Raw genomic sequence first — 461,373 nt, 5'->3', positions numbered from 1 at the left:
CGGGCGGCCATCGCCGGGGGCAGGGCGAGGATGGGGGCGGAGGCGTACAGCCTGATCCGCTCCGTCACGGCGGCCAGTGCCGCTGTGAGGGTGAACGATTCGAGGCAGTGGTCCCAGAATTCCGTCTCGCCGCCGAATCCCTTGAGTTTGATCATCGACAACGCGAAGTCGAGTCCGTACTCCTCGGCCCGTCGCGCGATGGTCTTGTTCAGTTCGAAGGTCGGCATGTACTGCGGAGAGCTTTTCGAGATGAGCCAGCCGTTGTTCCCGATGGGGAGGAAGACTCCGATGTCCATACCGCTCCTCAGTCGCCGGGGCGGGCGGCCCGCGGACCGCTCTTCCCGCCCTTGCCGCCGTCCCCGTGCGGGCAATTCTGCCCGCGGCGCGGTGGGGTGCACAACGAGCGCGGCCGCCCTGCGCCGACCGGGCGGACCCGGACCCGACGGTCACCGTCGGGTCCGCGCCCTCCCAGCCGCTCACGCCGGGAGGCGTCCGCCCGAGGGCGGTCCTCCTCGGTCAGGGCCGGAGGTCCGAGGAGTGCGGGGCCGCTCCCCCGCGCCGTGGGCCGTGGACCCCGGCGGTGTGACGGCGCCGCTGCGCACGGAGCGGCCCGGCGCCCCGTCCCCGCGGCCGGAGTTCGGCGCCTGGTCCCGCCGCGGGGCGGGGCACGGCGTCAGCCCGCGTCGACCAGCGTCCGGCCGTCGGTCGGGATCCGGTGCGCCGCGCCCGAGGCGTAGGCGGACTCGACCCGTGCCTGCTCGGTCGCGTTCGGCACCGCGTTCTTGCAGCTGGTGCCGGCGCTGGAGCCCGACATCAGCTGGGAGCACGGTCCGGGCTTGGTGTCCCACAGGCCCAGATTGTGGCCGATCTCGTGCGCGGCGATACGGGTCTTGTCGTGCCCCTGTGTGACCGCCTGGCTGCCGAGTTCGACCCTGACCTGTCCGCCCGGACGGACCGGGCCGAGCGTCGCCTGCGGCCAGCCGCTGGTGGCCACGATCTGGATCTCGGCCCGGGCGCCGGGCGAGACCTTGACCAGCTTGACGTTGTCGACGTTCGCGTTCCACGAGGCGACTCCGGCGGTGACCGCCGCCTCCCAGCCGCTCGCCCGGCTGTCGTCGTAGCGCAGTGTCACCACGGCCGCCGCGCTCCGCTCCCCGGCCGGCTCCGGCGCCGACAGGGCGTTCGCGGTCGGCGCCGCGGTCAGGGAGATCGCCACGAGGGCGCCGGCCAGTCCGAGGCGTATGTAAGGCAGCATTGCTGTCCCTTCGCATGTGGGGGCTTCGGCTCCGACCGGAGCCGAGCGTGTCGGGAGGACCGTCGGCGCACGGGCGGGAGGCGTCTTCTCCGACGGGGAGTCGCGTACGGCGCGGCTCGGCGGCGGCGCGGGGTCCGCGCCGCGCCGACGGGCCGTACGGTCGCCGACGGCTCACCGCCCGCCGCCCCGGCCGCGGTGCGCGGACCCGAGGACTCCGGGCGCGAACGGCCTCGACGTGTCGCGGGAGACGGGGAGAGGAAGCGGGCGCCCCGCCCGGCGCACGCGCCGGTCGGCCGGGTGGAGGCGCACCGGTCCGTTCGGGTTCGACGTACTGACCCCTTGCACGAGGCCGGGCATACGCCACTCCATTCCTCTTCACGCCGCCGGCGATCGTGGCGAACGGTACAACGCCCCGCCGTCGCCAACAAGGCGTCGGGAGCGGCCTGCGGGACGGAGCCGCCCAGTGCGACGGAGCCCGCCGGACCGGTGGACCGGCGGATCGGTGGACCGGCGGATCGGCGGATCGGCGGATCGGCGGATCGGCGGGGCATCGTGCTCGGGCCGCTCGGCGGCGCCGCGCCGCGGTCCGCGCTCCGGCGCCCGCGAGCGCGCGTCCCGTCCGGGCGGCTGACGCCCCGACGGATCGCCGGACGGGCTTCGGCGACGGCGGGCCGGCCGCGTACCGGCGAAGCCGCTGACCGAGCGCCGCGGCCGTCGCCTCCCGGAAACCGTTCGCGCGGAACACCGTCCGGATGATGGGGTGGCACGGTGACCGATGACGACGAGACAGCGGCTGTCCGACCACGCGCACGGGCCTGGGTGGGCCGGCACCTGAGAGCCGGTGAACGGATCGTCGGAACCGAGGCGCTGCACGGCGGCATCACCGCCGAGATGCGAGGGCTGACCGTCGGCGCGCGGGACGGCGGCGCCCGGGAGCTGGTGCTGCGCACCTTCGTCGGCGTGGAGCGCGCCGAGGAGTGGCTGAACAGGGAGGCCTCCGCCCTGGCCGTGCTGACGGGGACCGAGGTGCCGGCTCCCGGGCTGGTCGCGGTCGATCCGGCCGCCGCCCACTGCGAGCACCCGTCGCTCCTCATGACCCGTCTGGCGGGCCGGCCGGCCCTCGGCGACGAGGGCGTGGCGGCGCGCGTCCCGCTGCTGGCCCGTCAGCTCGTGGCGATCCACGCGCTGCGGCCCGCCGATCGGCCCCCGAAGTATGTGACGTTGACGACCGCCGACACCGTCGTGACTCCGAAGAGCGCCGACGCGGCGGCGTGGGCCGCGGCGATCGACATGATCCGCGAGCCCCCGCCGCCCTACGCGGGGCGCTTCCTGCACGGGGACTTCCACCCCGGCAACGTGCTGTTCGACGGGCCGCCCTCGCGGCCGGCCGACGTCCGGATCACCGGCGTCGTCGACTGGGCAGCGGCTTCCTGGGGCCCGGCGGATCTCGATGTGGCCCACTGCGCCACCAATCTCGCGCTGCTGCACGGACCGGAGTGGGGTCTGCGGTTCGCCGAGGCGTACGAGGCGGCGGGCGGGACCCCGGCCGCGACCGCGGGCGAGCGGCTGTACTGGCGGGTGCGGAGCGGGCTGGCGTTCTCGGAGGAGGTGAGTCTGGTGTCGGGGCCATGGCGGCAGGCGGGGAGGACGGAGCTGACGACGCGGGCCGTGGAGGAACGGCTGGACGCCTATGTCACCGCCCTGATGGACACACGGGCCTGAGCCTTCCGGAGACGGTCCGGCCTTCTCGTGCGACACCCGGTGGCCGTGATTCCGGCGTCGGCCGCCGAGGGGGCGGGGCCCGCGCCGTGGACCGGTTCCCGACAGCCTCGTGGCGAATTCGCCGTCCCGCTGCGCGTCCGCGCACCGGTCCGCGATCCTGTTGCTCACACCGAGGGTGAAGACGACCTGGGGGTCATGCCTCATGAAGGCAGCAAGCAGGGGAACGTCGCTGTTGAAGTCGGGGGCCAGACGGCTCCTGGGACGTGCCGGATTCGACATCGTGCGGAGCACCGACAATCTGGGGGGCGTCGACGACTTCATCCCGTTCGAGGCGACGATGCGGGCCGCGCGGGCCGCCGGTCTGTCGGTGGGCGACCACATCGACCAGGTGATGAACAAAACCCCCGGCGCCACCCAGTCCACCATCGACGAACTGCGCGCTCTCGGTGTCTACGCCGCCGCCCCGGACACGGTGCTGGAGATCGGCCCCGGGTCCGGGCGGTATCTGGAGAGGACGCTCAAGGAGTGTTCTCCGGCGCGCTACGAGATCTACGAGACGGCGGCGCCCTGGGCCGACTACCTGGTGGAGACCTTCGGCGTGGTCGCGCGGCCGACCGAGGGATGCGGTCTCGGCCCGACGCCCGACGGCAGCGTCGACCTCGTTCAGGCGCACAAGGTCTTCAACACCGTGACGTTCCTCTGCGCCTCCCGCTACTTCTTCGAGATGGCGCGGGTCACGCGCCCCGGCGGCCGGATCGTCTTCGACGTCATGACGGAGACCTGCCTGGACCCGGACTCGGTGCGCGCCTGGGCGACGCGGGGCGGCGCCGGGCACGACTCGTATCCGGCCGCCATGCCCCGCCGGGCGTGCGTGGACCTCTTCGCGACCCTCGGCTGCGCACTGGAGGCCGGCTTCCTGGCGCCGCTGGGCGTCGGCTCCACGGAGGTGCTCGTCTTCCGGAAGGAAGCCTGAGCCCCGGACAGGGTCAGCGGTGAGGGCGGGCGGCGACCATCGCGTCGTGGAGTTCCTCGGGGCCGGGCGCGGGGGGCAGCGGTGACGCGGCGGTCCGGGCCGGACGGCAGGAGTCCAGCAGCAGGGCGACCAGCCGCTGCCACGCGCCCGGCGCCGCGTGGCGGGTCGAGGACAGCACACCGGCGTTGGCCATCAGGAACAGCATGACGTCGCCGCTCGTCAACTCGGGCCGCAGGCTGCCCTGTTCCTGTGCGCGGCGGATCAGGGCGTCCACGGCGGCCACGGCGCGCGATCGCGGCTCCTCCATGCCCGGGGAGTCGGGGAAGCAGGCGGTGAAGCCCTCGGTGACACCGCGGTCGGCCGCCTGCATGGCACAGACGTGTTCGACGAAGCCCCGGAATCCGTCCCATGGGTCGGCGGCGAGCGACGCCTCCTCGGCGAGCCGGGCCAGTTCGTTCATCCGGTCGGTGAGCACCGCCTCGATGAGCGCCTCCCGTTCGGGGAACCGCCGGTAGAGCGTGGCGATGTTCACCTCCGCCTGCCGCGCGATCTCCTCCAGGGGCGCCCCGAGCCCGCGCTCCGCGAAGACGGTGCGCGCCGCCGATGTGATGCGGGTCCGGTTGAACTCGGCGTCCTTGCGAAGTCCCCGGTGCTCAGCAGATGTCATGAGCCCATCCTACAAGTGAAGGATGGACTGCGGTTCTGGTAGGTTGACGCCGCCGTTGAAACGCAGGCATCCCTTCACTTCTGGAGAGTGCACCGTGAATCTCGTTCTGTGGGTCGCCCAGGCCCTCCTCGCCGTGCTGTTCGCCGGAGCGGGCGGTATGAAGATCGCCATGCCGCAGGACTCGCTGATTCCGCTGATGCCCTGGGTGGTCGACTTCGCCCCGGCGGCGGTGAAGGCGATCGGCGCGGCCGAAGTCCTCGGCGCGGCCGGGCTGATCCTCCCCGCCGCCACGTCGATCGCCCCCGTGCTGACACCGGTCGCCGCCGTCGGACTCGGCGTCGTCATCGCCGGCGGGACGCTCGTGCACATCGCCAGATCCGAGTACCCGGCCGCTCTGGCCAATCTGGTGGTGCTCGCGGTGACCGTACTGGTCGCCCGGGGCAGATTCCGGCCACAGCCGACCGTCTGACGGCGCGGCGCGCGACGCCCGCCCCGGCACACCCGGCACACCCGACGCACCCGGCCGGCCGTGACCCGCCGCCCTTCGGGCGCTCGGAGCCATCGGACCCGTATCGGTACATCAAAGGATGTACCGACCATATCGTCCCTCGTGTCGATGAGGTGATCTCCGCCGGTCCCTAGCGTTTTCCGTATGGCATCACCGAACGGTCGGACCGGAACAGCACAGGACCTGCCCGCGTGGCGGACCGCGGCCGTTGCGGCCCTGTTCACCCTCGTGCTCCCGCCGGCCGTGTTCTACGTTCTGCTGTCGCGGGGCGTCGGCCAGTGGCTGGCGCTGACGCTGAGCGGGGCGATCCCGGCGGTGCGGATGCTCGTCGAGGTCGCCGCACGGCGCCGTGTGGACAGCTTCGAGGCGTTCATGATCGCCATGCTGGCGGTGCGCGTCGTGACCTCGCTGCTCACCGGCAGCCCACGGGTGCTCCTCGTCAAGGACGCCGGACTCGCGGCGGCCGCCGGACTCTGGATCCTGGGCTCGCTCCTCGCCGCGAAGCCCTTCGCCTTCCAGGCCGGCCAGTGTCTGCACGGCCCGGTCGCCGCGGGCGCCCGGGCGGCGGCCTGGACCGTCTCACCGGCGCTGCGCCGGGGTCTGACCCGGCTGACGCTCCTGTGGGGCGGCGCCCAGCTGCTGGACTGCGCCGCCGGTGTGCTCGTGGCGCTGCTGCTCCCGGTGGAGGCGGTTCCGCTGCTCAATCGCGCGAAGGGACTGGCCCTGCTGGGCGTCGTCTCCGGCGTCAGCGTCTTCTACAGCCGCCGCCACGGACGACGGCACGACCTGTCCCTCTTCGGAGCGCCGCCCCTGACCACCAGAAGGGAAGGCTGATCACCATGACCCGCCACCGGACCGGGGCCGAGACCCCCGCCGCCGCCGCCGGAGGACCGCGCGGGACGCTCGCGGAACTCGGGCGTCTGGCCGCGCTCCCGCTCGAACACGGCCGGACGCTGCCGGCCGAGGCGTACACCTCTCCCGAGATGTACGCGTGGGAGGCCGAGCGGATCTTCCGGCGGGAGTGGCTGTGCGTGGCTCGGGCCGAGGAGCTGCCCGGGCCGGGGAGCTATCTGCGGCTGGACGTGCTCGGCACGCCCCTGGTGCTCACGCTGGACGAGGAGGGCGAGCCGCACGCCCTGTCCCGGGTGTGCCGCCACCGGTTCATGGACCTCCTGCCGCCGGAGACCTCGCCCGAGCGCGGCAGCCTGAAGCGGCTGACCTGCCCGTACCACGCCTGGACCTACCGTCTGAACGGCCGTTGCGCGGGGCGGCTCGCCGGGGCTCCGCTGATGCGGCGGGTCGACTTCGACCGGGCCGGATGCCGGCTCCCGGCGCACCGCGTCGAGATCTGGAACGGCTTCGTCCTGCTCAACCTCGACCCCGGCGCGGCTCCGGCGGCGCCCGCGCTCCAGGGGCTGGACCGGCGGCTGAGCGGCCTCGGCCTGGCCGACTGGGTGACGGTCCACACCCAGGACTGGGAGGGTGTGCCCGCGAACTGGAAGGTGGCGGTGGAGAACGGTTCGGAGAACTACCACCACATCGGCACCCACGCGGAGACCCTGAACCCGGTGCTGCCGGGCCGGGACACGGAGATCGACGAGACCGACGGCCGCTGGTTCACCATGTTCACCCCGCTGTCGGACCCCGGGCAGGACCCGGCGGCCGACGGCGGGCGGAACGCCGCGAGCCCCGGGCGGCCGACGCGATCCGGTCCGGGAACTCGTTCCTCCGTACCGCCGCCGGACGAGCGCCCGGGGATGCTGATCGCGGGGATCTTCCCGCAGTTCGTGCTCGCGGTCCTGCCCGACAGCGCGGTCGGCATCCGCTGGCTGCCCACCGGCCCCGCGACCCACGACACCCGGATCACGGTCATGGTCCCGCCCTCGGCGCCGGACGCTCCCGGTTTCGCGGAGCGGCTCGACGGCCTACGCGGCGGAATCGCCCGGATCCAGGAGGAGGACCTGGTGGCCGTCCGAGGCGTCCAGCGCGGCCTGGCCTCCCACCCGGCTCCGTCCGACGGCCGGTTCTCCCATCTGGAGCGCCCCCTCTGGCAGTTCCAGCGCTATCTGGCGGATCGACTGCTCTGACCCCCGCCGGGGCGGCGTCCCCGCGCCCCCGACCAGCCGCTTTCCGCCGCTGTCGCCCACGGCGGCGGCCGTCCGTCCCGCCGCGCTCCCGGGCGGCGGGCGGTTCGCGCTCCGGACGCGACCGGCGTCAGACTGGACGTCACCCGCACAGGAGGACACGCACCATGCGCACTCTGCACGTCGTCGCCCATCCCGAGGCGACGCACCATGTCGAGAAGGTCGTCGGAGGATGGCACGACTCGCGGCTGACGCCCGCCGGGGTGCGGGCGGCGGTCTCCATCGCCCGGGAGCTGCGGGCCAGGATCCCGGGCGGCGCTGAGGTGGAGCTGTTCTCCTCGGACCTGCTGCGGACCCTGCGGACGGCCGACGAGGTGGCCGGACTGTTCGGTGTGGAGCCGATGGCGGATCGCAGGCTGCGGGAGAAGTCGTACGGGGAGGCGGGGGGAAAGCCGCAGGAGTGGCTGGACCGGCGCTTCGTCCCGCCGCCGCCCGTCGGGGAGCGCATGGACCATGACGAGGGCGTGGCGGGCGCGGAGACCAAGGGCGCGTGCGCGCGGCGCGTCTACGCGGCGATGGACGAGATTCTGGAGCGCCCGTGCGAGCACCAGATCATCGTGACGCACGGCGGCTCTCTGACGTTCGTCGTGGCGTCCTGGATCAGGATGCCGATCGAGTCGGCCGGTTACGCCAGTTTCCGGGCCCCCTCCGGCAGCATCACGACCCTGCGCGAGGACGACTTCTTCCACAACCGCCAGGTCGTCGGCCTCGGCGACACGCGGCACCTCGAATCGGCCCGAACGGACTGACCCTCGGCCCGCCGCCCGCCACGGCCCGCCGTCCTCGCCGGGGGACGGCGTCGGCGAACCCGGCGCGGTGAACGGCGATCCGGCGCGGGCGGCGGCCCGCGCCGTGACTCCCCCGGTCCGGGGCGGCCCGCGCCGTGACTGACCGGGTACGGGCCGCGAGGCCGTCGCGCCGCCGTCACCCGGCCGTGCCGTGCCGGGAGTCCCGGATCGTACGGCGTCTCCGGCCGCGGCGTCGCGGTCCGGGGCCGCGGCCCGGGGCGGTCGAGCGGGGCCGTGGCCCGGGGCCGTCCGCGCGGCGGCTTCGCCGTATCACGGTGCGGACGGCGCGCGGAACAGCGTCAGAACGCTGTCGGCGACCTTCTCCCGCGCCGCTTCCGGATCCAGCGCGTTGAAGGCCAGGGTGAGGCTGCCCCACGCGAAGTAGAGGGTCTCGGGCGGGAGATCGGCGCGGAACGCGCCGTCGTGCTGCCCGCGCTCGATCAGGGCGGTGATCCGCGCTTTGATCAGTGCGGGGGCCTCGCCCCGGTCCGCGACGGCGCCGAGCGGGGCGTAGCGGCCGGCCCGCCAGTCGGCGGCCTCCTGGATCCAGGCGTGGGTCGCCCGCTCCAGGGCCTCGGCCGGGTCGCCCGTCTCCGTGCCCGTGCGCGCTATCCGGCGTTCGATGGCTTCGAGCGATTTCTGCAGGAGTTCCTCGACCAGCGCTTCGCGGGAGGGGAAGTAGCGGCTGAGGGTCGTGCGGTGCACCTGTGCCCGCTCGGCGATGTCGGCGAGCGGAGTTCTCGGATCGTCGCGGAGCAGTGCTCGCGCCGTCTCCAGGATGGTGTCGACGGTCCGCTGGGCGTCGACCCGCAAGGGCCCGTGCTTCATGGCCAGGGAGTTTACGGACTCGCCGAACGGAGCGCACGAAACGATGAGTTGCACGAAACGTGCACTTGCACGATTCGTGCATGTCTGAGTACGGTCACGACGCACTCCGGGACCGATGTCCCGGGGTCCCTCCACGGCAAGGAGACAGTGGTGTCCCTGTCCTTCACGCGCGCCCGTACGCGCGGCGTCCTACTGGCCGCCGCCTCCGCGGCCATGGCGCTGATCCTCGTACCGCCGGCGTCCGCCGCGTCGCCGCCGCCGATCCCCGTGCCCGCGCCCGCGCCCGCCGCCGAATCGCTCCAGCCCACGTCGGCCGATGTCGAACGGGTCGCCGCCGAGCACAAGAAGCCGGAGGCCGAGGTGCGGCGCACGGCCCGACAACTCGCCCCGATCATCGAGGCGCTGACGCCCTCGGCCCCGCCCAGGGTCCGCGCGGGCGGGCCGAAGGCCGCCAGGGTGGCCAAGGCCCCCGTCGACGAGTGCTTCCGGAGCGTCGGCGGGGCCCGGCCCGCCCCCTCGGCCGACGGGAGCTGCCCCAGCGGGTTCGCCCCCAAGCGCAACCAGGCGTACGCGCACGGCGGCGTCCGGGGCGGCGACCACGTCTACTTCGGCACATCGGCCAACCTCACCTGCGGCGGCCCCGGCCTCCTCGGCCCGTACAGCCCGGCCTTCCGGACGAAGAACCTGGTGTGCGAGGGCTCCCGGGGCCCGGGCGCGCCGCTGTTCGGCGACAACTGGGGCGACTGGCGCTCGCCGCGCGTCTACCGCGTCGACGCGGACACGGAGAGGACCGAGGACATCACGCCCACGCCCGGCCAGGCTCCGGGCCTCCGGTCGATGATGGGCGTTCGCGGCCAGGCCTACCACAGGGACGTCGTCCTGCTCGCCGGTCCGCGCCTGACCCCGGCCGGGGGCGCGTCCGGACTGAATGTGCTGGCCTACGAGGCGAGCACGGGCCGCTTCCTCGGCGAGAAGCTCCTGCCCGAGTACTCCAACATGCGCACGGGCGTCGTGATCGGCGGCGAGCTGTACGTGGGCGCGCGGGCCACGGGCGGCGCCTTCGGCGCGGGCGGCGTGGTCCTGAAGTGGACCGGCGGCAAGACGGATCCGTTCCGGTTCGAGGTCGTCGCGGCCGGCCTCCCCCATGAGCCGGCGTACATCGCGGGACACGACGGCCGTATCGTCACGGCGAACTGGTCGACGTTCCGCCCCGGCCAGGCCGTCGGCGGCTCTCCCGAGATGTACCTCAGCCCCGCCCTGCCGGCCCGGGGCGGCCTCACGAACGCCGACTCCGCGAACTGGAAGCCGGTGTTCAGGCTCAGCGACTACGAGCCGGACCCGGTCGTCGCGCAGGCCGGCATGTTCGGAGCCCTGACCTCGTGGAAGGGCAAGCTCTACTTCAGCACGATGTACTACCCGACGTACAACACCGTCAACGCCTGGGCGTACTACGGCAGGCCGAGCACCGAGATCGGCCGTCTGAACACCTATGTGAACGCGGAACGCGGCCTTCAGCTCTTCGAGATGACCGACCCCGGCAAGGCGACCCAGAAGGTGTCCCTGCTGTACGGCGACAGAACGGTGCCGGTGTACGACACGGCCGCCGGGACCTGGAAGCCCCAGGAGAACAAGCTCCGCCAGAAGCCGAGGTTCGGCCCCTCCGGATTCGGCAACCGGTGGAACAACTACTCGTGGCAGATGACCGTGTTCGAGGACCAGCTCTATCTGGGCACGGGCGACTTCAGCAACTTCCTCCCGGAGCACGCGGAACTGATGAAGGACCCGGCGCTCTTCGGTCTGTCCGACGTCACCGCGGCGCTGCTCAAGCCCGTGGTCGACTCCGTCAGCGCCGTGTACGCCGGCTCCGACACCTGGCGCATGACCGGACCGGACAGCGCCGCCGTGCCGTTCAACCTCGACGGTTACGGCAATCGTCTCGCCCACGGCGTCCGGTTCTGGGTGCCCTTCGAGGAGAAGGGCAAGCTGTTCACGGGCAGCGCGACCTTCGCCAATCTGGCCGACCGCCGCCGGGCGAGCGGCGGCTGGGATCTGACCGTGCTCAAGTAGCCCCGGCGCTCCGCCGGCCCCGACCGCCCGCCCTTCCGCACGGCCCCGCGGATCTTGACGGGCCGCCGCACCGCGTACAGACTAAGCGATCGCATAGCTACTATGCGATCGCTTAGTTCAGTTGTCACCCCTCCGGGAGGTACCGATGCGACGCACCCTGTTCGGCGACGACCACGAGGCGTTCCGCGCCGCTGTGCGGCAGTTCGTCGACCGCGAGCTGCGCCCCCGGCAGGAACGCTTCATCCGGCAGCGCTCCATCGACCGCGCGGTCTGGCTGAAGGCCGGCGCGCAGGGGCTGCTGGGGCTGCTGGTGCCGGAGGAGCACGGCGGCAGCGGCGCCGGGGACTACCGCTTCAGCGCGGTGTGGAGCGAGGAGCTGGCCCGGCTCTCCGTGGCGTTCGCCTCCTCGTTCACGATCCACTCCGAGGTCGTGGCTCCCTATCTGGTCGAGCTGACCACCCCGGAGCAGCGCGAGCGCTGGCTGCCGCGCTTCTGCTCGGGGGAGCTGGTGTCGGCGATCGCCATGACCGAGCCCTCGGCCGGCTCCGACCTCGCGGCGCTGCGGACCACGGCCGTACCGGACGGGCCGGACTGGATCCTCACCGGCTCCAAGACCTTCATCACCAACGGCTTCGGGGCCGATCTGGTGGTGGTCGCCGCCCGCACCGGCCCCGGGAAGCGGGCCAAGGGCATCACCCTCTTCGCGGTGGAGTCGGACGCGCCCGGCTTTGAACGCGGGCGGAAGCTGGACAAGGTCGGGCAGCCCGAGGCGGACACGGCGGAGCTGTTCTTCCACGAGGTGCGGGTGCCCGCCCGCGATGTCATCGGCGAAGTGGGCCGCGGCTTCGTCCACATGATGGAGCGCCTCCCCCAGGAGCGGATCGGCGCCGCCGTGACCAATGTCGCCCACGCCGCGCAGATCCTGGCCGAGACCGTCGAATACGCCAAGGAGCGCCGCGCCTTCGGCCGGGCGGTCGGCTCCTTCCAGTACAACAAGTTCCGTCTGGCCGAGCTGGTGACCTCCGTCGAGGTCACCCGGGCGTACGTCGACCAGTGCGTGGCCGCGCACGTCGCCGGGGAACTCGGCGCGGTGGACGCGGCCAAGGCCAAGTGGTGGTCCGCGCAGGTGCAGAACGACGTCATCGACGCCTGCGTCCAGCTGCACGGCGGCTACGGCTACATGAACGAGTACCGGGTCGCCCGCGCCTGGCAGGACGCGCGGGTGACGAAGATCTGGGCCGGATCCAACGAGATCATGAAGGAACTCATCGGCCGCGACCTCGGCCTCTAGCGCACTCGGGGGCGCTCCGCCCGGCCGCGCACCGGGGCGTCCCCTCCGACATCGCCACAGAACCTGGAGTCATCCCGTGAGCATCCTGGACCTCTTCCGACTGGACGGACGGGTCGCCATCGTCACCGGCGCGTCCTCGGGCCTCGGGGTGGCCGTCGCCCGAGGGCTCGCCGAAGCGGGCGCCGACGTGGTGCTGGCCGCCCGGCGCACGGCCAGACTGGCCGACACCGCCGCGCTGGTGGAGCGGGCGGGCCGCCGCGCGCTGTGCGTACGCGCCGACGTCTCCTCCCCCGAGGACTGCCGTGCCGTCGCCGAGGCCGCCTCGGGGTTGGGCCGGGTCGCCGTGCTGGTCAACAACGCGGGCGTCGCCGAGGCCGTGCCGGCCAGCCGTGAGACTCCCGAGCAGTTCCGCGGCGTGCTGGACGTGAATCTCTTCGGCGCCTACTGGATGGCCCAGGCGGCGGCCGCCGTCATGACGCGGGGCGGCTCGATCGTCAATGTGTCGAGCGTGCTGGGGCTGGTCTCGACCGGGCTGCCGCAGGCCGCGTACGCCTCGTCCAAGGCCGGTCTGCTCGGCCTGACGCGCGATCTGGCGGCGCAGTGGAGCGGCCGGAAGGGGATCCGGGTCAACGCCGTCGCGCCCGGCTATTTCGCGTCCGAGATGACCGACCGCCAGGAGGAGGGCTACATCGACGGGATCGTGAGCCGTATCCCGATCCCCCGCACCGGCGAGGCCGAGGAGCTGGCCGCCGCCGTGCTCTTCCTCGCCTCCGACGCCTCCGGGTACGTCACCGGCTCGACGCTCACCGTCGACGGCGGGCTCACGGTCACCTGACCGGCGGGCCGGCGGGACAATGGAGGGGTGACAGCGACCATCGACCCGGACGACCCCTGGGCGGGGGCCGCCCCCGGGTCCCGCAGAATCCTGGAGGCGGCACTGTCGGCCTTCGCCGAACGCGGCTACCACGGAGCCTCGACCCGTGACATCGCGGCGGCGGCCGGCATGAGCCCCGCCGCCGTGTACGCGCACCACCGCACCAAGGCCGATCTGCTCCTCGCCATCAGCGCGGCCGGGCACCGCCATGTCCTGGCCGTGTGCGAGCGGGCGCTGGAGGGCGAGACCGCCCCGGTCGCCCGGCTGCGCTCCCTGGTCCACGACTACGCCGCCTGGCACGCCCGGCACCATCTGCTCGCCCGCGTGGTGCAGTACGAGCTGCGGTCCCTGCTGCCCGAGCACCGGGCGGCCGTCGTCGGACTGCGGACCCGGACGGAGGAGCTGTTCCGCCGGGAGGTGCGGGCGGGAGTGGACGAGGGGGTCTTCCGCACCGAGGACGCCGACGACGCGACCCTGGTGCTCCTGTCCCTCGGCATCGATGTGAGCCGCTGGTACACGCCCGGCGGCGCCCGCACCCCGGTCGGGATCGGCCGCCGATACGCGGGGTTCGCCCTCGCCCTGCTCGGCGCCGGCCCCGCGGCCTCCCCGCCCGGCGCGCCCGCTTCCTGAGACGTCCGCCGTCCGTCTTCCCGGGGCCGTCCGCCGTCCGAGGCCGCCCGCTTCCCGGGGCGCTCGACCGAACAGCGCGAAGAGCCCGGCCGCCGCGGCCGGGCTCTTCGCGGCTCCGGGCGACCGGCCCCCGCTCGCCCGCCGCCCGCCGCGCGCCGCCGGGTGACGCCCGACGAGGGCCCCTCGCGGGCCGCCTCAAGCCGTGGACCGTGAACCGTGAACCGCGAGTCGTGACGGCATCGGCGGCCTCCCCCGCGCCGCCCGACGAGCCCCCGAGAACCGATCCCTCCGCGCCCGGACCCCGCCGGCCGCGTCGACGGCCGCCCGTGACGCTGTGGCGTCCCACAGGCCGCGGGCCCGGCGCCTGTGGGACGCCACAGCGGCGGCGCCCGCCGGGCCCGAGAGCAGAATCCCAAATAACTCTTCGCATACTCATCTCCCCTCAACCCCTTGACAACAAGGGCTCTCGCGAAAAAACTGAATGGACATTCACATCACTCAGACTTCCTGGAGGTGCGATGAGCCGCCGAGTCCTCGTGGCCGGTGTCGGGATGATCCCGTTCACCAAGCCGGGTCACAGCGACCCCTACGACGTGATGGGCGCCCGCGCGATCCACGCCGCGCTGGAGGACGCCGGGATTCCGTACGACCGGATCCAGCAGGCGTACGCCGGCTATGTGTACGGCGACTCGACCAGCGGTCAGGCCGCGCTCTACCGCGTCGGCATGACCGGAGTGCCCGTCGTCAACGTCAACAACAACTGCGCCACCGGCTCCACCGCCCTGTGGCTGGCCCGTCAGGCCGTGGAGTCCGGAGCGGTGGAGTGCGCGCTCGCGGTCGGCTTCGAGCAGATGCGGCGCGGGGCGCTCACCACCCACTGGAACGACCGCCCGAGCCCCACCGTCCGCTTCGACGAACTGCTGGACGAGCTGCACGGCATCGACGAGACCCTGCCGCGCGCGGCCCAGCTGTTCGGCGGCGCGGGCGCGGAGTACGTCGAGAAGTACGGCGTGGACCCGGCGCTGTTCGCCAGGGTCGCCGTCAAGTCCCGGGCCCACGCGGCCGCCAACCCCTACTCGGTCTTCCGGGACCCGATCACGGAACAGGAGGTCATGGACTCGCCGCACATCTTCGGCCCCGTCACCCGCCTGCAGGCGTGCCCGCCCACCTGCGGGGCGGCCGCCGCGATCGTGTGCGGCGAGGAGTTCGCCCGCCGCCACGGGCTGCGCACCGACGTGGCGATCAAGGCCCAGGCGATGAGCTCCGACCTGCCCGGGACCTTCGACGAGAAGAGCATGATCGAACTGGTGGGCGCGGGACTGACCCGCTCGGCCTCCCGCCAGGTGTACGAGACCGCCGGAGTGGACCCGCGCGACATCAAGGTCGTCGAACTCCACGACTGCTTCACCGTCAACGAGGTCCTCACCTACGAGGCGCTCGGGCTGTGCGAGGAAGGAGGCTCGGAGAAGTTCGTCGCCGACGGCGACAACACCTACGGCGGCCGGGTCGTCGTCGGCACCTCGGGCGGCCTGATGTCCAAGGGGCACCCCCTCGGCGCCACCGGTCTCGCCCAGTGCGCCGAGCTGGTGTGGCAGCTGCGCGGCGAGGCGGGGGCCCGCCAGGTCGACGGCGCCGACCTCGCCCTTCAGCACAACCTCGGACTCGGCGGCGTCGGCGTCGTCACCCTCTACGAGAAGGTCTCCTGAGCATGCCCCTGGACCGATCCCTCATCGGCGCCGAGTCCCCGGAGCTGGTCGTCGACGTCGAACGCGGCCGGCTGCGGTTCTTCGCCAAGGCCACCGGACAGACCGACCCCGTGCACAGCGACCTGGACGCGGCCCGGGCCGCCGGCCACCGCGACCTCCCCGTCCCCCCGACCTTCCTGTTCTGTCTGGGCATGGAGATGCCCAACCCCTTCGAATACCTGGAGGAACTGGGCATCGACCCCGTCACCGTCCTCCACGGCGAGCAGGGATTCGAGTACTTCGCGCAGGCGTACGCCGGCGACACGCTGACGTACTCGACCCGAGTCTCCGACGTCTACGAGAAGAAGGGCGGCGCGCTCCGGTTCCTGGTCCGCAGCACGGACGTGACCCGCGACGGCGAACTCGTCGCACGGCTGACCGCGTCGGCCGTCATCCGCGAGCGGACCGGCGAGGAGGCCGTCGTATGAACACTCCCCAGCTCTCCCCCGGGGACACCGTCCGCCTGGACATCCCGAAGATCACCCGGACGACGCTCGCGCTCTACGCCGGCGCGTCGGGCGACCACAACCCCGCGCACATCGACATCGACGCCTGCGAGGCCGTCGGCATCCCGGACGTCTTCGCCCACGGCATGCTCTCCATGGCGTATCTGGGCCGGCTGCTGACCGACTGGGTGCCGCGGGACCGCGTCCGCGCCTACCGCGTGCGCTTCGCCGCGATCACACCGGTGAACTCGGCGCCGGTCTGCCGGGGCGTCGTCACCAAGGTCGAGGACGGCCTCGCGCACCTCGAACTCACCATGAGCCTGCCCGACGGCACCGTGACCCTCCGGGGCTCCGCCGTCGTCGTCGCCGGCTGACCACCGCACACCGAACCACCACGTGAGGACTTCGCATCATGGGAACCCTGGACGGCAAGGCCGCCCTCGTCTCCGGCTCGGGCCGCGGCATCGGCCGCGCCATCGCGCTCAAGCTGGCCTCCGAGGGGGCGGCCGTCGTGATCAACGACCTGGACAAGGAGCCGGCCGAGGAGACGGTCGCCGACATCACGGCCGCCGGCGGCCGGGCCGTCGCCTGCGTCGGCTCCGTCACCGAGGAGGGCTTCGCCGAGCGGTTCGTGAACACCGCGACCGACTCCTTCGGCGGCCTGGACATCATCGTCAACAACGCCGGATACACCTGGGACACCGTCATCCAGAAGATGACCGACGAGCAGTGGGACGCCATCCTCGACGTCCACCTCAAGGCCCCCTTCCGCATCCTGCGCGCCGCCCAGCCCTACATCCGGGCGAACCCGACCGAATACCACCGCAAGGTCGTCAACGTCTCCTCCACCTCCGGCCTCGCCGGCAACCCCGGCCAGGCCAACTACTCCTCCGCCAAGGCGGGCGTCATCGGTCTCACCAAGACCATGGCCAAGGAGTGGGGCCGCTACCAGGTCAACGTCAACGCCGTCGCCTACGGCTGGATACTCACCCGGATGACCGAGGCCACCGCCGACGACGACGCGACCGTCGAGATCGAGGGACGCACGCTCCGGGTCGGCCTCAACCCCCAGGTCGCGGAGACCCTCGCGCGCACCATTCCGCTGGGCCGCCCGGGCACCCCCGAAGAGGCCGCAGGCGCCGTCTATCTGCTGTGCACGCAGGAGGCGAACTACGTCTCCGGCCAGTGCCTGACCGTCGACGCCGGCCAGCGCTGACCTCCGCGCACCGCACCCGCCGCACCGCCCCCGACCCGACCGTCCGGCCGCCGCGCGGCGGCCGGACGGTCCCCTCCCCCACACTTCCGTGCTCCGCCCCCATGACCCGTCGACGCCGCCGGGTCGTCACTGGAGGATGTCGTGTACCTCACCCAGCCCCTGCACAGAGCACTTCAGCAGCTTCCCGACGCGCCGATGACCGTCCACGGCGAGCGCACGCGGACCACCCGGCAGGTCGCGGACCGCGTCGCCCGGCTCGCCGCCGCCTTCCGGAGCCTCGGCGTCGTCGCCGGAGACCGCGTGGGGATGCTGGCGCTCAACTCCGACCGGGTCCACGAGTACTTCCTCGCGACCTGGTGGATCGGCGCCGCGGCCCACCCCATCAACGTCCGCTGGTCGCCCGCCGAGATCGCCTACGCCGTGGCCGACTCCGGGACCGAGGTGCTCCTGGTCGACGACGCCTTCTCCGCCGCCGTCCCGGAGCTGCGCGAGCGATGTCCCGGGCTGCGCGCCGTCGTCCACTGCGGCGACGGCCCCGCCCCCGAGGGGACGGTGTCGTACGAGGAACTCGTCCGCTCCTTCGAACCCGTGCCCGACGGCCGGCACGGCGGCGACACGCTCGCCCTGCTCCTCTACACGGGAGGCACCACAGGGCTGCCCAAAGGGGTGATGGTCAGCCACCGCGGACTGCTCAGCTCGCTCCACGGCTCGCTGCTGGCCATGCGCAGCGTCGACCACGGCGGGGTCACCCTGGTCACCGCCCCGCTGTTCCACATCGCCGCCTTCTGCAGCTGGTACGCGCAGCTCCTCATGGGCGGGACGCTGGTGTTCCTGCCCGTGTTCACCCCCGCCCATTTCCTCGAAGCCGTCCAGCGGCACCGGGTCACCACCTGCGTCCTGGTGCCGCTGATGGTGCGGCTGATCTGCGACCACCCCGCCCTCGCCGACCATGACGTCTCCAGTCTGCGCAGCATCACCTACGGCGGCACGGCCAGCTCCGACACGGTCCTGCGGCAGGCGATGGACGCCTTCCCCGGGGCCGGCTTCAACCAGGGCTACGGGATGACCGAGACGGGCGTGCTCACCGTGCTCGGCCGGGAGGACCATCTGCGCGGCGGCCCCCGGCTGCGCTCCACGGGGCGTGCCACGCCCACCGTCGAGATCGCCGTACTGGGCCCGGACGGGTCGCCGGTCCCGCACGGGCAGGTCGGCGAGATCGCCACCCGGGGCGACCATGTGATGCTCGGTTACTGGGGCAAGCCCGAGGAGACCGCCCAGGCGCTGCGCGACGGCTGGATGCACACCGGGGACGCCGGGCGTCTCGACGGGAGCGGCTGTCTCTACGTGGTCGACCGCATCAAGGACATGATCATCACCGGCGGGGAGAACGTCTACTCCGCGGAGGTCGAGAACGCGCTCGCGTCCCACCCCGCCGTCGCGTCCTGCGCGGTGATCGGCGTCCCCGACGAACGCTGGGGCGAACGGGTCCACGCCGTGGTCGTCCTCAAGCCCGGGCACACCGCCGCCCCCGAGGAGATCCAGGCGCACTCCAGGTCCCTCATCGCCGGCTACAAGACGCCCCGCTCGGTCGAGTTCGCCGAGAGCCTGCCCGTGTCCGCCGCCGGGAAGATCCTCAAGCGCGTCCTGCGCGACTCCGTCCGCCCCGGCACGCCCTGAACACCCCCGCCGCGCCCCGCGCACCCCGTACACCCGGTGCCTCGCTGCACCTCCGTACCCCCGCACCCCCGCACCCCCGCACAGGAACGAGACGACACCGATGAAGCGCACCGTCTTCGACGAGGACCACGAAGCCTTCCGGACGATGATCCGGGACTTCATCAGCAATGAGGTCGCCCCCCACTTCGACGCCTGGGAGGAGGAGGGCCTGCCGCCGCGCGACCTGTTCCGCCGGCTGGGAGCACTCGGGGTCATGGGCTTCGGCATCCCCGAGGAGTACGGCGGCCCGGGCCGGACCAGCTACAAGTACCAGGCCGTCGTCAACGAGGAGTGCGCCTACGCGGGAGTCATGCTCGGCCACTACGGCGTGAGCACCAGCATCGTGCTGCCCTATCTGCTCGACCTCGCCGACGACGCGCAGAAGAAGCGCTGGCTGCCCGGCGTCGCCACCGGCGACCTGATGCTCTGCGTCGCCATGACCGAGCCGGGCACCGGCTCCGACCTGGCCGGCATCCGCACCACGGCCAGGCTCTCCGACGACGGCTCCCACTATCTCCTCAACGGGGCCAAGACCTTCATCACCGGCGCCCGCAACTCCGAGCTGTGCGTCGTCGCCGCCCGTACCTCCCCGGCGAGCGCCGAGGACCGCCGCACCGGGCTGAGCCTGCTGGTCGTCCCGACCGACAGCGAGGGCTTCACCTTCGGCCGCAAGCTGGAGAAGGTCGGTCTGAGGTCCTCCGACACCAGCGAGATCTCCTTCACCGACGTCAGGGTGCCGGTCGAGAACCTGCTCGGCGAGGAGGGCAGGGGCTTCGCCTATCTGGGACAGAACCTGACCCGAGAGCGCCTCGCCATCGGGGTGGAGGCCGTCGCCCGCGCCCGGGCCGCCGTCGACTTCACGCAGGAGTACGTCCTCCAGCGGATCGTCTTCGGCAAACGCGTCGCCGACTTCCAGAACACCAAGTTCGTGCTCGCCGAGTGCGAGACCGACGTGACCGCGGCCCAGGCGCTCTGCGACCAGGCCCTGGAGCTGGAGGAGACCGGCGATCTCACCCCCGCCGACGCGGCCCGCGTGAAACTCCACGGCACCGAGGCCGCCGGCCGGGTCATCGACAAATGCCTCCAGCTGTACGGCGGCTACGGCTACATCCTCGAATACCCGATCGCCCGTATGTACGCCGACATCCGGGTCAACCGGATCTACGGCGGCACCAGCGAGGTGATGAAGACGATCATCGCCAAGGACATGGGGCTGTGACCGCGCCCTGAGGATCACGGGAAGCCGGCCCGACGATCCGGGCGGCCGGCGGGAGGCCCGCTCCCGCACGGCCACGGGCCGGCCTCCACCGCCCGCCACACAGCGGAAGGGCTCGCACATGGCGTCACGCCGACCACCCGACCGCAAGGCGCTCATCCGCTCCGCCGCCTCCGACCTCTTCCTCCGCCACGGCTATCACAACGTCTCCGTCGCCGAGGTCACGGCGGCCCTGGACCTCACCCCGGCCGCGCTCTACCACCACTACCGCACCAAGCGGGATCTCCTTCTGCACGCCGTCCTGGACGGCTTCGACACGGTCGACGCCGCCATCCGCGAGGCCGGGGACCTCGACACGGCCCTCCGGTCCCTCGCCGCCCTCGTCGCGGGTCCGAAGAGCCTCCTCTCGGTGTGGGAAAGGGAATCCCGCAATCTGGAGGGATCCCAGCGGCTGACCGTCCTCGAACGCCGGACCGGAATCGTGACGGGCTTCGCGCCGCTGCTCAGGGCGGAGCGGACCGAACTCGACGCCGCCGGGGCGGAGCTGGTCGCCCGGGCCGTCCTCGGAGCGCTCGGCGGACAGTCCAGGCGCAGCAGCGTCTCCCGCCGCGAGGACGAGCGGCTGATGGTGCGGCTCGCCTCCGCCGTGGCGCGCTGCCCGCTCCCGGCTGCCGGTCCCTCCCCCCGGCCGGACCGGCGCCCGGGCGACGGCGCCGCCTCCGGAGTGCGCAGACCCCGCCGGGACCGACTGCTCACCGAGGCCATCCGGCTCTTCGACGAACGGGGATACCAGTCCGTCACCGTGGCCGACATCGGCGAGGCCGCCGGCATCGTCGCCTCGGGCGTCTACCGGCACTTCGCGGGCAAGACCGACATGCTGGTCGCCGCGATGAACCGCGGCGGCGAGCATCTGCGTACCGGCGCCGACCGGGCCCTGGCCCACGCGCGCGATCCCCGCGAGGCGGTGGAACTCCTGCTGGGGGCCCATATCGATGTGACCGTCAAGCACCGGCATCTGGTGGGAATCCTCATCCACGAGAGCGCCCAGCTGCCCGACAGGGAGCGCGTCACCCTGCGCCGGTACCAGGCGGACTACCTGGACGTCTGGGTGCAGGCCCTGGGCGCCGCCAGGACCGACCGGGACGCGGTGGACCTGCGGACCACGGTCCAGTCGGCGCACTCGATGATCCACTTCGCGGTCCGCTCCGAACCGGCGCTCCCCGGGCCCGCGCTCACGGAGCGGCTGGCCGCCCTCGGTACGGCGCTGCTGCTCGGGGAGTAGCGCACGGACGGAAGCGCCCCCGGAACCAGGGCCGGCGCGGCCGTACGGCGGGCCCGCGGGCCCGCCGCGCTGTGTCCGCCGCACGGCCGCGCCGGGCTCTCGTTGTGCCCCGCTCCACGATGCGGGGCACGTTCCACGCCGGGCGGCCGGAGGTATCGACCGTTCCCCGGGCGCGCCCCAGACTCCTGGAAACGGAGCCGCCGCAGCGGCGTCTCGCCGCGGCTCCGGCCCCGACCAGCTGAGGAGCGGCCTTGAGACTCGTACGCCTCGTGACCCGGGCGGGTGCGGCGATCGCCGTCGCCACGGCCCTGGTGATCCCCACCGCGCCGTCGGCGCGGGCCGACACCCGCGATCCGGTGCTGTTCGTCCACGGTCTCGGCGGCGCCGGGGACAACTGGGACACGATGATCGCCGGTTTCACGGCGGCCGGCTGGTCCCGCGACCGGCTGCACGCGATGTCCTACGACTCGGCGCGGTCCAGCGAGTCCATCGCGGTCGAGATCAAGGAGGAGGTCGACGCCCTCAAAGCCCGCACGGGCGCCGCCGAGGTGGACGTCGTCAGCCACTCCCTCGGCGCGCTGAACTCGCGCTGGTACGTCAAGTACCTGGGCGGCGCCGCCCAGGTGGACGACTGGGTATCGATCGGCGGCGTCAACCGCGGCACCTACGGCGCGCTGATCTGTCTGCTGGACTCCTGCCGTGAGGCGTGGCCGGGCAGCGACTTCCTCGACGCGCTCAACGGCGGCGACCCCACACCCGGCCCCGTCGACTACACCGCCGTCTGGTCCTCGTGCGACGAGGCGGTGAATCCGGATTCCTTCGCGACCCTCGAGGGCGCGACCAACTGGTACGCGGGGTGCGTCGGCCACATCAGTCTCATCTTCGCTCCGCACGTGATCGACCGCACCCTGCGCGCCGTCGCCTGATCCCCACCGGGGACCGGCGCTTCCGCGGCCGGGCCCGGCTCGTACGGAGCGAACCGCGGGGTCCTACGGTCGCGCTCCGGGCCGGCTCCCGGGCCCCTCTTCTCCCCACCCCGTGAGCCGGCGGGCGTCCACGGCGAGCGTCAGGTCGACCAGGTCCCTCGGCCGGTCCAGGCGTTTGCCCGTGAGCTTCTCCAGCCGGTGCAGCCTGTTCAGCACCGTGTTCCGGTGGCAGAAGAGCCGCTCGCTCGCACGGTCGGTGGAGCCGTGGCAGCTGAGCCAGACCTCGAGGGTCTCCAGCAGCGACGCGCTCTCGCCCGGCGGCAGGCCCAGCACCGGACTCAGCACGGTCTCCGCGTACTGCGCCGCCAGGTCGGGGCGGGCCAGCATCAGCCCCGCCGACAGATGGTCGTCCAGCAGGGCGGGCCCCTCGTCCACTCCGCACATGCCGAGCGCCAGCTCGGCCAGCTCCCGGGCCCGGCCCAACTGCGCGAGGCCCTCGACGGCGGGCCCGATGCCCGCCCGTGTCCCCGGCGGAAGGGTGAGCGCTCGCGCCAGGTCCTCGACCGGCCGGCTGCCCAGCGGAACCACCGCCGCGTGCCCGCCCCGGAAGGGACAGCGGTACAGCCGGAATCCGTCCGCCTCCTGGCGCACCGGCTCACCGGCGGGCTCCTTCCCGGGCCCCTCCGGCCCGGATCCCACCGCCCCCGACTCCGACTCCGATTCAGCAGGCCCCGGCCCCTCCGAGCGCACGACGGCGTACCGGCCGATCAGCGGCAGGTCCAGGGCGATGGCCGCCGCGGAGACGTCCATGGGATCGGAGTGGCCGCGCAGCAGCGTCTTCAGCACCGGGATCATGGCCCGTTCACCGCCTGACGCGAGTTCGGCGGCGGTCCGGCGATGCGACTCGGTGAGCAGGGCCGTGTCCCGTCCCACGTAGCGCCAGTAGTCGTTGGCGGCGTGCGCCATGGCGCGTGACCGCCCGGGCTCCTCGTTCAGCACCGCTTCCACGAGGTGCTCCCACAGGACGGACGAGCCGATGCGGTACCCCTGGAGCAGCGCGAGAAGCGGCATTCCCTGGCGGGCCCGCCGTGCCGCCAACAGCCAGGCGTGCTCGCCCGATTCGGCGAGGCGCTCGGGCGAGGCGAGCGATCCGACGGCCTTCTCCAGCGAGACATGGGCGGATTCCCAGAGGTCGGCCGGGGCGAGCAGCGGATCGCCGTACTGGGGCACTTCCTCGCGGACCTGGAGCAGTGCCCGGTCCACCATCGGCGCCAGCCGGCCCCGCACCAGCTCGGCGGCGCGCACGAGGACGTCCGGGGGCGCCGGGACGGACATGGCCGCGTGCCGCACGCCGGCGGGGCCGGGCAGCGGCGGTTCGCCCTGGGCCCGTCCGCCCGGCCGGGGCGGTCGGTGCGGAACTGCGGTCATCGGACCTCCCGGGCGTACCTGACGTCGATGGGCCGGCGCTGGGTTCCGGGGAGAAAGAGGCGTGTGCCGCCGGGTGTCCGCCCTGTTCCCCGAAGAGACACGTCACACCGGACATCGCACCCTAGCCGATGCCCGGAAGCCCCGGTTTCCCGGTCTCCGGTCCGCACACGGGCGGGCGCGGTTCCGGTGGGGCCGGGCCGTTCGCCCCCGCCGGAACCGCGCGTCGCGCGTCAGACGCCGACGGTGGTGAAGGGCAGACACCGGAACGGCTTGGAGTGCTCGGGGTCGAGCCGGTTGAGGACGAGCCGGGTGACGTTCGGGTCGACGGCCAGTCCGAGATGACCGGCCGTGTCCAGCCGGCACTTGTCCTGGAGCACGATGTTGGTGACGTTGTCCCCGGTGAGCAGGCCGCTGGTGTACGGGGTGACGACGCTGTCGTAGCGGGTGACGATGGTGGTGTACGTCGGCCCGGGCACGGCGACCGGGCCGTCGTTGAGCTTGGCGAGGAACGCGGAGCCGGGCAGATAGTCCGTGCAGGCGCCACAGCCGACGCCGGTCAGCAGGCCCTGGAGCCTGAGGGCGGCGGCCAGGCTCGCCAGACCGTTGAGCGTGGTGCCCCGGAAGTTGGAGCCGAAGCCGACGAAGTCGTCGACCTTCGCGGCTCCGCCCAGGTACTTGATGTAGTACGCGGGAACGGTGGTCCCCTCGGAGTGTCCGACGATGTCGACCTTCGCCGATCCGGTCGCGGCGCGGACCCGGTCGACGAAGGCGCCCACCTCGACGGCGCTGTCCGCCATCGGAGCGAGGCCGCCGGCCAGTCCGCCCAGCACGGTCTTGCCGTAGGTCTGGGAGTAGACGCAGTAGCCGGCGGAGCGCAGGGCGGGCGCGAGGGTCAGGAAGTTGTCCCAGCTGTTGCCGCCGAGACCGTGGACGAGGACGACCGGCTCGGGGTGGGCGGCGCTGGGGCGGCAGGACCAGTCGTTCCACCCCGACCTCGGCGGCGCGTCGGCGGAAGCCGTCGCGGTCAGGGTGGTGGAGGCGAGTACGGACAGCGCGAGCGCTGCCAGGAACGTGCGGAGCTTTGCCATGGGGCGACTCCTTGTTCGCGGAAGGTTACCCGGAAGTAGAGCACGCGCCCTTGTTATGAACAAGGCATCGTTTCCAAAATGACCGAGCAGGGTTCGGCGCCCCGGGCGCGCTCCCCGGACGGGGGCGCGACGGGCGTGACGGCGGGTCAGGAAGCGCTGAGTCCGGAGCTGACCACGGTGTAGAAGCGGTCGAGCCCGTCCTGGAGGGACGCGCGATCGGCGGACCGCCCCGGGCCGCTGTCCAGGAGCCAGTCGGCGATGATGTCGAAGAGGCCGCCGATGAGCCCCATGGCCACCGCGCGGGCGTGCGGACCGGCCGCGACGCCGAGACGCAGCCAGGCCGTCTCCACGTACGAGGCCGCCCAGCGGCGGTTGGCCCGGCGGTGCGCCTCGGCCGACGGGGTCACGGCCCGGCCCTCGCCGAACGTCACCCGCGCCACCCGCACATCGTCGACGAAGGCGTCCGCGAAGTGCCGGATGAGCGCCCGGGCGGCCTCGCCCTCGTCCTGATCGCCGTCCAGGGCGTCCAGGGCCGAGGTGAGACGTCCGGTCACATCGGCGACTATACGGTCGAGCAGCGCCAGGTACAGGGCCTCTTTGCCGGTGAAGACCTCGTAGAAGCTCTTGGTTCCGACATACGCGTGCTTGCAGATCTGTTCGATCGCGGTGTCCTGGTAGCCCTGCGCGGAGAACAGCTCCAACGCCGCGTCCAGCAGATCCTCACGACGCCTCGCCCGCCGCTCCGCCGCGTCCAGGCCCCGGATACGCCGGCCTGTCGCGACTGCCCTGTCCCCCGCCTCACCAGCCACCGGCCCAACATACAGGCGACGCCGTGCGGCCCGCCGCGAGGGACGGCTCGGCGCAAGGCCGCGCGGCTCCGGGCGCCGTTCGCTCCCGGCGGTGACCGGTGCGGCGGGCGGACGGGAAAAGCGGCCGTGCATTCAGCGGTCCCGGCGATCGGGGTCGACGCGAAAAGAGAATTCCCTCATTCATTTCCTCACCCTGTCGACCGGGAATGGCTCCTTTCCGCTCGCCGGTTCTCCGGTCCCGGCGAGGCGTCGCCTCGCCGCGTCAATCGTCGACGCGGCGCCGCACCTTGATCCCTGATCTTGAACACATCCGTACGGCTCAGGTCAGGGCGGTTGTCGTCGCCGCGCGAAGGGCGTTCCCGCGGAATCGAGAAGGGCGAGGAACGAGACCGGTGAATCCGTCTGCCGGATGTCGACCGGCACGGCCGGAGGAGGGCGCGGGCCAATGCCTCCGCTCAGTCGGCGGTTCAGCCCTTCAGCGCCTTCGGGGCGCTTTTCGAAGGTCGCCTGCGAAAGCCCGGAGGCGCTGTTCGCCGAAGCCTCCGAACGCGCTCCGGGAGGGGCCGCGCGGGGCGGGGCCGCTCCTGTCCGGATCGGCGGCGGCGGAACGGTGCGGCACGGCGTGGAACGGTGCGGCACGGCGCGGCACGGCGCGGCACCTGCGACGCAGGCGATTACCGGCCGGTCCGGCGACCGCCCGACCCGGGCCGGACGCCGGCGTCGTCCCGGTGGTCGAACCGCGAGATCACCGGCACGGGGGACGTGGTCGCCGCCGCAGGCGCGACCGGTGCGACGCGCCGCGGCCGTCTGGAACCCGGCGGGCGGCGCACCGGCCCCCCGGAGACTCCGTTTCTCCCGGATCGTCAAGATCCAGGCGTCTCCGGTATCCGGAATCCAGGGGCCTTTCCCAGGTCACCAGGCACGCCCCTTCGTCGAACCGGAGCTGCCCTGTGACTGATCGGTGGATCCACTTTCAAAGCTTGAACACAAATTGAACACATCCCCTCTCCATACCGGCCCCGATGGTCTAGATTGACCGTGCTTCAGCTGTTCGGGCACGGGGCGAACAGTAATGATCTATAGGTCGGGCGCCGTGGAAAGCCGATTGCCGCGTTCCCCGCGCCCGATGTGGGGATGATCGATTCTCGGAGCCCGAGAGGGGGCCTTGGGCAGGGGGGACACCCGAGGTTTCCACGGGCTCCCGCACGCCTTGAGAGTCCGGCAGGACACGCGATTCCGCTGCCGCCGGGCCGGGTTGTTCCTGTGGCTCCGGAACAGCCGGAACGTCATGCGCGGGAGGCGGGGGCCTCCCTGGGGGAGGAACGGCGCGGCGCGGAAGGCGGGGGCCTTCCGAGGGGGTGACAGAACAGTGTGGGGCGAACACGTCGAACCGCTGGGGACCTGGGGGGTTCTGTGGAGCAGGGGGAATTAGTCAACCCGTTTCCGTCGGCGCGCGGGCGTCTGGCCGACGGAGCCGTCGGCCGGTCCGCGATCGACTGGGAGGAGCGGTACCGCCGTACCGTGATCACCAGCGACACCGTGGCCACCGCGGTCGTGGTGGCGGCGATCGGCACCTTCTTCGGCGCCCGGGACGCGGCCGACTGGCACGATAAGTGGGGCATTCTGGCGTTCGGCACCGAGCTGCTGGTGCTGGGAGCGCTCGCGGTGAGCCGGTCGTGGGCGCCGGCCGTGCTCGGCCAGGGCGCCGAGGAGTTCCGGCGGCTCGGACGCTCGCTGTTCACGGCGGCCGTCGTACTGGCGCTCGGCGGAATCGCCCTCACCTCGCGCAACATCAAACTCTGGATCTTCGTCGCGATCCCCGCGATCGCGCTCGTCACCATGACCGCGCGGTATCTGCTGCGCCTGCGGCTGCACAGAGAACGCAAGGAAGGCCGGTGTCTGCGACCGGTGCTCGCCGCCGGAAGCCTGCTCACCGTCAGCGATCTGATCAACCGGGCCCGTAAGTTCCCGCACCTCGGCTGGCGGGTCGACGCGGTCTGCACGACGGACGGTCTCGGGCTCGACGGCGACCAGCTGGACGGGGTGCCGGTCGTCGGCCGGCTGGCCGACGTCGCCAACCATGTCCGCCGCGACGGCTACCGGGTCGTCGCGGTCACACCGGACCCGCACTGGTCACCGGACCGGCTGCAGCGGCTGGCCTGGAATCTGGAGGGCAGCGACGCCGAGATGGTCGTGGCCCCCGTGCTCATGGAGGTGGCCGGACCGCGCCTGCACGTCGACGCGGTGCTCGGGATCCCGCTGCTGCGGGTCAGCATGCCGACCTTCACCGGCGGCAGCCGGGCCGTCAAGGAGGTCGTCGACCGGACGGGCGCGGCGATCCTGCTGATGGTGTTCGCGCCGCTGATGGTGTTCGTCGGACTGCTCGTGCTGACGGACAGCCGGGGCGGGGCGTTCTACCGCCAGCGCCGGGTCGGCAAGGACGGCCGCGAGTTCACCATCCTCAAGTTCCGCACCATGGTCGCCGGGGCCGACGGCGCGCGCGCCGGGCTGGCCGACCGCAACGAGGGCGCCGGCCTGCTCTTCAAGCTCCGCCGGGATCCGCGGGTGACCCGGGTGGGAGCGGTGCTGCGCAGGTACTCGATCGACGAACTGCCGCAGCTCTTCAATGTGCTCACCGGATCGATGTCGCTCGTCGGTCCGCGGCCCCCGCTGCCGGAGGAGTCCGCCGCGTACGGCCCGGACATCCGGCGGCGGCTGCTGGTCAAGCCCGGCCTCACCGGTCTGTGGCAGATCAGCGGGCGCAGCGATCTGCCGTGGGAGGAGGCGGTCCGGCTGGATCTGCGCTACGTGGAGGACTGGTCGCTCGCCCTGGACACCGTGATCTTGTGGAAGACGCTGCGCGCGGTGGTCTGCGGGCAGGGGGCGTACTGATGCGCGGGGAGCCGCCGTTCGACGGCCCCTCCCGCGCGCGGACCGCGGGCCGGGAGGGCCTGCCTGGGGGGAGGGACAGAGCATGAGGATCAGCGTTTTCGGGCTCGGCTACGTGGGCTGTGTATCGGCCGCGTGCCTGGCCGGCATGGGTCACGAGGTCATCGGGGTGGACGTCAACCAGGTGAAGGTCGACCTGGTCAACGACGGCAAGGCCCCGGTGGTCGAGGAACGGATCGGCGAACTCATCGCCGAGGTGGTGCGGACCGGGGCGTTGCGCGCCACCGGCGACGTCCACGAGGCGATCATGGACAGCGAGGTGTCGCTGGTCTGTGTGGGCACGCCGTCGGAGCCCAACGGCAGTCTGTGCACCACTTATTTGGAGCGCGTCACCGAGCAGATCGGCGTCGCCTTGGCCGCGCGGGGCGGCCGGCAGACCGTGGTGTTCCGCAGCACCATGCTTCCGGGCACCTGTCTCAAACTGCTGGTGCCGATCCTGGAGAAGTACGCCGGCGGTACGGCCGGGGTGGACTTCGGGGTCGCGGTCAACCCGGAATTCCTGCGCGAGGGTTCGAGCGTGCGGGACTTCTTCGACCCGCCCAAGACCGTCGTCGGCGAGCTGGACCCGGCGAGCGGCGACGCGGTGGCGGCGCTGTACGAGGGACTGCCCGGCGAGGTGTTCCGGGTGCCGATCCCGACGGCCGAGGCGATCAAGTACGCCGACAACGCGTTCCACGGCCTCAAGATCGGCTTCGCGAACGAGCTGGGCGCGGTGTGCCAGGCGCTCGGGGTGGACTCGCACCAGGTGATGGATGTGTTCCTGGCCGACCGCAAGCTGAACATCAGCTCCGCCTATCTGCGGCCCGGCTTCGCCTTCGGCGGCTCCTGCCTGCCCAAGGACTTGCGCAGCCTGGTCCACGCGGCGCAGCGGGCCGATGTCTCGGTGCCGATCCTCTCCCATGTGCTGCCCTCCAACTCCGCGCATCTCCAGCGCGCGGTGGAGCTGGTCGAGCGCACCGGCAAGCGCCGGGCGGGTCTGTTCGGGCTGTCCTTCAAACCGGGCACCGACGACCTCCGGGAGAGCCCGCTCGTCGAGCTGGCGGAGCGGCTCTTCGGCAAGGGCTACGACCTGCGGATCTATGACGCGAATGTGAGCCTGTCCCGGCTGCTCGGCGCGAACCGCGAGTACATCGAGACCCGGCTGCCGCATCTCGCGCAGCTGCTGGCGAACTCGGTCGACGAGGTGCTGGAGCACTCCGAGGTGTGTCTGGTCGGGACCAGCGATCCGGCCGTGCTGTCGGCGCTGCCGCACGGCGAGGGCCCGGTGCTCATCGATCTCATCCGCCTTCCCGACGCCGAGGCGCGCCGGGCCGAACCGGGGTACGTGGGCCTTGCTTGGTGACACATCGTCCGGGGGCGGCACCGGCGGCCGGCCGGGCCGGCGCGCGCTGATCCTGGTGGAGAACCTGTCGGTGCCGTTCGACCGCCGGGTGTGGCAGGAGTGCCGGACGCTGCGGGACGCGGGCTGGGAGGTGCACGTCATCTGCCCCCGGGGGAGCAAGCGGGACACCGAGCCGGAGACGGAGATCGAGGGGGTGCGGATCCTCCGCTATCCGCTGCGCGCGGCCACCGGGGGGCCCGCGGGCTACGTGCGGGAGTACGGATCGGCGCTGTGGCACACGGCCCGGCTGGCCCGCGTGGTCGGCCCGGTCGATGTGGTCCACGCCTGCAATCCGCCCGACCTGCTCTTCCTGCCGGCGCTGTGGCTGAAGCGGCGCGGCGCGCGATTCGTCTTCGACCAGCACGACCTGGTGCCCGAGCTGTACCTCTCGCGGTTCGACCGGGGCGAGGACCTGCTCTATCGCGCCGTGTGCGCGCTGGAACGGCTGACCTATCGGGCCGCGGACGTCGTGCTCGCCACGAACGAGAGCTACCGGGACGTCGCGATACGCCGGGGCGGCCGGCGGCCGGAGGATGTCTTCGTGGTGCGCAGCGCGCCCGAGACCGACCGGTTCCAGCCGGTGCCGCCCGACCCGGAGCTGAAGCGCGGCAAGCCTCATCTGCTGTGCTACCTGGGTGTCATGGGACCTCAGGACGGCGTCGACTACGCCCTGCGGGCCCTCGCGAGGCTGCGCGACGAGCTGGGACGGACCGACTGGCACGCGGTGTTCGTCGGCGGCGGCGACGCGTTCGACGCGATGGTGGAGCTGTCCCGGCGGCTCGGGCTCTCCGAGCACGTGCGGTTCACCGGGCGCGTTCCGGACGCCGATCTGGTGCGCTGTCTGTCCACGGCGGACGTGTGCCTCTCCCCCGACCCGCGCAATCCGCTCAACGACGTGTCGACCATGAACAAGGTCCTGGAGTACATGGCGATGGGCCGGCCGATCGTCTCCTTCGACCTCCGGGAGGCGCGGGTCTCCGCGGGCGACGCCGCCGTGTACGCGCCCGACGACGACGAGGGCGAGTTCGCCCGGCTCATCGCGCTGCTGCTGGACGATCCGGAGCGGCGGGCCCGGATGGGGAGGATCGGCCGGGAGCGGATCGGCGGACGGCTCTCCTGGCGGAATTCGCAGACGGCGCTGCTCGCCGCCTACGAAGCCGCCTGCCGGGACCGCGCTCCGGCGTCGGCGGACGCCCCGGTCCGTACCAGGAAGAGGCCGGGCCGTTGAGCGACGACACGATACGCCTGGCCACCGTCGGGCGGATTCTCCGTCGGCGCGGGCGGCTGGTCATCGCCCTGGCCGTGGTGGGCGCGCTCGTCGGCCACGGCGTCTCGGCGCTGTTTCCGCCGAGGTACACGGCGTCGGCGTCCGTCCTGCTGCCGGGGCAGTGGGAGGAGCGCGAGCTGCTGACCCAGGTGAACATCGCGACCAGTTCGGCGGTGGTCGACCGTACGGCCGCGGCCCTCGGCTGGAAGGGCGTCGGCGGCGGTGAGCTGCGGGACCGGGTGAGCGCCACGGCCTCCGACGGGAACATCATCACGATCTCGGGCACGGCCGAGACCCCGGAGCGGGCGCAGCGGCTCTCCGACCAGGCGGCCCGGCAGCTCGTCGCCTTCGCCGCGCGGATCGCGGGCGACAGCGCCGGGGCCGAGGAGGTCACGGGGCCCGAGGCGCTGCGGCGGAAGGTGGTGCAGACCAACCGCCGCATCACCGATCTGGCCAACGCGGCCGATCCGGGGCGGACCGTGGAGAGCGTGCAGGCGCGCACCGCGCTGGAGAAGCTGCGCACCGCGCTGGAGGAGGCCATGAGAAGGCTGGACGAGGCCGATCCGGCGACCGACCGGGCCGGCATGGTCGTCATGGGCCCGGCGGCCCGGCCCACCGGCGAGGCCCCGCCGACGAGGGCGCAGCTCATCGCCGCCGGTGCGCTGCTGTTCGCCCTGCTCACGGTCGTCGGCCATCTCGCCGCCGCGCGGGTGAACCGCCGGCTGCGCACCGAGCGGGAGATCGCCGCGGCGCTGGGCTCGGTGCTGCTGGGCGCCGTCGACGTACCGGGTGAGCGGCCCGCGCTCCGGCCCGGGGGCGGCGGTCCCCGGGCCTGGATCCGCCGGCTGCTGGGCGTCGACACCCGGTGGGACGCCCCGCCCCCTCGGGCGTCCGGGGACGAGACCGAACGGCGGATCCGCTACCGGCGGGTGTGCGCCCGGCTCCGGGACCGGCTGCCGGCCGCCCGGCGGCTGCTGGTCGTCGTACCGGACGGCGACGAGATCGCCCGCCGGGCCGCGGAGCGGCTCGTCGCCGAGGCCGGGAGCGGGCCCTCCGCCGCCGCTTCGAGCGGGGAGGGTCCCGGGCTGCGGGTGGTGGAGGTGCCGGTGGACCGGCCGCTGGTGCCGGACCGTGAGGCCGAGTCGGGCGCCGTGGTCGTGCTCAGCGCGGGCAGCTGGACCGCTGAGCAGCTCGGGGGGATCGCGGGGGCGTGCGCGGACGGCGGGCACGAGGTCGTCGGCGTCGTCGTCGCCGGCACGGCCCGGGCGCGTTCGACGCGGCCCGCCGGCCGGCCCTCGGACGACGCCGCCCCGGCGCTCGCGGTTCCCGACCGCGCGACGGGAGAGTCGGTGTGACGACGCGTACGACGCCGGACGCGCCGCCGGCGGCTCCGCTGATCGATCTGCACTCCCTGGTGGCGGCGGTGCGCAGGCGCCGCCGGCTGTGGTGCTCCATGGCGCTGCTGGGGCTGCTGGCCGGTGTGGCGATCGCGGTCCTGCTTCCGCCGCCGCCGACCGCGATGACCAAGGTGCTGGTCGCGCACCGGGAGGACCAGCCGAACGACACCGGGACGCTGATCCGCACGGATGTCGCGCTGCTGGAGACCACGCGGATCGCCGGGGCGGCCCTGCGTTCCCTCAAGTCCCCGGAGAAGCCGGAGGACTTCATGGAGGACTACCGGGGCAGCGGTCTGACCAACAATCTGCTGCGGATCGATGTGACCGGCGACAGCGAGGCGGAGGCCGTGGCCCGGGCCGGGGCGCTCGCCGACGCGTTCGTCGCGGACCATGTGCGGCGGATGTGGGAGGCCGCGAAGGCCGAGGCCAAGGCCCTGCTCGACCAGCGCGACCGGATGCGGGACGAGCTGGCCGAGGTCAACGGCGCCATCGGGGACCGCTCGCCGGAGAGCGACCCCGAGGCGTCGGCGAGCATCGAGACGCTCTTCGCCCGCCGGGCCGAGCTGAACTCGCGCATCGCCGATTTCGACCAGCGCGCCGCCGAGGCCCGTACCGGCACGCCCCAGGTCGTCGTCGGCACCCGGATCGTGGACGCCCCGCGCGCGGTGCCGCACTCCCTGCCCAGGGCCGCCGCCGCCGACGCCGCGATCGGGCTCGTGCTCGGGCTCGTCCTCGGGATCGCGCTGGCCGCGGTCGGCGCGGTGGTGGCGGACCGCCCCGTGCTGCGCCGGGAGATCGCGGCGAATCTGGGCGCGTCCGTCATCGCGGAGCTGCGCCGCGCGCCCCGCCGCCCGGCCCGGTGGCAGAGCCGGCGGACGCGGGCGGCCGGCGAACGGCTCACGGCGACCCTGGCCCGGGCCGTGCGCGGCTGCGCGGAACCGGTGTCGCTGCTGGAGCTGGGCTGCGCGCGCGACACGAGGGCGATCGCCCGGAACGTCGCCGAGGCGCTGTCGGCGGAGGGTCCGGTGGTCGTCGTCGACGGTCTGTCCGGCCCCGGGCCGGCCGACGGCCCGCTCGATCCGGCGGACACGACCGAGGGCGGCGGCGAGGGCGGCGCGTCCGGGACGGCCCGGCCGTGCCGGCTCGGCGTCGGCTCGGTCGCGCCCGGCACGGCGTGGACCGATCTCCCGTACCTCGGCGACCGAACGGTGCTCGTCGTGCGGGCCGGGCACGGCAGCGCCGCGTGGCTGCACACCGTGGCACGGCAACTCGCCGACCAGCGCGTTCCGGTGATCGGTGTGGTGTTGATCGACCCGGATCCGCGGGACAGGACCGACGGCGCCCTGTGGGACGGGGCGCGCACCGCGCTCCGCGGCCATGACGAGCGGCTCGACCGGCGGAACGGGGCGGGCGGGGCCCGGACGGAACGACCGGCCCGGCAGAACGGGACGGCACGGCCGCGCCCGCAGGCGCCGGCCGCACGGGTCCCGGACAGCGACCAGGAGGCACGGTAGGACATGTGTGGCATCGCAGGCACGTACCGATGGCCGGACGGGAAGGCCGTGACCGACCGGCTCACCGATGTCCTCGCCCACCGGGGTCCGGACGGGGCGGGCCGCTACGGCCGTCCCCTCGGCGACGGCGAGGTGCAGCTCGGACACCGCAGGCTGGCCGTCATCGATCTGTCCGGGACCGGCGCGCAGCCGATGGTCTCGGACGGTCTCGCCCTCACGTACAACGGCGAGCTGTACAACGCGCCCGAACTCCGCGCCGAGCTGACGGCCGCCGGGGCGCGCTTTCGCGGCGGCTCCGACACCGAGGTGCTGCTGAAGGCCTGGCGGCGCTGGGGCACGGACTGTCTGCCCCGGCTGCGCGGCATGTTCGCGTTCGCGGTCTTCGACGAGCGGACCGGTGATCTGGTGCTCGCGCGCGACCAGCTCGGCGTCAAGCCGCTGTTCCTGCTGCGGCGCGGCACGGGCCTGCTGTTCGCCTCCGAGCTGAAGGCGCTCGCCGCCGTGACCGGCGGGTCGCTGGAGGTGGACCGGGCGGCGCTGGTGGCCTCGCTGCTGTACTACTGGGTGCCGGACTCGCGCTGCGCGTACCGCGAGGCGGAGAAGCTGCCGCCGGGGAGCTGGCTGCGGTGCCGGCCCGACGGCCGGGTGGAGCGCGGCCGGTACTGGAATCTCCGGGACGTCGCCGCCGAGGCGCGGGACCGGGCGCGCGGCGGCGAGGCGCCGGACCTGGCCGCCGTCGTCGAGGAGTCGAACCGGCGGCATCTGGTCTCCGACGTGCCGGTGGCGACCTTCCTCTCCGGCGGGCTGGACTCCAGCTATCTGACCGCGCTGGCGGCCCGGCAACGCCCCGGGATCTCCGCCTACACGATCGGGTTCCGCGCCGAGGACACCAGGTTCGAGGCGATGCCGGACGATCTGCGCCACGCCCGGCGGGTGGCCGAGCAGTTCGGCGTCGACCTGCGGGAGATAGAGATCGCTCCGAAGGTGACCGACCTGCTGCCCCGGATGACCTACCACCTGGACGAGCCGATCGGCGACCCCGCCGCGATCAATACCTTCCTGATCTGCTCGGCCGCCCGGGAGGCCGGGGTCAAGGTGATGCTCTCGGGGATGGGCGCCGACGAGCTGTTCGCCGGATACCGCAAGCATCTGGCGAATCTGCTCGCGCTGCGCTACCAGCGCGTCCCCCGGGCCCTGCGGCGCGGTCTGTCCGGGACCGTGGACCTGCTGCCGGTCGCCACGTCCCGCCGGGGCTACCGGTCGGTGCGCTTCGCGAAGCGGTTCCTCTCCTTCGCCGAGCTGCCGGAGGAGACCGCCTTCCGGCGCAGCTACACCATGTACGACCGGGAGGAGCTGCTCGGGCTGGTCCATCCGGATCTGGCCGGGACGGTCGAGGACGTGCTGACCGAGCACGCGGACGTCTACCGGGACAACGATCTCGACGACTTCGTCAACCGCATGTGCCTGGGCGACGCCCGGATGTTCCTGCCGGGTCTGAACCTCGCCTACACGGACCGGGCGAGCATGGCCGCGTCGACGGAGGTGCGGGTGCCGTACGTGGACGTCGAGGTGGTCAAGGCGGCGTTCGCCGTGCCCGGCGACCGCAAGATCGTGGGACGGCAGGGCAAGGCCGTCCTCAAGGAGGCGGCCTCCTCGATCCTGCCCCGGGAGATCGTGTACCGGCCCAAGGGCCTGTTCAGCGCCCCGCTGCGGGCCTGGATGAGCCGGGACCTGGCGCCGCTGGTGCGCGAGGTGGTGCACGACGGCGAGCTGGTCCGCTCCGGGTTCCTGCGCCGGGAGGCGCTGGCGCGGCTCGTCGCGGAGGACGCCGCCGGGCACCAGGACTACTCCAAGCATCTGTGGCATGTGCTGACCCTGGAGCACTGGTATCGCGGCGCGACCTCCGGCTCCGGCTCCGGCCCGGGCTGAACGGCACACGGCTCGACGGCTCGACGGCTCGACGGCAGACGGCTTCACAGCCTCACAGCTTCACGGCACACGCCTTCATGGCGGACGGACGGCTCGACGGCACACGGCGCACAGCACACGGCTGGACGGCAGACGGCTCGACGGCGCGGAGACAAGAGGAGCTCGGGTGAAACAGGTTGTGCAGAACTACAAGAGCGGCGAGCTGGCGCTGCTCGACGTGCCGGCGCCGGAGTGCAAGCCGGGCGGTGTGCTGGTGCGCAGCGACTACTCGCTGATCTCCACCGGCACCGAGCTGATGAAGGTGTCCGAGGCCGGCATGTCGATGCTCGGCAAGGCCCGTTCCCGGCCGGACCAGGTCGCCAAGGTCCTGCAGAGCGTGGCGTCCAACGGGGTGCCCGCCACCTACCGCAAGGTGATGGGCAAGCTGGACTCCTACACGCCGCTGGGCTATTCGCTGAGCGGAGTGGTGGAGCGGGTCGGCGCCGGGATCGACGATGTGGCCGTCGGCGATGTCGTGGCCTGCGCAGGCAATGAGCACGCGCTGCACGCCGAGCTGAACTGGGTGCCGAAGAACCTCTGCACGCGGGTGCCGGACGGTCTCGCGCCCCGGCACGCGGCCTTCGGCACCGTCGGGTCGATCGCGCTCCAGGGCGTCCGCCGGGGCGAGTCGCAGCTCGGCGATGTGGCGCTGGTCATCGGTCTCGGGCTCATCGGGCAGCTGGTGGTGCAGCTGCTGGCCGCCTCGGGAGTGAGCGTCGTCGGGGTCGACCCCGACCCGGTCCGCTGCGAGCTGGCCGAGCGCCTGGGCGCCGCGGCCTGCGGCGATCCCGAGTCCGCGGCCGTGGAGAGCTGTGTCGCCGAGCTGACCGGCGGGCACGGAGTGGACCAGGTGTATCTGGCCGCCGGCGGCGGCAGCAATCAGCCCGTCGAGCTGGCCGCCCGGCTGAGCCGGGACCGGGGACGGGTCGTCGACATCGGCAAGTGCCGTCTGGACCTGCCGTGGAACGCGTACTACGGGAAGGAGCTGGACGTCCGCTTCTCCCGCAGCTACGGCCCCGGGCGCTACGACCCCGAGTACGAACTGGAGGGGCGCGACTACCCGATCGGCTATGTGCGCTGGACCGAGCGCCGCAACCTGGCGTGCTTCCTCGATCTCGTCGCCCGCGGCCGGGTGGACGTGGAGCCCCTGGTCTCCCATGTCGCCGACTTCGACGACGCCGTCGAGACGTACCGGAGTCTGAAGGACGGCGATCTGAAGGCCGTGGCGGTGCTGTTCCGGTACGCCGCGCCCGCGGGGGAAACGGCCGGCGCGGCGGCCCCTGCGGTCGCCGTGCCCCCGGTGCGGCGCGGCGGCGCGGCGTCCGTCCCGGCCCGCCCCGGCACGGGCCGGTCCGCCGCGGCCCCGGTGCGGCTGGCCTTCGTCGGCGCGGGGAACTACGCGACGTCGATGCTGCTGCCGCACCTGGCCCGGCGCGAGGGCGTGGAGCTGTCCACGGTCGTCACCACGACGGCGCTGTCCGCGGTCAACGCGAAGCGGAAGTTCGGCTTCGCCGAGGCGACGACCGATCTCGACGCCGTGCTCGGCGACCCGTCCGTCGACGCGGTGTTCGTGGTCACCCGGCACAGCTCGCACGCCGAACTGACCCGCAGGGCGCTGCTGGCCGGCAAGACGGTCTTCGTGGAGAAGCCGCTGGCGCTCACCGAGGACGAGCTGGCCGGGGTGGTCTCGGCGGTGGAGGAGTCCGGGAACGACCGGCTGCAGGTGGGCTTCAACCGCCGGTTCGCGCCGCTGCTGCGGGAGGCCAGAAAGCGGTTCGGCGTCCGGACCGGTCCGGCGAGCCTGCGCTATCTGGTCAACGCGGGCCGGCTGGAGCACGGCAGCTGGTATCTCCGGCAGGACACCGAGGGCTCGCGGTTCGCCGGGGAGGGCGGGCACTTCATCGACACGGCGAGCTGGCTGCTCGGGGCCGACCCGGTGTCGGTGTACGCGGTGGCCGCGTCCGGCGACGAGGGCGGCGGCGACCTTCAGATCGTGCTGCGCTACCCGGGCGGGTCGACCGCCACGCTCAGCTATGTCACCAACGGCTCGCCCGCCTTCCCCAAGGAGACGCTGGACCTGATCGCGGACGGCAAGGTGCTGCGGCTCGACGACTTCGTCCGCGCCTCGGTCCACGGCCGCAGGCGGTGGAGCAGCCCGCGGCTGTCCAGGGTCCGGGACAAGGGCCAGCGCGCCCAGCTGGACGCGTTCCTGCGGGCCGTGCGGACCGGCGGGCCGATGCCGGTACCACTGGAGTCGCTGGTCGCCACCACGGCGGCCACCCTCGCCGTACGGACCGGTCTGGCCGGCGGCGCGCCGGTGACGCTGGAGCGGACGCGATGAGCCCGAGCGCGCCCGTGGGCTGGTATCTGCGGCGGCTGTCGCGGATGGGACCGCGCGAGGTCGGCGGCCGGGTGGGCGACGCGGTGCGCAGACGGCGGTGGCGGGCGTCGGCGCCGCCGGACGGTCCGGTCGTGAGCGGCGCGCGGTTCACCGCGGTGCTGCCCGCCGGGGCGGTCGACTCGGTGCCGCCGGACGCCGCGAAGCGTCTCGTCGCCGAGGCGGACCGGCTGCTGGCCGGGCACGCCGTGTACTTCGGGGTGGACCGCGACGATCTGGCCGACCCGGACTGGATGTACGACCCGAAGACCGGGCGGCGGGCTCCGTCGGGCTACGCCTTCGACGTGCCGTACCGGAGCGAGGAGGCGATCGGGGACGTCAAGCAGATCTGGGAGCTGTCCCGGCATCAGCACCTCACCGTGCTCGCGGCCGCCTACGCGATCACCGGCGACGAGCGGTACGCCGAGCGGGCGGCCGGGCATCTGCGGTCGTGGTGGGCGGCCAATCCGCCGCTGCGCGGGGTGCACTGGATCAGCGGCATCGAGCTGGGGATCCGGCTGCTCTCCTGGGTGTGGGTCCGCCGGCTGCTCGACGGCTGGCCGGGCGCGGCCGGGCTGTTCGAGGACAACGCGGTGGCGCGGAACCAGATCTGGCACCATCAGCGCTGGCTGGCGGCCTTCCCGAGCCGGGGCTCCTCGGCGAACAACCATGTGGTCGCCGAGGCCGCCGGGCAGTTGGCCGCGGCCTGCGCGTTCGGATGGTTCCCCTCCTCGGCGCGCTGGCGCGACGACGCGACGCGGTCGCTGGAGCGGCATCTGCGGAGCAACACCTTTCCCTCCGGCCTCAATCGCGAGCTGGCCACCGAGTACCACGGACTCGTGCTGGAGCTGGGCCTGGCAGCGGTGGCCGAGGCGGACGCCGCCGGTGTGCCGGTCCCCGGGTCGGTACGGCTGGTGCTGCTGCGCATGACCGACGCGCTCGCGGCGATCGTGGACAGCAGGCTGCGGCCGCCGCGCCAGGGGGACGCGGACGACGGGCACGGTCTGGTGGTGGACGGCGCGGGCGGCGACCGCTGGGCCTCGCTGCTCGCCACCGGGGACACCGTGTTCGGCCGGCTCGACTGGTGGCCGGCGGTGCCCCGCGCCGATGTGCGCACCCCGCTGCTGGCCGCGCTCATCCGGCCGTACGCGCGGGACGGGAGCGCGCCGGCCGTGACCCGCCCGGCGAGCCGGCCGGCCCACTTCGCCGACGCGGGGCTGACGGTCCTGCGCGGTCCGGGGGAGATCTGGTGCCGCTGCGACGGCGGTCCGCACGGCTTCCTCTCCATCGCCGCGCACGCCCACGCGGACGCGCTGTCCGTGGAGGTGCGGCACGACGGGGTCGATGTGCTCGCCGACCCGGGGACGTTCTGCTACCACGGGCAGCCCGAGTGGCGGCGGTACTTCCGCTCGACCCTCGGCCACAACACCCTGCGGCTGGACGGCGGTGACCAGTCCGTCTCCGGCGGCCCGTTCCTGTGGACCCGGCACGCCCGCAGCCGGGTGCTGACCGCCGACGTCTCCGAGAGGAGCGGGCTCCGCTGGTGCGCCGAGCACGACGGCTACCGGGACTCCGTGCACCGCCGCCGGGTGGAGCTGATCGCGGCGCGCCGCGAGCTGCGCGTGGTCGACGAGGTGCGCGGTCCGCGCCGGACGGCGGAGTTGGCGTTCCACCTCGGGCCGGCGATCGCGGCGGAGCTGGCGGGGAGCCGGGCGGTGCTCACCTGGACCCGGGACGGCGAGGACCGCTCCGCGGTGCTCGATCTGCCGGAGCGGCTGTCCTGGCGGGCCCATCGCGGCGAGACCGGGCCGCCGCTGGGCTGGTACTCCGCCGGCTTCGGACGCAAGGAACCGGCCACCACGCTGATCGGCACCGGTTTCGCCGGCGGTGGGGCGGCGTCGGGGGAGTTCACCACCGTGCTCCGGTTCGGCGGCTAGGGCCCCTTCCTCCGGATCAGGCCGGATCAGGGAGAAGGACAGGACCGAGGAGGACGCGTGGGGATGAAGGGGCGGAAGCGGGTGATGGCGGTGGCGGCGCTGGTCCTGTCGGCGACGGCCGGCTGTACGGGCTCCTCGGACGCCCCGGCGCGGCCGGCGGCCGGTACGCCCGCCGCGCCCTCCGTCTCCCCCGCCCGGGTGTGCGCCGGGCCCGCCGCCGGACCGGCGAGGGCGCCGGCGGGCGCGGTGACGGTCGATCCCGCGGTGGTCGGCGACCTGGCCGCGAAGACCAGGAGCAGTCCCCCGTACACCACGTTCTGGCTCCGGCCGGGGAAGCACAGGCTGGCGCCGGACCGCTACGCGCAGGTCGTGCCCAAGGAGGGGAATCGCTATCTCGGCGCGCCGGGCGCGGTGCTCGACGGCCGGAGGGTGAATCAGTACGCGTTCGGCGGCGGCGCGCGGGATGTCACCGTCCGCCATCTGACCGTGCAGCGGTTCGTCGCGCCGAACAACGAGGGCGTGGTCAATCACGACATGGCGGACGGGTGGCTGATCGAGCACGCGACGATCCAGTACAACTCCGGGGCCGGGCTGATGGCCGGCGCCCGCCAGCGGGTCCGCGGCAGCTGTCTGCGCGGCAACGGCCAGTACGGGATGAACGCGTACAAGACCGGGGACTCCATCCGGGGTCTGGTGGTCGAGGGCAACGAGATCACGGGCAACAACACCGACGACTGGGAGCGCCGGAGGCCGGGCTGCGGCTGTAGCGGAGGCGTCAAGTTCTGGGCCGTCGACGGGGCCGACGTGCGCGGGAACTGGGTGCACGGAAACCGCGGCGCCGGGCTGTGGGCGGACAACAACAACAATGACTTCCGTATCGAGAACAATGTGCTGGAGGACAACGACGGCGCCGCGCTGATCTATGAGACCAGCTACAACGCGGTCATCCGGAACAACATGATCCGGCGGAACAACTGGGTCGAGGGCCGCGGCCGCGCCGATCGCGGCGACAGCTTCCCGTTCGCGACCGTCTACGTCTCCGAGGCCGGCGGCGAACCGCGGATCCGGGCCCGCACGGACAAGATCGAGATCTACCGGAACGTGCTGGAGAACAACTGGAACGGCATCACCCTGTGGGAGAACGCCGACCGGTTCTGCAACAGCCCGGCCAACACCTCGACCGGCTACTGCACCCTGCTGGTGAAGGACGCCGAGCGCTGCGCACGGCCGGCGATCGCCGCCGCGCCGCTCCACTCCGACTGCCGGTGGAAGACCCAGCGGGTGGACATCCACGGCAACCGCTTCCTCCTGGACGCCTCCGTCGTCGAGTGCACGGCGGAGTGCGGCCGGATGGCGGTGCTGGCCAACTACGGCACCTATCCGGACTGGTCGCCGTACCGGGGCGAGCGGGTGGCCGAGGCGATCACCCATCGGCAGCACAACCGCTGGCACGACAACGTCTACCGCGGGCCGTGGAGCTTCGTCGCCGGCGATCCGGGCCGGGAACTCGACTCCGGGCAGTGGCAGAGCACGCCGTACCAGCAGGACGCGGGCAGCACCTTCGACCCGCGGACCGGTGGTTGAGATGGGCGGGGACACGACGCGCGGCGCTCCGGCGCACGGCCAGGACACTACAAGCGGCGCTCCGGCGCACGGCCAGGACACTACAAGCGGCGCTCCGGCGCACGGTCAGGACACGACGCCCGGCGCTCCGCCGGCCCCGCCGGACGCGACACGCGCGCGCCCCGGCGGCACGCCGAAGGCCGTCGGGATCGTCTGGGCGCTGCTGGGGCTCAACACGCTGGGCTCCGCCGGGGCGAAGACGATCGTCACCCTGCCCCGCTCCCTGATCCAGATGGTCACCATGGGCGCGCTGGTCGCCGCGTTCGCGCTGGCTCTCGCGCTCAACGCGCGGCTGCGCGTGCGGGCCGGCGCCTTTCTGTCCCTGCTCACCCTGCTGCTGGTGCCGAGCGTGATCTCCAGCGTGCAGCTGGAGGTCGGGTTCGGCGCGCTGTTCCGATGCGTCCGGCTGGCTCTCTTCGTCGGCACGCTGTGGCTGCTCAGCCGCTGGTGGGACGGCGGGCTGACCTTCGTCCGGCACCACATCCGGATGTACTTCGCGGTGCTCGGGTCGGTGGCCGCCGGTCTGGCGCTCTCACCGGGCGTCGCCATGCCCGAGTACTACGGAGGGCGGCTGGTCGGCGCGCTGTGGCCGCTCACCCCGCCGCAGATCGGACAGTACACCGCGGTGATCATCGGGCTCACCGTGCTGCTTCTGCTGGGCCGCCGGACCACCGGGGCGAGCGCGGCGCTGGTGATCGTGCCGTCGCTGGTCCTGCTGGCGCTGACCCATACCCGGACGGCCACGCTCGGTCTGCTCGTCGGGCTGGGGCTGGCGATCGGCTCGCTCGTGCTGACCAGCGCCGCCGCCCGCCGGTTCTTCGCCTGGGCGGTGCTGTGCGCCGCGGTGGCCGCGGTCGCGTTCAGCTCCGCGCTCCAGGCGTGGTTCCTGCGCGGGCAGAGCCAGGAGAACTTCTCCAATCTCACCGGCCGGGCCAAGGTCTGGGACGCCCTGACGGCGGCGCCCCGGACGACCGGGGAGCGGATCTTCGGCACGGGCCTGGGCGACAAGTCGTTCGGCGGGCTGCCGATCGACAACAGCTGGCTGGCCGTCTATCACGAGCAGGGGCTGATCGGCATCGGCCTCGTGGGGGCGATGGTCGTCGTGCTGGGCGGCGTGGCGCTGCTGCGGCCGCCGTCGCTGCCGAGGGCCTGCGCGATCTTCCTGATCAGCTACTGCGCGATCTCCTCGTACACCGAGGCCGGGCTGGGCGACGCGTCCGCGTATCTGCTGCATCTGGCGCTGGCCGCCGCGCTGCTGGCGGCGCCCGCCGGGGGCGCGGCCCTCCCGGCGGCCGAGGTCCCCGTACGACGTATCCCGAGACGGACCAGGAGGTGACCTGAGCATGCATGTCCTTGTGGTGCACAACCGCTACTCCTCGGCGCAGCCGAGCGGGGAGAACAGGGTCGTCGACGAGGAGGTGGGGCTGCTGCGCGCGGCCGGCCACCGGGTGGAGGTGTTCGAGCGGCGCAGCGACGACATCGCCGGCCGGTCCCTGCTGGGGAAGGCGGCGGTGCCGCTGCTCGTGCCGTGGAATCCGGCGGTCCGGGCGGAGCTGGCGGGCCGGCTCCGGGCCGAGCGGCCGGACGTGGTGCATGTCCACAACGTCTTCCCGCTGCTGTCGCCCGCGGTGCTGGCCGCCTGCGCGGACGCCGGGGTGCCCGTCGTCGCCACGCTGCACAACTACACCCAGATCTGTCCGCCGGGCACGCTGCACCGGGACGGCCGGCCGTGCACGGAGTGCGTCGGTTCGGCGGCGCCGCTGCCCGCCGTCCGGCACGGCTGCTACCGGGACTCCCGGCTGGCGACGGTGCCGCTCGCGGTCGGTCTGCTGGTCAACCGGCGGCGGTGGTGGTCCGGGGTGGAGCGCTTCTTCTGCATCTCCGGGGCGCAGCGCGATGTCCTGGTGCGGTCCGGAATGCCGCCCGAGCGGCTGGCGGTGAAGCACAACTTCGTGCCGGAACCGGGCGTGGGCCGGTCGGGGCCGGGCGAGCAGCTGCTCTTTCTCGGCCGGCTCGCGGAGGCGAAGGGCGTACGGCTGCTCATGGCCGCGTGGGACGAGATCGCCGCGTCCGGCGGGGTGGGCGTGCCGCTGGTGGTGGCGGGCGCGGGTCCGCTGGAGCGGGAGGTGACGGCGTGGGCGGCGGGCCGTGACGATGTGCGGTACGCCGGTCTGTGGGATCCGGCGGAGTGCCGGCGGGCCGTCGCGCGGTCGGTCGCCGTGGTGGCTCCCTCGATGTCGCTGGAGACGTTCGGTCTGGTGGTCGCGGAGGCGATGGCGGCGGGGGTTCCGGCCGTCGCCGCCGGTCACGGCGCGTTCGTCGAACTCGTCGAGGACGGGGCGACGGGGCTGCTGCACCGGCCGGGCGACCGCGCCTCGCTGACGTCCTGTCTGCGCCGGATCACGGCCGGGCCGGAGCGCAACCGGGAGATGGGCCGGGCGGCCCGGAAGCGCTACGAGCGGGACTTCAGCCCGGCCGTCGGGCTGGAGCGCCTGGTGGAGGGTTACCGCTCCGCGATCGCGGGCCGGTCCGGCGGCGGGGACGGCCCGCCGCCGGTGGTGGACGAAGGCACTGGCTCGCGGCGGGGCGCCCGCGCGGGCAGGGATGGGGGCAGTAGATGACACGATGCCGACTCTGCGGCTCGGCGGCGCTGGAGAGCGTCGTCGATCTGGGGGCGACCCCGCCGTGCGAGAGCTTTCTCGCCGCGGACGAACTGGACGGACCGGAGCCGGCGTACCCGCTGCATCTGCGGGTCTGCACCGACTGCTGGCTCGCGCAGATCCCTCCGCTGATCAGCCCGGAGGAGACGTTCACGCAGTACGCGTACTTCTCGTCGTACTCGACGTCCTGGGTGGAGCACGCGCGCGCGTTCGTCGACGGCTCGGTGCGGCGGCTGGGGCTCGGGGCCGGCTCCTTCGTGGTGGAGGTCGCGAGCAACGACGGGTATCTGCTGAGGCACATGGTGGAGCGCGGGATCCGCTGTCTCGGCATCGAGCCGTCGGTGAACGTCGGCGCCGCGGCGCGGGAGGCGGGCGTGCCCACGCTCACCCGGTTCCTGGACCCGGAGGCCGGCTCGGCCGTCCGCGCCGAGCACGGCCCGGCGGATCTGGTCGTGGCGAACAATGTGTACGCGCACATCCCGGACGTGGTCGGGTTCACCCGGGGGCTGCGGGCCCTGGTCGCCGACGACGGCTGGGTCTCCGTCGAGGTGCAGCATCTGCTGACGCTGATCGAGGAGAACCAGTACGACACGATCTATCACGAGCACTTCCAGTACTACACGGTCGCGTCCGCGGCCCGGGCGCTGGAGAGCGGCGGACTCGCGCTCGTGGACGTCGAGCTGCTGCCCACGCACGGCGGGTCCCTGCGGCTGTGGGCGCGGCCCGCGGAGGCGGCCGGCGAGCCGAGCCGCCGGGTGGCCGAGGTGCTGGACCGGGAGAAGGCCGCCGGGCTGCGGGAGCTGTCCGGGTACACCGAGTTCTCCGCGCGGGTGGCCAAGGTGCGCCGGGACCTTCTGCGGTTTCTCATCGAGGCGGCCGAGCGCGGGGAGACGGTCGTCGGCTACGGCGCGCCCGGCAAGGGCAACACCCTGCTCAACCACTGCGGCGTCCGGCCCGATCTGCTCGCCTACACGGTCGACCGCAACCCGTACAAGCACGGCAGATTCACCCCGGGGGCCCGTATCCCGATCCTGCCGCCCGAGCGGATCCGCGCCGACCGGCCGGACTATGTGCTGGTCCTCCCGTGGAATCTGCGGGACGAGCTGGTCGAGCAGCTGTCGTTCGTGCACGAGTGGGGCGGCCGGCTGGTCTTCCCCATCCCGGAACTGAGCATTGTCGAGGTCGCGCCGTGAAAGAGGTCACAGCATGAAGGTCGTACTGTTCTGCGGCGGTTACGGGCTGCGCATGCGCGAAGGGGCCTTCGACGACCTGCCCAAGCCGATGGCGCTGGTCGGCCCGCGGCCGCTGATCTGGCACGTCATGCGCTACTACGCGCACTTCGGGCACCGGGAGTTCATTCTGTGCCTCGGCTACGGGGCGCACCACATCAAGGACTTCTTCCTCAACTACGAGGAGACGGCGTCCAACGACTTCGTGCTGAGCCATGGGCGGACGGAGTTGCTGTCCACCGACATCGCCGACTGGACGATCACCTTTGTGCAGACCGGGATCGAGTCCCCGATCGGGGAGCGGCTGCGCCGGGTGCGGCGTCATCTGGACGGCGACGAGATGTTCCTCGCCAACTACGCCGATGTGCTCACCGACGCCCCGCTGCCGGAGATGATCGACCGGTTCGCCCGGCGGGACGCCGGCGCGTCGATGATGGTGGTGCCGCCGCAGTCCTCGTTCCACTGCGTGGATCTGGGCGAGGACGGCCTGGTGGGAGGCATCACCGCGGTGAGCGAGCTGCCTTTGTGGGAGAACGGCGGCTACTTCGTGCTCCGTCAGGAGATCTTCGACCACATCCCGGAGAACGGGGACCTGGTCGGCGACGGATGCGCGCGGCTGGCCAAGCGCGGCCGACTCCTGGCCCACCGGCACCGCGGCTTCTGGAAGCCGACCGACACGGTGAAGGAGCGGGCCGCGCTCGACGCCGCCTACGCGCGGGGCGACCGCCCGTGGGCGGTGTGGGAGCGGGACGGCGTACCGGCGGGCGCGTATCGGACCGGCGGCGTCGCGGCGGGGACCGCGTGATACGGCTCGGGGCCGGGCCCCTGGGGAGCCTCGTCGTGGTGGGCGCGCACTGCGACGACATCGCCATCGGCGCCGGCGGCGCCCTGCTCACGATGTGCCGCGCGCGGCCGGGCCTCCGCGTCGACGCGCTGGTGCTCTCCGGCGGCGGCGGCGAGCGGGAGCGGGAGGAGCGGGCCGCGCTCGCCGCCTTCTGCCCGGGCGCGGACCTGCGGCTGACCGTGCTCAAGCTGCCGGACGGGCGGCTGCCGGCCCGGTGGGAGGAGGCCAAGTCCGCGGTCGAGGAGCTGCGCGCGCGGACCGAGCCGGATCTCGTGCTGGCCCCGCGCACCGATGACGCGCACCAGGACCACCGCGGTCTGGCGAAGCTGGTGTCCACCGCGTTCCGCGACCATCTCGTGCTCGGCTACGAGATCGTCAAATGGGACGGCGACCTCGGCCGTCCCTCCGCGTACCAGCCGCTGTCGCCGGAGACCGCCGAGGAGAAGGCGCGGCTGCTGCAGGAGCACTACCCCTCGCAGCGGCACCGGCCCTGGTACGACCGGGAGGCCTTTCTCGGCCTCGCGCGAATCCGCGGCATCGAATGCCACACGCGCTACGCCGAGGCGTTCGCCGTCGCCAAACTCACTCTCGACCTGGGGGAATGAACCGTGCGCGTACTGCTGACCGGGCATCAGGGCTATCTGGGCACCGTCATGGCCCCGATCCTGGGCTCCGCCGGACACGAGGTCGTCGGGCTGGACTCCGGCCTGTTCGCCGACTGTGTGCTGGGCCCGCCGCCCGCGGACCCGCCCGGGCACCGGGTGGATCTGCGCGACGTGACGGCCGGGCACCTGGCCGGGGTGGACGCCGTCGTCCATCTGGCGGCGCTCTCCAACGACCCGCTGGGAGCGCTGGCCCCGGACCTCACCTACGACATCAACCACCACGCGTCCGTGCGGCTGGCCCGGCTGGCCCGGGGCGCCGGGGTGCGGCGTTTCCTGTACGCGTCGACCTGCTCGGTCTACGGCGCCGCCGGCGGCGGCGAGCTGGTCGCCGAGGACGCCCCGCTGCGCCCGGTGACGCCGTACGCGGAGTCCAAGGTGCGGGTGGAGGACGATCTGCACGCGCTGGCCGACGGCGACTTCAGCCCGGTGTTCCTGCGCAACGCCACCGCCTTCGGCCACTCGCCCCGGCTGCGCGCGGACATCGTGCTGAACAATCTGGTGGGCCACGCGCTCCTGTCCGGCGAGGTCCTCGTCCTCTCCGACGGCACCCCCTGGCGTCCGCTGGTGCACGCCGCCGACATCGCGCGGGCCTTCACGGCCGCGCTGAGCGCGCCGCGCGAGGCGGTGCACGACCGGGCGTTCAACATCGGCAGCGAGGTCAACAACGTCACCGTCGCGGAGATAGCCGAGCAGGTCGCCGAGGCGGTGGCCGGCGCGAAGGTGGTGATCACCGGGGAGAACGGGGCCGATCCCCGGTCGTACCGGGTGGACTTCTCCCGGTTCCGCGCCGCCGTCCCCGGCTTCGAGTGCGAGTGGTCGGTGAAGCGGGGCGCGCTCGAACTCGCCGACGCCTACCGGGAGCACGGGCTGACCCGCGAGGACTTCGACCAGCGCTTCACCCGGCTGGCCGTGCTGCGCGCGGCACTCGGGCGGCAGGGCGCGGGCGCCGTCGACGAGACCCTGCGGTGGCGCCGGTGACCGGGGTCGGCGAGCGGATGCACGCCCTGGTGGAGCGGCTGTACCCGCTGTGCCGGAGCATCACGGGCGACGGGGTGCGCGCCACCCTGGGAATCGTCGGCGAGTATCTTCCGCTCCAGGTGCACGAGGTGCCGACCGGGACGCGGGTGCTCGACTGGACGGTCCCGCAGGAGTGGAACATCCGGGACGCGTACATCGCCGACGCCTCGGGCCGCCGGGTCGTCGACTTCGCCGCGTCCAGCCTGCACGTGCTCGGCTACAGCGTTCCGGTGTCGGCGACCATGCCGCTGGCCGAGCTGCGCGGACATCTGCACACCCTGCCGGACCACCCGGGCTGGGTGCCGTACCGGACCAGCTACTACAGGCCGGAGTGGGGATTCTGCCTGGCCCAGGAGACCCTGGACGCGCTGCCGGACGGCGACTACGAGGTGCGCGTCGACTCCACCCTCGCCGACGGCCATCTCACCTACGCCGAGCATGTGATCCCCGGGCAGGTCCCCGACGAGGTGATCGTCTCCTGTCATGTCTGCCACCCGTCGCTGGCCAACGACAATCTGGCCGGCGTCGCGGTGGCGGTGTTCCTGGCCCGGGCGCTGGCGGAGACCACCCCCTGGTACACCTACCGGTTCCTGTTCGCGCCCGGCACCATCGGGGCGATCACCTGGCTGGCCCGCAACGCGGAGCGGGTGGAGCGGGTCAAGCACGGGCTGGTGCTGGCCTGCGCGGGCGACCCGGGCCGGCTGACGTACAAGCAGAGCAGACGCGGAGACGCGGAGATCGACCGGGTGATGCGGCATGTGCTGCTCGCCTCCGACCGCCCGCACCGCGTCGTGGAGTTCACTCCGTACGGCTACGACGAGCGGCAGTTCTGCTCCCCCGGGTTCGACCTCGGAGTCGGCTCGCTCAGCCGGACCCCGTACGCCGGCTACCCCGAGTACCACACCTCGGCGGACAATGTGGACTTCGTCTCCCCGGCGGCGATGGCCGACACGCTCGGCGTCTGCCGCGAGGCGTTCGCCGTGCTGGAGCGCAACCGGAGGTATCTCAACCTCAGCCCCTACGGCGAACCGCAGCTGGGCCGGCGCGGGCTGTACGACTCGCTCGGCGGCCGCAGCGACGCGAAACAGGCCCAGCTGGCGATGCTCTGGGTGCTCAGCCTCTCCGACGGCGAGCACAGTCTGCTGGACGTCGCCGAGCGGTCGGGGCTGCCGTTCGACACCGTCGCCGCCGCGGCCGACGCCCTGCACGGCGCCGGGCTGATCAAGGCATGACGCCGATGGCCACCGGGAGACGGCGGACGAGGGCCCCGGCGGCCGGGCCCCGCGCCGGGCGGGCCCTGGCCGGCCGGCTGTCGTGGGGACTGGCCGACCAGGCGGTCTGCAGCATGACCAACTTCGCGGTCGGGATCTGTGTGGCGCGCTCGCTGGGACCGGCCGCGTTCGGCGTGTTCAGTCTGGCCTGGGTGACCTACGGCGTGGTGCTCGGCGTCTCCCGCGGGCTGGCGACCGACCCGCTGATGGTGCGCTTCAGCGGTGTGCCGGACGCGTCCTGGCGTGCGGCGGCGGCCCGGGCGTCGGGCACCGCGCTCGGCGTCGGCGCCGCCGTCGGCGCGGTCTGTCTGGCGGTCGGGCTCGGTCTCGGCGGCCGGCTCGGGCTCGCCTTCGCCGCCCTCGGCGTCATCCTCCCGGGCCTGCTGCTCCAGGACGCCTGGCGGTTCTCGTTCTTCGCCGCGGGCGCCGGACAAAAGGCGTTCGTCAACGACCTCCTGGGGGGCGTCGCGCTCGTCCCGGCCATGGTGGCGGCGGCCCACGCGGGCACCGTGACCGCCTTCGTGCTCGCCTGGGGCACGGCCGCCGCGGTGGCCGCGGGGTACGGCCGCCTCCAGTCCGGCATCCGCCCCCGGCCGGCCGCGGCGCGCGGCTGGCTCCACGAACACCGCGACCTCGGCTACCGGTATCTGGTCGAGAACGTCGGCGTCAGCGGCGCGGCCCAGCTGAGGGCGTACGGGCTCGGCGCGATCGTCGGGGTCGGCGCGGTGGGCGTGGTCCGGGGCGCGGAGCTGCTCCTCGGCCCGTTTCTCGCGGTGCTGATGGGGCTGTCGCTGGTCACCGTCGCCGAGGCGGCACGGGTGCTGCGGCGGGCCCCGCACCGGCTGGGCCGGTTCTGTCTGCTGCTCGGCGGCGGGCAGGCCGCCGGCGCGCTGCTCTGGGGCGGGGCGCTGCTGCTGGTGCCGGACCGGTTCGGCGAGCTGGTGCTCGGCGCGGTCTGGCACTCCGCGTCGGAGCTGATCGTGCCGGCCGCGCTCGGCGTCGCGGGCGCGGGCCTCGGCGTCGGCGCGGCGGCCGGGCTGCGCGCCCTCGCCGCCGCCCGGCGCAGCCTGCGCTGCCAGCTGTTCGCCTCCGCCTGCTATGTGGGCGGCGGGCTCGGCGGGGCGGCCGCGGCCGGCACGGTCGGCTCGGCCTGGGGCGTGGCCGCCGCGACCGTGAGCGCCTCGGCCGTGTGGCTGCTGCAACTGCGCTCCGCCCTGCGTGAGCACCACCAGAACCCGATCCGTGAAGTGAGGACGTCATGACCGCGTTTCGCCGCTCTCCCCGATTGAGCGTCGGCCTGCCCGTGTACAACGGCGAGGAGTATCTCGCCGAGTCGTTCGAGGCCCTGCTCGGCCAGACCTACGAGGACTTCGAGCTGGTCGTCTCCGACAACGCCTCGACCGACGGGACCGAGGGCATCTGCCGCCGGTACGCCGCGCGGGACTCGCGCGTCCGGTATCTGCGGCTGCCCCGGAACATCGGCGCCGCGCCGAACCACAACCGGGTGTTCGCCGAGTGCCGCGGCGAGCTGTTCAAATGGGCCTCGCACGACGATCTGTACGCCCGGGATCTGCTGCGGCGCTGTGTGGAGGCGCTGGACGAGCGGCCGGAGGTGATCCTCGCCCACTCCGACCAGGCGGTCATCGACGGCGACGGCCGGGTGAAGGTGCCGTACGCGTACGGGCTCGCCACCGCCTCGCCGCATCCGCCGGAGCGTTTCCGCAGCATGCTGTTCGAGCCGGGCGGCGACGACTTCTACGGGGTGATGCGGGCCGATGTGCTGCGGCGGGTGAAGCCGCACGACAGCTACCACCACGCGGACCGCACCTTCGTCGCCGAGATCGGTCTGCACGGGCCCTTCCACCAGGTGCCGGAGCTGCTGTACTTCCGCCGCGACCACCCCACCCGCGCCGAGCGGGCCAACCCCTCCAAGCGCTCCCGGTGCGTCAATCTGGACCCGCGCCGGGCGGGCCCGCTGCACCCGACGCCCCGGCTGCTCGCCGAGTACGTCTGGGGCTTCGTCGCGGCGATCCGGCGGGCGCCGCTGTCCCCGGCCGACCGGCGCGCGTGCTACCGCCATCTGGCCGCCTGGGCGGCCAGCCGGGCCCGGCCGGGCGGCGCGGGCGAGCGGGTCGAGGACCGCGACCCGGTCGGCCCGGGCCGGGCCGCCGTCTCCGTCGACGCCCTCGTCGCGGGCCGTGAGGGCGGACGGGCATGAGGTCCGCGTACGGGACCCCGGTGCGCGTGGGGGTGTTCGGCCTGCTCGGCTCCGGCAATCTCGGCAACGACGGATCGCTGGAGGCCCTGCTCGGCCGACTCCGCGCCGATCATCCGGAGGCCGTCGTGGACGCGCTGTGCGGCGGACCCGAGACGGTCGCGAAGCGGTACGGGATCCCCGCGACGCGGCTGCACTGGTACCGGGGGGAGTACCGGACGGCCTCGCGCGCGGGCGCGATCGCGGCGAAGGGTCTGGGCAAACTCGTCGACGTCTTCCGCACCGCCGCCTGGGTGCGGCGGCACGATGTGGTGATCGTGCCGGGCATGGGCGTCCTGGAGGCCACGCTGCCGCTGCGGCCGTGGGGGTTCCCGTACTCGCTCCTCCTGCTCTGCGCGACCGGCCGGCTGTTCGGCGTCCGGGTCGCGCTGGTCGGTGTCGGGGCCGCCGCGATCGGCAGCCGGCCCACCCGGGTCCTGGTGCGCTGGTCGGCGCGGCTGGCCGCGTACCGCTCGTACCGGGACGCCCAGTCCCGCGACGCGATGCGGGCGATGGGCGTGGACACCGCGCGCGACGAGGTCTATCCGGACCTCGCGTTCGCCCTGCCCGCGCCGGCCGCCGGCGCGCCCCCGGGTCCGGGTGGCCCGCCGCGCCCGGTCTGCGTCGGCGTCATGGCCTTCCACGGCGGCGACGACGACCGCGCCCGGGCCGAGGAGATCCACCGGCGCTATCTCGACGGGACGACCCGCTTCGTCCGCGCGCTGGCCGCGGACGGCAGACGGGTCCGGCTGCTCACCGGCGACGCGGCCGACGGTGCGGTCGTCGACGCGATCCTCGACGCGGTGGACTCGCCGCTGGTCAGCGCCGCCGACGCGGCCTCGCTGGCCGATCTGATGAAGGAGGCGGCGGCCGCCGACGCCGTGGTGGCGACCCGCTATCACAACCTGGTCTGCGCGCTGAGGGTCGGCACGCCGACGCTCGCGCTCAGCTACGCGGCGAAGAGCGACGCGCTCATGGCCCGGATGGGTCTGGACGCGTACTGCCACCCGGCCCGCGAGGTCGACCCCGACCGGCTGCTGGAGCAGTTCCGGGCGCTGGAGCGGGGATCGGCGCGGCTGCGGCGGATCCTCGCCGAGCGGAACCGGATCGCCGCCCGGCGGCTGGAGGACCAGTTCACCGCCCTGACCGCCGCCCTGTTCCCGGCGGCCGGCCCCACCCACGCCCTGCGGGAGACCCCATGAAAGCGACCGGAGTCCCGGCGATCGCCGGCGCGCACCTCTTCGAGCCGACGCTCCACTCCGACGAGCGCGGCTTCTTCTGCCGCACCTTCGACGCCGACGTGGTCCGCTCGGCGGGCCTCGACCCGGACGCCTTCGTCCAGGACAGCGTCTCCCGCTCGGCCCGGGGAGTGCTGCGCGGACTCCATCTGCGCTCCGGGGCCGGCGAGGCCAAGCTGGTGCGGTGCTCGTACGGGAGGATCTTCGACGTCGTCGTGGATCTGCGGGCCGACTCGCCGACCTACCTCGGCCGGGTCTTCCTCGAACTCTCCGGCGACGCGCAGACGACCCTGTACATCCCGGCGGGCTGCGCGCACGGCTTCCAGACGCTGACCGCGACCGCCGACGTCTCGTACCGGATCGACCGCCGGCACGATCCGGCCGAGGATGTGACGATCGCCTTCGACGACCCGGAGCTGGCCATTCCGTGGCCGCTGCCGGCCCTGTCCACGTCCCCGCGGGACCGGGAGGCCCCGAGCCTCGCCGAGGTCCTGCGCCGACGGGAGAAGTGAGGCCGGCGTGGACAGCGGAGAATTCCTCCTGCCCCGGTCGCGGCTGGCGAACGAGCGGCTGCACCGGGCGATCCCCGGCGGCGCGCACACCTACGCCAAGGGCGACGACCAGTATCCCGAGGGCCTGGCCCCGGTCATCAGCCACGGCCGCGGCGCCCATGTGTGGGACGTCGACGGCAACCGCTATGTCGAGTACGGCTCCGGCCTGCGGTCGGTCAGCCTCGGCCACGCCCACCCGCGCGTGATCGAGGCGGTGCGGCGGGAACTCGACCGCGGCGGGAACTTCGTCCGGCCGTCCATCGTCGAGGCCGAGGCCGCGGAACTCTTCCTGGCCACCGTGCCGACCGCCGAGATGGTGAAGTTCGCGAAGAACGGCTCCGACGCCACCACCGCCGCGGTGCGCCTCGCCCGCGCCGTCACCGGGCGCCCGCGCGTGGCCCTCTGCGGCGACCACCCCTTCTTCTCCACCGACGACTGGTTCATCGGCGCGACGCCGATGTCCGCCGGCGTCCCGGACGCGACCGCCGGACTCACCCTCGCCTTCCCCTACGGGGACCTGGCCGCCACCGAGGAGCTGCTCACCCGGCACCGGGACGAGGTCGCCTGCCTGATCCTCGAACCGGCCACCCACACCGAGCCGCCGCCCGGATACCTCGCCGGCCTGCGCGAACTGGCCGACCGGCACGGCTGCGTCCTGGTCTTCGACGAGATGATCACCGGTCTGCGCTGGTCGGCGGCCGGCGCGCAGGGGCTGTACGGCGTCGTCCCCGACCTCTCCACCTTCGGCAAGGCGCTGGGCAACGGGTTCGCCGTCTCCGCGCTGGCCGGACGCCGCGATCTCATGGAACGCGGCGGACTGCGCCACTCCCACGACCGGGTGTTCCTGCTGTCCACCACCCACGGCGCGGAGACCCACTCGCTCGCCGCCGCCATGGCCGTCCTCGGCGCCTACGCGGAGGAGGGCGTCACCGCGCGGCTGCACGCCCTCGGCGACCGGCTGGCCGCCGGCGTCCGCGAGGCCGCCGCCGCCATGGGCGTCGGCGACCACCTCGTCGTCCGGGGCCGGGCCAGCAATCTGGTGTACGCCACCCTCGACGAGCACCGGCGGCCGTCGCAGCGGTACCGCACCCTGTTCCTGCGCCGGCTCATCGAGGGCGGGGTGCTCGCCCCGTCGTTCGTGGTGAGCGCCGCGCTCGACGACGCCGACATCGACCGTACCGTCGAAACGGTGGCCCAGGCCTGCGCGGTGTACCGCAAGGCGCTGGACTGCGCCGATCCCACCCCCTGGCTGGGCGGACGACCGGTGAAGCCCGCGTTCCGCCGCTTGGCGTGAGGCGGCGTCAGCGGCGCCCCGGCCGGGCGGCGTCGGCCGCCTTGTCGATCAGCCACCCGGTCGCCGGCACCACCGCCAGCGCGGCGCACCAGCCGCCGAGGACGTCGGTCGGGTAGTGCGCGCCCAGCGCGAGCTGCGCCCAGCCCATGGCGGCGCCGGCGACCAGCGCCGCGAGGAGTACGAGCGAGGCGCCGGCCGTCCTGCCGAGGCCGAGCCGGCCGACCGCGAGCAGCGCCACCGCGAGGGCGAGCGCGGTGAGGAAGGCGGTGTGCCCGCTCGGATAGGACAGGTGCTCGCCGTGGATGGTGCGTCCCACCAGGGGCTTGGCCAGCTTCGTCGTCCCGACGGCCAGGCCGGTGCCGACCACGGCGAGCGCGGCGGCGCGGGGTCGCCGCAGCAGCAGACAGCCCGCCGCGGCGGCCACGACCAGCGCGGCCGCTCCGGCGGGCTCCCCCAGGAAGTCGGTGGCCAGGGCGGCGCTCCGCCACCGCGGCGACACCCCGTCCACCGCTGCCTGGATCCGCGCGTCCGCCCCGGCGGGCCGGCTGTGCCCGGCGTACAGCACCCCGAGCACGACGGCCGTCAGCGCGGCGAGGAACGCGACCGGGGCGAGCGCGGGGAGCGCGGGGTGGGTCCGCCGTACGGTCGTCCGTACGCCGTGTTCGGTGCGTCCGGTCGAGCGGGGTCGGGGCTCTTCGTCCGGCCGGTGGGCAGACATGGGTCGGCGGCTCTCTGTCTGGTCGATTCCGGGGTCTCCGGGAGACTGCTCGCCGTGCCGGCGGTGCGCGGCGGACCGCGGCGAGCCGGTCGACGGCCGATGGGGGCTGCCACCCTAACCGGCGTTCCGGTCGCGGCGCAGGGGTTCCGCGACCTGAGCAACAGGCCTTCTTCGTCGACGCGTTGGTTCTTGCGCGCCTGCGGTGACCGAGGCCGGCGGGGAGCGGGGCGGTCAGTCCGCCGCCCGGGCCTGCTGCACCAGTGCGGCCAGGGGGGCGATGAAGGCGCCGCTGGGAGTGGCGGACAGCCCGTACCGCTCGGTCATGCGCCGGCGCGCGGCGGGGGAGGGCGGCGCCCGGTCCTCCCCCTCCGGGGCGATCAGGTACTCCAGATAGGGGGCCCAGAGGGACTCCCCGGTGGGGGGTTTCAGGACCCACCAGACCGTCAGTTCGCGAGTGGGACGGCTGTGCTCCAGCAGGGCGTTGCTGTGCGCGACGGGCGAGCGGTACTGGACGCTCGGCCATCTGAATCGGTGGGAGGCGACCCAGTCGGGGTCCCGTGGATGCTTCTTCCACTCCGGCACGGTCCAGGACGTCTCGGTGGATCGGTGGAGATCGGTCAGCAGGGTCGCCCGGTCCGCTCTGAGGGTGACGACGACGGCGTTGGCCGCGATCACGTCGTACGGGGCGTCGAGGGGGATCTGTACGACCTTCTGGCTGAGCGATTCCTCGCCGGGCTGCAGCAGTCTGCCCGACAGGATGTAGCGCCCCTGCGCGAGCACGTCGACGGCCGGCGCGCCGACCTCCGTGTGCCGCAGCAGGTCCCACTGCTCCTCCTCGACGTCGCCCCGCAGCTCGTCGGCCGTTCGCGGTTCCTTGCGCGTGTCCCCGTGCCGGCCGTTCACCTGGAAGAGGCTTCCCGCGACGTACAGCGCCACCTGGCCCCGGTTCCTCGTGCGCAGCACGACCGGAAGGCTGAGGACTCCGTCCGCGACGGTCGCCGGGCGGAACTCGACGGCGGTGGAGACCAGGGCGGGGAATTTGTACGGCTGGTAGACGTGGTTGTAGCTGAAGCTGCCGAAGGCGACGACCACCGAGACGACGACGCCGGCGGCGAAACCTCTCGGGTGCGGGAGGCTTCCCCACACCCCCAGCCGGTGGAGCCGCCACAGGGCCCAGCAGGACCAGGGGATCAGCAGCGCCCAGAACAGGAGGAAGTGCGTGTAGCCGCCCCCGTCGATCTGGAGGGCGAGGAGCAGGAGATTGAAGAACAGGGAGATCAGCACCCCGGCCAGCACCACACCGCCGGAGTACCGGGCGGGTCTGTGGCGCAGACAGTCGAGGAAGGCGCCGAAGGCGGCGATCACCGCCAGCGCCGCCGCGAGACAGACGAATCCGCTGATGCGCCCGGCGTAGGTCAGCGCGTGGGTGATGTCGTCGGACCCGTACCAGGCCAGCTCGACCACGGTCGCGATCAGGCCCGCTCCGAACAGCGTTCGAGCGAGCCCCTGGGCCTGGGGCACCTGGGTCATGGCTCATCCTGGTCGGCCCGCCGGACCCGGCGCACCCCGGCCGGGGCGACCGGGTGACCCGCCTCCGGTCCCCCGCTGGTCTCCGGCCCCGTCGGGCGCCCTCGCCGTACGGGCCGGTCTCCCCCGCGCCCGGGCCACGGCGCCGCCGCACGGGTACGGACGCCGTGCCCGTGCGGCGGAGGCTCACGGCTGGGCGTTCGCACCGCCGGGCCGGCCCAGGTACTGGTCGAGTCGGTCCTGGTTCTCGACCAGGAGCAGGCACAGATGCCTCAGCCGGGTCAGCTCGTCGGGCGTGAAGCCCCGGAAGACCGATGTCATGGCGACCTGGGTGGGCCTGCGGAAGGCCTCCAGCCACTCCAGCCCGGCGGGTGTGATCCGCGCCAGGACCGAACGGCGGTCACGGCCGTCGGGCACCCGCTCGGCCAGTCCGTCACGTTCGAGGGTGTCGACCAGACCGGTGACATTACGCGACGTCACTCCGGCCGCCTGGGCCAGCTCACCGATGCTGATCCCGCCCTCGGGCCCGGCGCTCAGCCGAATCAGCAGATCGAGCGCCCCCGCGCTCAGCCCGCGCCCCTCGGCCCCCCGGGCGCGCAGACGTTCGATGGCGTGGAAGGCGCTGCGAATCGCTCCCGCGCTCTCCAGCGCGAGGGTGGTCTCTCCTTCGGTGAACAGGGCCATGGCGGACCTCACTCGGGGATCGAAGAGGCTGCCGTCGGGGTCGCGGTCGAATTTTGACTGAGAGTTATGTACTTGCTTCATAATGAAGCAGGACTTTAATACCGGGTTCACGAATTGCCAAGCCCCTTACCACAGAGCACTTCTGACGACCGCTCACCACTGGTCCCGGGATCGACTGATCACGTCCTGGTGCGGCCGTTCGGCGGCGACGACCTCGACCGTCAGCGCCCGGCGGCCGTCACGCCGCCCTCGTTTGGGCCGAGGACGGGCCGGAGCCGCCGCGCGCGCACGTGGTTCAGCAGCCACGCGGAGGGCAGCTGAAGGGTGAGCACGGCGAAGGCCGCCACGGCGAACGCGTCGTCGGCCGGCGCCTCGGCCCCGTCCCGCCAGGCGGAGAGGCCGGCCCACAGCAGCAGAACCAGCAGATAGGCGCCGCCGTCGATCAGCGGGACACGCCACACGGGCACGGGCGGGGTGAGGCGGCGGGCCACGGTGAGGACCAGGGCGGCCACGGCCAAGAACACAGGGGCCGCAGGATTCGCGACCCACCACGACACCCAGAACCCGAAGTCGCCCGCGACGGCCGACCAGGCGAGGCCGACCAGCGCCCCGGTCGCCCAGGACCCGAGGGTCACGGTCAGGGCGTAGAGAACAGCGCTGCGCCAGGTGACAGTCATGTCCCGCTCTTCCGTCGGTGGACCGAGGGCCACCGCGCGGCGACCCGCCTGCACGGACAGTCTCCTCCCGCGCCTTCGAGCGGGAGCAGCGGGGCGCACGTCGGCGGTGGCGGCTTCCGTGAGGCGCGCGCGCCCTTCGGGCGGCCGTGCCGAAGGGGCGGTCCGGGGCCGCCGGAACCGCTTCCGGAGCGCCTCGGCGGACCGGGCGAAGCGACCGGCCGAGGGCGGCGCCCTGAGGGACCGGCGCCTATCACCGGACTCCGCGAGGTCATCACCGCGTGCTATCGCATGATCATGTCCTCATGACCGAAACCAGACGCAGATCCGTACTGACCGCGTTCGCCGGAGCCGCCCTCGGGACCGGGCTGGCGGGCGGACAGGCCGTGGCCGCACCCCGTGCCACGGCCTCCACGACGGCCGCGTGTCCGACCGTGCCCGTCATCCCGGCCACCGGCCGGAACCCGTTCGCCACGAACACGGACCTCTACCGGCACCCCCAGTACGAGGAGGGCACCGCCTACGCGCGCCGCTACAAGCGCCAGGCACGGACCGACGCCGACCTCGGCGCCGCCCACCCCTTCACCCGCACCACCGTGCTGGCGCTGCACGGCGGCGGCATCGAGCCCGGGACCTCCGAGATCGCCCTCGGGATCGCCGGATACAACCCGGCGGACCTCACCCCCGTCACCCCCGTGCCCCCCAACAACTGGTCCACGCACGACTACTGGATGTTCGAGGGGCTGCTCGGCTCCGGCAACAGCGCCATGCACATCACCTCCACCCGCTGCGACGACCTGGTGGCGCTCTCCATGGCGGGCGGCAGCGCCAACGTGATCAGCGTGCACGGCTGCGACGTGGACGACCTGAAGCCGGTCCCGCCGGGCCCGGGGACCCCGGGACGCCCGGGCATCGCGAATCCCGCGGCGGATTCGGTTCTGGTCGGCGGCCTCAGCACAGTCTTCAAGGGATATCTGAGGGAGGAACTGGGGCTCGCCGGCTTCACCACGTACGACGGCGACGATGTCCCCTCCCTGGCAGGGACCGATCCCGACAACCCGTGCAACCGCGGCCTGCTGCGCGCGGGCGCCCAGCTCGAACTCACCAACGGACTGCGGAGGAGCATGTTCGGCGACTTCTCCCGCGCGGGTCGCCCGGGCAGCACCACCGATGTGTTCAGAAGATTCGTCCCCGCCTGCCGCAAGGCCATCCACCGGATGGAGCAGCGCACGGACCAGGCGCACTACTGACCGCGAGACCGCACGCCGAAGCCCGGGGCCCGGTACGCCGTGACGGCGTACCGGGCTCGTTCGCGCCGGACCCCGGGCGGCCGCCGGAGGCGCGGACCCCGCCCGCCGCCCGGACGGCCGTGGCAGCGACAGACCCCGGACCTCACCCTCCGTATCGAATCCGCCCCGTCACGTCACCAGACTGCCCCGCGGCAGCCCCAGCTCCGCCTCCGCGGTGGTGCGGGCCAGATCGGTGAGCGGCGCGGCGCGGGAGTCGGCGCTGGTGTTGATGTAGGCGCTGCTGCCGTCGATCGCGACGAGGATGCGCACGGCGGCCGCCCACGGATCCGCGCAGCGGAAGACCTCCGCGCCCGTGCCCGTGCCCGTGCCCGTGCCCGCGACGATGAGGCGCTCGATGCGGCGACACCAGAGAAGTTCCTGCTCGACGACGTGGTCGCGGAGTACGGGGCGGTAGCGCGAGAGGTGCCGCGCGTTCAGCCAGAGTCTGCTGACGTTGTCGAATTCGGCGTTCGCGATCAGAGTGAAGAAGCGCCGCAGGGTGCTCAGCGGCGTGTCGTGCCCGGGGCCCGAGGGCTCCTCCGGGAGGAGGCCGTCCAGCTCGGCCAGGGTGGCGCTGGTGAAGGCTTCCGCGACCAGCGTGTCGGCGGCGGGGAAGTAGTGGCTGACCAGTCCGGGCCGGACGCCCAGCTCGTCGGCGATCCGCCGCAGCGTGACGCACTCCAGTCCTTCGGCGAGTCCGACCCGCGCGGCGGCTCGGACGATCTCTTGGCGGCGCTCGGTCGGCGCCTTGCGGGTTCGGATGCCGGGATCCCTTGACGTCATGGGGCGAATGCTATTGAGTGAGTGACCAATCAGCAATTGGCCGGACGGCCAATAGTGATCAGATGTAGAAAACCGCAGCTCAAGGGCGGCATCCCGCCCCCGCGGCTGGGAGTGATACACCTCCGCCCCCTCGAACCGTCCCTGGGGCGCACCCGTGCCGACCGCTCTCGGCCCGGCACGGGCCCGGCCCGCGCACACGGAACGGCGCGCAGCACCCGCACAGGAGATCATCGTGGACGACACTCGCACCGACGCCGGCGAACTCGCCGAGTACGGCTACCGGCAAGAGCTGAAACGGACCCTCTCCGCGTGGGCGGTGTTCGCGATCGGGTTCGCGACGATCTCGCCCGTCGTCGGGGTCTACGCCGTCGTCCAGCTGGGCTTCGTCTTCGCGGGCCCCGCCTGGATCTGGGCGGTCGTCGTCGCCTTCCTCGGGCAGCTGACGGTCGCCGCGGTCTACGCCGAGCTGTCGTCCCAGTTCCCGGTCACGGGCGGGGTCTACCAGTGGGTCCGCCGGCTGGGCGGACCGCGACTCGGCTGGCTGGTCGGCTGGATCTATCTCGCCTCCGCCGTGGCGTCGCTGACCACCGTGGCCTATCTGGGCGCGGCGTGGCTGCACATGCTCTTCGGCGACGGCACGCTGTCGGCGGCCACGCATGTGGTCCTCGGCGTGGTCTTCGTCGCGGTGGCCCTCGGGATCAATCTCCTCGGCGTCAACCCGGTGAAGCACTTCCTCAACGCCGGGATCATCGCCGAGGGCGTCGCCTCCATCGCGGTGAGCGTGTTCCTGCTGGTCTTCGTGCACAACAACGGCTTCGGGATCCTCTTCGAGACGCTGGGCGCGGAGTCGGTCTCCGGCGGATCCGCCCTGGCGGGCTTTCTGACCGCGCTCGCGGTGGCCGGCTGGGCGTTCCTGGGCTTCGACGCGACCACGCAGGTGGCCGAGGAGACCGAGCAGCCGAGACGCAGCGTCCCCCGGGCGCTTCTGCGGGCCTATCTCTTCGTCGGCTTCACGGTCCTGCTGACCGGGCTCGCCGTGACGCTCGCGCTGCGCAAGCCGGAGGACGCCGTGTCCGGCGCGCTCGCGGACCCGGTCTTCACCGCGGTGACGGAGGGGCTGGGCGGATGGAGCGAGAAGCCCTTCATCCTGCTCATCCTGATCGCGTTCTTCGCCTGCGCGATCTCGATCCAGACGTACATCGGCCGGGCGGTCTACTCCTTCGCCCGCGACCGTCAGCTGCCGTTCTCCTCGAAGCTGGCCACCGTCGGGCCGCGCCAGATCCCGTACGTCTCGCTCATCGTGACGGCCGTGCTCGCCAGCCTCGGGCTGCTGCTCGGGCTGAACGGCAACGCCGCCGCGACGCTGATCGCCTTCGGCTCCGGCGGCTTCTACTTCATCTTCCTCACGGTGGCGGTCGTGGCGCTCGTCGCCCGGCTGACGGGCCGGTGGAATCCGGCCGCGGGGCTGCTGAGGCTGGGCCGGACCGGCCTGGTGATCAATGTGATCGCCGTGGTGTGGCTGCTCTTCGAGGCCGTCAACATCGCCTGGCCCCGCGTCGAGCTGGCCCCGGCCGACGGCAGCTGGGTCCAGGTCTGGGCCGTGATCCTGGTCTTCTCCGTCCTCTTCGTCGCCGGCCTGCTCTATGTCGTGATCGCCAAACCCCACACCAAGCTCCCCGCCGCCGCGACCACCGAACCCACCGCCCCGACCACCGAGAAGGTGAAGGCACCGTGATGCCGTCGAAACTCTCCCCCGCCATCGTCTTCGACCCCGCCTCGGGGCTGGGCTCGCGCCCGGTGTCGCTCCGGCCCGCCGGACCGGGCGAGGTCGAGATCGACGTACGCGCCGCCGGTGTGTGCCACTCGGACCTCCATGTCGTGACGGGCGACTGGCCCAGCGACCGCCCGCTGGTGCTCGGGCACGAGGCGGCCGGGGTGGTGACCTCGGTCGGGGCCGGCGTGACCTCGTTGCAGGCCGGCGACCACGTCGTCCTGTCCTGGTTCGCGCCCTGCCGCCGCTGTCGCAAGTGCGTGACCGGTGCGGCGTGGCTGTGCACCGGCACCAAGGCCGTCGCCAATATGCTCCCCGACGGCTCCACCGCCTTCGCGGACGACCGGGGCGAGCCGGTCTGGCCCTATCTCGGGCTGGGCGCCTTCACGGAGCGGCTGGTCGTACCGGAAGTGGCCGCGGTCAAGGTCCCGGACGAGCTGCCCTTCGGCATCGGCGCGCTGCTCGGCTGCTCCGTCACCACCGGCATCGGCGCCGTCGTGAACACCGCGGGCGTCCGCGCCGGCGAGTCCGCGGTGGTCATCGGCACGGGCGGAGTCGGGCTCTCCGTGGTGATGGGCCTCCGGCTGGTCGGGGCCGATCCCGTCATCGCCGTCGACCTCTCGCCCGAACGCCTGGCCACGGCGCGTCGGTTCGGCGCGACCCACACCCTCGACGGCGCGGGCGCCGACGTCGCCGCCTGGTGCCAGGAGGAGTTCGGCGGGGTGGACTACGCCTTCGAGGCGATCGGCAGCCCGAAGGTCATCGGCACCCTCCCGGCCATGCTCACCTCGGGCGGCGCGGCTGTCCTGGTGGGCATGGCGGCGACCGGCGCGACGGCGTCGTTCGACCCGTTCGACCTCGCCGACCAGGGCAAGCGGATCCTCGGCTGCAACTACGGATCCAGCATCGGGGAGATCGACATCCCGAAGCTGGCCCGTCTCTATCTGGCCGGGCGGCTGCCCCTGGACGATCTGGTCGGGCGCACCCGTCCGCTGAGCGAGGCGGCGGCCGCCTTCGACGATCTCCGGTCGAACACCGGTATGAGAACGATTCTCGAACCGTGAGCCACTCCCCCGCGCCGCGCGCGGCGCGGGGGCCCGACATCGCACATTCTGGGGACGACTGCGGCCGCGGCCGTCCCCGACCAGCTCCAGGAGGCATGATGTACGCCGTCACCGACCCGACCACCGGTGAAGTCACCGCTACCTATCCGACCGCCACGGACGCCGAGGTGGCGGCGGCCGTCGACGCCGCCCACGCGGCCACCGCCTGGGGGCGCGACGGCTCCGTGGCCGAGCGCGCCGCACTGCTGCGACGGCTCGGCGAACTGCACACCGAGCGCCGTGCCGAGCTGGCCGCGAGCATCGTCCGGGAGATGGGCAAGCCGCTTCCGGAGGCGGAGGGCGAGGTCGACTTCTGCGCCGACATCTATCGGTACTACGCCGACCACGCCGAGGGGTTCCTCGCGGACGAGCCGCTCGACGTCGCCTCCGGCCCCGGCACAGCGGTCCTCAGGCGCAGCCCGGTGGGCGTGCTCCTCGGCATCATGCCCTGGAACTTCCCGGCCTATCAGGTCGCCCGCTTCGCCGCCCCGAACCTGGCGACCGGCAACACCATCGTGCTCAAGCACGCGCCGCAGTGCCCGGCCACCGCCGCGCTGCTCGAAGAGCTGTTCGCCGAGGCCGGTTTCCCGGCCGGGGCCTATGTCAATGTGTACGCCACCAATGAGCAGATCGCCTCGGTGATCGCCGACCCCCGGGTCCAGGGAGTCTCGCTCACCGGGTCCGAGCGGGCGGGCGCGGCCGTCGCGGAGATCGCCGGGCGGCATCTGAAGAAGGTCGTCCTCGAACTCGGCGGCTCCGACCCCTTCGTCGTCCTGTCCACGGACGACCTCGACGCGGTCGTCGACTCCGCCGTCGCCGCCCGCCTCGACAACACCGGCCAGGCCTGCAACGCCGCCAAGCGGTTCGTCGTCCTCGACCACCTCCACGACGCGTTCGTCGAGCGCTTCACCGCCAAGCTGCTCGCGGGCGAGACCGGCGCGCCGCTGTCGTCGGCCGCCGCCGCCGAGAACCTGGGACGCCAGGTCGACGCGGCCGTCGCCCAGGGGGCCACCCTGCACAGCACCGGGGAGCGGCGCGGCGCGTACTTCCCGGCCGGGGTGCTGACCGGTCTCACCACCGAGCACGCGGCAGCCCGGGAGGAGCTGTTCGGCCCGGTGGCGATGGTCTTCCCGGCCGCCGACGAGGAGGACGCCGTACGGATCGCCAACGACACCCCCTACGGTCTCGGCTCGTACCTCTTCACCACCGACCCGGCGCAGGCCCGGCGGGTCGCCGACCGGATCGACGCCGGCATGGTCTTCGTCAACGGCGTCGGCGCCGAGGGCGCCGAGCTGCCCTTCGGCGGCGTGAAGCGCTCCGGTTTCGGCCGCGAACTCGGCCGCCCGGGGATCGAGGAGTTCGTCAACAAGAAGCTGATCCGGACCGTCGCCTAGGGTCTTTCTTTTGGATCAGGCCGGATCAGGGAGCGGGGCCTGGTGCCGTGCATCGCAAGGCGGAGGAATGAGTCCATGCGGTGGGGGTACCTCCCGCGCCGCCAGGCGCAGGGGGCCATCGGCGATTGACGACAACGCGGCGTGGGGGCACCTCCCGCGCCGCCAGGCGCAGGGGGAGTGCGGTGCCAGGGCACGCGAGCCCGGCAAGATCCGAAAGAGAGGCCCTAGCGGCGCGCGCTCCGTCCTCCGGCGGTGCGGTACGGGTCGGTCCGTACCGCGCCGCCGGGCTTGTCGGGACCGGCCGGGTCCACGCCCGCGCCGTCCGGCAGGGCTCGTCCGCCGCGCCTCTCGGGACGACCGGGCGCGTGCCCCGGGACGACTGCCCCGCGCCGCCTTCCCGCCTCCGCCGGAACGCCCCGTCGAAGCAGCTCCCCCGCAGCGCCTCCCCCGAAGCCGCCGCGCTCGCGGCCGCCCCGCGCCCCGCGCGCCCCGGGCCCCGCACCTCGCACCTCGCACCTCGCACCTCGCACCCCGCGCCGAGCGGAAGCACCGCCCCCGTACCCGGATCGGCCCGGACACGACCACCGCTTCGGCCTCCCCGCCCGTACGGCCCGTCATCGCCCCCCGGAGCACAGCTCCGGGCCTCCGCTCTCGGGCACGCGTGTGAACCCGCGTCCGCGCGATCGTGGTGACCGGGAATCGGGCCTCCGGCGTGGTGGACTGGGCGCCCGGGCCGGGGATCGCCGGGGGTTCCGGCCGGCGCCCCGCCGCATCCGAGAGGAGCGGCCGTCCGGAATGAGCTGAAGCCCCTGCCGGTCGAACGGGATGAGAGGACGTGCGATGCGCCGCACCTGGACGGAGGCACTCCCCCACGAACAGCCGGACGCCCGTCCGCACCCCCTCGGGTCCTTGCCCGCGAAGCCGCACGACGGCCCTGACCACGGCCCTCCGGAAACCCCCCGCGCGGCCGCCGTCGACGCGGACGTCGCCGGAGCCGTCGGGCGGGTCCTGGAGGAGGAGCTGCGCCGGCGGCTCGACGCGGCCTCGGCGATCGACCCCGACTTCGCCCGGGACGTGGCCGGGCGCGTCGCCCGCTTCACCCTCGACGGCGGCAAACGGACGCGCTCGCGGTTCCTCTGGTGGGGCCTGCGGGCGTGCGCGCGCGGCTCCGACGACGGGCGGACGGGGGCGGCGCTGCGGCTCGCGGCGGCCCTCGAACTCATCCAGACCTGCGCGCTGGTCCACGACGACGTCATGGACGGCTCGCCCATGCGGCGGGGCTCCGCCGCCGTCCACACCGGTCTGGACGCCCAGTACGGCACCGGCGGCGCGGCCCGCGGGCCCGGTGAGTCCTTCGGCCGCTCCGCCGCCATCCTCGTCGGGGATCTCGCGCTGGCGTGGGCCGACGACACCGTGGCGGACACCGCGCTCGCCCCGGACGCCCGGCGGCGGGTCAACGCCGTCTGGCGGTCCCTGCGCACCGAGATGGTGGCCGGGCAGTACCTGGACCTGCGCGGACAGGCCCGCGGGGCCCGTTCCGTCACGGCGGCGATCCGCACCGCGTCCCTGAAGAGCGCCCTGTACTCGGTGGCGCGGCCCCTCGCCCTCGGCGCCGCGCTCGCCGGCGCGGACGACCGCACCGCCGGCGCGCTCTCTTCCGCCGGCCGCTGCGCCGGGATCGCCTTCCAGCTCCGCGACGACCTCCTGGGGGTGTTCGGCGACCCGGACCGCACGGGCAAGCCGTCCGGGGACGACATCCGCGAGGGGAAGCCCACCTATCTGCTGGCGGTGGCCCGGTCCCGCGCCGAGGCCGCCGGGGACCGGCGGGTCCTCGCCCTGCTGGACTCCGCCGTCGGGGACGGCGGCCTCTCCGAGGACGGGCTGGACCGGGTGCGGGCCGCGCTGGTCGCGACGGGCGCCCGGGACCTGGTCGAGACCGGGATCGAGCGGCTGGTGGCGCGGAGCACCCGCCGTCTGGCCTCGGCGGCGCTCACCCGTCGGGGCGGCCGCCGGCTGGCGGAGCTGTTCCACACCGTCGCCGGCGTCGCCCCCGGCACGGCGGAGCCCGACCCGCCGGACGACGAGCCGCACTTCGCCGCCCTGCTCCAGTCCTGCGGCGAGGTGCGCCGATGAGGACGCTGAGAGGGCGCACCGACCATGTGGTGGTCGTCGGGGCCGGGCTCGCCGGGCTCTCCGCCGCGCTGCATCTGCTGGGCGCGGGGCGGCGGGTGACCGTCGTCGACCGGGGCGAGCTGCCGGGCGGACGGGCGGGGCTGCTGCTGCGGGGCGGCTATCGGATGGACACCGGGCCCACGGTCCTGACCATGCCCGATCTCATGGCGGAGGCGTTCGCCGCCGTCGGCCTCGACCTCGCCGACCGGCTGGAGCTGATCCCGCTGCACCCCGCCTACCGGGCGCGGTTCGCCGACGGCAGCGCCCTCGACGTCCATACGGGGGCCGAGGCGATGGAGGCCGAGGTGGAGCGGTTCGCGGGCGGCCGGGAGGCGCTCGGCTACCGCGCGCTGCGCACCTGGCTGACCCGGCTGCACGAGGTCGAGACGCGCCGCTTCATCGACGCAAACTTCGACTCCCCGCTGCAACTCCTCCACCCCGACCTCGCCCGGCTGGCGGCGCTCGGCGGCTTCGGCCGGCTCGACGCCCGGATCGGCCGCTTCCTCTCCGACGAGCGGCTGCGCCGCGTCTTCTCGTTCCAGGCGCTGTACGCCGGGGTGCCGCCGGCCCGGGCGCTCGCCGCGTACGCCGTCATCGCCTACATGGACACGGTCGCGGGCGTCTTCTTCCCCCGGGGCGGGGTGCACGCGCTGCCCCGGGCCATGGCGGACGCCGCCGCCGGGGCGGGCGCCGAGCTGCGGTACGGGCACGAGGTGCTGCGGCTGGAGCGCTCGGGCGAGCGGATCACGGCGGTCATCACCTCCCAGGGGCGCGTCCCGTGCGACGCCGTGGTCCTCACCCCCGATCTGCCCGTCGCCTACCGGCTGCTCGGGCGGCGGCCGCGCCGGCCGCGCCCGCTGCGGCACTCCCCCTCGGCGGTGGTCCTGCACACCGGCACCGACCGCACCTGGCCGGGGCTGGCCCATCACACCATCTCGTTCGGGGCCGCCTGGAAGGACACCTTCCGGGAGCTGACCCGTACCGGCGACCTGATGTCCGACCCGTCGCTGCTCATCACCCGGCCCACGGCCACCGATCCGGACCTCGCGCCGCCCGGCCGCCATCTCCACCACATCCTCGCGCCCTGCCCCAACACCGACATCGGCCCCGGCGCCCGGGAGTGGCGGGAGCTGACGCCCCGCTACCGCGGCGATCTGCTGGCCGAGTTGGAGCGCCGGGGGCTGGACGGTCTGGGCGCGGCCGTCGAGGAGGAGTGTCTGGTGACCCCGGCGGACTGGACGGAGCTGGGGCACGCGGCCGGCACGCCGTTCTCGGTGGCGCACTCGTTCCCGCAGACGGGCCCCTTCCGGCCGCGCAATCTGGTGCGCGGCACGGAGAACGCCGTCCTCGCGGGCAGCGGCACCACCCCGGGGGTGGGGGTGCCGACCGTCCTGATCTCGGGGAAGCTCGCGGCGGCCCGGGTGACGGGACCGCCGACCGCCCCGCGGCGGAGCACGCCCGGCGTCCGCGTACGGGGAGGGCGGGCGTGACCGCGCGGGAGCTGGGCGCGGCGGGCATCACCGATCCCGTCCTGCGCGCCGCCTACACGCACTGCCGCCGGCTCAACGCGCGGCACGGCAGGACGTACTTCCTCGCCACCCGGCTGCTGCCGGTGGAGCGGCGGCCGGCCGTGCACGCCCTGTACGGCTTCGCCCGCTGGGCCGACGACATCGTCGACGCGCCCGCTCCCGGAGTCTCCCCGGCCGGGCGGGCGGCGGCGCTGCGGGCGCTCCGCGGCCGTCTCGACGCGGCGCTGCGCGGCGGCCCCACCACGGAGCCGGTGGTGACGGCGCTCGCCCACACCGCGCGGCGTTACGCCATCGACCACCGGCACTTCCTGGACTTCATGACGTCGATGGGCCGCGATCTGGAGGTCACCGACTACGCCACCTACGACGAGCTGCGCGGCTACATGCACGGCTCCGCCGCGGTGATCGGCCTCCAGATGCTGCCGGTGCTCGGGACCGTCGTCCCGCGCGAGGCGGCCGCTCCGCACGCCGCCGCGCTCGGGGTGGCGTTCCAGCTGACCAACTTCCTCCGGGACGTGGGCGAGGACCTGGACCGGGGGCGGATCTATCTGCCCGCCGATCTGCTGGGCGCGCACGGGGTGGACCGGGAGCTGCTGCTGTGGAGCCGCGCCTCCGGATCCCGCGACGGGCGGATCACCGCCGCCCTGCGGTCCGCCGCCGCGCTCACCCGTGAGGTGTACCGCGAGGCGGCGCCGGGCGTGGGGATGCTCGATCCCGTGTCGCGGCCGTGCGTCCGTACCGCGCAGGTGCTGTACGGGGGGATCCTGGACGCCGTCGCGGACGACGGCTATTCGGTGCTGCACCGCCGGGCGGTCGTGCCGCGCCGCCGCCGGGCGGCCGTCGCGGCCGGCGGGCTGGTCCGGCTGGCCGTGGCGCGGCTGCGGGCCCGGGGTGGGCCGCCGCCGCCGGCCGGGCGGTCGGCGGCGACGCGGAGGGAGACGGTATGAGCGAGGGCGCCGGTCGGTTTCCGCTGCGGCTGCGGCGGCGGCCCGTCCCCTGGGAGCGGCAGCGTCCCACCTGGCGCGACGCCTCTCCCGGCGTCATCTCCGGGGCGCTGAAACGGGCCCGGGCCCGTCCGTCGGGCAACTGGTACGTCCTGGGCGCGGCCCGGGACGTCGGCGGCGACCGCCCGCTCGGGCTGACCGTCGCCGGGGTGGAGGTCGTGGCCTGGCGGGACGCCCGGGGCGCGCTGCGGGCGGGGCCCGGCGCCTGCCCCCACCTCGGGGCTCCGCTCCGGGACAGCCCGGTGCGCTGCGGCACCCTCGTCTGCCACTGGCACGGCCTGGCCCTGGACGGCGGCGCGCGGGCGGGGTGGGAGCCCTACCCGGCGTACGACGACGGGGTGCTGGCCTGGGTGCGGCTGGACCGGGTCGGCGGCGAGGAGCCGTCGGACCGTCCGGTCGTGCCGCGCAGACCGGATCCGGCGGGGGCGGTGGACGCGGTCTGCACGGCCGTCGGGCGGTGCGAGCCGGACGATGTGGTCGCCAACCGGCTCGATCCGTGGCACGGGGCCTGGTTCCATCCGTACGCCTTCGTCGATCTGACCGTGGTCGGCGCGCCGGGCGACGGCGCGGAGTCGGGGGAGGCGGACGGGGACGCCTTCACGGTGGACGTCTCGTTCAAGGTGGCGGGCCGCGCGGTGGTGCCGGTGCGGGCGGTGTTCACCGCGCCGGAGCCCCGGACGGTGGTCATGCGCATCACCCGGGGCGAGGGGCGGGGTTCGGTGGTCGAGACCCATGCCACGCCGCTGACTCCGGACGGCGCGGGAGCACCCCGTACCGCCGTCGTGGAGGCGGTGGTCGCCGCGTCAGGACGCCGGGGGTTCGCGGTCGCCAGGGCGGCGGCGCCGCTGCTCCGGCCGGTGATGCGGGCGGCGGCGGGGCGGCTGTGGCGCGACGACATCGCCTACGCGGAGCGGCGCTGGGAGCTGCGCCGCTCCGGCCGGTTCCCCGGCTGACCGGCCGTCCGGGGCCCGGGGTTCAGACTCCGGCCAGCCGGTTCAGGGCGCGCAGCGCGGGCGTCCGGCCCCGGTCGGGCACGGTCCACAGCGTCTGGCCCCGTACGCCCCACCGGGCGAGCAGGGCGTTCGCGGCGAGGAATCCCGTGGTCGCCGCCCGTTCCATGAGCGCGACCGGCAGCCGTGAGCCGACCAGGTCGCCCGCGAGCATGACGGCGGGGTCGGGGGTGCGCACCCCGGGCCGGTCCCGGTGGCCGCCGACGGGGAAGAGCGGGCAGTCGGCGCGCCACTCGTGCCGCTGGTCGACGACGCGGGCGCGCGCCGTCTCCGGGTAGACGCGGCGCAGTTCGTCCTGGAGCCGGCGCTGTTCCGCGATCCGGTCGGCGGCCGGATCGACGGCGTACGCGTGGAGTTCGACGACCGAGCCGCCGGTGCGGGCCGCCCAGCGGGCCGACTCGCCCTCCCAGCGCTCCAGCACGCTCACATTGTCCAGGGGGCCGTATCCGCTGGTGCCCAGGAATCCCGGCCGGTCCGCCACGACCGGGCGGTCCAGCCAGACTCTGCTGACGAGGAACGGCGGGGTGGTGCGCAGCCGCAGGACGCGTGCCCGCCACGGCTCGTCGCCCAGCCGGGGCGAGCGGGAGACCACGCCGCGCAGCCCGTCGGTGTCGAGGGCGAGGACCACCCCGTCGTACCGCCGCGCGCCGGAGCCCGAGCGGATCTCGGCGGCGCCGCCCGCCGCCGGTTCGACGCTCTCGACGGGGCTGCCGGTGCGCAGTTCCACGCCGTGGCCGGCGAGATAGCGGCCGAGCGGGTCCCACAGCGCGGTGGGGAACGGCTCGGCGGGCACGTCGAAGAGCAGGCCCTCGCTGGAGCCGAGGAAGTAGATGTGGAACATCAGGACCAGCTCGGCCGCCGAGAGCCGGCGCGGGTCGGCGAAGAAGCTCCGGGAGAACACCTCGAACGCGAGGTGGTGGGCGGCCTCGGGGAAGCGGATGCGCTCCAGCAGCTCCCGGGCGCTGAGGTCGTCGAACCGCTCGTACACCTCGGGCACCCGCACGTCCAGCAGCGGGAGGGCCGCGCGGGGATTCATCGCGGCGAGGTCGCGCCAGCCGAAGGTGGGGCTGAGCGCGGCGAATCCCAGCGCGCTCCACGGCGGGGTGCGGGGCACCCGGGCGAAGCTGTCCTGGAGGCCGCCGCTGTGCCGGAGCGGATAGTCGGGGAGGGCGGTGAGCATGGCGAGTTCGGGGTCGATCCGGCGGAGCAGCCCCCGGAGGTTGTAGTACTGGCGGAAGAAGGCGTGGAAGCCCCGGCCCATGGTGACCTCCGAGCCGTCGGCGAGCCGGTCGGGCCAGCCCGCGAGCCGGCCGCCGAGCTGCTGTTCGCGCTCGTAGAGGGTGACGCGCACGCCGCGTTCGGCGAGCGCGGTGGCGGCGGCGAGCCCGGCGACGCCCCCGCCGGCGATCGCGACGGCGGGCGGCTCCCCGCCGACGCGCGCGCTGCCCGGAGGCGGTGTCAGCGTGCGGGCCCGCCGGTCGCGCCCCCGGCGCGCGCCGCCGCCCGCGGTCGCCCGGGGGCTCATCGCCGGGCCTCCGGCTCGCCCGCCGCGCCGACGACGGTGTGGACGATGCCGCGCTGCCAGCCGGGCAGCGGCAGCACGCGCACCCTCGTGAATCCGGCGCGCCGCACCCGGTCCCCGAACGCGCGGGCGGTGTCGAAGCCGATGACGCTGTGGAACAGATGCCGGTACAGCTCGCGGTCGCCCGCCAGGGCGCCGGCGGGGCGGACCACGCCGTTGCAGACGGCGGTCCAGACGGCGCGGTCGGCCGCCGAGCCGCCGAGGGTGTACTCGTGCGCGGCGAGCCTGCCGCGCGGGGCGAGGAGTTCGCGCACCCGGGCGAGGACGGCGTCGGGGTCGGTCAGATTGCGGAAGAGGTAGGCGGCGAAGACCGCGTCGAAGGGGCCGTCGACGCCGGCCGGGGCGAGCCCTTCGGCGGGGGCGTGGACGAAGGTGACAGCGGGCGGCCAGCGTTTGGCGGCCGCCCGTTCCAGCATGCCGGTGGAGGCGTCCACGGCGACGATCTCGGCGAGCGGCGCCGCGCGCAGCAGGGCGGCGGTGGAGGCGCCGGTGCCGCAGCCCAGGTCGAGCAGGCGCAGCCCGGCGCCCCGGCCGGGCAGTCCGAGCCGGCGGGCGGACCGTCTCAGATGGGCGTGGTAGCCGGGGTTGACGGCGACCAGCCGGTCGTAGGTGCGCGCGGCGTGGTCGAACGCGGTGGACAGGGTGTCGTCGCGCAGCAGGGCCATCGGGTCTCCGCTCTCCGGTCGGTGCTCGGGGTCCCGCCGGGGCCGGGGCGGCTCCGGCGGGGGGGGCGGTCGCGGGCGTGGTCGTACGGCCGTGTTCGGCTCATGGTCGGGCGGGCCGTGCGCGCCGGGGCAGCCAGGGCAGTTCGACGGCGGTGCGCAGCATGGGGCGTACGGGGGTGCGCAGCCCGATCGCGAGGTCCTCGTCCCATCGGGTCGCGCCGTCGAGGAAGCGCAGCAGCCGTTCGGTCGGGACGTGCCGGAACAGCCCGGTGAGGAGCCGTGCGCCGTCGACGCGCCCGGTGTCCAGGGCGCGCAGGAGCACCGCGTCCATGGCGAGGGAGCGGCGCGAGTGGGCGGCGGGGGGTACGGGGACGCCGCCGCGCCGCAGTCGGGCGGCGACGGCGCGGGTCTGTCGCTGGACGGCGGCGAAGGTGTAGCCGGTGGAGGGGCGGGTCGCGCCGCCCGCGGTGCCGATCCGGAAGACGGATCCGCCCGCCCGGCGGGGGAAGCGCGCGTCCGTCATCGGGATCACGCCCTGCTCCGTGCCGGTGATCTCGAACCGGTCCAGGCCGAGGATTTGTCCGGTGTAGTGCCGCAGGGCGCGCTCGTAGCCGTGGTCGTCGAGGACGGCGGAGGAGAACTCGGTGTACTCCACCAGTGCTTCGTACGGGCTGAACGGCAGGATGTAGCCGAACGACAGGCCGTGTGGGGGGCGGGGGGTTCTGAAGTCCATCAGATCGGCGGTCCGTGTGTCGAAGACCGGCTCCGGGGTGCGGATGAACCAGCCCCGGAAGTGCTGGAGCAGTGCGGTGCGCCCGGCGGGCGGGCGGTGCGGGGGCCGGGAGTCGAAGACCCAGCGGGACGGCAGCGTCAGCTCCTCGCCGCGCGCGGTGACTCCGCGTACGAGGGCGCCGTGGCGCAGGTCCTGGACGGTGTGGACCGTGGCCTCCACCCGGCGCAGCCCGGGGCGGCGGCGCAGGCGCTCGTCCACCAGGGTCTCGAAGTCGGTGGAGCGGAGCATTTTGTACCGCAGCGGGGCCGGGGAGCCGATCAGCGGGGTTCCGTCGGGGGCGCGCACCCGGAGGGTGTCCCAGCTCGCGGTCAGTGCCGGGTCGAACGCGCCGTGCGCGGGCTCCCAGAAGCACCAGGTGCGTTCGGGCGGTCTGGCGGGGCCCGGGGGCGCGTCGATCAGGGTGACGGTCGGGGGTGTGCGTCCGGCGGCCGGGGCGCAGAGCCAGTAGGCGAGGGAGAGCCCGGCGGCTCCCGCCCCGACGATGCAGATCTCGGTGCCGTCCGGCACGCGGCCTCCTTCCCGTTCTGTCGTTGGGCGGCCCGGCCGGACCGCGGGCCCGAGCGGCGGGCCGGGCGCGGACGGGCCCGAGTGGCGGGCCGGGCCGGGCCAGACGCCGGGGAGCCGCTCCCAGGATTCCGTACCGGGGGCGTTCCCGGCCGTAAGGACACCGCCCTTCGGCGGACCGCACCGGACCGGGCGCGTCGCGCGCGAGGGCGGGCGGGCGGAGGAACGGCGGGACCGGCGTCCACGGGTCCGGGGGCCCCGTTTTCACCCCTCCGGAGGGGGTACACAACCAGCACCCGATCACCCCGTCACACAGGTCCTGGGGCTCTCCCGGGGACCGGGCCGGCTCGCGCGGCCCGGTGTCGCGCCCGGCCCCTCCCGGCCCCTTCCCGGCCCGGACGGCCGCCGGACCGGTCGTCCCCGGGAGCGCGCCGGACGTTCGGCGCCCCGACCTGTGGCCCCGAAGCGCTCGCATCGCCCGCGAGCCCACCGCCGCCCGCCCGGACAAGAGGTCGTCTCCCCATGTCAGAAGTCAACCGGCGCCGTTTCCTCCAGCTCACCGGAGGCACCGCCGCCTTCTCCGCGCTGGCCGGAACCATCGACCGGGCCGCCGCGATCCCCGCCCGCCGTCGCACCGGGACCCTCCGCGATGTCGAGCACATCGTCGTCCTGATGCAGGAGAACCGTTCTTTCGATCACTACTTCGGCGCGCTGCGCGGTGTCCGCGGATTCGGTGATCCCCGGCCGGTGACCCTGCCGAGCGGGCAGCCCGTGTGGCACCAGTCCGACGGCGTGCGCGAGATCCCGCCCTACCGGCCCGAATCCGACGACCTGGGCATGGAGTTCATGCAGGGCCTCGCCCACCACTGGGCCGACGGACAGCAGGCGCTCGACGAGGGCCGGTACGACCGCTGGATCCCCGCGAAGACCGCCGGGACCATGGCGTATCTGACCCGCCGGGACATCCCCTTCCACTACGCGCTCGCCGACGCCTTCACCGTCTGCGACGCCTACCACTGCTCCTTCATCGGGGCGACCGACCCCAATCGCTACTACATGTGGACCGGCCACACCGGCAACGACGGCGCGGGCGGCGGGCCCGTCCTCGGCAACGAGCAGGCCGGCTACGACTGGACGACGTATCCGGAGCGGCTGGAGAGGGCGGGCGTCTCCTGGCGGATCTACCAGGACGTCGGGGACGGTCTCGACGCCGCCGGACGCTGGGGCTGGATCGACGACGCCTACCGGGGCAACTACGGGGACAACTCGCTGCTGTACTTCAACCGGTATCGCGACGCCGTCCCCGGAGACCCCCTCTACGACAGGGCCCGCACCGGCACCGACGTCAAGAGCGGCGACGGCTACTTCGACCGGCTGCGCGCCGACGTACAGGCGGGCCGGCTGCCCCAGATCTCCTGGATCACCGCCCCCGAGGCGTTCTCCGAGCACTCCAACTGGCCGTCCAACTACGGCGCCTGGTACATCTCCCAGGTCCTCGACGCCCTCACCTCCGACCCGGAGGTGTGGAGCCGGACGGCCCTCTTCATCACGTACGACGAGAACGACGGCTTCTTCGACCACGTCGTGCCCCCGTACGCCCCGGCCGACGCGGCCCAGGGCCGCTCCACCGTCGACGCCCGGCTCGACCGCCACCCCGGCGGCAAGGGGTACCGCTCCGGACCGTACGGCCTCGGCCCGAGGGTCCCGACCCTGGTCGTCTCGCCCTGGTCGAAGGGCGGATACGTCTGCTCCGAGACCTTCGACCACACCTCTCTCATCCGTTTCATGGAGCGGCGCTTCGGGGTGCACGAACCGAACGTCTCGCCGTGGCGGCGCGCCGTCTGCGGCGATCTGACCTCCGCGTTCGACTTCGGCCAACCCGACCGGCGACCCGCCCGTCTGCCGGATACCGACGCCTATCTCCCGCCCGACGATCAGCGTCACCCCAGCTATCGGCTCAAGCCTCCGGCGCACCCGAGCCCGCCCCGGCAGGAGCGCGGCGCCCGGCCCACCCGTCCGCTGCCCTACGCGCCCTGGGCGGACGCGGCCGCCGACCCCGCGACGGGCGGGCTCAGCCTGACGCTCAGCGGCGGCCTGCGGGCGGGGGCCGCGTTCCAGGTCAGGTCGGGCAATCGCGCCGACGGGCCCTGGACGTACGCCACCGGAGCCGGACAGACCGTCACCGGCGTCTGGAGCGACCTGTACTCGGACAACGCCCACGATCTGAGCGTGCACGGCCCGAACGGCTTCCTCCGGGTCTTCCGCGGCCCGGGCCGTGCCGCGGGCCCCGAGGTGACCGCCCGCCACACCGGACGCGGCGGCGGCCTCCGTCTCACCTTCACCCATCAGGGGCCCCGCACCGTCCGTCTCGTCCTCACCGACGCGTACGGCGGCCCCCGCCGCGCCTTCCGGATCGAGCCCGGCGCGACGGTCCGCCACACCGTGGATCTCGCCCACAGCGGGCACTGGTACGACCTCAGCGTCGTCTCCAACGACGACAGCGCGTTCCTGCGCCGCTTCGCCGGGCACGTCGAGACCGGCGGCCCCGGCACCAGCGACCCGGCGCTCCGCACGGACTGACCCCGGTCGCGGTCGGGCGGGCCCGCGACGACGCCCGGCGGGGCGTCGGCCGGAGACGGCCGTGGGAGCCGTCGTCCCGGGCGCCGCCATGGCGCGGCCGGGAGGAGACCGGTCCGCACGAGGCGGCCGCCCGCGGCGTCCACGCGCCGGTCCGCTCCCGCCGCGCCCCTCCCCTCCTCTTCCGGGCCGACGCGAGCACGTTCCGGCACGCGCTGGTCCGGCTCCCGGCCGTGCGCGGCCCCTGGCTGCGCGAGATCCTCGACAACCTCACGCGCCACACGCGCACCGGTATCTTCTAGGCCCCGCCCTCGGATCGTGCCGAGCCGGGCCGACAGGAGCGACAGAGAGGCCGGATCCTGAGCCAGTACTACGACATGGGCCGTCAGACCCTGTGGAATCCGTCCAACGGAACCTCCCGGCTGTTCATGAGCCGCGTGAGGGACTGGCGGGCCGAACTGGGCCTGCCCTCCGGCATCGGCCCCATGCGGGCCGACGAGTGCCGACTCGACCCCGTCCTGTTCAAGGCGTTCGCCGAGGCCCTCCTCGCGCGGCACCGGAGCACGGGCGACGACGTCACGGCCGGACCGCCCGAGGACTTCGTCGCCACCGTGCTGGTCCTGGCGGAGCGCGCGGGCATCGAGGTGACCTGGCCGCCGGACGACGGCCTCGCCGGGGACGTCCGGGATCCGGCGGCCGGGGCTTCCTCCGAGGGGGCCTGGGCGGCGGCCCTTCGGCGGAAGTCGCGCGAAGCCGGCCGCGTCATGCCGGCCTGAGCGTCCGCCGCCCGCCGCGAAGGGCTCAGAGCTTCTGGCGCAGCAGGTCGCGCACGCTGACGGGCAGGGCGACGGTGCTGCCGCCGGACGGGGGTGCGTTCTTCACGTCGGCGACGATGCCGACCGGCGCGGGGGCGCGGCAACGCGTTTCCCGCGCCGGGGTCACAGGCCACCGAGTTCCAGCTGGTCGGACGGGCGCCCGCCTGGACCACCCTGGCCATCGCCGCGTCGTGGGCCTCGCGGGTGGTCGCGCCGAGGGCGTCGACGACGGCCGTGCGCCGACGTCCTCGCCGCCGTCGGTCCGGCCACCCCGCCCCCGCCCCCGCCGGGCGAACTCCCCTGGGTACGGCCGCCGCGGCCGATGGGACCTCGCCCGGCGGGACGGTGTCAGGAGGTGTACCGCTCGCCGTACATGGGCCCGCCGTCGGCCGGGAGGCCGAGCGCCTTGGGACCGTGGACGAAGGAGCCGTCGGCCGTGACTCCGGACTTGTCCGTCCTGAAGACCCAGACCGCCCCGGCCTTGTAGTCCTCGTGCGAGGCGGTGACGGCGAGTTCCCCTCGGCCGTCGCCGTCGGTGTCGAGCATCTTGGTCCGGGAGCCGAAGCGGTCGCTCAGCTCGGCGGCGCCGGGGACGCCCTTGGTGTTCTGGTGGAGTTCCCTGGAGCCGGTGGAGGTCGGCCCGTTCCGGGTGCCGCGCAGGGTGGTCACGGAGCCCGCGCGGTTCTTGCCGTCGACGGTCGCCCCGGTCGCGCCGACCACGATGTCGCCGTAGCCGTCGCCGTCGAGGTCCCCGACGGTGACCGAGGCGCCGAACTCGGAGTTGCTCCTGGGGGTGCCGGGGACGCGGGGGCTGTCCAGGTGGAAGACGCGGTTCCGGGCACCCAGGAGGCCCTGTTCGCTGCCTCGGACGAAGGTGACCCGCCCGCCCGTGGGTATCTCGCCGCTGTAGTCGGTGCGGTACATGAGCCCGACGGCGACGTCGTCGTGACCGTCCTTGTTCACATCGCCGACATCGAGGGTGGCGCCCGGAATGAGCTGACGGCGGTGGTCCTGCACGAACTGGTAGGAGGCGGGACCGCCGGGCGTGCCCTTCCAGGAGACGAGCCCCGAATGCCAGAAGGGACCCTCGTCCCGCCATTCGTGCAGACCGACGAGGTCGGCGATGCCGTCCCCGTTCACATCGCCGGCCCGGAGGTCCACCAGACGCCAGTACTCGTTCTCATTGCCGCTGGGCACCGGGGCGGACGATTCACGGGCGGGCCTGCCGTCGGCGCCGAACGGGCCGTGCAGCGTCCGGAGCTTCTCGCTGTAGCCGGCCGATACGAGGTCGGGGGCCCCGTCGCCGTCGAAGTCGCCCGCCAGCAGCCGGCTGCCGCTGTCGTTGAACCGGGCCGTCGGATTCGTCCCGCGCGCCAGGCCCTTCGCGCTCCCCCACACCACGAGGGTCTCCCCGGTGATCTCCTCGCCGGGGCGCGGAGCCTCGCCCGCCGCCCCGACGACGAGGTCCGCGTACCCGTCACGGTTGAGGTCGGCGGAGGTGAGGGACTCCCCGAAGCGCTCGAAGGCGCGGGGCGTCCCCGGTATCCCCGGCGCCCCCTGGTTCAGGATCTGCTTGTCGGGGACCTTCAGGCCCGACTTGGAGCCGTACACCACGCTGACGAAGCCGGCGGATGCCTCCTGTCCGACGCGGCCCTGGGGGGAGCCCACGGCGAGGTCCTGGTAGCCGTCGCCGTTGAAGTCGTCCTTCGGCTGCGCGGGGAGCTTCTTCGCCGGGGCGGCGGCGGAGCGATGAGGCAGCTGCTCGGCGGGGACGGCGAAGGCGACCGGGGCGGTCAGGGAGCCGATCGCCGTGACGGCGGTCAGCAGCCCCAGCCCCCGGGTGACGCGGTGTGAGTTCATCGATACCTCGTAGAACGGTCATGGTGCTGAAGACGCGAAGAATGGGCGCGGCCGCCGAAAAGCGTGCCACGCTCCCTTCCCGACCCGCGCCGACCGGGAATGGTTGTGCCGCCACCAGGTGATATTCCGTGATGGGGTCGGCCGTCGGGCGCTCGCCGGGCGATCCGGACCCGCCTCCCCGGGGGCGACCGCGAGGGGCGGGGCGGATGGGAGGATGGCGATCACGGAACGGCGACCAGAGGGGGGCGCGGTGCGGCGCTACGACCGGCTCAAGCGGATCGGACGCATGGATCCCGAACGGGACTTCCACGAGATGTACCGGCTCATCGCCGCGTACGAGTTCCCGTGGGACTTCACCCGCGCCCTGGAACTGGCGCTGTTCCGCACCTATGCCGTGCCCAGCATCGGATCGCTGCTGTTCCGCACCGCCGAGTTCACCGAGCGGTCCCAGAAGCGGTACGACGACACCGCCCTGTTGCTGGACGCGGTGGTCGAGCACGGTTTCACGAGCGAGCAGGGGCGGACGGCCATCCGCCGGATCAATCGGATGCACCGCGCCTACGACATCGGCGACGGCGACATGCGATATGTGCTGTCCACCTTCGTGGTGATGCCCAAGCGCTGGATCGACGCGTACGGATGGCGCCGGCTCACCGGCCACGAGCTGCGGGCCTGTGTCGCGTACTACCGGCATCTGGGACAGCGCATGGGGATCCCGGACATCCCGGAGACGTTCGCGGGGTTCGAGGAGTTCCTCGACGCGTACGAGGCCGAGCACTTCGGCTGGGACGAGGGCGGCCGGGCGGTCGCCGACGCCACGCTGGGGCTGATGGCGTCGTGGTATCCGCGGGCGCTGGCCCCTGGGGTCAGGGCGGCCGGTGTCGCGCTGCTCGACGAGCCGTTGCGCGAGGCGTTCCGTTTCGCGCCGCCGTCGCCGCTGGTGCGCGGGGCGGTCGAGGGGGCGCTGCGACTGCGCGGCCGGGCGGTCCGGCTGCTGCCGCCGAGGCGCGCGCCGCACTTCGCGCGGCAGAATCCGGAGATCAAGGGGTATCCCCGGGGCTATCGTCCGGCGGATCTGGGGACGTTCCCGGTCCCCGGCGTCGGGGCCTGCCCGGTGCCCCACGGCCGCGGGAAGGCGGACGAGGGGCCTCGGGAGCGGGAGCCGGAGAGCGGGCGGGGATAGGGCGGCGGCCCCTGCCCGGCCGCCGAAGCGGCGCGCGGGGCAGGGGCCGACGCCGGGGTCCGGCGGCGCGGTTTCCCAGGACACGGGCCCGGGACCGCCGACCCCGCTCACGGCGGAGTACCGGGCCGGTGCGCCGAGGTCACGGCGGTGGCGCGGCCGGCGGCTTCGGCACGGCCGGCATCCGGTGCGGGTGAGCGCCGTACCAGCGGCGGGCGGCGGCGCAGCCGAGCGCGAGGCACAGGACGCCGCCGACGGCGTCGAGCCAGAAGTGGTTGCCGGTGGCGATGATCACGAGGAAGGTGGCGAAGGGGTACAGCGCGCCGAGGGCCCTGGCCCAGGCCGGGCGGGCCAGGAGCAGGAGGACGAGACCGCACCAGGCCGACCAGCCGATGTGCATGGACGGCATGGCCGCGTACTGGTTGGACACCTTCTCCATCTCGCCGGAGGCCAGGGAGCCCCAGGTGCCGTGCACGATGAGGGTGTCGGCGAACTCCGCGCCGTCGAAGAGCCGGGGCGGGGCGAGCGGGAAGAAGTAGTAGCCGATGAGCGCGGTGGCCGTGGTCAGGAAGAGCGCGGTCCGGACGGCCGCGTACCGTCCGGGCTGGGTGCGGTAGACCCAGACGAGGACGCCGAGGGTGACGGCGAAGTGGAGGGTGGCGTAGTAGTAGTTCATCGGCACGATGAGCCAGCCGATGCCGTTGAGCGTGTGGTTCACCGAGTGTTCGAAGGCGAGGCCGAGTGAGTTCTGCAGGTCCCAGATCCACTGGGCGTGGCGCTGGGCGGCGGTCGCGTGCTCGGGGACGGCGTTGCGGATCATGGAGTAGATCCAGTAGCCGACCGCGATGAGCGCGAGTTCCAGCGGCAGTCGCGGGCGGCGCGGTGTCCTCGCCCGGGCGAGCAGCGATCGGACGGTGGACGCGGGCGCGGCGTCCGGTGTCGCGGTGGTCACGGTCCGTCCCGGCCGGTCGTGCCGGCCGTCCGATTCCCCGTGGGAGCCGCCGGGGATCCCCTCGGGGTGAGCGCTCCCCCGAGGGTCGGCCGTGCGGGGCTTCAGAGCGACGGAGCGGGCCGGGCCTCGCGTGGGGTCAGGCATTGATCGACCGCAGCGTGTTCAGCCGGGTGGCCCGGCGGGCCGGCCAGATCGCCGCCAGGATCCCGACGGCGAGCCCGAGCACCAGATACAGACCGAGCCGGCCCCACGGCAGCGTGGTCTCGTACGCGGGGAGCGCGGAGCCGGCGAGGCTGCCGCAGGTCCAGGCCAGGAAGACTCCGGTGCTGATGCCGAGGACCGCGCCGAAGAGCGAGATCACCACCGACTCCAGGGTCACCATGCTCCGGACGCTCCGGCGGTCGAGGCCGATCGCGCGCAGCAGGCCGATCTCCCTTGTCCGCTCGAAGACGGACATGGCCAGGGTGTTGACGACGCCGAGCACTCCGATGACGACGGCCATGCCGAGCAGCCCGTACATCATGTTGAGCATCTCGTCGACGGTGCCGGACTCGGCCTTGGTGAGCTGCTCCTGGTTCCGCACCTGGAGGAGGGGGCTGTTGCCGAGGGCCTGGCGGATCTCCTGGTCGAGGCCGCTCGTGCGGTGGCCGGACGCGACCGTGACCAGGACGCTGTCGAGCTTGCCGCCGTCGGCGTGCGGAAGGACGTCGTCCAGGGTGCCGATGGCGTCGCCGAAGGCGCGGGTCTGCCGGTAGACGGCGACGACGGTGAGCGTCTTCTTCTTCGGGTCGGCGCCGTAGCCCAGCGCGGCGGTGAAGGCGTCCCCCGTCGACAGGCCGGTCCGGGCGGCCAGTTCGTCGGAGAGCGCGACCTTGCCGGGGCCGAGGTCGGTGAGCGATCCGCTGATGAAGCCCAGGTCGGAGACTTCGCCGAGCTGCCTGGGGTCGGCGCCGGTCAGGTCGGCCCACTCGCCTCGTACATCCATGGACGAGGAGGCGAGGGGCGCGGCGCCGGCGACGCCGGGGACCTTGGCGACCCGTGGGGCGAGGGCGGGGTCGATGCCGCCGAATCCGGCGTACGACACCTTGTAGTCCGCGGTCAGGCCCCGCACCGTCGCGTCCTCGAGGGCGGCCTCGGTGGAGCCGCCGGCCACGTTCAGGCCGGTGATCAGGGCGAGTCCGATCATCAGGGCCGAGGCGGTGGCGGCGGTGCGGCGCGGGTTGCGCAGCGCGTTCTCCTTGGCGAGCTTCCCGGTGACGCCGAAGAGCCGCGCGGTGACCGCGCCGACGAGCAGGACCAGGGGCCGGGACAGCAGCGGCGCGAGCACGATCACGCCGGTCAGCGTGAGCACCGAGCCGAACGCGGCGATGATCATGCCGAGGTCCGCCGCGCCGTCCGTCCGGGTGGAGACGTGGAGCATGGTGAGGACGCCGCCGCCGGCGAGCAGGCCGCCGAGGATGTTGCGGAGCAGCATGCCGGGCTTCGAGGGCGCCTGGTCGACGGTGCTCAGCGCCTCGACCGGGGCGATCCGCGCGGCCTTGCGGGCGGGGAGCCAGGCGGAGAGCACCGTGACGCCGACGCCGACGACGAGGGACCAGGCCCAGGCGCCGGTGGAGATCACGAGCGGGCCGTCCGGGAGACCCGCGCCGCCCGTGTTGAGGAGGGGCCGGAGGCCCGTCGCGATGGCCAGGCCGAGCGCGAAACCGACGGCGGAGGCGGCGAGTCCGAGGAGGGCCGCCTCGATGAGGACCGCGCGGACCACCTGGCGGCGGGAGGCTCCCACGGCGCGCAGCAGCGCGGTCTCGCGGCTGCGCTGGGCGATGAGCATGGTGAAGGTGTTGGCGATGATGAAGACGCCGACGAACAGGGCGATCGCGGCGAAGACCAGGAGCATCCGGGTGAGGCCCTTGGTGTTCTCGGTGATCTGCCGCGCCTGCTCGTCCGCGAGCCGGGCGCCGCTGGTCGCCTCGACGCCTTCGGCGGGGAGGAGTTCGCCGACGGCCCGGGCGAGCTTCTCGTTGTCGGTGCCGGGCTCCGATCCGACGGCCAGCTCGTCGAAGCGGCCCTTCTCCAGGTAGAGCCGCTGTGCGGTCGCGGTGTCGAAGAGCGCGAGGGTCCCGCCGGCGGTCACGCGCGGATCGTCGGTGTCGACGGTGCCGACCAGTTTCTTGGTGAGGGTGGGGCCCGTGATCGCGAAGCGCACGGTGTCGCCGACGGCGTAGCCGGCCTTCTCGGCGGTACGGCGGTCCAGGGCCATCTCGCCGGCGGCGGCGGGGCCGCGTCCGGCGGTGAGGGGGTAGCGGCTGTCCCGGCCGTCGGCGCCGTCGTCCGGCGCGTAGTTGGTCGCGAGGTTCTGCCAGCTGTTGTCGGCGTTCAGCGGCCGGCCGTCCTGGGCCGCCAGGGTGGCGGTGCCGTTGACGACGGGGTGCGCCGACGCGACCCCGGGGACGGCGCGGATCCTGTCGACGAGTTCGGCGGTCAGCGCGGTGGAGCGGCCTTCACCGGCCTCGCTGTCCGGCGCCCACTCGGACTCGGCCTGGACGGACACGGCGACGTTCTGGAGGTTCTTGGCGGAGGCGCCGCGCAGTGCCTGGACGACGGTGTCGCCGAAGACGAGCGTGCCGGAGACGAAGGCGACGCCGAGCATGACCGCGAGGGCCGTCATGCTCAATCGGGCTTTGTGCGCGAAGACATTGCGCAGGGCGGTACGGAACATGGTGGTCCCACTTCTGGGCTGGGTGGTGGAGTTCTGGGCGGAGAACCGGGCGGGCCGGTCGGTCCGCGGCCGGCCGAGTGCTGTCGTCGGTCTCCCGGTGACGCCCGGAGCGCCGGTACGGCGGAGTGGGGCGCGGGTCCCGCCGAAGGGGCCCGGGGCTCGTGTCACGGGAGCGGGCGGGCCCGGGGCTCCCAGTGCGGGAGCGCTCGGGGCGGGGGCGGCGGGCCGGGAGCGCGGGCGTCGCCGAGCGGGCGGGAGGGCGACGACAGCGGTCAGGAGTCGAAGCGCCTCATCCGGTCGAGGACGCGCTCGGCGGTCGGGTCGAGGATCTCGTCCGTGATCCGGCCGTCGGCGAGGAAGACCACCCGGTCCGCGTAGGAGGCCGCCACCGGGTCGTGGGTGACCATGACGACGGTCTGGCCGAGTTCCCGTACGGAATCGCGGAGGAAGCCGAGGATCTCGGAGCCGGCGCGGGAGTCCAGATTGCCGGTGGGCTCGTCCGCGAAGATGATCTCCGGGCGGGACACGAGGGCGCGGGCCACGGCGACGCGCTGCTGCTGTCCGCCGGACAGCTGGGCGGGGCGGTGGCCCAGTCGTGCGGAGAGGCCGACCTTCGCCACGACTCGGTCCAGCCACTGCTGGTCCGGCTTGCGGCCCGCGATGGCCATCGGGAGCGTGATGTTCTCCAGCGCGGTCAGGGTGGGCAGCAGATTGAACGCCTGGAAGACGAAGCCGACGCTCTCCCGCCGGACCCGGGTGAGCTGCCGGTCGTTCAGGGCGGACAGCTCGGTGTCTCCGATGCGCGCGGATCCCTCGGTGACGGAGTCGAGGCCCGCCACACAGTGCATCAGCGTCGATTTGCCGGAGCCGGACGGGCCCATGATGGCGGTGAACCGGGCGCGTTCGAACTCCACCGAGACCGAGTCCAGGGCGACGACCCGGGTCTCGCCCTGGCCGTACACCTTGCTCAGCCCGGCGGCCCCGGCGGCGGAGACCAACGGCGGGTGGGCGGTGGCGGACGCGGCTGCCTGCGTCGACATGGCGGCTCCAGCGGTGAGGGGAAGGGGTGTGTGTGACTTCCATCCTCGGCGCGCCGTGCGCGCGGAACGTCGGCCTCAGGGTGTGAAGAGGGCGTCTGCCGAAAGGCAGGCCGACGGGCGCGGGTACCGCTCAGGTCGCAGGGCCGCCTCTGCCGTTCGGCAGAGGCGGCGGTCGGCGGCGGTCCGCCGCCGGGGCTCAGGACAGCAGTCCCGCCCGGTACGCCAGGACCGCGGCCTGCACCCGGCTGTCCGTGGCCGTCTTCTCCAGGATGGCGCTGACATGGGTCTTCACCGTGCCGACGCCGATGCCCAGCTGCCGTCCGATCTCCATGTTGGCGAGGCCCCGGGCCAGCAGCGTCAGGACGTCGCGCTCCCGGCCGGTGAGGGCCGCCAGCCGCTGATCGGCCCCGGCGCCCGGCGCCTTCGCGGCCGCCGGCGTGCCGGAGGCGCCGCTGAGCATCCGGTCGATGACGGCGCCGGTGACGCCGGGCGAGAGGACCGCGTCGCCCACGGCGGCGGCGCGCACCGCGCGGATCAGCTCCTGCGGGCCCTCGTCCTTGAGGAGGAAGCCCGTCGCGCCGGCCCGCAGCGCGTGCGTCACGTTCTCGTCGTCGCCGAACGTGGTGAGCATGACGACCCGCGGCCGGGGCCGGAGGGCCAGCAGGCGTTCGATCGTGGCGAGTCCGTCGAGCACGGGCATCCGGATGTCGACCAGCGCGACATCGGGACGGGTCTCGGCGGCGACCCGCACGGCGTCCTCGCCGTTCGCCGCCTCGCCGACCACCTCGATGCCGTCGGCATGGCGGAGTATCAGCCCGACGGCGTGTCTGATCAGCTCTTCGTCGTCCGCGAGCAGCACCCGGACGGGGCCTTCGCCGGAAGCGGGGGCCTCGGCGGACGCGCGGGGCACGGAGGACTCGGGAAACTCGGTCAAGGGGACTCCCACGGCGGTGTCCGCGACACCACCGGCACGGTGAAGCTGTCGATCGCGGTCAACTTGTCGTCACGGAAACAGTAACGGGTGATCTTCATGTGCCCGGGGCCCTCCTCGTCGGGCTCGGCCGCCGAATCCGGGTCCTCGCCGGGCTCGGCCGCGGAATCCGATTCCTTGGGCGCGGCGTTCCCGCCCAGGGGTATGAAGTCCGCGTCCGGCATCGCCGGATAGACGCAGTGCGTCACGGACTTCGGCCGGGCCGGCTCCCGGCCGGTGGCCGCCGCGCGCGCCAGGGGGTAGTCCCAGTACATGATGTCCTCCATCTCCTGGCGGGACATCCCGATCCGGGGCTCCTCCGGGACGCCGTAGTCCTCGGGGTCCGTTCTCGCCTGGCTGACGAGGACCAGGCCGAGCATCATCAGCACCCCCACGCCCGTGAGGCCGAGCAGCCCGGTGAGCGCGCCGACGGCTCCCCGGTGGACGCCGCCGGCCGGCCGGTCGGGATCCGGTTCGGACGGCGGTCCGTCCGGTGGGGCGGCCGGGCCGGCGTGCGGGGTCTCCGGATCCGGCCGCGCCGGGAGGCGGGCCGTGACCGCGAAGCCGCCCTCGAACGTCGGGCCCGCCTCCAGCGCGCCGCCGAGCAGCGACACCCGCTCCCTGAGTCCGACGAGTCCGCGTCCCGTGCCCAGACCGGTCGGCGCGCCCGAGGACACGGGCGGCGGCCCGTTGCGTACGAGCAGTTCCACGCGGTCCTCGGTGTGCGTGACCGTCACGGTGACGTCCGTCCCGGCGGCGTACCGGTGCACATTGGTCAGGGACTCGCGGACCACGCGGTGCACCGCGCGGCGGACCTGGGCCGGGCGGTCCTTGAGGTCGGGGCCGTCCCAGACGAGAGCGATACGGACGCCGCCCCGGCGCGACTCCTCGGCCAGCGCCTCGATGTCGGGCCGGGTGCCGGTGGTGTCGGTCAGGGCGCCGGTCCCGGTGTCCCGTCCCAGCGGGCCCAGCACACCGAGCACTTCGCGAAGCTCGCGCATGGCGTCTCCCGCGGCCTGGCGCACGAGTGCCGCCTCGGAGCGCAGTTCGGGGGACTTCTTCTGGAGAGCCATCTCCAGACCGCCCGTGTGCAGCGAGACCAGGCTGAGGCGGTGGCCCACCAGGTCGTGCATCTCGGCGGCGATCCGGGACCGTTCATGGATCCGGGACTCGCTGTCCGTGAGCCGGCGGACCTCCTCGGCGGCGACGGCGCGTTCGCGGAGCGCCCTGAGCAGCCGGCTCTGCTGTCCGTTCGCGGTGCCGACGAGGGCGGGCACGATCAGCGTGGTGGCGGCGAGCACACCGCCGAGGGCGAATCCGAACGCGTGGCTGCCGTATCCGCAGCGCGGCGCGAAGACCGCGCAGACCAGCGTCGTCAGCAGGGCCGAGGCCGGCAGCACCGCGGTCCGGTGCCGGTGGGACGCCAGCCCCTTCGCGGTGGTGTACGCGATCACGGCGACCGGCAGCCCGGCGGGCGGCAGCAGGCCCAGCACGGCGGCCGCACCGAGCAGTGCCGTGATCGGGTAGCGGCGGCGGACGGACAGCAGCGCGAGGACGGCCGCGCCCAGCAGGAACTGCGCCTCCACGGAGAGCGAACCGCCCAGGTCCGGTTCGACCAGCAGGACGGGGAGTATCAGCAGTCCGCCGCCGAGCACTTCGGCGAGCGCGCGCCACAGTCCTCGGCGTTTCTCGCCGGGGGCCGCGAAAGGGCTGCGGGAGGTGAAGGTCATCGGTCAATTGTGAAGGGCGCCGGGTGGTGCTCGGCGCGGGCTGCCGTGGGCGCCGACGGCCGTCGGGCCGGCGGATCGCCGGGGCGGTGGATCGCCGGGGCGGTGGATCGCCGGGGCGGTGGATCGCCGGGGCGGTGGTCGGTGGTCGGTGGTCGGTACGGAGGACCGGACCGCCTTCGGTGGCGTCGGGCCCCGCGCCCGGCAGGTGGTCCGCACGATGGCGTACGGGTCGGCCGAGCCGTGGCGTATCCGTGCGGCGGCGCCGGACGTCCTGTTCACGAGGCTTCGGGCATCCGCCGGGCGACGCAGGGCCACCGGGCCACCGGGCCACCGGGCCACCGGGCCACCGGGCTCAGCCGTACGCCATGGATCGGCCGGGGGACGCGGGACGGGTACGGGTACGGAGCCCACGGCGCGGGTGCGCGGCGGACGCCGACCGGACCGGCGTCGGCCGTCCTCGCGGTGTCACCGGGCGGGCGCTCGGTGCGGGGACGGCCCGGCCCGGCGGCCGACCGGAATCGGTCGGTCGGCCGGTCAGCCGCTGACGCGGGTCGCGGGTCACCCGGGCGGGGCGTCGGCCGGGGGCACGGAAGGCTGTCGGCCGGGTCCCGCCGGTGGCCGCCCGCTCGGGACCGGCCGCTCGGCCGCCTCCTCGACCTCACCACCCCGTGATGCGCCCGACAGTCCGCGAGGGGATTCAATTGGCCTCCCGGGGGCATTCGCCATCCCATGACGACCGACGACCCACACCGCGCCCGCCCGAGGGCGTCGGTCGCCACGACCAGGCGAAACCCGGAGCCGGAGCGGGCGACGGCCTCCCGGCGGGCTCCGCGTCGGGCGGACGGACCGGCCACTCTTTCCGCGAGGGCCGATACACAACACCGGATGGGGTTGCTGACATCATGAAGTGGATACTGCTGATCGTCGTTCTGATCGCTGTCGCCGTCTGGTTCCAGTCGAAAAGAAGAAGCTAGCGCGACCCCTTTCGGCGAGGATTCCGCCGGGCAGCCCTTCGGCTCAATGAATGCGCGGTACGTCATCCGGTGCGGCTCGGCCGGACGGCGTACCGCGCATTCTTCTTCGGGGCCGGTGCGCGAGCCGCCCGGGGAAATCCGGAAACAGTTGTATGAGCCCGGATTCCGTGGGTAGTCGGAGGTCAACGAATGATGAGCACAGCACATTTGGGCAGGTGAGATGCACACATCCGCTTGGCCTTCGACAGGGAGGAATTCGTCGTGTCGTTGAAGAGGTCTGTCACCCTTGCGGTCGCGGTCTGTCTGGGAGCGGGCGCGCTGGCCGGCTGCGGGGAGAGCGGTTCGGGCTCGGACGAGCCGTTCAAGGGGAAGAGCGCGGACAAGATAGCGGCGGACGCGGTCCAGGCGACGCGCGACGCGACATCCGTACGCATGGCGGGCAGTGCCGAACAGCGGGACGGAAGCACGGTGAAGGTCGACTTCAGCGTCGACGAACGGGACAACTGTGCCGGGACCGTGTCCGGCCAGGGCGCGAAGGCGGAAATCGTCCAGACCGATCAGACCGCGTATGTGCGGGGCGACGAGGCATTCTGGAAGAACGCGCTGAAGGGGCAGCCCGACGCGGACAAGGCGATGGGCAAGCTCCAGGGGAAATGGGTGAAGACCCCGGCGAACGAGATCGGTCTCCAGGGAATGTGTGACAAACAGGCTTTCCTCGCCGCGATGGACGGCGACAAGTCCGAGCGCGAGGGCATGAAGAAGGGCGAGACCACCAGCGTGGACGGAAAGGACGCGCTCACCCTGGAGAAGAAGCGGCCGGGCGGGGAGAAGCTCACCCTGTTCGTCGCCACCGAGGGCGAGCCGCACATCCTCAAGTCCGTCTCCGAGGGAGGCAAGGCTCCCGGCGAAATGGTCTTCACCGACTACGGCAAGAAGGTCGACGCCCCTGAGCCGTCCGGCGACGAGGTCGTCGACCCCGAGAAGGACCTTCGGTAACGGGCCGGGCGCGGCGGCCGGGAGGCTGCCGCGCCGTCGAGGCCGCCCGCGCTCGCGGGTGAGCCCGGCCGCCGCTCCGGCACGAAGCCCGGCCGCCGTCTAGGCCCGGTCGAAGTGCCAGGCGGCGATGCCCACCCGGTTCCGTACGCGCAGCTTCGCCTGCACATTCGCCACATGGGTCTTCGCCGTCCCGGGTGAGATGAACAGCGCCGCGCCGATCTCCGCGTTGGTCAGGCCGTCGGCCACCAGGCGGGCGATCTCCGCCTCGCGCGGGGTCAGCGGGGACTCCCTGCCGGGTCCGGACCGTGCGGCGGCGGTGCCGGGAGCGTCGGCGGGCCGGACGGGCCGCTCGGGAGGCTGGAGGAGGCGGACCGTCAGCTGGGGGCTGATCAGCACATCGCCGGACATCGCCGCCCGCACCCCCTCGATCAGCAGCCCCGGGCCCGAGCGTTTGAGCAGGAAGCCGCAGGCTCCGTCGCGCAGGGCCGTCCGCACCTGGTCGTCGTGGTCGAAGGTGGTGACGATCAGGACGGGTACGGGATCGGGCACGCCGGGTCCCGTGAGCCGGCGGGTGACCTCCAGACCGTCGAGACCCGGCATCCGGATGTCGGCGACGACCAGGTCGGGACGGAGTTCGCGGGCGAGGGCGACGGCCGTGAGGCCGTCGGCGGCCTCGCCCACGATCGTCATGTCCGGCTGCGAGCCCAGGATCAGCCGGAACCCGCTGCGGACGTCGTCCTGGTCGTCCGCCAGCAGGATCCGGGTGGGCCCCGATCGTTCACAGGCGCTGGTCGTCATGGCGAACCCTTCGTGGACGAGGTCGGGGCGAAGGCGCGGGCAGGGGACGGGACTCCTCGGCGAGGAGGCGAGGAGGCGTCGGGGAGCACGGCGCGCAGCCGCCATCCCGGGGCCGGCCCCCGTACGGGACCCGCCGTGAGCGTGCCGCCGAGGGCCGTGACGTGTTCGGTGAGGGCGGGGAGCCCGAGGCCGCCCGCCCCCCGGGCCCGGCGCGGGAGACGGAAGCGCGCCGGTTCGGCGCCGCCCGCTCCGTCGTCGGTGACGGAGACCTCGATCCCGTCGCCCTCCTCCGCGCGACGGACGCGTACCACTGCCCGGGTCGCGTCCGGCGCGTGCCGGCGGACGTTCGTCAGCGCCTCCGCCACGATCCGGTACGCCGCCGCCCCCGCCTCCCGCGTCAGATCGGCCACCGCGTCCCCGTCCGCCTCCAGCACCGCGTCCGCCGCGCCGGGGCCGCCTGCCGTACCGAATCCGGCCACCAGCTCCGGCAGCCCGTCCGGCCCCGGCGGCGGGGTGCGGCGACCCCGCCGGGCCCGTCGCCGTGGAGCATCGCGACCGTACGGTCCATCGAGGCCAGCGCGTTCAGTCCCGCGCGCTCGATGCGCTCCAGGGCGAGCAGCGCCTGTTCGGGGGCCGACTCCGCGACGAACCGCGCGGCCTGCGCCTGCACCACGATCCCGCTGATGTCGTGCGCCACGAAGTCGTGCAGATCGCGGGAGAGCCGCAGCCGCTGCTCCCGGCGCGCCGTGTCGACCGCTTCCCGCCGCCGCGCCGCCGCCCTGCGGGGATAGCCGCCCACCGCCACGGCCCCGCCGACCGGAACCAGCCAGAACACCATCACGCTCACGACCTCCGCCAACGACCCGTCGGTCAGGGACGGCACCGGCCACACGGACACCGCGAACGCGGCGAGCGGCACGGCGTACCGCAGCTGTCGTCGTGGCGCGACGCGGACGACGCCGACGATCAGCGTCAGCAGCAGCCCGGCCTCGGCGAGGCTCCAGAGGGAGCGGGCGGTGTTCTCCGCGCCCGAGCCCGTACCCGGCGGGAGGGCGAAGGTCGAGACGACGGAGAGCAGCGCGCACCCCGCGGTCACGGCGGCCAGTCGTTCCCGTACGCCCCCGCCGGTCGTCGCTCCCCCGGCGCGCCGGGCCGCCCACAGCCGGGCCGAGGCCCAGCAGACGGCGCCCGCGGCGACGAGCGCCGGCAGTGCGACCAGCGCGTTCCAGGGCGCGTCGGCACCCGTCATCGTTCTCCCCCGTCCCCGTCGGCGGTGATCAGCCTACGAGACCGTCGGTCTCTGCCGAACGGCACAGTCGCCGGGGGCCGCCGGGCGCGGCTTTCCGCCGATCGGCGGATGGGCCGGGGCCCCCGCCCCGGGCGAAGCTTCTCGCGTCAACCGGCGAACACCCCCTCCACCAGCGGGAGTCCTCATGCTCAGCAACCTCACCACCACCACCGGCCGTACGCTCGCCGTCGTCGGCGCCGCCGCCGCGCTCATCGCCGGTACGGTGAGCGCCTCCACGGCGGCCGACGGCCCCGGGTCCGGGGCCGCCGCGCCCGCCGCCTCGGCCCATGACGCGCCCCGCAAGGCCCCCGTGGCGCAGGTGAGGGGCTCGGCGCGGATCCACTTCACGCTCCGGCCGAAGGACACCATCCGCTTCGAGGTGGACGCCAAGGCCGCGCCGTACAGCAATCCGCTGCCCGGTCTGCCCACCGGGATGCCGACGGACGCCCGGGGCACGCTCCGCTACAGCCACTACATCCCCGAGTCGGGCAAGACCGGGTGGGCGGTCGCGGAGGTGGACTGCCTGTCGACGGGCGGGAAGACGGCCACGGTCACGGCGGTCATCCGGAAGACGAACGTCGAACGGGTCGGCAAGCGGGTGGGCGTCAGCTTCCAGCAGGGCGAGGACGGAGCGCCGTCGCGGCTCGGCTTCAGCTGGGGCGTCGTCAATGTGGACGGCGGGACGGACGGCCACGGCGAGGTCGGCGGTACGGGCACCTGCCAGGCGCCCGCTCCCTTCGCCCCGGCGACCGAGGGCGGATACCGCGTCCAGCACGCCGAGGTCCCGCCGCTGCCCCGGACCGGGACCCGGCGCTGACGCCGCGCCCCGGTCGTGGCCCGGTTCGGTTCCCGCGCCTCGCGCCGGCGGCGGTCGAGCGGCCGCCGGCGGCGGGGGCAGGCCGCGTCAGGGACTCTCAGAGGGTGACCGAGACCTTCCATCGCTCGGTGGTGAGGACGGTGACACAGCCCCGGTGCGGCAGTGGCGGTGTCCCCGCCCGCTGCCCGTGGGTCGAGACGCTGACGGTTTCGAGCGGTGCGCCGTCACCGGGGCGGTGGACGATGTGCCCGAGCGGGACCGGTCCGCATCAGAGGGCAGGCGGCCACCCGGGATCACGCACCCCCGTCGCTTGACCCTCACGTGACGTCATGCCGCATGGTCGGTGGTGTGGAAGAGAACCTGACTGTGGGACGGGTGGCCGAGCCGGCCGACGTGAGCGTCCGCACGCTGCACCACTACGACGAGATCGGACTCGTACGGCCGTCCGCGCGGACCGCCGCCGGGTACCGGGCCTACGCGGCGGACGATGTGGAGCGGCTGCGGGAAGTGCTCGGCTACCGGCGGCTGGGCTTCGGACTGCGCGAGATCGCGGATCTCGTCGACGACCCCGCCGCCGACGCGGTCGCGCGTCTGCGCCGGCTGCGCGGGCTGCTGCTGGACCAGCGCGATCGCGCCGCCGCCACGGTGACGGCCATCGACCAAGAACTGGAGGCGCGGGCGAGGGGAATCAGGACGACGCCGGAGGAGCGGCTCCACGTGTTCGGAGCCCGGTTGTACGAGGCCATCGGGTCCGCCTACCCGGCGACGCGGCGTACCGAGCCGAGGATCGCCGCGAGGGTCTGGGACGCGCTCGGGGACGCCAGCACGGTGCTGAACGTCGGGGCCGGCACCGGCTCCTACGAGCCGCCCGACCGCGAGGTGACCGCGGTGGAGCCGTCGGCGGTCATGCGCGCTCAGCGTCCCGCCGGGGCGGCGCCGTGTGTGGCGGCCGACGCGGAGAGCCTTCCGTTCGCGGACGGGTCCTTCGACGCGGCGATGGCCTTCAGCACCGTTCATCACTGGCGGGACCCGGTCGCCGGGTTGCACGAGATGCGGCGGGTGGCCCGCCGAGTGGTCGTGTTCACGCACGACGACAGTGACATCGGCCGGCGTCAGCGGTTCTGGCTCACCCGCGACTATCTGCCGGAGGTCGCCGGCCTGGTCGCGGGCCGGCCGTCGGTGGACCGGCCGGCCGGCGCGATCGGGGCCCGGATGGAGCCGGTGCTCATCCCGTGGGACTGCGCCGACGGCTTCCTGGAGGCCTACTGGCGACGGCCCGAGGCGTATCTGGACGAGCGGGTGCGCCGCGCGGTGTCGGTGTGGACCAGAGTCGGTCCGGAGGCCGAGCGGCGGGCGGTGGACGGGCTCCGCGACGACCTCTTTTCGGGCCGGTGGGCCGAACGCAATCGCGAGATCGTCGCCCTCGACGCGGCGGAACTCGGCCTCCGGCTTCTCGTCGCGTGAACCGGCGCGCGGCCGGAGCACCCGGGCGGCCGCCCGCCGATGTCGGCGGACGCCGCCCCGGGCGGCGCCGGGTCGCGAAGGCGTCTCAGGGACGGTGCTCCGGGCCGCGCCTCCGCGGCGGCCGGCTCGCCGAGCCGGGCCGGCCGTCGTACGAAGCGGCCGCGGCCGGGCGCCGGAGTGGGCCGGGGCGGTCGAGGTGGTCGATGGCCTGGGCATGGGCATCGGCGTGCCGAGGGGCGTCCCCGGGGCGCGGGCTCCCCGCCGCCCGCCGGGTCTGCGGGGACGGGAGCGCATCGATCCGGCCGGCGGCGCGCGGTTCCGCGCGCACGCGCTCGGGGTCCCGGTCGGCGGCGGCGCGCAGTTCCGCCCGTACGCGCTCGGCGTCCCGGTCGCGGACGCCCGTACCGCCGGCGTTCACGGGCCGTGGGTGGTTCTGGCGGCGGTGGTTGCGCTCCAGCGCGCAGACGATGACGACGCCCCAGAGGATGAGGGCGGTGAGTCCGATGATGACGGCTCCTCGTGGGATCTCTGCTCAGCGGGACGCTTCGGACGGGCCGAGGCGCGCCGCGAGACCGCCGGCCGGCGGGTTGACGGCGACGGCTCTGAAGAACGTGTAGTGGAAGGTCCCGCCGTCCGCGGCGCGACGCAGCTCGGCGATCCCCCGGTCCCAGTCCGCCTCAGTGGTGAGACCGGCGGCCAGCGCGTCCTCCCGGACGGACTCGACCATGGCGATGAAGGTGTTGCGGGTGAACCCCTCGACCAGCGCGGGCCGGGTCCGGTCGGCGTAGACCGTCCGCGGCCGGACCACGACATCGTCGTATCCCGCGTCGGCCAGCAGCGGCTGCAGCTGCCGCCCGAGCAGCGCGTTCCCGCCGGCCGCCGCCTGAAGGCGGACCTGGCACCCGATCGCCGCGCGGGCGTACTCCCCGGCGGGGTGGAAGAACGCCGAGCCGTGGTCTCCCTCGATCACGGTGACGGTGCCCCCGGGCCGCAGCACGCGCCGCAGCTCGGCGAGCGCGCGCCCGGGGTCCGCGAGATGCTCCAGGACGAAGCAGACGAAGACATGGTCGAACTCCGCGTCCGCGAAGGGCAGATCGAGGACGTCGGCGCGCAGCCACTCCATGCGCACCTCCGGCTCGTGGGCCGCGACCCGGACGCGGGCCCGCGCGAGGGAGTCCTCGGAGCGGTCGACCGCGACCAGGCGTGCCCCGGGACTGGACCTGAGGAGGTGGACGGTCTGGGCGCCGACGCCGCAGCCGGCCTCCAGCACCCGGCTCCCGGCGGGATAGGCGGTGCCCGCGTGCAGCAACTGGGCCAGTGTGTCGGCCTGATCGCCCAGTCGGCGGCCCTCACGCGATGAGTATCCGTGAATGTACTCGGCCGTCGGTGTGAGGGCGGAAGATGTCGTCGCTGTGTCCATGGGTCCACTCTGTTGTCAGTATGGTCCGGTGAACAGATCCAATGAGAGCGCCTTCGACCGGTCCAAAGCGGCGGGGTCCGACTTTCTGCATCTGGCCATCGGCGAGGCGCCGGCGGGCGGGAAGTCCGACTGGCTGGCCGGGCGGATCCGGCGCGCGCTCGCGGACGGCCGGCTGCCGGTGGGGAGCCGGCTGCCCGCCACCCGGATCCTCGCCGCCGAACTGGGCGTGTCCCGCGGCGTGGTCACCGAGGCGTACCAGCGTCTGATCGAGGACGGGCACCTCAGCGGGCGGGGGCGCAACGGGACGATCGCCGTCGGCGCCCCGGCGCAGGCGCCGGCGGCGTCCCGGCCGCCCGCCTTCGCCGATCCGTCCGCGCGGCGGTCACCGTTCGCCGCCGCGCCCGGCGCGGACGTCTTCGACTCGATGCGGACGATCCGGTCCCGGATCGACCTCTCCCCGGGGCTTCCCGACCTCGCCTCGTTCCCACGAGCGGCGTGGCTGCGCGCCGAACGCCGCGTCCTCGCCCGCCTCGCGGCGTCCGACCTCGGCTACGGAGATCCGCGCGGCACCCCGGCGCTCCGGCTGGCGGTGGCGAACTGGATCGCCCGCAATCGCGGCATCAGGGCCGATCCCGGCGATGTGCTGATCGTCGCGGGCACGGCCCAGACGCTCAGTCTGCTCGGGCGGGTGCTGCGCGGCGACGGCGTCACCGCGATGGCCGTGGAGGACCCCGGCTCGCTCGGCGCCCGTCAGCACCTGCACGCCTGCGGGCTGGACACCCCGCCCGTCGCGGTCGACTCCGAAGGGGTGCGCGTCGACGAACTCCGCGCCTCGGGCGCGGCTGCCGTCCTGCTCACACCCGCGCACCAGTTCCCGACCGGCGTCGTGCTGCGCGGCGGCCGGCGCGCCGAGCTGATGCGCTGGGCCCGCGAGAGCGGCGGGCTGATCGTCGAGGACGACTACGACGCCGAGCACCGCTACGACCGGACTCCGGTGCCCGCCCTGCGCTCCGTGCTGACCGAGAACGTCTGCTACGCCGGAAGCGTGTCCAAGCTCCTCGCCCCCGCGCTGCGCATCGGATGGATTCTCGCCCCGCCGAAGTACCGCGACGCCCTCGTGGACGCCAAACGCTTCGCGGACCTCGGCAACGCGGCCCTGCCGCAGCTCGCTCTGGCCCAGTTCATGGAATCGGGCGAGATGGAACGCCAGTTGCGGCTGCTGCGCAGGCACCACCGCCGCCGCCGGGACGCGATGATCAAGGCGATCGGCGTCCATCTGCCCGGCGCGACCGTGCACGGCACCGCGGCGGGCCTGCATCTCACGATCACCTTCGAGGCCGGGTTCGCCGACACCGATCTCGCCGCCGCGGCGCTCGCTCGCGATGTGAAGACGCAGCCGCTGTCGTGGCACGCCCAGCGTCCGCATCGGCCGGGGCTGGTGCTGGGTTACGCCGCGAGCACGCCCGCCGCCATCGAGGAGGGAGTGGCGGCGCTCGGCGAGGCCCTGCGGCACCTGCCGTGACCGGCCGCCTGACCGACCGGCCCGTCCGGCCGCCGTGACCGGTCGCCCGCCGGTCGCCCCGACCGGCCGCCGCCGCCGGCCGGCCCGGCCCGGCCCTCCGCCGGGCGACGGGCCGGGCCGGTCGGTCAGGCGGTCCGCGCGGCTCCGGGCCGCTCACCGCCGCCGGAGGGCCGGGGCGCGCTCCCCCTCCTCCCGTGCCGGGGCGGCCGGCGCGGCCGGGCCGTGGCGTCGCAGGGTCAGAGCGATGAGCAGACCGCCGACCATCGCGGCGGCGGTCAGCAGGACGACCAGGAACTCCCCGTCGGCGGTGGCGGCGCGCAGGGCCTCGCCGGTCCTGCCGTCGGTTCCGCGGTCGGCGACGGCGGTGAACACCGCCAGTCCGATGGCGTTGCCGATGTTCAGACCGGTGGAGGCGGCCCCGCTGGCCACACCCTGTTCGCCGGAGGCCGTCCCGGTGGCGGTGGTGATCCACATGGCGGTCCAGACGATGCCCTGCCCGATGCCGGAGACGATGAGCCCCGGCAGCAGCAGACCGTATCCGGCGTTCTCGTCGAAGCCGACGGCCAGCACCGCCGTGCCGACCGCGCCGATCGCGAAACCGGCCAGCAGGGTGGAGCGGCCTCCGTATCGGCCCACGGCCCGCGCGCCGAGCTGGGTGCCGGCGGCGATGGCGAGGGAGGGGACGAGGAAGGCGAGCCCCGTGTCCAGGGCGCTGTAGCCGTGCACGCTCTGCATCAGGACGGTGAGGAAGTAGGGCAGCACGCCGAAGGTCGCCATGTAGAGAAAGGTGATGGCCACTCCGGCGGTGAGATTCCGGTTGCGGAACAGCCGCGGCGGCAGCAGCGGGTCCGCGCTGCGCGACTCGACCGCCGCGAAGACGCCCAGCGCCGCCGCGGCCAGTCCGAACGCACCGAGTACGGGTGTGCTGCCCCAGCCCAGTTCGGGGCCCTGGACCAGCGCGAAGACCAGCAGGGTGGAACCGGCGGTGACGCTGAGCGCGCCCGGCAGATCGAACGCGCGGCGCTCACCGGGGGCGGGGTCGCGCGGGATGACGAACAGCGCGGCCAGCGCGACGATCGCGGCGAGGGGGACGTTGACGTAGAAGACCGCGGGCCAGCCGAAGCTCTCGGTGAGCACGCCGCCGAGCAGCGCGCCGAGGGTCAGTCCGCTGGCGCCCGCGCCGCCCCAGACCGCCAGCGCCCGGTTCCGCCGGGGGCCCTCCTCGAAGAGGGTGTTGATCAGGGCGAGGGTCGCGGGGAGCAGCAGCGCGCCGCCGATTCCCTGCACGGCCCGGGCCGCGACGATCAGGCCGGGGCTGTCGGCGAGTCCGCCCGCGAGGGAGGAGACGGCGTACAGGCCGAGCGCGGTCACAAAGATCCGGCGGCGGCCGAGCAGATCCGCCGCCCGGCCGCCCAGCAGCAGGAATCCCCCGGCGAAGACGACGTAGGCGCTCACCACCAACTGCTGGGTCTGGCCGGGGAAGCCCAGCTCGGATCCGATCTCGGGAAGCGCGACGAACACGATGTTGAGATCCAGCGCGTACATCAGCTGCGCCAGGGCTAAAAGCGTCAGCGTCCGGCCGAGCCGCGGCCTGGATGTGGATACGGACATACGAAGGCGCCCTCTCTGTGGAACCCGCCGATTGACTGTACGTATATTCACGTACGGTCGTACGTTCGGCAAGTGGCAACCGTGTTTCCGCGCCGTCGGTACGGCCCCGGCTCCCGCCGCCGGGGCGCTCGGGCGCTCCGGCCGGACCGTCCGACTGTCGCGGTACGGTGGGAACATGACGTATCGCCATCCGGACCCCGGGCAGATTCGGATCGAGGACGTTCTGTCGGCGCTCGGAAATCCCGTACGGCTCTCGGTCGTCCAGGTCCTCGACGCCGGCGGCGAGCACAACTGCGGCAGCGTTCTCGGACTCCTGGACATCACCGCGAAATCGACGATGACCCACCACTGGCGGGTGCTGCGGGAGAGCGGCGTCATCCTCCAGCAGCCCTCCGGCCGGGAGAATCTGCTCACTCTGCGGCGGGCCGACCTCGACAGCCGCTACCCCGGCCTCCTGGACGCCATCCTGACCGGCGCGCGCGGGGACAAGGCGTAGCGGTCGCGGGCCGGTCCTCCTTCGCACGGAACGGCGACGCGCCCGCCGGCGCGCCGTCCGGCGCCGCACGCCGCGCGTTCACCCGATTCGGTGGATTGGAGAGCAGGCGGCGAGAAGGCGCCGACCAGGGGGCGACAGTGGGGGAAACGCGGCTCCACGGCACGCCACTCCCTGGCGTGCGGCTCCACGAAAGGCGGCACACCGATGCGGACGGAAGCGCTCAACCGGGTCCGACTCGTCTTCACCCTCTTCGACGCCAACGGCAACGGGGTTTTGGAGGCTGATGACTTCGAGCTGATGGCGGACCGTGTACGGGAGGCCGTCCCGGGTGCGGAGCCGGCGGCGCGGACGGCGATGACCGCGGCGTTCCGGCGGTACTGGGACACGCTGGTCACCGAGTTGGACACGGACGGCGACGGCAGGGTCGACTTCGAGGAGTACGTGGCCTGCGTCCTGGCGCCCGAACGGTTCGACGGAGCCGCGGCGGAGTTCGCCGCCGCCCTGTCCACCGTCGGCGATCTGCGGGGCGACGGCCGGGTGGGGCGTGCGGAGTTCGTCGCGCTGATGCTCGCGATCGGCTTCGCCCCGGCCAATGTCCAAGCGCTCTTCGAAGCCCTCGGTCCCGACGAGGAGGACAGCGTCGCCTCCAGCGCCTGGGACGCGTCCATCCGTGAGTACTACCACCCCAACGCGGGCGGCACGGTCGGCGATCTCCTGGTCGCGGTCCCGGCCGACTGATCCCCCGCCGAGGGCTTCGGCGCCCCACCCGTCAGGGTCGGCCTGCGGGGGATCCCCGGTGATCGGCCTGCATCCCCGTGACGGGGCGGGTCGGCCCCGCGCCACGGCCGCCGGGCGGGCCCGCACCGCGTCGCCTCCGGCGGCCGTGCGGGAGGCGGAGGGGAGACGGGAGTGGTCGACCGATCCGTCCCCCGCCGCCACCGAGAGCGGGCCCTCACCACACCGCCGCAGGACGAGGAGCGGGGCCGCGCCGGGTCACCTCGGCCTGCCCCGCTCTCTCCGCTCCCGGCGGCGGCGCTGCTGCTCAGCCCGCTGCGCGGCCCTGGCACGGCGCTCCCGCAGCCGCCGCTGGACCGAGCGATCCCGCCGCCGGAGCAGTACCGGCAGCAGCAGTCCGACGGCCGCCAGACAGGACGCTCCCCATATATGCCGGGCCTCCTGCCCCAGGGTCATGAGATGGACCGCGCCGGCGACCAGCCCCAGGGCGGTGGTGACCAGCGCCGGGAACAGCACCGCGCGCGGTACGTGCTTCCCCTCCCCCAGTTTGGCGATCACGACGGCGAACAGGCCGATCAGCCAGACGAAGCCGATCGCGAAGGCCGGACTGTAGTACTCCGACCCCGGGCCGTCCCCGATCGTGTACCCGCCCCGCAGGGTCCGCTCCGACCCGAGGTGAATCCACCCGGCGACCCCCAACCCCGCGCTCAGGGCCCCCGCCAGACCGACCAGACAGGCGAATCCGCCTAAGTACCATGCGAACGGATCGCGTCCGCTGTTCGTTTCCGTCATTGCGTCCCCCGGGGCCGATGCGTGCCGTTCCTGCCCTCCCTTACGCTCTTCGCGCCGCCGGAGGTTCCCCGGCCCGGTGATATCCGCATCCGCGGGAGGACCGCTGGTCGAGGATGCGAGGGCCCGCACCGGCGCGAGCCAGGGCGCCGATCGGGCGGCGGCTCCGCGCGGCCGCGCGGACAGCGCGAACCCTCTGGCGAGAGGTCAGGATCCGCAGCCGTCGGCCGTGGTGCCACAGCTCGCGGCCGGCGCCGCGGCCGCCGGGACGAGAGGGACGGGCCGCGGTTCGGGAGTTCCGCAGCAGCCGCCGTCGCCCTCCTCCTGGGCGGCGGGGTCGGGCGCGTCGAAGAGACCGGAGCCGCCGCAGACGCCGGTCTCGGGGAGGGTCAGCTCGACCCGGCCGGCCGAGGCGAGATCGCCCGCGAGAGCGGCGGCGACCGAGCGGACCTGCTCGTATCCGGTCATGGCGAGGAAGGTGGGGGCACGGCCGTAGGACTTCATGCCGACCAGGTAGAAGTCCTTCTCCGGGTGGGCCAGTTCACGGTGGCCGTGCGGATAGACAGTGCCGCAGGAGTGCTGGTTGGGGTCGATCAGCGGCGCGAGGGCGACCGGGGCCTGGAGGCGCTCGTCCAGGCCGAGACGGATCTCGGAGAGGAAGGACAGATCGGGACGGAAGCCGGTGAGGACGATGACCTCGTCCACCGGGTCGAGACGACGGCCGCCCTCGGCCACGAGAACGAGCCGGTCGCCGTCCCGCTCGATCGCCTCGGTGCGGAAGCCGGTGACCGCGTCCGCGTGCCCCTCCTCGACGGCGGCCTTCGCCGCCAGACCGAGCGCGCCCCGGGCGGGGAGCTGGTCGGCCGCGCCGCCGCCGAAGGTCGAGCCGGAGATCCCCCGGCGCAGGATCCACACCGCCTTCGTCCCGCCGCCGTCCTCGGCCCCGGCGAGGTCGCGGAGGGCGGCCAGCGCGGTGAACGCGGAGGCCCCGGAGCCTATGACGGCGGTGCGCTTCCCCGCGTACCGGGCGCGGACGGCCGGGTCGGTCAGGTCCGGGACGCGGTGGGCGACACGGTCCGCGGCGCTCTTCTCGCCGAGCGCGGGCAGGCCGCTGCCGCCCGCCGGGGACGGGGCGGACCAGGTGCCGGAGGCGTCGATCACCGCGCGGGCGGACAGCCGCTCCTCCCGGCCGTCCGCGTGCTCGACGTGCACGACGAAGGGCTGGGCCTCGCGCTCGGCGTCCACGATCCGATCCCGCCCGGCCCGGGAGACCCCGGTGACGCGCGCTCCGTAGCGAACTCTCTCGCCGAGGGCGTCGGCCAGCGGCTGAAGATACCGCTCCACCCAGTCGCCGCCGGTCGGACACACGGCCGGATCGGGGGCGGTCCAGCCGGTCGGGGCGAGGAGCTTCTCGGCCGCGGGGTCGACGATCTCGCCCCAGGTGGAGAACAGCCGGACGTGCGACCACGCGCGGACCGCCGCGCCGGCGGCCGGACCGGCTTCGAGGACGAGCGGGGCGACGCCCCGGGCGGTGAGGTGGGCGGCGGCGGCCAGTCCGGCGGGACCGGCCCCGATCACGATGACGGGCAGTGCGGCGGTGGACAGCGCTGACACGACGACTCCCTGCTTGTTTCGACATCCATCGATAACCTGTACGGCCAGCATGACACCTGATTCGACAAGCGTCAACATAGACATCTGTCTAATCAAAACCCCGAAGCACGCCCCCGAAGCACCCCGGCGCACCGCCCTCACGGCCGGGCCGCCCGCCCGGCCGATCGACCCGCGAGCCCGACGGCGCCGACCGGGCGGACCCCTGCCCCGACGCGCCCCTCGCCCCCTGATTCGACATGTGTCAACATAGATGTATGTCGAACGCGAAGGCGCCGCCCCCGATCGAGACCGCCGAGCAGGACGGCGTCACGCCGTGCTGCCCGCCACTGGCCGACCGCCCCATGACGGCGGGCGAGGCCGAGATCGCCGCCCGGATGTTCAAGGCGCTCGGCGATCCGGTCCGGCTCCGGCTCTTCTCCTCCGTGGCCTCCCACGAGGGCGGCGAGGCGTGCGTGTGCGACATCTCCGACGTGGGCGTCTCCCAGCCCACCGTCTCCCACCACCTGAAGAAGCTCAAGGAAGCCGGGCTGCTGACCTCCGAGCGGCGCGGCACCTGGGTCTACTACCGCGTCGAGCCGTCCGTACTCGCCGCCATGGGCACGATGCTCGTCAGCGCGTCGGGCCCCGCCGCCTGACGCGGGGAGCCGCGGGGACGCGAAGTCCTCGTACAGCGGGATCCGTTCAGCGCCCGGCCCACTGGATCGACGCGAGCAGGCGTCGGCGCGACCCGGGACCCATCGCCCGAGACCCGCTGCCGTTCCCGGCCCGCCGCGAAGGGCGCGGCGGGCCGGGAACGGGCGGTTCCGGGCGTCAGGCGCCGGGGAACCTCCGCCGCAGGGCGAGCGCGACGTAGACCAGGCCGATCAGGACCGGGACTTCGATGAGCGGCCCGACCACGCCGGAGAGGGCCTGGCCCGAGGTGACGCCGAAGGTGGCGATGGCGACCGCGATGGCCAGCTCGAAGTTGTTGCCCGCCGCCGTGAACGCCAGTGTCGTGGTGCGGTCGTACGCCATCCCCAGCGCCTTGCCGAGGGCGAACGCGCCGAAGAACATGACCGCGAAGTAGACCAGCAGCGGCAGCGCGATCCGGACGACGTCCCACGGCTGGGAGGTGATCGTCCTCCCCTGGAGCGCGAACAGGATCACGATCGTGAACAGCAGCCCGTACAGCGCCCACGGGCCGATCCTCGGCAGGAAGCGCGACTCGTACGCCTCCCGGCCCATCCTCCTCTCGCCGACCCTGCGGGTCAGGAATCCGGCGAGGAGCGGGACGCCGAGGAAGACGACGACATTGAGCGCGATCTCCCCCATCGAGATGTCGAGCCGTTCGCCGTCGCCGAGGCCGAGCCAGCCGGGCAGCAGGTCGAGATAGAACCAGCCCAGCAGTCCGAAGGCGATCACCTGGAACACCGAGTTCAGGGCGACGAGGACGGCGGCGGCCTCGCGGTCGCCGCAGGCCAGGTCGTTCCAGATGATGACCATGGCGATACAGCGCGCGAGGCCGACGATGATCAGCCCGGTCCGGTACTCGGGCAGGTCGGGGAGGAAGATCCACGCCAGCGCGAACATCACCGCCGGGCCGACGATCCAGTTGACCGCCAGCGAGGAGACCATCAGCCGGCGGTCGCCGGTGACCGCGTCCAGCCGGTCGTAACGGACCTTCGCCAGCACCGGATACATCATCACCAGCAGGCCGAGCGCGATCGGCAGCGAGATTCCGCCGACCTCGATCCTCGCCAGCGCGTCGTTCAGCCCGGGGACCAGCCGCCCCACCCCGAGGCCGGCGGCCATGGCGAGCAGGATCCAGACCGCGAGAAAGCGGTCCAGGGTGGAGAGCCCGGCGACGATCGACGTGCCGCCGCCCGCGGCCGGGTCGGCGGAGGGGGACTTCGTGACGGGTTCGGCCTCGGTCACGGACAGGCCCGCCTGTTCCCGGCGGTGGTACGGGCGGACTCGGCGAGCGCGGCGAACCGCTCGGACAGACCGGCCAGGACCTCGGGGCGCAGCTTGTAGTAGGTGAAGCGTCCGCAGGGTTCGGTGTCCACCAGCCCGGCGTCCCGCAGGACCTTCAGATGGTTGGAGAGGTTGGTCTGCTTGGCTCCGGTCTCCTCGACCAGGTGCGTCGTGCAGAGCGTCTCGCGGGCGAGCAGGGTCACGATCTTCAGGCGGAGCGGGTCGCCCAGCGCCCGGATCACCTCAGGATCGACTGAAGTCAGCATCCGCTGATACTGTCACATCAGCTTCTGCTGATACCAGCAGGAGCTGATGTCACCGCGAGACGAGAGAACTCCCGCCATGCCCGAGACCTCCGGCAAGCCGTCCGTCCTGTTCGTCTGCGTCCACAACGCCGGCCGCTCCCAGATGGCCGCCGCCTGGCTGAGCCATCTCGCCGGAGACCGCGTCGAGGTCCGCTCGGCCGGGTCCGCCCCGGGCGCCGCCGTCAACCCGGCGGCCGTCGCGGCGATGGCCGAGGTCGGCGTCGACATCTCCGCCGAAACCCCGAAGATCCTCACCGTGGACGCCGTCCGCGAGTCCGACGTCTGCGTCACCATGGGCTGCGGCGACACCTGCCCCGTCCTCCCCGGCAAGCGCTACCTCGACTGGACGCTGGACGATCCCGCCGGACAGAGCCTCGACGCCGTCCGCACCGTCCGCGACGAGATCAGGATCCTCGTGGAGCACCTCATCGGCGAGATCGCCCCGGAGGGGCCGGCCTGAAGACCTGAAGAGGGGACGCCGGACCGGACGCCCCGAGGCGTACGTCGCTTCACCTCGCCGGCGGCAGCGATGCACGGCCTCCGCCCGTCCCCGTCACCGCAGGGCCCGGGGCCAGGCCCGAGGCCCGCCACGACGTCCGGCGCCGGGAAGGCAGCGGCGGCCGGACGAGGTCCCACCGCCGATCGGTCAGTCAGTCAGACATGACGAGGCATCAGGCTCGGACCGCAGCGGCGCCGCTCACCCGGTCCGGCGGATCGGCGGATCGGCCGGGCTCAGTCGATCTTCTTGATCACCCGGGCGGGCACTCCGGCGACCATGGTGCCGGAAGGAACATCACGAGTGACCACCGCACCGGCAGCGACCACCGCGCCGGCGCCGATGGTCACCCCCTGCGTGATCACGGCCGCCGTCCCGATCCAGACGTCGTCCTCGACGACGATCGGGGCGAAGGAGAGGTACTCGCGGCGCTCGGCCAGTGGCAGTGGATGGCCTCCGGTGATGAGGCTGACCCTCGGGGCGATCATGACGCCGTTCCCGATACGGATGCCTCCCTTGTCCATGAAGGTGCATCCCTGGTTGACGAAGACGTTCTCCCCGAACGTCGTGTTGAGCCCGCACTCGGTGAAGAACGGCGGGTAGATCGTCACCGAATCCGGCAGCGGGCCGCCGAACACAACAGAAAGGAGTTCCGCACGACCGTCGCCGTCGCTGAACGGCAGCACGTTCAGTCGAGACGTCGCGTCGGTCACTTCCACGATTCGCTCCGCATGGCACGCGAACTCGGGTGTCCGGACATACATGATCTGCTCTGTGCGGGTAGACATGCGCTGATCCCATCACTGCGCGGAACACTCGATCAAACAACCCTGCATCACACCAGAAACAACCAAAGGTTGTGGACGTAGGGTGGAAGCGTGGATATTGAAGCGCTGCGGACGTTCGCGGCCGTCGCCGAGACCGGCCAGTTCCAGGCAGCGGCGGACGAGCTGGGGATCAGTCAGCAGGCGGTCTCCAAGCGAATCGCCGCTCTGGAGAGGCATTTCGAGGTCACGCTCCTGGTGCGCACCTCGCGAGGCTCCCGGCTGAGCCTGGACGGGCAGGTCCTCCTGCCGCACGCCAAGAAGGTCTTGGCGGCCTTCGAGCAGGCAGAGCGGGCCGTGCGTCCCGGCAGCCGGCCCTTGCGCGTCGATGTCCTCAACCGGCGCATCGCTCCGGCCCAGGCCGTCTACCGGTTCTACCGCTCCCACCCCGAGATGAGCCTGGACGCGGTCACACTGAGCAACGAGAACGCCGCCCAGGCCGCCCAGGCGGTGCTCGAAGGAACCGTCGACGCGTCCTTCCGCGCCCTGCCGGTGGACCGAATTCCCGCCGGGATCAGCGCCGAACGGCTCCTGGACGCGCCCCTGGAGCTCCTGGTCGGGCCCGGCCACCCCTTGGCGAAGGCCCCATGGGTCAGGCCCGCGGATCTGGCCGGCCACCGCATCTGGATCCCCGGGATCAGACCGGGCACGGAGTGGGCGGCCTTCTACCAGGCGCTGTCCGAGGCCTTCGGTCTCAGCATCGACGCGCTCGGCCCCAACTTCGGTGACGAGGCCCTGATGGACGCGCTGGCCGAGTCGGCCTCGCTGGCCACCCTGGTCGGCCGCGGGGACCGGTACCTGTGGCCCCAGACCCACGATCTGCGGCGCATCCCGTTGCGCGAACCGACCCCGGTGTACACGCACGTGCTGTTGTCCCGGATCGAAGACCAGCACCCCGTGCTGACCGCGCTGCGCGGCCATCTGCGCGCCTCAGGGCCGCGCACCCCGGACGACGCATGGGTGCCGGACTGGGCAGGCCGCTGACCGGAGGACAGCCATGACGGACACGCCCTAGACGCGTTCCAGCGGGCGGTGGGGAAGGGCCGGGGTTTCGACCCGGACGGAATCCCCGGGGCGGACGATCCCTCCGCGCCGGACCACCGACATGACACCGGACTTGAAGGTGAACCCGCCGGACACGGGGTCCATGGCGAAGACCTCGCCGAGGAGGCCCTCGCGGAAGTCGTTGATCTTCGCACACGGGTTGCGCAGTCCCGTCACCTCGAGCACCGCCTGTTCTCCGATACGGAGCAGGGCGCCGGTGGGCAGGCCCAGCAGATCCACCTCGCGCGTGGTGATGTTCTCGCCGAGCTGCCCCGCGGAGACCGCGAAGCCCTTGAGGGCCAGCTCCTCGAAGAGTTCCTCGTGCATCAGATGGACCTGGCGCAGATTGGGCAGGTCCGGCTCGTAGGTCATACGGAACTGGTGGCGGATCGTCTCACCCGCGTGGACGTCCCCTTCCACCCCGAGTCCCGCGAGCAGCGTGATGGAATCGCGCTTGGTCTTGCTGAACGTGTACGTCTCATCACGGCTTACGGCGGCGACCTGACCAGCCATCACATGCTCCCACCTGTCGTCGTTCCGCGGCCGCTCGATCCTAGGGGCGACGGGCGGCCGGCCTCGCCGCCGGCCGGGCGGGACGCCGACGCCGATACGGAGGACGCGGCTGCGGCCGGGGACGTCTCCCGCCGTTCGCGTCGGCCCACGGCCGTGGATACCCTGTGCGCGACAGCGGTGAAGACGGGTTCCGATCGGCTCAACTCAGGGAGAAATCATGCTCGTTCGGGTGACCAAGGGGCTGGCCCTGACCTTCACCGGGCTGCTCAGCGGGGCGTTCGCCTACGGGGCGATCAACCTCGGGCCGACGTTCTGGGAAGTGCCGTTGCAGATGCGGCTGTCCTTCCACGCGCAGCTGATGACGATGAACTCCCCCGTCATGCAGACCGCGATGGTGGCGTCGTCGCTCAGCTCGCTCGCGCTGGCCGTTCAGACGCACGGGCGCGAGCGGCTGCTCGCGGGCGGGGCGGCCGTGTTGACGGTCGCGTCGTTCTTCATCACCCGCTTCGGGAACGTGCCGATCAACGGGCGGATCAAGCAGTGGGCGGTGACCTCGGCGCCGGCCGATCATGTGGAGATCCTCCAGCGCTGGGACATGTTCAACCGCATGCGCACCTCCACCGCGCTGATCGCGTTCATCCTGCTCGTCGTCCTGGCCGTGGCGGCGAACGGTCAGCGGCGGAAGACCGGCGCCGAGGCTTCCGGGACGGCCGGGGCGGGTCGGGCGGAGGCCTGAGGACTCCTCGCCGTTCTCAGCCGTCGCGGTTTCCGCCCCCACCGCCTCGCGGCCGGCAGCGCGAGCCGGTCGCCCGCCCGGCCCGGCTCGGAGCCGCCCCCGGCGTACGGCCCCGCTCCGGCCGGCGGGACGAGCCGGTCGCCCGGCACCGGCGTACGGCCCCTGCGTACGGTCCCGCCCCCTCCGCCGAAGGGCCGGGGGCCCGCCCGGGCGGCCCGATCACCCGGTGATGAAGTCGGCCATCATCCCCATGTCCTCGTGCTCCAGATTGTGGCAGTGGAGCATGTAGGTCCCGTCGTAGTCGGTGAAGCGCACGGCCACCTCGACGGACTGGGTCGGCGGCAGGTCCACGGTGTCCTTCCAGCCAGCGTCGTACGGGCCCGGGGCGCCGCCGTTGCGGGCGAGGACCTGGAAGTGGTTGAGATGGACGTGCACCGGGTGGTGAAGGCTCGTGGTGAAGCGCCAGATCTCCACCTCGCCCAGCGCGGGGCGGGCCAGGGCCCGGCCCGGCCGGTACATACGGTCGTTGACGGTCCAGCCGTCCTTGCCCTGGCGGAAGCGGAAGTCCCGTGTCACCACCGCTCGGCCGGGATCCAGCCGCTCGATCCGCGACAGACGGTCCGGCGCGCCGGCGTCCTCCCGGGCCGGGCCGCCGGCGATCCGGAACTCCATCACCTCGTGGGCGCCGCCCCGGGCGAGGGTGTTCACCAGTCGCACCCCGGCCCCCGGCGGCCAGCGTGAGAAGTCGACCACCACGTCGAAGCGCTCGCCGGGTCCCAGACGGAGGGCGTCGTGCCGGACCGGCCGTTCGAGCAGTCCGCCGTCGCTGCCGATCTGGACGAACGCGTCGCCCCCGGCGGGCTGGGGGTCGAACCGCAGGCGGTACGGGCGCGCGTTGGAGGCGTTCAGCAGACGCAGCCGGTGCCGGACCCTCGGTGTGCGGTGCACCGGCCAGGGCGCTCCGTTGACCAGCACCACATCGCCGAGGACTCCGTCCATGTACGCGTCGGTGACCCCGGGGCGCGTCAGCCCGGCGTCGATGAGCGGATAGCGGAAGGAGCCGTCCTCCTCGAAGGCCCGGTCGGTGATCATCAGCGGGATGTCGTGCTCCCCCCGGGGCAGCGGGAGCCGCTCCTCCTCGTCGTCGTGTACGAGGTGGAAGCCGGCGAGGCCCCGCCACACGCCCAGGCCGGTCCAGCTCATCCGGTGGTCGTGGTACCAGAGGGTGGCCGCCCGCTGGTCCATCGGGTAGGTGTGGGTGCGTTCGCCCCCGGCGATGCCGCCGACCCCGGCGGGGGCGCCGTGGCCGGGCATGCCGTGCGTCATCGCGGCCAGGGCGCGCTCGGCGGTGATCCTTCCGTCGGCCGGCAGGATCACGTCCGTCGGATAGCCGTCGCTGTGCGCGGGCGGGTGTCCGCCGTGCAGATGGGTCACGGTGGGCTGCGGCAGCGTGTTGCGGTGTCTGACCAGGGTGCGCCGTCCTGTGCGCGAGACGAGGGTGGGGCCGGGGAAGGTCCCGCCGTAGGTCCACGCCGGGGTGCGCAGCCCCGGCAGGATCTCCAGCTCGGCCGGCTGCTGGACGATCTCGTAGACGTCGGCGGCGGCGCCGCTCGCCGGGGTGAGCGTCCGGGGCACCGGCAGCGGAACGTCGTACGGTCGCGGAAGTTCCGCCCTGGAGGTCAGCAGTCTGCCCGGACTCTCCCCGTCGGCCGCGCGCCGCGCGGCGGCGAGCAGCGGGAGGGAGACGCCGGCCAGTCCGGTGACGCCGAGGGCGGCTCCGCCGATGAAGTGCCGTCGCCTCATGAGAGGGGCTCCGCGCGGCGGCCGGAGCCGGCGGTCGCCGGGGGCGTGGGCTCCTTCGGGGGCACGGACTCGGTCCAGGACCTCATCAGGAGTACCGTGACGGCCGCGAATATGATCACGCCGAGGGTGACGTGCACGGCCACCACGCGCCGCACGCCGAGGACGGTCTGGGCGACCAGCGCGACCAGGAGGACGGCGGAGACCGCCACCGCTCTGACCGGACCGCCCCGGCGTCGCAGCAGGACGGCGGTGATCAGCGTCAGCAGCGCCAGACCGACCAGCACCCGCGCGTTGACGTCGTGCGGGACGATCGACTCGTAGTCGCCGCCGATGTAGCCGGCCCCGAGCGCGACCTGCACCAGGGTCGTCAGGAACAGCGCCGTGGCCGATACGCGGTGGAGCACGAGGGCTCTCGGTACGCCCGGGCCGGGCCGCTGGGACAGTCTGTTCATTCCTCCGCCTTCCGGGCGGGGCGCAGGCCCTCGGCCGTGCGCGGCCGGTGTCCGCGGTCGTCGTGGACACCGGCCGTCCCGCCCTCGATGTTCCGTCGCCCGCGCGCCGGGACGCGCCCGGACCGGGCGGCGCGGGTCCGCAGAGTCTCGCGGCCGCCGAAGCGCGCTGTCATCTCCCTGCTTGCCGTTCCCGGGCCGGTTCTCCGGCGGGGCCGCGGTCAGGTGGAGACCCGCGCCCCGAGGGGGATCTCCGCGTCGTCGGCGAGAACCGTCCGATGGGCCGTGCGCAGTTCCAGGCTGGGCTCGATGCCGAGTTCCTCGACCAGCTGCCCCCGGGTGCGGCGGTAGGAGGCGAGGGCGTCGGCGCTGCGTCCGCTGCGGTGCAGGGCCATCATCAGCCGGGCGCAGAAGCCTTCGTTGAGCGGGTCCTCGGCGACCAGCCGGCGCAGTTCGCCGACGATTTCGAGATGGCGGCCGAGGCGCAGATCGAGATCGACGCGCCGTTTGAGGGCGGTCGTCCACGCCTCGTCGTACTGGAGGGCGGCGCCCGAGAGCGCCGTTCTCTCGCGGAGGTCCTCCAGCGTGGGCCCGCGTCGCAGCGCCAGTGCCTCCTGGTACTGCCGGGCGGCCAGTTCGTGCCGGCCGGCCTCGGCGGAGCCGGCGGCCAGCGCGCAGAGCCGGTCGAAGCACACCGTGTCGAGGATGCCGTCGTCGACCCGGAGCCGGTAGCCGGGGGCGCGGGTCTGCAGAGTGCACCAGCGGCCGTCGAGGTCGTGTCTGATCAGGAACTTGCGCAGCTGCGACACGTACACCCGCAGCGCGGCGAGCGCGGTGGCGGGCGGCCGGTCGCCCCACAGCTCCCTGATCAGGGTCTCGTTGGAGGCGGTGGCGTTGGGCCGGATCAGGAGGGTGGCCAGCAGCTGCCGCAGTTTGCGCTGCGGCAGCGGCACCTCGACCGCGTCCACGGCGATCTCCAGCGGGCCCAGCAGCCGCAGCGCGACCGTGTGGGGGCCGGTGTCCCGCGCGCCCCGGTCCGGGATCCGGGTCTCCATCAGCGCGGTCATACGAGGGCCTCCGGACACGGGCGCCCGCCTCGGCGGAAGGCGAGCGGCTGTTCCTCGCGCAGGGGGCTCAGGTCGACGGCCTCTGCCACGACGGTCTCGTGGCCGCCCGCCGGGAAGGCGGCGGGGCTCCGGCGGTCGGGGCGGGCGGGGACGCCGGTCACGGCAGGGCTCCGGCGGTCGGGGCAGGCGGGGACGCCGGTCACGGCAGGGCTCCGGCGGTCGGGGCAGGCGGGGACACCGGTCACGGCAGGGCTCCGGCGGTCGGGGCAGGCGGGGACACCGGTCACGGCAGGGCTCCGGCGGTCGGGGCAGGCGGGGACACCGGTCACGGCAGGGCTCCGGCGGTCGGGGCAGGCGGGGACACCGGTCACGGCGGGGCGCGGGGCGAGACCGCCGAAGCCGGCGGTCTCGCGGCGGGCGAACGCACGGCACGGAGCGGCCCGGTGCGCGGCCGGGATGTCGAAGGACAAGGCGCCCGATTCCCGGACGGCGGCGATTCCCCGCGATTCCCCGCGGACGCGGAGGAGCACGAGCGAAGGGTCGAGGGACACGGAGGCGAAGGAATTCACCGTGATGCCCACCGGTTTCCTCTCCCCGTTCTGACAGGTCATCACGGCGACACCGGTGAGAATCCGGCCGCACACCTCCCGGAGCGCTCCCGCGTCCACGGTCGCGAAGCGTTTCTCCTCGGATTCCGACATGGTCGTGCTTTCCACTGGACCCCCCTGGGAACGACTGCGCCCGCCCGTCGCGCGGCGGACTGCACGAACCGGCGACCGGGGCGGCACGGATAGGGAGACTAACGAGACAGAGTCGGCCACGCCTATGGCCGAAGGGACGAGGAAGGGCGTACTTTCGTCCGGATCCCCCACCGGCCCGACGGCCTCATCGGCGGAGAATCCGCAGCTCATCGTCTGTTCGTCGCATGATCCGGGGGAAGGTCCGGCGGCGCGGACTGGGCAATCCAGGAGAGACCCCCCGGGTGATTTCGGCCATGGCCCCGGCGCGGGGCGACCCGGCCACGACGGCTCGCGGGCCGGTCCGGCGCCCTGTCGCCGGATCCACCCGGGCCTCCTCGGACGTACCCCCGGGCCTTCCCGGACCTCTCCCGGCCTCCCCCGGACGGCTTTTCCACCACCTCATACCCGCTTTACGCCGCCGGGCGACGCTGATTCGGCCGCATACGGAGCGGCCCGAACCGGAACGGGAGGAGAGTGAATGCACAGCACCCTCATCGTGGCCCGTATGCATCCGAACTCCACGGCCGATGTGAAGCGAATCTTCGCCGAATCCGACGCCGGGGAACTGCCCGGTCTGATCGGGGTGAGGGAACGCAGACTGTTCCGCTTCCACGATCTCTACCTGCACTACATCGCGTCCGACGAAGAAGTGCGCGACGCGATCGAGGAGATGCGCGGCCACGCGCTCTTCACCGATGTCGGCGAACGGCTGAGCGCGCACATCACCGCCTACGACCCGCGGACCTGGCGCGGCCCCGGGGACGCCATGGCGCACGAGTTCTACACCTGGCACAGGGACGGCTGAGCCTCGGCTCATGACGCGCACGTTCCGGCGACGACGGGTCTCCGGACGGGGGCCGCACCACGAGTGCGGAGGACGAGAGGAGGCCGGCGTGGCCGGCAACCGAATGACGAAGATCGCGGCGAAGGACGTCGCGTCCAACCGGCGACGGGGCGGGGATCTGCGGACGCTGCTGAGCCCGGCCACCGCGGGCGCGACGTCCGGGTTCATGGGGGTGCTCACCCTGGAGCCCGGTGAGGCGGTCACCGAGCACTACCACCCGTACTCGGAGGAGTTCCTGTACCTCGTCAGGGGCGCGGTCACGGCGCTCGTGGACGGCGAGCCGGAGCCGCTCGCGGCCGGCGACGCGCTCCACTTGCGGCCCCATGTCCGCCACCGGCTGGAGAACCGCGGCACCGAGCCCGCCTTCATGGTGTTCCAGCTCGGCCCGCTGGCACCGCGCCCCGAGCTGGGGCACGTGGACACCGAACCGCTGCCGGACCAGGAGTCCGTATGAGCGCCCGGCGGGCCGTGGTCACGGGCATCGGGGTGGTGGCGCCGGGCGGCATCGGGGTCAAGGCGTTCTGGAAGCTGCTGACCGAGGGCCGGACGGCCACCCGCGCCATCACCCACTTCGACGCCTCGGCGTTCCGCTCCCGGATCGCCGCCGAGGTCGACTTCGACCCGGCCGCGGCCGGACTGACCGCCGACGAGACCGAACGCATGGACCGCTGCGCGCAGTTCGCCGTGGTCGCCGCCCGGGAGGCGATCGCCGACAGCGGCTTCGGGCCCCAGGACGTGCCGCCGCACCGGATCGGGGTCTCCCTCGGCAGCGCCGTCGGCTCCACCGTCACTCTGGAGGAGCAGTACGTCCGGGTGAGCGGCGGCGGCAGCCGCTGGGTGGTCGACCCGCGAGACCCCCATCCGCATCTGTACGGGGCGCTGGTGCCCAGCGCCACGGCGGGCGAGGTCGCCCGGGCGGCCGGCGCCCAGGGTCCGGTCCGGATGGTGTCGACGGGCTGCACCTCGGGACTGGACTCGGTGGTGCAGGGGGCCCAGTTCATCGAGGACGGGATCGCCGACCTGGTGGTGGCGGGCGCGACCGACGCGCCGATCTCGCCGATCACCGTGGCCTGCTTCGACGCCATCAAGGCCACATCGCCCAACAACGACGACGCGGCGCACGCCTCCCGCCCCTTCGACCGCGACCGTGACGGCTTCGTGCTCGGCGAGGGCGCGGCGGTGCTGATCCTGGAGTCGGCCGAGGCGGCCCGCCGCCGGGGCGCCCGGATCTACTGCGAGGTCGCGGGCTACGGGCAGCGCGGCAACGCCTTCCACATGACGGGCCTGCGCCCCGACGGCGAGGAGCTGGCCGAGGCGGTCCGGGTGGCGCTGGACCGCGCCCGGCTCCCGGCGGAGGCCGTCGACTATGTGAACGCCCACGGCTCGGGCACCCGGCAGAACGACCGGCACGAGACCGCCGCGTTCAAGAAGTCGCTCGGCGAGCACGCGTACCGGGTCCCGGTCAGCTCCATCAAGTCGATGGTCGGGCACTCGCTCGGGGCGATCGGCTCACTGGAGCTGGTCGCCTGCGCCCTGGCCATCGAGATGGACACCGTGCCCCCGACCGCCGGTCTGCGCCATCGGGATCCGGAACTCGATCTGGACTATGTGCCGTTGGCCGCCCGGCGGCACCGGACGGACACCGTCCTGAGCGTGGGCAGCGGCTTCGGGGGCTTCCAGACGGCGATGGTGCTCACCGCGCCCGGGCCGGGGAGACGCGATGACTGACCCGGCGGCCGCCGGACGCCGGGCCGTGGTCACCGGAATCTCGGCGATGGCGCCGGGCGGCAGGGGCGCGGAGGCGTTCTGGCGCAATGTGCTCGAAGGGCGCGGCGCGCTCGGCCCGGTGACGCACTTCGACGCGGACGAGTTCCCCGTGCGGGTGGTGGGCGAGGTCTTCGACGACGAGGTGCTGCCGGGCGTCGATCCCCGGCTGGCGGTGCAGACCGACCGGTGGAGCCAGTTCGCGCTGCTGGCCGCCGAGGAGGCGCTGGCGGACTCGGGGGCGCGCCCGGAGACGTTCTCGCCCTTCGATCTCGGGGTCATCACGGCGTCCTCGTCCGGGGGCAACGCGTTCGGGCAGCGGGAGATCGAGGCCCTGTGGTCGAAGGGGCCCCGGCATGTCGGCCCGTACCAGTCGATCGCGTGGTTCTACGCCGCGACCACCGGCCAGCTCTCCATCCGGCACGGTATGAAGGGCGTCTGCGGGGTCACCGTCGGCGAGCAGGCGGGCGGGCTGGACGCCATCGCGCAGGCGCGCCGCGCGGTGCTGCACGGGGACGCCAGGCTGGTCCTCACCGGGGGCGCCGAGGCTCCGCTGAGCCCGTACGCGCTGCTCTGCCAGACCACGTCGGGGCGGCTGAGCGCCTGTGCCGACCCGGAGCGCGCGTACCTCCCGTTCGACGCCGGCGCCTGCGGACACGTGCCCGGCGAGGGCGGCGCGCTGCTCGTCGTGGAGGACGAGGACGGCGCCCGCGCGCGCGGCGCCGAGCGGCCGTACGGGGAGATCGCCGGCCACGCGGCCACCTTCGACCCGGCGCCCCGGGGCGCGGCGGGACCGGGCCACGGCGCGCTGCGCAGGGCCGTGGAACTCGCCCTCGCGGACGCGCGGGTGCGGCCCGGGGAGATCGGCGCGGTCTTCGCCGACGCGGCGGCCACTCCCGCACTCGACCGGGCGGAGGCACGGTGTCTCGCCGAGGTGTTCGGCCCCGCCGGAGTGCCGGTCACCGCCCCCAAGGCGGGCTATGGACGGCTGTACGCGGGCGGCGCGCCGCTCGATGTCGTCACCGCCCTGCTGGCCCTGCGCGACCAGGTGATCCCGCCCACCGGGCCGGGCGTCGTCCCGGACGCCGCCCACCGGCTGGATCTCGTCACGGAGCCCCGGGAGGCCGCGCTGCGCACCGCGCTGGTGATCGCCCGGGGGTACGGCGGATTCAACTCCGCACTCGTCGTCCGGGCGGAGCCGTCATGACGCCCCCGCCCGAGACAGCCCACACGACCGCGAAAGGACCGGCTTCCATGACCGTTCCGCCCCTCGCCTACGAGAAGTTCCTGACGATCGTCCAGCGCTGCACCGGGGTTCCCGCCGAGGTGCTGCGGGACGACGACCCGACGCTGACCGCCGGGGACATGGGAGTGGACTCCCTGGGTCTGCTCAATGTGCTCACCGAGGTGGAGAACCACTACGACGTCCGGCTGGACGCCGAGGTGGTCATGTGCTTCCCCGACATCCACTCCCTGATCAACGAGCGGCTGCGGCTGGCCGCGGCCCGCACCGAGAACAGCGTCGTCATCGACGCGCCGTTCGACCTGGTGTGGGAGATGACCAACGATGTCGCGGGGTGGCCGGAGCTGTTCAGCGAGTACGCCTCCGCGGAGATCCTGCACCGCCGGGGCGACACGGTGCGCTTCCGGCTCACCCTCCGCCCCGAGCCGGACGGCCGGGTGTGGAGCTGGATCTCCGAGCGGGTGACGGACCGCGCGAACCGTACGGTGCGGGCCCACCGCGTCGAGACCGGCCCCTTCGCCTTCATGAACATCGCCTGGCACTACCGCGAGACCGGCGCCGGCGTGGAGATGCGCTGGGTGCAGGAGTTCCACATGAAGCGGGACGCGCCGCTGGACGATCCGGCGATGGTCGAGCGCGTCAACGAGAACTCCAGGATCCAGATGGCGATCGTGAAGGAGCGCGTCGAGGCGACCGCCCGGGGTCGCGCCGGTTCGGCGGTGGCGCGATGACACGGCTGGACTTCGCGCTCCGGGGCAGACATGTCCTGGTCACCGGCGGTGCGCGGGGCATCGGCAGGGCCACGGTGCTGTCCCTGGCGGCGCAGGGGGCCTCGGTGACGGCCTGTTACCTCCAGGAGAGCGAGCGGGTCGAGTCCCTGCGGCGGGAGCTGGACGGGCGGGGCGCGCGGGGTCTGCTCGTACGCTGCGACGTCACCGATCACGAGCAGGCGGAGCGGCTGGGCGCGTCGGCGCACGGAACGTACGGGGCGATCGACGCGGTCGTCAACAACGCCGGCGTCATCAGCCATCTGCCGCTGGAGAAGCTGGACCCCGACGAGTGGCACCGCGTCCTCGACACCAATCTCACCGGGATGTACCACGTGGTGCGCGCGGCGCTGCCGTATCTCGCCGAGTCCGCCTCGGTGGTCAACATCAGCTCGGCCGTGGCCCACCACGGCATGCCGCACGCCGCGCACTATGTGGCCTCGAAGGCCGGTGTGATGGGGCTGACCAGGGCGCTGGCCAAGGAGCTGGGCCCGCGCGGCGTCCGCGTCAACTGCGTCGCCTCCGGCCTGGTGGAGACCGACCAGATGAAGGCCGTGACCGCCGAGGGCCGGGCCCGCTACGAGCGGATGATCGCGCTGGGCCGTACGGCCCGCCCCGAGGAGATCGCCGACGTGGTGCTCTTCCTCGTCTCGCACGCCGCCCGCTACATCACGGGGGCCACCCTCGACGCGGACGGCGGCATCTGAGCGATGGCGACCGCCGCGGTGCGCACCGTCCTGGAGATGACGGTCCATGAGAACCGCGTGGACGAGTTCCGCGCGACCTGGCTGGCGACGGCGCGGGCCGCGGCCCGGCTGCCCGGCTGCGTCGCCCAGACGCTGCTGCGCGATCCGTCCCTCCCCCACACCTATCTGATCATGGCCGACTGGGCCGACGGCGAGGCTCTGGACGCCTTCCGCCGGAGCCCCGCGCGCGCGGAGCTGAGCGCCCGTCTGGAGGAGTTCCGCGCGTCCGCCCACCGGCGCGTGCTCGACGCCGTCGCGCACGTACCCGCCCACCACACCGTTGAGAGGTGATCCGTCATGACCGTACGCGTCATGGTGTCGGCCCGTGTCGAGGAGAAGGACCAGGAGGCGTTCGAGGAGGCCTACCGGTCGGTGACCGCCGTCGTGTCCGGGACGCCCGGCCATCTGCGGGACGAGCTGCTGCGGGACGCCGAGGAGCCCGGGCGCTACATTCTGCTCGCCGAATGGGAGAGCGAGGAGGCCTTCCGCGCCTGGGAGGACGCCCCCGCGCACCGGGAGACGGCCGCGCCGATGTTCCCGTACTGGAGCCGGGGCGGCATCGAGCGGCGGATCCTCGATCTGCGCGCCCGGCTCGACAGCGTGCCGTCCGCGACCTGAGCGGGCGGCGGCCATGGCGAACATCGGCAAGGCCCTGGTGATCGGCGCCGGCATCGGGGGGCTGACCACCGCGGCGGGTCTGCTGCGGCAGGGCATCGAGGCGGAGGTGTTCGAAGCGCGCCCCTCGCCGGGACGGCTGCTGACCGGCGGCGGCTTCATGCTCTGGCACAACGCCTTCCTCGCGCTGCGCAGGATCGGACTCGACGAGGCCGTCGCCGCCGACGCGGTGCGGATGCGGTTCCACGAGTTCCGCTCCGACTCCGGCAGACGGCTGGCGCGCTGGGAGCTGGACGGACCGACGCGGGAGTGCGGCGCGCCCGCCTGCGCCCTGCGGCGCTCGTCCCTGCACCGGGTGCTCACCGAGGCGGTGGGCGAGCACCGGATCCGGCCGGGCCGCCGGCTGACGGGGTACGCCCAGGACGCCGACGGCGTCACCGCGCACTTCGCCGACGGATCGGCGGCCCGGGGCGATGTGCTGATCGGCGCGGACGGACTGCGTTCGACGGTCCGCGCGACGATGCGCCGGGGCTTCGAGCCGCCGCCCCGGTACTCCGGCTACACGGCCTGGCAGGCCATCACCCGGCTGCCGGGCGAGTCGACGGCGCCCACCGGCACGTTCTTCAATCTGTGGGGCAGGGGCGGTCTGCGCTTCCTGTACTGCCGGCTGAACGAGTCGGAGGTCTACTGGGACGCCGTCACCAGCGATCGCGCGGCCGCCGGAATCGACACCGTGGGCCGCACCCGCGGTGCGGCGCTGGCCGCCGCGTACCGGCAGTGGCCGGAGCCCGTCGGCCGGATCATCGCCTCGACCGAGGAGGAGGCGATTCTTCCGGTGGCGATCCACGACCGGCCGCCGGGCGGCGGCTGGAGCCGGGGCCGGGTGGTGCTGGTCGGCGACGCGGCGCATCCGATGACGCTCAACCTCAGCCAGGGCGCGGGCCAGGCCGTCGAGAGCGGCGTGGTCCTCGCCGATCTGCTCGGGCGGAGCGAGCCGGGGGCGGTCCCGGAGACCCTCCGCCGGTACGAGTCGGCCCGGCGGGCCCGGTGCGCGGAGATGGTGGACACCTCGTGGCGGATCGGCACGCTGGGGCTCGTCCACAGCACCGCGCTGTCCCGGCTGCGCGATCTGATGATGTACGCGTTCTTCGACTCGGTCGCCAAGGGCCGGAGCTACGGGCTGATGCTGGACGACCGTCTGGAACGCGGCCCGGTCCCCGCGGCCTCCGGGCGCGGGACGGGGTGAGGGCGCGTCATGCTGGTCGCCTTCCTGGCCGCCGTCCTCGTGCTGTGCACCGGTGTTCTCGCCGGCGCGCTGCTGGCGGTCGAACGGGCCGTGGTGCCCATGCTGCTGAGTCTGCCCCGGCAGACCTGGGCCGAGGTGCACCGGCGGCTCGACCCCGGGTTCGACCCGCTGATGCCGACGGTCAACAAGGCGGCCCTGGCCGCCGGGCTGGCGCTGTCGGTCCTCGCGCCGGGAGCGGACGCGAAGGCCGCCTTCGCCTCCGCCCTGGGCGGGACGGCGGGCGTCGCCCTCGTGTCCGAGCTGCGCAATGTGCGGATGAACCGGCGGATCGGCGCCTGGGCCGAGTCCGGCCGGTTCCCGGACGGCTGGGGCGAGCTGCGCGACGCCTGGGCGCGCGCCAACCGTCTGCGCACGGCCCTGGCCGCGCTCGCCTTCTGCGCCGCGCTGTACGGCTGCCGGCTGGCCTGGGCGTGAGGGCCGTGTCCGTACCCGCCGATCTCGACCGACGTACGCACCCCCTGAGCCGAGGAGCTGATCCATGAACGCCGAGGACGACACCGACGCGGACGGCGCCGAGGGCGCGGGCGACGCCGGGCACGACGCCGTACGTCCTGCCGCCGCCGCGATCGGCGGGCGACCGACCGGACCGTACGACTTCGAGGGCAGGGTGGCCCTGGTCACCGGGGCCGGCCGGGGCATCGGCGCGGCCACCGCCCGGCTGCTGGCCGCCCGCGGCGCGCGGGTGGCCGTCAACTACCGCCGGAGCGCGGAGCGGGCGCGGGAGGTCGTGGAGTCCATCGCCCGGGAGGGCGGCCGCGCGATCGCGCTGCCGGGCGATGTCACCGACGCCGATCAGGTGGCCGAGCTGGTCTCCGGGGCCGCCGCCGCGTTGGGGCCGGTGGACGTCCTGGTGCTCAACGCGTCGGGTCTGGGGGCTCATGAGGCCGCCATCGCCCCGGCGACGGAGCTGGCCTGGGAGGATCTGGAACGGGTGGTCGTCCAGCAGCTCAAGGCGCTGTTTCTGACCGCCCGCGCCGTGCTGCCCGGCATGATCGCCCGCGGGAGCGGGTCCGTGGTGGCCGTCGGAGCGGCCCTCGCCCGCCGGCCGGCGCCGCGCTTCCTGCCGCTGTCCGTCGCCAAGGCCGGTGTGGAGGCGGCGGTGCGGACCCTGGCGCTGGAGGCGGGGCCGCACGGTGTGCGCGTCAACGCCGTGGAGCCGAACCTCATCCTCACCGAACTCGCCCGGCATGTCCCCGAGCCGCAGCGGCGGGCGGCCGCCGAGCGCGCCGCCCTGCGGCGCAACGGAACGCCTCAGGACATCGCCGAGGTCATCGCGTTCCTGGCCTCGGAGCGTGCCGCGTATCTCACCGGCGGCTGTCTGCTCGCCGACGGCGGCACCGCCTTCGCCTGATCCGGGCCCACGGTCCGTGGGCCCTCCCCGCGGCGGCCGCCGTCCGAGCGGCCGCCGCCGTCCGCCGAAGGACGACCCGATCGAAAGGACAGTGGAATCATGTCGAAGCCCGAACGGAAAGTGGTCAACCGGGACGATCTGGAGCCCGTGTGCTGGTTCGGCGAGGAGGGCCGCTTCCTCTTGCGCAAGGAGGACACGGGCGGCCTGTACAGCTTCTACCAGATCACCACCCGCCCCGGCAGCGGTCCCCCGCCGCATGTGCACGAGACGGTCGACGAGGCGTTCTTCGTCAACCGGGGCCGTTACGAGTTCGAGGTCGGCGGTGTGTCGGAGGTCGTGACCGCCGGAACGGTCGTCTACGGCCCCCGGGGCGTACCGCACCGTTTCCTCAACGTGGGCGACGGGCCGGGCGAGCTGCTGGTCATCGCCACTCCGGGAGGCGTCGAGAACTTCTTCATCGGGCTCTCCCGGCTGGTGGCGGGCGGGCGGCCCGACTGGGCGAAGATGCAGGAGCTGGCGAACGAGCACCAGATGCGCGGCTTCCAGCCGCCGCCCGGCGCGCGGGGCGACGTCCCCGGACGGCCGGCCGCCACCGCGGCCGGCCCGTCGGCCGCCGAGCGGCGGGCGCACGGCTGATACGCCCGTCCGCCCACGGGCCGGGCCGGGGACGGGCGAGTTCCGCCGTCCCCGGCCCGGCCCGTGGCACGCGACGAGGCGGGCGGCTCCCTGGATGCCGGGAGCCGCCCGCCTCGTCGCCGCCGGGGCTCAGCCCGCGCGCGGGACGGCCCGGAAGACCGGGCAGCGCGACGCCGCCGCCGCGAAGTGCTCCGGGGACGGCGACTCCACCAGACCGTTGCGTACGAGGGCGGCGACCCCGCGCGGGATGTGAGCGGGGAACTCGCGCAGCACGCGGCCGCGTTCCGCCACGGACAGCTCCACCAGGTCCACCTGCCGCCGGCGGCGGCCGCGGGCGAGCACCCCGCGGCCCGCGGCACGGGCGTTCTTGACCCAGTCGGAGTCCGGATACGCCTGGACGATGGAGTGGGCGCCGTCGATGAGCACCGGGGCGACGGGGATGGTCCTGGGCAGGCCGGTGCCGCGGCCGGGAACGGTCAGAAGGTGCAGGGGGCCGAACGGCAGCCCCGCCCAGTGGAGGAGCACGACCGCCTTGTCGCGCGCCCTGTGCCGTGGGGAGATGGAGCCTCGTGCGGTCATGGGCCGGTCCCTCCCTGTTGTGGAGCCGGAGCGCGCCGCCGGCGAGAGCCGTTCACGGCTTGTGCACGCGCCTGATCACGGCCCGGACGACCGAGCGCGGCAGGGCGCGCATCAGCGGGAGCCGGATGCGGTAGGCGAGGCCCGGCACCGCGGACGGCCGCCCGGCCGCCACCGCGTCCAGCCCGCAACGCGCGATCTGCTCCGGCGTCAGCCATGCGATGCGCGGCAGTGTGTCGACCGGGACGCCGGCCGCCGCGTGGAACCCGGACCTCGTCAGTCCGGTGTGCACGGTGGTGATGTGCACACCGTGGCGCGCCACCTCCATGGACAGGCTCTCGCTCAGCGAGGACAGAAACGCCTTCGAGGCCGCGTAGGTGGCGGAGCGCGGCTTCGGAAGCACCGCGACGAGGGAGGAGACGTTGACGATGCCGCCCGAGCCACCGGCGATCATCCGGGGCAGGCAGGCGCGCGACAGCCGGAGCGGCACCAGCGCGTTGAGCACAGCGGTGTGCGTCTCGCGCTCCGGCGGCAGCTCGGCGAAGTACCCGGAGCCGCTCGATCCGGCGTTGTTCACCAGAAGGTCCACCGGGCCGGCCCCGTCGGCGAGCCGCTGCTCGGCCTCGGTGATCCGGCGCTCGTCGGTGAGGTCCAGCGGCATCACCTCGACCTTCACCCGGTGCTCCGCCCGGAGTTCGCCCGCGAGCCGCTCCAGGAGATCGCCGCGCCGGGCGACCAGGACCAGGGCGACGCCCTCCGCGGCCAGCAGCCGGGCGAAACCCTCACCGATGCCGCTCGACGCCCCGGTCACCATCGCCCTGCCGTACGGATATCGCCGCATGCCATTCCCCGAATCTCTTCGACATTCAGTTGTGCGCGGGGCTCAAGATTAGCCGGGAATATTCGGCGGGACCACAGAAATGTGCACCGATCGCACCGGTGCGGCCGATTCATGGAGACTTCATCACGGATTAATCGACCGATGGTGCAATAGGGCCGCGCGATCGGCCCTGCTCCCGCTGCACCGGCCCACGGCCGCACCGTATTCCGCGGCATGCCCGAGGCGCGACAGCACCCATTCAGCAAGGCCGCCGACTCCGCAACACCGCCGATTCCGCGGAATCGCCGCGCAATGGTCCGCTCCGTCCCGTCGCCGTCGAAATGGCTGGTGCCACTGCCATGAGTTCCTCAGCCCCCAGACGAGAATCCCCGCCCGTCGTCACCCCGCCCCCGGCCGTGGCCGGTCCGGCTCCCCGGCTCGACTCCCTCACGGGTCTGCGCTGGATCGCCGCCCTCGCGGTGTTCCTCTCACACGTCAGCACCCTGCTGCCGATTCCGCACACGGACGCCGTCTTCGCCCTGGGCTCGTCCGGTGTGACGTTCTTCTTCGTCCTCTCCGGATTCGTCCTCACCTGGACCTGTCTGGCGGGCGACCGGGTCGGCCCGTTCTACGGGCGCAGACTCGCACGGATCTGGCCGCTGCTCGCCGTCGGCGTGCTGGTGCCGCTCCTGCTCCAGCTCCCGGACGCGCCGGAGGGCCAGTCCGGCACTCTGATCAAGATCGCGCTCTCCGCCGTCCTGCTGTACCAGGCCTGGGCGCCCGGCTGGATCCTGGGCGGCACCAGCCCGGTGACCTGGTCGCTCGCCTGTGAGGCGTTCTTCTACGCGATCTTCCCGTTCCTCGCCGGGCCCACGCTGCGCAGCTCCCTGCGCCGGCTCGGCTGGGCCGCCGTGGTGCTGGTCCTGATCGGCTGGGGCATCAAGATCTGGCTCTGGCAGGCCTATCCGCCCACTCCGCGCCCCTCGTTCACCGGTATGGACGGGCTGATCTTCGGCACCTACTCGCCGATAGCCCGGGTGTGGGAGTTCCTGCTCGGCATCGTCGCGGCGGCCGCGGTCCGCAAGGGCTGGCGCTCGCCCCTCGGCGTACGCCCGGCCCTGGCCCTGCTGGTCACGGGACTCCTCGTGCTGTGGCTGCTGCGCGAGGAGACCTGGCGGCTGTACGTGGTCTTCGACGCCCTCGGCCAGGTCACCGCGCCGCTCTACGCCCTGCTGATCGTCGCCGTCGCCCAGCGCGACCTCGCGGGCGGCGCCTCCTGGCTGCGCACTCGGCCCATGGTGGCCCTGGGCGAATGGTCGTACGCCTTCTATCTGCTGCACTTCACCGTGCTCTTCGAGATCTCCTCAAGGGTGTTCGACAAGAACAGCATCGTCGAGTTCTACCTGCGGCCGGTCGAGGCCGGCTGGTCGAACGCCGGATGGGCCCTGCTCGCCCTGGTGATCGCCACGGCGCTCTGCGCGCTGCTCCACCGGTTCTACGAGAGGCCCGCGGAGGTGTGGCTGCGCGCCCGGACGGGCCGTCGCACAGGGCGGGTCCCGCCCGCCGGGCACCGTCCCGCGGCCGACGCTCCGGAGCGTCGCGCCGAGAGCGGCGCCACCCCCACGGAACGAGGGCGACAGGAATGACGACACCGGACCCGGCCGGGGCCCCGCCGGCCCCGGCCGCCCCTTCCGGCCGGCCGCCTCTCGACGACCCCTTCGACGTGATGTTCGTCGGCTGGTCGTTCTTCCGCGGCAAGCTCCTCACGGCGGCCGTGGACCTGGGCGTGTTCACCGCGCTGGGCGAGGGCCGGCTCGACGCCGGGGAGCTTCGCGCCCGTACGGGTCTGCACCCGCGCGGGGCGCGGGACTTCCTCGACGCGCTGGCCGCCGTCGGCCTGCTGGTGCGCGAGGGCGACCGCTACCGGAACAGTCCCGGCACGCTCCGGCATCTGCTGCCGGACCGGCCGGGTTTCGTGGGCGGCTTTCTGCGGATGACCAGCGAGCTGATGGGCGGGGACGACGACGCGCTCGCCGGTCTGCTGCGCAGCGGCGACGCCCGGGGCCAGAACGCCGGGGGCGAGGTCCCGTTCACCCGGATCTTCCACGACCCCGACCGTCTGCGGCAGTTCCTGTCGGCCATGGACGGCTTCAGCGGCGCCGTCGCGCCCGGGATCGCGGACCTCGTCGACTGGTCGGCGTACTCGACCTTCGCCGACATCGGCGGGGCGCGCGGCAGTCTGGCCGCCGCGCTGGCCGCCGCGCACCCGCATCTCACCGGGACGGTGCTGGACCGCCCTTCGATGGAGCCGCACTTCGACGCGCTCACCGCCGAACGCGGGATGGAGCGGCGGCTGCGCTTCACCGGCGGCGACTTCTTCCGGGACGAGCTGCCGCACGCGGATGTGGTCGTCCTCGGCGGCGTACTGCACGACTGGCCCGACGAGCGGCGCGCGCTGCTGCTCCGCAAGGCCCACGACGCCGTTCACGAGGGCGGAGCGGTCATCGTCTACGACACGATGATCGACGACGGCCGCGAGCAGGCGGAGACCCTGATGCTCAGCCTGATCATGATGCTGCAGTCCGCCCGGGCGCGCGGCTTCTCGCCGGCCGAGTGCGCCTCATGGATGACGGACGCGGGCTTCACGGTGGAACGGACCGTCCGTCTGCCCGCGCTGACGACCGCGATCACCGGCCGCCGGAACTGACCCGGCACCACGAGAGGAACCCGATTCCGGGGACCCGGGTCCCCGGAATCGGGTGATCTTTGCATTCCGCTTATTCGAAATCGAGGTTCAATACGGGCTGCTTCAACTCTCCGACCGGGCCCCTGTCCCTCCGTCAATTCGACAATCCGGGATAAGCGCCGGTCCGGATCCGAGCGTCTCCGGCTGCTCTATTCTGTCTACGACGTCAGAACCGTCCACGCACACCGGGGGAGCACATGTCAGGATCGGCGCCCACCAGCGTTCTGCTCATCGATTCCCACCCGATCTCGCTGATCGGACTGCGCACCATTCTCGACGGCTGCCCCGACGTGCGTGTGGTCGGCGTCGCGCCGGACGGAGCCGCCGCGGCGGACCGCTACCGGGAGCTGCTGCCCGATGTCGTCGTCGTGAACTCGCACCGGAACGCGGCGGAGGCCCTGGCCGGCGTCGACGCGCTGTCCCGGGCGCGGCCGCCGCTGCCGGCTCCCAATGTGCTCGTCCTGGTGAACGATGTGGACGCGGCGGCGGGCCAGGTGCTGCGGGCCGGTGTGAAGGGACTGCTGTCGAGCGGGAGCAGCTCCCAGGAGCTCGCCGCGGCGGTCCGCATCATGGCCACCGGGCGGTCCCTGCTGATGCCCGCCGCGCGGCAGGAGCCCGGCGGCTCCCCGCTGGACCGGCTCACGGACCGGGAGCTGGAGGTCTTCCGTCTGGTCACCCGGGGATACAGCAACGCCGAGATCTCCCAGGAGCTGGCGTTGAGCCAGAGCACCGTGAAGTCCCACATTCAGAAGGCCATGGAGAAGCTGGGGCTTCGCAACCGTGTGCACGCGGTGATCTTCGCGTACGAGAAGGACATCATCCACGTCGGTCCCTGACCGACTCCCGCGCGCCGGACGGATCCGTGTCCCGCCGCTCCCCCGCGCGCAGTTGGGTGACCACCCGCCAGAGGTCGAACACATTGTGGTCCTCGACGACGAGTCCCCTCTCCACCCGCCAGAGCTGGATTCCCTCGGAGGTGACGGGGAGCCCGGTGGGAGGCACCCCGGCGTACTCGCCCACCTGGGTGGCCCGGACGGTGTACCAGCTCGCCACCCACGGCCCTTCGGCGATCTGGAGTTCGACCTCGACCCTGAGTCCGGAGAAGGCCGCGTGCCGGCGCAGCACGCTCCGCCGGGGGCCCTCGGGCCCCACGCGCTCGCCGCCGAGGATGAGGCCGGGGGCGAAGACCCGGTCCGCCGCTGCCACGTTCCCGCGGTTCCAGCCCTGGTCGAACCAGTATCGGGCGAGCGCCTTGTTGGCCTCCCGCACATCGCTCCCGTCGGTCGCGGACACGGCCCTCACCTGCCGGGCGCGGCGTCGGGGGCGGCCTGCGCCCCGCGCAGCGCGTCGAGACTCGCACGGCCGATCGTGCTCAGCTCCGTCAGGGGCGAGGCGGCCGCCCACTCCAGGAACTCCCCCATCTGCCGCCGGTCGGGATGGATGAACCGCTGGTTCACGTCCTTCCAGCCGAATCCCGGGGAGACCGCCTCGGATTCCCGGACGAGGGCGAGGATCCGGTCCGCGGCGGTGTCTCCGTCGACGAGGCCCTTCTCGTACTCCTCGCAGGACCGCGCCGTCGTGTCCAGCAGCGCCTTGAAGGCGTCGCTGTCGGGCCACCACAGTCCGGTGTGGGGAGCCTTCTCCAGGGCGTCGAAGACGCTGGGATCGCGGTCGGCGCGGAAGGCGCGCAGCGCGTTGTTGATCCGCAGGGTGCCGGGGGTGTTGCCGCTGCCCCAGACGCGGAACACGGCGTCCCACAGCCGGAAGTGGGAGAAGGAGATGAACGAGCAGTTGACGAGGGTGTCGTTGTGGTCGAGCAGTCCCTGCTCCAGCTCCTCCACATGGCGGAAGCGCTCGTCGCCGAAGTCGTCGTCCTCGATCGCGGCGAGCAGGCGCGGCGCCAGGGCGTGGATGATCTCGAAGGTGTTGGACATGCCGCGTGAGTAGAGAGGGTCCAGGAAGCCGGCGGCATGCGACATGAGGCACCAGCGACGCCCCACCGTCTTGCTGGACGAGTACTGGAGCCGTCCGGTCGACACCCACTCCCGGACCTTTCTGGCGCCCTCGAACTGCCGCCGCACCGCGGGGAAGCGCCGTACCAGGCGTTCGAACTCCTCCTCGGGTGTGATGTCCTCGGGCTTGGGATGGAGCCTCGGGTCGAGGGTGACGCCGACGCTGCACAGCGGGTTGCGGGAGCGTGGGTGGTTGTCGAAGGGGATGACCCAGAACCAGCCGCGTTCGAAGACATGGTGCAGGGTTCCCTCGTGCCAGGGCGCGGCCGGCCGGCTCGCCTCGGGGACGTCCACCACGTCGTCGAAGGGGCGTACCCCCACCATGTGGGTGAACAGGGAACGGGAGTGGTGCCGGAAGCGGGCGGGCCGCTCCCGCAGGTCGAGCTTCTCGGCCAGCGGTGAGCGGAAGCCGCTCGCGTCCACCAGGTAGCGGGCGCCGACGACATGGCCGTCGGTCCCGGTCAGGGTGACGCCGTCGTCACGGAGGTCGATGTCCCGGACCCGCCACCGCTGGCGTGTGTCACAGCCGTGGCGGACCGCGACATGGAAGAGATAGGCGTCGCTGTCCTGGCGGAAGAGGTGGCTGGCGGAGGTCAGCGCGTCGGGTATGACGAACTGGTGGCCTTCGGCGGGGTCCGGTTCCTGACCGGGCCGATGCAGCTGGAATCCGAAGTGCCTTTTGCGGCCGAAGGAGTTGCCGACCTGCTCGTTGATGGTGTCCGCGTCGGCCAGGGCCTCCAGCTCGGGCAGGTCGTGGCGTTCGGCGAGCACCTGGAGCCAGGCGATCATCTGGGGGATCATCGACTCCCCCACCGCGAAACGCGGGTGCGTGCCCGCGTCGACGAGGAGCACCTTCGCCCCGCTGCGGGCCAGTACGGCGCCGAGGGTGGATCCGGCGATCCCGGAGCCCAGGATCGCCACGTCGTAACTCGGCCTGTGTGTGGACACTGTCGGTTCCCTTCGCAGTCGTCGAGTCCCGGACGGGCGCTGTGCTCCGCACGTCCGCCCCACCAGCCTCGCGGCCGCCGATGAAGGCGAGAGAAAGTACGGGTAAGCCACCGCCCCCGCTCGGGGGCGGTGGCTCGCCGGTCAGACGGGGCCCGGTCGGCCAGATTCGGAGGAGCGGGCGCCGGCCGGTTCGGTCACCGGGTCCTCGGAGCGGCCCTCCGTCTCGGGCCGGGAGGCGGAGGGGGACCTCGGGCCGGGAGTCCGTCCGGGGGCGGTGACGAGCAGCCGGCCCAGGGCGCGCGGGAACCACCAGTTGGACCGCCCCAGCAGGGTGACGAGCGCCGGGGTGAGCAGCCCGCGGACCACGGTGGCGTCGATGATGATGCCCGCCGCCAGCGCGGTGGCGAACACCTTCACATCGGTGATCGGGATACTGGCCAGCGCGGTGAAGGCCAGGAAGAGGATGAGCGCCGCTGAGGTGACGAGCCGTCCCGTGCGGCTGATGCCGGTGACCACCGACGGGATCGTGGTGTCGGTCCCGCCCTTCGCGGCCAGTTCGAGGTGGGTCTCGCGGATCCGGTGGAGGATGAACACCTCGTAGTCCATGGAGAGCCCGAAGAGGAACGCGAAGACCGCCATGGGGATCCAGATGGTCACCGCTCCGACGGCGGGGGTGTCGAACAGCAGCTCGCTGCCGTAGCCCTTCTGCCAGATGAGAACGACCACTCCGTACGCGGCGCAGGTGGAGAGGGCGTTGAGCACCAGCGCCTTCAGCGGCAGCACCACCGAGCGCAGGGTGCGGGCCAGGACGATGAAGGTGAGCAGGCCGACGAAGATCAGAATGGGGCCGAGCGATCCGTACACGGCGTCGATGAAGTCGGCGTCCTGCGCCGGGCCGCCGCCCGCGAGCCCGCCCGCCGTCTCCCGGGCCGTGTCCACGACACGGGTGACGGCGTCGCGGCCGTCCCCGCTCGACGGGTCCGCCGAGGTCCACACATCGACGATGCGCCGGCCGTCGCCCTGCCACTCCTGCGGGGCGACGGAGCCCGCGACGCCTTCGATGCCGGCGAGCTTCTCGTTCACCGACTCGGCGGAGCCGGCGTCCACCAGGACCTCGACCGGGCGCGCGATGCCCTCGCCGAAGCCGGCGTCCACGATCCGCTCGAACGCCGCGGCGGGCTGTCCGCCCTTGGCGAGGGTCGAGGTGGCCGGCTGGCCGAGGCTCAGAGCGAGCACCGGCGCCGCCAGGGCCAGCAGGACCGCGCCGCTGAGCAGCGCGGAGAGCGCGGGCCGGCGCGTGGTGAAGCGGGCGATCCGGCCCCACATCCCGCTGTCGGGCCGGTACGCGCGGCGCGGCCGGTCGAGCTTGTCGCCCCAGGCGTAGAGCAGCACGGGCAGCAGGGTGAGCGCGACGGCGACGCTGACCAGCGGGATGAGCAGGCCGGCGTATCCGACGCTGCGCAGGAACGGCACCGGCAGGACGACGAGGGCGGCGAGCGAGATGGCCACGGTGGCCCCGCTGAGCGCGACCGCGTGGCCCGCGCTGTTCAGGGAGCGCACGATCGCCTCCTTGCGCGCCTCGGGATCGGGGCCGTCGGCGCCGGGCTTGTAGCGCTCCTCCCGCCAGCGGGTGACCACCAGCAGCGCGTAGTCGATCGCGATGCCCAGGCCGATGAGCGCGACCAGGAACTGGACGATGAAGGACACGTCGGTGATGCCGGTGATCCCCCGGACCAGGAGGAAGGTGGTGGGAATGGCCACCGCGGCCATCAGCAGCGGCACGATGGCGAGTCCGCTGGTGAAGACCAGCGCGAGGACGACGAGGGCGCCGAGGGCGCCGATCAGGGTCTCGTAGATCGGGCCGCGCTGGGCTCCGCTGTCCCGTCCGGAGAGGACGGGCTGGCCGGTCAGCTCGACCTGCGCGCCGGAGATCTTCGTCTGTTCGACGGTCTTCTTGATGGCCGGAAGCGACTGCTCGTACGGCGCGTTGGTCGGGTTGGCGGGCGGGTAGACGAGCGCGACCGTGGTGCGCCTGTCCTCGGAGAGCAGGGAGTCGTCGCCGGTGCTCGCGTAGGAGACGCTGCGGCCGCCCTCGGGCGTGACCTTGGCGATCAGGTCGCCCCACTGTCCGCGTACGTCCGGGCTGTCGGCGGCGACGCCCTCGGGCAGGGTCACCACGAGCAGCAGCGGAGCGTTCTTCCCTCCGGTCTGCGCGAAGCGCTGGGCGAGAGTGTCGTTCGCCTCCTGGGCCGGCTTGCCCGGGAGACGCGACTCGTAGGTGAGCCTGTCGATCGTGCCGCTGGTCATGGCGCCCCCGACGAGGAAGAGCACCAGCCAGACGAGGACCACGGGCCACCGATGGGCGAGCACCCATCGCGTCATGCGCTCCACGGTTCAACCTCCTGTAGGGACGCTATTGTGTAGCCATGCTACTTATGAAGCTCAAGGTAGCCCTCCGCGCGGCGGGATGGCAACCTCAATCCCCTTGCGATACAGGCTGTTTGACGCTCCATCAGCGTCCGGGTACGCCAAGAGCCCCCGGCGGGAGCGACACCGAGTGAGGTGTCGCTCCCGCCGGGGGCTCTTGTCCCGGACCGTGCGCGGCGGGCCGCGCGGGCGGGCTACTTCGGCGAGCCGGTCCCCCGCACGACGGCGAAGAAGCGCTTCAGGCCCAGACCGAAGTACGCGCCCGCGAGGACCGTGAGGGTGGCCGGAATGGAGACCATCGGCCAGTCCAGGGAATCGGGATGGCTCAGACCCCGGTTGAGCAACAGCAGGACGAGCGCGCCGAGCACACAGAGCAGGCCGATCAGGGCGGCGAACGTGCCGGTGGTGACCGTGCTGTCCCGCTCGGCCGCCGCCGCCGCGATGCCGCTGCCCTTGCGCAGCCCGGACAGCGCTCCGGCCAGGGAGAGCACACAGCCGAACGCCACGATCGACAGACCCGTCAGCAGCGTCGGCGGATGGCGGTACGCCCACGGGCCGGCCGGGCCCCCGAGCAGCGCGCACGCCCAGGTCGCCGCCAGCAGCGGCAGCACGCACACCGTCCGGACGGAGAGCCGGTTGGCGCTGATGCGCAGCGTGGCGTCGTTGTAGGCGCGGGCGACCTCGACGGGCGGCCCCCATTCCCGGACGGCCCGGTGCGCCGCCTCCTCGGCGTCGGGGCAGTCGTCGAGATTGCCCTCGGCCGCGCACTGGAGGCCGTCGAGCACCTCGTCGATGATCGCGGTCCGCCGGGAGTCCGGCCCGACGAGATGCCGGGCCAGATGATCGGTGTAGCGCTGGATCACCGCCCCTTCTGTCACGCCTTCCCTCCCAGCACCACCGAGATGACCGAAGAGACCTCCTGCCAGGCCATGCGCTTGTCGGCCAGGGCACGGCGTCCGGCCGTCGTGAGGAAGTAGTTGCGGCGGCGGCGGCCGTTGTGACGCACCCATTCGCTGCCGACCAGCCCCGCGGCCTCCAGCCGGTGCAGCGCCGGATACACCGTGCCGGTCGGCAGGTTGATGGCGTCACCGCTTCGGCGCTTGAGTTCCTCGATCACCGCATATCCATGCAGCTGCTCCTGCTCCAGCACAGACAGCAGCATCCCTTCCAGGTTCCCTCTCAGGGTTTCTGCCTTCATGTATAACCACATTACACATCACGTCCCGAACCGGACACGGTCCGCCGCGACGCCGCCCCACCGTCGTTCGCCCTCACGTCGGCCGCGCGAACACGGCCTGCCGCGAGACGAGTTCGGGGCCGCCGCCGCGGAGTGCGACGGCTTCCCGGGGCGACCTGGCGGCTCGGCGCTTCTCCCTTGATGACGTTCCCCCGTCTCATGACGCTCGCCCGTCTCTGGAACCGGCCGGGGGCGCGGCGGCGTCCCGCTTCGACCGACTCGTCACCGGGCTGCTTCCGGCGGGTACGGACCAGGAGCGGGTCGACGGCTTCAGCCTAGGATTCGGCCGGGTTGCCGTCATCGCCCATATTGCCCATGCGCCCAGGCGCTCCCGGCAACCGGCTGCGGCACGGCCGGGAGGCGTGGCGTACGGGCCGGGGCAGCGTCCGGAGAGAGTACGCGGCACCCGGGCCACGTACGCGGACAGTTCCGCCTTTCCGTCCGCGATGATCAGTCACTCCCATTCCGTTTCCGTACGGATATCTTCATCCAGTCGCCCGTTCTCCCCAAAGGCCGCACGAAGGTCGCACGAAGGTGGCCGCCAGCGTCAATCCTCGCCTTCGATACGGACTTCGGGGAAACCTTCACCGGTGTACTCCTTCCGCTCCGGAGAAGCGGCCGCACCCCTAATCCGAAGGGCCGCGACACCGGTCCGGGTAGGGGTCACGTTAGGGGTGCACAAACGGTTTTGATCTATCCATCATCGATACAGTCGCCCTCAACACCCTCTCCGAGCCGGAGCCGCACATGACTGGTTCCTTGATCCGAACATTCCGGTACGAACGTCGCCATCGCGCGGATCGCGGGCCCGGCAGCTGTGCATTCGGCGCGCATTTCGATCTTCGGGACCCAAGAAGGCCCGCCCGGGCGGCCTTCAGGCCGAATCCCGCACGCCTCCCAATGCCCTTTCTGCTCGCTTCAGACACCGCCGGACCGGGGAATCACCCGGAGATGCCCCCAGCGCATCGCCCCCGTTCCCCAGTCATATGAAGCTCATTTCCGGCGTGGTGACCGACCACCAAGAAGAGGAAGTCCACACAATGGAGCACCTGACTCAGCGCGCGGTCGCCACGATGCGGGAGCGTTACCACGAGCCTCTCGGGCTCGACGATCTCGCCCGCTCCGCGATGGTCAGCAAGTTCTACTTCCTACGGGTATTCCGGCGGACCACCGGCGTGACGCCCGGCCGCTTTCTGGCCGCCGTGCGTCTGCACGAGGCCAAACGACTGCTGGTCAGCACCTCGTTCAGCGTGGCCGACGTTTCCGCGCGGGTCTGCTACAGCAGCGCCGGCACCTTCTCGCGGCGCTTCACCGCCGCCGTGGGCCTCTCGCCGACCCAGTACCGAAGGGTCGGTCGGGGCGGATTCGCCGAGCATCCGGGGATCGCCCCGCCACCGCTCCCACCAGGGCCGCTCGGCACCGTCTCCGGTACGGCGGACGTCCTGGGGAATCCTCTGTCGCCCGTTCGCCTCGGCGTTTTCGACGGCCCGATCCTTCAGGGCCGGCCCGTCGCCTGGTCCACGCTCGACGGAGCGGGCCCCTTCCACCTCGGCCGTGTGCCGCCGGGCACCTGGTACCTGCACGCCGTGGCGCTCGGCTCACACCTCCCGGCCGAGCGGCTGAACGGCCCTCCGCTGCTCGTCGGCACCGTGGGCCCCGTACAGATCGACGCCGGCGCCCATGTCCGCCTCGACCTCGCCGTGCAGCAGGAGAACTCGACCCACCCACCCGTACTCCTCGCCCTGCCCGACCTGCCCCCGCCCCACCCCTCTGCCCCACCCGCCCCCACCCACCGATCCACCATCATGATCCCGAAACAGCGCGCTTCCGACCTCCACCCCGCCCCCCGCCTGGCCACCGCCTGACCAACCCCGGCCTGGCTGGACCGCGCGACGCACCGCCCGGCGGGCGGGCCGACCGCCACGCCGCCCGGCGCGCGATCTCCAGACGCGCCGTCGGCGAGGACTCGTCCGAGCGATCTCCGAGGCGACGGATCAAGATCCTCAAGCGCCGGCTGTTCGGCCGCGCTGGTTCGCTCTGTTGCGCAAGCGCGTACCGAATCGCCCAGTGATCGCAGTGTCAGCGGCTGATGCGAGGATCCCAGCGCAACGATACGAGGAGATCAGCATGGGCACCTGGGACACTGGCCCCTTCGACAACGACACTGCCGCGGATTTCGCCGATGCTCTCGACGACGCTGCGCCGGCGGAACGCGAGGTCCTGGTCCGCGGCGTACTCACACGAACCGTCGACGCCGGCGGCTGGCTCAACGAAGGTGAAGAAGCGGTGGCCGCCGCCGCACTGATCGCGGCGCAATGCCCCGGCGATGGCCCGGTCGACATGCCCTACGGCCCCGAAACACCCATGCCCTCATTCCGGATGATCTTCGGCTGCTCGCAGACGAAGCCCTTGCCCGCGTCATCAGCGACGAGGCCGGGCCGGCCTCGAACTGGGTCAGCCCGCAAGACTGGATGCAATGGCGGGCCAACCTCAACCGCCTTCGAGCAGTCCTTGTCCCGCCGTCTCCGTGCATCCCATTGTTCGATGCCGAGCAATGACAGATTGTCACCCGCCACAGAACCTGGTTGGAGCAGCGCATGGCTCCTGACGCGTGTGCAGATGGTATGAGATTAGAGGGCACGGTTAGGGCATGGATAGTGCCATGGCCGGCGGGCAGGTCGCTCCCTCAATCCGATCACCTCTGCGCTGATGATCGCGTCAGGTGGGCACGTTGTCTGAACTACGAACCGATCGTCTTGTGCTCCGCGGGTGACGGGAATCCGAATTCGGCCCGTGGGCGGCGATGAATGCCGAAATCGAGGTCCGCCAGTACTGCTCGGATGTGCTGACGCGTGAGCAGAGCGAGGCGTCCGCAGCCCGCTTCCAAGCCTATCTCGCCCAGCGAGGCTGGGGCTGCGGTGGAGGTGGCGTTGGCCGGCGAGTTCGACCGGATCCAGCAGGGGACAGCGGCCTGCCGGGTCGTAGATCAGACGGTCTCGGCCGGTTCCTCGGCTCGCGCGGCGGGTGCCGGCGCGGCGGCAGGAGTCGGTGCCGGTCTCGATGGAGGACCACATCTCAGTGAGGTGATCTGATGCTGCGGCCGCGATGCCGTCCTCCGCCTCGGCGCGACCGTGGGAGGCGGACTCCATCTACCCCGGGTTCGATCGTCCACCACGGTCAGGGCCGTGACCGCCTGACACACACGGTTCACCACGACAACGGACTCCGCTTCCGTGCGTCGGCCAGACGTAGCAGCAGCACCTGGGCGCGCCGATGCGTCCAGAGCCTTCCCGGCCCTGCCCGTCGACCACAGGGGCGCAGGGGCGCAGGGGCGCAGGCCAGTGCCGAACCGGAAGATCTCCTCGACGGCTGGTGTCGACAGGCCGCGCTCAGTCATCTCGCAGTCGTCCAGGGCGAACCATTCGATGGTTCGGGCGAACGCCTCGGCGCCAATCCGAACGCGGCGGCCGATGCCCTCGCTGTCCAGGCGGAGGCGGTGCATGTACCAGCGGTGGAGCAAGCCTCCCGGTCCACCGGCACCGGCGGGCCCAGCACCGGTTCCGGCGAGCCGGGTCCGGTCTCAAACTGGGTTCACCGCTTGGCCAGGTGCACGCACATTCCACGCTGCCGTCGGCGAACGTCCACAGCAGAGCCGAGGGGTGTCCCGCCGGGCCGTATCGGCTGCTACAGGCATCGGCGTAGATCCGTGCGTCGGAGATCTTCGAGTGGAAGCTCTTCCGCGGGTCGGCCCGCCCGACTCGGCCCATAACTTCCGCAGCCCCGCAGCGAGCCCCTGCACCGGCCCCGCCGCCGGGTCCAGTTCCCTCTCCGGACGCCCCATGAACCTCGTCTGGCCGGCTCACCGCAGTAACAACAAGGCGCAGGATCACAGAGTTCACAGCGGCTGTGCCGACCCGCTCCTCGCGGGGCGTGACCGCGCTCCGGCTCCGACCGGTACGGATCTGCGACCGAGCCGGGATCCGGGCCGAACGGGGCTCGGGTACTTCGTTGGCGGGGTCCGGCGATGGCCTCGCGTCGACGGAACCAGTGGTCCCCATGAGATCACTCATGCAAGGGTGACTATCGGATTATCACATTACTTGCGGGAACGGGGGTGCTGCGTCGTGGGGTACACGATTCCCGAGGGCGTCGACACCATGCTGGACGTCGTTGGTGTGGGTTGGCCCAACATCGACGAGGACGCTTATCGGGATATGGCCGGGGAGCTCAGGGAGTTCGCGGTCGACGCGGACGACGACGCGGGCGCCGCTCATGGACATGTTCAGCGGCTGTTGTCGACGGGTTCGAGTGAGTCGCTGACTGCCCTGGACAAGCATTGGAAGAAGGTCCGGGCCAAAAATGGGGACCTGGCGGAGGCGGCACGGATCATCGCCGGTGCGCTGGACCGGGTCGCGGACATCATCGTCGCCCGCAAAGTCGCCGCCGTCGCCGAGCTGGCCGATCTGTGTGCGACGGTCGGAATCGCGCTGGCCGCGGCTCCTTTCACGATGGGTCTGACGGCGCTGCTGGCGGGCGGGAAGATCGTGGCGACGCGGATAGCCTTCAAGGCGATCATGAAGGAGATGGCCGAGGCTGCCGTGGCGGAGATAACCGCGGTCCTCATGCAGCCGGCCGTGGCGGCTTTGGAGAGCATCGTCACGGATCTGGTGATTCAGACCGCGATGGACGTCACCGGGCAGCAGAACGGCGTTGGCGCCGACGGGGCAGTGCAGGCGGGCGAGGGTGGTGTGCGGCTGAACTCCTCCGGGGGCCCTGGTCCGGGAGGCGGGCTGGGGATCGATCACGACGCGCACACCAGCACAGGCGGAAGGCTCGCCGGAGTTCAGGTCTCCATGCAGGACCGGGCAGCCGGCAAGATCGGGAAGGCCAGGGGGCACCATGGCCGGGCGAAGGGGAGGGACTCTCTCACCGCGGTTCTCGACTCCGTCATCGAAGGGGTGGTGGAGAGGCTCTCCAAGGCACACAGTCATCTCGGCAGGCATGTGGGGAAGGATCTTCCCGACGCCATCGGCCAGGGTTCCAAGACCCATAGAGGCACGGACCAGGATGCCCGTGACAGCATCAACAAGATCAAGGGCGGGAAGCGTGACGGCGGCGGTCTCGATGGTCTGAAGCCGTCGTCAGGGCCCGTAAGCCGCTTCCCGAAATCGCTGGCGAATGCCGGAGAACGCGCACGTGAGCTGGCCATGTCCCTGCTCAGCCGCCGCTGTAAGACCGATCCGGTGGACGTCTCCAGCGGTGAGATGATCATCTCTCAGACGGACCTGGTTCTGCCGGGCATCCTGTCACTGCTTCTCCGGCGAACCCACGTTTCCGGCTACGCGTACGGCCACTGCCACGGTGTGAGCTGGGCCTCCAGCTTCGACGAGCGGCTCCAGCCGACCGGCCCCGGCGCGACATGGGCCCGTGACGACGGCTCGGTGCTCGTTTATCCGAGCCTGCCCCAGGAACCTGGCCAGGAGGTCCTCCCGCTCGAGGGAGACCGGTTCCCGTTGTCCCTCGCCGGGCAGAGCCCCCTGGGGGACGTCACCTACGCGGTGCTCGACCCCCGGGCAGGCCTGACCCGACGCTTCACCGGCACCCCTTACCGGGCAGGTGGGCTGTACTGGCTGGGCGAGATCGAAGACCGCAACGGCAACACTGTCCGGATCAGCCGCGCCGAGGACGGACTGCCCACGGCCGTGCTCCACGAGGGCGGCTACCGGGTACGCGTCGTCACGGACGCCAGTCTCGGCCGGGTCACCGCCCTGGAGGTACAGACTCCTCAGGGGATGGTCCGCGTCGCCTCTTTCGGATACGACGGAGAGCGGAACCTGGAGTCGGTCTCCGGCTCTTCCGAAGTACCCCTGCGCTTCACCTACGACGGGGACCACCGTGTCACGTCGTGGACCGACCGTAACGGTCACACCTACTCCTACGTCTACGACACCGCGGGCCGGGTGGTGGAGACCATCGGCCCGGACGGGGCATTGTCCTCCCGCTTCTCCTACGACCCCGACGCTCGTGTCACCCGGTTCACCGACTCGACAGGGGCGGTGACGATCACCCGGTTCAACAGTCTCGGCCAGACCGTTTCCGAGACCGATCCACTCGGCCACACGGTGCACTTCTCCTGGGACCGTTACGACAACCTGCTCTCCCGCACCGACGAACTGGGCAATACCGCCGAGTTCACCTACGACGAGCGCGGTGACCTGGTCGCCATGCTCCTGCCCGACGGGCGCCGTGCTTCGGCCGTCTACGATGAGCGGCATCTGCCCGTATCAGTCGCAGGGCCGGACGGTTCCGTCTGGCGGCAGGCCTTCGACGACCGGGGGAATCGGATATCGGTGACGGCCCCGGACGGAACGTCGATCAGCTACGCCCACGACGCGACGGGCGCCTGCACCGCGGTGACCTTCCCCAACGGCATGACGGAGCGGCGCGTCAACAATCCCGCGGGACTCACTGTGGCAGCCACGGATTCCCAGGGAGCCACGTACACCCTCACCCGGGATGCCTTCGGACGGCCCTGCGAGTCGGCCGACGCGTCGGGTTCCGTCACTCGGCTGGAATGGACGCCGGAGGGCTGGCTTTCCCAGCGGACTGCCCCGGACGGGACCACCGAGTCCTGGACCTGGGACGAGGAGGGCAACTGCCTCTCGCACACCAATCCCGTGGGCGGCACGGTCCACTTCGAGTACACCTGGTTCGATCTGCCGGCCGCACGTACGGGTGTGGACGGGGCTCGCTACGAATTCGCCTACGACACGGAGCTGCGGATAACCGGAGTCCGCAACCCACAGGGCCTTACATGGGCCTATACGTACGGCCCGACCGGGCTGGTGACGTCTGAGAAGGACTTCGACGGCCGTGCGACGAGCTATGAACACGACGCGGCCGGACGGCTCGTCGCCCGCACCACTCCGTCCGGCCACCACGTCGCCATGGCCTACGACACCCTCGGCAATCTCCTCGAGAAGAACGCCGACGGGACGGTCACCCGCTTCACCTACGACGCGGGTGACCGGCTGACCCGAGCTGAGACACCAGCATCCACCCTCGTCCTGGAGCGCGACGCGATGGGCCGTCTGTTGGCGGAAACAGTCGACGGCCGCACCATGCGGCTCAGTTACGACGACCAGGGCGAGCTGATCTCTCGCACCACACCCACCGGTGCCGTCACGTCGTACACGTACGATGCGGGCGGCAACCGGACCCGTGTCTCGGTGAACGGACACGCCATCGACTTCACCCGCGACCTGCTGGGCCGTGAACTGACCCGCACCTTCGGCCCCACCGCCACCGTGACACTCGCCTCCGCCTGGGACGCCATCGGCCGTCTGACCAACCAGACCGTGTCGACGGACCGGCAGGTCATTCGCTCCCGGGCCTTCGGCTATCGCGCCGACGGGCTGCTCACCTCGGCGACGGACGAACTCAGCGGGCTCACCACCCGATACGACCTCGACCCGCTGGGACGGCCGCTCAAGGTCACCGTGGAAGACTGGTCGGAGCGGTACAGCTACGACGCCGCTGGGAACCAGACCGGCGCCCAGTGGCCCGATCAGGCCCACCACTTGGAGAGTCGTGGGGAGAGAGTCTACGAGGGCACGCGCCTGGTCTCCGCGGGCGGCCTGCGCTATGAGTACGACGAGGCCGGCCGTGTCGTCCTGCGGCAGAAGAAGCGCCTGTCCCGAAAGCCCGACACCTGGCGCTACACCTGGGACGCCGAGGACCGGCTCATCTCCTGCACCACCCCGGACGGCACGCTCTGGCGCTACACCTACGACCCCATCGGCCGGCGTACCGCCAAACAGCGCATGGCCGCCGACGGCACCACGGTCGTCGCCGCGGTCCTGTTCTGCTGGGAGGACACCCGGCTGGCCGAACAGACCGACCTCGCCTCCGGTGTCACCCTCACCTGGGACCACGAGGGCTACCGCCCAATCTCTCAGCTGGAGCGCCGCACTCTCGACGACGGAGCCCGACAGGACCAGCACGACGAGGTCGACACCCGCTTCTTCGCCATCGTCACCGACCTGATCGGCACACCCACCGAACTGGTCGACGAGCAGGGAGAGGTCGCCTGGCACAACCGCTCCACCGTCTGGGGCGTCACGGCCTGGAACCGCGACGCCACCGCATACACCCCGCTGCGCTTCCCCGGCCAGTACGACGACCCGGAGACCGGCCTGCACTACAACGTCTACCGGCACTACGATCCACAGACCGCCCGCTACGTGTCGTCCGATCCGCTGGGGCTCGCGCCCGCCGCCAATCCGGCCGCTTACGTCACCAATCCGCACACTTGGATGGATCCCGAGGGGCTGATAGCCAAGGGGTGCACCGAGAACGGCGGCTGGTACGGCGGTCTGCTGCCGGCCAACGAGAGAGCGGACGGGACACGATTCCCCAGCGCGATGGAGGTCAACCACATCCCGCCCAAGGCCGCATGGAAGCAGGTCATCGAACCGGGCTTCTACATCGCGAACAAACCGCACAAGAAGCAGAAGGTCAACAACGGACCGGCCATCCGCATGGAGCGCCCCGACCACAAGAAGCTGAACAGCACCGACAACGACCTGGTGGCCCAGGCGTGGCACCAGTGGCAGCGCGAACTGATCAGCCAGGGACGGCTCACCGAGGCCATGCGGATGGACATCGACGACATCAAGCATAAGTTCCCCGAGAAGTATGACGACCACATCCGCGACATGGTGGAGAGCCTGAAAGACAACAAGAATCTCCAGGCGCTGCTCACCAAAAAGGGCTGGACCATCGACGAAGCCGAACTGCTGCGATGAGGTCTCCTCTGCGAACTGCCCCCTGCAAGGCCGGAACGCGGGGCAATGCGGCACAGTAGGGGTCGGTACGTATCAGCAGGCTGGAAAGGACGACGATGATTCTGGAGATGCTGCCGGAGGCAGGAGTCGCCACACTCAGACTCGGCATGTCCGCTCGTGAGGCAGTCGAGGCCGCGCGCGACCTCGGCTTCGCCCCGTCGGAACCGGACTACGGCGACGCCCCCGGACAAGTGCTCTGCGAGCACAGCCAGTCCCAGACGGAATTCAACCTCGGCTTCACCAAGGGCGTGCTGACCGACATCCACGTCTACCGGTTCCGCGTCGAGGAAGCGGACCTGACGTTCCTCCTCGACGGTCTGGACATCTTCCGCACCCCCAGCGAAGAACTGCTGGAACGCCTGGAGGAACGAGGCCACACGGTCGAACAGAACGATGACGGAGTGGACACCCTTCCCGACCTCAAGGTGATCCTGTCGAACGAGAGCAGCTTCGAGTACCCCGCGGACGAGGAGGGTGATCCGATCTACTTCGACTACGCCCTCGTCACCTCGGTGAACTTCCAGGGACCGCGCGGGGACTGACACCGACGCTCAGTACAGCCGCCCTCGCCCGGTCACCCCGGCCCCTGGGCAAGCCCTGCCCCTGCGCGGACGCCGGGCCCGTCATCTTGGGAGCGCCGTACCCACCGGAGCAGGCGTTCGCCGTGGCCCCCAAGGCCGGGCGGACGCCCCCAGGTGCGAGGGGGCGGAGGTGCCAGAACGCCAGGGCGCACGGCCGTGACACAGTTTCGTCGCCCATGTGGTGCACGCGGCTTCGGAGGTTCGGCATGAGCGGAGCCTCCGCGAGGCCGGTAGGTTCTCTGCGGTGACTTCGATGGAGACGCAGGGCCTCGTGTCGATGAGCGACGGGGCGCGGGTGCGCTGGGCAGCGCTGGGAGAGATCGGCGGGGAGCCGCCCGTGGTCATGCTCCATGGCGGTCCGGGGCTGCCGGACTACCTGGGCGATGTGGCCGTCATGGTCGCGGATCTCGCGCCCGTGTACCGGTACGACCAGCGTGGTACGGGCCGGTCGACGTGGCGGGGGCGTCATCGTCTCGCACGGCATGTCGAGGATCTGGCCGAGCTGCTCGACGCGTGGGACGTGTCCGGGGCCGTGCTGATCGGGCATTCCTACGGCGCCGACCTGGCGAGCCGGTTCTGTCTGGCGCACCCTGACCGGGTCGCCGCGATGCTGCTGATGTGCGGGCCGTTCGTGGGTGACTGGCGCGCCGGGTACCGGGCGGAGCGCGATCGGCGTATGTCGGCGGCGCAGCGGGAGCGGCTGCGCGCCTTGGAGGGGTTGCCGGACCGTACGGAGGAACAGGAGGTCGAGCTGCTCACGCTGGCCTGGTTCACCGATCACGCCGACCCGGAACGCGGTCGGCACTGGGCCGCGCGGGCCGCCCGGCGGCGTCGCCCCGTGAACTGGACCATGAACGGCGAACTCGGCGGGGAAGGAAGCGCGGACTCGCTCGATGAGCGTCTGGCCGAGCTGCGCGCGTGCATGCCCGCGCGGACCGAGCTTCTCGGCGGGGCCGGTGACCCCCGTCCTGTGCAGGCTCTCGCGTCGCTCGCGCTCCGGCTCGGTCTTCCGCTGACGCGGATCGAGGGCGCCGGGCACGAGCCCTGGCTGGAGCGGCCGGACGCCGTGCGCGGGCAGCTTCGGCGATTCGTGCGCGGCGCGGTGGGCGCGTAAGGCCTCACAGCTCTCGCCCGGTGGCGGACGCCTCCCGCCGGTCCGAGGGGCGCAGACGTGCGCTGCCCGGTGTGGAGACCGCGAACCGACCGGAAGGCGTCACCGAACGGGACCGACGGGTGCGCACATGAGGGGCCTGGGCAGGCCGACCGGGACCGTGGGCAGTGGACCGGGCCGTCCCGTCATCCCCGCGATGGCCGGGAGGACGGCCATTCGTCCTCCAGGATGCTGAACATGTCGGAGTCTCGCCAACCGTCCCGGATCAGCGCGGTGTGACGATGACGCCCTTCCCAGGTCATGCCGAGCTTGCCGAGCACCCGTGCCGATCCGAGATTCCGCGGGTCGCAGGTCGCGTAGACGCGATGGAGTTCAAGGTCCTCGAAGCCTCGCGTCAGCAGCTCGCCGCCGATCGCCGTGCCGACGCCCTGTCCCCAGACCCGGGGATGCACCGCGTAGGTGATCTCGCCCTGGCGCTTCGCCCGGCTCCGGACATGAAGCTCCCCCATGCCGACCACGTCGCCGTCCACACGGGCCACGGAGGCGAATCGCCGCTGAGGTGTGTGCGACCAGGCCTCGACCGCGGTCTGCACGAAGGCGCGCGTCTGCTCCTCGGTGTTCGGTCCCCAGCTCTGGAAGCGGCAGACCTCGGCGAGGGAGGCCCAGGAGTGGACGGCTCGCCAGTCCGCGAGCCGGATTCTGCTCAAGGTCACCGATTTCCGCGCCACAAGCCGATCCTGCCAGACGCGGTCGCGCCCGCCTGGCGTCCTGCGAGCAACCGCGCGGTCCGGCCAGGGACTGAGAGTCCGGTGCTTATACCTTGCTCGCGACCACCATGTAGTTCTCGGCCTCAGGATCGAACGTGCTCAGTTCCGTTTGGAGTCCGACCCGGTGCAGCTCGACTTCGAGTTCCTCGTACCGGTAGGGCCAGCAGGACAGCAGTTCCGAGCGGACGAGAACCAAGCCGGTCGCATCAACTTGCGCGATCGCGATCTCGATGTGGTGCTCCTCCTCCCAATGCGGCGCGATCTCCCAGCGGTAGACCACGACGGCATCGCGACCGTTCCGGCGGACGAGTCGGTCGCTGATCTCCAGCCGGGAACCTCTGGCCCTCACGAGTTCCCACGTGCGGGATGTGAGTACCAGGCGGCCGCCGGGGCGCAGAAGCCGTGACATCGAATCCAGGGCAGCACCCCTGCCTGTCGCGCCCGCGGCATGGTGAAGCGAGTTGCCGACGCAGAACACCATGTCGAACGTGTTGTCCCGGAAATGGTCGGGCAACTCTTCCCAGTTCGCCCGTACGGCCCGGACGGATGTCCCGAACTCCTCGGACAGCTCTGCGGTCCGACGAACCATCGCCTCGCTGGCGTCAGTCGCGACAACCTGCATCCCACGACCGGCAAGGCCGACCGCCAGCTGTCCGGTTCCGCACGAACAGTCGAGGACGTGAGCGTTCGACGGCAGGAGATCGAGGACGTCGTCGAACGACGCGGCGAACTCGGCCGGAGGCAGCTTCGCATCCGAGATGAGCCATTCGTACACCTCGGCTAGTACGTCATAGCCTGTCACGACCACTACCTCCGTCACGCGGCAGACTCACGGTAGGACGTCAGTCCATCAGCGGAGCGAGCCGGGCACCATGGGTTTTCCGCAAGGACGGTTCGTGCTGCGAGTGTTGCTGTTCGACGTGGATTCGGTGAAGTCCCCGGTCGTGATCAGACAGACGTCGTCGGCGGGCGCAGCTCGCTCCGTTCGGCGCGCCGCCGCCCGGAGCCGGGCCACCAGCTCGTCCATGCCGAACGGCTTGGTGAGGAAGTCGTCCGCACCCGCGTCCAGCGGCTCGACCTTCTCCTCGGAGGTCCGCCGGGCCGAGACCACGATGATCGGCGCCCGGCTCCAGCGGCGGAGGCGCGTCCACCACCAGCACCCTGGGCACCGCTGTACCGCCTTTCTGTTCGCGCGGGGCCGCTGTAGTGGGTCGCGCCGGGGCCTCGGGCGCGGAGCACGCCTCCGGCCGCCGGGCACTCCGCCCTCCGCCTTCCGCCTTACGCCTTACGCAGCACCGGCGCCTGTCGCGCTCGCCGTGGAGCCGGAGTTCCCCGGTCCCGGGAGAGACCTCTGGGAGGAAACCGTCTGTGCCGACCCGTCCGCGCCTCCTTGACGTCGCCCGTACGACCTTTGGCGCGTCCTTGACGGGTCCTCTACGCGGGGCGATCACCCGGGCTCGCGGATCGCCGGGCACACAGGCCGCCGGGCTCGCGGATCGCCGGCCGCACGGACCGCCCGGCGCACGGACCGCCGGCGGCACGGACCGCCCGGCGCACGGACCGCTGGCGGCACGGACCGCCCAACCCCGACGCGAAGTGATCAGCGCGCCGAGCAGCTGCTCCACCGATCCGGCCGACCGGGCCCGGACACCCACCGGCCATGGCGGCCTGGGAGCCCGGCCGGCCGCCGGGGGCCTGTGAGGATGGAGGGACACACCGGCCGCCGCGAGGGCGGCCGGTTCGGAACAGGGAGTGCGCGGTGTCGCAGGAGCCGGCGGGTCTGGTCGAGCGGATGGAGCGGCACCAGGTCGCGGTGTATCTCGGCGCGATGGCGGCGGGCGCGCTGGTGGGCCGGGCGGCGCCTGCCGCGGGGCCGGGGCTGGAGCACGCGATCAACCCGGTCCTCGGCGCGCTGCTGTTCGTCACCTTCCTCCAGGTCCCGGCGGCCGAGTTGCTGCGTTCGCTGCGGGACGGGCGGTTCCTGTCCGCCGCCCTGGCGGTGAACTTCCTGGTCGTGCCGCTGGTGGTCGCGGCGATGTTCGCGTTCCTGCCCGCCGACCAGGCGGTGCGGATCGGCGTCCTGCTGGTGCTGCTGTGCCCGTGCGTGGACTACGTGATCGTCTTCTCGGGGCTGGCGGGCGGATCGAGCCGCCGTCTGCTGGCCGCGACCCCGCTGCTGCTGGTCGCGCAGATGCTGCTGCTGCCGGGGTTCCTGTATCTGTTCATGGGCTCGGAGCTGGCCGACATCGTCGAGGTCGGACCGTTCGTCGAGGCGTTCGCCTTCCTCATCGTCCTCCCGCTGGCGCTGGCCTGGACCGTCCAGGCGTGGGCGGCGCGAAGGCCGGCCGGGCGCAGGGTCGCGGACGCCGTGACCACCACGATGGTCCCGCTGATGGCCGCCACCCTGTTCGTCGTGGTCGCCTCCCAGGTCCCCAGGCTCGGCGGGAGCCTGGGCGACGTCGCCGCCGTCATCCCGTTCTACGCGGTGTTCCTGGTCGTCATGGCCTTCGCTGGGAAGGCGGTCGCCCGTCTCTTCCGCCTCGGCGCCCCCGCCGGACGGGCGATCGTCTTCACCGGCGCGACCCGCAACTCCCTGGTCGTTTTGCCCCTCGCGCTCGCCCTGCCCGACTCCCTGGCCGTCGCCTCGGTCGTGGTGGTCGCCCAGACCCTGGTCGAGGTCCTCGGCATGGTCGCCTATGTCCGCCTCGTCCCCCGGCTGATCCCGGCCGACAGGACCGCCGCGGCCCGGTGACCGGCAGCGCGGCCCGGCCCCGGCGGGGCCGCTATCGGCAGGACCGTGCTCGCGGAGCCGCCGGCGATGCCGTGTCGGGGTTCCCGGTGGAGCGTGGAGTCGTCGAGGGAGTTCGCCCGCCCCGGCCGAACGGGCCCTGCGCGGGAGCATTGACAGCCGCCGGGATCGGCGTCACGGTGAGGGTTTCCCCGTGACCCGTAACCCGTGACCCGTGACCGGAGGTCGCCCCTTGGCCGGTTCCTCAGCACCTGACTCGGACACCGACCTCGTCGAACGGGTACGCGAGCTTCATCCGCTCATCCGCTCGCACTCCCCGGACGCGGAGCGGCGACGGCGATTGACGGGCGAGGTCTTCGAGGCGCTCACGCGCGCCGGGATCCACCGGATGAACGCCCCCCGGCACTACGGGGGGTACCAGACCTCGTTACGGACCCAGATCGATGTGCTGAGCGAGATCTCCGCCGCGTGCGGGTCGGCCGGTTACGTGGCGTTGATCCAGGCGGGGGGTTCGTACATCGCGGCCCTGTTCCCCGACGAGGCTCAGGACGATATCTTCACCGGCCCCGATGTACGGATCGGGGGCACTCTCGTCCCGGGCGCGCGAGCCGTTCCGGTGGACGGCGGTTACACGGTGAGCGGGAAGTCTCCCTTCGCGACCGGCTGCCAGGACGCCGACTGGCATCTGCTGACGGCGCTGGCCGATACGGGGGAAGGCCCGCCGGAGACGCTGTGGCTGGCGATCCCCATGGCCGATCTCAAGGTGCTGGACGACTGGGAGGTCTCCGGCCTGGCCGGAAGCGGCAGCAACAGCGTCGTGGCCGAGAAGGTCCATGTGCCCGCCCATCGCGTCATGCCGGTGGGGCCCCTGCTGGCGGGGGAGTTTCCGTCGCGGCGGAACAGCGCCGACCCCTTCTACGGGATGCCGTTGCTGCTGATGTTCTGCGCCTGGACGGCCGCGAGCGCCCTCGGTCTGGGACGGGCGGCGCTGACGGGCTTCGGGGAGAACATCCGCCGGCGGGGCATCACGTACACCTTCTACGAGCGCCAGCACGAGGCCCCGGTGACGCACCTCCAGTTCGCCGAGGCCGAGATGAAGGTCTCCGCCGCGGAACTGCTCGCCGCCGATCTGGTGGCGTCGATCGAGTCCAAGGCGGCCGACGCGCAGCCGTACACGACGCAGGAGCGGGCCCGGATCAGGGCGCAGTGCGGATATCTGGCGCGGCTGTGCAAGGAGGCCGTCGACCTGATCGGGTCCGCTTCGGGCGCTTCGTCGCTGCACCGGGAGGTGCCGATCCAGCGGATCGTGCGGGATCTGAACGCTCTGAGCATCCACTCGTACGTCAATCCCGCCACCAATCTGGAACTGTACGGCCGAGTGCTGTCGGGGCTCGCCCCCGGGACGCCCTTCGTCTAGGCGGGCCCCGAGCGGCACGCTCTTCCGGCTCACGGCCCCGCGGCGGTGCGGCGCTCGGCCGGCGGCAGCAGCAGGACCTCCAGCGCGGCGGCGCAGGCCCTGGCCCGGTCGGCGAACCAGGGCAGACGTTCGTCCGTGAGCACGGCCGGGGTCGCGCGCAGCGCGAGGGCGAAGCGGGCGCGGTCGGCGCGGTCGAAGACCGGGACCGCCACGGTGCGGACGCCGTGGGCCGACTCGCCGTCGTTGACGGCGTGGCCGCGCTCGCGCACCCGGTCGAGTTCGGCGCGCAGGGCCTTCGGGTCGACGATGGTGCGGTCCGTGAAGGCGTCCAGCGCGGGGAGCGCGCCGACCGGGTCCGGATCGCCGCCGGGCCAGGCGAGGAGGACCTTGCCCAGCGCGGTGGAGTGCAGCGGCCGGCGCAGTCCGATGCCGGTGTCGTGGCGTACGGAACCGCCGACGAGGATCAGCGCGTGGACGCCGTCCCGCAGGGCGAGATCGGCGGTGGCCCCGGTGCGCGCCGCGAGGTCGGCGAGTTCCGGGACGGTGAGGTGCAGTCCGCGCTGGTGGTAGGAGAGCTGGCCGAGTTCGGTGACGGCGGGGCCGAGCCGGTAGCGGGCGGTGTGGGCGTCCTGTTCGAGGAATCCGGCCGCCACCAGGGTGCGGGCCAGCCGGTGGGCCGTCGAGACCGACAGCGAGGTGCGGCGCGCGATGTCGGAGGCGCTCAGCGGGGATGCGTTGTCACGGAAGCAGTGCAGGACGCCGAGGGCCCGGCTCACGGCCTGCGATCCGGTGGGCGCGGCCGGGGCGGCCGGGGCTGTCGCGGCCGGACGCACGGGTTCGGGAACGCCGTCGGGACCGAGCCCGGGGACAAGCGCGGTCACGGGTTCCACCGGTGGCGCGGCGGCGCGTGAACGCCGGGCGGGACGTGGAACGGTCGGGGCTTCGTCGGATGAGCTTCCCATGATGTGGCAGCCTTCCCCGACTCGGACGCCGAGTCAACTCCCCACAGGCCAGACGCGGAAGCCCCGCGAGGTGCCCGAGGGACGTGCGAACGGGACCGGATGTACCACGATGTGGGAAGCGTCTTGTCTCTGCGGCAAGGGCCGTGGCAGAGTCGGCGCACCGACCCCGTCGCCTGTCGAGAGGAGCACCGCAGTGGCCGTCCGCCGGACCTTCACCGCCCTGTCGCCCTCGGTGACGACTGCCCTCAGCAGCCGCCGCCACATCGACCTGGTCCGGGTCGCCAGCTGCTGCTGTCGCTGACCCCGGCCGCCGGCCCCGCGCCGCGCCCGCCGCGCTCCGCCGGTCCCACCGTGTGACCCGCCCCGCACGGGCGTAGCCACCGGACCGGGCGGCAGCCCGCCGACACCCGCCGATTCCGGCGTTCGGCACCGGCACCGGCACCCGTGCCGCGCCGTATCCGCGTACCCCCGGCACCTCACAGGTCACCGCACGACTCCGCACGGCTTCGCACTCCTTCGTACGACCCTGCGCCTCTTCGTACGACTCCGCGCTTCCTCGTACAGCTCTGCGTTGCTGCGTACGACTTCGCGCCGCCTCGCGCGCCTCCGTCGATCCGTGCGGCGACCGCCTCCGACTCTCCGGCCGAGAAGGGCCCATGACGCACTCCGCTCCGCCCGCCGCTCTGTGGTTCACCCGCTGCCCCGTGCCCACCGCCACCGGAATCGCCGCCGATCTCGGCTGGCTGGCCGAGGAGTTCGCACGTGACGGGATCGCCGTCGCCTCCCTCCAGGACGCGTCCGCAGCCACCGCCCGCGATCACCACTACACCCACGCGCTGGAGGGCCTGTTCCGCGAGGGCGGCAATGTGCCCGCCCTGTGGACCCGGTCGCGCGGTGAGCCCACCCGGCTCATCGGCCTCACCTGGATCGAGGAACGCCAGGTGGTGCTCGTCGCGGCCGACTCCGCCGTCCAGGAGGCCGGGGATCTGAAGGGACGGCGGCTCGCCGTCCCCCGGCATCCGCTGCCGATCGACTTCTGGCGGGCGATGGCGCTGCGCGGCTTCGAGGGCGCGCTGTCCACCGCCGGGCTGACGCTCGACGACAGCGTTCTCGTCGACGTGCCCGCCGGCGCCCGCGCCGACCAGTGGTCCGCGGAGCTGGACGCCCTGCGCGCCGGGACGGTCGACGCGGTGTACGCGAAGGGGGCCACCGCCGTCGAGGCCGCCGCCCGCTACGGCGCGCGGATCGCCGTCGAGCTGGACGACCACCCCGACCGGCGCACCCGTGTCAACAACGGCACGCCCCGTCCGATCACCGTCCGCGCGAGCCTGCTGGAGGACCGTCCCGAGCTGGTCACCCGCTTCCTCGCGGTCCTCGTCAGGGCGGCGGACTGGGCCGCCCGGCACCCCGACGACCTCGCCCGGGTGCTCGGCCGGGAGACCGGCGCGGGGGCCACGGGCGTGGCCGGCGCCTATCGGGCGCGCGGCCACCGCGATCTGCGGATCGACCTGTCCGACGAACGCCTGGACCTGCTCGCCCGGCAGGAACACGCCCTGCGGACGCACGGGTTCCTCGCGGCCCCCGTCGACGTACGGGAGTGGGCGGACCACGAACCCCTCCGACAGGCGGCCGGCCCTTCCCGCACCGAACCCACAGACACCACAGACACCACAGAGCCCACAGACATCAGCGACACCACCGACCCCGCCGAGGACCGCCAGTGAATCCCCTGACCCGCCGGGCCGCGCGCACCGCCGCCGCGCTCGCCGCCGCCACCGCCCTCCTTCTCCCGCTCAGCGCCTGCGGCTCCGCCGAGGGGAACACGGCGGGGGGCGAGGACACCGTCGTCGTCCGCATCCCCGACCCGAAGAACTCGGGCGTCCTCGCCCTCGGCAAGAAGGACGGCAGCCTCGGCAAGGCGCTGGCCGAGGCCGGGGCCCGCGTCGAGTGGACCGGCAGCGCCGGACCGTTCGCCCCCGCCGCCCAGGCCCTCAACGCCGGGCAACTGGACATCGCCACCGGGTCCATCACCTCCGGCGTCACCGCCCTCACCCAGAAGCCCGGCTTCAAGCTCTTCGCCGCCGTCGCCCCGGACGGTGCCGGGGAGGGCATCCTCGTCCGCGAGGACTCCGGGATCGACACCGTCAAGGACCTCGCCGGGCGCAAGGTCGCCGTCAACCGGGGCGGCACCGGCGAGTACCTCCTCCTCAAGGCGCTGGCCCGGCACGGCGTCCCGGCCGGCGACGTGGAGCGCGTCTATCTGCGTCCCGACCAGACCGCGTCCGTCTACAAGACCGGGCAGGTGGACGCCTGGGCCTCCTGGGCCGCCTACTCCGTCGCGGAGCTGGGCAGCGGCGACTCCCGCTTCGTCGCCGACGGAGCCGCCCTCGGCTCGGACAACTACAGCTTCCACGCCGTGCGCACCGGATTCGCCGAGCGGCATCCCCGGGTGGTGAAGGCCCTCTACGACTACCTCCGCGCCGGCAGCGCGGCGCAGAAGGCCGACCCGGAGAAGTACGTCAACGTCTTCACCGACCGGGGTCCGACCGCCGTCACCGGCGAGGCCCGGGAGCTTCAGCTGCGCATCCTGCGCGAGGGCGGGACCGTGGAGCCGATCGCGGCCGACGACATCAGGCGCTTCGAGTCCGTGGCCCGCTTCTACCTCGATCAGAAGGTGCTCAGGAAGCCGGTCGACATCAAGCCCCACATCCTCGACGCGGGGGCCCTGCGATGAGCACCGCGACCCGGCCGGCCGGGAGACTCGTCGCCCCGAGGCCCGATCTGCCCGGCGACCGGCCGAGGGCGCTCTCCCTCACCGTACGGGCGCTTGGCCCCCTTCTGCTGATCGGCGCCTGGTGGACCGCGTCCGCCACAGGAGTGCTCACCCCCGACATCCTCGCCGGACCGCCCGACGTCGTCCGCGCGGTCGGGGAGCTGTGGGGCAGCGGCGAACTACCCGACGCCCTCGCCGCCTCGCTCACCCGCTCCGGCACCGGACTGCTGCTGGGACTGGTCGCGGGCGTCGTCCTCGGCGTCGTCACCGGCTTCAGCAGATCCGGGGACGAACTCTTCGACTCCTCCCTCCAGGCGATGCGCACCATCCCCTTCCTCGCCCTGGTCCCGCTGTTCATGGTCTGGTTCGGGATCACCGAGGCGGCGAAGATCCTGTTGATCGCGTTCGCGACGACGTTCCCCATGTACGTCAGCACCGCCGGCGGGGTACGCGGAGCCGACCCCAAACTCCTGGAGGCGATGCGGTCCTTCGGGATGGGCAGGCTCGCCCTCGTCCGCGAGGTCGTGCTGCCGGGCGCGCTGCCGTCGCTGCTGTCCGGGCTGCGGCTGTCCATGACCCTGAGCGTGATCGCGCTGGTCGCCGCCGAGGAGATCAACGCCACCGCGGGCATCGGCTATCTGATGTCCCAGGCCCAGGCCTACGCCCGGACCGACGTCCTCGCGGTGTGCATCCTCGTGTACGCCCTGCTCGGGCTCACCGCCGACGGCGTCGTCCGGATCCTCGAACGGCTCCTGATGCCCTGGCGCGGAGCGGGGTCGGTCCGATGAGCGACACCGCCGTCCAGGTCCGCGGGCTGCGCCGGGTGTTCGGCGAGCGGGCCGTCCTCGACGGGCTCGATCTGACCATCGCGCGGGGGGAGTTCGTGGCCCTGCTGGGCGCCAGCGGCAGCGGCAAGACCACTCTGCTGCGTATCCTCGGCGCGCTCGACCGCTCCGACGGCGGCGAGGTCCTGGTGCCCGAGGTCCGTACCGTCGTCTTCCAGGAGCCCCGGCTCGTCCCGTCCAAGAAGGTCCTCGCCAACACCGTCGTCGCCATGCCTCGCGGCCCCGCCACCCGGGAGACCGGGCTGCGGGCGCTGCGCGAGGTGGGACTCGACGCGCACGCCGACGCCTGGCCCGGCACCCTCTCCGGCGGCGAGGCGCAGCGGGTCGCCCTCGCCCGCGCCCTGGTGCGCCGTCCCGAACTGCTGCTGTTGGACGAGCCGTTCGCCGCGCTCGACGCGCTGACCCGGCTGCGGATGCAGGATCTCGTGGGCGAGTTGTGCCGCCGGCACCGGCCCGCCGTGCTGCTGGTCACCCATGACGTCGACGAGGCCGTACGGCTCGCGGACCGGGTCGCGGTGCTGCGCGACGGACGTCTCGTCACCGATGCGCCGGTCGGCGTCGGCCATCCGCGCGATCCCGCGCACCCCGCTTTCGCGGCGCTGCGCCGCCGTCTCCTCGGCGACCTCGGTGTGCGCCAGGAGGTCCGCCGGGACCCGGCGTCCCCCGAACTCGAAACCCCCGCGCCCGCACCCACACCCGCACCTACGTCCGCACCCACTGGAGCGACCCTGTCATGACCGTCATCATCGGCGTCCACGCCAACAATCCGACCCTGACCCATCTCTCCCGGCTCGACCTCGCGCAGCGGGCCCTCGCGCCCCTCGGCGAGACCGTCGCCTTCCACCACTACACCTCCGGAGTCACCACCGGCGCCCTGCTGAGCGAGGGGGTGTTCGACTTCGGCGGCACCGGCTCCACCCCGCCGATCAGCGCGCAGGCCGACGGCCACGACATCGTCTACACCGCCGTCTCCGCGCCCCGCCCCGGCCACGGCGCCCTGCTCGTCGCGGCGGACGGGCCGGTCCACGGCGTCACGGACCTCAAGGGCGGCACCGTCCATCTCGGCATCGGGTCCTGGCAGACCCATCTGCTCGCCAAGGCGCTCCACTCGGCCGGACTCTCCTACGGCGCCGACATCACCCCCGCGGCCGCCGGACCGGACAGCGCCCGGCTCCTCGCGGACGGCGCGATCGCCGGCCGGATCGCCCAGGGCGCCGATCTCGCGGCCGCCCTGCGGACCGGTTCCGCCCGCGTGCTGCTGCGCTCCGGCGACGTCATCGCGGACCGCTCCGTGTTCTTCGCCCGCCGCGACTTCGCCGAGCGGCGTCCCGAGATCGTCGCCGCGCTCGTCACCGCCCTCCAGCAGGCCGACGACTGGGCCGCCGCGCATCTCCCCGAGGCGGCCCGGATCGCCGCGGGCGACCTCGGGGGCGCGGCCGAGGACTGGGAGACCGCCCTCGCGGCGCTGCCCTGGCGCGTCGAGCCGGTCACCGAGGCGTTCCTCGCGGAGCAGCAGGAGGCCGCCAACCTTCTGCACCGCGCGGGATTCCTGCCCCGCGCGGTCACGGCCGCACACGCCGTCGCGCGTACGGCGGGCTGATCGATGGCCTCGGAATTCCTCTGGTACATCATCCCCCGCGAAGGCGCCTATCCCTGGGAGCCCGAGGGCCGCCGGCCCGTCGACCTGGGCTATCTCCAGCAGCTCGCGGGGACCGTGGACCGGCTCGGGTACAGCGGCGCGCTGCTGGCCACGGATCTGCACGACGTGTGGCCGCTGGGCAGCGCCCTCGCCGCGTCGACCGGGCCCGGCTTCAAACCGCTGCTGGCCGTCCACCCCGGACTGATCGCGCCGACCCTCCTCGCGAAGATGGCGCTGACGTTCGACACCCTGTTCGGCGGGCGGCTGCGGTTCAATGTCGTCAACGGCTCCACCGCGTCCCTGCGGGAGTACGGCCTGCACATCGAGCACGACGAGCGGTACGCGCTGAGCGCCGAGTACTGGTCGATCGTGAAGCGGCTGACCGCCGGCGAGGTGTTCGACCACAAGGGCCGCTTCTACGACCTGCGGGACGCGGGCGCGGGACTGCGTGAGCTGACCCCCGTGCAGGAACCGCACATCCCCCTGTGGTTCGGCGGCTCCTCCCTCGCGGGGATCGAGATGGCCGCCGAGCATGTGGACGTCTATCTCACCTGGGCCGAGCCGCCGCATCTGCTGAAGGAGAAACTCGACCGGGTACGCGAACGGGCCGCCGCGTACGGGCGGACGCTGCGGATCGGCCTGCGGGTCCATCTGATCGTCCGGGACACCGAGGACGCGGCGTGGGCCGCGGCCGACCGTCTGCTGGAGGTCACCAGCGAGGCGACCTACGCCCGGCAGCTCGGGGTGAAGGCCGCCGAGGACGGGGTCGGCTGGCAGCGCCAGTTCCGGCACGGCGGCCGGGTCCCGGCACGCGCCCGCGATCTGGAGGAGCACCGCAACATCTGGCCGGGCATGAGCCTGTTCCGTCCCGGCCCCGGCACGGCGGTCGTGGGCTCCACCGCGCAGGTCGTGGAACGGCTCGCGGAGTACGAGTCCCTCGGCGTCGACACGTTCATCCTGTCGGGCAATCCCCTGCTGGAGGAGGCCTACCGGGTGGCGGAGACCGTTCTCCCGGCACTGGGCTCCCGGCGATAGCGGCGGCCTCGGGGCCACGACCGGGCCCGACACGCCCCGGGCCCGGCGTGCCTGCGGGCCCGGCGTGTCTTCGGGCGGCACGGGACTCCGGCCCCGCGTCCGGCGCGGGCGCCGGAGTCCGCCGGGCCGGGTTCGGGCATCCGGGCCGGGTTCAGGCGTCCGGACCAGGTTCGGGCATCCGGACCGGCGGTTCAGACGATCACTGCGCGGAGACACGGCACAATCGTTCCCGGAGGACTTCTGAAGATTTTCGAAGAAGCGCCGAGTCCGTGTCGAGAAGCCGTGGACGGCTCCGACGTCCCCTGTGAGAGCCGCTCACCAGGGGCGGCCGTCCCACCCGCGAGGAGCGACGTCATGAAGTATCTGGTGATGATCCAGGGCACGCAGGCCGACTACGAGGCCATGGGGGGCAAGCCGTCCGCGCACAGCCCCGCCTGGAGCGAGCAGGACCTTCAGGCGATGTTCGCGTTCATGGGCGCCGTCAACGCCGACCTCGTGGAGTCCGGCGAGCTGGTCGACGGTCAGGGGCTCACCGAGCCCGCTCGTGCGCGGACCGTCTCGGCCGGGCCCGACGGCCGCCCGCTGATCACCGACGGCCCGTACGGAGAGACCAAGGAGGTCCTCGCCGGCTATTGGGTGCTCGACTGCGAGAGCCTGGAGCGGGTCACCGAGATCGCGGCCCGCGTCGCGAGCTGCCCCGCCCCCGAGGGCGCCGCCCAGTACCCCGTCGTCATCCGCCCCCTCCAGGACGCGGACGGCGGCCCCGCCTGACAGCCGCCGGACCTGCCGAATCTGCCGGACCGCGTACCGGCCCGCCGATGAGGGCCGGGCCCGGTACGCGTCCCGGGCGGCCGGACGAGAATGCCGCGAGCGAGGGCTCAGGCTTTGGGTGCGGTGCACTCGGGCGGATCGGGAATCGCCTGAAGCGGCGCTCCCGTCACTTCTTCCCGGTAGATTTCCCGCACCTTGACGGTCCTCATCGCCTCGCACACCTGACGCTTCAGGGTGGGATTCCCCTTCGGCAGCCCGATTCCGTATCGCTCCGTACCGAAGCCATCACGGGTGATCATGAGTTCCGCCCCTCCCCCGCTTTGGTCGCTGTCCTTTTTCAGACCCGCCAAAATGGGTTCGTCAGTAACGACTCCGTCGTACTTGTACTTGCCATTCCCGTACGACTCCCGCAAGCCCCTCATGCAGTTACTGTAGTCGGTTCGGGAGGACACATTCGTGAACCCCAGCTTTTTGAGCCGCTCCACCGAGGTTGATTTTTCAGCCGTACAGAGAGGGATTTCGGGGTTCTCCGACCGCAAGTCGGCAATCGACGTCACCTTCGCCGATTTCTGCACCCCGCTGCCATCCCTGAAGTACGCCTCATTGTCTCCTTCGCCTTTTCGCAGCATGACCTTCTGGCTGGTCTGGTAGTAAGGCCCGACGAAGTCCACCCTGTCAAGTCGCTCCGGATTGATCCCATACGTTCCCACAATCATGTGCACGAAGCCCTTCTCCAGGGCTTCCTCGCGACTGCCGGTCCCCAGCGCATAGAATTCAATGTTCTTCTCGGGGATCTTCATACGCCTGGTGATGAGTTTCGCGTACTCGATTTCGGCGCCGACCCAATCCGGCTTCGGCCGGCCTTTCCCCTGGTTCACGCTCATCCCGGGCTGATCGTCCTTGACTCCGATCACGAGCACCCCCTTGCCCTTCTTCGCATCGTTCAACGCGCCCAGAGCGCTCTCCCTGGCGGAAACCGAGAACGAGGGGCTGGGGGCGGAGGCGCCGGGCGCACCCGAGGGCTGTTTCCGCGTCTCGTGGAGGTGGTTCCAGACGACCAGTCCCCCGCCGGCGAGGAGAGCGAGACAAGCGGTGCCGATCAGCGCGACGCGCGGGCCGCGGCCGATCCTGGCGGACCGCGCCCCGCTCCCGCCCGCCCGGCGCGCGGCGTCCCGGCCGGGCGGGCCGGCGTTCTGGGACGTCGCGGCGGTGCCGGAGTGGTCGTCCGGAGTGCCGGGGAACGCGCGGCGGACCGTGTCACCGCCGGGGGCGACAGGGTCCGTACCGTCGGTGGCCGGAGCGGGGGCGGGCCGGCCGGGGACGCCGACCCGCTCGCCGCCGGCGCCCATTCGGGTACGACGAGAGTCACGCTGGGCATCGCCGGGGTCGAGGGAGTGCTCGTACTCCCACGGCTCTGTCCAGGGCGCCGGCACCGGGACCGGCGCGGCGCGGACCGGCGACGGATCGGGCCGTGACCGCCAGGCGGCCTCCGCTCCGTGCGCGGCCGCGGCCCGCGAAGCGGGAGGGATCGCGTTGTTGCGCCCGAGCGCCACCCGAGCGCCGCTGTTCCGGTCCCTCGCCTGCGGAACGGGATGCCCCCGGGCCGCCAGCGTCAGACGCAGATGCCGGTAGACGGTGCCCAGATCCAGCAGGGCGGGGCCGCCGGGGATGCCGTGGCGCAGCGTGTCGATCAGCGCGCCGGTGAAGGCGGTGTAGGGGTCCCCGACCGGCGCCAGGGCGGTGCGGGTCTCGGCGGTGGCCGCGAGAAGGAAGCTGCCCTCCACGGCGGCCTCGTCGGCGAGGTCGGGCGACGCGCTCATCCGTCCCAGGGCCAGGCCGCTGTAGCAGCAGTCGAGGATCACGACATGCCGCTCGGCGCGGGAGTCCTGAAGAAGGACCTGGCGCAGCCAGTCGTAGGGCAGACCGGTCTCGACGCGGCCGAATTCGGTGTGCGGCAGGGCCAGGCTGAGCATGCCGTGCGGGTCGATCAGCCCGTGCCCGGCGAAGTAGACGACCAGCGTGTCGGTGGCCTCGACGGCAGCCTGTCTCACCGCTCCCACCACGGTGCGCTCGGCGGCCGAGTTCTCGACGACGGTCACGTGCCGCGTCGGCAGTCTCAGGGACAGTGGACCTGTCAGGAGTCCGGCGAGGGCTCGCAGATTGTTCGAGACGGCCGGCAGCTGCTCCAGATTCTGGTACCGGCTCGTCCCCACCAGGACCGCCCGCGACGCCGCCGGGTCGGGCAGGACGCTCACTGTCCGCCGTCCCCGTCACGATCGGCGTCGAGAGCCCGAATCACCCGCTCGACCTCCTCGTCGGAACCGCCGGTGAGGACGAAGACCGTGTCCCCGCGGCGAATCTCCAGCCGCGGCCGCTGCGGCCGGGTCCGCCGCCACGCGACCAGGGCCAGCACGAACGACGCCGCGCTCCATCCGTTCCCCGTCACCAGCTGCAGCACGTCTATCGCCGTGCCCATCTCCCCCGGCCGCGGCACGCTCCCCCGCACTCCGACCGTGGCGGACCCGCGCATCACAGGATCCGACCGCAACCAGCCCTGCAGAGACCGCAGCCCTTCCCCGGTCTCGACCCGCACCTCTAACCGCACCCGGACTCCCCGTCCCCCGTGCACCCTCCTCCTGAGGATGCACGCCCATTCTCCGTCACTTCACCGCGCTCACGGTGGAAAACGCCGCACAAGACCGCTCGGATCGAACTCCCGAACAGCCCTCCCACGGTCCGGTGTTCGCCGTCCTTCAGGCGTCGCTGGTCCGGCCGGCCCCCGTGGGCGGTTCTGGGTGCTGGGCGAGCAGACGCCGTACGCGGTCCCGCAGATCAGGGGGAACGTCGTCGAGACCGCGAAGCACTCGTGTGCGGAGAACGGCTCGTTCGCCGGGCGGCAGATCGGCCGCGCCGAGGAGCAGTTCCAGCAGATCGTGCGCCAGTGAGGTGGCCGGCCCGCCCGGCGAGGTGAGGAAGGTGGTGACGGCCGGTCCGAGCCATGCGAAGACCGGGTCCATGGCATGCCGTACGACGCCGTCGTTCGTGCCGCCGGACACGTCCAGCTTGTGGCGGAGCTCGTCCCAGTACGTTCGTGTCCACCCCGGGCCGCCGTTGCCTCGCGGGTGGCCGTACAGCCAGTTCATGTCCATCGGATCAGGCGGTTCCGGAGCACCGGAGCGCAGGGATATCTCCAGGTCCCGGCCCTGCTCGGTCCAGGTGCGCCGGACCGAGAGGGACAGGGCGAAGTCGGTCCACTGCTCCTCGTCGAACGCGGAGCGCCACAGCAGGACGTGGCGGTGCCAGGCGCTGCCGTGGTCGTTCCAGAGCGGAAACAGCGCGCCCGTGGTCACACGGCCCCGCAGGAGCAGGATCATCAGGACCAGATTGGCGCCGTAGACACCGTGGCGGGCCGATGTCCGCAGCCCCGGGGAGGAGGGAGTGCGGGTGGGCCGATAGGCGGGGTGGGGCTCTCCCGTGCGCTGCCCGTGCTGCTCCAGCACATCGATGAGGAGGCGCGCCAGCCGGTCGCGCTCGGCCGCCGGAATGGCACGCGCCATCGCACCGGCGAACCGCAGCATCTGCCGGGAGGACAGCGGCGCGTACGAGAGCAGGGTGTAGGCGAGGTCGTCGTCGATGCTGCTCCGGGCGTCGGACAGGGACGGACGGCGCGTCAGGAGGCCGGTGAGGACGTGCAGGGCCAGGCGGACGACCAGGTACTCGCCGAAGGTGGCGTGCAGGAACTCGTAGGTGGCCAGCACCCGGCCGTCCCGTACGGACTGCGCACGCTGGACGAAGAAGAAGCGCCCGAGCGCCACCTCCGCGGGGCCGATCGGGGTACGGAATCCCGAGGTCTCGGCCGAGGCCCGGCCCAGCAGTGCCGTGAGGTCCTCGTCGAGCTCGGCGGCGGACACCCACTGGCGCCGGCGGTTGTGGAGCGCGAAGGCGACCAGGGAAAGGCGTTGCAGTTCCCGTTCGGCCCGGGCCCGGCCCTCGTCGTCCGGCAGAGCGGCGGACGAGGGGCCGGCCTTGTCGATCTCGCGGCGGGCGAAGGAGGTGAGCAGTTCCTCGTACAGCTCGGTCTCGTCGAGGGGATCGTCGCCCCCACGGTCCAGAGCGTTGTCGGCGGCGTCGTACAGCGCCAGCATCGTCAGCAGCAGCGGCTGTGCGGCGAGCGCCCGGTGGCGCTCCACAGACCTCCAGGTCAGCGGCCGTAGCTCGCGGGCGGCCAAGCAGTCGGCGTTGGCCTCGTTCCACAGGTCGAGCCAGCGGCGGATCTGCTGCGGACGGAAGGGCTCCAGGCGCAGCGCGACGAGGCCGTCGGGGTAGCGGGCCCGGTCGGCGACGGCGATGCGGCTGGTGACCAGGGCGCGGATGGATCGTCCCTGTTCTGCCTCGCGTCGCTGGAACCGGGCGACGCGGACGAGGAAGTCGCTGTGGTGCACTCCGGTGGTCTGCAGCAGTTCGTCGAACCCGTCGAGGAGCAGGACGGGCACGGCGCCGCCGGCCGAGCGGACCAGCTCCGGCCAGGACGGCCGCTCCCCCGTCGCGGTGCGCACCGCCTGCTCGATCTGGCTCTGGAGGTCGTCCTCGGTGCTGACGTCCCGCAGCGGGACGCGGACGGGCATGAAGCCGGCGGAGGGCAGCCGGGCGGCGAGGACCCGGGTCAGGACGGACTTCCCCGCGCCCGGCTGCCCCAGCACGAGGAGGGGTGCGCCGGCCGCTTCGGCGGACGTCAGCGCTCCGGCGAGGTAGACGGTGAGATCCCGGCGTACCGGGGCGTCCTGCCACCACGACTCGGTGGCCGGCCCGCCGGCGCCGGTCACTTCGCGCACCCGGAAGTCCGGGTCGAGGTACATCTCCCGCAGCGCCGGTACGCGTATGCCCTCCGGGCCGGACGAGGCGTCCAGGACGGGCCGGGTCAGCACGGCCTCGGACGAGCGGGCCAGGGCCTCGGCGACGTCGGTGGGGGGACGCGCCGTGCGGGCCAGGCCGGCGAGCAGCTCGGTGACGCCCCCGAGGGAGCGGCGCACCTCGGTTCGGGTGGCCCGGTGCTCGATCTGGGTGGCCCAGAACCCGAACTCCGGCGCTTCCTGGGCGAGCCGGGCGTACAGGGACTCGTAGTGGCGGATCGCCTCGCGGGGCAGTTCGGTGCGGATCGTACGTCGGGCCTGGCCGCGGGCGGTTTCCGTCTGCGCGCTCCACACCCGGACTCCCTCGGCGAAGTCGAGGAACCTCGCCGAGAGGCCCTCGTACCACTGCCGCAGCTGGTCCGTGACCGCTTCGAAGGGCCGGTGGGGCGCGGGGCTCGGCGCGTCGACGGCGGCGAGCGCGCGGGCGAACGCGGCGCCGTGGTCCGTCGCGTTCGGGACGCCCGTGAGGGCGAGCTGTTCGCGGCGGGTGAGCTGCAGGTCCGCCGGCCGGACGGGCAGAGGCTGTTCTTCCAGCGCCTGGAACCAGGCGAGAACGACGATCACCGTGTGGGCGGCGTGCAGCAGCTCGGTGCGCTCGGCACGGCCGTCAGCGCGGCCCAGGCGCCGTCCGATGCCGAGTACGGCACCACGGCAGAGCGCCAGCACACTGCCCTGGGCGTCGGCGATCCGTACGATCCCGTCGCCGGCCCCGCCCGTCGCGACGTTCAGCATCCCGCCGAGCGCCCGGTCCAGCGCGGCGACAGCGGGCGGATCGCTGCCGAGCAGCGCCAGCGCGTCCGAGAACGACAGCAGTCCGCGTACCCCCACAATGCCCCCCGTGATCGCGCGGCGGTCGCGACCGCCGCCTGACGCACTCTGGCACAGCGGCGTGGCGCGGGGGCACTGTTCGAACGAGGAGACGCCTGGGCGTTCCCGTCCGCCTGGGGCCACAGCCGCAGGGCGCCGCGACGAGCTGCCCGCGCGCGCCTCGCTGACGGCCTCTGTGGTCGGCATCCGGCGCGCCGGCCGGTGCACGCCTGCCGGTGGCCGGGGTGAGGAGTCGCCCGAGTCGGCGGACGGCGACAATGGAGCCGTGCTGATCATGGATGCCGTCGTGGAGACCTACGATGCCGCCGACTTCGCTCTGTGGCCCACCGCTGCCCCGGCCGCGGACCGGCTGTTGGTTCTCTCCGACCGGATGTCACCGCGGGAAGTCGGAACAGCGATGGCCGTGCTGGCCGGCTACGGCCACGACGACTCCGACGACCCGGCGTCGGACGCCGGGGCCGGCGTCCGACGACTCCAGAGTCTGCTGGACGTCGATCTCGTCATCGCGCCGGGCGGCATTCTCGTGCAGGACACCGCGACGGGCGCCGTGATCGCTCCGGGGTGCTGCTTCGGTTTGGAGAACTGGCGCGACTGGCTCGACCTCACGCACGGCGAAGAGATCTGGCTCGGCCACGGCGCCGCCGCTCGCGTCGAACACCGGGGAACGGTCGTCAGGCTCCGCCCGGACACGGACTCACCGGCAGCGCCCCCCGCCATCGAGTTTCCCGTGGCGGAGCTGCCGGACCTTCTGCGAACCGTGCACGCCAAGCTCAACGGCTTTCTCTCCCTGGCCGAACAATGGACTGCCCGACACGCCCCCGCACTGGCCCCTGCTCTGATCGCGAAGCTCAGCGAAGATCTCAACATCGGAAACCCTCTTGCCGGCCGGAGCCCGGTTTGCCCGGCGACCGGTGAAAGGCCCGGTGGTTCCTGAGCACGGGCACCGAGCGGATTCCCCGACGGGCCGGTACGTGAGGCTGCTGGGGGACGGTGTGTCGCGACTCGTCATGGGCAGGGACGATTTCGGCGACCCTCTGCCCTGTCGTACCCCGCCATCAGCCGATCGGCCGATGGTCTTTCGAGCGGGAAGGCCGATGCGCGCCCCTGCCGCGCGGCGGCAGGCTCATCGGCATGTCAATCATCGAAGTCAGCGGCCTGCGCAAGGCCTACGGGGACAAGAGGGCCGTCGACGGCGTGTCCTTCGGCGTCGAGGAGGGAGAGATCTTCGGGATCCTCGGCCCCAACGGCGCGGGCAAGACCACCACGGTCGAGTGCGTGGAGGGACTGCGGCGGCCCGACGGCGGCAGTGTCCGCGTCGCCGGGTACGACCCCGTCGCCGAGCGGGACGCCGTCACCCGCGTCCTGGGCGCGCAGCTCCAGGAGAGCGAGCTACAGCCCAGGATCACCGTCCGTGAGGCGCTCGCACTCTACGCGGCCTGTTATCCGGATCCGGCCGACTGGCGCGCCCTCGCCGAGCGCCTGGGGCTCGGCGACAAGCTCCGTACCCGGTTCGCGAAGCTCTCCGGCGGTCAGAAGCAGCGGCTGTCCATCGCCCTCGCGCTGGTGGGCAACCCCCGCGTCGTCGTACTGGACGAGCTGACCACCGGTCTCGACCCGCGCGCCCGGCGCGACACCTGGCGGCTCATCCAGGACATTCGCGACCGTGGTGTCACGGTGCTGCTGGTGACGCACTTCATGGAGGAGGCGCACCGTCTGTGCGACCGGGCGGCCCTGATCGACAAGGGCCGGATCACCGCGCTGGACACCCCGGCCGGGCTGATCGGGCGTACCGCGGGCGGCACGGCGATCTCCTTCACGCCCTCGGCCCCGCTGGATACGCGGCTGCTGGCCGAACTGCCCTCGGTGGCGTCCGTGACGCACGAGGACGGCCGGATCGTGGTCAACGGCACGGACGAGACCGTGCACGCCGTGCTCTCGCTGCTCGCCGGGCTGGGTGTCTCGGCCCATCAGCTCCGGGTCACCGAGGCCACTCTGGACGACGCCTACCTCAACCTCACGACGGGACCGGACGCATGAGCGCTGTCACCCGCGGCCGGACGGCCGCCGTCAGGGGCAGCGGCGTCGCCGTCCTCAAGGCCGAGGCGCGCCTGATGCTGCGCGAGCCCGCGTCCCTGTTCTGGGTGCTGGCCTTCCCCACGGTCCTGCTGTGCATCCTGGGGGCCGTCCCGTCCAACCGGGAGCACAAGGCCGATCTGGGCGGTCTGCGGGTCGTGGACCTCTATGTCCCCGTCGCGATCCTGATCGCCGTGATCATGGCCGGGCTCCAGGCCCTGCCGCCCGTGCTCACCGGCTATCGCGAGCGCGGCATCCTGCGCCGCATGTCCAGCACCCCGGTGCGGGCCGGTTCTCTCGTCGGCGCGCAGATCGCCCTGCACGCCGTCGCCATCGCCGTCTCCGCGCTGCTCGCCCTCGCCGCGGGCCGGATCGTGTTCGGCGTGGCCCTGCCCCGCCAGTTCTTCGGATACCTGGTGGCGCTCGCTCTCGTCACCCTGGCGAGCCTGGGGCTCGGCGCCGTCATTTCCGCCCTCTGCCGCACCACCAAGATCACCCAGGCGGTAAGCTCGGCGGTGTTCTTCCCGTTGATGTTCGCCTCCGGCGTCTGGCTTCCGGTCGCGGCCATGCCCGACGTCCTCCAGCGCATCGTGACCCTCACCCCGCTGGGCGCGGCCGCGCAGGCTCTCGACGCGGCCGCCGCGGGACAGTGGCCGAGCTGGACGCATCTTGGGGTCACCGCGCTGTGGGCGGTTCTGCTGATCGGCGGGGCCCGCCGCTGGTTCAGGTGGGAGTAGTCCGGCCATGACGACGACGGTCGAGGAGCGCTGGGCGCAGTTCTTCCGGTACGGCCCGTACGCCCTGCTGGGCCTCGCCACACTGCTCGGAGCCGTGGCCGCCCCCCTCCTGATGACCCGGCGGGAGATGTACGCCGCGGGTGCTCTGCTCCTCGCCGTGCTGGCCGTGCAGGCGTGGTGGTCGCGGGCCGTGCCCCGGCTGCTCGCGGCGGGGGCGGCGGGGGCGGCGGGGGCGGATCCTACGGCCGGTGACGGGCGTACGGCCGGTGAGGGGCGGCAGAGGCACGGCGCTCGGGTGCTGCCCGAGGGGACCCGCGCCGGCCGCGTCCACTTCGCGCTGCGCACCGCCCTCGCCTTCGCCCTGACCTGGCTCAACCCCTTCTTCTCGATCTACGCGTGCCTCGGCTACTTCGACGCCGGGCAGCTGCTGCCGCCGCGCGCCGCCCGGGCGGGGCTGATGGTGACCGCCGTCGCCGTGGCGGGCTCCCAGTCCGGCGGTCTGCCGCCGGACTCCCTGGGGCGGTGGGTCGCCTTCGGCACCCTGCTCGCCTTCAACGCGACGCTCACCATCGGCCTCGACCGCCTCGTCGCCAAGGAGACCGAGAAGGCCGAGGAGCGGGCCGAGACCATCGCCGCTCTGGAGCGGGCCCTCGCCGAGAACGCCGCCCTCCACGCCCAGCTCGTGCTCCAGGCGCGGGAGGCCGGCGTCGCCGACGAGCGCCGCCGCCTCGCCGCCGAGATCCACGACACCATCGCGCAGGGTCTGACCGGCGTCATCGCCCAGCTCCAGGTGGTCTCCTCCACCGCCGATCCGGGCCTGGCCCGAGAGCACCTGGACCGCGCCCAGTCACTGGCCCGGCGCTCCCTGGGCGAGGCCCGGCGATCCGTACAGAATCTCTCCCCGGCCGCCCTGGAGCACGACACGCTCTCCCAGGCGCTGCGGAAGACCGTCGGCGAATGGTCCGAGCGCACCGGGGTCACCGCCCGGTTCACCGTCACCGGCGCCGAGGAGCCCCTGCACGGCGAGGTCGCCGCCACTCTTCTGCGGATCGCCCAGGAGGCGCTCGCCAACACCGCCCGTCACTCCGGCGCCTTCCGCGCGGGCGTCACCCTGTCCTACATGGGCGACGAGGTCACCCTGGACGTACGCGACGACGGCCGCGGCTTCGACCACCTCGCCGAGGTGCCGCGCACCGGCGGCGGCGGCTTCGGCCTCGACGGGATGCGCGCCCGCGCCGAACGCATCGCCGGCGCCCTCGCCGTCGAGTCGGAACCCGGTCGGGGCACCGCGATCAGCGCCCGCGTACCGTTGGTACGCCATGACTGAACCGATCATCACCCTGCTCATCGTCGACGACCACCCCGTCGTCCGGGACGGTCTGCGCGGCATGTTCGCCTCCGATCCCGGCTTCGACGTCCTGGGCGAGGCCGCGGGCGGCGTCGAGGGGGTGGAACTCGCCCGGCGCCTCGACCCGGACGTCGTCCTCATGGACCTGCGCATGCCCGCCGGCGGCGGAGTGCGGGCGATCGCCGAACTCACCCGGTCCGGCGCCCGCGCCAAGGTCCTCGTGCTCACCACGTACGACACGGACTCCGACACCATCCCCGCGATCGAGGCCGGCGCCACCGGCTACCTCCTCAAGGACGCTCCCCGCGACGAGCTGTTCACCGCGGTCCGCGCCGCCGCCGAGGGGCGCACCGTCCTGTCCCCCGCCGTCGCGTCCCGCCTCGTCAGCGCCGTCCGGAATCCCGCCGCCCCGGCGGCCAAGGTGCTCTCGGCCCGCGAGCGCGAGGTGCTCGAACTCGTCGCCAGGGGCACCTCGAACCGCGAGATCGCCCGGGAACTCTTCATCAGCGAGGCGACGGTCAAGACCCATCTCACGCATCTGTACGGAAAGTTGGGCGTCAAGGACCGGGCGGCCGCGGTGGCGGTGGGGTACGACCGCGGCATTCTGGGGTGAGCCGCGCGGCCGGGGAAGCAGTCCGCCCAGACAGAACAACGGCGCGGGAAACGGCCTCGGCTCTTGTTCCGGAAGCCGCGCGGTGAGCGGATGCTCCGAGAAGATCGACCGCGGAACGCGGACAACGGGCGTCCACGGCGGACGCACGGTCACATGGCGGCCGAGGAACGGGCGTATCTGCCCGGGGCGATCCCCACGATCCGCTTGAAGTGCCGGGTGAGGTGCGACTGATCGTAGAAGCCCGCGGCGGTCGCCACCTCCACCGGCGGCCGGCCGTCGAGCAGGAGACGGCGGGCCAGGTCGACGCGCCGGGACATCACGTACTGGTGGGGGGCGATCCCGAAAGCGCCGCTGAAGGCGCGTACGAGGTGCGCGGGGTGGGCGTGGAGCAGACGCGCGGCCTCTTCGAGGGCGAGGCCTTCGAGCAGTCGCCCGTCGAGGAGGTCGCGCAGGTTCCGGGCGACGCCGTGGGCGGGGGGTCTCGTATCGGCGACGGCCGCTCCGGGGCGCAGGTGCCGGCCCAGGCGCTCGCCGATGAGGGCCAGACGGCTTTCGGCCTCGAACTCGTCGCCCCGGTCGGCGAGGGCCGTGTGCAGTTGTGCCACGCGTCGGCGCAGGACGGGATCGGCGAGGTCCGGGCCGTCGACCGCAGGCCCGATGAAGCTCTCGTCCAGACGCGTCATGTCGAGGTAGACCACGCGCTTGCGGAAGCCCTGGGGGCCGGCGGGCGAGCCGTTGTGCGGAACCTGCGGCGGGAGGAGGCTCACGGTGTCGCCCGGAGTCGCGCGCCGGTGGCGGTCCAGGTCGTATCGGACCGTGCCGTCGTCGACGATCAGCAGGGTCCACGCGTCGTGCACATGCATGGGGTACGCGTGCTCGGTGAAGTGGGCGTGGAAGACCTCCACGACACCCGGGACCGACGGGCGCCAGGCGGAGATCTCGGGCCGGGGCGTCACGCTAAGAACGTACAAGACGGGAGTGGTCCGCACCCGGGAGTCTCACAGCATGAAATCCGAGACCGAGACCATGAACCAGACCGGCGCGGGGATCGCGGGCGCGCCTCTCCGCCTCGACAGCAAGATCGCTGTCCTGCTGCGCGACGATCTCGAGACCTGGCAGCGGCTGAATGTGACGGCCTTCCTCGTCAGCGGGCTCGGCGCCATGGCCCCCGAGGTGATCGGCGAGCCGTACGCGGACGCCGACGGCACTCCGTATCTGCCGATGTTCCGCCAGCCGGTGCTGGTCTTCGAAGGGTCCAAGGAGACGCTGACCGCCGCGCACACCCGTGTCCTGTCACGATCACTGCCGAGGGCCGTGTTCACGTCGGACCTGTTCCACACGGGCAACGACCGGGACAACCGGGCGGCGGTGCGGGCCGTCGGCAAGGACCGGCTCGATCTGGTCGGCATGGCCGTGTACGGGCCGCGGAACGCGGTGGACAAAGCCCTCAAGGGCTCGCGCATGCACCCCTGAGAGATCTCGCCCCGGCCGTCGGCGCTCGGGCGCCCGGAGCGCTCAGCCCGTGACGACGGTGCGGATCGTGCCCTGCTCGGCGACCGGCGCGTAGTACTCCGTGAACAGCTTCCCGACCAGCTCGCCCCGGCTGGAGACGCCGGTCTTCTCGAAGACCGCCTTGATGTGGTCGCGCACGGTGTGCGGCGACAGACGCAGTCGTGCGGCGATCTCACCGGTGGGGAGGCCGCGCGCCACGCACTGGGTCACCTCCGTCTCACGGTCCGTCAGCCCGTACGCGTCGACGACGAGGGGGGTGATGTCGGATGCTCTCGCCGGTTCGATCACGACGGCCGACGGCCCCGGCGCGCCGTCGGCCTGTCGCAGGCAGGAGGCGTGGCAGATGAGCCGACGGGGCTGCTGATCCAGTCCTTCGCGCTCGGCCTCCCCGTTCCCGTCGTCGTCGCGCTCGCCGCCGCGCTGCCGGCCTCGCTCGCCGGGACCGTCCGGCGGGCCCGTACCGTCCAGAACGCCTTCGTACCCCGCGCGCTGATCACCGACAGCACGTTCGTCCGCGCCGCCGTCACCGGCATCGGGGTGTACGCCGGACTGTTCGCCGCGATGTACGCGGTGCCGCAGATCCTCGTCCGCGACAGCGGCTGGAGCGTTCTCGCCGTCGGCGGCCGGATGCTGCCCGGCGCGGTGGCCGGGGCGGTGCTGTCCCGGGTCGCGGGGCGGCTGACGGCGGGGCCCGGGGGCAGCCGGCTGCTCGCCGTCGTCGCCCTGGCGACCGCCGGGGCGCTGGCGGCCTCGCTCGCGGGACCGGCCCGACGCAGCTCGTCATCGGGGCCTCACTGGGGTTCGCCGCCTTCGCGGTGACCCAGGTCGTCGCCACCGCGCTGCTGTCGGCCCGGGTCGAACCGGCGCTCCGGGGCGGTGCGATGGGGCTGCTCAACCTGAGCTTCTTCGTCGGCGGCGGGATCGGCAGCGCCACGGCCGGCGCACTCGCCCAGTCGATGCCGCTCGCCACCGCGCTGGGCCTGGTCGCCGCCTTCCCGCTGGTCGCCGGGCTGATCGCAGTCACGCTCACGCCCCGCCGGCGACGCCCTCCTCGCCCATGACGCTCCGGGTCCCGCGGCTCGACGGCGGGAAGGCCGGGTGGCGGCGCGGACACGAGTACGGGTACGAGGGGCAGGGGGCGCACGGCCGACCGGGGCCCTCCCGGCAGCCGCCGCGACCGCATGCGCTTGACTGAGTTCATGATCGACGGCGGCGGACACGGATCCGGAGCGAGATCCGTGTCCGCCGTTCCCGCATACGACACCGGCTTCCCGAAGGGCAGGACAGAATCGTGCGTCCGCCGGCGGACTCCCGCCACCTGCTCGTCACGCACTGGCACGGCGAGCGCCCGTACGCGCTGACCGTGCTCGCGGTGGCCGCGGAGCGGCTCGCCGAGGCCGAGGAGCGCGCTCACGCGGTCCTCGGCGGGCGGCGGCTGCCGGATTCCTGGCAGGGGGCCGGCCCGCTGGTGCGCGAGCGTCTGGTCCGGGAGTGCCGGAGCATCCCCGTCGAGGGACTCTGACATCTCACGGACGAGGGTGCCGGAGCCGCCGAGGCCGGGAGCCGGCTGCTGGAGCAGACCGCCCAGGAGTGGGAGTTCGGGCGGGAGCCGATCGCCGAGGAGGCCCTGCCGGGGCTGCGGGCCCTGGCGCGGCTGTCGGCGACGGCGTGCCGGATGCCGCCGGACATTCCGCTCGCCGCCGATGAGGATCTCCTCGACGTCTACGACCAGTACACGATCGGCTGACCGGCCGTGCGGCCCGCACGGCGCCGCGCCCGCTGCCCGGTCAGGAGCCGGGCAGCCAGTGGGCGGCGGCCCAGGCGCGCAGCTCCTGGGGGCTGCCGAGCCGACGGCTCTCGACGGCGGCGTGCCGGTAGAAGCGCTGGACCGGCGCCTTGAGCGTGTAGCCGTGGGCGCCGTGCAGCTGGACCGCGTCGGCGGTCGTATCGCGGGCGAGGTCGGCGACGAGCGCCAGCGCGGCGGCGGAACGCGCGGGGTCGACCGTGCCCCGGTCGTGCCGCAGCGCGAGGCCCCCGATGAGCGTACGCGCCGCGAACAGCCGGGCGGTGAGCGCGGCCAGCCGCAGCGAGACGTGCTGGAAGGACGCGATCGACTGCCCGAACTGCCGGCGCCGTTTGGTGTGATCGAGCGTCAGGTCGAAGACCTGTGCGGACAGTCCCAGCAGGTAGCCGGCCTGACGCAGCTGGTATCGGTCGAGCAGGGCGGCGAACGGCGCGTCGCCGACCCCGGTCAGGACGCCGTCCGCGACGACCTCCGCCTTCCGGAACCGCACGGTGTACAGGTCGGTGAGGCCGAGCGCGTCCTCACGGTCCAGAACGACGCCCGGCTGGTCGCGGCGGACCGCCACGAGGACCGCTTCCGCGCTCTCCGGAAGGCCGGGGCCGTCGGCGGGGAGCGCCGCGACCACGAGGAGTTCCGCCGTGTCGGCGTGCGGCACGGCGGTCGCCCGGCCGGTCAGCGTCCCTCCTCGCAGCAGCGGGAGATCCCCGGCGGGACCGGCGCCGCGCAGCCCGGCGGGACCGGCGGCCAGGGCCGCCGTGAGCGCCCCGCGTGCCGCCCGCTCGGCCCAGGTGCGGCGGGGGCCTTCCGCCCCGGCGAGTTCCGCCACCGCGACGGTGTCCTGATACGGAGCGCGCAGCAGCACGCGGCCGAACTCCTCGGCCGCGACCACGGAGTCGGCGAGCCCCGACCCGAGCCCTCCGGCCCCGGTCGGCAAGGTGAGCCGCACCGCGCCGCTCCGGACCAGGGCGGCCCACGCGTCGCCGGGCCCCCGGTCCGGTCCGGCCGCGACGGCGGCGCCCGCCGCGGCGGCGACCAGGTCGGGGAACTCCGCCGCCAGGAAGCCGCGCAGGCGGCGTCGGAAGCCCGCCGCCGCGTCGTCCAGCTCGCCGGCCGCCGCGTCCGCGGTCTGGACCCGCAGATGCGCGCCCGCGATCGAGTGCAGCATGATCTCGGAGGATCCCGCGGACAGGGTGAGGCCCGGCGCCTCGCGGTACCAGTCCCCGGGCCGGGAGCCGGGCGCGGCGCCGGGCGGGTCGGCGGCCGGGCCGAGGTCCTGGGCCAGGCGGACGAGCGGGCGGGCCTGCTCGGTGTTCCACCACTTCGACATCGCCGCGCCGACATGGTCGAGTTCGCCGTGCGCCTGCCGGCCGATCTGCTCCCAGGCCAGGAATCCGCCCGCGTCGACCCGGATCTCCAGGTCGGCGAGGGCCGCCTCGGCGGCGGGGGCGACGGGGGCCTCGCTCGCGCGAATCCTGGCGGCCAGGGTGTCCAGCCAGCCGCGCAGCTTCAGATGGGCCTCCAGACCGGTGCGCTCGACCGCCAGCGCCGCGTTCAGCAGCGGCCAGGCCTCGCCCGGCGCCCCGACCACGTACGCGTCGGGGACGTGCAGGCCGTCGAATTCGACGACGCTGAACGGGTGGTCGCTCAGACACGGCTCCGGCCGTACGGCGACCCCGGGGCCCTCCAGCGGCGCCCAGAAGAGGGTGATGCCCTGGTGGGGTGTGTCGCCCGCAGGCGCGGTGCGGGCCGCCACCAGTCCGTAGCGGGCGTGCTCGGTCGCCTGACTGTAGGTCTTGACGCCGAACAGCCGGTAGCCGCCGCCCGGGGCCGGTTCCGCGCGCGTCCGCAGCGCGGCCAGGTCGGAGCCGGCTCCCGACTCGCTGTAGAGCGTGCACGAGGTCAGCTCGCCGGACGCGATCCGCGGCAGGAACTCCTCGCGTACCGAGTCGTCGGCGGCGAGCAGCAGCAGGTTGCCCGCGTAGCAGACCGACACCACGAACAGCAGGTCGGGCAGTCCGTGCCGGACCAGCTCGCGATGGACCAGGGCCGTCTCGACGGGTCCCAGGCCGCGCCCGCCGTAGGCGCTCGGCCAACCGGGGGCGAGCAGGCCCCGGGCGCCGAGCACCCGGTGCGCCGCGCGGAGCGCGTCGGTCCGGTCGGGCGCGGCCGGATCGGCGTCGTGGTAGGCGGCGACGGCGGCGCTCATCGGCCCCTGGTCGAAGAAGGCGGCGATCTCGTCGGCGAAGCTCCGCTGCTGGGCGGTGAGGGCGATTTCGGTCATGTCGGCTCCTCCTCGGCCACCAGTCGGGCGACCTCCTCGTCCGAGAGCAGGTCGAGCCGTTCGTTCAGCGCTTCCTCGATCCGCTCGGACAGCCGGGCGGCGGTGCGCAGGTCGAACAGTTCCTCGACGGTCAGCGGCACCGCGAAGCGTTCGCGCAGCCGGGCGGTGACCTGGGTGGCGAGCAGCGAGTGCCCGCCGAGGTCGACGAAGGCGTCGTGCACGCCGATCGCCTCCTCGCCGAGCATGTCCCGCCACACGGCGACGACGACCCGCTCGACCTCGGTGCGAGGCGGCTCGGCGGCGGCCGGGGACGCGGGGACGGCCGGGGCTTCGGGGGCGGCCGCGACGGCCCGCGCGTCCGCGGGCACGGGGACCGCCGGGTCGACGTGCGGGTGGCGGCCCGCGGCCTCCACCCAGTGCCGCCGCCGCTGGAAGGGATAGGTCGGCAGCGGCACCCGCGCCCGCCGTTCGCCCGCGTGGTAGGCCGCCCAGTCGACGCCGACGCCGGCCGTCCACAGCCGGGCCAGCGCGTCGGGCAGCCGGGCGCCGCCCGCCGCCGCCGGGTCGTCGGCCGGCAGCGAGGCGACCGTCACCGGGCGGGCGGCCCCGCCGGCCCGCCGGGCGAGGGAGCCGAGAGCCCCGCCGGGGCCGACTTCGAGCAGCACGCGCGGCGCCCCGTCCAGTAGCGTGTTCAGGCCCGCGCCGAACCTGACCGTCGTACGCAGGTGTTCGGCCCAGTACGCCGGGCTGCCCGCCTGCGCGGCGGTCACCCAGTCGCCGGTCACGTTCGACACGTACGGGATGCGCGGTTCGTGCCGGGGAGCCTGGCCCACCAGCGCGGCGAACGCGTCGAGCACCGGGTCGAGCATCGCGGAGTGGAAGGCGTGCGAGGTGCGCAGCCGCCCCACCGCGACATCGCGGTCGGCCAGGCGCCGGGCGCACTCGTCGATCTCCCGGGCCGGGCCGGAGAGCACCCCGAGGCGGGGCCCGTTGACGGCGGCCAGCGCGATCCCGCCCTTCGCGAGGTCGCGCAGCTCGTCCTCCGGCAGGCCGACGCTCAGCATGCTCCCCGGCGGCAGGCCCTGCACCAGACGGCCGCGCGCCGCGACCAGCGCGAGGGCGTCGTCGAGGGCGAACACGCCCGCGAGGCACGCGGCGGTCAGCTCGCCGACGCTGTGCCCGATCATCGCCTCGGGCACGACGCCCCACCCGGTCCACAGCTTCGCCAGCGCGTACTCGACGACGAACAGCGCGGGCTGTGCGAGCGCGGTGTCGTCGAGGCCGTAGGGCGCGTCCGCGCGGCCGCCGGAGCCGAAGACCGGCCCCCGCAGATCGAAGCCGAGATGCGGGACCAGGATCCCGGCGCACCGGTCGACCGTGGCGCGGAAGGCGGGCTCGGACTCGTACAGCAGGGCCGCCATGCCGGCGCGCTGGGCTCCCTGGCCGGGGAAGGCGAACACGACCCGGCGGTCCGCGTCCGCCGCGTCGTCGCCGCCGGAGGCGGACACTCCGTCGAGCGCGGCCAGGGCGTCCTCGGTGCTCCCGCACGGCACGGCCCACCGGTGGCGCAGCTGTCTGCGGCCGACCTGGAGGGTGTAGGCGGTGTCCGCCAGCGCGGCCGTCGGGCGGGTGCGCAGATGCTCGGCCAGATGCGCCGCCGCGTCGGCGAGGGCCCGCGGTGTCGCGCCGGAGAGCGTGAGGATCTGCCGCTCCCGTGCCGGGTCGTCCCCCGGCGCGCTCGGCGGCGGCTCCTGGAGCACCAGGTGCGCGTTGGTGCCGCCGATCCCGAACGAGCTGACGCCGGCTCGCCTCGGCCCGTTCCGGGGCGGCCATCCGGCCGCCTCGGAGGTGACCGTGAAGCCCGCGGCGGCCAGGCGGCTGTGCGGGTTGGGCTTCTCGAAGTGGAGCGTCGGCGGGAGGACGCCCTCGCGCAGCGCGAGGGTCGCCTTGATCAGGCCGGTCACGCCGGCGGCCACGTCGAGGTGGCCGAGGTTCGTCTTGACCGAGCCGAGCACGCATGCGGCCGCCGCGCCGTCCCGGTCAGGCGCCTCGGCCGCCGCGCCGTTTCGTTCCAGCGCCTCGGCCAGCGCGGCGACCTCGATCGGGTCGCCGAGCGCGGTGCCGGTGCCGTGCGCCTCCACATAGCCGATCGATCCCGGGTCGACGCCCGCCGCCCCGATCGCCTCGGCGATCACCTCGGCCTGGCCGCGCGCGCTCGGCGCGGTGTAACCGGACTTGGCGGCCCCGTCGTTGTTGATCGCGGAGCCGAGAATCAGCGCGTGCAGGGTGTCGCCGTCGGCCAGCGCGTCCACGGCCCGCTTCAGCACGACCACTCCGGCGCCGGCGCCCGGCACCGTACCGGCGGCGGAGGCATCGAAGGCCCGGCAGTGCCCGTCGGGCGCCATGATGCCCTGCTGCTCGTAGCGGTAGCCGGCGGTCTGCGGCAGGCTCACCGCCACCCCGCCGGCCAGCGCCATGTCGCACTGCCCGGTCAGCAGCGCCTGCGTGGCCAGGTGCACGGCCACCAGCGATGTCGAGCAGGACGTCTGCACGGTGACGGCGGGGCCGCGCAGATCGAGCAGATGCGCGACCCGGGTGGTCAGGTGGTCCTTGTCGTTGGCCAGCAGGATCCGGTAGCCGCCGACCGACGCGACGAGGGCCGGGTCCGCCAGCAGGCCGAGCAGATAGGTGCTGATCGCCGCGCCGCCGAAGACCGCCGTGTGGCCCGGATGGCGCGCGGTGTCGTACCCCGCGTGCTCCACCGCCTCCCAGGCGCACTCCAGGAAGATCCGCTGCTGCGGGTCCAGGAGGTCGGCGTCCCGGGCGCTGAACCCGAAGAACGCCGAGTCGAACAGCTCGACGCCGTCGAGGACCGCACGGGCCGGGACGTACGCGGGATCGGAGCGTTCCCGCTCGGGGACGCCCGCGGCGGCGAGCCGGTCGGGTGAGAAGACGGTGACGGACTCACGGCCCTCGCACAGATTGCGCCACAGCGCGTCGACCGAGGGCGCGCCCGGGAAGCGGCCGGCCATCCCGATCACGGCGACGGCGTCGGGCGGGACGCCGGGCGCGCTCGGCCCGGGATCCGACAGGTTGGCATCCGTCATGGAACCGTTCACTGCTCCTTCACAGGGTCGGGTGCGGCCCGCCCGGACAGCGAGGCCCGGCGTGCGGCGCCCCGGCCGCGGGCCGGGGAGAGCGCGGCCGGCGCGCCCGGATCCGCCGGAGCGTCGGTGAGGGCGTCGATCCGGCCGGCCAGCCGGCGCGGCGTCGGATGCTGGAAGAGGTCGATGACCTCGAGCCCGGGAGCGCGGGCGACCAGCCGCTGGTGGGCCTGGACCGCGAGCACCGAATGGCCGCCGAGTTCGAAGAATCCGTCCCGCGCGCCGACCCGGTCCAGGCCGAGCACTTCGGCGAAGACGCCGGCGACGAACCGCTCGGTCTCGGTGCGCGCCGGGCTGAAGGCGTGCTCGGCGGCGGGGGCCGAGGGCGGCGGCAGCGCTGTACGGTCCACCTTGCCGCTGCTGGTCAGCGGCACTTCGGGGATCACACCGATCGCCGCGGGCAGCATGTAGTCCGGCAGCCGGCCGCGCAGGAAGTCCCGCAGCCGCGCGGCCTCGGCGGACCCGGGCGTGCCGTGTCCCGGCACCACGTGCGCGACCAGCCGGGCGCCGCCGGGCGCCGCCGCGTCCAGGCTCACCACGGCGTCGCGCACCCCGGGATACATCCGCAGCGCCGCCTCGACCTCGCCCATTTCCACCCGGAATCCGCGGATCTTGACCTGATCGTCGCCGCGGCCCAGGTACTCCATGTCGCCGTCGGCGGTGCGCCGCACCATGTCGCCGGTCCGGTAGGCGCGCCCCGGGCCGCCGAACGGCGCGGGGACGAAGCGCTCCGCGTCCAGCTCCGGCCGGCCGAGGTAGCCGCGGGCGACACCGGGGCCGGCGGTCAGCAGTTCGCCGGGCACCCCGATCGGCACCGGCTGCGACAGGCCGTCGACCACCAGCCGCCGCACCTCGGGCAGCGGTGCGCCGACCGGGCTGCGCGGGTGCGCCGCGTCGGCGTTCCGGATCCGCCGCCAGTAGGAGTGCACCGTCGTCTCGGTGGCACCGAGCAGATTGAGCACCTGGGGCCGGTCGTCGCCGTAGCGGGCGAACCAGTGGCCGAGCCGGCGCGGGTCGAGGCGTTCGCCGGCCAGCACCACCGCGCGCAGGCCGGGCAGCGGCGGGGCCGCCGCGTCCGCCTCCACGAGTCCGTAGAAGGCGGTCGGGGTCTGGCTCAGGACGCTGACCCGGTGCTCGTCCAGCAGGCGGTGCAGGGCCGCGGGCGATCGGCTGACCGCGTGCGGCACCACCACCAGCGTCCCGCCGTGCAGCAGCGCGCCGAAGACCTCCCAGACCGAGACGTCGAAGGTGTGGGCGTGGAACATCGTCCACACGTCGTGCTCGTCGGGCGCGAGCAGGGCGTGGGCGGCGCGGAAGAGCCACACGACCTGCCGGTGCTCCACCAGGACGCCCTTGGGCGCGCCGGTCGAACCCGAGGTGTAGATCACGTACGCCAGGTCCGCCGACGACGGGGGCCCGGCGGGCTCGACGCGCCGGGCGGGTTCGGAACGCGGGGCGGGTTCGGAACGCGGGGCGTCCGCCTTTTCCCGGCCGTCGAGGTCCAGGCCATCGAGGTCCCGGTCGTGGAGGTCCAGGCCGTCGAGGTCCAGGATCGCGGCGCCCTCCGGGGCCGGCGCCTGGGCGTCGAGCCCGCGGTGCGTGACGACCACCGCGGTCCCGGCGTCCGCGAGGACCCGGCGGGTGCGGTCGAGCGGCCCCGACGGGTCGACGGGCACATAGGCGCCGCCCGCCGCGAGCACCCCGAGGATCGCGGTCACCTGGTCGATGCCGCGCTCCAGGAACAGGCCGACGAGGGTGCCCCGCCGCACCCCGGCCTGCCGCAACCGCGCAGCCAGCCCGGCGACCTGACGGCTCAGCTCGGCGTATCTGATCCGCTCGGCGCCGTCGCGGACCGCGACGTTCGCCGGAGTACGCGCCGCCTGCGCGGCGAACAGCTCGTCCAGCCGGGCGTCGGGCCCGAACCCGGACCGCTCCTCGTGCGCCTCCGTGTCCCCGGGAGCGAGCGGCTCGCCGTCCCGCCAGTCCGCGGCGAGCGCCGCGGTCTCGGCCGGGGTGAGCACCGCCAGCCGGTCCACGGGCCGGTCCGGCTCCGAGGCGGCGTCACCGAGCAGGACGGCCAGGTGGCCGGCCATCCGCTCGGCCGTCGCCCGGTCGTAGAGGTCGGCGCTGTATTCGAGATGCCCCTCCAGGCCGCCGGACCCGGTCTCGACCAGGCCGAGGTTCAGATCCACCTTCGCGGCCGTGTGCAGGTCGGGCAGCGGCTCCGCGACCAGCCCCGGCGTCGCGGGCAGCGGCACGGGCGGGTTGTGCAGGGCGAACATCACCTGGAAGACCGGGTTGCGGTCGATGTCGCGGGGGGCGCGCAGCTCCTCGACGACCCGCTCGAAGGGCACGTCCTGGTGGGCGAGCGCCCGGCCCACGGTGTCGCGGACCCGGCGCAGCAGGGCGCGGAAGGCCGGTGCGCCCGCCAGCGGGACCCGTACCGCGACGGTGTTGACGAAGCAGCCGATCAGCGGCTCGGTGCTGGTCCGGCCCCGGTTCGCGACCGGCACCCCGATCACCACCTCGTCCTGCCCGCTGTAGCGGCCGAGCAGCGCCGCGTACCCGGTGAGCAGCACCATGAACAGCGTCGCCCGCTCGGTCTCGGCGAGGCCGCGCAGCCGGGCGGTCAGGTCCGCCGGCAGCGTGAACGTCCACGTGCCGCCGGTGTGCGTGGGGACGGCGGGCCGGGGCCGGTCGGCCGGCAACTCCAGCGCGGCCGGGGCCCCGCGCAGCTCCTCGCGCCAGTACGCCAGCCCGGCGACGGCGTCCGGCGGGTCGGCGGAGCGCTGCCAGTGCGCGTAGTCGGCGTACTGCAGGGGAAGTTCGGGCAGTTCGGCGGGGTGTCCGGTGAGGTGTCCGCGGTAGCGGGTCATCAGCTCGCCGAGCAGTACGCGCAGGGACCAGCCGTCCGTCACCAGGTGGTGCAGGACCAGTCCGAGCAGGTGATCGTCGAAGCCGGTCCTGACCAGGCGGGCGCGGAGCAACGGCGGTCGGCCGAGGTCGAACGGGCGCGCGGCCGAGGCGCGGATCCGGTCGGCCGCGTCCTCGGTACGCCCGTCTTCGGGCCGCCCGTCGGCGGCCGGCCCGAGGTCCTCGACGTCGAAGTCCACCGCGGCCTCGGGCGCGACGATCTGCACCGGCCGGCCGTCGCGCAGTTCGAAGCCGGTGCGCAGGATCTCGTGCCGCCGCACCAGGTCCGCCAGCGCCCGTTCGAGCAGCACCGCGTCCAGCGGCCCGCGCAGCCGTACCGCGCAGAGTTCGTTGTACGCCGTGGTGCCCGGCCGCACCTGCTCGAACAGCCACAGCCGCTGCTGGGGGTAGGACAGCGGGGCGGGCCCCGGCGGGCGGCGGGGGACGGCCGCCGGGCCGGTCGCGCGCAAGCGCTCGCGCAGCAGCAGTTCGGCCAGGGCGCGCCGCTGATCCGCCGGGTCGGCGGCCATCAGGCGAGGGCCGCGGCCCAGGCGGCCCGGTGGGTCCGCAGGTGGTCACGGGACCGCTCGATGTCGATCGAGGTCTGGCGGTCCTCGTCGAGCCGCGGCACCCGCGCCCGGAATTCGCGCAGGACCCGCGCGGCCCACTCCGAGGTCCGCAGTTCCTCGTTCAGGTCGATCGCCTGCGCCGCGGCCAGCAGTTCGATCGCGAGCACGTACTCGCAGTTGTCGAGGATCGTGTCGAGCTTGTACGCGCTGGTGGCGCCCATGCTGACGTGGTCCTCCTGCAACTGGCAGGTGGGGATCGTGTCGATGCTGGCCGGGGTGGCCAGCACCTTGTTCTCGTTGACCAGCGCGGCCGAGGTGTACTGCGCGACCATCAGACCGGAGTCGAGGCCGGGCCGGGGCGCGAGGAAGTCGGGCAGCCCGTGCTGGCCGGACAGCAGCTGGTAGGTGCGCCGCTCGGCGATGTTGGCCAGCTCGCTCATCGCGATGGCCAGGAAGTCCAGCGCGAAGGCGGTGGACTCGCCGTGCAGATTGCCGCCGAGGATCACCCGGTCGTGCTCGGGGAAGAACAGCGGGTTGTCCGAGACGCTGTTGCACTCCTGCTCGATCACCGTTCTGACGTGCGCGTACGTCTGCCGCACCGCGCCGTGCACCTGTGGTACGCAGCGGAACGAGTACGGGTCCTCCTGAGCGATGTTGCAGCCGGGCAGGGTGTGGTGGTTGCTGCCCTCCAGCAGGTTCCGCAGATTGGCCGCCACCGCTCCGCGCTCGGGGTGCAGCGATGTCTCGTGGAGGATCCGCTGGTAGAAGGTGTCCGCACAGCTGAAGCCCTGGATGCTGAGCGAGGCGGTCAGGTCGGCGGAGCCGATCAGTTCGCCGCAGCGGACCACCGAGTCCACCGCCAGGGCGTTGATGTACTGCACGCCGTTGGTGAGTGCCAGCCCCTCCTTCGGACGCAGCCGCAGGGGCTGGAGGCCCAGTTCGGCCAGCGCCCCGGCGGCCTCGACCACCTCGCCGCGTACATGCACCCGGCCCAGGCCGATCACCGGCAGCGCCAGGTGGGCCAGCGGCGCGAGATCGCCGCTGGCGCCGACGGAGCCCTTCTTCGGCACCGCGGGGATCACGTCGGCGTTCCACAGTTCGAGCAGCCGCTCGACCGTCTCCAGCGTGATGCCGCTGTAACCGGCCCTGAAGGTCAGCAGCTTGACCAGCATCGCCAGCCGGGAGATCCGCTCGGGCACCAGATCGCCGACCCCGCAGGCGTGCGAGACGAGGTGTTTGTGCTGGAGGTCGACCATCTCCGCCGGGTCGATCCGGGTCTCGCACAGCGAACCGAAGCCGGTGTTCACTCCGTAGATGTGCCGGTCCTCGCCGGATATCCGCTCGATGTACCGGCCGCCCGCCTCGATCTTCGCGGCCACGTCGGGGGCCAGCGCGAGGCGGGGCGCGGTGACGGCGATGCGGTACAGCTCCTCCACGGTGTAGCGCTCGAAGGTGATCTCCACGGTCGGCCGGTCCTCGCCGCCGGCGTGCGGTGCGCGGCCGGTGCGGTGGGTGGGTTCTGTCGTCGTCATCGCCTCAAAGCTCCGTCTCGTCCGTGGCTGGACCCGCCCGGTGTTGGACGAGCAGGGCATTGATGTGTTCGGCGGGAAGCTGTTCGAGCTCGCGCTCGATGGCGGCCAGTCGGCCGTCGAAGTCCCCTCGCGCACCGGCCGCCTCGGCGGCGGCGGCCACGGTCGGCGCGTCGAGCAGGGTCTGGAGCGGCAGCTCGACGCCGAGCGTCTCGCGTATCCGGTTGACCAGCCGGGCCGCCTGCAGCGAATTGCCGCCGAGGGCGAAGAAGTCGTCGTCCGGGCCGACGTCGGTGACGTCCAGCACCTCGCCGACCAGCTCGGCGATCCGGCGCTCGGCGAAGGTGCGCGGCGCGCGGCGCGCCGGGCCCGCCGCCGCGCTGCGCTTCGTCGGCGCGGGCAGCGCGGCCCGGTCGACCTTCCCGGTGAGTGTGCGGGGCAGCCGGGGCAGCGCGATCAGTTCGGCGGGCACCATGTACGCGGGCACGGTGTCCCGCAGGAAGTCGCGGATCGCGTCCGGCGGCCCGCCGCGCGCGGTGACGACATAGCCGACCAGGCGCTGGCCGTGGTCGGTGGTGACCATGGCGACGGCGCATTCCTCGACGTCCGGATGGCGGGCGACGGCGGCCTCGACCGCCTCCAGTTCGAGCCGGACGCCGGAGATCTTGACCTGGTTGTCGGCCCGGCCGGCGAACTCCAGCAGCGTGCCGTCCGCGGTGAGCCGTCCCAGGTCGCCGGTGCGGTAGAGCGTCCCCCGCGCCCCGCCCTCGGTGAACGGACCGGGCCGGAAACGGCGGGCGGTCTCCGCCTCCTCTCCCGGGTATCCGGGCGTCAGATACGGGCTCAGTACGCAGATCTCACCGCGTACGCCGGGCGGACAGAGCCGGCCGGCCTCGTCCAGGACCAGCACCTGCCGGCCGGCGATCGGTCGCCCGACGGGCACGACGGCGCCCCGCGCGGGCCCTGCTCCGAGCTGGTGGAAGGTCGCGGCGACCACTTCGGTGGGCCCGTAGACGTTGACCAGCCGGACGTCGGGGCCGAGCCGGTCGCGGGCCCGCCCGGCGAGCGCCGAAGGCAGCGCCTCGCCGACGAACATGACCGTGCGCAGGGCGGGCAGCGGACCCGGAAGGGCGGTGAGGATCTCGTCGAGCAGCCGCGGGATCACCTGGAGCAGCGTGATCCGTTCGGCCGCCAGCCACGAGGCGAGTCCCACCGGGTCGGCCCTCGGGCCCGGCGGCCGGACGCACAGCGCGGCGCCGTGGCAGAGCGCGCCGAAGATCTCGCAGAGGGCGACGTCGAAGGCGAGCGCGGCCGACTGCGCGACTCGGCTGCCGGGGCCGATCCCGAACTGCGCGCTCTGCCAGGCCGTGAACTGCGCCAGGTCCCGGTGGGTGTGCGGGATGCCCTTGGGGCGGCCGGTCGAGCCCGAGGTGTACGCGAGATACGCCGGGTCCGCCGGGCGTACGTCCGAGGCGCGGCGGGGCGGGGAGTCCGGGTGGCCGGCGAGGTCGGCCGCGCTGACGAACGGGATGCCGGGGACCGCTCGGGGAGCGCCGGTGGTGCCGTGGCCGGCGGTGGAGTCCACCACGACCGCGTCCGGCGAGAGGCCGGCGATCAGGGCGTCGAGCCGGTCGGCCGGCTGCCGGGGATCGAGGCAGACCATCGAGGCTCCGGCCTTGAGCACTCCGAACAGCGCCGCCACCGCCTCGGCCCCGGTGTCGAGGACCAGCGCCACCGGGCGGCCGCCGCCCGCGCCGAGATGCGCCAGCCCGTTCGCGATCCGGTCGCTCCAGGCGTCCAGCTCGCGGTAGCTGACGGTGCGGCCCTCGGCGACCACGGCCGGGGCGTCCGGCGCGGCGGCCGCCTGTCGCGCGAACAGGGCGAGCGGCGTGGTGTCGGGAGCGGCGTCGCCGGTCGCGTCCCAGTCCGCGAGCAGTTTCGTCTGTTCCGCCGAGGTCAGCACCGGGATGTCGGCGACCGGGCGGTCCGGCGCGGCGCACAGCCGCGCCAGCAGTGCCGGCCAGCGCTCGGCGAGCCCTCGCGCCAGGGAGGGTTCGAAGAGATCGGCCCGGTACCGCATCGCCCCGGTCAGGGCTCCGTCCCGGGCGGTCAGCTCCACGACGAGGTCCTCGGCCGTCACCCGGTCGATCCGGGTGACGCCGGGCGGATCGCCGTCCGCGAGGCCGGGATCGCGGAGCGACAGCCGGGCGCGGCAGACCGGTTCGGGGTGGGTGGCGGGCACCGGTACGCGCGCGGCGGCGTCGATCTCGGTGTGCACGGCGGCGAGCAGCTCCCGGAAGGTCGCCCCGGCGGGGACCTCGATGCGCAGCGGCAGCGCGGCGGCGAGCGGGCCCCGCGCCGGATCGCCCTCGGGCGGCCGCTCGTCGTCGAGTCCGATGACGGTGTCCGTACGGTCGGTGTGCCGCCGCAGGAGGACGGCGAGCGCCGCCGCCAGCCCGGCCGCGAGCGGCGCCCCGGTCGCGCGGCACACGGCGTCCAGCGCGCCGGCCGTCTCGGCGGGGACGCGGATCGGCTCGGTGGCGGCGGGCCCCGAGGGGGCGGCGGGTCTGTCGCCCGGGGAGGGCAGGCCGAGCGGTTCCGGCGGGGTGGGCGCCCTGGTGCGCCAGTACTCCTCGCCGCCTCGGCCCGCGCCGGAGCGCTGCCGTGCCAGGGCCCGGTCGACAAGGCCGGGGCCGGGGAGGCCGGCCGGGGCCGTCGGCGCGTCCCGGTCCGTGTACAGCGCGACGAGATCGCGCAGCAGCAGGCCGAAGAGGCGTTCGTCGGCCAGCGCCCGGTGCACCCTGAGGCGTACCGCCGGGCGGCCCGCCCCGGCGTCGACGACCTCGGCGTCCAGCCAGGGCGCGCCGGCCGTCCCGCCGAGCAGCAGCCGGCCCGGCGGGACGACGGTCTGCGTCCGGCCGTCCGCCGAGAACGCGCACCGCAGCACCTCGTGCCGGCGCTCCAGTCCGTACAGCGCGTCCTGCAACCGTCCGTGGTCGAGGGCGCCGCCCTCGGGTTCGTACGTCGCGCCGAGCCGGTTGGCCGGGTCGCCCGGCCTGGCCTGTTCGGCCGCCCACCAGCGCCGTTGCACCACGTCGAGCGGGAAGGGCGCGGAGCGCGAGGAGCGCGCCTCCGGTGTGCGGGACGGCCGACCTACGGTCCGGGACAGCCGGGAAAGCGACAGATCCGGATTCCGGGCGAGCGTCCGCAGGATCCCGGCGAACTCGGCGCCCAGTTCGGCGGCCCGCTCCGGCCGGAACAGATCGCTGTCGTACTGGAGCAGCACCTCGGCCCCGTCGGGTCCGGGCGTGATGTACAGCGCGAGGTCGTTCTGCGCCGTGCCGGTGTCGACCGGGAACGGCCGCACCGACAGGCCCGGGCCCAGGTCGAGCCGGCCGGCGGGGACGTTCAGCAGGGCGAGCGACGCGCGGAGGAACGGCGCTGCGGCCGCGCCGCCCCGCGCTTTCGCCGCCTGGTCGATCGCCGTCTGGAGCGGCAGGTCCTGGTGGGCGAAGGCCGATGTGCAGCGGCGGCGGGCCCGGATCAGCAGTTCGCGCAGTGTCGGGTCGCCGGACAGATCGCCGCGCAGGACCAGGACGTTGATGAAGGGTCCGACGACCCTCTCCAGCCGGGGGTCGGGGCGGTTCGCCACCGGTGCGGCGACCGCCACGTCGGTGCGGCCGCTGTGCCGGTGCAGCAGCACCTGAAGGGCGACGAGATGGGCCATGAACTCGGTGGCGGACTCCTCGGCGGCGCTCGCGCGGACCGCCGCGACATCGGCCGCCGACAGGGTGAAGCGGTGCGCGCCGCCGCGGAAGGCCGTCCGGGCGGGGCGCGCGAAGTCGGTACGGAGTTCCAGCGGCGGAGGCGGGTCCGCCAGCTCGTCCGCCCAGAAGCCAAGGTCGGCGGCGAAGGCGCCGGCCGCCAGGGCCTCGCGCTGCCAGAGCGCGAAGTCGGCGTAGTCGAGGTCGAGTTCGGGTAATCGGGCCGGGACGCCCGCGGCGTGCTGCCGGTACAGTGCGGCGAGTTCGTCCAGGAACACATGGAACGACCAGCCGTCGAAGACGGCGTGGTGCGCGACCAGCACCAGCCGGTGGCGCTCGGGCCCGCCGCGCAGCAGCACGGTGCGGACCATCGGGCCGCCGGTGTAGTCGAAGGGGCGGCGGGCCCAGTCGGCGGTCGGCGCGTCGAAGCCCGCGGCGTCGGCCGTCGGCACGTCGACGAACTGGAGCGGGATGTCGGCGGGGTCGCCGGAGCGGGCGTCCCGCTCCGTCCCCGCGAGGTCGAGCCGGAGCGTCCCGTCCGCCACGGCGAAGCGGCACCGCAGCAGGCTGTGCCGGGCGGTGAGGTCGCCGAGCGCCGCGCTCAGCGCGGCCGTGTCCAGCGGTCCTACGAGATCCGCGCCGAACGCCAGATTGTGCACGGCGGTTTCCGGGTGCAGCTGATCGATAAACCAGAAACCTTCTTGCGTCAATGCGGCGGATATCTGTTTCTCTCGTGATCGGCGGCGAATCGAAGGGCGCACCGAAAAACACCTCCAGCCCGTGGACGCCGATCACCGTAACATGACGCCCAATATGTACAACAGGTCCGCGACGCTCTCACCGATCGGCTTTCCGCGCCGGTTCGAAGTGACGTCCCGCCGGCGGGACAAACGTCGCTGAGCTGCCTTGACTGCTCCACCGCCGACTCGAAGACTACGTCCGTCGCTCATTTCGATGAAATCGCCCGACCATGACCGCGGATCGCTGTGGAAAATCTCATCGAGCGAATGAATTCCGCTGCCCCGCACGATCGGTCCGACCGCAGGGCCCAACAATGCCATCACCAGCGACGGAAGGGCGCCCGATGAGGATCGGCTGAATGCGCGACGCGTTTTCTTACCGGTCGGGGAGCTGCCGGGAGACGGACGGGCCCGGCGCCTCTCCCTCTTCCGCGGACGGCGGCCGGGCGGACGCCCTGCCCGACCCGCGCCGGGCAGCGGATCGAACCGCCGCCCGGCCGCTGCGACGGGATCCCGCCGCTCGCCCGCTCCGGGCGGAGGGATCCCGTCACGGCGGTGACGCACCCGCACCGCGGCGACGGCGGCTGCGGACTCCCGGCGCGTCTCGCCGCCGCACCGCGAAGAACCGGTGCCATGCGCCGGGACGCCGGCCGACGGCTCGTGGACGGGAGGGGCCGCCGCTCGCCGACCGCCGCGACGCGCCGGAGCGCGGGAACGAGGCCCTCGCGGCGCGCCACACGGACGCGCCGGCCCGGGCGGAGGCCGTCGGCGCCCGGCGGAGTCCGGGTCGGGAGCGGTCCGTGCCACGGCGCGTCGCCCGTTCGGGCGGGCCGCGCGCCGCCCGTCACCGACGCCGGGCGGGACACCCCGTCCCGCTCCCCCGCCGCGGCCCGCCCCGGCCGGGCCACCGAAGCGACCGAAGGGCTGGACCGGCCATGACGCTCCTCGACCACCCGTCACCGCTCATCGCCGCGCTGGCCCGCCGGGCCGCGCGCGAGCCCGAACGGCTCGGATACTTCGAGGCCGTCGACGCCGGGCCGCCGACCGGGATCGGCTACGCGGACCTCGTCGCGCGGGTCGAGACGGAGGCCGACCGGCTGGCCGCCGCGACCCGCCCCGGCCAACGCGTCGCCCTCGCCCTGCCGGGCGGTCTCGACTACGTCGCCGCGCTGCTCGGCTGCCTCGCCGCGGGCCGGGTCGCCGTACCGCTCCCGCCCAGCCGCGGCCTCGGCGTCTCGGCGGACGACCTGATGCGGCATCCGGTGATCCGCGACGCCGGCGCGGTCTGCGCGGTCACCGCCGAGGGCCTGGTCCCGCTGTTCGGCCCCGGCGACGCGGCGGCCGAGGCCGCCCCGGCCGGCGTGGCCGTGCTGCAGTACACGTCCGGCTCCACCGGCGCGCCCAAGGGCGTGATCGTCGGCCACGACAACCTCGCGCGCAACTGCGCGGCGATCACCGAGGGCATGGGGCTGACCGAGGCCGACCGGTCCCTGGTCTGGCTGCCGCCCTACCACGACATGGGACTGGTCGGCGGCATCCTCGCGCCGCTCTGGTCCGGGATGTCCATGACCCTCTTGGCCCCCGAGGCGTTCGCGCGGCGGCCGCTGACCTGGCTGCAACTGGTCAGCGACGGCCGCATGACCCTCTCCGGCGGCCCGAACTTCGCCTTCGACGCGTGCGTCGACCGCATCGCACCGGAGGACCGCGCCGCGCTCGACCTGTCCGCCTGGCAGGTCGCCTTCATCGGCGCGGAGCCGGTGCGCGCCCGGACCCTGCGGCGCTTCGCGGAAGCCTTCGCCCCGGCCGGATTCCGGCCCGAGGCGTACTACCCCTGCTACGGCCTCGCGGAGGCGACGCTGATCGTCTCCGGCGGACGCCGCGGCGGCGGACTGCGCACCGTGCCGTCCGACGTCCCGGGACAGCCCGAACAGGTCTCCTGCGGCCGTGTCCTGGGCGGGCAGGAACTGCGCGTGATCGACCCCGACACGGGCGCCGCGCTCCCCGCGGGCGGCACCGGCGAGATCGTCCTGTCCGGCCCCTGCGTCACCGCGGGCTACTGGCGCAACCCCGAGGCCACCGCCGCGGCCCGCACACCGGACGGGGCCCTGCGCACCGGCGACCTCGGACGCGTGGTCGCGGGCGAGCTGCACATCACCGGTCGCAGCAAGGACACCGTGGTCATCCACGGCCGAAACCTCTTCCCCGAGGACCTGGAGGAGGTCGTCCACGCCGTCGACCCGGCACTGGCCGCGAGCACGGCCGCCGCGTTCTCCGTCGAGTCCGACGGCGGCGAACAACTCGTCGTCGCCGTCGAGTCCAGCCCGCGCACCACCGACGAGGCGGGGCGCGCGGCCCTCCTCAGCCGCGTACGGGTCGCGGTGGCGCGCGCGGCGGGCGTGCAGCCGGCGGTGGTGCTGCTCTGCCGGCGCGGCGCCCTGCCCCGCACGACCAGCGGCAAGGTCCGCCGTTCGGCCGCCCGCGACCTGTACGCAGGCGGCGGACTGCGCGTGCTGGCCGAGGACCGCTCCCGGCCGGCGGCCGGCTACCACGCGCGGGCGCGACTGCGGTCGTACGAGGAACTCGACGCACTGCCGCGAGCCGAGCGGGGCGCGGCGCTGACGGCGGCGCTGTGCGAGTGGATCGTGGCGGCGACGGGAACGAGCGGGCCCGGCGCGGACGCCGGCCCGCGGCCCGATCCGGCGGATCCGCTGGTCGCCACCGGGCTGGACTCGCTCGGCCTGGTCCAGTTGCAGGGCGACCTCGCCGCTCGCTGGTCGGTCGCGCTCGATCTGGCCACGCTGTACCGGGCCCCGTCGCTGACCGCGCTGGCCGAGGACATCGCCGACCGCTGGGGACGTCGCGCCGCGCCGGCCGACGTCGCCGCGAGCGCTCCGGACGCCGGACTCGACCTCGACGCCGGCGCGGCGCTCGCCGGGGAATCCGGATTCGCCTACCTCGAAGCACGTCACCCAGGAACATCCGCGCATGTGCTGGCGCGCGCCTTCCGGCTGGCGCCCGACACCGGCCTCGCGCCGATCGAGGCCGCGCTGCAACTGCTCGGCGCCCGGCACCGGGCCCTGCGCGGTGTGGGACCGCAGGGGCCGGAGATCCGGCTGGCCGTGCACGAGGCCGCCGGCCTCTCCGAGCGGGCCGTCGAGGATCTGCTGCGCCGGGCCGCGCTGACCCCGTTCGACCTGGCCGCCGGGCCGCTGCTGCGCGCCGAGGCGATACGCACCGCCGAGGCGACCCTGCTCGTCCTCGCGGTGCACCACACCGCCGTCGACCTGTGGTCCGCGTCCCTGCTCGCCGCCGAGTTCGCGGCGGCCCACCGCGCCTTCGCCGACGGCGTCGTGCCCGCGCTGCCGGAACCGGGCGACCCGGCCCGGGCCGTGGCGGCCCGCCGGGCCCGGACCACCGGCCCGGCCGGTGACCGGCTGCGCGCGTGGTGGGCCGAGGCCGCGGCGGACAGCCCGCCGACCGTGCTGCCGGCCGACCGGGCCCGCTCCGGCCGGCCGACGCTGCGTGCCGGGGCCGTCAGCCGGGCGGTCCCCGGCCTGGCCGCCGACGCGCTCGCCGCCTTCGCCGCCGAGCTGGGCACGACGCCGTTCACCGTGCTGGTGACCGCGCTCAACGCGGTGCTCGCCGGATACGGCGGACCGGCGGAGCGGCACGACGTCGTGATCGGCGCGCCCGTCTCCGGCCGGGGCGACCCGGACACCCGCGCCACGGTCGGGTTCCTGGCCAGCCCCGTACCGCTGCGCACCCGCGTCGACGGCGACCCGACCTTCGGCGAACTCGCCTCCCGGGTGCACGCTGCGGCCACCGCCGCGCTGGAGCACCAGGGACTGTCGTTCCCGGCCGTGGTCGAGGCGGCCGGCGCGTCCCGCACGGACGGCGGCAATCCGCTCTACGACGCCCTGTTCGTCTACCACCAGCCGCCGCGCTTCGCCCCGCCCGGCACCGCCGAGCTGGCCATCGGCCTGCCCGGTACGCCGCTCGACCTGGGCGGTCTGCGTCTGGAGGCGGTGGCGCTGCCGCCCGCCGACACTCCGGTCGAGCTGACCGTCGAGGTCGCCCACACCGGGACCGGGAGCGTGGCGGTCCTGCGCTACGCGGTCGACGTGTTCACCGAGTCGACGGCCACGGCGATGCTCGACCGGTTCCTCGACGTCCTGAACGCGGCCCTGTCCGACCCCGGCCTTCGGGTGAGCGACCTGAGCGCCGCGCGCATCGCCAGCGTCGACCACCCGACGACGACAGGCGCCGGAGCCGGGCCGCGTGAGGCGGGCGCCGACGAGCCGTCCGAGGACGCCCCCCACGACGCCCCCGCCCACGCGCCGGCCGCGCCGGAACCCCGCGACGCCCCCGCCCACGCGCTGCCCGCCACGGAAACCGGTGAGCCGGTCGCCCCGGAACCCCGCGACGCCCTCGCCCGCCCGCCGGTCGCCCCCGGACACCGGCACGCCCTCGCCCGCATCGCCGACCTCCCGCCCGACGCCGTCGCCGTGCGCCAGGGGGCCGCGTCGCTGAGCTACGGAGCGCTCCGGCGGCGAGCCGCCCGGCTCGCCCGGCGGCTGGCCCGGCTCGGGGTCGGGCCGGAGGCGATCGTCGCGGTGGCGCTGCCGCGCACGCTCGATCTGCCGGTCGGGCTGCTGGGCGTGCTCGCCGCGGGCGGGGCGTTCTGCCCGCTCGACCTCGGGGCGCCGGCCTCCCGGCTGCGGGCGGTACTGGACGACGCGCGGCCCGCCGCGATCCTGGCCGTGCGGGCGACAGCGGCCTCGGTGCCGGTCGACCCGGACGATCCCGCCGGCCCGCCGATCGTCCTGCTCGACGAGGAGGACGGGTCGGAGCCCGCCCCGGCGGGAGCGGGGGCCGCGCCGCCGCGCCCGCTGATCCACCCGGACCAGCTCGCGCACGTCCTGTTCACCTCGGGCTCCACCGGGCGGCCGAAGGGGGTGGCCCTGACCCATCGCGGACTCGCCGCCCTCGCCGACTGGGCCGCGGCCGCCTACACGGACGAGGAGCGGGCCGGCGTCCTCGCGGGCACCGCGCTCACCTTCGACCTGTCCGTCTTCGAACTGTTCGCCACCTGGTGCGCGGGCGGCACCGTCGTGCTCGCCCGGGACGCGCTCCAGCTGACCCGTCTGCCCGAGCGCGGCCACGTCACCCTCGTCAACACCGTGCCCTCGATCGCCGCGCAGCTACTCGCGGACGGACTCCCGGACGCCCTGCGCACCGTCAATCTCGCCGGTGAGCCGCTCCCCCGCGAACTGGCCCGCGCGCTGGCCGCCGCCGGGCCGGCCCGTGTCGAGAACCTGTACGGGCCCACCGAGGCGTCGACGTACGCGACCGCCGCGCGGATCGCCCCGGCCGACGACCGGCTGATCACCATCGGCACGCCGCTGCCCGCCGTCGGCGCGACCGTGCGGGCGGACGGGATGCGCGAGGCCGCGGACGGCGTGCCGGGCGAACTGCACCTGGCCGGCGCGCACCTGGCCCGCGGCTATCTGCGGCGGCCGGGACCGACCGCGCGGAGCTTCGTCCCCGACCCGGCGGCCGCCCGACCGGGCGAGCGGGTCTACCGCACGGGCGACACGGCACGCCGCCGCCCGGACGGCGACCTGGTCTTCCTGGGCCGGACGGACCGGCAGGTGAAGATCCGCGGCGTGCGGATCGAACTCGACGAGATCGAGGCGGTCCTCACCGCCCACCCGGGGGTGCGCGAGGCGGCGGTACGGGTCCACCGGGCCGGCGAGCCGGACGCGGTGCTCGTCGCCCATGTGGCGGGCACGGCCGACGTCGCGGCGCTGCGGAGCCATGCCGCGGCCCGGCTGCCGGGCGCGATGCTGCCGGGCCGCTGGTCGGCGGTCGAGCGGCTGCCGCGCGACGAGCGCGGCAAGGTCGACCGCCGCGCGCTCGCCGCGCTGCCGGAGCCCGCCCCCGCTGTCGCGGACGCCGCGTCGGGCGATACGCCGGCGCGCGCCCTCACCCCCGCCGAGGCGGTCGTGGCCGAGGTGTGGGGGCGTCTGCTCGCCGTCGAAGCGCCGGATCCCGACCAGGACTTCATCGAGGCGGGCGGCCACTCGCTGCTCGCCGTGCGGCTGCTGTCGGAGCTGGAGGAGGTCACCGGCGTCCGGCTCGGTCTCGACCGGCTGTTCGACACGCCGACCATCGCCGGTGTCGCCCGGGAGCTGGCGAACGCCAACGCGGACGCGGACGTCGTTCCCGCCGCCGAGTCCTGGGCCTCGGACACCCACCCGCTGTCCTCCACCCAGGAGCGGCTGCACCTCCTGCACCTGCTCGATCCGCTGAGCCCCGCCTACCATGTGGCCGCCCGGGTACGGCTCACCGGACCGCTCGATCCGGCCCGACTGGAGCGGGCGCTGCGGGCCGTGGTCGACCGGCACGCGGGCCTGCGGGTCCGCTTCGTCACCCGCGACGGCGTCGTCGTCCAGCAGGCCGCGGTCACCCTGCCGGTACGGCTCCCCGTGGAGGATCTGCCCGACGAGTCCGCCGCCGCGCCGATCGAGGCGCACTGCGCGCGCGAGCCGTTCGACCCCGCGGCCGCCCCGCCGTGGCGCGCCCGGCTGCTGCGCACAGCGGCCGACGACCACCGGCTGATCTTCGTCGCCCATCACCTGATCTGCGACGGCTGGTCCCTCGAACTGCTGGCCCGCGACCTGGGCGCCGCCTACCGCGCCGACAAGCCGCTGCCGCCGGCCGTCGCGTCGATCCTCGACGTCGGCGCGGAGGCCGCGTCGACGTCACGGGAGCGGCCGACCCCGGGCGCACTGTGGTGGCGCGAGCGGCTGCACGACCTGCCCGACCTGCGGCTGCCGGCGTCCCGGACGCGCGACCGGGACGCCGTCCCCACCGCGCGCCAGGCCCACTGCGACCTGCCGCCCACGACCGCCGCCGAACTCGACGCCGTGGCCCGTACGCACGGTGCGACCCGCTTCATGGCGGTCGCCGGCCTGGTGGCGGCGCTGCTCGGGGCGCAGTCCGGACAGGAGCGCTTCGGCCTGGGCGTCGCCGTGCAGGGGCGCACCGGGCCGGACCACGCCGAGGTCTTCGGCTGCCTGGCCGACACCCTCGTGGTGCGGGCCGACCTGGCCGGGACGCCGAGCCTGCGTGACGTGCTGGCCCGGACGCGGGCCGAACTGCTCGGCGCGCTCGCGCACGCCGACACGCCGTTCGCCGAGGTGGTCGGCGTCAGCGCGCCCGGCCGCGCGCCCGCCTCCACCCCGCTGTTCCAGGTGATGATCGGCGACCAGCCCGCCGCGACCGAACTCGACCTCGGCACGGTCCGCGCCGTCACCACGCCGCTGTTCGCCGGGGTGGCCAAGTTCGACCTCAGCGTCCTGACCGGCCCGGCTCCGGGCGGCGGCCTGCGGATCACCTTCGAGTACGACGACACGCTCCTCGACCCGGCCGTCGCCGAGCTGCTGCCCGAGCGGCTGGCCCGCCTCGTGCGCGGCGTACTGGCCGATCCCGGCGCGCCGCTCGCCCTCGTCGACCTGGCCGCCCCGGCCGAGCGAGACCGGCTGACCGCGACGGGCGACGGCGGCCCCGTGCCGGACCTGGGCACGCCGTGGCTGCACGAGGCGGTCCTCGCCCCCGCCGCCCGGGTGCCGGACCGGGTCGCGGTGACCGCGCCCGGCGAGTCGGTGACGTACGCGGCGCTCGCTCGGCGTACCGCACGGCTGGCCGCCGGGCTGCGCGCCCGGGGCGTAGGGCCGGAGGACCGGGTGGCGATCTGCCACCGGCGTACGGCCGATCTGCCCGCCGCGATGCTCGGCGTGCTCGCGGCCGGGGCGGCGTATCTGCCGCTGCGGGCCGCCGATCCGGCCGAGCGGCGGGCGGCGATGATCGCCGACGCCGGCGCGGTGCTCGTCCTGACCGACGGGGACACGGCCTCCTGGCTGGACTCCGACGTGCCGGTGGTGACCGTGGACGAGCTGGTCGCCTCGGCGCCGGCCGACGGCCCCGGGGGGCGGGCGCTGGTCGATCCGCGGCAGCTCGCGTACGTCCTCTACACCTCGGGCTCGACGGGCCGGCCCAAGGGTGTCGCCGTCACCCACCAGGGCGCGCTGGCCCGGATCGCCTGGGGCCGCCGGGCCTTCGGCGACGAGGAGCTGGCCGGAGTGCTGGCCGCCACCTCGCTGGTGTTCGACCTGTCCCTCTTCGAGCTGTTCGCACCGCTGGCCGCAGGCGGCACCGCGGTCATCGCCGAGTCGGTGCTCGATCTGCCCGGTCTGCCGGACCGGGACCGGGTCGCCCTGGTCACCACGGTGCCGTCCGGCATGGCCGCGCTGCTCGACATGGACGCCTGGCCCGGCACCGTACGCACGGTGGGGCTCGGCGGCGAGGCGCTGTCCCCCCGGTTGGCGCGCCGGGTGTGGGAGCGCGGCCCGCATCGGGTCGTCAATCTCTACGGCACCACCGAGGACAGCTTCTGCTCGACCTGGACCGACATCGCCCCGGACGCCGCGCACGTCACCGCCGGCCGCCCGCTGCCCGGCTCGCGGATCGCGGTGGTCAACGCCGCGCTCGCCCCGGTACCGCCGGAGGCCCCGGGGGAGATCGTCTCCGGCGGCCTCGGCGTCTCCCGCGGCTATCTCGGCCGGCCGGGGGCGACCGCCGCCGCCTTCGTGCCCGACCCGGACGGCCGTCCCGGCGACCGGCGGTATCGCACCGGCGACCGGGGCCGTCGGCTGCCGGACGGCCTGGAGGTGACCGGACGGATGGACCAGCAGGTGAAGATCCGCGGGCACCGGGTGGAGCCGGGCGAGGTCGAGGCGGCGGTGCTGGAACTCCCGGCGGTGGCCGAGGCGGTCGTGCTCGCCGTCCCCGGGCACGGGGACCGGGGCCGGCGTCTGGTCGCCTATCTGCGGCCGCACGCGGATCACGGGGAGGGCGGGACGGAGAGCGCCGACATCAGGGCCGCCCTGCGCCGCCGGCTGCCCGACTACATGGTCCCCGCGGATTTCGTGTTCGTGCCGGAGCTGCCGCGTACCGCGTCGGGCAAGGTGGACCGCGCCGCGCTGGGCGCCGTCGCCCCGGAGCCCGCGCCGGAGCGCCGGCCGGGCGACGAGCCGCCCGCGGCCGGCGTGGAGACCGAGGTGGCCCGGATCTGGCAGGAACTGATCGGGGTGGCGCGGGTCGGCCGCCAGGACCGGTTCTTCGACATCGGCGGGGACTCGCTGCTCGCGGCCCGGATGACCGCCCGGCTCAACGACCGTTTCGGCACCGCGGTCTCGCTGCGGCAGATCTTCGAGGACGACCGGCTGTCCGTCTTCGCCGACGAGATCGACCGGGCCGCCCTGGGGGCGGAGCGCCCCGCTCGGGGCTGACGCGCCCATCGGCTTCGGCCCGGACCGACAGGTCCGGGCCGAAGCCGATGTCGCGGGGCGGCGCTCAGCGCCGTGCGAGGGAGCAGGTGCCCGTGCGGGTCGCGAGATCCAGCCGGGCCACGCACTCCACCGGTGTGAAGTCCAGGGTCAGTTCGCCGACCAGCGTCACCGTGCCGGTGGCGGCGTCGAGGTCGGCGCCGGACAGCTCGGTGCGGTCGGTCAGCGCGATCCCCAGCTCGGCGCCGCCCTCGGTGCCGGGGAAGAGCAGATGGACGTATCGGTCCTCCAGCGCCCGGCGCAGCCGCTCCGGCGTCGGCTCGGGGCGCAGCACCAGCTCGACCCGGTGGTCACCGGCGCTGAGCCGGGTCACCAGGTCGGGTCCGTCGAGCGCGTCGGTCCGCAGCGGGTCGCCGGCGGGCTCGCCGTCGTCCTGCCGGGCGGCGGCGAGCGCGTCGCGCAGGCTCTTGGGCCGCATGTCGGTCCACACCTGGTCGATGTGGGCGAGGCAGGCCTCCTCGCCGCCGGCGAAGCCGGTCGGCTCCCAGCCCGCGGGCAGATCGCGGCCGGCCGGCCAGATCGAGTACTGCTCCTCCTGGTTGCGTACGACGAGCTGGTCCGCCTGGTGCGCGGCCTCCTCGTGCGCCGGTGTCGTCGTCATCGCGGTACTCCCTCCGTGCGGCCCCGGCCGGCCGACACGCGGTCAGCCGAAGACGCAGAATTCGTTGTCCTCGGGGTCGGCCAGGGTGGTCCACCCGTCGTGCTCGCCGATGATCCGGGCGCCGAGGCCGGTCAGGCGCCGCACCGTGGCGGCCGGATCGTCCGAGCCGAGGTCGAGGTGGAGCCGGTTCTTCACGGTCTTGGGTTCGGGCACGAGCTGGAAGAAGAAGCGCGGCCGCACCCCTTCTCCCGCCTCGACCAGCACGCTGGGGTCGTCCTCCGGGTCGAAGATCCCCTCGCCGCGCAGGCGTTCCAGCTCCTTCTCGTCGTAGGGGGCGACCTGGTAGCCGTCCAGTGCGGCGGCCCAGAACCGGGCGAGCGAAGCGGGGTGGTGGCAGTCGACGACGATGTCACGGATATGCGCCATCGCGCCAGGATGGCACAGCGCCTCCCGTCCGGCCCGCCGGTGAAGTGGGATCCGGCCGCGGGGACTTCACGGGGTCGCCTCGTCCGCGAGCCCGCGCAGATCGCGCAGCCGCGGGTCCGGCCGGGCGGCCAGGGCGTCGAGGACCGCGACGAGACGGCCGGCGAGCCGGGGCGCCAGGTCGGGGGCGCAGACGTCCGAGGCGCAGGTGACGGTCCCGTGCAGTCCGGTCGTCCGGTGTTCGAGCGCCACCGCCAGATCGACGTCCGCGAGGCCCGGGTCGACCTGGACGCCGGTGATCTCCAGGCCGGGCGCGGGGCTCAACCGGGCCGCCTGGGCCAGGTAGTCGAAGGTGACCGGGGGCGACGCCGCGCCCTCGGCGGCGGGCAGTTCCTGATGCTCCAGCAGGTCGCCGAGCCGGGTGCGCACCCGCAGCAGCGCCTCGCCGAAGGAGGGATCACCCGAGAGGTCCACGCGCAGCGGCAGCGTGTTGACGAACTGGCCGATCAGTCCCGCCGTGCCCGGCCGCACCCGGTTGCCGAGCGGCACTCCGACCGCCAGGTCCGTACCGCCGCCGAGGGAGTGCAGCGCGACGGCGAAGGCGGTGAGGAAGACGGTGAAGAGGGAGACTCCGGCGTCCTGTCCCAGGGACCGCGCCGCCGCGTCGAGCCGTGGGTCGATGGTGAAGCGATACGCCGAGCCCGGCCGGGCGCCCGGCTCCGGAGCGGCGGCCTCCGGCCGGTAGCCGGGCAGCGCGAGCGGCCCGGGGTCCGCGACGCCGTCCGGCCGCTGCGTCCAGTGGCGCAGGTGCTCCCGCGCCCCGGGTCCGGTGAGCCAGTCGCGCTGCCACGCGGCGAAGTCGGCGTACTGCGTCGTCAGCGGGGGCAGCGCGGCGCGGCCCGGGCCGGCCGCACCGGCCAGGGCGAGCAGTTCGCCGGCGAGCACCGCGCGTGAGCCGCCGTCCCACACCAAGGGGTGCGCGGTGACCAGGACGACCTGGTCGTACGGGTCGAGCCGGAGCAGCGCGACGCGCAGCAGCGGGCCCTTCTCGATGTCGAAGACCCGGCCCGTCTCGGCGAGCATCGCCCGGTGCACCGCGTCGAGATCCTGCCCCGCCAGGTCGACCGTCTCGATCATCGGGTCGAGGCGGTCGTGGACCACCTGTCGCGGTTCGGGTCCCGAGAGATCGAAGGTGGTGCGCAGCATGCCGTGCCGGGCGACCAGTTCGCCGACCGCGCCGATGACGCCGTCCGCGTCGACGAAGCCGCGCAGCCGGGCGGCCAGCGGCTTGTTCGGCCACGGGGCTCCGGAAGCCGCTGCCCGGTCCCACAGCCGTCGCTGCTGGAGGCTCAGCGGGGCGCTGAGCGATCCGTCGCCGGCGTTCTGCGCCGCGGCGGCCGCTTGAACCGGCTCCGGCGTCCGGCCGGTGACGTACTCCGCGAGCGCGGCGACCGTCGGCGCCTTGAACAGCTCGCGCAGCGGCACCTCGACCCCGACCTCCTGGGCGATGCGGGCCTGCAGCTGGGCCAGTTGCAGCGAATTGCCCCCGAGCTGGAAGAAGTTGCTGTGGGCCTCGACCCGCTCGACGCCCAGGACGGCGCCGAACACGCGGTCGGCCAGCAGCCGTTCCATGGCGGTCCCGGGGGGCGTCGCCGTGCCGGGGCCGTCGCCCTCGGTCGCCGCCGCGACGGACTCCGGGTCGGGCAGCGCCGTGCGATCGACCTTGCCGCTGGGCGACAGCGGGAAGCGGTCCACCGGCACGACGAGGTGCGGCACCAGGTATCCGGGGAGCCGCCGGCCGAGCCAGTCGCGTATCTCGTGCGGCACGGGCCGTTCCCCGGCGGGCGGCTCGGTGCGCGGCTGTACGTAGGCGACGAGCTGGCGGGAGCCTCCGAGCGCGCCGGTCAGCTCCCGCACCACCACGACGGCCTTGCCGACGAGCGGGTGCTCGGCGAGCACCGCCTCGACCTCGCCGGTCTCGATCCGGTAGCCGCGGATCTTCACCTGGTTGTCGGCCCGCCCGACGAATTCGAGCACGCCGTCCGGTCGGTGGCGGGCCAGGTCGCCCGTCCGGTAGGCGACGGCGCCGGGTCGGCCGTAGCGGTCGGGTACGAAGCGCCGCGCGGTCGGTCCGGGACGGCCGACGTAGCCCCGGGCCAGACCGGTGCCGCTGATGTACAGCTCGCCGACCGCGCCGATCGGCACCGGCGTCATGGCCGCGTCGAGGACGTACGCGCCGTGGTTCGGCATCGGGCGCCCGATCGGGGGCATGCGCTCGTACGGCCGGTCCAGCTCCATCAAGGTCATCATCACGGTGGCCTCGGTCGGCCCGTAGCCGTTGATCAGCCGTCGGCCCGGCCGCTGCCAGCGGGTGGCCAGGGGGCCGCCGAAGGCTTCGCAGCCGATGAACTGGATGCGCAGGGTGGTGAGGGCGTCGGAGTCGAGCACTTCGAGGACGGCCGGCGGGATGTCGGCGACGGTCACCTGCTCCCGGCGGACGAGCGCGGTCAGCCGGGCCGGGTCGAGCACGGTCTCGGCGTCCGGGACGACCAGGCGTCCGCCGGAGCACAGGGCGGTGAAGATCTCCAGCACGGAGACGTCGAAGCACACGGTGGCGAACTGGAGCACCGCGTCGTGAGGCCGTGCGTCGATCTCGGCCAGCGTGGAGAGGATCATGTTCGCGGCGGCCCGGTGCGTGATCATCACGCCCTTCGGCCGGCCGGTGGAGCCGGAGGTGTAGATGACGTACGCCAGGTCGTCCAGGGCCGCCTGCCGCCCGGTCGCCGGCTCCGGCGTCGCGGCCGCCGGCTCCGCGCCGTCGAGGAGGACCAGCCGGGCGGCCCGCCGCGTTCCGGCCGCGCCGCCTCGGTCCGTCTCCGGGGACAGGGCCGCCTCCAGCGTCGCCCGGAGCGCGCGACTGGTGACCACGACCGGCGCGTTCGCGTCGCGCAGCTGGTAGGCGATCCGGTCGGGCGGATACGCGGGGTCGACGGGTACGTACGCGCCGCCGGCCTTCAGGATGCCCAGGATGCCGATCGCCAGTCCGACGCCGCGTTCCAGGCAGAGGCCGACCAGGGTGTCGGGGCCCACCCGGGCCCGCCGCAGCTCCGAGGCCAGCCGGTCCGCCCGCAGGTTCAGCTGACGGTAGGTCAGCGTGCCGTCCGGGGCGCTGACCGCCACCGCGTCCGGACGCTGTGCCGCGTGCCGCTCGATCAGCCGGTGCAGGCAGACGAGCGGGTGGTCGACCTCGGTCGCGTTCCACTCCCGGGTGACCCGGTGCAGCTCCGCCGCGTCCAGCATCGCCAGGTCCCCGAGCCGGGCGTCCGGCCGCTCGGCCGCGTCCGCCAGCAGTCCGGTGAGGTGCGCGGTCATCCGCGTACGCGTCGCCGGATGGAACAGATCGGCGTCGTACTGGATCCGGCCGACCAGCTCGCCGTCGTACTCGCGCAGGTCGATCGTGAGGTCGAACTTGGCCACGCCGTTGTCCAGCTCCACCGGGGCGAGCCGGAAGCCGTCGAACTCCAGCTCGGAGGGCGGGCTGTTCTGGAGCGCGAGCATCACCTGGAACAGCGGGTGGCGGCCGGTGTCGCGCTCCGGCGCCAGCTCGTCCACCAGCCGTTCGAAGGGCAGCTCCTGGTGCGCGTAGGCGGCGAGCGAGGCGCGCCGGGCCCGGCCGAGGGCCTCGCGGAACGTCGGATCGCCGGTCAGGTCGGCGCGCAGCACGAGGGTGTTGATGAAGCAGCCGATCAGATGTTCGGTCTGCGGCTGTGTCCGGTTGGCCACGGGGGTGCCCACCAGTACGTCGTGCTGGCCGGTGTATCTGGCGAGCAGCGCGCCGACCGCGCTGAGCAGGACCATGAAGAGCGTCGCGTCCTCGGCCTTGGCGAGAGCCTTCAGCCGGGCCGTGGTCCGCACGTCGACGCGCACCGGCTCGCTCGCGCCGCGGTAGTGCTGCACCGCGGGCCGCGGCCCGTCCAGGGGCAGTTCCAGCGCCGCGGGCGCGTCCGCGAGCGCGCCGCGCCAGTGGTCCAGCAGCCCCTCCAGCCGCGCGCCGGAGAGCCGGTCGCGCTGCCACGCGGCGAAGTCGGCGTACTGGACGGGCGGCTCGGGCAGCTCCGGCACGGCCCCGGCGGCGTACGCGCGGTACAGCTCGGCGATCTCGCGTACGAAGACGTCGTCCGACCAGCCGTCGGTCACCAGGTGGTGCATCAGCAGGGCGAGTACGTGCTCCTCGTCCCCGGTCCGCAGCAGCCGGGCCGTCAGCAGCGGCCCTCGGGCGGCGTCGAGCGGGTCGGCGCGGTGCTCGCGTACGATCGCGTCCGCCTCGGCGCGCGGGTCGGCGGCTCCGCGCAGGTCGGTCCGTTCGGCGTGCACCGGGCCCGGCGGGTCGACCACCGGCCGCGGCTCGCCGTCCACGACGGGGAAGCGGGTGCGCAGCACCTCGTGCCGCCGCACCACCTCGCCAAGCGCCCGGTCGAACAGCGCCGGGTCCAGCGGCCCGTGCAGCCGGACGGCCAGCGGCACGGTGTTGTAGGAGCTGTCCTCGCCGAGCAGCCGGTCCAGCAGCCAGAGCCGTTCCTGGGAGAAGGAGAGCCGGGGCGGCTCACCGGCCGGCCGGCGCGGGATGCCCGGCGGCGTCCCGGCCGGTCTGCCGCGGGTCCACCGTTCGAGCAGGGCCCTGCGGGCCGGGCTGAGGTCGGCCCTGCGGGCGGGCGTCGACGGCGTGTCGGGCGAAGTCGGCATCGGGAAACCTCCTTGGCTGGGTGCGGGAGGGGCGACCGCCGGGTGCGGGACGGACGTCCGCGAGGGGCGCGAGGGGCGACCGCGGCGTGTCCCGCCGGCAGGACAGCGGCGCGGGGGCGGATCCGGCGGATCGTCCCGCCGGCGGAGTCCGCGGGCGCGCGGCGGTGGTCGCTTCCTGACGCTGCCGGGGCAACCGCTTCCTACGAGGGATTCCGCTCGGCCCCTTCGGCGTCGGGCTGCTGGGCCGAGGGCGCGGCCGGGTCGCCGCTCTCCAGCGTCCGCGCCGCCGCGCGGTCGAGGGCGGCCACGATCCAGCACTCGAACTCGGTGCGGTTGTGGTCGGCGGCGGCCTTCCACCGTTCGATGCGCTCGCTCGGCACATGCAGCCTCGGCAGTATCGCGTCCGCCGCGGGAGCCCCCTCGGCGCCGAGCCGCCGCTGCCGGATCTGCTGCCGGAGGCGGTTCCTCGACCAGCCCTGCCGCTCGGCGAGGTCGAGCCAGCGATCCTGGTCGTCGGCGGCCAGCGACGCCACCTCGGCGTGGTGCTGGAAGCTCAGCAGCTCGTGCCGCCGGGGGAGATCGAAGCGCCGGGCCACCCACGCATAATTCCGGAGCGTCTGGTAGTCAAGGTTGGCTAGTTCGATCGCCTGCAGATAGCGGTCGGCGTATTTGTCCTTGCCATAGACCAGCCAGTCGCCCAGGCACCAGGCCGAGGAGTCCAGGATCTTCGACAGCTGCTGACCGGCCCGTTCCCAACCCTGATAGGTCATATCTCGTGGGATCTGGAGCCCGACACGGGTGATCATGACTTTCCGTCCGGATGTGCGGCGGGAGCGCTGGTCCACCGAGGGCGCGCCCACCCGGTGTAATCCAGAGCGCTGCGGAGAAAGTCGCAGGTCGTTCGTCCTTGCCAATGACATATAAGTCTCCCCTTTTCGGTCGATCTTCGGCGAAAATGAGAAGCGTATGGCCGTGCCCGAATTGCGGGAACGCTGTTGAGGCATGCTGGCGGATCGTCGACGGGATGCCGACGCTACAAGACCGGCGGGCGGGCCGTCAACGAACTCTCACCGGCGCGGACATGCCTGGCGAGAAAGCGATTACTCAAGGCCCTGGTCTTGTGCCGCCGGAGAACGGCGCCCGCTTCCCCCGTTGAAATTCCACCCGGCTCCCCTCGCTGGCCCGGGCCGGGCGGCCGGAGGTACCTTCACATCGGCCGTCAGAAGGAGGACCCGGTGTCCGAGCAATGGCCCGACGGCGATGCGTCAGCGTTGGTCAGCATCGTCATCCCCTGTTTCAACGGGGAACAGTACATTCGGAGCGCGGTACGCAGCGCCCTGCGTCAGACGCACCGGAATATCGAGATCATCGTGGTCGACGACGGCTCGACGGACGGCAGCGGAGCCGTTCTCGAAGCCGAGTTCGGTGGGGCGCTGAAGATCATCAGAATCCCCAATTCAGGCCCCTCCCGGGCCCGCAATGTCGGCTTCGATCACTCCCGCGGCGACTTCGTCCAGTTCCTTGACGCCGACAACGTCATCACCCCGGAAAAGCTGGAGCGCTCGCTCGGGCTGTTCGCCGCGGAACCGGCCGTCGATATCGTGTGGACGGCTATCCACGAACCGGCCGAATATGCATTTGAAGACGAGTCGCAGTTCTCGGCCGAGGATTTACAGAAGAGCGTGGACGCGATGATGGACCGCGCCTACGAACTCGTCCTGCCGGGCACCGGAATGCTCGCACTGGAAACCTCGCAGCCCTTGTTCCGGCGGTCCGCGCTGGAGACGTACGGGCGCTGGGACGAGGAGCTGCGGGTGATGGAGGACACCGAGCTGGTGGCCCGCCACGCCTTGCGCGGAGCCGAGATCAGACATTTGCCCATGGTTGGACTGATTTATCGGGATCACCCGGGCGAACGGGTCACCCGGCGCATGCGGTTCGACAACGCGACGTACTTCCGTACCGTGCTCAAAATGATCGCCACCGCCCGTGAGCTGGATCGGATGACAGGCGGGATCGAGGACTTCACCATGAAGTTCCTGATCTGGATCGCGGCGCTGGAGTGCGTCCGGCAGCGGAGGTACGAGACCGCGCGCCAGTACGTGACGCTGGCCCGGCAGATCCGCCGCAGACTCCCGGGACCCGCACTCTTCCGGGCCGCGTCGGCGATCTTCGGCGTCATCCCCGCACTCGTCGCGGCGCGGTATCTGATCGGCGCGTTCAGCACGCTCTTCCCCCAGCGCTCCCGCGCCCTGCTCGGCGTGGTGGCCGGCGACCCGGACCGGCGCGGGGACTCCGGCGGCGGCGCGGGGAGCGGGGGGTAGGGCCTTTCCCCGGATTCCGCCGGGCTCGCGCGGCCCGGCACCGCACTCCCCCGCGCCCGGCGGCGCGGGAGCCACCCCACGCCGCGTCGTCGTCAATCGCCGATGTCCCCCTGTGCCCGGCGGCACGGGAGGCGCCCCCACCCTGCGCCCGACGGCACGGGAGGCCCTCACCCTGCCCCGGGCCGCACGGCGGGAAGCAGGCCCCGGCGAGGAACCACCAGCGATCTTCTCCTACCGACTGCGGACAGAAAAGGCGGCCATGACCATGCGAAACGTGACGGCACGGCGTGACGCGCTGCCCCCGGGCCCTTCCGGCCTGCCGGTCGTCGGGCGGCAGCGCGAGTTCCTGCGCGACCCGCTCGGCTTCCTGACCCGGGCGCACCACGAGCACGGCGACCTGGTGACGCTCCCCCTCAACGGCGGGCGCGTGGTGGCCGCCTTCGGCGCCGGACTGGTCGAGGCGGTCAACGGCGTCCAGGGCGCCGAGGTCGAGATCACCGGCGCAGGCGGCATCGACCTCCGGCGGGCCGACCGGGTGCAGGGCCGCGGTCCGCTGAACTCGACCGGCACCGAGCACGCGCTGTACCGCCGGGTCAGCCACCGGGCACTGGGCCGGGAGTCGATGGCCGCCTACGCGGCGATCTCGGTCGAGGAGACCGAACGGCTGCTCGCCCGCTGGTCGCCGGGCACCCCGGTCGACCTGGTGCCCGAGGCCACCGCGCTGACCCGGCGGATCTTCAAGATCTATATGTTCGGCTCCGACCCGGCCGACACCGCGCCCGAGGTCGACGCCGCCGTCGACCTCTTCAACGACGTCCTCGAATCGCTGCCCCGCAGGCTGGCCACCACCCTGATCCCGATCGAGATCCCCGGACTGGCCGAGCGGCGCAGACTGGCCCGCGCGGGCGCCGTGATCGACGCGCACATCAGCACGCTGATCGACCGCCCCGGCGGATCCCCGGGCGGCGGTCGGGCCGCCCGCCCGCGGCACTACTCGCTCGCGCAGGCCATGCTGCGCGAGCTGGACACGGCCGGCCTGCCGCAAGACCCCACGCTGGTCCGCGATCTGATGCTTCAGCTCCACTTCGCCGGGCTCACCTCGGTCGCCTCCAGCATCGTCTGGGCCCTGCTGCTGCTCGCCCTGAACCCGGAGCCGGCCCGGCGGATGCTCGACGAACTCGAACGCGTCCCCGGCGGCCGGGTGCCCACGCCCGACGACGCCCGCGCCCTGCCGTACGTCGAGGCGGTGCTGAACGAGTCGATCCGGCTCTACCCGGCCGCCGCCTGGGAGTTCAAGCGCATCGTCGACCCTCTCGAACTCGGCGGCTACCGCCTCGGGGCGGGCACCTCGCTGCTGCTCGCCCCCTGGGTCACCCAGCGCAGCGCCCGCTCCTTCGACGACCCGCTGAGCTTCCGGCCCGAGCGGTTCCTCGGCGACTCCGCGTCGTACGAGTCCGGCGCGTTCCTGCCGTGGGGCGCGGGCGAGCGCTCCTGCATCGGCAAGCAGCTGGCCCGGCACGCCTTCCGCGCCGTGGTCGGCGGGATCAGCGCGCGCTACCGCGTCGACCTGGTCGCCGACCAGCGGATCGACCCGCACGCGGGCTATCTCGGCACCCGCCTGCTGCCCCGGCCCGGTGTGTGGGTGGTGCCGGCCGTGCAGGACGGCGACACCGCGCGGTCCGCGGCCCGTATCCAGGGCTCCTGCGTCGGCGCGGCGGACGCCGGGTGACGGCGCACGATCGCCCGGTCGCCGACGGCGGTGTGCGCGCGCGTATCGGGGAACGGTGGAGGCTGGCCCGGCTCGCGGGCCGGTCCGGGTGGCCGCTGGTCGCGGTCACCGTGGTCTGCGAGGCCGCGATCGGCCTGCTGCCGGTGGTCTTCGTGGTGGCCACCGGCGCGCTGCTCGAACACATCCCGGGCGCGGTGGCCGGCGACGCGGCATCGTCCGCCCGGACCCTCGCGATGACCGCGCTGGCCGTCGCCGCGGTGGCCGGGCAGCAGGCGCTGACACCGGTCCAGTCGCTGCTCGGCGAGCTGATCGCCCGCCGCGTCGACGGTCAGGTGCTCGACCGGCTGGCGGCCGCCGCGCTGCGCGGCCCCGGCACGGACGTCCTGGACGACCAGCGGCTGTCGGAACTGCTCAACCGGGCGGGCCGGGACGTCGAGCGCGGCTTCCAGAGCCCCGGCAAGGGCTGCGCGGGACAGCTGCACCTGCTGGCGCGCGGCGCGCAGCTGGCCGGCTTCGCCGTGACGGTCGGCGTCGCCTTCAACTGGTTCGCGGCCGCCGGTCTCGTGGCCGTCGTGCTGGTCTTCCGGCACGGTCAGCGCCGCGGGCTGCGTGAACACAGCCGGGCGTCCCGGGACAACGCCGCGCTGCGGCGCGAGAGCGACTATCTGCGCGCGCTGGCGATGCGGGCTCCGGCGGCCAAGGAGATCCGCGTCTTCGGCCTCAGCGACTGGCTCGCGGCGCGCTACCGGCGCAGCTCGCTCGCCTGGCTGCTGCCCTCCTGGGCGGCCCGCCGCCGGATCATGCTGCGGCCCTATGTCCACTACACCGCCTTCGGTCTGGTTCTGACCGCGACCCTGCTGGCCACGGCCGGCGCGGAGGCGGCGCGGACCCTCGCGGCGTCGGGCGTGGCGCTGGTGGTCCAGTCGGTGATGGGCGGACTGCGGCTGGGAGAGTACTACCCCGAGTCGGATCTGCAGACCGAACACGGCGCGCGGGGCCACGAGGCGCTGCTGGAACTCGAACGCGCCGTGCGCGCCCGGCCGCTCCCCGCGCCCGCCGCGGCCGTCCCGGTCCCGCGGCTGGCCCGCGAGATCCGGTTCACCGGCGTCGGGTTCGGCTACCCCGGACGCGACGAGCCGGTCTTCCGCGATCTCGACCTCCGTATCGAGGCGGGCCGCTGCACCGCGATCGTCGGCGTCAACGGCGTCGGCAAGACCACCCTGGTCAAGCTGCTGACCCGGCTGTGCGAGCCGGACAGCGGCACGATCACCGTGGACGGGGTGGACGTCGGACGCCTCCCCGTCCAGCGGTGGCGGGAACGGATCGCCGTGGTCTTCCAGGACTTCAACCGGTACGAGGCCGACGCGGCCGACAACATCGCCTTCGGCGCGGTCGCGCACCGCGCCGACACCGAGGGGATCCGGGCCGCCGCCGCGCGGGCCGGACTGCTCGACGTGCTGGACCGTCTGCCCGGCGGTCTGGGGACGCCGCTGGCCCGGCACCTGACCGGCGGGGCCGAGCTGTCCGGCGGCCAGTGGCAGCGGATCGCCCTGGCCCGCGCCCTCTTCCGGCTCGACCACGGGGCCGACCTGCTGGTCATGGACGAGCCGACGGCCAGTCTCGACGTACGCGCGGAGGCCCGGTTCTTCGACGAGTTCACCCGGGCCACCCTCGGCCGTACCAGCCTGCTGATCTCGCACCGGTTCTCCACCGTCCGGCACGCGGACCGCATCATCGTGCTCGCCGACGGCGCGGTCGCCGAGGAGGGCACTCACGACGAACTGCTCGCGCTCGGCGGCCGGTACGCCGCGCTCTTCCTGTTGCAGGCGGACTCCTTCGGCGACCGCCCCGCGCCGGACGGCGGCCGTGCCGACGGCGACCTCGATCCCGCAGCCGCGAAGGAGCCCGCCGGATGAGCGACCTGTACCGGGCCGTGACGGATCTGCTGGCCCGCTGCCTCCGGCAGAGCCGGTCGAAGACCTGGACGGCGATCGGGCTGATGCTGGCCGGGGCCGCCGCGGTGCCGCTGTCCGCGCTGGCCATGCGCTGGCTGTTCAACGCGGTGGCGGGCGGCCACCCGGGCGAGGCCGCCACGGCCGGCGCGGTGGTGGCGGTCGCGCTGCTCGGGGCGCTGACGCTGTCCCACTTCGCGCACGTGGCCTACTTCGAGCTGGCGGAAGCGGGCACCCTGCACTACGACGAGGAGCTGATCGCCCTCGCCAACGGCTCGCCGGGCCTCCACGCGCACGAGGACGCCCGGCACGCCGACCACCTCACGGTGCTGGCCAACGAGGTGCAGAACACCCGGATGGCCCTTCAGGCGCTGCTGACCCTGTCCGGTCTCGCGGTCGGTCTGGCGATCACCGCGGTGCTGCTCGCCGTGGTCCATCCGCTGCTCCTGCTGCTGCCGCTGGCCGCCGTCCCCTCGGTACTGGCGGGCGGCCGCGCCGAGCGCGTCCTCGACGGCGCGCGCGCCGCCGCGGCCGAGCCGACCCGGCACGCCGACAATCTCTACCGGATCGCGACCGAGCCCGGCCCGATGAAGGAACTGCTCCTCTACGGTCTGGCCGACGAGGTCCGCCGGCGCCGGGGCGAGTTGTGGGCCCGGGCGACCGCGCTGCTGTGGCGGGCCCATCTCAAAGCCACGGCGCTGCGCCTGCTGGGCCAGCTCGGCTTCGTCGCGGGCTACGCGGCCGCCGTCTTCCTGGTGGTCCTTCAGGCGAACGCCGGACACCGCTCCGCGGGCGACGTGGTGCTCATCGTCGTACTCGCGGCGCAGGCCAACGCCCAGGTCGCGCAGGCGGTGGGACTGCTGCCCGCGCTGTACCGGCTGGCCGCGGTCGACCGCCGGCTGGTCGAACTGCGCTCCGCGATCCGCACGACGGCGGCCGGGACCTCGGGCGGGAGTGCCGAGGCGGCGGCGCCGGCCGCCCTGCGCCACGGCATCACCCTCACCGGAGTCGGCTTCGCCTACCCCGGCACCGAGCGCGAGACCCTGCGTGCCGTGGACCTCACGCTGCCCGCCGGCTCGACGGTCGCGATCGTCGGGGAGAACGGCGCGGGGAAGAGCAGTCTGGTCAAGCTGCTGTGCGGCTTCTACCAGCCGACCTCGGGAACCGTGACCGTCGACGGGGTGGATCTGCGCCACATCGGGTCCCGGTCCTGGCGGGCCCGGATCGCCGCGGGCTTCCAGGACTTCGTCCGCTACGAGTTCGCCGCCCGGGAGGCGGTGGGCGTCGGCGACCTGCCCCGGATCGACTCCGCGGAGGCGATCGCCGCGGCGATGGAGCGGGCCGGCGACGGCGCCTTGATCCCGGGCCTGCCGCAGGGCCACGACACGCGGCTCGGCACCAGTCACACCGGCGGCGTCCAGCTGTCCGGCGGCCAGTGGCAGAAGCTCGCCCTCGGCCGCGCCTTCATGCGCGAGCAGCCGTTGCTCCTGGTCCTGGACGAGCCGACCGCCTCGCTCGACGCCGCCGCGGAGCACGCCCTGTTCGAGCGCTACACCGGCCGGGCCGCCGCCGCGGCCCGCGCCGCCGGCGCCGTCACCGTGCTGGTCTCGCACCGTTTCTCCACGGTGCGTACGGCCGACCTGATCGTGGTGATGGCCGGCGGCGAGATCGTCGAGGCGGGCGACCACGCCGCGCTCATCGCGTCCGGGGGCCTCTACGCCGAGTTGTTCACCCTCCAGGCGCGCGCCTTCCGGTGATCCGCCGGCGCGCCGTCGGGTACGCCGGGCGATCCTCCGGGTCCGCGCCGGAGCGGCGGGGGAGACACCGACCGGGAGCGCTGCGGAGGACTTTCTCTCATCGCTTTCGCAGGCGAATTCCGGGCTGCGCGGGAGCAGGCGGTGAGGGAGGGGTGTCCTGGGAAACGGAAACGCCGAATGCAGGGAGCATGGACCGGCCGGCGGGAATTGAGGTCCTGTCCATTCCCGTGGGACAAGCGGAAGCGGTGCCCGAATCACCGGCTCCGTCGCTCCGCGGCCCTCCGGGACGCCGGCCCGCTCACGGTCGCCGCTCCGTGGACCGTGTCCCGAGCATCTCGCGGCTCCGGACGCAAGCCCCTCTCCCGGGCGCACCGTGATCCCGTCCGCCCAGGGGCCGGTCCCCGCGGGCTCCCGTGCGCCCGCCGTGGGCGCGGACCGTGCTCGACCGGCGCCCGCTGTCTGCCGGAGCGGTGGTCGCCGCCGGAACGGCGACGGGCGACGCCGTGCTATCCCACGGTGATGGGGCCGTCGTCGCGCGGCGCGATCGGGAGTCGGACGACGACGCCCCTGAAGAGCGCCTCCCGCAACTCCGCATAGCGCTCCATGAGGTCGTTTCGCCTGGCCAGGACGTCGGAGACATGCTGCATACCGAAGAAGGCGGAGACGACGACCCGGGCGAAGGCCTCAGCGTCGGTGTCCGGCTTCAGCTCTCCGGCCTCGCGTGCCCTCTCCGCAAGTTCAGCGATGAGTTTGCGACAGCCTACGTACGGTGTGGGCAGATTGGCACGGATGAGCGAACGCTCGGTCTGGAGCCGGGCGCCGGCCTGTATCACGGGGTCCGAACAGAACGCTTCCGCCATCCGGTCGAGTACCCTCAGCAGCGTTTCCAACGGCGGCAGCGCCAGCGATCGCACCTCGTCGACCAGCGGCTGCCACCGGGCATAGTGCTCGTGCACGACGGCGGCTCCCAAGGCCTCCTTGTTCGTGAAGTGGAAATAGACGGCGCCCTTGGTGAGCAGAGCGCGGTCGGCGATGTCCTGCAGGGACACGACCGCGTAGCCGTGCTGTGTGAATGCCTCGGCCGCGGTCTGCAGAATGTGAGCCTTGGTACGACGTGCGCGTTCCTGCTTGGGCTCCTTCACGAACTGCCGCGCCGGCTTCCTGTCCGAAAACTGCATGAGTCCTCTTCGTTTGTCCTGGTCCCAGCGATGCTGTCGGGGTGCACTCGCTCAAAGCCTTGAACATTCGCGTAGGGGTATATTCTTGCTGCGATCGCTCAGATGTCTCGTTCTGGAATCTGACGGGGGTTCCCCATGCCCATCCGCACGTCGCCGGTCCGTGCGTCCACCGCGGTGACGGTCTCTGATCTTCGAACCGTCGCCCGCGAACGGGCGGGCCTCACGATCCGGTCTGACGCGCGGGCTCGGCGGAGCTGTTCCTCACCCGTGGCCCGCGCCGCGACGAGCCCGGGCGAATGAAGATGCCGAGCACGCTATCGCAGGTGGTACTCGACGCTCGACTCACCGTGCGAATCGGGAAATCGACTCAGCGTACCGAAACCCGTCCCGACGCCGCCGTGCGCGTCGGCGATCCGCATGGCGACCCGGCCCCGGTCCGATTCCTCGCCGTGCCGGCGAGGGGCCGCACCGCGCCGGGGCACGAGGGCAGGTCTCGGCCCCTGTCGCTTCGGCCCCTCGGTCGCGCCCGGCGACGCCGGCGGCCGGGACGGGACGCCTTCGGCCGGAGAACATTCCGCTCAGTCATATCGCCCCGAGCGAGTACGGACGGGATCTGAAGCCGGATCATCCGGAATGCGTCGAGCACGCCGAGACATCGCACTGACACCGCACTGACCGCACCAAGGGGAAATAGATGGAGATCCAGCAATTACGTATCTTCCGAGAAGTCGCCCGGGAGTTGAGTTTCACCCAGGCGGCGAAGAACATGCACTGTGCCCAATCGACGGTCACGGCACAGATCAAGAACCTCGAAACGTCGCTCCACGTCACTCTGTTCCGGCGGCGCGGCCGCCGCCCCATTGAGCTGACGACCGCGGGAGTACTGCTCCAGTTCCGGGCGGGGCAGATTCTCCAGGCCGTCGACGCCACGAACCGCGAGGTGCGTGACGCCGCCCACCGCGGCGCCGAGCAGCCTCTCGGCGTCAGAACCCCCTGTTCGTCCGCGCGGGTCTGACTCAGCAGCAGCGCGAAGAACCATACCGGCTCCCTCGCCGACCACGCCGACCACGCCGACCGGCCGGGTTCGCAGCCGGCGGAACGGCACTTCCCCAGGGACCCGTGCTCTCCTCGACGCCGACCGGATCCTCGTCTCCGGCGGGAACATGACTCGCGCTCGCCGACCCGTCACGGACAGAACCGGCGGGGAAGTTCCTCCGGCTTCCCCGTCGGCCCCATCGCCCGGCGCGGCCGCTCGATCCGCGGGCCCCGGTGACGGCTCCGAGGCTCGCCGCCCCCGCCGCCGGCCCGGCCGGCAGGGCCCAGGGCGCGCGTTCGCCGTGCGGCGCTCCCGGTTCCGACAGCCGGCCCGATCTGACAGACTTTTCGATAAGGCGAAGATTTTTTACCGGTGCCGAGAGGGCGATCGGGCTCCGGCCGCGGCGCGGTGCGGAACGCGTCGACGATCTCGGCCGGATGATCTGCCGGTGGCGACGAAATCGGACATGCGGGGCGGGGCCACCGAGCGGCCGCTCCGCGACGGCGGACCCGAGGCATATGCCAACGACACCGCCCGGCCACGATTCTCGTGCGAAATACCTTGATATGTCCGTACGCGAAGACCGCCGGGGTCGCGGTCGCGGCGGCTGTCCAACGGGAGACGGGCCGCCGTCCGGGCTCATCGACAGCGAGACCGGATCCCCCCGGCGCACCGCGCTCCCAGCGCCCTGCCGTGCCGTCCGGGGAGGGGAGCCCCTGCCCAGAGAAGCCCATACCAATCCCGTTATCAGAATCTCCGATGCTACTGGCAAACCTTCGCGCAGGAATGCTTGTGTCATACGTAGACCGCGCCCCCACCAGTACCCGTGCCCTGGAACGGGTTGTGCGTCACAGCCGCAAGGAGAGCAGCAGATGTCGTCCTCGAAGATCGCCGTGATCGCGGACCCCGTGTCCGCGGGAGCCCGCCGCGCCCCGGAACTCGGCGGTGCGTGCGCCGCCGTCGACGCGGCGGAGACGGTGGGCACGGCATGACCGGCCGGGACACACGCGTCGGGACCTCGCGTATCACCCCCCTGCACATCCTGGTGGTCGGCCAGATCTTCATCGGCACCGCCTCGTGGGCCGCTCTGATCGCCGTCCAGACCGAGGCGACGTACGAACTCCACCAGAAGGCGCTCTTCATGGCCGCCGTCACCATGGCCTGGGGAGCGCCCACCATCCTGCTCAGCCCTCTGGTGGGCAGGGTCATCGACAGCCGGGGACCGCGCGTCGTCGGCATCGTCTCCACCCTCGTCAGCGCCCTCGCCATGACGGGACTCATCTTCACCACCGGCCCGGCCACGCTGTGGGTGATGACCTTCATCAGCGGCATCGCCAGGGCATTCGCACAGCCCGCGGCGGACTCGATGCCCAGCTGGCTGCCCGGGCCCGCCGAACACGTCAAGTCGAGCGTGTGGCTGGGCTTCGCCGCCAGCGTTCCGATGATCGCCGGGCCCGGGCTCGCCGCGATCCTCGTCGCGGCCTGGGGAACGACGAGCGCGTTCATCGCGACGGCCGTCGCCTTCCTGCTCGGCGGCAGCGTCTTCGTCCTGCTGCGGCTGGCCCGCGTCCCCGGACAGACGGAGTCGGCGGAGACCGGCCAGGGACCCAAGGGGATGCGCGGACTGCTCGCCCACCCCGGTCTGCGGTTCACCATCCTGCTCACCCTGATCGTGTGGATCTCCTACGGATCCCTCGCCCCGCTGGAGATCCTCTACATCAAGGACGTACTCGGCGAGCCGGTGGCCACGTTCGCCACGATCGAGATGGTCTACGGCACCGGGCTGCTCGCCGCCACCTTGTTCATCGCCCGTTTCGACGCTCTGCTCACCAGCCGGCATGTGCTGCCCGTCTCCGTGCTGCTCGTCGGCGGCGGACAGGTGCTCTACAGCGCCACCCACAGCCTGACCATCGCCTACATCGGCGTGGGCCTGTGGGGCGTGGCCAACGGCGTGTTCAACCCCGCCTGCCGGGTCACGCTGCTCACCCGCACCCCCGTCGAACAGCACGGGCGGGCCATGGCCCTGTGGCGCGCCGTGCAGTCCTTCGGCAGCCTCGCCCCGCCCACCGCGGCCGGCGCGGTCGCCCACTTCGCGGGCGTACAGCCCACCATCATCGCCGTCGGCGGACTCGTCGCGATCACCGGCGTGGTCGCCTGCGCGATGAACCGCGCCGGGGCAGCCGCCGAGGACGTCGTCGCCGAGCAGGGACCGCTACTCAAGGAGGCCCGGCCCACATTATGACCACCGCGCGCACCGCCGTCCCGGACGTGATCGCACTCACCCAGCGGCTCATCCGCTTCGACACCACCAACCCTCCCGGCCGCGAGGCCGACTGCGTCCGGTTCGTCCACGGGCTGCTCACCGAGGCCGGCGTAGCGAGCACTCTCGTCGCCAAGGACCCGTCGCGGCCCAACCTCGTGGCCCGGCTGCCCGGCCGCGGCGTGGCGCCGCCGCTGCTGCTGCACGCGCATGTCGACGTCGTGCCCACCGAGGGACAGGCGTGGAGTCATCCCCCCTTCAGCGGCGACCTGCGCGACGACCACGTGTGGGGCCGCGGGGCCATCGACATGAAGGGCAGTCTCGCCTCGATGCTCGTGGCGCTGCTGGGGCTGCACGCCCGGGGCACGCCGCCGGCCGGGGACGTCCTGCTCGCGGTCGTCGCGGACGAGGAGAACGGATCCGCCGTGGGCGCCCGCCATCTCGTCCAGGACCATCCGCATCTGTTCGACGGCGTCGCCTACGCGGTCGGCGAGGACGGCGGCGCGTCGCTCGAACTCGACGGGTCACGGCGGGTGCATCCCATCGTCGTCGCCGAGAAGCGCGCCGTGTGGCTGCGCGCCACCTTCCGCGGCCCGGCGGGCCACGCTTCCCGCATCCCGCCGGAGCACTCCGTACCCCGCCGGCTCAACCGTCTTCTCGACGCCCTGGCCGGCGGCGGTCTCGGCCCGCGGCCGGGCGCGGTCACCCATCGGATGCTCACCGCGCTGGCCGCCGCCCACCCCGGCCCGCTCGGCGAGGCGCTGCTGCGCTTCCGCGACGATCCCGCCGACCTCTCCGCCCTGAAGCCCCTGAGCGAGCGGGACGCGCTCTTCCTCCGGTCCATCAGCCAGCACACCGCCAACCCCACCGTGATCGCCGGCGGCACCCGGACCAATGTGATCCCCGGCGAGATGAGCGTCGACATCGACGGCAGGCTGCTCCCCGGGAACTTCACCGCGGACGACTTCATCAGTGCGCTGAGGGCCAAGGCCGGATTCCCCCTGGACTTCGAAGTCCTCGTCGAGGGGGAGCCGATGCCGGAGCCCGTCCTCGGGCCGTTCTACGAGCGCCTCGCCGGTGTACTGCGCGAGGCCGACCCGGACGGCGTCCCCGTGCCGATGATGACCACCGCCTCCACCGACGCCCGGCTCTTCCCCCAGCTCGGGATCAGCTCCTACGGCTTCATGCCGCTTCTGATCCCGGCGGGCTCCGGCTACCGCGACCTGCTGCACGCGCCCGACGAGCGCATCCCCTTCGCCGCGCTGCACTTCGGCGTCCACTGCTTCGAACAGCTGCTGCTCAGCTACCCGTGAACTGCCCGGGCGGCGAGCCGGGAGTGGTCATGCACACCTGAGGAAGAGGGAGGACGCGTGAGTACTCGGCCCAGCGCACTGTCATCAACCCCGATGTTCACGGTGACGGACGAGACGACCCCGGCGGTCCGCGACGACGCCCGGGCCCTGGAGATCGCGGCCCTCACCCGCGCCGCCTACACCGGGTCCGACCCGCTGCCCGGTCTGCCGCCGCCGGACGGCTCCTTCGAGACCGCCGACGACGTCCTGCGGGATCTGGCCTCGGGACAGCGTCTGTGGGCAGCCCGCGACTCGGCCGGCCACGCTGTCGCCGCCCTGCGCACCGTCACCCGCGCCACGTCCTGGGAGGTGCGACGCGTCTCCGTACTGCCCGCCTGGCAGGGCCGCGGAGTCACCCGTGCGCTGATCGACCACGTCCAGCGCGCCGCGCGCGAGGAGCGGATCCCCTCCCTGTGCCTGGACGCCGTGGTCGAGCGATGCCTGCCCGACCTCTACCGCCGTCTGGGATTCCGACCCGTTCGCGTCTTCCGGGCCGGGGACAAGCCGATGACCGAATGGCACATGGAACGCCGTCACGACGACCCGTCGCCCCCGGCCGCCGCTCCCGCGGGCCTGCACCTGCGCTGGTACGTCGCCCACGGGCGGCTCCTCGCGTCCGTCGACCACCGGGCCGGGGAGACGTCCGCACCGGCGGCCCCGCCCTCCGGCCTGCCCGTGGGCGCCCGCCTGGCCGGCGTCGACGTACTGCCGGGGGCCGGCCCCGGCGACCTGGGACGGCTGTCGCGTCATCTCGGCCCCGGTACGACCGCGGCCGAGGGGCTGTACGCGCTCGGCCGAGCGCGCGCCGAGGTCCCGTTCCACCTCCTGCCGCGCTCGTACGAACCGCGGCTCATCTGCCTGGCCCGCCACGCCCCGGGGCGCGAACCCCTGCTCCACGGCCCGACGCCTACCGAGAAAGGTGAACATCCGTGACGATTTCCACCGAGCCGCCCGCCATACTGCTCACGCCCCGCGTCATCGACCTGGGGACCCACTTCGACGCCACTGGGATCACCGCGCCCGACCGTCTCGCCGACGGCGCCTTCAATGTGTGGTCGAACAGCTTCCCCGCCGGCGAACTCCCCCGGCCGGGCTCGCTCGTGAACGTCCATGGACTGCCCTTCGCGTTCCCCGCGCCCAACGGGCGAGGCCACGACAACCTGCGCTGCGCCCGACAGCTGATCGGGGTCCCCGCCGGCCGCTACGACTTCATCCACGTCCTGGCCGCCGCCGAGCGGCGCACCGAGGACGAGGTGGGGCTGCACTACGCCGACGGGTCCGTCGATCACGAGTGGCTGCGGGTGTCGGACTTCTGGCCGGAGACCGCGAGCCGCTTCGGCGAGCGCCCCGCGTTCACCTGCGGTGTGCTCCACTATCCCCGTCATGTCCAGCGCGGCATGTCGCCCACGATCTGGCGGCAGCGCGTCGCGGCGCCCCGCGAGAGCGATCTGCGGGCGATCCGCCTGCCGGACAACCCCGCCATCCACGTCTTCGCGATGACGCTTCAGCCCACCGTGCCGCCGGCCGTTTCCGCGGAGAGTGCGGCATGACCGGCGCCGCCGCTCCCGCCTACTGGCGGCACGACCTGGCCGGCTGCCTGCACACCTGCATGGCGGGCCTGCTCGACTTTCACGGCCATGACCCGCTGGAGGTGCTCGGAGCGGCGTGGCAGTTCGCCTACACACCCGGTGACGTGCGCCGGGAGGAGTACTACTTTCCCTGCCCGCCCGGGCGTTCGCTGCTCTCCAGCATGGCCCCGTACCACCCGGTCAGCTCCACCTGGCACCGCCCGGCGAGCGCCGAGGAGGGCTGGGCTCAGGTCCGTGCCCGGGTGGACGCCGGGACGCCCGTGGCCGTCGCCGTCGACAACTTCGAGCTGCCCTTCCGTCCGGCCTACCGGGATGTCCATGCCAATCACCTCATTCTGGTGCACGGCTACGACGACGCACGCGGGACCGTCGCGGTGTCGGATCCCGTACCGCCCCGCTTCGCGGGCGACATCCGGCAGAGCGAACTGACCGCCTCCAGAAGCTCGGGCAACGCGGTCCAGCACGACCGCGACATGTTCTTCACCGATGCTCCCATCGCGGGCCGCTGGCTCGACATCGATGTCAGCACCGACGCCTTTCCCGTCTTCGACCGCCCCTTCGTGCGCCATGTGATCGAGACGAACATCCACGGCTTCGAGGCTCCGCCGGATCCGGCCGTCGCGCCACTGCTGCACGGCCTCGCGGGGCAACAGATCTTCCTGGACGACATGACCGGGCGATACGGCCGGGGGGAGACGGTCGTGGACGAGCTGTTCGTCCTGGCGGGTGTGCAGCTGGCCACCTCGGCGCTGCACGCCGACTGGCTCGCGCACGGCGCCCGCACGTTCGGTGTTCCCGAACTCGGCGAGGCCGCCCGCCGGGTGGAGCGCACGGCCCATCACTGGTCCGCGATCCGCATCCTGGCCGCACGCACCCGCACCGGCCACACCGCCGCCGTACAGCTGGGCCGTCGCTTCGACGACCTCATGTCCGACCACCGCCGCTCGCTCCGCGATCTGCGCCACGCCCTCGCCTCCCTGTGACCCTTCAGCCGCACCGAGGTCCCCCACGAGTGAAAGTGAACCCATCTGCCATGGACAAGCTCGCCATGCTGGGCGGTACCCGCGCCGTCCCCCGAGACCACCGGATCCTTCCGTGGCCCGCGGTCACCGAGGAAGACCGCTCAGCCGTGCAACGCGTCATGGAGGGCGGCCGGTTCACCTCCGCCTCCTCCGGCGAGACGGAGATCGCCTCCCTGGAGAAGGAGTGGGCCGAGCAGGTCGGCACCCGCCACTGCGTGGCCGTCAGCAATGGGACGGCGGCGCTGTCCCTGGCGCTGGCCGCCCTGGAGCTGGAGCCCGGCTCCGAGGTGATCGTGCCCGCTCTCAGCTTCATCGCCTCCGCGGTCGCGCCCCTGCACGTCATGGCCGTCCCGGTGTTCGCCGACATAGACCCGCTCACCTTCAACATGAGCCCGGCGGCGATCGAGGCCGTCATCACTCCGCGCACCCGCGCGATCGTCGTGGTCCACCTGCACGGCCTGCCGGCCGACATGGACGAGATCACCGCCGTCGCGGAGCGCCACGGCCTGGCCGTCGTCGAGGACGCCGCCCAGGCGCACGGCGCCCGGTACCGCGACCGGCCCGTCGGCTCGATCGGCCGCGTCAACACCTTCAGCCTCAACGTCAGCAAGAACCTCGCCACGTGCGGCGAGGGCGGCCTGATCAACACCGACGACGACGCCCTGCACACCCGGGCGCTGATGGCCCGGCAGTTCGGCGAACTGATACCGGCGCGCGGGGAACGGAGCTACGTCTCCCACGCCCTGGGCTGGAACCAGAAGCCCGGCGCGATCCAGGCGGCGTTCACCCGCAGCCAGCTCAGCCGTTTCGGCACGGACGCCAAACAGCGCGAGGCCAACGTCCGCGCCCTGCTGGACCGTCTCTCGGCGCTTCCCGGGCTGGTGTGCCCCGCCACGCCCGGCGACCGGACCCACGCCTGGCACATCCTGCGCTTCCGCGTGGACCCGTCCGCGTTCGGTCTGCCCGACGCGTACGCGGGACCCGTGCGCGCGGCCGTGATGCGCGCGCTCCGTGCCGAGGGCGTGCCCGCCGCGCCGTATCAGCTGATGCCGCTGCCCCATCAGAAGATCTTCCGTGAGCGCCTGGGCTTCGGCGGCTACCCGTGGGCGCTGCCCTCCGCCCGGACCCCGAGCTATGCCCTCGACGGCTTCCCGCACACCCTGCGCGTGATCGAGGACTCCTTCACCATCCAGAAGGCCCATCTGCACCCCTTGGCCGGGGAGTTGCTGACCCGCTACGCCGACGCGTTCGAGAAGGTGTGGCACCACCGCGACGCGCTCGCCCAGCACGCCAGGAGCGCGCCGTACCAGAGCCCGTGGGAGCGTGCCGACGACATCGCGGCGGCCGAGTGGGAGGCCACCGGTCTGTGAGCGGCGCCCGTTGACAGCTGCATCACCTCACCATCAGCGGCGGCGGTTCCCGGCCGCCGCCCACTCCGGCAGAAGCGAGGGATCAAGGAATGAAGCTCAAGGTCCTGATATGCGATCAGCTCCCGATCGTCAGAGACGGCATCCGCACCCTGTTGGAGGCCGAGGACGAGATCGAGGTCATCGACAGCACGGACAGCGGTCTGCACGCCATGGCCCTGATCCGGACCCTGCACCCGGACGTGGTCCTCACCGGCCTCTCCCTCACGGGAATCAACGGCCTCGAACTCGTCCGCCGTATCTCCCGCGAGGAACCGGAGCACGCGCCCCGGGTCGTGGTCGTCGCCCTCGACGGCGGCGACGAGGTGATGGCCGAGGCGCTGCACGCGGGCGTCAGCGGGCTGCTCACCCGGGGAGCCACCCGGGAGGAGCTGCGCACGGCGGTACGGGCCGCGGCCGACGGTCACATCATGCTCGCGCCCGAGATAGCCGATCGGCTCGTCGACTGGTTCCGCCGGGGCAAGGGCCGGCCCGAGCCGGACGCCGAGGACAGTGTGGACCTGACATCGCGTGAGCGTCAGATACTCCTCCGGGTGGCGTCCGGCCAGTCCACCGAGACCATCGCCGCCGATCTGTCCATCGGCATCACCACCGTACGCACGCACCTGCACAACCTGCGGGCCAAACTCGACGTCAAGAACCGTTCCCAGCTGGTCTCCTACGCCTTCCGCGCCGGGCTGGTGCCCATCGCCTGAGGCGAGCGGGGTCACCGTACCGGTCGGAGGGCCAGGGCATCGGCTGCCCTGGCCCTCCGACCGGTACGGTGACCTCAGGGGCGCGCTGGCGCCGCGACCCCGCCCGCCTGGGCGTTCCACGCCTCGGTGAAGGACTCCCCCGCCATTCCGGCGGCCAGCGTGGTGCCGTCCCCGGGATCCACCAGCAGGAACGACCCGGTGCGCCGGGAGACGGCGTACGAGTCCATGGCCAGGGGTTCGGCGGTGCGCACCGTGACGCGCCCGATGTCATTGGCCGTGAACCGCCCGGGCTCGGGATGCTGGGACAGGTCGTGCAGGGTCAGTCGCGACACGATCGCCGTGACGACGGCCTGGACGGTCCGGGTGGTGTGCTTCAGCAGCACGCGCTGTCCCACGGTGAGGGGCCGGTCCGCGAGATGACAGACGGTGGCCTCCACATCCCGGGTGCTCCGCGGGAGTTCGCCGGTCGGGACGATCAGATCGCCGCGGGACACGTCCACGTCGTCGGCGAGCAGTACGGTCACGGACTGCGGCGCCCACGCCGTCTCGACGGACTCGCCCAGCAGATCGATGCCCGCGACGGTGCTCGTGCGGCCGGCGGGCAGCACGGTCACCCTCTCCCCCACCCGGAGCGTGCCGGAGGCGATCTGGCCGGCGTATCCGCGGTAGTCGGGGTTCTCGGCGGTGCGGGGCCGGATCACGTACTGCACCGGGAAGCGGGTCGGCGCCCCGTCGGAGGCGGGCCGGATCGGCACGGTCTCCAGATGCTCCAGGACCGTGTGGCCGCCGTACCAGCCCATGTTCGAGGACGGCTCGACCACGTTGTCCCCGGCGAGCGCGGAGATCGGGACGGCGGTGACCGAGGTGATGCCGAGCCGGGCGGCGTAGGCGGTGAAGTCGTCCACGATCGCCGCGAAGACCGGCTCGGCGTAGTCGACCAGGTCCATCTTGTTGACGGCGAGGACGACGTGCGGCACGCGCAGCAGGGCGGCTATCGCCGCGTGCCGCTGCGTCTGCTCGACGACGCCGTTGCGGGCGTCGACCAGGATCACGGTCAGCTCGGCGGTGGACGCGCCCGTGACCATGTTGCGGGTGTACTGCACATGGCCCGGCGTGTCCGCGAGGATGAAACGGCGCCGGGGGGTGGCGAAGTAGCGGTACGCCACGTCGATGGTGATGCCCTGTTCGCGTTCGGCGCGCAGCCCGTCGGTGAGCAGGGCCAGGTCGGGGGCGTGCTGGCCGCGGGAGCGAGAGGCCTGCTCGACGGCCTCCAGCTGATCGGCCAGGATCGATTTGGAGTCGTGCAGCAGCCGGCCGACCAGGGTGGACTTGCCGTCGTCCACGGAGCCGGCGGTGGCGAACCTCAGCAGAGTGGTATCCGTGGGCGAGGACGTCGGGTCGGTGATGGTGGTGGTCATGTCTAGAAGTACCCCTCGCGCTTGCGATCTTCCATCGCGGCCTCGGACAGTTTGTCGTCGGCCCGCGTGGCCCCTCGCTCCGTGACCCGGGAGGCGGCGATCTCCGTGATCACCGCGCCGAGGGTGGCGGCGTGGGAGTCGACGGCTCCGGTGCAGGACATGTCACCGACCGTTCGATACCGGATCATGCGCCGCTCCGTCGGCTCGTGGTCCTTCGGTCCGCCCCACGCGCCGGCCGTGAGCCACATGCCGTCGCGCCGGAACACCTCGCGCTCGTGGGCGAAGTAGATGCCGGGCAGTTCGACGCCCTCGCGCTCGATGTACTGCCACACGTCCAGCTCGGTCCAGTTGGAGAGCGGGAAGACCCGGACGTGCTCGCCGGGCGCGTGGCGGCCGTTGTAGAGCTGCCACAGCTCGGGGCGCTGCCGGCGGGGGTCCCACTGGGAGAACTCGTCCCGCAGCGAGAAGACCCGCTCCTTGGCGCGCGCCTTCTCCTCGTCGCGGCGTCCGCCGCCGAACACCGCGTCGAAGCGGTGCTCGCGGATGGCTTCCGTCAGCGGCACGGTCTGGAGCGGGTTGCGGGTGCCGTCGGGGCGCTCGCGCAGCACGCCCCGGTCGATGAATTCCTGTACCGAGGCGATGTGCAGCCGGAGCCGGTGTTCCCGGACGATCCGGTCCCGGTATTCGAGCACCTCGGGGAAGTTGTGCCCGGTGTCCACATGGAGCAGCGTGAAGGGCACGGGCGCGGGCGCGAACGCCTTCAGCGCCAGGTGCAGCATGACGATGGAGTCCTTGCCGCCGGAGAAGAGGATCACCGGCCGCTCGAACTCGCCCGCCACCTCGCGGAAGATGTGCACCGATTCCGATTCCAGCGCGTTCAGATGTCCCAGCGCGGGCGGGGCCCCGGCCTGCGCGGGCACCGTCGCGATCACGGTCGCCGAACTCATACCAGCCTCCTCTCGACGAGCAGTTCCCGTACGGCTTCGACGGACTGCTCGACCGTCCGGTGGTGCGACTCGATACGGAGTTCCGGGGCTTCGGGCACCTCGTAGGGGTCGTCCACGCCGGTCAGTCCGGATATCTCTCCCGCCGCCTGTCGGGCGAACAGGCCCTTCACGTCGCGAACCGCGCACACCTCGACGGGTGCCGCCACGTGCACTTCGAGGAAGGGGGTGCCGCTCCGCTCGTGCCGGTCCCGCACCGCCTGCCGGCTGTCCGCGTAGGGCGCGATCACGGGCACGATCGACTTGACGCCGTTGCGGGCCAGTACCTCGGCGACCAGGCCGACGCGCTGGACGTTGGTGTGCCGGTCCGCGCGGCTGAAGCCCAGCCCCGCGGAGAGGAATCGACGGATCTCGTCACCGTCGAGTATCTCCACCTGGTGATTCTCGGCACGCAGGGCGACGGCCAGCGCGCGGGCGATGGTCGACTTCCCGGAGCTGGGTAATCCGGTCAGCCAGATGGTCGCGCCTCGTTTTCTGGAGGGCGGGCAGGTGCAGGGCACCGCTTCGGGGGTTGGGGTTTCCGACGTGACTGCCACGTGGTTCCTGCGCTTCCTGGGATCGACGACGGCCGGACCGGCGGTGTGCGGCTACGGCCGGACGCGCCGTGCGTGCAGTTCGCTGAAGAAGGGGAGGTGGTGCGCCAGGTAGCCGCTGAGGACCGGGTGCGCCTCCACGTCCGCGTAGTCGTCTTTCTTCGGGGCCTGGAATCCGCTGCTCGCGCTGGCGTCACGGTGCCACCTCTCCGAGGGCTGCCACTCACTGCGCGACTGCGGCTGCCACGTCAGAGCCTCGGGCCTGTAGTCGATTCCCGTGTCCGCGCAGAAGGCCCGGACGATTCCCTCCGCATCGGCCATGAGATCGTCCGCGTCGATGACCATGGGCGGCTCACCGGTCCGTCGCTGTACCGCTTCGAAAAGCTCGTGCTGGGCCTCGAAGCCGATCTGATGGGATTTCACTTCGGCGTTGATCGCGTAGTAGGAGGCGATCGTCTCGCGCGGATGCCGGATCAGGAAGACATGCCGGGCGTCACGGGCCAGGAACTCCTCGTCCGCGAGCACCCCGGGGTAGCGCTCGTCAGTGGTGTCCTTGAAGAACAGCGGACGCTCTTCGGCCGACTCGCGGAGGACTGCCAGCAGCTGTTTCTCATCGGTGGCGCGTACGCCGTCCACATCGGTGAACCCGAATTCCGCGAGATAGGAGAAGGGCTCGTGCGTGGTGGCGAAATCGCCGCGTTCGCTCATCATTCGGAAGAAAGCGGTGGACCGGGAACGCGGTGCGCTCCACAACGCCACTATGCGTGGAGACTGTCGGGGATCGGACATACAGGTAGCTCCTCGCTGCCTGGCCATGGTCGGTAGACGCGAGACTAAGGCTCGGCGGGCCGCCGAAGTAACCCCTCCAGGAACGTTCCGAGCGGGAGTGCCGCGAGATTCTCATTCACCTGTTGAGATCATCTCGACGGGCCTCGGCCCGACGTCCAGGCGGCCGTGAATCCCTCAATGAAAGAAGCAGGCGCGGCTCATCGATTCGGCCGATGCGGCGCACCCCGGCGATTCGTAGAGTTCGGGTCGTCAACGCCGCGGTCCGCCGTTGAGCCGAGGAACGACGAACGGCGGACTCCGACAGCAGGGAGATGTGTCATGTCCGTTCCGTGCCTTGAATGCGAAGCCGTCGTGGAGACGCCCGCGGACATCAAGGTCAGCGAGATCGTCGAGTGCAACGACTGCAGTGTCGAACTCGAGATCATCTCCACCGACCCGGTGACCGTCGCCCTCGCCCCCGAGGTCGAGGAGGACTGGGGCGAATGAGCCGGTCCCTGCCGATCCCCCTTCTGCTCGCCTCGCGTGTGCGGACGGACGAGAAACGGATCATGTCCGCCCTGGAGCGGAAGGGGGTGGCCCACCGCTACGCCGACAGCCGTTCTCTGTGGGGTGCGCTGGGCCGGGGCGAGGGGCCGGGGACGGTCGTCCTCAACCGGGAGATCGGTCAGGCCCGCGCCCAGTACGCGGCGGACCTTCTCGAACAGGCGGGTCACCGGGTGATCAACTCCGCGCACGCCGTGCGGGTCTGCGGGGACAAGTGGCGCACCTCCGTGGCCCTGGAACAGGCCCGGCTCCCCACCCCGCGCACCGCCCTGGCCCTGACTCCCGAGGCCGCGCTCGACGCGATCGAGAGCCTCGGCTACCCGGCCGTCATCAAGCCGCTGACCGGCTCCTGGGGTCGTCTGGTCACCAGGATCCCGGACCGGGAGGCCGCCGAGACGATCATGGAGTACGTCGCGGCCCTGCCGGGGCCGGCCTCCCATGTCGTCTATGTGCAGCAGCTGGTCCACAAGCCCGGCCGGGACATCCGGGTCATCGTGATCGGCGGCGTGCCCCTGGGAGCCGTCTACCGGCGCAGCGACCAGTGGCGCACCAATGTCGCGCGGGGCGGCACCACCGAGGCCTGTGCGCTCACCGACGAGATCGCCGGGCTGTCCTCGGCCGCCGCGGACGCGGTGGGGGCCGAGATCGCCGGAGTCGATCTGATCGAGGACACGGACGGCCGCCTCATCGTCCTCGAAGTCAATCACGGGGTCGAGTTCACCGGATTCCAGCGCGTGCTGGGCGAGGATCTGGACGTCGCCGATCGCATCGCCGACCATCTGATAGCGAGGTTGCAGTCATGCTCCGAGTCGCTGTAGCGGGTGCCTCCGGATACATCGGGGGCGAATTGCTCCGCCTGCTGCTGGGCCACCCGGAGGTCACGGTGGCCGCCGCCACCTCACGCCGGTACGCCGGACGGCCGGTGGGCGTCGCCCATCCCAATCTGCGGTCCGTCTCCGACCTGCGGTTCATCGACCCTGGTGACCTGGACCGGTACGACGTGCTGTTCCTGGCCACCCCGCACCGGGAGACCATGGCGAGGATGGACGAGTACCTCGCCATGGCTCCTCAGGTCATCGACCTCACGGGGGACTTCCGGCTCAGGGACCCGGCCGCGTACGCCGCGTACTACGGCGGTGAGCACACCGCGCCGGGGCTGCTGGACACCTTCGTCACCGGAATGCCCGAGCTGTACCGCAAGGAGCTGCGGGAGGCGGACCGGATCAGCGTCCCCGGCTGTATGGCCACCGCGGCGATTCTCGCCGTGCACCCGCTCACCGACGCGGGTCTGGTCACCGGCGCGATCGCCGTCGACGCCCGCACCGGCTCCAGCGGCTCGGGCGTCTCGGCGGGCAGCGCCAATCTCCATGCCGAGCGCAGCGGCGCCATGCGCGTGTTCGCTCCCCTCCGGCACCGCCACGAGGCCGAGATCGCGCAGGCCACCGGATTCCCCACCCGTATGAACGCCACGGGCGTCGAAGCCGTGCGCGGGGTGCAGATCCTCGCTCGCGTCCGACTGCGCGAGGGGACCGACGAGAAGACGGTGCGCGCCGTCTACCGGGAGCGCTACGCGGACGAGCCGTTCGTCCGCGTCGTCGCCCAGAAGCGCGGCCAGTACCGGCTGCCCGAGCCGAAGATCCTCAGCGGCTCCAACTTCTGCGACGTCGGGTTCGCCGTCGCCGAGGACGGTGAGGAAGCCCTGCTGGTCGGCGCCCTGGACAATTTGGTCAAGGGCGGCGCGGGCAATGCCGTGCAGTCGATGAACGTCCGTCAGGGGTGGTCCGAACGCCTCGGTCTGGAGTTTCCGGGCCTCCATCCCTGACCAGGACCCAGCGGGCCGTTCCCGGCCGGCGTCCGCCCTGCGGTGCGAGTCGCCGGATGGAACGGCCCGTACGTCCGACAGTCCGAGCCGTGCCCCGCCGGGCACAGCGCCGCGTGCCGCGACCCGAATGGTGCAGGACGTCATGAGAAGCCAGATTCTGGTGGTCAAGTGCGGTGGCAACGCCGCGGTGGACCCCGCCGAAGTATGCAAGGACATCGCCGCGTTGCACCGGGACGGCGAACGCGTCGTCCTGGTGCACGGCGGATCGGCCGATATCGACGCTCTCGGCCGGCGCCTGGGCGTCACCCCGCGCCGCACGGTCGCACCGGACGGCGTCTCCGCCCGCTACACGGACGCGGCCACCCTGGAAGTCGTCGCCCTGGCGCTGTCGGGAATCGTGCAGCCCCGCCTGGTGAGGAACCTCGTCGCCCACGGGGTGGACGCGGTGGGCCTGTCCGGCTGGGACGGATCCCTGCTCAGAGCGCGGCGCAAGAAGGCCAGGCGCAGTGTCGTCGACGGCCGCACGGTCGTCGTCCGCGACGACCACAGCGGACGCATCAAGGGCGTCAACACGCGTCTGCTGCATGTGCTGCTGGACGCGGGAGTCGTCCCCGTCGTCTCGTCCCCCGCCCTGGCCGAGGACGGAGAGCCCGTGAACACCGACGCCGACCGCACCGCGGCGGCCGTCGCCGCCGCCCTCGGCGCCCAGGACCTGGTCATGCTGACCGGCGCGCCCGGAGTCCTGCGCGATCCGGCGGACGAGTCCTCCCTCGAGCGCGTCCACCATGTCGGCGCCGAGGGGCCCCCCGCCCACGTGGGCGGAGGCATGGGGCTGAAGCTGATCGCCGCCCGGGAGGCCCTCGCCGGGGGCGTCGGACGGGTCCTCATCGGCGACGGGCGCCGCGAGAACCCCGTCCGGACGGCCCTGGAGGGCGAGGCCACGCGCGTCCGGCCGGCGCCGAAGGGCGCCGGTTCCGACGGCCGCAACGGAAGGGCAGTGGCATGACCGTCCCGCTCCACGACCCGCACCGCGGACCCGTCAGCCACCCGCACGCCGTCGGGTTGCTGCGCCAGATGCTGGAGATCCCCTCCACCTCGTACCACGAGGGACGCCTCGCCTCCTATCTCGTGCGGCAGATGCTGGCCCTCGGCTTCGACAGCGCCCGCGTCGACGCGGCGGGCAATGTCATCGGCGTCGTCAAGCGCGGCCCCGGGCCGGTGATCATGCTGCTGGGCCATATGGACACCGTGGACGGCCACGTACCCGTGCGCGTCGACGGCGACCGGCTCTTCGGACGCGGTGCCGTCGACGCCAAGGGGCCGTTGGCCACCATGATCTGCGCCGCGGTCTCCGCGTCCCGGCTGCGCGGAACCGTCGTCGTGGTCGGAGCGGTCGAGGAGGAGACTCCCGCGTCCCGCGGGGCCATGGAGATCCGTCGCGATCACCCGCGGCCCGACGCGCTGATCATCGGGGAACCGAGCGGCTGGAACACCGTCGTCCTCGGCTACAAGGGCAAGCTCGACCTGTCCTACCGCGTGGAGGTGCCGGCGACGCATCCCAGCAATCCGCTGCCCAAGGCGACCGAGCTGGCCGCGGCGGCGTGGCAGCACCTCCTGGACCTCCTCGGCCCCGACGCGGGCCACGGCTCCTTCGACACCCCGGGCCCCACCCTGGTGTCGATCGGCGGCGACCTCGTCACCGCTCAGGCCGAGTTCAGCGTCCGCACCCCGGTGGGCTTCGACGACCAGGCGTTCGTGCGGCGACTGCGCGAACGCCTGGCGCGGGGCGACCTCGACGTCGTGAACTCGGTGCGCGCGGTACGGGTGTCCCGCACCGATCCGGTCGTACGCGCCCTGTCCCGGGGCATCCGGGCGCACGACGAACGCGTCGTCATGAAGGTCAAGACCGCCACGTCGGACATGAACACCCTCGCCGAGGCATGGCACATCCCCATGGCCACCTACGGGCCCGGCGACAGCGCACTCGACCACTCCGACGACGAGCACATCCTGCTCGACGACTACTTCAACGGGATCGGCGTCCTGTCGGCGGCCCTGGAGCGGCTCGGCGCTCCCCACGACGCGTCACCCCTCACCGGCTCCACCCCCACCCACGCCGGAGCGACCACATGACCAGCACTCCGACGGAGCGCGGTACGGAAGCCGTGCCCACCTCGCGGCTCGCGAGCCAGGCGCACCATGTGCGCGAACTGATCGTCGACATGTGCACCGGCGGGGAGGGCGGCCACATCGGCGGCTCGCTCTCCCTGGTCGACATCCTGGTCGTCCTCTACTTCGACGTGCTGCGGCTCGACCCCGCCCGTCCCGACGACCCCGGCCGCGACCTGTTCGTCCTGAGCAAGGGTCATGGAGCGATCGGCCTGTACGCCACGCTCGCCGCCCGCGGCTTCTTCGAGGAGGAGCGGCTCGCCACCTACGGGAGGCCCGGGAGTCTTCTCTCCGCCCACCCGAACCGCAAGGTGCCGGGCGTGGAGATGCCCACCGGCTCCCTGGGACACGGCCTTCCGCTCGGAGTCGGATTCGCGCTGAGCGCCCGGCTGGCCGGGACCGACCGCGTTCAGTACGTCGTCACCGGCGACGGTGAACTCCAGGAGGGCTCCAACTGGGAAGCCATCATGGCCGCCGGCGCGAAGGGCCTGGACAATCTCGTCGCCGTCGTGGACCGCAACGGTCTGCAGATCACCGGCACCACCGAAGAGGTGCTCGCGCTGGATCCGCTCGGTGAGCGCTTCCGGGCCTTCGGCTGGACGGTCCGCGAGGTCGACGGCCACGATCTGGACGCGCTGCGCACCGCTCTGCGCACCCCGCCCGTCCCCGGGCGTCCCACCGTGGTCATCGCGGACACGGTGAAGGGCCGCGGCATCTCCTTCATCGAAGGACAGGCCCGCTCCCACTACGCCCGCCTCGGCGAGGCCCAGAAGAAGCGCGTCCTGGCCGCTCTCGGCCGCAGCCGCCGCAAGGAGATCAGCTGATGCCCGTCACCGCCCCGGAACGCGCCGAAGGCCCCGCTCCGACCGCCGCCGAACCGGAACAACCCGCGCGTATCGCCTACCGCGACCTGCTCGCCGCGCTCATGCCCGGCGACGCACGACTGGTCTGCCTGGACAGCGACACCGGGCTCTTCACCGGCACGGATTTCGGCGCCGCGGCCGAGCGCTACATCAATCTGGGCATCGCCGAGCAGAACCTCATGGGAGTCGCGGCCGCCATGGCCCGCGACGGCCGCATACCGTTCGTCAACACCATGGCGACCTTCGCGAGCAGCCGTGCGGTCGAGGCCGTCAAGCTCGACATCGCGCTGAACGACGTCCCCGTCCGTATCGTCGCCACCCACGCGGGCCTGTCCGCCGGTCACCTCGGCTCGACCCACCACTGCCTCGAAGACCTCGCCGCGCTCCGCGTGCTGCCCAACATGACCGTCCTGGTGCCCGCCGACGCCGCTCAGGCGCGCGAGCTGATCCGGCAGAGCGTCGACCTGCCGGGCCCGGTCTACGTACGGCTCGGCCGGCACGCCACCCCCGCGCTGGCCGCCGACGGCCCGCCGCCGGTGCTCGGCCGAGCCCAGCTGCTGCGCACCGGCGACGACCTTCTGATCGTCGCCACCGGCCCGTACCCCGTGCGGCTGGCCCTCGACGCGGCCGGCGAACTGGCCGAGCGGGGCGTCACCGCGTCCGTGCTGAACGTGCACACGATCAAGCCCTTCGACGCGCCGGCCCTGCTGAGCGCCGCCGCGGGCACTCGCGGCATCGTCACCGTGGAGGAGCACTGGCGCAGCGGCGGTCTCGGCTCCCTGGTCGCCGAGACCGTCTCGGATTCGGCGGACCCGGTGCGTGTGCGGCGGATCGGCGTCGGCGACCACTTCGTCTCCGGCAACGGCGATCAGCGGCATCTGCTCGAACAGGCGGGCGTCACCAAGGAGGCGATTCTCGCCGCCGCGGCGCAGCTCACGGAGCCGGCGCGCCAGGGTCCTCGCCCCCGGGGTTCCGAGCGCCGGGGGCACAAGCTCCAGGGCGGATCGGCTCGTTGAGCCGTCGGGGAGCTGAACACGCCGTCCGCCGCCGGGTGCTCAGGACTCCTGCGGATCGCTCAGCGCCTCGGCCGCCTCGGCCGCCACCGCCCGGGCCACGGCGGCCAGCGCCGGCGAGTCCAGCTTCCACTGCTGCCAGTACAGCGGTATGTCCGTCGCGTGCCCCGGGACGAGGTTGACCAGGCGCCCGGACTCGAGCAGCGGAGCGGCCTGGACCAGGGGGACCATGCCCCAGCCCATGCCCGCGACCACCGCGTCCACGAAGCCTTCCGACGTCGGCACGGAGTGGCGCCGGGGGTTGGCCCGGCGGCCGGGCCGCAGTCCGCGCACGAAGGCGTCCTGAATGTCGTCGCGCCGATCGAAGCACACCATCAGGGCTTCGGCCATGAGATCGACCGGGTCCGCACTTGTCCCGCGGCCCAGCTCGCGTTCGGCGAAGCGGGGCTGCGCCACCGGGATGTACCGCATATGTCCCAGAAGGCGCGCCGAGCAGCCCGCCACGGCGTCCGGCGACGAGGTCACCGCCGCCATGACCAGGCCGTCGCGCAGCAGCGCGGCGGTGTGGTCCTGGTCCTCGCGGCGCAGCTCGTAGCAGAGCCGCCACTCCTCCGGCACTCTGCCGAGCGCCGCCAGGAACCAGGTGGCCAGCGAGTCGGAGTTCACCGCGATGGACATCCGGGTCGGCTCGGCCGACCCGGACATGCCCAGCGCGGACCGCGTCTCTCGTTCCAGCAGGGCGACTCGGCGGGCGAAGCCCACGACGATCTCACCGGACGGCGTCGGCCGCACCGGCTTGCTGCGGATCAGCAGCACCCTCCCCGTGTGCTGCTCCAGGGCCTTCACCCGCTGGCTCACGGCCGACGGCGTCACATGGAGTACGTTCGCCGCGGCCTCGAACGTTCCCTCGTCGATCACGGCGAGCAGGGTGCGCACCTGGTCGAACGGAAGCTCTCTCATCACATTGTCTAATGATAGCTAAGAAAGTGTAGCTGTACTGTTCTCGCGCGGCTTCGTACCGTTGCCCGTATGACCACTGAGCTGACCACCGTCACCGCGGGCTTCACCACCGGTCTCACGCTCATCGTCGCCATCGGCGCTCAGAACGCCTTCGTGCTGCGGCAGGGCGTCCGGCGGGACACGGTCCTCGCCGTGGTGAGCATCTGCGCTGTGTCCGACGCGGTGCTCATCGCCCTGGGCGTCTTCGGCGTCGGCGCGCTCGTGACGGCCTGGCCGGCCGCGCTGACCACGGTCGCGCTGGCGGGCGGTCTCTTCCTCATCGGCTACGGGCTCATCGCCGCGCGACGCGTGTTCCGCCCCGCCGCCGGTCTGAGCGCGGGCGACACAGCCGGAGGGTCCCGGCGTCGCGCCGTGCTCACCTGCTTGGCCCTGACCTGGCTCAACCCCCATGTGTACCTGGATACGGTGCTGCTGCTCGGGTCCATCGCGGCCGACCGCGGGCCGCTCCGCTGGGCCTTCGGCATCGGGGCCGCGCTCGCGAGCCTGTGCTGGTTCGCCGCGCTCGGATTCGGCGCACGCCTGCTGAGCCGACCTCTGGCCCGGCCGTCCTCCTGGCGGGTGCTGGACGGCCTGGTCGCCACGACGATGGTCGTTCTCGGCGTGAACCTGCTCGCGGGCGCCTGAAGCGCGAAGCGGTCCCGCGCGCGGGCGCCTGACGCGCGCCGGCCTCGCGGCGGCGCCGGCCCCGGTCCGCACCGACACGATCATCACCGCACGTAATCCTCCGGCGGGCACACGAACGCCGGACCGCCGGCCACCCGCCCCGGTCCGTACGGCTTCCTCCAGAGGCCGCGCGTCCACTGTCAGTGGGCAGTGTTACGTTCTGTGACATGACCGATCACGCACTACGGCTGCTGCGGCAGGACCGCCGCCTGGCCGAGCTGGCCGCCTTCCCGTTCGGCTTCGACCTGGACCGCGCCGCCCACGGCCATGTCGAGAAGGTCCGTCTCGCCTCGGGCGGGCCGTTGGAGACGGTGGCCGGGGACGACACCGGCGGTACGTACTTCCTGTGCGCGGACGGCTCGGTGCTCTACGCCGACTCGGAGGGCTCCGCGGGGATCATCGGCTCGAGTGTCGACGAGGCCCTGGAGCTGATGATCGGCCTGCCCGGCTGGCACGACTGCGTCCATCTGTCGCCGGACGACGACGAGGAGAAGATCCTGGCAGGCGTCGCGGAGATCGAGGACGAGATCCGCGAGCACTACGGAATCGATGGGGAGCGGGCCCGGCTCCGTGCGGCGCTGGGCTTCCCCGAACGCTCCCCGGTCGAGCTGGTCGGCAGACTGCGTGCCGCGCTGACGCGCACCGAGCCGGACTTCGTCCTGCTCAACGCGGAGGAGGGGCGTGCGTACGACCGGATCGGCCCGGCCGGCCCCCCGCTGTGGGAGCCGGTGCTCGCGGCGGGCCGCGCCGATCTCGCCTCGCTGCGGGAGGGCGACCGCACGGCCTGGCGTGAAGTCGCCGAGGACCCGGTGCGGCGCAGGATCACCTTGCGGGCCGCGCAGTTCGACCGCGCCGAGGACGATCTGGAGCTGATGCGGCATCTGCTGCGGCACGAGACGCGGTCGTCGATGACGGACGAACTGCGGCTGGCGGCGGTGCTGGTGGGGCTGCACGGGGACACCGGGGATCTGCCGCTGCTGCTCGAAGTCCGGGAGACGGATTTCGACACCGCCTGCGGCCTGGGCGGGATACCGGAACCGGGCGCGAGCGCGGACGAGTTGCGGCAGTGGGCGCGGGGCCTCGACGAGTCGATGTTCGGGACCGACCCGTCGGACGAGCCGGTCTCCACATGGACCGACCTCGCCAGGGACCAGGGGATGACGGACCTCGCCCTGGTGACGCTGATCCGCGAACTCGACGGCATCGTCATGGACCGGAGCAGACTCCGCCGCCCCGGCGCGCCCCGCGCCCTGGCGACCGCTCCGCTGAGCGGACTCGCCCGGGACTTCGAGGAACTCGGCGACCTCGCCCAGGCGCTGCGCGCCCAGCGTCTGTACGCCTCCCTTCAGGAGACCTCATGGGACCGGGTCTCGGCCCGGCACACCCTGGCCCGCCTCGAGCGGGAGGCGGGCCTCTTGCCGCGGGCGGCGGACAGCCTGGCCGCCGTGCGCGCCACCCTGGCCGCCCCGGACGACGACCTGCTGCGCCACTGGCAGCGGATCAACCTCGGCCGCTACATCGCCGAGGAGCACTACCGGCTCACCCTCGCCCTGGCCGACGCCGGCCACCCCGAGGAGGCCCGCGCCCTCCTCACGGCCGCCGACGCCCTACTCGGCGAGCTCTCGGACAACGCCGCGACCGGCGTCCGCGAGCTGGCCGGGCGGACCGCCGCGAGAGTGCGGGAGGCCGGCTGAGGACGGGGCCGGCGGACCGGGCGGTCGACGGCGGCGAAGGACCGCGCACGGAGGTGTCCGCCGGACCGTGCGGCCGATGGCGACCAGACCAGCTGCGCCCAGCGGGCTCAGCGGCGGACAGGCCGCGGTCGCCGAAGTCGCCATGACGGACATCGCGACGCCCGCTGGCGCGGTCATACGTCTCCGGCGGGGAATGCGGCACAGTGCCGCCCTGCGGCCGGCCGCTCGTGGCGCGCATCCGCCGCGCGGCACCCGGGAGCGCGCCCCGGCGAAGTCGCCGCTGGGCGAAGGGCGGTAGCGGTGGTCAGCCGCCGAGACCCTCCAGCACGATCGCGCCCGGCAGCGCCGCGAACGCCTTGCCGGGGACGATCAGCTTTCCGCGCCGCCGCCCGCTGCCGATGAGCACCCACGGCGTGTCCACGACGGCGGAGTCCACCAGCAGCGGCCAGTCGGCCGGCAGCCCGACGGGGGTGATCCCGCCGTACTCCATCCCGGTCCCGCCGGTGGCGGTCTCCATGGGGGCGAATGACACCTTGCGGGCGCCGAGCTGTCGGCGGACGACACCGTTGACGTCGACACGGGCACGGGAGAGCACCACACAGGCGGCGAGTGTGGTCGCACCACCGCGCTTGGCCGCGACGACGACGCAGTTGGCGGACTGTTCGAGCAGCTCCGGCCCATGCCGCTCGACGAAGACGGCGGTGTCCGCGATCTCCGGTTCGGTGTCGACGTGCAGAAACCGTTCGGGCGAACCGGGGTCGTCCAGATCGCGCACCGCGGCGGCGACCGGCGCGGGCAGCAGATCGAGCCGCTCGGCGGCGGGCCGGGCGTCGTCGAAGGAACCGATGGGTGCGCGCATACGCCGCACGCTAGCAAAGCCGCCCCCGGAACCGGCCCGACCGGCCGCGCATCACCAGGTTCACCGACCCGGAGCCGACCCGGCCCACGACCAGGACAGCGGGCCGCGCCCGGCCGAGTCGGCCGATGGGCCCGTACGGCGACGTTGTCGCAGGTCAGCGCACTCGGCCTCACGGCTTCAACGGGAGCGGGGGCAGCTCCGGGGCGGCCGGCGGGCCGCCGTCGCAGCCCTTGGCCTCGCGCCGAGGCGGGAGCGGTCGTCCAGTCGTCGCGGGCGGTCGAAGCCGAGGCACCAGTGGAGGTGGTCGGCGGGGCGGAGGACGGAGGACGGAGGCGAGTGTGCCGGTGAGGGCGATCACGCCGTGACCGCCCAGGGTCCGGGGCTGCGAAGACGTCGGTCATCGTCTCGCCCGCGCCGAGTTCGCCCGACGCCGCGGAGGGACGCCCGCACGGCTCTGCCGCCGGCAGAACGGTGGCCGGACCGGGCTCGACGATCACTACAGTCCACTCGCATGACGACGATCGCAACGCGCACGGTCGCGTACCCGGCCGACGGTTTGACGATGATCGGGCACCTCGCGCTGCCGGCCGGTGTCGACCGCCGGCCCGCGGTGCTGCTCGGGCCGGAGGGCACGGGGCTCAGCGACGTCGAGCGCCGCCGGGCCGACGCCCTCGCCGAGCTGGGATATGTGGCACTGGCCTTCGACCTTCACGGCGGGCGCTATCTGAGCGATCCCGAGGAGATGCTGGCCCGCTGCCTGCCGCTGCTCGCCGATCCCGGCCGGATGCGGGGCATCGGCCGTGCGGCGCTCGACGTGTTGCGCACCGAACCGCGGACCGACCCCGACCGGATCGCCGCCGTCGGCTACGGCACCGGGGGCGCCGTCGGGCTGGAACTCGGGCGCGACGGCGCCGGCCTGCGCGCGATCGGGACGGTCAACGGACTGATCACGGGCCGACCGGGCGAGGCGGCGCGCATTCGCTGCCCGGTGTGGGCCGGGGTCGGGTCGGAGGACCCGATCATGTCGCCCGCGCAACGGAACGCGTTCACCGCCGAGATGCAGACCGCGGGCGTCGACTGGCGCCTCACGGTCTACGGCGGTGCCTCGCACGCCTTCCACCACCCGCCGGTCGATCATCCCGTGGTCCCGGGCGTCGGCCACCACCCGCGGCACGCGCGACGAGCCTGGCGCGACATCGTCGACCTGCTCGCCGAGTGCCTGCCCGTGACGGAGGCCGTGGGGGCATGACCCAGGCGGGCACGCCGGCCGGGCCTGGTCGGCGTCGAGCGCCGGCGGCCCCCTCCCCTCAAATCCGCACAGGAGCAACGCATTCGGATGGAGGCTCGCTCGCGAAGACGCAACGGCCGCGGTCGACGCCGGATTCGGCGCGGCCCGGCCTCTGCCGTGATCACCCGACCTGCGGCGGGCCGGTCCGGCCTCCCCCAGCCGCTGGTGTACTGCTCGCGCGGGACCGCAGCCACATCACCGCCCAGCGCCTCGCCCAGGGCCGCCGGGACCCGCTCCCGTGCGAGTCGCCGGCCCGCGCCATGGAGAACGTCCAGAGCGGCGATCCGCTCACAGGACTCGTGGACCTGGCCGGCGTTCTGGAAGAAGTCGCCGATCTGCTGGGCGAACAAGCTCGGAGTGGCTGGAAAGCGGAGACGGCCTCGCGTGCCGTCGCGATTCTCCGCGCCGTTTCCTCGTCCGCCGTTCCCTTCATTCCGGCCCGCTGTGGGAAAAGCAGATGAATCGTCGGCACATACCGAAGCGATCAGCGCGGCGAAGTGCGCGAGGGCGCCGCGCATTCCGTCGCCGGGGAACCGAGGCGGCGCACGGTGGAACAGCACGGCATACGGTCCCCGGGATCGCGCGCCTGCGCGATCGCGGAAGGCCGCGGCGGTCCTGGCGGGCCGCCGCGGCCCGACACCGGGGTCGCCGGGGTCGCCGTGCTGTCGGCTGTGCCGTGCACGGTGTGGCGGGTGACGGGCGGGTCACCCGGCTATCCGACGGTCAGCAGGTGCCCCAGGACGAGACGCGGTCGTTGGCGTGCGCTCCGATGTTGGGGCGCGACTCGCCGGGGGCCACGATCGCGAGGACTTCCCCGCCGTAGTTCGAGTGCTGGTAGAAGCAGATCCGTGACCCGCTGCGGTTCCACAGTGAGGTCGTGCGGTCGTTCATCGTCCCTCCCACGTTGGAGACGTTGACGCCGCCGGCCAGAAACGCGCCTTCGTAGTTGCTGTGGTCCCACACGCAGACGGAGTTGGCGGGACAGTCGCGCCAGTCGGCGGGCGCGGCGCTCGCCGGCGTTGCGACGGTCATGGCCAGGGCGCCCGTCAGGCAGGCCCCTGCGAGCACGCCGGCCATGGTGATTCTCTTCGGCTTCATCTTCATCGGAGTTGCCCTTCCCTCGCTGGTTCGGTGTGCCGTCGGTGCGGGATATTCCGCACCGACGGCAGGCTTCAGCGTTGCTGTCGCGATATCAGGCTCTCGGATTGCTCTGTTACCGAGGGGAGCCGGGCACGGCGGAATGAAGCCGCCGTGCTCATCCCCCTGCAACCGGTGCGTGCCCCCTGAATACGGTGTGGCACGGATGGTTCGGCTGCTCTTGTCCGTCTGAATGGCGGTCGGATATCCGGACGGTGCGAGATGGACGGTACGTGCAAGCGGAAAGCGCCGTCTACCGCCGGGTACGGGAATTGGTCATCCCCGGACGGGTTTTCGGTTCAGCTGATTCTCATGGTGCGTTTCGGCTTCGCCGAAGGCAGGCGCTGACGTCCCTCCTGGAGCCCGCCGTCCGCATCCGCGCCGTCAGAGCACGAGTCAGCGGCTTCGCGGGAACGCTCACGGAGGCCGCACCATCACCTCCTCGGCGCGCACGGCCCGCAGCGAATCGGCCACCCCCGGCGACCGCTCCCCCACCGGCCACGCCACCAGGGGATGCGCGGCCATCAGGGGATGGAGAACGTGCCGTCGCGCAGTGCCGAGCTGACCAGGGCGGGCCCGAGCCCGAGGTGGCCGCCGAGCCGGCTGACGATCGTGTCCAGGCACCGGTGCGCTGCGGAGCCCGGCCGGAAACCAGCGCATATCACCGAAGAAGAACGCAGTTCGGCAAGGAGAAGAAGGACTCCGCACTTCGCCGACGCCGGGCCCTCCGTCGAGCGGATCCCGATGGAGACCCTCGTCGCGCCCCTCACCGTCGGCCGGATCGCGGAGCGCGCGGCCCTAGCGGGACACGGGCGCGAGATGCTCATGCGCCCAGTCGGCGAACGTGGTCGGCGAGATGCCCAGCGCTCGGGCGAAATCGGGCCGGGCGGGCTGGAGGACCTCGTTGTTCCAGTCGTGTCCGGCCCCCCACATCGGCATGCCCGCCGCGAGGGCGTCTTCGAGGCTCATGGAGGGCGCGGTCACGGGCACGCCCCACACGGCGGACAGCGTCTGCGCGATCTGCTCCATCGTGAGCAGGTCACCTGCCAGCTCCAGCTCCACTTCGTGGAACCGGTCGGGGTCGTCGATGGCGCGCGCGGCGGCCGTGCCGATGTCCCGCGCGGCCACCAGCGCCAGTTCGGTGTCCGGTTTGAGCACCGTCAGCAGGCCGCCGCGGGGTCCGTCGGGCGCCAGCTCGGGCAGGTTCTCCATGAAGAACGCGGGCTTGAGCACCGTCCAGCGGGCGAAGCCCGCACTCCGCACCGCCTCCAGGATCGCCTGCTTGGTGTCGAAGTAGCCCTCCAGCGCCGCCCAGCGGCCGTCGGCCCAGCCGGGGGCCCGGGTGTGCGCACCGACTCCACTGGTCGAGGACTGCACGAAGTGCCGCACTCCCGCCGCTTTCGCCGCGTCCATCAGGTTGGCGGCCTGCGCCAGCTCTCCCGCGAAGTCGACGCTGGTCTCGGTCATCGGCGGCATCTGCACCGAGAACACCGCGCGGACCCCCTCGACGGCCGGGCCGAGGGAGGTCCGGTCGGAAAGGTCGGCCTTCACCAGCTCCGCGCCCAGCGCCTCGACGGCCCTGGCGGACTTCGAGCGGGGGTCGCGTACGAGTGCGCGTACCGGCACGTCGGCGGCCAGGAGTGCGCGGGCCGTGGCCCCGCCCTGGCGGCCGGTGCCTCCGGTGACCAGGACAGTGCCGTTGTCGGTGGGCATGGTTACTGCTCCTCACGGACCGGAGTACAGAAACGGCGGGGCCCGCCGTTTCCCTTCCGGTAAAATATGGCGGGGCCCGCCGTTTAGCAAATGAGGAGATCATGACCGGTCAGCGATCGGATGCACGCCGCAACTACCAGCGCATCCTCGCCGTCGCCGAAGCCGAGGTCGCCGCGCACGGCGCCGACGCCTCCCTGGAGCAGATCGCCCGCACCGCCGGCGTCGGATCGGCCACCGTGCGCCGTCACTTCCCCACGCGCCGCGCCCTGCTCGAAGCCGTCTTCCGGGAGCGCGTCGAGGGCTTGTGCGAGCACGCCCGCCGGCTGAGCGGGGCCGACGACAGCCGCGCCGCGCTCCTGGAGTGGCTCCACGGTTTCGTCGTCTACGCCGTCTCCGCCCGCGGATTCGCCGACACCCTCGCCTACGAGCCGCCCACCGACAAGCCCGGCCCGCACTCCTGTGCCGACGCCATCGAAGCGCCCGGAACGCTCCTGCTCCAGCGAGCCGTCCGCGACCAGGCGGTCAGGCCGGACGTCACCTTCCACGACCTGCTCACCCTCGCCACCGGCATCGCCCTGGCCACCGAGCGCCACAGCGACCCCGCGGCCCAGGCCGACCGCCTCTTCCACCTCGCCGTCGAAGGACTCAGCCCGGCCCGGCGGGCCACCGACTCCTGACGCGGCCGGGCCGGGGCACGCTCACGGCCGGCGGGGCACGTTCACGGCCGGCGGGGCGGGGCGCGGATGTACGGCGGTGGGGTGCCGGAAGTGTGCGGCCGGCAGGGGCCGTCGGGGTCCCGGGCCGTGGCGAGGGCGGGTGGTCAGGGGGCTCGCAGGGCGCGGACCGCGAGCCTCGCCGCTGTGCCGATCGCCGTGTCGGCGGCGGGCTGGCAGGCGGCGGTGCGGGCGGAGCGGGTGAAGACGGCCACCGCGTACCGGCCGCCGTCGGGGTACTCGACCACCCCGGCCTCGTTGCGGACGGTCGGCAGGGTGCCGGTCTTGCCGTGCACGCGGACGTCGTCGTACGGGAATCCGGAGGCGAGCCGGTGGGGCCACACCTGGAGGCCGAGCACCGCGCGCAGTTCGCGGGCGCGCGGCGCCGAGCACGCCTCGTCCCGCCAGAGCGCCGCGAGCAGCCGGGTCATCTCCCGGGGGGTGCTGCGGTTGGCGCGGGCCGGGTCGAGGACCCGCAGCCGTCCCAGGACCGCCGGGTCGGACGCCAGCCGGGCCGGGTCGCCGCCGGAGTCCTCCTCGATGGAGTCGATGAGGTCGCGCATGGTCTGCACGGCGACGGTGCGGCGCAGCCCGAGGGCGTGCATGGCGTCGTTGATCGCGTCCAGTCCGACGCGGCCGACGAGGAGGTCGGCGGCCGCGTTGTCGCTGACGGTGAGGGCCATCGCGAGCAGATCACGGACCGACATCCGGACCGGGCCGCTCAGCATCGACAGGCCGGTGGGGCCGGGGGTGCGGTCGCCGGGCAGCGACTCCAGCTGCTCGTCCAGGTCCAGGCGGCCCTCGTCGGCGAGCCGTTGGACGGTGACCGCGAGACACAGTTTGTGGACGCTGGCGGTGCTGACCGGGGTGTCCGCGGCGACGGTGACCTCGGCGCCGTTCCCCAGGTCGAGTGCGTGCATCCAGCCGGTGACCCCCGCGTCGGTGAACACGGACCGGATGCGGGAGCGAACACCGGCGCCCCGCCGGGCTCCTTCCCCGGGCGCGTTCATACGGTGTATCCGTAGGCGGGGCCGGGCAGCGGGGCCCGACGGGCGGCGGCGGTCTCCATCACCGGGACCATTCCTCCTCGTTCGGTCAGCACGCCGCGCGCCACTTCGGCGAACAGCCGTACCACCGGGTCGTCCTGCCGGCCGCGCAGCCAGGCGGCGGACACCTGTTCCAGCAAGGGTTCGCCCTCCAGGGGATGCCAGGCCGTGCCCGGCGGCAGCTTGCGGTCGCGGGTGGCGAAGGTGACGGCCGTCCCGGAGAGGATCATGCCGTCGACGAACTCAGGGTCCTGTCCGGCGATCACCGTGCCCGGCTCGAAGCCGTGCCGACGGCAGACCGCCAGGATCTCGGCGTGCAGGGCGGGCGCGGACGGCTGGGGGAAGAGCACGAGGTCGAGTCCGCTGAGCGAGGCCAGCCACACCGGCTCGCCCGCGTCCCCGTACGGCGGCGGGGCGCCGCCGTCTCCCGGCGCGTGCGGCAGCACCACCCCGTACGGCCTGGACAGGACCTCGCCGAGGCCGAGTCCCGCCACGTCGACGGGATGCCGGAGCACTCCTACGTCGAGCGTCTCGGCCCGCAGTTCGGTGAGCTGGGCGCCCGCGCCGAGTTCCCGCAGGGCGAGCCGGACGCCGGGCGAACCGTCCCGGAATCCGCCGACCAGGGCCGCGACGACGGCGCCGCCGAGTTCCGGCGGCACGGCGGCGCGCAGTACCCCGGCCGCGCCGCTGCGGACCCGGGCGGCGACCCCGAGCAGGGTGTCGGCGCGCTCGACCAGCGGCCGTGCCTCGGCGAGCAGCAGCCGTCCGCCCTCGGTCAGTTCGACGCCCCGGCCGGTGCGGTCGAAGAGGCGCACGCCGAGTTCCCGCTCCAGCCGCTGGATGCGCTGCGAGAGCGACGGCTGGGCCATTCCGAGCCGGGCCGCCGCTCGTCCGAAGTGTCTTTCTTCTGTAACGGCGACGAAGTACCGGACATGCTTGACCAGGTCCACGAACAGGGATCATAGCCTTTCCGCTATGAGCGCGGACGGGACAGGGCTCTTGGCCTGGGAGCCGTCCGGGCTGCTGAGCTGGGGCCATGTCCGACAACAACGACGACACCAACGCACACCACGGCCTCGCGGCCCCCGGCCACGGCTCCGGTACGCGGTCCGGCCGGCCCCGGCGGCGGCTGCTGCCCGTCGCCGTCGCCCTGGTCGTCCTGGCCGGGAGCGGCGCGGCGGCGTGGAGCCTGCTCGGCGGGGACGACGGGAAGCCCGACGCGCGAGCCGCCGCGGTCGACGGCTTCCTCGACGCGTGGGCCGGCGGCGACGCCGAGCGGGCCGCGGCGCACACCGACCGGCCCTCGGCGGCCGCCGCCCGGCTGACGAAGCTGGCCGAGAAGCTGCCGGCGCGGAAGGTCTCCTTCGTCCGGGGCGCGCGCACCGATCAGGGCGGTCACCGGTTCCGCGCCACGTTCCGTCTCCCGGGCGGCGGCGTCTGGGCGTACGACTCGTCGGCGCCCGTGGTCCGCGCGGACGGGCGCTGGGTGGTGCGCTGGAGTCCCGCCGTGCTGCATCCCCGGCTCACCGAGGGCAGCGAACTGGCCCTGCGGCCGGACACCGGGAACCGCGGTGAGCTGCGGGCCGCCGACGGCAGCCCGCTCGACGGGCTGGCCCCGGCGCTGGTCGGCAGCCCGGGGAAGAGCGGTCTCCAGTACCGCTATGACAAGCGGCTCGCCGGGAAGCCCGCGGACTCGGTCGCCATCGTCGGCACCAGCACCGGCCGGACGCTCGCCACCCTGCACACCGCCGAGGGCCGGCGGGGCGAGGCGGTTCGAACGACCCTGGACCCGGCTGTCCAGCGGGCCGCCGAGGGGGCGCTGAAGGGGCTGGACGAGAACGCGGCGGTCGTGGCCGTACGGCCGAGCACCGGGGAGATACTCGCCGCCGCCGACAATCCGCCCACCGGTGCGAACCGTTCCCTGCGCGGACGGTACGCGGCGGGCTCCGACTTCAAGGTGATCACCGCCGCCGCGCTGATCGGGAAGGGGGTGCGGGGCGACACCCCGGTGCCCTGCCCGCGCTACGAGCAGGTGAACGGCCAGCGCTTCGAGAACCAGGACCTGTTCGCGCTGCCCGCCGGTTCGACGTTCCGCGAGGGCTTCGCGCGGTCCTGCAACACCGGCATCATCGGGCTGCGCGACCGGCTGGACGACGACAGCCTCAGCGAGGCGGCCGGATGGTTCGGCATCGGCCCGGAGTGGAACGCGGGCGCCACCACGTTCGACGGCTCCGTGCCACGCGCCGCCGGCGAGAACGACAAGGCCGCCGCGATGATCGGGCAGGGCCGCGTGGAGGCGAGTCCGCTGGTGATGGCTTCGGTCGCGGCGACGGTGAAGGACGGGACGTTCCGTCAGCCGGTGCTGGTTCCGGACGCGGCCGGGAAGCGTGCGAAGGCCACGGCCCCGCTGCCCGCCGGTACGGCGGCCGAACTGCGTTCCCTGATGCGGGCGGTCGTCACCGAGGGTTCGGGCGCGGCGCTGCGCGGGCTGCCCGGCGAGCCGGGCGCCAAGACGGGCACCGCCGAGTTCGGCACCGCGTCGCCGCCGCGCACCCACGCCTGGTTCATCGGCTACCAGGGCGATCTGGCCTTCTCGGTGCTGATCGAGGACGGGGGGTCGGGCGGCGCGGACGCGGGCCCGGTGGCGGCCGAGTTCCTCGAAGCGGTGGCCGCGGGCGGCTGAGCGCGAACGCACCATCGCGGGGGGGGCGGTGGCGACAGCTCAGGTACTGCTCGTCGTCGCCGGCCGCGCGCATGACCGGGCGTACCGCCCGCGACGGACGGGCGGTACGCGTTCACCGGTACGGTCGGCTCACCGCGCCGCACGGCCCGGGGGACGCAGGAGAACGGGCAGGGCGAGGACGTCGTTGCCGATGAACGACGGCTGCGGGTCCGGGGCGTTCCCCTCGTCCGCGAGCGCGATGTCCGGGAACCGGTCGAAGAGGGCGGGCAGCGCGACGGCGGCCTCCAGCCGGGCGAGCGGGGCGCCGAGGCAGTAGTGGATGCCGTGCCCGAAGGCCAGATGGTCCCTGTCCGTGCGGTCGATCTCGAAGCTGTGCGCGGCGTCGTGGCACGACGGGTCCCGGCCGTGCGCCCCGAACCCGATGAGGATGGCCTCCCCGGCCGCGATGGTGACGCCCTCGCCGAGATCGATGTCACGGATCGCGAACCGCAGCGGAAGATGGACGACCGGCGGATGGAGCCGCAGGGTCTCCTCGATGGCATCGGCCCAACGGGCGGGCTCGGCGAGCGTCGCGCTCAGCTGCTGACGATGGGTGAGAAGCGCCCGGACGGCGTTTCCGATCAGCGCGATCGAGGTCTGGCTCCCGGCGCCGATCATCAGAAGCAGGGTGGAGATCAGCTCCGTCTCGGTGAGCCGGTCCCCCTCATGTGCGGTGAGCAGCAGACTGGTCATGTCATCGCCGGGCTCCCGTCGCTTCGCCTCCACGAGGCGGCGCATGACGGTGTTCAGCCCGCTCGTGATCCTCGCCGACTTCTCCTGGGGGACGTCGGTGGCCAGGATCGCGTCGACGACGGAGAGCATGGCGGGGCGCTGGTCCTCGGGAACGCCGAAGAGATCGCAGATCACACGGGTCGGCACACCGTGCGCGAAGTGCGCCCGCAGATCCACTGCCGTGCCGTCCTCCAGGGCCTCCAGACCGTCCAGGAGGTCGGTGACAATCGACTCGATCGAGGGCCGCAGCGACTCCATGCGCCGCGGTGTGAAGGCGGGGCCGATCAGCCTTCGTAACCGGGTGTGCTCGGCCCCCTCGGAGGTGGCCATGGAGCGGACGTCGACCCAGGGGGAGAGCCAGGGGACGGCGCCCGGCTGATAGCCGGGCCAGACGCCGCGGGCGTTCCGGGTGACATCGGGATGGGTGACCAGCCTCCTGATGACATCGCCGCGCGTGACGGACCAAGCGATGACGTTCTGGGGCAGCCGGACCCGCGTGGCGGGCCCGGTGGCGCGGAGTTCCTCGATCTGCTCGTACAGCCGGTCACCTCCGTCGCTGTCGAGGACCGGGATGGAAACCTCGTGGCTGGTGGTCATGAGACACCTCCGGTCACGCGGGGGCGGCCCGTCGGCGGGAGCGGCCACGAGGGTGCGGCCTCGCTCCCGGGCGCCGGGGCGCGCCGCTGCGTGGATGGACTTCGCGGCGACGGCGGGGAATCGGTACCGGGGATTGTGCTGCGCCCACTCGGGATCGCATAGAGGAAAACCAGCCTCTTGTCCGGATTTCGAGCCGACTCGGGATTGCTCTCGCGGGTCCGCCGACCGGCGCGGTTCACGGAGACGGTGTGCGGGGCTACCCGGGCAGCTTCCGGGCGGCGGACACCGCAAGATCGTGGCTGATGCGGGCCAGCCTCGGATACGCGTCCTCAGGACGGTCCCCGGCGCGGCCGTCATAGCTGATGGTCAGTACGACATTGCCGGCCCGGACCACGGTGACGATCAGCGGGTGCGGCCCGGGGATGTCGACCCGGGTGGCCGTCTCGTCGACGATGTCGGGCGCCTCGGGCAGAGTGAACGCGGTAGGGGGCTCGTACGAGGGAGCCTCCGTGGGCGAGGGCGGGCCCGGCCCCCGCGGCTCCCCGGTCGGCAGCTCAGTCTCGTAGTGCACTTCGGCGGCCTCGGCCGCGCTCCGTCCGGGCACGGGCCTGTGGACCCTGGCCCGGAACACGACGCCCGCGCCGTCCTCACCCGATACCCACGCACAGTCCGCGACCGGATCCGCGCTGAGGAAGTCGGTCACTCTCTCCGGATCCGAGAGCACGGCCGAGACATCGCTCCGGTCGAGCAGCTCACAGCCGGGAGGCAGCGCCGTGTACGGCCCGGGCACACCGGGGATTCGCGTCATGCCGAACAGCAGGCCAGCCAGGCCGACAGCGAAGGCGGAAGGCAGCAGAAGCCGTGTGCCGTCGGCCTCGTGGTCCAGCGGCGCTCGTCCGGGAACCGGGCCGCCGGTCCTGCCCGTCGGCTCGCTCTCGTCGGAGGATGCCAGGCGTTCCTGGAGTCTGGCGTGGCGGAACTGATAGAACCCGCCCGACCGACGCAGCACACCGCGCTGGTGCGCGTCGTCGAGGAAGTCCACCACGTCCCAGGGAAGCATGCCGGCCGCCCATGGCCCGACCCGCGCCGCCGTGTAGCCGCCCCAGGCGGAGAGCGACATTCCGCACACGGCGATCGCCCCGGCCGCCCCGCCCATCGCGACCGCCCAGTGGACCGTCCCGGAGTGGTCGCGTCCGCCCGAGCTCTGCCAGTACCCGAGAACCGCCACGGGCAACAGCATGAGCACGGCGCCCATCCAGACAGCGGGGCCCCGGGTCGCGATGTTGACGAGCCCCATGGACGCCAGCGTCGCGGCTCGGTCCTGGCGCAGCATCCGTGGAGGGCTCTGGGCGGTGGCGACCTGTACCCGTGGATGGAGCACGACGGCGACCACCGCGACGTAGACGGCGACAGCGGCCGGCAGGGGAAATCCTGACAGCCACCACAGGTGGACGGCGATGGGCGGAATGATGCCCAGCTTCACGAGGAGAAGGCGGGCCAGCGATTCCGGCCGCTCGAAGCATCGGGGAACGGGAGTCGCCTCACGTCGACGGGAGTCGGCCGCGAACTGGGCGAGAGGCAGCGGGCAGAGCATGGCGAACGTCAGCCAGAGCGGCAGGACCGCTCCGAACCAGGAGATGCGCAGATCGGGGAAGAGCCATCGCATCACCGCCGAGGCCCCGGCGAGGGGCAGGGCGAGGCCCAGAGCCGCGATGGCCCTCGGCGCTCTGCCGCCGAAGTTCCACCACGCGAGATCCTGAGTGCCGAGCGAACCGAGTCGGCGGGCCAGGAAGGCCAGCCCCCGGGTCATTCGCTCGGGGCGGTCGGTGACCGAAGGGATGAGCTGGTCGAGGAGATGCTCCTCGATCGCCGAAGGCGTCGGGAATCGGCGGCCGTCCAGCAACTCCGCCGGTTCACGGGCCGTGGCGCTGTAGGCGGTACGGGCGAGGGAGACCATCAGCGGAGTCGACAGCGCTTCGCGCACCAACCGAGCCTGTACCGGCCGCGGGGAATCGCCGGGATGGCGTATCGCTTCCAGTACCGGGTCCCATCGGGTCGTCGGCCGGCCCTCGGCGATCGTCTTCGTGGCGGTGCGCCGCAGGTATCCGATGATGTCCGCGGCCCCCAGCGGTCGCAGGCGCACCGCGGCGGCGCCGGGCAGTCCGGTGTGCGCCGTGTCGACGGCGGCCCGGTACTCGTCCTCCCGGCTGGTCATGATGAGGGGCTCGCCCCGGCCGAGTTCGTCCCGAAGCCTGCGCAGCGCCTCGGGCCGCAACTCGACGGGCATCTCGTCGAACCCGTCCAGAATCGGTAACAGCCTCCCCCTGACGAGGAGTTCGGACGCGACGGGAACGTCGGCCACCGTCCGGCGTGCGAGCGCCGGGTGATCGAGTGCCAGCCGCCGGGCCGCCCAGGCGGCGAGGCTCTCGGCCCGTGGATCCCAGGAGACGGGGGACAGGATCACCGGAATCGCGTCCTCGGCGGTGATACTCCTCAGACGGCCGAGGGCGAAGTGGAGGGCGAGTGCGGACTTGCCCGCTCCCACCGGGCCCAGGAGGATCAGCCGACGCGAGGGCACGGCCGCGAAGACGTCGCCGATGGAGGGGAAGTCGCCGGAGAGATCGAGAGGGGTGTCGGCTTCGTCGCGGCCCCGGACATTGGCCCAGTGGTCCGACAGATCGTCGGCGGTGTCCCATCGCACGGACAGCGGGCTCGGGTGCTGCAGCCTGCGCAACCGCTCCTCGCGGCCGCCCTGCGCGAGGAGTTCCCGGGTCAGGTATTCCGCCGCGTCCGCCAGCTGGTGTTCGAGACGTCGCACTCGCCCGGGCGTGTAACGCCGCGAGCGCCTCCATCGGCGTATCGACGAGGAGAGTGCGAGGAGTCCGCCCGCGGCGCATGTCGCCCCGAGCCCGACGAGCACGGTTCTCTCCGGGCTGTCGTGACCGACCAGCCCCTTGAGCGCCAGCAGCACGCCGAGGAGGAAGAAAGCGCTCGCAAGGCTCAGTCGGAGCAGGCCGGGGCCGGAGCCGCCGCGGGGCACACCGTCGATGTAGATGTCGCCCGCCGCCTGGTACATGCGTGCGTTTCCGGCGCCATGAGCTTCGAGGCGAATACTGTGCGGCCTCTCGCCGTCGTCGCCGGTCACACGCCGCTGATGTGCTGGTCCCCGCCCGACTGGAAGATCTTGACATTGTCTCGGCCGTGAGCGTTCACGCACACCGAATGCCGCGAGTGGTCCCGCCCGTCTCGGCGGGGATCGGGACCGGCCTGTGGCAGCCGGGGGTTCAACTCCTCCTCCAGCAGGCGTCGCAGCAGCTCCGCGGCGACCGACGGATCGTGCTGGAACAGAAGATGCAGACGGGCGGACCAGACGGCGACGAGTTCCTCTCCGGCGCCGTCACCCTCGTCCTCGCGGACGGCGAGCGTCTGGGTGCGGAGCCGCTGAAGCTGAGCATCGATGTCATCCGCCTGCTCGGGACGTATTCGGTGCCACACCGCCACCGTCGCCGCCCTCACCTGCCCCCACGCGTCCGTAGCCATCGCGCCGACCAGCGCGCTTCCCGCAGCCACCACGATCGGATCCATGCATACCGCCCCGCCATCGGTCAACCAGACCCCACAGCGTAGCCATGCCTGCGGTGAATCGGCAGCAAAAGGCGGCCGCCCGCGCCACTCGGACGACTGCCCCGTGGATGGGCGGTCGCCCATCCGGAAGAGCGCCCTCTCTTCCTCCGATCCAGCCGGTGACGCGATCCACGACGTCAACCCCTGGTACGGGAAACCGGCCCGGAGTCACACCGTGCGGTGACGCCCGGGGGCCGTCCGCCGCCCAGAATGACCACCATGAAGCCGAGGCCCCCGACCCGCCCGCCGGCCCCGGCCGAACCGCCCCGGCGGTCGGCCGGCTCCCGGCTCGGATCCCTGCCCGCACGCGCCCGACCGGCCGTCGCCGTCCTGCTGCTGCTCGCCCTCGGCATGCTGGAGATCACCCTCGGCGGGATCACCTCGGCGCCCGTGCTCGCCACGGCCGGTGCGGCCCTCCTCCCCCTGCTGTGGCGCCGCACCCGGCCCCGGCTCGTCTGCGTCACCGTCGCCGCCGCCCTGCTGAACTTCCTCTTCCACCCGGAACTCCTCTTCGCCGCGGCCCTCGCCGGCCTGATGGGCCTGTACACGCTGACCCGTCGCCGGGTGCTCCACCCGGTCCTGGTGGCGGGCGCCGGAGTCACCGGCGCGCTGCTGGTCAACCTCGGCCATATCGCGAGGGGTGTGTACGACCTCGGGGAGGCCCAGGCGGCGCTCGGCACCGGCGGGCGGCTCTCCCACTTCACCGAGGCGTTCGTGCTCTCGGTCGTCATCGTGGCGACCGTGAGCGCCGCGGACGCCCTCCGCAGCCGCGAGGACTCCCGCCGCGAACGGCGGGCCGCCCAGCTGCGCTTGGTGGAGATGGAGCGACGGCAGGCGGTCGCGGCCGAACGCGCGGCCGTCGCCCGCGAGCTGCACGACATAGTGGCCCACTCGGTGTCGGTGATCGCCGTGCGGGCGGAGAGCGCCACCTACACCACCCCGCTGCTGTCCCCGCAGGCCCGCGACGGGTTCCAGCAGATCGCGGAGTCGGCGCGGTCGACCCTGAACGAGCTGCGCAGCCTGCTCGACGTCCTGCGCGAGGACGCCGAGGACCGGGCCGCGCTCGCCCCCCAGCCCGATCTCGACGCGCTGCCGGAACTTCTGGAGACCCACCGCTCGGCCGGGGGCGACGCCGAACTCCGCACCACCGGCGTCCGGCCGCCGCGCTCCGCGCCCCTGGAGCTGACCGTCTACCGCACGGTCCAGGAGGCACTGACCAATGCCCGCCGCCACGCACCGGGCGCCGCCGTCCGGATCGACCTCGACTACGCCGCTGACCGGATCGCCCTGCGGATCCTGGACGACGGGCCGGGCCCCGCGCGGAACACCCGGAGACCCGAGAGCACCGGACACGGCCTGATCGGCATGCGCGAGCGCGCCGCGCTGCTCGGCGGCCGGTTCAGCTGCGGCCGCGGCCCGGCGGGCGGCTTCCTCATCGAGGCCGAACTTCCGCACCGGGCGGCCCCGAAACCCTCCCCGGGCGGGTCGCCCTGAGGCCCGTACGCGCGGAACCCGGTGTGCCGCCTCCGTACGAGATCATGGACATCCGCCGCGGCTGGACGGCAGCCGCACCTGAACCTCAGGAGGCAGCCGGATGGTGATCCGGGCGATCGTCGCCGACGACCAGACCGTGGTGCGGACCGGATTCGTGAATCTGCTCTCCACCCAGGGCGACATCGAGGTGGTGGGGGAGGCCGGGGACGGCGCGGAGGCCGTCGGCCTGGTGGCCCAACGCCGCCCCGACATCGCCCTGCTGGACATCAGAATGCCGAGAATGGACGGCATCCGGGCGGCCCGCACCATCGTGAACGACACCGCCGGCGCCACCAAGGTCCTGATGCTCACCACCTTCAGCCTGGACGAGTACGTGTTCGACGCCCTCGCCGCGGGCGCCAGCGGATTCCTGCTCAAGGACGCGACCTTCCCCGAACTCCTGCACGCGGTGAGGCTGGTGGCGGCCGGCAAGGCGATGCTGGCCCCGGACATCACCAAGAGGCTGATCGAGGAGTTCTCCCGACGGCGCCCGTCTCATCTCCCCGTCCCCGACCTCGGCTCCCTCACCGCCCGCGAGTCCGAGGTGCTGCTGCTGATCGCTCAGGGCCTGTCCAACACCGAGATCACCCAGCGACTCACGGTCACCGACCATACGGTCAAGACCCACATCAACCGGCTCTTCGCCAAACTCGGCCTGCGCGATCGCGCCCAGGCGGTCATCGTGGCGTACGAAATGGGCCTGGTCACCCCCGGCTCGCGCCGGCCGGACTGATCCGGCACAAATATCACGCACCGTATTTGTGCCGGTCATTGTGCCTGGTGACGGCGGTAGCCCGGTGCTGGAATGGGTCACGAAGCCCCTGACCGGGGCCCTGCGCGGCGAGAGCGCCGGAAGCACACCGCTGTCGGAATCCGGCCGGAAGGCGTCTCCCTTTTCCGGAAGACCACCGGATGAACGGGACGACCGGTGTGGCCGGCCGAGCGCCTCGCCCTTTGCCGAAGATGAGGAAGAACGTGAGAGTCAGAACAGGTGTGACCGGGCTGATGGCCGCCGCGTGCGCGAGCGTCCTGCTGGCGCCGTCCCCCGCCGCGGCGGCCCAGGCACCGGGGCCGGGCCGGATTCCTACTGCGTCAAGAACATCGAAACCGACAGGACCACCTGCTACGACACCTTTCGCGAAAGCATCGCCGCCGCCACCGGCGGCCGGATCACGGATGCGCCCGCGCCGGAGAAGGCCGCCGCGGACAAGCGGTTCCTGGCCAAGCTGAACGCGCCTTCCCGTGCTCTCGCCAACGCGGGCACGGCAGGCGCCGCGGGCGCCGACTCCCGTGCGGCGAACAGCGTCCTGCACGCCCTGGTCTACGAGCACGCCCACTACGAAGGGCGCGTCATCGCGATCGTGAGCGACGGGCCGTGCAAGAACAACGGGAAGCGGGACAACGAGGTCGCCTCACTCGGCAGCGACTGGGACAACCAGATCAGCTCTCTCATCCCCGCGAACAACTGCTACGTCGAGCTGTTCTCGGACCCCTACTTCCAGGGGGCGCGCCAGCTCTACACCTCCAGCACTCCCTACGTCGGCAGCGCCATGAACGATCAGGCCAGTTCCCTGGGACTGACGTGAGGCGATAGGGCCTGACGGGGCCCGAGCCCCGGAGGCTCACCCTTCGCAGTCGCGCGGTGGTCCGCTCCTCCCCGGTACGGGGGGAGCGGACCCCTCACGTCGGCCGTCCGAAACCCGGACCGACCACGACACCGGCTCCACAGCGTCCTCGGCACGCGGGTGTCCGCCGTTCTCCCGGGGCGGCACCGAGTCCGGTTTCACACGGTGCCGAAGGACGGTCCGGCCGTATCCGATCCCGCGTGGGCTCCTCCTGCTCTCGGGGCCTGCCGAAGCTCGACGACGGCGAGGTGCCCGATCCCGGGACCAGACCGGTCGTCTTCCCGCGACGTCTTCCCGCGACGTCTTCCCGCGACGGCCGGTACCCGGCATCAGCGGTGGGCGCCGTCGAGGGTTCGGAGTTCGGCGGCGGCTTCGGCTTGGAGGGGGTGGTGGTGCGCGGTGAGGGTGCGCAGGGCGGCGGCCAGTGCCGTGCGGGCCTCGTCGGGGCGGCCGAGCCGGCGCAGGACGCGTCCGAGTTCGAGCTGGGTGGGGCCGAGCCACGCCGGGATGTCCAGTTCTTCGAGGATTTCCCAGGATGTACGCAGGGGGGCTTCGGCTTCTCGCCATCTTCCGAGGGCCGCGTAGCCGTTGCCGAGGTGTTGCAGGGTGACGGCGTGGTAGATGGCGAGGAGATGAGGTGTCTGGCCGGGGATTCCCTTGTTGTAGATCTCCAGGCTGTGGAGGTCAGCTTCAAGAGCCCGATCGGGATGGCCGTGTTGGAGCAGGGCTTCGCCGAGGGTGTTGAGGGCGGTCAGCTCGGCGAGTCTGCCCTGGGGGTGGGGTTGTCGTGGTGACAGGCGGCTGATGCGCGGAGCCGGGCGATGGCCTCGTCCATCCGTCCGAGACGGCGCAGCGCGCCGGCGCCGTACCCCAGGGCCCAGCCCGTCTGGAGGGCGTCTTCGCAGCTGCGGGCGACGGTGAGTGCGGCGTCGGCGGTTTCGAGGGCGGCGTGTGGGTCGTGGGCACATCGGTTCTGGGCCCAGGCGAGGTTGTTGAGGTGGGCCGCTTTTGGCGACCATGGGGTGGAACCGCCGGCGGGGATCAGCAACCCGTTCGGGGAGCGGTCGTCTTGTGGGGATGCCACAAGGTTCCGGTTGGGTGCCGGCTACCGCCCCTCCTCGACCCCCACGCCCCGCATTCCCCGGCCGGGGGGTCCGAGGTCAGCATCAGTCGGATGTCATCGCATCAGCGAACAGACCATGAGCGCTCGGACCAGTTGACACGCATCGATATTCCGCCTGATGGGTCGTCAGCAAAGTCGGCAAGAGGTCAGCGAGAGTCCGCCCGGAGGCGCCCACAGCCGGCGACACACGGGAGAGTCGGCACAGCTCGACGAACTCTCGAGAGAGCCGCGGCGAGACCCCGGCCAGACCCCCGACCGGGACAGCGACCCGCGACCGGCCAGGTCGACCGAGGAGCCCCGTACAGCGGCGTCGCCGCAGGTCAGCGCACTCGGCCTCGCGGCTTCAAGGGGAGCGGGGGCAGTTCCGGGGCGGCCAGTGGACCGCCGTCGTAGCCCTTGACCTCGCCGAAGCGGGAGCCGGTCATCCAGTCGTCGCGGGCGGTCTCGATCTCGGCCTGGGTGCGGCCGATGAAGTTCCACCACATGACCAGCTCTTCCTCGAAGGGCTCTCCGCCGAGGAGCATCAGACCGGCGTCGGACTCCGCGCGCACGGGGAGGGAGGTGCGTCCGCAGCCGAGGTAGAGCATGGAGCCGGGGAGGACGGGGACGCCGTCGACGTGGGTCTCGCCGGACATGGAGAGGACGGCGTACTCGAAGTCGGGGTCGAGCGGCAGATGGAGGTCCGCGCCGCGGGTGAGGGCGAGGTCGGCGCCGACGATGGGAGTGTAGACGGCGCCCGGGGACTCGGCGCCGTCGAGGGAGCCGAGGAGGACGGTGGCGGTCAGGCCGGGGGCGGTGACCGTCGGGAGGTCGGTGTGGTGCTGGAAGTGGGGGGCCACGTTCCGGTGAGCGTCGGGGAGGGCGACCCAGAGCTGGGCGCCGTGCAGGAAGCGGGCGTGCCGCCGGGGGCTCTCCTCGGAGTGGCTGATCGCCCGGCCCGAGGTCATCAGGCCCAGTTCGCGGGGGCGGATGGTCGCCAGACTGCCGGTGCTGTCGCGGTGCAGCACCTCGCCCTCGTGGAGCCAGCTGACCGTCTGGAGGCCCATGTGGGGGTGGGGAGGGACCTGCATGCCCGGCTCGTCGGCGATGTCGTCCGGGCCGTAGTGGTCGACGAAGGCCCAGGCCCCGACCATCCGGCGGCCGAGATTCGGCAGCAGCCGGCGCACCTCGGTGGACTCGCCGAGCCGCACCCGGCGGGGGCTGAGGAGTTCGCGGACGGGCTCCGCGACGACGAAACCGCGCCCACCGCAGACGGAGGGGACGGCCTGACGATCGAGATTGCTCATGGCGCTCAACCTATTCCTGTACGGGCGGCTCTCGTCGGCCCCCACGCCCACAGGCTAGTGGAATATTCAACTACCATCCCTCGTTGACGCGGGTGCACCAGTGATCGGTGCACCAGAGAAGCGGACCGGGCGACCGGCCCCCCTGCCGAGGAGGAGAACCAGTGAGCGAGACCTACTACGAGTTCGGCACCGCCGCCGAGCGGTGGGACCGTGCACAGCTGTTCTTCGAGGCCAAGGAGTACGCGACGGCCGCCCGCATCCTCCGCGGCCTCGTCGAGGAGGCGCCGGAGCAGGTCGCCCAGCGACTGCTGCTCGCCCGCACCTACTACCACTCGGCCCAGCTGGGCCGCGCCGAGACCGAGCTGCGCGCGGTGCTGGAGCTGAACCCGGTGGAGCACTACGCCCGGCTGATGCTCGGCCGGGCGCTGGAGCGCCAGGGCCGGCCGGAGGACGCGGCGCCGCACCTGCGGATGGCCGCGGCGATGTCCGGGGAGTGACCGCGGGACCAGGGGCCCGGTACGCCGCACGGCGTGCCGGGCCTTCCGCGCACCCGGGACCGTGCGCCCCGAGCCGCACGCCGCGCCGTACGCCATACGCCGTACGCCGCATGTCGCATGTCGCATGTCGCATGTCGCATGCCGCATGCCGCATGCCGCATGCCGCATGCCGCATGCCGCATGCCGTTGAGGAACGATCGTTCTTGACCGATCGTTCCTCAACGGCGTACGGTCATGCCATGGGACGCCCACGAGGATTTGACGAGGCCCAGGTGGTCAGGTCGGCGGCACAGCTGTTCGCGGGCCGGGCCTACGACGGGGTCTCCATCGACGATCTGGTCACTCATCTGGGACTGCACCGCAACAGTCTGTACAAGACGTTCGGCAGTAAACGCGGGCTCTACCTGGCCGCGCTCCGCTGGTATCTGGAGCACGACATGGCCCCCCTGATCGACCGGGTGGCGCGGGCCGGCGACCCGGGCGCGGGGCTGCGCGAGGCCCTGAGCGCGCCGGACGGGGGCGGTGGGCTCGATCTGCTGCTGCTGGCGGCCGTCGAGCGCGCGCCGGTGGACGCCGAGGTGGCCGAGCTGGTCACCCGCACTCTCGACGCGCTCGACCGGGCCGCGGCCGGGCCGGACGATCCGGAGGGCGGGGCCGGCGGCCTGGCGGTCGCGCTCACCGCCGCGGCGCTCGGTCTGCGGATCCGCGGCCGGGCGGGCGCGCCGCCCGGGGCGACGGAACGGGCGTGCGCGGCTCTCGGACGACGTCTCGACCATCACTGACACCCTCATCCACTGGGAGCGCACATGGCACAGGTAGGCATCGACGGCGGCAGACTGATCGTGGAGATGACGGGATTCGACCGGGTCTGGGCTCTGAAGAAGCGGCTGGACATCCCGCTGGACCATGTGCGCGGCGCGACCGCCGATCCCGGAGCCGCCAGGGAACCGAAGGGCATTCGGGCCGCCGGCACGCATTTCCCCCGCTTCATCACCTCCGGGACCTTCTACCACCGTGGTGAGCGGGTGTTCTGGGACGTCCGTGACGCGTCCAAGGCCGTGGTCATCGAGCTGACCGGCGAGCGGTACGCCCGGCTGATCGTCCAGGTAGCCGATCCACGGGCGACGGTCGCGCTCATCGAGGGCGCGCAGCGGCCGAACTGACGCCCCGACGGAGAGAAGCGCCCCCACCAGGGGCGTTCGGTGCGAGAGTTGTCGGCCCCCGCCGTTGGCATCCGCGTGATCTGTGGTGAAACATGGGCATGCCCCCCGTACGGCTGTTCGGGGGCCGATACGAGGAGAGCACGATGAACGCGGACCAGCGGGAACCAGTGGTGCAGATCGACACGACCACGCCCCATTCGGCACGGGTGTGGAACTACTGGCTGGGCGGCAAGGACAATTACCCCGTCGACCAGGCCCTGGGCGCGCGGCTGGAGGAGATGTTCCCGCAGATCATCGACATCGCCCGGGCCTCGCGCCAGTTCCAGGCGCGGGCGGTGCGGCATCTGGCCGAGGAGCTGGGCATACGGCAGTTCCTCGACCTGGGGACCGGGCTGCCCACCGCCAACTCCACGCACGAGGTGGCCCAGCGGTCCGCGCCGGAGGCCCGCATCGTCTATGTCGACAACGACCCGATCGTGCTGGCCCACGCCCGCGCGCTGCTGGTCGGCCGGCCGGAGGGGGCCACCGACTATGTGCACGCGGATCTGACGGATTCGCCGACGGTCCTGCGCGAGGCCGCCAAGACGCTCGACCTGTCCCGGCCGGTCGCGCTGATGCTGCTCTCCACGCTGGGCCATGTCGCGGACGACGCCGAGGCCGCGGCCCTGCTGCGCGGCTATCTGGACGCCTTGCCCGCCGGCAGCTGTCTGATCCTGTGCGACACGATCGAGACGCCGGAGACCCGTGCCGGTTCGGACGAGTACGCCAGCGGCGGCGCGCTGCCCTATGTCTCGCGCCCCTCGGAGACGGTCCGCTCCTTCTCGGACGGTCTCGAACTGCTGGAGCCGGGCTTCGGCTCGATCAGCAACTGGCGTCCCGAGGAGCCCGTCACCGGCGAGCCGGTCGAGCAGTGGGGCTTCGTGGCCGTCAAGCGCTGAGGTCCGTACCTCCGTGGACGGCGGACGGCCCGTCCCTTCACCGAGGGGCGGGCCGTCCGCCGTCCCGGGGCCGCACACCGAACACCGGGCGCCGACCGGCGGACCGTCCCGCGCCCCCTGCCCGCGCACTCGGCCCCGAGCCGGCGGCCGATCGCGCTGACGCCCGTTCCGTTCAGAACAAGTCAACAGAGTGTCAACAAAGACTCCGTCAGGGATCGCCGAAATGGCCAAAGCGATCGGCATACGTCAACAAAAGATCAACGCCCATGTCAGACTGGCCATTTTGGATCAAGGAAAGGGCTCTGCGACGTGAGTACGGACGTTCCCTTCACCTTCACCCTCCTTGGCACGGTCCGCGGCTGGCGGGGAACCGAGGAACTCTCCCTGGCGGGACCGCAGCAGCGCACGGCGCTGGCGATGCTTCTCCTGGCCGGAGGCCAGCCGGTCACCATGGAGGAGCTGGTCGGCGGCTTGTGGGGGCCGGACTCCCCCAGGGCCGGCACGACGACCGTACGGACCTACGTATCGCGCATCCGCACCCTCCTGGAGCCGGAGCACCGCCGGACGGGCGGCCCCACCCTGCTGGTTTCGGCCGGATCCTCGTACGCCCTGCGGCTGCCGGCGAGCGCGCTGGACGTGACGCTCGCCGAACAGGAGAGCGCGGCCGCCGAGAAGCGGCGGGCCCACGACCCGCGCCAGGCCCAGATCCTGCTGAGCCGGGCCGTCGGGCGCTGGCGGGGCGCGCCGCTCACCGGGCTGTCCGGCCCCTTCGCGGAGGTCTGGCGGGAGCGGCTCGCCCAGCGCCGGCTGAGCCTGCTCGAAGCCAGGATCGAGCTGGACCTCGAACTGGGCGACGCCCGCCCGGCGGTGGCGGAGCTGACCTCGGCGATCGCCCGGGACCCGCTGCGGGAGAGCCTGCGGCTGCTGCTGATGCGCGCCCTCTACCAGTGCGGACGGCAGGCCGAGGCGCTGGAGGTGTACGCCGACACCCGCTCCGTGCTCGTCCGGGAACTGGGCATCGACCCGGACCCCCGGCTGTCCGAACTCTACGAGCGGATCCTGCGCTCCGACCCCGAGCTGCTGCCCGACCGGGCCGGATCCGCCCCGGAACCGGCCCCCTCGCCGAGGTCGGGCCCCGCCCCGGCTCCCGCCGCCGTCGCGACACCGACACCGGCTCCGGCTCCGACCCCGGCGCAGCTTCCGGCCGACATCGCCGACTTCACCGGCCGGGAGCGGCTCGCGGACGGGCTCGCCGCGGCCCTCGACGCCCCCGCGGGCCCCGCCGTGCCCATCGTCGCGATCTCCGGCATGGGCGGCACCGGCAAGACCGCCCTGGCCGTCCATGTCGCGCACCGGCTGCGCGCCCGCTTCCCCGGCGGTCAGCTCTTCGTCGACCTCGCCGGGGTGACCGACCGCCCGGCGGACCCGCACACCGTGCTGGGGCATCTGCTGCGCTCGCTCGGCGTCCCCGAGGCGGGCGTTCCGGAGGATCTGGACGCCCGCGCCGCGCTCTACCGCACGATGCTGGCCGAGCAGCGGATGCTGGTGGTCCTGGACAACGCGGCCGGCACGGAGCAGATAAGACAGCTGCTGCCCGGCTATCCCTGCTGCGCCGTGATCGTGACCAGCAGGGCACGGCTGGCGGCCATGCCCGCGCACTCGGTCGACCTCGATCCCTTCGACCCGGGCGAGGCCCTGGAGCTGCTGGCCTCGATCGTCGGCCGGGAGCGGGTCGCGGCCGAGGCGGAGGCGGCGCGGGAGCTGGTGGCCGTCTGCGGTCATCTCCCGCTCGCCGTGCGGATCATCGCCGCCCGTATCGTGGCCCGGCCGGGCTCGGGCATCGCCGACTCCCTGCGGCAGCTGTCCGACGAGCGGCGCAGGCTCGATCAGCTGCGCTCCGGCGAACTGGACGTCCAGGCCTGCTTCCGGCTCGGATACGACCAGCTCGGCCCGGAGGCGGCGCGCGCGTTCCGGCTGCTGGCGCTCCCCGAGTCCGAGACCGTGTCGCTGGCCTTCGCGGCCGCGCTGCTGGACATCGACGAGTTCGACGCCGAGCGGCTGCTGGACGATCTCATCCACACCGGTCTGCTCCAGTCCCCGCGGCTGGGCCGCTATCGCTATCACGACCTGCTCCGGCTCTTCGCCCGCGGGCTCTGCGCCGAGACGGACACGGAGGAGCGGATCACCGCCGCTCTGTCGCGGCTGCTGGACTTTCTGCTGGCGACGGTCCGCGACGCCTACCGGGCGGTCCGTCCCGGCCATCTGATCGCCTCGCTGCTCGACGCCGGCCCGGCGTCGGGGGCGGAGTTCCCCGACGCGCGCTCGGCCCACGACTGGTTCGAGCGGGAGCGCGACGGTGTGCTCCGGCTGCTGCTCCAGACCGTCCGGCGAGCGCCCGGGCTGGTGGGACAGGCGGCCGATGTGCTGCTCGGGCTCGATCCGCTGCTGGAACGGGCCTACGCCTGGGCCGACATGGTGGAGCTGGGGGACGCGGTGGCGAGCGCCGCGCGCGGCGCAGGTCTGCCCCGGGCCGAGGCCGCCACGCGCTACATGCTCGCCGGGGCGCTGTGGCAGCTCGGCCGGTCCGCCGAGGCGGCCGGGCACATCGAGCGGGCGATCCTGCTCTGCCGGGAGCACGAGCACCCGCTGGTGCTCGCCGAGGTGATGCTGGTGAACGCGCTGATCACCGCCGCCCGCGACGGCGGCCACGACCGCCGCACGGTGGAGCTGCTGTGCGAGACGGCGGAGTTCCAGCGGAGGGTGGGCAATCCGTCCGGGGAGGCGAACGCCCTCGGCAGCCTCGCCTTCGCGTACACGGCGGTGGGGGAGCCGGAGGGGGCGATTCGCGCCAGTACGGAGTCGATCCGGCTCTATCGGGAGCTGGGCGACCGGATGGGCGAGGCGCAGGCCCTCGTCATGCGGGGCGGGGCCCTGGGGCTGGCGGGCGACACCGACGCCGCGACGGCCTGCTACACCAGGTCTCTGGCGCTCAGCCGTGAGCTGGGGACGCGTTTCCTGGAGGCGGGCACGCTGTACCGGATCGCGGAGATCCGGCTCGCCCGCCCGGACGCGGCCGGGGCCGTCGCGGCGGCCGAGGAGGCGCGGGCCGTGAGCCATGAGATCGGCATGCTGCGCTTCGAGGCGCGCGCCCTCGCCACGCTTGGCAGGGCGCTGGCGGTGCTCGGGCGGCGGGAGAGCGCCAGGGACCGGCTGGGCGAGTCGGTGGCGATCTATCACCGGCTGGGGCTGGCCGAGGGCGCCGGGGCCGAGAAGGCCCTGGCCGAGCTGGCGGGACCGGCGATCGCCCCGGTCGTGCCCCTGGTACGGGAGGGCTGACCGGGGCGCGACGGCTGCCCGGGCGGGATGCCCCGGGCCCGCTCTCCTGGCGCGGTCCCTGGGCACGCTTGCCGGGCATGCCCCCGGGGCGCATTCCCCAGGCACGCGCCCCGGGCGTGCCTCCCCGGGCGCGGGGGTGTTCACCGCGCGCCCGGGCCCGGGGCGTTCAGCGCGCGCCCGGTCGCGTTCACCGCGTGCGCGTACCGGGGCGCGGCGTCAGCGGTAGCCGAAGGCCCGGCCCCCGACCGCGCGGACGGCGAGGTGGTAATTGGCCGCGATGAGCTTGCACTTGGTGCGCGATCTGCCCCGGTACGCGTCGTCGCAGGTCCGCTTCATCTCCCGGTAGAACTTGGCGTCGATCGACTTCCGGGTCGCCCTGGTGGGGCTGAGCTTCAGCTTCCCCTTGCCGCCGTAGTTGCGATAGCCGAAGTCGTGCTGGTCGCACGCGCTCCGAAACCTCTTCTTGTACGGGAAGTCCTTCATCGGCACGCTGCAGCCGTCGGCGCGCCAGTTGAAGGGCTTCACCCGCTCGGCCCTGGCGAACTTCCGGTAGGTGAGCTTCATGATGCGGTCGGCCCGTCGCCTCAGCTCGGCCTTGCCGACCGCCGCCCCGGCCGCGGGGGCCGCTCGCTCGGACCGGTCCGCTCCCGCCGCCCGAGCGGGGGCCTCCGCCGCGCCGGCCGGTCGCACGGAGACCGCGCCCGCCGTCCCCGCCGGCTGAGCGGCGGCCGTGCCCGCCGTGCCGACCGCGCCGGCCAGCGCCGTCGCGACCAGCGCGCCGGACACGAGTGCCGCGCCCAGGGCGCTCTTCCTGCCGTACATCACTGTCTCCTCCATCGCCCGCGGTCCCGTCACCGGGACGGCCCGTCCGCCGGACACGGCCGCCCAGAAGGAGCCTGCCACCGAGGAGGCCCGGAGAGAACGGATCGGACGCGGGCGCGGACGCCACAGGGCGGGCCGGCTGTACCACCCCGCGCGCCGGGGGCGGTCCGCCCGGCCGCCGCCGGAGCCCGTGGCGGCGGACTCCGGCCGTGCGCACCGGGCTTGCCCCTGACGTGCGCGTCAGGGGTTAGCTTCACCGGACCGCGCGGCGGGCGCGGGGTTCGCGCCCGCCGTCCCGAACTCGCCGAGGAGTCCCCGTATGACCACCGCTGTGCCCCGCGCCGCCCGCGAAGTCCGGCTCGCCGTCGTCCCGTCGGGGCTGCCGGGCCCGGAGCACTTCACCGTCGCCGAGACACCGCTGACCCCGCCGGGAGCGGGCCGGGTGCTGGTGCGGAACCAGTACTTCTCGGTCTTCCCCGCGCTGCGCACGCTGTTCGGGACCGAGATCGAGGACACGCCGCTGCCCGGGCTGCGGAGCGGGGACGCCCTCTTCGGCCCCGCCGTCGGCGAGGTCGTCGCCGCGCCCGCCGACAGCCCGCTGCGCCCCGGCGACCAGGTCGTCCATATGCTCGGCTGGCGGGACTACGCCCTGGTGGAAGCCGCCCACTGCACCCCTGTCGACCCCGCGCTGCCCGATCCCGTCGCCCATCTCGGTCTGGGCTCGGTGGCGTACGGAGCGCTCACCCGGCTCGCCCCCGTCCGGGAGGGCGACACCGTGCTCGTCACCGGCGCGGCGGGCGCGGTGGGTTCGGTGGCGGGGCAGATCGCCCGGCTGCTCGGCGCCGGAAGGGTGATCGGCAGTACGGGCTCCCCGGCCAAGGCGGAGCGGCTGAAGTCCGAGCTGGGGTACGACGCCGTGGTCCTGCGCGGGGCCGGGTCCTTCGCCGCCCGGCTCGCCGAGGCGGCCCCCGACGGCATCGACGTCCTGCTCGACCTGGTCGCGGGCGAGCAGTTGACCGCGGCGGTGGACGCGGCCCGGCCGGGCGCCCGGTTCGCCCTCGCCGGCACCCTCTCGGCGCAGCTGTCGCCCCATCAGGCGGGCGACAGGGCGCCCGTGGAGATCGACGCCTTCCGGGTCGTCGTCCGGGGCATCTCCCTGCGCGGGTACAGCGGCGCGGACCACCCCGAGGTGGAACGGGAGTGGACCGGCCGGTTCGGCGCCTGGCTGCGGGCCGGCGACATCCGCTTCCCCCATGTGCGGATCGCGGGTCTCGACAGGGCTCCCGAGGCCCTGCGGGACGTGATCGCGGGCCGCTGGTTCGGAGCCGTGATCGTTGAGCTGTAGCCCTGGAGCCGTCAGCCCTTCGGCCGGCGGCCGCCGGCGATCAGCGGCGGGGCGGGAGCGGGTCGGCGGAGCGGTGGTCGTGGACGGGCGGTCGTGGAACCCTGGCCCCATGACGACGGGGACAGAGGGGACCGGGATGCGCATCGGCGACGCGGCGGCGGCGGCGAACACCACCCCCAGGGCCCTGCGCTTCTACGAACAGCGCGGACTGCTGCCCCCGCCCGTCCGCACCGCCTCCGGCCAGCGGGTCTACGGCCCCGACACGATCGCCCGGGTCCGGGTGATCCGTGATCTCCTCGCCCTGGGCCTCACCGTCGAGGATCTGCGCGGCTGCGGCGACCGCCTTCGGCTCCTGGCGGAGAATCCGTCGCTCCCCTGTGCCCGCGCGCGGGAGGACTCCCCCGGGGTCGCCGTGCGCCGACTCGCCGCCCTCGACGCCGAGATCGCCCGGCTCACCGAACTCCGCGACAGGCTCGCCGACCGCGCCCTCGGAGACCGCTCCCTCGGCGACCCCGCTCTCACCGAGGGCTGATCCCCGCCGGACCTCCCGCCCCTCTCCCCCGTAAAACGTGCCGGCCGGACCTCCCGCGCCCTGCGGGAACGCGTGCCGAAGCGCCGCCCGGTCGGGGCGACCCGACCGGGCCCCACCGTGCGGCTCCGGGACAGCGCGCCCGCCGGAGCCTAGGCTTCCGGCGAAACCGGTGAAACCGGTGAAAGCAGATGACAAGGGCACCCCCGCATCCGCCGGCGGCCGATCGCGGGAAGAGCGGGAAGAGCGGGACGTACCCAGCGGTACGGACAGACGGACAGACAGACCGACAGAACAGGCGGACGGACGGGACCGGTCGGCACGGCGGGCCCGCCGCCCGGCCCCTCGGAGAAGGGACGGCTGCCATGCCCCCGACCATCAGTGACTCACCCGATGTCGTGGTCGTCGGAGCCGGCGTCGCCGGACTCGCCTGCGCCCACGATCTGCTCCGCTCCGGTCTCCGGGTCCAGCTCGTCGAGGCGTCCGACGGCGTCGGCGGCCGGATGCGCTCCGACCGCCACGAGGGCTTCACCGTCGACCGGGGCTTCCAGGTCTTCAACACCTCCTACCCACAGGTCCGCCGCCGCCTGGCCCTGCGCGAGCTGCGGCTGCGCCCCTTCACCCCGGGCGTCCTGGTCGCGACCGAACGAGGGCGGCTCCGGTTCGGCGACCCGACCCGGCGGCCGCGCCGGCTGTCCGGCCTGCTGCCGGGGCGGCTCGCGCCGGCCCGCGATCTGCTGGCCCTCGGCGCGCTGTCGGCCCGTGACGCGCTGGCGCCCGTCCGTACGCTCAAACACGCCGAGGAGCGCACCACGCGGACCGCGCTCGCGGCGGCGGGCTTCTCGGAGCGGTTCGTCGAGGAGTTCTTCCGGCCCTTCCTCTCCGGCGTCTTCCTGGAGGACGAACTGGAGACCTCCAGCCGGGTCTTCCATCTGGTCTGGCGCAGCATGCTGCGCGGCACGCTCTGTCTGCCGGCCCGGGGCATCGGCGCGGTGCCCGCCCTGCTCGCCGACGCGCTGCCCGTCGGGACCGTCCGGCTGGAGACGCCCGTGGACCGGCTGACCGACGAGGGAGTCCTGCTCTCCTCGGGCCGTGAGATCGCCGCGCGCGCCGTGGTGGTGGCGACCGGGCCGGGAGCGGCGGGCGCGCTGCTGCCCGGGCTGCGGCTGCCGCCGTACCGGGTCGTGACGACCTACTACCACGCGGCCGTCTCCTCCCCGCTGGCCGAACCGACGCTGCTCACGGACGCCCGGCGGCGCTTCCTCAACACCTGTGTGCCGAGCGAGGTCGTGCCCGGTCTCGCCCCGGCGGGCCACTCCCTCGTCGCGACGTCGGTCCTCGGCGAGGACGCGCCCGGCCGGGAGGCCGCGCTCCGGGAGGCGCTGGCGGAGGCGTACGACGCCGACGCCGGGGGCTGGGACCTGCTGACCGTACGGACCGTCGCGGAGGCGCTGCCCGCCATGACGCCTCCGCAGCCGCTCAGCCGGACCTCCCGGCAGGGTCCGGGGCGTCATGTGTGCGGCGACCACCGGGCCACCGGCTCGGTGCAGGGGGCGATGGCGTCCGGCGCGCGGGCGGCGCGGGAGGTACTGTCCGATCTCGGCGGAGGGGCCGCCCGCTGACCGGGGCGACAGCGGGGGCCGCTCGCCGACCGGGGGCGGCAGCGGGGGGCAACGCACCATCACGGGTGCGGGCGGTTGCGGGCAGGTGCGGACGGGTGCGAACAGGTGCGGACGGATGCGGGCGGAATCACACGTTCGAGGTGCATCCGTTCGGGGGACGTGTCCGGAACGCCCCGTGTCGGACGTCTCGCTCCCCCGCGACGACCTGCCGCCGGCCGAAGGTTTCGGCCGGTACGGGGGCGGCCGACCGCACCACCGGACCGTGTCCGTGCTTCGCCGAAGTGGCCGAAGCGGGCGCAAGCACCCTCTGGAGAGAGATGTTCACCACCGCGCGACGGGCCCGCCGGCTCATCCCCGTCGTCCTGCTCCTCGTCTGGCTGGGCATAGGCGGCGCCCTCGGCCCCTTCGCGGGCAGGCTCGGCGAGGTCGCCACCAACGACCAGGCCGCGTTCCTGCCCCGGAGCGCCGAGTCCACCGAGGTCATCGCGGCGCAGCGGGCGTTCCAGAAGGACGAGCCGCTGCCCGTGATCGTCCTGTGGACGGCCGACGACGGCGGGCCGGCCGAGGCGCTGCGGGAGGAGGCGGACCGGGCGCTGGCGCCGCTCGCCGCCGAGCCCGGGTTCGGCGGCCGGCCCTCCCCCGTAATGGTCTCGGAGGACGGGAAGGCCCTCCAGAGCGTCGTGCCGCTCGGTCCCGGGGCGGGCGAGGATCTCGCGCCCGCGCTGGAGCGCGTCGAGGCGGCGGCCGAACGCGTCCCGGGCACGACCGTCCGGCTGGCGGGGCCGGCCGCGGGGCAGGCGGATCTGTCCGCCGCGTTCGCGGGGATCGACGGTCTGCTGCTCGGGGTGGCTCTCGCGACCGTGCTGGCGATCCTGCTGCTCGTCTACCGGAGCGTGCTCCTGCCCCTGATCATCATCGTCGGCTCGGTCTTCGCCCTCGCCCTGGCCTGCGCGGTCGTCTACGCGCTCGCCGATCACGGCGTGGTGCGCGTGGACGGGCAGGTCCAGGGGATCCTCTCCATCCTGGTGATCGGAGCGGCCACGGACTACGCGCTGCTGCTGACGGCCCGCCACCGCGAGGAGCTGGCGCGCGGGGACGGCGACCGGTTCACGGCCGTACGGGCGGCGCTGCGGCGGTGCACGGGCGCGATCACGGCGAGCGCCGCGACCGTCGCGCTGGGGCTGCTGGCGCTGCTGCTCAGCGATCTGACCAACAATCGGGCGCTCGGGCCGGTCGGGGCGATCGGCATCGTCTGCGCCGTGCTGAGCACTCTGACGTTTCTGCCGGCCGTGCTGGCGCTGCTCGGTCGGGCCGCCTATTGGCCGGCGCGTCCCCATCGCGCCGAGGGCGCGGCGGACGGCCGGGGCGGCCGGGGCGTGTGGCCGCGGGTCGCGGCCGCGGTCGACCGGGCGCCCCGCAGGGTCTGGGCGCTGTCGCTCGCCGGTCTGCTGGCCTGCGCGGCCTTCGCGCCCCTGCTCACCTCGAAGGGCGTCCCGCTGGACGAGATCTTCGTCAACGACGCGCCGTCCGTCGCGGCCCAGAAGACCCTCGGCCGGCACTTCCCCGGCGGATCGGGCAGCCCGGCGGTGGTCATCGCGGACGCCGACCGGGCCGGGCGGGTGACGGCGGCGGCCCGGGCCACCGAGGGGGTGGCGGACGCGACGGCCCTGACGGAGTCCGGCCGCCCCGGCGCGGAGCCGCGGGTCGTGGACGGCCGGGTGCGCGTCGACGTCACCCTCCAGGACGCGGCGGACAGCGACGCGGCGAAGGACACCGTGGTCCGGCTGCGGGCGGCCCTGCACGCCGTGCCCGGGGCGGACGCGCTCGTCGGCGGCCCCACGGCTCAGCAGTACGACACCCGGATCACCGCGGAGCGCGATCGCGCGGTCATCGTCCCGGTCGTCCTCGCCGTCATCCTGGTGATCCTGGTGGGGCTGCTGCGCTCCCTGCTGCTGCCGGTGCTGCTCGTGGCCACCGTGGGGCTCAACTTCCTCGCCACCCTCGGCGTCTCGGCGCTCGTCTTCGAGAATCTGCTCGGTTTCAGCGGCACCGATCCCTCCGTGCCGCTGTACGGCTTCGTCTTCCTGGTGGCGCTCGGGGTGGACTACAACATCTTCCTCATGTCCCGGGTCCGGGAGGAGTCGCTGCGCCACGGGGTGCGCGAGGGCGTGCTGCGGGGCCTCGTCGCCACCGGCGGGGTGATCACGTCCGCGGGGGTGGTGCTGGCCGCGACGTTCGCCGCGCTCGGGGTGATTCCGCTGGCCTTCCTCGTCCAGATCGCGTTCATCGTCGCCTTCGGTGTGCTGCTCGACACCCTGGTCGTCCGCTCCCTGCTGGTGCCGGCCCTGGTCCGGGACATCGGCCGCGCCGTCTGGTGGCCGGGGTCGCTGAGCCGCGCCGACGGGCGGGACACGGCGGCGTCCTGAGCGCCCGCCGGGGCGGAAGCGGTACGCGGAGGCCGTACGCGGAGGTCTGGCGCGGCGGTCCGTCCGGGGGCCTCGCGCCCGGGTGCGTCGGCGATCCAGTGCTCTCAGCGCGCTCCGGGGCGTCGGCGGCCCCGGCCCCCGCCCCCGGCGGCCCGCTCCGGGCCGCCCCGGAGCGCGAGGGCGACGACGCGCCGCCACAGTCCGTGGAAGGAGGCCGGCCGGGCCGTCGCCCGGGCGAGGGGCACCCGCACCCGCAGGGCCCGGGGCCTGATCACGCAGATCACCGGGGTGGGCAGTTGGAGGGCCTCGCCGTCGACCGCGACGGGGAGCGTCCCCGGTCCGGCCGAGACGGTCACCTCGCGGGCCGTGGCGGTGGACAGGCTCATCGCCCTCTCGCCCCGTACCGCCAGGTCCGCCGCGTCGGCGATGCCCGTGATCCGGATGCTCCGGACGCCGAGCCGGCCCGAGTCCAGACGGGGGCGGCGGCCCAGCTCGGCGAATCCGCCCGCCGCGTACGGGTTGTTGCTGACGAGGAGGGCCTGCGCGGGCTCGACGGCGGCGCCGTCGGTCTCGGCGGTGAAGGGGGTGCCCGCGCCGCCGGACAGCAGTCCGGGCAGGACGTCCAGGACGGTCGCGGCCTTGGCGTCCCGGTAGGCGGGGTTCTGGACGATGTCCGCGTACGCGCCGAAGGAGACGGTGTTGACGAACGGGCGGCCGGACACCGCGCCGAGGTCGACCCGCACCTCCAGGCCGTCGGAGAGCGCGTCGAGGGCGCGGGCGGGATCGGTCAGATCGAGGCCGAGGTCCATCGCGAAGTGATTGAGGGTGCCGGCGGGCACCACGGCGAAGGGCACGTCGTGCGCGCTCGCGACGCCCGCCACGAGCGCCTGGGTGCCGTCCCCGCCCGCGACCCCCAGCAGGTCGGCGCCGTCGGCGAGGGCCTGCCGGGCGAGGGCCGCGACGTCCTGAGGGCGATCGGCGTCCAGGACGACGACCTCGCACCCCAGGGCCCGGGCCCGCTCCACGAGGGCGAACTCCCCGACCTTGCCGCCTCCCGAGCGCGGGTTCATGACGATCCACGGTCGTTCCGGCGGCGGTCGCACCACCGCGTGCGCGGGGGCCGTGCTCCGCTGCCGTACCGCCTGCCGGGCGCAGGCCAGCCCCGCCGCCCACAGGGCCGCCGCGGCCAGCGCGTACCCCCACAGGCCGCTGCTGAAGAACAGGACCGGCACGATGACGACGGCCGCGGCCGCCAGCAGCGCGCCCAGGAGCCGGAGGAGGCCGCGGTGCGCGAGAACCCACCACGCGCCGACGCCGACCGCCGCGAGACCGGCCAGGGCCGCCAGGAGCAGACCCACCCCGTGCGGTCCGGCGAGGACGAGCAGCGGCACGCCGATCAGAACGGCCGCCCCGGCGCAGCCGAGGGCCGCGACGGCCAGGAGCCGTGCGGACACCGCCGGCCTTCCGGGCAGCCTCATCTGCGCATCCCTCCGGGATCAGGCTAGGGGCCGGGGGCAGGCCCCGCACGCGGGGGCGTACGGGGAGGCGGGAGCCGGGCGTACGGGGAGGTCGGAGCGGGCCCGGCCCGAACTCCCGACGGCTCGTCGCACGAAAACGGCCCGCAGGGGCGGTGATCGGACGGAAGTCACCCGGATGGGGCATGATCCGAACCGGCCCGGCCGACCGGGCCCGCGCCGTCGCCCGGCGGTCCGCGCGGACCGGTCCGCGGCACGGCCGATACCGGTGCAGGATCCGATACCGGAGCAGGATCTACGAGGAGCCGCCGAGATGACCGCGCAGAGGACCGTCGACTTCTGGTTCGACCCCGTCTGTCCCTACACCTGGATCGCCTCGCGCTGGATGGTGGAGGTGAGCAAGGTGCGGCCGGTGACCGTCCGCTGGCGGGTGATGAGCCTCTCGGTGCTCAACGAGCACCGGGAGGACCAGCCGGAGGGCGAGTGGGAGGAGTACATGTGGGCCCCGGTGCGGGTGTGCGCCGCCGTGGAGGAGCGGTTCGGCGCGCGGGCGCTCGGCGAGCTGTTCACCGCGATGGGCGCGCGCTTCCACCTCCGGGGCGACTGGGGCGATCTCGGCGCGGCCCTCGCCGACGCCGGGCTGCCGCCCGAGATGGCCGAGGCAGCCGGGTCCACCGCGTACGACGAGGCGATCCGCGCCTCGCACGCGCGGGCCCTCGCCCTGGCCGGCGACGATGTGGGCACCCCGGTCGTGTCGGTCGTCGGGGCGGACGGCGGCCGGGTCGGATTCTTCGGACCGGTGGTCTCGCCCGCGCCCGCCGGGGAGGCGGCCGGACGGCTGTGGGACGGCTTTCTGCTGCTGGCGGAGGTGCCGGGCTTCTACGAGATCAAGCGCACCCGCACCGAGGAGCCCCGGTTCGACCCGGCGGACTGAGCCCCGGGGCACGGTCTCCGGGCCGCCTGGCCGCCTGGCCGCCTGGGCACGGTCGCGCGGCTTCAGACGCGGCCGGCGTCGAACGCGCCGCCGGGCCCGAGGACCAGGGCGGCGAAACGCTCGCCGATACGGCGGTGGGCGGCGGCGTCCGGGTGGAGCTGGTCCGGCAGCGGCAGTTCGGCGTGGTCCGCCTCGCCGTAGAGGTCACGGCCGTCGAGATGGTGCAGATTCGGGTCGTCGACCGCCCGCTCACCCACGATCCGGGCCAGTTCGTCGCGGACGGCGTTGAGCGTCAGCTTCCCGGCGGCCCGCTCCGCGGGATCGCCCGCCGCCCGGAACCGGAGCCGGCCGGCCGCGAGGTCGCCGAGGTCCGGGAGGCTGGGGCCTGGGGTGTCCTCGTGGATGGGGCACAGGATCGGCGAGATCACCAGGAGCGGCACGGTGGGACGGCCCTCGCGGACGGTGTCGAGAAAACCGTGCACGGCGGGGCCGAAGGCGCGCAGCCGCATCAGATCGGTGTTGACGAGATTGATGCCGATCTTGACGCTGATCAGGTCCGCGGGGGTGTCGCGCAGGGCGCGGGCGGTGAAGGGATCGAGCAGGGCGTTTCCGCTCAGCGACAGATTGGTCAGCTCCACCCCGCCCAGGCCGGCGGCCAGCGCGGGCCAGGTCGTGCTGGGGCTCGCCGCGTCGGAGCCGTGGCTGATCGAACTGCCGTGGTGCAGCCATGTCCTGCGGCCCCGGTCCGGCGGGGGTTCGACGGGGGCGTCGGCGCGCAGCGCGACCAGCTCGGTGATCTCGTTGTGCGGCAGCCAGATCTCGACGTCCTTGACCCGGTCGGGAAGGCCGGAGAACCGTACGGCGCCGACCGGACCGGGCCGGATCTCCGTGGACCCGGTGGCCAGGTCCACGATCCGGCCGCGGCCGCCGGTCGCACTGGCCCGCCCGGCGAGCCGGCCGTCGACGAGCAGGTCGTACACCCCGTCGGGGCGGGGCGGCGCGCCCCGGTAGACGTTCTTGGTGCGGAGCACCTCCAGCTCGACGGCGGTGGCGCGGGTGCGGAAGGCCAGCCGTACGCCGGAGGGCTGCGCCTCCGCCGTCGCCGCCTCCTCGCCGGGGCACTGGGCGCGGGCCCGGGCGGGGAGCCGGTGCGGCAGCAGCCCGTGCTCGGTGCGCTCCAGTTCCACGGCTCCGCGCAGCAGCGCCGCGGATATGGGAACGGCCGTCCACCGCGCGGCGGGCGCGTCGTGGCCGTCGTCGTCCTCATGCCTCCGGTCGTTCATCGTCACACCTCCTGTGGGTCCGATGCATGGTACGTCCACCTTCTCGCCGTCACCGGTCGGCGGTCGCCGCACGGTGCTCGGCGGGCGGATGGGCGCGGACGGAGCCGTACGCATACAGGGAGAGGAACGGGGCAGCCGTGTGTCAACACCCCAGTCGAGCTTCAAAGGAGTCGGACCATGATTGTCGTCGCCATCGTCGCCGTATGCGTGGTCCTCGCCGCGCTGGCCTTTCTCGTCCCCCGTCTCTCCCGCCACCCCGAACGCGGCACGCAGCGCTCGCTCGGTCTCGGCGCCCGCGCCGGCGGGAAGGCGCCGGGCATTCTGGGCCGGCTGTTCAGCAAGCCCTTCCGCAGCAGCTCCCGCGCGGTGAGCCGCAGCGGCTCCGCCGGGCGCCGGGCCCGTGGCCGTATGCCCTTCTGACCCAGCGCGGAAGCGGGACCGCAAGACCGCAGGACCGCGGCCGACGCCGCCGCGAGGGCCGGAGGACTCCCAGTCCTCCGGCCCTCGCGCGTCCCGGGCCGGGCGGCGCCCACGGCGTACGCGGCGGCCGGGCCCGTACCGGCCCGTGATCCCGTACCGGCCGGCGGCGGGCCCGGCGGCGTACGCGCCGCCGGGCCCCTCCCCCGCCCCGGTCAGTCCGTCGCGGCGGACGCGGCGGCGAGCCGCCAGCCGCCCGCGCGGGAGCGCTCCGCCCAGAAGCGCGCGTACCGGCCTCCCCGCGCGAGGAGTTCGTCGTGGGTGCCCAGCTCGGCGATCGCGCCGTCCTCCAGGACCGCGATCCGGTCCGCGGAGGCGATCGTCTGCAGCCGGTGGGCGATCACCAGCAGGGTGCGGTCCCCGGCGAGGGCCGCGAGGGCGTCCTGGACGATCTTCTCGTTCTCCGGGTCGAGGGCCGCGGTCGCCTCGTCGAGCAGAACGATCGGCGCGTCCTTGAGCAGCGCGCGGGCGATGGAGACCCGCTGGCGCTCCCCGCCCGACAGCGTCGTGCCGCCCTCGCCGACCCTGCTGTCCCAGCCGTCGGGCAGCCGCGCCGCGATCTCGTCCACCCCGGCCAGCCGGGCCGCCCGGCAAAACTCCTCCTCCGTGGCGTCCGGCCGGGCGAGCCGGATGTTCTCCGCGATGGTGGCGTCGAAGAGATAGACGTCCTGGAAGACCAGCGAGATCCGGGACATCAGCGCCTCGGTGCCCAGTTCGCGTACGTCCGTGCCGCCGACGAGCACCCGGCCCGCGTCGGTGTCGAAGAACCTCGCCACCAGACGGGTGACGGTGGTCTTGCCGGAGCCGGAGGGGCCGACCAGGGCGGTCATGGTGCGGGACGGCACCCGCAGGGAGACGCCGTCGAGCACGGGCCTGGCGGGGTCGTAGCCGAAGGCGACGCCGTCCAGCTCGACGGAGGTGTCGTCCGGGTCCGCGGGCTCGACCGGAGAGTCGGGTTCCGGCAGCGGCTCGGTCGCCAGCACGGCCTCGACACGGCTGAGCGCGTTGTCCGCGATCCGCACCGCGGCGGCCAGGTCCGCCGCGACGATGAGCGGTTCCACGAAACGGGCGGCCAGCACCAGCAGGGCGATCAGCTCAGGCGCGCCGACCGACCCGCCGAGCGCCAGGACCGTGCCGGCCAGCAGCACGACCGTGAAGGCCAGCTGGACGGAGACCACGAAGGCGGCGAACCCGGGGACCGCCGTCAGCAGCAGCCTCCGCCCGGTGGCCCGCTGGGCGACGAGGGCGTCGTCGAGGGCCTGATATCCGTGGACCGTACGGCGGAACGCCCGCAGCACCGGCTGCGCCCGCGCGAACTCGATCACCCGGCCGCCCGCCTCGGCGGACGCCGCGTCATGGGCGTGGTCGTTGCGCGCCACCACCCTGCCGGTCACCCGGTGGGCGAGCGCCGCGAGGGGCAGCCCGGCCAGCGCGGCCAGCGCGAGCCGCCAGTCGAACAGGAACATCAGCGCGACGACGACCAGCGGGGTGACGAAGGCGGTGACGATCGGCCTCAGCAGATGGGCCGGCACCCCCATCACATCGATGACGCCCTTGGCGGTGAGCTGGGTGAGCCGCCCGGTGCGCTCGGCCGTGAACCAGCCGAGCGGCAGGGACGCCACATGGTCGCCGAGCCGGTGGTACAGCGTGCGGGCCAGCCCGGCGCCCGCGCGGTAGCCGCAGAGGGTGCTGTCCCAGTAGACCACCGCGTATCCCGCCGCGACCGCGGCGAGGGCGCCGAACCAGGGCAGCGCGCCCGAGAGGCCGCCGTCGCTGAGGAGTTCGCGCAGCAGGGGGACGAGGAGGACGAAGGCGAGACCCTGGAGGACGGCGCAGAGCACCAGCCCCACCAGCATCCGGCGCAGCTGGGCCGCGCTGTCGGGATCGACGACGGTCAGGAGTCTGCGGATCACCGGGCGGCCTCCGTGCCGAGTGCGGTGGAGCGGGCGGGGGCGGAGGTCCGCCCGCGCGAGCGTTCGTCGATCGCCCACGAGCGGGCGTAGCGGCCGCCTCGGGCCAGCAGCTCGTCGTGGGTGCCGAGTTCGGCGATCCGGCCCTGTTCGAGGACGGCGATCTGGTCCGCGCCCGCGATGGTGGAGAGCCGGTGGGCGATGACGAGGAGGGTGCGTCCGGTCACCAGCCGGGAGAGGGCGTCCTGGATGGCGGCCTCGGACTCCGGGTCGGCGAAGGCGGTGGCCTCGTCCAGGACGAGCACGGGGGTGTCGGCGAGCAGCGCGCGGGCGATGGACAGCCGCTGCGCCTCGCCGCCGGAGAGGCGCGCCTCCTCGCCGACGACGGAGTCGTAGCCGCCGGGCAGTTCGAGGATCCGGTCGTGGATCCCGGCGGCCCGGGCCGCGGCCCGCACCTCCGTGTCCGGGGCGTCCGGCCGGGCGAGGGCGATGTTCTCCCGTACCGAGGCGCGCAGCAGCTGGACGTCCTGGAAGACGAAGGAGACGAGCCGGTAGAGGTGTTCGGCGGGCAGGTCGCGCAGATCGGCGCCGCCGACGCGGACGGCGCCGCCGGTCACGTCGTAGAAGCGGGGCAGCAGCCGGGCCAGTGTGGTCTTTCCGGAGCCGGACGGTCCGACCAGGGCGGTCACGGTCCCGGGGCGGAGGGTGAGGGAGATCCCGTCGAGGGCGAGGGAGCGCGTGTCGTAGCCGAAGGAGACCCGGTCGAACTCGACCTCCGTGCCCTCGGGTTCGGCGCGCCGGTCCGGGTCGGGGTCGGGCAGCGGCTCGGTGGCGAGGATCTCGCCGACGCGGTCCGCCGCCTTGCGGGCCTTGCGGATGTCCTCGAAGGAGTAGCCGAGGCCGAGCACCGGTCCGGTGAGTCCGAGTCCGAGGAGGGCGAAGGGCAGCAGATCCACCGCGCTCACCCAGTCCCGGGAGACGAACAGGGCGCCGAGGCCGAGGATCCAGAGCAGCAGGAAGACCGGGGAGAGGATCAGTTCGACGGTGGCGCCGATACGGAAGTGGCCGCGCACCCAGGTCAGGAAGAAGGAGGAGAGGTCGTCGGTGGCCTCGATGAAGCGGCGGTGCGCCTTCCGTCCGCGGCCGAAGGTCTTGACGACGGCGATCCCCTGGGCGAACTCCACCGACGCCGATCCCACCCGGGCGAGGGCCCGGTCGTACTCGGCGTAGGCGGCCCGCGCGGACTCGCTGCCCGTCATCCGGCCGTAGAGGAACAGCCCGGTGACGATCGGTACGAGGGTGACGAGGGTCAGCCGCCAGTCGGCGGCGAAGAGGTACGCGAGCGAGGCGACCGGCACGACGGTCGCACGGGTGACGTCGGTGATGGTGTGTCCGACGAGATGGTGCATCGCGGACACGTCGTCGTGGACGGACTTGCGGACCAGACCGGAGTTCCGCTCGGTGAACCAGCCCAGCGGGACCCGGCCCAGATGGGCGGCCAGCCGCCGGCGCAGCGCGAGGCTGAGGTCGTTGTCCGCGAGATGGGCGAGCGCCCCGGCGGCGAGGGTGAGCACGAGTCCGACGAGCATGGCGGCCGCGCCGACGCCCGCGACCAGCCAGGCGCGGTCGCGGTCGATCCCGCCGGGGCCGGTGTCGAGGAGCACCCGGCCCAGCTCGGCGACGGCGATGAAGGGGACCACGGAGGCGAGGGCCGCGAAGGCCTGGAGGACCACGGCGAGGACGAGGCGGGCCCGTACCGGCGCGAGCAGTTCGCCGAGACCGACGCCGGGCGGACCGGGGGGCGGCGCTGCTTCGGCGGCGGGCTCGGGCTCGGGCTTGAGCTTGCGCTCGGGGTCGGGCTCGGGCTCGGGCTTGAGCCTGCGCTCGGGCTCGGGCTCGCGCTCGGGCGGGGGCGGGGGCTCGGGCGGGGGCGGGGGCTCGGGCGGGGGCGGGGGCTCGGGCGGGGGGCCGGATTCGGGCGGCCGGTGGCCGTTCCGCTGTGGCTGATCGTCTGTGATGGGGAACATGCCGCCTCCGCGTGGTACGTATACGGTGTATACAAAAGTTAGGCTGCCCTTACTGGATTGGCTGTGTCAAGGGCTGAGGACCGAAGTTGTCCCACGGATTCCGTGCGGCGCGCGCGAGGGCGGTCCGGCCGGCCGCCCGGGCCGAGCGGGCGGGCGGGGGCGTCGGCGGGCCGCCGGGGGGCGCTACGGGGCGGCGGGAGCGACGGACGGGCGCGGTCGTCCAGGGGTGCCGTCGGCACCGACGGCGTTCTCGGGCGGGGCGGCGGCCTACCGGCGGAAGAGGGGAGGGAGCAGGCTCGGGGCAGGGCCTCTCGCGAGCCGTCGCGGCCCCGGGCGGGCGGTCGTCGCGGCGAGTCCGCGTGTGCGGCGGCGCCGGCCCTCGGTCACGCTGTCGGTCCTCGGTCAGCCCGAGCCGAGGACGCCGTCGAGGAGCCGTTCCAGATTGACCGTGAACCGCTCGCGGTCGCGGCTGCCCGGCGGACTGGCCGACGCCATCGCCGCGCACAGATGCGGATACCGCTCCGGGTCGACCTCGCGCATCGTGCGCCGGGCCTGGGTGTCCGAGTGGTCGGAGTGGGAGATCAGCACCTCGCCGAAGACGAAGCTGAAGAGCATGGCGTACGAGTCCCGGGCTCGCGCGCGGTCGACCCCGGCCTCGGCGAACGCCGCGAACACGGCCTCCATCACCGGCAGGACCCGCGTGCTCGTCAGCCCCTCCGTCGCCAGGACCTGGACGACCCAGGGATCGCGGCGGAAGGCGTCGTACATCGCGTGCATGACGGCGGTCAGCCGCTCCCGGGGCGTCCCCGCCCCGGTCGGCGGCCGGACGCCGTCCGCCACGACGTCCAGCATCCGGACCAACAGGTCCTCACGGTCCGCCACATGCCGGTAGAGGGCCATCGGCGAGACGCCGCACTCCTCGGCCAGCCGCCGCATGCTCACCGCCACCAGCCCCTCGGCGCGCACGATTCTCATCGCGGCGGCGACCACCGCGTCGGCGGAGAGGGACGCGGTGCGTCGGACACGGGACGAGTGCGCTGGCATACCGCCATTGTCCACAGCCCGCGACCGCGCGTCGGCCCCGAGGTCCGGACTCGCAGGCCCGGGCCCGCCCTCCGCGAGGTCCCGGGAGCCGCGGGCGTCCGCCGCGCCGCCCCACGGACCGGAGCAGTTCAGGACGTAACGGGAAAAGGGCCCCGGCGACGCGCACCGCGCGACGGAGCACCGAGCCGAAGCGACGGCTCCCCCGCCGCCAGGGGGCAGGGCACACGAGCCCGGCAGGATCCGAAGGAAACGGCCTAGGCCGGGAGCCCCCCGGGCGGGAACTTCGTCGGACGTATGACCTGGTCGAGATCGCGCAGCGTGCGCTCGGCCACATGACGGACCTCCGTGGGGACGTCCCCGAGTTCCGCGACGAGCCGGTCGTAGATCGGCGCTTCCTGCACGGTCGATCCGCCTCTTCCCTGGATGGTGTTACGCCCCCGTCGGCCGGAAGCGGCTACCGAGCCTACGGTGAGCGCCGCCGCCGTTCCCACCCGGGTCCGCCATGCGGACGACGGTGCCCCGGCGGCGGAGGGCCGGAGCATGCGCCAGGTCACGGAAGACGGGGCTCCATATATCACCTTTTCCGCCTACTTGCCGGGAGAGCGCTTTCTTGCTCATCATGTGGCTCTCAGGGTGATCCGACTCCTGTGTGCGTATTGGGGGGATACGCCGTGTCCCAGGGGAAGTTCTCCCGGTGGTGGGAGAAGAACGCGCAATGGGCCAAGCTCGTCCTTCCGGCGGCCGCGGCGCTCCCGGTGCTCGTCCTGGCGGGGTGGGAGGCGGCCCTGACGGTCTGTGCGCTGCTCCTCGCCTATCTCGCCCTGCCGGGAGTCCTCCCGGGGGCCCCGCCGACGCTCTCGCTCGCCGAGGCTCTGGCCAAGGAGCGGACCGGGACCGCCCTGCGGATCTGGAGCCGTGAGGCGAAGCTTCGCCATCTGGACTCCGCCACCCTGCTGGCGCTCCGGCTGACCAGCGGGGACACCCAGGTCGACCCGCTGCGGACCAGGGCCGGCGGCCCCGTGCCCGCCGGTCTGAGCGGCGAGGAGCTGGGGGCCTTCTACTACCGCGCCGCCCGGAGCGCGCCACGGCGGCTGCGCGCGGTCGTGGTGGGAGGGCCGGGCTCCGGCAAGACCACATCTGCCGCTGCTGCTGGGGGCGGAGCTGCCGGAGGGCGGCGGCGGCCTCAACGTCTTTCTGTCCATGCTCACCGGCGTCGGTCTCGCGACCGTCGGCTGCCGGGTGCTGGCCGCGCCGTTCTCCGAGCCGCTGAAGCCCACGGGCGTGAACTTCGCCGCGGGGACCAGCCTCAGGATCCTGCCCGCCGCCCTGCTGCGCGGCATACTGCCCGCCCTCGCCATCGGGGCGGGGGCCGGAGCGACCCTGGTGCTCCAGTTCTCGCCCCGGTACGGATCGGTGCTCGTCCAGGGCTTCGGCCTGGCGCTGGGCGTGCCCGTCGGCACGGTCGCGGGGCTGCTGTTCTGGTTCCGCCAGGACGAACCGCTGGGCCGCGCCGGATACGCCCGCGGCTCGCTCCGCAACGACCGGCGGGTCTTCCTCGGCTGCGTCCTCGGGGTGTGTCTGCTGTGCACGGCCGTGATGGCCGTGATCGATCTCGGCTTCGGCGTCGAGCTGGTGCGCCGGGACGACCGGCCCGCCGTGCCGCTGCGCGTCCACCACGGCACGCTCTTCGGACTGGCCGTCGGGCTGATCCTGGCGGCGTACTGCACGGCGAGCGTCCCCACCCTCGTCGCCCAGACCTGGCTCGCGCTGCGCGGGCGGCTGCCCTGGCGGGTCGGGACCTTCCTCGACGTCCTCCACGAGCGCCAGATCCTGCGCCAGACCGGCCGCGCCTATCGCGTACGCCACGAGGACCTGGCGCAACGGCTCACCGAACGGGCGGAGGAGTTCGACCGGCCGCGCCGGCCGCCGCCCGCCCGGTGTTCGGCGGGTTCACGACGGACGGCGTGACGGACGTACGGGCACGGGCACGGGTACGGGCTGTGAGCAGCGCGGACGTGGTCCGGGGCCGGCTGGAAGACGGGTGGCGGACACGGCTACGGGCGGGCGGGTGTCGGCCGGGCGGGTCCCTGGCGTAGTGTTTCGTGCTTGGGTTCTGGTCCGGGCAATGGGCCCGGTTGTTCTTCTGGGGGTTGGAAGCATGGTCGCTGGTCGTGTAGTGCGGTTCGACGCTGTGCGTGGTTATGGGTTCATCGCTCCCGAACACGGTGGGGAGGATGTCTTCCTGCACGTCAACGATGTGCGGATCCCCGAGCAGCAGTTGCGTCCCGGGGTCGCCGTCGAGTTCGAGGTCGAGGAGGGCGACCGGGGTCTCAAGGCCTCGGGCGTACGGCTGGCCGAGGGGGCTGTGGTGCCGCCCTCCCCCGTGACGGTCAGGCACGCGGACGGCGACGACTCGCTGTGCGACGTGCTGACCGCCGACGAGTACCTCCAGGAGGTCACGGAGGTCCTGCTGTCCTCCGCTCCCTCGCTCACGGGTGAGCAGATTCTCCAGGCCCGCCGCGGGCTGGTGCAGTTCGGCAAGAACCACGGCTGGTGCGAGGGCTGAGACCCCGTACGGGCCGAGCGCTCCGGCGCTCGCCACGGCACTCCGGCGCGCACGCCCGTGCGCGCCGGGGTCGCCCGCGCCCGCCGCGCGAGGCACTCCCGCGAGGCCCCGTCCCGGTCGTCGCACAAGCCTCGGCGTCGGGCACCATGTCCACCGGATGAGACGCGGGGAACAGCGACCGGGGGACGGTACGTCATATGCCCAGGACATCGGGATTCGACCAGCGCGCCGTCGCGGTGATCGAACTGCGGGGGACGCGGATCGAGTACGAGCTGTTCGAGGGCGCGCTCGCGGAAGCGGGCTGGGCCATCCTCGAAGAGCACGGCCGTACCGCTGACGGGATCGCCGACGGCCGGTGCGAGTACACCGTGGAGATACGTTTCCCGGGCAGCCCCCTCAACGCGGTCAGGGGAGCTCGCGAACGCGTCGAGGTCCTCGCCGACGCCCTGCTGCTGGACCTCAACGTCCTCGTCGTGGACCTCGTCGACCGGGATCCGGTCGACCTTCCCCGCTGGTTCGCCTACACCCGGCCCGGCGCGGTTTCCGGCGACGCGGACGCGGACCTGTCCCGGACCGAGCGCTGGGCGAGGAGCTGGTCCCTGTGGCGCGCCGAGAGGCTCGGCGCCCGGGACACCGGCCGGCTGCTCTCCGCGTCCTCCGCCGCCGACGCCGGGCGGCTCGCCGCGCGTCCGCTGCCGCACACCTCCGCGCCCCCGCCCGGCACCGCGGCCCGAGGCTCGCTGGGCACGGCGCGACCGGACGGAGCCGAAGGGCTGGGGCGGCGCCGCGAGACGAGCCGGATGCTCACCCGGGTCTTCGTCGCCGTGATCGTCGCCCTGTGGGTCGGCGCCCGGATCGCCGACCGGTACGACCAGGGCCCCGGCGCGTGGTGGGGGTTCGCCCTCGCGGGGCTCGCGGCGTTCTGGGCGGTGGCGGCGTCGACCCGGCGGGTGACTCCCGGGAAACCGCTCCGCGAGATCCTCGCGGTGAGCCTCGTCATCACCGCCGGGGCCGCCCTGGCCGGCGCGAACATCGTGCGCACCGAACCAGGCGCGGGCCAGGGCTCGCTCGTCATCGCCTGGGCCATGGTGGCCGGCGTGGTGTTCAACGGCATCCGGCTGCTGGTCCGCCAGTGGAGCTGGCAGCGCACCGCGCCCTGGCTGCTGCCGGCGCTGCTGCCCCTCTCCGTGGTCCTGCTGCCGCCGCTCGGCATCGGGCTGCACACCTTCTATCTCGACGCCTGGGGGCTCCATGTCGAGGACGTCGAGATCCCCAGGGCGCATCAGTTCGCCGCGTCCCTGAAACTCATGGCCTGCACGAGCCTGTGGTTCGCGGTGCCGGCCCTCCTCGGGTATATGAAGCATCTGCATCTGTATGTGAAGGACCGCTGGCTGGGGAATCTGCTGCTGCTCGCCGCCAGCCTGGCACTGCTGTTCCACGGGGTGTTCAATCTGGGCGTCCTCGCCGCGAGCCGGGCCGGCGAGGAGGCGGTGGCCGCCGCGGCGAAGGGGCGCGCGCCGTCGGCCTACTTCGGGGTGGAGCCCGAATGGGTGTGCGTCCGCCCGGTCGGCAAGGCCGCGGACATCCCGGTGGACGGGGGCGAGCTGCTGCCCCACCGTCCGTACCTGCGGATCGGCGACGCGGGCGGTACGGCGGTGCTGTGGGACGCCGGGGAGAAGCAGGCGCTCAAGGCGCCCCTGGACAAGCTCCGTCTTCTGCCCGCCGACGCCCGCCCGGCCTCGTGCCGACCGCCGCGCTGAGATCTGCCGGCCGACGGCCCGCGCCCACCGTCACGCCGTCACGGCGACACGCCGTGTCGCCGTGTCGCCGTGTCGCCGTCGCGGCGTCCTGGTGCGCGGATCGCGTCGCTCAGGTGAGAACGTGCGACCAGAAGCGGGCCTTGTAGAACCTCGCGCCGCTGCGGACCGAGTCGGCGCGGCCGGAGAAGCCGATCGTGTCGCTCCACCACTCGTTCGCGCTCGGGGCGTCCTGCCAGAAGCCCGTTCCGTCGGGGAGCCTGCTGTACGACTTGGTGAACAGCCAGTCGTGGACGCGGGCGGGAGGGGCGAAGCTCCATGTCCCGGCCGCGGCATCGCGCAGGAGCGTGGTCTCCCATATGCCACGACCGGGGTTGCCGCTGTCTCCGCCCACCGTGTAGAAGATCTTGTCGGAGGAGTAGTCGGGCTGGACGTCGTGGCCCACGCCCGTCAACGCCAGCGAGGCCGCGAGCGCGAGGCCGGTGATGATGCCCGCGCTGTTCAGCACCAGCCGGTAGGCGCGGAGTTCGTCCTTGCCGATCGCCACCAACAGCTCGTGGACATCGTCCCACCACACCCCGTGGGCGCCGGGGAAGCCGACGCTGATGCTGTCGGCGAACGAGGTGGGCGGCACACCGCCGCGCACACTCGGCACGAACACATTGATGCCGCCGCCGTTCTGCCAGTCCCCGTTGGTGTTGCCGTAGACCCGGGCCCGGGAGGACGCGGTGACGATCGCGCCGTGCCCGTCTATCCGCTCTATCGAATGCGGATTCCCCGGAACGACCGCGGACCAGACGATCGTCTTGTCGCTCTCCCGGATCATCGCCGCGCGGCCGCCGAGGACCGAGGTCCCCGACGAGGTGCAGGCCAGCACGTCGTCCCACTTGGCGGTGAGACGGCGCTTGACGTCGGACAGCCGGTACCAGGAGGAGGTGTTGGCGTTGGACGGGGCGGTCCAGTACCAGTCGGGCGTTCCGTTCCAGTTCGCCGTACCGTTGCTGAAGCGCTGGATCTGGTTGGCGGTCTGCTCGACCGTCACGATCAGGTAGTTCGTGGCGGCTGTCGCCGGCCGGGCCGTGACCGCGCCTCCCACGGCCGCCAGACCGGCGGCCGCCGCGCCCCGCAGCAGCATTCTTCTGCGCATCTTCCCTGCCTCTGGATCTTGGGGATGGAATGACGCACCCTGCCACGGTCCGAACCGGAACGACAGACTTGTCCCTGGTGCCGTGATGGGTTGTCCGGAGGGGCGGGAGCGCCCGCCCCTCCGGGGCCGGGTGTTGGTCAGACGGCCGCCGACGGGGCCGCGGGTCTCGGCGGCGCGAGGCGTCCGGTGCGGTGCAGGACGTGGAGGGCCGCCGCGCAGACGAGGCCGAGGGCGAGGAGCGCCAGCCAGGGCAGGGCGGACATCCCGGCGGCGCGGGCCGTGTCCAGCGCGGCCCCGGTGAGCAGGTTCCCGAGAGTGATCCCGACGCCGCAGACGGTGTTGTACAGCCCGTAGTGGGTGGCCACCAGCCGCTCCCCGGAGAGCCGGACGATGGTGTCCATCTCGAAGGGGTAGGCGATCATCGTGCCGAGGGCGAGCAGCAGGGCGGAGAGCGCGGGCGGCCCCGCGGCCAGCAGCCACAGCCCGGCTCCGCCGCGGGGCGTCGGCGCCGCCGTCGCCGCGAGCAGGGGTACGAAGGCCGCTCCCATGGTCAGCAGCCCCCAGGTGAGCGCGCGCCCCGGGGCCATCCGGGCCTTGCACCAGGCGGTGACCCTCGTCTGGAGGACGATCGTGCTCAGCCCCGACACGGCGAAGAGCACCGCCACCGCGGCCGTGCCGAACCGGCCCTCGCCGCCGAGTCGCCGTACCTCCAGCGGGAGCGCGAGATAGACCTGAAAGGTCATCACATACGAGCCGACCATGGCGAGGGAGAAGAGGACGAAGGGCCGGTTGGCCAGGATGCCGCGCCACTGGGCGAGCACGCTCGCGCGCGGTCCGTCCTCCCGGGCCCCGCCGTCGCCTCGGCGGGCGGGCAGCGCCCGGATCTGTACGAGGCTCAGCACGGCGAAGATTCCCGCGGCGGTCAGACAGGTGACGCGGAAGTCGACGCCGGTCAGCACCATCCCGACCAGCGGGCCCAGCAGGATGCCGGCCTGGTAGAAGACGTTGAAGAGGGCGAAGGCCTCGACCCTGCGCTCCCCCGCGTCCGCCGCCAGACAGGCCCGGGTGGCCGGATTGAACAGGGCTCCGGCCAGCCCGGTCGCGGCGGAGGCGGCGATCAGCGCGGGTACGGACTCCACCAGTCCGAGGGTCGCGAAGCCGACGACGCGCAGCGCCATTCCGGCGATGATCATCGGCTTGTAGCCGTAGCGGTCGGCCAGTGTTCCGCCGACCAGGAACATCCCCTGCTGACTGAAGTTGCGCACCCCGAGGATCAGTCCGACCAGCCAGCCGGCGAGTCCGAGCGGACCGGCGAGGTGGGTGGCCAGATAGGGCATGAGCATGTAGAAGCCCAGATTGATGGTGAACTGATTCACCATCAGCAGCCGGACGCTCCGGTCGTAGGTGCGGACCTGTGCGATGACGCCCTTCACCGGGTCCGGCCCTCGGCAGCGGTCGCGGACGCGTCGCTCGCGTCCCCGGCGGGCGCGGGCGCGGACTCGGACTCGGCGTCTACGGATTCGGGCTCGTCTACGGATTCGGACGCGGCGGGTACGGACTCGGGGTCGGCGGTCGGGTCCGCGGTCGGGTCCGCGGTGGGGTCTCCGGTCGCGTCCGCCGCTTCGGAGCGCGCGGCCCGGGCCGGGAGCGCGAGCGGATCGCGTACGGCGGCGCACCTGGTCCAGCGGGTGACCTCCTTCTCGTCGAGACGGCCGATCACCTCGGGTTCCGGGGCCGGGGGCGAGTCGAGGAGGCCGTGGGCCGCGCAGTAGTCGTCGTCGTAGACCGTGCCGAGGTAGCGCTGCGGTCCGTCGGGGAAGACGGCGGCGATCCGGGTCTCCCTGGGCAGGGCGCGGGCCAGCCAGCCGGCCACGAGGGCGACCGCGCCGACGCTCCATCCGCCGGTGGCGTAGTGGGAGGCCGCGAGTCGGCGGCAGGCCCACACGGCCTCGGCGGGGGCGACCCAGTGGACTTCGGAGAAGCTGTCGTAGGCGACGTTGCGGGGGTGGATACTGGAGCCGAGTCCGCGCATCAGCCGGGTGCGGGCGGGCTGGCCGAAGATGGTGGAGCCGATGGTGTCCACACCCACCAGGGTCAGATCGGGGTAGAGCTTGCTGAGCACGCGGGAGATCCCGGCGGAGTGTCCCCCGGTGCCGACGCTGCACACGAGCACGTCGATGTGACCCATTTCGGCGGCGAGTTCGAGCGCCAGAGGCGTGTAGGCGCTGATGTTGTCGGGGTTGTTGTACTGGTCGGGGCACCAGGAGTCCGGGTGCTGTTCCATGAGCCGGGTGACGCGGTCGCGGCGGGCCTGCTGCCAGCCGCCGGTGGGGTGCGGTTCGGAGACGACGTTGACCCGGGCTCCGTAGGCGGTCAGCAGCCGGGTCATGGAGTTCTCCAGCCCCGGGTCGGTGACCAGGGTGACCGGGTGGCCGTGGACCATTCCGGCGAGGGCGAGGCCCAGGCCGAGGGTGCCGCTGGTGGACTCGATGATCCTGGCTCCGGGCTTCAGCTCGCCGCGCGCCCGGGCGCGTTCGACCATGTGCAGTCCGGGACGGTCCTTGATGCCACCGGGGTTGAAGCCCTCCAGCTTGGCCCAGAAGCCTCGCCCGGCCGGGGCGAGGGGCTCGGAGATCCGCAGCAGCGGGGTGTTGCCGACCAGCCCGGACAGGGCGGATCCGGCGGGAGGAGTCATGTCGGTGATCGAGGAATGCATGGTTTCGCTCTCGTTCGGTGATGCGCGTCGGGTACTCGCTCGCGTCGTATGCCGTGATCAGGGGCAGGGATGTCCCGGGCCCCGGGTTCTCGGCGTACGGCAGCCGCTGAGGGGCTGCGGGCGGGGAGTGGTTTAGACGCGCCACCGGCAGACGCTGGTGAGCGTCGAGCGGCCGGACCGGTCGGTGAGCGGTCTGCCGGACCGCTGGTGGAGGGCGGTGGCCGTCGCCGCCGGGGGGCGGTCGGCGAGGGCGAGGGGCGAGGCGGCTTCCGCGCCGGGGACGGGCTGGGCCTCGCTCAGGATCTGCGGAAGGGCCTCGGGGGCGGAGCAGTCGGAGCCGCCGTGATGCGCGGGGTGCCCGGAGTCGCCCGGAGCGCCGTGGCGGCCGAGTTCGGCGGCCGGGGTCACCGACGAGACATGCTCGTGGTGGCCGCTGACGGCGGGAGTGGAGCAGTGGAGTGTCGCGAGCAGGAGCCCGCTCAGTACACAGGCGATTAATCGTCCCGGACGGGCCGGGAACCGGAAGCGGTGGCATCCGGGGAATCGGCGGCGCATATGCCCTTCCTGCGGCAGTCGTTTCCCCGTCCTGGACGGCGAAAGGGGCTGCGGTGGTTCAGCGAATGGGAAGGCAGGGCGATATACACCTGCCCGCCGAAAAGGGACATGGAGGAATGGACGCCGAAAGGCTGAAATCGTTCCGGGCGCGGGCGCACAAGGGCGAGCGGGCGGATTCGGAACAGTCTTACGGACGCACGCGGGGCCTATGTCCGAAGGACGACTGACGACGCTCTGGCGCATTCCGGCGAGGGAACGGCCGGCGTCGCCCCGGGCGGGGCGGACGGGCAGGGATCCTTCTGGCCCGTGATCCGTGTCTCCGCCCAGGAGAACGGGCACGGTGCTTCCGCCACCACGGCCTGTCGCGGCGGTCCGGGTGCGCATCCGTGCACGGGATGGGCCGGTTCGTGACCGACGGCGTGCGCCGCTCGCACCGCCGCGCCGGACTCTTCGGCGTTCATGGACAGTACGGCCGTTCGGGAAACCGCCGCGTTCGTCGCGGAATCCTTCGCGGTGACGCCGTGCGGCAGAAAGAGCCCGATGAGCAGAACGGACAGGGCGGCCAGACAGAACAGCCGCGCCGAGCGGCGGAGCTTTCGTGGATGGCGACCGGACCGGACCGTGATCATGCCGTGATCCTAGCGCGCCTTCCGCTTGAGGAGGAAATCGGGACTTCGCCCGGCTCACCGACAACTCCCTTGCGGCGAGGGGAGATTCAGCCTGTCGCGGCATTCGGCCGGGAAGTGCGCGGAAAGGCTCCTGGCGCGACCCGCTTTACAGCCGGGCGCCCGCAAGCGATGCGATTCTCCACACGGCACGACACGGCACGACACGAGACGCCACGGCCACCGCGCGACGCCGGCCCTCCTCCGCCGGACCGCACCGAACCGTTAACCACCTTAGTAGACAGCGGGGCGGGGTGCGCACCTCAGAGCCTCCCCGCACCCTCGGCCAGCGGGAACGCGCCAGTATGCGAATGGATTCGGCCATAGACCCGGACGAACGCCCACCCATCGACTGCGACAAGGCCCCGAGTATCGGTCAACTACCCGCCGAACAAGGCGACTTGCATACCCCCCTGAGGTATTTGACACCGTCGCGGACAGCGAGCTAGCCTCCCGTCAAGTCGATACCCCACCGGGGTATCTGAGAGAGGGGAAACAGCGATGAGCGAGACCAACTGGCACCTCAAGGGCGAGTGGTTCGACGTGTGCAGCTGCTCGATGCCCTGTCCCTGCACGTTCGCGCAGGCTCCGACGGACGGCGGCTGTCTGTTCACGCTCGTGTGGCAGATCCACGAGGGGCACTACGGGGATGTGCGCCTGGACGGCCTGGGCGTGGTGGCGCTCGGCGAGTTCGCCGGGAACATGTGGGTGAACGACCCTGACGCCACGATGGCCGCGATGTTCTACATCGACGCGAAGGGGACGCAGGAGCAGCGGGACGCCCTGGAGGAGATCTTCCGCGGCAACGCCGGAGGCTGGCCCGGCACCTTCGGTTCGCTGATCAGCGATGTGCGCGGGGTGGAGTACGCCCCGATCACCTTCGAGGCCGCGCCGGATCTCGCGCACTGGGGCGCGACCGTGTCCGACAAGGTGAGCGTGGGGGCCACGGCGCTGACCGGCCCGACCGCGGACCCGAATCGCCGGGTGCAGCTGATCAACGCACCGGGGTCGGAGGTGGGCCCCGGCCAGGTCGCGACCTGGGGTGTGGTGAGCGCGGACCGCGCCGAGGGCTTCGACTTCTCCCGCGAGTACCGGGGCGGTTCCAGCAAGCACTTCCCCTTCGACTGGCGGCCCGAGGCGTCTCCGACCGAGGCGTCACCGACCGAGGCATGACCCACCGGGCCGCGACCGACCGAGGCGTACCCACCGGGCCCTGACCGACCGGACCGCGCACAGCCGATCCGCGAACAGCCGATCCGCGACCGGCCGACCGACCCCGCCGGCCCCCGCCGCGTGAGCGAACGGCCCGTCGTACGACCTCCTCCGCGCCCCGGCCCCCGCCCCCCGCCCGGCGGGTGCCGGGGCCCGGTTCACAGCCGTACGACGAGCTTCCCCGGGTGTCTGCCCTCCTCCATGTCGCGGTGCGCGTCCCTGATCCGGTCCAGGGGGTAGACGTGGACGGGTCCCGCGGAGAACTCGCCGGTGGCGATGCGGTCCAGATAGTGCTGGAGCGTCTCGGCGGGCAGATCGGCGGAGGCTCCGCCGTAGGCGGACAGCCGCACTCCCCGGGGGAGATAGTCGATCGGGTAGAAGTCGGGGACGGTCCACTGGTTGGAGAGCATCCCGGTGAAGCAGACGGTGCCCTGGTCGCGGGTGGCGGCCAGGGTGTCGGGGAGCGTGGGCGTGCCGACCAGTTCGAGCCCGGCGTCCACTCCCTCCGGGAGGATCTCGCGCACCGAGGGGGCGACCTCGCCGTCGTCGACCAGTGGATGGTCCACGCCGTGGTCGGCCAGCATCCGGACCCGGTCCGGACTGCGCGTGGTCGCGAACACCGTCGCGCCCAGGTCCTTGGCGAGCGCCGTCGTCGCCAGCCCGAGCGCCGAGGTCCCGCCGCGGATCAGCAGTGTCTGCCCCGCCCGGAGCCCCAGGCCGGTGGTGAGCGATCCATAGGCGGTCTGGAGGGTCTCGGGCAGCGCCCCCACCGTCTCCCAGGGCAGTTCCGAGGCGAAGGGGACGACCTGGGAGCGCGGCACGACCGTGTACTCGGCATAGCCGCCGTCGAAGGTACGGCCCATGCCGCCGACCATGGTGACCACCTGCTGGCCCGGCCGGAGCACCCCGTCCGGGTCGGCGTCCACCGTCCCGGTCGCCTCGATGCCCAGCACCCGGGGGAAGGTCACCCCCTCGGCGAGACCGAGCCGGGTGTGCAGCTCGGACCGGTTGAGACCGAACGCCTCCACCTTGATCCGCACCCAGCCCGGCTCCGGCTCGGGCACCGGGAGCACCCGCAGCTCCAGATGGTCCACCGGTCCCGGCTCCTCCAGAACGACGGCGCGCATGGTCTTCCCCACAGGGCCTCCTCGTGATCTCCGCCGGCCATCGTGGCGCACCGCCGCCCGAACGCGCCGGAACTCCGTCGCCCGCCGCCCGGACTCGGCACCAATGGCGGCATCCAGGCCCCGTCGCCGACCGCCCGGGGCCGCCGCGGGACCGGGCCCGTCGCGCGACGGCCGGCACCCGGATCGGCGGAGACACCGGGCCGGATTCGGCTCCCCAACCGGATCAAGACGACCGGGGCGCCGGATGCGTTCGCCTCGATCGGCGATACGCCCGGAACCCGTCTCCCCACCGGCTGCTTCCAGCCATGATCGAACTTCCGGTCAACCTCGGACGTCTCAATTCCACTTCTCCCGGGATGAGCGAGGCCGTATCTGCTCGCTCACACCCCCAGGAGGTTTTGTGTTCAACAGACATCAGCGCGCCGGGGTCGCCGCGCTCACCGCCGCGGTCTCGCTGGCGCTGGTCGCCGGAATGACCGGGGCGGGGTCCGCCACCGCCTCCCCGCCGCCGCCCGGCGGGAGCGCCGCGGAGGCCGGGCCGGTGTCCGCCGGGGCCGAGTGGGTCACGCTGATCACCGGCGACCGGGTCCGGGTCGACGGCAGGGGCAGGATCGTCGGATTCGACCCGGCCAAGGGGCGCGAGAGCGTTCCCGTGCAGACCTACACCGACCGCGGTCACACCCACGCGGTGCCCCATGACGCGCGCGGGCTGATCGCCGACGGCAGGCTGGACCGGCGGCTGTTCGACGTCACCGAGCTGAGCCGGCCGGAGAGCCGGAAGGCGTACCGCGACGGGCTGCGGCTGATCGTGGCGTACGGCGGGGCCTCGGGCGCAGGCGCCCGCGAGGCCGTCCGGGCCGCGGGCGACACCGAGCCGGAGCGGCCGCTGAGGACGCTCAACGCGGACGCGGTCACCGCGACTCCCGGGCTGTGGAAGACCCTGACCAGGGGCACGGACAGCGCGGCGCGCGCCACGGCGTCCGGGATCAGCCGGATCTGGCTGGACGGCATCCGCAAGGCCGCGCTGGAGAAGAGCACCGGCCAGATCGGCGCTCCCCAGGCGTGGCGGTCCGGGTACGAGGGCAAGGGGGTGCGGATCGCCGTCCTCGACACGGGCGTCGACGCCGAGCACCCCGATCTGAAGGGCCGGGTGGTCGCGTCCCGGAACTTCAGCGCGTCCCCGGACGCCGTGGACCGGCAGGGCCACGGCACCCATGTGGCCTCCACGGCCGCGGGCAGCGGAGCCCGGTCGGACGGGACCCACCGGGGCGTCGCGCCGCAGGCCGGGATCATCAGCGGCAAGGTGCTGGACGACGACGGGTACGGCAGCGACTCCGAGACCGTCGCCGGCATCGAGTGGGCGGTGGCTCAGGGGGCGGACATCGTCAATCTCAGCCTCGGCAGCCGGGATCATCCGGGGATCGACCCCGTGGAGGCCCAGGTCGACAAGATGACGGCCGACAAGGGGGTGCTCTTCGCGGTGGCGGCGGGGAACTCCGGCGGCAACGCGATCGGTTCGCCGGGCAGCGCGGACGGCGCCTTCACCGTCGGCGCCGTCGACCGCGCGGACAAGCTCGCGGACTTCTCCAGCACCGGCCCCCGGATCGGCGGCGGCATCAAGCCCGATGTGGCCGCGCCCGGTGTGGACATCTCCGCCGCCGCGGCCGCCGGCACCGAGACGCCGGGCGGCGTCCCGGGCTACTCCACGATGTCCGGTACGTCGATGGCCACCCCGCATGTCGCGGGCGCGGCGGCCCTGCTCAAGCAGCGCCACCCGGAGTGGAAGGCCGGGCAGCTGCGGAGCGCCCTCGCCTCGTCCGCCGTGGACACCGGACACACACCGTATGAGCAGGGCGCCGGCCGTATCTCCGTCGACAGGGCGATGCAGCAGACGGTGTTCGCCGAGGAGGTCTCGCTCGACCTCGGCAAGCAGCTGTGGCCGCACACCGACAACGCCCCGGTCACCAAGAAGCTCACCTACCGCAACAGCGGTACGGCGGACATCACCCTCGATCTGACCGTCACCGGACACGCCCCGGGGAACAAGCCGGCCCCGGCCGGATTCTTCACCACCGGCGCGGACCGGGTCACCGTTCCGGCCGGGGGCTCCGCGACGGTCGACGTCACCGCGGACACCCGGATCGGCGGGGGCGACGACGGTCACTTCACGGCCTCCGTCATCGCCTCCGGGGAGGGCCAGACCGTCCGCAGCACCGTCGCGATCGAGCGCGAAGCCGAGTCGTACGACGTCACGCTGAAGCACATCGGGCCGGACGGCAGGCCGAGCACGAAGTTCGAGACGGCGCTGATATCGAGGACGGTGCCCGGTCTCGGGCACATCGTGGACTCCGCCGACGGCGATGTCACGGTCCGGATCCCCAAGGGCGAGTATGTGCTCAACGCCGACGCCCGGGACGATCCGGCGGACTTCTCCAAGGGGCGCGACGTCCTGGTCCAGCCCCGGCTGACGGTCGACAGGGCGCGGACGATCACGCTCGACGCCCGCACGGCGAAGCCGGTGCGGCCCACCGTGCCCGACCCGAAGGCCGTCTTCACCTTCGGAGTCGCGGAGTTCGCCTGGTCCGCGCCGGACGGCGGATCCATCGGCGGGTTCTACCCGATGTTCGCGCTGGACACCGTACGCATCGGTCACCTCGGCCCGCAGATCACCGACGGGTCCCTGAACCAGACCTGGACCGGGAGCTGGCGCGGGAAGTCCGGCGCCGAGTACAAGATCGCCACCGGCGGTCCGGTGAAGCGCATTCCCACCGGCTACACGCGCGCCTTCAAGTCCGCGGAGTTCGCGGCGGTGAAGGTCGGCCTCGGCGCCTCGGCCGAGGGCAAGCGGGGCGCCCTGGAGGCCAACGCGCTCATCGGGGACACCGTGTGGGGAGTGAGCGGCTTCGGCGCCGCACGGCCGCTGCCCGACACCCGCACCCTGCACGTCCTCGCGGACGGCAGGGCGAAGTGGGGCTTCTCCTTCGGCCAGGTCGTGGGCGAGCACCCGGACGGCTACGACGCCGACGCGACGCTGGACTCCGCGCCCAGGAGCTATCGGGCGGGCAAGACGTACCGGGAGACCTTCAACACCGCGGTCTTCGGTCCCATGCTCGGCCGGAACGCGGGCTCCGCGCGCCTCGGCGATCGGCTGTACACCCGCATGCCGTTCTTCTCGGACGGCAGCGGGAACGCCGGATCGTCCGACGTCACCTCCGCCACGACGACGCTGTACCGGAACGGGACGAAGATCGCCGAGAACGCCGACGCGCTGACCGGCAGGGAGCCGCTGGCGATCGGCCGGGACGCGGGTGAGTTCCGGCTCGCCGCGTCGGTCGCGCGGAGCGCCGCGACGGCTCGGGTGAGCACCCGGATCGACGCCGAGTGGACCTTCCGCGCGGACGCGGCCCCCACGGACGACGAGGTGCTGATGCCCCTGTCGACCGTGCGCTTCTCCGGCGCCGGGGTCGGCCCGGACAGCACCGCTCCGGCGGGCGCGACCCAGACCGTTCCGCTCCGGATCGACGGCGCGGCGGCCGGGGGCAATGTCAAGGCCCTGACCGCGCACGCCTCCTACGACGGCGGCAGGACCTGGCGGAAGCTCACGGTGACCGAGAACAAGGTCACCGTGAAGAATCCGGCCAGGGGCAAGTCGATCGCGCTGCGCGCCCAGGTGACCGACAAGCAGGGCGGCGGCGCCGAGGTGACCGTGTACGACGCCTTCTTCGGCAAGTAGGCACCACCGCCCCGGCGGGCCGCACGATCGCGGCGGCCCGGCGGATCGTCTTCCCGTGGGCGCTCCGCCGGGCCGTCCGTCCCCTGTGGCGGCCCCGCCCTCCGCGAAGGCCCTGACCGGCCTCGCGGCCGCCGTCTCCCGCCCTCCGTCCCTGTCTCCCGCCCGGCCGGCTTCCGCCGTCCCCGGGCCGCCATTCGCATGATCGTCCACATGCTGGACAGTGCTGTCCAGCATGTGCGCGACCCGTCGTGCGAGGCCCCTGCCCCGGGCGGGGCGCGGGCCGCCCGCCGATCCGGACGTCCGGATCCGGAAACCGGAGCGGGCAGACACTTGCGGTGGAGATTAGGCAAGCCTTACCGTACTCACTCACACCCCTCAGGGCTCGACCGTCACACCGGTCCGCCCGCGGCGAGCGCTTCACCGACGCAGCCTGGCCGTCCGCTGCCCGGATTCTCGCTGACAGGACCCACGTGAACCATTCCCCCTTCGGGCTCCACAGCCCTGCCCGCGACCACAGCGACTGCGGCGTCGGCTTCATCACCCGTCTCGACGGGACGCCGAGCCACGAGGTCGTCCGCAAGGGCGACGAGGCCCTCCGCGCCATCCCGCACCGCGGCGGCAAATCGGCCGAGGGCGTCGGCGACGGCGCGGGTGTGAGCGTCGATCTGTCGGTGGAGTTCTTCGGCGCGATCACCGGCGAGGAGCTGCGCGCGGGGCGCTTCGGCGTCGCGAACTGCTTCGTGCCGACCGACGCCGGCCGCCGCGACGGCGCGGTGGAGCTGGTCGGCCGGAGCATCGCCGAGCAGGGGTTCGAGGTCCTGCTGGTCCGCGAGGTCCCGGTGGATCACAGCGTCACCAACCCCGCGGCCGACCGGTACCAGCTGCCCATCGTGCAGTGGGTGTTCCGCGCGCCCGGGAGCTGGGAGCGCGACGAGGTCGACGCGGCCGCCAACCGCGCGCTGCTCGCCGTCGAGGCGGTCGCCTACGCCGACGGCGCGTACGCCGGGCTGTACCCGCTCTCCCTGAGCGCGCGGACCCAGGTGCTCAAGGGACGGCTCAACTCCGCCGAGGTCATCGGGTACTTCCGCGATCTGGGCGATCCCCGGCACTCCGTCCGCTCGCTGTACTTCCACACCCGCTTCTCCACGAACACCGAGCCGCACCCGACCATGGCGCAGCCGTTCCGCCTCATGGCGCACAACGGCGAGCTGAACACCGACCGCAAGAACCGGCTGTCCGACGAGGCCCTCGCCCGCGCGCGCACCCGCAGCATCGTGCGCCCGCCGGGCCAGTCGGACTCCAGCCGGCTCGACCAGACCCTGCAGAGCCGGGTGTTCGACGACGGTCTCGACATCGTTGAGGCGGTCGTCTCGCTCATGCCGCCGGCGTGGGAGAACGACCGCACGCTGCCCGGCGCGGTGCGGGACATGCTGGAGTACTTCTCGCTGTACGAGGAGAAGAACGACGGCCCGGCCGCCGTGATCTTCAGCGACGGGGACGTCATCGGCGCCCGGCTGGACCGGCTCGGTCTGCGCCCGCTGCGCACCGTCGAGACCGCCGACTACCTCATGGTGGCGTCCGAGGCGGGCCAGGTCGCGTTCCCCGACGACGAGGTCGTGCACCGGGGCCGTATCGAGGCCGGCGGCATGCTCGTCGTCGACCACCGCACCGGCCGCCGGATGCGCACCCGCGAGGTGCTCGACGCCCTCGCCGAGCGCCGCCCGTACTCCGAGCTGCTCACCGAGGCCCGGGTGAACCTCGACGATCTGCCGGCCCCCGGCTACGAGCGCGGCACGACGACGCTCGGGTACGACGGCGACCTCAGCCTCGCCGGGCGGTACGTGGCGTACTCGCTGAACCAGGAGAGCTTCCGTTTCATGCTCGACCCGATGCTCGCCAACGGGTCGGAGCGGATCTCGGCGATGGGGTACGGCAACGCCATCAACGCGCTCAGCGACACCGAGGGCGGCATGGCGAAGTACTTCTCGCAGCGCTTCGCCCAGGTGACGAATCCGCCGCTCGACAGCATCCGCGAGGCCGACGGCATGAGCATGCGGGTCGCGCTCGGCCCGAAGCCCGACGGCGCCGGGAGCACGGCGGGACGGCAGCTCGTGCTCTCCTCGCCCGTGCTCGGACACCTCGACATGGTCCGGCTGCGCGACCAGCGGATCGTGCCGCTGGAGCGGTTCGCCATGCTCTACGTCCCGGCGCCCGGCGACGAGACCGCCAACGCCGACGCGCTGCGGTCCGCGCTCGACGGGCTCTGCGACGACGTCGAGCGGTTCGCCGCGGACGGCGGCGGCATCGCGCTCCTCAGCGACCGGGCGATCTCGTCGACGCGCGCTCCGCTGCCGGTGATCCACGCCGTCGCGGCGGTGAACCAGCGCCTCATCGAGACCGGGCTGCGCCTGCGCGTCTCGATCGTGACGGAGAGCGGTCAGCTGGCCTCCTCGCACCATGTCGCGACCGCGCTCGGCTTCGGCGCCTCGGCGGTCTACAGCCTCAGCGCGCGGCTGCGCGCCGAGGAGAAGCACCCCAGCGCGCCCGCGCCCGCGGGCGAGGTCACCGAGACCGACCGGGCGCTGGCGCGGTTCCGCAAGGCGGCGGAGAAGTCCCTCGCGAAGACGATGGGCCGGGTGGGGCTGTGCACCGCCGAGAGCTACATCGGCGGCGAGTTCTTCGAGCCGAACTACCTCGACACCCGCGACGACGTGTTCGCGCGGATCTTCCCGCACATGGACGCCCCGGTCGGCGGGGTCGGCTTCGCCCGGATCGCGCAGGCCGCGACGGAGTGGCACGAGCGGGCCCGTACGGTGGAGACCGAGCAGCAGATCCCGCTGCTCGGCCTGTTCAAGGAGCGGTCCGACGGCGCGGGGCACTCGTACGGCGTCTCGGCCGTGCGCGGCTTCGGCGACATGACCGAGGAGCGGCCGGAGTTCGGCCGGCCGGACGACTCGGACGCGCTCCGGCTGCTGACGCTCGGCCAGCTCGACGACGCGTTCGGCATCACGGACGCCGCGTACCGGAACACGGGGTACGACGCGCTCAGCGACGCCGAGATCGACGCGTTCCGGATCACGCCCGGGTACCGCGCCTTCCTGCGGACGACGCGCGAGGAGCGCCTCCGCCGCCCCTCCGCGCTCCGCGACGTGCTCGCGCTGCCCGCCGATGTCACCGGGCTGAGCACGCCGGAGGACTTCGCCCGTGAGCTGGGGCGGTTCTCCACCGGGGGCAACGCGAGCGTCACGGTTCGCGGTGTGGCCGCCTCCGTCTCCGCGTCGTCCTCGTCCGCGTCGTCGTCCTCGTCGGACGTCTCAGGAGACACGGGCGCCGGGCTGGACGGCGCGGTGACGGCCCGGCTGCGTCTGATCCCCCCGGGGCCGGACGGGGCCGAGCGGCACGCCGCGCTCGCCGGCGGACTCGCGCTCGCGCACCCCGGCGAGGTCGAGACGCTGGAGGCGGACGCCGGCGGTGTCGTCGTCGCCGCCGTCGGCGCCGCCGCGCGGCTGCTCACGCTGCTCACGAGCGCGCCCGAGAGCGTGCCGCTCGACGAGGTGCGTCCGGCGCACGAGATCACCCGCGCGCTCGCCTCCGGCGCGATGAGCCACGGCGCGCTCGTGGCGACCGCGCACGAGGCCGTCGCGCACGGCACGAACATGGTCGGCGCCCTGTCGAACAGCGGCGAGGGCGGCGAGCACCACTCCCGGTACGGCACGATCCGCGGGTCCCGGATCAAGCAGTTCGCGTCCGGCCGGTTCGGGATCTGGGCGGGCTATCTCGCCGACCCGATGCTCGAAGAGCTGGAGATCAAGATCGGCCAGGGCGCGAAGCCGGGCGAGGGCGGTCAGCTGCCCGCGCCGAAGGTCACCGTCGACATCGCGGCGGCGCGCGGCGGCACCCCGGGCATCGAGCTGATCTCCCCGCCGCCGCACCACGACACGTACTCGATCGAGGATCTCGCGCAGCTCATCCACGACTGCAAGGCCGCGCGGGTGCGGGTCGTCGTGAAGCTCGTGTCCTCCGAGGGCATCGGCACCATCGCGGTCGGCGTCGCCAAGGCCGGCGCGGACGTCATCAACGTCGCCGGAAACACCGGCGGCACCGGGGCCGCGGCCGTCACCAGCCTCAAGTACGCCGGCCGGTCGGCGGAGATCGGCGTCGCCGAGGTGCACCAGGCGCTCGTGGCGAACGGGCTCCGGCAGAAGGTCGTCCTGCGCTGTTCGGGCGCGCACCAGACCGGCGGCGATGTCGTCACCTCGGCCCTGCTCGGGGCCGACAGCTTCGAGTTCGGCACCACCGCGCTCATGATGCTCGGCTGTGTCATGGCGAAGAGCTGCAATGTGAAGTGCCCCGCCGGGCTGACCACGAACGCCGAGGTCTTCGAGGGCGATCCGCGCGCGCTGGCGCAGTATCTGCTCAACATCGCGCACGACGTCCGGCAGATCCTCGCCCGTCTCGGTCTGCGGTCCCTGCGCGAGGCCCGGGGTCGCACGGATCTGCTCCAGCTGCTCGACCATCCCGCGAGCGTCGGACGTCTCGACGTCCGCCGGCTGCTCGCGCGCGTGCCCGAGAAGGTCGTCGCGGACCCGGAGTATCTGGAGAAGGACTTCACCACCGACGACGCGCTCATCGAGCGCGTCCGCGCCGCGCTGATCGAGCGGTGCGAGCCGGCCGTCCTGATCGAGGGCGTCCGCCTCGGCAACAGCGACAAGTCGGTCGGCGGGCAGCTCGGCATCGATGTGGAGCGGCTCCTCAACCACGAACTCGGCGCGCTCGACCTCGCCGGCGCGTCCGCGGTCGCGACCGACGACCGCGGCCGCCGCCGGCTCGTGGACGGGGCCGTCCGCATCCGCACCGCCGGGTCCGCCGGTCAGTCGTACGGCGTGTTCTGCAACGACGGCATCACGCTCGAACACACCGGCACCGCCAACGACGGCGTCGGCAAGAGCCAGAGCGGCGGCCGGATCGTCGTCCGCGCCCCGGGCGGCGGCAGCGCCGAGCGCGGCGGCAATGTGCTCGTCGGGAACTTCGCGCTGTTCGGCGCGACCGGCGGACGGACGTTCGTGGAGGGCGAGGCGGGCGACCGGTTCGCCGTGCGGAACTCCGGCGCGACCGCGGTCGTGGAGGGCGTCGGCGACTTCGGCTGCGAGTACATGACCGGCGGTTCGGTGCTCAATCTCGGCGGCTTCGGCAAGGGCCTCGGCAACGGCATGAGCGGCGGGTTCCTCTACCAGTACGACCCGTCGGGCGAGCTGCCCGGCCGGGTGAGCGCCGATTCCCTGCTCGTGTTCCCGGTGACCGACACCGCGCACGGCGCCTTCCACGAGCAGGCCGTCCGGCTGCTCCTGGAGTGGCACGTCGAGGCCACCGGATCCCGGCTCGCGACCCGGCTGCTGGAGGACTGGGAGAACGAGCGGCGGCATGTGTACTGCGGGATGCCCCGGGCGCTGCTGCTGTACCAGGACGCCTCCGAGATCCTCGCCGCGGCGACCCGGTCCGAGCTGCTCGACGAACTGGCGACCTCGATCGCGACGGACAAGCTCCGCGCCTTCAAGGTCGACTACCGCGACCGCCGCACCGTGCTCGGCGGCCGCGCCCCGGCCCTCGGCGACCAGGGCGGCGACGGCATGTTCTCGCTGCTGTCCTCGTACACGGTGCTCGGCGTCGCCCAGGAGCTGGCGCTCAAGCGGGTGCCCGGGGCCACGGGACTGGACGATCCCCGCATCGCCGAGGCGGTGCGGAATCTGGTGCTCACCGAGGACTTCCTCGTCAAGCAGCGCGTGGTGAAGTATCTGCGCGGCGCGCTGGACCGGTTCGACGACGACGAGCTGGCCACGCTCATCGCGATCAAGCGCCTCGACGACTACAAGCACGCGCTGAGGCAGCGGAACAACCTCAGCGTGGACGCTCCCGGCACCTACGGCTGGATCGTCCACCAGAACACGAAGAACGCCGGCCGGGTCCGGGCCGCCCGGTTCGACGAACTGCTCGCGACCGCCGCGCTCACCGACATCGCCGCCAACGCCGCCCGCCGCTCCCCGCAGGCCCCGACCGAGGCGGTGACCGCATGAAGCTCATGCCCCCGACCGGATCCCTCATCCTCGCCGACGCGCCGTTCTCCGCCGAACAGGAGTCCTGGCTGGCCGGCTTCATCGCGGGCATCGCGGCCGCCGAACGCCGGGAGACCGCCCCGGGCGACGCGCCCTCGGCGACGGTGGACGTGCTGTTCGGCACCCAGACCGGGACCGCCGAGTCCCTCGCCGACGAGGCCGTCGCCGGGGCCCGCGCCCGCGGCCTCGGCGGGACCGCCGCCGCACTCGACGCCGTCACGCCCGAGCAGCTCGCCGCCATGTCCCACCTCCTCGTCGTCGTCTCCACCTACGGCGAGGGCGAGATGCCCGACAACGCCGGGCTGTTCTGGGAGGCGCTCCAGTCGGAGGGCGCGCCCCGGCTGGAGGGTCTGCGCTACGCGGTCCTCGGGCTCGGCGACCGGGGGTACGACGACTTCTGCCAGGCCGCCAAGCTCATCGACACCCGCCTGGAGCAGCTCGGGGCGGTCCGGCTGCACGACCGCGTCGACTGCGACGTCGAGTTCGAGGAGCCCGCGGCGGCCTGGACCGCCGCGGTCCTGGAGCGTCTCGCCGCCGAGACCGGCGCGACGGGCGCGGGCGCGGCCCCGGCCCCCGCGGCCGGGGACACGGCCGGCGGAGCGGGCCCGGCCTCCCGGACCCGCTCCCCGTGGAACAGGCGCAATCCGTACCGCTCCCGGCTCGCGGTGAACCGGCTGCTGTCCTCGCCGGGCAGCGCGAAGGAGATCCGGCACTACGAGTTCGAGCTGGGCGACAGCGGCATCGCGTACACGGCCGGCGACGCGCTGGCCGTGATGCCGGTCAACGCCGAAGCGCTCGTCGGCGAACTCCTCCAGCACCTCGGCGCGAGCGGCGACGAGGACGTCGAGGGGCGGCCGCTCGCCGAGGTGCTGCGCACCGGGCGCGAGATCCGCACCCCGTCGAAGGAGCTGATCGCCGAGCTGGTCGAGCGTGCTCCGTCGAGCGAACTCGCCTCGGTCGTCGCCCGCGGCGACCGGTCCGACCTCGACTCCTGGCTCTGGAACCGGGATGTGCTCGATCTGCTCCGCGACGCCGGGCCGGCCGCGCCGGACCTCGACGCGCTGCTGCCGTTCCTCCGGCCGCTCCAGGCACGGCAGTACTCGATCTCCTCCAGCCCGCTCGCGCACCCGGACCGCGTACATCTCACGATCGCGTCCGTCCGGTACGACACCCCGCACCGCCGGTACGAGGGCGTCGCGTCGACGTATCTCGCGGACCGGGTCGGCGCGTACGCGGAGGGCGCGGCGGACTCGGCCGTCGGCGTCTATCTCCAGCCGAACGCTTCCTTCGGCGTCCCGGCGGACGACGACGCCCCCATGATCATGATCGGCCCCGGCACCGGCATCGCGCCCTTCCGCGGCTTCCTCCACGAGCGCGCCGCGCGGGGCGCCTCGGGGCGCAACTGGCTGTTCTTCGGCGATCAGCACCGCGCGAGCGATTTCGTGTACGAGGACGAGCTGGCCGAACTGGGCGAGCGGGGCGTGCTCACCCGACTCGACCTCGCCTTCTCGCGCGACCAGGCCGAGAAGGTCTATGTGCAGACCCGGATGCGCGAGCGTTCGCGCGAGCTGTACGGATGGCTGGAGGACGGCGCGCACGTGTACGTCTGCGGCGACGCCTCCCGGATGGCGAAGGACGTCGAGGCGGCGCTGCTGGGCGTCATCGCCGAGCAGCGCGGGCGCGGCGACGAGGATGCCGCCCGGTATCTGGCGGACCTGCGCCGGGCGAAGCGCTACGTACGGGATGTGTACTGAGCATGACGAATCACCATCCCGGGTCCCGGGACGCCGAAGGGCCGTGCGTGTTCGAGCAGCGCTGCGAGCGGCTGGGCCGCACCGTACGGCCCATCGACGCGCGGATGCCGGAACTCGCGCGCTGTCTGACGCTCTTCCAGTACGTCCAGGCGGTCACCGGCGGGCCGGTCGCACGGATCGACCAGGCCGGCAGCTACGCGGTCCCGAGTCTGCGCGGCGAGGCGTTCACCGTACGGCCGGGCTCGATCGCGCTGCGCATCGACGGCGACGCCCTCGTCTCGGCCGCGACCGTGCGGGACGAGCGGACCGGCTCGGTCGCCCTGCAGCTGTTCGGCGCGGACGGCCGGATCGTGCACCAGGGCCGGCTGCTCTCCGAGGGGGACCGGCTGCTGGTCGGACTCGCCCGCGCCGCCGACGCCGGGGGGCCTGCCGCCGGACCGCCCCCGGTCACCGGGTCGCCCTCCTGGGAGAACGGCGATCAGCTCGCGCAGCTCGACGCGGTCCTCGTGGACGGGGGGATCGCCCGGCGCGGGGCGTTCGACCGCTACCTCGGCGAGCACCGGGCGATCGACGTCGGCGTCGTGCCCGCGGTGCTGGAGCATGTCTGCTCCGCCGGGCTGCCGATCGGCGTCGCGGTGTTCGCCCCGGGGGCCATGCAGGCGTGCGGCGGCCGGGTGCACGTCACCGACCAGACGGTGGACGGGCGGGTGTTCGCGGCGATCGCGGAGAGTTCGGTGGAGATCGACCTCCGGGCGGTCCGCGCCTGCCATCTGGTGCGCTCCGCGGCCGCGCACGGCCCGACCTCGGCGATCGAACTGGACGACGGGGACGGGCGCTGCGTCGCGGTGATCACGCAGTTCGGCATCGTCGGGGAGGGTGTGCACACCGACTGGGAGCATCTCGCGGCCTCGCTGCCCGACGCCTAGGGTCCGACGCCTAGGGTCCGGGGGCGAGTGCCCGGGGGCGGGCGCGGAGACGATCCGCGCCCACTCCCCCGGCGCCGCGTGGGCGGAGCCGTGACGGTCCCGGCAGCTCCCGCCGGGGCGGGCCGGACCTTGGGTCAGAGCGGGTTGAGACGGGCCTTGAGCAAGCAGAACTCATTGCCCTCGGGGTCGGTCAGCACATGCCACTGCTCCTCCCCCGTCTGTCCGATGTCGGCCGGGCGCGCGCCGAGCTTCAGCAGGCGCTCCAGCTCGGCGGCCTGGTCGCGGTCGGTGGCGTTGACGTCGATGTGCAGCCGGGACTTGCCCTTCGCGGGCTCGTCCTGGCGAACGAGGACGATCGTCGGCTGCGCGCCGCCGAACCCTTCCCTGGGGCCGATCTCCACCGCTTCCTCGCCCTCGCGGTCGAGCACCACAAAGTCCAGGACCTCGCACCAGAACCGCGCCAGCGCCTCGGGGTCGTGGCAGCCGAGTACGAGTTCACTGATACGACACGCCATTGCACATCCTGCTCTCAGCCGGGGGTCCGCCGGGAAGGTCGCCGTCGAACGTCACGGGCTCCCCGGTGGAAACAACCTGGCGACCGTATCGGACGAGACGATCACGGGCGAATGATTTTCCGGGCCGAGCCGAGCCGAGCCGGGCCAGTCCGGGCCGAGCCAGTCCGGTCCCGTCCGGTCCGGGCGGTCCGTCACAGCGGCCGGATCCCCGGCGGCCGCGACCGCGCGCCGGCGGCCGCCCGGCGGACGTGCTCGATCCCTGCCGGCTTCGCCGCCGGTGCGGGCGCGGGGCGGAGGAAAGGGAGGAGCCCCCGGCGTCGGCCGGGGGCTCCTCCCTTTCAGTGGCGCTCTTCGACGTCAGACGAGTTCGAACTGCTTCTTCGGCTGCCGAGCCGGTGCGGGCTCCGCCTCCCACTTCTTGGCGGTCCGCATATAGAGGTGGATCACCGAGATCATCGACAGAATGACCAGCGGTCCGAACACCCACGGATAGTCGGCCATCTCCATCGACAGAAAGCGGTACGACAGCAGGAGCGCGGTGAAGACCACCGCGCCGTGGACGACCAGCAAGACGCCCGCGCGGTCCCAGCCTCGGTCGAGCGAGCGCAGCGCCGCCTCGATGGTGAGGGTGAACACCACGCCGGCGACGAGATCCACACCGTAGTGGTAGCCGAATCCCAGGGTCGCGGCGAGCGTGGCGATCAGCCAGAAGGTGCCCGCGAGCCGCAGGAGGCGCGGGGCCTTCCGGGAATGGATGAAGATCGCCACCGCCCATGCCGTGTGCAGGCTGGGCATGCAGTTGCGGGGAGTGATCTCGTCGAACGGCATGAGCTGTGGTGCGGTGATCTCCGGCGCGGTGTTCGGCCACAGATCGGCCACCGCCCACTGCCCGCCGTCGACGCCGTAGGCGAAGATCGGCCCGACCACCGGGAAGATCATGTAGATGCCCGGGCCGAGCAGGCCGATGACCAGGAAGGTGCGCACCAGATGGTGGCCCGGGAAGCGGCCCTCGGCGGCGACGTTGCGCAGCTGGTAGACCGCGAAGACGACCGCGGCGACCGCGAGCTTGACGTAGACCCAGTCGAGGACATGGGCGCCGACCGGGCCGGTGGCGTCGACCATCCGGCCCACCAGCCACGAGGGGTTGCCCAGCGCCTGGTCGGCGGTCAGGACGTACTGGTCGAGGACCTCGGGGCGGGTCTTGGAGGTGATCAGCAGCCAGGTGTCGCCGGTCTTGCGGCCCGCCACCAGCAGCAGGCCCAGCGCGACGCCCTTGAGCAGGAGCACCCGTTCCGGGCCCTTGCGGTGCGTCACCGCGATGACCGCGCAGCCGAGGATCACCCACAACGGGCCGTTGCCGTAGCCCTGCTCGGCGTCGGCCGCCCACCGTACGAGCGCGAAGGCGATGTCGATGCCGACCGCGGCGCCGACCGCGATGAAACGCTGCCGCCAGGTGAGCACGACCATCATCAACGCCATGCTGGCGTACAGCAGGTGCCCGGACGCGGGGACGAATATCGCCTCGCGCGCCTGATGGACGATCGGGCCCGGCAGGTCATAGTTGCGCGCGGCCAGTTCCAGCGCGACCAGGAAACCGAGGCCGACCACAGTCACCGCGGTCCACAGCAGCACCCGCCGTTGACGTCGTGCGGCGGGCGCTGCTTCGCTGCCTATTCGTGAAAAATATCGTGATATTGCACGCATCAATTGTTTAGCCGATTTTTGTTTTTGATCTTGACGGGAAGGTACTTCTCGGTGCCCGGCGGCACGTTCCTCGGGAGAGACGGACGGTCGGAACTATCACCATGATCCGATCATGTTATCGAAGTGGACCGGGCGGCGTCCCGCTGGTCGCCCGGTCCCGTCCCGGGCGCGCGTGCCGGTCAGGCGGCGGGAGGGGTGTTCCGGGGACGGATGACGACGGGCAGTTCGCTGTGGCCGTTGGAGATGAAGCTCTCCTTGGGGCGCAGCCGGTCCGGGGGCACCGCGAGAGCGAGATCGGGGAAGCGCTCGAAGAGGGCGCGCAGAGCCACTTCGGCCTCCAGGCGGCCGAGGGCGGCCCCGAGGCAGAGGTGCATGCCGTGTCCGAAGGAGAGATGGGTCTTGTCGGCGCGGGTGGCGTCGAAGTCGTCGGCGGTGGGGCCGTGCAGATCCGGATGCCGGTTGGCGGCGGCGTACGAGGGCAGGACGGCGTCGCCCCGCCGGATGGTCACGCCGTGTTCGGGGAGGGGGATGTCCTCGGCGGCGAACCGCATCGGGAGATGGGCGAGCGGGGCCTCGTGGCGGAGCGACTCCTCGACCACGTCCTTCCAGCCGGCGCGTCCGGCACGGACGTGGGCGAGCTGCGCGGGGTCGCGGAGGAGTGCGGTGATCGCCTGGTCCAGGAGATTGACGGTGGTCTCGAAACCGGCGTTGATCACCAGCAGCAGGGTGTCGTTGAGTTCGGCCTCGGTCAGGGGCGCTCCGTCGCCCTCGGTGTCCCTGGCCGCGATGAGCGCCGAGGTGAGATCGTCCCCGGGCTCGGCCCGTTTGGCGGCGATCAGCTCGGCGAGGAGCCCGTACAGGTCCTGGACCGCCGCGGTGGTCTCCTCGGGGCTGTGGCTGGTGGAGAAGACCACGTCGACGGTGCGGCGGAAGCGGGAGCGGACCGCTTCGGAGAGGCCGGCGAGCCGGCTGATCACCCCGATGGGCAGCGGATAGGCGAATCGCTCCCGCAGATCGACCGTCTCACCGGGCGGGGTGGCCGCGAGATCGTCGAGCAGTTCCCCGACGATCCGCTCGACGACGGGTGCGAGCGCGTTGATCCGGCGGGCGGCGAAGGCCGGGCCGATGGTGCGCCGCAGTCGCCGGTGCTCCTCCCCGTAGGCGGTGAACATGCTCTCCACCGCCACCCAGAGCGCGAGCGGCCAGACCCCGACGATCCGCTCGGGGAAGGCGGGCCAGTGCCGCCGGGCGTCCTTGGAGATTCTGGGGTCCAGGAGCAGCCGCCGCAGCAGTGCCGGATCGCTGACCGACCAGGCCTCCACGCCGAGGACGTCGACCCGGGTGAGGGGGCCGCGGGCGCGGAGGGCGGCGTCCTCCCCGTGGCGATCGCCGCCGCCGGGGTCGAGCACGATCAAGGGTTCCTGCTCCATGGCGCTCCTCGGGCACGAGGCGGACGGAGGACGGCACCGGGGCCGGTCGCGTCGTCGACGCCGTTCGGCCGGGGTGCGGGGCTGCGCGTCAGCCGGACCCCGGACGGTGACGGACGGGATCCGCCGCATCACTCTCATACCCGGCGCACGCCGCGTCCAGTGGGCGCACCGCGTGTCCGCGCCTCCGGCGGGAGGCGCGGTACGGCGGACTCCCGTGCGCGGCGGCGTCGCGCCGGGCCCGCGCGGCGGTGGAGCCGGGCGGGATCGGCGCCGGTCGAGGACTCCGGGCGGGCGCCCCTGCTCAGCGGTCGGTGAGAGCGGGCTCCGACGCGGATACGGCCCCGGGCCCGGCATCGGACCCGGCATCGGCGCCGGACCCGTCCTCCCCGTCCCCGACCCCGGGATCCGGTTCGGCGTTGACCGGAGCCCAGGGGAACGCCGGGTCGGGAATCGCGTGCCGCAGCGCGGGAGCGATGTCGGACTGGAAGAGTTCGAGCGATTCGCGGTGCTGGGCGTCGGTGAGTCCGCTCGCCTCGGCGCGCAGGTGGAGCACGCTGTGCCCGAGCCGCTCGTGCTGGCGGTGCACCTTCTCGATCACCTGTTGCGGGCTGCCGATCAGCGCCGAGCTGCGCTCGACGAAGTCCTCCAGCGTGGCGAAGACCGGTTCGAGGCCCTGGTTCCGCTGGAAGTCGCGCTGGCTCTCGAACAGCGGCCGGTACGCGGCGACGGCCTCCTGCGAGGTACGGGCCGCGTAGTAGCCGGCCGTGCCCGCGCCGACGACGGCCCGGGACGGATCGTGGCCGTGGTGCTCCCACCGCTCCCGGTAGTGGCGGACGAGCTCGGCGTACGGCTCGATCGGGTTGCTGACATTGGCGGAGAAGAGCGGGTCCCCGTAGCGGGCGGCGAGATCGACCGACTCCCGGCTCGTCGCGCTGCCGTGCCAGACGCGGACGGGCCGCTGGTACGGCCTCGGCCAGACCTCGGCGTCCGTCAGCCCGGGGCGGAAGCGCGGGGAGGCGCTCACCCTGTCCTGCCGCCAGATCCGGCGGAACAGCTCGTAGCCCTCGGCGTTGCGGTCCCACTGGTCCTCGGGCGTCACGGCGAACAGCTCTCGCTGGGCCGTGCCGTTGCCCTTCCCGATGATCAGGTCGAGACGGCCCCCGGACAGATGGTCCAGGGTCGCGTAGTCCTCGTACGCGCGCACGGGGTCGAGCAGGCTGAGCGTGGTGACGGCGGTGAAGAGGCGGATCCGCGAGGTGAGCGCGGCGATGTGGCTGAGGACGACGGGAGGCGAGGAGGAGATGAAGGGCCGCTCGTGGCGTTCGCCGACGCCGAAGCCGTCGAATCCCAGCTCCTCGGCCAGCAGCGCGTTGCCGATCAGTTCGCGGAAGCGCTCGTGGGTGGTCTTCCGGACGCCCGTGACCGGGTCGGGGGCGTGCACGACGAGGCTGATGGCCAGGAACTTCACGAGGCCGCCCGCCCGGACTCCCGCCGCGCGCGCCCGGCGGCCCGCGCCGGACGCGCGTGGGGACCTGACAGACCGTTCGCCGCAGGGGCGTCGCGGCCGCCGTGCCTGGGCGCCCCGGCACGGACCAGCCGTACGGGACCGCCCCCGGCCGCGGCGGCCCGGGCCCGGCCCGTGTCGTCGTCCGGCGTCACGGCGAGGTGGAGCGATGGGTGTGCGGACACGAGAAGGACGCCTCCCTGGTCGGCCGTGGATGACCGCCGGCCCTCGTACGGGGGTCTCCGCGTGCGGGGGTCTGCTCGGACAGACCTCTTCGTGCGGAGGTCTCCTGGTGCGGAGTTCTCCTCGTACGGAGGGCTCGGCGCTCGTCCAGCTCGGAACGGGCCCCGCCGCGCTCCGGCGCGAGGGACTCGTTGAATCGCAGACTAGGCGGAGCCGGCCGGGCGGAGGTGGAGGGCGTGTTGCGAGTTCATGAAACCGCCCGGACAGCGCCGCGAGAGCGGATCGGCGGGCCCGTCCGGGATGTGGCCCGCCCAGTCCAGGATCTGGACCGCCGCCCCGGCGGCCTCCAGCCCACGGCAGCGGGCATGGTGCCGGCGGGCGATGCCGTCCAGATCGAGATGGCGGCCGAAGGCGGGGTGGGCGGCCAGCCGCCGCGCGTAGTGCCACAGATGCGGATGGCCGGCGACGCGGTGGACCGCGTCGGCGTCCAGATGCAGCCGGTGCACGGTGTCGAGCTGCACCAGGGTCACCCACAACGTCACGTCCGCCGCCGTCAGTTCGTCGCCGAGGACGAAGCACTGGCGGGCGAGGCGCGATTCCAGCGAGCCCAGGGCGACGAGCAGGGAGTCGAGGGCGGCCCGGCGCTCCGCGCCGTCAGCGTCGGCTCTTCCGGCGTGCTGGGCGGCCTCGTCGACACGGTGCTCGCAGAACCGTCCGAAGTCCTCGATCTCCTCGTCCGCGCCCGGCGGACAGAGGGTGGGCCGGTCGGGGCCGTGACCGCCGAAGGTCCGGGTCAGGTCCCGGAGGATGTCCGGGGCGTGCGCGCTGACGACCCGTCCCGTCCACTCGTCGCTCAGCACCGGTGCGAGGGCCGGGCCGGGGTGCCGGTGCGAACTGGCCTCGTACAGGGGGCGCAGGGCGCGGTGCCCGCCGTCGGGGCTGTCGGGGACGGCCGGCAGCAGTATCACCGGGAGGCACTCCTCCAGGCCGAGGAGGCTGTGGGTGATGGCGATGCGCAGACAGGAGGGGCAGGACAGCGCCAGATGGAGGCGGTAGCGGCGGGCGGCGGCGAAGTATCCGCTGCTCGCGTCGGAGCCGATCCTGCCCCGCAGCGACGGCGTGGAGGAGAGGGACGGCACGGTGGTCGGGGATGCGGCGGACATGGGTCTCCCTGGGTACGGGGCGGGCTTCCGGTTCGCGGAGGTGCGCCGGTGCGCCGCGCGATCGACGGGCGCGGTGAGGGCGCGCGCCCGTGCGGGCGCGGCGGAGGAGGGACGCGGCGCCGACGGGGACGCGTGCCGGCGGTCGCCGGATGTCAGCGCAGAGCGCTGCAGACGCGCAGGAGATCGATGTGACGGCGGGAGGTCAGGAGAAGGGGCGGCCGGGCCGTGTGCGCGGCCCGCCCGGCGGGCGACTCCAGAGGCTCCGTCATGTCCTGCCCGTCAGCTGGGGATCCGTAGGGGAGTGTCCGGCGGCTCGCGCGCTTCGTCAAGAGGGCCTGCCGCGCCGCTTCGCGCCGCCCGGGGTCCGGGGCGCGGCCGGGGCCGTCGTGCGGGAGCCCGGGGCGCGGCCGGGGCCGCCGCGAGGAAGCCCGGCCGGACGCCCGTGCCGTCGGCGCGCACGCGCCCCGGACCTGGTGTTCAGACGCGGGGCCCGGTCCACAGCCCCTGGGCGGCGAGCCGCGGGAGCACGTTCTCGCCGAACCAGTAGACCTCCTCCAGATGCGGATAGCCGGAGAGCACGAACTCGTCGATGCCGAGCCGGTGATACTCGGCGACCCGCTCGGCCACCTCGCCGTGGCTGCCGACCAGCGCCGTGCCGGCCCCGCCGCGCACCAGACCGACGCCGGCCCACAGATTCGGATGGATCTCCAGTCGCTCCCGCCGGCCGCCGTGCAGGGCGAGCATGCGTTTCTGGCCCTCGGACTCGCTGCGGGCCAGCCCGGCCTGGACGGCGGCGACGGTCCCGGGGTCGAATCCGTCGAGCAGCCGCCGTGCCTCGGCCCAGGCCTGCTCGGAGGTGTCGCGGGTGATGACGTGGAGCCGTACGCCGAAGCGGAGGCTCCGGCCCTCCTCCGCCGCCAGCTCCCGGATCCAGGCGATCTTCTCGGCCACCGCCGCGGGCGGCTCGCCCCAGGTGAGATAGACGTCCGCGTGGCGGGCGGCGACCTCCCCCGCGGCGGGCGACGAGCCGCCGAAGTAGATCTCCGGCACCGGGTCGGGCACTCGGGCGAGCCGCGCGCTCTCGACCCGGAGGTGCTCCCCCGCCAGATCCACGGTCCCGCCGTCCCACAGGGCGCGCACGATGTGCAGGAACTCTCCCGTGCGGGCGTAGCGGCCGTCCTTGTCCAGGAAGTCGCCGTAGGCCCGCTGTTCCTGGCTCTCCCCTCCCGTGACCACGTTGAGCAGCAGCCGGCCGCCGGTCCGCCGCTGGAAGGTGGACGCCATCTGCGCGGCGAGCGTGGGCGAGACGAATCCGGGTCTGAAGGCGACGAGGAATTTCAGCCGCTCGGTGTGCTGGCTGACCATGGCGGTGGTCAGCCAGGCGTCCTCGCACCAGGCGCCGGTGGGGGTGAGCGCGCCGGTGAAGCCGAGGTCCTCGGCGGCTCGGGCGATCTGGGCGAGGTATCCGACGCTCGGCGGCCGGTCACCGCCGGCCGCGGTGACCGGACTGCCGTGGCCGCCGCCGACGACATGACGGCTGTCGCCGTTGGTGGGCAGGAACCAGTGGAAGGTCAGGCTCACGGCGGGTCACGCCCTTCGCTCGCCGGGGGTCACGGCGCGCATCCGGCCGGCGTCAGGAAGGCCGTACGGCTCACGAGGGCTTCGGAGAAGCGGTCGACGACCTGTTCGAGGGAGCCGGCCGCGCCCGGGGCGACCGTCACCCCGCCGTCGTCGCCGACAGCGATGTCCCGGTCGAGCGTGAACCAGCCCTGGACGATGTGCGCGGCGCCCATGGAGCTGAGCACCGGGCGCAGCGCGTAGTCGATCGCCAGGACGTGCGCCGCGGTGCCGCCGGTGGCGAGCGGGAGGACCGTCTTGCCGGCCAGGGCGTGCTGCGGCAGCAGGTCCAGGAGGGATTTGAGCGCCCCGGAGTAGGCGGCCTTGTAGACGGGCGTGCCGACGACGACTCCCTCGGCGCGGTCGAAGAGGGCGGTCGCCTCGACGATCGCCGGGTGCCGGAAGTCGGCGCCGAGCAGCGCCTCGGCGGGGAGGGTGCGGACGTCCAGGGGGATCACCTCGTGCCCCTGGGCCGTGAGCCGCCGGTCCAGATGGCGCAGCAGCCGGGCGGTGCGAGAGGTGGCGGAGGGGCTTCCGGAGACGGACAGGACGGTGGCCATGGCGGCCCCTTCGGGAGCGAGGCGGGCAGGGGGTACGGTGCGGTCGGCGAGGGTCATCCTGTGGTCTTGGGCAGTCCCGGCGGGTTGATCTCGGAGGTGGTGACGGCCTCGTCGGACAGGTCCCAGCGCTTCAGCACCTTGGCGTAGGTTCCGTTGCGGATGATCTCGTCGAGTGCGTCGGCGAGCGGCTCGACCAGGCCGCTGTCCTTCTTGGTGGCGGCTCCGATGAGGCCCTGGAGGGTGGCGCCGGCGCCGGAGTGGGTGCCGACCACCTCGGTCTTGCCGGTGCTGGCCGCGTAGTGGGCGGCGGTCGGATTGGGGCCGAGGTAGAGGTCGATCCGGCCGGAGAGGAGGGCGAGATAGGTGTCGCTGTCGTTCTGGTAGTACTTGATGTCCACCGGCTCCAGACCGGCCTTCCGCACCTCCTCGCTCCACTGGATCAGCAGCTTCTCCTGGTTGGTCCCGCTGCTCACGGCGACGGTCCGGCCGGCCACGTCCTCGGGTTTCGCGATCTTCCAGCCGCTGCCCTTCTTCGCCGCGAAGGCCAGATTGTCCTTGCGGTAGGTGGCGAAGTCGTATTTCTCCTTGCGCTCCTCGGTGTCGGTGATGTTGCTGATGGCGACGTCGAACTTGGCGCTGTCGAGGCCGAGGAAGATGTTCTCCCAGGAGACCACGTTGAAGCGCGGTTCGAGGCCGAGCACGTCGGCGACCAGGTGGGCGATGTCGGGCTCGACGCCGATGACGGTCTTGTCGTCGTCGGCGTGGAAGGTGAGGGGGGCCTCGGAGCGGGAGGAGCCGGCTATCTCCAGGGTGCCTCTCTCGCGGACTCTCGCGGGGAGCCCGGCGGCGATGGAGTCGACCTTGGCGGTGGTGACGCGGTTCTGGTCGGGGCTCAGGTTCATCTTCGTGCCGGAGTCCTCCGCGCCGCCCTCCCCGCGGGCGCCGCCGTCGGTGGGGTTGCCGCACGCGGCGAGGAGAAGGGCGGCGGTCAGTCCCAGCGCGGTCGCGGTGGCGCGGCGGGTGATCGAGGTGGGCATGGTGGTGCTCCTTGCCTGCGGGAGGGGGCGGGGGAGGTCAGAGGACTTTGGAGAGGAAGGCGCGGGTGCGCTCGTGGCGCGGGCTGTCCAGTACGGCGGCGGGCGGGCCCTGTTCCACGACGACGCCGTCGTCCATGAACACGACGGTGTCGGCGACCTCACGGGCGAAGCCGATCTCGTGGGTCACGACGATCATGGTCGTCCCGGTGCGGGCCACGTCCTTGATGACGTCCAGGACTTCGCCGACCAGCTCCGGGTCGAGCGCCGAGGTGGGCTCGTCGAACAGCAGGACCTTCGGCCGGAGGGCGAGTGCGCGGGCGATGGCCACGCGCTGCTGCTGGCCGCCGGAGAGCTGGCGCGGATAGGCGTCGGTCTTGTCGACGAGTCCGACCCGCTCCAGCAGCCCGCGCGCGGTCTCCTCGGCCTCCCCGCGCCGCCTGCGCAGCGCCGAGACCGGGGCCTCCACGAGGTTCTCCAGCACGGTCAGATGGGGGAAGAGGTTGAAGTTCTGGAAGACGAACCCGATGTGGGTGCGCTGTCGCAGAACGTCCTTCTCCTTCAGCTCGTGCAGTTTGTCGCCGGAGCGGCGGTAGCCGATGAGTTCGCCGTCGATGCTGATCCAGCCCCGGTCGACCTTCTCCAGATGGTTGATGGTGCGCAGCAGGGTGGACTTCCCGGAGCCGGACGGGCCGAGGATCACGGTGACCTCTCCGGCGCGGACCCGGAGATCGACACCGCGCAGCACCTCCAGGGGGCCGAAGCTCTTGTGGACGCCGCGGATGTCCACCATGGCCCTGCGGGTGTCCGCCGCCGTGCCGCCGGCGCCGTCCGCCGCGCCGCCGGTGTCCGTCGCGGTCGCTTCGGCGTCGCTGTGCGATGCCGCCCGGCCGGTGTCGTCCGTCCCAGCGTCGGCGTCCGTCGCCGCTCTCTCGCCGGCGTGGGCCGTTCTGCCGCCGGCGTGTGCCGTCGCCTCGCTCATCTGCTGCCTCCGAAGCTCTTCCTGGGGATGACGGGCCGGTCGGGCCGGGAGGCCGCGCTGCGCAGGGTCTGGACGAGCCGGCGGGCTCGCTGGATCGGGGTGGGCGGCGGGGTGCGGTCGGAGCCCCGGGCGTAGTGCCGCTCCACGTAGTACTGGCCGACCGACAGCAGGGAGGTGAGGAGCACGTACCAGGCGGTGGCGACCAGGAGCAGCGGGATCACCCGGCCGTTGCGGCCGTAGATCACCTGCACTTGGTAGAACAGCTCGCCGATGGCCATCACATAGACCACCGAGGTGCCCTTGAGCAGGCCGATGATCTCGTTGCCCGCCGTGGGCAGGATGGCGCGCATGGCCTGTGGCAGCACGATCCGGCGGATCTGGCGCAGCCGGGGGATGCCCAGCGCCGCGGCGGCCTCCAGCTGGCCGTGGTCGACGGCGACGACCCCGCCGCGGACGATCTCGGCGGCGTAGGCGGCCTGGTGCAGCGTCAGTCCGATGACGGCCGCGCCCATGGTGCCGATCAGGCTGTTGCTGTCGACGGACCAGAACACCGGGCCGAACGGGACGCCGACGCCGAGTCTCTCGTACAGGGCGCTGAGGTTGAACCAGAACACCAGCTGGACGATCATCGGAATGGACCGGAAGATCCAGACGTAGGTCCAGGCGACGGTCTGCAGCAGCGGGCTGCGCGAGAGCCGCATGAAGGCCAGGACGGTGCCGAGCAGAAAGCCCAGCGCGGTGGCGTAGGCGGTGAGCTGGAGGGTCACCCACACCGCGTCGACGATCGTCTCGGACAGGATGTAGTCGCTGAAGACGCCCCACTCCCAGACCGGGTTGTCGGCCAGTCCGTGCACGAACTGGGCGACCAGCACGGTCACGCCGATTCCCGCCGCCCAGCGGGCGTAATGACGGGCGGGGACGACCCGGAGAAGGGCTGGATCGTCGGGGTCGGGCGGCGCGTCGGGGCCGGCGCCCGGGGAGGGCGTGCCGGGTGGCGCGACCGCGGATTCGGTGGTGAGTCCCATCGTGGCGTTCCTGCTCATTCGTCATGTGTGCTCGGGCGGGTTGATCCGCGCTGTCTCGATCGCGGAGGCTGAGGTGCCCCACTTCTTGAGGATCCGGGCGTAGGTTCCGCTGTCGATCAGCTCGTTGACGGCGGCCCGGAACGCCTCGGTGAGGGGTGAGCCCTTGGCGAAGGCGAAGCCGACGTCGAGACGGTGGTACTCACCGAGGAAGGTGGTTCGCGAGGCGGGCTGGGCCGCCTGGTGGCGCAGGCCGTTGATGGTCGACATGATCACGTCGGTCCGGCCCTGCTGGAGCGCGGTGAGGGTGGCCCCGTTCTCGGAGTAGACCTTCACCTCGTACGGTTTCTTGCCCGCCTTGGCGCAGACGTCCTTCCGTGCGGTGAGGGTGGCCTCGAAGGTGGTGCCGGCGCCGGTGCCGATGGTCAGTCCGCAGAGCCGGGTGAGGTCCGTGACCTTCGTCGAGAGGGCGGTGTTGCCCTTCCTCACCGCGAAGCCCTGGCCGTCGTTGATGTAGGTGACGAAGTCGATCGTCTTCAGCCGCTCGGTGGTGACGCCGAAGTTCCCGGTGCCGAAGTCGTACTTGCCGCTGCCGAGGGCGGGCAGGATCGTCTCGAAGGAGGCGTCCTGCCGCTCCAGTTCGACGCCGAGGACCTTGGCCACCGCGTCCGCGATATCGATGTCCTGGCCCGCTGGCGGCCGGTCCGATCCGTTCGGGTAGTACGCCCCGGGCGGGAATCCGATCGAGCTGCCGACCCGCAGTCTGCCCGCGGCGCGGACGTCGGCGGGCAGCAGCGCGGCGACGGACTTCACCTCGCGTACGGCGGCGACGGGGTCGTCGGCCGGCGCGCGGGACGTCCCGGCGCCCGGCGTCGCGCCGCCGGAGCCGTCGCCGGAGCCGCAGGCGGTCAGCGCCAGTACGGGCAGCAGCGCGAGGACCGCGCCGGTCCGCAGCCGGGTTCCGATGCCGCGGACGTTCACCGGCCGGCCGCCTCTCCGTGGAAGGTCGCGCCGGGCAGACGCTTCTCGAAGGGCAGATGGCCGATGGTCTCGGGATCGGCCTCGATGTCGAAGAGCGGGGTGTACCCGGTGGTCAGATAGAGATTGCGGGCCTCGGGCTGGCGCGGGCCGGTCGTGAGGCGGATCCGTTCGTAGCCTCGGTCGAAGGCCTCGCGCTCCAGCTCGGCGACGATCCGCCGGGCCAGGCCGCGCCGCCGGTGGGCGGAGTGCGTCCAGATCCGCTTCAGCTCGGCCGTGGTCTCGTCGTACCGCCGGAACGCGCCGCCCGCGACCGGCTCGCCGCGTTCGAGGAGCAGGATCAGGATGCCGCCGTACGAGGGGGTGAACTCCTCGTCGGGATAGCGGGCGAGTTCGGCGTGGGCGTCCTCGCCGTAGCGCGTCGCGTACTCGTCGCCGAGTTCGCGCAGCAGGGGGCGGGCCCTCGGGTCGGACACGGTGACGCGGACGATCTCCGGGTCGGCGGAGGTCCACAGCGGTTCGGCGAAGGAGGTCATCCGCGCACCCCCGCGAGGGTCTCGGTGTCGCGCACGGCCCGTTCGGCGTCGCGCCTGGCGACCTCCTCGCGGACGATCGGGATCACATGGCGGCCGAAGTCGATCGCGTCGCCCAGCAGGTCGTAGCCGCGGGCGGAGAGGATGTCGACGCCGAGGTCGTAGTAGTCCAGCAGCGCCTGGGCGACCGTCTCCGGCGTTCCGACCAGGGCGTTGGAGTTGCCCGCGCCGCCGGTGGCGGCGGCGGTCGGGGTCCACAGGGCGCGGTCGTAGCGCTCCCCCGCCTCGGCGATGGCGATCAGCCGCTGCGATCCGGTGTTCTCGGGCCGGTCGCCGCCGTCGCCGGGCCGGACGATCGCGCCGCCGTTCTCCTTCCGGGCCCTGATCGCGCCCACCGTGCGGTGGGCCTTCTCCCAGGCGAGTTCCTCGGTCGGGGCGATGATCGGGCGGAACGCGACCTGGATCCGGGGGACGTCGGTGCGGCCCGCGGCCTTCGCGGCGGCCTTCACCGCCTCGATCTGTTCGGCGGTCCTGGCCAGGGGCTCGCCCCACAGGCAGTAGATGTCGGCCTCGGCGGCCCCCACGGCGTACGCGGCGGGCGAGGAGCCGCCGAACGACACGTTCGGGCGCGGCCGCTGGACCGGGAAGACATCGCTGACGAAGTCGTGGAAGCGGTAGTGCTCGCCCGCGTGGTCGAAGGGCTCGTGCGCGGTCCAGATCTTCTTCACGATCCGGATGTACTCGGCGGTGCGGGCGTAGCGCTCGTCCTTGGTGAGGGTGTCGCCCTCGCGGCCCTGTTCATGGTCGTTGCCGCCGGTGATGAAGTGCACGGTCAGCCGGCCGTCGCTGATCCGGTCGAGGGTGGCGAAGGTCTTGGCGGCGAAGGTCGGGTACGAGACGTTGGGCCGGTGGGCGAGCAGGATCTGGAGGCGGTCCACCCTGCTCGCGATGTAGGCGGCGGCCGGTGCGGGGTCGGGCGATCCGGAGCCGTAGGCGAACAGCACCCGGTCCCAGCCGTGGTCCTCGTGCGCCCGGGCGAGCCGGAGTGTGTACTCCTTGTCGAAGGCGGCGCCGGAGCGCGCTGTCGTTTCGGAGCCGTCGTTGGTGGCGGCGATGCCTAGGAACTCCACGGGCATGGGGGATGACCTTTCTCAAGTCCTCGGGCCGTGCCGCGGGCGGCGCACGGGCACGGCGGCCGGCGGCACACGGCCGGGCGTGACGGCGTTTCAGGAGGCTGGGAACCAGATGGTGAGCGGGTGCGATGACGCCGGGCGCAGGCCCGGGGCGTGCTGGGCGGGCAGCGGTGGCCGGGGCTCGCCGGAGTGTTCCGCCGTGGATCCGGCGGATGCTCGACGCATGAGCCACGGCGGTGCCGTGCGGGGAGGATCCGGCCCGCGACGGGGTCACCGAGGGAGGGAGGGGCCGGTCAGACCGTCTGCTGCCGCGTTACGCGCAACACGCCGCGGACCACACTCGACCAAAGTCGATGTGATCACGCGTGACCAGGCGCCGCTCGGCAATCATGCAACTAATTGAGCAGTACATCTCGCCGCCCGTCAACTGTGCGCCGGATGATGCATCACCTTTGAACGATCCCGTTCATGGTTGACACGACTGTGCGTCGGATACATACGATCGGGGCCGGACGGGCTCCGCCGAGCACGGCAGCCGCACCGGCCGCGTTGAGGGACGCGGCGATCACGATGACGCCCCGCAGCAGGCCACCGCACCGCGCCGGTCCGGCGCGGCATCCGCGAACGCGCGCCGCCGGGCGGTCACCGGCGTCACGCGCCCCTCCCCTGGAGAGCCTTCTGATGGTTTCGCCGTCCGACATCACCGATCCCTCCCGCCTCGGTCCCGCCTTGCCCGCGACCCGTTCCGGATCCGCCGCCGATGCGCCGGGCGGCGACCCGGATCCCGGCGGGGAGCTGCCCCGGATCGTGCCGCGCCGCCACGCCGGGCGGCTGCTGGCGTCCGCCGCGGCGCTGCTCGTCCTCGCGATGGCGGTCAGCTCCGTCGCCCGCAACGACGCCTTCCAGTGGGAGGTGGTCGGCCGGTACTTCACCACCGCGGCCGTGCTCGACGGGCTGCTGCTCACCCTGTGGCTGACCGGGGTGGTGATGGTGCTCGGCTTCCTGCTCGGCATTCCGCTCGCCGTGATGCGACTGTCCGTCAATCCGGTTCTGCGCACGCTCAGCTGGGGCTATGTGTGGATCTTCCGGTCCACCCCGCTGCTGGTGCAGCTGCTGTTCTGGTTCAACATCGGCGCGCTGTACCCGACGCTCGGCCTCGGCGTGCCCTTCGGCCCCCAGTTCGTCACCGTGGAGACGGTCAATCTGCTCGGGCCCACCCTCACCGCCGTCATCGGGCTGACCCTGCACGAAGCCGCCTACGCGACCGAGGTGGTGCGCGGCGGGATCCTCTCCGTCGAATCGGGCCAGACGGAGGCCGCCCAGGCCCTCGGGATCGGCCGGGCGCGCACCCTGCGCCGGATCGTCATCCCGCAGGCGATGCGCTCCATCGTCCCGACCGCGGGGAACATGCTGATCGGCACGTTGAAGGGCACCAGCATCGTCAGCGTGCTGGCCGTGCACGATCTGCTGTACTCGGTGCAGCTGGTCTACAACCAGACCTACCAGGTCATCCCGCTGCTGCTGGTCGCCACCGTCTGGTACATCGCCGTCACGACCGTGCTCAGCACGGGACAGTTCTACGTGGAGCGGTACTACGCGCGCGGCTCGGCCCGGGCGCTGCCGCCCACGCCTCCCCAGCGGCTCAGGATCCGGCTGGCCGCGCTGCGCGCCCGGCTGGACAGGGTGACCGCGCCCGACGCCGGCGGGGCCGGCCGGCGGTGACCGGCGGGCCCGCCGGCGCGCGTGCCGTGCTCAGTCGCGCGGTGTACGGCGCGGCCCGGCGGGGCCGCCGAGGGCGGGGTAGTCGGTGTAGCCGCGGGCTCCCCCGCCGTAGAAGCCCGCGGGCCGCGCCTCGTTGAGGGGCGCGCCGATCCGGCAGCGGGCGACGAGGTCGGGGTTGGCGAGGAAGTCCCGGCCGAAGGAGAGAAGGTCCGCGCCGCGTTCGAGGGAGTGCGCGGCGGCCCGGGGCTTGTCCCGGCCGGCCGGGAGAGGCGTGATCATCAGCGCCCCGGACCACAGCTCCCTTACCGCCGCGTCCAGTTCCGTGCCCGTCTCGCCGTGGTGCAGATAGGCGATCCCGAGCGGCGCGAGCGCGCGGACGAGCGCGGTGTAGGCGCCGTACGGGTCGGTCTCGGCGAGGTCGCCGAACGGGTTGGACGGCGAGATCCGCACCCCGGCCCGGTGCGGGCCGACGGCGTCCGCGACGGCCTCGGCGATCGAGACGGTGAGCCGGATCCGGCCCTCGGCGCCGCCGCCCCAGCGGTCGGTGCGGAGGTTGGCGTTCTCCGCGAGGAACTGGTGGAGGAGATAGCCGTTGGCGGCGTGGATCTCCACCCCGTCCAGACCGGCGGCCACCGCCCGGCGGGCCGCGCGGACGAAGTCGTCGATCAGATTCCGGATCCCGCCCTCGGTGAGGGCCGTCGGGGTGACGGCCGGGACCCGGCCGCCGGAGGTGTGGACGAGGGTGTCGGCGGCCACCGCCGAGGGGGCGACCGGGTGCGCCCCCTCGGGGAGGAAATCGGGGTGGGCCAGCCGGCCCGCGTGCATGAGCTGGAGGAAGACCCGCCCGCCCGCCGCGTGCACCCCGTCCGCGACCCGCGCCCAGCCGTCCTGGTGCGCGTCGGTGAACAGCCCCGGCGCGCCCGGGCCGACGGCCCCGGCGGCGACCGGGTGGGTGCCCTCGGCCACGATCAGCCCCGCCGAGGCGCGCTGGGCGTAGTAGTCCGCCATCAGCGTGCCGGGTACGCCGTCGGCTTCCCGCCGGGCGCGGCTCATCGGCGCCATGACCATGCGGTTGGGCAGGGTGAGATGGCCGAGCCGTACGGGCTCGAAGAGGGCGGCGGGCGCGTTCACAGCGGGTCCTTTCAGGGGGGTGGACGGTCAGAGCTTCCAGGTCTCGGCGAGCAGTTCGTACGAGCGGAGGCGGGCGCCGAAGTCCCACGCCTCGCTGACGATCATCAGTTCGTCGGCGTCGGTGCGGTCGACGAGGTCCTCCAGGCCCCGGCGGACGGTGTCCGGCGTACCGGTGAAGGACTCGGCGAGCATGGCGTTCACCGTCCGCGCCTCCTGCGGGGACCAGACGGCGTCGATGTCGTCGACCGGCGGCAGGAACTCCATGCCGCCCCGGAAGTGGGTGAGGAACTTCTGCCGCATGGTGCTGAAGACGCGTACGGCTTCGTCGTCGGTGTCGGCGACGACCGCGTTGGCCGCGACGATCGCGTACGGCTTCGCCAGGGTCGCCGACGGGCGGAACGCGGTCCGGTACAGCTCCAGCGCGGTGCGGAGCCGGTCGGGCGAGAAGTGGGAGGCGAAGACGAACGGCAGCCCCTCACGGGCGGCGAGGGCCGCGCCGAAGGTGCTGGAGCCGAGGATGTGGACGGGCAGGTCGACGCCCTCGCCGGGGATCGCGCGGACCTTGCGCTCCGTGCTGCCGGGGGCGAGATAGCCGCGGAGTTCGGCGGTCTGCTCGGGGAAGTCGGCGCCGCTCTGGTGCTCGCGCCGCAGGGCGCGGGCGGTCCACGGGTCGGCGCCGGGGGCCCGGCCGAGGCCGAGGTCGATCCGGCCGGGGTGGAAGACGGCGAGGGTGCCGAACTGCTCGGCGACCACGTACGGCGCGTGGTTCGGGAGCATGACGCCGCCCGCTCCGACCCTGATCCGCTCGGTGGCGGCGGCGACCCGGCCGATGATGATCGAGGTCGCGGAGCTGGCCATCGCCGGGGTGTTGTGGTGCTCGGAGATCCAGAAGCGGCGGTAGCCGTACGCCTCGGCGGCCCGGGCCAGCGCGACGGTGTTCCCCAGCGCCTCGGCGGCGGTCCCGCCCGCGCGGATCGGGGAGAGGTCGAGGACGGAGAGCGGGATGTCGGAGTAGCGGGTCATGACGGTTCTTTCGGGGTGGGCGGGCGGCGCCCGCGCGGGGGTGATGGGGTCGGGGGGCCGGCTCCGGGGCCGGAGCCGGGCCCTGTGCGGCACGGGCGGCTGTCGCGGGGGCGTCAGGACAGGTCCAGGACGGCCTTTCCGGGCAGTCGGCTCTCGCGCACGGCGTCGAGCGTGCCGGCGGCGTCGGTCCAGTCGCCGCGCCACACGGTGTGGGTGCGGAGCCTTCCGGCGGCCGTCTCGGCGGCGAGCCAGGTCAGATCCCTGTCGACGCCGCCGCCGGACATCTCGAAGAAGGTGACGATCGAGCGGTCCTGGCGGGCCGGGTCGGCGAGCAGGCTGCCGGGCGCGAAGGCGGTGGCGCCGCCGGAGGCCGCGCCGGTCAGCACGAGCGTGCCGCCCTCGCCGAGCGCGTCGAAGTACGCGGCGAGATCGGGGCCGCCGACCTGGTCCAGCACGCCGTCGACGGGCGCGGCGATCCCGCCGGGTCCGGTGACGACCTCGTGGGCGCCGAGGGCGCGCAGCTCGTCGGCGGCCCCGGGCCTCCGGGCGACCGCGACGACGTGCGCCCCGCCGCGGGCGGCGAGCTGGACGGCGAACCGGCCGACGGCTCCGGTGGCCCCGTTGACCAGGACCCGGCGGCCGAGGATCGGGCCCAGCCTGCGGAGGGCGCGCAGCGCGGTGCCGCCCGAGACCGGCAGGGTGCTCATCTCTCCGAGGTCGGCGCCCTCGGGGACGGCGCCGATCAGCGCCGTGTCGACGGCCCGCAGCTCCGCCCAGCCCTCGCCGAGGCCGAGCGTGGTGACGGGGGCGCCGGCCGCCGGTCCCGAACCGTCGGCGGCGGCGCGTTCGACCACGCCGGCGGCGTCCCAGCCGATCACCGATCCGTCGGGCGCGCCGGGGAGGATGTAGCGGAACTCGGCCGGGTTGGGCGAGATGGCCGTGACCCGGACGAGCGCCTGGTGGGGCGCGGGGACGGGGTCGGGCGTTTCGGCGAGCCGCAGCTGCCCCGGGGCGGAGCGGTCGACGATCAGGGCGCGCATGGGATTCCTCCGGTGGGTCTGTGGAACGGGACGGGCCGGGCCGGCCGGGCCGCACGGGCAAATATGGCACTCAGTGGCATTTGCCCATGATGGGCAAACGCATCGAAAGGGCTCGGGTATTCCCGGGGCGATTCCGCCTACACTCGCCGGTATGACGGCAGCGACGGCGACGACACCGGGACCGGCGGGCAAGGATCTGCCGCTGCGCGAGCGCAAGCGGCTGCGCACCCGGCGGGCCCTGGTCGAGACGGCGCTCGCCCGCTACACCAGGGACGGCTTCGAGCGGACGACGCTGGACGACCTCACCGACGAGGTCGAGGTCTCGAAACGGACCTTCTTCCGCTACTTCGCCTCCAAGGAGGATGTGGCGCTCGCGCCGGAGAAGGAGTTCTGGGCGACCTTCCTCGACGTCCTCGGGGAGGCCGAGCTGACCGGTCCGGTCCTCGGCGTGCTGCACCGGGCGCTGATCGCCTCGCTGGAACGGATGGAAGAGGAGTGGGAGCGCCGGTTCGCGGAGAGCCGGCGGCTGGTGGGGCGGACCCCGGCGCTCTCGGCGCACAGCCTCCAGCACTGCGCCGAGACCTCCGACGCCGCCCTGGCGCTGCTCGCCGTACGCCTGGGACCGCTGGGGCCGCTGATCGCGGACGACGGCGGTGGCGGACCGGACGGGCGGGGCGGGCCGAGGGGCCCCGAGGCGGACGATCTGCGGCTGCGGATCGCGCTGGAGATCACCGTGGCCGCCTTCCGGTGCGCGCTGCACGCCTGGTCCGCGGGTCCCGCGACCGCGGGCCGGCCGGAGCTGATCGCCCTGACCGACCGCGCGTTCGCCGCCGTACCGGGGAGTCTGGACCTCACGGCCGGGCCGGCCGGGCCGGGGGCCGCCGGGACCGGGACCTCCGGATCCGCCGGGACCGGGCGCGCCGCCGGGACCGCTGGGGCCGCCGGGACCGGCTGACGGCCCGGGCCGCGAGCGGTACGGCCGCCCGCCGCGAGGCGGTACGGCCGTCGAGGCGCTACGGCCGCCCATGAGACCGCCCGGCCGGAACAGTGAGAGTGTTCCGGCCGGGCGCCCGTTCACCCCGCTCCCCCGGCGGGATCCGGAGCCGTGATCAGATCTGCGGCTTCGGGTGCGGCGGGGACACGTCGAAGGACGAGTGGGCCCCGCCCAGCGCCCGGGACTCCGGCAGCCAGGACGAGACGATCAGGCTGGTCCGGTCCATCAGCAGCTCGGCTCCGAGCCGCTCGGGCAGGAAGCGGCCGAAGGCGTCCAGGCGCTCCAGCCCCTGGGAGACGGCGGCGGACGGGTCGGCGTCGCCGGACTTCTCGGCGACGGTGAGGACGCCGATCTGCTTCTCCTCCGGCTGGAACATCAGCCAGACGCTGGACAGGCCCTGCTTCTCGGCCTCGTCACGGACGGCCGGCCAGATCTCCGCCAGCGCCTGCTCGACGTTCTCGTCCGTGTAGGAGTAGCGCTCGAACCGGTTGACGTGGTGCGAGGTGGCCATCGGCTTGAAGTCGTGCGCGCCGGTGACCTTCCAGTAGTGCTTGTCCACGCCGGGGAAGCGCGACCAGAACTTCACACCGGGCTCCGGGAACAGCTCCTCGTTGGTGAAGTGGTTGTAGTCGAGGACGTTCTCCCAGGTGTCGAAGAGGTAGCGGCCGCCGATGTACTTGACGCCGGTGGCCGGGTCGAAGCGCAGCGGGGTGTACTTGTGGCGCATGCCCGGACGGATGTCCATGTTGGGGCGCTCGCGCTCCAACATGTCGACGAGGTCCTGCGTGGAGTAGCGGTCATCCAGGGGGAAGTCGGAGGTGAAGGCCGCCTCCGCCTTGATCGGGCCGGTCTCGTAGCCGCGGACGTCCATGACTGTTTCCTCTCTCACTGCGTGCTGCCGCTCCCCGGATCGGGCGATCCCGCTCGGGGCGGGCCCCGCCGTGTCACCGGCGGGGCGGGGAGGTCTGATCGGGCGCGGCCCCCTCCTGGGGCCGCGCCGGGACCTGTGGCGCGAAGGAGCCGAGGCTCCCCGTGCCGCGCGGCCGGCCGGCGGGGGGCGTGGATCCACCGGACTCCCCCGTGCCGGGCACGGGGAGCCCCGATGGCTCCGTACGCCCCGGAATCAGCAACCGGACCGCTCGGTCATGTTTTGAACCGTAGCACAACATGACCGCGCGGTCCGGTTGGGTAGGATGGGTCCATGATGAGAGCCGACGCCGTGCGCAACCGCCGCCTGCTGATGGACGCCGCCGCGGCGGAGTTCGCCGAGAACGGCATGGACGTGTCGATCACCCGGATCGCCACCCGCGCCGGAATCGGCAAGGGGACGGTCTTCCGGCACTTCGACACCAAGGAACAGCTGCTCGCGGAGATCTTCAGCGACCGGCTGGAGGAGCTGGTGACGGCCGGGCTCCGGCTCGCCGAGTCCGACGACCCGGCCGGCGCGCTCTTCGAGTTCATGACCGTCGGCACGGAGATCCAGGCCCGCGACCGCTCCTTCTGCCAGGCCGCCGCCGCCCTCTCCCGCAGCGAATCCGCCGTGCACACCTCCCGCGAACGCCTCGCGGACGTGGCCGAGACCCTGGTCGCCAGGGCGCAGCGGGCCGGGGCGGTCCGCGACGACATCACGGGCCTCGACATCGTGCTCCTGCTGAGCGCCGCCTCACAGGCCGTGCTGAGCATCAGCGAGGACGCCCCCGGACTCTGGCAGCGCTATCTGTCCATGATCTTCGACAGCCTGCGTCCCCAGAACGCCCATCCGCTCCCCGTGCCCGCCCCCACCCGGGCGCAGTTCATGGGATAGCCGCGCCCGGCGGAGCCGGGACACGGGCCGCGCCGTACGCGTTCGCCACGGCTCTCGGCGGCAGTGGACCACCTGCGGGCCTGTCGCAGACGCGGCGCGCTGCCGCACGGTCCGGGCCGCCTCCCGTCCAGATCTCGATCCGCGCGCAGCCCGCGCGCCCGGGCCTCGTCCGTCGCGGCCCCGATCGGTTCACCGGCGACGCCCCTGCCCTGACGCGCGGGGCCGACGGCAGGCATCTCGCCCATCGCGACGGTCGCACCCGCTCCCTGTACGAGTGCCTCCCGGCGCACGGCGCGGCCCGCGCGCTCGCCGCCCCGGCAAGGCCGCTTCCCGGGGCGGCGGTTCTCCCGAATCCCCGCGGCCCGACTCGCGCGCCGGTCGGGGCGGGCGGCCCCGAACAGCCCCGGCCCGAGGAACCGTTCGCAGGATCCCCGCGTCACCCGTAAAGAGATACAAGAGACAGTGAAATGCATGGATGAGTGAATATGGCACCAATGTCCATGATTCAGACAACCTTCGTTCAGCTCAAGTCATTCTTTGCCCCTTCATAGCCCCCAGAACGCCTGCCCTTGACCCTGTGCGAGAGGGCGGGCGCCTTCGTCTCGTCGCCCGCCCAAGGATCCGCACCCGGCCTCGCCGACTCGGCCGGCCGCCCGGGAGCACACGGCAGCACACGGCAGAAGGAGTCCCGGCATGACCCGCCTCTCCAGATCGAATTCCTCAGCGTGGTTCGCGGCGGCGGGAGCCGCCGTGCTGCTCGGCCTGTCGGTGCACCCGTCGGCGGCCCACGCCGCGCCGCTCTCCTGCGGTCAGACGGTCACGGCCGATGTCGTCCTCACCGCGGATCTGCTCGACTGCCCCGGCGACGGTCTCGTCGTCGGCGGCGACGGCATCACCGTCGACCTCGGCGGACACACGGTCGACGGGGTCGGCCTGGGCATCGGGATCCGCGTCGACGGGTTCGACGACACCGTCATCGCCAACAGCGGCGGCGCGTCCGCCCGCGTACGGCAGTTCGACCACGGAGCACGCCTCGGCCCCGGCTCCTCGGGCAATGTCATCGAGCGGCTCGCCTTCCATGACAACGAACTCGCCGGTGTCCACCTCGACGACGCCGACGACAACCGTGTCCGCGACAACCTCATCGAGCGGCAGGCCCAGAGGGGCGTCGTGGTCACCGGCGGATCGAGCGGCAATGTGATCGCCGACAACGCGATCACCGCCAACCAGGGGGAGGGCGTACTCGTCCAGAACTCCGCCGGCAACCGCCTGGAGGGCAATCTCATCGCCGACAGCGGGGACGGCGGCCTGATCCTGGAGGGCGCGAGCGGCAACACCCTGCTGAACAACTCCGTCGGCGACAGCAGCGACGGCGCGATCGCCCTGCGGCTCGGCTCGAACGGCAATCTCGTCCAGGGCAACGCGTCCTCCCTCAACCAGGACGCCGGACTGACCGTCTCCGACTCGACCGGAAACCGTCTCCTGTCCAACACCCTCCAGGACAACGGCGACAGCGGAATCGTCCTTCAGTCCGCCCACGGGAACACGGTCATGGGGAACGACGTCAGCGGGAACACCGGAGGCATCGAACTGAGCCGGTCCGACGGCAATCTGATCGAGTCCAACATCGCGGACCGCACCACCGGGGACGGCATCAGCCTGGAGCTGTCGCTCGACAACTCCCTGCGGCTCAACCGGGCGAACCACAACGGATCACAGGGCATCCACATCGAGGGGGAAGCCTCGCCCGGAACCGGCAACCGACTGATCGACAACACCGCCGACGCCAACCAGAGCGGCGGCATTCTCGTCTCGAAGTCCGTCCACACCCTTCAGGGCAACACCGCCCGGGCCAACGACGGCTGGGGCGTGTACGCCGAGCCGGGCAATGCCGACGGCGGAGGCAACCGGGCGAGCGGCAACGCCGAATCCGGCCAGTGCGCGGGCGTCGTCTGCGCTCCCTGAGACCCGGCCCGGCCGCCACCGCGACCGGCCACGGCGTCCCGCCTCCCGGCCGAGGGGCCCGGGCCGCCCTCCCCCCGCCGAAGCGCCCGGCCGAGGGGCCCGGGCCGCTCCCCACCGGGCCGCCGGTCATCCCTCCCGGTCCGGGTTCTCGGGGCGGGCCGTCTCGTGGCAGCGGGCGGCCAGTTCGCCGCGGGAGCGGATGCCGAGCTTCGCGTAGATCCGGGTCAGGTGGTACTGCACGGTCTTGACGGAGATGAACAGCTCCGAGGCCGTCCGCTGATTGCTCGCGCCCTGGGCGACGAGCCGGGCCACGGCCTGTTCCTGGGCGGTGAGCGGGGAGGATCCGGGAGCGCCGCGGCCGGCGCTCAGCCCGCCCGCCTGGAGTTCGCGGTCGCAGCGGTCGGCACAGGTGCGTGCGCCGAGGGCGCGATAGGCGTCACGGGCGTTCTTGAGGACCGTGTCGGCGTCACGGCGCTTGCCCGCGCGGCGCAGGGTCTGGCCGTAGGCGAAGTTCACCCGGGCGCGGTCGTACGGGAGGGGGAGCCGGTCGAGATGGGCGAGGGCCGTCTCGAACGCCGCGCGCGCGGCGGCGACATCGCCCCGCGCGGCCGTGATCCGCCCCCGGACCAGGCCCAGCCGCGCCTGGGTGGAGCGATGCCGCCGACGGGCCGCCAGCTCTTCGTACGGGGCGAGGAAGGCGTCGGCCTCCTCGGTGCGGTGCGTCATCACCAGGGCGTTCGCGTAGACGTCCGGCCAGGGCCAGAAGCCCGGTTCGTCGAAGCCCGACCGGTCCGGCAGCCGGACCACGGGGGTGAGGGCCTCGACGACCCGGGCGTAGTCCCCGCGCGCCTCCGCGACCTGGGCGCGGGCCAGACAGGACGGGACCACCATGACCTCGTAGTGGTGCATGCCCGCGGACGCCTCCTCCAGATGGCGTTCGGCGGCCTCCCAGTCGCCGCGCAGGGCGTGGATCTGGGCCCCGGTCCAGTGCACCGCCGGGCGGACGAGTTCGATTCCGGCCTCCGCGAGCCGGGCCGCCGCGCGGTCGGCCGTCTCCAGCGCCTCCGGCCAGGAGCCGAGCGCGAACTGGGTGCGGGCCAGCCACGCCTGGGCCCAGAGCGAGATACGGGTGGAGCCCATCCGATAGCCGGTGGGCACGGCTCCCTCCAGTTCACGGCGGGCGGACTCGGGGGCGTCGTGGGCGAGGTCGACCCAGCCGCGCCCGAGCCGGAAGCGCTGGGACTGGGCCCCTCCGGAGTCCTTGGCGAGGGCCCGCTCGTAGACGCCGACGGCCTCCTCCGGCCGTCCCAGCGCGGCCAGTCCGAGCCCGAGCACCGCCTCGGACTCGATGGCCGAGGGATCGCCCGGGCCGGCGCACTCCAGGGCGCGGCGGGCCCAGGTGACCAGCGCGGGCGCGTCCCAGCGGCCCAGGGCGTGCAGGACGCGCCGCTGGCAGATCCTCGCCATCAGATCGGGCCGCCGCGCGGGGTCGCAGCGCGCCTCGGCCTGGGCGAGGAAGGTCTCCGCCTCGGCCGAGCAGCCGCGCATGATGGCCAGATATCCGAGCACGACGTCGCGGAGCGTGCCGGCGGGGAAGCTCTCCAGCTCCGCGGCGAAGACCGCCGCGCGCGGCACGTCCCCGGCCGCGATCATGGCGTCGACGGCGCGCAGCAGCCGGTCCTGGCGGGCGGCCCGGTCCGTGCTCAGCCGGCCGGCCCGGACCAGGGCGTCGGCGACGGCGGCCCACTCCCCGGCGGACGCCCGCTCGGCGGCGTACCGGTCGAGTTCTCCGGCGAGTTCCGCGTCGGCCGTGGCGGCGGCGGCGCGGTGGGTGAGCCGGAGGCCGGGGTCCTCGGCGAGGTCCGCCGCCCGGCCGTGCAGCTCGCGGCGGCGGGCGAGGCCGATGCCGGTGCGGACGGCGGCCCGGGTGAGGGGGTGGGGGAAGGAAAGCAGGGTGCGGCCCGGTTCGACGGTCGCGGCGAGCAGTCCGGCGGCGCACGCCTCGTCGGCGGCGGGCAGGCCGTCGTCGAGACCGGCGAGGGCGGCGGCCGTGGCCACGGGGACGCCGTCCGCGCCGCCGCTGTCCCCCGCGCCCGCGCCCGCGCCCCCGCCGTCGCCGTTGCCGTCGACGAGTACGGAGCACGCCTCGACCAGGGCCCGGCCCGCTTCGCCGCAGCGGGCGAGCCGGTGCTGTACGTCGACGGTGTGGCGGGCCGGGGCGGGGAGGGTGGGCTGCCAGTCCTGCCAGGTGTCCCGGGGTAGTTCGCGGAGGAGTCCCAGGATGTGCCGGGGGTTGCCCCGCGTGTGCCGGCGAAGGTGAAGGGCCGCCGGGAGGGAGAGCGCCAGCTCGGCGTCGACCCGGGCCAGTTCCCTGATCTCCTCGGGGCCGAGCGGACCGAGACGTATCGCCCCGTCGCGGTGGCCGTCGAGGAATTCCAGGGTCTGTACGGGGACTTCCCCGTGCGGACCGGAGAGGTCGTCCCGGGCCATCAGAACGACGAGGACCCGCTCCGAGGTGAGGGCCCGGACGGCGGATCCGATGGCGCGCAGGCTCTCCGGATCGGCCCAGTGGGCGTCGTCGACGATCACCGCGAGGGGGCCCTCCCGCTGAGCGGCGGCCCAGAGCCGGTGCAGCCGCCGGGCCGCCTCGAGAATCGCGTACGGGGACACCGGCCCGCCCACGGGCCACGGCTCGGGGCAGGAGTCCGGTCCGCCGACGGGAGCCGGGTCGGACGCCGGGGCCGTTACGTGACCGGGGCCCGGGCCCGGCGGGAGGAGCGGGCTCGGGCGGGAATCCGGCCAGGGCTCCTGGCCCCGGTCGTGGCCCGCGGTCCGCGCTGGTGGCTCCGCGAACGCGGGCTCCCGGCCGGAGACCGACATACAGGCGCGGGCCAGCTGCTCCGCCACACCGAGCGGCAGCCCCGACTGCCAGGGCGCCCCGGTGACCCGAACGATCCGCGGCTCGCGCGCCGACGGGGCGCACCGCTCGGGAGGGGCGAGGGAGACGAGGGGCGCCGGAGAGGCGGTCGGCCCGGGTTCCCCCGAGAACGCGGGCCCCGGCGAATCCGGCTGAGGAGCCCGGGCCGGCGCGAGGACATGCCCGGCGAGGGCGGTCTTGCCGCTCCCCGCCGGGCCCTCGATGAGCACCGCCGCGGGGCGGCCCGCACGGGCCGCCCGAAGCAGACGGGCCAGCGCCGCGATCTCCCCGGCCCGTCCGATCAGACTGCGCTGCTGGTCAGAGCGGTTTTCCATGGGCCAGCACGCTAGCACTGGCCCGCGCCGGGGCGCGGAGTACTGGGCAGGGGCGTCCTTGTGGGCGATCCGGGCCCGGGTCCGCAGGCGCATTCGCCGCTGGGCGGGTTTGCGGGTCATGCGGGAGCGTGAATGGGCGACGCGACCGCCCCTCCCGGATACTGCTCTCGGGCGTCCCCGCCCAAGGGCGGTCGCGTCGCGCTCATCTCACCGTTGATTCACCGGTCAGCGACCGTGTCGGACGAGGGAATCCCGGCAGGATTCGTACCGTCTTGACGAGCCCGGGTTCAAACCGTCGGCGACATGTTGAGGGGTTGATTGTTGGCGGCCCCTACCGAGGTCACCGGGCCGCTGAAAGAGATGGTTTTCCCGAAGCACACCGACCATGAGTTCGCCCCGACTCCTGAGGGCGAGCACGACCAGGAGCCCAATCCTCCAGCTGACGGGCTATTCAGGTCCATCCATGCTTGGACGGAGTAGAGGCTGGACCGGTTGTTGCGCACGACCACCGTCCCCTGCACCGAGGTCCCGCTCGACGATCTGACCGCACAAACCTGTGCGATGACATTGGCGGCTATCGGTCTGGATTCGGCACATCACCACGTACTGGGGCTGGAAGTGATCGGGTTGGTGTTGCCGTAAGCTCGCCAGTTGCCTTCGGCGGCCGTGGCGGGGCCGGCCGTAGCCAGCCCCAGCCCGAGAGCGGCGGTGATGACGGCAGTCGATCCTGCGACCGTCCGTGCAGCTCGCATGAAGTCCTCCCTCTGATCCTCACCAGCAACTTCCCCAGCTGCCAGGCAGCTTGAGTATTTATCAGAGCGAACAGGATCACCAGACCCGCCTCCGCGTAATTCTTTTGAGCCGGGAGGCAGTTGCAGATCCCTGTCAGCACGTTCCGTCGAGCGGCGAAATGCAGTCAATGGGCCTCGTGTCGGCCGGCGCATTCGCCGTCATGCTTCCCGCTGCCGACCGTGGCGCACGGGCGGAGGAGCGCGGTCGCCCGTGCCCATCCCGCCATCGGCGACCAGTAGGCCATGTACGAGGCGGCGTGGCTGGTCACCGGCCCGATGCCCCCGCCATGGAGCATATGCAGGATCCCAAAGGCGTCGACGTCTCGCCCCCACCCTTATGGCGGACCCGCCCGCCCATTACCGCGCGATACCGAACCGCTCGGGCAGCCGGCGGTACGGGCTGATGCGGTCCAGCCGGCCGCTCTGCGGCTCTTGCAGTTGAGCGAGAACGCTCAACAGGTCAGTCAAAGCAGAGCAGTTGTCACCGAAAGAGCGGATCGAGCGGGTGAATGAGACCGGTCGAAGCAGCTGAGTCGTCACCAGCGAGGCTGGCTACTTGTCACAAGTACTCATTCGGCAGCCTTTCTGTCACCAGTAGCGAAGATCGTGAGTCTCGGGCTCTCCGGGGGCGATTCCACAGGTCCGTGACGGTGAAACGCGTTGGGCCGGAGAGGGCAGGGGAAGCCGCTGACGCGGTGGCCATGTACTCGCACCGGTGCAGCTGGGAGGACCTGTTCATCACGGTGAACATCGACTCGGGCGGAACCAGCGAAATGAGGAAGCGCGAGTTCGACTCGGGACCTACGCTGGCGCTACCTTCCGCCGCCCCTGTCCAGGAGTAACGTGCCGCCCGCCTACGTTCACCGGATCACGAAGTACGACCCCGCCGACCGTGACGAACACGGCAGCTACCGGGGCGCGGAGGAGGCGGTTGGCGACCACGGCCCGGTCGAGGCCGCGTACCTGAAGGCGATCTCCGCGTTCGCGGAAGCTGCGGGCATTGACCGGCTGGAGATCCGCGAGCCTTCCGTCACCGGGCATGTTCACCTCGGCGCCCAGCCGGCAGTCGAGGGACACGGTCTCAGCGGGCTCTTCCCGGCCGACCTCACCGGTTACCACGACGGGGCCGAGGTCTCCCTGGCGGTGGCCCTGGAGCTGATCCGCGCCATGCTCCGTGAGCAGGGCGCCTGGTGCCGGCTGGAGGCGGGAGACGCTTGCGCCGTGCACGTCGGATGGGACCAGTACATGTACGTGGGCAGCGACCAGCCCTGCACGGACGCCGTGGTCCGTACGCGGGAACTCGGCCTCTTCGCGGAACCAACAGAGGCTTCCCCCTACGCTGCGGAGCCAGAGGTGACAGAGGTCGCCGACGAAGGCTTCTGGGCGTTGGTGCGCACCGAGCTGGCGGCGCGACAAGGCCTGCTGCTGGAGGAGACCACCATCGTCAACGCCTCACGCTGGCACCGTCTCACCACGGAGAACCTCAACGGGGTGCGCACCGGTCTCGGCCCGCGCGCACTGCTGACCGTCTGGCCCGACCTGCAATCCGACGTCGGCGCGGTCCTGACCGCGCTGCCGTCCGAGTGGCACGTCGAGTTCGTCTGGGAGACGAAGGATGGAACGATCAGAGATGTGGTCGTCGATGAGACCCAGTATCAGGAGCTCGCCGCCCTGGTGGCCGACGCGCGAGCGGCCCGTGCCCTGTCCTTCTGCACCGACGAACGCAGTCCACTGCTCCAAGCCGTTCTACCCGACAGCGACGGTGTGCCGCGCGCACGATGGTGACCCGATTCATGAGCGCCGGCCCGCACGACCGGCCCCCGCTGGGCTCCCGGGCCGGGCTCATCGCGGGCGCGCCGCCTTCCGGGCGGCCAGGGTCCGTTCCCTGTGGTGGACATCCGCCTCCGCGCTGGTTCCGTCGCTGTGGCGGACGGTGCACCGCTCCCCCGGGCCCGCCGGGCACTGTGTGCAGAAGACGCTGATCCCGGCGGTGTTCGGGTTCGCGTCCGGAGCGATGGAGCCGCGTACGGGCGGCGGTCTGTCCGGAGAACAGCGGGAGAGCAGCAGAAGCAGCCCGCCCACCATGATTCCTGGCACGGCGGTCGGCAGGCCGGATCAGTGGCCGGCCGGGGTGGGCGCGATCTGCTGGATGAGGTGGAGGAGGTCGGGGGCGACCCACTCCTCCGCGATCCGGTCTCCTTCGAAGCGGTAGACCTCGACGCCGCGACAGGCGACCGTCCGGCCGGTCGCCTCGAACTGCTGGAAGGCGCCCAGGTGGGTCGCCTGGAAGGCGACCAGCACGGTGACCTTGTCGCCGACGCCGAAGATGTCCCGGACATCGATCGTCAGGTCGGGGAAGGCGTCCAGCATGATCTCGCTGCCCATGCGCCAGTTCTCCCGGCCGTGCAGCGGCTCGGCCGTGCCGGGGACGTTGGCGATGAAGTTCTCCGTCAGCGGCTTCTCGGCGGTGTCGAGGTCGCGGCTCTGTACGCACTGGTACGCCCTGCGCACGAGGGCCACGTTCTGTTCGACGGTGGTGGTCATCTCGATGCCCTTTCGAACGGGAGGAGACCCGGGCGCGGTGGTCGCTCGGGCCGGATGCCCACCACTGAAGACCATGACGTCGCGGCAAGGTCAAAGCGAGCTGTCCGAAGCCGCGCTCGGGCAGTCGGCAGCGGCACAGGCCCGTGCTTGACCTTGCCGCGACGCCATGGTTTCCACTGCGGTCATGCGAATCGGAGAAGTCGCCGCCCCGGTCGGAGTCGCCCCGTGTGCTGCGCGGCGCTGCCACCGCCTCGGGCTGCTGCCCGAACCCGCCCGGCGCGGCAACGGGTACCGCGCTTCAGAGGCAGGACGATGCGGGGCCGCAGGAGGTCCGCCCTGCGGGCGGGCAGCGGGTCCGGGCGCTGCCCCGCCGCCGACGAAAGCCACCACGGCGAGCACATGGCGCAGGACCGCGATGACCGGGCCGGGAACCTTCAGCGCGCCGGAGGTGAGGACGCGCAGGCAGGATGCGCAGGGCGGTGGGGGTGTCGGTCTCCTCGAAGTCGGTCAGCCCGTCAGTCGGTCAGTCGGCTTGCGAGTCCCGTTCCGCCGCCTCGGCCATCTGCTTGATGCGGGCCAGCCGCCGGTCCCAGTCGGCGGCGAGCGAGGCCATCCACCGCGCCGTCGCGTCGAGCGCCGCCGGCCGTACCGTATGGCGCACCTCGCGCCCGACGCGGGCGCTGCTCACCAGCCCGGCGGCGTCCAGGACGGCGAGGTGTTTGACCACGGCCTGACGCGAGACGGGAAGGTGCTCGGCGAGCGTCGTCGCGGTGGCCTCGTGCTCGGCGGCGAGCAGTTCGAGCAGCCGGCGACGCGTCGGGTCGGCCAGAGCGGTGAGGACGGTGTCGACCGCCTCGGCGGCGCGGGGTTCGTCGGTCACGCGGAGGGCTGTTCGGCGCGCTTCTTGAGCGCGTCGAGTTCCTGCGGCCAGCCGATGCTGTTGTCGCTGACGGCCTGGCCGCGCAGATCCTCGGGCCCGGCCAGTGCCGCGAACCCGCTCTCGACCACGCGCAGCCGCGTCTTGTCGCCGTCCGGGGTCAGCGTGAACTCCACGAGGGTGCTGTTGTCCTCGCGCAGCTCTTCCCCGGGGAACGCGCTGGCCCAGCGGTAGGCCAGATAGGTCGGCGGCTGGACCTTCTCCACGCGCACCGGGAAGTCGCCGTACTGCGGGTTCGTCGTCAGCAGCTCCTCGCCCTCGCGGGCCACGGTGCCGGGCAGGCTCGCCTTGTCGGCCACCCAGAAACCGGGCTCGGCCACCAGCGACCAGACCCGCTCCAAGGGCGCCTCGATCAGGGTTTCGCGTTCGATCCGGTCCTGGCTCATGAGGGACTCCTTCACGGTCGGCGTTTAGTGCAACTACAGAGTTGCACATCATTGAGCTTGACGCAACCGCAGAGTTGCACCTCGGCTGCTCCTGCGGGCCGGTCCGCCCAACGACCTCCGAAGAGCCCGGCGGCTCCTGAGCACCGACACCCATGAGCCGGGCCGTCGCGACGATGGACGGCGGCCCAGCACCACGCTCGGGCTTCCTCCATCCCGACGAGGAGTCGGCCATCCCGACGAGGCGCCGGGCGGTCCGCCTCTCCCCCGGATGGGTCCGGAGGCCATCGCCCGCGCGGCCGTCCGTCGTCGTCCCGGACGGCGAGGCGGAGGAAGGCGGCAGCGACCACGGTCACCGTCGCGGCGGGGCAGAGAACACACGGCCGCCTCCCCGGGCGGACCCGGCGTCCACGGCCGGTTCGACATGGGCCCGGCTATGCCATGTTTCTGAGTGCGGTGCGGTGGGCGAAGACGACGACGTTGGCCGAGTAGCCGGTCTTCTTGTCGAAGCGTCCGCCGCATGTCAGAAGCCGGAGTTCTGGACGCTTGGCCGCTCCGTACACCTTGTCGTCCGGGAACTCGCTCTTCTTGTAGGTCTTGACGGCATCGACGGTGAACACCGCCGTCCGCCGGTCCGCGCGGACGATCTTGACGGCGTCGCCCGGTTTCAGGGCGTTGAGGTTGAGGAAGATGGCGGCGCCGGTCCTGGTGTCCCGGTGGCCGACGATCAGGGACGTTCCCGCGTCTCCCGGGGAAGGTCCGTCCTGGTACCAGCCCACGACCTTGGGCTTGCTCAGCGGGGGCGCGTCGAGCCGGTCCTCGGCATCGAGGCCGACGCCGAGGACGGGGGCTTCGATCATGATCGCGGGGATGATCAGCTTCACGGGACGCGAGGGCGACAGGGGCGCGCGAGGCGGTCGGACGTTCTCCGGCGGCCTGTGCGGGGCCCTTGAGGACGGCGGCGGCGCGCCGCCCGCAGCATCGGAGCCGCGGGCGGCGGGCGCGGTCGCGGGCGAGTCCCCGCTCGCCCAGACGATGCCGCTCACCAGGGAGGAGACCGCGCACAGCGTCATGGTGAGACGGCATGCGCGGCTCGGCCCCCGTCGCCGCCGACAGGGTCGGCTATGCCTCGCCACGGGAACGGCGTCGTGCTGCCTTGCGGACCAGCGCCAGCCCGGCGATGCCCGCCGCGCCGGCCACCAGCGCCGCGGCCGTTCCGAACTGGGCCGGGGAGGCGGCGCTCTCCACTGTGGGCACGCCGCCTCCGCCCGCCGGTACGGGGCCGGACGGCTTGTGGTAGGACCGGCCGGAATCCTTGCCCTCGCCGGAATCCCTCCCCTCGCCGGAGTTCTTGCCCTCGTCGCAGTGGACCACGAACGTCTTCTGCTTGGTCACGCCGCTGGGGACCGTCCACTGGAGCTGGTACGTACCGTCGGCCAGCCGGTACTCATTGCTCCGGGCTCTGCCCTGTGAGAGAGGGAGGTTCCCCGTCAGGGTGTCGCCGGGAGGGACCGTGGGCGGGCGGACCGTGATCGTCCAGGCGATCGCGGGGAGGGTTTCGAAGTTGTCCGCGACGAGCTTGAACTTGCAGACCGCACCGTCGCGTTGGGTGCCTCGGACTTCTCCGGAGGGCAGAATGGTGAGGTCGCCGCTGTCTCCGGGGGCCGCGAACGCGGCAGGCGCGTCGGCCAGAGCGAGTCCGGCGGCGAGCACGACGGCGGCCGCGACGCCTGTGCGGGCGCCGAGAGGGCGGACGGAAACGGGGATGGGCATGCTGGGCTCCTTCAAGCCGGAACGATTGTCGTACTAATCGCGTGACTGTCCAAGAGATGCACGGGCCGTCGGAGAGCACGGCGGGAAACGCCGGTAACGCGGGACAAATAGCCTGATTGGCGGACATCCAGAGAGCATCGCCCGGAGTTCACGGATGCCGAGCGGTGGACGCCGAGGCTCGCTCCTCGGCTCGCCTGCGCCTGGTCCGCGCCTCGACCGGGCTCGGGCCCGCCCGGCCGGAGGAGCCGGACACCGCCGCAGCCGGTCGGCTCCTGAGCCGGAGCATGGACGGAAGTTTCTCCAGGTCACGCCCCTGCCGCGCGGCTGAAACCAATGCCACGCCGAGACCGTGGTGACCCTCCGGCCACCAGACGGAGGCCCGGGCCCGTGTGCGGCCGCGCGGGCCGCGCCGTCCCTCCCGGCCTCCCCACGGACGGCAGACGCCTGCGGTGACGACTGCCGCGTCCCGCACCGGATCTGCGCATGCGGACACCGGGCGTCACGTCCGGGCCGTTCGTGCGCTCAGGGTCGAGAGGGGATCTCCTCCCGGAGGAGGGGGCGGTCATGCCTCGTCCCGTACGGTCCGGCGCGATCAGCGTCGGCCTGGTCGCCGTCCCGGTAGGAACGCCGGCGGCGAAGGCGATCGAGATCGCCGCGTACGTGCCGTCCGGCTCCGCCGGCCCGGTCCGTATCGGCGGCTCCCGCCACCTCGCCGCCGACGGCCAGGTCGCGGGCGGGCCCGGGAAGGCGGATCGCCGCCCGAGCGTCCGGGCCTCATCGGTACCGCCGCATGACCGTGCCCGGGGAGGATCGCTCCTGCCCCGGGCACGGTGGTGAGGGTCAGACGAGTGCCAGGCTGATCTGGTCCTTGAACACCACCCAGTGCTGGCCGGCGTCATTGGTGTCGCAGGGCCGGCTGGCGACGTCCGGGGTGCCCCAGGCGTTGGCGAGACAGTAGGCGGGGTCGTAGTTCAGCGAGATCTGCTGACCCGTCACATCCCAGTACTGACCCTCGTCGTTGGGGTCGCACGGCTTGGTGGAGACGTCCGGGGTGCCCCAGGCATTGGCCAGGCAGTAGCCCGGAGCGTCGGTGAGGGAGATCTGGTTGCCCGAGACGGTCCAGCGCTGGCCGGCGTCGTTGATGTCGCAGGGCCGGCTGGCGACGTCCGGGGTGCCCCAGGCGTTGGCCAGGCAGTACAGGCCGGGGCGCATGGCCTGCCGGGCGGTGGGTTCCGCTCCGGCGTCAGCGGCCGGCAGGAGGGAAGCCATCGCCGCCAGGGCGACAAGTGCGAAGCGGTTGCGGAGGGTGATTCCCATGCGCGGACTCCATTCTCGACCAGGGCCGCGTGTTTCACACGGGGCCCTGGAAGGAGGGTGCTCGGCTCGGATTCGAGCGCACGGAGATTGATATCAGTGATATCCGGCGGCCCGATCACTGTGCGCGACGCATTCGCCCAAACGTGTTACTTGTATGACGATGACGTACTCGGCGACGCCGAGGGATCCGTCCGGCCCGGGCGGGACACAGCACTGCTGGGGCCACGCGGACGGGCGGTACCCGGCCGCCCGTCCAGCCGTGGCCCGGGCAGCGGGACGAAGACCAGCGGTACCGCGTCCGGCCCGCCGGAGCCGGACTCCCGGGCACCGGCAGAACGCCCTCGTAAGCGCACCGGACCGGACCGGCCGTCAGCTCTTCCCGGCAGCCCGGCCGATCGGCATCCCCGGCGGGGGCTTCGCTGTAGCCTCCCTCCATCGATCTCGACATGGGGGACCATGCGCCACACGACCACCACCGCCGCGGTCGCCGCCGTCCTGCTCCTCACCCTCACCGCCTGCTCCGGCAGCGGCAGCGGCGCCGACCCGAAGACCGGTCCGTCGGCCGAGGCCGCGAGCACACCCGCGGCCGACCCTGCCGAGAAGGCCGCCGCCGACGGTACGAAGGAACTCGAGGCCGCGGTCCGCGCCTACTCGGACGCGTACTTCGCACCGGACGCGAAGGCGGCGTACAGCATGCTGTCGCAGCGCTGTCAGGACGCCTACGTGCTGGAGATCTTCGAACCGGCCGTGAAGGCCGCCGCCTCGGACTACGGCAAGCAGAAGATCGAGTCGCTCACCGTCGACCGGGCCGCCGACGGCATGGCCCGGGTGTCCTACACCTACGCGGTGCCGACGCTCTCCCAGAAGCAGCAGCCGTGGACCCTCGAGGGCAAGACGTGGAAGTACGACGCCTGCTGAGCCGGCGAGGAGCTGTCCGCGCGTACGCGGGGACGATCGCCGTCGTCACCCGAGGCCGCCAGGCGTAGCCGCCGCCGAGGGGCGGGCCGCCGGCGGGGGCGGGGTCCGGACGTATCGGCGAGTTTCGCGTTTCCCGGTTCGGGGCCTGCGGTTGCGGGACAATGCGGCGTGGCGGCCCGTCGGCCGGGCAGTACGGCGAGCGGCGGGTGTTCGGGGTAGGGAGAGCCGCTGTGGCACGGTTGTGGAAGATTACGATCATCGTGGTGGCCGGGCTGGGGATCGTTTCCACGCCGCTGATCTGGCTGTGGGACGGCCCGGGGGCCGGGCAGTTGACCGGCGCTTCGGTCCAGGCCGCCGTGGCTGTCGCCGCTCTGGTCTGGGCCGTACTCCAGCCGCCGTCCCCGGCCGGGCCCGCGGACACGGTCAGCCGGACCGGGACGGCCACACGCGGGGCCGTTACGGGTATCAGGCGGCCGGGGGGCCTCGGGCGCGGTTCGGCCGCCGTCGAACGGTCCGGCGAGGCCAGCGGTCCGAACTCCGTCTCCGGCATCGACTACTCGAACTGAGCGCGACCGTGTCGGAGGCGCCGGGGCACACGAACGGTGGCGATGAGCCGGAGCCGTCGGTGACCGTGTCGGAGACCGGCGATGCCCGTGCCGGCGGCGGTGAGACGGTTGTGACCGGATATCGTGGCCCGGCCCCGGGAACAGGGGGCGACGCCCCGGGCTCTGTGTATGTGTCGGGCACCGGTGACGCGATCGCCACCGGCGGGGGAACCGCCATCAGCGGCTCCATCAACCATCTGCATGTCGAAACGCTGACCGTGCGGCCCTGGTGCCCGGAGACGGACGGCCGACGGCCCAACACCTCACCGGACCCGTCCCCGTACCCGGTGCCGGCCGTGCCGGTGCCGGCCCCGGTCGCCGAGGCCGCGGCGTCACTGGCCCGTGAAGTCCGGCGGCGCTGGCAGCGCGAGGAGAACCACCGCCGCGTCCACGACCCGTTTCCGCTGCCGGTGCGATACCGGCCGGCCCCGCCCGACCTGATGGACCGGCCGGAGAACATCCAGCGCCTGCCGCCCGGAGCCGCGCCCCGTGACCTGGACCTGAACGGCGATCTGCGGGGTATCGCCGACATCTACCGGAAGGTCGCCTCGCGGAGGCTGGTCATCCTCGGCCGGGCCGGCTCGGGCAAGTCGGTCCTGGCGGTCAAGCTCGTCCTCGATCTCCTCACGGCTCCCGAATTCGCGGTCCGCGTACCGGTGATCTTCAGTATCGGGTCCTGGGATCCGACCACCACCACCGTGCGGGACCTGCTGGTCGACCGTCTGCTGCGGGACCACCCCCACCTGGCCCGCCGAAGCGGCGACGGAGCGACGCTGGCCGCGGCTCTCGTGGACGCCGAGCTGATTCTGCCGGTCCTGGACGGCTTCGACGAACTGGCCGAGGCACTGCGCAGCCCGGCGCTGGACGCTCTCAACTCCACGTCCCTCCCGCTGGTCCTCACCAGCCGGCGGGAGGAGTACGCCCGGGCGATCCGGGACGGGCACACGCCTCTGGTGTGGGCGGCCTGTACCGAACTCCACGACCTCACCGTCGAAGACCTCGCGGCCTACCTTCCCCGGACCGACCGGCTCGCCGCCTCCGGCGGGCGCGGTGACGTGCGCGTATGGGACGCCTTCCTGGAGCGCCTGCGCGCGGGGGACACTCCTGCGGGCGCCCGGCTCGGAAGAGTCCTGGGAACCCCTCTGATGGTCGCCCTGGCGCGCACGATGTACGAGACGCCCGGGAAGAGCCCGCTGGAACTCTTCGACACCGCACGCTTTCCCACCGAGCGCCACATCGAGGAACATCTGCTGGCGGGCTTCGTCCCCACCCTCTACCGGCACCGCGCTCACGAGCGGACCGACTCCGACCGCGGGCGACGCGACCGCGACCCCGACCGTGCCCGGCGCTGGCTCGGCCACCTCGCCTCCAGCCTCGCCCACGACGGACACGACGGACACGACGGACACGACCGCCAAGATCTCGCCTGGTGGCGTCTGGGCGAATCCGTACGGCTGCCGACCCGCATCGCGCATACCGCCCTGGCCGCCGCGCTCTGCATGGCCGCCGCCACCTGGCTCACGGGACTCTCCGGGTACGCCTTCGCGTTCCCCGTCCGCCTCACGCCGACGGCGATACTGCTCCAGGGAACGCTGGCAGGGCTCCTCGCCGGGATCAGCTTCGGCCTCGCGCACGGCGTCCTGGCCCTCTCCGGCCGGGCGGCGGCCCCGCCGTCCCGCGTACAGCTCAAACTGTCCGGCACGGAACGCCGGGCCGGCCCCGGCACGGCACGCGGCATCCTCACCCGTGTGAGAGCCGCGCTGGCGGCGGGCTGGGTGCTGGGGATCGGGTACTCCTGGTCGGACATCCTCGTACGCATACCGCTCGGGGCCTTCCCGGAGAGCGGACTGCTCAGAATCGCCGCCGGGAACATGCTGCTCTTCGGACTTGTCTTCAGCCTGACCGCCGGGCTGGCCTTCGGCCTCGTCGCGGCCCTGGAAGCACCCATGGACACCACCGCCGCGGCGACGCCGGTCCAACTCCTCTCCGCCAACCGCACTGCGGCGATCCGGCAACTCCTGGTACTCATCCCCGCCATCACTGCCGGATGCGGCCTCACCGGCCACCTCGCGGTCCGCCTTCTCCCGCGGATCCTGCCCGTGAACATGATCTGGACATGGGAAGTAACCGTCTATCTGGGAGCCATCGGCGGACTTGGAGGCTCCACGGCCTACCTCCTCGCCTTCACCGCCTGGGGTCAGTGGCTGACACTGGCCCGCGTCTGGCTGCCCCTGACACGCCGACTCCCCTGGGACACCGTCGCCTTCCTGGAAGACGCCTACCACCTCGGCGTCCTCCGCCACACCGGTGCCGTCTACCAATTCCGGCACCACCATCTCCAACGACACCTCACCCACGCCTACCGCAATCCCGAACACCCCACGGCGACCGCCCGTCCGGAACGACGGTGAAACGCATGGGGGCGGGTGGGAGCGGCACGCTCAGTACGGATGGGCGGAGGGGGAAGTGCCCCGCACGCGCGGGGATCACCACTCTGCGCGAACTGCCTGAGTAGTCGTATGGGGACCAGCCCCGCACGCGCGGGGACCACCGGGGGCATCTGTCGTCCTCGCCCAGTCAGTCGGGACCAGCCCCGCACGCGCGGGGACCACCTTCTCTCATTCGCGTGCGGCGGTACGGGAGGGGGACCAGCCCCGCACGCGCGGGGACCACCGAGTTCGGCAGCCCTCGGAGCGCGGCGCCGAGGGACCAGCCCCGCACGCGCGGGGACCACAGGACGTGACCTGCGGTGTCATCGTCCCAGGGCAGCGTTTTTACTTACTTCCACAGATTCCGGCATTCCTCCCCTTTTCGGTTACGCGGGGCGGCGGTGTCGGGTGCCACGCTATCGGTTCGGAGCCGGTCGGCGCGGGGTACGGGTGGCCGTTTGCTTCATGCCATCGCATCCCGCGGACTCCCGGGGGATGCGATGCGCGGCAGGCCGCGTTCGCGGAGCTGGATCGCGAGCCCCGGCCCGGGGGTGCCTCCTGTGCAGCAGTCACGACTGCCTGGCGATCAGGACCGTGGAGACGCCGGCCGGCCGGGAACCCCGGTGCCGCCACGGCCTGAAGACCTCCCACGGCCGGGGTGGGCGGCTGAGGCCTCAGCCGAGGTCGCCGCCCGCGACCGGCAGCACCGTACCGGTGATGTACGACGCCTCGTCGGAGGCGAGGAAGACGATCGCCGCGGCCTGCTCGTCCAGCGAGCCGTACCGTTTCATCAGTGAGGAGTCGACGGTCTGGTCCACGATCTGCCGGTACCACTCCTTCTCGCGCTCCCCTTCGGGCGCGGGCCCTCGGGGGACGCGGCGGGCCGGGGCGTCGGTGCCGCCGGGTGCGGTGGCGACGACGCGGATGCCGTACGGGGCCGTCTCCAGGGCCAGTGCCGCGGTGATGGCGTTGACCCCGCCCTTGGCCGCCGCGTAGGGCAGCCGGTTGACGCCCCGGGTGGCGACGGAGGAGACGTTGACGATGGTGCCGGAGCGCCGCTCGATGAGATGGGGCAGCACGGCCCGGCACATCCACAGGGTCGGGAAGAGGGAGCGCTGGATCTCGGCGTGGATCTGGTCGGGGGTGTAGTGCTCGTACGGCCTGGCCCAGATGGTGCCGCCGACGGTGTTGACGAGGCAGTCGATCCGGCCGTGGCGGTCCAGGGCCGCGGCGACCGCGGCCTCGGCCCCCTCGTACCGCTCCAGATCGGCGACGACGGCGTGCCCGTCCAGCTCGGCGGCGGCCTCATGGACGGACGGGGAGCGGTCGGCGAGGACCACTTCGGCCGACTCCGCCGCCAGCCGGCGGGCGACGGCGAGGCCGATGCCCTGGGCGGCCCCGGTGACCAGCACCGTACGGCCGCTGAACCGGCCCGGGTGCGCGCTCACCGGGCGGCCGCCGAGTCCACCGCGGTCGCCTGCGCCGTATCGGCGTCGGCACCGCCGTGCGCTCCGTCGGGCGTTCCCGCCGTCACCGCGAACCGCTCGTAGTGGAAGCTCGCCGGAGTGATCCCGAGGCCGGCGATATGGCTCCGTACCGCGTCGACCATCGCGGGCGGACCGCAGAGGTAGACGTCCGCGTCGCCGCCGTGCAGGGTGTCCGCGTCGATGAGGCCGGTGACGAAGCCCTTGTTGGGCGCGGTGGAGGCCGGATCGGCGACACAGTGGTCGTAGGTGAGGCCGGGGATGACGGAGGCATAGTCGGCGAGGGTGTCGAGATGGACCAGGTCCTCGTCGGCGGTGACGCCGTAGAGCAGACGCACGGGGTGGGCGGCCGGGGCCTGGGCCAGCTTCTCCAGCATCGACAGCAGCGGCGCGAGCCCGGTGCCGCCCGCCAGGAAGAGGGCGGGGCGGGTGAGCGGGCGGAGGTAGAAGGTCCCCATGGGCCCGGTGAAATCGATCCGGTCGCCGGGCCGGGCGCGGTCGGTGAGATATCCGGACATCGCGCCGCCGTCGGTGATCCGGACGAGGAAGGAGGCCGCGGACTGGCCCGGTCCGGAGCTGAAGGAGTAGGAGCGGTGCTGGTCGGTGCCGGGGACCGCGATGTTGACGTACTGGCCGGGCAGGAAGTCCAGCGCCCGGCGGTCGTCGACGTCGAGGGTGAGGCCGACGGTGGTCGCGGAGCGCCGCTCGACGGCCGCGACCGTCGCGGTGTGGACGGCGGCGGCGGTCCGGGCGGACGCCGAGGTCGCGGGGACGCGCAGCACGAGATCGCTCAGCGGGGTCATCTGGCAGGGCAGGCAGTAGCCGCTCTCGGCCTCGTCGTCGGTGAGCGCCTCGTCGATGTAGTCGCCGCCGTCGTAATTCCCCGATTCGCAGAACGACTTGCAGGTGCCGCAGGCTCCGTCGCGGCAGTCGAGCGGGATGTTGACGCGCGCCTTGTACGAGGCGTCGGCGACGGTCTCGTCCGGGCGGCAGTCGATGAAGCGGGTGATGCCGTCCTCGAAGCTCAGGGCGACCTGGAATGCCGTGGGGGTGCTCATGGATGCTCGATTCGGGCCTGATCAGACGTGGTAGACGTCGACGACATGGTGGACGTAGTCGTTCTTGAGCACGACCTTCTTGGCGAGGATCAGCGGGGCGTCCCCGGAGAAGTCGACGCGGTAGAAGGAGGTGCCGAAGTAGGTGTCCACGGTCTGGTAGCGGTAGTAGAGCGTGAACCAGTTGAAGCGCACGTCCACGACGCCGCCGGACTCCCCGGTGATCTCCATATTGGTGATGTTGTGGCCGGTGCGGGGCTCGGGCAGGCTGGTGGCGCTGGAGCGATCGGTGCGGATACGGAAGATCCGGTCCTCCAGGCCGCCCCGGTTGGCGTAGTAGATCAGTGAGATCTCGGTCCGCGGGTCGCGGGTGAGTTCCTCGTCGTCGGCCCAGGCCGGCATCCAGAACTCGGCCTCGGGGTGGTAGCACTCCAGCCACTTCTCGAACTCGCGGTCGTCCAGGTGGCGGGCCTCGCGGTAGAGGAACCGGCGGACCGTCTCCGGCGAAACGGGCGGGGCGTCGTCGGGGCCGGCGGGCGGCGGTGTCCGCGGCGCGGCGGCCGGGCTGTCCGGACTGTCCGTGCCGGCAGGGCTGTTCGCGCCGTCCGCCGGTGCGGTCGGGGGCGGGGTCGGAGTCGGAGTCGGGTGCGGGGGCGTGGTCGGGGGCGTGGTCGTCATGGTGGGGTCCTGGTCCCTTCGGTTCGTGCCGCGGTCGCCGCCGGGCTCTGCTGTCGCTCCGGCGGTACGCGGTGGCCGGCCTCCCGGCCCGGTGGGCGCGCGGATCTGATCGCGCGGGAGAGGAGCTACTGCCAGGACCTCCAGCGCGAGGGCGTCTGGCCGCACATCTGGCGGCGCGCGGGGCAGTACGCCAATCTCAGCGTCTTCGACGCCCCGGACCACGAACGGCTCCACGAGATCCTCTGGAATCTGCCGCTCTTCCCCTATCTGACGATCGAGGTCACCCCGCTGGCCGCGCACCCCTCCGCGCTGACGGCGGGCTGATCGCCATGGGCTCGACGAACGAGGGCGGGGCGGTGGCGGGCATGGGCATGGGCATGGGCACGGGCACCACGGTCGTGCCCAGCGCCCTGGACAAGGTGGCCGAATCGGCCGCCGAGGCCGTGGCCGATCTGCCCGAGGGCGCGTCGCTCGCGGTGGGCGGCTTCGGGCTCAGCGGAGTGCCGACCGTCCTGATCGAGGCGATCCACGCGCGGGGCACCGGCGGACTGAAGGTGGTCTCCAACAACTGCGGGGCCATGGAGTCGGGTCTCGCGGTGCTGCTCGCCGCAGGCCGGATAGCCCGGGTCACCGGCTCGTACATCGGCGCGAACAAGGAGTTCGCCCGGCAGTATCTGAGCGGCGAGCTGGAGGTGGAGCTGATCCCGCAGGGCACGCTCGCCGAGCGGCTGCGGGCCGGCGGCTGCGGCATCCCCGCCTTCTACACCCCGGCCGGCGTCGGGACCCTGGTCGCCGACGGCGGACTGCCCTGGCGCTACGACGGGGCGGGCGGGGTGGCGCTGGCCTCGCCGCCCAAGGAGGTGCGGGCCTTCGACGGCGTCGACCATGTCCTGGAGCACGGGATCCGCACCGACTTCGCGCTGGTCCGCGCGGCCCGGGGGGACCGCCACGGCAATCTGGTCCTGCGGAGATCCGCCCGCAACTTCAACCCCCTGGCCGCCATGGCCGGCCGGATCACCGTCGCCGAGGTGGAGGAGCTGGTCGAGCCCGGCGAGCTGGACCCCGACGCGATCCACGTGCCCGGCGTCTTCGTCCAGCGGGTGGTCGCCCTCACGCCCGCGCAGGCGGCCGACAAGCGGATCGAGCAGAGGACGGTGCGCGGCTGATGGCCTGGACACGGCAGGAGATCGCGGCCCGCGCGGCGCTGGAGCTGCGCGACGGCGAGTACGTCAACCTCGGCATCGGGCTGCCGACGCTGATCCCGGACCATCTCCCCGAGGGCGTACGGGTGGTCCTCCAGTCGGAGAACGGAATCCTCGGCACCGGCCCGTACCCCGCCGAGGACGAGGTCGATCCCGATCTGATCAACGCGGGCAAGGAGACGGTCACCGTGCTGCCCGGGGCCGCGTTCTTCGACTCCGCGCTCTCCTTCGGGATGATCCGGGGCGGCCATGTCGACACCGCCGTCCTCGGCGCGATGCAGGTCTCGGCCGGCGGCGACCTCGCCAACTGGGCCGTGCCCGGAAAGCTGGTCACCGGCATCGGCGGGGCGATGGACCTGGTCCACGGGGCCCGCCGGGTGGTGGTCACCATGACCCACACCGCCAAGGACGGCAGCCCGAAGATCGTCGCGCGGTGCGCGCTGCCGCTCACCGGCCGCGCCTGCGTCGACCGGGTGATCACCGATCTGGGCGTCCTCGACATCACGGCGCGGGGTCTGGAGCTGGCCGAGACCGCCCCCAGCGTCACCGTCGAGGAGATCCGGGCGGCGACCGCCGCTCCCGTTCACACCCGCCCCACAGGGAGCTTCCGATGAAGGATGTCTATGTCGTCGACGCCGTCCGCACCCCGGTCGGCCGATACGGGGGCGCGCTCTCCGGCGTCCGCCCCGACGACCTCGCCGCCCATGTGCTGCGGGCGCTGCTGGACCGTACGCCGGAGCTGGACCCGGCCCGGATCGGCGACGTGTTCCTCGGCAACGCCAACGGAGCGGGCGAGGAGAACCGGGATGTGGCGCGGATGGCGGTCCTGCTGGCGGGGCTGCCCGTCACCGTGCCGGGGGTGACCGTCAACCGGCTCTGCGCCTCCGGTCTGGAGGCCGTCGTCCAGGCGGCGCGGGCCGTCGCGCTCGGCGATGTCTCCCTCGCGGTGGCGGGCGGTGTGGAGTCGATGAGCCGGGCTCCCTGGGTGCTGCCGAAGCCGGATCGGGCCTTCCCGGCGGGCGGTCAGGAGCTGTACTCGACCACGCTCGGCTGGCGGATGGTCAATCCGGCGATGGACCCACGGTGGACGGCGCCGCTCGGCGAGAGCGCCGAGCTGATCGCCGAACGGCACGGCATCACCCGCGAGCGGCAGGACGCCTTCGCCCTGGCCAGCCATGAGAAGGCGGCCCGGGCATGGCGGGAGGGGGCGTACGCGGCGGAGGTCGTCCCCGTCGAGACGCCCGGGCGGCGCGGGGACACGGCGCCCTCCCGAACGGTGCCCTTCCGACGGGACGAGTGCGTAAGGGAGGACGCCTCCCTGGCGGCGATGGCCAAGCTGAAGCCGTCGTTCCGTACGACCGGCGGGACGGTGACGGCGGGCAACTCCTCCCCGCTCAACGACGGGGCGGCCGCGCTGCTCCTCGCCGACGAGGAGGGGCTGCGGGCGACCGGCCGGGAGCCGCTGGCCCGGATCGGCGCGAGCGCGGTGACCGCCGTCGAGCCTCAGTGGTTCGGGCTGGGCCCGGTCGGGGCCGTGCGGCGGGCCCTGGACCGGGCCGGGCGCAGCTTCGGGGACCTCTCCGTGCTGGAGCTGAACGAGGCGTTCGCCGCCCAGGCCCTCGGCTGTGTCGCCGAGTGGCCCGAGCTGGATCCGGGCATCCTCAACCCGCGCGGCGGGGCCCTCGCGATCGGCCACCCGCTGGGCGCTTCCGGCGCGCGGCTGGCGGGCGCGGTGGCCCATCAGCTCAAGGCGGCGGGCTCGGGCACCGGTGTGGCGGCGCTCTGCATCGGGGTCGGCCAGGGCCTGGCGCTGGTCCTGGAGCGCTGAGCGGGCGGCGCGAGGTCCGTCCGCCGGCGCCTTTGCCCCGGGTGCCTTGACGCAGGCGGCTCGACGCGGGCGGACGGATGCCGACGCGCAGGTGCCGGCGCGCGTGTGGTCGGCGCGGGTGCGCCCGGCTCGTAGGTGCCGGCGCGTACCTGTCGGCGGTGCACGCCGACACCCGTACGTCAGTCCCGGGGCGGCGCACGCCCCTCCCCCACACCACTCAGGAGCCCTCATGCCCCACCCCGTACCACCGCGTCACACCCTCTCCGGCCCGCCCGGTGCGCCGCTGCTCGTCCTGGGCCCCTCGCTCGGCACCTCGACGCGGGTGTGGTCGGCGCAACTGCCCGCGCTGGAGCGGGCGTTCCGCGTGGCGCGCTTCGACCTTCCCGGGCACGGGGGCTCCGCGACGAGCGCGCCGCCGCTCGCGGAGCCGTTCGTTCCGCCGTTCACGGAGCCGTTCGTTCCGCCGCTCGCGGAGCCGTTCGCGGAGCCGGGCCGGGCGACGGTGGGCGATCTCGCCGCGGCGGTGCTCGCGCTCGTCGACGAACTGGGGCACGAGCGCTTCCACTACGCCGGGATCTCCCTCGGCGGGGCGATCGGCGCCCGGCTCGCGGCCGACCGTCCCGGGCGGGTGGCCTCCCTCGCCCTGGTCTGCTCCTCCGCCCGCTTCGGACCTCCCGGGCCGTGGCGGGAGCGGGCCGCGCTGGTGCGGTCGCGCGGGATGGAGGCGGTGACGGCCGCCGCGCCCGGGCGCTGGTTCGCCGGGCCCGGCACGGCCGGCACAGCGCTGGGGCGGGCGCTGCTGCGGGATCTCGCCGACGCCGACCCCGCCGGGTACGCGGCCTGCTGCGACGCCCTCGCCTCGTACGATCTCCGCCCCCGTCTGGGGCGGATCACCGCTCCCACCCTGGTCGTGGGCGGCTCCCTGGACACGGCGACGCCGCCGGAGCACGCCCGGGAGCTGGGCGCGGGAATCCCCCGGGCTACGGTGGAGACCATCGGCGCCGGGCATCTCGCCCTGGAGGAGCCCCGGGCCGTGACGGAGCTGCTCCTCGCCCACCTGGGCCGGAGCATCGCGCCGTCCCCGTGACGCACCGGCCCCTCGGGCACCGCCCCGGACCGGGACGCACGGGTCCGTACGGATTCGTATCGGTCCCCACAGGTCCGCACGGTCGCGTACGGACGTGAGGACACACCGAGCAGCACCCGCCGGAGGTCGCCGTGCACCGCAGCGCCACCCCGTCCCCGCCGCGCCCGGAGATCGCCCTGTCCTGGCAGCGCTCCCGGATGAGCGGGCTCAGCCCCTGCGCCCCCGAGGTCCGGGTGGACCCGGACGCGGTCGACGCGGGCGGCCGGCTGGCGACCGCCGCCCGTCCGGTGCTGGCGGAGCTGGCCGCGCACCTCGGGGACCTGGCGTTCTGTGTCGTACTCGCGGACCGGTCGTCCCGGATCGTCGCTCCGACGGTCGGCGGGGAGGGCGGGCTGCGGAGGCTGCTGGAGGGGCTGGGAGTGGTCTCGGGCGGGGTGTTCCTGGAGGAGACGACGGGGACGAACTCGATAGCGACGGTGCACGAGGTACGGCGGGGGCTGGCGGTGCACGGGGACGAGCACTATCTGGAGCCGTTCAAACGGTTCAGCTGCTACGGGCACCCGATCATCCACCCGGTGACACGGCGGCTGGAGGGCGTGCTCGACATCACCTGCCTCAGCCGGGACGACTCCCCGCTGCTCGGCCCGTTCCTCGCCCGGGCGGCGCGGGACGTGGAGGAGCGGCTGCTGCGGACCGCGCGCGTCGCCGAGCAGCGGCTGCTGGCCGAGTTCCAGACGGCGTCGGCCGGGCGGAGGGGGCCGGTGCTGGTGCTCGGCGAGGGGGTGGTGCTGGCGAATCCGGCGGCGGCGGAACTGCTCGATCCGGTCGATCATCTGCGGCTGCGGGAGCTGGCGGCCGGTCTCCCCCGGCGGGGCGGGGAGCACCGCGAGCAGCGGGTGACGCTCGCCTCGGGGCGTACGGCGGGCGTACGGTTCCGGGCGCTGGACACGGGCGGGGCGGGCGCGCTCTTCGAGTTCGAGGAGCCGGACGCGCCCCGGCGCGTGGCCGCCCCGCCCTCCGTACCGCCTCCGTCGGCCGTCCCCGGCGCCCCGGTCTACATCGGCGGCGAGCCGGGGACGGGGCGCACCGCCGCCGCGCACCGGCTCGCCGCGGAGGCCGGCGCGCCGCTGATCGCCGTGGACGGGTCGGAGGCGGCGGCGCGCGGCGCCGCCGGGTGGCTCGGCGCGCTCGGCGAGGCGGTCGAGACCGCCCGGACCGGCGGCGGTCTGCTGCTCGTGGAGGAGGCGCAGCTGCTCCCCGACGCCTGCGCGGTACGGCTGCGGCGGCTGCTGGAGCGGCCGGACCGGCCGTGGACCGCGCTGACCGGCCCGCCCGCCGGGGAGCTGACCGGCGAGAGCGCGGCCCTCGCGGCGGGCTGCCCGGAGCGGATCGGGCTGCGGCCGTTGCGGGAGCGCGCGGAGGAGCTGCCCGCGCTGGTGCGCGCGATGGCGGGGGACGCGGTCTCCGGCGGCCGGGTGCGCTTCGCTCCGGCGGCGCTGGCGGCCCTGGCGGGGCACCCCTGGCCCGGGAATCTGCGCGAGCTGGAGACGGTCGTCCATACGGTGCTGGAGCGCCGGTCGGCGGGGGACGTGACCCCGGGCGATCTGCCGGAGGGCTATCGGGTGAGCCCCCGGCTGCGCGGGATGACGCCGCTGGAGCGGGCCGAGCACGACGCGATCGCGGCGGCGCTGAGCGCGTGCGGCGGCAACAAGCTGCGGACCGCGCGGCGGCTGGGGATCAGCCGGACCACGCTCTACAACCGGATGCGGGCGCTGCGGATCACGGCGTGAGGGTTCGGGGGACCGGGGGCGGGGGCGGACGGGCGCGGGCCCGGGGAGCCGGGAGGGCCCGGGGTGCCCGGGGGCGGGGGCGGACGGGAAGCTCCGGGCAGTCCGGGGTGCCCGGGGTGCCCGGGGTGCCCGGGGTGCCCGGGGTGCCCGGGGTGCCCGCGAGTGTCCAGTAGTTGAACACTTCGCGGCGTCCGCGCGGTTCTAGCCTGCCAGGAGATCCCCTCGGCAAAGGAGCCGTCCCGTGCGTGACACCGCCCTCGTTCCCCCCGCGCAGGTCCCGCCCGACCCGCCCGGTCCCGGCGGCCCGTCCCTCGGCCCGCGCCTCGGTCGATCCTGCGGCCGATCCCTCGGCCCGTCCCGCTGAGGGCGGGCACGGTGTTCCTTCCGTGCGAGGCGGTGGACCTCGCGTACGAGGAGCGCGGGGCGGGCGAGCCGCTGCTGCTCGTCCACGGCAGCGGGGCGCAGGCCGCGACCGGGGACGGCGTCGCCGACGGCATCGCGGCGGCCGGCCATCGTGTCATCGCCTACGACCGGCGCGGCTACGGGGCGTCCGCGCACCCTCCGGTACGCGACCACCGCCGTCATGTCGCCGACGCGGCCGCCGTGCTCGAACGGGTCGCCCGGGCCCCTGCGACGGTGGTCGGCTGGAGCTCCGGCGGCAATGTCGCGCTGGCGCTGACGGTCGCCCGCCCCGATCTGGTCCGCCGGCTGATCCTCGTGGAGCCGCCGCTGCACGGCACCCGACTGGCCACCCCCGGGATGCTGGCCGCCGTCGCCCGGACCAAATGGTCCCAGGCGCGCGGCCGTCCGGAGGAGGGCGCGGCGCACTTCTTCCGCTGGGCGGCGGGCCCGGCCTTCGACACCGCGCCGGCCGAGGAGCGCGGGCGTCTGCTGGCGCACACGCGCGCGGTGCCGGCGGAACTCGACCCGCATCCGTACGGCGTGATGTTCGAGCATCTGTCGCTGCGCCGGATCAGCGGCATCCGTGTCCCCGCCACCCTTCTGAACGGCGCGAACAGCGATCCGCTCTTCGCCCTGGTGCGCCGTCGGCTGATCCGCGCACTGCCCTCGGCGCGCTCCGAGGCGATCCCCGGAGCCGGGCATCTGGTGCACGTCGACGCGCCGGAAGCCTTCACGGCCGCCGTCCTGCGGGCCACCGCGACGGCCGCCCCCCGCATCCCCCAAGACCCGAACGACCAGGGAGCCTCCTGATGGACCTTCGTTACGACACCTTCTTCATCGGCGGCGCCTGGGTGCGCCCCAGCACCGACCGGGTGATCGTCCCCGTCGACGCCAGTACGGAGGAGCCGCTGGGCAGCGTCCCCGAGGGCGCGGAGGCCGATGTCGACGCGGCGGTGGCCGCGGCCCGGCGGGCCTTCGACGATGCCACGGGCTGGGCCGCCTGGGAGCCCGCGCGCCGCGCCGGGGTGATGGAGCGGCTGGCCGAGGAGATCGATCTGCGGGCCGACGGCTTCGCGGCCCGGGTGAGCGCCCAGAACGGCATGCCGGTGGCGGTCGCGCGGCAGCTGGAGACCGGGTATCCGAGCGCTGTGCTGCGGTACTACGCGGGGCTGGCCCGGGAGGCCGCCTTCGTCGACACCCGGCCCGGTCTGCTCGGCGGTTCGGTGGAGGTCCGCAGGCACCCGGTCGGGGTCGTCGCGGCCATCGTGCCGTGGAACTTCCCGCAGGCGCTCGCCATGTTCAAGATCGCGCCCGCGATGGCGGCGGGCTGCACGCTGGTGATCAAGCCTTCGCCGGAGACGGTGCTCGACGCGTATCTGCTGGCGGAGGCCGTGGAGGCGGCCGGGGTGCCGGCCGGGGTCGTCAACATCGTGCCCGCCGGGCGGGAGGTCGGCGCGTATCTCGTCGCCCATCCCTCGGTGGACAAGGTGGCCTTCACCGGCTCGACCCCGGCGGGCCGGGCGATCGCCGAGACCTGCGGACGGCTGCTGCGCCCGGTCACCCTGGAGCTGGGCGGCAAGTCGGCGGCGATCGTCCTGGACGACGCGGAGCTGGATCTCACGGCGATCGGCGCCGGTCTCTTCGGCTCCACCCTGCTCAACAACGGACAGACCTGTTTCCTCGGCACCCGGGTGCTCGCCCCGCGCTCGCGGTACGGCGAGGTGGTGGACGCCTTCACCGCGCTGGCCGAGTCGCTCCCGGTGGGCCCCGCCGCCGACCCGGAGACCCGGATAGGCCCGCTGGCCACCGCCCGTCAGCGCGAGCGCGTCGAGTCGGCCGTCGCGACGGGGCGCGCCTCGGGCGCCCGGGTGACCACGGGCGGGGGCCGGCCCAAGGGCCTGGACCGGGGCTGGTTCTTCGAGCCGACGGTCTTCGCCGACGTCGACAACGGCTCCTTCATCGCCCGCGAGGAGGTCTTCGGCCCGGTGCTGTCGCTGATCCCCTACGACGGCGTCGACGACGCCGTCCGGATCGCCAACGACTCCGACTTCGGCCTCGGGGGCACCGTATGGACCGCCGACCCCGAGCGCGGCGCGGCCGTCGCCCGCCGCGTCCGTACCGGCACCATCGGCGTCAACCGCTACATCCCCGACCCGGCCGCGCCGTTCGGCGGCGTCAAGTCCAGCGGTCTCGGCCGTGAGCTGGGCCCGGAGGGACTGGCCGCGTACCAGGAGACGCAGAGCATCTACCTCTGACACCCGAGGGGACGCGGCGCCCCGCGCCCGAGCCGGTCTTCCGCCAGGCCGGCTCGGGCCCCGGTGAGGACGTCGCGGACGGCCGAGTCCAGGACCGTACGGGCATGGGCCGGGTCCATGCACTGGACCCGGCCCATGCCGCCGTGGCGCGGAAGCATCAGACGGCCGACGGCGCGCTCGGGGACGGGCTGGTCCGCCTCCCGCAGCAGGCCGAGCAGTTGGCCGTGGAGCCACTCCGTGTGGGAGCGGATGGCGCGAGAGACCGGGCTCCCGGGGCCGGAGTGTTCGGCGGCGTTCAGGAAGGAGCAGCCGCGGAAGCCGGGCCGGCACAGCTGGTCGCCGACGCCGCCCGGGTGCGCGCCCACATCGACCGGCAGGAGGGCGCGACGGTCGTCGTCGGCCACTCCTACGCCGGCGCGGTGGTCGGCCAGGCCGCCGCCGGGCACGCCCTCGCCGTCTCCCGCCCGCGCGAGGTCTCCCTCACCATCCCCGCCGCCGCGCGCGCCGTCACCGCCTGAGCCCCGGCGACGCCCGGCCGGCCTCTGCGCGCGCCCCGCGCGGGGCGCGCGGCCGGGCGTTGTGCGCCGTCCTGTGCGTTCAGCGCGGGGACTCCCGGGGGCCCGCACTCTGCCGGTGAGTGCGGGCACCTGCTTCCCTGATACCGAAGTTCCGCACGACCAGACGCCGATCGACCAACGGCAAAGGAGTGAGGAGTGTCCTTGACACGGAAGATCGAGGCCCGGGATCAGGAGCGGTGGCCGGCCCGCAGCTTTTTGGGCGACTTGTCGGAGCCCGTAAGACTCGGACTGCTGCAGCTGGGGACCCGGTGTCGGTATGTGCCGGAAGAAACCCTGATCCGCGAGGGGGACCGTTCCAATCATGTGGTGCTCCTGCGTTCGGGGTTCGTCAAGGTGACCGCCAGTCTGGAGAACGGTCGCGAGTCGCTGCTCGCCATCAGGGTCGGCGGGGACATCGTCGGGGAGATGGCCGCGATGGACGACGGCGCCCCGAGGTCTGCGACGGTCACCGCGTGCGGGGAGATCGTGGCCAGCATCGTCCGGGAGTCCGACCTCAGACTCTTTCTGAACACTCACCCCGAGGCGGCGCGTGCGGTCAATCGGATCGTCGTCCGCAGGCTGCGCTGGGCGAATCAGCGCCGGGTGGAGTTCGGGGCCTACCCGGTCAAAGTGAGGCTCGCCCGGGTACTCGCGCAACTGGCCGCCTCGTACGGGCATCAGGTGCCTCGCGGGCTGGTCATCGGCGTCGATCTCACCCAGCCGGAGATGGCCGCCCTCACCGGCTCCGCCGAGGTGACGATCCACAAGGCCCTGGCAGAGCTGCGCAGGGACGGGCTCGTCACGACGGGGTACCGGCGCACCACGGTCCTCGATCTGGACGGACTGCGAGAGGCCGCCCGGCTCGGGACGGACTGTTCGTAGCCCGCTTCCGACCGCCGGTTCCCGGGGGAATCCGTATTTCTACGACCTGCTCGGTGTTCCGAGGATCCGACGGCAAAGTTGTCGCCGACCGCGCACCCCTACACCGGACAGGTGGTCCCGATGACGGAGCAGTTCCCTTCCCCCGTCCATCACGACGACATCATCACGCGTCATCTGTGCATGGCCGCCGATGTCGAGAAATACAGCCGACTCGACACCCCCGTCCAGGAGGCCGTCCAGGCCGACCTGGTCCGGGTCCTGGAGGAGGCGGCGGTCCTCAGTGGACTGGACCGCACAGACTGGCACCGGCAGCCGCAGGGGGACCAGGAGTTCGCCGTGCTGCCGCTGGAGACGCCGGAGCCCATGGTGCTCGGCGGATTCGTTCGCAACCTTGCGGTCAGGCTCGGCGAACGCAACGCGAACACCGCCGAGAGCGGGCGCATGAGGCTCCGGCTGGCCATCGACTTCGGTGTGGCCCGGACCGCCGCACTCGGACACAGCGGGCCGGCCCCTGTCTCGGTGGCCCGGTACCTCAACGCGCCTCAGCTCAAGCAGGTGCTCGAGGGTATGGAGTCGACCGATCTGGCGTTGATCGTGTCCGACCGTGTCTACCAGGACGTGGTCAGGCTCCGCGGAGAGGGGCAGAGCCTGGACCCACGGCGGTATCTGCGTGTGCACGTGAGCCAGAAGGAGTTCAGCGGCTACGGCTGGATTCATGTGCCGGAGCACGCCCCGGAGGAGCTGGAGCCGCTCGTCGAGGAGCCTCCGAGCGGAACCGAGGCGCCGGTGACCGCTCCGGCCCCCACCCACGTGGTGAAGCGGAACAAGGGCGGAGTGTTCCACTTCGGCAGCGGTGACGCCGCTCGTCGTATCAACAAGAAGCCTTGACCGCGACGGGGGAACAATCGTGAGCGAGCCGACCACTCTCCGGGGCGAAGCCCCTGTCGAATCGCCGGTCTCCACGCCTCTCGACGAGGGCGAGACCGCCTACGCGGGCCTGGACGCCGACGACGACCACGCCGATCTCATCAGGCGACTGCGGCAACAGGGCCTGCCGAGCACATTCGTCCGGGGGCCGATCAAGGGTCGATCCGTCGCGTTCGGCAGCGGCGACTCCGCCGGAACCATCTACAAAACGACGTACTACGGAAACGGAGGACCCTCGGTCGACCCGGCCGACGGGCCGGTGTCGGAGGAGGAGTTCGCCACGCTGAGCGATCTCTATGTGCGACCCGGCACCCATCAGACCCTCGTCGACCATTTGAAGAAGCACAGAGTCGCATTGCTCCGCGGCGCCCCCGGCTCCGGCCGCTACACCCTGGCACGGCTCGCCCTGCGGGACGTCGCGAAGGAGGGCGTCGTCGTCCTGGACGCGGAGGCGGGCGTCCGACGGCTGCTCAAGGACGACGGAGGACTGCAGCCGGGCAAGGGTCATGTGATCGAGGGCGACGGCATGCGATGGGTGTCCCAACTCCGCGCCCAACTGCTCAATCTCCTACGCGGAGCGACCCATGTGCGCCTGCGCGGCGAGAGCTACGTGCGCTCCCCCTTGGTGATCGTCCTTGACGACCGGGTTTCGCCGATGGGGCTGGAGGACCACATCGTCGAGCACGAGATCGGAGAATCAGCACGGTACGAGGTGTTCGAGCGCCATCTCACAACCCGGCTCTCCGACCGTCCCGAGGAATGCCGGAAGCTGCTGGAACACGAAGGACTCACCGAGGATCTTCGCGGTCACCGCTCGCTGCGCGAGATCGATCTGCTCGCTGAGGGGCTGGCGCGGCGGGTGCACAGCGGGGACACCATCGACGCCATCGTGTCCGGTCTCACCACGGCCCTGCGGTGCAGGGCCGTGGAACTGCTCACAGCCCAGCCCCGGGACGCGGCCGGCGAGGACCCGAAGGCGGATGTTTCCCTGTGGTCCCGCGCGTTCCTCCTGGCCGGGGTCGTTCTCGACGGGATGGCGCTGAGCCGGGTGAGTCGCGAGTCCCACCGGCTGGCGGAGCTGCTGCACGGGGTGCGCTCGCCCAGTCTGGCTCCTGCGATGCCTCTGTTCGCGGAGAGCGTCAAGGACTGGCTGGCCGGACAGGAAATGGAGTTCGTCGACCGCAAGGGGAGCCCGGTCGACGAGCGCTATCCGGGTTGCCGGGTGCGGGTCAGGCCCAGTGGTCTCGGTGAAGCCGTCATGGAAGTTCTCTGGCATGACCACAGCGGAGCCCGGGGGCCTTTGCTGGAGTGGCTGGACGGGCTGGTCGACAAGGACGAGGAGGACATCCGGGTGTCGGCCGCCCAGACGGTCGGCCTGCTGGCCGCGTTCGACTGGCCGTATGTGTATGAGGAGCTGCTCGTGCGCTGGGCCTCTGACAAGGGAGACCACGCCGTACGTCGGCACTTCGCCGCCGCCTGGGCCCTGGAGCGGGCCGTCGCCGACCCCCTGCTCGCCCCCCAGGTTCAGCAACTGCTGCGCCGCTGGTCCCAGCAGCGCGACTTCCAGTCCTGCGCCCAGGCCGCGTACGGCACTCGGATCGGGGCGATGTACCCCGCCGAGGCTCTGGACGGGCTGGAACGGATAGGCCAGTCCGGAATGAAGAGCGTGTGGGCCGCTGTGCGGGAGATCTATGCCGCCGGGTCGCGCGTCGATGTCCTGGAACGGCTGACGGCCTGGTCGGGGTCTTCTCGGCACTGGCTGCGGGACGATGCCGCGAAGTGTCTGCTGCGGCTCAGCCGAATTCGCGGCGAGGGCGCCGTGACCGAGTTTCTGAAGGACCCGGGAACCCGGGGGCTGCTTCTGCTCCTGGTGCGTCAGCTGCTGCTCAGCAAGAGCGAGGGAAACCATCGGTGCTGCTGGAGCGCCCTGAAGCTGTGGGTGGAGCAGGCCCGTGACGAGGAACCCACGGGACCACCCGGTGACGCCGGTCCGCCTCTCCGCGAACTGATCGCCGAGTTCGCCGCCGAGGTGCCGGAGCCGGGTGAGAGGGGTTCCGGGCTGCGTGAGCAGCTCAGGTTCTATCTCCGGCTGTGGTGCCACCAGTTCGGCACGGCCGAAGCGACGGGGTTCCGCACCGCCGGCCGTCAGCTCGACGAGGACGACGCCGCCGTGGAGATCGAGGCGTGGGTGAACGACAGGTTCGACACAGAGGAGAAACGATGACGAGCGCACCGCACCGCGGGCTGTTCTCCAGGCTCCGCCGGTTCCTCGGCGGTGGCCGGTCGGAAGCGTTCCAGCCCTTTCCCGGTCTTCCGGTGGACGTTCCGGAGAAGGTGACCGTGCACCGCGGCTCCCTGGTGTCCTTCACAACACCGTCGAAGGGTGACGGCTACGCCTTCCAGGTCGACATCCACTGTGATTGGTGTGCCGAGGGCCGGTTCGACCGGGAAACGCTGACGTACGCGATCGACGAGTACGAGTCGACGATGCCGCAGCGTCTCGAAGAGCTTGTACGTGATGTTGCCCGAGGATTCGATCCGTTCCGGGTGGAGGCGGCGGAGCACGCCGTGAACAAGGAGCTCGGCAAGGGCGGGTGCATCGCCGAGGGCATGGTGAGCTGCCGCTCGATCGCCCGCCTCCAGCCCGCGCCGGAGGTGCTGGAGTGGCAACGCACGGCGGCCCGAGATCTCCACGCCATCGAGCACCGCTACGCGAAGTCCGCGCTCCAGGTGCGGCTGCTGAGCCGCACCGCGGAGCAGTGGCGGACGTTTCTCGCCGAAGGACTGGTGGACACTCCGCAGAGCCAGGACACGCTGTCCTGGCTGACCCCCTGGGCGGTGCTGCTGGCGGATCAGCCCGACAAGGCAGCCAGTGAGGTGGGCGAGATGTTCCGGCAACGGCGCCAGCAGGTCGACGACTTCGTCAAGATTGTGGAAGGGCAGACAAATCGATATCAGGCACATGACCTCTTCGACTTCGTCGCCACCAATGAGAGGAACCTCGGCCATGCGATGAGGGTGTTCGGGCTGCCGCTCCCCGGCGAACCGGATCCGGGCAGCGTACAGCCCGGCCCACTGCCCCGGCCTCGCCCGGCCCAGGACTGACCTCGGGCTCCGGCCGGCCGTCGAGGGGGCCGTCGGCGCGCCTCACGGCAGCAGCGGGCGGGCCGCGAAGGAGAGACCGGCGGCCATGGCCATCAGCCCGGTCCAGCCGACCCCCCGCGCGATATGGCGGTTCTTGGCCATGGCCACCCGGGCCAGAATCGGAATGAGCTGCCAGATCTCCTTGCACTCACTGCTCTCGTCGGCCGGCGGCACGCTGCCGTCGGCCGACGCCAGCAACGGCAGGCTGAACCTGTTCGGAGCCGGCGGGGGGCCCAACCGGGGACGCAACGCCTGGATGACGCAGGTGACGGCGGGCAGGAACGCCGTCGCCTGCAACAGGAGCAGGCCCACCGCGCACCAGGCGAGCGGCCCGCCCCGCTCCCACGCGTCCCGGACCGCACCGCCATGAGGCAAGGCTGTCGCCATCAGCCCTGCCTGAACCGCGCCGAGAATGCCCGCCTTGGCATCGGCGAACTGGGCCGACGCCTGGAGCGAGGTGTAGACGGCGAGGCCTGACCGAAGGCCCGCCGCCTGCGTCACGTCCGTCGCAGCGGCTGCCGTGGCACAGGTCGCCGGGCCGGTGGCGGTAGGGGTGGCGCTTGTCATGGGAGACCTCCTGACACCGAGTGGTCGGGGTCCCAGTAACACGTACAGACCGACGTGAGAACAGTCAGAAATGTGGTTTCCCCCTTCTTGGAGAGCCCGTGAATCCCCTGACCTTCATGACCCGTGCGCCCGCTCAACGGGTGACCGCCCTCGTCCTGGCCCTGGCCGCCCTGCTGGCGGGCAGCGGCTGCAGCGCCTTCGAGACACCCCAAGCCAGGCCCTGTGGCTGGCTCGACCGTCCCGGGGACACGCCCCGGAGCGACCAGGACCGCCCCCGTACCGCACTGCTCGTCGACGTCAGCCCGTCCTCCCGGCCGGACCAGGGCACCGGGCCGGACGTCCCGGTGCCGGACTGGGCGACGACGGTGCTGTCCCAGCGGGCGGCGGTCCTGCCGGAACTGGAGGGCACAGAACTGTCGGTGGCCGCCTTCGACGGAACCCGCGCCACCGTCGACTGGGATGTGGAGAACGTGTCCGTTCCGCCCGTGAAGGGCAACGACACCCTCAAGAATGACCGACGCAACGCGCGCCGCGGATGTCTTGAGGACCGGCTGCGGAAGCTCTCCGCGCAGGCGCCGGGCACCGGCCGTACCGATCTGCTCGGCGCGATGGCCGCGGCGGGCGAGCAACTCGGTCGCGACGGAGACCGCAGGATCGTCGTGGCGACGGACGGCCTGACCAACACAGGCTGTGCGGATCTGCGCGCTGCGGGCTTCGACGGCAGGGACGAGATCGAGGCCCTGGTGCGGCGCTGCCGTGGGGCGGGAGAACTGCCCGACCTGGCAGGAGCCGAGGTAAGCGTGGTCGGCCTGGGCCGCTCCGCCCGGGGCGCGGCGCCGTCGTCGCCCCAGACGGCCTGGCTGACCACCTTGTGGGAGCAGTTGTGCCGGGCTACCGGGGCGTCCTCTTGCAAAGTGGCGGCCACGGCCCGTACCCGCCCGGCGGCGGAGCGGGGCGGCTCCACCGGCGTCCGCGAACCCGTGGTGACATTCCCGGTGGCCTCCGAGCGGCCCGCCGGGCGGATCGTCACCCTCACCCTGCCGGGGTCCGTTCTCTTCGCCACCGACCGTGCGGAGCTGTCGCCGACGGCACGGGAGAGCCTGGACCGCTCCGCACGCCGGATCCGGGAGCTGGACGCGCTCTCCGTCGCGGTCCTCGGGCACACCGACTCACGAGGAAGCGAGAAACAGGGCAAGCGGCTCTCCCTGGACCGTGCCCAGGCAGTCCGGCTGGCGCTGCGCGATCGCGGAATCGCGGCCACCGCCCGCGGCTACTCCGACGACCGACCCAAGTGCCGCCCGGAGTACCGCGACGGACTGCCGCATCACGCGGCGATGGCATGCAACCGGCGCGTGGAGATCGATGTCACCCTGCGCCGCCGCTGACCGCCCGAGTCGTCACCTGCCGCAACACGTCTGCGCGGAACCACTGAAAAGGATGTGCGCCATGTCCCTGAACCACCGGGGAGCCCTCTGCCACCACGGCTGCGGATGCGATGTCCGGGACCTGGTGAACAGCTCTGAGCACAGCCCGGAGCGAGACCCGGAGCACTTGGACAACGGCGAGATGCGGATGCTGCTGCGCGCCGCGCGCGAAGTCGCCGAACTCGTCGGCCGGAACCGCGATCAGCTGTCCGATGCCAGGGTTCGCACGATCGGCACCCATGCCAGGGCCGAGCAGGCCGTCCAGTCCCTGGCTCGCTTCGAGGCCACTGCCTCCCTCCGGACCACACGGGCCGCCCAGGAGAAGGTCGAGGCACGGCACGCCGAGGACGGGGCGTACGACCGCCGCCGCCGTGAACTGTGGATACGCGTACTGCGCTGGCCGGTGATCATCGCCATGGCCTTGTTCGACGCGTGGTACTTCATGCAGGTCTTCCGCTATCTCACCAGCAGCGAGGAGACCGTCTCGCCGATCGACCAGATCGTCTCCTTCCTGCCCGGGGCCGTGTTGGCCCTCGCTCTGGTGCTCTCCGGACACGCGGTCGCGGCACCCCTGTACCGGCTGCGGGAGCGTCTGCACGCGCTGCGCGAGCGCCGCTTCGGCGTGGCGCTGTGCGTCTCGCTCGTCGTACCCGCGCTGTACCTCGGCGCCGTGCTGATCACCGTCGCGGTATGGGCCCTTCTGCGAGCCAGGGACACCGGACTGGACACTTCGGAGATCGAGGGCTCCAGGTACGAACCCGGCTGGGTCGCGCTGCTCATGCTCGTCCTCGCGCTCACCGCCGTGGCGATCAAGGTCATCGCCCACAATCCGTACGCGGACAGCGCCGCGGAGGCCCGCCGTGCGGCGCTCCGCTCCCGAATGGCCTACGCCGTGCTGGTGCGACGAGCCGGGGACGCCTTGCGGGACCACGAGCGGTCCTGGAGCGATCTGTGCGCGCTGCGGGACGAACTGTCCTCCCACGTACGTCTGGAGAGCATGCGCGTCTGGGAGGCGGCCATCCTCACCGCTCGTATGGTGCACGGCCAGGCCGGACATCTCCCGCCCGAGCCGCAGGCACTGCCAGGAACGACGGATGCCCATGGCCCGGTCGGTGTCTGGCCCGCCCCGCTCTTCTCGGGGGTGGTCGAACCTCCGCCGGAGCTGGGCCCCTTGATCGAGGCCCACCGTATCGCCGAAGTCTGTGCACCTGACGAACTGCGGGCCCACCGGGCCGACCTGATCAGCCGGCTCGATCGCCAGCTCGGACCGGTGTAACGGTCGCCCGAACCGCCGACATGGAACGATGCCCATGATCAACGCGCGGTGAAGTGCGCTGGAACGGAAGGGAATTCCATGACGAAGGACAGCAAGGACACCAACGGCATACCGGGCGGGGCGGCCGCCGAGGTCCGTGGCGGGGCGGGAGGGCAGCGGGTGCTGCGGTTCGGGAGCCTGCCGGTCGCGGGGGCCGTGCTCACCGGCATCGTCGCCGTCTATATGGCCCTGGTCGCGTTCGGGAACATCACCGACTTCGGAACGAACCGTGAATTCGTCCGCCATGTCCTGGCCATGGACACCACCTTCCGGGACGAGGACGTCATGTGGCGGGCGATCGAGTCGCGCGCTGTGGCCGACGCGGCCTACGTGGCCATCATCGCCTGGGAGACGCTGGCCGCCGCCGTGCTGCTCGGAGCCCTGTGGCCGTGGGTGCGCGGACTGCGGAGCGCAAGCCGCGGGGACCTCGACCGGGCGCGCCGGACGACCACGCTGGGGCTGATCATGGTCCTGCTGCTCTTCGGTTTCGGCTTCATCGTGATCGGCGGCGAGTGGTTCCAGATGTGGCAGTCGTCCGACTGGAACGGTCTGGAGCCCGCGGGACGCAATGTGATGCTGGCGGCCTTCGTCCTCGTACTGATTCATCTGCCCGGCGCGCGCGGCGACGGGGAGGACGGCCGGACATCGTAGAAGGGGGTACGGCGGTCCTCACCCGGGGAGGGCCGCCGACGGCGTGAGACGGTGCCGTGGCGGTGGCCCGTACCGTCCGCGCACCACGCGACTCCGCGACTCGGCGCTCAGATGCCCGTCCCGTGCGCCGACGCCCCCAAAGAAGCGTCCCCACGCCCCCGCCCGTCGGCGGCCCGGCCGGACAGCAGGCGCAGCGCGTCCCCCGAGGCCTCGTCGTTGGGGGTGTAGACCTCCAGCCGGTGGTCCGGGCTGTCGGGCTGGAGCCACACCTGGTAGTCGACGTCGACGGCCCCGACGGTCGGGTGCCGCAGGCGCATGGTGCCCATGGTGCAGTCGGCGACGTCTCCCGCGGCCCACAGCGAGGCGAAGTCGGCGCTGCGCATGGCGAGTTCGCCGACCAGTTCGGCCAGTCGCGCGTCGGTGGGATGGCGGCCCGCGGTCAGCCGGAGATAGGCGACATGGATACGGGCCAGCTCGTCCCAGTTCCGGTGGAGGTCGCGGGTGAGGGAGTCGAGGAAGAACATCCGGGGGATGGAGGGCCGCCGCGCGGGATCGCGGGGCGCGTCGAAGTCGAGGTGTTCCGCGACGAGGGCGTGTCCGGCGCGGTTCCAGGCCAGTACGTCGCCGCGGCGGCCGAGCAGCACGGCCGGCGCGCTCTCCCCCAGGGACGCCAGGAGCGTCAGCACGCGTGGGTGGGGGCTTTCGGCGCGGGGGCGTTCCAGACGCGGTACGGCGGGCTGATGGGCGAGGTTGTGCAGATGGGCCGTCTCGACCGGATCGAGCCGGAGCACCCGGGCGAGCGCGTCGAGGACCTGCGGGGACGCGGTGCCGGACTGGCCCTGTTCCAGCCGGATGTAGTAGCCGACGCTGACACCGGCCAGCTGGGCGAGTTCCTCACGGCGCAGGCCCGGTACGCGCCGCGCGGTGCCGTGGACGCGCAGTCCGACGTCGGCGGGCGTGACCCGGTCGCGGCGGGTCTTGAGATACGCCCCGAGGCTCTCCAGTTCCATGCCCCGAGCGTAGGCGAGGTCCGTCCCCGCCCGGGTGTCCCCGCGAGGTGTACCCATGACGGGGGTCTGGTCGGCGGGCGCCCGGAGCCGCACCGTCGGAGACATGAATGATCAGTGTGTCTCCCGACCGCCCGGCCTGCGGGCGTGGCTCGGTCTCCTGGCGACTCTCGGCCCCGTACTGCTCGTGGCGATGGACGGTTCGGTCCTGTTCCTGGCGATGCCCAAGGTCACCGAGGCCCTGTCGCCGAGCGCCGATCAGGCCTTGTGGATTCTGGACGTCTACGGATTCGCGGTCGGGTCGCTGCTCGTCGCCTTCGGCGGCATCGGCGACCGGTACGGCCGGCTCAGGCTGCTGATGATCGGAGTGGCGGTGTTCGGCGTCGCCTCGGCCGGAGCGGCGCTCGCGCCCGGACCGGAACTGCTGATCGCCTTCCGGGCGCTGATGGGCGTGGCCGGGGCCACCCTGCTGCCGTCGGCGCTGGCGGTGCTCAGCGAGCTCTTCACCGACCGCCGCCGTCGGGCGAGGGCGATCGGAATCTTCGCGGCCGCCTTCGCCGCCGGGTTCGCGATCGGCCCGTTCGTCGGCGGACAGCTGCTGAGCAGGTTCTGGTGGGGATCGGTCTTCCTGATCAATCTGCCCGTGGTCCTGTTGTTCCTGGTGCTGGCGCCGTTCCTGCTCCGTGAGGTACGCACCGTCCGGGCCGGGCGCGTCGACGCCCTGAGCGTGCTGCTCTCGGCCGCGGGCCTGTTGCTGACCATCTACGCGATCAAGCACGCGGCCGCGGAGGGGCCGACGGCCGCGACGGCGGCCGCCGGAGTCGCCGGAGTCGTCGGCCTGGGGTGGTTCGCCCGGCGCCAACGACGGCTGGAGCACCCGCTGATCGATTTCAGCCTGTTCCACGACCGGGTGTTCACGGTCGCGATCATCACCGGTCTGCTGCCGCTGGCCGCCTGGTCGGCCACCGCCTACCTGGCCGGCGTCCACCTCCAGTCCGTACAGGGGCTGCCCGTCCTGGACGCGGCGCTCCTCACGATCCCCGGCGCGGCCGTCCTCACCGTCACCTGCGTCGTCACACCGGCCCTGGTCGGGCGGATCGGCAGACGAGCGGCGCTCATCACCTGCCACTTCTGCGTCGCCGCGGGTCTGCTTCTGCTCCTGCCGCTGTCCGCCGACGCCTCCGCCGGGACCGGCTGGTACATCGCGTCCACCATCGTCGCCGGACTCGGCTACGGCGTCTCCTTCAGCGTCGTCGCCGACACCGCCGTCTCCGCGGTTCCCCCGGAACGCGCCGGGTCCGCGGCGGCGCTCGCCGAGACCGGCAACGAGATCGGCAACGCCCTCGGCATCGCGCTCCTCGGCTCGCTCGCCACCCTGCTCTTCCGGCTCCAGGGGCCGGACCTCGCCGACACCCTGAACGAGACACTCCGTATCCCTGGTCTCGCCCCCGAGGCGATCGGCGACGCGAAGGCCGCCTTCGTCACCGGTCTGCACGTGGTCGCCGCCACCGCCGGCGCCCTCCACATCGCGCTCGGCGTGCTCGCCCTGCGCTGGATTCCGAAGTCTTCCCCCGGCACGGGCGACGCCGGGGAGGAGCACCTGGTCGAGGCCACCGGCGGGGAGAGCGGGGGCGTTCGGTGAATCGGTCCCGCCGCCCGGCCGCGACCCCCGTCGGGCTCGACCGGCCGGCCCCGCCGGGCCCCTGAACGTCCGGCCTCTCGGGGCTGGTCCGCCGAAGATCCGCCGTCGACGGCCGCTCCGCACCGAGCGCCCCCGCCCGGACCGGGCGCGGCGATCGGGCCACCGCCCTCGTAACAGCAGCCCTTACGTCGCACACGCGCTGCGCTGGGGCGGGAACGCGTCGGTGAGGAGCGGCGGGCGGGCGTCGGCGGATTCGTCGCGCGACCGTCAGGCGGCTCCCCGGCGGGCGACCGCGAGACGGGCCGATGTGACCCGGGTCGCCTCGCTGTCGACCGCCCCGGCCGAGTGGTCGGCGGCCCCGGGCGAGTGGTCGGCGGCCCCGGGCGCCTCACCGGCATGGCGTGATCGTTCAAGACACCTCCCGGGGCCGGACCTACCGTTGCCGGAAAGCGGGAGGAAGGGACGGTCGGTCGTCATGGAGGAGTACGCGAGCGCCAGGCTGCTCGAACTGGTCCAGCGCGCGCTGGCGGCCGAGGGGATCGAGGCCGTCGCGCCCGTGAGCGACGGGGCCCTGCTGCCCTTCGCGGCGAAGCGGGGATTTCTGACGGGCCTCGCCCGTGACCACGGCCTGTTGCCCTTGCTGCGCGTGGGCTCGATGATGTCGGCGGTCTCCTTCGACCCCGCCGTCGCCGCCCTGCTCGGCGCCGTCACCCCGGACGACCTGTTCGGGCGGTGGCAGCGGCTGGAGCGGTTCACCCACTCCCGTCACCGTGTGGCGGTCCGCGAGCGCGGTCCGGGACATCTCGTCGCGGAGCACGTCGGACCCGCCGGGGAAGCGCCGGATCCCGCCGAGGACGCCCTCGTCCTCGGTGTGCTGACGGCGCTGCTGCCCCTGTGCGGGGCCCGGGACGTCACGGTCTCCGTCGGCCGCGCCGGGCCGGTCGCCGTGTACGCGAACGGCGTCTTCACGGCGTCGCCGCCCGCGCACGACAGCGGTCTGTGGCGTTTCGCCTGGTCGCGCTCGGCACCCGCCGCCAGGGCCCGTACGGAGGCTCCCGGCCGGGATGTCGTCTCGCGGGCGCGCGGCCTGCTCGTCGCCGACCCCGCGCGCCGCTGGAGGCTCGGCTGCCTCGCCGCCGAGCTGGACATTCCCGCGCGGAGCCTCCAGCGGCGGCTGGCGGGCTCGGGCGGCTTCAGCGGACTGCTCGGGACGGTCCGTACGGAAGTCGCCGCCGAGCTGCTCATGCGCAGCGGACACGCCGTGAGCGTCATCGGATTCGCCTGCGGCTACGCGGACCAGGCCCATTTCACCCGCCACTTCAAACTCCGGACCGCCATGACTCCAGCGGTCTACCGCGCGGCGTTCCGGCAGCCGGCCCCCGACGAGCGAGAGGGCCGCACCATGGGACAGACGAGGAGAAGAACGTCATGAACCTCAGCGGCAGAACGGTTCTCGTCACGGGCGCGACCCGTGGCATCGGCCGGGCGCTGACCCGGCGACTGATCGCGGACGGCGCGCGGGTGGTCGCCGTGGGCCGTGATCCCGACGGGCTCGCGGACCTCACGGCCGAGCACGGCGACCGGGTGTCGGCCGAGGCGCTGGACCTCTCGGACCCGGACTCGGTCGACGCCTTCAGCGACGGGCTGCCCGGCCGTCATCCCGATGTCTCCGTCGTCGTCAACAACGCCGGGGTCCAGAACCTCAGCGACTTCCTCACCGCCCGTCCCCGCGACCTCCGACCGGTCCTGCGCCGGGAGCTGGCCGTCAATCTGGACGCCGTCGTCACGCTCTCCACGGGCCTGCTCCCCCATCTCCGCAGCCGGCCCTCGGCCGCGATCGTGAACATCAGCAGCGGTCTGGCCGTCGTCCCCAAGGCCTCGGCGCCCGTGTACTGCGCCGCCAAGTCGGCGGTCCGGACGTTCACCCGGGCCCTGCGCTACCAGTGCGAGCACGCCGCGCCCCATGTCCGGGTGATGGACGTGATCCTCCCCCTCGTCGACACCGACATGACCGCCGGCCGGGGCCGGGGAAAGATCAGCCCGGCCGAGGCGGCGCGGGCGACCGTCGAGGGGATCCGCCGCGACCGGACGGACATCTACGTGGGCAAGACGCGCTACCTGCCCGCCCTGATGCGTATCGCGCCCTCGCTCGGCTACCGCGCCCTCCGGCATGGCTGACGTCCGCACGGCCGCTCCGCACGGCCCCACCACCCGCGCGGGACGGATCCTCGTACGGCTCGACCGCGCCGCGCACCGTCCGTGGTTCCTTCCCGCGCTCGCCCTCTTCCCGCTCGGCGACTACGCGATGCCGGCCATGCCCAACCAGATGCTGCTCATGGGGGTTTCGGCGCTCCACCCCCGCCGCTGGCTGACGATCGCCCTGACCTTCGTCACCGCCTCCGCCGCCGGCGCGTTCCTGACGGCGACGGCCGCGCAGCTGGCCGGGCCCTGGCTGATGGAGGCCGCCGGCGCGCTGGTGCCGGCCCGGAGCGAGCTGCGCGAGTCCGGCGCATTCGTGGCGCGGCACGGCGTCTGGGCCCTCGCCCTCCTCTCGCTCCTGCCGTGGACGCCCCGGGTGGCCGTCCTGGTCTGCGCCCTCGCGGGCGTCCCGCCCTGGTCCATCGCCCTCGCCGTCCTGGCCGGCCGCCCCCTCCCCGTGACGGCCCTCGCCGCCGCCGGCGCGCGAGCCCCCCATCTGCTGCGCCGGTCGCGACGGGCCGAACGACTCCTCGCGGAGGTACGGGCCCGGCGCGCCCCTGTCCGTGACGATCCCGCGACAGGTTCCTGAGCGGGGCGTGTGCCGGTGACGCACCGCCCGGTGCGGTCGGCTCCTCCCGGCAGGGCACCGCACACCTCCGTCACACCGGCCGTACCCGCCCATCGCGCGCCGAGCCCGCCCCGCCCGAGGTGCGGCACCTCGTTGACGTGCGTCACCACCGCACACTCGCCCTCGTCCCGCACCGGCCTCCGGCACACGGCGACGGCTCCCTCTCGTGGTCGAGACCGCCGGTGGCGCCGGCCGCAGCTCAGGAGTACGGCGGTCATGGGCGGCGTCGACCGTCGTCATGCCGCCCTGCCCCACGGGGTTCGGCGGCATACTTCGGTATCGGTATCGGAATCGAGCAGAGGGGGTTCGTTGTACGGACGCAGCCAAGAGGAGTGGGCCGACCTCACCTCAGCCGGCCTGGAGTTCCTGATCGAACGGGCCGGGCTGGACAGACCGACCTCGTACACAGAGCTCAACGCGATCCTCGTCCGGCGCACCGGCAGATCCGGGTTCGACTTCTCCCGAGCAGACGAACGCGCCGCGATGGGCCACCTGCTGTGGCTGATCGTCCAGCGCAACCACCCGGAGTCCGGACTGATGCTCTCCGCCCTCGTCTTCTACCTCAACAGCAACGAGCCCGGATCCGGATTCTTCGGACTCGCCCGGGAACTCGATCTGCTGCCCGCGAAGGCGTCACCCCGGCAGAAGGAGAGTTTCTGGCTCGACCAGCTCGCACAGCTGAAGGAGCTGTACTCCCGTACAAACCGCCCCTGATGGGAACGGGCAAGCCGGTGATCAGCAACGCCATAAAGGCCCCGCCGAAGGCTTCACCGTCCCGTCGCCCTGCTGCCGACCGGCGTACCGCGACCGCCACGGACCCCGCCGACCTCATTCATCGGGGCGCATGCTCCGGTGAACGTGGCCCCGGCATGAGCCTTTCCCGAGGCGGTCGCCAACGGCACCCTCAAGGCCCATCACGTACCGGGCGACGGCATGAGTGAATTGAGCGCATGGCCGCAGTAGTCGAGTTGCTGAAGAGCGTCCGGAACATCGTCCCGCTGACAGGCGAAGGCGTGTCGGCGCATTTCGCGGCCCAGGGTTGGATGCCAGAAGGGCGTCCGAAGAACGGCTTCGAGACCTCATGGGACAAGGACGGCATCGGCGGCTGGGTCCACCCCCACGACGGCGGCGTCCGCGTCGAATTCACCGTCTGGATGCGGAACGCGGACGACGACGGAACGGGCTACTTCGAGGATGCGGAAGCCGTCTACGAGGAGGGCGAGCAAGCTCTGTCCGCGTTTCTCCCCGAGATCCTCTCGTCGTCCCTCGCCGACGGCCTGGTCGAGGCAGAGGGAACGGCGGACGACACGGACGAGTTCATCGCGTTCCGGAAGTGGGGACTGGACGGCCGCACACTGATCGTCGCCGTCATCCAGGAGGACACGGACCTCCCGGTCAGGTTGATCACCGCCCTGGAGGACCGGCCCCCTGGCGAAGGCTGAGCCGGACGGCGGCGGTGGCCTCGCTGCGGCCGCCTCAAGGCGGGGCCCGAGGACTCGGACGCCCGGGCCGCAGAAGGCTTCTCCGTACGGGACCTGCCGGCCGGGCACTCCTCGGCGTGCGAGCGGGAACGGCGCGCCCGGCCGACGATTTCAGGGCGGGGCTCCCGCGCAGCCCGCATCAGAACAATCGGCGCGTCGCTGGGCATGAGGGTTGGATGCCGTCCGCCCGCCGGCGTCCAGCCCTCATCGCCCACCCCCGGCAAGGAGCCCGTCCAACAGGTCTTCCAGGGTGTCGGCCATCTGCGCACGGGTGGCGGCGGGGTCGTCGGAGTGGGCGACCACCAGCGCCGCTTCGTCGAGGGCGCCGAGGAGGACGTGGGCCAGGGGGGCCACCGGTCGGGCAGCGAGGGCTCCGCTCGCCATCGCCGCCTCCAGGGTCTTCGCGATCACCCCGAGGCCGTGCTCCTGCCCGATCTCCCGCCAGCGCCGCCAGCCCAGCACCCCGGGGGCGTCCAGCAGCAGAATCCGCTCCACGTCGGGCTCGGCGAAGGCGTGCAGGAAGGCGCGCGCGCCTTCCTTGAGGGCCTGGACCGGGTCGTCGGCGGTCCCCATGACCTGGTCGGCGATCCGCTCGGTCAGCTCGGCCTCGATCGTCTGCACGGTGGCGTCGAAGAGATCGGACTTGTCCCGGAACTGGTGGTAGAGCGCTCCGCGGCTCACCCCGGCAGCACGGACGATCTCCTCGGTACCGACGCCCGCGTAACCGCGCTCGGCGAACAGCCCCCGGGCGGCGGCGACAAGAGCCTCCCTGGTCGCACGGGAACGCCTGGTGTGCTTGGTAGCGGTCGGTTCCATCCTGCCCCCTTGAGTTTCATACAGTCTGCATGCACTCTACGTACATACAGTCTGTATGTAATTTGACGCGAGGGGCGTTCGACATGCCGCAGATCACGCTCGACCAGGGAACCGTCGGCTACCAGGACACCGGAGAGGGGGGCGAGCCGGTCCTCTTCCTGCACGGCTACCTCATGGGCGGCGGGCTCTGGGAGCCGATGGTCGAGCGGCTGGCCCCGGACTTCCGGTGCATCACCCCCGAACTGCCCCTCGGCGCCCATCACATCCCGCTGAACCGCGGCGCCGATCTCAGCCTGCCGGGCATCGCCCGTCTGGTCGCCGATCTGCTCACCGCTCTCGACCTGCGCCGGGTGACCCTCGTCGGCAACGATCTCGGCACCGCCATCGCCCAGATCGTCGCAGCCCGCCACCCCGAGCGGGTCGGCCGACTCGTCCTCACCAGCGGCGAGTGCTTCGACAACTGCCCCGCCGTCTGGTTCAGATCGCTCGTCCCCGCCGCCAGGGTGCCCGGTCTGCTCACCCTGGCCTTCCAGGCCCTCCGCCTGCGAGCCGCACGCCGCCTGCCCTTCGCCTACGGACTGCTCACCAAGGGCGCGCTGCCCCACGATCTGATCGACGAGTGGATGGGGACCTTCTTCCGCGACCCCGGCGTCCGGCGCGACTGCGCCGAGTTCACCCGGCACTTCGGCCCGGCCGCCCTGCTCGACGCCGCCGAGCGACTCGCCTCCTTCGACCGGCCCACCCTGATCGCCTTCGCCCGCGAGGACCGGATCTTCCCCTACGCCCACGGCGAGCGGCTCGCGACCCTGATCCCCGGCGCCAGCCTGGAGGCCGTCCCCGACAGCCGCACCTGGGTCATGCGCGACCAGCCCGCGCTGACCGCCCGTCTGATCAGAGAGTTCATCCACACCACACCTGCGGGCGCGGCCCCGGCGGGCACCACCCCCGCCTGAGCCCCGGAGCCGGCGGCCCGTGGGACCGCGCGCCTTCCTCCGGCGGAGCGGAGCGGGGGAACAGAGCTGACGCCGATGGTGCCGTGCGCGGTCGCCGGCATGTCACAGGGTCGCGATGAGCCCTCACGACCACGGCCCGGGGAAGTTCCGGGCGCGATCAGCGTCAGCTCGTACCGTTGTCGCGGCGCGCGGGCCCCCTCCTCGGCCGGGGCTCGCCCGCCATCCGTTGAAGGGTTTCCTGGGCACAGCTCTCCGAAGAATCCAATAGGTCTCATCGATTTGGTCCTCACCTGGCGGGACGGGCACTTCCGCGTGGTGAGGCCAGACGCCTCCACCACATCAGAGGCCCTCACCATGACCGGTGTCACCGGCCACCGGGGGCTCGGTCGAGTTCGACGCGGTGGTCCGCGTCGACACCCCCGGTGAAGCGGACCGCTACGGCAACGGCGGCACTCTGCCGTACGTACTGCGCAGCCGATTAACTGATACTCCGTCAATTTCTAAGCACGCCAAGCCACTTCGTGCGGTTCGGTCTCTTGTGTGCACCCTCCGGATGGACTAGATCTCTACTCGCGATTGGTACAGACCATCTGACCCCACTCAGACAAGGCCACCAGTATGTTCAGACGCACCTCCGCGTTCCTGGCGACGGCTCTGCTCGCCTCGCTCGTCGCGGTCCCCGTGACCGCTCACGCCGATGACGACGACAGCCGCCGGCTGCCCGGCCATCGTGTGGCCTACTTCCCCGCGTGGAGCGTCTACAGCGGCTTCTCCGCCAAGAAGGTCCAGGACTCGGGCCAGGCGGCGAAGCTGACCGTGATCAACTACGCCTTCGGCAACATCTCCCCCGAGGGCACCTGCTTCGAGGACAACCTGGCCGACCAGGCCGACGCCTGGGCCGACTACCAGCGCCCGATCGGCGCGGCCGACTCGGTGGACGGCGTCGCCGACACCTGGGACCAGCCGCTGAAAGGCAGCTTCAACCAGCTGCGGAAGCTGAAGGCGAAGAACCCCCACCTGAAAGCCGTCATCTCGATCGGCGGCTGGGGCTGGTCCAAGTACTTCTCGGACGTGGCCGCCACTGACGCCGCGCGCAAGAGGTTCGTGGCCTCCTGCGTCGACCTCTACATCAAGGGCGACCTGCCGCGGCTGGGCTCGTCGGAGGGCGGCCCGGGCAGCGGCGCGGGCGTCTTCGACGGCATCGACCTCGACTGGGAGCACCCGGGCGGCGACGGTCTGCCGGACAACTCGGTGCGCCCCGAGGACGGCCGCAACTTCACCCTGCTGCTGGCCGAGTTCCGGCGGCAGCTGGACGCGCTGGGCGACGGCGGGCGGGGGCGCCATCTGCTGACGGCGGCCGTCGCCGCCAACACCGACGTCGCGGACCGGCTGGAGCTGCGAAAGGTCGCCCGCCAGGTGGACTATCTGAACCTGATGACCTACACCATGCACGGCTCCTGGGAGCCGCAGGGCCCGACCAACCACCAGGCGAACCTCTACACCGACCCGGCCGACCCCTCCGGCATCGGCCACAGCTACAGCGCGGACCGGGTGGTGCGGCACTACCTGGCCGGCGGCCTGCCGGCCCGCAAGGCGGTGCTCGGGGTGCCGTCCTGGGGCTACGGCTGGACGGGAGTGCCCGCCGGGACGAAGAACGGCCTCTACCAGCCCGCCACCGGCATGTCCCCACGCGGCGGCGGCCAGTTGCCCTACAAGGCCATTAAGGACCTGCCGGGCGCCGTGCACACCGACCGCAAGCACGGCGCGGCCTGGAAGTACGACGGCACCGAGTTCTGGACCTACGACACCCCGGCCACCGCCGCCCAGAAGGCCCGCTACACCCAGCGGAACGGTCTCGGCGGTGTGATGGTCTGGTCCCTGGACGGCGATGACGCCCAGGGCTCGCTGATCGCCGCACTGGACCGCGGTCTGCGGCGCTGACCTGCGGTGGCGACCCGGTGGCGGGCGGGGCGGCCCGGCCGCCACCGGGTGCGGCGGCCGCGTACACAGATTCCTCGCGATCGCGGCGCTGAATGGCGCGCAGCTCCATCCGCGCGCCCCAGGCTTCGATGCTGAAGCGGTTCTCGTCGTTCGGGTCGTCGAGGTCGGTTCGCGCTCAACCGCGGTAGCTCTCCAGCAACCGCCGCAAAGGACACACCATATCGGCCTCCGATAGACCTGGGACATCTCCATGCTGCCCTGCCCACCACAGCATCAGCAGCGACGGCACGGAGATGCGGAAACTGAGGTTCTGGAATCCGGCGAGCATCCCTGTCCTCGTCCCTTTACGTATGAAGTCAGCGACCTCTTGCCGTCACATGACGTACATCGCATCGGCAACCATCTGATGGAGAAAGGGAGTGTCGGCGTAGGGTGGTTGGATGCGGACATGTCTGCGGAACGGGCCATCGGCTCCTTGTGTCAGCGGCCCCTTGGGCGTTGCCTCGTTGGCCACGACGGTCAAGTGTGTGCGGTGGTGAACACGGTGGCCGACAGGGCGCCCCGGGCCGTCACCGGGGACGCGGACGGAACAGTGACGCACAGGCGGAACCCAACCACCGAACGGCTGATCGGAGCGGATTTGGCGTTTCCGGCCCTCGCTCGGGCCCCGGCTCCGGAGAGTCTGAGGCGCGCTGAAAATCTACAGCGACTCTCAATCCAGCGGAGGCTCGGTGAATCACGACCCGACCGACAAGACCCAAGACGATGTCAAGACCTCGCCCATTCTCAGCCTCACCGTCATAGCCTTTCCAGCGAGGAGTGCCATCCGTTCCACCCTCGTCCACAACCGACAAGGTAAAGACCCGCTCCGACACCCCGAACTCCAGACAGAATTCACCGGAAGCCAATCCGCTGGCAGTATGTATGACGGCGTTCGCACTCAACTCGCCCACAATAAATAATGCGTCATCCAAAAATGGTTCACCCTGCAACTCGCCCCGTGTCCAGTCGCGGGCTCGGCCGACCTGTTCTGCACGACCTGGGAACTTCTTCTTCAAAATATCGGGCTCGGCCTCCTCATGCGAGTCCAACCAACAATCTGATAGAAACTTTCTCAAGATAGCTCCCCGCGTAACACACGAGCAGGTCAATAGCTTCGAGCCCACCACATCAACCCCCTCTTGCCAAGATATCGAAAGACCACCAGGCGCGCAGGGTCCCCTGCACAGACTCCGACCGCTCCTATTGGTCACGAGGTTTAGCTGCTAGCATCTCTGTCAAGCTCAGGTCCCCGCAAAGGCGGGGATGATCCCCGATCTCATTGCGTCGGCTGCTTCGAACCGTCGCATTCCCCGCCCAAGCGGGGATTCCTTCCTTACAGAAGTCATGAACTGCATGCGTTCACTCCTACAGAAACCATGCCGATGGCCGACCGCTCCCAGAGGTTCCGGGACAGGAGGGTTCAAGGCATCCGTACCCAAAGAGATCGCGAGAATTAATACATTTCTCGCGATCTCTTTGGGTACGGTCGACAACGGCCCCCAAAGAGATCGGTTCCCAACCATCCGCTTCCCGCTTCGTTCAGGTCGTGGGCCACTTCCCACCGAAGAAGCGACAGCAGCGGGACCGTCAACAGGGAGACTCCAGGCCGGACCAGCCGAGGTCACCATGCGGCATCGCCCCGCCAGCCCTGTGGGCGCCCTCATGGAAACGGCGTCGCCCTGGCTGTGATGGACATCCGTCATGGGAAGTTGAGCGACCCTCGTCACTCTCGCGCATCACTCACCACGGGGATCGGCGCTCTCCGCCCCGGAGCCCCCCGTGGGACATCGCAGAGATCGGGCTACCCGACCTGAGGGCCCGACGTGTGCCAGTACCTGAAGCGCACGCGTCACACATCGCTCTCGATGCTTTCCGGACAGAGCATTGCGCAAGAGGGCGAGCCCCGGACCGAGCACCTTGTGAGCTATCCAGTCCCCGGCCCACCGTCGTCTGACAGGCCCGCCTGCTTCTGCCTGCGGGGCGCCTAGGCACTGTTTCTCGGATCTCCTGACGTGAGTGGAGTGTTGGCGTCAGGCTGGTGGTATGGGTCGTGGGGATCTGACGAATGCGGAGTGGGGACGGCTGGAGTCGTTCCTGCCTCCTGGCGGTGCCCGTGGGGGCCGGTGGAGTGATCACCGGCGGGTGATCAACGGGGTGCTTTACCGGGTGCGGACGGGAGTGCAGTGGCGGGATCTGCCGGAGCGGTTCGGGCCGTGGGAGACCGTCTACAAGCGGCATCGCCGCTGGTCGGCGGATGGAACGTGGAAAATGCTCCTGTCGCGTGTCCAGGCCGCCGAGGATACCGCGGGCCGGATCGACTGGGACCTCTCGGTGGACTCGACCGTGGTACGGGCCCACCAGCACGCCGCCGGCGCGAGGAAGGCGCCGGCGGCCGGAGATCCTCAAAAGGGGGCCGTCCAGGGGACGAACCAGGTCGATCCGGTTCTGCGGAAACTGAAGGTCCGGCTGGAGGAAGTGGTCAGGTCGGCGAATGCCTCGGACGCTCCCGAGGCGGGTTCACCACTAAAATCCACCTCGCCGCCGACGGGCGGTGCCGACCCCTCGCCCTCGTCCTGACACCCGGACACTACGGTGACGGCCCCCAGCGCGAGCACGTGCTGGAACAAGTCTCCGTGCCCCGGGCCGGAGTCGGACGGCCACGGACCCGGCCCCGGCATGTCCTGGCGGACAAGGCCTACACATCACGCAAGAACCGTTGTTACCTGCGACGACGCGGCCTCCGGCACACCATCCCCGAACGCCTTGACCAGCAAAGGCACCGCAGGAACCGCGGTTCCCGGGGCGGACGGCCCACCGGTTTCGACAGCGAGCGCTACAAGAAGCGCAACACCGTAGAACGCGCCATCAACCGGCTGAAGGGCTTCCGGGCCGTCGCCACCCGCTACGAGAAACGTGCCTACGTCTACCTCGGCACCGTCACCCTCGCAGCCCTCGTCATCTGGCTCCGAACATGATCCGAGAAACAGTGCCTAGTAAGGCCCCGGTCAGCTACCCCTGCCTGTACGCCTCCAGCAGCCGCAACCACACCTCACTGATCGTCGGATACGCCGGCACCGCGTGCCACAGGCGTTCGATGGGGATCTCGCCGACGACGGCGATGGTCGCGGAGTGGAGGAGCTCGCCGACGCCGGGGCCGACGAAGGTGACGCCAAGGAGGATTTCGCGGTCGAGGTCGACGATCATGCGGGCGCGGCCCTTGTAGTCGTCGCCGTAGAGGCTCGCGCCGGCGACGGCGGCGAGGTCGTGGTCGACGGCGCGGACGCGGTGGCCGGCGGATTCGGCTTCGGTGAGGGAGAGGCCGACGGAGGCGGCCTCGGGGTCGGTGAAGACGACTTGGGGGACGGCGGCGAGGTCGGCGGTGGCGGCGTGGGCGCCCCAGCGGTCGGTTTCGAGCAGGGGGACCTTCTGGGCGCGGGCGGCGATGGCCGCGGCCGCGATGCGGGCCTGGTACTTGCCCTGGTGGGTGAGGAGGGCGCGGTGGTTGACGTCGCCCACGCCGTACAGCCAGGTGCTGCCCTCGACGCGGCAGCTGTCGTCGACGGTGAGCCAGGAGCCGGGCGCGAGGCCCACGGTGTCCAGGCCCAGGTCGTCCGTGCGCGGGGCGCGGCCGGTGGCGAAGAGGACCTCGTCGGCCTCGATCCGCTCGCCGCCGTCCAGGACGAGGGTGACGGGTCCGGAGGCGTCGGGGCGTTCCACGGAGGCGACGGAGACGCCGGTGCGGACCTGAGCGCCCGCCTCGGTGAGCGCGGCGGCGATGTGCTCGCCGACGAAGGGCTCCATCCGGGGCAGCAGACCGTCGCCGCGCACCAGCAGGGTGACCCGGGAGCCGAGGGCCTGCCAGGCGGTGGCCATCTCCACGCCGACCACTCCCCCGCCGACGATCGCGAGCCGGCCCGGTACGGCGTGGGCGCTGGTGGCCTCGCGGCTGGTCCACGCCTTGGCGCCCCGGATGCCGGGGAGGTCGGGCAGGACGGCGCGGCTGCCGGTGCAGACGGCCACCGCGTGCCGGGCGGTGAGCACCTGGTGCTCGCCCTCGGGGCCGTCCACGACGACCCGCCTGGGCCCGTCCAGCCTGCCGCGCCCCCGGTAGAGGCGGGCTCCGGTCGAATCGAGCCAGGAGACCTGGCCGTCGTCCTTCCAGTGGGAGGCGAAGGAGTCCCTGCGGGCGAGTACGGCCCCGGCGTCGAGGGGGCCCTCGGCCGACCGGCTCAGTCCGGGGAGGCGACGGGCGTCCGCCTGGGCGAGCACCGGGCGCAGCAGGGCCTTGCTGGGCATACAGGCCCAGTACGAGCACTCGCCGCCGACCAGCTCGCTCTCCACGACCGCCGTGCTCAGGCCCGCAGCCCGCAGCCGGTCGGCCACATTCTCGCCGGTGGGGCCCGCGCCCAGCACCACGACGTCAAACTCCACAGCTTCGGTCATAGGGACAGTCTGGTACCGGGTGTGTCTCCTGGCCACATGGGCAGGGGCAGGAATAGCACGGCCCCGGGCGCCGTTGTCGGGGGCGAGTCACCGGACACAGGGAGAGGTAACCACGTCATGAGCACTGTAGAGCTCACCAAGGAGAACTTCGATCAGGTCGTTTCCGACAACGACTTCGTTCTGATCGATTTCTGGGCTTCGTGGTGCGGCCCGTGCCGGCAGTTCGCCCCGGTGTACGAAGGGGCCGCCGAGCGTCACCCCGACCTGGTCTTCGCCAAGGTCGACACGGAGGCGCAGCAGGAGCTGGCCGCCGCGTTCGAGATCCAGTCCATCCCGACGCTGATGATCGTCCGCGAGAATGTGGCCGTGTTCGCCCAGCCGGGCGCGCTGCCCGAGGCGGTGCTGGAGGATGTGATCGGGCAGGCCCGTGCGCTGGACATGGACGAGGTCCGCCAGTCGATCAAGACCGCTGAGGCGGCCGCGGGGAACGGCGAGGCCCCGAAGGCCTGACGCGAGCCGGCGCCCCGCGGGGACGGGGCGCCGGGGGTGTGGGTTCAGCGGGGCTCGGGGGCCTCGCGGACCCGGGCCGAGAGCCCGTAGTCGAGTTCGGCGCCGTCCACGAGCAGGGCCTCGACCGTACGGGTGGCGGGGTCGATGTCGGCGACGACGCCCTCCCCCGCGTAGCGCGGGTAGCCGGAGGCCCCGGTCTCGCCCGTGACGGCGACCACGGCCGAGCGGATCGCGACCTCGGAGAGGGTCGCCGCGTCGTGTCCCTCCGCGTGCTCGGGCACGATCAGGACTTCGAAGCGCCGCGCGTCGTGCGTCACCGGGCCGCCTCCGCCCGAGGTCCGCGTCCGGGTACGGGTCCGGAACCGGAACCGGGTCGGGATCCGATGTCGGGTACGGGTACGGCGCCGTACGCGTGTCCGTGCCGGTTCTCGCCGGGGCCGCTCGGGGCACGGTTCCGGGCGCGCGTGCGCGTGCCGCTGTCGGTGGTGCGAGCATCGTCCATGCGCGCGACGCTAGGCACAGAGCGCCCCCTCCGCATCCCGGCCGACGGGGAGCGAGATCCCGCGTACGGGCGCCGAGACGCCGGGAGACGGAGAACCGGGTCCCCGCGGACGCCGACGTCGGCACCGGTGCCGACGCGGACCCCGACGCGCACCCTTCGCTCAGCTCGACTCGCGATGCACGGCCCTCGCTCGCATCAGATCGCGGGTCTCGGGCCGGTCCGCCGGATCGCGCACCACGCGGTCGACGATCTCGGCCAGCAGCCGTCCGGTCACCATGTCGATGTGCACGGTGCTCAGCCGGGGCCGCAGCAGCCTGCCCAGCAGCAGATCGTCCGCGCCGATCACCGCGGTCCGCCCGGGTATGTCGACGCCCTGTTCCTGGAGCGCGCGCATCAGCAGCATGGCGTAGTCGTCGTTGTACGCGTAGACCGCGTCGAGGCCGAGTTCCCGCCAGTCGGCGGCGAGCGCGGCGGCCGACTCCTCGTCGTAGGCCAGCGGCAGCCGTTCGATACGGGCTCCGCCGAGCGCGGCGGCCCGGCGCGCGCCCGCGAGGCGGGGTTCGGCGAAGTGTTCGAGGCCCGGTTCCCAGGGCATGACGACTCCGACGGCCCGTCGTCCGCGCTGGATCAGATGGGTGACGGCGCAGCTGCCGATCTCGCTCTGGTCCATGACCAGGCAGTGCGCGCCCGTCACCGGGCTGGGGGCGAGGCTGATGACGGCCTTCGCGCCGGAGCGCTTGAGGATCTCGACCCCCTGCGGGGTGAGTCCGACCTCGCCGAGCGAGACGACCGCGACGGGTCTCAGCTCGGCCCAGGCCCGGGCCGCCTCGTCGCCGTCGAGGCCGAGGCTGCCGTACTGCACCACCGTGTAGTCCAGGCGTCTGAGCGCCCATTGGAGTTCGCTGAAGAACTGGTGGAACAGCGGGCCGACCGCGAAGGTCCCGGCGGGCAGCAGGACCATCCGGGTGTGTCCGGCCCGCAGACTGCGGGCCGCGGCATGGGGCACATAGCCCAGTTCCTCGGCGGCTTCCCGGACGCGGCGGCGGGTGGGCTCGCTGATGCGCACCGACGACGTGTTGTTGAGCACGTACGAGACGGTGGCCCGGGAAACCCCCGCTAACCGGGCGACATCGGCGCTGGTGGGAACGGGGCGTTCGGCGGATTGCTTGGGTGTCTGGCTCATCGCCCTGGGCATCTTTCCAGAACGATCCGGGGTGCTGATCGCTGGATGGCCGGATCCGATGCCCCTGTTGTTCCGATCTTCGACAGCGCATGCTGGCCGTGGCAGTGCACCGTACCGGAAAGGCTTCGACGTGCAGCTTCACACGACGACATGGGGCGCGGGCGACCGGCTCGCGCTTCTGGTCCACGGCATCATGGCCGACCATCGCACCTGGCGTCGGGTGGGGCCCGCCCTCGCCGCGCGGGGCTATCGGGTGATCGCGGTCGATCTGCGCGGGCACGGGGCGAGCGGGCGCGCCGACTCGTACACCGCGCACGATCACGCGGAGGATCTGGTGGCGTCCCTTCCGGCGGGGGCCGAGCTGGTGATGGGGCATTCGCTCGGCGCGCTGACGCTCTCGCTGGCGGTGGCCGAGCTGGCGCCGGAGCGCGCGGTCTATGTGGACCCCGTCTGGTATCTGCCGGACGGCGAGAAGGGGTACGGCCCGGACGCGTTCGCGGGGGCGAAGGCGCAGACGCGGGAGCGGATACGGGAGACCGCGCCGCGCTGGGAGGACGAGGACGTCGACATCGAGCTGGAGACCCTCGCGGTCTGGGACGAGGCGACGGCGCACGGGCTGATGGGCGTCGTCGGCCGGGATCTGATGCCGGCCGCGCCCGTGGGCCGCTCGCTGGTGGCGCTCGCCGACCCGAGTGTGCTGATCAGCGCCGAACGGGCGGCGGTGCTGCGGGAGCGCGGATTCGAGGTGCGTACGGTCGCGGGCGCCGGACACACGGTGCACCGCGACGACTTCGACGGGTTCATGGCCGCGCTGGAGGGCTGGATCTGATCCCGGAGCGCGCGGGCCGGGGCCGGGGCCGCCGGGCCCGGCCCGCGGGGCATTACCGTGGGACGGTGACGATCTTCTCCGGCGCGTCGGGCGCCTTCGACTCCCCGGGCCGCGGCGGCGCCGCGGCCACCTCCGAGGCCGATCCGGACGCCGTGGGCCCGGTCCGCACCTCGTACGCCCCGGACCAGGACGGCGACCCCGATCCCGGTGAAGTGGTCTGGACATGGGTGCCGTTCGAGGAGAACGACGGCCGCGGCAAGGACCGCCCGGTGCTGATCGTGGCCCGGGAGGCGGCGGGCACGCTGCTCGCCGTGCAGCTCTCCAGCAAGCGCCACGACCGGGACCACGAGTGGGTGCCGATCGGGGTCGGCCCCTGGGACCGGGAGGGGCGCGAGTCCTGGGTCGATCTGGACCGGGTGCTGCGGGTGCACGACAAGGGCATGCGCCGGGAGGCGTGCGCGCTGGACCGGCCCCGCTTCGACGCGGTCGTCCAGCGGCTCCGGGAGCGCTACGGCTGGCGGTAGACGCGCGTCGTACGAATGTCGCCCTCGAGGGGGACACGGTCCGTGACGATCGGTCGCGATTCGTCAGCGACGGCTACGGACGGTCAGCGGGGCGACGGGGCCTGGCCCGGGGTCGCGATCGGGGCCGCCGGTGGTCGGGGGCGCGGATCGGCGGCCCCGGGGGCGACGGGCTCGGGGGCGGGCCCTCCGGGTCCGTGGGGGTGGTCCTCGGGAGCGGGGCCGGCGGCGAAGGGGCCGAGGATCCGCTCGAAGGCGCCGAGCGTGGTCCGCCCCGCCGTACGGTCGAGCACGGCGAACACGACCCGCTCGAAGTGGCCCGCGAAGCGGCCGTCCCCGGTGAGCAGCGCGCGGAAGGCTCCCGCGACGGCCGCCGGGTCGTTGCGGAAGACTCCGCAGCCCCAGGCGCCCAGCACCAGCCGCCGGTAGCCGTGGACGGCCGCCGTCTCCAGCACCCGTTCGGCGCGGACGGCGAGGGCGGCCGGGATCCGGTGCCTCTCCTCCGGGGCGCGCCGGGCGATCACCCCGGCGTTCGGCGCGGGCGAGGTGAGGAAGCCGACGGTGTACGGGGTGTCCAGGAGCGCGCCCCGGTCGTCGCGGAAGACGGGCACGGCGGGTGAGCAGATCACCCGGTCCGAGTAGAACGGGTCGCGGTCGGCGCGGTGGTGTGCGTAGTACTCGGGCGCGCACAGCAGAGTGGTGTAGAGGGCGGAGGCCCGGCACAGCGCCTCTTCCTGGGCCTGCGCGCCGTTGAGATAGCCGCCGCCGGGATTGCGCGCGGAGGCGAAGCTGAGCACGGCGACCGGGTCCGCTCCGGCGCGGGTCAGACGGCGGGCGGCCTGGGTGCTGCTCTCCGGGGTGACCTCGAAGAGGGTGCGGCGGCCGGTGTCCCGGGCGACCTCGAAGAGGCTGCGGCGGCCCGTGTCCCGGGCGACCTCCAAGGCGGTCCGGTGCCCGGTGTCCGGGGCGACGGCCACCGGATCCGGCCCGAACAGCCGAGTTCCGGCCCGGGCGGCGGAGATCTCTCCAGAGATGACTACTTTTCGTCCATTGGTGGCGAGATAGTGACCAGCTTCAACGATTTCCTCGGTCTGCCGGGCGATCCCGCGCAGGCGTGCGCTCATGAGCACATCGTCCGTGACCTGCGAGGGACGCGGCAAACACATTTCGGACGCGGGCCGGGGGCCGCCGCAACCGGGCGGGCGGCGGCGGGCGGCACCCTTGTGCGCGGCGTCGACCCTGGCCTTAGGTTGGCAGAGTGTCTTCGCGAGGCCTTCGAAAGAGGAGCCGCTCATGCACCCACCCGATGCCGGCGACCACGGCCGACCCATCACCGAGGCGGAAGCGGAGGACCTTCTCCGCTGCATCTGCTTCAAGAACGGCCCTCCCGCCACTGTGGGAGTGGAACTGGAATGGCTCATACATGAACGGCACAGCCCCCAGCTGACCCTGTCGGCCGATCGCCTCAGGGCCGCCCACGACCGGGTGCGCACCCTCCCCCTGACCTCGGCTCTCACCTTCGAACCGGGCGGTCAGCTGGAGCTCAGCTCGCGCCCCGCCGCCTCCCTCATGGAGTGCGTGGACTCCGTCGCCGCCGATCTGGACGCGGTGCGCGCGGCGCTCGCGCCGTCGGGTCTCACCCTCGCGGGCATGGGAATCGACCCCTGGCAGCCGCCGCGCCGGATCCTGCGGGAGCCCCGTTACGACGCCATGGAGGCCTACCTCGACCGCACCGGCCCGTCCGGGCGCGTCATGATGTGCAACTCCGCCTCCATCCAGGTGTGCCTGGACGCCGGGGAGCGCGAGCCGGGGCCGCTCGGCCACGGCAGGCGCTGGCAGCTGGCCCATCTGCTGGGCGCGGTGCTGACCGCGGCCTTCGCCAACTCGCCCGCCATGGCCGGCCGGCTGACCGGCTGGCGCTCGACCCGGCAGGCGATCTGGAACGGGCTGGACGCCGTACGCCCTCTCGCGCCGCCGCTGGACCGGGAGCCGAAGGCCGCCTGGGCCGCGCACGCGATGGACGCGCCGGTGATGTTCGTGACGACGGCCAGCGGGCCCTGGGAGCGGCCCGACGGGCTCAGCTTCCGCGCGTGGCTGCGTTCGGGCGCGCCCCGGCCGCCGACCCGGCAGGATCTGGAGCGCCATCTGACGACGCTCTTCCCGCCGGTGCGCCCGCGCGGCCATCTCGAACTGCGCATGATCGACGCGCAGCCGGGCGACGACGGCTGGATGGTCCCGCTCGCGGTGACCACGGCCCTGTTCGACGACCCGGAGGCGGCCGAGACGGTGTACCGGACGGTCAAACCGCTCGCGGAGTACGCCGGGTCGCGGCCCGCGCCCCGCAATCCGCTCTGGCTCGACGCCGCACGGCTCGGGCTGAGCCATCCGGAGCTGCGCGCGGCCGCCGCGGTCTGCTTCGACGTCGCCCTGGAGGCGCTGCCGAGGCTGGGCGCGTCCGGCGCGGTGTGCGAGGCGGTCGCCTCCTTCAACGAACGCCATGTCCTCAGGGGCCGATGTCCCGCCGACGATCTGCTGCTCATACCGTCGCCCGGGCACGGCCGGGGAACACTGGAAAGGGAGCCGGGCACATGAGCGAAGACCTCCGACAGCGCGCCCTCGACTCGCTCACCCGCGCCCGGTCCCGTACCGCCGGGCTCACCGGCTGCGTCGACGACCGGGAGCTGACCGCCCAGCACTCCCCCCTGATGTCCCCGCTCGTCTGGGACCTGGCCCACATCGGCAACCAGGAGGAGCAGTGGCTGCTGCGCACGGTCGGCGGACGGCCCGCCCTGCGCCCCGAGATCGACTCGGTCTACGACGCCTTCGAACACCCCCGCGCCGCCCGGCCCTCCCTGCCGCTGCTCGCCCCGGCCGAGGCGCGCGGCTATGCCTCGGACGTCCGCGGCCGGGTCCTGGACCTGCTGGAGCGCACCCCGCTGGACGGCGGCGGCCGGCTGGTGGACTCGGCGTTCGCGTTCGGCATGATCGCCCAGCATGAGCAGCAGCACGACGAGACGATGCTGATCACACATCAGCTGCGCCGGGGGCCCGCCGCGCTCGGCGCGCCCGAGCCGCCCGGGCCCGGGCCCGACGCGGCGGGGCTGCCCGCCGACGTCCTGATGCCCGGCGGGCCCTTCACCATGGGCACCTCCGCCGAGCCGTGGGCACTGGACAACGAGCGGCCCGCCCACCAGCGGGTGGTCCCGGCGTTCCGCATCGACACCGTGCCGGTGACCTGCGGGGCCTATCTCGCCTTCATGGAGGACGGCGGCTATCGCGATCCCCGCTGGTGGGCCCCGGAGGGATTCGAGCAGATCAGTCAGCACTCCATCACCGCCCCGCTGTTCTGGCGGCGGGAGGGCGGCCAGTGGCTGCGCCGCCGCTTCGGGGTCACCGAACCGGTGCCGGCGGCCGAGCCGGTGCTCCATGTGAGCTGGTACGAGGCCGACGCGTACGCCCGCTGGGCGGGGCGGCGGCTGCCCACCGAGGCCGAGTGGGAGAAGGCCGCCCGCCACGATCCGGAATCGGGCCGCTCCCGCCGCTTCCCCTGGGGGGACGCCGATCCCACCCCCGCCCACGCCAATCTGGGCCAGCGCCATCTGCGCCCGGCCCCGGCGGGCAGCTATCGAGAGGGGCGGTCGCCGCTGGGCGTACGGCAGCTGATCGGCGATGTGTGGGAGTGGACGTCGAGCGACTTCCTGCCCTACCCCGGCTTCGCCGCCTTCCCCTACCGGGAGTACTCGGAGGTGTTCTTCGGGCCCGCGCACAAGGTGCTGCGCGGCGGCTCCTTCGGGGTGGACGCGGTGGCCTGCCGGGGCACCTTCCGGAACTGGGACCTTCCGGTGCGGCGGCAGATCTTCAGCGGATTCCGCACCGCGCGGGACGCCGGTCCCGGGGAGGGGACCGACTGATGTGCCGCCACATCGCCTCCCTCGGGCCGCCCGCGCCCCTCGGCGAGCTGCTGACCGAGCCGGCCCACGGGCTGCTGCGGCAGTCCTGGGCCCCGCGCCGCCAGCGCCACGGCACCGTGAACGCGGACGGGTTCGGCGTGGGCTGGTACGCCGACGGCGATCCCGTGCCCGCGCGCTACCGGCGCGCGGGTCCCGTCTGGGCCGATCTCTCCTTCGCCGATCTGGTCCGGGTCGTCCACAGCCGGGCCCTGCTCGCCGCGGTCCGCGACGCCACCGAGCCCGGCGCGGACGGCGAGGCCGCGGCGGCTCCCTTCGCCTCCGGACCCTGGCTGTTCAGCCACAACGGCGCGGTCGCCGGCTGGCCGGGGTCGATGGCCCCGCTCGCCTCGGCCCTGCCCGCCGCCGAACTGCTCACGCTGGAGGCGCGCAGCGACACGGCGCTGCTGTGGGCGCTGGTGCTGCACCGGCTGCGCGACGGCGACGAGCTGGGCCAGGCGCTCGCCGACACGGTCCGCGAGGTCGCCGCGGCCGCGCCGGGCTCACGGCTGAATCTGCTGCTCACCGACGGCACGACGATCGCGGCGACCGCCTGGGGCGACTCCCTGTGGTCGCTGACCTCGGCGGGCCGCCGGGTCGTGGCGTCGGAGCCGTACGACGACGATCCGCACTGGCGCGAGGTGCCCGACCGCACGCTGCTGGTCGCCACCGGCGCCGATGTTCTTCTCTCTCCGCTCAAGGAGTCCCCTCTGTGAGCCCGTTCCAGCTGACCCGCACCCTGCCCGAGGACGCCACCGGCGCCGCGCTGCGCGCCGATGTGCTCCAGGGGCTCACCCGCACACCCAAGGAGCTGCCGCCGAAATGGTTCTACGACGCCCGGGGCAGTGAGCTGTTCGAGGAGATCACCCGGCTGCCGGAGTACTACCCGACGCGGGCGGAGCGGGAGATCCTGATCGCCCGCGCCGCGGAGATCGCCGCCGCGACCGGGCCCCGCACCCTGGTGGAGCTGGGCTCGGGCTCCTCCGAGAAGACCCGGCACCTACTGGACGCGCTGCCGGATCTGCACAGCTATGTCCCGGTCGATGTGAGCGAGAGCGCCCTGCGGGGCGCGGCCGGGGCGCTGCTCGGGGTCCGTCCCGGGCTGCACATCCACGCTCTGATCGCGGATTTCACCCGGGGGCTGGCGCTGCCGGGGACTCCGGGGCCCCGGCTGATCGTGTTCCTCGGCGGGACCATCGGCAATCTGCTGCCGGCGGAGCGCGCGCTGTTCCTGCGCTCGGTGCGGTCGCTGCTCCGGCCCGGGGACGCGCTGCTGCTGGGGACCGATCTGGTGAAGGACGAGGGGGTGCTGGTCCGGGCGTACGACGACGCGTCGGGCGTGACCGCCGAGTTCAATAGGAATGTCCTGAATGTTCTGGCACGGGAGCTGGGCGCGGACGTCGATCCCGCCGATTTCGACCATGTGGCGCTCTGGGACCGGGAGCACGAGTGGATCGAGATGCGGCTGCGCGCCCGCCGGGCTCTGACCGTGAAGATCCCCGAACTGGATCTGGCGGCGCCCTTCGACCGGGGTGAGGAGCTGCGGACGGAGGTGTCGGCGAAGTTCCGCCGGGAGGGGGTGGGCGAGGAGCTGGCCCGCGCCGGGATGGAGCTCTCCCGGTGGTGGACGGACACGGAGGGCAGGTTCGCGCTCTCGCTGGCGACGCCCGCCCCCTGACGGAGGACGGACGCGCCGGTCCGCCGGAGCGCTGCGAACGGCCCGGCGGTCGGTCCGCCGCGCGCAGCGGACGGACGCGCACAGCGGACGGACGCGCCGGTCCGGGGCCCTCGCGGGTCCGGACCGGCGCGGTCGGCGGTCGGCTTCGGCTGGTGATTGCCCATTGCCGACTGTCGGCTTCGGCTCTCGGCTCAGCCGTGCGAGAGAAGCGCGGCGATACGGTCGGACGCCTCCTGCCCCGCGCGCTTGGCGTCGCCGCCCACCAGCACCTTCGTCATGAAGGGCTTGATGGGGTTGTCGACCTCGACATCGGCCCACTTCGGGGAGTTGGGGGTGGCCCGGCTGCCCTCGGCGGCCGCGCCCGCCGCCATCGCGGCGGTGGACTCCTGCCCCTTGATGACATGGGCGAGGGACTTCTTGTTGGGCACGTAGTTCATCGTCCGGGCGAGATCGGTCTGCCAGCGCTCGCCCGCCAGCGCCTTGACGACCTCGGTCGCCGCCCCGCGCTCCTCCGACCGCTCCGGGATGATCAGGTCGGAGCCGCCGGTGAAGACCGCTCCGGCCTTGTCAGCCGTTTTGCCCGGAATGGTGAAGTAGCCGAGCTTGCCCTTGAGCTGGGGGTTGGTCTTCTCGATGACGGCCGCCGTGCCGGGCGTCGCGATGATCTGGGCGATATCGCCCTTGGCGAAGACGTCGACCAGCGGCGGCTTCTGCTCGTCCGCGTCCTTGGGGCCGTTGCCGTGGGACTGGAGTTCCTTGTAGAAGGACATGGCGCGCAGGGCGGCGTCGGTGTGGAGCCTGCCCTCCCAGTCGCCGCCGCGCTCGACGGCGAGGTCGCCGCCCTCGTCCCAGATGAAGCCGGCCAGGCTGTACCAGTCCTGCCCGGCGAGGTAGATGCCCTGGGTGCCGTCGGTGTTGAGGCTCTCCGAGAGGTCGAGCCACTCCTGGCGGGTCTTCGGGAGCTTGGTGACGCCGGCGTCCTTGAAGATGTCCTTGTTGTAGACGACGACGCGGTTGGCGGCGTACCAGGGTATGCCGAACTGGGAGCCGTTGATGTTGCCCGGCTCGGCGAGACCCTCCAGCCACTCCTCGCCGCCGAGGTCGCGCACCGATTCGAGGGTGAGGTCGACCAGCGCGTCGCTCTCGGCGTACTGGGCGACCTGGGTGTTGCCGACCTCGATGACGTCCGGGGTCTTCTCCTCGCCCTTGCCCTCCAGGGCGGCGGTGACCTTCTTCCCGATACCGGTCCAGGAGTGGAAGCTGAACTCCAGCTTCACCGAGGGATGGTCCTTCTCGTACTCCTTGGCGAAGCGGTCGAGGAAGTCCTGGGAGACGCTCTCCTGCATGAGCCATACCCGCACGGTGCGCGTGTCGGTACCGGTGCCCGGTATCAGCCCGCATCCGGAGGTGAGCGCGAGCGCGCACACGAGTGCGACGGAGGACGGGAGCGGACGGCGGATTTTCACAGCGTTCACCTTCGAGGGCATGGAAACGTGTACCCGATGGGGGGAAGCGCGCTCCAGGCTCGCACGGGTGTGGCTGGATTTTGGTATGTACCAATGTGCCGGTCAAGCCCTATACCGACACCTCGCGCACTGCCTCCTGGTGGGGCACGGTGGAGAGCGTGTGGAGAGAGTGTAGCGAGAGGAGTACGACCACATGTCCAATCACACGTATCGAGTCACTGAGATTGTCGGCACATCTCCCGATGGAGTGGATCAAGCCATTCGCAATGGCATCAGCCGAGCGCACCAGACCCTGCGGGGACTCGACTGGTTCGAGGTCACCCAGGTCCGCGGCAGCATCGCCGACGGACGGGTCGAGCACTACCAGGTCGGGCTGAAGGTCGGTTTCCGACTGGAGGACGGCGGCTGACGGGCCGTACGCGCGCCGCACCGCCCCCGGCCCCGCCCGCCCGGCCGGGCCCCGGCTCACCCGGCCGGCCCAGGCGGGCGGCCGGGAATCCCGGCGGCCCCGGGGCGTTGCAACGGAAGTGACCTCACGTCTCGCGGCGACGCCGCTCTCCGTGCTCGACCGGTCCCGCACCCGCGAGGGGTACGACGGGCCGACGGCCCTGCGCGACACCGTCCGGTTCGCCCGGCGGATCGAGCGGCTCGGGTACCGCAGATTCTGGGTCTCCGAGCACCACGGCGTGCCCGGGGTCGCGGGCTCCGCGCCCACCGTGCTCGCGGCCGCCGTCGCGGCGGCGACCTCGCGGATCCGGGTCGGCACCGGCGGGGTGATGCTGCCCAACCATCAGCCGATGGTGGTGGCGGAGCAGTTCGGAGTGCTCGCCTCGCTCTTCCCCGGGCGGATCGACATGGGTCTCGGCCGCTCGGTCGGCTTCACCGAGCCGATCCGCCGGGCGCTGGGCCGGGACGCCTCGGACGCGGAGGCCTTCGAGGAGCGCCTCGCCGAGCTGCTCGGCTTCTTCCGGGTCGAGGAGGAGCACGGCCAGGAGGACGCTCCCCCGGGCGTCCGCGCCCACCCCGCAGACGGGCTGCGCGTCCCGGCGTACGTCCTGGCCACCGGCGAGGGCGCGGACATCGCCGCCCGGGCCGGGCTGCCGCTGGTCATCGCCGCGGTCCGGGGCCGGGACCGGATGCTGGCGGCCGTCGAGCGCTACCGCCGGGACTTCTCCCCCTCGCCCGCGTCGCAGCGGCCGTACGTGATCCTTTCGAGCACGGTCGCCGTCGGGGCCACCGAGGAGGAGGCGCGCCGGCTGCTCGTCTCCGAGGCCTGGTCGCTGGCGTACTCCCGTGTCCACGGGGTCTTCCCCCCGCTGCTCCCGGCCGAGCGGGTCGAGTCGCTGACGATGACGGCGCGCGAGCGGACGTTCTACGAGTCGGCCATGGAGGGTCATGTCGCCGGGACCGGGGAGCGGGTGGCGCTGGAGCTGGAGTCGCTGCTCGGGGAGAGCGCGGCGGACGAGATCCTGATCACGACGAGCGCGTACGACCGTGACGCGCTGCTGGACTCCTACCAGGAGCTGGCCCGGATCGCCGGGGCGGACGGCGCCGCCCTGACCCCCGACGAACCCCCGACCGGCGCCGACACCTAGAATTGTCCGATATGCACAGCCCTCATGACCCTTATGTTCGCGTCCGTGACGCCCGGGAGCACAATCTTCGCGGCGTCGACGTGGACATTCCGCGTGACGCGCTGGTCGTCTTCACCGGCGTCTCGGGGTCGGGGAAGTCCTCGCTCGCCTTCGGCACCGTCTACGCCGAGGCCCAGCGGCGCTACTTCGAGTCCGTCGCGCCCTACGCCCGTCGGCTCATCCACCAGGTGGGCGCGCCGGCGGTGGGCGAGATCTCGGGGCTGCCGCCCGCGGTCTCGCTGGAACAGCGCCGTTCGTCGCCCTCCTCGCGCTCCTCGGTCGGCACGGTCACCACGCTCTCCAACTCGCTGCGGATGCTGTTCTCCCGGGCGGGCGACTATCCGGCGGGCGCGCCCCGGCTGGACTCGGACGCCTTCTCGCCGAACACGGCCGCCGGGGCCTGTCCCGCCTGTCACGGTCTGGGCCGGGTGCACCGCACGGACGAGGAGCTGCTCGTACCCGATCCCTCGCTGTCGATCCGGGAGGGCGCGATCGCGGCCTGGCCCGGAGCCTGGCAGGGCAAGAACCTCCGCGATGTGCTGGACGCGCTGGGGTACGACGTGGACCGGCCCTGGCGCGAGCTGGACCGGCGGGAGCGGGAGTGGATCCTGTTCACGGACGAGCGGCCGGTGGTCACGGTGGAGCCGGTGCGGGAGGCGGGCCGGATCCAGCGGCCGTACCAGGGCACGTATCAGAGCGCCCGCCGGTATGTGCTGCACACCTTCGCCGATTCTAAGAGTCCGGCGCTGCGGGCCAGGGCCGAGCGCTTTCTGACCAGCGAGCCGTGTCCGTCCTGCGGCGGCGGCAGGCTGCGGGCCGAATCCCTGGCGGTGACCTTCGCGGGCCGTACGATCGCGGCGCTGGCGGCGCTGCCGCTGACCGAGCTGGCGCGGCTGCTGCCGGCGGCGGGCGGGGACGAGACCGCCCGGGTGCTGACCGGGGATCTGCTGGCGCGGATCGAGACGGTCGTCGAGCTGGGCCTCGGCTATCTCAGTCTCGACCGGGCGACGCCCACCCTCTCCAGCGGGGAGCTTCAGCGGCTGCGGCTCGCCACCCAGCTGCGCTCGGGGCTGTTCGGGGTCGTGTACGTCCTGGACGAGCCGTCGGCCGGGCTGCACCCGGCGGACACCGAGGCGCTGCTGGTGGTCCTGGAGCGGCTGAAGGCCGCGGGGAACTCGGTGTTCGTGGTGGAGCACCATCTGGAGGTGATGCGGGCCGCCGACTGGATCGTCGATGTGGGGCCGCTCGCGGGCGAGCACGGCGGCCGGGTGCTGCACTCCGGTCCGGTGGCGGGGCTCGCGGAGGTGGCGGAGTCGGCGACGCGGCGGTTTCTCTTCGACCGCTCCCCCGCGCCCGGACGCGCGGTGCGCGAGCCCGCCGGCTGGCTGGAGGTCGGTCCGGTCACCCGGCACAGTCTGCGCGGGGTGACGGCGCGGCTGCCGCTGGGGGCGCTGACGGCCGTCACCGGGGTCTCGGGGTCGGGAAAGTCGACCCTGGTCGGGGCCATCACCGCGCAATCACCCGGCGTACAAAGACTGGTGACGGTGGATCAGAAACCGATCGGGCGTACGCCCCGGCCCAATCTCGCCACCTATACCGGCCTGTTCGACGTGGTGCGGAGGCTGTTCAGCGACACCGGCGAGGCGAGGGAGCGGGGTTACCGGGCGGGCCGGTTCTCGTTCAATGTGGCGGGCGGCCGGTGCGAGACCTGTCAGGGCGAGGGCTTCGTCACCGTCGAGCTGCTCTTTCTGCCCAGTACGTACGCGCCGTGCCCCGAGTGCCGGGGCGCCCGCTACAACCCCTCGACGCTGGAGGTCCGTTACCGGGGTCTGGACATCGCCGGGGTGCTGGATCTGACGGTCGAGTCGGCGGCCGCGTTCTTCGCCGACGTCCCGGCGGCGGCCCGCAGCCTCGGCGCGCTGCTCGACGTGGGGCTGGGCCATCTGCGTCTCGGGCAGCCCGCGACCGAGCTGTCCGGCGGCGAGGCGCAGCGGATCAAGCTGGCGGCGGAGCTTCAGCGGGTGCGCCGCGACCACACGCTGTACGTCCTGGACGAGCCGACGGCAGGTCTGCACCCCGCCGACACCGAGGTGCTGATGAGGCAGTTGAACGGTCTGGTCGACGCCGGTCATTCGGTGGTGGTCGTGGAGCACGACATGGACGTGGTCGCGGGGGCCGACTGGGTGATCGATCTTGGCCCCGGCGGCGGGGACGAGGGCGGACGCGTCGTCGCGGCGGGCGTCCCGGCCGAGGTGGCCTCGGCGGCGGGGAGCCGTACGGCGCCGTTTCTGGCGTCCGCCCTCGGACGCGGTCAGGCGTAGGTGTAGAAGGGGGTGTGGTCCAGCATGCTCTGCGGCGTGGTGTTGGGCCAGGGCGGCATGGTCTCGTTCAGGTCGATCACATCGACCGTGCCCCCGGCGGGGAGGTACTCGGCGCTGGTCGGGTGGAGCGCGTGCCAGTCGGCCCAGAGCTTGTCGACGAACGCGTGGTGCAGCCAGAAGACCGGGTCGTTGGGAGAGACGCTCGACTCCATCTGGCCCCAGACCCAGGTGTGCACCCGGTTGTGCATGCTCATGTACGCGGCCGTGCCCTCCAGCGTGGAGCGGAAGCCCGCCGAGCCGTCGCGGAAGGGCGCGGAGTCGTAGGTGGGGATGGCGAGGGCGGCGTCGACCTCGGCCCGGGACGGGAGGGTGGGGACGCGGTAGGCCAGATTGCGGGCGAGGAACGGCCGGCTGTCGACCTGGATGTTGATGGGCCACTTGCCGGCGGAGTACGCGAAGGGGCCGTCCATCACCTGGTCGTCCAGGGGGCGTCCGGTGCCGCCGAGGAGGTCCGGCGCCCAGACCGAGGAGGCGACGGTGTTGTCGGCGGTCCAGTCCCAGTAGGGGATGGAGACCGAGGGGTCGATCTTCTGCAGCTCGTCCTCGAAGTCGATGAGGAACTTGCGGTGCCAGGGCAGGAACGAGGGGCCGAAGTGGCCCACGTAGATCCCGGTGTTCATGTCCAGCGCGAAGCGGAGGCGGTGGGCGGCGACGAACTCGTCGTACACGCCGATGCGCTTCACCTCCAGGACGGCGTCGGTGAAGGCCTTCTTCTCGGCGGCCGTGAGATTCGCCTGGTTCTTGCGTACGGTCATGGCGACTGCTGCTCCCGGCTCAGGCGGTGGGGGTGAAGGGGACGACGGAGGCGCCCTTGAGGGAGGTGACCGCGGTGCGCGCGGCGTCGAGCGGGGTCGCGAACCGCTCGTAGTGGTTGATCGCGCTGCTCCAGCCGCTCTTCTCGTGGTGCATCACGTGAAGCTCGCGGCCGTCGATCAGTACGCGGTAGGGGGCGTGGCCGCCGTGCGCGCCGTGACCGGAGTGGGCCTTGGCCCCGGTGACGGGCTGTCCCTGGATACGGCGGCCCTGGAAGACCTCGTCGAAGGACCCGGGTTCGCCGTTGCCGCCGGGCGGCGCGGCCTTGTTCTCGGCCTCGGCCGGTGCGGTGTCCGCCCAGGCGGTGGCCACACCGGCGAGCGCCACGCCCGCGGCGGCGCCGGTGACGGCTCCCACGGCCTGACGGCGGGTGATTCTGGACATGACGGATAACCCCCAGAAAGGATGGCTGGAGGCGGCCCCGGATTCGGAAGGACCGCCTTGGCCATGCCTACACGGAGGGTGATGACTCGTGTAGGGGTGTCCGTTCGGTTGGCTGTCATACGGACATGTCCTGGCGGGCCGGGCGCGGGCCGGCGTCTTCGATCTTGCTCCGCGGGAGCGATCGCTCGCCCCGGAAGAGGAGATTCCCTTGCGGATGTGCCCCTCGCGTGAAGATCTTTCGGAACTCCGCACACCACGACGTGGTGCGTGTAGGACACAAATATGACCGGAAATCGAGGCAACCACTTGTCGGGTACACCCGATTCGCCGGTTCCCCGGCCCGGCGGGCGCGGGGGCCTCCCGCGGCCGCCGGCCATCGCCCGGCCTCGTGGCGCGTACCGCCCGACCTGGCGTTTCCTCCCGCCGGGCCCGGTGATTCGTACGGGTCGGCCCGGTGATTCGTACGGCCGGGCCGGCGTTTCCCTCCGCCCGGCCGGCGGTTCCCGGCGCTCGGCCTTGCGGTGCGTACGGCCCCGCGCGTCGGTTTCTACCGCTTGGCCTTGCGGTTCGCCCGCAGCCACTCCTTGTTCATGGCGGCGATGGACGGCAGCGGAATGCCCTTGGGGCAGGCCGTGGCGCACTCGCCGGTCAGGGTGCAGCCGCCGAAGCCCTCCGCGTCCATGGTCGCCACCATGTCGAGCACCCGGGTCTCGCGCTCGGGCGCGCCCTGCGGCAGCACATTGAGGTGATTGATCTTCGCCGAGGTGAAGAGCATCGCCGAGCCGTTGGGGCAGGCCGCCACACAGGCTCCGCAGCCGATGCACTCCGCGTGCTCGAAGGCGAAGTCGGCGTCCGGCTTGGGCACGGGGGTGGCGTGCGCCTCGGGCGCCGCGCCGGTCGGGACGCTGACATAGCCGCCGGACTGGATGATCCGGTCGAACGAGGACCGGTCGACCACCAGATCCTTGACCACCGGGAAGGCGGCGGCCCGCCACGGCTCGACGTCGATGGTGTCGCCGTCCTCGAAGGAACGCATGTGGAGCTGGCAGGTGGTGGTGCGCTCGGGGCCGTGCGCGTCGCCGTTGATGACCAGGCTGCACGCTCCGCAGATGCCCTCGCGGCAGTCGTGGTCGAAGGCCACCGGGTCCTCACCGCGCAGGATCAGCTCCTCGTTGAGGGTGTCGAGCATCTCCAGGAACGACATGTCCGGGGAGATCCCGTCGACCTCGTAGGTCGCCATCGTGCCGGACGCGGTGGCGTCGCGCTGACGCCAGACGCGCAGTTTGAGCTTCATGCGTAGCTCCGCTGAGTGGGGTGGACGTACTCGAAGACCAGTTCTTCCTTGTGCAGGACGGGAGCGGCGCCGGTCGCGGTGAACTCCCAGGCGGCGGCGTAGCCGAACTCCTCGTCCCGGCGGGCGGCCTCGCCGTCCGGGGTCTGGGACTCCTCGCGGAAGTGCCCTCCGCAGGACTCGGCGCGGTGCAGCGCGTCCAGGCACATCAGCTCGGCGAGTTCCAGATAGTCGACGATGCGGTTGGCCTTCTCCAGCGACTGGTTGAACTCCTCGCCGGTGCCGGGGACCTTGATCCGCCGCCAGAACTCCTCACGGATCTCCGGAATCCGGCCGAGCGCCTTGCGCAGGCCCTCCTCGGTGCGGGCCATGCCGCAGAACTCCCACATGAGTTCGCCCAGCTCGCGGTGGAAGGAGTCCGGGGTGCGGTCTCCGTCGACGGCGAGCAGCAGCCGCAGCCGGTCCTCGGTCTCCGCGAGCACCTCGGCGACCGCGGGGTGGGAGGCGTCGGGCCGGTCGCTGAGCGGGGCCCGGGCCAGATAGTCGTTGATCGTGGACGGCAGTACGAAGTAGCCGTCGCCCAGTCCCTGCATCAGCGCGGACGCGCCCAGGCGGTTGGCCCCGTGGTCGGAGAAGTTGGCCTCGCCGATGGCGAAGAGGCCGGGGACGGTGGTCTGGAGGTCGTAGTCCACCCAGAGGCCGCCCATGGTGTAGTGCACGGCGGGGTAGATCCGCATCGGGACCTCGTACGGGTTCTCCGCGGTGATCCGCTCGTACATGTCGAAGAGGTTGCCGTACTTCTCCTCGACCTTCTCCCGGCCCATCCGCCGGATGGCGTCGGCGAAGTCGAGATAGACGCCCTGTCCGCCGGGGCCCACGCCGCGGCCCTCGTCGCAGACGTTCTTCGCGGCGCGGGAGGCGATGTCGCGGGGGACGAGATTGCCGAAGGCGGGGTAGATGCGCTCCAGGTAGTAGTCGCGCTCGTCCTCGGGGATCTCGTTCGCGGGCCGCCGGTCGCCGTGGGCCTTGGGGACCCAGATCCGCCCGTCGTTGCGGAGCGACTCGCTCATCAGCGTCAGCTTCGACTGGTGGTCGCCGGTGCGCGGGATGCAGGTGGGGTGGATCTGGGTGAAGCAGGGATTGGCCATGTGCGCGCCGCGCCGGTGGGCGCGCCAGATGGCGGTGGCGTTGGAGTTCATGGCGTTGGTCGACAGATAGAAGACATTGCCGTAGCCGCCGGTCGCCAGCACCACCGCGTCGGCGAAGTGGCTGGTGATCTCGCCGGTGACCAGGTCGCGGGCGACGATCCCGCGGGCCCGTCCGTCGATCACGATCAGATCGAGCATCTCGGTGCGGGCGTGCAGGTTGACCGTGCCCGCCGCTATCTGCCGGGAGAGCGCCTGATACGCGCCGAGGAGCAGCTGCTGTCCGGTCTGGCCCCGGGCGTAGAAGGTGCGGGAGACCTGGACGCCGCCGAAGGAGCGGGTGTCGAGGAGTCCGCCGTACTCCCGGGCGAAGGGCACGCCCTGGGCCACGCACTGGTCGATGATCTCCACGGAGATCTGGGCGAGCCGGTGCACATTGGACTCGCGGGCGCGGAAGTCGCCGCCCTTGACCGTGTCGTAGAAGAGGCGGTGGATCGAGTCGCCGTCGTTGCGGTAGTTCTTGGCGGCGTTGATGCCGCCCTGGGCGGCGATGGAGTGGGCGCGGCGCGGGGAGTCCTGGTAGCAGAACTGCTCGACGTGGTAGCCCTGCTCGCCGAGGGTCGCCCCGGCCGCGCCGCCCGCGAGGCCGGTGCCGACGACGATGACGGTGTGCTTGCGCCGGTTGGCCGGGTTGACGAGCTTGGCCTCGAAGCGCCGGCGGTCCCAGCGTTCGGCGATCGGCCCCTCGGGGGCCTTGGTGTCGGCGATCGGCTCGCCGGTCTCGTACTGCGCGAAGCTCATATCAGCTCACCACTCCGGTCATGACGGCGACGGGTACCGCGATGAAGCCCGCGGTCAGCATCAGCGCGAGGCCGTTGGCGACGGCCTTGAGGGCCCGGTCGCGGCCGGCGCTGCCCGCGCCGAGGGTCTGGGCGGCGCTCCAGAAGCCGTGGCGGACATGGAGGCCGACGGCGAGCATCGCGGTGATGTAGATGACATTGCCGTACCAGGTGGAGAAGGTGGCGACGATGTTCTCGTAGGGGCGGCCGTGCTGCGCGTTCTCGTTCACGGTCAGGGTCGTCAGATCGAGGATGTGCCAGACGATGAACAGGACGATGATGATGCCGCCCCAGCGCATCGTCCGGGTCGCGTAGCTGGCCCGCTTGCGCTTGTGCGCGTAGGCGACCGGCCGGGCCCGGATGTCGCGCCTGCTGAGCTGGTACGCGGAGACCGCGTGCGCCACGACCGCCGCGACCAGCACGACGCGGACGAGCCACAGGGCCCACTCGTAGTGCAGGACCGGCGCGCCCAGGGTGCGCAGCCAGTGGGCGTACTCGTTGAACTCCTGCGAGCCGAAGAAGACCTTGAGATTGCCCAGCACATGCACGACGAGATAGCCGAGCATGATCAGGCCGCTCACGGCCATGACGACCTTCTTGCCGAGCGTCGATCCCCAGAAGGTGCGCCTGGGCGGCGGTTTGCGATCCGCCGGTCCCTTGTCGGTACGCGTTGCCAGAGCCATGAGGGGAACGGTAGGGCCGAGGGTGTCCAGTGGTCCAAGACATGATCTGGCTGATGTCGATAGCCTATGACTATCGTGGGCTACGGTGGAGTATGCAATTCCAGCAACTTCTGTACTTTGTGGCGGTCGCCGAGACCCGGCATTTCACCCATGCCGCCGAGCGGGTGCATGTCTCGCAGCCCTCGCTGTCCCAGCAGATCAGGGCGCTGGAGACGGAGCTGGGGGCGGAGCTGTTCAGCCGGGCGCGGGGCAATATCGGGCTGACCGAGGCGGGCGAGGCGCTGCTGCCGCTGGCGCGCCGGATCCTCGCGGACGCGGACACCGCCCGCCATGAGGTGCAGGAGCTGGTGCAGCTGCGGCGGGGGCGGGTGCGGCTGGGGGCGACGCCGAGTCTGTGCACCGGACTGCTGCCGGACGTGCTGCGGGTCTTCCACGACCGGCACCCGGGGATCCAGCTGCTGATCGAGGAGGGCGGCTCGCACGATCTCGTACGGGAGCTGGCGCGGGGCGCGCTCGATCTGGCGCTGATCGTGCTGCCGCTGCCGCCCGGGTCGCCCGCGCTGACGACGGTGGAGCTGCTCCGGGAGAATCTGGTGGTGGTGTCGTCGGCCTCGCAGAAGGCCCCCCGGCGGCCGGCGCGGATCTCCGACCTGCGGGATCAGCCGCTGGTGATGTTCCGGCACGGGTACGACCTGCGGGAGCTGACGGTGGCGGCGTGCCGGGCGGCCGGGTTCGAGCCGAGCTTCACCGTGGAGGGCGGCGAGATGGACGCGGTGCTGGGGTTCGTCCGCGCGGGCCTCGGTGTGGCGGTGGTGCCGAGCATGGTCGCGGGGCGGGCGGGGCCCGGTTTCCGGGTGACGCCGCTGGCCGACCCGGGGCTGCGGCGGACGATCGCGCTGGCCCACCGCAGCGATGTGGCTCCGCCGAGGGCGGCGAGGGAGTTGCAGCGGGTGCTGATCTCCCGGGCGGGCTGAGCGGCGGGGGGCTGCGAGGGGCCCGGTCCGGTCGGGCCCGGTCCGGTCGGGCCCGGTCCGGTCGGGCCCGGTCCGCGAGGCCGGGCCCGGGAGGCCGGAGCGGCCGCGGGCCCGGCCCCGAGCGGCGCACGGGTCGGGAAGGCGTCAGACGGCGTCGGCGAGGGAGAGCGCGTGCAGCCGGTCCGGCGGGCCGGGGCGGGCGTAGTACCAGCCCTGGGCCGTGTCGCAGCCGAGTTCCTTCAGCTGCTCCGCCTGGGCCCCCGTCTCCACCCCCTCCACGGTGACGGCCAGCTCCAGGCTGTGCGCCAGGGAGACGATCCCCTCCACGATCTTGACGTCGACGGGGTCCACCGGCAGATGCTGCATGCCCTGGGTGAAGGAGCGGTCCAGCTTGAGAACGCTCACCGGGAGCCGGCGGAGGTTCGCCAGATTGGAGTACCCGGTGCCGAAGTCGTCCAGCGCGATGTCGACGCCCATCTCGGCGAGCTGCCGCAACGGCTTGAGCAGGGCCTCGTCCGCGCCGATCAGCGCGGACTCGGTGACCTCCAGGCAGAGCGCGCCCGGGGCGAGGCCCGAGCCCTCCAGCACCGCGATGGTGTCGGTCACCAGACCGGGGTGGTGCAGCTGGGTGGGCGAGAGGTTCACATTGATCCGCAGCGGACCGCCGTCGGCGTGGTTCTCCTGCCAGTACATCGCCTGGCGGACCGCCTCCTGGAGCACCCAGCGCCCGAGCGGCACGATCAGACCCGTGTGCTCGGCCAGCGGAATGAACTGGTCCGGGCCCAGTACCCCGTGCTGGGGGTGGTGCCAGCGCACCAGGGCCTCCGCGCCGTGCACACTGCCGTCGTCCATGTGCACCAGCGGCTGGTACTCGATGAAGAACTCACCGCGCTCCAGGGCCGCGGGCAGCGCGGTGGTCAGCCCGTGCCGGGTGATGGCGCGGGCGTCCAGCTCGGGGTCGGCGATCTCGTAGCGGTTGCCGCCCGCGGACTTCGCCCGGTACATCGTGATGTCCGCGCTGCGCAGCACCTCCGCCGTGGTGCGCTCGCCCGCGGGTCCCTCGACGATCCCGATGGAGCCGCGGACCGAGAACTCGCGCCCGTCGACCCGGATCGGCGCGGCGAGGGCTCCGAGGATCCTGGCGGCCAGCTCCCCCACCTCGTGCTGGGTGTCGGGGCCGGTGGTCAGCGCCACGAACTCGTCGCCGCCGAGCCGGGCGACCATCTCGCCGGGCGCGGTGGCGCAGCTCTGCAGCCGGTCCGCCACCTCGACCAGCAGCCGGTCGCCGGTCGCGTGGCCGAGGCTGTCGTTGATGGCCTTGAATCCGTCGAGATCGAGATAGCAGAGGCCGAAGCGCCCGCCGTCCCCGCCGGAGATCGCCTTCTCCAGCCGTTCGAAGAACAGGGTCCGGTTCGGCAGACCGGTGAGCGCGTCATGGGTGGCCTCGTACCGCAGCCGGAGATTGAGCAGCCGGCGTTCGGTGGTGTCCTCCAGGAGGGCGAGCTGGTACTCGGGTCTCCCCTCGGTGTCGCGGAGCAGGGAGACCGTCAGATTGGTCCAGAGCACGGTGCCGTCATTGCGGAAGAACGGTTTCTCCACCCGGAAGTGCTCGCGTTCGCCGCGGATCAGTTCCCGGTGGAGCTGGGAGACATGGGGCCGGTCCTCGGGATGGGCCCAGTCGGAGACCTTCCGGCCGCGGACATGGTGCTCCAGGCCGCCGAACATCCGGGTCAGGGTCTCGTTCAGCTCCAGCACATTGCCGTCGAGGTCGGCGATGCCGATGCCGATCGCGGCGCCCTCGAACACGGCGCGCAGCCGGGTCTCGGTGGCGTGCAGGGCGCTGACGGCGTCGGAGCGGGCCCGGAGCGCGGAGCGGGCGATGGCCTCCTGCTCGGCGAGGGTGCGGTCGCGCAGCGCGCCGGCGAAGCCCGCGGCCAGCGCGTGCTGGACCCGGGCGCAGCGGGCGCGGCCGTCCTCGGCCGCCGGGTCGGCGCCCTGTCCGGGGTGGGATCCGCAGTAGAGGACGAGATAGGCGTCGATGACGCCGAGGGTGCGGCTGAGGGCCTCGGGGTCGGTGCAGTGGGCGTCGACGAGCGCGGCGCCGATGCCCTGGGCGGCCCGGGCGTCGAAGACCCGGGCGTGCAGCGAATCGTTCAGCATCCGTGCCAGCGGCACGAGACGCTCCTCGATCTCGGCCCGGGTGAGCGAGGTCGCCGTCACGGGGAAGACCGCACGGCTCCAGATGGTCGCGAACCTGCGGAGTCTGTCCTCGAGTCCGTCCGGGTCCGCCGCGGAGTCCACCGCGTGCATGGGCGCCATCACGCCGTGCGCCCCACCCCGGCGAAGCCCGCGAAGGCGAATGGGTCCTCCTGCTCGGCTGGGGAGTCCGGCCGCCAGCAGGGCGGCGACACCAGTCCGGGCTCGACCATCTCGTACCCCTCGAAGAACCTAGCTATGCGGTCTCGCGAACGCATGATCAGTGGGTTGCGGATCTCACGGTAGACGTCGACCGCGCGTGCCGCCTGTTCCTCGGGCACGGGGACTCCGTCGTACGCTGCGTGGCTGATGACGATGAGGCTGCCGGGCGCGCACGCGTCCCGCAGCGCGGCCACCGCGCCGTACGGGTCGTCCGCGTCCTCGACGAAGTGGAGCACGGACAGCAGCAGGAGCGCCACCGGCCGCTCGGGGACGAAGAGTCCGGCGAGTTCGGCGCTGTCGAGGATCTGCCGGGGTTTGCGCAGGTCGGCGACTACGGCGGCGGCGCGGTCCTCGGTTTCGAGCAGGGCGCGGGCGTGGGCGACGGCGACCGGGTCGCGGTCGGCGTACAGCACCCGGGCGGCGGGGTCGGCCGTCAGCGCGACCTCGTGAACGCTGCCGAAGGCGGGGATCCCGGAGCCGATGTCGAGGAACTGGGTGACGCCGGCGTCCAGCGCGTACCGTACGGCGCGGCGCATGAACGCGCGGTTGGCCTGGACGACTTTCGGCAGTCCCGGCATGAACTCCAGCGCCTTGCGGGCGGCCTGGCGGTCGACTTCGAAGTTGTGCGAACCGCCCAGGTAGAAGTCGTACATTCGGGACACGCTCGGCATCGATATATCGATGCCGGGCGGGGCCCAGGCGGCACGCTCCATCGATGTCTCCAACCAGGTCGCCAGGGTGGCCACGGGGGAAGTTTGGCCATGTGCACGGCCAGTGTTCGAGCCGAGGCTACTGATCGCCCGCCAATTGGGCGAGTCCAAACGGAAATTCGCGGTCCGTTCTTGGTCACATCGCCCGTATGGTGACCGACCCGCCGTCACATGGGGGACGTGCGGCGGGCCGGCCCGGGCCGGAGGTCGCGCTCGGGGTCTACGCGGGGGCTCCGACCAGCTTTCCCTGCGGGGAGACCGCGAACCAGGCGCCGCCGACGCCCTGTCCGTTGGTCTCGCCGGGGCGGGTGTCGCCGGCGAAGGTGTACAGCGGCCGGCAGTCGATGGTCTGCTGCTCGACGCCGTCGGGGCGCTCGAAGGTGACGAAGCCCTTCTTCCGGATGCCCTTGGTGTCGTTCTTCCGCACAGGCGCGACAACCGGCCATTTCTTGAGGCAGTCACCGGTGCAGGCCGTCTTCATCGGCCGGGCGGAGTCCTTCGTGAACCGGTAGACGGTCCTGCCGTTGCGGTCGACGACGATCTCGCCGAGCCTGGGGTCCTTCCGGGTGGAGAGCCCGACGCTCCCCGCGGGCCGCCGTTCGGCGTCCTGTCCGTCTCCCGCGCCGCCGGCCCGGGAGCCTTCGGCGGCGGCCGCCTTCGTGCCGTCGGGGGCGGCGGCGAACCAGGCGCCGCCGACGCCCTGGCCCTTGGCGTCGCCCGGCTCGGCGTCCTCGGCGAAGCGGTAGACCGGCCGGCCGCCGAGGGTGAGCTGCTTGCCGCCGTCGCTCCGGGTGACCTCGCCGATCAGGGAGCCGTCGGCGCCGGGGCCGGCCGACGCGCCGTCCGCGGCCACGGGGGGCCAGGCGGCGGCGCAGGCCCCGTCGCAGGTCGACCCGGGCGGCGAGGCGCTGTCCCTGTCGAAGCGGTAGAGCGTGAAGCCCGCTTCGTCGGTGACGACCCGGCCGAGTCCGCCGATCTCCCGCACGGCGAGGCGGCCGGCCGGCTTCGCCGCCGCCTGCCGGGCGCGGGACTCCGCGTCGTCGCCGTAGGACCCGCCGGAGCCGTAGGAGCCGTCCGCCGCGTCCCGCCCCGAGCCCTCGGCCCGCTCCCGGGGGCTGTCCCCGGTCCGCTCCTGACCGCACGCGGCCGTCAGCACGAGTGCGGCCGCCGCGGTCACCGCGAGCGAGGCGCTGCGCCAGGTGTTCATGTCCACTCCTGTGGTCCGTCGGGTCTCGGCGCGCGAGGCGCGCCGCCGATGGCCCTAGGTACGGACGGGAAGCGGTGTCGTGTTCAACGGCCGCCGGGAAATTCCGGCCGGTGCGCGCGGCGCGCCGTCGGCGTCCTCCGCACGGGCTACGCGGCTGACCCATTCGCCTGGCAGGGATCGCGGGCGCGCGGCGGCGCTCCTAGCGTTCCGGATATCGAGGGGTTTTTCCTGCTTTGTGTGGAAAGAGATTCCGCGGCAGCTCCTCGGGGAATCCGGAGGACCCACCATGCGCGCGATATGTGTCGCGTCCGCCGCCGCGCTGGGAGCGGCGGCGCTCGCCCTGACAGCTCCCGCCGCGGCCGCGGAGCCGCCCGCCGGCGGCAGGACGTCGCCCCTGTTCACCGTCAGCCCCTCGATCGTCGCGCCGGGCGGGCGGGTCTATGTGTCCGCGAGCGGCTGCGACAGCACCGCGACGGCGTCGTCCGGCGTCTTCGACGCCGTGACCATCCGGTCCGGGACCTCGTCCGTCGCCACGGTCAGCTCGGCCGCCCGGCCGGGCACCGAGCACTCGGTCCAGTTCACCTGCGGAAGCCGGCGGGGTTCGTTCAATCTCACCATCGCTGGCGGCACTTCGTCCCCGACGATCAGCACGACGACGATCACGCCGCCCCGGCCGGCCACGACGTCGGCCCCGGCCACGACCTCCACGCCGACCGCTTCTGCCCCGGCGTCGGCTTCGGCTTCGGCTTCGAGGTCGTCGAGCGCCTCGGCCACTCCGCAGGGGGTGCGCGGAGGTCTCGGCGGCAGCGTCGGGGAGACGGACGCCGTGGACGTGGCGATCGGGGCGGCCCTGGTGCTGGCCTCGGCGGGCGGGGCCGTGCTGGCGATCCGCCGCCGGTCGGCGCAGGACCGCGGGCACTGACCCCAGGACCGCGTCACCCGCCCCTCGCCGACCGCCTCGCCCCGCCTCCCGTCGCCCGGGTCCTCGTCAGGACCCGGGCGACGGCCGTTCCGGGGCTCTCGCGTGCCCGGACGGTCAGATGCGTCCGCCGACGGTGCGGCGGCGGCGGACGACGAAGAGGGCGCCGCCGACGGCCGCGGCGGCCACCATTCCGACGCCGACCGCCGTCTCGGCGGAGCTGGGGCCCAGGGAGCCGCCGAGGCCGCCGCGGGCGCCCCGGCCGGAGAGCACGGTGAACTGCGCGGTCTCCACCTGCGAGCTGTTCTGGCAGCGGACGACGAGGTTGTAGTGGCCCGGCGAGGCGTGGTCGTGGATCCGCGCGCCGACGCTCAGGGAGTTCCCGCGGCCGTCCCGGTCCTCGCCCCGGTCGTCGGCGCGGTTCTCGGTCCTGTCGTTGTCGGCACCACCGCCCCGGCCGTCCTCGCGGTTCTCCTGGTTGTCGCGGTTGTTCTGGTTGTTCTGGTTGCCGCCGTCGCGGTCGTTCCCCCGGCCCTCGCCCCGGTGCAGATGGATGCGCGGGAAGGCGTTGGACGCGATCGTGCCCCCGCGGTCGCAGCCGCGCACGGTGATCGTCAGGGTGCCGCCCTGATGGACGGCGTGCGGACTGACGGAGACATGGACCGAGTCCCGGTCTCCGCCGTCGCCGCCCGCGACAGCCGTCGGGGCGTACAGCCCGACGGCGGCGCACGCGGCGGCGGCTGCTGCGAGAGCGCGTGAAGCACGCATCGTGAACCTCCAGAGGAAGACGCACCGAAGCGGCGCTCCGGGGGATTCGACGAGTACGCCCTCCATGACGAACCCTCACCGGACCCGACATTCCCCGCATTTCGGCGCTGGTCCACCCCAGTGAGACGACGCGCCGACGACACGCCGGGAGATCTGACGGAGGCGCAGGTCATGGACCATCAGCGGCGATGTCCCGGCGATGACACGGATGGGTCACCCCGGGTGGCCGACGCCACCCGTTCGCCCTTTCCTCCTCGCCGCCGCCCCCGCGCTCGCCTACCGTGCCCCTAGGCGTCAGAGAAATATGACAAAAGGGAGAATCATGGGCGAGGAGTTCCCCGGTTCGGAGTCGCGCAGACGCTCGCCCTGGGGCGTGCTGGCCCTGGTGATGCTGACCGGGATCGCGCTGATGAAGAACGGCGTCGACGTCGCGCTCGGCCCGCCCCAGCCGGCCGCGGCCGCTTCCCTCGGCCGTACGGCCGGCGAGACCTTCGCCCCCCTGACCCCGCCGAGGTCGATGGACTTCGCCCCCGCCGAGCGGGTCCGGATCCCCTCCCTCGGGGTGGACGCCCCGGTCATGAACGTGGGACTGGACGCCGAGGGCTGGATCGAGGCCCCGCCGCCCCGCGACCCCAATGTCGCCGGCTGGTACCAGAACGGCATCTCCCCCGGTCAGCGCGGCACCTCCGTCATCGTGGGCCATGTCGACAACCGGTCGGGCCCCGCCGTCTTCTACGGTCTCGGCTCCGTCCGCAGGGGCGACCGGATCGAGGTCCCGCGCCTCGACGGCTCCGAGGCCGTCTTCGAGGTGTACGGGGTGGAGGTCTTCGCCAAGGACGGCTTCCCCGCCGCCCAGGTGTACGGGGACACCGGCCATGCCGAGCTGCGGGTGATCACCTGCGGCGGCGGCTACTCGAAGGCCGACGGCTACGAGGCGAACGTCGTGGTCTTCGCCCGGATGGTCAAGGGCGGCTGAGCGGCGGGCGGGCCTCACCAGCGGGAGCCCGCCTGCCGGGACCCGATCCGCCGAGGCCCGCCCGCCGAGGCCGGCCGACCGGAGCCCGCCTGCCGGGTCCCGCCCTCCAGGCCCCGCCCGCCGGGTCCGCCCCTGTCGGGTCCGCCTCTGTCGTAACGATTCAGCGCCGCTCGCCGGGGGCTCAGCGGCGGGGCACGGTGAGCCGGTAGCCGTCCTCCAGCAGCTTGGGGAGATAGTTGCGCAGCGCGGCGACGCTCTGGGAACGGTCGCCGCCCGCGTCGTGCGAGAGGACCACCACTCCGGGCCCCGCGCCGTCCAGCACCCGGCTCACGATGGTCCCGGCGCCGGGCTCGGTCCAGTCCAGCGTGTCGACGGTCCAGGCCAGCGGCTCCATGCCCAGCTCCGCGCCGATCTCGAAGGAGTGCCTGTTCCACGCGCCGAACGGGGCCCGGTACCAGAGCGGCGGCAGCCCCGAGACCTCTTCGATCACCTCGCTCGTACGGCCCAGCTCGTCGCGGATGGCGGAGGGCGCGAGCCGGGGGATCAGCGGATGCGACCAGGAGTGGTTGCCGATCACATGCCCGTCGTCGGCGATCTCCCGCAGCAGATCCCGGTGGACGGTGACCATCTCCCCGCAGACGAAGAACATGGCGCGGACGTCGTACCGGCGCAGCGTGCGCAAGATCGCGGGCGTGTACCGGGGATCGGGCCCGTCGTCGAAGGTCAGGACCATGGTGCGGCCGGTGGACTCGGGCAGCCGGTGGAAGGGGCGGCGGCGCACCGGCGGCAGTGCCCTGCGCGGTCCGGGCGGATGGGCGGTCATGGGCTCCAGCCGGTAGGCGGAGGCCCGTACGGCCTGTCCGGCGGCCATCGGGGGGCCGCCCGCGGGGCCGGGACCGCCGGCCCCCGCGGTGAGCGCGGCCGTCCGGGAAGCGCCGGATTTGGAGGTTCCGGTGCGCGGGAGAATCGATCCCTCGGGGAGAAGCAGGCCCGCCGTGGCGGCTGCGCCGAGGAACGCGATGAAGCGGAGCACCGAGCGGCGGTCCGGCGGTGTCTGATCCTTCGTCATGCCCAACTGCTCGCACGGCGTCCGCGCCAGGATGATGATCAACACGCGCCGGGGGGCGAAAGCACCCGATGGGAGCAGTCGTACGAAGGTCCCACTCCTGTACGGCGGCCCGGCCCGGGGCGACCGCCCGGCCCCGGGGGCCGGACCGGGCCCTTCCGCGGGCCGGGCGGGCGGACGCGCGGGCGCGCGCCGGGACGAACTAGCCTCGGTGGTGTGACGGAGCAGCGACCTCATCAGTTCGAACGGGGCACGGACGGTCCGAAGGTCATCGTCGCCGGGGTGGACGGTTCGGACTCCTCCCTGCGGGCGGTGGCGTACGCGAGCGGGCTGGCCCGTCGGCAGAACGCGCTGCTCGCGATCGTGTACATCCAGCCGGTGATGCCCGCGGGGGCGGCGTTCGGCGCGCCGGTCGCGGGCGCGACGGAGGCGATCGCCGAGGAGCTGGCGGCGGAGATCCGGGAGGCGACCGAGCGGGTGCGCGGCATCTGGGACGTCCGCTGGGAGTTCCACACCTTCACCGGCGATCCGTACGGCGGGCTGGTCGCGGCGGCGGACCGGCTCACGGCGGACGCGGTGGTGGTGGGCGCGTCGGAGTCGGCGGGGCACCGGATCGTCGGATCGGTGGCGGTACGGCTGGTCAAGGCGGGCCGCTGGCCGGTGACGGTGGTCCCCTGAGCCTGGCCCCGGAGCGGGTGCGGTGCGGGGCGGGTGCGGGGCGGTGCGCGTGCGCGTGCGGGTGCGCGTGCGCGTGCGGGTGCGCGTGCGCGTGCGCGTGCGGCGGAGGCTCAGCGGGCCGTCATGATGAGGCCGTCGGCGGCGGCCCCCCGGCCGAGGACGGCGGCGGCGATCGACTCCTGGGCCTCCCGGTAGTCGTCCCGGTCCGGTTCGCGCTCCAGGGCCGCCGGCAGATTGACGAGCCGTCCGGCGTCCGTGTCGAACCACTGGGGGACGAACTCGGCCCGGCGCACCTCCCAGCGCCCGCCGGGCCGGGCGGGCGGGGCGAAGGTGAAGCGGCCGATGGAGCCCTGGTTGCCGCGGGCGTCGTAGTCGCCGTAGTAGTCGAACATCGGCCCGGCGATCTGATCGCCCATGCCGTAGACCACCCAGGTGCCGTTCACCTTCTCGTACGCCTGCGGGACATGGGCGTGGGTGCCGATGATCAGATCGATGTCGGGGCGGCCCGCCGTGGTGGCGGCGGTCAGCGTCTCGGCGAGGGAGAGCTGCTGTTCGTCGGGTTCGGTCTGCCACTCCGTGCCCCAGTGCAGGCTGGTGACGACCACGTCCGCGCCCGCCCGGCGGGCCGCGCGGGCGTCGGCGAGGATCTTCTCCTCGTCGAGCGGGCTGACGGCCCAGGGCTCGCCGTCGGGCGGCGGATGGCCGTTGGTGCCGTAGGTGTACGCGAGCTGGGCCACCTTCGCCCCGCCCGCCTTCAGCCAGCCGGGGGTGCCGGCCTCGGCGGCGGTGCGGGCGGAGCCGTGGTGGGCGATGCCCGCCCGGTCGAGGGCGTCCAGGGTGCGGCGGATGCCGTCGGCCCCGTCGTCCAGGGAGTGGTTGGAGGCGGTGGAGCAGGCGTCGTAGCCGGTGGCGGCGAGGCCCGCGGCGACCTCCGGCGGCGAGGTGAAGGCGGGGTATCCGCGGTAGTCGCCGTCCGCGCCGTACACGGTCTCCATGTGGCAGATCGCCGCGTCGGCCGCCGAGACGACGGGCCGGACGGCGGCGAGCATGGGCGCGAAGTCATAGCCGTCGCCGCCAGCGTCCATCCGCGCCTGGCGGATGATCGAGTCGTGCGGGAGCACATCGCCGCTGGCCACGAGCGTGAATCCGGGGGCCGGGGCGGCGGGCTCGGCGGCTGGGGCCGGGGCGGAGCGCCGCGCGGAGGGGGCCGTGTCCCGGCCGGGGGCCGCGCAGGCCGTGGCCGTGAGAAGTGCGGCGAGGAGCGCGGCTCCCCGCCGGACGCCCGCCGGGCGGCGTCGTCCCGTATGCCGTGCCATGGCGATTCCCCATCGGTGCAATCCTTATCAAATATGACAATCTGACTGCACAGTCCGGGCAGGGCGGAGTCAAGCGACCCAGCCGTCGCGGTCACTGAAACGGACCTCAGCCGTCCGCTCCCGCCGCCGAACGGCCGGTCCCCGGTCGTCGCGATCCGGCCGACCGCTCACCGCACCGCTCGCCGCTCCGTGCGACCGCTCGCCGAGGATCGCGCGGACCCGTCTGTCCCTCAGCGCCCCGATGCGTTCGGATACGCCCCAGGCCGGTGAGCCGGCCGACAGCGAAACTCCGCGCGAAAGGTGTTGGGCCATGGCGACGGCGACCGTGACCGCTCCCGCGAGAACCGACGAGCGGGCCCTCGCGGAGGTGCAGCGCGAACACGGCCCCGCCCTGCTCAGCTTCCTCCAGGGGCTGACCTACGGGGACCAGCAGCGGGCGGAGGACCTCTTCCAGGAGACCCTCGTCCGCGCCTGGCAGCACCCCGAGGCGTTCCGCGGCCCCTACGAGTCCATGCGCCCCTGGCTCTTCACGGTCGGCCGGCGTCTCGCGATCGACGCCCGCCGCTCCCGGCTGGCCCGCCCCGCCGAGATCGGCGACGGTCTGCTCGCCGCCACGCCCGACCCCGACGACATCACCGAGCGGGCCGTCGAGGCGCTCGACGTCCGCGCCGCGGTCGCCTCGCTCAGCCCCGAACACCGGGCGGTGCTGATCCGGGTCTACTTCCAGGGCCTGAGCGTGAGCGAGGCCGCCGAGGCGCTGGGCATACCGCCCGGGACGGTCAAGTCCCGCTCGCACTACGCCCTGCGCGCCCTCGCCCGGTGTCTGCCGGGCTACACCCGCTCCCGGCGCGGCTCCCGGCGCGCCCGCGGCTGAGCGCGGCCGGCCCCCGCCCCGGCCCCGTCCCGGCCCGTCCCCGGGCGGAGGCGGGGCCGAGGCGGGGGCCGACTCCGTCCCGTCCGCCCCGGACATCCCGCCCGTGCTCCCCTCCCCCTCCGGCAACGGCGACGGCCCGCGCCGCCGCGAAACGGCACGGTGAAGTTGAGCAAAGAGCCGCCGCGAACCGTGTCATTCAGTGGAGGCTCGACTCTGGGCCGGGAGACGAAGGCCCGCACCAGCACGCGTACGGAAGAAGGTGGGACGGGTGCACCCCGAGAGTACGAACGGCACCGGCGACACGCTGGCGATCCCCATGGCGTGGCTCTGCGCCGAATACGTGGCGGACGAGATGCTCCGCACCGGCGCTCTCGTGGAGGGCGGCTCGCTCGAATACCGGGCGGGCCGGGAGACCCTGGCCCTGACCATCTTTCTCTGCGACACCTCCGACGAACTCGCCGGGGTCCGCGCGATGTCCAGGATCGAGGAGTGGCTGACCCTCACCTCCTACGGTCACCCCTGGTCGGAGTGGGTGCGCGAGCGGCTGGCCGCCCGGGAGGAGCACGAGGGAAGCGGCACCGACGATCCGGACCTCGCGCTCGCCCGGGAGTCCTGGCGGTGGCTGCGCGCCACCGAGCTGCTCGCCACCGACCTCGGGGACGAGGAGCCCTGGCATCCGGCGGTGCCGCCCGACGCGTTCGTCGACGAGTACGAGCAGATCTGGACCCCGGCCTGGCAGCTGGGGCTGCCGCTGAGCCATCTGGCCATCCACCTCTTCTGACTCTTCCGAGACCCGGCTTCCGGGCCCCGGCGCGCGCCGGGGCCGGGGTCCGGGGCTCAGCCGGGCCCCGCGCCCCGGCGGCCCGGCGAGGAGTGCACCCCGGCGTGGTACTTGGGCACCCGCACCGTGACCTTCGTCCCCGCGCCGACGGCCGTCTCGATCACCAGCCCGTGATCGTCCCCGTACACCTGGCGCAGCCGCTCGTCCACATTGGACAGTCCGATCCCCGCCGAACCGCCCCGCTCCCCCGCGAGCGTCCGGCGCAGCACCGCCGGATCCATGCCCACGCCGGAGTCCTCGATGGTCACCATGGCCTCGGCCCCCGCGTCCTGGGCCTCGATGGTGATCCGGCAGACGTCCGCGGAGTCCTCGAGGCCGTGCTTGACGGCGTTCTCGACCAGCGGCTGGAGGCAGAGGAACGGCAGCGCGACGGGGAGCACCTCCGGGGCGATCCGGAGGGTGAGCTTCAGCCGGTCGCCGAAGCGGGCCCCGGCCAGCGCCAGATACTGCTCTATCGAGCGGAGTTCGTCCGCGAGCGTGGTGAACTCGCCGTGCCTGCGGAAGGAGTAGCGGGTGAAGTCGGCGAACTCCAGGAGCAGTTCACGCGCCCGTTCGGGATCGGTGCGGACGAACGAGGCGATGGAGGCCAGTGAGTTGAAGATGAAGTGCGGGGAGATCTGGGCGCGCAGGGCCCGGATCTCCGCCTCGATCAGCCGGGTCCTGGACCGGTCGAGTTCGGCCAGCTCCAGCTGTACGGAGACCCAGCGGGCGACCTCGGTGGCCGCGCGCACCAGCACCGCCGACTCGCGCGAGCCATGGGCGACGAGCGCGCCGAGCACCCCCTCCTCGCCGGTGAGCGGGGCGATGACGGCCCAGCGCAGCGGGCATTCGGGGTCCTCGCAGGCGGTCTGGACGCTCTGGCTGCGCCCGGAGTCGAGCATCTGCGCGACCCGGTCCATCACCCGGCGTTCATGATGGTCGCGGCCGGGACCGTCCCAGGCGAGGACGGACTCCCGGTCGGTCAGACAGAGCGCCTCGGTGCCGAGCAGGGGGCGCAGCCGCCGGGCGGCCTTGCGGGCGGTGTCCTCGGTGAGCCCGGCCCGCAGCGGGGGCGCGGCGAGCGACGCGGTGTGCAGGGTGTGGAAGGTGGCGTGTTCGACGGGGGTGCCCAGATCGAGGTCGGCGCCCCGGCCGCGCCGGGCGGGCAGCCGGCCGAGGACGAATCCCACGGCGAGCAGGACCGCCGCGGCCGCCGTCAGCGCCGCGATCCCGGTGGCGGTCATCGGCGCGCTCCTTCGGGCCGGGGGCGGCCGGTGAGGTCCTCCGGGAGATGGAGCCGGGCGAGGATCGCGGTGGTGCCGGGCGGTATCCGGCCCGAGGTGGCCAGCGAGACCGCCACCATGGTGAGGAAGGCCAGCGGCACCGACCAGACGGCGGGCCAGGCCAGCAGGGTGTGGGGCCAGCCGCTCGGGGCGAGTCCGGCCCGGGTCGCCATCACGGCGGTGAGCGCCGATCCGCCGCCGACGAGCAGTCCGGTCACGGCCCCGGGCGGGGTGAGCCGCCGCCACCAGATGCCGAGCACCAGCAGCGGGCAGAAGGAGGAGGCGGACACGGCGAACGCGAGGCCCACCGCGTCGGCGACGGGCACCTGGGCGGCGACGACGCCGACGGCGAGCGGCACCGCCATGGCCAGCACGGTCGCCAGCCGGAAGTGGCGTACGCCCCGGGAGGGCAGCACGTCCTGCGAGATGACCGCGGCGACCGACATCGTCAGACCGGAGGCGGTGGACAGGAAGGCCGCGAAGGCCCCGCCGGCCAGCAGCGCGCCCAGCAGTTCGCCCGCCGCGCCGCCGACGATCCGCTCCGGGAGGACCAGGACGGCGGCGTCGGCGGCGCCGGTGAGGGCGAGTTCGGGGGCGTAGATCCGGCCCAGCGCCCCATAGACCGGCGGCAGCAGATAGAACGCGCCGACCAGGCCGAGGACCACGAGGATGGTCCGGCGGGCGGCCCGTCCGTCGGGGCTGGTGTAGAAGCGGACGGCGACGTGCGGGAGTCCCATCGTGCCGAGGAAGGTGGCGAGGATCAGCCCGTAGGCGGCGTACAGGCCCTGGCCGTCGCGGGCGTCCGAGGGGGACCGGGACCAGCTCGCCGGATCGGATCCGGAGGTGACGCGGGTGGGCATCCGGGCGCCCTCGGGCAGGCCGAGGGTGGTTCCCGCGCCGACGCGGTGGCCGCCCTCGGCGAGGGTGAGGGTGCGCCCGCGGTGCTCCCGGCCGTCGACGGATCCGGAGACGGTGAGCGTGAGCGGCTGGTCCAGTTCGATCCGTACGGTGTCCTCGATCCGCACCTCGGTGTGCTCGCGCAGGACGGCGGGCGCGTCGAAGCGGGCGCGCGGCGCGTCGTCCCCGGTCCAGGCGGCGACCAGGAAGAGGGCGGGGACCAGGAGCGCGGTGAGCTTGAGCCAGTACTGGAACGCCTGGACGAAGGTGATGCTGCGCATGCCGCCCGCCCCGACCGCCCCGGCGACGACCACGGCGACGATCACTCCGCCGACCCAGCCGGGCGCGCCGGTGAGGATCTCCAGGGTCAGCCCCGCGCCCTGGAGCTGGGGCAGCAGATAGAGCCAGCCGATCCCGACGACGAGAAGGCTGGCGACGCGTCGGGCGACGGCTGATTCGAGCCGGGCCTCGGCGAAGTCGGAGAGGGTGTACGCCCCCGAGCGGCGCAGCGGGGCGGCGACCAGGACCAGCAGGACGAGGAAGCCGGCCGTGTAGCCGACGGGGTACCAGAGCATGTCCGGGCCCTGGAGGAGGACCAGCCCGGCGATGCCGAGGAAGGAGGCGGCGGAGAGGTACTCGCCGCTGATGGCGGCGGCGTTGAGACCGGGCCCGACGGTGCGGGAGGCCACGTAGAAGTCGGAGGTGGTACGGGATATCCGCAGGCCGAGGCCGCCGATGAGGAGGGTGGCGAGCACCACGGCGGCGACCGCGGCGACCGCGTACGTCTGATTCACCGGCGGTCACCGGGTGCGCGGTCCACGGTCAGCGCCCTTCGACGAGCCTGAGGAAGTCCCGCTCGTTGCGCTCGGCGCGGCGGACGTACCAGCGGGCGGTCAGCCACATCAGGGGGTGCACGGCCACGCCGAGCGCGGCCCAGACGACGGCCGCGGGCGCGGGGGAACCCCGGTCGAAGGCGGCGGGGAGCGCGAAGAGGAGGGGCAGCGTGCCGACGAAGAGGGCGAGACAGGCGAGCGCGGCGAGCGCGGTGCGCAGCTGACTGCGCATCAGGGAGCGTACATAGGTGGTTCCCAGCGTGGTCTGCTCCGTGATCTCGGACCGCGCGTGCGCGTGCCCCGGGGCCCGGCGGGCGCCCCGGGGCACACCGGTGACCACCTCGCGGCGGGGGGTCTGCTCTGCCGACATCGTCCGTCCGCTCCAGCGTTCGTCGGTGACTTCAGGTGAATCTCTCCGGGGAACCAGTCCGGGAGGGTGGAGTCTACGCAGGGGGGCCGGCCGGGGGCCGGCGAGGTGCGGGCCGCCGGGTCGCGCCCGATGACGGGTCGCCTGCGGCGGGCGGAGCCGGTGGTCGGAGCCGGCGGGCGGCCCACGGGCCGCTTCCGGTACGCGGGTTCACGCTGAAGGGCGCGGTGTTCGGCGACGCCGGTGCGCGGGCGCCCGCCGGGGGCGCGGCGTTCGGCCTGGGCCGGGCCTGGGGCGCGGGCGTCCCCTGGAGAGCGGGGCGTTCGACCCGGCCACGGTGCAGGGGTGGCCGCCGGGGCAGCGTCCAGCCCGGGCGGACCCGGGTGCACGGGTGGCCGCCGGAGGGCGCGGTGTTCGACCCGGGACCGACGCCGACGCGCGGGCTTCCCCTGGAGGGCGCGGCGTTCGACCCAGCCCCGGGGCGCGGGCGTCCGCCGGAGGGCTCGGTCTCCAGCCCAGGACCGGCCCCGGTGCGCGGGTCCCGCCGGAGGGCGCCGCGTTCAACCCCGGGCCGGCCCCGGTGCGCGGGTGCCGCCGGAAGGCGGCGTTCGGCCCCGGGCCGGCCCCGGTGCGCGGGCGTCCGCGTTCAGCCGCGGGAACCCCGGGCGCAGGCGTCGAGGGCGATCTCGAGTTCGACGTAGCATTCCTCGGCGCGCCGGAAGGCGACCGTGAGGGCGGCCTCGGCGCGGGGGCCGACGAGGCCCCGGGACGCCTCCTGGAGGTCGTAGAGGATGTCGGCCCAGCGTCCGGCGGCGGTCCTCACCCCGGTGAGCAGCGCTTCGACGTCGTCGGCGTCGGACACCCGGATCGCGGGCAGCTTCCGCAGCTCCGTCAGCAGCGCTTCGATGTCGGACACGTCGGATCCCTTCGTCCCCCGCCGAGGCTATGCCCCGGGCGGCGCGGCGGATCCGCGTACCCGGGGGCGGTTCGCCCGGCGGGGGCGCGGCGCGGTCGGCGGTCGCCGGGCCGCGACGAACGGTCGAGCGGCGGGGTGTTCAGTCGCGGGGATGCCGCATGAGCAGGTCCCTCAGCTGTCGGGCGTGTCTGCGGCTGACGGCGATCTCGACCTCGCCGACGCGGACGGAGGTCGCCCCGGCGTCCAGACGGAGTTCGTCGATCCGGGAGAGGGCGACGAGATGGCTGCGGTGGACGCGGACGAATCCGCGCGAGGCCCAGCGCTCCTCCAGGGTGGAGAGCGGGATGCGGACCAGATGGCTGCCGCTGTCGGTGTGCAGACGGGCGTAGTCGCCCTGGGCCTCGGCGTAGGCGATGGCCTCGATCGGGACGAAGCGGGTGACGCCGCCGAGTTCGACGGCGATGTGCTCGGCCGTGGCGGGCGGCCGGCCCTGGGGCGCGGGCGCGGTACGGGTCGTGCGGGGTCCCCGGGCGGCGCCGGCCAGTTCCTCGGCCCGCCGTACGGCCTCGGCGAGCCGCTCCCCGCGGACCGGTTTGAGGACGTAGTCGACGGCCTTGAGGTCGAAGGCCTGGACGGCGAAGCCCTCGTGGGCGGTGACGAAGACGATCAGGGGCGGGTCGGTGAAGCGGGCGAGCAGCCGGGCGACGTCGAGGCCGGTGAGTCCGGGCATGTGGATGTCGAGGAAGACGACGTCGATGCCGTCCTCGCCGTCGGGCCCGGCGTCGAGCGCCCGGCTGATGCGGCGCAGCGCCTCGGTGGCGTCGGTGGCTCCTTCGGCGCTGCTGATCCTGGGGTCGGACCGCAGCAGATAGAGCAGTTCCCCGAGCGCCGGTTTCTCGTCGTCGACGGCCAGTACGCGCAGCATGCCGGGGAGTCTAGGGCCTGACCGGCGGATGTCGCCGGGCTCCCCGGGGAGGACGGACGCGGGCCCCGCGCTCCCGGAGGAGGGGGGCCCGCGGGCGGTCAGGAGCGGTCGGCGGCGGGCACGAGGGCCTCGCGGGCCTCGTCGGCGCGCTCGGGCCCCGGCTCGGGCTCGGGCCATCGCGCCGGTTCCGGGTCGGTGATCCGGACCGTCTCGGGGCTTTCGGCGCTGTGCCGGGCCGCCCAGTTCTCCAGGGCCGCGCGGCAGGCGTGGTCCAGGTGGTGGACTCCGGACAGGTCCAGCTCCACGGCGCGGTCGAGCGGTATCGCCTCCAGGCTGTCGAGGATCTTCGGCAGCCGCAGGAAGGTGGCGTTGCCGCCGAGCCGGACGACGACCGGGCCGGGCTCGGTGTCGGTGACCTGGAGGCGGACGTGGGAGGCCTCCCAGGCCGTCTTGACCACCGCCAGGGCCAGACCGATCAGCACCCCCTCGAACATGTTGACCACGACGATCGACACGGCGGTGCCGACCAGGATCGCGGCCTCGCCCCGGTGTTCGCGCCACAGCCGGGCGAGCCGCCCGAGCGGAATGAGCTTCCAGCCCGCGTGCACCAGGACCCCGGCGAGGGCGGGCAGCGGGATGAGCGCGAGCGCGCCGGGCAGCAGCGCCGCGAAGAGCAGCAGCCAGACGCCGTGCAGCACCCGGGAGGCGCGGGTGCGCCCGCCGGCCTCGACATTGGCGGAGCTGCGCACGATCACCGCGGTCATCGGCAGCGCGCCGAGCAGCCCGCACACCGCGTTGCCCGCGCCCTGGGCCATCAGTTCCTGGTCGTAGCGGGTGCGCGGCCCGTTGTGCAGACGGTCGACGGCGGCGGCGCTGAACAGGCTCTCGGCGGAGGCGATCAGGGTGAACGCCAGGACGGTGCCGATCACTCCGGCGCTCAGCAGTCCGCCGAAGGCGTCCGCGCCGGGCAGCTGGATCGCGTTCAGCAGTCCGTTGATCTCGACCGTGGCGACCGGCAGTCCGAACGCGAGGGTGGCGACGGTGGCCAGGACGACCGCGACGAGCGCGCCGGGCACCGCCCGTGCCCGGGGCGGCAGCCGCCGCCAGAGCACGATGACGGCGATGGTGCCCGCGCCGAGGGCGAGGGAGATCAGGGCCTCGGTGCTCCCCGCCGCGTCGGCGGCGGCGGCGGGCAGGCCGGTGATCTTCTCCAGGCCGGAGGCGGGCGCGGTGAGTCCGGCGGCGGCGTAGAGCTGGCCCGCGATGATGACGAGGCCGATGCCGGCGAGCATGCCCTCGACGACGGAGACCGAGATCGCGCGGAACCAGCGGCCCAGCCGGAGGGCTCCCATGAGGAGTTGGAGCAGTCCGGCGGCGAGCACGATGACGCCGAGCATGGGCAGCCCGTGTTCGCGTACCGCCTCGAAGACCAGCACGGTCAGTCCGGCGGCCGGTCCGGAGACCTGGAGGCTGCTGCCGGGGAGCAGTCCGGTGACGATGCCGCCGACGATGCCGGTGATCAGGCCGAGTTCGGCGGGGACTCCGGAGGCGACGGCGACGCCCACGCACAGCGGCAGGGCCACGAGGAAGACGACGAGCGAGGCGGCGAAGTCCTGCCGCAGCCAGGGGAAACGGCCGGTGGCGGGGTTGTTCGGGCCGGCGCCGCCCGTGAGGTTCTGGAGCTTCTCCACGGGGCCGCTCACAGGGCGGCGAAGTCGTCGGTGTCCGGGCGGTGGGCGAGCACGGCTCCGGTATGGACCTCGTAGTACCAGCCGCGCAGCCGCAGTTCCCCGTCCGCCGCGCGACGCGCCACACAGGGGTAGGTGCGCAGCGTCCGGAGCTGGGCGAGCACATGACGGCGTACGGCCTGGGCGACGGCCGGGTCGTCGCCGTCCCCGGCGGACGGCGCGGACGAGTCGGGCGTGCCGGGCGAGTCGGGTGTGCCGGGCGAGTCGGGCGAGTCGGGTGTGCCGGGCCGGGTGTTCGGGGTGCTCATGGTCCGCGGGTCGGGCACGGTGTGGGCGAGCCAGTCGCGGACGGCGGGCACGGGAGTCAGATCCTCGCCGCGGACCAGCGCGCCCACCGCGCCGCAGTGCGAGTGGCCGCAGACGACGATGTCGCGGACGCCGAGCACGTCCACCGCGTACTCGACGGTGGCCGCCTCGGAGGTGGGCCGGCCGGGGGTGTACGGCGGGACGATGTTGCCCGCGGTGCGCAGCTCGAACAGCTCGCCGGGCCGGGCTCCGGTGATCAGGGCGGGAATCACCCGGGAGTCGGAGCAGGTGATGAAGAGGGCTTGCGGCGACTGGCCGCCGGCGAGCCGGGCGAATTCGCCGGAGCGGGCCGCGGTCAGACGGCCGAAGGAGCGTGCGTGGTCGATCAGGGGCTGCATGGGGGTGGTTCCTCCTGGCGCGCCTCAGGGCGCGTCGGGTGTGCGTGAGGGGGGTCGAACGGGCCGGCGCGGACGGCGGCATCGAGCCGTGGGGGCGCGGACGAACCGGGGGGTTCGTCGCGGATGCCGTTCCTGCGGGCACTCGTCGGTCCGCTCAGCAGCGGAACACCTGGAGCACGGCCGGCGCGGCGGCGGCGAGCGGTCTGGAGCGGCGCAGGGCCGTGTCCGCGTCCGCGCGGGCGGATCGTTCCAGGAGGGCGTCCGGGGCGGTTCCCGGGAAGGCCGGCGGGGGCGGCGGTCCGCCGCCCGGGCCGCCGGCGCGGGCCCGGTCGCGGGAGCGCTGGTGCGCGTGCCCCTCCTTGGTCCGCTCGCTCTCCGCGCAGATCGCGGTCTCGGCCGTGTACGGCGGGGAGACGCGGAGCGCGGACGCCGGGGAGGCGGTGAGGGTGAGCAGATGGAGGGCGGCCAGTAAGGCGGCGAGGAACGCGAAGCGGCTCCTTGCGGCGCTGCTCCGGTTCATTCGCCCCCCTTCGGTGACCGCTGTCGGCCGGGCGCTTCCGAGCGCCCGTGGATCAACACGTTAATCAGCTCAGATGTTTGCCGGGTTAACGCTTTGTGTCCACCGCATGGAGGCTGAATTACGCACCCCCTGGCGCGATTTCAGCGGTGGGGCGCACGGTGTCCGCGCGCCCGCGCGGGGTCCGCCGATGACCTGCGGCAATGCTGTTCGGCGATGCATTCCACGTGCACGTTTGCGCCTCTTCGTACATTCAATGGGAATTGGGAAATTATTAGCATATACATAATTCAGGCATCTCGTATCGCTTAACCCGAATTCATTGACTGTCATGCCCAAGGAAAATTAACGTGGCTTTCGCTGTTACCGTCCGGTCCCGATCGTGTCGTGCGACGTATCAGCATGCGGTCGGCTCCGGCGAATGGCCGCCCCGCCGCACGGGCACGCACGGAAATCTCTCTGCGGCATGAGTCTGTAGTCCCCGTGCCCGCAGCGCGCTCCTCACGGCCTGCGCGGAAATCCGGACCGGACGCACCTCCATCGCCTCAGGAAGGGCGGACACATGTCAGAAATCTTTCCCTGGACCCCAGCGGCCGTGGTCTTCGACTGCGACGGCACGCTGATGGACAGCGAGCGCCATTGGGAGGGCGCTCGGGAACTGGTGCTCCGTGAATACGGAGTGGCCCCGGACGACGAGTTCGCGGAACTGTCGAAGGGGGTTCACTACACCGAGTGCGGTCAGCTCATGGCGGCCACCGCGGGCCGCCCCGAACTCGCCCCGGAGATGACGGAGAAGCTCCTGGACGGCTTCCGCACGCTGGTCGCGGAAGACCCCGTCACCATCCCCGGCGCACCCGAACTCGTCGCCCACGCCGCCGAGTTCGCGCCACTGGCCGTGGCGAGCAACTGCCCCCGGGACGTCGTCGAGGACTGCCTCGACACGGCCGGACTGCTCCAGCACTTCGCGCATGTGATCGTGCCGGAGGAACATGTACGCCCCAAACCCCACCCCGACGTGTATCTCAGCGCCGCCGCGGCGTGCGGTGCGGAGCCGTCGGACTGCCTCGCCGTGGAGGACTCGCTCTGCGGCATCCGTTCGGCGGTCCGGGCCGGGCTGCGGGTGCTCGGCGTCGGGTCGCGGCCCGACCGGGAGAGCTTCGCGATGGCCGACCACTGGGTGCGCTCGCTGGACGACCGGGCGCTGGTGGTCTGGGCGCGGAGCCGGGCGCTGTGCGGCGTCCTGCGCTGAGGGTTCAGGGCGCCGTGCGGCGTCCCGCGCCGGGAGATCGAGACGCCGTGCCGCGTCCCGCGCCGGGGATCCGGGGCGCGGACGGCGGACGGCGGTCGCGCCGGCGCTGATCCGCCGGTCTCGTGGAAAGGGGTGTGGGTGGCCGACTTAGCAGATGAGCCGGGCGCGGCCGCGTGCCTCGGTGCCCGCACCGGGCATCCGCACCGAACGGCGGACGCCGCGCCCGGGCTTCTCCGGACCCCGCCCGGGCGACCGGGCGACCCGACCCGGCCCGCAGCCCCTCGTACGCCGAACCCGTACCCGTGACCCGTACGCCGGACCGGTACGCCCCGGCGCTCCGACCCGGCCCGCGACGCGCGCCGTGATCCGCGCGCCACCGGCGCGTCGCCGACACGGTCCCGCTACTTCAGCAGCCGGGAGAGCCTGCGGTCGGCGAGCGGCTTGCCGCCGGTCTGGCAGGTGGGGCAGTACTGGAGCGAGGAGTCGCTGAAGGAGACCTCGCGGATGGTGTCGCCGCAGACCGGGCACGGCTCCCCCGCGCGGCCGTGGACCCGCAGCCCGCTCTTCTTCTCCGCCTTGAGCCGCCCGGCGGCCACTCCCCGGGAGCGCTCGACGGCCTCCTCCAGGGTGGCGCGCAGCGCCTCGTACAGCCCGGTGATCTCCTCCTCGTCCAGACTCCGCACCGGTTTGAACGGGGACATCCGCGCCGCGTGCAGGATCTCGTCGCTGTAGGCGTTGCCGATGCCCGCGATCAGACCCTGGTCGCGCAGCGCGCCCTTGATCTGGCGCCGTTCTCCGGCGAGGAGGGCGGCGAAGGCGGCGCGGTCGAATCCGTCCGCCAGCGGATCGGGCCCGAGACGCGCGACGCCGGGGACCTCGGCGGGGTCGCGGACGAGATGGACGGCGAGACGTTTGGCGGTGCCCGCCTCGGTGAGGTCGAAGCCGCCGCCCGAGGCGAGGACGGTACGGAGGGCGAGCGGCCCCCGGCCCGGCCGGGGCGGCGTCGCGGGGAACTCGTCCTGCCAGCGGAGCCAGCCCGCGCGGGCGAGATGGATCACCAGATGGAGGGCGCGCTCGCCGCGCGCCGTCCCCGCCACCGTGATGTCGAGCCATTTGCCGTGCCGGTCGACGGCCGTGACCTCGCCGCCCTCGACGGCGCTCGGCGGCGGGTCGTACGTCTTGAGCACATGGACCGCCAGCGGCAGCACGCGGGCGATCTCCCGTCCCACCAAATGGCTGTCGAGAAACTCTCTCAGCGATTCCACTTCGGGCAGTTCCGGCATGGCTCCAGGGTGCCGCAGCGACGCCCGCGCCGCAGGTTCACAGCGTCGGGCCGGCGGGCTTCAAAGCCTCGGGCCCCGCGGCATCACAGGAGCCGACGGCATCACAGGAACCGGCGGCTGCGCAGGAACCGGCGGCCTCACAGCGTCAGGTCCAGCAGCTCCGCGGTCTCCTCGCCCAGGCTCCGCGCCAGCCCGTCGAGGTCCGGCACCGCCTTGCCGTCCGCGACCAGCCCCACGTGCACCAGCCCCCCGTACGCGGTCAGCGCCACCGCCAGCGACTGGCCCCTCGCCAGCGGGGCCATCGGATAGATCGCGCTGAGCGGGCAGCCGCCGAGGGAGAGCGCGGAGCGCGGCAGCGGGACGCTGGTGACCAGGATGTCGAAGAGCATCCGGGCCGCGCCCCCGGCGAGCGGTGCGCCGAACCGGTGGGCCAGCGGCGGCAGCTGGTCGGCGAGTACGGCGAGCGCTCCGGCCCCCCGCAGCGGTCCGGCCGCCTTGTTGCGGTCCATCGCCGTCCGTACGGCTTCCAGCCGGGCGCGCGGATCGGCCTCGGCGACCGGCAGTTCCAGCAGATAGGCGGAGAGCCGGTTGGCCGAGCCGGGCGGGCCGCCGGGTCGGCGGCGGGAGACGGGGACCAGGGCGCGCGGCCCGGCGGCGGGCAGCGGATCGCCGCGCTCCGCCGCCCAGCGGCGCAGTGCGCCCGCCACCACGGCGAGCAGCACGTCGTTGGCCGTGCCGCCCGCCGCCTTGCGCACCCGCCGGACATCCTCCAGTTCGAGTACGGCGGTGCCGAGCCTGCGGGTGCCGCTGGGCCCGGCGGTGAGGGCGGGCAGCCCGCGCGGATCGAGGCGGCTGGCCCGGACGATCGAGGCCCCGACGCCGACGGCCCGGCCGAGATCGTCGATCCGGTCGAGCGCGAGGCCGAGCAGCCGTCTGGGGTCGGCGGGCCCGGGCCGCTCGGGCGCGGGGCGCGCCCGGCGGAGCGCGGCCCCGGCCGGGGCGGCGATCTGGTCGAAGACGCCCGCGCCGATGGCGACCGCGCGCATTCCGTCGGCGAGCGCGTGGTGCAGTTTGACCAGCACGGCGAAGGCCCCGTCGGGACGGCCGGTGAGCAGATGCATCTCCCAGGGCGGCAGCCCCCGTTCGAGCGGCCGTTCCATGAGTTCCCCGGCGATCGCGGTGGCCGCCGCGGTGAAGTCGTCCCCGGGCAGCCGCAGCCGGTGGACATGACGCCGTACGTCGAAGTCCTCGTCGGCCCGCCACGCGGCGCCGCCGACCGGCAGCAGAACGTCGCGTACCCGCATCCGGAGGCGGCGGATCGCGGCGGCGCGGGTCGCGAGCAGCTCCCAGATCGCGTCGCCGTCGGCGGTGTCGTCCGCGGGCGCGAAGAAGGCGAGGGCTCCGAGGTGCATGGGGTGGCCGTCGGACTCCAGATGCCAGAAGGCCAGGTCCAGGGGGGCGAGAAGCTCGCTGCTCACGGTGTCCTCAAGGGGCTGGAACGGGGGCTGGAGGTAAACGATGTCCGAAATGCCGCCGGGAAGGATGTCCTACAGGGCCGGGGAATCGCAGTCAATCGCTCTCGGTCGATTACGGGCAAGTACGTTCCGTTCACGTTCCGCCGGCCCAGTGCGGGCCGCCTTTGACCGGCCGCGGGGGCCGGCCGGGTCCGGCCCGTCATCCGTCGTCGGCGCGGTCCGCGCCCGGCCGGTCCCCCACGCGGAACTCGCACCACACGCACTTTCCGGTGCCGCGCGACTCCACGCCCCAGGTGTCGGCCAGCCGGTCCACCAGCAGCAGACCGCGGCCCGAGACCCCGGACTCCCCCGCGTCGCGCCGCCTCGGCAGCGCGCTGGACCGGTCCTCCACCTCGACCCGCAGCCGCCGCACCTCCCCGGAGAGGACCCGGGCGGTGACGATCGCCCCGCCGTCGGTGTGCAGCAGCGCGTTGGTGATCAGCTCGTCCGCGGCGAGTTCGATCTCGTCGGTCCGGCGGCCCGCGCCCCACGCCCGTACCGCCGAACGGACCATGTGGCGGGCCGAGACGAGCGCCTCGGGGTCGTTCTGCGCGACGTGCTGCTGGAGCCGCCCGCCGGTCTGCGGGGTGACGGCGCCCTGGCGGCGCAGCAGCAGTATCGCCACGTCGTCGTCGCCGCCCCGCTCGTCCACCACCTCGCACAGCCGGTCCGCGAGCCGCTGGAGATCGCGCGGTCCGCCGCGCACCAGCGAGGTGAGCTGCTGCATCCCGTGGTCGAGGTCGAAGCCGGGCTGCTCGACCAGGCCGTCGGTGTAGAGGAGCAGGGTCTGTCCGGGATCCAGCTCGACGGTGGAGACGGGGTACTCCAGCCGGCCGAACTCCGCCGAGAGCCCCAGCGGCAGTCCGCCCTCCACGGGGATTCTGCGGCAGCTGCCGTCGGTGTCGCGCAGCAGCGGGTCGACATGGCCCGCGCGGACCACCTGCACCACTCCCGTGGACAGGTCGGCCTCGGCGTACATGCAGGTGGCGAAGCGGTCGGTGTCCAGCTCATGGAGGAAGACCGAGGCGCGGGCCATCACGGTGGCCGGGGTGTGGCCCTCGGCCGCGTACGCCCGCAGGACGATCCGCAGCTGCCCCATGACCGCCGCCGCGTCGGTGTCGTGGCCCTGGACGTCGCCGATGACCGCGCCGACCCGGCCGCCGGGCAGCGGGATGATGTCGTACCAGTCGCCGCCGATGTCCCGGCCCATCCTGGCCGAGCGGTAGCGCACCGCGATCTGCGCGCCGGGCACCTCGGGGATCCTGCGCGGCAGCATCGCCTGCTGGAGCCCCTCGGCGAGATCGTGCTCCTGGTCGTACAGCACGGCCCGCTGGACGCTCTGGGCGATGCTGCTGCCGAGCGCGACCAGCACATCGCGCTCCTCGGCGCTGAAGCCGGTGCGGTCGCTGTAGAGGAGTCCGAGCGCGCCGATCGGGCGGGCCTGGGCGATCAGCGGGAGGTACGCGGCGGCCTTGATGTCGAGGGTGTCCAGATGCGGCCAGAGGATCGGGTAGGACGCGGCGAAGTCCTCGCGGGACTCGATGAAGAGCGGTGCGAGGGTCCGCACCACCTCGCTCATCGGGTACGCGTCGTCGACATGGGTGTAGCGGGTGCCGGGGATGTACGCCTCCTGGGGCCCCTCGGCGACCAGATGGATCCTGCCGCCCGCCTCCAGCAGGCCCATCACCAGGCTGGCCGCGCCGAAATGCTCCAGGCCGTGGACGTCGCGCAGGACGTCGATCACGTCCTGCACGGTCCGGGCGTGGGCCAGGGCGGCGGTGGTGGACTCGACCACTCCGGTCTGGCGCCGGCGTGCGGCGTCGGCCTCCGTCCGCGCGGCGGAGTCGGCCAGTTCCTCGGTGGCCTCCCGGACGATGCCGATGATCCGCAGGGGGCGGCCGGTGTCGTCCCGCTGGACATGGCCCTGGGTGTGCGTCCAGCGGAGGCCGCCGTCGCCGTGGCGGAAGCGGAAGTAGACCCCGTAGTCCTCGCTGCCGTCCTTGAGGACGCTGGCCACCTTCGCGTCCAGCCGGGCGGCCTCCGCGGGCGGCATCCGGGCGGTGAGGCTCTCGCGGCGGCCGTCGTAGTCGTCCGGTCCCAGTCCGAGGACCCGCAGGGCGGTCTCGTCCAGGTGGCAGAGCCCGCTGGCCAGGTCCCAGTCGAAGCTGCCCATGCGGGTGAGGGCCAGGCTCGCCTCGGGGCCCGCCGGCCAGTCGTCGGGAAGGGACAGAGCCCCCGCTGCCCGCTCAACCATGGAGCCACTCTGTCATCATTTGTCGGATTCTTCGACTGTCTGTGGTCTCTCAGCCCGCGAAGACGCCGGGATCGTCCTCCGGCGCCCCCGCGGGAAGGAGCAGTTCCGGGTCGGACTCCGGGTCGTCCTCGCCGGGCGACGTCAGATCGTCGCCGGGCTGGAGGTCGTCCGGCACGGGGTCCGTACCGGAGCCGGGGTCGGAGCCGTCGCCGGGGTCGGCGGGCGGCAGGGGCGGCTCGGCCGGTACGCCGGGGTCGGCCGGGGGCACGGCCGGCGCAGTCGCGGCCGTGGAGGGTCCCGAGGACGCGGCCGGGGCCGGGGTCCGTGAGCGCGAGGCGGCGGGCGGATAGCTGTAGAGGTCGTCCCGGGCCTCGGGCGGGATCACCTCGGGCCTGCTGTCCCGCTCCCCGTCGGTGCCGGTCTCCCGGTCGATCCAGCTGCTGTCGAGGACGTCGACGATCACCAGCCGGTCGGCGACCCGCTCGGCGGGCTCGATGACGACGATCCGCTCCGGCGCGTAACCGGCCCAGGGTCGGCCGCGGTGGACGACCGGCCCGTCCGCGGCGACCGGCGGATTCAGCGGGTTCCCGCCCGCGCAGCGCACCCGGGGCGTGCCGCGCCGGTCGACCAGCACGGCGGTGCCCGCCTGGAGCACGGACTGCCGGGAGACGTCCGAGCCGTCGCGGAAGCCGTGGGCGGTGACCCGGGTGTCCGTGCGCAGGACGACCGGGGTGAGCCCGCGCAGGAAGCCGGACAGACCGGCGGGGGAGACGCCCGCGCCCCGGGCGAAGGCGCGGGCCTTGTCGCGGGACTCTCGGACGAGGTCGAGCTGCCGTCCCGCGTCGCAGTTGCCGACGGCCTCGACCCCGCCGTAGAGGCCGGGCGTGCCGCCGGAGAGGGTGCGCAGGGTCTGCGCGCGCAGCGGGGCGCCGCGCGTCCCGGCGTCGGGGGCCGGGGGGCGGGGGGCCGGGGCGGAGAGCGCTCTGACCGTCGACGCGGTGTACGGGTCGGGCCCCGGCGCGGCGACCGGCTCCAGGAGGATGTCCTCCTCGGCAGGGCTGTCCGCGACGGGGTCCGTGCCGCATCCGGCGAGCAGTGTCGCGAGACAGACGCCGGCGACCAGGGCGACGGCGGCCGACCGGCGGCCGCGCGGTACGGGAGCGGTGGGCGGGGCGGGCGGGCCGGACCGGGCGGACGGGGAGGCGATGCCGGGCGGAGAGGCGGGGCCGGGCGGGGCCGCCCGTCGGCCGGGCACCGGGGACCAACGACGACGCGTCGCGGTGCCGCGACGACGAATGGGACGCACGTACCTCTCCCGCCTGCTCACCCTGCTTCGGTCACTCAAGTTCTCCCGGACTCCCCGGGCCCCCGCCACTTGAACGCGTTCAGCCGGGTGCGTACGCTCGGAGCCAATCGAATTGAACATGTTCAGATCTGGGGGGTGCGCATGGTGTCGGCGCTGGTCAGCATGGTGGGGCGGACGGCCGGATCGGCCCTCGCACGGCTCGGGTCCCCGCGTCCGTCCGCCGGACGGCCCGCACCCGTCCGGCCGGTGTTCAACTATCCGGAGGTCGGCGCGACCCGGCTGGGGCCGCTGCCCGGCGGCTATCGCCCGCTGCACCACACCGCCCCGGTCGGGCACGGCCGGGCGGCCTTCGAGGCGGCGGGCGCCGCCGTGCTCGACTGGCGGATGCACCGCCGGTCCGGGGTCCGGCTGCGCGCCACGGCGGCGCGCGCCGAGCCCGGCGTCCGGGTCGGTCTCTCGATCGGGCGGGGCCCGCTGCGGATCGGCGGCCGCTGCGAGGTGGTCTGGACGGTGGACGACGACCGGCGGGCCGGCTTCGGCTACGGCACGCTCACCGGGCATCCCGAGTGCGGCGAGGAGTCCTTCGTGGTGGATCTGCGGGACGACGGATCGGTCTGGTTCACCGTGACGGCCTTCAGCCGTCCGGGCCGCTGGTACACCCGCGCGGCCGGGCCGCTCGTCCCCCCGATGCAGCGGGGGTACGCCCGATGGCTCGGCCGCACCCTGCGCGGGCTGGCCGCCCACCCCGATACTGGAGGCGATGGAGTGGTTCGGCGACGGTGACTACTGGCTGAGCCGGCTGGTGTTCCAGCGGGCTCTCGCCGCCGTGTATGTGGTCGCCTTCCTGAGCGCGGCGCTCCAGTTCCGGGCTCTGATCGGCGAGCGGGGCATGCTGCCGGTCCCCGATTTCGTCCGCCGGGTCCGGTTCCGCGACGCCCCGGGGCTCTTTCGGCTGCGCTATTCGGACCGGCTGTTCGCGTTCTGCGCCTGGACCGGGGCGGCGCTCTCGGCGGCCCTGGCGGCGGGCGCGGCGGACCGGCTGCCGCTCGCGGTGGCGATGGCCTGGTGGGCGGTGCTGTGGGCGCTCTATCTGTCGATCGTCAATGTGGGACAGACCTGGTACGGCTTCGGCTGGGAATCGCTGTTGCTGGAGACGGGTTTCCTCGCGGTGTTCCTCGGCAACGAGCGGACCGCGCCGCCGGTGCTGATCCTTCTGCTGCTGCGGTGGGTGCTGTTCCGGGTGGAGTTCGGCGCGGGAATGATCAAGATCCGGGGGGATCGGTGCTGGCGCGATCTGACCTGTCTCTACTACCACCACGAGACCCAGCCGATGCCGGGCCCGCTGAGCTGGTTCTTCCATCGGCTGCCCCGGCCGCTGCACCGGGTGGAGACGGCCGCCAGCCATGTGGTGCAACTGCTCGTCCCCGTGCTGCTGTTCACCCCGCAGCCCGTCGCGACCGCCGCCGCGGCCGCCATCGTGCTGACCCAGCTCTGGCTGGTGCTCTCGGGCAACTTCTCCTGGCTGAACTGGCTGACGATCGCGCTCGCCCTGAGCGCGGTGGACGGCTCGCCGATCGCCCGGCCGCCCGCGCTGCCCGCCGCCCCGCTCTGGTACGAGATCACGGTGATCGCGGTCGCCGCCGTCCTGCTGGTGCTCAGCTACCGTCCGGCGCGCAATCTGCTCTCGCGGCGGCAGCGGATGAACCGTTCCTACGATCCGCTCCATCTGGTCAACGCCTACGGGGCGTTCGGCACGGTGGGGCGGGTGCGGATGGAGCTGGTGGTGGAGGGCACGGTGGAGACACGGATCCACGAGGGCGCCGTCTGGCGGGAGTACGGCTTCCGGGGGAAGCCCACGGATGTGCGCCGGATGCCGCGCCAGTTCGCCCCGTACCATCTGCGGCTCGACTGGATGATGTGGTTCGCCGCGCTCTCGCCGGCGTACGCGCGGCCCTGGTTCGGCCCGTTCGTGGAACGGCTGCTGGCGGGCGACCGGGACACGCTGCGGCTGCTGGGGCACAACCCGTTCCCCGGGGAGCCGCCCGCGTACATCCGCGCCCGGCTCTACCGCTACCGGTTCACGACCTGGCGGGAGTTGCGGACGACCGGCGCGTGGTGGCGCCGGACACTGGTACGGGAGTTCCTGCCGCCGACCCGGCTGAGCCGCTGAGGGCCCGGGGCCGGTCCGGGTACGACGGCGCCCCCGGCCGTCCGGCCGGGGGCGCCGTCGCGGCGGGCGGGCTCAGTCGACGCCCTGCAGGATGTGCGGCTCCGCGAGGTCGTCCTCGTACCCCGCGAGGCGGATGGGCGCCGATCGGGCCCAGACTTCCAGGCTGCCCAGCTCGTCCGGCCGGCGGGTCCGCTCGCGGATACGTTCCGGCGGTCTCTGGTCGTTCTTCTTGACTTCAGTTGTCACCGCGCACTCCTCTGTGTCGCGTAACTGGGACAGGGCGGTTCGGTCGCGGTGGCGCCGGCTCTCTGGCGGGACCGCAGCCTGGTTGCAGACGTGTCCCAGGACGGCCAAAAGGCTTTCGTGAACCCTTCGGTGGCGTCCGTGCACCTCAGATTAACCAAATGAGCAGAGCATCGCTCGATGGGGCCTTGAATTCCGCTTGATTCCGGCCAACGGGTCATCCACATAACGGATTTGTGGTCGTATTGTCGGCTCGACGGGGAACCCGGATGGAGTAATCGACGTCACGGCCGAGGGAGTCAGCCCTCGTTCGGCTGTCCGGGTGACGCGCGAAGGGGCGAACCACGAGGACGAAACGAACTAACCGGATGAATCACGGCGGGTCGGCGGCGTTGAACGGCCGACGGACGGCGGTACGAGGGCGGGCAGCGGGGCTCCCGGGCTCGTACCGCCGTCCGTCGGGGGGCGGCTGTGGTGTGCGGACTACCAGTTCGCGGGGGCGTAGTCCTTGAGGAAGCAGCCGTACAGATCCTCGCCGGCCTCGCCGCGCACGATCGGGTCGTAGACCCGGGCCGCGCCGTCGACCAGGTCGAGCGGAGCGTGGAAGCCCTCCGCGGCGAGCCGCATCTTGTCGGGGTGCGGGCGCTCGTCCGTGATCCAGCCGGTGTCGACGGCCGTCATGAGGATGCCGTCGCTCTCGAACATCTCCTGGCCGCTGGTGCGGGTGAGCATGTTCAGGGCCGCCTTGGCCATATTGGTGTGCGGATGGCCCGCGCCCTTGTAGCCGCGGCTGAAAATGCCCTCCATGGCGGAGACGTTCACGACATACGTCCGGCGCGCCTCGGCGGCGGCCATCGCCGGGCGGAGCCGGCTGATCAGAATGAACGGCGCGGTCGAATTGCAGAGCTGGACCTCCAGCAGCTCCACCGGGTCGACCTCGGAGACCGTCTGGATCCAGCTGTTGGTGTCGTGCAGATCGGGGACCAGCCCGCCCGCGTCGATCGCGGTGCCCGCCTCGATCCGCGCGGGCGTCGCCGAGCCCGAGACCAGGGCGAGACCCGTCACGTCGTCGGCGCTCAGGCCCTCGCGGGCGGCGGAGGGCAGCGCGGCGACCGAGTCCACGGAGCCGCTGCCGAAGGTGCCGATGATCTGCGCGGGCGGCAGTTCGCCCGCGGGCAGCGGGGCGGACTCGGCGGCCAGCAGCTCGCGGTAGGCCCCCGGGGAGCGGCGCACGGTCTGCGCGGCGTTGTTGATCAGGATGTCGAGCGGGCCTTCGGCGGCCACCGAGTCGGCGAGGGCCACGACCTGGGCCGGGTCGCGGAGATCGATGCCGACGATCTTGAGGCGGTGGATCCACTCGTCGCTGTCCGGCATCGCCTTGAAGCGGCGGATGGCGTCGTTGGGGAAGCGGGTGGTGACCGTGGTGTGCGCGCCGTCGCGCAGCAGGCGCAGCGCGATGTACATGCCGATCTTGGCCCGGCCGCCGGTGAGCAGGGCGCGCTTGCCGGTGAGGTCGGTGCGGGCGTCGCGGCGGGCGCGGTTCTCGGCGGCGCACTTCTGGCAGAGCTGGTGGTAGAAGGCGTCGACCTCGGTGTAGCGGCTCTTGCAGATGTAGCAGGACCGGGGGCGCTGGAGTATGCCCGCGATCTCGCCGGTGACGGAGGTGGAGGGGAGCAGGCCCTCGGTCTCGTCGTCGATCCGCTCGGCGGAGCCGGTGGCGGTGGCCTCGGTGACCGCCCGGTCGTGAGCGGTCTTGGCGGCGCGGCGCTCCTGGCGCCTGCGCTGCTTCACCGTGCGGTAGATGCCCGCCGTGGCCCGGCGCACCATGATCGCGTGCGGGTGGTCGACGTCCAGCTTGTCGAGCTCGTCGAGCACGCTCAGGCAGACGGCCAACCGCTCCGGGTCGATTCCGGGGCCGTGGATGGGGTTGTCCTCTGTCACCGTCATGGCGTTGGCGTTCCTCGATCACTCACGAGCTGCGGGGTTTCAAAAGCGCAACTTTACTGAGCGAAAGGGTGACGACCAAATGGCGGGCCCGGGGGCCTCGCGGGGCGGGGCGGGGCGGGGTGCGGTGCGCTGCCCGCGCCCGGGCGCACGGTCCGTCCTCAATCGCCGGACGGGCTGCCGCCCCCGCCGAGCGCCCCCGCGAGGTCCCGCACCCGGGGTCAAGGTCCGTCCTCAAACGCCGGACGGGCTGAGATGGCCAAGGCCCGTCCTCAAGCGGCGGACGGGCTGGGGGGCGCGGCAACCACTCCCGCGAAGCCCCCGCACCCGGGCCCAAGGTCCGTCCTCAAACGCCGGACAGGCTGAGATGGCCAAGGCCCGTCCTCAAGCGGCGGACGGGCTGGGATGTCCAGGGTCCGTCCTCGAGCGGCGGGCGGGCGAGGATAAGCGGCGGACGGGGTGGAATCGAGGTGGCGCGCCTCAAGCAGCGGATGGGCTTGGGTGCCCTCAAGGGGCGGGCGCGACGGAGTGGGAGGCGGAGGGCTGAGGGCTGAACGAGCGGCACGACTTGAGCCCGTCCGGCGATTGAGGACGGACCCCGACGCCCCGAGAGCAGACACCCCGCAGGACCCGTGCCCCCGAGTCCCCACACACCCCAGCCCGTCCGGCGATTGAGGACGGACCCCGACGCCCCAGGAGCAGGCACCCCGCAGGGCCCCTGCCCCCGAGTCCCCGCCGCACCTGAAGGCGAACCCCGCCGAGCCGCTCACCGCGACCCCGGGTGCGAGGGGCCCGTGAGGAGTTCGGTGTAAAGGGCGTGGGTGCGTCGGGCGGCCTGGTCCCAGGCGAAGTCGCGGACCGCGCGACGCCTCCCCGCCGCCCCCATCCGCGCCGCCCCGCGCGGATCGTCCAGCACCCGGTTCACCGCCTGGGTGAGCCCCGACTCGAAGTCCTCGGGACGCCGCGCGTCGTACGGCACGAGCAGCCCGGTCGTCCCGTCGTCCACCACCTCGGGAATCCCTCCGACGGCGGAGGCGACCACCGCCGTACCGCACGCCATCGCCTCCAGATTGACCATCCCCAGCGGCTCGTGGAGCGACGGGCAGACGAAGACCGTCGCATGGCTGAGGAGCTGCACGAGCCGGGGCCTCGGCAGCGTCCCGGTCATCCAGTGCACCCCGTCGCGCACCCGGTCCAGCTCCGTCACCAGCTCCCGCACCTCGTCGTCCTCGGCGGTCGCGCCGGCCGGCCCGGTGCACAGGACGAGCTGGGCCTCGGGGTCGAAGGTCCGCGCCGCGCGCAGCAGGTGCGGGATTCCCTTGCGCGGCGCGACCCGGCCCACGAACAGGGCGTACGGCCGCTCCGGGTCGATCCCGGTCCGCTCCAGCGTGTCGGTGCCGTGGTCGGGACGGAAGAGCGCGCTGTCGACGCCGCCGCAGATGACGCGCACCACGGCGGGGTCGAGGGCGGGATGGGCGGCGAGGATCTCCTCGCGCATCCGGCGGGAGACCGCGACGACGGCGTCGGCGGACTCGATCGCGGTGCGCCGGGCCCAGTGCGCGAGGGCGCGGGCGCCGCCGGGCGGGGCCTCCCCGGTACGGGCCTCCCCGGGCGGCCGTTCCCCGCCGGGCCGGGGCAGCTCCAGGGAGTGCGCGGTGATCACATGCGGGATCCCGTGGAGGAGTTTGGCGAGATGGCCCGCGAGCGAGGCGTGCCAGGCGTGGGAGTGGACGAGGTCGCGGCCCGCCAGCTCCGCGGCCATCGCCAGATCCACGGAGAGGGCGCGCAGCGAGGGATCCGCTCCGGCGAGGGAGGCGGCCGGGCGGTGGCGCAGCACCCCCTCGGCCTCGCCGTCGCCCCAGCAGTGCACCTCCAGGTCGGTGAGCGCGCGCAGCTCCCGGGCGAGGAACTCCACATGGGCCCCGGCGCCCCCGGAGAGGTCCGGCGGGTATTCGCGAGTGAGCAGTCCCACTTTCACCCCCCGATGGTCACCCACCCCGGGCGCGCGGGGAAGACCGTCCCGCCGCCCCCCCCTGCCGCCCCCTGGAAAATCCACCACGGTCGCCCGGGGAGGACGGCCGCCGCCCCCGTCACGCTCCCCCGCGCCCCGGCGGGCGGTCGAAGACGCAGTCGCCGCAGAGGCCGCCGCGCGGGGCGCGGTAGTAGAGGCAGCAGCTGTTGCGCCGCATTCCGGGGCCGTGGACCGTGCCGGACAGATCGGGGTGGCGGAAGAGCAGGGCGGCGAGGGCCGCCGCGCGTTCGGCGACGTCGCCGCGGCCGGTGTCGCGGCTCCAGGCGTCGATCTGGCGTACGGCGGAGGCGAGGGCGGAGCCGGCGTTGCCCCGGAGCAGTCGCCGGGAGACGGGGGTGTCGCGGCGCAGCGCCTCGGCGAGGGGTGCGAGGTGCGCGTCCTGGACCTGCGCGCGGAGGGCCTCGGCGGTGGCGGGGAGCGTACGGGGCCCGTCCGCGAGGTCGAGCCAGAGGTCGTCGGGCGTGGTCCCCTCGGGGGACCAGCGCAGCCGGGCCGGGTCGAGGTCGGGGAGGCGGCCGTGGAAGGCGGCGGCCCCCAGCGCGACGGACCAGAGCCGGGCGGCCAGGCCCAGTTGGGCGATGGAGGCGGCGACGCGCCGCTCGGGCGGGGTGTGGCGGGCGGCGACGAGGTCGACACGGCGGGTGAGGGGGCCGGTGTCGCCCGCGTACACCTCGGCCAGCGGCACCCCCTCCGCCCCGCCGCCGGGGGCGTCCCCCGAGGTCCGCAGGGCGAAGAAGCCGCCCATCGTGTCCAGCTCCCGAAGATCCACGCGCCCCGCCCCGGCTGTCTCGTTTGTCACTCGTCGGTGAGTGCGATGGCCAGCCTAGTCAGGACCGTGCTTCTGGCCACCCCCTCTGACCTGCTCCGCAGTCGCCGAGGGGACTTTTGGCCTACGCTCGTACTCCGTCGGCAGTACGTCCAAATGCCTGCTCAAGGACGACGACGTGACCGCCGAACAGGGAGATCGTGGTCTCTATGAGTTCCCTTGTGCTGGCAGTGGTCCTGTCGCTGGTCTCCGCGGTCGCGTACGCGGCCGGGGCGATCATGCAGGAGCATGTCGCCGCAGCCTCCCCCGCCCGGCCGTACGCCCCGCTGCACCACGCCGGGTGGTGGCTGGCCGTCTCGCTGAACGGCGTCGGCGCCGTCCTGCATGTGATCGCGCTGGCGTACGGCCCGCTCAGCGTGGTGCAGCCGCTCGGCGCGCTCACGATCGTCTTCGCGCTGCCGATGGCGGCGCTGTTCGTGGGTCGGCGGGCGGGCGCGACCGCGTGGCGCGGCGCGCTGCTGGCGACGGTGGGCCTGGCGGGTCTGCTGGCGGTGGCCGGGGACACCGGTTCGCACACGCTGGGCACGGGGCAGCGCGGGGTGCTCACCGCGGTGACCCTGGGCGTCGTGGCGCTGCTCTTCCTGATCGCTCAGACCATTCACCGGCCGGTGCTGCGCAGTGTGCTGCTGGCCGCGTCCGCGGGTGTGGCCTTCGGTATCGCCTCGGTGTTCACCAAGACCGTCGCGGTGGACTGGGAGTGGTCCCGCCCGCTGGAGCAGGGTTCGAGTCTGGCGGTGATCGGGGGGCTCGCGCTCGGCGGTCTGCTGCTCTCCCAGGCGTCGTACCGGGGTGCGGGTCTGGCGGCCCCGCTGGCGACGGTCACGGTCGTCAATCCGGTCGTCGCGGCGGTCGTGGGCATCACGATGTTCGGCGAGAGCTTCCGTTACGGGGTGCTGGGCGCGGTGCTGGCGCTGGGCTTCGGGGTGGTGGCCGCGGCCGGTCTGATCCTGCTCACGACCGAGCGGCTGGCCGCCGAGGAGGGCGCCCGCGGCGGCGGGGCGCCGGGCGCGCTGCCCGCCCCGGAGGCGTCGGCGGAGGGGACGGCCGACGGGGATCCGGCGGCGCGCCCGGCGGAGCCGGGCACGGCCCGGGGGGCGCTCCCCCGGGCCGTGCCTCCGCCGACGCACCCGGTGAAGGCGTTCCCCGCGCCGGCCGATCAGGGCTCGGAGCGGGTTCCGCAGGAGTCCGGGTCGGGGCCCCGGGTCCGGCCCGAGCCCGCGTCGGAGGCGCGGATCGGACCGGAGCCGGCGTCGCGGTTCCGGCCGGCCTCAGATCGAGACGCCGCCCGCGCGGAGATAGGCGAGGGGGTCGATGTCGGATCCGTACCCCGGACCCGTACGGACCTCGAAGTGGAGATGCGGTCCCGAGCTGTTGCCGGTGGAACCTGAGCGGGCTATCCGCTGCCCGGCGGCGACCTGCTGCCCCGAGCGCACGGTGAGCGCCGAGAGGTGCGCGTACTGGCTGTATCTGCCGTCGGTGTGACGGATGACGATCTGGTAGCCGTACGCGCCGGCCCAGCCGGCGGAGACGACCCGGCCGGAGGCGGCGGCCTTGACGGAGGTGCCGGTGGGGACGGGGAAGTCGACGCCCGTGTGATAGCCGCTGGACCAGGAGGAGCCCGTCTGGCGGTAGGCGGTGCCGGTGGCCGCGTCGACGGGGGAGCTCATCCGGGCGGCCCGGGTCGCGGGGCGGTCGGCGCTGACCCGCTTGGCCTCCGGCTCGGCCTGCTTCTTCTTCGCCTGCGGCGCGGTCCGCTGCCCGGTTCGCTGCTCGGCCCGCTTCTCGGTCGGCGCGGCGGTCGGCTTCTTCGTCTGCGGCGTGCTCTGCTGCGGGGTCTGCTGCTTGAGCCCGGGACCGCCCCGGGGCGTCTCCTTCGCCGGATCGGGCTTCTTGAGGTCCGTGCCGCCCGGGGGCTGCTGGGGGACCTGCTTCTTCGGCGGCTTCGCCGTCTCCCTGGGCTTCGGGCTCTCGCGGGTCCTCGGCGGCGGTGTCTTCGTGCCCGCCTTCGGGGCCTCCATCCGGATGACCAGACGCTGGCCCGGGTGGATCAGATCGGGGTCGGGGCCGACCTCGGAGCGGTTCTGCGCGTACAGCTTCGGCCAGCCGCCCCGTACGTCCTTCTTCGCGGCGATCTTGGAGAGGGAGTCGCCGGGGGCCACCGTGTAGCCCTCGCGCCGGGTGGGCACCGAGGTCGGCGAGGCCTGCTGCTGGACGGTCGGGCGGGGAGCCGTGGACGCGGGGCCCTTGCGCTCGCCCTGGGCGCTCTGACCCGTGGCCCGGTCGGCGTCCTGACGGCGTTCGGGCGAGACGGCGGGTGAGACGGCCGGCGAGTCGCCGCCCCGGGTGAGACCGGCGCGGACCGAGCAGTTGGGCCAGGCGTCCGGTCCCTGGCCCTTGAGGACCCGCTCGGCGACGGCTATCTGCTGGTCGCGGCTGGCGAGGTCGGCGCGCGGGGCGTACTCCCGGCCGCCGTACGCCTCCCAGGTGGACTGGCTGAACTGGAGCCCGCCGAAGTAGCCGTTACCGGTGTTGATCTTCCACTGGTTGGTGGACTCGCAGGCCGCGACCTTCTCCCAGACGTCCGAGGAGGCGGCGTTGGCGGAGCCGGCGCCGACCAGCGGCAGCGCGATGCCCGCGCCGCCGGCGGTGATGGTGAGAGAGGCCCGGTTGAAACGGCTCGGCTGGTATTTGCGGTGCCGACCGGTTGCGGTCATGTGAGTCTCCCCCACGGAACAGTTCTGCCACATTACGAATGGGTCACGTCCAGCGGTCAACTTAAGTGCTCGAATTGCGCGGTGACAAGGGCTCATGGCGGGCGCACTGCGGCAGATCCGGGCAACCCCCGCACCGGCCCCGCCGCGTGCGCGACCGCCCGGGCGCACCGGCGGCACGGCGTACGCGGGCCTCGGGGCGCACCGGGCGCGCGGTGCGCGCGACCCGCCGGGGCGCACCCCAGCCGGGGGCGATCGCCCTCCTGACCCGTCGGAGCTACTTGGCGGAACCCGGAATGCGCGGGGGCCCGCGGCACTTGAGGATCAGTGAAGGGGAGCGATCTCGCAACGCACGACCAGGAGCGCATGATGAGTGGAACAGCCCAGATCGGTGTCACCGGACTCGCGGTGATGGGCCGCAATCTCGCCCGCAACTTCGCCCGCAACGGCTTCACCGTGGCCGTGCACAACCGGACCGCGGCCCGGACCCGGGCGCTGGTGGAGGAGTTCGGCTCGGAGGGCGCGTTCGTCGCCGCCGAGTCGCCCGAGGAGTTCGTGGCGGCGCTGGAGCGCCCGCGCCGACTGGTGATCATGGTCAAGGCGGGCGGGCCGACGGACGCCGTGATCGAGGAGTTCGCGCCGCTGCTGGAGGAGGGCGACGTCATCATCGACGGCGGCAACGCCCACTTCGCCGACACCCGGCGCCGCGAGAAGGAGCTGCGCGAGCGCGGCATCCACTTCGTGGGCGTGGGCGTCTCCGGCGGTGAGGAGGGCGCGCTGCACGGCCCGAGCATCATGCCGGGCGGCTCCGCCCAGTCGTACGAATCGCTCGGACCGCTGCTGGAGAAGATCGCGGCGAAGGCCCCGGACGGCACGCCCACCGTCTCGCACATCGGCCCGGACGGCGCGGGCCACTTCGTGAAGATGGTGCACAACGGCATCGAGTACGCCGATATGCAGCTGATCGCCGAGGCGTACCATCTGCTGCGCTCGGTCGCGGGCTACTCGCCGGAGCGGATCGCGGAGACCTTCCGCACCTGGAACACCGGCCGGCTCGACTCGTATCTGATCGAGATCACGGCGGAGGTGCTGGCCCATACGGACGCGGCGTCCGGGAAGCCGTTCGTCGACATCGTCGCCGACCGGGCGGAGCAGAAGGGCACGGGCCGCTGGACCGTGCAGATCGCGCTCGATCTGGGGGTGCCGGTCTCCGGTATCGCGGAGGCGGTCTTCGCCCGCGCGGTCTCGGGGCACGCGGATCTGCGGGCCGCATCGCGCGGGCTGCCGGGGCCGACGCCGAAGGCCCTGGACGAGGCGGAGGCCGAGCGCTTCGCCGCGCGGGTCGAGCAGGCGCTGTACGCGTCCAAGATCGTGTCGTACACCCAGGGCTTCCACCAGATCCAGGCGGGCAGCGAGGAGTACGACTGGGACATCGACCTCGGTTCGGTGGCGGCGCTCTGGCGGGCGGGCTGCATCATCCGGGCGGCGTTCCTGGACCGGATCAGGGGCGCGTACGACGCGCGTCCCGAGCTGCCGAGCCTGCTCTCGGACAAGGGCTTCGCGGACGAGATCGGCGCGGCGCAGGACGACTGGCGCGAGGTGGTCGCCACGGCGGCCCGCGAGGGGGTTCCGACGCCGGGCTTCTCGGCGGCCCTCGCCTACTACGACGCCCTGCGGGCGGAGCGGCTGCCGGCCGCGCTCACCCAGGGGCAGCGGGACTTCTTCGGCGCGCACACCTACCGGCGGACCGACCGGGAGGGCTCGTTCCACACTCTCTGGGGCGGTGACCGCTCGGAGATCTCCACGGACTGACGCGACGGACCGCCCCGGGCCCGGGTTCCGCACCCGGGCCCTTGGGACGTGCGGCCCTTGGGACGTGCGGGCGACCGGGCGGTCCGGGCGGGCTCAGACCGGGCCGGGCGCGGGCTCCGGCTCCGGCGAGGGCTCGGGGCCGGGCGCGGGGGGCCTCGGCACCGGGTCCGGCGTCGGGACGGGCGGCGGCGAGGGGGTGGGCACCGGGCCGGGGAGCGGTCCGGGCGGCGGGACCGGCGGTCCCGGCGGCGCCGGGGCGGGCGGGGGCGGTACGGGCTGGGTCATGCTTGTCCTCCAGGGTTCGGAGTCGTGCGTTCCCACTGTCTCCCGGTCCGCGTTCCCGCGCGCGCGGGATTCACACGGCGGCGACCGGAAGAAGATCCTCCGCCAATCGCGCCCAGTGTGCGCCCCGCGCCGGGCTGCTGTGCGGGCCCTGCGCCGGGCGCACGCCGGCCCGGCGCGTCCTGCGCGGACCGTCCGGCGACCGCTCACACCCCCGGAGCCGGTGTGCCGGCCTCCTTCCGCGCGCGCAGCCCGCTCGCCGCCACCGCCGCGCCCAGTCCCGGCCGGGGGCTGGAGAGGACCCGTACGGCCGTGGAGGTCCGCGCGGCGGCGTCCGCCATCGACGCCTGGGCCAGCACGATCGCGTCGGCGCCCGCCTCGGGCACCGCGTCGACGGCGGCGGCCACGGCGTCGAGATAGCCGTCCCGGTCACCCGCCAGAAAGCGCCGCCACGCCCCCGCCGCCAGCACGGTCCGCAGCTCCACGTCCCCGGCCTCCTCGCGGATCAGCGCGGCGGTGGGGGCCAGGGTGCTGTCGAGCGCCGCCACGACCACGATCCGGCGGCCGGCCCGCGCAGCCTCGGCGGCCATCGGACGGTCGACCCGCAGCACCGGCGCGCCGACGGCCCCGGCGCTCGCCTCGGCGACGGCGCCCAGCGTGGAGCAGGTGCACAGCACCGCCCCGGCTCCCTCGGCGACGGCTCCCGCGATCACCTCCGCGACCTGCCCGGCGACCGCCTCGGGGCCGAGCGCCACGGCCCGCTCCAGCAGTTCCTCGTGGACGAGATGGCGCAGCGGCGTGCCGGGGTGGTCCCGGTCGCGCAGGGCGTCGAAGACCGGGACATGGACGGGCGAGGTGTGCAGCAGGGCGAGCATGAGGGACAGCGTAGGGACGCTCCCGGAGCGCTCACCACCGACCGGAAGCGCTCACCACCGGCCGAGAGCGCTCACCACTGGTGGAGAGCGCTCCCGATCCGCTCACCAGCGGTCAGGATCGGCCTTCAGCTGCCGCTTCGCCGCCTCGACCAGCTCCGCGGGGGCCTCGGGGGCCTCGTCCGGGTGCCGCTGCGCCCAGACCGCCGCGTACGGGCAGAGCGGTACGACGGGAACGCCCTCCCGGGCGGCGATCCGGTAGAGCTCCCGCACCAGCGAGCCGGCGATGCCCTTGCCCTCGTGCTCCGGCTCCACCACCGTGTGCACGGGGACCAGGGCGGCGGGCCCGGAGTCCAGGACGAAGTAGGCGACGCGTCCGGTGACGTCTCCGCTCTCGTACGCCTCCAGCAGGCCCTTCGCCCGGTCGTCGCGAATGTCGAACGCTGAGATGTCTGGCATGACGGCATACTCTCTCGGTCGGCCGCCGGGCGCTCGGTCAGGCCACGGCGTGCGGGCTGCGCAGGGTGTCGCTCCCGGGCACGGGCGCGGCGGCGTCCGTGCCCAGCTCGACGATCCGGTTCTCCGTGTCGACGTGCACCACCCGGGGGGCCAGCGCACGCGCCTCGGCGTCGTCGACCTGCGCGTAACTGATCAGGATCACCAGGTCCCCGGGGTGCACCAGATGCGCGGCCGCGCCGTTGATCCCGATGACGCCGGAGCCGCGCTCGCCCTCGATGACATAGGTCTCCAGCCGTGCGCCATTGGTGATGTCCACGATGTGCACCAGCTCACCGGGCAGCAGATCCGCCGCCTCCATCAACTCCGCGTCGATGGTGACGGAGCCGACGTAGTGCAGATCGGCCTGGGTCACGGTGGCGCGATGGATCTTGGACTTGAACATGGTGCGCAGCATCGAGGTACTCCCGGATCTCGGCTCCCTGCCTGCGTTCTTGCAGGTCAAGTGCGGTTTCCCTACTCTACAACGAGTCGCATGCCCGGGCGCCGTTCCCCAGGTTGTTCGGGACTCATACTGACCACTTGCCGACTTCCCCGACGATCGATCAGGAAGACTTGAGACGGTCGGCCGCCCTCCGCCACCGCCCACCGCGACGCGAGACCCAGCCCACGCAGAAGCCTGCCGAGGGCCCAGCCGCCACGGCATCGAAAGCAGCATGAGGATCGGTCGGGGGCGGCGAAGCGGTGCCCGTGGTCGAGGTGGTCCGGGCGGACGACCGTGATCCCGAGCGAGCGCAGCAGGGCGATGTGCTGGTCGAGCCACCACCACCGTCCCGCTCACAGCCGGGCAACAGCCCCCATTACCTTTCGGTGGTCCCGCGGTGGGGCTCCCGGCCTCCGGGCCCGGCATGAACCGCCCCTCTGTTGAAGGTATGGCCCGGGGAGTGGCGTCACCGGTCCCGGGGCACTGACAGACCGCTGATCAGGGCAGGCCACCGACTCCTCCGGGAGACAGGGGGCTCTTCGTCATGTGGAGGCGGCGCTCGGCGCCGGCGGACGGCCGAGTGGACACGGCTGAAGGACGCACGTGATCGACACCGGCGACATCTCCACCCGCACGCTCCGGCGTGCCCGTGGACGGAGGCGACGGTCTCCAGCGCGATGTGGTCGTCGCCGTGGAGCCGGTAGCGGACGAGGTCGATGCCGCGCCGGTGCTCACGCGCGGCGTGGAGGATGTACAGGGTGAAGTCTGCGGCGACGCGGACCGGCCGCGGATCGCTCCACAGGATCCGCCCGGCGGCCTCGGCTCCGAGGCGGTCGCGCACCGGGTGCTGGAACTCCGTCCGGTGGTCCATCAGCCAGGACAGGCAGAACAGGCCCTGGTGAATCAGTTTTCAGCTGCCCCGAAGACCGACCGCCAGTGTCAGTTCAAGGACCCGGTGCGGCGATGCGAGGTCCGGAAACAGCTCCCGTAGCTGCGACATCCGGTAACGGACTGTCTGGGGGTGGACGAACAACGCCGCCGCCACCTCGTCCCGTCTGCCCTGGTGCAGCAGCCACGCCCGCAACGTCTCCTCCAGCCGCTGTGCCGTCGCGACAGGCAGAGTCCGCAATGGTGCGAGAGCTCGCGCACGCAGATCCGCGAACGCGTCCGCGTCGGCGCTCAGCACCAGCTCGGGCAGGTGGTCCTCGGTGTCGCGAACATCAGAGGAGAGGGAGCGCGCCCGTACGGCTCGTGCGTACGAGGCGGACGCTCGCGTCCATGGCCGGGCCGGGCCGACCACGGCGGTGCGGTCGGCCAGCCGGCTCAGGAGGTGTGACCGGTCGGCGTCAGGGACGAGCAGCACACCGGTGGTGTCCGGCAGATCGTCGAGGACGAGGGTGGTCGGGTCGAGCGCGCGGTAGGCGGGCCGGGCCTGGGCGGCGGGCAGCAGGACCGCGGTCAGTGAAACCGGAGGCTGCCACCCTGCCCGTTGAGCGGAGGCCAGCAGCACGTCCGGGCTCGCGCCGGCGAGGAGGTCGTGGGCCAGGTGTTCCAGGTGGAGCTCGTGGGCCCGGCCGCGGGCGGCCAGTTCGTCGGCGTGGCCCGCGGCACTCGCGGCAGAGAGCTCGTCGATGTAGGCGAAGGTCAGCTCGGCGAACTTGGCGACCTCGGCAGCGGGCAGACCCGCGGGCACGGCACCCGCTGCCAGGCATCGCCAGGCCACGCGGGCGCCGACACGGTAGGCGCCGAGAAGGGCGTCCATCGAACGGCCGTCGCGCACCTCGCCGCGGCCCAGCTCGTAGGCCGCGTCACCGGCGTCGCCGCCCGTGGCCTTCCCGCTCGCGAGGTCCAGGTAGTGCCCCAGGGCGGTGCGGACGGATCGGCGGATGGTGCCGCCCATGCGGCCCGAAAGAGCGTTGGCGTAGGGAGGGACCTCGTCGATGATCGCCTGAACGACCTCGTCGGCAGTGCTCTTCAGCGCGGCCCGAAGCGCGGCGACCGTCGTCTCGTCCAGAGCCAGTTCGGTGGCCCTCCGGATTACATGCCCCATGTTTTGTTCCCTGCGAACAATTAAGCCGACCAGATTCACGCCCTACGGGTAGGACTTTACGCCCTGGGGCGTATCAAGCTGGAGTCATGACGAGTGCAGCCCTCCGCAGTAGGGCGTGGAAACTGCTGGAGATGGTCACGACGCCGCTGCTGCCGTCGGACTACCTCGACCTGGTCAGTCCGCTGCGTGCGGGCGCCGACCTGCGTGGGCGCATCGAGGCCGTGCATCCCGAGACGGGTGACGCCGCGACCATCGTGATCAGGCCGGGACGGGGCTGGCGTGGCCACCAGGCCGGTCAATACGTGCGGATCGGGATCGCCGTCGACGGGGTGTGTCTGTGGCGCGCCTACTCCATCACCTCGCCGACGAACCGCCAGGACGGCCGCGTCACGATCACCGTGAAGGCGATCCCGGGCGGCAAGGTCAGCAACCATATGGTCCGCAGGTCGAAACCGGGCACGCTGATCCAGCTCGACCAGGCGACCGGCGACTTCGTGCTGCCGGAGGCCAAGCCCGCCAAGGTGCTCTACCTGACGGCGGGCAGCGGCATCACGCCGGTCATGGGCATGCTGCGTGACACCGAGTTCGCCGACGTCGTCATGGTCCACTGCGCGCCGCGGCCGCAGGACGTGATCTTCCGCAACGAGCTGCACGACCTGGTCGCGGACAAGAAGCTGCGTCTCACCGAGGTGCACACCGACACAGACGGCATGCTCGACATCGCCCGTCTCGACGAACTCGTGCCCGACTGGGCCGAGCGCGAGACCTGGGCCTGCGGGCCCGCGGGCCTGCTCGACGCCGCCGAAGGCCACTGGACCGAGCACGGCGTACCGGAGCGCCTGCACACGGAGCGCTTCCGCCCCGGCATCGTCGTCACCGGAGACGGTGGCGAGGTCACGTTCACCACCACCGGCAGGACCGTCGACGCGGACGGCGCCACGCCGTTGCTGGACGTCGGCGAGGAGGCCGGCGTGCTCATGCCCTCCGGGTGCCGCATGGGCATCTGTTTCGGCTGCGTCACGCCGCTCAAGGCGGGCGCCGTCCGCGACCTGCGCACCGGCGAGATCACCGAGGCCGAGCCCGGCGTCCTCATCCAGACCTGTGTGTCCGCCGCGGCGGGCCCCTGCGACATCGAACGGTAGGAACCCGTGACCGCCATCGACCCCACCGCCCACCTGACCGCGGAGCAGATCGAGGAGCTCGGCCGCGAGCTGGACGCGATCCGCGACGAGGTGATCGCCGACCGAGGCGAGAAGGACGCCGCGTACATCCGTAAGGTCATCTCGGTGCAGCGCAAGCTCGAGCTGGCCAGCCGGGGCGTGCTGCTGTTCTCGTTCTTCCCGCCCGCGTGGCTGATCGGCACCGCCGGTCTGTCCGTGGCGAAGATCATGGAAAACATGGAGATCGGCCACAACGTCCTGCACGGCCAGTGGGACTGGATGCGGGACCCGAAGATCCACTCCACCACCTGGGAGTGGGATCACGTCTCCCCGGCCGATCAGTGGAAGCACTCGCACAACGAGCTGCACCATACGTACACCAACGTGATCGGCAAGGACAACGACCTCGGCTACGGCATCATGCGCGTCGACGAGGACCAGAGATGGCACCCGTTCCACCTCGGCCAGCCGCTGTGGAACTTCATCAACGCCTGCTTCTTCGAGTACGGCATCGCAGCGTACGACCTGGAGCTCGGCAAGAACCTGCGCAAGCGCCGCCGCAAGAACCCGGAGTTCCGCGCGCGGGCCAGGGCCGTGGGCCGCAAGATCCGCAAGCAGGTGCTCAAGGACTACGTGATCCACCCGCTGCTGTCGGGCCCGTCGTTCCTCACCACCCTCGCCGCCACCTTCACCGCGAACCTGATCCGCAACCTCTGGACCCACTCGGTGATCATGTGCGGGCACTTCCCCGAGGGCGTGCAGGTCTTCGAGCGCCGGTCGATCAAGGGCGAGACGCGCGGCCAGTGGTATCTGCGCCAGATGATGGGCTCGGCGAACATCAGCGGCAGCAGGGCCATGCACTTCATGACCGGCAACCTGTCGCACCAGATCGAGCACCACCTGTTCCCGGACCTGCCGAGCAATCGGTACGCCGAGGTCGCGGTGAAGGTGCGCGCGCTGTTCGAGAAGTACGAGCTGGAGTACGTCACCGGGCCGCTGCCCAAGCAAGTGTTCTCCGCGTGGCGCAAGGTCTTCCGCCTCTCACTGCCGAACAAGAAGCCCAAGGGCAAGACACCTGACCACGAGCAGAGGCTCGTCGCGGCCTGATCCCCGTACCGGTTCGGATCTCTCGTCCGTACAGGCGGTGCCGCCGGGTTCGACGAAATCCTTCGCGGACGGGTGGGCGGCCGCCGCATCGGACTGCCGCGGCCGCTCGTCGGGTCCATCGTCCACCGGCGACTCTTCGGCGTGCGCCGAAGAGTCCCCGCCCTACCGTCGAGCCCATGAACACCATGACGCCGCCGGGCAGTGCGCCCGCCGACACCGCGACGAATCACGTGCCCATTACACCGAGCGTCTTGTACTTCGGGACACCGGTCGTCCTGCTGTCCACGGAGAACGAGGACGGCTCCGTCAATCTCGCGCCGATCTCCTCGGCATGGGCCCTGGGACAGGTGATCGTCCTGGGTCTGGGCGTCGAGGGGCAGACCGCGAGCAATCTCCGCGCCAGACCCGAGGTCGTGATCAGCCTGCCCGCCCCGGCCCAGTGGCCGGCGGTGGAACGGCTCGCGCCGCTCACCGGACGCACTCCGGTGCCCGCGTCCAAACGAGGCGGCTTCCGTTTCGAGCGCGACAAGTTCGCGGCGGCCGCTCTGCGGCCCGAGCCCTCAGAGCTGGTACGACCGCCCCGGGTCGCCGAGTGCCCCCTCCAGATGGAGGCCCGGGCCGCCCGGGTCCAGACCGACGTCAGCGGCGAGTTCCTCATCGTCGAAGCCCATGTGCTCAAGGTCCACGCCGATCCGCGCATCGTGGTCCCCGGCTCCCAGCACATCGACCCGTCCGCATGGAGTCCGCTGATCTACAACTTCCGCCACTACTACGGCCTCGGCCCCGAGCTGGGCCACAGCTTCCGCTCGCAGACGCCCGACCGAGCCGTACACGCCTGACCTGGATACGGCGTCGCACCCGCTGTGACCCAGGCCTTTCGGGCACAGCCCAAAGGCCTGGCCGGCCCTGCCCGCCTCCGCGATGCTCACGCTCAACGCGGCGCGGGGGCCACGCGTTCGCTGACACCGGGGGCAGCGCATCCCGCCGCGTGGACGACCACCATCACGGCTACGCGAAACTCAGGGGGACCAGGATGCGGATGGAGCAGCGGGGGACGGCGCTCGCGGTGGCGGGGCTCACGGCAGCGGCGGTCGTACTGGGAACGGCGGCGCCCGCGCAGGCGGCGACGCCGAAGCGGAACGACAGCAAGACGGAGGCCGTGCTTCTGGTGCACGGCATCGACTGGGTCGGCGAGGCGTCGTTCGACTGCAGGAGCGGCTGGAAGAACCTCAAGAGCGAGTTCAAGGAGCACGCCTGGAAGGGCAGTGTCCGGAGCGTCGCGTTCTACAAGAAGGACAAGAACTGCGACCTCCGCATCGCCTCGGCCGGCGTCAACGACGGCATACACAAGCTCGGCAAGGCGCTCGCCAAGAAGATCTACTCGGAGTACACCTCCAGGGGGAAGTCCGTCGACCTCGTCGGACACTCGATGGGAGGTCTCGTGATCCGGGACGCGCTGTCGGGCGTCGCGAAGAAGCAGTCCGGCTACCCGGCCAAGCTCTACGTCGAGGACGTCGTGACGCTGGGGACCCCGCACAACGGCACGAACTCGTCCCTGTGCGTGTACACGCCCTGCGCGCAGATGTGGAAGAACTCCCATTACCTCGAACTGCTGAAGAGGAACCCGCAGTCCGCTCAGGGCACGGACTGGACGGCCATCGCCAGCGACGCCGACGAGGCGATCGGGGAGGACACCGCGACCGGCGGGGGCGTGCGCCACTGGGTCCGCTACAAGAACATCCCGGGCAAGAAGGACCACTCCCTGCTCCGGACCACCCGCGACAAGACCCTCACGGTGAAGTGGCGCAACCTGCCCGAGGCCGCGACCGGTTGGCGCAGCGGCGACGCCCCGCTGGACAAGGCCTTCACGGCTCTCTACTGGCACTCCAGGTGGTGACCCGTCACCCGGATCGGCCCTCCGCCGGACCCGTGTCCGCCGGGGCCGCCTCGTCCCCGGCGCCCCCCGGCCGGGACGCGTAGCCGGGGCCTGGTCGTCACCGCCCGGGCGGCCCGGGACCGGCCCGCCGGCAACCGATAGTCCACCGGACGACGAGAGCGAGCACCGGTCCCCACACGCCCTTCGGGCGCGGACGGGATTCGCGATCCACCGGGCGGGCGCCGCTTCGCCGTCCGCGCATGTGGAAGGCCCCGGTCTCCTGACGGAGGCCGGGGCCTTGATCGAGCGCTGGGCAGGCCTCGCACCTGCATCCCCCCACGGGAAGTGGGGTGTCTTTCCTTGGACCACCAACGCCGGTCCCACCGCCGTGAGTCACGGCCGCGAGCACATGATCACTATATCGCAGGAATCCGGGGCGCAGCCACTCCCGGGGCGCCGACCGGGTACTCCATCGACTCGCGGACGCGTGGTCGCCGTGCGGGACCAGGGCGCACTGGCCTCGGGCGGCCACTCGGCGGATGCCGCGCCGACCGAACCGTTCTCGTACAGAACCGCGAGACGGGACGTTCCGTACGAGGGATGCCTGTCCGGCCGCGGGTCCATGCCGTCGTCCCGTCCCGCCCGGAGCGTGTCTCAGGTGGCGGGTGAGTCCTGGGCGGACAGTTCTTCGGCCAGTTCCATACAGCGCAGACGGGCCGGGGAGAAGTCGTAGGGCATCTTGCCGACGGCTTCGAGCACGCTCATGGAGTCGGCCTCCCCTCTGCCGGAGCCGAGGTCGCCCTCGGCCTCGTCGTCGTCGGCGGCGACAGGGTGCAAGGTGTCCCAGGCGTCGAAGAGGGCATCGTCTTCCCTGTCCAGGCCGGACTCCTCGATGACGGCGTGCAGGGCGCTTTCGAAGGCGTGCCGCTCGGCGGCGACTTGAGCCACCCGAGGATCGTCGACGGCCACGCTGTCGTCGAGTGCCTCCTCGGCTTCGTCGACGCGGTCGGAGCGCTCCCGCAGAGCGGGATGCGTGGCCAGGACGATGAAGCGGGTGGCCTGGACGGCCGCGCCGAGCGGGCCGAAGATCCGCTCGGTGACCAGCAGAGCGTCCAGGTCAGCCTGGCTCAGGGAGCCCTCGGGCAGATCCTTGAGGCGTACGGTGACGAAGTCGGAGAGCAGGCCCGTCCGGCTGCCTTCGGTACGCATCCGCCGCACGGCGGTCCGCTGCCGCCGCAATGTCGCCTCCCGCTCGGCGAGGGTCTCCTCCAGTCGCTCCAGAATGCCCGCGATTTCGTTGCCGCTGTCCGTGCCGGTGGAGGCCGTGCCGGTGGCGAAGGCGTCACGGATGTCGTCCAGGGCGATCCCGGCGTCGGCGGTCCTGCGAATCCAGAGCAGGCGGATCATGTCCTCGTACCCGTAGCGGCGTCGGCCGTCGCCGCCGCGCTCGGGCTCGGGGAGCAGGCCGATCTCGTGGTAGTGCCGAATCGCCCGTGGCGTGCTGCCGGCGAAGGCCGCCGCGTCACCGATCTTGACCTGACGGGGTGGCATGAAGGACGAATGCACGAGCGGGGACCTCTCCTCAAGGGACCGGGACGTGGGTCCACCCGACCACATGCCGCTACGGAAGGTGCAACCCCGTCCACATCGCCCCCGCGTCAAGGCCGGGAGGCGCGCCCTTCCTCCGTCCGGCACCGAACGCTGCTCATCGGGAAACGGACGGGGAGGGCCCACTCGCTGTCGCCGCTCCCCCGCATCGGGGCCGGCACGGCCGGGAGGACGAGGGCGGCGGGCACCGCGCCCGGCACATGGGCGAGGGCGCTCTTCACCACGCATGCTCGTCACCGAAGCGGTTCTGGGCGACGGCGCGGGCTCCTGCGGCGATCGTGGTGCGACTGTCCGGAACCGGCCGCTCGGAACCGGGCCCGCCCAGGGGTGGGCGCGGCGAACTCCCCGGGGTCGGGACGGAGGCCCGCGAGACCCGGGCGGTGGATCCGACGCGGCTGTGGCCGCTGCCGACCGGCGATCGCGACCGGCGATGGCATGGCGCTGGCGATCTCCGCGCGGTCAGCCGCCGGACCCGGCGCGCAGGGTCGCCCGGCGGTACTCGCCCGGGGTCATTCCATGGGCAGCCCTGAAGCCGCGGCTGAACTCGGACGCGCTCAGGGACCAGCGGGCCGCGATGGCCTGGATCGGCTCGCCGGCCCGGCGCGGGTCGCCGAGGTCGTCGCGGGCGCGCTCCAGACGCCGCCGCCGGATCAGCGACCCGACGGTGACGCCCTCGTACCGGAAGAGGCGGTGCAGATAACTGGCGGAGATGTGGTGCGCGGCGGCGACCGCGGCGGGGGACAGTGCGGGGTCGCCCAGGTTCTGCTCGATGAAGGCCCTGATCCGGAGTGTGGTCGTGACCCGGCGGGTGTGCTGCGGCAGCGCCTTGTCGTTCTCCAGCACCTGGGCCAGTGCGGTCGCCGTGAGATCGGCGACCACCCGCCCCAGCCTCGGACCGTCCGCGAGCCGGTACTCGGGAAGGTTGCGGACGAGCCGCCGGAGAAGGAGCGCCAGCAGATCCCCGGCGCCCCGGTCGTCCGCGATGGGCAGCCCCACGGAGCGGTCCGCGAGCCGCCGGGGCAGCGGCAGCACGGCCTTGGGCACCTCGACCCCGATCATCAGGATCCGGTCCCGTTCCGCGAAGGAGCGGATCTCGACGGGGCGTGAGGAGTCGCTGGTGTGGAAGGTGCCCGGGCTCGACAGCAGCGTTCTGTCGCGCCACTCGGCCACTCCGCCGCCGCGCAGCATCAGGGTCAGGTGGTAACTCTCCGGATCGGACTGCCGTATGAGCTTCTGGGGGCGGCGGAAGACCACGGACGGGAAGGCTGCGGGCCACACCGTCACATCGCCGAGGCTGATCACGCGCTGCCGCGCCCGGAAGTCGTCGGAGTGGTCGCTGCGCAGATCCATGGGCGCGTGTGTGCCGCTCAGCAGCTCGCGCCAGTGGCCGAAACGGTCCTGTGCGGGGATATGACCGGTGGAGTGGAGAACCGAGGGCAGCGGCGGGGACGAGGCCGGAGGGGGAATCGTCGGGGACATGGTCGCGTCCTTCCTTCCTGCCCGGCGTGGGCGGGTGACACGGTCACGCGCCGCACCGGCCGGGCCCGTTCGGGCTGACCGCCTTCCCGCGCTCGGGCGGGTGCGTCGAGTTCACTCTGACGCAAGGAACGTGCCACGCGGTACCCATGACATCGCTGTCCGGTACGGGTCATCCTGTGGGACCGGGACGCGGTCTCCCCGGGCGGACCGCGCCGTCGACAGCCGACGCACTGCGGCGGGGCCTCCCCCGTCGCGGTCGGCCGCACCGTCCCGCGGTCGCGGTGGAACCGCCGCGCGCCGCTCCACCGGCACACATGTCCGCTCACCGAGGGCCGGGAGACGAAGGACCTCCCGGCGGCCCGTGTGACGTCCAACTCCTCCGCGACCGAGGCGAAACAACGGAGATCACGCCCATGCACCTTCATCACTCATGGCCGTCACAACACGTGCTGGACGCGACCCGGGCACGGGCGGGCGATGCCGTCCGCCGACGGGACCCGCGCCGGGCGGCGATCGGCCCGGCGGGCCGGGAGTACGGAGAGACCATGACCGGGAAGCGCACGGTCTGGCTGATCACGGGCGCGAGCAGCGGACTCGGCCGGGCCGTCGCGGAGGACGCCCTCGCCGCCGGGGACACGGTGATCGGCGCGGCCCGCCGGCCCGAGCGGCTGGCGGGTCTCATCGCCGCGTATCCGGACCGCTTCGAGGCCGTCGGCCTGGATGTCACCGACGGCGGGGAGATCGACTCCGTGACCGCCGATGTGCTGGCGCGATACGGCCGGGTGGATGTGCTGGTGAACGCCGCCGGGCGCCTACGCGCCGGGGCCTTCGAGGAGACCACGGACCGGGAGCTGCGCCACCTGTTCGAGCTGCGTGTGTTCGGTCCGGCGCGTCTCACCCGAGCGCTGCTGCCGCAGATGCGGGAGCGGGGCAGCGGATCGATCGTGAACGTCAGCGGTGTCGGCGGGCGGCTGTCCCCCGCCGGGTTCTCCGCCCACAGCGCGACGAAGGCGGCCCTGGAGCAGCTGTCCGAGGGCTTGGCGGACGAGGTGACGCCGTTCGGGATATCGGTTCTGATCGTGGAGCCCGGAGCGTTCCGCACCCGTCCGTCCGAGGAGGGCGCCGCGCGCTTCTCCGAGGAGCACCCCGCGTACGCGGAGTCGGTCCGCGCCGCCGGGGAGCGGGTGCGGACCGGTGACAGCACACAGCCCGGGGACCCGGCGAGGGCCGCCGCGGCGATCCGGACCGCCCTGGAGGCCGAGAACACCCCGCTGCGGCTCGCCCTCGGCGGCGACGCGGTGGACTCCCCCGTCGCACACCCGGACTCGGCGCGGGCCGAGCCCGCCTCGCGGGAGAAGGTCTCCAGGGGGACGGGCTTCCACGCGGCGCCGCTCGGGGACCGCCGGGGAGCACCGTCCGCCGCCGGCCGGCGGTGAGCGTCCGCCGCGTGCGCGGCGCTCGGGGAACCGGCGGGAAGGGCGTACGGCCTCCGCTGTGAAGGCCCGTTCAGCGGCGCGAGAGCCTCAGCTCCGGGGCGCCGGGACCGCCGGGAGGCGGCCCGGCGACCCGCGCGTTCGTACGCCTCACGACCGACCCGGTCCGCCCTGTTCCGCCCCAGGGCTCCGCGTCCGTCCTGCGACGAGCCGCGCGGCCGTGCGGAGGACCGCCCGGCCGAGGAGCACGGGCCCCGGCCGCATCAGGGAATGTGATCGGTCGCAGCAGCGCCAGATATTGGACTGGCCGACGCCCGGCCGGAAGACTTGCCGTCACGGCCCCCAGGGCCGTCCCGGGCCGCCGAGTTCGCCCAGGAGCGGACGAGTCGCGGCGGCGAACCCTCCTCCCCCGCCGTTCGGACACCCCGGCGAGCCCGGACCCGGCGAGCCGCACCGGCCCGGTGACACCCGACGAAAGACAGAGGCGAATCGATGAGAGTGATCGTCGTGGGCGGGGGCATAGCCGGGCTGAGCTGCGCCCTGAGCCTGCACGCCGCGGGCTTCGAACCGCGGGTGTACGAGTCGGCTCGGGCCGTGGAGGCCGTCGGGGTGGGGATCAATCTGCTGCCGCACGCCGTCCGGGAGCTGGCCGAGCTGGGACTCGCCGATGAGCTGGACGCCATCGCGCCGGCCCCGCGGCTGCTGAGCTACCGCGACCGGGCGGGCGCGCCGGTGTGGGAGGAGCCGCTCGGGCTCGCCGCGGGCCATCGCTGGCCGCAGTACTCCGTACACCGCGGCCGGCTGCATCTGCTGCTGCTGGCGGCGGTGCGTGCGCGACTCGGCCCGGACGCGGTACGCACCGGTCTGCGGTTCCGGCGCTTCGAGCAGACGGAAGGCGGCGTACGGGCCCATTTCCTGGACCGGTCCGGTGGCGCGCACACCGCCGGGACGGCCGACGTGCTGATCGGCTCCGACGGCATCGACTCCGCGGTCCGCGCCCAGCTCTTTCCGGGCGAGGGGCCCGCGAAGGGGAACGGCGTCCGGATGTGGCGCGGGGTCGCGCCGTACCCCCGGTTCCTCGACGGCCGTTCGATCGTGGTGGCCGGCCACACCCCCGGGGACAAGTTCGTCGCCTATCCGATCGGGGATCCGGCGGCCGAAGGGGGCGAGGCCCAGCTGAACTGGGTGCTGGAGGTACGGCACGATCCCGCCGCGCCCCCGCCCGGCGGCGCGGGCCGCCGGGTCACGGCCGCCGAGGCCCGGGCCGGGCTGGCCTCCTGGACCCTGCCGTTCGTCGACCCCGCGGCCCTGGCCGAACGCTCCCCCGCGATCGCCGAGTTCCCGATGCTCGACCGCGACCCGCTGCCGCGCTGGAGCTTCGGGCGGGTGACCCTTCTCGGCGACGCGGCACACCCGATGTACCCCATGGGGATGAACGGCGGATCGCAGTCCGTCGTCGACGCCCGGGTGCTCGCCTGGTGCCTGGCCCGGGAGAGCGACCCGACGGCCGCGCTGCGCCGCTACGACGGGCTGCGCCGGCCGGCAGTCAACGCGATCGTGCTGGCCAACCGGGGTCTGGGCCCGGAGGAGATCATCGCCCGCGCCGCCGAACACGGCGGACCGCTCCCCGCAGGACGGGCCGGGCGGATCTCCCTCCGTTACCAGGAGCTGTCCGGGGCCACCCCCGCCCAGGTCGACGCCCATCCCTCGTGGACGGTGCCGCGCGACTCCGGCGACTCCGCGCGCTGAGAGTCCGCCGGGGGCCGATCGGCGGTCTTCGGACGTCAGCTCCGGTCGAAACCGTGGCAGCGGCCGATGACGGAGAAGCCCCGGCGCTCGTACCAGTGCCGCGGCCAGTCCTCCGCGTCGGCGATCAGGAAGCGGGTGCCGCAGCCCCTGTCGGCGGCCAGGCGCAGGGCGGCGGACAGAACGGCGTCGGCGTAGCCGCGCCGGAGATGGGAGACCGAGGTGTTCAGATCCTCGATCTGGGCCGTGCCGGCCGCCGGGTCCATGTAGAGATCGGCCCAGGAGGCGACCTCGCCCTCCTCCGTGCGGGCCCCGACGAAGTGCACGGAGTCGGCCCCGCGACGACGGGCCCCGCGCCGGTCCACGAGGTGGCGTACGACCTCGTCGTCGGCGTCCGGGAGAAAGTCCCGCAGCACCCGGGTGAGGGGGCCGCGTATCGCGTCGAGGTCGACCTCCTCCGCGCGGCCGCCGGCGGGGGCCTGGCCCGTGTGGAGCATGACCAGATAGACGGAGTGGGTGTAACCGGCCCGGATCAGCGGCTCCGCGCAGGCCGTTCCGGACTCGTCGTCCAGGACGGAGATCGTCCGGTGCGGCAGATGCCCGAGCGCCCGCTCCGCGAGGGCGGGCAGCGCCTCGGCGTCGACGGGGGTGTCGATGAAGAGCTGGTTGTTCGCCCGGGAACGTCTGAAGGTCTCGTCGTGGACGGCGAACCCGCCGGGAAGGTCGACCACGCGTTCGGCCTGGCGGCGGGCGAAGGCGGCGAGGAAGGCGTTGACCCGCTTCAGTTCTGATTCCGACATGGGAGCAAGCGTAGGCAGCCGTGGTCCGGGGACGGCGTTCGCGTCGCCCGCGCCGGAACGGGCGACGCGTCGGCGCTCCGGCGACCGCCGGAGCGACCGGCCCGCCGCCGGAAGCGGTGACCGGTCCGCCGCCCGGCCCCCTCCCGGTCCCCGCGCCCGGCGCTCACGACGCCGAGGCGACCGCGCCCGGACGCCCACAGGCCGTGGGCGCCCGGTGACGCGGTACGGGTCACGGGGTCCGGGAGCGCGATACGGGTCGCCGGGCCGGGGTCGCCAGGGACCGAGACCGAAGCCGGGGTCGCCGGGACCGAGACAGAGACCAGGGTCGCCGGGTCCGAGACAGAGACCAGGTCGCCGGGTCCGGGGCCCGGACGTTACGACAGCTCCACCTCGACGGACAGCTCGTCGTCCTCGCCGGCCCGCAGGACGACCTCGGCCGCGTTGCCGGCCGCCTGGATGTCGGCGCTCACCGAACCGATTTCGGCCAGCACGCCGGCCGGGGCGACCACCACGACCCGGGCGACCTCGGCGCGCATCGAGACCTTGGCGGTGGACTTCGCCTTGCGCACGGCGGCGATCACCGAGGAGGCGGCCTCGGCCACCTCCGGCCGCCCCTCCGCGGCGCCGGCGCCCAGCTCGCCGACGGCCGGCCACGCGGCCAGATGCACCGTCGAGCCGTGCGTCCAGGACCAGGTCTCCTCCGTGGTGTAGGGGAGCACGGGCGCGAACAGCCGGGTCACGACGTCGAGCGCGAGCCGCAGCGTGGCGCGCGCCGACTCGGCCCCCTCCGGGGTGCCCTTGCCGTAGGCGCGCTCCTTGACCAGCTCGACGTAGTTGTCGCAGAAGAACCAGAAGAACCGCTCGATGGAGTCCAGCCCCGAGGTGTAGTCGAAGCCCTCCAGCGCCTCCGTCGCCTCGCGGACCGTGCTCGCCAGCTTCGCCAGCAGCGCCTTGTCCAGCGCGTCCGTGGTCTCCGCCCCGGCGGCGGGGGCGGGCAGCGAGAGCACGAACTTGCTCGCGTTGAGCAGCTTCACCGCGAGCCGGCGGCCGATCTTCATCTGCTGCGGGTCGAAGGCCGTGTCCGTGCCCGGGCGGCCGCTCGCCGCCCAGTAGCGGACCGCGTCCGCGCCGTACTCGTCCAGCAGATGGCCGGGGGTGACGACGTTCCCCTGCGACTTGGACATCTTCTTGCGGTCCGGGTCGAGGATCCAGCCGGAGAGGGCGGCGTGCTTCCACGGTGTGGCGCCGGCCTCCAGATGCGACCGGACCACGGTGGTGAAGAGCCAGGTCCGGATGATGTCGTGTCCCTGGGGACGCAGATCCATCGGATAGACCTGGGCGAACAGCTCCGGGTCGGAGAGCCAGCCGCAGGCCAGCTGGGGGCTGAGCGAGGAGGTCGCCCAGGTGTCCATGACATCCGGCTCGCCCATGAATCCGCCGGGCGTGCCGCGCTGCTCCTCGGTGAAGCCGGGAGGGCAGTCGGCGGACGGGTCGATCGGGAGCATCGACTCGTCGGGAAGGATCGGTTCGCTGTAGTCCGGGAGACCGTCGGCGTCCAGGGCGTACCACATCGGGAAGGGCACCCCGAAGAAGCGCTGCCTGCTGATCAGCCAGTCGGCGTTGAGCCCCTGCACCCAGTCGTTGTAGCGCGACCGCATGTGCGGCGGGTGCCACTGGATCTCCTCGCCCCGGGCGAGCAGCTCCTCCCGGTGGGCGACGGTCTTGATGAACCACTGCCGGCTGCTGACGATCTCCAGGGGCTTGTCGCCCTTCTCGAAGAACTTGACCGCCCGGGTCGTCGGCCGGGTGTCGCCGATCAGGCTGCCGTCCTCGCGCAGCGCCGCCACCACGGACTCCCGGGCGGTGTGCACCGTCTTGCCCACGATCTCGTCGTGGAGGCGCTGGGCCCGGGTGGCGTCCGTGCTGGGCAGCTCGGCGAAGTCCAGCGGCAGGATCCGGCCGTCGCGCCCGATGACCGTGCGGGTCGGCAGCCGCAGCTCCCGCCACCACATCACATCGGTCATGTCGCCGAAGGTGCAGATCATGGCGATGCCGCTGCCCTTCTCCCGGTCGGCGGCCGGGTGGGCCAGCACCGGCACCCGGACCCCGAAGAGCGGGGAGACGACCTCCTCGCCGATCAGCGACCGGTAGCGGTCGTCGTCGGGGTGCGCCACCAGGGCCACACAGGCCGGCAGCAGCTCGGGCCGGGTCGTCTCGATGCAGACGTCCTCGTTCCCGTGCTTGAACGCCACCCGGTGGTAGGAGCCCGAGACCTCCTTCTCGACCACTTCGGCGTTGGCGACGGCGGTCTGGAAGGAGACGTCCCACATCGTGGGGGCCTCGGACTGATACGCCTCCCCGGAGCGCGCCAGCCGCACGAAGGCGGCCTGCGAGGTGCGCTGGGCCTCCTTGCCGATGGTGGAGTAGGTCACCGACCAGTCCACCGAGAGCCCCAGCTTCCGCCAGAGCCCTTCGAACACCAGCTCGTCCTCGGCGGTGAGCTTCTCGCACAGCTCGACGAAGTTCTGCCGCGAGACGCTCCGCGCGGGGGCCTTCCGCTCCTTGGCCGTACGCTCCGACATGGGAACGGGCGCGGTGAAGTCCTGGTCGTACGGGAGCGAGGGGTCGCAGCGCACCCCGTAGTAGTTCTGCACCCGGCGCTCGGTGGGGAGACCGTTGTCGTCCCATCCCATGGGGTAGAAGACCCGCTTGCCGCGCATCCGCTGGAAGCGGGCGACGATGTCGGTGTGGGTGTAGCTGAAGACATGCCCCACATGGAGCGAGCCGCTGACCGTGGGCGGCGGGGTGTCGATGGAGAATACCGCGTCACGGCTGCCCGGCCGGGCGAAGCGGTATACGTCGGCCTCGCTCCAGAACTCCGACCACCTCGACTCCAGTCCGTCCAGCGAGGGCTTCTCCGGCAGCGGAGACCCATAGCGCGTCACGCGACACACCCTTCCCAGTCAGTGCTACGACTCGGGGCCGGACGACGGACCACCGTCGGATGACGGCCACGCCGCGCGAGGGTCTCGGGAACATCCACGAGTCGCGACTCGGCCCCGCGCCTCAGTCTAGAGGTCCGGGGGCGGGCCCCTGCCCTCCATGACCGCTGGCCGCGGGGCGAGTTGGGCGCGCCGGGCCCACCTCGCCCGTCGGGCCGCACTCCGCCGGTCCCGGCGTTCCCCCCGGCGCCGAGTGGGTGCGAGACGCGGCCGCGCGGGCGCCCGGCGGGCGGACACCGGCACCCGGCCGGGGCCGCGAAATGAGTTAGGTTAACCTAACTTCATGTCGGTTGCCCCTGTCTCCGGTCGTGAACGCCTCGAGGCGGTTCCGCTGCGGTGGTCCGCCCCGGTGATCGGCGGGGCGGAGGTGTCTCCGCCGTATCTGCTGACCACCGCGGTCTTCGACGGCAGCGAGCCCATGGGCTCGGCCTTCGCCGGGGTGCACACCCACGCCGACGGGCTCCTGGTGTGGCCGCACACCGGGTCGATGACGCTCCACACCCCGACCGGGGTGCGGCGGCTGGTCCCCGGGCAGGGGCTGTGGCTGCCGCCCGGCGCCCCGCACGCCTCGGCCGCGGACCCGGGCGGAGTCGGCTGCTACACCTATGTGGCCCGGTCCGCGACCCCGGTGACCTGGACCTCGCCGAGGGCGGTGAAGGTGGGGCGGGCGCTCCAGGAGATGCTGCTCCATCTCGACGCGACGCCGATGCGCGACGACCTCAGGCTGCGCACCCAGCGGGTGATCCTGGAGATGCTCCAGGACGATCCGCTGCCCGTGCTGGAGGTGCCCGTCCCGGCGGACTGGCGCATCCAGGCCCTCGCGGAGGATGTGCTGCGCGATCCGTACGACGACCGCTCGCTGGAGGAGCAGGCGGCGCGGCACGCGCTCAGCGTGCGGACGGTCACCCGGGTCTTCAGCCAGGACATCGGCGTGTCGTTCACCCGCTGGCGCGCCCTGGTGCGGATGTCCGCCGCGATGGGCCTGCTGGCCCAGGGGCACCCGGTCAACCTCGTCGCGCACCGCTGCGGCTACTCCACGACGAGCGCCTTCAGCGCCGCGTTCCGCCGGGTCACCGGCGCCAGCCCGACCGAGTATCTGCGCGAGCGCTCCGTGCCCGCGCCGCCGGAGGCGTCCGGACCGCCGGAGCGGTCCGAGCCCTCGGCCGAGGGAGCCGCGCGGCCGGAGGGTGGCCGATTCGCGACGCACCCTGGCCGGGGCACGACGCCCGGCGGCCCGGGGATTCACTAGCTTTGGCCGAAGTGAGGGTTACCTAACCTCCGGTACGGCAGGGCCGAGCGCCCCCGTGCCTCGACCGCGCGCGTGTCCCGCACCGCCGGGCCGGCTCTCACCCCCGACCGCCGTCGCCCGCCCGTGCGCTGCGCAGAACCGAGGAGAACCATGTCCCTACCCACGGCCGCCCCCGCCCCGGCGGCCCGACCCGCCAGGCTCTGGACCCGTGTCGCGGGGCTGGCGGTCGCCGCCGCCCTCGTCCTGACCGGCTGCGGCACCTCCGGTTCCGGCTCCGAGGGTGAGGACAAGGCCGCCGGCAAGGGCTCCTCCGCCGCGTTCCCGGTCAGCGTCAAGCACGCCCACGGCACCACCGAGATCACCGAGAAGCCCAAGCGCGTCGTCGCCGTCAGCTGGATGAACCAGGACGTCGTGGCCGCGCTCGGCACCGTGCCCGTCGGCGTCGACAAGCAGTGGGGCGGCGACAAGGACGGGCACACCCCCTGGTTCCGCGCCCAGGTCGAGAAGCTCGGCGGCGAACTCCCCGAGACGCTGAACTACGGGGACGCCGGCGAGATCGACTTCGAGCAGATCCTCTCCCTCGAACCCGATCTGATCCTCGGCCTGTACTCCGGCATCTCCGACGTCGACTACAAGCGGCTCACCGAGATCGCCCCCACGATCCCCTACCTGAAGCGGCCGTTCGACGGAGGCTCCTGGCAGGACATGACCCGCACCATCGGCAAGGCCCTCGGCGAGAACGAGAAGGCGGAGGCGCTGGTCGGCGACACGGAAGGAGTGCTCGCCGACGTCGTCGAGAAGAACCCCGACTTCAAGGGCAAGACCTTCGCCTACGGCGTGGCCCTCACCCCCGGCTCCACCGAGGCCGGACTGTACGTCGACTACGACCCTCGGGTCCGGCTGCTCACCGAGATGGGCTTCGAGAACACCCCCTCCATGAAGGTCATCACCGACGGGGTCAAGGGCACCAACTTCTACGGCGGCGTCAGCCTGGAGAAGCTCGACACGGTCGAGGCCGATGTCTTCGTGGGCTGGGCCTACGACCCCAAGGAAGTCCCGTACACCCTGAAGGACCCGCTCTTCAAGCGCTGGGAGCCCATCGAGGGGAAGCGGTACGCCTTCGTCCAGACCGCCGAACTCGGTATGGCCGTCAGCGGCCCGACCGTGCTCTCGATCCCCTGGGCCATGGAGCGGTACGTGCCGCTGCTCGCCGACGCGGTCGCGGGCAAGGGCAGGTCGGACGTCCCGGCCTCCTGATCCGCCCCGCGCCCGGCCCACCCCGCACAGCCACCCACGAGGATCACCCGTGACGACCGCTTCACCCCCCGGTGAGACCACCCCCGCACGGCGTGACGCGCCAGGCCCGTACTCCGGTACGGGCCTGGTCCCGCGTCACCGGCACCGCCTTCTGGTACTGCTCGCCGCCGTCGCGCTCCTGCTCGCCATGAGCGTCCTCAGCCTCATGGTCGGCGCCCGCGCGATCGCCCCGGGCACCGTGTGGGACGCCGTGTTCCGCTTCGACGGGTCCCTCGACGAACACGCGATGGTCCGCGAGCTGCGGCTGCCGCGTACGGTGATCGGGCTGCTGGTGGGGGCCGCGCTCGGGCTGTGCGGGGCGCTCATCCAGGCGTTCACCCGCAATCCGCTCGCCGACCCCGGCGTCCTCGGCGTCAACGCCGGCGCGGGCTTCGCGGTGACCTTCGCCGTCGCCGTGCTCGGACTCACCGACCCGGCCCAGTTCGTGTGGTTCGCGCTCGCCGGGGCCTTCGCGCTCACCGTGATCGTCTACACCCTCGGCTCGCTCGGCTCCGACCGCGCGACCCCGGTGAAACTCACCCTCGCCGGAGTCGCGCTCACGGCCGTGTTCAGCGGGCTGACCTCGGCCCTCACCCTCAAGAGCCTGGCCACCCTCGACATCATGCGGTTCTGGGGCGTCGGCTCCATCGGCGGGCGCGGCCTCGACATCCTCACCGTCGCCCTCCCCCTCATCGGCGCCGGAGTCGTCCTCGGGCTGCTCAGCGCCCGCTCCCTGAACGCCCTCGCGCTCGGCGACGACAGCGCCCGCGCCCTGGGGGTGCGCCTCGGCGCGACCCGGGCGTGCGTGGTCGTCGCCGTCACCCTGCTCGCCGGGACCTCGGTCGCCGTCGCCGGCCCCATCGCCTTCGTCGGGCTGATGGTGCCGCATGTGGTGCGCTGGTTCACCGGCCCCGACCAGCGCTGGATCCTGCCCCTGACCCTGGTGGTCGCCCCCGCCTTCCTGCTCGCCGCCGACGTCGTCGGACGGGTCGTCCTGCCCTCCGGGGAACTGCGGGTGGGCCTGGTCACCGCGCTGGTCGGGGCCCCCGTCCTGATCGCCCTCGTCCGGCGCCGGAATGTGAGCGGACTGTGAAAACCCACTCCACCGAGAAGAGCGGACCCGCCGTGACAGCCGCTCGCACCCCGGCCCCGGAGCCGACGACCGCCGGGGAGCCTCCCGTACGCGTCGACTTCGGACGCCCCACCTGGGCCGTACGGCGGCTGGGGGCCGCGCTGCGCGTGGACCGCCGGTCCGTCCTGGTCTGCGCCGCGCTCGCCGCCGCCCTCCTGGCGCTCGGGGTGTTCGCGCTCGGCAGCGGCTCCCTCTCGCTGACCCCCGCCCAGGTCGTGACCGCGCTCGTGGACCCCGAGTCCGACCGCCGCGCCCGGCTGGTCGTCGTGGACTGGCGGCTGCCGCGACTGCTGTTCGCGCTGGTCTGCGGCGCGGCGCTGGCGATCAGCGGGGCGATCTTCCAGTCGCTCACCAAGAACCCGCTCGGCTCGCCGGACATCATCGGCTTCTCCTCCGGCTCGTACGCCGGGGCCAGCGTTGTGATGCTCCTCCTCGGCACCGCCAACTACCTGGCGATCGCCACCGGCTCCCTGATCGGCGGGGCCGTCGCCGCGCTGGTGGTGTATCTGCTGGCCTACCGCCACGGGCTGCACCCGTTCCGGCTGATCATCGTCGGCATCGCCGTCGGCGCCGGTCTCAGCTCGCTGACCTCAATGATGCTGCTCTCCGTGAATCCGCAGCAGGCGATGCTCGCGGCGACCTGGGCCGCCGGATCGCTCAGCGGACTCGGCTTCGGACAGCTGGGGCCCACCGTCGCCGTCTTCGCGGTCCTGCTGCTCTGCTCCGTCGCCGTGGTCCGGCCGCTGGTCCAGCTGGAGATGGGCGACGACACGGCCGTGGCCCTCGGCGTACGGGCGCAGCCCGCCCGGCTCGCCGGGACCGTCGTCGGCGTCGCGCTCACCGCCCTGGTGACGGCCGCCGTCGGCCCGATCGCGTTCATCGCGCTCGCCGCCCCGCAGATCGCCCAGCGGCTGACCAGGAGCCCCACCACCCTGCGCCTCGTGCCCACCGCGCTCACCGGGGCGCTGGTCCTGACCGCCGCCGACTTCGCCGCCCAGCGCCTCGACCTCCCGGTGGGGGTGGTGACCGTCTGCGTCGGCGGGGCCTATCTCGCCTGGCTGCTCGCCCGCCAGTACGCGACCCGCCGATGAACCCCGCCCCGCCGCCCTCCCAAGGACTCCTCATGCCGTCGAAGACCGACCGCCCCGGGCCGAGCCGCCCCGCCGGGGCGCAGCCTCCCCCGGAACCGCCCGCCCGGCTGGAGGTGCGGGACGCGTCCTTCGGATACGCGCGGCGGCCCGTCTCCGAGCATCTGGACCTCGCGATACCGGAGGGCTCGTTCACCGCGATCATCGGGCCCAACGCCTGCGGCAAGTCCACCCTGCTGCGCGCGGTGGCCCGGCTGCTGGCCCCCACCGCCGGACAGGTGCTCCTCGACGGCCGGTCGATCTCCGAGTACCGCTCCAAGGAGGTCGCGCGCCGCCTCGGACTGCTGCCGCAGACCTCGCTCGCCCCCGACGGCATCAGCGTCGCCGAACTCGTCGCCCGGGGCCGCTACCCGCACCAGAAGCTGACCCGCCAGTGGACGGCGGACGACGAACGCGCGGTCGCCGCCGCGATGGCGGCGACCTCCGTCACCGAGCTCTCCGGACGTCTCGTCGACGAGCTGTCCGGCGGTCAGCGCCAGCGCGTCTGGGTCGCCATGGTGCTCGCGCAGCAGACCCCCGTCCTCCTGCTGGACGAGCCGACGACCTTCCTCGACATCGCCCACCAGATCGAGCTGCTGGAACTCTTCACGGATCTGCACCGCTCCGGCCGCACCCTCGTCGCGGTCCTCCACGACCTCAATCACGCCGCCCGCTACGCGACCCATCTGATCGCCATGCGAGACGGCCGGGTCGTCGCCGAGGGGCCGCCGGCCGAGGTCATGACGGCCGAGCTGGTGCACGAGGTGTTCGAGCTGCCGTGCCGGGTGGTGCCCGACCCGGAGACCGGCACGCCCATGGTCGTACCGCTGGCCCGCCGCCGGGACGAGCTGTGAGCCGCGCGGAGCCGGGCGCGAAGCCCGGCACGGAGGCGGACCGCCGGCCCGCGCCGCCGGCCCGGAAGCTCTTCTCGATCGCGCTGCTGGACGGCGGACGCGGCCGACGGCTCGGCCTCACCACCCTCGCCTTCATGCTGCACCAGCTCTGCGAGGCGCTGGTGCCCATCCTCATCGGCGTCGTCATCGACCGCGCGCTGGAGCCCGGCGACCCCGGCGCGCTGCTCCGCTGGCTCGCCGTCCTCGCCGGGGTCTTCCTCGTCCTGTCCCTCTCCTACCAGCGGGCGTCGACCGCGATGGTCGGCGTCTACGGCTACGCCGAGCACGAGCTGCGCCGGCTCGCGATGACCCGGCTCCTGGACCCCTTCGGCCTGCGGCGCGCGCCCGGCCCCGGCGCGGCCCTGTCCCTGGTCACCTCCGACACCTACCGGGTCGCGGGCGTCTCCTGGAGCGTCGTCCAGCAGGCGGCCACGATCACCGCGATCCTCACCGCCTCCACCGCGCTGCTGCTCATCTCCGTTCCCCTCGCGCTCGGGGTGATCGCCGGCACGGTGGCCGTGCTGCTGCTGATGCGACGGCTCGCGATGCCGCTGGAGGCCCGGGGCCTGGCCGAACAGGGTTCGGCGGCGCGCGCCGGGGAGGTCGCCGCCGACATGATCGGCGGCCTGCGCGTCCTCTCCGGGATGCACGCCCAGACGGAGGCGGCCAACCGGTACCGGGAGGCGAGCGACGCGTCGAAGCGGGGCGCGATCGCCGCCTCGCGCGCCGCCCTCGGATACTCGGCCCTCAGTCTGCTGATCTCCGGCGTCTTCCTCGCCGCCCTCGCCACCTCGGCCGGGCTGCTCGCCCTCGACGGGCAGCTCACGGTCGGTCAGCTCGTGACGGTCCTCGGCCTCGCCCAGTTCCTGCAGGGCGCGCTCGCGCACGTGGGAACGTTCGCCTCCAACTGGGCCCACAAGCGGGCCTCCGCCCGGCGGATCGGCGAGCTGCTGGCCGAACCGCCCCTGGTCGCCGCGCCCGGGGCGGGCGCCGGACACCGCGACCGCGCGCCGGTGCCGCGTCCCCGGACCGGAGCGGAGCGCTCCCCCGCCCGTGCCGTCTGGCGTCCGCCGGGGCACAGCGGTCCGGTCGAGCTGCGGCCCGGCGCGCTGATCGGGATCGTGCCCCGGCACCCCGCGCACGCGCGCGGCCTCAGCGACCGGCTGGCCTTCCGGGTCGCGCCGGACCGGGGCGAGCTGCTGATCGACGGGGTCGACGCCGTCGACCTCGGCCCCGAGGCGGTGCGCGCCCTGATCGCCGCCCCGCCCCATCAAGGGGCCCTGTTCTCCGGCTCCCTGCGGGCCAATCTCACCCCGCCCGGGGTGGATCCCGACCCGGCCGTGGTCCGGGCGTCGATGCTGGACGACGTGCTGGAGCACCTCGGCGGCGCGGACGCGGACATCGGCGAGCAGGGCCGGCGGCTCTCCGGCGGTCAGCGGCAGCGGCTGCTGCTCGCGCGGGCGCTCCACGCGGACGCCGGCGTCCTCGTCCTGGACGAGCCCACGACGGCGGTCGACCCGGTGACCGAGCGGCGGATCGCGACGGGGCTCGGCGGGCTGCCGGGCGCCATCGTCGTGATCACCGCGAGCCGCATCCTGCTGTCCGCCTGCGACCATGTCGTCGACCTCACGGACGCGGTCGGCGACGACCTCCCGGGACTCGGCGGACCCGGCGGCGAAGCCGCCCGGGACGACGACCCGAACGGAGTCCTCCAGTGACCGCGCCCGCCCCGGACACCGCCGCCGCCCCGGCCCCGGCGCTCCCCGTCGCCACCCCGGCCCGCACCCGCCGGGAGGTCGTCCGGCGGCTCGCCCGCCACCGCGGACGGCTGGCGCTCACCCTGCTCGTGCTGCTGGTCGGCACGGCCGCCGCGCTCACCACCCCGCCGCTGCTGGGGGCCGTGGTCGACGCGGTCGTCGACCGGTCCGGGCGCGGCCGGCTGATCGCGCTCGGCGCGGCCCTCGCCGGCGCCTCGCTGATCGGGGCCGCGCTCACCCTCCTCGGCGGCCGGATGCTGGTCGGTCTGGTCCAGGACACCCTGGCCGGACTGCGTGAGGAGGTGTTCGACGCGGCGGTGCGGCTGCCCGCCGACACCCTGGAGTCGGCCGGCAGCTCGGACGCGGTCTCCCGGGTCACCGGCGATGTCGAGGCCGTCTCCGAGGCCGCCTCCGGCGTGCTCCCCGACATCACCGGCGCGGGCCTCACCATCGTCCTCACCGTCGCGGGTCTGGCCGTCCTCGATCCGCGTCTGGCGCTCGCGGGACTGATCTGCCTCCCCCTCCACTGGTACGCCACCCGCCGCTTCCTGAGCCGTTCGCACCGGGTGTACGGGGACATCCGCCGGCTGGAGTCCGCCCGCGGGCAGACGGTCATCGAGGCGGTACGGGGCGCGGAGACGATCCGGGCGTACCGCGCCCAGGCCGCCCATCTGGCCGAGCTGGCCGGGCGGAGCGAGCGGGCCATCGACCGGCAGCGCGACGGGGTGCGGCTGCGCAACGGCTTCTTCGGTCTGCTCAACACCGCCGAGTTCCTGGGTCTGGCCGCCGTCCTCGCCACCGGGTACGCGCTGCTCCGCGAGGACGCCGTGACCCTGGGGACGGCCACCGCGGCGGCCCTCTACTTCCACCGGCTGTTCGATCCGATCGGGCTGCTGCTCACCAGCCTGGACGACATCCAGCGCGCCACGGTGGGTCTGGCCCGGCTGATCGGCGTCACGGATCTGGCGCGGGAGCGCCCGGCGTCCTCCCGTTCCGCGCCGCGCTCCGGGCCGCCCCCGGCCATCGCCGTCGCCGGGGTGTCGTACGCGTACGGCGACTCGGCCCGCGAGGCGCTGCGCGACGTCAGCCTGACCGTGCCCGGCGGGGCGACGGTCGCCCTGGTGGGCGCGAGCGGTTCGGGCAAGAGCACGCTGGCGCGGCTGATGGCGGGGGTGGGCAGCCCGGTCCGGGGGCGGATCACGGTCGGGTCGGGTCCGGAGCGCGGACCCCGCTATCTCGTCACCCAGGAGATCCATCTCTTCGGCGGCACGCTCGCCGACAACCTCCGGCTGGCCAGGCCGGACGCGACCGACGCCGAGCTGGTCGCGGCGCTGCGGGAGACCGGGGCCGACTGGGCGCTGGAGCCGGGGCGGGGGCTCGACGCGGTGATCGGCGGCCCGGACGGCGCGGCCCTGGACGACGGGTCGGTGCAGCATCTGGCGCTGGCCCGGGCGCTGCTGGCCGACCCTCCCGTCCTCGTCCTCGACGAGGCCACCGCCGAGGCGGGCCCCGCCGACCGCGCCGTCCTCGGCGCGGCGCTGGAGCGGGTCACCCGCGACCGGACGAGCGTGATCGTCGCCCATCGGCTGGAACAGGCCCGTGACTGCGATCTCATCGTCCTCCTCAAGGACGGGCGGGTGGCCGAACAGGGCTCCCACGAAGCCCTGCTGGCCTCGGCCGGCGAGTACGCGGCCCTGTGGCGGGCGTACACCGGCTCGGCGGCGACGAGTCCCCGATCCGATCTGAAGAGCGCACCGGAGCCCGGTGCGGGAATCGACAAGGAGCACTGAACCATGGAGATCTACCGAGCCTTCGTCGCCCGGGTCCAGCACCTCTCCGCCACGATGATCCGTGTGACGCTGACCGGCGGGGACCTGCCGGGCTTCACCTCCACGGGCGTCGGGGACGAGTACGTACGGCTGTTCTTCCCGCACGGGCCCGACCGGAGCGATCTGTCGCTTCCGGTCGCGACGGAATCGAGCTGGGAGACGCCCGAGGGCCGCCCCACGGCCCCCATGCGGACGTACACCGTCCGGGCGGTGCGGCCCGAACTCCACGAGATCGACGTCGACTTCGTCGTGCACGACCACGGGGTGGCGGCCACCTGGGCGTCCGCCGCGCGGCCGGGCGATCCGGTGGGCCTCAACTCCCCCACCGCGCTGTACGACCCGCCCGCCGA

The 461,373-nt window shown here is 73.1% G+C and carries 377 protein-coding genes, 5 pseudogenes and 1 CRISPR repeat array (2 of these 383 running past the window's edge); of the genes and pseudogenes, 216 read left to right on the top strand and 166 right to left on the bottom strand.

Annotated features, from left to right (window positions below):
* Both rutA and ACF089_RS06285 read right to left on the bottom strand, forming a co-directional pair.
* Positions 1-296 carry the start of a pyrimidine utilization protein A gene (rutA, locus tag ACF089_RS06290; protein ID WP_392022551.1) on the bottom strand. Its footprint begins 814 nt before the window's first position, so 296 of the gene's 1,110 nt are visible here — the first part of the coding sequence; the start codon lies at positions 294-296; the stop codon falls past the left edge of the window.
* A 377-nt stretch (positions 297-673) separates the two neighbouring features.
* Complete coding sequence (locus ACF089_RS06285) at positions 674-1,255, bottom strand: snapalysin family zinc-dependent metalloprotease (protein WP_392022549.1); 582 nt, start codon at positions 1,253-1,255, stop codon at positions 674-676.
* 768 nt (positions 1,256-2,023) lie between these two features.
* On the opposite strand from ACF089_RS06285, the gene ACF089_RS06280 reads away from it, so the two are divergent.
* Together ACF089_RS06280 and ACF089_RS06275 are read left to right on the top strand one after the other, a co-directional pair.
* The gene (locus ACF089_RS06280) at positions 2,024-2,977 is read left to right on the top strand and encodes an aminoglycoside phosphotransferase family protein (RefSeq protein WP_392022546.1); all 954 of its coding nucleotides are present in this window, start codon (positions 2,024-2,026) and stop codon (positions 2,975-2,977) included.
* 202 nt (positions 2,978-3,179) lie between these two features.
* Entirely contained in the window at positions 3,180-3,950 is a 771-nt protein-coding gene (locus ACF089_RS06275) for a methyltransferase domain-containing protein (protein ID WP_392022544.1), read from the top strand.
* A 13-nt stretch (positions 3,951-3,963) separates the two neighbouring features.
* Here ACF089_RS06275 and ACF089_RS06270 read toward each other — a convergent pair whose 3' ends face one another.
* On the bottom strand, positions 3,964-4,617 hold the full coding sequence (locus tag ACF089_RS06270; protein WP_392022541.1) for a TetR/AcrR family transcriptional regulator: 654 nt from the start codon (positions 4,615-4,617) through the stop codon (positions 3,964-3,966).
* Positions 4,618-4,711: 94 nt separating this feature from the next.
* On the opposite strand from ACF089_RS06270, the gene ACF089_RS06265 reads away from it, so the two are divergent.
* The 4 genes from ACF089_RS06265 to ACF089_RS06250 all read left to right on the top strand — a co-directional run bounded on the left by ACF089_RS06265 (position 4,712) and on the right by ACF089_RS06250 (position 8,018).
* Positions 4,712-5,086: a DoxX family protein gene (locus ACF089_RS06265; protein ID WP_392022539.1), complete on the top strand. Its 375-nt coding sequence runs from the start codon at positions 4,712-4,714 to the stop codon at positions 5,084-5,086.
* Between the two features lie 183 nt (positions 5,087-5,269).
* Positions 5,270-5,959, top strand: coding sequence for a VC0807 family protein (locus ACF089_RS06260; protein ID WP_392022537.1), 690 nt, complete (start codon positions 5,270-5,272; stop codon positions 5,957-5,959).
* 5 nt (positions 5,960-5,964) lie between these two features.
* The gene (locus ACF089_RS06255; protein ID WP_392022534.1) at positions 5,965-7,212 is read left to right on the top strand and encodes an aromatic ring-hydroxylating dioxygenase subunit alpha; all 1,248 of its coding nucleotides are present in this window, start codon (positions 5,965-5,967) and stop codon (positions 7,210-7,212) included.
* 164 nt (positions 7,213-7,376) lie between these two features.
* Positions 7,377-8,018 carry a histidine phosphatase family protein gene (locus ACF089_RS06250; RefSeq protein ID WP_392022532.1) on the top strand — a complete coding sequence of 214 codons (642 nt, stop codon included), beginning with the start codon at positions 7,377-7,379 and terminating at the stop codon, positions 8,016-8,018.
* Positions 8,019-8,327: 309 nt separating this feature from the next.
* On the opposite strand, the gene ACF089_RS06245 is transcribed toward ACF089_RS06250, so the two are convergent.
* Complete coding sequence (locus tag ACF089_RS06245; protein WP_392022531.1) at positions 8,328-8,885, bottom strand: TetR/AcrR family transcriptional regulator; 558 nt, start codon at positions 8,883-8,885, stop codon at positions 8,328-8,330.
* A gap of 150 nt (positions 8,886-9,035) precedes the next feature.
* Here ACF089_RS06245 and ACF089_RS06240 point away from each other — a divergent pair, with 150 nt between their 5' ends.
* The 12 genes from ACF089_RS06240 to ACF089_RS06185 all read left to right on the top strand — a co-directional run bounded on the left by ACF089_RS06240 (position 9,036) and on the right by ACF089_RS06185 (position 22,294).
* On the top strand, positions 9,036-10,952 hold the full coding sequence (locus ACF089_RS06240) for a hypothetical protein (RefSeq protein WP_392022529.1): 1,917 nt from the start codon (positions 9,036-9,038) through the stop codon (positions 10,950-10,952).
* A gap of 145 nt (positions 10,953-11,097) precedes the next feature.
* Positions 11,098-12,243: an acyl-CoA dehydrogenase family protein gene (locus tag ACF089_RS06235; RefSeq protein WP_392022526.1), complete on the top strand. Its 1,146-nt coding sequence runs from the start codon at positions 11,098-11,100 to the stop codon at positions 12,241-12,243.
* Positions 12,244-12,319: 76 nt separating this feature from the next.
* Positions 12,320-13,078: an SDR family NAD(P)-dependent oxidoreductase gene (locus tag ACF089_RS06230; protein ID WP_392022523.1), complete on the top strand. Its 759-nt coding sequence runs from the start codon at positions 12,320-12,322 to the stop codon at positions 13,076-13,078.
* A gap of 27 nt (positions 13,079-13,105) precedes the next feature.
* Positions 13,106-13,747 carry a TetR family transcriptional regulator gene (locus tag ACF089_RS06225; protein ID WP_392022521.1) on the top strand — a complete coding sequence of 214 codons (642 nt, stop codon included), beginning with the start codon at positions 13,106-13,108 and terminating at the stop codon, positions 13,745-13,747.
* 518 nt (positions 13,748-14,265) lie between these two features.
* Positions 14,266-15,453, top strand: coding sequence for a lipid-transfer protein (locus tag ACF089_RS06220; RefSeq protein WP_392022519.1), 1,188 nt, complete (start codon positions 14,266-14,268; stop codon positions 15,451-15,453).
* 2 nt (positions 15,454-15,455) lie between these two features.
* Positions 15,456-15,920, top strand: coding sequence for a MaoC family dehydratase N-terminal domain-containing protein (locus tag ACF089_RS06215; protein ID WP_392022517.1), 465 nt, complete (start codon positions 15,456-15,458; stop codon positions 15,918-15,920).
* Positions 15,917-16,312 (top strand): MaoC/PaaZ C-terminal domain-containing protein, encoded by a 396-nt coding sequence (locus ACF089_RS06210; RefSeq protein ID WP_392022514.1) that lies wholly within the window; start codon positions 15,917-15,919, stop codon positions 16,310-16,312. The genes ACF089_RS06215 and ACF089_RS06210 overlap by 4 nt, the downstream gene beginning before the upstream one ends.
* Positions 16,313-16,350: 38 nt before the next feature.
* Positions 16,351-17,154: an SDR family NAD(P)-dependent oxidoreductase gene (locus tag ACF089_RS06205; protein WP_392022511.1), complete on the top strand. Its 804-nt coding sequence runs from the start codon at positions 16,351-16,353 to the stop codon at positions 17,152-17,154.
* 141 nt (positions 17,155-17,295) lie between these two features.
* The gene (locus ACF089_RS06200; protein WP_392022509.1) at positions 17,296-18,831 is read left to right on the top strand and encodes a long-chain fatty acid--CoA ligase; all 1,536 of its coding nucleotides are present in this window, start codon (positions 17,296-17,298) and stop codon (positions 18,829-18,831) included.
* Positions 18,832-18,931: 100 nt separating this feature from the next.
* Entirely contained in the window at positions 18,932-20,089 is a 1,158-nt protein-coding gene (locus ACF089_RS06195; RefSeq protein WP_392022507.1) for an acyl-CoA dehydrogenase family protein, read from the top strand.
* Positions 20,090-20,207: 118 nt separating this feature from the next.
* The gene (locus ACF089_RS06190; RefSeq protein WP_392022505.1) at positions 20,208-21,368 is read left to right on the top strand and encodes a TetR/AcrR family transcriptional regulator; all 1,161 of its coding nucleotides are present in this window, start codon (positions 20,208-20,210) and stop codon (positions 21,366-21,368) included.
* 251 nt (positions 21,369-21,619) lie between these two features.
* Positions 21,620-22,294: an esterase/lipase family protein gene (locus ACF089_RS06185; RefSeq protein WP_392022503.1), complete on the top strand. Its 675-nt coding sequence runs from the start codon at positions 21,620-21,622 to the stop codon at positions 22,292-22,294.
* 63 nt (positions 22,295-22,357) lie between these two features.
* Here the strand turns inward: ACF089_RS06185 and ACF089_RS06180 are convergent, their stop codons facing one another.
* The 3 genes from ACF089_RS06180 to ACF089_RS06170 form a co-directional block, all read right to left on the bottom strand.
* Positions 22,358-23,722, bottom strand: a complete 1,365-nt coding sequence (locus ACF089_RS06180) for a PucR family transcriptional regulator (protein WP_392022501.1) — start codon at positions 23,720-23,722, stop codon at positions 22,358-22,360.
* 230 nt (positions 23,723-23,952) lie between these two features.
* Positions 23,953-24,810, bottom strand: coding sequence for an esterase/lipase family protein (locus ACF089_RS06175; protein WP_392022498.1), 858 nt, complete (start codon positions 24,808-24,810; stop codon positions 23,953-23,955).
* A 146-nt stretch (positions 24,811-24,956) separates the two neighbouring features.
* Positions 24,957-25,619, bottom strand: a complete 663-nt coding sequence (locus ACF089_RS06170; RefSeq protein WP_392022495.1) for a TetR/AcrR family transcriptional regulator — start codon at positions 25,617-25,619, stop codon at positions 24,957-24,959.
* 1,413 nt (positions 25,620-27,032) lie between these two features.
* Here ACF089_RS06170 and ACF089_RS06165 point away from each other — a divergent pair.
* The 21 genes from ACF089_RS06165 (at position 27,033) to ACF089_RS06065 (ending at position 55,055) form a co-directional block, all read left to right on the top strand.
* A complete protein-coding gene (locus tag ACF089_RS06165) occupies positions 27,033-28,511 on the top strand; it encodes a sugar transferase (protein WP_392022493.1) in 1,479 nt (492 codons plus the stop codon).
* 82 nt (positions 28,512-28,593) lie between these two features.
* A complete protein-coding gene (locus tag ACF089_RS06160; protein ID WP_392022490.1) occupies positions 28,594-29,910 on the top strand; it encodes a nucleotide sugar dehydrogenase in 1,317 nt (438 codons plus the stop codon).
* Positions 29,900-31,177 carry a glycosyltransferase family 4 protein gene (locus tag ACF089_RS06155; RefSeq protein ID WP_392022488.1) on the top strand — a complete coding sequence of 426 codons (1,278 nt, stop codon included), beginning with the start codon at positions 29,900-29,902 and terminating at the stop codon, positions 31,175-31,177. The genes ACF089_RS06160 and ACF089_RS06155 overlap by 11 nt, the downstream gene beginning before the upstream one ends.
* Entirely contained in the window at positions 31,174-32,571 is a 1,398-nt protein-coding gene (locus tag ACF089_RS06150; RefSeq protein WP_392022485.1) for a Wzz/FepE/Etk N-terminal domain-containing protein, read from the top strand. The genes ACF089_RS06155 and ACF089_RS06150 overlap by 4 nt, the downstream gene beginning before the upstream one ends.
* Positions 32,568-34,127, top strand: a complete 1,560-nt coding sequence (locus ACF089_RS06145) for a Wzz/FepE/Etk N-terminal domain-containing protein (protein ID WP_392022479.1) — start codon at positions 32,568-32,570, stop codon at positions 34,125-34,127. The genes ACF089_RS06150 and ACF089_RS06145 overlap by 4 nt, the downstream gene beginning before the upstream one ends.
* A gap of 3 nt (positions 34,128-34,130) precedes the next feature.
* Positions 34,131-36,056, top strand: a complete 1,926-nt coding sequence (gene asnB, locus ACF089_RS06140; protein ID WP_392022476.1) for an asparagine synthase (glutamine-hydrolyzing) — start codon at positions 34,131-34,133, stop codon at positions 36,054-36,056.
* Positions 36,057-36,222: 166 nt separating this feature from the next.
* On the top strand, positions 36,223-38,436 hold the full coding sequence (locus ACF089_RS06135; protein ID WP_392022473.1) for a bi-domain-containing oxidoreductase: 2,214 nt from the start codon (positions 36,223-36,225) through the stop codon (positions 38,434-38,436).
* A complete protein-coding gene (locus tag ACF089_RS06130; RefSeq protein ID WP_392022470.1) occupies positions 38,433-40,409 on the top strand; it encodes an alginate lyase family protein in 1,977 nt (658 codons plus the stop codon). The genes ACF089_RS06135 and ACF089_RS06130 overlap by 4 nt, the downstream gene beginning before the upstream one ends.
* A gap of 63 nt (positions 40,410-40,472) precedes the next feature.
* Positions 40,473-41,993, top strand: coding sequence for a right-handed parallel beta-helix repeat-containing protein (locus ACF089_RS06125; RefSeq protein ID WP_392022467.1), 1,521 nt, complete (start codon positions 40,473-40,475; stop codon positions 41,991-41,993).
* Between the two features lies 1 nt (position 41,994).
* Positions 41,995-43,368 (top strand): O-antigen ligase domain-containing protein, encoded by a 1,374-nt coding sequence (locus ACF089_RS06120; RefSeq protein ID WP_392022465.1) that lies wholly within the window; start codon positions 41,995-41,997, stop codon positions 43,366-43,368.
* A 7-nt stretch (positions 43,369-43,375) separates the two neighbouring features.
* Positions 43,376-44,653 carry a glycosyltransferase gene (locus tag ACF089_RS06115; protein ID WP_392022462.1) on the top strand — a complete coding sequence of 426 codons (1,278 nt, stop codon included), beginning with the start codon at positions 43,376-43,378 and terminating at the stop codon, positions 44,651-44,653.
* Positions 44,650-45,885 (top strand): class I SAM-dependent methyltransferase, encoded by a 1,236-nt coding sequence (locus tag ACF089_RS06110; RefSeq protein WP_392022460.1) that lies wholly within the window; start codon positions 44,650-44,652, stop codon positions 45,883-45,885. The genes ACF089_RS06115 and ACF089_RS06110 overlap by 4 nt, the downstream gene beginning before the upstream one ends.
* A 13-nt stretch (positions 45,886-45,898) precedes the next feature.
* Positions 45,899-46,726, top strand: coding sequence for a glucose-1-phosphate cytidylyltransferase (locus ACF089_RS06105; RefSeq protein WP_392022457.1), 828 nt, complete (start codon positions 45,899-45,901; stop codon positions 46,724-46,726).
* On the top strand, positions 46,723-47,370 hold the full coding sequence (locus ACF089_RS06100; protein ID WP_392022456.1) for a PIG-L deacetylase family protein: 648 nt from the start codon (positions 46,723-46,725) through the stop codon (positions 47,368-47,370). The genes ACF089_RS06105 and ACF089_RS06100 overlap by 4 nt, the downstream gene beginning before the upstream one ends.
* A 3-nt stretch (positions 47,371-47,373) precedes the next feature.
* Positions 47,374-48,408, top strand: coding sequence for an NAD-dependent epimerase/dehydratase family protein (locus ACF089_RS06095; protein WP_392022455.1), 1,035 nt, complete (start codon positions 47,374-47,376; stop codon positions 48,406-48,408).
* Positions 48,396-49,679, top strand: coding sequence for a DUF4910 domain-containing protein (locus tag ACF089_RS06090; protein ID WP_392022454.1), 1,284 nt, complete (start codon positions 48,396-48,398; stop codon positions 49,677-49,679). Before ACF089_RS06095 ends, ACF089_RS06090 begins: the two co-directional genes overlap by 13 nt.
* Complete coding sequence (locus ACF089_RS06085) at positions 49,676-50,980, top strand: hypothetical protein (RefSeq protein ID WP_392022453.1); 1,305 nt, start codon at positions 49,676-49,678, stop codon at positions 50,978-50,980. Before ACF089_RS06090 ends, ACF089_RS06085 begins: the two co-directional genes overlap by 4 nt.
* Complete coding sequence (locus tag ACF089_RS06080; RefSeq protein ID WP_392022452.1) at positions 50,977-51,936, top strand: glycosyltransferase family 2 protein; 960 nt, start codon at positions 50,977-50,979, stop codon at positions 51,934-51,936. Before ACF089_RS06085 ends, ACF089_RS06080 begins: the two co-directional genes overlap by 4 nt.
* On the top strand, positions 51,933-53,174 hold the full coding sequence (locus tag ACF089_RS06075) for a polysaccharide pyruvyl transferase family protein (protein WP_392022450.1): 1,242 nt from the start codon (positions 51,933-51,935) through the stop codon (positions 53,172-53,174). The genes ACF089_RS06080 and ACF089_RS06075 overlap by 4 nt, the downstream gene beginning before the upstream one ends.
* A complete protein-coding gene (locus tag ACF089_RS06070; RefSeq protein WP_392022448.1) occupies positions 53,171-53,722 on the top strand; it encodes a dTDP-4-dehydrorhamnose 3,5-epimerase family protein in 552 nt (183 codons plus the stop codon). Before ACF089_RS06075 ends, ACF089_RS06070 begins: the two co-directional genes overlap by 4 nt.
* A 7-nt stretch (positions 53,723-53,729) precedes the next feature.
* On the top strand, positions 53,730-55,055 hold the full coding sequence (locus ACF089_RS06065; RefSeq protein ID WP_392022447.1) for a glutamate-1-semialdehyde 2,1-aminomutase: 1,326 nt from the start codon (positions 53,730-53,732) through the stop codon (positions 55,053-55,055).
* Between the two features lie 7 nt (positions 55,056-55,062).
* Here ACF089_RS06065 and ACF089_RS06060 read toward each other — a convergent pair whose 3' ends face one another.
* From ACF089_RS06060 to ACF089_RS06045, 4 genes are all read right to left on the bottom strand, one after another.
* Positions 55,063-55,773 carry a phosphatase PAP2 family protein gene (locus tag ACF089_RS06060; RefSeq protein ID WP_392022445.1) on the bottom strand — a complete coding sequence of 237 codons (711 nt, stop codon included), beginning with the start codon at positions 55,771-55,773 and terminating at the stop codon, positions 55,063-55,065.
* 231 nt (positions 55,774-56,004) lie between these two features.
* Entirely contained in the window at positions 56,005-57,303 is a 1,299-nt protein-coding gene (locus ACF089_RS06055; RefSeq protein WP_392022442.1) for a hypothetical protein, read from the bottom strand.
* A 183-nt stretch (positions 57,304-57,486) separates the two neighbouring features.
* Positions 57,487-58,065 carry a MarR family winged helix-turn-helix transcriptional regulator gene (locus ACF089_RS06050; protein ID WP_392022439.1) on the bottom strand — a complete coding sequence of 193 codons (579 nt, stop codon included), beginning with the start codon at positions 58,063-58,065 and terminating at the stop codon, positions 57,487-57,489.
* A gap of 140 nt (positions 58,066-58,205) precedes the next feature.
* Positions 58,206-58,661 (bottom strand): hypothetical protein, encoded by a 456-nt coding sequence (locus ACF089_RS06045; protein WP_392022437.1) that lies wholly within the window; start codon positions 58,659-58,661, stop codon positions 58,206-58,208.
* A gap of 302 nt (positions 58,662-58,963) precedes the next feature.
* Between ACF089_RS06045 and ACF089_RS06040 the strand changes: the two genes are divergently transcribed.
* A complete protein-coding gene (locus tag ACF089_RS06040) occupies positions 58,964-59,908 on the top strand; it encodes a poly-gamma-glutamate hydrolase family protein (RefSeq protein WP_392022434.1) in 945 nt (314 codons plus the stop codon).
* A gap of 168 nt (positions 59,909-60,076) precedes the next feature.
* Here the strand turns inward: ACF089_RS06040 and ACF089_RS06035 are convergent, their stop codons facing one another.
* Positions 60,077-60,730, bottom strand: coding sequence for a TetR/AcrR family transcriptional regulator (locus ACF089_RS06035; RefSeq protein ID WP_392022431.1), 654 nt, complete (start codon positions 60,728-60,730; stop codon positions 60,077-60,079).
* Positions 60,731-60,962: 232 nt separating this feature from the next.
* Between ACF089_RS06035 and ACF089_RS06030 the strand changes: the two genes are divergently transcribed.
* From ACF089_RS06030 to ACF089_RS06000, 7 genes are all read left to right on the top strand, one after another.
* Positions 60,963-62,465, top strand: coding sequence for an APC family permease (locus ACF089_RS06030; RefSeq protein WP_392022429.1), 1,503 nt, complete (start codon positions 60,963-60,965; stop codon positions 62,463-62,465).
* Positions 62,465-63,565, top strand: a complete 1,101-nt coding sequence (locus ACF089_RS06025) for an alcohol dehydrogenase catalytic domain-containing protein (RefSeq protein ID WP_392023399.1) — start codon at positions 62,465-62,467, stop codon at positions 63,563-63,565. The genes ACF089_RS06030 and ACF089_RS06025 overlap by 1 nt, the downstream gene beginning before the upstream one ends.
* 98 nt (positions 63,566-63,663) lie before the next feature.
* Positions 63,664-64,998: an NAD-dependent succinate-semialdehyde dehydrogenase gene (locus ACF089_RS06020; protein ID WP_392023397.1), complete on the top strand. Its 1,335-nt coding sequence runs from the start codon at positions 63,664-63,666 to the stop codon at positions 64,996-64,998.
* Between the two features lie 840 nt (positions 64,999-65,838).
* Entirely contained in the window at positions 65,839-67,131 is a 1,293-nt protein-coding gene (locus ACF089_RS06015) for a polyprenyl synthetase family protein (protein WP_392022426.1), read from the top strand.
* Entirely contained in the window at positions 67,128-68,660 is a 1,533-nt protein-coding gene (gene crtI, locus ACF089_RS06010) for a phytoene desaturase family protein (RefSeq protein ID WP_392022423.1), read from the top strand. The genes ACF089_RS06015 and crtI overlap by 4 nt, the downstream gene beginning before the upstream one ends.
* Positions 68,657-69,646: a phytoene/squalene synthase family protein gene (locus ACF089_RS06005; protein WP_392022421.1), complete on the top strand. Its 990-nt coding sequence runs from the start codon at positions 68,657-68,659 to the stop codon at positions 69,644-69,646. The genes crtI and ACF089_RS06005 overlap by 4 nt, the downstream gene beginning before the upstream one ends.
* Complete coding sequence (locus tag ACF089_RS06000) at positions 69,643-70,656, top strand: DUF5914 domain-containing protein (RefSeq protein WP_392022418.1); 1,014 nt, start codon at positions 69,643-69,645, stop codon at positions 70,654-70,656. Before ACF089_RS06005 ends, ACF089_RS06000 begins: the two co-directional genes overlap by 4 nt.
* A 22-nt stretch (positions 70,657-70,678) precedes the next feature.
* Here ACF089_RS06000 and ACF089_RS05995 read toward each other — a convergent pair whose 3' ends face one another.
* The 3 genes from ACF089_RS05995 to ACF089_RS05985 form a co-directional block, all read right to left on the bottom strand.
* Positions 70,679-72,238 (bottom strand): FAD-dependent oxidoreductase, encoded by a 1,560-nt coding sequence (locus ACF089_RS05995; protein ID WP_392022416.1) that lies wholly within the window; start codon positions 72,236-72,238, stop codon positions 70,679-70,681.
* Entirely contained in the window at positions 72,235-72,960 is a 726-nt protein-coding gene (locus ACF089_RS05990; RefSeq protein ID WP_392022413.1) for a methyltransferase domain-containing protein, read from the bottom strand. The genes ACF089_RS05995 and ACF089_RS05990 overlap by 4 nt, the downstream gene beginning before the upstream one ends.
* A 100-nt stretch (positions 72,961-73,060) precedes the next feature.
* Positions 73,061-74,260: a lycopene cyclase family protein gene (locus tag ACF089_RS05985; protein ID WP_392022411.1), complete on the bottom strand. Its 1,200-nt coding sequence runs from the start codon at positions 74,258-74,260 to the stop codon at positions 73,061-73,063.
* A gap of 519 nt (positions 74,261-74,779) precedes the next feature.
* Here ACF089_RS05985 and ACF089_RS05980 point away from each other — a divergent pair.
* Positions 74,780-76,837, top strand: a complete 2,058-nt coding sequence (locus tag ACF089_RS05980) for a phosphocholine-specific phospholipase C (protein ID WP_392022408.1) — start codon at positions 74,780-74,782, stop codon at positions 76,835-76,837.
* Between the two features lie 353 nt (positions 76,838-77,190).
* Positions 77,191-77,610, top strand: a complete 420-nt coding sequence (locus tag ACF089_RS05975; RefSeq protein ID WP_392023394.1) for a DUF6086 family protein — start codon at positions 77,191-77,193, stop codon at positions 77,608-77,610.
* A gap of 25 nt (positions 77,611-77,635) precedes the next feature.
* Here the strand turns inward: ACF089_RS05975 and ACF089_RS05970 are convergent, their stop codons facing one another.
* Both ACF089_RS05970 and ACF089_RS05965 read right to left on the bottom strand, forming a co-directional pair.
* The gene (locus ACF089_RS05970) at positions 77,636-77,776 is read right to left on the bottom strand and encodes a hypothetical protein (RefSeq protein WP_392022405.1); all 141 of its coding nucleotides are present in this window, start codon (positions 77,774-77,776) and stop codon (positions 77,636-77,638) included.
* Positions 77,777-77,997: 221 nt separating this feature from the next.
* The gene (locus ACF089_RS05965; protein WP_392022402.1) at positions 77,998-79,509 is read right to left on the bottom strand and encodes an FG-GAP-like repeat-containing protein; all 1,512 of its coding nucleotides are present in this window, start codon (positions 79,507-79,509) and stop codon (positions 77,998-78,000) included.
* Between the two features lie 214 nt (positions 79,510-79,723).
* Here ACF089_RS05965 and ACF089_RS05960 point away from each other — a divergent pair, with 214 nt between their 5' ends.
* Positions 79,724-80,692, top strand: coding sequence for an oxygenase MpaB family protein (locus ACF089_RS05960; RefSeq protein WP_392022399.1), 969 nt, complete (start codon positions 79,724-79,726; stop codon positions 80,690-80,692).
* Between the two features lie 139 nt (positions 80,693-80,831).
* On the opposite strand, the gene ACF089_RS05955 is transcribed toward ACF089_RS05960, so the two are convergent.
* The 5 genes from ACF089_RS05955 to ACF089_RS05935 all read right to left on the bottom strand — a co-directional run bounded on the left by ACF089_RS05955 (position 80,832) and on the right by ACF089_RS05935 (position 88,097).
* Positions 80,832-81,641 carry a phosphatase PAP2 family protein gene (locus ACF089_RS05955; protein ID WP_392022396.1) on the bottom strand — a complete coding sequence of 270 codons (810 nt, stop codon included), beginning with the start codon at positions 81,639-81,641 and terminating at the stop codon, positions 80,832-80,834.
* Positions 81,642-81,777: 136 nt separating this feature from the next.
* A complete protein-coding gene (locus ACF089_RS05950) occupies positions 81,778-84,357 on the bottom strand; it encodes an ABC transporter permease (RefSeq protein WP_392022393.1) in 2,580 nt (859 codons plus the stop codon).
* Positions 84,358-84,629: 272 nt separating this feature from the next.
* Positions 84,630-85,397 carry an ABC transporter ATP-binding protein gene (locus ACF089_RS05945; protein ID WP_392022391.1) on the bottom strand — a complete coding sequence of 256 codons (768 nt, stop codon included), beginning with the start codon at positions 85,395-85,397 and terminating at the stop codon, positions 84,630-84,632.
* A gap of 196 nt (positions 85,398-85,593) precedes the next feature.
* Entirely contained in the window at positions 85,594-86,307 is a 714-nt protein-coding gene (locus ACF089_RS05940; RefSeq protein ID WP_392023391.1) for a response regulator, read from the bottom strand.
* Positions 86,308-86,327: 20 nt separating this feature from the next.
* The gene (locus ACF089_RS05935; RefSeq protein WP_392022389.1) at positions 86,328-88,097 is read right to left on the bottom strand and encodes a sensor histidine kinase; all 1,770 of its coding nucleotides are present in this window, start codon (positions 88,095-88,097) and stop codon (positions 86,328-86,330) included.
* A 1,208-nt stretch (positions 88,098-89,305) separates the two neighbouring features.
* On the opposite strand from ACF089_RS05935, the gene ACF089_RS05930 reads away from it, so the two are divergent.
* Positions 89,306-90,067, top strand: coding sequence for a hypothetical protein (locus ACF089_RS05930; RefSeq protein WP_392022386.1), 762 nt, complete (start codon positions 89,306-89,308; stop codon positions 90,065-90,067).
* Positions 90,068-90,166: 99 nt separating this feature from the next.
* Here the strand turns inward: ACF089_RS05930 and ACF089_RS05925 are convergent, their stop codons facing one another.
* Genes ACF089_RS05925 through ACF089_RS05915 form a run of 3 tightly spaced genes read right to left on the bottom strand, consistent with a single transcriptional unit; the run spans position 90,167 to position 92,114 of the window.
* The gene (locus ACF089_RS05925; RefSeq protein ID WP_392022384.1) at positions 90,167-90,865 is read right to left on the bottom strand and encodes a response regulator; all 699 of its coding nucleotides are present in this window, start codon (positions 90,863-90,865) and stop codon (positions 90,167-90,169) included.
* A complete protein-coding gene (locus tag ACF089_RS05920) occupies positions 90,862-91,275 on the bottom strand; it encodes an ATP-binding protein (protein WP_392022381.1) in 414 nt (137 codons plus the stop codon). Before ACF089_RS05920 ends, ACF089_RS05925 begins: the two co-directional genes overlap by 4 nt.
* Positions 91,263-92,114, bottom strand: a complete 852-nt coding sequence (locus ACF089_RS05915) for a histidine kinase dimerization/phosphoacceptor domain-containing protein (RefSeq protein ID WP_392022380.1) — start codon at positions 92,112-92,114, stop codon at positions 91,263-91,265. The genes ACF089_RS05920 and ACF089_RS05915 overlap by 13 nt, the downstream gene beginning before the upstream one ends.
* Before the next feature lie 184 nt (positions 92,115-92,298).
* On the opposite strand from ACF089_RS05915, the gene ACF089_RS05910 reads away from it, so the two are divergent.
* Together ACF089_RS05910 and ACF089_RS05905 are read left to right on the top strand one after the other, a co-directional pair.
* Complete coding sequence (locus ACF089_RS05910) at positions 92,299-92,970, top strand: hypothetical protein (protein ID WP_392022378.1); 672 nt, start codon at positions 92,299-92,301, stop codon at positions 92,968-92,970.
* Positions 92,971-93,306: 336 nt separating this feature from the next.
* Positions 93,307-94,434, top strand: coding sequence for a methyltransferase domain-containing protein (locus ACF089_RS05905; RefSeq protein WP_392022377.1), 1,128 nt, complete (start codon positions 93,307-93,309; stop codon positions 94,432-94,434).
* 532 nt (positions 94,435-94,966) lie between these two features.
* Here the strand turns inward: ACF089_RS05905 and ACF089_RS05900 are convergent.
* Positions 94,967-95,854 carry a methyltransferase domain-containing protein gene (locus ACF089_RS05900; protein ID WP_392022374.1) on the bottom strand — a complete coding sequence of 296 codons (888 nt, stop codon included), beginning with the start codon at positions 95,852-95,854 and terminating at the stop codon, positions 94,967-94,969.
* Positions 95,855-95,882: 28 nt separating this feature from the next.
* Between ACF089_RS05900 and ACF089_RS05895 the strand changes: the two genes are divergently transcribed.
* Positions 95,883-97,376 carry a PLP-dependent aminotransferase family protein gene (locus tag ACF089_RS05895; RefSeq protein WP_392022372.1) on the top strand — a complete coding sequence of 498 codons (1,494 nt, stop codon included), beginning with the start codon at positions 95,883-95,885 and terminating at the stop codon, positions 97,374-97,376.
* Between the two features lie 153 nt (positions 97,377-97,529).
* On the opposite strand, the gene ACF089_RS05890 is transcribed toward ACF089_RS05895, so the two are convergent.
* Complete coding sequence (locus ACF089_RS05890) at positions 97,530-98,987, bottom strand: MFS transporter (protein WP_392022369.1); 1,458 nt, start codon at positions 98,985-98,987, stop codon at positions 97,530-97,532.
* A 175-nt stretch (positions 98,988-99,162) separates the two neighbouring features.
* Here ACF089_RS05890 and ACF089_RS05885 point away from each other — a divergent pair, with 175 nt between their 5' ends.
* Positions 99,163-99,483, top strand: coding sequence for an ArsR/SmtB family transcription factor (locus tag ACF089_RS05885; protein WP_392022366.1), 321 nt, complete (start codon positions 99,163-99,165; stop codon positions 99,481-99,483).
* 204 nt (positions 99,484-99,687) lie between these two features.
* Positions 99,688-100,221: an EF-hand domain-containing protein gene (locus ACF089_RS05880; protein WP_392022364.1), complete on the top strand. Its 534-nt coding sequence runs from the start codon at positions 99,688-99,690 to the stop codon at positions 100,219-100,221.
* A 255-nt stretch (positions 100,222-100,476) separates the two neighbouring features.
* Here ACF089_RS05880 and ACF089_RS05875 read toward each other — a convergent pair whose 3' ends face one another.
* Both ACF089_RS05875 and ACF089_RS05870 read right to left on the bottom strand, forming a co-directional pair.
* The gene (locus ACF089_RS05875) at positions 100,477-101,010 is read right to left on the bottom strand and encodes a hypothetical protein (protein WP_392022361.1); all 534 of its coding nucleotides are present in this window, start codon (positions 101,008-101,010) and stop codon (positions 100,477-100,479) included.
* Between the two features lie 204 nt (positions 101,011-101,214).
* The gene (locus tag ACF089_RS05870) at positions 101,215-102,621 is read right to left on the bottom strand and encodes an NAD(P)-binding domain-containing protein (protein ID WP_392022359.1); all 1,407 of its coding nucleotides are present in this window, start codon (positions 102,619-102,621) and stop codon (positions 101,215-101,217) included.
* A 254-nt stretch (positions 102,622-102,875) separates the two neighbouring features.
* On the opposite strand from ACF089_RS05870, the gene ACF089_RS05865 reads away from it, so the two are divergent.
* Positions 102,876-103,256: an ArsR/SmtB family transcription factor gene (locus tag ACF089_RS05865; protein WP_392022357.1), complete on the top strand. Its 381-nt coding sequence runs from the start codon at positions 102,876-102,878 to the stop codon at positions 103,254-103,256.
* Between the two features lie 175 nt (positions 103,257-103,431).
* On the opposite strand, the gene arsB is transcribed toward ACF089_RS05865, so the two are convergent.
* The gene (gene arsB, locus ACF089_RS05860; protein WP_392022354.1) at positions 103,432-104,535 is read right to left on the bottom strand and encodes an ACR3 family arsenite efflux transporter; all 1,104 of its coding nucleotides are present in this window, start codon (positions 104,533-104,535) and stop codon (positions 103,432-103,434) included.
* The gene (locus ACF089_RS05855; RefSeq protein WP_392022351.1) at positions 104,532-104,840 is read right to left on the bottom strand and encodes an ArsR/SmtB family transcription factor; all 309 of its coding nucleotides are present in this window, start codon (positions 104,838-104,840) and stop codon (positions 104,532-104,534) included. Before ACF089_RS05855 ends, arsB begins: the two co-directional genes overlap by 4 nt.
* A 76-nt stretch (positions 104,841-104,916) precedes the next feature.
* Here ACF089_RS05855 and ACF089_RS05850 point away from each other — a divergent pair, with 76 nt between their 5' ends.
* On the top strand, positions 104,917-105,339 hold the full coding sequence (locus ACF089_RS05850) for an arsenate reductase ArsC (RefSeq protein WP_392022349.1): 423 nt from the start codon (positions 104,917-104,919) through the stop codon (positions 105,337-105,339).
* A gap of 272 nt (positions 105,340-105,611) precedes the next feature.
* On the opposite strand, the gene ACF089_RS05845 is transcribed toward ACF089_RS05850, so the two are convergent.
* Positions 105,612-106,139: a DapH/DapD/GlmU-related protein gene (locus tag ACF089_RS05845; RefSeq protein WP_392023388.1), complete on the bottom strand. Its 528-nt coding sequence runs from the start codon at positions 106,137-106,139 to the stop codon at positions 105,612-105,614.
* Positions 106,140-106,253: 114 nt separating this feature from the next.
* On the opposite strand from ACF089_RS05845, the gene ACF089_RS05840 reads away from it, so the two are divergent.
* Positions 106,254-107,183 (top strand): LysR family transcriptional regulator, encoded by a 930-nt coding sequence (locus tag ACF089_RS05840; protein WP_392022347.1) that lies wholly within the window; start codon positions 106,254-106,256, stop codon positions 107,181-107,183.
* Positions 107,184-107,210: 27 nt separating this feature from the next.
* Here the strand turns inward: ACF089_RS05840 and ACF089_RS05835 are convergent, their stop codons facing one another.
* Positions 107,211-107,756, bottom strand: coding sequence for an MOSC domain-containing protein (locus ACF089_RS05835; protein ID WP_392022344.1), 546 nt, complete (start codon positions 107,754-107,756; stop codon positions 107,211-107,213).
* A gap of 217 nt (positions 107,757-107,973) precedes the next feature.
* Between ACF089_RS05835 and ACF089_RS05830 the strand changes: the two genes are divergently transcribed.
* Positions 107,974-108,492 (top strand): anthrone oxygenase family protein, encoded by a 519-nt coding sequence (locus ACF089_RS05830; protein WP_392022342.1) that lies wholly within the window; start codon positions 107,974-107,976, stop codon positions 108,490-108,492.
* A gap of 219 nt (positions 108,493-108,711) precedes the next feature.
* On the opposite strand, the gene ACF089_RS05825 is transcribed toward ACF089_RS05830, so the two are convergent.
* The 5 genes and pseudogenes from ACF089_RS05825 to ACF089_RS05805 form a co-directional block, all read right to left on the bottom strand.
* Entirely contained in the window at positions 108,712-110,295 is a 1,584-nt protein-coding gene (locus tag ACF089_RS05825; RefSeq protein ID WP_392022340.1) for a multicopper oxidase family protein, read from the bottom strand.
* Positions 110,292-110,747, bottom strand: coding sequence for a hypothetical protein (locus ACF089_RS05820; RefSeq protein ID WP_392022337.1), 456 nt, complete (start codon positions 110,745-110,747; stop codon positions 110,292-110,294). The genes ACF089_RS05825 and ACF089_RS05820 overlap by 4 nt, the downstream gene beginning before the upstream one ends.
* Before the next feature lie 218 nt (positions 110,748-110,965).
* A complete protein-coding gene (locus ACF089_RS05815; protein ID WP_392022333.1) occupies positions 110,966-111,811 on the bottom strand; it encodes a BTAD domain-containing putative transcriptional regulator in 846 nt (281 codons plus the stop codon).
* Positions 111,808-111,972 (bottom strand): hypothetical protein, encoded by a 165-nt coding sequence (locus tag ACF089_RS05810; protein ID WP_392023425.1) that lies wholly within the window; start codon positions 111,970-111,972, stop codon positions 111,808-111,810. Before ACF089_RS05810 ends, ACF089_RS05815 begins: the two co-directional genes overlap by 4 nt.
* Before the next feature lie 198 nt (positions 111,973-112,170).
* Positions 112,171-112,512 (bottom strand): annotated as a pseudogene (locus ACF089_RS05805) (flavin reductase family protein); the annotation flags it as partial.
* 517 nt (positions 112,513-113,029) lie between these two features.
* Here ACF089_RS05805 and ACF089_RS05800 point away from each other — a divergent pair.
* The 13 genes and pseudogenes from ACF089_RS05800 (at position 113,030) to ACF089_RS05740 (ending at position 121,823) form a co-directional block, all read left to right on the top strand.
* Positions 113,030-113,356, top strand: coding sequence for a TcmI family type II polyketide cyclase (locus tag ACF089_RS05800; protein ID WP_392022330.1), 327 nt, complete (start codon positions 113,030-113,032; stop codon positions 113,354-113,356).
* 88 nt (positions 113,357-113,444) lie between these two features.
* A complete protein-coding gene (locus ACF089_RS05795; protein WP_392022327.1) occupies positions 113,445-113,849 on the top strand; it encodes a cupin domain-containing protein in 405 nt (134 codons plus the stop codon).
* On the top strand, positions 113,846-115,123 hold the full coding sequence (locus ACF089_RS05790) for a beta-ketoacyl-[acyl-carrier-protein] synthase family protein (RefSeq protein WP_392022324.1): 1,278 nt from the start codon (positions 113,846-113,848) through the stop codon (positions 115,121-115,123). Before ACF089_RS05795 ends, ACF089_RS05790 begins: the two co-directional genes overlap by 4 nt.
* Positions 115,116-116,366 carry a beta-ketoacyl synthase N-terminal-like domain-containing protein gene (locus ACF089_RS05785; RefSeq protein ID WP_392022321.1) on the top strand — a complete coding sequence of 417 codons (1,251 nt, stop codon included), beginning with the start codon at positions 115,116-115,118 and terminating at the stop codon, positions 116,364-116,366. The genes ACF089_RS05790 and ACF089_RS05785 overlap by 8 nt, the downstream gene beginning before the upstream one ends.
* A pseudogene (locus ACF089_RS05780) lies at positions 116,363-116,626 on the top strand (acyl carrier protein); the annotation flags it as partial. The gene ACF089_RS05785 and the pseudogene ACF089_RS05780, both read left to right, overlap by 4 nt.
* The gene (locus ACF089_RS05775; protein ID WP_392023387.1) at positions 116,609-117,133 is read left to right on the top strand and encodes an SRPBCC family protein; all 525 of its coding nucleotides are present in this window, start codon (positions 116,609-116,611) and stop codon (positions 117,131-117,133) included. The pseudogene ACF089_RS05780 and the gene ACF089_RS05775, both read left to right, overlap by 18 nt.
* Positions 117,130-117,876, top strand: a complete 747-nt coding sequence (locus ACF089_RS05770) for an SDR family NAD(P)-dependent oxidoreductase (protein ID WP_392022318.1) — start codon at positions 117,130-117,132, stop codon at positions 117,874-117,876. Before ACF089_RS05775 ends, ACF089_RS05770 begins: the two co-directional genes overlap by 4 nt.
* A gap of 3 nt (positions 117,877-117,879) precedes the next feature.
* The gene (locus ACF089_RS05765; protein WP_392022315.1) at positions 117,880-118,206 is read left to right on the top strand and encodes a putative quinol monooxygenase; all 327 of its coding nucleotides are present in this window, start codon (positions 117,880-117,882) and stop codon (positions 118,204-118,206) included.
* 6 nt (positions 118,207-118,212) lie between these two features.
* Positions 118,213-118,533: an antibiotic biosynthesis monooxygenase family protein gene (locus ACF089_RS05760; RefSeq protein ID WP_392022313.1), complete on the top strand. Its 321-nt coding sequence runs from the start codon at positions 118,213-118,215 to the stop codon at positions 118,531-118,533.
* 13 nt (positions 118,534-118,546) lie between these two features.
* Positions 118,547-119,776: an FAD-dependent monooxygenase gene (locus tag ACF089_RS05755; RefSeq protein WP_392022310.1), complete on the top strand. Its 1,230-nt coding sequence runs from the start codon at positions 118,547-118,549 to the stop codon at positions 119,774-119,776.
* Between the two features lie 9 nt (positions 119,777-119,785).
* Positions 119,786-120,250 carry an anthrone oxygenase family protein gene (locus tag ACF089_RS05750; RefSeq protein WP_392022307.1) on the top strand — a complete coding sequence of 155 codons (465 nt, stop codon included), beginning with the start codon at positions 119,786-119,788 and terminating at the stop codon, positions 120,248-120,250.
* Between the two features lie 64 nt (positions 120,251-120,314).
* Entirely contained in the window at positions 120,315-121,187 is an 873-nt protein-coding gene (locus ACF089_RS05745; protein WP_392022304.1) for an SDR family NAD(P)-dependent oxidoreductase, read from the top strand.
* Between the two features lie 99 nt (positions 121,188-121,286).
* The gene (locus ACF089_RS05740) at positions 121,287-121,823 is read left to right on the top strand and encodes a cupin domain-containing protein (protein WP_392022301.1); all 537 of its coding nucleotides are present in this window, start codon (positions 121,287-121,289) and stop codon (positions 121,821-121,823) included.
* A gap of 129 nt (positions 121,824-121,952) precedes the next feature.
* Here the strand turns inward: ACF089_RS05740 and ACF089_RS05735 are convergent, their stop codons facing one another.
* Both ACF089_RS05735 and ACF089_RS05730 read right to left on the bottom strand, forming a co-directional pair.
* Positions 121,953-122,402: a nitroreductase family deazaflavin-dependent oxidoreductase gene (locus ACF089_RS05735; RefSeq protein WP_392022299.1), complete on the bottom strand. Its 450-nt coding sequence runs from the start codon at positions 122,400-122,402 to the stop codon at positions 121,953-121,955.
* Positions 122,403-122,454: 52 nt separating this feature from the next.
* On the bottom strand, positions 122,455-123,240 hold the full coding sequence (locus tag ACF089_RS05730; RefSeq protein ID WP_392022297.1) for an SDR family NAD(P)-dependent oxidoreductase: 786 nt from the start codon (positions 123,238-123,240) through the stop codon (positions 122,455-122,457).
* A 338-nt stretch (positions 123,241-123,578) separates the two neighbouring features.
* On the opposite strand from ACF089_RS05730, the gene ACF089_RS05725 reads away from it, so the two are divergent.
* The 3 genes from ACF089_RS05725 (at position 123,579) to ACF089_RS05715 (ending at position 126,801) form a co-directional block, all read left to right on the top strand.
* On the top strand, positions 123,579-124,865 hold the full coding sequence (locus ACF089_RS05725) for an acyltransferase family protein (RefSeq protein ID WP_392022294.1): 1,287 nt from the start codon (positions 123,579-123,581) through the stop codon (positions 124,863-124,865).
* The gene (locus ACF089_RS05720) at positions 124,862-125,926 is read left to right on the top strand and encodes a methyltransferase (RefSeq protein WP_392022291.1); all 1,065 of its coding nucleotides are present in this window, start codon (positions 124,862-124,864) and stop codon (positions 125,924-125,926) included. The genes ACF089_RS05725 and ACF089_RS05720 overlap by 4 nt, the downstream gene beginning before the upstream one ends.
* A gap of 236 nt (positions 125,927-126,162) precedes the next feature.
* Positions 126,163-126,801, top strand: a complete 639-nt coding sequence (locus tag ACF089_RS05715; RefSeq protein WP_392022288.1) for a response regulator transcription factor — start codon at positions 126,163-126,165, stop codon at positions 126,799-126,801.
* Here the strand turns inward: ACF089_RS05715 and ACF089_RS05710 are convergent.
* The 5 genes from ACF089_RS05710 to ACF089_RS05690 form a co-directional block, all read right to left on the bottom strand.
* Positions 126,782-127,258, bottom strand: a complete 477-nt coding sequence (locus tag ACF089_RS05710; protein ID WP_392022285.1) for an ester cyclase — start codon at positions 127,256-127,258, stop codon at positions 126,782-126,784. The two genes, ACF089_RS05715 and ACF089_RS05710, sit on opposite strands and share 20 nt — an antisense overlap.
* Positions 127,259-127,263: 5 nt before the next feature.
* Entirely contained in the window at positions 127,264-128,925 is a 1,662-nt protein-coding gene (locus tag ACF089_RS05705) for an NAD(P)/FAD-dependent oxidoreductase (protein WP_392022283.1), read from the bottom strand.
* 141 nt (positions 128,926-129,066) lie between these two features.
* Positions 129,067-131,307 (bottom strand): MMPL family transporter, encoded by a 2,241-nt coding sequence (locus ACF089_RS05700; protein WP_392022280.1) that lies wholly within the window; start codon positions 131,305-131,307, stop codon positions 129,067-129,069.
* A 239-nt stretch (positions 131,308-131,546) separates the two neighbouring features.
* Positions 131,547-132,230, bottom strand: coding sequence for a hypothetical protein (locus ACF089_RS05695; protein WP_392022278.1), 684 nt, complete (start codon positions 132,228-132,230; stop codon positions 131,547-131,549).
* Positions 132,227-132,550 (bottom strand): PadR family transcriptional regulator, encoded by a 324-nt coding sequence (locus ACF089_RS05690; RefSeq protein ID WP_392022277.1) that lies wholly within the window; start codon positions 132,548-132,550, stop codon positions 132,227-132,229. Before ACF089_RS05690 ends, ACF089_RS05695 begins: the two co-directional genes overlap by 4 nt.
* A 1,079-nt stretch (positions 132,551-133,629) precedes the next feature.
* Between ACF089_RS05690 and ACF089_RS05685 the strand changes: the two genes are divergently transcribed.
* The 5 genes from ACF089_RS05685 (at position 133,630) to ACF089_RS05665 (ending at position 143,130) form a co-directional block, all read left to right on the top strand.
* Entirely contained in the window at positions 133,630-134,454 is an 825-nt protein-coding gene (locus ACF089_RS05685) for a helix-turn-helix domain-containing protein (RefSeq protein WP_392022274.1), read from the top strand.
* Between the two features lie 262 nt (positions 134,455-134,716).
* Positions 134,717-135,217 carry a DUF4259 domain-containing protein gene (locus tag ACF089_RS05680; protein WP_392022273.1) on the top strand — a complete coding sequence of 167 codons (501 nt, stop codon included), beginning with the start codon at positions 134,717-134,719 and terminating at the stop codon, positions 135,215-135,217.
* Between the two features lie 1,496 nt (positions 135,218-136,713).
* Positions 136,714-141,396 (top strand): RHS repeat-associated core domain-containing protein, encoded by a 4,683-nt coding sequence (locus ACF089_RS05675; RefSeq protein ID WP_392022271.1) that lies wholly within the window; start codon positions 136,714-136,716, stop codon positions 141,394-141,396.
* Positions 141,397-141,542: 146 nt separating this feature from the next.
* Complete coding sequence (locus ACF089_RS05670; RefSeq protein WP_392022269.1) at positions 141,543-141,977, top strand: hypothetical protein; 435 nt, start codon at positions 141,543-141,545, stop codon at positions 141,975-141,977.
* 292 nt (positions 141,978-142,269) lie between these two features.
* Positions 142,270-143,130: an alpha/beta fold hydrolase gene (locus ACF089_RS05665; RefSeq protein ID WP_392023384.1), complete on the top strand. Its 861-nt coding sequence runs from the start codon at positions 142,270-142,272 to the stop codon at positions 143,128-143,130.
* 182 nt (positions 143,131-143,312) lie between these two features.
* Here ACF089_RS05665 and ACF089_RS05660 read toward each other — a convergent pair whose 3' ends face one another.
* From ACF089_RS05660 to ACF089_RS05650, 3 genes and pseudogenes are all read right to left on the bottom strand, one after another.
* Positions 143,313-143,840: a GNAT family N-acetyltransferase gene (locus tag ACF089_RS05660; RefSeq protein WP_392022268.1), complete on the bottom strand. Its 528-nt coding sequence runs from the start codon at positions 143,838-143,840 to the stop codon at positions 143,313-143,315.
* 100 nt (positions 143,841-143,940) lie between these two features.
* A complete protein-coding gene (locus ACF089_RS05655; RefSeq protein ID WP_392023383.1) occupies positions 143,941-144,696 on the bottom strand; it encodes a class I SAM-dependent methyltransferase in 756 nt (251 codons plus the stop codon).
* A 176-nt stretch (positions 144,697-144,872) separates the two neighbouring features.
* Positions 144,873-145,035, bottom strand: a pseudogene (locus ACF089_RS05650) (response regulator); the annotation flags it as partial.
* Between the two features lie 618 nt (positions 145,036-145,653).
* Here ACF089_RS05650 and ACF089_RS05645 point away from each other — a divergent pair.
* Both ACF089_RS05645 and ACF089_RS05640 read left to right on the top strand, forming a co-directional pair.
* The gene (locus tag ACF089_RS05645) at positions 145,654-146,646 is read left to right on the top strand and encodes an arsenic resistance protein (protein WP_392022266.1); all 993 of its coding nucleotides are present in this window, start codon (positions 145,654-145,656) and stop codon (positions 146,644-146,646) included.
* A 229-nt stretch (positions 146,647-146,875) separates the two neighbouring features.
* Positions 146,876-148,060 (top strand): acyl-CoA dehydrogenase family protein, encoded by a 1,185-nt coding sequence (locus ACF089_RS05640; RefSeq protein ID WP_392022264.1) that lies wholly within the window; start codon positions 146,876-146,878, stop codon positions 148,058-148,060.
* Positions 148,061-148,089: 29 nt separating this feature from the next.
* On the opposite strand, the gene ACF089_RS05635 is transcribed toward ACF089_RS05640, so the two are convergent.
* Positions 148,090-148,893: an IclR family transcriptional regulator gene (locus ACF089_RS05635; protein ID WP_392023380.1), complete on the bottom strand. Its 804-nt coding sequence runs from the start codon at positions 148,891-148,893 to the stop codon at positions 148,090-148,092.
* Between the two features lie 322 nt (positions 148,894-149,215).
* Here ACF089_RS05635 and ACF089_RS05630 point away from each other — a divergent pair, with 322 nt between their 5' ends.
* The 8 genes from ACF089_RS05630 (at position 149,216) to ACF089_RS05595 (ending at position 156,085) form a co-directional block, all read left to right on the top strand.
* Positions 149,216-149,323 (top strand): putative leader peptide, encoded by a 108-nt coding sequence (locus ACF089_RS05630; protein WP_392022261.1) that lies wholly within the window; start codon positions 149,216-149,218, stop codon positions 149,321-149,323.
* A 355-nt stretch (positions 149,324-149,678) separates the two neighbouring features.
* The gene (locus tag ACF089_RS05625; protein WP_392022258.1) at positions 149,679-150,746 is read left to right on the top strand and encodes an ABC transporter substrate-binding protein; all 1,068 of its coding nucleotides are present in this window, start codon (positions 149,679-149,681) and stop codon (positions 150,744-150,746) included.
* Positions 150,743-151,756 (top strand): ABC transporter substrate-binding protein, encoded by a 1,014-nt coding sequence (locus ACF089_RS05620; protein ID WP_392022256.1) that lies wholly within the window; start codon positions 150,743-150,745, stop codon positions 151,754-151,756. The genes ACF089_RS05625 and ACF089_RS05620 overlap by 4 nt, the downstream gene beginning before the upstream one ends.
* Entirely contained in the window at positions 151,753-152,583 is an 831-nt protein-coding gene (locus ACF089_RS05615) for an ABC transporter permease (protein WP_392022253.1), read from the top strand. The genes ACF089_RS05620 and ACF089_RS05615 overlap by 4 nt, the downstream gene beginning before the upstream one ends.
* A complete protein-coding gene (locus tag ACF089_RS05610) occupies positions 152,580-153,377 on the top strand; it encodes an ABC transporter ATP-binding protein (RefSeq protein ID WP_392022250.1) in 798 nt (265 codons plus the stop codon). The genes ACF089_RS05615 and ACF089_RS05610 overlap by 4 nt, the downstream gene beginning before the upstream one ends.
* Positions 153,374-154,240, top strand: a complete 867-nt coding sequence (locus ACF089_RS05605) for an ABC transporter substrate-binding protein (protein WP_392022246.1) — start codon at positions 153,374-153,376, stop codon at positions 154,238-154,240. The genes ACF089_RS05610 and ACF089_RS05605 overlap by 4 nt, the downstream gene beginning before the upstream one ends.
* 3 nt (positions 154,241-154,243) lie before the next feature.
* Positions 154,244-155,314, top strand: coding sequence for an LLM class flavin-dependent oxidoreductase (locus ACF089_RS05600; protein ID WP_392022243.1), 1,071 nt, complete (start codon positions 154,244-154,246; stop codon positions 155,312-155,314).
* 354 nt (positions 155,315-155,668) lie between these two features.
* Complete coding sequence (locus tag ACF089_RS05595) at positions 155,669-156,085, top strand: YciI family protein (RefSeq protein WP_392022241.1); 417 nt, start codon at positions 155,669-155,671, stop codon at positions 156,083-156,085.
* A gap of 107 nt (positions 156,086-156,192) precedes the next feature.
* Here the strand turns inward: ACF089_RS05595 and ACF089_RS05590 are convergent, their stop codons facing one another.
* The 3 genes from ACF089_RS05590 to ACF089_RS05580 all read right to left on the bottom strand — a co-directional run bounded on the left by ACF089_RS05590 (position 156,193) and on the right by ACF089_RS05580 (position 161,823).
* Positions 156,193-158,298 (bottom strand): transporter substrate-binding domain-containing protein, encoded by a 2,106-nt coding sequence (locus ACF089_RS05590; protein WP_392023377.1) that lies wholly within the window; start codon positions 158,296-158,298, stop codon positions 156,193-156,195.
* 38 nt (positions 158,299-158,336) lie between these two features.
* Positions 158,337-158,678, bottom strand: a complete 342-nt coding sequence (locus ACF089_RS05585; protein WP_392023376.1) for a hypothetical protein — start codon at positions 158,676-158,678, stop codon at positions 158,337-158,339.
* Positions 158,679-158,838: 160 nt separating this feature from the next.
* Positions 158,839-161,823 carry an NACHT domain-containing protein gene (locus tag ACF089_RS05580; protein WP_392022240.1) on the bottom strand — a complete coding sequence of 995 codons (2,985 nt, stop codon included), beginning with the start codon at positions 161,821-161,823 and terminating at the stop codon, positions 158,839-158,841.
* A gap of 274 nt (positions 161,824-162,097) precedes the next feature.
* Between ACF089_RS05580 and ACF089_RS05575 the strand changes: the two genes are divergently transcribed.
* The 5 genes from ACF089_RS05575 to ACF089_RS05555 all read left to right on the top strand — a co-directional run bounded on the left by ACF089_RS05575 (position 162,098) and on the right by ACF089_RS05555 (position 166,594).
* Positions 162,098-162,757 (top strand): hypothetical protein, encoded by a 660-nt coding sequence (locus tag ACF089_RS05575; protein ID WP_392023373.1) that lies wholly within the window; start codon positions 162,098-162,100, stop codon positions 162,755-162,757.
* Positions 162,758-162,954: 197 nt separating this feature from the next.
* Complete coding sequence (locus ACF089_RS05570; protein WP_392022238.1) at positions 162,955-163,860, top strand: ABC transporter ATP-binding protein; 906 nt, start codon at positions 162,955-162,957, stop codon at positions 163,858-163,860.
* A complete protein-coding gene (locus tag ACF089_RS05565; RefSeq protein WP_392022236.1) occupies positions 163,857-164,633 on the top strand; it encodes an ABC transporter permease in 777 nt (258 codons plus the stop codon). Before ACF089_RS05570 ends, ACF089_RS05565 begins: the two co-directional genes overlap by 4 nt.
* Positions 164,634-164,640: 7 nt before the next feature.
* Positions 164,641-165,960: a sensor histidine kinase gene (locus tag ACF089_RS05560; RefSeq protein WP_392022233.1), complete on the top strand. Its 1,320-nt coding sequence runs from the start codon at positions 164,641-164,643 to the stop codon at positions 165,958-165,960.
* A complete protein-coding gene (locus ACF089_RS05555) occupies positions 165,953-166,594 on the top strand; it encodes a response regulator (RefSeq protein ID WP_392022232.1) in 642 nt (213 codons plus the stop codon). Before ACF089_RS05560 ends, ACF089_RS05555 begins: the two co-directional genes overlap by 8 nt.
* Before the next feature lie 149 nt (positions 166,595-166,743).
* Here ACF089_RS05555 and ACF089_RS05550 read toward each other — a convergent pair whose 3' ends face one another.
* Complete coding sequence (locus ACF089_RS05550) at positions 166,744-167,550, bottom strand: AraC family transcriptional regulator (protein WP_392022230.1); 807 nt, start codon at positions 167,548-167,550, stop codon at positions 166,744-166,746.
* A 49-nt stretch (positions 167,551-167,599) separates the two neighbouring features.
* On the opposite strand from ACF089_RS05550, the gene ACF089_RS05545 reads away from it, so the two are divergent.
* Positions 167,600-168,067, top strand: coding sequence for a DUF2000 family protein (locus tag ACF089_RS05545; protein WP_392022228.1), 468 nt, complete (start codon positions 167,600-167,602; stop codon positions 168,065-168,067).
* Positions 168,068-168,109: 42 nt separating this feature from the next.
* On the opposite strand, the gene ACF089_RS05540 is transcribed toward ACF089_RS05545, so the two are convergent.
* Positions 168,110-168,394 (bottom strand): helix-turn-helix transcriptional regulator, encoded by a 285-nt coding sequence (locus ACF089_RS05540; RefSeq protein WP_392022225.1) that lies wholly within the window; start codon positions 168,392-168,394, stop codon positions 168,110-168,112.
* Between the two features lie 48 nt (positions 168,395-168,442).
* Here ACF089_RS05540 and ACF089_RS05535 point away from each other — a divergent pair, with 48 nt between their 5' ends.
* From ACF089_RS05535 to ACF089_RS05525, 3 genes are all read left to right on the top strand, one after another.
* The gene (locus ACF089_RS05535) at positions 168,443-168,925 is read left to right on the top strand and encodes a hypothetical protein (RefSeq protein ID WP_392022223.1); all 483 of its coding nucleotides are present in this window, start codon (positions 168,443-168,445) and stop codon (positions 168,923-168,925) included.
* Positions 168,922-169,167, top strand: coding sequence for an MFS transporter (locus ACF089_RS05530; RefSeq protein ID WP_392022221.1), 246 nt, complete (start codon positions 168,922-168,924; stop codon positions 169,165-169,167). Before ACF089_RS05535 ends, ACF089_RS05530 begins: the two co-directional genes overlap by 4 nt.
* A 230-nt stretch (positions 169,168-169,397) precedes the next feature.
* Entirely contained in the window at positions 169,398-169,628 is a 231-nt protein-coding gene (locus ACF089_RS05525) for a hypothetical protein (protein ID WP_392022219.1), read from the top strand.
* A gap of 265 nt (positions 169,629-169,893) precedes the next feature.
* Here ACF089_RS05525 and ACF089_RS05520 read toward each other — a convergent pair whose 3' ends face one another.
* Genes ACF089_RS05520 through ACF089_RS05500 form a run of 5 tightly spaced genes read right to left on the bottom strand, consistent with a single transcriptional unit; the run spans position 169,894 to position 184,840 of the window.
* Positions 169,894-172,191 (bottom strand): acyl-CoA dehydrogenase family protein, encoded by a 2,298-nt coding sequence (locus ACF089_RS05520; RefSeq protein ID WP_392022217.1) that lies wholly within the window; start codon positions 172,189-172,191, stop codon positions 169,894-169,896.
* Entirely contained in the window at positions 172,188-175,298 is a 3,111-nt protein-coding gene (locus tag ACF089_RS05515) for a type I polyketide synthase (protein ID WP_392022215.1), read from the bottom strand. Before ACF089_RS05515 ends, ACF089_RS05520 begins: the two co-directional genes overlap by 4 nt.
* 8 nt (positions 175,299-175,306) lie before the next feature.
* The gene (locus tag ACF089_RS05510) at positions 175,307-178,798 is read right to left on the bottom strand and encodes an amino acid adenylation domain-containing protein (RefSeq protein WP_392022213.1); all 3,492 of its coding nucleotides are present in this window, start codon (positions 178,796-178,798) and stop codon (positions 175,307-175,309) included.
* Positions 178,798-180,369, bottom strand: coding sequence for a histidine ammonia-lyase (gene hutH / locus ACF089_RS05505; RefSeq protein WP_392022210.1), 1,572 nt, complete (start codon positions 180,367-180,369; stop codon positions 178,798-178,800). The genes ACF089_RS05510 and hutH overlap by 1 nt, the downstream gene beginning before the upstream one ends.
* Before the next feature lie 4 nt (positions 180,370-180,373).
* A complete protein-coding gene (locus tag ACF089_RS05500) occupies positions 180,374-184,840 on the bottom strand; it encodes an amino acid adenylation domain-containing protein (protein ID WP_392022208.1) in 4,467 nt (1,488 codons plus the stop codon).
* A gap of 965 nt (positions 184,841-185,805) precedes the next feature.
* Between ACF089_RS05500 and ACF089_RS05495 the strand changes: the two genes are divergently transcribed.
* Positions 185,806-194,223, top strand: coding sequence for an amino acid adenylation domain-containing protein (locus ACF089_RS05495; RefSeq protein ID WP_392022207.1), 8,418 nt, complete (start codon positions 185,806-185,808; stop codon positions 194,221-194,223).
* Between the two features lie 64 nt (positions 194,224-194,287).
* Here ACF089_RS05495 and ACF089_RS05490 read toward each other — a convergent pair whose 3' ends face one another.
* The 4 genes from ACF089_RS05490 to ACF089_RS05475 form a co-directional block, all read right to left on the bottom strand.
* Positions 194,288-194,881 (bottom strand): MbtH family protein, encoded by a 594-nt coding sequence (locus tag ACF089_RS05490; RefSeq protein ID WP_392022205.1) that lies wholly within the window; start codon positions 194,879-194,881, stop codon positions 194,288-194,290.
* 42 nt (positions 194,882-194,923) lie between these two features.
* Positions 194,924-195,307 carry a VOC family protein gene (locus ACF089_RS05485; RefSeq protein WP_392022202.1) on the bottom strand — a complete coding sequence of 128 codons (384 nt, stop codon included), beginning with the start codon at positions 195,305-195,307 and terminating at the stop codon, positions 194,924-194,926.
* A 66-nt stretch (positions 195,308-195,373) separates the two neighbouring features.
* Positions 195,374-200,047: an amino acid adenylation domain-containing protein gene (locus ACF089_RS05480; RefSeq protein WP_392022200.1), complete on the bottom strand. Its 4,674-nt coding sequence runs from the start codon at positions 200,045-200,047 to the stop codon at positions 195,374-195,376.
* Between the two features lie 200 nt (positions 200,048-200,247).
* Complete coding sequence (locus tag ACF089_RS05475; protein WP_392022198.1) at positions 200,248-200,853, bottom strand: LmbU family transcriptional regulator; 606 nt, start codon at positions 200,851-200,853, stop codon at positions 200,248-200,250.
* Positions 200,854-201,282: 429 nt separating this feature from the next.
* Between ACF089_RS05475 and ACF089_RS05470 the strand changes: the two genes are divergently transcribed.
* The 4 genes from ACF089_RS05470 to ACF089_RS05455 all read left to right on the top strand — a co-directional run bounded on the left by ACF089_RS05470 (position 201,283) and on the right by ACF089_RS05455 (position 207,809).
* Positions 201,283-202,371, top strand: coding sequence for a glycosyltransferase family 2 protein (locus ACF089_RS05470; protein WP_392022195.1), 1,089 nt, complete (start codon positions 201,283-201,285; stop codon positions 202,369-202,371).
* A gap of 274 nt (positions 202,372-202,645) precedes the next feature.
* On the top strand, positions 202,646-204,100 hold the full coding sequence (locus tag ACF089_RS05465) for a cytochrome P450 (protein ID WP_392022193.1): 1,455 nt from the start codon (positions 202,646-202,648) through the stop codon (positions 204,098-204,100).
* Complete coding sequence (locus tag ACF089_RS05460; protein WP_392022191.1) at positions 204,097-206,016, top strand: ABC transporter ATP-binding protein; 1,920 nt, start codon at positions 204,097-204,099, stop codon at positions 206,014-206,016. The genes ACF089_RS05465 and ACF089_RS05460 overlap by 4 nt, the downstream gene beginning before the upstream one ends.
* The gene (locus ACF089_RS05455; RefSeq protein WP_392022189.1) at positions 206,013-207,809 is read left to right on the top strand and encodes an ATP-binding cassette domain-containing protein; all 1,797 of its coding nucleotides are present in this window, start codon (positions 206,013-206,015) and stop codon (positions 207,807-207,809) included. Before ACF089_RS05460 ends, ACF089_RS05455 begins: the two co-directional genes overlap by 4 nt.
* A gap of 506 nt (positions 207,810-208,315) precedes the next feature.
* Here the strand turns inward: ACF089_RS05455 and ACF089_RS05450 are convergent.
* Positions 208,316-208,987, bottom strand: a complete 672-nt coding sequence (locus ACF089_RS05450; RefSeq protein ID WP_392022187.1) for a ScbR family autoregulator-binding transcription factor — start codon at positions 208,985-208,987, stop codon at positions 208,316-208,318.
* Positions 208,988-209,681: 694 nt separating this feature from the next.
* Between ACF089_RS05450 and ACF089_RS05445 the strand changes: the two genes are divergently transcribed.
* The 8 genes from ACF089_RS05445 to ACF089_RS05410 all read left to right on the top strand — a co-directional run bounded on the left by ACF089_RS05445 (position 209,682) and on the right by ACF089_RS05410 (position 218,368).
* Positions 209,682-210,002 carry a LysR family transcriptional regulator gene (locus ACF089_RS05445; RefSeq protein WP_392022184.1) on the top strand — a complete coding sequence of 107 codons (321 nt, stop codon included), beginning with the start codon at positions 209,682-209,684 and terminating at the stop codon, positions 210,000-210,002.
* Positions 210,003-211,011: 1,009 nt separating this feature from the next.
* The gene (locus ACF089_RS05440; protein WP_392022182.1) at positions 211,012-212,265 is read left to right on the top strand and encodes an MFS transporter; all 1,254 of its coding nucleotides are present in this window, start codon (positions 211,012-211,014) and stop codon (positions 212,263-212,265) included.
* The gene (locus ACF089_RS05435; RefSeq protein ID WP_392022179.1) at positions 212,262-213,596 is read left to right on the top strand and encodes a M20/M25/M40 family metallo-hydrolase; all 1,335 of its coding nucleotides are present in this window, start codon (positions 212,262-212,264) and stop codon (positions 213,594-213,596) included. The genes ACF089_RS05440 and ACF089_RS05435 overlap by 4 nt, the downstream gene beginning before the upstream one ends.
* Before the next feature lie 93 nt (positions 213,597-213,689).
* The gene (locus ACF089_RS05430; protein WP_392022177.1) at positions 213,690-214,568 is read left to right on the top strand and encodes a GNAT family N-acetyltransferase; all 879 of its coding nucleotides are present in this window, start codon (positions 213,690-213,692) and stop codon (positions 214,566-214,568) included.
* Entirely contained in the window at positions 214,565-215,185 is a 621-nt protein-coding gene (locus tag ACF089_RS05425; RefSeq protein WP_392022174.1) for a hypothetical protein, read from the top strand. Before ACF089_RS05430 ends, ACF089_RS05425 begins: the two co-directional genes overlap by 4 nt.
* Complete coding sequence (locus ACF089_RS05420; protein WP_392022172.1) at positions 215,182-216,207, top strand: BtrH N-terminal domain-containing protein; 1,026 nt, start codon at positions 215,182-215,184, stop codon at positions 216,205-216,207. The genes ACF089_RS05425 and ACF089_RS05420 overlap by 4 nt, the downstream gene beginning before the upstream one ends.
* A gap of 50 nt (positions 216,208-216,257) precedes the next feature.
* Positions 216,258-217,616, top strand: coding sequence for a DegT/DnrJ/EryC1/StrS family aminotransferase (locus ACF089_RS05415; RefSeq protein ID WP_392022170.1), 1,359 nt, complete (start codon positions 216,258-216,260; stop codon positions 217,614-217,616).
* 89 nt (positions 217,617-217,705) lie between these two features.
* Positions 217,706-218,368 (top strand): response regulator, encoded by a 663-nt coding sequence (locus tag ACF089_RS05410; protein WP_392022168.1) that lies wholly within the window; start codon positions 217,706-217,708, stop codon positions 218,366-218,368.
* 74 nt (positions 218,369-218,442) lie between these two features.
* Here the strand turns inward: ACF089_RS05410 and ACF089_RS05405 are convergent, their stop codons facing one another.
* The 4 genes from ACF089_RS05405 to ACF089_RS05390 all read right to left on the bottom strand — a co-directional run bounded on the left by ACF089_RS05405 (position 218,443) and on the right by ACF089_RS05390 (position 222,112).
* On the bottom strand, positions 218,443-219,786 hold the full coding sequence (locus ACF089_RS05405) for a sulfate adenylyltransferase subunit 1 (RefSeq protein ID WP_392022166.1): 1,344 nt from the start codon (positions 219,784-219,786) through the stop codon (positions 218,443-218,445).
* 2 nt (positions 219,787-219,788) lie between these two features.
* The gene (gene cysD, locus ACF089_RS05400; protein WP_392022163.1) at positions 219,789-220,733 is read right to left on the bottom strand and encodes a sulfate adenylyltransferase subunit CysD; all 945 of its coding nucleotides are present in this window, start codon (positions 220,731-220,733) and stop codon (positions 219,789-219,791) included.
* Complete coding sequence (cysC, locus tag ACF089_RS05395) at positions 220,730-221,290, bottom strand: adenylyl-sulfate kinase (protein ID WP_392023371.1); 561 nt, start codon at positions 221,288-221,290, stop codon at positions 220,730-220,732. Before cysC ends, cysD begins: the two co-directional genes overlap by 4 nt.
* Before the next feature lie 87 nt (positions 221,291-221,377).
* Positions 221,378-222,112: a sulfotransferase family protein gene (locus ACF089_RS05390; RefSeq protein WP_392022160.1), complete on the bottom strand. Its 735-nt coding sequence runs from the start codon at positions 222,110-222,112 to the stop codon at positions 221,378-221,380.
* 318 nt (positions 222,113-222,430) lie between these two features.
* On the opposite strand from ACF089_RS05390, the gene ACF089_RS05385 reads away from it, so the two are divergent.
* The 7 genes from ACF089_RS05385 (at position 222,431) to ACF089_RS05355 (ending at position 228,525) form a co-directional block, all read left to right on the top strand.
* Positions 222,431-222,598, top strand: coding sequence for a lysine biosynthesis protein LysW (locus ACF089_RS05385; protein WP_392022158.1), 168 nt, complete (start codon positions 222,431-222,433; stop codon positions 222,596-222,598).
* Positions 222,595-223,473: a RimK family alpha-L-glutamate ligase gene (locus tag ACF089_RS05380; protein WP_392022156.1), complete on the top strand. Its 879-nt coding sequence runs from the start codon at positions 222,595-222,597 to the stop codon at positions 223,471-223,473. Before ACF089_RS05385 ends, ACF089_RS05380 begins: the two co-directional genes overlap by 4 nt.
* A complete protein-coding gene (gene argC / locus ACF089_RS05375; RefSeq protein WP_392022153.1) occupies positions 223,455-224,477 on the top strand; it encodes an N-acetyl-gamma-glutamyl-phosphate reductase in 1,023 nt (340 codons plus the stop codon). Before ACF089_RS05380 ends, argC begins: the two co-directional genes overlap by 19 nt.
* A gap of 142 nt (positions 224,478-224,619) precedes the next feature.
* Positions 224,620-225,483 (top strand): [LysW]-aminoadipate kinase, encoded by an 864-nt coding sequence (locus tag ACF089_RS05370; protein WP_392022150.1) that lies wholly within the window; start codon positions 224,620-224,622, stop codon positions 225,481-225,483.
* Positions 225,480-226,610 carry a M20/M25/M40 family metallo-hydrolase gene (locus ACF089_RS05365; protein ID WP_392022149.1) on the top strand — a complete coding sequence of 377 codons (1,131 nt, stop codon included), beginning with the start codon at positions 225,480-225,482 and terminating at the stop codon, positions 226,608-226,610. Before ACF089_RS05370 ends, ACF089_RS05365 begins: the two co-directional genes overlap by 4 nt.
* Entirely contained in the window at positions 226,607-227,470 is an 864-nt protein-coding gene (locus tag ACF089_RS05360; protein WP_392022146.1) for a transketolase, read from the top strand. Before ACF089_RS05365 ends, ACF089_RS05360 begins: the two co-directional genes overlap by 4 nt.
* Positions 227,470-228,525 (top strand): transketolase family protein, encoded by a 1,056-nt coding sequence (locus ACF089_RS05355; RefSeq protein ID WP_392022143.1) that lies wholly within the window; start codon positions 227,470-227,472, stop codon positions 228,523-228,525. Before ACF089_RS05360 ends, ACF089_RS05355 begins: the two co-directional genes overlap by 1 nt.
* 39 nt (positions 228,526-228,564) lie before the next feature.
* On the opposite strand, the gene ACF089_RS05350 is transcribed toward ACF089_RS05355, so the two are convergent.
* Positions 228,565-229,485, bottom strand: a complete 921-nt coding sequence (locus tag ACF089_RS05350) for a LysR family transcriptional regulator ArgP (RefSeq protein ID WP_392022140.1) — start codon at positions 229,483-229,485, stop codon at positions 228,565-228,567.
* Positions 229,486-229,551: 66 nt separating this feature from the next.
* Here ACF089_RS05350 and ACF089_RS05345 point away from each other — a divergent pair, with 66 nt between their 5' ends.
* Together ACF089_RS05345 and ACF089_RS05340 are read left to right on the top strand one after the other, a co-directional pair.
* Positions 229,552-230,166: a LysE/ArgO family amino acid transporter gene (locus ACF089_RS05345; protein ID WP_392022137.1), complete on the top strand. Its 615-nt coding sequence runs from the start codon at positions 229,552-229,554 to the stop codon at positions 230,164-230,166.
* Between the two features lie 206 nt (positions 230,167-230,372).
* Positions 230,373-231,899, top strand: a complete 1,527-nt coding sequence (locus ACF089_RS05340) for a hypothetical protein (RefSeq protein ID WP_392022134.1) — start codon at positions 230,373-230,375, stop codon at positions 231,897-231,899.
* Positions 231,900-232,203: 304 nt separating this feature from the next.
* On the opposite strand, the gene ACF089_RS05335 is transcribed toward ACF089_RS05340, so the two are convergent.
* Entirely contained in the window at positions 232,204-232,758 is a 555-nt protein-coding gene (locus ACF089_RS05335) for a YbaK/EbsC family protein (RefSeq protein ID WP_392022131.1), read from the bottom strand.
* A 511-nt stretch (positions 232,759-233,269) separates the two neighbouring features.
* On the opposite strand from ACF089_RS05335, the gene ACF089_RS05330 reads away from it, so the two are divergent.
* Positions 233,270-234,007: a dienelactone hydrolase family protein gene (locus ACF089_RS05330; protein ID WP_392022128.1), complete on the top strand. Its 738-nt coding sequence runs from the start codon at positions 233,270-233,272 to the stop codon at positions 234,005-234,007.
* Between the two features lie 762 nt (positions 234,008-234,769).
* Here the strand turns inward: ACF089_RS05330 and ACF089_RS05325 are convergent.
* Positions 234,770-235,144 (bottom strand): peptidase inhibitor family I36 protein, encoded by a 375-nt coding sequence (locus ACF089_RS05325; RefSeq protein ID WP_392022125.1) that lies wholly within the window; start codon positions 235,142-235,144, stop codon positions 234,770-234,772.
* 837 nt (positions 235,145-235,981) lie between these two features.
* On the bottom strand, positions 235,982-236,896 hold the full coding sequence (locus tag ACF089_RS05320) for an NmrA/HSCARG family protein (protein WP_392022122.1): 915 nt from the start codon (positions 236,894-236,896) through the stop codon (positions 235,982-235,984).
* A gap of 101 nt (positions 236,897-236,997) precedes the next feature.
* Here ACF089_RS05320 and ACF089_RS05315 point away from each other — a divergent pair, with 101 nt between their 5' ends.
* Positions 236,998-237,573, top strand: coding sequence for a TetR/AcrR family transcriptional regulator (locus tag ACF089_RS05315; RefSeq protein WP_392022119.1), 576 nt, complete (start codon positions 236,998-237,000; stop codon positions 237,571-237,573).
* A 143-nt stretch (positions 237,574-237,716) separates the two neighbouring features.
* On the opposite strand, the gene ACF089_RS05310 is transcribed toward ACF089_RS05315, so the two are convergent.
* Both ACF089_RS05310 and ACF089_RS05305 read right to left on the bottom strand, forming a co-directional pair.
* Positions 237,717-238,619, bottom strand: a complete 903-nt coding sequence (locus ACF089_RS05310; RefSeq protein WP_392022116.1) for a serine hydrolase — start codon at positions 238,617-238,619, stop codon at positions 237,717-237,719.
* Positions 238,616-239,605 carry a LysR family transcriptional regulator gene (locus ACF089_RS05305; protein ID WP_392022113.1) on the bottom strand — a complete coding sequence of 330 codons (990 nt, stop codon included), beginning with the start codon at positions 239,603-239,605 and terminating at the stop codon, positions 238,616-238,618. The genes ACF089_RS05310 and ACF089_RS05305 overlap by 4 nt, the downstream gene beginning before the upstream one ends.
* Before the next feature lie 86 nt (positions 239,606-239,691).
* Between ACF089_RS05305 and ACF089_RS05300 the strand changes: the two genes are divergently transcribed.
* Complete coding sequence (locus ACF089_RS05300) at positions 239,692-241,338, top strand: penicillin-binding transpeptidase domain-containing protein (protein ID WP_392022111.1); 1,647 nt, start codon at positions 239,692-239,694, stop codon at positions 241,336-241,338.
* A 129-nt stretch (positions 241,339-241,467) separates the two neighbouring features.
* Here ACF089_RS05300 and ACF089_RS05295 read toward each other — a convergent pair whose 3' ends face one another.
* The 3 genes from ACF089_RS05295 to ACF089_RS05285 all read right to left on the bottom strand — a co-directional run bounded on the left by ACF089_RS05295 (position 241,468) and on the right by ACF089_RS05285 (position 246,291).
* Entirely contained in the window at positions 241,468-242,706 is a 1,239-nt protein-coding gene (locus ACF089_RS05295; RefSeq protein WP_392022110.1) for a cytochrome P450, read from the bottom strand.
* A gap of 256 nt (positions 242,707-242,962) precedes the next feature.
* Entirely contained in the window at positions 242,963-245,782 is a 2,820-nt protein-coding gene (locus tag ACF089_RS05290) for a hypothetical protein (RefSeq protein ID WP_392022108.1), read from the bottom strand.
* Positions 245,783-245,847: 65 nt separating this feature from the next.
* Positions 245,848-246,291, bottom strand: coding sequence for a hypothetical protein (locus ACF089_RS05285; protein ID WP_392022106.1), 444 nt, complete (start codon positions 246,289-246,291; stop codon positions 245,848-245,850).
* 258 nt (positions 246,292-246,549) lie between these two features.
* Between ACF089_RS05285 and ACF089_RS05280 the strand changes: the two genes are divergently transcribed.
* The 3 genes from ACF089_RS05280 to ACF089_RS05270 all read left to right on the top strand — a co-directional run bounded on the left by ACF089_RS05280 (position 246,550) and on the right by ACF089_RS05270 (position 249,449).
* Entirely contained in the window at positions 246,550-247,824 is a 1,275-nt protein-coding gene (locus ACF089_RS05280; protein WP_392022103.1) for a sensor histidine kinase, read from the top strand.
* Positions 247,825-247,924: 100 nt separating this feature from the next.
* Positions 247,925-248,596, top strand: coding sequence for a response regulator (locus ACF089_RS05275; protein ID WP_392022101.1), 672 nt, complete (start codon positions 247,925-247,927; stop codon positions 248,594-248,596).
* Positions 248,597-248,660: 64 nt separating this feature from the next.
* The gene (locus tag ACF089_RS05270; RefSeq protein ID WP_392022098.1) at positions 248,661-249,449 is read left to right on the top strand and encodes a hypothetical protein; all 789 of its coding nucleotides are present in this window, start codon (positions 248,661-248,663) and stop codon (positions 249,447-249,449) included.
* A gap of 368 nt (positions 249,450-249,817) precedes the next feature.
* On the opposite strand, the gene ACF089_RS05265 is transcribed toward ACF089_RS05270, so the two are convergent.
* The 3 genes from ACF089_RS05265 to ACF089_RS05255 all read right to left on the bottom strand — a co-directional run bounded on the left by ACF089_RS05265 (position 249,818) and on the right by ACF089_RS05255 (position 251,897).
* Positions 249,818-250,093 (bottom strand): tetratricopeptide repeat protein, encoded by a 276-nt coding sequence (locus ACF089_RS05265; RefSeq protein WP_392023368.1) that lies wholly within the window; start codon positions 250,091-250,093, stop codon positions 249,818-249,820.
* Positions 250,094-250,239: 146 nt separating this feature from the next.
* Positions 250,240-250,572 (bottom strand): hypothetical protein, encoded by a 333-nt coding sequence (locus tag ACF089_RS05260; protein ID WP_392023423.1) that lies wholly within the window; start codon positions 250,570-250,572, stop codon positions 250,240-250,242.
* Positions 250,573-250,931: 359 nt separating this feature from the next.
* Entirely contained in the window at positions 250,932-251,897 is a 966-nt protein-coding gene (locus tag ACF089_RS05255; protein ID WP_392022095.1) for a pirin family protein, read from the bottom strand.
* Positions 251,898-252,058: 161 nt separating this feature from the next.
* Here ACF089_RS05255 and ACF089_RS05250 point away from each other — a divergent pair, with 161 nt between their 5' ends.
* The 5 genes from ACF089_RS05250 (at position 252,059) to ACF089_RS05230 (ending at position 257,831) form a co-directional block, all read left to right on the top strand.
* Positions 252,059-252,394, top strand: coding sequence for a tetratricopeptide repeat protein (locus ACF089_RS05250; protein ID WP_392022093.1), 336 nt, complete (start codon positions 252,059-252,061; stop codon positions 252,392-252,394).
* 239 nt (positions 252,395-252,633) lie between these two features.
* Positions 252,634-253,176 carry a TetR/AcrR family transcriptional regulator gene (locus tag ACF089_RS05245; protein WP_392022090.1) on the top strand — a complete coding sequence of 181 codons (543 nt, stop codon included), beginning with the start codon at positions 252,634-252,636 and terminating at the stop codon, positions 253,174-253,176.
* A gap of 24 nt (positions 253,177-253,200) precedes the next feature.
* Positions 253,201-253,557: a hypothetical protein gene (locus ACF089_RS05240; protein ID WP_392022087.1), complete on the top strand. Its 357-nt coding sequence runs from the start codon at positions 253,201-253,203 to the stop codon at positions 253,555-253,557.
* A 143-nt stretch (positions 253,558-253,700) separates the two neighbouring features.
* Entirely contained in the window at positions 253,701-254,495 is a 795-nt protein-coding gene (locus tag ACF089_RS05235) for an SAM-dependent methyltransferase (protein WP_392022084.1), read from the top strand.
* 309 nt (positions 254,496-254,804) lie between these two features.
* Entirely contained in the window at positions 254,805-257,831 is a 3,027-nt protein-coding gene (locus ACF089_RS05230) for a BTAD domain-containing putative transcriptional regulator (RefSeq protein WP_392022081.1), read from the top strand.
* 216 nt (positions 257,832-258,047) lie between these two features.
* Here the strand turns inward: ACF089_RS05230 and ACF089_RS05225 are convergent, their stop codons facing one another.
* On the bottom strand, positions 258,048-258,653 hold the full coding sequence (locus ACF089_RS05225; RefSeq protein ID WP_392022078.1) for a phospholipase A2: 606 nt from the start codon (positions 258,651-258,653) through the stop codon (positions 258,048-258,050).
* Between the two features lie 319 nt (positions 258,654-258,972).
* On the opposite strand from ACF089_RS05225, the gene ACF089_RS05220 reads away from it, so the two are divergent.
* The 4 genes from ACF089_RS05220 (at position 258,973) to ACF089_RS05205 (ending at position 264,575) form a co-directional block, all read left to right on the top strand.
* The gene (locus tag ACF089_RS05220) at positions 258,973-259,998 is read left to right on the top strand and encodes an MDR family NADP-dependent oxidoreductase (protein WP_392022075.1); all 1,026 of its coding nucleotides are present in this window, start codon (positions 258,973-258,975) and stop codon (positions 259,996-259,998) included.
* Positions 259,999-260,134: 136 nt separating this feature from the next.
* Positions 260,135-260,530: a MerR family transcriptional regulator gene (locus tag ACF089_RS05215; protein ID WP_392023365.1), complete on the top strand. Its 396-nt coding sequence runs from the start codon at positions 260,135-260,137 to the stop codon at positions 260,528-260,530.
* 362 nt (positions 260,531-260,892) lie between these two features.
* A complete protein-coding gene (locus tag ACF089_RS05210; RefSeq protein WP_392022073.1) occupies positions 260,893-262,149 on the top strand; it encodes an NAD(P)/FAD-dependent oxidoreductase in 1,257 nt (418 codons plus the stop codon).
* 317 nt (positions 262,150-262,466) lie between these two features.
* Complete coding sequence (locus tag ACF089_RS05205) at positions 262,467-264,575, top strand: MMPL family transporter (RefSeq protein ID WP_392022070.1); 2,109 nt, start codon at positions 262,467-262,469, stop codon at positions 264,573-264,575.
* A 104-nt stretch (positions 264,576-264,679) separates the two neighbouring features.
* Here ACF089_RS05205 and ACF089_RS05200 read toward each other — a convergent pair whose 3' ends face one another.
* On the bottom strand, positions 264,680-266,029 hold the full coding sequence (locus tag ACF089_RS05200) for a diacylglycerol/lipid kinase family protein (protein WP_392022067.1): 1,350 nt from the start codon (positions 266,027-266,029) through the stop codon (positions 264,680-264,682).
* Positions 266,030-266,363: 334 nt separating this feature from the next.
* On the opposite strand from ACF089_RS05200, the gene ACF089_RS05195 reads away from it, so the two are divergent.
* A complete protein-coding gene (locus tag ACF089_RS05195) occupies positions 266,364-266,984 on the top strand; it encodes a disulfide bond formation protein DsbA (RefSeq protein ID WP_392022064.1) in 621 nt (206 codons plus the stop codon).
* A gap of 62 nt (positions 266,985-267,046) precedes the next feature.
* On the opposite strand, the gene ACF089_RS05190 is transcribed toward ACF089_RS05195, so the two are convergent.
* A complete protein-coding gene (locus tag ACF089_RS05190; protein WP_392022061.1) occupies positions 267,047-268,267 on the bottom strand; it encodes a GDSL-type esterase/lipase family protein in 1,221 nt (406 codons plus the stop codon).
* 177 nt (positions 268,268-268,444) lie between these two features.
* Here ACF089_RS05190 and ACF089_RS05185 point away from each other — a divergent pair, with 177 nt between their 5' ends.
* The gene (locus ACF089_RS05185; protein WP_392022058.1) at positions 268,445-268,687 is read left to right on the top strand and encodes a DUF6411 family protein; all 243 of its coding nucleotides are present in this window, start codon (positions 268,445-268,447) and stop codon (positions 268,685-268,687) included.
* Positions 268,688-268,899: 212 nt separating this feature from the next.
* Here the strand turns inward: ACF089_RS05185 and ACF089_RS05180 are convergent, their stop codons facing one another.
* From ACF089_RS05180 to ACF089_RS05165, 4 genes are all read right to left on the bottom strand, one after another.
* Positions 268,900-270,657, bottom strand: a complete 1,758-nt coding sequence (locus ACF089_RS05180) for an ABC transporter ATP-binding protein (protein WP_392022055.1) — start codon at positions 270,655-270,657, stop codon at positions 268,900-268,902.
* Positions 270,654-272,681, bottom strand: coding sequence for an ABC transporter ATP-binding protein (locus tag ACF089_RS05175; RefSeq protein ID WP_392022052.1), 2,028 nt, complete (start codon positions 272,679-272,681; stop codon positions 270,654-270,656). Before ACF089_RS05175 ends, ACF089_RS05180 begins: the two co-directional genes overlap by 4 nt.
* A 402-nt stretch (positions 272,682-273,083) precedes the next feature.
* The gene (locus ACF089_RS05170) at positions 273,084-273,725 is read right to left on the bottom strand and encodes a TetR/AcrR family transcriptional regulator (protein ID WP_392022050.1); all 642 of its coding nucleotides are present in this window, start codon (positions 273,723-273,725) and stop codon (positions 273,084-273,086) included.
* Between the two features lie 254 nt (positions 273,726-273,979).
* On the bottom strand, positions 273,980-274,126 hold the full coding sequence (locus ACF089_RS05165) for a hypothetical protein (RefSeq protein ID WP_392022046.1): 147 nt from the start codon (positions 274,124-274,126) through the stop codon (positions 273,980-273,982).
* A gap of 799 nt (positions 274,127-274,925) precedes the next feature.
* Between ACF089_RS05165 and ACF089_RS05160 the strand changes: the two genes are divergently transcribed.
* The 3 genes from ACF089_RS05160 (at position 274,926) to ACF089_RS05150 (ending at position 278,051) form a co-directional block, all read left to right on the top strand.
* Positions 274,926-275,693, top strand: coding sequence for a hypothetical protein (locus ACF089_RS05160; protein ID WP_392022044.1), 768 nt, complete (start codon positions 274,926-274,928; stop codon positions 275,691-275,693).
* A 190-nt stretch (positions 275,694-275,883) separates the two neighbouring features.
* On the top strand, positions 275,884-276,291 hold the full coding sequence (locus ACF089_RS05155) for a cold-shock protein (protein ID WP_392022043.1): 408 nt from the start codon (positions 275,884-275,886) through the stop codon (positions 276,289-276,291).
* 197 nt (positions 276,292-276,488) lie between these two features.
* Positions 276,489-278,051, top strand: coding sequence for a hypothetical protein (locus ACF089_RS05150; RefSeq protein WP_392022040.1), 1,563 nt, complete (start codon positions 276,489-276,491; stop codon positions 278,049-278,051).
* A 109-nt stretch (positions 278,052-278,160) separates the two neighbouring features.
* Here ACF089_RS05150 and ACF089_RS05145 read toward each other — a convergent pair whose 3' ends face one another.
* The 4 genes from ACF089_RS05145 to ACF089_RS05130 form a co-directional block, all read right to left on the bottom strand.
* Entirely contained in the window at positions 278,161-279,195 is a 1,035-nt protein-coding gene (locus ACF089_RS05145; protein WP_392022037.1) for a hypothetical protein, read from the bottom strand.
* Positions 279,196-279,332: 137 nt separating this feature from the next.
* Positions 279,333-280,628 carry an MFS transporter gene (locus ACF089_RS05140; protein WP_392022034.1) on the bottom strand — a complete coding sequence of 432 codons (1,296 nt, stop codon included), beginning with the start codon at positions 280,626-280,628 and terminating at the stop codon, positions 279,333-279,335.
* Positions 280,625-281,911 carry a PLP-dependent cysteine synthase family protein gene (locus tag ACF089_RS05135; RefSeq protein WP_392022031.1) on the bottom strand — a complete coding sequence of 429 codons (1,287 nt, stop codon included), beginning with the start codon at positions 281,909-281,911 and terminating at the stop codon, positions 280,625-280,627. Before ACF089_RS05135 ends, ACF089_RS05140 begins: the two co-directional genes overlap by 4 nt.
* 132 nt (positions 281,912-282,043) lie before the next feature.
* Positions 282,044-282,466 carry a hypothetical protein gene (locus tag ACF089_RS05130; RefSeq protein ID WP_392022029.1) on the bottom strand — a complete coding sequence of 141 codons (423 nt, stop codon included), beginning with the start codon at positions 282,464-282,466 and terminating at the stop codon, positions 282,044-282,046.
* A gap of 1,166 nt (positions 282,467-283,632) precedes the next feature.
* Here ACF089_RS05130 and ACF089_RS05125 point away from each other — a divergent pair.
* Positions 283,633-284,304, top strand: a complete 672-nt coding sequence (locus ACF089_RS05125; RefSeq protein ID WP_392022027.1) for a DUF1326 domain-containing protein — start codon at positions 283,633-283,635, stop codon at positions 284,302-284,304.
* Positions 284,305-284,501: 197 nt separating this feature from the next.
* On the opposite strand, the gene ACF089_RS05120 is transcribed toward ACF089_RS05125, so the two are convergent.
* The gene (locus ACF089_RS05120; RefSeq protein ID WP_392023362.1) at positions 284,502-285,470 is read right to left on the bottom strand and encodes a zinc-binding alcohol dehydrogenase family protein; all 969 of its coding nucleotides are present in this window, start codon (positions 285,468-285,470) and stop codon (positions 284,502-284,504) included.
* Positions 285,471-285,870: 400 nt separating this feature from the next.
* Between ACF089_RS05120 and ACF089_RS05115 the strand changes: the two genes are divergently transcribed.
* The 4 genes from ACF089_RS05115 (at position 285,871) to ACF089_RS05100 (ending at position 297,993) form a co-directional block, all read left to right on the top strand.
* On the top strand, positions 285,871-289,203 hold the full coding sequence (locus ACF089_RS05115) for a S8 family serine peptidase (protein WP_392022025.1): 3,333 nt from the start codon (positions 285,871-285,873) through the stop codon (positions 289,201-289,203).
* Positions 289,204-289,673: 470 nt separating this feature from the next.
* A complete protein-coding gene (locus ACF089_RS05110) occupies positions 289,674-295,274 on the top strand; it encodes a glutamate synthase-related protein (RefSeq protein WP_392022023.1) in 5,601 nt (1,866 codons plus the stop codon).
* Positions 295,271-297,067, top strand: a complete 1,797-nt coding sequence (locus tag ACF089_RS05105; protein ID WP_392022020.1) for a sulfite reductase subunit alpha — start codon at positions 295,271-295,273, stop codon at positions 297,065-297,067. The genes ACF089_RS05110 and ACF089_RS05105 overlap by 4 nt, the downstream gene beginning before the upstream one ends.
* Positions 297,068-297,069: 2 nt before the next feature.
* Positions 297,070-297,993, top strand: coding sequence for a hypothetical protein (locus tag ACF089_RS05100; RefSeq protein ID WP_392022017.1), 924 nt, complete (start codon positions 297,070-297,072; stop codon positions 297,991-297,993).
* Positions 297,994-298,127: 134 nt separating this feature from the next.
* Here ACF089_RS05100 and ACF089_RS05095 read toward each other — a convergent pair whose 3' ends face one another.
* The 13 genes from ACF089_RS05095 to ACF089_RS05035 form a co-directional block, all read right to left on the bottom strand.
* Positions 298,128-298,508: a VOC family protein gene (locus ACF089_RS05095; protein WP_392022014.1), complete on the bottom strand. Its 381-nt coding sequence runs from the start codon at positions 298,506-298,508 to the stop codon at positions 298,128-298,130.
* A 357-nt stretch (positions 298,509-298,865) separates the two neighbouring features.
* A complete protein-coding gene (locus ACF089_RS05090; RefSeq protein ID WP_392022011.1) occupies positions 298,866-300,212 on the bottom strand; it encodes a phosphatase PAP2 family protein in 1,347 nt (448 codons plus the stop codon).
* 179 nt (positions 300,213-300,391) lie between these two features.
* A complete protein-coding gene (locus ACF089_RS05085) occupies positions 300,392-301,642 on the bottom strand; it encodes a cytochrome P450 (RefSeq protein WP_392022008.1) in 1,251 nt (416 codons plus the stop codon).
* Between the two features lie 301 nt (positions 301,643-301,943).
* On the bottom strand, positions 301,944-303,110 hold the full coding sequence (locus tag ACF089_RS05080) for an LLM class flavin-dependent oxidoreductase (RefSeq protein WP_392022005.1): 1,167 nt from the start codon (positions 303,108-303,110) through the stop codon (positions 301,944-301,946).
* 422 nt (positions 303,111-303,532) lie between these two features.
* Complete coding sequence (locus ACF089_RS05075; protein ID WP_392022003.1) at positions 303,533-304,492, bottom strand: glutathione S-transferase C-terminal domain-containing protein; 960 nt, start codon at positions 304,490-304,492, stop codon at positions 303,533-303,535.
* Positions 304,493-304,969: 477 nt separating this feature from the next.
* Entirely contained in the window at positions 304,970-306,073 is a 1,104-nt protein-coding gene (locus tag ACF089_RS05070; protein ID WP_392022000.1) for an LLM class flavin-dependent oxidoreductase, read from the bottom strand.
* A 29-nt stretch (positions 306,074-306,102) separates the two neighbouring features.
* Positions 306,103-306,669, bottom strand: coding sequence for an NADPH-dependent FMN reductase (ssuE, locus tag ACF089_RS05065; RefSeq protein WP_392021997.1), 567 nt, complete (start codon positions 306,667-306,669; stop codon positions 306,103-306,105).
* 53 nt (positions 306,670-306,722) lie between these two features.
* Entirely contained in the window at positions 306,723-307,706 is a 984-nt protein-coding gene (locus ACF089_RS05060) for an ABC transporter substrate-binding protein (RefSeq protein WP_392021994.1), read from the bottom strand.
* Positions 307,707-307,743: 37 nt separating this feature from the next.
* Complete coding sequence (locus tag ACF089_RS05055; protein WP_392023360.1) at positions 307,744-308,496, bottom strand: amino acid ABC transporter ATP-binding protein; 753 nt, start codon at positions 308,494-308,496, stop codon at positions 307,744-307,746.
* A 185-nt stretch (positions 308,497-308,681) separates the two neighbouring features.
* Positions 308,682-309,710 carry an amino acid ABC transporter permease gene (locus ACF089_RS05050; RefSeq protein ID WP_392023357.1) on the bottom strand — a complete coding sequence of 343 codons (1,029 nt, stop codon included), beginning with the start codon at positions 309,708-309,710 and terminating at the stop codon, positions 308,682-308,684.
* Positions 309,711-309,731: 21 nt separating this feature from the next.
* Positions 309,732-310,688: an ABC transporter substrate-binding protein gene (locus ACF089_RS05045; RefSeq protein ID WP_392021991.1), complete on the bottom strand. Its 957-nt coding sequence runs from the start codon at positions 310,686-310,688 to the stop codon at positions 309,732-309,734.
* Positions 310,685-311,221, bottom strand: coding sequence for a GNAT family N-acetyltransferase (locus ACF089_RS05040; protein ID WP_392021988.1), 537 nt, complete (start codon positions 311,219-311,221; stop codon positions 310,685-310,687). The genes ACF089_RS05045 and ACF089_RS05040 overlap by 4 nt, the downstream gene beginning before the upstream one ends.
* On the bottom strand, positions 311,218-312,354 hold the full coding sequence (locus tag ACF089_RS05035) for an LLM class flavin-dependent oxidoreductase (RefSeq protein WP_392021986.1): 1,137 nt from the start codon (positions 312,352-312,354) through the stop codon (positions 311,218-311,220). Before ACF089_RS05035 ends, ACF089_RS05040 begins: the two co-directional genes overlap by 4 nt.
* 678 nt (positions 312,355-313,032) lie before the next feature.
* Here ACF089_RS05035 and ACF089_RS05030 point away from each other — a divergent pair.
* The gene (locus ACF089_RS05030; protein WP_392021983.1) at positions 313,033-314,073 is read left to right on the top strand and encodes an amino acid ABC transporter permease; all 1,041 of its coding nucleotides are present in this window, start codon (positions 313,033-313,035) and stop codon (positions 314,071-314,073) included.
* Between the two features lie 30 nt (positions 314,074-314,103).
* Here the strand turns inward: ACF089_RS05030 and ACF089_RS05025 are convergent, their stop codons facing one another.
* From ACF089_RS05025 to ACF089_RS05015, 3 genes are all read right to left on the bottom strand, one after another.
* Positions 314,104-315,204 (bottom strand): alkene reductase, encoded by a 1,101-nt coding sequence (locus tag ACF089_RS05025; RefSeq protein WP_392021981.1) that lies wholly within the window; start codon positions 315,202-315,204, stop codon positions 314,104-314,106.
* A 27-nt stretch (positions 315,205-315,231) separates the two neighbouring features.
* The gene (locus ACF089_RS05020) at positions 315,232-316,227 is read right to left on the bottom strand and encodes an LLM class flavin-dependent oxidoreductase (RefSeq protein WP_392021978.1); all 996 of its coding nucleotides are present in this window, start codon (positions 316,225-316,227) and stop codon (positions 315,232-315,234) included.
* Positions 316,228-316,340: 113 nt separating this feature from the next.
* The gene (locus tag ACF089_RS05015; protein WP_392021975.1) at positions 316,341-317,267 is read right to left on the bottom strand and encodes a zinc-binding dehydrogenase; all 927 of its coding nucleotides are present in this window, start codon (positions 317,265-317,267) and stop codon (positions 316,341-316,343) included.
* A 151-nt stretch (positions 317,268-317,418) separates the two neighbouring features.
* Between ACF089_RS05015 and ACF089_RS05010 the strand changes: the two genes are divergently transcribed.
* Positions 317,419-318,222 (top strand): TetR family transcriptional regulator, encoded by an 804-nt coding sequence (locus tag ACF089_RS05010; RefSeq protein ID WP_392021973.1) that lies wholly within the window; start codon positions 317,419-317,421, stop codon positions 318,220-318,222.
* A gap of 154 nt (positions 318,223-318,376) precedes the next feature.
* Here ACF089_RS05010 and ACF089_RS05005 read toward each other — a convergent pair whose 3' ends face one another.
* Positions 318,377-319,132, bottom strand: coding sequence for a hypothetical protein (locus tag ACF089_RS05005; protein WP_392021971.1), 756 nt, complete (start codon positions 319,130-319,132; stop codon positions 318,377-318,379).
* A gap of 330 nt (positions 319,133-319,462) precedes the next feature.
* Between ACF089_RS05005 and ACF089_RS05000 the strand changes: the two genes are divergently transcribed.
* Together ACF089_RS05000 and ACF089_RS04995 are read left to right on the top strand one after the other, a co-directional pair.
* A complete protein-coding gene (locus tag ACF089_RS05000) occupies positions 319,463-320,065 on the top strand; it encodes a TetR/AcrR family transcriptional regulator (RefSeq protein WP_392021969.1) in 603 nt (200 codons plus the stop codon).
* Between the two features lie 693 nt (positions 320,066-320,758).
* Positions 320,759-322,030: a right-handed parallel beta-helix repeat-containing protein gene (locus ACF089_RS04995; protein WP_392021966.1), complete on the top strand. Its 1,272-nt coding sequence runs from the start codon at positions 320,759-320,761 to the stop codon at positions 322,028-322,030.
* 126 nt (positions 322,031-322,156) lie between these two features.
* On the opposite strand, the gene ACF089_RS04990 is transcribed toward ACF089_RS04995, so the two are convergent.
* Entirely contained in the window at positions 322,157-325,282 is a 3,126-nt protein-coding gene (locus ACF089_RS04990; protein ID WP_392021964.1) for an AAA family ATPase, read from the bottom strand.
* A 1,634-nt stretch (positions 325,283-326,916) separates the two neighbouring features.
* On the opposite strand from ACF089_RS04990, the gene ACF089_RS04985 reads away from it, so the two are divergent.
* On the top strand, positions 326,917-327,858 hold the full coding sequence (locus ACF089_RS04985) for an RNA-binding protein (RefSeq protein WP_392021962.1): 942 nt from the start codon (positions 326,917-326,919) through the stop codon (positions 327,856-327,858).
* Positions 327,859-328,188: 330 nt separating this feature from the next.
* Here ACF089_RS04985 and ACF089_RS04980 read toward each other — a convergent pair whose 3' ends face one another.
* Positions 328,189-328,617 carry an ester cyclase gene (locus ACF089_RS04980; RefSeq protein ID WP_392021960.1) on the bottom strand — a complete coding sequence of 143 codons (429 nt, stop codon included), beginning with the start codon at positions 328,615-328,617 and terminating at the stop codon, positions 328,189-328,191.
* Between the two features lie 184 nt (positions 328,618-328,801).
* On the opposite strand from ACF089_RS04980, the pseudogene ACF089_RS04975 reads away from it, so the two are divergent.
* Positions 328,802-328,915: pseudogene (locus tag ACF089_RS04975) on the top strand (MerR family DNA-binding transcriptional regulator); the annotation flags it as partial.
* A gap of 225 nt (positions 328,916-329,140) precedes the next feature.
* On the opposite strand, the gene ACF089_RS04970 reads toward ACF089_RS04975, so the two are convergent.
* The 5 genes from ACF089_RS04970 to ACF089_RS04950 form a co-directional block, all read right to left on the bottom strand.
* Positions 329,141-329,497, bottom strand: a complete 357-nt coding sequence (locus ACF089_RS04970; RefSeq protein ID WP_392021958.1) for an ArsR/SmtB family transcription factor — start codon at positions 329,495-329,497, stop codon at positions 329,141-329,143.
* Positions 329,494-329,940 carry an SRPBCC domain-containing protein gene (locus tag ACF089_RS04965; RefSeq protein WP_392021956.1) on the bottom strand — a complete coding sequence of 149 codons (447 nt, stop codon included), beginning with the start codon at positions 329,938-329,940 and terminating at the stop codon, positions 329,494-329,496. Before ACF089_RS04965 ends, ACF089_RS04970 begins: the two co-directional genes overlap by 4 nt.
* Positions 329,941-330,371: 431 nt before the next feature.
* A complete protein-coding gene (locus ACF089_RS04960) occupies positions 330,372-331,010 on the bottom strand; it encodes a class F sortase (RefSeq protein ID WP_392021954.1) in 639 nt (212 codons plus the stop codon).
* Between the two features lie 49 nt (positions 331,011-331,059).
* A complete protein-coding gene (locus tag ACF089_RS04955) occupies positions 331,060-331,710 on the bottom strand; it encodes a hypothetical protein (protein ID WP_392021951.1) in 651 nt (216 codons plus the stop codon).
* Positions 331,711-332,550: 840 nt separating this feature from the next.
* Entirely contained in the window at positions 332,551-333,027 is a 477-nt protein-coding gene (locus ACF089_RS04950) for a ricin-type beta-trefoil lectin domain protein (RefSeq protein ID WP_392021949.1), read from the bottom strand.
* Between the two features lie 456 nt (positions 333,028-333,483).
* On the opposite strand from ACF089_RS04950, the gene ACF089_RS04945 reads away from it, so the two are divergent.
* From ACF089_RS04945 to ACF089_RS04935, 3 genes are all read left to right on the top strand, one after another.
* Complete coding sequence (locus ACF089_RS04945; RefSeq protein ID WP_392021946.1) at positions 333,484-333,945, top strand: hypothetical protein; 462 nt, start codon at positions 333,484-333,486, stop codon at positions 333,943-333,945.
* 230 nt (positions 333,946-334,175) lie between these two features.
* On the top strand, positions 334,176-334,511 hold the full coding sequence (locus tag ACF089_RS04940) for a hypothetical protein (protein ID WP_392021944.1): 336 nt from the start codon (positions 334,176-334,178) through the stop codon (positions 334,509-334,511).
* A gap of 170 nt (positions 334,512-334,681) precedes the next feature.
* Complete coding sequence (locus ACF089_RS04935) at positions 334,682-336,961, top strand: NACHT domain-containing protein (protein WP_392021942.1); 2,280 nt, start codon at positions 334,682-334,684, stop codon at positions 336,959-336,961.
* Positions 336,962-337,011: 50 nt separating this feature from the next.
* Positions 337,012-337,285: direct repeats of the CRISPR family, unit length 29 nt; unit sequence GGGACCAGCCCCGCACGCGCGGGGACCAC.
* Between the two features lie 368 nt (positions 337,286-337,653).
* On the opposite strand, the gene ACF089_RS04930 is transcribed toward ACF089_RS04935, so the two are convergent.
* From ACF089_RS04930 to benB, 3 genes are read right to left on the bottom strand one after another with little or no spacing between them, the layout of a single operon-like run.
* A complete protein-coding gene (locus ACF089_RS04930) occupies positions 337,654-338,427 on the bottom strand; it encodes a 1,6-dihydroxycyclohexa-2,4-diene-1-carboxylate dehydrogenase (RefSeq protein WP_392021940.1) in 774 nt (257 codons plus the stop codon).
* Complete coding sequence (benC, locus tag ACF089_RS04925) at positions 338,424-339,521, bottom strand: benzoate 1,2-dioxygenase electron transfer component BenC (RefSeq protein ID WP_392021937.1); 1,098 nt, start codon at positions 339,519-339,521, stop codon at positions 338,424-338,426. The genes ACF089_RS04930 and benC overlap by 4 nt, the downstream gene beginning before the upstream one ends.
* A 21-nt stretch (positions 339,522-339,542) precedes the next feature.
* Positions 339,543-340,196 carry a benzoate 1,2-dioxygenase small subunit gene (benB, locus tag ACF089_RS04920; protein WP_392021934.1) on the bottom strand — a complete coding sequence of 218 codons (654 nt, stop codon included), beginning with the start codon at positions 340,194-340,196 and terminating at the stop codon, positions 339,543-339,545.
* 105 nt (positions 340,197-340,301) lie between these two features.
* Between benB and ACF089_RS04915 the strand changes: the two genes are divergently transcribed.
* The 13 genes from ACF089_RS04915 (at position 340,302) to ACF089_RS04855 (ending at position 354,231) form a co-directional block, all read left to right on the top strand.
* Positions 340,302-340,520: a muconolactone Delta-isomerase gene (locus ACF089_RS04915; protein ID WP_392023355.1), complete on the top strand. Its 219-nt coding sequence runs from the start codon at positions 340,302-340,304 to the stop codon at positions 340,518-340,520.
* Positions 340,521-340,606: 86 nt separating this feature from the next.
* Complete coding sequence (locus tag ACF089_RS04910) at positions 340,607-341,362, top strand: CoA transferase subunit A (RefSeq protein WP_392023352.1); 756 nt, start codon at positions 340,607-340,609, stop codon at positions 341,360-341,362.
* Positions 341,362-342,012: a CoA transferase subunit B gene (locus ACF089_RS04905; protein WP_392021932.1), complete on the top strand. Its 651-nt coding sequence runs from the start codon at positions 341,362-341,364 to the stop codon at positions 342,010-342,012. Before ACF089_RS04910 ends, ACF089_RS04905 begins: the two co-directional genes overlap by 1 nt.
* The gene (locus ACF089_RS04900) at positions 342,009-343,226 is read left to right on the top strand and encodes a thiolase family protein (protein ID WP_392021930.1); all 1,218 of its coding nucleotides are present in this window, start codon (positions 342,009-342,011) and stop codon (positions 343,224-343,226) included. The genes ACF089_RS04905 and ACF089_RS04900 overlap by 4 nt, the downstream gene beginning before the upstream one ends.
* A gap of 229 nt (positions 343,227-343,455) precedes the next feature.
* The gene (locus tag ACF089_RS04895) at positions 343,456-344,313 is read left to right on the top strand and encodes an alpha/beta fold hydrolase (protein ID WP_392021928.1); all 858 of its coding nucleotides are present in this window, start codon (positions 343,456-343,458) and stop codon (positions 344,311-344,313) included.
* 131 nt (positions 344,314-344,444) lie between these two features.
* Positions 344,445-346,103 carry a sigma-54-dependent Fis family transcriptional regulator gene (locus ACF089_RS04890; RefSeq protein ID WP_392021926.1) on the top strand — a complete coding sequence of 553 codons (1,659 nt, stop codon included), beginning with the start codon at positions 344,445-344,447 and terminating at the stop codon, positions 346,101-346,103.
* A 375-nt stretch (positions 346,104-346,478) separates the two neighbouring features.
* Positions 346,479-347,315, top strand: a complete 837-nt coding sequence (locus tag ACF089_RS04885; RefSeq protein ID WP_392021923.1) for an alpha/beta fold hydrolase — start codon at positions 346,479-346,481, stop codon at positions 347,313-347,315.
* Positions 347,315-348,760, top strand: coding sequence for an aldehyde dehydrogenase (locus tag ACF089_RS04880; RefSeq protein WP_392021920.1), 1,446 nt, complete (start codon positions 347,315-347,317; stop codon positions 348,758-348,760). The genes ACF089_RS04885 and ACF089_RS04880 overlap by 1 nt, the downstream gene beginning before the upstream one ends.
* Positions 348,761-348,864: 104 nt before the next feature.
* Positions 348,865-349,278: a hypothetical protein gene (locus ACF089_RS04875; protein ID WP_392021918.1), complete on the top strand. Its 414-nt coding sequence runs from the start codon at positions 348,865-348,867 to the stop codon at positions 349,276-349,278.
* 318 nt (positions 349,279-349,596) lie between these two features.
* Positions 349,597-350,199 (top strand): Crp/Fnr family transcriptional regulator, encoded by a 603-nt coding sequence (locus ACF089_RS04870; RefSeq protein ID WP_392021916.1) that lies wholly within the window; start codon positions 349,597-349,599, stop codon positions 350,197-350,199.
* 120 nt (positions 350,200-350,319) lie between these two features.
* Entirely contained in the window at positions 350,320-351,087 is a 768-nt protein-coding gene (locus ACF089_RS04865) for a hypothetical protein (protein ID WP_392021913.1), read from the top strand.
* 19 nt (positions 351,088-351,106) lie between these two features.
* Positions 351,107-353,350 carry an ATP-binding protein gene (locus ACF089_RS04860; protein WP_392021910.1) on the top strand — a complete coding sequence of 748 codons (2,244 nt, stop codon included), beginning with the start codon at positions 351,107-351,109 and terminating at the stop codon, positions 353,348-353,350.
* Complete coding sequence (locus ACF089_RS04855) at positions 353,347-354,231, top strand: hypothetical protein (protein WP_392021907.1); 885 nt, start codon at positions 353,347-353,349, stop codon at positions 354,229-354,231. Before ACF089_RS04860 ends, ACF089_RS04855 begins: the two co-directional genes overlap by 4 nt.
* Positions 354,232-354,273: 42 nt before the next feature.
* Here the strand turns inward: ACF089_RS04855 and ACF089_RS04850 are convergent, their stop codons facing one another.
* The gene (locus ACF089_RS04850; RefSeq protein WP_392021904.1) at positions 354,274-354,837 is read right to left on the bottom strand and encodes a hypothetical protein; all 564 of its coding nucleotides are present in this window, start codon (positions 354,835-354,837) and stop codon (positions 354,274-354,276) included.
* Positions 354,838-354,935: 98 nt separating this feature from the next.
* Between ACF089_RS04850 and ACF089_RS04845 the strand changes: the two genes are divergently transcribed.
* The 3 genes from ACF089_RS04845 (at position 354,936) to ACF089_RS04835 (ending at position 358,227) form a co-directional block, all read left to right on the top strand.
* The gene (locus ACF089_RS04845) at positions 354,936-356,222 is read left to right on the top strand and encodes an OmpA family protein (protein ID WP_392021901.1); all 1,287 of its coding nucleotides are present in this window, start codon (positions 354,936-354,938) and stop codon (positions 356,220-356,222) included.
* A gap of 61 nt (positions 356,223-356,283) precedes the next feature.
* Positions 356,284-357,537, top strand: coding sequence for a hypothetical protein (locus ACF089_RS04840; protein ID WP_392021898.1), 1,254 nt, complete (start codon positions 356,284-356,286; stop codon positions 357,535-357,537).
* A 78-nt stretch (positions 357,538-357,615) separates the two neighbouring features.
* On the top strand, positions 357,616-358,227 hold the full coding sequence (locus ACF089_RS04835; protein ID WP_392021896.1) for a DUF2165 domain-containing protein: 612 nt from the start codon (positions 357,616-357,618) through the stop codon (positions 358,225-358,227).
* A 107-nt stretch (positions 358,228-358,334) separates the two neighbouring features.
* Here the strand turns inward: ACF089_RS04835 and ACF089_RS04830 are convergent, their stop codons facing one another.
* Positions 358,335-359,237 carry a helix-turn-helix domain-containing protein gene (locus tag ACF089_RS04830; RefSeq protein WP_392021893.1) on the bottom strand — a complete coding sequence of 301 codons (903 nt, stop codon included), beginning with the start codon at positions 359,235-359,237 and terminating at the stop codon, positions 358,335-358,337.
* Between the two features lie 103 nt (positions 359,238-359,340).
* On the opposite strand from ACF089_RS04830, the gene ACF089_RS04825 reads away from it, so the two are divergent.
* The 6 genes from ACF089_RS04825 to ACF089_RS04800 all read left to right on the top strand — a co-directional run bounded on the left by ACF089_RS04825 (position 359,341) and on the right by ACF089_RS04800 (position 365,145).
* Positions 359,341-360,876, top strand: coding sequence for an MFS transporter (locus tag ACF089_RS04825; RefSeq protein WP_392021890.1), 1,536 nt, complete (start codon positions 359,341-359,343; stop codon positions 360,874-360,876).
* A 475-nt stretch (positions 360,877-361,351) separates the two neighbouring features.
* Positions 361,352-362,308 carry a helix-turn-helix transcriptional regulator gene (locus ACF089_RS04820; RefSeq protein WP_392021888.1) on the top strand — a complete coding sequence of 319 codons (957 nt, stop codon included), beginning with the start codon at positions 361,352-361,354 and terminating at the stop codon, positions 362,306-362,308.
* Positions 362,305-363,054, top strand: coding sequence for an SDR family oxidoreductase (locus ACF089_RS04815; RefSeq protein ID WP_392021885.1), 750 nt, complete (start codon positions 362,305-362,307; stop codon positions 363,052-363,054). The genes ACF089_RS04820 and ACF089_RS04815 overlap by 4 nt, the downstream gene beginning before the upstream one ends.
* On the top strand, positions 363,047-363,664 hold the full coding sequence (locus tag ACF089_RS04810; RefSeq protein WP_392021882.1) for a hypothetical protein: 618 nt from the start codon (positions 363,047-363,049) through the stop codon (positions 363,662-363,664). The genes ACF089_RS04815 and ACF089_RS04810 overlap by 8 nt, the downstream gene beginning before the upstream one ends.
* A 348-nt stretch (positions 363,665-364,012) precedes the next feature.
* A complete protein-coding gene (locus tag ACF089_RS04805) occupies positions 364,013-364,417 on the top strand; it encodes a hypothetical protein (RefSeq protein WP_392021878.1) in 405 nt (134 codons plus the stop codon).
* Between the two features lie 236 nt (positions 364,418-364,653).
* A complete protein-coding gene (locus ACF089_RS04800; RefSeq protein ID WP_392021875.1) occupies positions 364,654-365,145 on the top strand; it encodes a hypothetical protein in 492 nt (163 codons plus the stop codon).
* Between the two features lie 243 nt (positions 365,146-365,388).
* Here the strand turns inward: ACF089_RS04800 and ACF089_RS04795 are convergent, their stop codons facing one another.
* Entirely contained in the window at positions 365,389-366,000 is a 612-nt protein-coding gene (locus tag ACF089_RS04795) for a TetR/AcrR family transcriptional regulator (protein WP_392021872.1), read from the bottom strand.
* An 83-nt stretch (positions 366,001-366,083) separates the two neighbouring features.
* On the opposite strand from ACF089_RS04795, the gene ACF089_RS04790 reads away from it, so the two are divergent.
* Both ACF089_RS04790 and ACF089_RS04785 read left to right on the top strand, forming a co-directional pair.
* Entirely contained in the window at positions 366,084-366,953 is an 870-nt protein-coding gene (locus ACF089_RS04790) for an alpha/beta fold hydrolase (protein WP_392021870.1), read from the top strand.
* Between the two features lie 618 nt (positions 366,954-367,571).
* Entirely contained in the window at positions 367,572-368,894 is a 1,323-nt protein-coding gene (locus tag ACF089_RS04785) for a glycoside hydrolase family 18 protein (protein WP_392021867.1), read from the top strand.
* Between the two features lie 569 nt (positions 368,895-369,463).
* On the opposite strand, the gene ACF089_RS04780 is transcribed toward ACF089_RS04785, so the two are convergent.
* Positions 369,464-370,060, bottom strand: a complete 597-nt coding sequence (locus ACF089_RS04780) for an ATP-binding protein (protein WP_392023349.1) — start codon at positions 370,058-370,060, stop codon at positions 369,464-369,466.
* Positions 370,061-370,979: 919 nt separating this feature from the next.
* Here ACF089_RS04780 and ACF089_RS04775 point away from each other — a divergent pair.
* Positions 370,980-371,911, top strand: a pseudogene (locus ACF089_RS04775) (IS5 family transposase).
* A gap of 34 nt (positions 371,912-371,945) precedes the next feature.
* Here ACF089_RS04775 and ACF089_RS04770 read toward each other — a convergent pair.
* Positions 371,946-373,379 (bottom strand): dihydrolipoyl dehydrogenase family protein, encoded by a 1,434-nt coding sequence (locus tag ACF089_RS04770; protein ID WP_392021865.1) that lies wholly within the window; start codon positions 373,377-373,379, stop codon positions 371,946-371,948.
* Between the two features lie 36 nt (positions 373,380-373,415).
* Here ACF089_RS04770 and trxA point away from each other — a divergent pair, with 36 nt between their 5' ends.
* Complete coding sequence (trxA, locus tag ACF089_RS04765; protein WP_392021862.1) at positions 373,416-373,889, top strand: thioredoxin; 474 nt, start codon at positions 373,416-373,418, stop codon at positions 373,887-373,889.
* A gap of 44 nt (positions 373,890-373,933) precedes the next feature.
* Here the strand turns inward: trxA and ACF089_RS04760 are convergent, their stop codons facing one another.
* Entirely contained in the window at positions 373,934-374,206 is a 273-nt protein-coding gene (locus tag ACF089_RS04760; protein WP_392021860.1) for a hypothetical protein, read from the bottom strand.
* 345 nt (positions 374,207-374,551) lie between these two features.
* Positions 374,552-375,574, bottom strand: a complete 1,023-nt coding sequence (locus ACF089_RS04755) for a LacI family DNA-binding transcriptional regulator (RefSeq protein ID WP_392021857.1) — start codon at positions 375,572-375,574, stop codon at positions 374,552-374,554.
* A 130-nt stretch (positions 375,575-375,704) separates the two neighbouring features.
* Between ACF089_RS04755 and ACF089_RS04750 the strand changes: the two genes are divergently transcribed.
* Both ACF089_RS04750 and ACF089_RS04745 read left to right on the top strand, forming a co-directional pair.
* Entirely contained in the window at positions 375,705-376,403 is a 699-nt protein-coding gene (locus ACF089_RS04750) for an alpha/beta fold hydrolase (RefSeq protein ID WP_392021855.1), read from the top strand.
* Positions 376,404-376,468: 65 nt separating this feature from the next.
* Positions 376,469-376,927, top strand: a complete 459-nt coding sequence (locus tag ACF089_RS04745; RefSeq protein ID WP_392021853.1) for a type II toxin-antitoxin system PemK/MazF family toxin — start codon at positions 376,469-376,471, stop codon at positions 376,925-376,927.
* Positions 376,928-377,010: 83 nt separating this feature from the next.
* On the opposite strand, the gene ACF089_RS04740 is transcribed toward ACF089_RS04745, so the two are convergent.
* On the bottom strand, positions 377,011-378,048 hold the full coding sequence (locus ACF089_RS04740) for a TIGR02452 family protein (RefSeq protein WP_392021850.1): 1,038 nt from the start codon (positions 378,046-378,048) through the stop codon (positions 377,011-377,013).
* 169 nt (positions 378,049-378,217) lie between these two features.
* Here ACF089_RS04740 and egtA point away from each other — a divergent pair, with 169 nt between their 5' ends.
* From egtA to egtD, 4 genes are read left to right on the top strand one after another with little or no spacing between them, the layout of a single operon-like run.
* Positions 378,218-379,516 (top strand): ergothioneine biosynthesis glutamate--cysteine ligase EgtA, encoded by a 1,299-nt coding sequence (egtA, locus tag ACF089_RS04735; RefSeq protein WP_392021848.1) that lies wholly within the window; start codon positions 378,218-378,220, stop codon positions 379,514-379,516.
* A complete protein-coding gene (gene egtB, locus ACF089_RS04730; protein ID WP_392021845.1) occupies positions 379,513-380,835 on the top strand; it encodes an ergothioneine biosynthesis protein EgtB in 1,323 nt (440 codons plus the stop codon). Before egtA ends, egtB begins: the two co-directional genes overlap by 4 nt.
* Positions 380,835-381,587, top strand: a complete 753-nt coding sequence (gene egtC, locus ACF089_RS04725; protein WP_392021842.1) for an ergothioneine biosynthesis protein EgtC — start codon at positions 380,835-380,837, stop codon at positions 381,585-381,587. Before egtB ends, egtC begins: the two co-directional genes overlap by 1 nt.
* Positions 381,584-382,549: an L-histidine N(alpha)-methyltransferase gene (gene egtD / locus ACF089_RS04720; protein WP_392021839.1), complete on the top strand. Its 966-nt coding sequence runs from the start codon at positions 381,584-381,586 to the stop codon at positions 382,547-382,549. Before egtC ends, egtD begins: the two co-directional genes overlap by 4 nt.
* Positions 382,550-382,740: 191 nt before the next feature.
* Here egtD and ACF089_RS04715 read toward each other — a convergent pair whose 3' ends face one another.
* Positions 382,741-384,036 carry an extracellular solute-binding protein gene (locus tag ACF089_RS04715; protein WP_392021836.1) on the bottom strand — a complete coding sequence of 432 codons (1,296 nt, stop codon included), beginning with the start codon at positions 384,034-384,036 and terminating at the stop codon, positions 382,741-382,743.
* A 172-nt stretch (positions 384,037-384,208) separates the two neighbouring features.
* Between ACF089_RS04715 and ACF089_RS04710 the strand changes: the two genes are divergently transcribed.
* The 3 genes from ACF089_RS04710 to ACF089_RS04700 all read left to right on the top strand — a co-directional run bounded on the left by ACF089_RS04710 (position 384,209) and on the right by ACF089_RS04700 (position 387,970).
* Complete coding sequence (locus ACF089_RS04710; protein ID WP_392021834.1) at positions 384,209-384,424, top strand: dodecin; 216 nt, start codon at positions 384,209-384,211, stop codon at positions 384,422-384,424.
* A 118-nt stretch (positions 384,425-384,542) separates the two neighbouring features.
* Positions 384,543-385,610, top strand: a complete 1,068-nt coding sequence (locus tag ACF089_RS04705) for an MsnO8 family LLM class oxidoreductase (RefSeq protein WP_392021833.1) — start codon at positions 384,543-384,545, stop codon at positions 385,608-385,610.
* 11 nt (positions 385,611-385,621) lie between these two features.
* A complete protein-coding gene (locus ACF089_RS04700) occupies positions 385,622-387,970 on the top strand; it encodes an ATP-binding cassette domain-containing protein (protein ID WP_392021830.1) in 2,349 nt (782 codons plus the stop codon).
* Here the strand turns inward: ACF089_RS04700 and ACF089_RS04695 are convergent.
* The 5 genes from ACF089_RS04695 to ACF089_RS04675 form a co-directional block, all read right to left on the bottom strand.
* Positions 387,961-388,785 (bottom strand): tyrosinase family protein, encoded by an 825-nt coding sequence (locus ACF089_RS04695; protein WP_392021827.1) that lies wholly within the window; start codon positions 388,783-388,785, stop codon positions 387,961-387,963. The two genes, ACF089_RS04700 and ACF089_RS04695, sit on opposite strands and share 10 nt — an antisense overlap.
* Positions 388,786-388,804: 19 nt before the next feature.
* Entirely contained in the window at positions 388,805-389,227 is a 423-nt protein-coding gene (locus tag ACF089_RS04690; RefSeq protein WP_392021825.1) for a tyrosinase cofactor, read from the bottom strand.
* Positions 389,228-389,774: 547 nt separating this feature from the next.
* Positions 389,775-390,521, bottom strand: coding sequence for a succinate dehydrogenase/fumarate reductase iron-sulfur subunit (locus tag ACF089_RS04685; protein ID WP_392021823.1), 747 nt, complete (start codon positions 390,519-390,521; stop codon positions 389,775-389,777).
* Entirely contained in the window at positions 390,518-392,464 is a 1,947-nt protein-coding gene (locus tag ACF089_RS04680; protein WP_392021820.1) for a fumarate reductase/succinate dehydrogenase flavoprotein subunit, read from the bottom strand. Before ACF089_RS04680 ends, ACF089_RS04685 begins: the two co-directional genes overlap by 4 nt.
* Position 392,465: 1 nt before the next feature.
* Complete coding sequence (locus tag ACF089_RS04675; RefSeq protein WP_392021817.1) at positions 392,466-393,185, bottom strand: succinate dehydrogenase; 720 nt, start codon at positions 393,183-393,185, stop codon at positions 392,466-392,468.
* A gap of 92 nt (positions 393,186-393,277) precedes the next feature.
* Between ACF089_RS04675 and ACF089_RS04670 the strand changes: the two genes are divergently transcribed.
* Positions 393,278-394,159: a LysR family transcriptional regulator gene (locus ACF089_RS04670; protein ID WP_392021814.1), complete on the top strand. Its 882-nt coding sequence runs from the start codon at positions 393,278-393,280 to the stop codon at positions 394,157-394,159.
* Positions 394,160-394,303: 144 nt separating this feature from the next.
* Here ACF089_RS04670 and ACF089_RS04665 read toward each other — a convergent pair whose 3' ends face one another.
* The 4 genes from ACF089_RS04665 to ACF089_RS04650 all read right to left on the bottom strand — a co-directional run bounded on the left by ACF089_RS04665 (position 394,304) and on the right by ACF089_RS04650 (position 399,268).
* Positions 394,304-396,478, bottom strand: coding sequence for a putative bifunctional diguanylate cyclase/phosphodiesterase (locus ACF089_RS04665; RefSeq protein ID WP_392021811.1), 2,175 nt, complete (start codon positions 396,476-396,478; stop codon positions 394,304-394,306).
* On the bottom strand, positions 396,478-397,290 hold the full coding sequence (locus ACF089_RS04660; protein ID WP_392023346.1) for an SAM-dependent methyltransferase: 813 nt from the start codon (positions 397,288-397,290) through the stop codon (positions 396,478-396,480). Before ACF089_RS04660 ends, ACF089_RS04665 begins: the two co-directional genes overlap by 1 nt.
* 217 nt (positions 397,291-397,507) lie before the next feature.
* A complete protein-coding gene (locus tag ACF089_RS04655) occupies positions 397,508-398,494 on the bottom strand; it encodes an SCO0930 family lipoprotein (RefSeq protein WP_392021808.1) in 987 nt (328 codons plus the stop codon).
* Between the two features lie 438 nt (positions 398,495-398,932).
* A complete protein-coding gene (locus ACF089_RS04650) occupies positions 398,933-399,268 on the bottom strand; it encodes a hypothetical protein (RefSeq protein WP_392021805.1) in 336 nt (111 codons plus the stop codon).
* A gap of 10 nt (positions 399,269-399,278) precedes the next feature.
* On the opposite strand from ACF089_RS04650, the gene ACF089_RS04645 reads away from it, so the two are divergent.
* Positions 399,279-399,416, top strand: coding sequence for a hypothetical protein (locus ACF089_RS04645; protein ID WP_392021802.1), 138 nt, complete (start codon positions 399,279-399,281; stop codon positions 399,414-399,416).
* A 114-nt stretch (positions 399,417-399,530) separates the two neighbouring features.
* Here the strand turns inward: ACF089_RS04645 and ACF089_RS04640 are convergent, their stop codons facing one another.
* Positions 399,531-400,181 (bottom strand): hypothetical protein, encoded by a 651-nt coding sequence (locus tag ACF089_RS04640; RefSeq protein WP_392021800.1) that lies wholly within the window; start codon positions 400,179-400,181, stop codon positions 399,531-399,533.
* Positions 400,182-400,503: 322 nt separating this feature from the next.
* Here ACF089_RS04640 and ACF089_RS04635 point away from each other — a divergent pair, with 322 nt between their 5' ends.
* Positions 400,504-401,157 (top strand): class F sortase, encoded by a 654-nt coding sequence (locus ACF089_RS04635; RefSeq protein ID WP_392021797.1) that lies wholly within the window; start codon positions 400,504-400,506, stop codon positions 401,155-401,157.
* Between the two features lie 181 nt (positions 401,158-401,338).
* On the opposite strand, the gene ACF089_RS04630 is transcribed toward ACF089_RS04635, so the two are convergent.
* Complete coding sequence (locus ACF089_RS04630; protein ID WP_392021794.1) at positions 401,339-402,226, bottom strand: polysaccharide deacetylase family protein; 888 nt, start codon at positions 402,224-402,226, stop codon at positions 401,339-401,341.
* 213 nt (positions 402,227-402,439) lie between these two features.
* Between ACF089_RS04630 and ACF089_RS04625 the strand changes: the two genes are divergently transcribed.
* Positions 402,440-402,901: a universal stress protein gene (locus tag ACF089_RS04625; protein WP_392021791.1), complete on the top strand. Its 462-nt coding sequence runs from the start codon at positions 402,440-402,442 to the stop codon at positions 402,899-402,901.
* A 110-nt stretch (positions 402,902-403,011) separates the two neighbouring features.
* Here the strand turns inward: ACF089_RS04625 and ACF089_RS04620 are convergent, their stop codons facing one another.
* Positions 403,012-404,217, bottom strand: coding sequence for a CapA family protein (locus tag ACF089_RS04620; RefSeq protein WP_392021789.1), 1,206 nt, complete (start codon positions 404,215-404,217; stop codon positions 403,012-403,014).
* Positions 404,218-404,527: 310 nt separating this feature from the next.
* On the opposite strand from ACF089_RS04620, the gene ACF089_RS04615 reads away from it, so the two are divergent.
* A complete protein-coding gene (locus ACF089_RS04615) occupies positions 404,528-405,091 on the top strand; it encodes a sigma-70 family RNA polymerase sigma factor (RefSeq protein WP_392021786.1) in 564 nt (187 codons plus the stop codon).
* Positions 405,092-405,359: 268 nt separating this feature from the next.
* A complete protein-coding gene (locus tag ACF089_RS04610; protein ID WP_392021784.1) occupies positions 405,360-405,872 on the top strand; it encodes a hypothetical protein in 513 nt (170 codons plus the stop codon).
* Between the two features lie 56 nt (positions 405,873-405,928).
* Here the strand turns inward: ACF089_RS04610 and ACF089_RS04605 are convergent, their stop codons facing one another.
* From ACF089_RS04605 to ACF089_RS04570, 8 genes are all read right to left on the bottom strand, one after another.
* Positions 405,929-407,155 carry a histidine kinase gene (locus ACF089_RS04605; protein WP_392021782.1) on the bottom strand — a complete coding sequence of 409 codons (1,227 nt, stop codon included), beginning with the start codon at positions 407,153-407,155 and terminating at the stop codon, positions 405,929-405,931.
* Positions 407,152-408,885: a cation acetate symporter gene (locus ACF089_RS04600; protein WP_392021780.1), complete on the bottom strand. Its 1,734-nt coding sequence runs from the start codon at positions 408,883-408,885 to the stop codon at positions 407,152-407,154. The genes ACF089_RS04605 and ACF089_RS04600 overlap by 4 nt, the downstream gene beginning before the upstream one ends.
* A gap of 28 nt (positions 408,886-408,913) precedes the next feature.
* The gene (locus ACF089_RS04595; protein ID WP_392021777.1) at positions 408,914-409,294 is read right to left on the bottom strand and encodes a hypothetical protein; all 381 of its coding nucleotides are present in this window, start codon (positions 409,292-409,294) and stop codon (positions 408,914-408,916) included.
* Positions 409,295-409,937: 643 nt separating this feature from the next.
* On the bottom strand, positions 409,938-410,207 hold the full coding sequence (locus ACF089_RS04590; RefSeq protein ID WP_392021774.1) for a hypothetical protein: 270 nt from the start codon (positions 410,205-410,207) through the stop codon (positions 409,938-409,940).
* A gap of 139 nt (positions 410,208-410,346) precedes the next feature.
* A complete protein-coding gene (locus tag ACF089_RS04585; RefSeq protein WP_392021772.1) occupies positions 410,347-411,132 on the bottom strand; it encodes a LytR/AlgR family response regulator transcription factor in 786 nt (261 codons plus the stop codon).
* 98 nt (positions 411,133-411,230) lie between these two features.
* Positions 411,231-412,823, bottom strand: a complete 1,593-nt coding sequence (locus tag ACF089_RS04580; protein ID WP_392021769.1) for a SulP family inorganic anion transporter — start codon at positions 412,821-412,823, stop codon at positions 411,231-411,233.
* An 8-nt stretch (positions 412,824-412,831) separates the two neighbouring features.
* A complete protein-coding gene (locus ACF089_RS04575; RefSeq protein WP_392021766.1) occupies positions 412,832-413,524 on the bottom strand; it encodes a carbonic anhydrase in 693 nt (230 codons plus the stop codon).
* 154 nt (positions 413,525-413,678) lie between these two features.
* Positions 413,679-414,044: a hypothetical protein gene (locus ACF089_RS04570; RefSeq protein ID WP_392021763.1), complete on the bottom strand. Its 366-nt coding sequence runs from the start codon at positions 414,042-414,044 to the stop codon at positions 413,679-413,681.
* Between the two features lie 559 nt (positions 414,045-414,603).
* On the opposite strand from ACF089_RS04570, the gene ACF089_RS04565 reads away from it, so the two are divergent.
* Positions 414,604-415,290, top strand: a complete 687-nt coding sequence (locus ACF089_RS04565; RefSeq protein WP_392021760.1) for an HAD family hydrolase — start codon at positions 414,604-414,606, stop codon at positions 415,288-415,290.
* A 401-nt stretch (positions 415,291-415,691) separates the two neighbouring features.
* Here ACF089_RS04565 and ACF089_RS04560 read toward each other — a convergent pair whose 3' ends face one another.
* The 4 genes from ACF089_RS04560 to ACF089_RS04545 all read right to left on the bottom strand — a co-directional run bounded on the left by ACF089_RS04560 (position 415,692) and on the right by ACF089_RS04545 (position 421,596).
* A complete protein-coding gene (locus ACF089_RS04560; protein ID WP_392021758.1) occupies positions 415,692-416,573 on the bottom strand; it encodes an Fpg/Nei family DNA glycosylase in 882 nt (293 codons plus the stop codon).
* Positions 416,574-416,710: 137 nt separating this feature from the next.
* Positions 416,711-418,051 carry a wax ester/triacylglycerol synthase family O-acyltransferase gene (locus ACF089_RS04555; protein WP_392021755.1) on the bottom strand — a complete coding sequence of 447 codons (1,341 nt, stop codon included), beginning with the start codon at positions 418,049-418,051 and terminating at the stop codon, positions 416,711-416,713.
* Between the two features lie 196 nt (positions 418,052-418,247).
* Positions 418,248-420,341 (bottom strand): SpoIIE family protein phosphatase, encoded by a 2,094-nt coding sequence (locus tag ACF089_RS04550; protein WP_392021751.1) that lies wholly within the window; start codon positions 420,339-420,341, stop codon positions 418,248-418,250.
* Between the two features lie 49 nt (positions 420,342-420,390).
* Complete coding sequence (locus ACF089_RS04545; RefSeq protein ID WP_392021748.1) at positions 420,391-421,596, bottom strand: DUF6777 domain-containing protein; 1,206 nt, start codon at positions 421,594-421,596, stop codon at positions 420,391-420,393.
* A gap of 186 nt (positions 421,597-421,782) precedes the next feature.
* Here ACF089_RS04545 and ACF089_RS04540 point away from each other — a divergent pair, with 186 nt between their 5' ends.
* Entirely contained in the window at positions 421,783-422,430 is a 648-nt protein-coding gene (locus tag ACF089_RS04540) for a DUF1990 family protein (RefSeq protein WP_392021746.1), read from the top strand.
* The gene (locus ACF089_RS04535) at positions 422,408-423,817 is read left to right on the top strand and encodes a lipase maturation factor family protein (protein ID WP_392021743.1); all 1,410 of its coding nucleotides are present in this window, start codon (positions 422,408-422,410) and stop codon (positions 423,815-423,817) included. Before ACF089_RS04540 ends, ACF089_RS04535 begins: the two co-directional genes overlap by 23 nt.
* 72 nt (positions 423,818-423,889) lie before the next feature.
* On the opposite strand, the gene ACF089_RS04530 is transcribed toward ACF089_RS04535, so the two are convergent.
* The 4 genes from ACF089_RS04530 to ACF089_RS04515 all read right to left on the bottom strand — a co-directional run bounded on the left by ACF089_RS04530 (position 423,890) and on the right by ACF089_RS04515 (position 428,805).
* Complete coding sequence (locus ACF089_RS04530) at positions 423,890-424,063, bottom strand: hypothetical protein (RefSeq protein ID WP_392021740.1); 174 nt, start codon at positions 424,061-424,063, stop codon at positions 423,890-423,892.
* Positions 424,064-424,543: 480 nt separating this feature from the next.
* The gene (locus ACF089_RS04525) at positions 424,544-426,007 is read right to left on the bottom strand and encodes an SDR family NAD(P)-dependent oxidoreductase (RefSeq protein ID WP_392021737.1); all 1,464 of its coding nucleotides are present in this window, start codon (positions 426,005-426,007) and stop codon (positions 424,544-424,546) included.
* Between the two features lie 763 nt (positions 426,008-426,770).
* On the bottom strand, positions 426,771-427,982 hold the full coding sequence (gene glgA / locus ACF089_RS04520) for a glycogen synthase (RefSeq protein ID WP_392021734.1): 1,212 nt from the start codon (positions 427,980-427,982) through the stop codon (positions 426,771-426,773).
* Between the two features lie 112 nt (positions 427,983-428,094).
* Positions 428,095-428,805, bottom strand: a complete 711-nt coding sequence (locus tag ACF089_RS04515) for a (2Fe-2S)-binding protein (RefSeq protein ID WP_392023343.1) — start codon at positions 428,803-428,805, stop codon at positions 428,095-428,097.
* Positions 428,806-429,011: 206 nt separating this feature from the next.
* Between ACF089_RS04515 and ACF089_RS04510 the strand changes: the two genes are divergently transcribed.
* On the top strand, positions 429,012-430,250 hold the full coding sequence (locus tag ACF089_RS04510) for a DMT family transporter (protein ID WP_392021732.1): 1,239 nt from the start codon (positions 429,012-429,014) through the stop codon (positions 430,248-430,250).
* On the opposite strand, the gene ACF089_RS04505 is transcribed toward ACF089_RS04510, so the two are convergent.
* The gene (locus tag ACF089_RS04505) at positions 430,131-431,576 is read right to left on the bottom strand and encodes a transglycosylase family protein (protein WP_392021731.1); all 1,446 of its coding nucleotides are present in this window, start codon (positions 431,574-431,576) and stop codon (positions 430,131-430,133) included. The genes ACF089_RS04510 and ACF089_RS04505 overlap by 120 nt on opposite strands.
* A 366-nt stretch (positions 431,577-431,942) precedes the next feature.
* Here ACF089_RS04505 and gndA point away from each other — a divergent pair, with 366 nt between their 5' ends.
* Entirely contained in the window at positions 431,943-433,385 is a 1,443-nt protein-coding gene (gndA, locus tag ACF089_RS04500; RefSeq protein WP_392021729.1) for an NADP-dependent phosphogluconate dehydrogenase, read from the top strand.
* Positions 433,386-433,873: 488 nt separating this feature from the next.
* Here the strand turns inward: gndA and ACF089_RS04495 are convergent, their stop codons facing one another.
* The 4 genes from ACF089_RS04495 to ACF089_RS04480 all read right to left on the bottom strand — a co-directional run bounded on the left by ACF089_RS04495 (position 433,874) and on the right by ACF089_RS04480 (position 437,529).
* The gene (locus tag ACF089_RS04495) at positions 433,874-434,542 is read right to left on the bottom strand and encodes an aspartate/glutamate racemase family protein (RefSeq protein ID WP_392021727.1); all 669 of its coding nucleotides are present in this window, start codon (positions 434,540-434,542) and stop codon (positions 433,874-433,876) included.
* Between the two features lie 102 nt (positions 434,543-434,644).
* A complete protein-coding gene (locus tag ACF089_RS04490; RefSeq protein ID WP_392021725.1) occupies positions 434,645-434,998 on the bottom strand; it encodes a GNAT family N-acetyltransferase in 354 nt (117 codons plus the stop codon).
* 37 nt (positions 434,999-435,035) lie between these two features.
* On the bottom strand, positions 435,036-435,452 hold the full coding sequence (gene panD / locus ACF089_RS04485; protein WP_392021723.1) for an aspartate 1-decarboxylase: 417 nt from the start codon (positions 435,450-435,452) through the stop codon (positions 435,036-435,038).
* 937 nt (positions 435,453-436,389) lie between these two features.
* Positions 436,390-437,529, bottom strand: coding sequence for a PucR family transcriptional regulator (locus tag ACF089_RS04480; RefSeq protein ID WP_392021720.1), 1,140 nt, complete (start codon positions 437,527-437,529; stop codon positions 436,390-436,392).
* An 86-nt stretch (positions 437,530-437,615) separates the two neighbouring features.
* Here ACF089_RS04480 and ACF089_RS04475 point away from each other — a divergent pair, with 86 nt between their 5' ends.
* From ACF089_RS04475 to ACF089_RS04460, 4 genes are all read left to right on the top strand, one after another.
* Positions 437,616-438,671 (top strand): ferredoxin reductase, encoded by a 1,056-nt coding sequence (locus ACF089_RS04475; protein WP_392021717.1) that lies wholly within the window; start codon positions 437,616-437,618, stop codon positions 438,669-438,671.
* A 6-nt stretch (positions 438,672-438,677) separates the two neighbouring features.
* Positions 438,678-439,796 carry a fatty acid desaturase family protein gene (locus ACF089_RS04470; protein WP_392021714.1) on the top strand — a complete coding sequence of 373 codons (1,119 nt, stop codon included), beginning with the start codon at positions 438,678-438,680 and terminating at the stop codon, positions 439,794-439,796.
* 176 nt (positions 439,797-439,972) lie between these two features.
* A complete protein-coding gene (locus ACF089_RS04465; protein ID WP_392021712.1) occupies positions 439,973-440,635 on the top strand; it encodes a flavin reductase family protein in 663 nt (220 codons plus the stop codon).
* Between the two features lie 149 nt (positions 440,636-440,784).
* On the top strand, positions 440,785-441,693 hold the full coding sequence (locus ACF089_RS04460; protein ID WP_392021710.1) for a lipase family alpha/beta hydrolase: 909 nt from the start codon (positions 440,785-440,787) through the stop codon (positions 441,691-441,693).
* 633 nt (positions 441,694-442,326) lie between these two features.
* Here ACF089_RS04460 and ACF089_RS04455 read toward each other — a convergent pair.
* The 3 genes from ACF089_RS04455 to ACF089_RS04445 form a co-directional block, all read right to left on the bottom strand.
* Entirely contained in the window at positions 442,327-443,238 is a 912-nt protein-coding gene (locus ACF089_RS04455) for a MerR family transcriptional regulator (RefSeq protein ID WP_392021707.1), read from the bottom strand.
* Positions 443,239-443,739: 501 nt separating this feature from the next.
* Complete coding sequence (locus tag ACF089_RS04450) at positions 443,740-444,759, bottom strand: helix-turn-helix domain-containing protein (RefSeq protein WP_392021704.1); 1,020 nt, start codon at positions 444,757-444,759, stop codon at positions 443,740-443,742.
* Positions 444,648-445,184 (bottom strand): LysR family transcriptional regulator, encoded by a 537-nt coding sequence (locus tag ACF089_RS04445; protein WP_392021702.1) that lies wholly within the window; start codon positions 445,182-445,184, stop codon positions 444,648-444,650. Before ACF089_RS04445 ends, ACF089_RS04450 begins: the two co-directional genes overlap by 112 nt.
* A 120-nt stretch (positions 445,185-445,304) precedes the next feature.
* Here ACF089_RS04445 and ACF089_RS04440 point away from each other — a divergent pair, with 120 nt between their 5' ends.
* Entirely contained in the window at positions 445,305-446,195 is an 891-nt protein-coding gene (locus ACF089_RS04440; protein WP_392021699.1) for an SDR family oxidoreductase, read from the top strand.
* 489 nt (positions 446,196-446,684) lie between these two features.
* The gene (locus ACF089_RS04435; RefSeq protein ID WP_392021696.1) at positions 446,685-447,941 is read left to right on the top strand and encodes an FAD-dependent monooxygenase; all 1,257 of its coding nucleotides are present in this window, start codon (positions 446,685-446,687) and stop codon (positions 447,939-447,941) included.
* 35 nt (positions 447,942-447,976) lie between these two features.
* Here ACF089_RS04435 and ACF089_RS04430 read toward each other — a convergent pair whose 3' ends face one another.
* Both ACF089_RS04430 and valS read right to left on the bottom strand, forming a co-directional pair.
* Positions 447,977-448,738 (bottom strand): GNAT family N-acetyltransferase, encoded by a 762-nt coding sequence (locus ACF089_RS04430; RefSeq protein WP_392021693.1) that lies wholly within the window; start codon positions 448,736-448,738, stop codon positions 447,977-447,979.
* 374 nt (positions 448,739-449,112) lie between these two features.
* Positions 449,113-451,683: a valine--tRNA ligase gene (gene valS, locus ACF089_RS04425; protein WP_392021690.1), complete on the bottom strand. Its 2,571-nt coding sequence runs from the start codon at positions 451,681-451,683 to the stop codon at positions 449,113-449,115.
* Positions 451,684-452,023: 340 nt separating this feature from the next.
* Here valS and ACF089_RS04420 point away from each other — a divergent pair, with 340 nt between their 5' ends.
* The 8 genes from ACF089_RS04420 to ACF089_RS04385 all read left to right on the top strand — a co-directional run.
* Positions 452,024-452,989, top strand: coding sequence for a helix-turn-helix domain-containing protein (locus ACF089_RS04420; protein ID WP_392021688.1), 966 nt, complete (start codon positions 452,024-452,026; stop codon positions 452,987-452,989).
* A 150-nt stretch (positions 452,990-453,139) separates the two neighbouring features.
* Entirely contained in the window at positions 453,140-454,246 is a 1,107-nt protein-coding gene (locus ACF089_RS04415) for an iron-siderophore ABC transporter substrate-binding protein (protein WP_392021685.1), read from the top strand.
* Positions 454,247-454,295: 49 nt separating this feature from the next.
* Positions 454,296-455,378: a FecCD family ABC transporter permease gene (locus ACF089_RS04410; protein ID WP_392021682.1), complete on the top strand. Its 1,083-nt coding sequence runs from the start codon at positions 454,296-454,298 to the stop codon at positions 455,376-455,378.
* Positions 455,379-455,410: 32 nt separating this feature from the next.
* Positions 455,411-456,508, top strand: coding sequence for a FecCD family ABC transporter permease (locus tag ACF089_RS04405; protein WP_392021679.1), 1,098 nt, complete (start codon positions 455,411-455,413; stop codon positions 456,506-456,508).
* Positions 456,509-456,540: 32 nt separating this feature from the next.
* Entirely contained in the window at positions 456,541-457,398 is an 858-nt protein-coding gene (locus ACF089_RS04400; protein ID WP_392021676.1) for an ABC transporter ATP-binding protein, read from the top strand.
* The gene (locus ACF089_RS04395; RefSeq protein WP_392021674.1) at positions 457,395-459,155 is read left to right on the top strand and encodes an ABC transporter transmembrane domain-containing protein; all 1,761 of its coding nucleotides are present in this window, start codon (positions 457,395-457,397) and stop codon (positions 459,153-459,155) included. The genes ACF089_RS04400 and ACF089_RS04395 overlap by 4 nt, the downstream gene beginning before the upstream one ends.
* Entirely contained in the window at positions 459,152-460,984 is a 1,833-nt protein-coding gene (locus ACF089_RS04390) for an ABC transporter ATP-binding protein (RefSeq protein WP_392021671.1), read from the top strand. Before ACF089_RS04395 ends, ACF089_RS04390 begins: the two co-directional genes overlap by 4 nt.
* A 3-nt stretch (positions 460,985-460,987) precedes the next feature.
* A protein-coding gene (locus tag ACF089_RS04385; RefSeq protein WP_392021668.1) for a siderophore-interacting protein crosses the window boundary here: on the top strand, positions 460,988-461,373 show its beginning. The gene runs 505 nt beyond the window's last position; 386 of the gene's 891 nt are visible here — the first part of the coding sequence; its start codon is at positions 460,988-460,990; its stop codon lies off the right edge, out of view.

Origin of the sequence: Streptomyces sp. NPDC014894 (genome assembly GCF_043080985.1) — a bacterium.
Classification (GTDB): domain Bacteria; phylum Actinomycetota; class Actinomycetes; order Streptomycetales; family Streptomycetaceae; genus Streptomyces.
This window is presented reverse-complemented; position numbering and strand designations above follow the sequence as displayed.

What these genes read in the sequence shown, in the direction of transcription:
- ACF089_RS06205 (WP_392022511.1), top strand. Translation starts at nt 16,351, where the DNA reads ATGGGAACCCTGGACGGCAAGGCCGCCCTCGTCTCCGGCTCGGGCCGC.
- ACF089_RS04700 (WP_392021830.1), top strand. Translation starts at nt 385,622, where the DNA reads ATGCACAGCCCTCATGACCCTTATGTTCGCGTCCGTGACGCCCGGGAG.
- egtB (WP_392021845.1), top strand. Translation starts at nt 379,513, where the DNA reads ATGAGCGAAGACCTCCGACAGCGCGCCCTCGACTCGCTCACCCGCGCC.
- ACF089_RS04670 (WP_392021814.1), top strand. Translation starts at nt 393,278, where the DNA reads ATGCAATTCCAGCAACTTCTGTACTTTGTGGCGGTCGCCGAGACCCGG.
- ACF089_RS06060 (WP_392022445.1), bottom strand. Translation starts at nt 55,773, where the DNA reads ATGTCTGCCCACCGGCCGGACGAAGAGCCCCGACCCCGCTCGACCGGA.
- ACF089_RS06235 (WP_392022526.1), top strand. Translation starts at nt 11,098, where the DNA reads ATGCGACGCACCCTGTTCGGCGACGACCACGAGGCGTTCCGCGCCGCT.
- ACF089_RS05360 (WP_392022146.1), top strand. Translation starts at nt 226,607, where the DNA reads ATGACCAGCACTCCGACGGAGCGCGGTACGGAAGCCGTGCCCACCTCG.
- ACF089_RS06055 (WP_392022442.1), bottom strand. Translation starts at nt 57,303, where the DNA reads ATGACCCAGGTGCCCCAGGCCCAGGGGCTCGCTCGAACGCTGTTCGGA.
- ACF089_RS05770 (WP_392022318.1), top strand. Translation starts at nt 117,130, where the DNA reads ATGACACGGCTGGACTTCGCGCTCCGGGGCAGACATGTCCTGGTCACC.
- ACF089_RS06070 (WP_392022448.1), top strand. Translation starts at nt 53,171, where the DNA reads ATGAAAGCGACCGGAGTCCCGGCGATCGCCGGCGCGCACCTCTTCGAG.
- ACF089_RS05490 (WP_392022205.1), bottom strand. Translation starts at nt 194,881, where the DNA reads ATGACGACGACACCGGCGCACGAGGAGGCCGCGCACCAGGCGGACCAG.
- ACF089_RS04605 (WP_392021782.1), bottom strand. Translation starts at nt 407,155, where the DNA reads ATGACCGCCACCGGGATCGCGGCGCTGACGGCGGCCGCGGCGGTCCTG.
- ACF089_RS05335 (WP_392022131.1), bottom strand. Translation starts at nt 232,758, where the DNA reads ATGCGCGCACCCATCGGTTCCTTCGACGACGCCCGGCCCGCCGCCGAG.
- ACF089_RS05800 (WP_392022330.1), top strand. Translation starts at nt 113,030, where the DNA reads ATGCACAGCACCCTCATCGTGGCCCGTATGCATCCGAACTCCACGGCC.
- ACF089_RS05785 (WP_392022321.1), top strand. Translation starts at nt 115,116, where the DNA reads ATGACTGACCCGGCGGCCGCCGGACGCCGGGCCGTGGTCACCGGAATC.
- egtC (WP_392021842.1), top strand. Translation starts at nt 380,835, where the DNA reads ATGTGCCGCCACATCGCCTCCCTCGGGCCGCCCGCGCCCCTCGGCGAG.
- ACF089_RS05575 (WP_392023373.1), top strand. Translation starts at nt 162,098, where the DNA reads ATGGATGCCGTCGTGGAGACCTACGATGCCGCCGACTTCGCTCTGTGG.
- ACF089_RS04680 (WP_392021820.1), bottom strand. Translation starts at nt 392,464, where the DNA reads ATGAGCTTCGCGCAGTACGAGACCGGCGAGCCGATCGCCGACACCAAG.
- ACF089_RS05480 (WP_392022200.1), bottom strand. Translation starts at nt 200,047, where the DNA reads ATGCCGACTTCGCCCGACACGCCGTCGACGCCCGCCCGCAGGGCCGAC.
- ACF089_RS04570 (WP_392021763.1), bottom strand. Translation starts at nt 414,044, where the DNA reads ATGAACCGGAGCAGCGCCGCAAGGAGCCGCTTCGCGTTCCTCGCCGCC.
- asnB (WP_392022476.1), top strand. Translation starts at nt 34,131, where the DNA reads ATGTGTGGCATCGCAGGCACGTACCGATGGCCGGACGGGAAGGCCGTG.
- egtA (WP_392021848.1), top strand. Translation starts at nt 378,218, where the DNA reads ATGCACCCACCCGATGCCGGCGACCACGGCCGACCCATCACCGAGGCG.
- ACF089_RS05430 (WP_392022177.1), top strand. Translation starts at nt 213,690, where the DNA reads ATGTTCACGGTGACGGACGAGACGACCCCGGCGGTCCGCGACGACGCC.
- ACF089_RS05865 (WP_392022357.1), top strand. Translation starts at nt 102,876, where the DNA reads ATGTCGAACGCGAAGGCGCCGCCCCCGATCGAGACCGCCGAGCAGGAC.
- ACF089_RS05370 (WP_392022150.1), top strand. Translation starts at nt 224,620, where the DNA reads ATGAGAAGCCAGATTCTGGTGGTCAAGTGCGGTGGCAACGCCGCGGTG.
- ACF089_RS05925 (WP_392022384.1), bottom strand. Translation starts at nt 90,865, where the DNA reads ATGACGACCAGCGCCTGTGAACGATCGGGGCCCACCCGGATCCTGCTG.
- ACF089_RS05830 (WP_392022342.1), top strand. Translation starts at nt 107,974, where the DNA reads ATGCTCGTTCGGGTGACCAAGGGGCTGGCCCTGACCTTCACCGGGCTG.
- ACF089_RS04710 (WP_392021834.1), top strand. Translation starts at nt 384,209, where the DNA reads ATGTCCAATCACACGTATCGAGTCACTGAGATTGTCGGCACATCTCCC.
- ACF089_RS05240 (WP_392022087.1), top strand. Translation starts at nt 253,201, where the DNA reads ATGGCACAGGTAGGCATCGACGGCGGCAGACTGATCGTGGAGATGACG.
- ACF089_RS04550 (WP_392021751.1), bottom strand. Translation starts at nt 420,341, where the DNA reads ATGGTTGAGCGGGCAGCGGGGGCTCTGTCCCTTCCCGACGACTGGCCG.
- ACF089_RS04660 (WP_392023346.1), bottom strand. Translation starts at nt 397,290, where the DNA reads ATGGAGCGTGCCGCCTGGGCCCCGCCCGGCATCGATATATCGATGCCG.
- ACF089_RS06025 (WP_392023399.1), top strand. Translation starts at nt 62,465, where the DNA reads ATGCCGTCGAAACTCTCCCCCGCCATCGTCTTCGACCCCGCCTCGGGG.
- ACF089_RS04800 (WP_392021875.1), top strand. Translation starts at nt 364,654, where the DNA reads ATGGCCGCAGTAGTCGAGTTGCTGAAGAGCGTCCGGAACATCGTCCCG.
- ACF089_RS05625 (WP_392022258.1), top strand. Translation starts at nt 149,679, where the DNA reads ATGACGCACTCCGCTCCGCCCGCCGCTCTGTGGTTCACCCGCTGCCCC.
- ACF089_RS05085 (WP_392022008.1), bottom strand. Translation starts at nt 301,642, where the DNA reads ATGGAGCAGGAACCCTTGATCGTGCTCGACCCCGGCGGCGGCGATCGC.
- ACF089_RS05700 (WP_392022280.1), bottom strand. Translation starts at nt 131,307, where the DNA reads ATGACGCGATGGGTGCTCGCCCATCGGTGGCCCGTGGTCCTCGTCTGG.
- ACF089_RS04790 (WP_392021870.1), top strand. Translation starts at nt 366,084, where the DNA reads ATGCCGCAGATCACGCTCGACCAGGGAACCGTCGGCTACCAGGACACC.
- ACF089_RS06050 (WP_392022439.1), bottom strand. Translation starts at nt 58,065, where the DNA reads ATGAAGCAAGTACATAACTCTCAGTCAAAATTCGACCGCGACCCCGAC.
- ACF089_RS05245 (WP_392022090.1), top strand. Translation starts at nt 252,634, where the DNA reads ATGGGACGCCCACGAGGATTTGACGAGGCCCAGGTGGTCAGGTCGGCG.
- ACF089_RS04965 (WP_392021956.1), bottom strand. Translation starts at nt 329,940, where the DNA reads ATGAGCCAGGACCGGATCGAACGCGAAACCCTGATCGAGGCGCCCTTG.
- ACF089_RS05235 (WP_392022084.1), top strand. Translation starts at nt 253,701, where the DNA reads ATGAACGCGGACCAGCGGGAACCAGTGGTGCAGATCGACACGACCACG.
- ACF089_RS05220 (WP_392022075.1), top strand. Translation starts at nt 258,973, where the DNA reads ATGACCACCGCTGTGCCCCGCGCCGCCCGCGAAGTCCGGCTCGCCGTC.
- ACF089_RS04955 (WP_392021951.1), bottom strand. Translation starts at nt 331,710, where the DNA reads ATGCCCATCCCCGTTTCCGTCCGCCCTCTCGGCGCCCGCACAGGCGTC.
- ACF089_RS05520 (WP_392022217.1), bottom strand. Translation starts at nt 172,191, where the DNA reads ATGACCGAAATCGCCCTCACCGCCCAGCAGCGGAGCTTCGCCGACGAG.
- ACF089_RS05755 (WP_392022310.1), top strand. Translation starts at nt 118,547, where the DNA reads ATGGCGAACATCGGCAAGGCCCTGGTGATCGGCGCCGGCATCGGGGGG.
- ACF089_RS04980 (WP_392021960.1), bottom strand. Translation starts at nt 328,617, where the DNA reads ATGACCACCACCGTCGAACAGAACGTGGCCCTCGTGCGCAGGGCGTAC.
- ACF089_RS05835 (WP_392022344.1), bottom strand. Translation starts at nt 107,756, where the DNA reads ATGGCTGGTCAGGTCGCCGCCGTAAGCCGTGATGAGACGTACACGTTC.
- ACF089_RS05545 (WP_392022228.1), top strand. Translation starts at nt 167,600, where the DNA reads ATGAAATCCGAGACCGAGACCATGAACCAGACCGGCGCGGGGATCGCG.
- ACF089_RS05355 (WP_392022143.1), top strand. Translation starts at nt 227,470, where the DNA reads ATGCCCGTCACCGCCCCGGAACGCGCCGAAGGCCCCGCTCCGACCGCC.
- ACF089_RS05760 (WP_392022313.1), top strand. Translation starts at nt 118,213, where the DNA reads ATGACCGTACGCGTCATGGTGTCGGCCCGTGTCGAGGAGAAGGACCAG.
- ACF089_RS05450 (WP_392022187.1), bottom strand. Translation starts at nt 208,987, where the DNA reads ATGCAGTTTTCGGACAGGAAGCCGGCGCGGCAGTTCGTGAAGGAGCCC.
- ACF089_RS05155 (WP_392022043.1), top strand. Translation starts at nt 275,884, where the DNA reads ATGGTCGCTGGTCGTGTAGTGCGGTTCGACGCTGTGCGTGGTTATGGG.
- ACF089_RS04830 (WP_392021893.1), bottom strand. Translation starts at nt 359,237, where the DNA reads ATGGAACTGGAGAGCCTCGGGGCGTATCTCAAGACCCGCCGCGACCGG.
- ACF089_RS05685 (WP_392022274.1), top strand. Translation starts at nt 133,630, where the DNA reads ATGGAGCACCTGACTCAGCGCGCGGTCGCCACGATGCGGGAGCGTTAC.
- ACF089_RS06115 (WP_392022462.1), top strand. Translation starts at nt 43,376, where the DNA reads ATGCATGTCCTTGTGGTGCACAACCGCTACTCCTCGGCGCAGCCGAGC.
- ACF089_RS04450 (WP_392021704.1), bottom strand. Translation starts at nt 444,759, where the DNA reads ATGTCCCCGACGATTCCCCCTCCGGCCTCGTCCCCGCCGCTGCCCTCG.
- ACF089_RS04785 (WP_392021867.1), top strand. Translation starts at nt 367,572, where the DNA reads ATGTTCAGACGCACCTCCGCGTTCCTGGCGACGGCTCTGCTCGCCTCG.
- ACF089_RS04825 (WP_392021890.1), top strand. Translation starts at nt 359,341, where the DNA reads ATGAATGATCAGTGTGTCTCCCGACCGCCCGGCCTGCGGGCGTGGCTC.
- ACF089_RS05820 (WP_392022337.1), bottom strand. Translation starts at nt 110,747, where the DNA reads ATGAACAGACTGTCCCAGCGGCCCGGCCCGGGCGTACCGAGAGCCCTC.
- ACF089_RS05615 (WP_392022253.1), top strand. Translation starts at nt 151,753, where the DNA reads ATGAGCACCGCGACCCGGCCGGCCGGGAGACTCGTCGCCCCGAGGCCC.
- ACF089_RS05170 (WP_392022050.1), bottom strand. Translation starts at nt 273,725, where the DNA reads ATGCCAGCGCACTCGTCCCGTGTCCGACGCACCGCGTCCCTCTCCGCC.
- ACF089_RS05330 (WP_392022128.1), top strand. Translation starts at nt 233,270, where the DNA reads ATGACGACGATCGCAACGCGCACGGTCGCGTACCCGGCCGACGGTTTG.
- ACF089_RS05775 (WP_392023387.1), top strand. Translation starts at nt 116,609, where the DNA reads ATGTGCTTCCCCGACATCCACTCCCTGATCAACGAGCGGCTGCGGCTG.
- ACF089_RS04695 (WP_392021827.1), bottom strand. Translation starts at nt 388,785, where the DNA reads ATGACCGTACGCAAGAACCAGGCGAATCTCACGGCCGCCGAGAAGAAG.
- ACF089_RS06075 (WP_392022450.1), top strand. Translation starts at nt 51,933, where the DNA reads ATGAGGTCCGCGTACGGGACCCCGGTGCGCGTGGGGGTGTTCGGCCTG.
- ACF089_RS05765 (WP_392022315.1), top strand. Translation starts at nt 117,880, where the DNA reads ATGGCGACCGCCGCGGTGCGCACCGTCCTGGAGATGACGGTCCATGAG.
- ACF089_RS06110 (WP_392022460.1), top strand. Translation starts at nt 44,650, where the DNA reads ATGACACGATGCCGACTCTGCGGCTCGGCGGCGCTGGAGAGCGTCGTC.
- ACF089_RS05320 (WP_392022122.1), bottom strand. Translation starts at nt 236,896, where the DNA reads ATGCCCACCGACAACGGCACTGTCCTGGTCACCGGAGGCACCGGCCGC.
- ACF089_RS04435 (WP_392021696.1), top strand. Translation starts at nt 446,685, where the DNA reads ATGAGAGTGATCGTCGTGGGCGGGGGCATAGCCGGGCTGAGCTGCGCC.
- ACF089_RS04690 (WP_392021825.1), bottom strand. Translation starts at nt 389,227, where the DNA reads ATGTCCAGAATCACCCGCCGTCAGGCCGTGGGAGCCGTCACCGGCGCC.
- ACF089_RS04740 (WP_392021850.1), bottom strand. Translation starts at nt 378,048, where the DNA reads ATGAGCGCACGCCTGCGCGGGATCGCCCGGCAGACCGAGGAAATCGTT.
- ACF089_RS05285 (WP_392022106.1), bottom strand. Translation starts at nt 246,291, where the DNA reads ATGGATCCGATCGTGGTGGCTGCGGGAAGCGCGCTGGTCGGCGCGATG.
- ACF089_RS05090 (WP_392022011.1), bottom strand. Translation starts at nt 300,212, where the DNA reads ATGCGTGCAATATCACGATATTTTTCACGAATAGGCAGCGAAGCAGCG.
- ACF089_RS05750 (WP_392022307.1), top strand. Translation starts at nt 119,786, where the DNA reads ATGCTGGTCGCCTTCCTGGCCGCCGTCCTCGTGCTGTGCACCGGTGTT.
- ACF089_RS05740 (WP_392022301.1), top strand. Translation starts at nt 121,287, where the DNA reads ATGTCGAAGCCCGAACGGAAAGTGGTCAACCGGGACGATCTGGAGCCC.
- ACF089_RS05610 (WP_392022250.1), top strand. Translation starts at nt 152,580, where the DNA reads ATGAGCGACACCGCCGTCCAGGTCCGCGGGCTGCGCCGGGTGTTCGGC.
- ACF089_RS04875 (WP_392021918.1), top strand. Translation starts at nt 348,865, where the DNA reads ATGGGCCGGGTCCATGCACTGGACCCGGCCCATGCCGCCGTGGCGCGG.
- ACF089_RS04655 (WP_392021808.1), bottom strand. Translation starts at nt 398,494, where the DNA reads ATGAACACCTGGCGCAGCGCCTCGCTCGCGGTGACCGCGGCGGCCGCA.
- ACF089_RS04835 (WP_392021896.1), top strand. Translation starts at nt 357,616, where the DNA reads ATGACGAAGGACAGCAAGGACACCAACGGCATACCGGGCGGGGCGGCC.
- ACF089_RS06275 (WP_392022544.1), top strand. Translation starts at nt 3,180, where the DNA reads ATGAAGGCAGCAAGCAGGGGAACGTCGCTGTTGAAGTCGGGGGCCAGA.
- ACF089_RS05735 (WP_392022299.1), bottom strand. Translation starts at nt 122,402, where the DNA reads ATGACCGCACGAGGCTCCATCTCCCCACGGCACAGGGCGCGCGACAAG.
- ACF089_RS05935 (WP_392022389.1), bottom strand. Translation starts at nt 88,097, where the DNA reads ATGACCTTCACCTCCCGCAGCCCTTTCGCGGCCCCCGGCGAGAAACGC.
- ACF089_RS05995 (WP_392022416.1), bottom strand. Translation starts at nt 72,238, where the DNA reads ATGAGCCCCCGGGCGACCGCGGGCGGCGGCGCGCGCCGGGGGCGCGAC.
- ACF089_RS05050 (WP_392023357.1), bottom strand. Translation starts at nt 309,710, where the DNA reads ATGGGACTCACCACCGAATCCGCGGTCGCGCCACCCGGCACGCCCTCC.
- ACF089_RS05485 (WP_392022202.1), bottom strand. Translation starts at nt 195,307, where the DNA reads ATGGCGCATATCCGTGACATCGTCGTCGACTGCCACCACCCCGCTTCG.
- ACF089_RS05255 (WP_392022095.1), bottom strand. Translation starts at nt 251,897, where the DNA reads ATGAGCAATCTCGATCGTCAGGCCGTCCCCTCCGTCTGCGGTGGGCGC.
- ACF089_RS05415 (WP_392022170.1), top strand. Translation starts at nt 216,258, where the DNA reads ATGGACAAGCTCGCCATGCTGGGCGGTACCCGCGCCGTCCCCCGAGAC.
- ACF089_RS05300 (WP_392022111.1), top strand. Translation starts at nt 239,692, where the DNA reads ATGTCCGACAACAACGACGACACCAACGCACACCACGGCCTCGCGGCC.
- ACF089_RS06245 (WP_392022531.1), bottom strand. Translation starts at nt 8,885, where the DNA reads ATGAAGCACGGGCCCTTGCGGGTCGACGCCCAGCGGACCGTCGACACC.
- ACF089_RS05060 (WP_392021994.1), bottom strand. Translation starts at nt 307,706, where the DNA reads ATGCCCACCTCGATCACCCGCCGCGCCACCGCGACCGCGCTGGGACTG.
- ACF089_RS05680 (WP_392022273.1), top strand. Translation starts at nt 134,717, where the DNA reads ATGGGCACCTGGGACACTGGCCCCTTCGACAACGACACTGCCGCGGAT.
- ACF089_RS05315 (WP_392022119.1), top strand. Translation starts at nt 236,998, where the DNA reads ATGACCGGTCAGCGATCGGATGCACGCCGCAACTACCAGCGCATCCTC.
- ACF089_RS05720 (WP_392022291.1), top strand. Translation starts at nt 124,862, where the DNA reads ATGACGACACCGGACCCGGCCGGGGCCCCGCCGGCCCCGGCCGCCCCT.
- ACF089_RS05130 (WP_392022029.1), bottom strand. Translation starts at nt 282,466, where the DNA reads ATGCGCCGCCGATTCCCCGGATGCCACCGCTTCCGGTTCCCGGCCCGT.
- ACF089_RS04960 (WP_392021954.1), bottom strand. Translation starts at nt 331,010, where the DNA reads ATGACGCTGTGCGCGGTCTCCTCCCTGGTGAGCGGCATCGTCTGGGCG.
- ACF089_RS05410 (WP_392022168.1), top strand. Translation starts at nt 217,706, where the DNA reads ATGAAGCTCAAGGTCCTGATATGCGATCAGCTCCCGATCGTCAGAGAC.
- ACF089_RS06190 (WP_392022505.1), top strand. Translation starts at nt 20,208, where the DNA reads ATGGCGTCACGCCGACCACCCGACCGCAAGGCGCTCATCCGCTCCGCC.
- ACF089_RS04850 (WP_392021904.1), bottom strand. Translation starts at nt 354,837, where the DNA reads ATGACAAGCGCCACCCCTACCGCCACCGGCCCGGCGACCTGTGCCACG.
- ACF089_RS04900 (WP_392021930.1), top strand. Translation starts at nt 342,009, where the DNA reads ATGAAGGATGTCTATGTCGTCGACGCCGTCCGCACCCCGGTCGGCCGA.
- ACF089_RS05910 (WP_392022378.1), top strand. Translation starts at nt 92,299, where the DNA reads ATGCTCAGCAACCTCACCACCACCACCGGCCGTACGCTCGCCGTCGTC.
- ACF089_RS06045 (WP_392022437.1), bottom strand. Translation starts at nt 58,661, where the DNA reads ATGACTGTCACCTGGCGCAGCGCTGTTCTCTACGCCCTGACCGTGACC.
- ACF089_RS06220 (WP_392022519.1), top strand. Translation starts at nt 14,266, where the DNA reads ATGAGCCGCCGAGTCCTCGTGGCCGGTGTCGGGATGATCCCGTTCACC.
- ACF089_RS04615 (WP_392021786.1), top strand. Translation starts at nt 404,528, where the DNA reads ATGGCGACGGCGACCGTGACCGCTCCCGCGAGAACCGACGAGCGGGCC.
- ACF089_RS05555 (WP_392022232.1), top strand. Translation starts at nt 165,953, where the DNA reads ATGACTGAACCGATCATCACCCTGCTCATCGTCGACGACCACCCCGTC.
- ACF089_RS04945 (WP_392021946.1), top strand. Translation starts at nt 333,484, where the DNA reads ATGCGCCACACGACCACCACCGCCGCGGTCGCCGCCGTCCTGCTCCTC.
- ACF089_RS05510 (WP_392022213.1), bottom strand. Translation starts at nt 178,798, where the DNA reads ATGGCCGCCGACCCGGCGGATCAGCGGCGCGCCCTGGCCGAACTGCTG.
- ACF089_RS06040 (WP_392022434.1), top strand. Translation starts at nt 58,964, where the DNA reads ATGACCGAAACCAGACGCAGATCCGTACTGACCGCGTTCGCCGGAGCC.
- ACF089_RS05000 (WP_392021969.1), top strand. Translation starts at nt 319,463, where the DNA reads ATGATGAGAGCCGACGCCGTGCGCAACCGCCGCCTGCTGATGGACGCC.
- ACF089_RS05020 (WP_392021978.1), bottom strand. Translation starts at nt 316,227, where the DNA reads ATGACCCGCTACTCCGACATCCCGCTCTCCGTCCTCGACCTCTCCCCG.
- ACF089_RS04895 (WP_392021928.1), top strand. Translation starts at nt 343,456, where the DNA reads ATGCCCCACCCCGTACCACCGCGTCACACCCTCTCCGGCCCGCCCGGT.
- ACF089_RS04420 (WP_392021688.1), top strand. Translation starts at nt 452,024, where the DNA reads ATGTCGGTTGCCCCTGTCTCCGGTCGTGAACGCCTCGAGGCGGTTCCG.
- ACF089_RS04535 (WP_392021743.1), top strand. Translation starts at nt 422,408, where the DNA reads ATGGAGTGGTTCGGCGACGGTGACTACTGGCTGAGCCGGCTGGTGTTC.
- ACF089_RS05670 (WP_392022269.1), top strand. Translation starts at nt 141,543, where the DNA reads ATGTCCGCTCGTGAGGCAGTCGAGGCCGCGCGCGACCTCGGCTTCGCC.
- ACF089_RS05515 (WP_392022215.1), bottom strand. Translation starts at nt 175,298, where the DNA reads ATGACGGATGCCAACCTGTCGGATCCCGGGCCGAGCGCGCCCGGCGTC.
- ACF089_RS04675 (WP_392021817.1), bottom strand. Translation starts at nt 393,185, where the DNA reads ATGGCTCTGGCAACGCGTACCGACAAGGGACCGGCGGATCGCAAACCG.
- ACF089_RS06015 (WP_392022426.1), top strand. Translation starts at nt 65,839, where the DNA reads ATGCGCCGCACCTGGACGGAGGCACTCCCCCACGAACAGCCGGACGCC.
- ACF089_RS05420 (WP_392022172.1), top strand. Translation starts at nt 215,182, where the DNA reads ATGACCGGCGCCGCCGCTCCCGCCTACTGGCGGCACGACCTGGCCGGC.
- ACF089_RS06020 (WP_392023397.1), top strand. Translation starts at nt 63,664, where the DNA reads ATGTACGCCGTCACCGACCCGACCACCGGTGAAGTCACCGCTACCTAT.
- ACF089_RS05310 (WP_392022116.1), bottom strand. Translation starts at nt 238,619, where the DNA reads ATGAACGCGCCCGGGGAAGGAGCCCGGCGGGGCGCCGGTGTTCGCTCC.
- ACF089_RS05365 (WP_392022149.1), top strand. Translation starts at nt 225,480, where the DNA reads ATGACCGTCCCGCTCCACGACCCGCACCGCGGACCCGTCAGCCACCCG.
- ACF089_RS06085 (WP_392022453.1), top strand. Translation starts at nt 49,676, where the DNA reads ATGACGCCGATGGCCACCGGGAGACGGCGGACGAGGGCCCCGGCGGCC.
- ACF089_RS05190 (WP_392022061.1), bottom strand. Translation starts at nt 268,267, where the DNA reads ATGAACGACCGGAGGCATGAGGACGACGACGGCCACGACGCGCCCGCC.
- ACF089_RS05950 (WP_392022393.1), bottom strand. Translation starts at nt 84,357, where the DNA reads ATGTTCCGTACCGCCCTGCGCAATGTCTTCGCGCACAAAGCCCGATTG.
- argC (WP_392022153.1), top strand. Translation starts at nt 223,455, where the DNA reads ATGCTCCGAGTCGCTGTAGCGGGTGCCTCCGGATACATCGGGGGCGAA.
- ACF089_RS06180 (WP_392022501.1), bottom strand. Translation starts at nt 23,722, where the DNA reads ATGACCGCAGTTCCGCACCGACCGCCCCGGCCGGGCGGACGGGCCCAG.
- ACF089_RS05040 (WP_392021988.1), bottom strand. Translation starts at nt 311,221, where the DNA reads ATGACCTCCTTCGCCGAACCGCTGTGGACCTCCGCCGACCCGGAGATC.
- ACF089_RS05715 (WP_392022288.1), top strand. Translation starts at nt 126,163, where the DNA reads ATGTCAGGATCGGCGCCCACCAGCGTTCTGCTCATCGATTCCCACCCG.
- ACF089_RS06000 (WP_392022418.1), top strand. Translation starts at nt 69,643, where the DNA reads ATGAGCGAGGGCGCCGGTCGGTTTCCGCTGCGGCTGCGGCGGCGGCCC.
- ACF089_RS06035 (WP_392022431.1), bottom strand. Translation starts at nt 60,730, where the DNA reads ATGACGTCAAGGGATCCCGGCATCCGAACCCGCAAGGCGCCGACCGAG.
- ACF089_RS05280 (WP_392022103.1), top strand. Translation starts at nt 246,550, where the DNA reads ATGAAGCCGAGGCCCCCGACCCGCCCGCCGGCCCCGGCCGAACCGCCC.
- ACF089_RS05205 (WP_392022070.1), top strand. Translation starts at nt 262,467, where the DNA reads ATGTTCACCACCGCGCGACGGGCCCGCCGGCTCATCCCCGTCGTCCTG.
- crtI (WP_392022423.1), top strand. Translation starts at nt 67,128, where the DNA reads ATGAGGACGCTGAGAGGGCGCACCGACCATGTGGTGGTCGTCGGGGCC.
- ACF089_RS06270 (WP_392022541.1), bottom strand. Translation starts at nt 4,617, where the DNA reads ATGACATCTGCTGAGCACCGGGGACTTCGCAAGGACGCCGAGTTCAAC.
- ACF089_RS05055 (WP_392023360.1), bottom strand. Translation starts at nt 308,496, where the DNA reads ATGGTGGACATCCGCGGCGTCCACAAGAGCTTCGGCCCCCTGGAGGTG.
- ACF089_RS04950 (WP_392021949.1), bottom strand. Translation starts at nt 333,027, where the DNA reads ATGGGAATCACCCTCCGCAACCGCTTCGCACTTGTCGCCCTGGCGGCG.
- ACF089_RS04855 (WP_392021907.1), top strand. Translation starts at nt 353,347, where the DNA reads ATGACGAGCGCACCGCACCGCGGGCTGTTCTCCAGGCTCCGCCGGTTC.
- ACF089_RS04630 (WP_392021794.1), bottom strand. Translation starts at nt 402,226, where the DNA reads ATGACGAAGGATCAGACACCGCCGGACCGCCGCTCGGTGCTCCGCTTC.
- ACF089_RS05010 (WP_392021973.1), top strand. Translation starts at nt 317,419, where the DNA reads ATGACGGCAGCGACGGCGACGACACCGGGACCGGCGGGCAAGGATCTG.
- ACF089_RS05120 (WP_392023362.1), bottom strand. Translation starts at nt 285,470, where the DNA reads ATGCGCGCCGTCGTTCTGGAGGAGCCGGGACCGGTGGACCATCTGGAG.
- ACF089_RS04880 (WP_392021920.1), top strand. Translation starts at nt 347,315, where the DNA reads ATGGACCTTCGTTACGACACCTTCTTCATCGGCGGCGCCTGGGTGCGC.
- ACF089_RS06210 (WP_392022514.1), top strand. Translation starts at nt 15,917, where the DNA reads ATGAACACTCCCCAGCTCTCCCCCGGGGACACCGTCCGCCTGGACATC.
- ACF089_RS04510 (WP_392021732.1), top strand. Translation starts at nt 429,012, where the DNA reads ATGAGTTCCCTTGTGCTGGCAGTGGTCCTGTCGCTGGTCTCCGCGGTC.
- ACF089_RS05385 (WP_392022158.1), top strand. Translation starts at nt 222,431, where the DNA reads ATGTCCGTTCCGTGCCTTGAATGCGAAGCCGTCGTGGAGACGCCCGCG.
- ACF089_RS04820 (WP_392021888.1), top strand. Translation starts at nt 361,352, where the DNA reads ATGGAGGAGTACGCGAGCGCCAGGCTGCTCGAACTGGTCCAGCGCGCG.
- ACF089_RS06175 (WP_392022498.1), bottom strand. Translation starts at nt 24,810, where the DNA reads ATGGCAAAGCTCCGCACGTTCCTGGCAGCGCTCGCGCTGTCCGTACTC.
- ACF089_RS05980 (WP_392022408.1), top strand. Translation starts at nt 74,780, where the DNA reads ATGTCAGAAGTCAACCGGCGCCGTTTCCTCCAGCTCACCGGAGGCACC.
- ACF089_RS06130 (WP_392022470.1), top strand. Translation starts at nt 38,433, where the DNA reads ATGAGCCCGAGCGCGCCCGTGGGCTGGTATCTGCGGCGGCTGTCGCGG.
- ACF089_RS05475 (WP_392022198.1), bottom strand. Translation starts at nt 200,853, where the DNA reads ATGATCACCCGTGTCGGGCTCCAGATCCCACGAGATATGACCTATCAG.
- ACF089_RS04565 (WP_392021760.1), top strand. Translation starts at nt 414,604, where the DNA reads ATGTCAGAAATCTTTCCCTGGACCCCAGCGGCCGTGGTCTTCGACTGC.
- ACF089_RS05030 (WP_392021983.1), top strand. Translation starts at nt 313,033, where the DNA reads ATGGTTTCGCCGTCCGACATCACCGATCCCTCCCGCCTCGGTCCCGCC.
- ACF089_RS04665 (WP_392021811.1), bottom strand. Translation starts at nt 396,478, where the DNA reads ATGGCGCCCATGCACGCGGTGGACTCCGCGGCGGACCCGGACGGACTC.
- ACF089_RS04990 (WP_392021964.1), bottom strand. Translation starts at nt 325,282, where the DNA reads ATGGAAAACCGCTCTGACCAGCAGCGCAGTCTGATCGGACGGGCCGGG.
- ACF089_RS05210 (WP_392022073.1), top strand. Translation starts at nt 260,893, where the DNA reads ATGCCCCCGACCATCAGTGACTCACCCGATGTCGTGGTCGTCGGAGCC.
- ACF089_RS05875 (WP_392022361.1), bottom strand. Translation starts at nt 101,010, where the DNA reads ATGACGGAAACGAACAGCGGACGCGATCCGTTCGCATGGTACTTAGGC.
- ACF089_RS06105 (WP_392022457.1), top strand. Translation starts at nt 45,899, where the DNA reads ATGAAGGTCGTACTGTTCTGCGGCGGTTACGGGCTGCGCATGCGCGAA.
- panD (WP_392021723.1), bottom strand. Translation starts at nt 435,452, where the DNA reads ATGCTGCGCACCATGTTCAAGTCCAAGATCCATCGCGCCACCGTGACC.
- ACF089_RS05565 (WP_392022236.1), top strand. Translation starts at nt 163,857, where the DNA reads ATGAGCGCTGTCACCCGCGGCCGGACGGCCGCCGTCAGGGGCAGCGGC.
- ACF089_RS06160 (WP_392022490.1), top strand. Translation starts at nt 28,594, where the DNA reads ATGAGGATCAGCGTTTTCGGGCTCGGCTACGTGGGCTGTGTATCGGCC.
- ACF089_RS05890 (WP_392022369.1), bottom strand. Translation starts at nt 98,987, where the DNA reads ATGTCCGTATCCACATCCAGGCCGCGGCTCGGCCGGACGCTGACGCTT.
- ACF089_RS05440 (WP_392022182.1), top strand. Translation starts at nt 211,012, where the DNA reads ATGACCGGCCGGGACACACGCGTCGGGACCTCGCGTATCACCCCCCTG.
- ACF089_RS05100 (WP_392022017.1), top strand. Translation starts at nt 297,070, where the DNA reads ATGACGAATCACCATCCCGGGTCCCGGGACGCCGAAGGGCCGTGCGTG.
- ACF089_RS05145 (WP_392022037.1), bottom strand. Translation starts at nt 279,195, where the DNA reads ATGCGCAGAAGAATGCTGCTGCGGGGCGCGGCGGCCGCCGGTCTGGCG.
- ACF089_RS05105 (WP_392022020.1), top strand. Translation starts at nt 295,271, where the DNA reads ATGAAGCTCATGCCCCCGACCGGATCCCTCATCCTCGCCGACGCGCCG.
- ACF089_RS04640 (WP_392021800.1), bottom strand. Translation starts at nt 400,181, where the DNA reads ATGCGTGCTTCACGCGCTCTCGCAGCAGCCGCCGCCGCGTGCGCCGCC.
- ACF089_RS04575 (WP_392021766.1), bottom strand. Translation starts at nt 413,524, where the DNA reads ATGCAGCCCCTGATCGACCACGCACGCTCCTTCGGCCGTCTGACCGCG.
- ACF089_RS05990 (WP_392022413.1), bottom strand. Translation starts at nt 72,960, where the DNA reads ATGGCCCTGCTGCGCGACGACACCCTGTCCACCGCGTTCGACCACGCC.
- ACF089_RS04400 (WP_392021676.1), top strand. Translation starts at nt 456,541, where the DNA reads ATGCCGTCGAAGACCGACCGCCCCGGGCCGAGCCGCCCCGCCGGGGCG.
- ACF089_RS05595 (WP_392022241.1), top strand. Translation starts at nt 155,669, where the DNA reads ATGAAGTATCTGGTGATGATCCAGGGCACGCAGGCCGACTACGAGGCC.
- ACF089_RS04445 (WP_392021702.1), bottom strand. Translation starts at nt 445,184, where the DNA reads ATGAAGGTGCATGGGCGTGATCTCCGTTGTTTCGCCTCGGTCGCGGAG.
- ACF089_RS04430 (WP_392021693.1), bottom strand. Translation starts at nt 448,738, where the DNA reads ATGTCGGAATCAGAACTGAAGCGGGTCAACGCCTTCCTCGCCGCCTTC.
- ACF089_RS05185 (WP_392022058.1), top strand. Translation starts at nt 268,445, where the DNA reads ATGATTGTCGTCGCCATCGTCGCCGTATGCGTGGTCCTCGCCGCGCTG.
- ACF089_RS06260 (WP_392022537.1), top strand. Translation starts at nt 5,270, where the DNA reads ATGGCATCACCGAACGGTCGGACCGGAACAGCACAGGACCTGCCCGCG.
- ACF089_RS05690 (WP_392022277.1), bottom strand. Translation starts at nt 132,550, where the DNA reads ATGAAGGCAGAAACCCTGAGAGGGAACCTGGAAGGGATGCTGCTGTCT.
- ACF089_RS05570 (WP_392022238.1), top strand. Translation starts at nt 162,955, where the DNA reads ATGTCAATCATCGAAGTCAGCGGCCTGCGCAAGGCCTACGGGGACAAG.
- ACF089_RS04560 (WP_392021758.1), bottom strand. Translation starts at nt 416,573, where the DNA reads ATGCCGGAACTGCCCGAAGTGGAATCGCTGAGAGAGTTTCTCGACAGC.
- ACF089_RS05850 (WP_392022349.1), top strand. Translation starts at nt 104,917, where the DNA reads ATGCCCGAGACCTCCGGCAAGCCGTCCGTCCTGTTCGTCTGCGTCCAC.
- ACF089_RS05915 (WP_392022380.1), bottom strand. Translation starts at nt 92,114, where the DNA reads ATGACGGGTGCCGACGCGCCCTGGAACGCGCTGGTCGCACTGCCGGCG.
- ACF089_RS05825 (WP_392022340.1), bottom strand. Translation starts at nt 110,295, where the DNA reads ATGAGGCGACGGCACTTCATCGGCGGAGCCGCCCTCGGCGTCACCGGA.
- ACF089_RS05845 (WP_392023388.1), bottom strand. Translation starts at nt 106,139, where the DNA reads ATGTATGTCCGGACACCCGAGTTCGCGTGCCATGCGGAGCGAATCGTG.
- ACF089_RS04595 (WP_392021777.1), bottom strand. Translation starts at nt 409,294, where the DNA reads ATGTCGGCAGAGCAGACCCCCCGCCGCGAGGTGGTCACCGGTGTGCCC.
- ACF089_RS06255 (WP_392022534.1), top strand. Translation starts at nt 5,965, where the DNA reads ATGACCCGCCACCGGACCGGGGCCGAGACCCCCGCCGCCGCCGCCGGA.
- ACF089_RS04795 (WP_392021872.1), bottom strand. Translation starts at nt 366,000, where the DNA reads ATGGAACCGACCGCTACCAAGCACACCAGGCGTTCCCGTGCGACCAGG.
- ACF089_RS05325 (WP_392022125.1), bottom strand. Translation starts at nt 235,144, where the DNA reads ATGAAGCCGAAGAGAATCACCATGGCCGGCGTGCTCGCAGGGGCCTGC.
- ACF089_RS05195 (WP_392022064.1), top strand. Translation starts at nt 266,364, where the DNA reads ATGACCGCGCAGAGGACCGTCGACTTCTGGTTCGACCCCGTCTGTCCC.
- ACF089_RS05960 (WP_392022399.1), top strand. Translation starts at nt 79,724, where the DNA reads ATGGCGATCACGGAACGGCGACCAGAGGGGGGCGCGGTGCGGCGCTAC.
- ACF089_RS05745 (WP_392022304.1), top strand. Translation starts at nt 120,315, where the DNA reads ATGAACGCCGAGGACGACACCGACGCGGACGGCGCCGAGGGCGCGGGC.
- ACF089_RS04585 (WP_392021772.1), bottom strand. Translation starts at nt 411,132, where the DNA reads ATGCTGCGCGTACTGGCCGTCGACGACGAGAAACCGGCGCTCGGGGAA.
- ACF089_RS04495 (WP_392021727.1), bottom strand. Translation starts at nt 434,542, where the DNA reads ATGCTCGCCCTGCTGCACACCTCGCCCGTCCATGTCCCGGTCTTCGAC.
- ACF089_RS05290 (WP_392022108.1), bottom strand. Translation starts at nt 245,782, where the DNA reads ATGTACCAGGCGGCGGGCGACATCTACATCGACGGTGTGCCCCGCGGC.
- ACF089_RS05225 (WP_392022078.1), bottom strand. Translation starts at nt 258,653, where the DNA reads ATGTACGGCAGGAAGAGCGCCCTGGGCGCGGCACTCGTGTCCGGCGCG.
- ACF089_RS05380 (WP_392022156.1), top strand. Translation starts at nt 222,595, where the DNA reads ATGAGCCGGTCCCTGCCGATCCCCCTTCTGCTCGCCTCGCGTGTGCGG.
- ACF089_RS05900 (WP_392022374.1), bottom strand. Translation starts at nt 95,854, where the DNA reads ATGGACACAGCGACGACATCTTCCGCCCTCACACCGACGGCCGAGTAC.
- ACF089_RS05345 (WP_392022137.1), top strand. Translation starts at nt 229,552, where the DNA reads ATGACCACTGAGCTGACCACCGTCACCGCGGGCTTCACCACCGGTCTC.
- ACF089_RS06215 (WP_392022517.1), top strand. Translation starts at nt 15,456, where the DNA reads ATGCCCCTGGACCGATCCCTCATCGGCGCCGAGTCCCCGGAGCTGGTC.
- hutH (WP_392022210.1), bottom strand. Translation starts at nt 180,369, where the DNA reads ATGACGACGACAGAACCCACCCACCGCACCGGCCGCGCACCGCACGCC.
- ACF089_RS04415 (WP_392021685.1), top strand. Translation starts at nt 453,140, where the DNA reads ATGTCCCTACCCACGGCCGCCCCCGCCCCGGCGGCCCGACCCGCCAGG.
- benC (WP_392021937.1), bottom strand. Translation starts at nt 339,521, where the DNA reads ATGAGCACCCCCACGGCATTCCAGGTCGCCCTGAGCTTCGAGGACGGC.
- ACF089_RS06120 (WP_392022465.1), top strand. Translation starts at nt 41,995, where the DNA reads ATGGGCGGGGACACGACGCGCGGCGCTCCGGCGCACGGCCAGGACACT.
- ACF089_RS04810 (WP_392021882.1), top strand. Translation starts at nt 363,047, where the DNA reads ATGGCTGACGTCCGCACGGCCGCTCCGCACGGCCCCACCACCCGCGCG.
- ACF089_RS04490 (WP_392021725.1), bottom strand. Translation starts at nt 434,998, where the DNA reads ATGCCAGACATCTCAGCGTTCGACATTCGCGACGACCGGGCGAAGGGC.
- ACF089_RS05160 (WP_392022044.1), top strand. Translation starts at nt 274,926, where the DNA reads ATGCTCACCGGCGTCGGTCTCGCGACCGTCGGCTGCCGGGTGCTGGCC.
- ACF089_RS06285 (WP_392022549.1), bottom strand. Translation starts at nt 1,255, where the DNA reads ATGCTGCCTTACATACGCCTCGGACTGGCCGGCGCCCTCGTGGCGATC.
- ACF089_RS04995 (WP_392021966.1), top strand. Translation starts at nt 320,759, where the DNA reads ATGACCCGCCTCTCCAGATCGAATTCCTCAGCGTGGTTCGCGGCGGCG.
- ACF089_RS04905 (WP_392021932.1), top strand. Translation starts at nt 341,362, where the DNA reads ATGGCCTGGACACGGCAGGAGATCGCGGCCCGCGCGGCGCTGGAGCTG.
- ACF089_RS05885 (WP_392022366.1), top strand. Translation starts at nt 99,163, where the DNA reads ATGACGTATCGCCATCCGGACCCCGGGCAGATTCGGATCGAGGACGTT.
- ACF089_RS05905 (WP_392022377.1), top strand. Translation starts at nt 93,307, where the DNA reads ATGGTCGGTGGTGTGGAAGAGAACCTGACTGTGGGACGGGTGGCCGAG.
- ACF089_RS05390 (WP_392022160.1), bottom strand. Translation starts at nt 222,112, where the DNA reads ATGTCCGATCCCCGACAGTCTCCACGCATAGTGGCGTTGTGGAGCGCA.
- ACF089_RS05125 (WP_392022027.1), top strand. Translation starts at nt 283,633, where the DNA reads ATGAGCGAGACCAACTGGCACCTCAAGGGCGAGTGGTTCGACGTGTGC.
- ACF089_RS05665 (WP_392023384.1), top strand. Translation starts at nt 142,270, where the DNA reads ATGGAGACGCAGGGCCTCGTGTCGATGAGCGACGGGGCGCGGGTGCGC.
- ACF089_RS04525 (WP_392021737.1), bottom strand. Translation starts at nt 426,007, where the DNA reads ATGACGGTGACAGAGGACAACCCCATCCACGGCCCCGGAATCGACCCG.
- ACF089_RS05075 (WP_392022003.1), bottom strand. Translation starts at nt 304,492, where the DNA reads ATGTCCGCCGCATCCCCGACCACCGTGCCGTCCCTCTCCTCCACGCCG.
- ACF089_RS05445 (WP_392022184.1), top strand. Translation starts at nt 209,682, where the DNA reads ATGGAGATCCAGCAATTACGTATCTTCCGAGAAGTCGCCCGGGAGTTG.
- ACF089_RS05005 (WP_392021971.1), bottom strand. Translation starts at nt 319,132, where the DNA reads ATGGACGTCCGCGGCTACGAGACCGGCCCGATCAAGGCGGAGGCGGCC.
- ACF089_RS04815 (WP_392021885.1), top strand. Translation starts at nt 362,305, where the DNA reads ATGAACCTCAGCGGCAGAACGGTTCTCGTCACGGGCGCGACCCGTGGC.
- ACF089_RS04715 (WP_392021836.1), bottom strand. Translation starts at nt 384,036, where the DNA reads ATGCCCTCGAAGGTGAACGCTGTGAAAATCCGCCGTCCGCTCCCGTCC.
- ACF089_RS04440 (WP_392021699.1), top strand. Translation starts at nt 445,305, where the DNA reads ATGACCGGGAAGCGCACGGTCTGGCTGATCACGGGCGCGAGCAGCGGA.
- ACF089_RS05175 (WP_392022052.1), bottom strand. Translation starts at nt 272,681, where the DNA reads ATGTTCCCCATCACAGACGATCAGCCACAGCGGAACGGCCACCGGCCG.
- ACF089_RS05945 (WP_392022391.1), bottom strand. Translation starts at nt 85,397, where the DNA reads ATGTCGACGCAGGCAGCCGCGTCCGCCACCGCCCACCCGCCGTTGGTC.
- ACF089_RS06250 (WP_392022532.1), top strand. Translation starts at nt 7,377, where the DNA reads ATGCGCACTCTGCACGTCGTCGCCCATCCCGAGGCGACGCACCATGTC.
- ACF089_RS05215 (WP_392023365.1), top strand. Translation starts at nt 260,135, where the DNA reads ATGCGCATCGGCGACGCGGCGGCGGCGGCGAACACCACCCCCAGGGCC.
- ACF089_RS04865 (WP_392021913.1), top strand. Translation starts at nt 350,320, where the DNA reads ATGACGGAGCAGTTCCCTTCCCCCGTCCATCACGACGACATCATCACG.
- ACF089_RS05435 (WP_392022179.1), top strand. Translation starts at nt 212,262, where the DNA reads ATGACCACCGCGCGCACCGCCGTCCCGGACGTGATCGCACTCACCCAG.
- gndA (WP_392021729.1), top strand. Translation starts at nt 431,943, where the DNA reads ATGAGTGGAACAGCCCAGATCGGTGTCACCGGACTCGCGGTGATGGGC.
- ACF089_RS05560 (WP_392022233.1), top strand. Translation starts at nt 164,641, where the DNA reads ATGACGACGACGGTCGAGGAGCGCTGGGCGCAGTTCTTCCGGTACGGC.
- ACF089_RS05150 (WP_392022040.1), top strand. Translation starts at nt 276,489, where the DNA reads ATGCCCAGGACATCGGGATTCGACCAGCGCGCCGTCGCGGTGATCGAA.
- ACF089_RS06080 (WP_392022452.1), top strand. Translation starts at nt 50,977, where the DNA reads ATGACCGCGTTTCGCCGCTCTCCCCGATTGAGCGTCGGCCTGCCCGTG.
- ACF089_RS05275 (WP_392022101.1), top strand. Translation starts at nt 247,925, where the DNA reads ATGGTGATCCGGGCGATCGTCGCCGACGACCAGACCGTGGTGCGGACC.
- ACF089_RS04465 (WP_392021712.1), top strand. Translation starts at nt 439,973, where the DNA reads ATGAACACCATGACGCCGCCGGGCAGTGCGCCCGCCGACACCGCGACG.
- ACF089_RS05035 (WP_392021986.1), bottom strand. Translation starts at nt 312,354, where the DNA reads ATGCCCGTGGAGTTCCTAGGCATCGCCGCCACCAACGACGGCTCCGAA.
- ACF089_RS05725 (WP_392022294.1), top strand. Translation starts at nt 123,579, where the DNA reads ATGAGTTCCTCAGCCCCCAGACGAGAATCCCCGCCCGTCGTCACCCCG.
- ACF089_RS05855 (WP_392022351.1), bottom strand. Translation starts at nt 104,840, where the DNA reads ATGCTGACTTCAGTCGATCCTGAGGTGATCCGGGCGCTGGGCGACCCG.
- ACF089_RS04770 (WP_392021865.1), bottom strand. Translation starts at nt 373,379, where the DNA reads ATGACCGAAGCTGTGGAGTTTGACGTCGTGGTGCTGGGCGCGGGCCCC.
- ACF089_RS04505 (WP_392021731.1), bottom strand. Translation starts at nt 431,576, where the DNA reads ATGACCGCAACCGGTCGGCACCGCAAATACCAGCCGAGCCGTTTCAAC.
- ACF089_RS06195 (WP_392022507.1), top strand. Translation starts at nt 18,932, where the DNA reads ATGAAGCGCACCGTCTTCGACGAGGACCACGAAGCCTTCCGGACGATG.
- benB (WP_392021934.1), bottom strand. Translation starts at nt 340,196, where the DNA reads ATGACGACCACGCCCCCGACCACGCCCCCGCACCCGACTCCGACTCCG.
- ssuE (WP_392021997.1), bottom strand. Translation starts at nt 306,669, where the DNA reads ATGGCCACCGTCCTGTCCGTCTCCGGAAGCCCCTCCGCCACCTCTCGC.
- ACF089_RS04755 (WP_392021857.1), bottom strand. Translation starts at nt 375,574, where the DNA reads ATGAGCCAGACACCCAAGCAATCCGCCGAACGCCCCGTTCCCACCAGC.
- ACF089_RS04840 (WP_392021898.1), top strand. Translation starts at nt 356,284, where the DNA reads ATGTCCCTGAACCACCGGGGAGCCCTCTGCCACCACGGCTGCGGATGC.
- trxA (WP_392021862.1), top strand. Translation starts at nt 373,416, where the DNA reads ATGGGCAGGGGCAGGAATAGCACGGCCCCGGGCGCCGTTGTCGGGGGC.
- ACF089_RS05405 (WP_392022166.1), bottom strand. Translation starts at nt 219,786, where the DNA reads ATGACCACCACCATCACCGACCCGACGTCCTCGCCCACGGATACCACT.
- ACF089_RS05880 (WP_392022364.1), top strand. Translation starts at nt 99,688, where the DNA reads ATGCGGACGGAAGCGCTCAACCGGGTCCGACTCGTCTTCACCCTCTTC.
- ACF089_RS05015 (WP_392021975.1), bottom strand. Translation starts at nt 317,267, where the DNA reads ATGCGCGCCCTGATCGTCGACCGCTCCGCCCCGGGGCAGCTGCGGCTC.
- ACF089_RS06125 (WP_392022467.1), top strand. Translation starts at nt 40,473, where the DNA reads ATGAAGGGGCGGAAGCGGGTGATGGCGGTGGCGGCGCTGGTCCTGTCG.
- ACF089_RS05815 (WP_392022333.1), bottom strand. Translation starts at nt 111,811, where the DNA reads ATGACCGCGCTGATGGAGACCCGGATCCCGGACCGGGGCGCGCGGGAC.
- ACF089_RS05790 (WP_392022324.1), top strand. Translation starts at nt 113,846, where the DNA reads ATGAGCGCCCGGCGGGCCGTGGTCACGGGCATCGGGGTGGTGGCGCCG.
- ACF089_RS05495 (WP_392022207.1), top strand. Translation starts at nt 185,806, where the DNA reads ATGACGCTCCTCGACCACCCGTCACCGCTCATCGCCGCGCTGGCCCGC.
- ACF089_RS05600 (WP_392022243.1), top strand. Translation starts at nt 154,244, where the DNA reads ATGGCCTCGGAATTCCTCTGGTACATCATCCCCCGCGAAGGCGCCTAT.
- ACF089_RS05095 (WP_392022014.1), bottom strand. Translation starts at nt 298,508, where the DNA reads ATGGCGTGTCGTATCAGTGAACTCGTACTCGGCTGCCACGACCCCGAG.
- ACF089_RS05605 (WP_392022246.1), top strand. Translation starts at nt 153,374, where the DNA reads ATGACCGTCATCATCGGCGTCCACGCCAACAATCCGACCCTGACCCAT.
- ACF089_RS05455 (WP_392022189.1), top strand. Translation starts at nt 206,013, where the DNA reads ATGAGCGACCTGTACCGGGCCGTGACGGATCTGCTGGCCCGCTGCCTC.
- ACF089_RS05340 (WP_392022134.1), top strand. Translation starts at nt 230,373, where the DNA reads ATGACCGATCACGCACTACGGCTGCTGCGGCAGGACCGCCGCCTGGCC.
- ACF089_RS04635 (WP_392021797.1), top strand. Translation starts at nt 400,504, where the DNA reads ATGGGCGAGGAGTTCCCCGGTTCGGAGTCGCGCAGACGCTCGCCCTGG.
- ACF089_RS05295 (WP_392022110.1), bottom strand. Translation starts at nt 242,706, where the DNA reads ATGACCACCAGCCACGAGGTTTCCATCCCGGTCCTCGACAGCGACGGA.
- ACF089_RS04620 (WP_392021789.1), bottom strand. Translation starts at nt 404,217, where the DNA reads ATGGCACGGCATACGGGACGACGCCGCCCGGCGGGCGTCCGGCGGGGA.
- ACF089_RS04480 (WP_392021720.1), bottom strand. Translation starts at nt 437,529, where the DNA reads ATGGGGCATGTAATCCGGAGGGCCACCGAACTGGCTCTGGACGAGACG.
- ACF089_RS04475 (WP_392021717.1), top strand. Translation starts at nt 437,616, where the DNA reads ATGACGAGTGCAGCCCTCCGCAGTAGGGCGTGGAAACTGCTGGAGATG.
- ACF089_RS04685 (WP_392021823.1), bottom strand. Translation starts at nt 390,521, where the DNA reads ATGAAGCTCAAACTGCGCGTCTGGCGTCAGCGCGACGCCACCGCGTCC.
- ACF089_RS05135 (WP_392022031.1), bottom strand. Translation starts at nt 281,911, where the DNA reads ATGCATTCCTCGATCACCGACATGACTCCTCCCGCCGGATCCGCCCTG.
- ACF089_RS05965 (WP_392022402.1), bottom strand. Translation starts at nt 79,509, where the DNA reads ATGAACTCACACCGCGTCACCCGGGGGCTGGGGCTGCTGACCGCCGTC.
- cysD (WP_392022163.1), bottom strand. Translation starts at nt 220,733, where the DNA reads ATGAGTTCGGCGACCGTGATCGCGACGGTGCCCGCGCAGGCCGGGGCC.
- ACF089_RS05730 (WP_392022297.1), bottom strand. Translation starts at nt 123,240, where the DNA reads ATGCGGCGATATCCGTACGGCAGGGCGATGGTGACCGGGGCGTCGAGC.